Source organism: Hyphomonas sp. CACIAM 19H1 (genome assembly GCF_003325995.1).
Taxonomy (GTDB): domain Bacteria; phylum Pseudomonadota; class Alphaproteobacteria; order Caulobacterales; family Hyphomonadaceae; genus Hyphomonas; species Hyphomonas polymorpha.
Genome location: NZ_CP016437.1, coordinates 3,539,976 through 3,977,736, shown reverse-complemented (window position 1 = coordinate 3,977,736; position 437,761 = coordinate 3,539,976). Strand labels below are relative to the sequence as shown.

At 62.7% G+C, this 437,761-nt stretch carries 477 protein-coding genes, 3 tRNA genes, 1 pseudogene and 2 riboswitches (1 of these 483 running past the window's edge); of the genes and pseudogenes, 249 read left to right on the top strand and 232 right to left on the bottom strand.

The window, feature by feature from the left end:
- The 4 genes in view from BBF93_RS18855 to BBF93_RS19990 are tightly spaced (each overlapping or abutting the next) and all read left to right on the top strand, a layout consistent with a single transcriptional unit that may run on beyond the window.
- On the top strand, positions 1-668 hold the final stretch of the coding sequence (locus BBF93_RS18855; protein WP_162786638.1) for a S8 family peptidase. The gene continues 1,636 nt to the left of window position 1, outside the view; the window shows 668 of its 2,304 coding nt (coding positions 1,637-2,304); its start codon lies off the left edge, out of view; the stop codon is at positions 666-668.
- Positions 669-1,337, top strand: coding sequence for a hypothetical protein (locus BBF93_RS18850; protein ID WP_114106882.1), 669 nt, complete (start codon positions 669-671; stop codon positions 1,335-1,337).
- Complete coding sequence (locus BBF93_RS18845) at positions 1,334-1,996, top strand: hypothetical protein (protein ID WP_114106881.1); 663 nt, start codon at positions 1,334-1,336, stop codon at positions 1,994-1,996. Before BBF93_RS18850 ends, BBF93_RS18845 begins: the two co-directional genes overlap by 4 nt.
- Positions 1,996-3,156: a M23 family metallopeptidase gene (locus tag BBF93_RS19990; RefSeq protein WP_305037624.1), complete on the top strand. Its 1,161-nt coding sequence runs from the start codon at positions 1,996-1,998 to the stop codon at positions 3,154-3,156. The genes BBF93_RS18845 and BBF93_RS19990 overlap by 1 nt, the downstream gene beginning before the upstream one ends.
- 62 nt (positions 3,157-3,218) lie before the next feature.
- On the opposite strand, the gene BBF93_RS18835 is transcribed toward BBF93_RS19990, so the two are convergent.
- On the bottom strand, positions 3,219-3,563 hold the full coding sequence (locus tag BBF93_RS18835; RefSeq protein WP_035601180.1) for a P-II family nitrogen regulator: 345 nt from the start codon (positions 3,561-3,563) through the stop codon (positions 3,219-3,221).
- Between the two features lie 63 nt (positions 3,564-3,626).
- Entirely contained in the window at positions 3,627-4,370 is a 744-nt protein-coding gene (locus tag BBF93_RS18830; protein ID WP_035601183.1) for a class I SAM-dependent methyltransferase, read from the bottom strand.
- 56 nt (positions 4,371-4,426) lie between these two features.
- Here BBF93_RS18830 and gloB point away from each other — a divergent pair, with 56 nt between their 5' ends.
- Positions 4,427-5,197, top strand: coding sequence for a hydroxyacylglutathione hydrolase (gloB, locus tag BBF93_RS18825; RefSeq protein WP_035601185.1), 771 nt, complete (start codon positions 4,427-4,429; stop codon positions 5,195-5,197).
- Complete coding sequence (locus BBF93_RS18820) at positions 5,197-5,646, top strand: cupin domain-containing protein (protein WP_035601188.1); 450 nt, start codon at positions 5,197-5,199, stop codon at positions 5,644-5,646. The genes gloB and BBF93_RS18820 overlap by 1 nt, the downstream gene beginning before the upstream one ends.
- A 112-nt stretch (positions 5,647-5,758) precedes the next feature.
- Here the strand turns inward: BBF93_RS18820 and phbB are convergent, their stop codons facing one another.
- Positions 5,759-6,484: an acetoacetyl-CoA reductase gene (gene phbB, locus BBF93_RS18815; protein WP_035601191.1), complete on the bottom strand. Its 726-nt coding sequence runs from the start codon at positions 6,482-6,484 to the stop codon at positions 5,759-5,761.
- A 157-nt stretch (positions 6,485-6,641) separates the two neighbouring features.
- On the opposite strand from phbB, the gene phaR reads away from it, so the two are divergent.
- The gene (phaR, locus tag BBF93_RS18810) at positions 6,642-7,241 is read left to right on the top strand and encodes a polyhydroxyalkanoate synthesis repressor PhaR (RefSeq protein ID WP_035601193.1); all 600 of its coding nucleotides are present in this window, start codon (positions 6,642-6,644) and stop codon (positions 7,239-7,241) included.
- Between the two features lie 22 nt (positions 7,242-7,263).
- Here phaR and BBF93_RS18805 read toward each other — a convergent pair whose 3' ends face one another.
- Positions 7,264-7,734 (bottom strand): hypothetical protein, encoded by a 471-nt coding sequence (locus BBF93_RS18805; protein WP_114107159.1) that lies wholly within the window; start codon positions 7,732-7,734, stop codon positions 7,264-7,266.
- Between the two features lie 219 nt (positions 7,735-7,953).
- A complete protein-coding gene (locus BBF93_RS18800; RefSeq protein ID WP_035601195.1) occupies positions 7,954-8,337 on the bottom strand; it encodes a DUF983 domain-containing protein in 384 nt (127 codons plus the stop codon).
- Between the two features lie 123 nt (positions 8,338-8,460).
- On the opposite strand from BBF93_RS18800, the gene BBF93_RS18795 reads away from it, so the two are divergent.
- A complete protein-coding gene (locus BBF93_RS18795; RefSeq protein ID WP_114106880.1) occupies positions 8,461-9,402 on the top strand; it encodes a prephenate/arogenate dehydrogenase family protein in 942 nt (313 codons plus the stop codon).
- A gap of 4 nt (positions 9,403-9,406) precedes the next feature.
- Here BBF93_RS18795 and BBF93_RS18790 read toward each other — a convergent pair whose 3' ends face one another.
- Both BBF93_RS18790 and BBF93_RS18785 read right to left on the bottom strand, forming a co-directional pair.
- Complete coding sequence (locus tag BBF93_RS18790) at positions 9,407-9,979, bottom strand: ActR/PrrA/RegA family redox response regulator transcription factor (protein ID WP_051612705.1); 573 nt, start codon at positions 9,977-9,979, stop codon at positions 9,407-9,409.
- 59 nt (positions 9,980-10,038) lie between these two features.
- Entirely contained in the window at positions 10,039-11,406 is a 1,368-nt protein-coding gene (locus BBF93_RS18785) for an ActS/PrrB/RegB family redox-sensitive histidine kinase (protein WP_114106879.1), read from the bottom strand.
- Positions 11,407-11,467: 61 nt separating this feature from the next.
- Here BBF93_RS18785 and BBF93_RS18780 point away from each other — a divergent pair, with 61 nt between their 5' ends.
- Positions 11,468-12,091, top strand: coding sequence for an SCO family protein (locus BBF93_RS18780; protein WP_233349212.1), 624 nt, complete (start codon positions 11,468-11,470; stop codon positions 12,089-12,091).
- A gap of 7 nt (positions 12,092-12,098) precedes the next feature.
- On the opposite strand, the gene BBF93_RS18775 is transcribed toward BBF93_RS18780, so the two are convergent.
- Positions 12,099-12,845, bottom strand: a complete 747-nt coding sequence (locus BBF93_RS18775) for a glycosyltransferase family 2 protein (protein WP_114106877.1) — start codon at positions 12,843-12,845, stop codon at positions 12,099-12,101.
- A gap of 161 nt (positions 12,846-13,006) precedes the next feature.
- Here BBF93_RS18775 and BBF93_RS18770 point away from each other — a divergent pair, with 161 nt between their 5' ends.
- Positions 13,007-14,857 (top strand): glycosyltransferase family 39 protein, encoded by a 1,851-nt coding sequence (locus BBF93_RS18770; RefSeq protein ID WP_114106876.1) that lies wholly within the window; start codon positions 13,007-13,009, stop codon positions 14,855-14,857.
- On the opposite strand, the gene BBF93_RS18765 is transcribed toward BBF93_RS18770, so the two are convergent.
- The 5 genes from BBF93_RS18765 to ftsE form a co-directional block, all read right to left on the bottom strand.
- Positions 14,830-15,393 (bottom strand): HNH endonuclease, encoded by a 564-nt coding sequence (locus tag BBF93_RS18765; RefSeq protein ID WP_035601212.1) that lies wholly within the window; start codon positions 15,391-15,393, stop codon positions 14,830-14,832. The genes BBF93_RS18770 and BBF93_RS18765 overlap by 28 nt on opposite strands.
- A 155-nt stretch (positions 15,394-15,548) precedes the next feature.
- The gene (locus BBF93_RS18760; protein ID WP_114106875.1) at positions 15,549-16,190 is read right to left on the bottom strand and encodes a DNA-3-methyladenine glycosylase; all 642 of its coding nucleotides are present in this window, start codon (positions 16,188-16,190) and stop codon (positions 15,549-15,551) included.
- On the bottom strand, positions 16,187-16,927 hold the full coding sequence (locus tag BBF93_RS18755; RefSeq protein WP_114106874.1) for a 1-acyl-sn-glycerol-3-phosphate acyltransferase: 741 nt from the start codon (positions 16,925-16,927) through the stop codon (positions 16,187-16,189). The genes BBF93_RS18760 and BBF93_RS18755 overlap by 4 nt, the downstream gene beginning before the upstream one ends.
- A gap of 45 nt (positions 16,928-16,972) precedes the next feature.
- A complete protein-coding gene (locus BBF93_RS18750) occupies positions 16,973-17,845 on the bottom strand; it encodes an ABC transporter permease (RefSeq protein ID WP_114106873.1) in 873 nt (290 codons plus the stop codon).
- Complete coding sequence (gene ftsE / locus BBF93_RS18745; RefSeq protein ID WP_051612707.1) at positions 17,842-18,603, bottom strand: cell division ATP-binding protein FtsE; 762 nt, start codon at positions 18,601-18,603, stop codon at positions 17,842-17,844. The genes BBF93_RS18750 and ftsE overlap by 4 nt, the downstream gene beginning before the upstream one ends.
- A gap of 66 nt (positions 18,604-18,669) precedes the next feature.
- Here ftsE and BBF93_RS18740 point away from each other — a divergent pair, with 66 nt between their 5' ends.
- Together BBF93_RS18740 and BBF93_RS18735 are read left to right on the top strand one after the other, a co-directional pair.
- Positions 18,670-19,413, top strand: coding sequence for an MJ0042-type zinc finger domain-containing protein (locus tag BBF93_RS18740; protein WP_114106872.1), 744 nt, complete (start codon positions 18,670-18,672; stop codon positions 19,411-19,413).
- On the top strand, positions 19,413-19,946 hold the full coding sequence (locus tag BBF93_RS18735) for a phosphoribosyltransferase (RefSeq protein WP_199288426.1): 534 nt from the start codon (positions 19,413-19,415) through the stop codon (positions 19,944-19,946). The genes BBF93_RS18740 and BBF93_RS18735 overlap by 1 nt, the downstream gene beginning before the upstream one ends.
- Before the next feature lie 786 nt (positions 19,947-20,732).
- Here the strand turns inward: BBF93_RS18735 and BBF93_RS18730 are convergent.
- The 7 genes from BBF93_RS18730 to htpX all read right to left on the bottom strand — a co-directional run bounded on the left by BBF93_RS18730 (position 20,733) and on the right by htpX (position 28,935).
- Positions 20,733-21,746, bottom strand: coding sequence for a hypothetical protein (locus BBF93_RS18730; RefSeq protein WP_114106871.1), 1,014 nt, complete (start codon positions 21,744-21,746; stop codon positions 20,733-20,735).
- Between the two features lie 78 nt (positions 21,747-21,824).
- Positions 21,825-23,411 (bottom strand): bifunctional phosphoribosylaminoimidazolecarboxamide formyltransferase/IMP cyclohydrolase, encoded by a 1,587-nt coding sequence (gene purH, locus BBF93_RS18725; protein WP_114106870.1) that lies wholly within the window; start codon positions 23,409-23,411, stop codon positions 21,825-21,827.
- Between the two features lie 63 nt (positions 23,412-23,474).
- Complete coding sequence (locus BBF93_RS18720) at positions 23,475-25,223, bottom strand: heparinase II/III family protein (protein ID WP_114106869.1); 1,749 nt, start codon at positions 25,221-25,223, stop codon at positions 23,475-23,477.
- 29 nt (positions 25,224-25,252) lie between these two features.
- On the bottom strand, positions 25,253-25,921 hold the full coding sequence (gene rpe / locus BBF93_RS18715) for a ribulose-phosphate 3-epimerase (protein ID WP_114106868.1): 669 nt from the start codon (positions 25,919-25,921) through the stop codon (positions 25,253-25,255).
- A gap of 148 nt (positions 25,922-26,069) precedes the next feature.
- A complete protein-coding gene (locus tag BBF93_RS18710) occupies positions 26,070-26,519 on the bottom strand; it encodes a glycine zipper 2TM domain-containing protein (protein ID WP_233349211.1) in 450 nt (149 codons plus the stop codon).
- A gap of 170 nt (positions 26,520-26,689) precedes the next feature.
- Positions 26,690-27,961, bottom strand: a complete 1,272-nt coding sequence (locus BBF93_RS18705; protein WP_114106867.1) for an RsmB/NOP family class I SAM-dependent RNA methyltransferase — start codon at positions 27,959-27,961, stop codon at positions 26,690-26,692.
- Between the two features lie 80 nt (positions 27,962-28,041).
- Positions 28,042-28,935 carry a zinc metalloprotease HtpX gene (gene htpX / locus BBF93_RS18700; RefSeq protein WP_114106866.1) on the bottom strand — a complete coding sequence of 298 codons (894 nt, stop codon included), beginning with the start codon at positions 28,933-28,935 and terminating at the stop codon, positions 28,042-28,044.
- Between the two features lie 103 nt (positions 28,936-29,038).
- On the opposite strand from htpX, the gene BBF93_RS18695 reads away from it, so the two are divergent.
- Positions 29,039-29,236, top strand: coding sequence for a DUF1674 domain-containing protein (locus BBF93_RS18695; RefSeq protein WP_114106865.1), 198 nt, complete (start codon positions 29,039-29,041; stop codon positions 29,234-29,236).
- 70 nt (positions 29,237-29,306) lie between these two features.
- On the opposite strand, the gene BBF93_RS18690 is transcribed toward BBF93_RS18695, so the two are convergent.
- On the bottom strand, positions 29,307-30,137 hold the full coding sequence (locus BBF93_RS18690; RefSeq protein ID WP_199288425.1) for an alpha/beta fold hydrolase: 831 nt from the start codon (positions 30,135-30,137) through the stop codon (positions 29,307-29,309).
- A 254-nt stretch (positions 30,138-30,391) separates the two neighbouring features.
- Between BBF93_RS18690 and BBF93_RS18685 the strand changes: the two genes are divergently transcribed.
- From BBF93_RS18685 to BBF93_RS18670, 4 genes are all read left to right on the top strand, one after another.
- Complete coding sequence (locus BBF93_RS18685; protein ID WP_114106864.1) at positions 30,392-30,865, top strand: MarR family winged helix-turn-helix transcriptional regulator; 474 nt, start codon at positions 30,392-30,394, stop codon at positions 30,863-30,865.
- 126 nt (positions 30,866-30,991) lie between these two features.
- The gene (locus BBF93_RS19710) at positions 30,992-31,381 is read left to right on the top strand and encodes a DUF6152 family protein (RefSeq protein WP_199288424.1); all 390 of its coding nucleotides are present in this window, start codon (positions 30,992-30,994) and stop codon (positions 31,379-31,381) included.
- 5 nt (positions 31,382-31,386) lie between these two features.
- A complete protein-coding gene (locus BBF93_RS18675) occupies positions 31,387-31,857 on the top strand; it encodes a DUF6644 family protein (RefSeq protein WP_114106863.1) in 471 nt (156 codons plus the stop codon).
- 51 nt (positions 31,858-31,908) lie between these two features.
- The gene (locus BBF93_RS18670; protein ID WP_114106862.1) at positions 31,909-32,328 is read left to right on the top strand and encodes a GNAT family N-acetyltransferase; all 420 of its coding nucleotides are present in this window, start codon (positions 31,909-31,911) and stop codon (positions 32,326-32,328) included.
- A 7-nt stretch (positions 32,329-32,335) separates the two neighbouring features.
- On the opposite strand, the gene BBF93_RS18665 is transcribed toward BBF93_RS18670, so the two are convergent.
- Positions 32,336-32,956 (bottom strand): hypothetical protein, encoded by a 621-nt coding sequence (locus BBF93_RS18665; RefSeq protein ID WP_162786637.1) that lies wholly within the window; start codon positions 32,954-32,956, stop codon positions 32,336-32,338.
- Between BBF93_RS18665 and BBF93_RS18660 the strand changes: the two are divergent.
- Positions 32,954-33,511, top strand: a pseudogene (locus tag BBF93_RS18660) (integrase core domain-containing protein); the annotation flags it as partial. The gene BBF93_RS18665 and the pseudogene BBF93_RS18660 overlap by 3 nt on opposite strands.
- Positions 33,512-33,557: 46 nt before the next feature.
- On the opposite strand, the gene BBF93_RS18655 reads toward BBF93_RS18660, so the two are convergent.
- The 8 genes from BBF93_RS18655 to rpmB form a co-directional block, all read right to left on the bottom strand.
- A complete protein-coding gene (locus tag BBF93_RS18655) occupies positions 33,558-34,136 on the bottom strand; it encodes a hypothetical protein (protein ID WP_114106860.1) in 579 nt (192 codons plus the stop codon).
- Positions 34,137-34,471: 335 nt separating this feature from the next.
- Positions 34,472-35,212, bottom strand: a complete 741-nt coding sequence (locus tag BBF93_RS18650) for a hypothetical protein (protein WP_162786636.1) — start codon at positions 35,210-35,212, stop codon at positions 34,472-34,474.
- A 218-nt stretch (positions 35,213-35,430) separates the two neighbouring features.
- Positions 35,431-37,416, bottom strand: coding sequence for a cobaltochelatase subunit CobT (gene cobT / locus BBF93_RS18645; protein ID WP_114106858.1), 1,986 nt, complete (start codon positions 37,414-37,416; stop codon positions 35,431-35,433).
- A gap of 27 nt (positions 37,417-37,443) precedes the next feature.
- Positions 37,444-38,427, bottom strand: a complete 984-nt coding sequence (gene cobS, locus BBF93_RS18640) for a cobaltochelatase subunit CobS (protein WP_084324253.1) — start codon at positions 38,425-38,427, stop codon at positions 37,444-37,446.
- A gap of 140 nt (positions 38,428-38,567) precedes the next feature.
- Complete coding sequence (gene msrA, locus BBF93_RS18635; RefSeq protein WP_114106857.1) at positions 38,568-39,182, bottom strand: peptide-methionine (S)-S-oxide reductase MsrA; 615 nt, start codon at positions 39,180-39,182, stop codon at positions 38,568-38,570.
- 95 nt (positions 39,183-39,277) lie between these two features.
- Entirely contained in the window at positions 39,278-40,939 is a 1,662-nt protein-coding gene (locus BBF93_RS18630) for an amidohydrolase (protein WP_114106856.1), read from the bottom strand.
- A gap of 165 nt (positions 40,940-41,104) precedes the next feature.
- Entirely contained in the window at positions 41,105-42,241 is a 1,137-nt protein-coding gene (locus tag BBF93_RS18625; protein WP_035597487.1) for a hypothetical protein, read from the bottom strand.
- Positions 42,242-42,418: 177 nt separating this feature from the next.
- Positions 42,419-42,703 carry a 50S ribosomal protein L28 gene (rpmB, locus tag BBF93_RS18620; RefSeq protein ID WP_114107155.1) on the bottom strand — a complete coding sequence of 95 codons (285 nt, stop codon included), beginning with the start codon at positions 42,701-42,703 and terminating at the stop codon, positions 42,419-42,421.
- Between the two features lie 266 nt (positions 42,704-42,969).
- Here rpmB and BBF93_RS18615 point away from each other — a divergent pair, with 266 nt between their 5' ends.
- Positions 42,970-43,857 carry a DUF3108 domain-containing protein gene (locus tag BBF93_RS18615; protein ID WP_035597482.1) on the top strand — a complete coding sequence of 296 codons (888 nt, stop codon included), beginning with the start codon at positions 42,970-42,972 and terminating at the stop codon, positions 43,855-43,857.
- Positions 43,858-43,871: 14 nt separating this feature from the next.
- Here BBF93_RS18615 and BBF93_RS18610 read toward each other — a convergent pair whose 3' ends face one another.
- On the bottom strand, positions 43,872-44,900 hold the full coding sequence (locus BBF93_RS18610; protein WP_114107154.1) for an RluA family pseudouridine synthase: 1,029 nt from the start codon (positions 44,898-44,900) through the stop codon (positions 43,872-43,874).
- A gap of 94 nt (positions 44,901-44,994) precedes the next feature.
- Here BBF93_RS18610 and BBF93_RS18605 point away from each other — a divergent pair, with 94 nt between their 5' ends.
- Positions 44,995-46,680, top strand: a complete 1,686-nt coding sequence (locus tag BBF93_RS18605; RefSeq protein WP_114106855.1) for an alkaline phosphatase — start codon at positions 44,995-44,997, stop codon at positions 46,678-46,680.
- A 2-nt stretch (positions 46,681-46,682) separates the two neighbouring features.
- On the opposite strand, the gene BBF93_RS18600 is transcribed toward BBF93_RS18605, so the two are convergent.
- The 3 genes from BBF93_RS18600 to BBF93_RS18590 all read right to left on the bottom strand — a co-directional run bounded on the left by BBF93_RS18600 (position 46,683) and on the right by BBF93_RS18590 (position 48,504).
- Entirely contained in the window at positions 46,683-47,441 is a 759-nt protein-coding gene (locus BBF93_RS18600) for an SDR family NAD(P)-dependent oxidoreductase (protein ID WP_035597477.1), read from the bottom strand.
- Between the two features lie 106 nt (positions 47,442-47,547).
- Positions 47,548-47,715, bottom strand: a complete 168-nt coding sequence (locus tag BBF93_RS18595) for a YdcH family protein (RefSeq protein WP_084324251.1) — start codon at positions 47,713-47,715, stop codon at positions 47,548-47,550.
- 102 nt (positions 47,716-47,817) lie between these two features.
- Complete coding sequence (locus tag BBF93_RS18590; protein WP_114106854.1) at positions 47,818-48,504, bottom strand: GGDEF domain-containing protein; 687 nt, start codon at positions 48,502-48,504, stop codon at positions 47,818-47,820.
- A gap of 133 nt (positions 48,505-48,637) precedes the next feature.
- On the opposite strand from BBF93_RS18590, the gene purE reads away from it, so the two are divergent.
- From purE to BBF93_RS18575, 3 genes are read left to right on the top strand one after another with little or no spacing between them, the layout of a single operon-like run.
- Complete coding sequence (gene purE / locus BBF93_RS18585) at positions 48,638-49,132, top strand: 5-(carboxyamino)imidazole ribonucleotide mutase (protein ID WP_114106853.1); 495 nt, start codon at positions 48,638-48,640, stop codon at positions 49,130-49,132.
- The gene (locus BBF93_RS18580; RefSeq protein WP_114106852.1) at positions 49,129-50,208 is read left to right on the top strand and encodes a 5-(carboxyamino)imidazole ribonucleotide synthase; all 1,080 of its coding nucleotides are present in this window, start codon (positions 49,129-49,131) and stop codon (positions 50,206-50,208) included. The genes purE and BBF93_RS18580 overlap by 4 nt, the downstream gene beginning before the upstream one ends.
- A gap of 4 nt (positions 50,209-50,212) precedes the next feature.
- Positions 50,213-50,968, top strand: a complete 756-nt coding sequence (locus tag BBF93_RS18575) for a creatininase family protein (RefSeq protein ID WP_114106851.1) — start codon at positions 50,213-50,215, stop codon at positions 50,966-50,968.
- A gap of 28 nt (positions 50,969-50,996) precedes the next feature.
- Here the strand turns inward: BBF93_RS18575 and BBF93_RS18570 are convergent, their stop codons facing one another.
- The gene (locus BBF93_RS18570) at positions 50,997-51,833 is read right to left on the bottom strand and encodes a hypothetical protein (RefSeq protein ID WP_114106850.1); all 837 of its coding nucleotides are present in this window, start codon (positions 51,831-51,833) and stop codon (positions 50,997-50,999) included.
- Positions 51,834-52,066: 233 nt separating this feature from the next.
- Here BBF93_RS18570 and BBF93_RS18565 point away from each other — a divergent pair, with 233 nt between their 5' ends.
- From BBF93_RS18565 to BBF93_RS18550, 4 genes are read left to right on the top strand one after another with little or no spacing between them, the layout of a single operon-like run.
- A complete protein-coding gene (locus BBF93_RS18565) occupies positions 52,067-52,798 on the top strand; it encodes an ABC transporter ATP-binding protein (RefSeq protein WP_114106849.1) in 732 nt (243 codons plus the stop codon).
- Positions 52,795-53,553, top strand: coding sequence for an ABC transporter permease subunit (locus BBF93_RS18560; RefSeq protein ID WP_233349208.1), 759 nt, complete (start codon positions 52,795-52,797; stop codon positions 53,551-53,553). Before BBF93_RS18565 ends, BBF93_RS18560 begins: the two co-directional genes overlap by 4 nt.
- A gap of 2 nt (positions 53,554-53,555) precedes the next feature.
- Positions 53,556-55,451, top strand: coding sequence for a GldG family protein (locus tag BBF93_RS18555; protein WP_114106848.1), 1,896 nt, complete (start codon positions 53,556-53,558; stop codon positions 55,449-55,451).
- On the top strand, positions 55,448-56,503 hold the full coding sequence (locus tag BBF93_RS18550) for a DUF4340 domain-containing protein (RefSeq protein WP_114106847.1): 1,056 nt from the start codon (positions 55,448-55,450) through the stop codon (positions 56,501-56,503). The genes BBF93_RS18555 and BBF93_RS18550 overlap by 4 nt, the downstream gene beginning before the upstream one ends.
- On the opposite strand, the gene BBF93_RS18545 is transcribed toward BBF93_RS18550, so the two are convergent.
- Both BBF93_RS18545 and acnA read right to left on the bottom strand, forming a co-directional pair.
- The gene (locus BBF93_RS18545) at positions 56,504-57,154 is read right to left on the bottom strand and encodes a DUF1223 domain-containing protein (RefSeq protein WP_051612483.1); all 651 of its coding nucleotides are present in this window, start codon (positions 57,152-57,154) and stop codon (positions 56,504-56,506) included.
- Positions 57,155-57,258: 104 nt separating this feature from the next.
- A complete protein-coding gene (gene acnA / locus BBF93_RS18540; RefSeq protein WP_114106846.1) occupies positions 57,259-60,024 on the bottom strand; it encodes an aconitate hydratase AcnA in 2,766 nt (921 codons plus the stop codon).
- A 171-nt stretch (positions 60,025-60,195) separates the two neighbouring features.
- Here acnA and ccmA point away from each other — a divergent pair, with 171 nt between their 5' ends.
- From ccmA to BBF93_RS18515, 5 genes are read left to right on the top strand one after another with little or no spacing between them, the layout of a single operon-like run.
- On the top strand, positions 60,196-60,777 hold the full coding sequence (gene ccmA / locus BBF93_RS18535; RefSeq protein WP_114106845.1) for a heme ABC exporter ATP-binding protein CcmA: 582 nt from the start codon (positions 60,196-60,198) through the stop codon (positions 60,775-60,777).
- Positions 60,774-61,439 carry a heme exporter protein CcmB gene (gene ccmB, locus BBF93_RS18530; protein WP_114106844.1) on the top strand — a complete coding sequence of 222 codons (666 nt, stop codon included), beginning with the start codon at positions 60,774-60,776 and terminating at the stop codon, positions 61,437-61,439. The genes ccmA and ccmB overlap by 4 nt, the downstream gene beginning before the upstream one ends.
- A gap of 23 nt (positions 61,440-61,462) precedes the next feature.
- Positions 61,463-62,191: a heme ABC transporter permease CcmC gene (gene ccmC / locus BBF93_RS18525; RefSeq protein ID WP_114106843.1), complete on the top strand. Its 729-nt coding sequence runs from the start codon at positions 61,463-61,465 to the stop codon at positions 62,189-62,191.
- A gap of 4 nt (positions 62,192-62,195) precedes the next feature.
- Entirely contained in the window at positions 62,196-62,354 is a 159-nt protein-coding gene (ccmD, locus tag BBF93_RS18520; protein WP_114106842.1) for a heme exporter protein CcmD, read from the top strand.
- On the top strand, positions 62,351-62,875 hold the full coding sequence (locus BBF93_RS18515; protein WP_114106841.1) for a redoxin family protein: 525 nt from the start codon (positions 62,351-62,353) through the stop codon (positions 62,873-62,875). The genes ccmD and BBF93_RS18515 overlap by 4 nt, the downstream gene beginning before the upstream one ends.
- Before the next feature lie 22 nt (positions 62,876-62,897).
- On the opposite strand, the gene BBF93_RS18510 is transcribed toward BBF93_RS18515, so the two are convergent.
- On the bottom strand, positions 62,898-63,521 hold the full coding sequence (locus tag BBF93_RS18510) for a MarR family winged helix-turn-helix transcriptional regulator (RefSeq protein ID WP_035597446.1): 624 nt from the start codon (positions 63,519-63,521) through the stop codon (positions 62,898-62,900).
- Between the two features lie 148 nt (positions 63,522-63,669).
- Between BBF93_RS18510 and BBF93_RS18505 the strand changes: the two genes are divergently transcribed.
- Complete coding sequence (locus BBF93_RS18505; protein ID WP_051612481.1) at positions 63,670-64,221, top strand: NUDIX domain-containing protein; 552 nt, start codon at positions 63,670-63,672, stop codon at positions 64,219-64,221.
- 42 nt (positions 64,222-64,263) lie between these two features.
- On the opposite strand, the gene BBF93_RS18500 is transcribed toward BBF93_RS18505, so the two are convergent.
- Both BBF93_RS18500 and BBF93_RS18495 read right to left on the bottom strand, forming a co-directional pair.
- A complete protein-coding gene (locus tag BBF93_RS18500) occupies positions 64,264-65,010 on the bottom strand; it encodes an inner membrane-spanning protein YciB (RefSeq protein ID WP_233349207.1) in 747 nt (248 codons plus the stop codon).
- A 70-nt stretch (positions 65,011-65,080) separates the two neighbouring features.
- Positions 65,081-65,941, bottom strand: coding sequence for a DMT family transporter (locus BBF93_RS18495; protein ID WP_114106840.1), 861 nt, complete (start codon positions 65,939-65,941; stop codon positions 65,081-65,083).
- A 316-nt stretch (positions 65,942-66,257) separates the two neighbouring features.
- On the opposite strand from BBF93_RS18495, the gene BBF93_RS18490 reads away from it, so the two are divergent.
- The 5 genes from BBF93_RS18490 to BBF93_RS19645 all read left to right on the top strand — a co-directional run bounded on the left by BBF93_RS18490 (position 66,258) and on the right by BBF93_RS19645 (position 71,297).
- A complete protein-coding gene (locus BBF93_RS18490; protein WP_114106839.1) occupies positions 66,258-67,118 on the top strand; it encodes a hypothetical protein in 861 nt (286 codons plus the stop codon).
- Positions 67,119-67,283: 165 nt separating this feature from the next.
- The gene (locus BBF93_RS18485; protein WP_114106838.1) at positions 67,284-69,023 is read left to right on the top strand and encodes an amidohydrolase family protein; all 1,740 of its coding nucleotides are present in this window, start codon (positions 67,284-67,286) and stop codon (positions 69,021-69,023) included.
- A 158-nt stretch (positions 69,024-69,181) separates the two neighbouring features.
- Positions 69,182-70,159 carry an IS1595 family transposase gene (locus tag BBF93_RS18480; RefSeq protein WP_114106837.1) on the top strand — a complete coding sequence of 326 codons (978 nt, stop codon included), beginning with the start codon at positions 69,182-69,184 and terminating at the stop codon, positions 70,157-70,159.
- Positions 70,144-70,830 carry a DUF433 domain-containing protein gene (locus BBF93_RS18475; protein WP_114106836.1) on the top strand — a complete coding sequence of 229 codons (687 nt, stop codon included), beginning with the start codon at positions 70,144-70,146 and terminating at the stop codon, positions 70,828-70,830. The genes BBF93_RS18480 and BBF93_RS18475 overlap by 16 nt, the downstream gene beginning before the upstream one ends.
- On the top strand, positions 70,827-71,297 hold the full coding sequence (locus tag BBF93_RS19645) for a hypothetical protein (RefSeq protein ID WP_255417564.1): 471 nt from the start codon (positions 70,827-70,829) through the stop codon (positions 71,295-71,297). The genes BBF93_RS18475 and BBF93_RS19645 overlap by 4 nt, the downstream gene beginning before the upstream one ends.
- A gap of 155 nt (positions 71,298-71,452) precedes the next feature.
- Here BBF93_RS19645 and BBF93_RS18465 read toward each other — a convergent pair whose 3' ends face one another.
- Positions 71,453-71,749: a WYL domain-containing protein gene (locus BBF93_RS18465; protein WP_114106834.1), complete on the bottom strand. Its 297-nt coding sequence runs from the start codon at positions 71,747-71,749 to the stop codon at positions 71,453-71,455.
- A gap of 380 nt (positions 71,750-72,129) precedes the next feature.
- On the opposite strand from BBF93_RS18465, the gene BBF93_RS18460 reads away from it, so the two are divergent.
- Positions 72,130-72,537, top strand: a complete 408-nt coding sequence (locus BBF93_RS18460) for a hypothetical protein (protein ID WP_162786634.1) — start codon at positions 72,130-72,132, stop codon at positions 72,535-72,537.
- An 11-nt stretch (positions 72,538-72,548) separates the two neighbouring features.
- Complete coding sequence (locus BBF93_RS18455) at positions 72,549-72,764, top strand: helix-turn-helix transcriptional regulator (RefSeq protein WP_035597438.1); 216 nt, start codon at positions 72,549-72,551, stop codon at positions 72,762-72,764.
- A gap of 2 nt (positions 72,765-72,766) precedes the next feature.
- On the opposite strand, the gene ftsY is transcribed toward BBF93_RS18455, so the two are convergent.
- The 10 genes from ftsY to BBF93_RS18405 form a co-directional block, all read right to left on the bottom strand.
- Positions 72,767-74,011: a signal recognition particle-docking protein FtsY gene (gene ftsY, locus BBF93_RS18450; RefSeq protein ID WP_114106832.1), complete on the bottom strand. Its 1,245-nt coding sequence runs from the start codon at positions 74,009-74,011 to the stop codon at positions 72,767-72,769.
- Entirely contained in the window at positions 74,008-75,297 is a 1,290-nt protein-coding gene (gene mtaB, locus BBF93_RS18445; protein WP_114106831.1) for a tRNA (N(6)-L-threonylcarbamoyladenosine(37)-C(2))-methylthiotransferase MtaB, read from the bottom strand. Before mtaB ends, ftsY begins: the two co-directional genes overlap by 4 nt.
- A 57-nt stretch (positions 75,298-75,354) precedes the next feature.
- A complete protein-coding gene (locus BBF93_RS18440; protein WP_114106830.1) occupies positions 75,355-75,813 on the bottom strand; it encodes a DUF3617 family protein in 459 nt (152 codons plus the stop codon).
- 75 nt (positions 75,814-75,888) lie between these two features.
- Positions 75,889-76,698, bottom strand: a complete 810-nt coding sequence (gene dapF / locus BBF93_RS18435; RefSeq protein ID WP_035597429.1) for a diaminopimelate epimerase — start codon at positions 76,696-76,698, stop codon at positions 75,889-75,891.
- A 53-nt stretch (positions 76,699-76,751) separates the two neighbouring features.
- Positions 76,752-77,168, bottom strand: coding sequence for a hypothetical protein (locus tag BBF93_RS18430; RefSeq protein ID WP_114106829.1), 417 nt, complete (start codon positions 77,166-77,168; stop codon positions 76,752-76,754).
- A 31-nt stretch (positions 77,169-77,199) separates the two neighbouring features.
- Positions 77,200-78,252, bottom strand: a complete 1,053-nt coding sequence (locus BBF93_RS18425) for a MaoC family dehydratase (RefSeq protein ID WP_114106828.1) — start codon at positions 78,250-78,252, stop codon at positions 77,200-77,202.
- Positions 78,253-78,300: 48 nt separating this feature from the next.
- Positions 78,301-78,588 (bottom strand): hypothetical protein, encoded by a 288-nt coding sequence (locus tag BBF93_RS18420; protein WP_114106827.1) that lies wholly within the window; start codon positions 78,586-78,588, stop codon positions 78,301-78,303.
- A gap of 66 nt (positions 78,589-78,654) precedes the next feature.
- Positions 78,655-79,002 (bottom strand): ArsC/Spx/MgsR family protein, encoded by a 348-nt coding sequence (locus tag BBF93_RS18415; protein WP_035597422.1) that lies wholly within the window; start codon positions 79,000-79,002, stop codon positions 78,655-78,657.
- Positions 79,003-79,156: 154 nt separating this feature from the next.
- Positions 79,157-79,852, bottom strand: coding sequence for a hypothetical protein (locus tag BBF93_RS18410; protein WP_114106826.1), 696 nt, complete (start codon positions 79,850-79,852; stop codon positions 79,157-79,159).
- A 142-nt stretch (positions 79,853-79,994) separates the two neighbouring features.
- Positions 79,995-80,873 (bottom strand): CoA ester lyase, encoded by an 879-nt coding sequence (locus BBF93_RS18405; protein WP_114106825.1) that lies wholly within the window; start codon positions 80,871-80,873, stop codon positions 79,995-79,997.
- Positions 80,874-80,965: 92 nt separating this feature from the next.
- Here BBF93_RS18405 and BBF93_RS18400 point away from each other — a divergent pair, with 92 nt between their 5' ends.
- Positions 80,966-82,093, top strand: coding sequence for a serine hydrolase domain-containing protein (locus BBF93_RS18400; protein ID WP_114106824.1), 1,128 nt, complete (start codon positions 80,966-80,968; stop codon positions 82,091-82,093).
- 116 nt (positions 82,094-82,209) lie between these two features.
- Here BBF93_RS18400 and rarD read toward each other — a convergent pair whose 3' ends face one another.
- Both rarD and BBF93_RS18390 read right to left on the bottom strand, forming a co-directional pair.
- Positions 82,210-83,121 (bottom strand): EamA family transporter RarD, encoded by a 912-nt coding sequence (gene rarD / locus BBF93_RS18395; RefSeq protein ID WP_035597410.1) that lies wholly within the window; start codon positions 83,119-83,121, stop codon positions 82,210-82,212.
- Positions 83,122-83,249: 128 nt separating this feature from the next.
- Positions 83,250-85,745, bottom strand: coding sequence for a TonB-dependent receptor (locus BBF93_RS18390; RefSeq protein ID WP_035597407.1), 2,496 nt, complete (start codon positions 85,743-85,745; stop codon positions 83,250-83,252).
- A gap of 191 nt (positions 85,746-85,936) precedes the next feature.
- Here BBF93_RS18390 and BBF93_RS18385 point away from each other — a divergent pair, with 191 nt between their 5' ends.
- Both BBF93_RS18385 and BBF93_RS18380 read left to right on the top strand, forming a co-directional pair.
- Positions 85,937-87,523, top strand: coding sequence for a sulfotransferase (locus BBF93_RS18385; protein WP_162786632.1), 1,587 nt, complete (start codon positions 85,937-85,939; stop codon positions 87,521-87,523).
- A 60-nt stretch (positions 87,524-87,583) separates the two neighbouring features.
- Positions 87,584-88,600: an aldo/keto reductase gene (locus BBF93_RS18380; RefSeq protein ID WP_035597405.1), complete on the top strand. Its 1,017-nt coding sequence runs from the start codon at positions 87,584-87,586 to the stop codon at positions 88,598-88,600.
- Between the two features lie 134 nt (positions 88,601-88,734).
- Here BBF93_RS18380 and BBF93_RS18375 read toward each other — a convergent pair whose 3' ends face one another.
- Together BBF93_RS18375 and BBF93_RS18370 are read right to left on the bottom strand one after the other, a co-directional pair.
- A complete protein-coding gene (locus BBF93_RS18375) occupies positions 88,735-91,242 on the bottom strand; it encodes a DNA translocase FtsK 4TM domain-containing protein (RefSeq protein ID WP_114106822.1) in 2,508 nt (835 codons plus the stop codon).
- Positions 91,243-91,447: 205 nt separating this feature from the next.
- Complete coding sequence (locus tag BBF93_RS18370; protein ID WP_114106821.1) at positions 91,448-92,806, bottom strand: ammonium transporter; 1,359 nt, start codon at positions 92,804-92,806, stop codon at positions 91,448-91,450.
- Between the two features lie 219 nt (positions 92,807-93,025).
- On the opposite strand from BBF93_RS18370, the gene BBF93_RS18365 reads away from it, so the two are divergent.
- Positions 93,026-94,261, top strand: a complete 1,236-nt coding sequence (locus BBF93_RS18365; RefSeq protein ID WP_233349206.1) for an FAD-dependent monooxygenase — start codon at positions 93,026-93,028, stop codon at positions 94,259-94,261.
- Between the two features lie 11 nt (positions 94,262-94,272).
- Here the strand turns inward: BBF93_RS18365 and BBF93_RS18360 are convergent, their stop codons facing one another.
- From BBF93_RS18360 to BBF93_RS18345, 4 genes are read right to left on the bottom strand one after another with little or no spacing between them, the layout of a single operon-like run.
- Positions 94,273-94,578 (bottom strand): DUF971 domain-containing protein, encoded by a 306-nt coding sequence (locus BBF93_RS18360; protein ID WP_114106820.1) that lies wholly within the window; start codon positions 94,576-94,578, stop codon positions 94,273-94,275.
- A complete protein-coding gene (locus BBF93_RS18355) occupies positions 94,575-94,823 on the bottom strand; it encodes a Trm112 family protein (protein ID WP_114106819.1) in 249 nt (82 codons plus the stop codon). The genes BBF93_RS18360 and BBF93_RS18355 overlap by 4 nt, the downstream gene beginning before the upstream one ends.
- 8 nt (positions 94,824-94,831) lie before the next feature.
- Positions 94,832-95,476: an LON peptidase substrate-binding domain-containing protein gene (locus BBF93_RS18350; RefSeq protein WP_035597389.1), complete on the bottom strand. Its 645-nt coding sequence runs from the start codon at positions 95,474-95,476 to the stop codon at positions 94,832-94,834.
- Positions 95,477-95,517: 41 nt separating this feature from the next.
- Positions 95,518-96,405: a co-chaperone YbbN gene (locus BBF93_RS18345; protein ID WP_035597609.1), complete on the bottom strand. Its 888-nt coding sequence runs from the start codon at positions 96,403-96,405 to the stop codon at positions 95,518-95,520.
- A 178-nt stretch (positions 96,406-96,583) separates the two neighbouring features.
- Here BBF93_RS18345 and BBF93_RS18340 point away from each other — a divergent pair, with 178 nt between their 5' ends.
- Positions 96,584-97,246: an outer membrane lipoprotein carrier protein LolA gene (locus BBF93_RS18340; RefSeq protein WP_114106818.1), complete on the top strand. Its 663-nt coding sequence runs from the start codon at positions 96,584-96,586 to the stop codon at positions 97,244-97,246.
- 243 nt (positions 97,247-97,489) lie between these two features.
- Positions 97,490-98,299, top strand: coding sequence for an exodeoxyribonuclease III (locus tag BBF93_RS18335; protein WP_035597384.1), 810 nt, complete (start codon positions 97,490-97,492; stop codon positions 98,297-98,299).
- Here the strand turns inward: BBF93_RS18335 and BBF93_RS18330 are convergent.
- Positions 98,289-98,975 (bottom strand): response regulator transcription factor, encoded by a 687-nt coding sequence (locus tag BBF93_RS18330; RefSeq protein ID WP_114107151.1) that lies wholly within the window; start codon positions 98,973-98,975, stop codon positions 98,289-98,291. The genes BBF93_RS18335 and BBF93_RS18330 overlap by 11 nt on opposite strands.
- A 98-nt stretch (positions 98,976-99,073) precedes the next feature.
- Here BBF93_RS18330 and BBF93_RS18325 point away from each other — a divergent pair, with 98 nt between their 5' ends.
- The gene (locus BBF93_RS18325; protein ID WP_114106817.1) at positions 99,074-99,580 is read left to right on the top strand and encodes a L,D-transpeptidase; all 507 of its coding nucleotides are present in this window, start codon (positions 99,074-99,076) and stop codon (positions 99,578-99,580) included.
- On the opposite strand, the gene BBF93_RS18320 is transcribed toward BBF93_RS18325, so the two are convergent.
- Entirely contained in the window at positions 99,577-100,248 is a 672-nt protein-coding gene (locus BBF93_RS18320) for a YggS family pyridoxal phosphate-dependent enzyme (RefSeq protein WP_114107150.1), read from the bottom strand. The two genes, BBF93_RS18325 and BBF93_RS18320, sit on opposite strands and share 4 nt — an antisense overlap.
- On the opposite strand from BBF93_RS18320, the gene BBF93_RS18315 reads away from it, so the two are divergent.
- Positions 100,247-100,870: a thiamine phosphate synthase gene (locus tag BBF93_RS18315; RefSeq protein ID WP_162786631.1), complete on the top strand. Its 624-nt coding sequence runs from the start codon at positions 100,247-100,249 to the stop codon at positions 100,868-100,870. The genes BBF93_RS18320 and BBF93_RS18315 overlap by 2 nt on opposite strands.
- 68 nt (positions 100,871-100,938) lie before the next feature.
- On the opposite strand, the gene BBF93_RS18310 is transcribed toward BBF93_RS18315, so the two are convergent.
- Positions 100,939-101,391, bottom strand: a complete 453-nt coding sequence (locus BBF93_RS18310) for an NtrZ family periplasmic regulatory protein (protein WP_035597381.1) — start codon at positions 101,389-101,391, stop codon at positions 100,939-100,941.
- Between the two features lie 73 nt (positions 101,392-101,464).
- A complete protein-coding gene (locus BBF93_RS18305; protein ID WP_162786630.1) occupies positions 101,465-102,658 on the bottom strand; it encodes a porin in 1,194 nt (397 codons plus the stop codon).
- A 122-nt stretch (positions 102,659-102,780) separates the two neighbouring features.
- Between BBF93_RS18305 and BBF93_RS18300 the strand changes: the two genes are divergently transcribed.
- From BBF93_RS18300 to holA, 4 genes are read left to right on the top strand one after another with little or no spacing between them, the layout of a single operon-like run.
- Positions 102,781-103,203, top strand: a complete 423-nt coding sequence (locus BBF93_RS18300; RefSeq protein ID WP_233349204.1) for a DUF3576 domain-containing protein — start codon at positions 102,781-102,783, stop codon at positions 103,201-103,203.
- Between the two features lie 50 nt (positions 103,204-103,253).
- On the top strand, positions 103,254-105,821 hold the full coding sequence (gene leuS / locus BBF93_RS18295; RefSeq protein ID WP_114106815.1) for a leucine--tRNA ligase: 2,568 nt from the start codon (positions 103,254-103,256) through the stop codon (positions 105,819-105,821).
- Positions 105,818-106,291, top strand: coding sequence for an LPS assembly lipoprotein LptE (locus BBF93_RS18290; RefSeq protein ID WP_035597372.1), 474 nt, complete (start codon positions 105,818-105,820; stop codon positions 106,289-106,291). Before leuS ends, BBF93_RS18290 begins: the two co-directional genes overlap by 4 nt.
- Positions 106,291-107,322: a DNA polymerase III subunit delta gene (holA, locus tag BBF93_RS18285; RefSeq protein WP_114106814.1), complete on the top strand. Its 1,032-nt coding sequence runs from the start codon at positions 106,291-106,293 to the stop codon at positions 107,320-107,322. Before BBF93_RS18290 ends, holA begins: the two co-directional genes overlap by 1 nt.
- A gap of 20 nt (positions 107,323-107,342) precedes the next feature.
- Here the strand turns inward: holA and BBF93_RS18280 are convergent, their stop codons facing one another.
- The 9 genes from BBF93_RS18280 to hemE all read right to left on the bottom strand — a co-directional run bounded on the left by BBF93_RS18280 (position 107,343) and on the right by hemE (position 117,030).
- Positions 107,343-108,326, bottom strand: coding sequence for a ParB/RepB/Spo0J family partition protein (locus BBF93_RS18280; RefSeq protein WP_035597365.1), 984 nt, complete (start codon positions 108,324-108,326; stop codon positions 107,343-107,345).
- Positions 108,323-109,129: a ParA family protein gene (locus BBF93_RS18275; RefSeq protein WP_035597362.1), complete on the bottom strand. Its 807-nt coding sequence runs from the start codon at positions 109,127-109,129 to the stop codon at positions 108,323-108,325. Before BBF93_RS18275 ends, BBF93_RS18280 begins: the two co-directional genes overlap by 4 nt.
- Positions 109,122-109,745 carry a 16S rRNA (guanine(527)-N(7))-methyltransferase RsmG gene (rsmG, locus tag BBF93_RS18270; RefSeq protein ID WP_114106813.1) on the bottom strand — a complete coding sequence of 208 codons (624 nt, stop codon included), beginning with the start codon at positions 109,743-109,745 and terminating at the stop codon, positions 109,122-109,124. The genes BBF93_RS18275 and rsmG overlap by 8 nt, the downstream gene beginning before the upstream one ends.
- A gap of 2 nt (positions 109,746-109,747) precedes the next feature.
- On the bottom strand, positions 109,748-111,613 hold the full coding sequence (gene mnmG, locus BBF93_RS18265; protein ID WP_114106812.1) for a tRNA uridine-5-carboxymethylaminomethyl(34) synthesis enzyme MnmG: 1,866 nt from the start codon (positions 111,611-111,613) through the stop codon (positions 109,748-109,750).
- A gap of 64 nt (positions 111,614-111,677) precedes the next feature.
- Complete coding sequence (gene mnmE / locus BBF93_RS18260) at positions 111,678-113,003, bottom strand: tRNA uridine-5-carboxymethylaminomethyl(34) synthesis GTPase MnmE (RefSeq protein ID WP_114106811.1); 1,326 nt, start codon at positions 113,001-113,003, stop codon at positions 111,678-111,680.
- 13 nt (positions 113,004-113,016) lie between these two features.
- A complete protein-coding gene (rho, locus tag BBF93_RS18255) occupies positions 113,017-114,306 on the bottom strand; it encodes a transcription termination factor Rho (protein WP_035597351.1) in 1,290 nt (429 codons plus the stop codon).
- Positions 114,307-114,448: 142 nt separating this feature from the next.
- Positions 114,449-114,892 (bottom strand): CopD family protein, encoded by a 444-nt coding sequence (locus BBF93_RS18250; protein ID WP_035597348.1) that lies wholly within the window; start codon positions 114,890-114,892, stop codon positions 114,449-114,451.
- A gap of 14 nt (positions 114,893-114,906) precedes the next feature.
- Entirely contained in the window at positions 114,907-115,980 is a 1,074-nt protein-coding gene (hemH, locus tag BBF93_RS18245) for a ferrochelatase (RefSeq protein ID WP_114106810.1), read from the bottom strand.
- A gap of 15 nt (positions 115,981-115,995) precedes the next feature.
- Positions 115,996-117,030, bottom strand: a complete 1,035-nt coding sequence (hemE, locus tag BBF93_RS18240) for a uroporphyrinogen decarboxylase (protein WP_035597342.1) — start codon at positions 117,028-117,030, stop codon at positions 115,996-115,998.
- Between the two features lie 341 nt (positions 117,031-117,371).
- Here hemE and BBF93_RS18235 point away from each other — a divergent pair, with 341 nt between their 5' ends.
- From BBF93_RS18235 to dnaQ, 5 genes are read left to right on the top strand one after another with little or no spacing between them, the layout of a single operon-like run.
- Positions 117,372-118,214, top strand: coding sequence for a pyruvate, water dikinase regulatory protein (locus tag BBF93_RS18235; RefSeq protein ID WP_035597597.1), 843 nt, complete (start codon positions 117,372-117,374; stop codon positions 118,212-118,214).
- Positions 118,211-118,807: a Maf family protein gene (locus BBF93_RS18230; protein ID WP_035597339.1), complete on the top strand. Its 597-nt coding sequence runs from the start codon at positions 118,211-118,213 to the stop codon at positions 118,805-118,807. Before BBF93_RS18235 ends, BBF93_RS18230 begins: the two co-directional genes overlap by 4 nt.
- On the top strand, positions 118,804-119,616 hold the full coding sequence (aroE, locus tag BBF93_RS18225) for a shikimate dehydrogenase (protein WP_035597335.1): 813 nt from the start codon (positions 118,804-118,806) through the stop codon (positions 119,614-119,616). Before BBF93_RS18230 ends, aroE begins: the two co-directional genes overlap by 4 nt.
- Positions 119,613-120,221 (top strand): dephospho-CoA kinase, encoded by a 609-nt coding sequence (gene coaE, locus BBF93_RS18220; protein ID WP_035597332.1) that lies wholly within the window; start codon positions 119,613-119,615, stop codon positions 120,219-120,221. Before aroE ends, coaE begins: the two co-directional genes overlap by 4 nt.
- On the top strand, positions 120,218-120,916 hold the full coding sequence (gene dnaQ / locus BBF93_RS18215) for a DNA polymerase III subunit epsilon (protein ID WP_051612474.1): 699 nt from the start codon (positions 120,218-120,220) through the stop codon (positions 120,914-120,916). The genes coaE and dnaQ overlap by 4 nt, the downstream gene beginning before the upstream one ends.
- 7 nt (positions 120,917-120,923) lie before the next feature.
- On the opposite strand, the gene secB is transcribed toward dnaQ, so the two are convergent.
- The gene (secB, locus tag BBF93_RS18210; protein WP_035597329.1) at positions 120,924-121,421 is read right to left on the bottom strand and encodes a protein-export chaperone SecB; all 498 of its coding nucleotides are present in this window, start codon (positions 121,419-121,421) and stop codon (positions 120,924-120,926) included.
- 136 nt (positions 121,422-121,557) lie between these two features.
- Here secB and BBF93_RS18205 point away from each other — a divergent pair, with 136 nt between their 5' ends.
- The 4 genes from BBF93_RS18205 to BBF93_RS18195 all read left to right on the top strand — a co-directional run bounded on the left by BBF93_RS18205 (position 121,558) and on the right by BBF93_RS18195 (position 124,660).
- On the top strand, positions 121,558-122,172 hold the full coding sequence (locus BBF93_RS18205) for a Tim44/TimA family putative adaptor protein (RefSeq protein ID WP_035597326.1): 615 nt from the start codon (positions 121,558-121,560) through the stop codon (positions 122,170-122,172).
- Positions 122,173-122,271: 99 nt separating this feature from the next.
- Positions 122,272-122,829, top strand: a complete 558-nt coding sequence (locus BBF93_RS19640; RefSeq protein WP_162786629.1) for a hypothetical protein — start codon at positions 122,272-122,274, stop codon at positions 122,827-122,829.
- Between the two features lie 72 nt (positions 122,830-122,901).
- Positions 122,902-124,122 carry a murein transglycosylase A gene (locus tag BBF93_RS18200; protein WP_114106809.1) on the top strand — a complete coding sequence of 407 codons (1,221 nt, stop codon included), beginning with the start codon at positions 122,902-122,904 and terminating at the stop codon, positions 124,120-124,122.
- Between the two features lie 4 nt (positions 124,123-124,126).
- Positions 124,127-124,660, top strand: a complete 534-nt coding sequence (locus BBF93_RS18195; RefSeq protein WP_162786628.1) for a Smr/MutS family protein — start codon at positions 124,127-124,129, stop codon at positions 124,658-124,660.
- A gap of 52 nt (positions 124,661-124,712) precedes the next feature.
- Here BBF93_RS18195 and BBF93_RS18190 read toward each other — a convergent pair whose 3' ends face one another.
- Both BBF93_RS18190 and BBF93_RS18185 read right to left on the bottom strand, forming a co-directional pair.
- Complete coding sequence (locus tag BBF93_RS18190; protein WP_114106807.1) at positions 124,713-125,384, bottom strand: DUF1013 domain-containing protein; 672 nt, start codon at positions 125,382-125,384, stop codon at positions 124,713-124,715.
- 140 nt (positions 125,385-125,524) lie between these two features.
- On the bottom strand, positions 125,525-126,499 hold the full coding sequence (locus BBF93_RS18185) for an NAD(P)H-quinone oxidoreductase (RefSeq protein WP_114106806.1): 975 nt from the start codon (positions 126,497-126,499) through the stop codon (positions 125,525-125,527).
- A gap of 93 nt (positions 126,500-126,592) precedes the next feature.
- Here BBF93_RS18185 and BBF93_RS18180 point away from each other — a divergent pair, with 93 nt between their 5' ends.
- Together BBF93_RS18180 and BBF93_RS18175 are read left to right on the top strand one after the other, a co-directional pair.
- A complete protein-coding gene (locus tag BBF93_RS18180; RefSeq protein ID WP_035597314.1) occupies positions 126,593-126,778 on the top strand; it encodes a DUF1192 domain-containing protein in 186 nt (61 codons plus the stop codon).
- Positions 126,779-126,844: 66 nt separating this feature from the next.
- Positions 126,845-127,387 (top strand): DUF1465 family protein, encoded by a 543-nt coding sequence (locus BBF93_RS18175; RefSeq protein WP_114106805.1) that lies wholly within the window; start codon positions 126,845-126,847, stop codon positions 127,385-127,387.
- A gap of 31 nt (positions 127,388-127,418) precedes the next feature.
- On the opposite strand, the gene BBF93_RS18170 is transcribed toward BBF93_RS18175, so the two are convergent.
- Positions 127,419-128,027, bottom strand: coding sequence for a TetR/AcrR family transcriptional regulator (locus BBF93_RS18170; protein WP_035597307.1), 609 nt, complete (start codon positions 128,025-128,027; stop codon positions 127,419-127,421).
- A gap of 151 nt (positions 128,028-128,178) precedes the next feature.
- On the opposite strand from BBF93_RS18170, the gene BBF93_RS18165 reads away from it, so the two are divergent.
- Positions 128,179-128,802 carry a carbonic anhydrase gene (locus BBF93_RS18165; RefSeq protein ID WP_114106804.1) on the top strand — a complete coding sequence of 208 codons (624 nt, stop codon included), beginning with the start codon at positions 128,179-128,181 and terminating at the stop codon, positions 128,800-128,802.
- A 76-nt stretch (positions 128,803-128,878) separates the two neighbouring features.
- Here BBF93_RS18165 and ppa read toward each other — a convergent pair whose 3' ends face one another.
- From ppa to BBF93_RS18105, 12 genes are all read right to left on the bottom strand, one after another.
- Positions 128,879-129,415 (bottom strand): inorganic diphosphatase, encoded by a 537-nt coding sequence (ppa, locus tag BBF93_RS18160; RefSeq protein ID WP_035597301.1) that lies wholly within the window; start codon positions 129,413-129,415, stop codon positions 128,879-128,881.
- A gap of 134 nt (positions 129,416-129,549) precedes the next feature.
- Positions 129,550-129,969: an arsenate reductase (glutaredoxin) gene (gene arsC, locus BBF93_RS18155; RefSeq protein ID WP_114106803.1), complete on the bottom strand. Its 420-nt coding sequence runs from the start codon at positions 129,967-129,969 to the stop codon at positions 129,550-129,552.
- Positions 129,966-130,997, bottom strand: a complete 1,032-nt coding sequence (gene arsB / locus BBF93_RS18150) for an ACR3 family arsenite efflux transporter (RefSeq protein ID WP_035597296.1) — start codon at positions 130,995-130,997, stop codon at positions 129,966-129,968. Before arsB ends, arsC begins: the two co-directional genes overlap by 4 nt.
- 6 nt (positions 130,998-131,003) lie before the next feature.
- Positions 131,004-131,501 (bottom strand): ArsI/CadI family heavy metal resistance metalloenzyme, encoded by a 498-nt coding sequence (locus BBF93_RS18145; RefSeq protein ID WP_035597293.1) that lies wholly within the window; start codon positions 131,499-131,501, stop codon positions 131,004-131,006.
- Positions 131,502-131,525: 24 nt separating this feature from the next.
- Entirely contained in the window at positions 131,526-131,879 is a 354-nt protein-coding gene (locus tag BBF93_RS18140) for a helix-turn-helix transcriptional regulator (RefSeq protein WP_035597290.1), read from the bottom strand.
- A 44-nt stretch (positions 131,880-131,923) separates the two neighbouring features.
- Positions 131,924-132,535, bottom strand: a complete 612-nt coding sequence (locus BBF93_RS18135) for a 2OG-Fe(II) oxygenase family protein (RefSeq protein WP_035597288.1) — start codon at positions 132,533-132,535, stop codon at positions 131,924-131,926.
- Positions 132,536-132,565: 30 nt separating this feature from the next.
- On the bottom strand, positions 132,566-133,036 hold the full coding sequence (locus BBF93_RS18130) for an SRPBCC family protein (RefSeq protein ID WP_035597285.1): 471 nt from the start codon (positions 133,034-133,036) through the stop codon (positions 132,566-132,568).
- Positions 133,033-133,716 carry a glutathione S-transferase family protein gene (locus BBF93_RS18125; protein WP_114106802.1) on the bottom strand — a complete coding sequence of 228 codons (684 nt, stop codon included), beginning with the start codon at positions 133,714-133,716 and terminating at the stop codon, positions 133,033-133,035. Before BBF93_RS18125 ends, BBF93_RS18130 begins: the two co-directional genes overlap by 4 nt.
- A complete protein-coding gene (locus BBF93_RS18120; protein WP_114106801.1) occupies positions 133,713-134,216 on the bottom strand; it encodes a VOC family protein in 504 nt (167 codons plus the stop codon). The genes BBF93_RS18125 and BBF93_RS18120 overlap by 4 nt, the downstream gene beginning before the upstream one ends.
- A gap of 33 nt (positions 134,217-134,249) precedes the next feature.
- On the bottom strand, positions 134,250-134,870 hold the full coding sequence (locus tag BBF93_RS18115; protein WP_114107147.1) for a TetR/AcrR family transcriptional regulator: 621 nt from the start codon (positions 134,868-134,870) through the stop codon (positions 134,250-134,252).
- Positions 134,871-135,226: 356 nt separating this feature from the next.
- Positions 135,227-135,910, bottom strand: coding sequence for an inositol monophosphatase family protein (locus BBF93_RS18110; protein WP_114106800.1), 684 nt, complete (start codon positions 135,908-135,910; stop codon positions 135,227-135,229).
- 173 nt (positions 135,911-136,083) lie between these two features.
- Positions 136,084-136,980 (bottom strand): class I SAM-dependent methyltransferase, encoded by an 897-nt coding sequence (locus tag BBF93_RS18105; RefSeq protein WP_199288423.1) that lies wholly within the window; start codon positions 136,978-136,980, stop codon positions 136,084-136,086.
- A gap of 176 nt (positions 136,981-137,156) precedes the next feature.
- Between BBF93_RS18105 and BBF93_RS18100 the strand changes: the two genes are divergently transcribed.
- Entirely contained in the window at positions 137,157-137,642 is a 486-nt protein-coding gene (locus BBF93_RS18100; RefSeq protein WP_035597272.1) for an Hsp20 family protein, read from the top strand.
- Positions 137,643-137,693: 51 nt separating this feature from the next.
- Here the strand turns inward: BBF93_RS18100 and BBF93_RS18095 are convergent, their stop codons facing one another.
- A complete protein-coding gene (locus tag BBF93_RS18095; protein ID WP_035597269.1) occupies positions 137,694-138,719 on the bottom strand; it encodes a glutathione S-transferase family protein in 1,026 nt (341 codons plus the stop codon).
- A gap of 129 nt (positions 138,720-138,848) precedes the next feature.
- Between BBF93_RS18095 and BBF93_RS18090 the strand changes: the two genes are divergently transcribed.
- Complete coding sequence (locus tag BBF93_RS18090; protein WP_114107145.1) at positions 138,849-139,898, top strand: glycosyltransferase; 1,050 nt, start codon at positions 138,849-138,851, stop codon at positions 139,896-139,898.
- On the opposite strand, the gene BBF93_RS18085 is transcribed toward BBF93_RS18090, so the two are convergent.
- The 3 genes from BBF93_RS18085 to BBF93_RS18075 all read right to left on the bottom strand — a co-directional run bounded on the left by BBF93_RS18085 (position 139,899) and on the right by BBF93_RS18075 (position 142,279).
- A complete protein-coding gene (locus BBF93_RS18085; RefSeq protein WP_114106799.1) occupies positions 139,899-140,348 on the bottom strand; it encodes a riboflavin biosynthesis protein RibD in 450 nt (149 codons plus the stop codon).
- Entirely contained in the window at positions 140,345-141,058 is a 714-nt protein-coding gene (gene gpmA, locus BBF93_RS18080) for a 2,3-diphosphoglycerate-dependent phosphoglycerate mutase (RefSeq protein ID WP_035597260.1), read from the bottom strand. The genes BBF93_RS18085 and gpmA overlap by 4 nt, the downstream gene beginning before the upstream one ends.
- A 78-nt stretch (positions 141,059-141,136) precedes the next feature.
- The gene (locus BBF93_RS18075; protein ID WP_162786627.1) at positions 141,137-142,279 is read right to left on the bottom strand and encodes an AGE family epimerase/isomerase; all 1,143 of its coding nucleotides are present in this window, start codon (positions 142,277-142,279) and stop codon (positions 141,137-141,139) included.
- A 127-nt stretch (positions 142,280-142,406) separates the two neighbouring features.
- Between BBF93_RS18075 and BBF93_RS18070 the strand changes: the two genes are divergently transcribed.
- From BBF93_RS18070 to BBF93_RS18030, 9 genes are all read left to right on the top strand, one after another.
- A complete protein-coding gene (locus BBF93_RS18070) occupies positions 142,407-142,985 on the top strand; it encodes a hypothetical protein (RefSeq protein WP_035597258.1) in 579 nt (192 codons plus the stop codon).
- A gap of 134 nt (positions 142,986-143,119) precedes the next feature.
- Positions 143,120-145,285 carry a prolyl oligopeptidase family protein gene (locus BBF93_RS18065; protein WP_114106797.1) on the top strand — a complete coding sequence of 722 codons (2,166 nt, stop codon included), beginning with the start codon at positions 143,120-143,122 and terminating at the stop codon, positions 145,283-145,285.
- A 117-nt stretch (positions 145,286-145,402) separates the two neighbouring features.
- Positions 145,403-145,999: a GNAT family N-acetyltransferase gene (locus BBF93_RS18060; RefSeq protein ID WP_162786626.1), complete on the top strand. Its 597-nt coding sequence runs from the start codon at positions 145,403-145,405 to the stop codon at positions 145,997-145,999.
- 175 nt (positions 146,000-146,174) lie between these two features.
- Complete coding sequence (gene ffh / locus BBF93_RS18055) at positions 146,175-147,659, top strand: signal recognition particle protein (protein ID WP_035597248.1); 1,485 nt, start codon at positions 146,175-146,177, stop codon at positions 147,657-147,659.
- Entirely contained in the window at positions 147,656-147,967 is a 312-nt protein-coding gene (locus tag BBF93_RS18050) for a chorismate mutase (RefSeq protein ID WP_035597245.1), read from the top strand. The genes ffh and BBF93_RS18050 overlap by 4 nt, the downstream gene beginning before the upstream one ends.
- Before the next feature lie 35 nt (positions 147,968-148,002).
- Positions 148,003-148,404: a 30S ribosomal protein S16 gene (gene rpsP, locus BBF93_RS19985; RefSeq protein ID WP_199285909.1), complete on the top strand. Its 402-nt coding sequence runs from the start codon at positions 148,003-148,005 to the stop codon at positions 148,402-148,404.
- 158 nt (positions 148,405-148,562) lie between these two features.
- The gene (locus BBF93_RS18040; RefSeq protein ID WP_051612469.1) at positions 148,563-149,417 is read left to right on the top strand and encodes a beta/gamma crystallin-related protein; all 855 of its coding nucleotides are present in this window, start codon (positions 148,563-148,565) and stop codon (positions 149,415-149,417) included.
- Positions 149,418-149,426: 9 nt separating this feature from the next.
- Positions 149,427-149,969, top strand: coding sequence for a ribosome maturation factor RimM (rimM, locus tag BBF93_RS18035; RefSeq protein ID WP_051612468.1), 543 nt, complete (start codon positions 149,427-149,429; stop codon positions 149,967-149,969).
- An 89-nt stretch (positions 149,970-150,058) separates the two neighbouring features.
- Positions 150,059-151,576 (top strand): beta/gamma crystallin-related protein, encoded by a 1,518-nt coding sequence (locus BBF93_RS18030; RefSeq protein WP_114106795.1) that lies wholly within the window; start codon positions 150,059-150,061, stop codon positions 151,574-151,576.
- Here the strand turns inward: BBF93_RS18030 and BBF93_RS18025 are convergent.
- On the bottom strand, positions 151,573-152,325 hold the full coding sequence (locus tag BBF93_RS18025; protein ID WP_114106794.1) for a glycosyltransferase family 2 protein: 753 nt from the start codon (positions 152,323-152,325) through the stop codon (positions 151,573-151,575). The two genes, BBF93_RS18030 and BBF93_RS18025, sit on opposite strands and share 4 nt — an antisense overlap.
- A 150-nt stretch (positions 152,326-152,475) precedes the next feature.
- Here BBF93_RS18025 and BBF93_RS18020 point away from each other — a divergent pair, with 150 nt between their 5' ends.
- The 14 genes from BBF93_RS18020 (at position 152,476) to BBF93_RS17955 (ending at position 165,184) form a co-directional block, all read left to right on the top strand.
- Complete coding sequence (locus BBF93_RS18020; RefSeq protein ID WP_114106793.1) at positions 152,476-154,281, top strand: monovalent cation:proton antiporter-2 (CPA2) family protein; 1,806 nt, start codon at positions 152,476-152,478, stop codon at positions 154,279-154,281.
- Positions 154,282-154,312: 31 nt separating this feature from the next.
- Complete coding sequence (trmD, locus tag BBF93_RS18015) at positions 154,313-155,068, top strand: tRNA (guanosine(37)-N1)-methyltransferase TrmD (protein ID WP_114106792.1); 756 nt, start codon at positions 154,313-154,315, stop codon at positions 155,066-155,068.
- On the top strand, positions 155,055-155,612 hold the full coding sequence (gene rplS, locus BBF93_RS20105; RefSeq protein WP_035597234.1) for a 50S ribosomal protein L19: 558 nt from the start codon (positions 155,055-155,057) through the stop codon (positions 155,610-155,612). Before trmD ends, rplS begins: the two co-directional genes overlap by 14 nt.
- Before the next feature lie 124 nt (positions 155,613-155,736).
- Positions 155,737-157,134, top strand: coding sequence for a 3-isopropylmalate dehydratase large subunit (leuC, locus tag BBF93_RS18005; protein ID WP_114106791.1), 1,398 nt, complete (start codon positions 155,737-155,739; stop codon positions 157,132-157,134).
- A gap of 27 nt (positions 157,135-157,161) precedes the next feature.
- Positions 157,162-158,124: a biotin synthase BioB gene (gene bioB / locus BBF93_RS18000; RefSeq protein ID WP_035597231.1), complete on the top strand. Its 963-nt coding sequence runs from the start codon at positions 157,162-157,164 to the stop codon at positions 158,122-158,124.
- Positions 158,125-158,218: 94 nt separating this feature from the next.
- Positions 158,219-159,202 carry a cysteine synthase A gene (cysK, locus tag BBF93_RS17995; RefSeq protein WP_114106790.1) on the top strand — a complete coding sequence of 328 codons (984 nt, stop codon included), beginning with the start codon at positions 158,219-158,221 and terminating at the stop codon, positions 159,200-159,202.
- A gap of 91 nt (positions 159,203-159,293) precedes the next feature.
- Positions 159,294-159,932 carry a glutathione S-transferase family protein gene (locus BBF93_RS17990; protein ID WP_162786625.1) on the top strand — a complete coding sequence of 213 codons (639 nt, stop codon included), beginning with the start codon at positions 159,294-159,296 and terminating at the stop codon, positions 159,930-159,932.
- Positions 159,929-160,777: a VOC family protein gene (locus BBF93_RS17985; RefSeq protein ID WP_114106788.1), complete on the top strand. Its 849-nt coding sequence runs from the start codon at positions 159,929-159,931 to the stop codon at positions 160,775-160,777. Before BBF93_RS17990 ends, BBF93_RS17985 begins: the two co-directional genes overlap by 4 nt.
- A gap of 11 nt (positions 160,778-160,788) precedes the next feature.
- Positions 160,789-161,418: a 3-isopropylmalate dehydratase small subunit gene (gene leuD, locus BBF93_RS17980; protein WP_114106787.1), complete on the top strand. Its 630-nt coding sequence runs from the start codon at positions 160,789-160,791 to the stop codon at positions 161,416-161,418.
- Between the two features lie 179 nt (positions 161,419-161,597).
- Positions 161,598-161,849, top strand: coding sequence for a hypothetical protein (locus BBF93_RS17975; protein WP_157532750.1), 252 nt, complete (start codon positions 161,598-161,600; stop codon positions 161,847-161,849).
- Positions 161,850-161,912: 63 nt separating this feature from the next.
- Complete coding sequence (gene leuB / locus BBF93_RS17970; protein WP_035597215.1) at positions 161,913-162,965, top strand: 3-isopropylmalate dehydrogenase; 1,053 nt, start codon at positions 161,913-161,915, stop codon at positions 162,963-162,965.
- Positions 162,966-163,046: 81 nt separating this feature from the next.
- The gene (locus tag BBF93_RS17965) at positions 163,047-164,237 is read left to right on the top strand and encodes an amidohydrolase family protein (protein ID WP_114106786.1); all 1,191 of its coding nucleotides are present in this window, start codon (positions 163,047-163,049) and stop codon (positions 164,235-164,237) included.
- A gap of 54 nt (positions 164,238-164,291) precedes the next feature.
- The gene (locus tag BBF93_RS17960) at positions 164,292-164,654 is read left to right on the top strand and encodes a helix-turn-helix transcriptional regulator (protein WP_114106785.1); all 363 of its coding nucleotides are present in this window, start codon (positions 164,292-164,294) and stop codon (positions 164,652-164,654) included.
- The gene (locus BBF93_RS17955; RefSeq protein ID WP_114106784.1) at positions 164,651-165,184 is read left to right on the top strand and encodes an SRPBCC family protein; all 534 of its coding nucleotides are present in this window, start codon (positions 164,651-164,653) and stop codon (positions 165,182-165,184) included. The genes BBF93_RS17960 and BBF93_RS17955 overlap by 4 nt, the downstream gene beginning before the upstream one ends.
- On the opposite strand, the gene BBF93_RS17950 is transcribed toward BBF93_RS17955, so the two are convergent.
- Positions 165,181-165,552: a nuclear transport factor 2 family protein gene (locus BBF93_RS17950; RefSeq protein ID WP_035597207.1), complete on the bottom strand. Its 372-nt coding sequence runs from the start codon at positions 165,550-165,552 to the stop codon at positions 165,181-165,183. The two genes, BBF93_RS17955 and BBF93_RS17950, sit on opposite strands and share 4 nt — an antisense overlap.
- A gap of 125 nt (positions 165,553-165,677) precedes the next feature.
- On the opposite strand from BBF93_RS17950, the gene BBF93_RS17945 reads away from it, so the two are divergent.
- Positions 165,678-166,718, top strand: a complete 1,041-nt coding sequence (locus BBF93_RS17945; protein ID WP_114106783.1) for an aspartate-semialdehyde dehydrogenase — start codon at positions 165,678-165,680, stop codon at positions 166,716-166,718.
- On the opposite strand, the gene BBF93_RS17940 is transcribed toward BBF93_RS17945, so the two are convergent.
- Together BBF93_RS17940 and BBF93_RS17935 are read right to left on the bottom strand one after the other, a co-directional pair.
- Positions 166,687-167,262, bottom strand: coding sequence for a hypothetical protein (locus tag BBF93_RS17940; protein ID WP_114106782.1), 576 nt, complete (start codon positions 167,260-167,262; stop codon positions 166,687-166,689). The genes BBF93_RS17945 and BBF93_RS17940 overlap by 32 nt on opposite strands.
- Positions 167,263-167,335: 73 nt before the next feature.
- Positions 167,336-167,833: a prolyl-tRNA synthetase associated domain-containing protein gene (locus BBF93_RS17935; RefSeq protein WP_114106781.1), complete on the bottom strand. Its 498-nt coding sequence runs from the start codon at positions 167,831-167,833 to the stop codon at positions 167,336-167,338.
- 61 nt (positions 167,834-167,894) lie between these two features.
- Between BBF93_RS17935 and BBF93_RS17930 the strand changes: the two genes are divergently transcribed.
- On the top strand, positions 167,895-168,629 hold the full coding sequence (locus tag BBF93_RS17930) for a DUF6065 family protein (RefSeq protein WP_114107143.1): 735 nt from the start codon (positions 167,895-167,897) through the stop codon (positions 168,627-168,629).
- Positions 168,630-168,741: 112 nt separating this feature from the next.
- Here the strand turns inward: BBF93_RS17930 and hisE are convergent, their stop codons facing one another.
- Positions 168,742-169,104: a phosphoribosyl-ATP diphosphatase gene (hisE, locus tag BBF93_RS17925; RefSeq protein WP_114106780.1), complete on the bottom strand. Its 363-nt coding sequence runs from the start codon at positions 169,102-169,104 to the stop codon at positions 168,742-168,744.
- Between the two features lie 58 nt (positions 169,105-169,162).
- Entirely contained in the window at positions 169,163-169,903 is a 741-nt protein-coding gene (locus BBF93_RS17920) for an SDR family oxidoreductase (protein WP_114106779.1), read from the bottom strand.
- Between the two features lie 104 nt (positions 169,904-170,007).
- Here BBF93_RS17920 and BBF93_RS17915 point away from each other — a divergent pair, with 104 nt between their 5' ends.
- Positions 170,008-170,919: an AraC family transcriptional regulator gene (locus BBF93_RS17915; protein ID WP_114106778.1), complete on the top strand. Its 912-nt coding sequence runs from the start codon at positions 170,008-170,010 to the stop codon at positions 170,917-170,919.
- Between the two features lie 53 nt (positions 170,920-170,972).
- Entirely contained in the window at positions 170,973-171,794 is an 822-nt protein-coding gene (locus BBF93_RS17910; RefSeq protein ID WP_114107142.1) for a crotonase/enoyl-CoA hydratase family protein, read from the top strand.
- 126 nt (positions 171,795-171,920) lie between these two features.
- On the opposite strand, the gene hisF is transcribed toward BBF93_RS17910, so the two are convergent.
- Positions 171,921-172,679 carry an imidazole glycerol phosphate synthase subunit HisF gene (hisF, locus tag BBF93_RS17905; protein ID WP_114107141.1) on the bottom strand — a complete coding sequence of 253 codons (759 nt, stop codon included), beginning with the start codon at positions 172,677-172,679 and terminating at the stop codon, positions 171,921-171,923.
- A 149-nt stretch (positions 172,680-172,828) separates the two neighbouring features.
- On the opposite strand from hisF, the gene BBF93_RS17900 reads away from it, so the two are divergent.
- Positions 172,829-173,020, top strand: coding sequence for a hypothetical protein (locus BBF93_RS17900; protein WP_114106777.1), 192 nt, complete (start codon positions 172,829-172,831; stop codon positions 173,018-173,020).
- A gap of 93 nt (positions 173,021-173,113) precedes the next feature.
- Entirely contained in the window at positions 173,114-173,866 is a 753-nt protein-coding gene (locus tag BBF93_RS17895; RefSeq protein WP_114106776.1) for a GGDEF domain-containing protein, read from the top strand.
- A gap of 7 nt (positions 173,867-173,873) precedes the next feature.
- Here BBF93_RS17895 and BBF93_RS17890 read toward each other — a convergent pair whose 3' ends face one another.
- Positions 173,874-174,884, bottom strand: coding sequence for a L,D-transpeptidase family protein (locus BBF93_RS17890; protein ID WP_114106775.1), 1,011 nt, complete (start codon positions 174,882-174,884; stop codon positions 173,874-173,876).
- Between the two features lie 105 nt (positions 174,885-174,989).
- Positions 174,990-175,187, bottom strand: coding sequence for a hypothetical protein (locus BBF93_RS17885; RefSeq protein WP_114106774.1), 198 nt, complete (start codon positions 175,185-175,187; stop codon positions 174,990-174,992).
- 137 nt (positions 175,188-175,324) lie between these two features.
- Here BBF93_RS17885 and BBF93_RS17880 point away from each other — a divergent pair, with 137 nt between their 5' ends.
- Complete coding sequence (locus tag BBF93_RS17880; protein ID WP_114106773.1) at positions 175,325-175,852, top strand: hypothetical protein; 528 nt, start codon at positions 175,325-175,327, stop codon at positions 175,850-175,852.
- Positions 175,853-176,158: 306 nt separating this feature from the next.
- On the opposite strand, the gene hisA is transcribed toward BBF93_RS17880, so the two are convergent.
- The 3 genes from hisA to BBF93_RS17865 form a co-directional block, all read right to left on the bottom strand.
- On the bottom strand, positions 176,159-176,884 hold the full coding sequence (hisA, locus tag BBF93_RS17875; RefSeq protein ID WP_114106772.1) for a 1-(5-phosphoribosyl)-5-[(5-phosphoribosylamino)methylideneamino]imidazole-4-carboxamide isomerase: 726 nt from the start codon (positions 176,882-176,884) through the stop codon (positions 176,159-176,161).
- A gap of 50 nt (positions 176,885-176,934) precedes the next feature.
- Positions 176,935-177,567, bottom strand: a complete 633-nt coding sequence (gene hisH / locus BBF93_RS17870; protein ID WP_114106771.1) for an imidazole glycerol phosphate synthase subunit HisH — start codon at positions 177,565-177,567, stop codon at positions 176,935-176,937.
- 70 nt (positions 177,568-177,637) lie between these two features.
- Entirely contained in the window at positions 177,638-179,080 is a 1,443-nt protein-coding gene (locus tag BBF93_RS17865; protein WP_114106770.1) for a carotenoid oxygenase family protein, read from the bottom strand.
- Positions 179,081-179,140: 60 nt separating this feature from the next.
- Here BBF93_RS17865 and BBF93_RS17860 point away from each other — a divergent pair, with 60 nt between their 5' ends.
- Positions 179,141-179,749: a TetR/AcrR family transcriptional regulator gene (locus tag BBF93_RS17860; RefSeq protein WP_114106769.1), complete on the top strand. Its 609-nt coding sequence runs from the start codon at positions 179,141-179,143 to the stop codon at positions 179,747-179,749.
- A gap of 19 nt (positions 179,750-179,768) precedes the next feature.
- Here BBF93_RS17860 and hisB read toward each other — a convergent pair whose 3' ends face one another.
- Positions 179,769-180,365 (bottom strand): imidazoleglycerol-phosphate dehydratase HisB, encoded by a 597-nt coding sequence (gene hisB / locus BBF93_RS17855; RefSeq protein WP_035597679.1) that lies wholly within the window; start codon positions 180,363-180,365, stop codon positions 179,769-179,771.
- A gap of 122 nt (positions 180,366-180,487) precedes the next feature.
- Between hisB and BBF93_RS17850 the strand changes: the two genes are divergently transcribed.
- Positions 180,488-182,260, top strand: coding sequence for a bifunctional diguanylate cyclase/phosphodiesterase (locus BBF93_RS17850; protein WP_162786624.1), 1,773 nt, complete (start codon positions 180,488-180,490; stop codon positions 182,258-182,260).
- Here the strand turns inward: BBF93_RS17850 and BBF93_RS17845 are convergent.
- From BBF93_RS17845 to BBF93_RS17830, 4 genes are all read right to left on the bottom strand, one after another.
- Positions 182,242-182,760: a GNAT family N-acetyltransferase gene (locus tag BBF93_RS17845; protein WP_114106767.1), complete on the bottom strand. Its 519-nt coding sequence runs from the start codon at positions 182,758-182,760 to the stop codon at positions 182,242-182,244. The genes BBF93_RS17850 and BBF93_RS17845 overlap by 19 nt on opposite strands.
- Positions 182,757-183,185: a nuclear transport factor 2 family protein gene (locus tag BBF93_RS17840; RefSeq protein WP_114106766.1), complete on the bottom strand. Its 429-nt coding sequence runs from the start codon at positions 183,183-183,185 to the stop codon at positions 182,757-182,759. Before BBF93_RS17840 ends, BBF93_RS17845 begins: the two co-directional genes overlap by 4 nt.
- A gap of 48 nt (positions 183,186-183,233) precedes the next feature.
- Complete coding sequence (locus BBF93_RS17835) at positions 183,234-183,662, bottom strand: hypothetical protein (protein WP_051612493.1); 429 nt, start codon at positions 183,660-183,662, stop codon at positions 183,234-183,236.
- A 67-nt stretch (positions 183,663-183,729) separates the two neighbouring features.
- Complete coding sequence (locus tag BBF93_RS17830; protein ID WP_114106765.1) at positions 183,730-184,785, bottom strand: CoA ester lyase; 1,056 nt, start codon at positions 184,783-184,785, stop codon at positions 183,730-183,732.
- A gap of 125 nt (positions 184,786-184,910) precedes the next feature.
- Between BBF93_RS17830 and BBF93_RS17825 the strand changes: the two genes are divergently transcribed.
- The gene (locus BBF93_RS17825) at positions 184,911-185,081 is read left to right on the top strand and encodes a YqaE/Pmp3 family membrane protein (protein ID WP_035597689.1); all 171 of its coding nucleotides are present in this window, start codon (positions 184,911-184,913) and stop codon (positions 185,079-185,081) included.
- 2 nt (positions 185,082-185,083) lie between these two features.
- Here BBF93_RS17825 and BBF93_RS17820 read toward each other — a convergent pair whose 3' ends face one another.
- Entirely contained in the window at positions 185,084-186,013 is a 930-nt protein-coding gene (locus BBF93_RS17820; RefSeq protein WP_114106764.1) for a tyrosine recombinase, read from the bottom strand.
- A gap of 41 nt (positions 186,014-186,054) precedes the next feature.
- A complete protein-coding gene (locus tag BBF93_RS19635) occupies positions 186,055-186,192 on the bottom strand; it encodes a hypothetical protein (protein ID WP_157532757.1) in 138 nt (45 codons plus the stop codon).
- Positions 186,193-186,297: 105 nt separating this feature from the next.
- Between BBF93_RS19635 and BBF93_RS17815 the strand changes: the two genes are divergently transcribed.
- From BBF93_RS17815 to BBF93_RS17805, 3 genes are read left to right on the top strand one after another with little or no spacing between them, the layout of a single operon-like run.
- On the top strand, positions 186,298-186,858 hold the full coding sequence (locus BBF93_RS17815) for a shikimate kinase (RefSeq protein WP_035597695.1): 561 nt from the start codon (positions 186,298-186,300) through the stop codon (positions 186,856-186,858).
- Positions 186,855-187,985, top strand: a complete 1,131-nt coding sequence (gene aroB / locus BBF93_RS17810; protein WP_035597698.1) for a 3-dehydroquinate synthase — start codon at positions 186,855-186,857, stop codon at positions 187,983-187,985. The genes BBF93_RS17815 and aroB overlap by 4 nt, the downstream gene beginning before the upstream one ends.
- 18 nt (positions 187,986-188,003) lie before the next feature.
- The gene (locus BBF93_RS17805; protein WP_114106763.1) at positions 188,004-189,278 is read left to right on the top strand and encodes an HlyC/CorC family transporter; all 1,275 of its coding nucleotides are present in this window, start codon (positions 188,004-188,006) and stop codon (positions 189,276-189,278) included.
- Positions 189,279-189,287: 9 nt separating this feature from the next.
- Here the strand turns inward: BBF93_RS17805 and BBF93_RS17800 are convergent, their stop codons facing one another.
- The gene (locus tag BBF93_RS17800; RefSeq protein ID WP_114106762.1) at positions 189,288-189,569 is read right to left on the bottom strand and encodes a BolA family transcriptional regulator; all 282 of its coding nucleotides are present in this window, start codon (positions 189,567-189,569) and stop codon (positions 189,288-189,290) included.
- Between the two features lie 82 nt (positions 189,570-189,651).
- Between BBF93_RS17800 and BBF93_RS17795 the strand changes: the two genes are divergently transcribed.
- The 6 genes from BBF93_RS17795 to BBF93_RS17770 all read left to right on the top strand — a co-directional run bounded on the left by BBF93_RS17795 (position 189,652) and on the right by BBF93_RS17770 (position 195,659).
- A complete protein-coding gene (locus BBF93_RS17795; protein WP_233349202.1) occupies positions 189,652-190,224 on the top strand; it encodes a J domain-containing protein in 573 nt (190 codons plus the stop codon).
- A gap of 419 nt (positions 190,225-190,643) precedes the next feature.
- On the top strand, positions 190,644-191,108 hold the full coding sequence (locus BBF93_RS17790; RefSeq protein WP_114106761.1) for a spore coat U domain-containing protein: 465 nt from the start codon (positions 190,644-190,646) through the stop codon (positions 191,106-191,108).
- Between the two features lie 11 nt (positions 191,109-191,119).
- The gene (locus BBF93_RS17785) at positions 191,120-191,800 is read left to right on the top strand and encodes a molecular chaperone (RefSeq protein ID WP_114106760.1); all 681 of its coding nucleotides are present in this window, start codon (positions 191,120-191,122) and stop codon (positions 191,798-191,800) included.
- Positions 191,801-191,808: 8 nt separating this feature from the next.
- Positions 191,809-194,085 carry a fimbria/pilus outer membrane usher protein gene (locus BBF93_RS17780; protein WP_114106759.1) on the top strand — a complete coding sequence of 759 codons (2,277 nt, stop codon included), beginning with the start codon at positions 191,809-191,811 and terminating at the stop codon, positions 194,083-194,085.
- The gene (locus BBF93_RS17775) at positions 194,086-194,544 is read left to right on the top strand and encodes a spore coat U domain-containing protein (RefSeq protein WP_035597711.1); all 459 of its coding nucleotides are present in this window, start codon (positions 194,086-194,088) and stop codon (positions 194,542-194,544) included.
- Between the two features lie 125 nt (positions 194,545-194,669).
- Entirely contained in the window at positions 194,670-195,659 is a 990-nt protein-coding gene (locus BBF93_RS17770; protein WP_035597713.1) for a complex I NDUFA9 subunit family protein, read from the top strand.
- A gap of 3 nt (positions 195,660-195,662) precedes the next feature.
- Here BBF93_RS17770 and BBF93_RS17765 read toward each other — a convergent pair whose 3' ends face one another.
- Positions 195,663-196,520 (bottom strand): undecaprenyl-diphosphate phosphatase, encoded by an 858-nt coding sequence (locus tag BBF93_RS17765; RefSeq protein ID WP_114106758.1) that lies wholly within the window; start codon positions 196,518-196,520, stop codon positions 195,663-195,665.
- A 235-nt stretch (positions 196,521-196,755) separates the two neighbouring features.
- Between BBF93_RS17765 and BBF93_RS17755 the strand changes: the two genes are divergently transcribed.
- Both BBF93_RS17755 and gltB read left to right on the top strand, forming a co-directional pair.
- Positions 196,756-198,201 carry an NAD(P)-dependent oxidoreductase gene (locus BBF93_RS17755; RefSeq protein ID WP_114106756.1) on the top strand — a complete coding sequence of 482 codons (1,446 nt, stop codon included), beginning with the start codon at positions 196,756-196,758 and terminating at the stop codon, positions 198,199-198,201.
- Between the two features lie 5 nt (positions 198,202-198,206).
- Complete coding sequence (gene gltB, locus BBF93_RS17750) at positions 198,207-202,748, top strand: glutamate synthase large subunit (protein ID WP_035597718.1); 4,542 nt, start codon at positions 198,207-198,209, stop codon at positions 202,746-202,748.
- 24 nt (positions 202,749-202,772) lie between these two features.
- Here the strand turns inward: gltB and BBF93_RS17745 are convergent, their stop codons facing one another.
- Positions 202,773-203,540, bottom strand: coding sequence for a DUF4349 domain-containing protein (locus BBF93_RS17745; RefSeq protein WP_233349201.1), 768 nt, complete (start codon positions 203,538-203,540; stop codon positions 202,773-202,775).
- A gap of 222 nt (positions 203,541-203,762) precedes the next feature.
- On the bottom strand, positions 203,763-205,310 hold the full coding sequence (locus BBF93_RS17740; RefSeq protein ID WP_114106754.1) for an acyl-CoA carboxylase subunit beta: 1,548 nt from the start codon (positions 205,308-205,310) through the stop codon (positions 203,763-203,765).
- A 108-nt stretch (positions 205,311-205,418) separates the two neighbouring features.
- Between BBF93_RS17740 and BBF93_RS17735 the strand changes: the two genes are divergently transcribed.
- From BBF93_RS17735 to BBF93_RS17720, 4 genes are all read left to right on the top strand, one after another.
- Complete coding sequence (locus BBF93_RS17735; RefSeq protein ID WP_035597726.1) at positions 205,419-205,724, top strand: SCP2 sterol-binding domain-containing protein; 306 nt, start codon at positions 205,419-205,421, stop codon at positions 205,722-205,724.
- An 87-nt stretch (positions 205,725-205,811) separates the two neighbouring features.
- On the top strand, positions 205,812-206,765 hold the full coding sequence (locus tag BBF93_RS17730; protein WP_114106753.1) for an alpha/beta fold hydrolase: 954 nt from the start codon (positions 205,812-205,814) through the stop codon (positions 206,763-206,765).
- Between the two features lie 36 nt (positions 206,766-206,801).
- Positions 206,802-208,262 carry an AMP-binding protein gene (locus BBF93_RS17725; RefSeq protein WP_114106752.1) on the top strand — a complete coding sequence of 487 codons (1,461 nt, stop codon included), beginning with the start codon at positions 206,802-206,804 and terminating at the stop codon, positions 208,260-208,262.
- Positions 208,263-208,315: 53 nt separating this feature from the next.
- Positions 208,316-209,320: an NAD(P)-dependent alcohol dehydrogenase gene (locus BBF93_RS17720; RefSeq protein WP_114106751.1), complete on the top strand. Its 1,005-nt coding sequence runs from the start codon at positions 208,316-208,318 to the stop codon at positions 209,318-209,320.
- Between the two features lie 34 nt (positions 209,321-209,354).
- Here the strand turns inward: BBF93_RS17720 and BBF93_RS17715 are convergent, their stop codons facing one another.
- Positions 209,355-210,878 (bottom strand): sodium:alanine symporter family protein, encoded by a 1,524-nt coding sequence (locus tag BBF93_RS17715; RefSeq protein WP_114106750.1) that lies wholly within the window; start codon positions 210,876-210,878, stop codon positions 209,355-209,357.
- A gap of 148 nt (positions 210,879-211,026) precedes the next feature.
- Between BBF93_RS17715 and miaB the strand changes: the two genes are divergently transcribed.
- The 17 genes from miaB (at position 211,027) to BBF93_RS17630 (ending at position 227,526) form a co-directional block, all read left to right on the top strand.
- Entirely contained in the window at positions 211,027-212,403 is a 1,377-nt protein-coding gene (miaB, locus tag BBF93_RS17710; protein WP_114106749.1) for a tRNA (N6-isopentenyl adenosine(37)-C2)-methylthiotransferase MiaB, read from the top strand.
- Complete coding sequence (locus BBF93_RS17705; protein ID WP_233349200.1) at positions 212,400-213,386, top strand: PhoH family protein; 987 nt, start codon at positions 212,400-212,402, stop codon at positions 213,384-213,386. The genes miaB and BBF93_RS17705 overlap by 4 nt, the downstream gene beginning before the upstream one ends.
- 7 nt (positions 213,387-213,393) lie before the next feature.
- On the top strand, positions 213,394-213,846 hold the full coding sequence (gene ybeY / locus BBF93_RS17700; RefSeq protein WP_114106748.1) for an rRNA maturation RNase YbeY: 453 nt from the start codon (positions 213,394-213,396) through the stop codon (positions 213,844-213,846).
- A 6-nt stretch (positions 213,847-213,852) separates the two neighbouring features.
- Positions 213,853-214,710, top strand: coding sequence for a CBS domain-containing protein (locus BBF93_RS17695; RefSeq protein ID WP_035597743.1), 858 nt, complete (start codon positions 213,853-213,855; stop codon positions 214,708-214,710).
- A gap of 6 nt (positions 214,711-214,716) precedes the next feature.
- Positions 214,717-216,360 carry an apolipoprotein N-acyltransferase gene (gene lnt / locus BBF93_RS17690; protein ID WP_035597746.1) on the top strand — a complete coding sequence of 548 codons (1,644 nt, stop codon included), beginning with the start codon at positions 214,717-214,719 and terminating at the stop codon, positions 216,358-216,360.
- Between the two features lie 44 nt (positions 216,361-216,404).
- Positions 216,405-216,842, top strand: a complete 438-nt coding sequence (locus BBF93_RS17685; protein ID WP_035597749.1) for a helix-turn-helix domain-containing protein — start codon at positions 216,405-216,407, stop codon at positions 216,840-216,842.
- The gene (trmB, locus tag BBF93_RS17680) at positions 216,832-217,533 is read left to right on the top strand and encodes a tRNA (guanosine(46)-N7)-methyltransferase TrmB (RefSeq protein ID WP_114106747.1); all 702 of its coding nucleotides are present in this window, start codon (positions 216,832-216,834) and stop codon (positions 217,531-217,533) included. The genes BBF93_RS17685 and trmB overlap by 11 nt, the downstream gene beginning before the upstream one ends.
- 186 nt (positions 217,534-217,719) lie before the next feature.
- Positions 217,720-217,929: a cold-shock protein gene (locus BBF93_RS17675; protein ID WP_035597751.1), complete on the top strand. Its 210-nt coding sequence runs from the start codon at positions 217,720-217,722 to the stop codon at positions 217,927-217,929.
- 207 nt (positions 217,930-218,136) lie between these two features.
- Complete coding sequence (rimP, locus tag BBF93_RS17670; RefSeq protein ID WP_114106746.1) at positions 218,137-218,733, top strand: ribosome maturation factor RimP; 597 nt, start codon at positions 218,137-218,139, stop codon at positions 218,731-218,733.
- Positions 218,730-220,502: a transcription termination factor NusA gene (nusA, locus tag BBF93_RS17665; RefSeq protein WP_114106745.1), complete on the top strand. Its 1,773-nt coding sequence runs from the start codon at positions 218,730-218,732 to the stop codon at positions 220,500-220,502. Before rimP ends, nusA begins: the two co-directional genes overlap by 4 nt.
- Positions 220,477-221,163, top strand: a complete 687-nt coding sequence (locus BBF93_RS17660) for an RNA-binding protein (RefSeq protein WP_035597759.1) — start codon at positions 220,477-220,479, stop codon at positions 221,161-221,163. Before nusA ends, BBF93_RS17660 begins: the two co-directional genes overlap by 26 nt.
- Positions 221,164-221,218: 55 nt before the next feature.
- Positions 221,219-223,789 (top strand): translation initiation factor IF-2, encoded by a 2,571-nt coding sequence (gene infB / locus BBF93_RS17655; protein WP_114106744.1) that lies wholly within the window; start codon positions 221,219-221,221, stop codon positions 223,787-223,789.
- 9 nt (positions 223,790-223,798) lie between these two features.
- Positions 223,799-224,206, top strand: a complete 408-nt coding sequence (gene rbfA / locus BBF93_RS17650; protein ID WP_114106743.1) for a 30S ribosome-binding factor RbfA — start codon at positions 223,799-223,801, stop codon at positions 224,204-224,206.
- A 97-nt stretch (positions 224,207-224,303) separates the two neighbouring features.
- Entirely contained in the window at positions 224,304-224,921 is a 618-nt protein-coding gene (locus BBF93_RS17645) for a hypothetical protein (RefSeq protein ID WP_157532760.1), read from the top strand.
- A 130-nt stretch (positions 224,922-225,051) separates the two neighbouring features.
- Entirely contained in the window at positions 225,052-225,993 is a 942-nt protein-coding gene (gene truB, locus BBF93_RS17640; RefSeq protein ID WP_114106742.1) for a tRNA pseudouridine(55) synthase TruB, read from the top strand.
- Positions 225,994-226,577: 584 nt separating this feature from the next.
- On the top strand, positions 226,578-227,201 hold the full coding sequence (locus BBF93_RS17635; RefSeq protein WP_114106741.1) for a hypothetical protein: 624 nt from the start codon (positions 226,578-226,580) through the stop codon (positions 227,199-227,201).
- A 13-nt stretch (positions 227,202-227,214) separates the two neighbouring features.
- Positions 227,215-227,526 carry a transcriptional regulator gene (locus BBF93_RS17630; RefSeq protein WP_035597776.1) on the top strand — a complete coding sequence of 104 codons (312 nt, stop codon included), beginning with the start codon at positions 227,215-227,217 and terminating at the stop codon, positions 227,524-227,526.
- A gap of 64 nt (positions 227,527-227,590) precedes the next feature.
- On the opposite strand, the gene BBF93_RS17625 is transcribed toward BBF93_RS17630, so the two are convergent.
- Genes BBF93_RS17625 through BBF93_RS17605 form a run of 5 tightly spaced genes read right to left on the bottom strand, consistent with a single transcriptional unit; the run spans position 227,591 to position 230,217 of the window.
- The gene (locus BBF93_RS17625) at positions 227,591-227,983 is read right to left on the bottom strand and encodes a hypothetical protein (RefSeq protein WP_035597778.1); all 393 of its coding nucleotides are present in this window, start codon (positions 227,981-227,983) and stop codon (positions 227,591-227,593) included.
- Positions 227,980-228,318, bottom strand: a complete 339-nt coding sequence (locus BBF93_RS17620; protein ID WP_114106740.1) for a heavy-metal-associated domain-containing protein — start codon at positions 228,316-228,318, stop codon at positions 227,980-227,982. The genes BBF93_RS17625 and BBF93_RS17620 overlap by 4 nt, the downstream gene beginning before the upstream one ends.
- Positions 228,319-228,330: 12 nt before the next feature.
- A complete protein-coding gene (locus tag BBF93_RS17615; protein ID WP_114106739.1) occupies positions 228,331-228,963 on the bottom strand; it encodes a hypothetical protein in 633 nt (210 codons plus the stop codon).
- Positions 228,964-229,013: 50 nt separating this feature from the next.
- Entirely contained in the window at positions 229,014-229,391 is a 378-nt protein-coding gene (locus tag BBF93_RS17610) for a hypothetical protein (protein ID WP_035597783.1), read from the bottom strand.
- A 43-nt stretch (positions 229,392-229,434) separates the two neighbouring features.
- Positions 229,435-230,217 (bottom strand): 3-hydroxybutyrate dehydrogenase, encoded by a 783-nt coding sequence (locus BBF93_RS17605; protein ID WP_035597786.1) that lies wholly within the window; start codon positions 230,215-230,217, stop codon positions 229,435-229,437.
- A gap of 110 nt (positions 230,218-230,327) precedes the next feature.
- Between BBF93_RS17605 and BBF93_RS17600 the strand changes: the two genes are divergently transcribed.
- The 6 genes from BBF93_RS17600 to BBF93_RS17575 all read left to right on the top strand — a co-directional run bounded on the left by BBF93_RS17600 (position 230,328) and on the right by BBF93_RS17575 (position 236,334).
- Positions 230,328-230,747, top strand: a complete 420-nt coding sequence (locus tag BBF93_RS17600; RefSeq protein ID WP_233349199.1) for a DUF350 domain-containing protein — start codon at positions 230,328-230,330, stop codon at positions 230,745-230,747.
- Positions 230,748-230,752: 5 nt separating this feature from the next.
- A complete protein-coding gene (locus tag BBF93_RS17595) occupies positions 230,753-231,580 on the top strand; it encodes a serine protease (RefSeq protein WP_233349198.1) in 828 nt (275 codons plus the stop codon).
- The gene (pyrF, locus tag BBF93_RS17590; RefSeq protein WP_114106738.1) at positions 231,577-232,446 is read left to right on the top strand and encodes an orotidine-5'-phosphate decarboxylase; all 870 of its coding nucleotides are present in this window, start codon (positions 231,577-231,579) and stop codon (positions 232,444-232,446) included. Before BBF93_RS17595 ends, pyrF begins: the two co-directional genes overlap by 4 nt.
- 160 nt (positions 232,447-232,606) lie before the next feature.
- Positions 232,607-234,727, top strand: coding sequence for a PQQ-dependent dehydrogenase, methanol/ethanol family (locus BBF93_RS17585; protein WP_114107139.1), 2,121 nt, complete (start codon positions 232,607-232,609; stop codon positions 234,725-234,727).
- 138 nt (positions 234,728-234,865) lie between these two features.
- Positions 234,866-235,405 (top strand): hypothetical protein, encoded by a 540-nt coding sequence (locus BBF93_RS17580; protein ID WP_035597796.1) that lies wholly within the window; start codon positions 234,866-234,868, stop codon positions 235,403-235,405.
- A 68-nt stretch (positions 235,406-235,473) separates the two neighbouring features.
- Complete coding sequence (locus tag BBF93_RS17575) at positions 235,474-236,334, top strand: sulfotransferase domain-containing protein (protein ID WP_114106737.1); 861 nt, start codon at positions 235,474-235,476, stop codon at positions 236,332-236,334.
- Here BBF93_RS17575 and BBF93_RS17570 read toward each other — a convergent pair.
- Entirely contained in the window at positions 236,282-236,974 is a 693-nt protein-coding gene (locus tag BBF93_RS17570; protein ID WP_114106736.1) for a glutathione S-transferase, read from the bottom strand. The two genes, BBF93_RS17575 and BBF93_RS17570, sit on opposite strands and share 53 nt — an antisense overlap.
- Positions 236,971-237,267: a YciI family protein gene (locus BBF93_RS17565; protein ID WP_114106735.1), complete on the bottom strand. Its 297-nt coding sequence runs from the start codon at positions 237,265-237,267 to the stop codon at positions 236,971-236,973. Before BBF93_RS17565 ends, BBF93_RS17570 begins: the two co-directional genes overlap by 4 nt.
- Positions 237,268-237,443: 176 nt before the next feature.
- Here BBF93_RS17565 and BBF93_RS17560 point away from each other — a divergent pair, with 176 nt between their 5' ends.
- Positions 237,444-238,133, top strand: coding sequence for a TetR/AcrR family transcriptional regulator (locus tag BBF93_RS17560; protein WP_084324258.1), 690 nt, complete (start codon positions 237,444-237,446; stop codon positions 238,131-238,133).
- A gap of 365 nt (positions 238,134-238,498) precedes the next feature.
- On the opposite strand, the gene tsaD is transcribed toward BBF93_RS17560, so the two are convergent.
- Together tsaD and BBF93_RS17550 are read right to left on the bottom strand one after the other, a co-directional pair.
- Entirely contained in the window at positions 238,499-239,587 is a 1,089-nt protein-coding gene (tsaD, locus tag BBF93_RS17555; protein ID WP_233349196.1) for a tRNA (adenosine(37)-N6)-threonylcarbamoyltransferase complex transferase subunit TsaD, read from the bottom strand.
- 39 nt (positions 239,588-239,626) lie between these two features.
- Entirely contained in the window at positions 239,627-240,340 is a 714-nt protein-coding gene (locus tag BBF93_RS17550; protein ID WP_114106733.1) for a YceI family protein, read from the bottom strand.
- A gap of 196 nt (positions 240,341-240,536) precedes the next feature.
- On the opposite strand from BBF93_RS17550, the gene BBF93_RS17545 reads away from it, so the two are divergent.
- Genes BBF93_RS17545 through BBF93_RS17535 form a run of 3 tightly spaced genes read left to right on the top strand, consistent with a single transcriptional unit; the run spans position 240,537 to position 242,131 of the window.
- Complete coding sequence (locus tag BBF93_RS17545; protein WP_035597806.1) at positions 240,537-241,058, top strand: RNA polymerase sigma factor; 522 nt, start codon at positions 240,537-240,539, stop codon at positions 241,056-241,058.
- On the top strand, positions 241,051-241,653 hold the full coding sequence (locus BBF93_RS17540) for a hypothetical protein (protein ID WP_035597809.1): 603 nt from the start codon (positions 241,051-241,053) through the stop codon (positions 241,651-241,653). Before BBF93_RS17545 ends, BBF93_RS17540 begins: the two co-directional genes overlap by 8 nt.
- A gap of 52 nt (positions 241,654-241,705) precedes the next feature.
- Complete coding sequence (locus BBF93_RS17535) at positions 241,706-242,131, top strand: MAPEG family protein (RefSeq protein ID WP_114106732.1); 426 nt, start codon at positions 241,706-241,708, stop codon at positions 242,129-242,131.
- Positions 242,132-242,152: 21 nt separating this feature from the next.
- On the opposite strand, the gene lepA is transcribed toward BBF93_RS17535, so the two are convergent.
- Together lepA and BBF93_RS17525 are read right to left on the bottom strand one after the other, a co-directional pair.
- Positions 242,153-243,958 (bottom strand): translation elongation factor 4, encoded by a 1,806-nt coding sequence (lepA, locus tag BBF93_RS17530; RefSeq protein WP_035598035.1) that lies wholly within the window; start codon positions 243,956-243,958, stop codon positions 242,153-242,155.
- A 57-nt stretch (positions 243,959-244,015) separates the two neighbouring features.
- On the bottom strand, positions 244,016-245,347 hold the full coding sequence (locus BBF93_RS17525; protein WP_114106731.1) for an OpgC domain-containing protein: 1,332 nt from the start codon (positions 245,345-245,347) through the stop codon (positions 244,016-244,018).
- Between the two features lie 247 nt (positions 245,348-245,594).
- Here BBF93_RS17525 and BBF93_RS17520 point away from each other — a divergent pair, with 247 nt between their 5' ends.
- From BBF93_RS17520 to ruvB, 10 genes are all read left to right on the top strand, one after another.
- Positions 245,595-246,446 carry a hypothetical protein gene (locus BBF93_RS17520; protein WP_114106730.1) on the top strand — a complete coding sequence of 284 codons (852 nt, stop codon included), beginning with the start codon at positions 245,595-245,597 and terminating at the stop codon, positions 246,444-246,446.
- A gap of 4 nt (positions 246,447-246,450) precedes the next feature.
- Positions 246,451-247,245: a hypothetical protein gene (locus BBF93_RS17515; protein WP_114106729.1), complete on the top strand. Its 795-nt coding sequence runs from the start codon at positions 246,451-246,453 to the stop codon at positions 247,243-247,245.
- A gap of 86 nt (positions 247,246-247,331) precedes the next feature.
- Positions 247,332-247,895, top strand: coding sequence for a protease inhibitor I42 family protein (locus BBF93_RS17510; RefSeq protein ID WP_114106728.1), 564 nt, complete (start codon positions 247,332-247,334; stop codon positions 247,893-247,895).
- A gap of 7 nt (positions 247,896-247,902) precedes the next feature.
- Positions 247,903-249,000, top strand: a complete 1,098-nt coding sequence (locus BBF93_RS17505) for an aromatic ring-hydroxylating dioxygenase subunit alpha (RefSeq protein ID WP_114106727.1) — start codon at positions 247,903-247,905, stop codon at positions 248,998-249,000.
- 138 nt (positions 249,001-249,138) lie between these two features.
- Positions 249,139-249,729, top strand: a complete 591-nt coding sequence (locus BBF93_RS17500; RefSeq protein ID WP_114106726.1) for a fasciclin domain-containing protein — start codon at positions 249,139-249,141, stop codon at positions 249,727-249,729.
- A 76-nt stretch (positions 249,730-249,805) separates the two neighbouring features.
- Entirely contained in the window at positions 249,806-250,528 is a 723-nt protein-coding gene (locus BBF93_RS17495; protein ID WP_233349195.1) for an RNA methyltransferase, read from the top strand.
- Between the two features lie 92 nt (positions 250,529-250,620).
- The gene (gene ruvC / locus BBF93_RS17490; protein WP_114106724.1) at positions 250,621-251,127 is read left to right on the top strand and encodes a crossover junction endodeoxyribonuclease RuvC; all 507 of its coding nucleotides are present in this window, start codon (positions 250,621-250,623) and stop codon (positions 251,125-251,127) included.
- Positions 251,124-251,744: a Holliday junction branch migration protein RuvA gene (ruvA, locus tag BBF93_RS17485; RefSeq protein WP_199288422.1), complete on the top strand. Its 621-nt coding sequence runs from the start codon at positions 251,124-251,126 to the stop codon at positions 251,742-251,744. Before ruvC ends, ruvA begins: the two co-directional genes overlap by 4 nt.
- A gap of 155 nt (positions 251,745-251,899) precedes the next feature.
- Positions 251,900-252,217, top strand: a complete 318-nt coding sequence (locus BBF93_RS19630) for a hypothetical protein (RefSeq protein WP_162786622.1) — start codon at positions 251,900-251,902, stop codon at positions 252,215-252,217.
- Positions 252,214-253,248 (top strand): Holliday junction branch migration DNA helicase RuvB, encoded by a 1,035-nt coding sequence (ruvB, locus tag BBF93_RS17480; protein ID WP_114106723.1) that lies wholly within the window; start codon positions 252,214-252,216, stop codon positions 253,246-253,248. Before BBF93_RS19630 ends, ruvB begins: the two co-directional genes overlap by 4 nt.
- On the opposite strand, the gene BBF93_RS17475 is transcribed toward ruvB, so the two are convergent.
- Positions 253,245-253,622 carry a DUF983 domain-containing protein gene (locus BBF93_RS17475; protein WP_035597830.1) on the bottom strand — a complete coding sequence of 126 codons (378 nt, stop codon included), beginning with the start codon at positions 253,620-253,622 and terminating at the stop codon, positions 253,245-253,247. The two genes, ruvB and BBF93_RS17475, sit on opposite strands and share 4 nt — an antisense overlap.
- Positions 253,623-253,698: 76 nt before the next feature.
- On the opposite strand from BBF93_RS17475, the gene BBF93_RS17470 reads away from it, so the two are divergent.
- Both BBF93_RS17470 and BBF93_RS17465 read left to right on the top strand, forming a co-directional pair.
- Complete coding sequence (locus tag BBF93_RS17470; RefSeq protein WP_114106722.1) at positions 253,699-254,841, top strand: DUF3137 domain-containing protein; 1,143 nt, start codon at positions 253,699-253,701, stop codon at positions 254,839-254,841.
- Entirely contained in the window at positions 254,838-255,290 is a 453-nt protein-coding gene (locus tag BBF93_RS17465; protein ID WP_035597836.1) for a YbgC/FadM family acyl-CoA thioesterase, read from the top strand. Before BBF93_RS17470 ends, BBF93_RS17465 begins: the two co-directional genes overlap by 4 nt.
- Before the next feature lie 3 nt (positions 255,291-255,293).
- On the opposite strand, the gene BBF93_RS17460 is transcribed toward BBF93_RS17465, so the two are convergent.
- A complete protein-coding gene (locus BBF93_RS17460; protein WP_114106721.1) occupies positions 255,294-256,760 on the bottom strand; it encodes a hypothetical protein in 1,467 nt (488 codons plus the stop codon).
- 318 nt (positions 256,761-257,078) lie between these two features.
- Between BBF93_RS17460 and BBF93_RS17455 the strand changes: the two genes are divergently transcribed.
- The 12 genes from BBF93_RS17455 (at position 257,079) to BBF93_RS17390 (ending at position 269,028) form a co-directional block, all read left to right on the top strand.
- Positions 257,079-257,789, top strand: a complete 711-nt coding sequence (locus BBF93_RS17455) for a MotA/TolQ/ExbB proton channel family protein (protein WP_035597842.1) — start codon at positions 257,079-257,081, stop codon at positions 257,787-257,789.
- 9 nt (positions 257,790-257,798) lie between these two features.
- The gene (locus BBF93_RS17450) at positions 257,799-258,248 is read left to right on the top strand and encodes a biopolymer transporter ExbD (RefSeq protein ID WP_035597844.1); all 450 of its coding nucleotides are present in this window, start codon (positions 257,799-257,801) and stop codon (positions 258,246-258,248) included.
- A 23-nt stretch (positions 258,249-258,271) separates the two neighbouring features.
- On the top strand, positions 258,272-259,195 hold the full coding sequence (locus BBF93_RS19625; protein ID WP_162786621.1) for a hypothetical protein: 924 nt from the start codon (positions 258,272-258,274) through the stop codon (positions 259,193-259,195).
- A gap of 40 nt (positions 259,196-259,235) precedes the next feature.
- Complete coding sequence (gene tolB, locus BBF93_RS17435) at positions 259,236-260,591, top strand: Tol-Pal system beta propeller repeat protein TolB (protein ID WP_035598048.1); 1,356 nt, start codon at positions 259,236-259,238, stop codon at positions 260,589-260,591.
- 219 nt (positions 260,592-260,810) lie between these two features.
- Positions 260,811-261,356 carry a peptidoglycan-associated lipoprotein Pal gene (pal, locus tag BBF93_RS17430; protein WP_035597847.1) on the top strand — a complete coding sequence of 182 codons (546 nt, stop codon included), beginning with the start codon at positions 260,811-260,813 and terminating at the stop codon, positions 261,354-261,356.
- Positions 261,357-261,466: 110 nt separating this feature from the next.
- Entirely contained in the window at positions 261,467-262,420 is a 954-nt protein-coding gene (gene ybgF, locus BBF93_RS17425; protein WP_035597850.1) for a tol-pal system protein YbgF, read from the top strand.
- Positions 262,408-263,508, top strand: a complete 1,101-nt coding sequence (gene tilS / locus BBF93_RS17420; RefSeq protein WP_114106718.1) for a tRNA lysidine(34) synthetase TilS — start codon at positions 262,408-262,410, stop codon at positions 263,506-263,508. The genes ybgF and tilS overlap by 13 nt, the downstream gene beginning before the upstream one ends.
- Positions 263,509-263,555: 47 nt before the next feature.
- On the top strand, positions 263,556-265,475 hold the full coding sequence (ftsH, locus tag BBF93_RS17415; protein WP_035597852.1) for an ATP-dependent zinc metalloprotease FtsH: 1,920 nt from the start codon (positions 263,556-263,558) through the stop codon (positions 265,473-265,475).
- Positions 265,476-265,602: 127 nt separating this feature from the next.
- On the top strand, positions 265,603-266,406 hold the full coding sequence (locus BBF93_RS17410) for a hypothetical protein (RefSeq protein WP_114106717.1): 804 nt from the start codon (positions 265,603-265,605) through the stop codon (positions 266,404-266,406).
- A 43-nt stretch (positions 266,407-266,449) separates the two neighbouring features.
- Positions 266,450-267,055 carry a hypothetical protein gene (locus BBF93_RS17405; protein WP_206742147.1) on the top strand — a complete coding sequence of 202 codons (606 nt, stop codon included), beginning with the start codon at positions 266,450-266,452 and terminating at the stop codon, positions 267,053-267,055.
- Between the two features lie 435 nt (positions 267,056-267,490).
- Positions 267,491-268,180, top strand: a complete 690-nt coding sequence (locus BBF93_RS17395; protein WP_114106715.1) for a DUF4328 domain-containing protein — start codon at positions 267,491-267,493, stop codon at positions 268,178-268,180.
- 89 nt (positions 268,181-268,269) lie between these two features.
- Positions 268,270-269,028: a YebC/PmpR family DNA-binding transcriptional regulator gene (locus BBF93_RS17390; RefSeq protein ID WP_114106714.1), complete on the top strand. Its 759-nt coding sequence runs from the start codon at positions 268,270-268,272 to the stop codon at positions 269,026-269,028.
- Here BBF93_RS17390 and BBF93_RS17385 read toward each other — a convergent pair whose 3' ends face one another.
- A complete protein-coding gene (locus BBF93_RS17385; RefSeq protein ID WP_035597863.1) occupies positions 269,029-270,204 on the bottom strand; it encodes a CaiB/BaiF CoA-transferase family protein in 1,176 nt (391 codons plus the stop codon).
- Positions 270,205-270,271: 67 nt separating this feature from the next.
- The gene (locus BBF93_RS17380; RefSeq protein WP_084324263.1) at positions 270,272-271,699 is read right to left on the bottom strand and encodes a protein adenylyltransferase SelO family protein; all 1,428 of its coding nucleotides are present in this window, start codon (positions 271,697-271,699) and stop codon (positions 270,272-270,274) included.
- 186 nt (positions 271,700-271,885) lie between these two features.
- Here BBF93_RS17380 and BBF93_RS17375 point away from each other — a divergent pair, with 186 nt between their 5' ends.
- Positions 271,886-274,840 carry a TonB-dependent siderophore receptor gene (locus tag BBF93_RS17375; RefSeq protein WP_114106713.1) on the top strand — a complete coding sequence of 985 codons (2,955 nt, stop codon included), beginning with the start codon at positions 271,886-271,888 and terminating at the stop codon, positions 274,838-274,840.
- 129 nt (positions 274,841-274,969) lie between these two features.
- On the opposite strand, the gene BBF93_RS17370 is transcribed toward BBF93_RS17375, so the two are convergent.
- The 9 genes from BBF93_RS17370 to BBF93_RS17330 all read right to left on the bottom strand — a co-directional run bounded on the left by BBF93_RS17370 (position 274,970) and on the right by BBF93_RS17330 (position 287,582).
- Positions 274,970-277,315 carry a TonB-dependent receptor gene (locus BBF93_RS17370; protein ID WP_035597870.1) on the bottom strand — a complete coding sequence of 782 codons (2,346 nt, stop codon included), beginning with the start codon at positions 277,313-277,315 and terminating at the stop codon, positions 274,970-274,972.
- 177 nt (positions 277,316-277,492) lie between these two features.
- Positions 277,493-278,395 (bottom strand): alpha/beta hydrolase, encoded by a 903-nt coding sequence (locus BBF93_RS17365; RefSeq protein ID WP_233349194.1) that lies wholly within the window; start codon positions 278,393-278,395, stop codon positions 277,493-277,495.
- A 135-nt stretch (positions 278,396-278,530) separates the two neighbouring features.
- Complete coding sequence (locus tag BBF93_RS17360) at positions 278,531-280,384, bottom strand: AMP-binding protein (RefSeq protein ID WP_035597876.1); 1,854 nt, start codon at positions 280,382-280,384, stop codon at positions 278,531-278,533.
- An 88-nt stretch (positions 280,385-280,472) separates the two neighbouring features.
- Positions 280,473-281,822 (bottom strand): phosphoglucosamine mutase, encoded by a 1,350-nt coding sequence (gene glmM, locus BBF93_RS17355; protein WP_035597879.1) that lies wholly within the window; start codon positions 281,820-281,822, stop codon positions 280,473-280,475.
- 22 nt (positions 281,823-281,844) lie between these two features.
- Positions 281,845-282,633 (bottom strand): 3'(2'),5'-bisphosphate nucleotidase CysQ, encoded by a 789-nt coding sequence (gene cysQ, locus BBF93_RS17350; protein WP_035597883.1) that lies wholly within the window; start codon positions 282,631-282,633, stop codon positions 281,845-281,847.
- A gap of 17 nt (positions 282,634-282,650) precedes the next feature.
- Positions 282,651-283,451, bottom strand: coding sequence for an FKBP-type peptidyl-prolyl cis-trans isomerase (locus BBF93_RS17345; protein ID WP_233349193.1), 801 nt, complete (start codon positions 283,449-283,451; stop codon positions 282,651-282,653).
- 174 nt (positions 283,452-283,625) lie between these two features.
- A complete protein-coding gene (locus tag BBF93_RS17340) occupies positions 283,626-284,852 on the bottom strand; it encodes a threonine ammonia-lyase (RefSeq protein WP_114106711.1) in 1,227 nt (408 codons plus the stop codon).
- 45 nt (positions 284,853-284,897) lie between these two features.
- On the bottom strand, positions 284,898-286,733 hold the full coding sequence (locus BBF93_RS17335; RefSeq protein WP_035597884.1) for a dipeptide ABC transporter ATP-binding protein: 1,836 nt from the start codon (positions 286,731-286,733) through the stop codon (positions 284,898-284,900).
- A 168-nt stretch (positions 286,734-286,901) separates the two neighbouring features.
- On the bottom strand, positions 286,902-287,582 hold the full coding sequence (locus BBF93_RS17330) for an OmpW family protein (protein ID WP_035597885.1): 681 nt from the start codon (positions 287,580-287,582) through the stop codon (positions 286,902-286,904).
- Between the two features lie 286 nt (positions 287,583-287,868).
- On the opposite strand from BBF93_RS17330, the gene BBF93_RS17325 reads away from it, so the two are divergent.
- A complete protein-coding gene (locus BBF93_RS17325; RefSeq protein ID WP_035598062.1) occupies positions 287,869-289,002 on the top strand; it encodes an iron-containing alcohol dehydrogenase in 1,134 nt (377 codons plus the stop codon).
- 9 nt (positions 289,003-289,011) lie between these two features.
- Positions 289,012-289,686, top strand: a complete 675-nt coding sequence (locus BBF93_RS17320) for a DNA-3-methyladenine glycosylase I (RefSeq protein WP_035597887.1) — start codon at positions 289,012-289,014, stop codon at positions 289,684-289,686.
- Positions 289,687-289,699: 13 nt separating this feature from the next.
- Here BBF93_RS17320 and BBF93_RS17315 read toward each other — a convergent pair whose 3' ends face one another.
- Positions 289,700-290,758 (bottom strand): phytase, encoded by a 1,059-nt coding sequence (locus tag BBF93_RS17315; protein WP_035597889.1) that lies wholly within the window; start codon positions 290,756-290,758, stop codon positions 289,700-289,702.
- Positions 290,759-290,840: 82 nt separating this feature from the next.
- Positions 290,841-291,719 (bottom strand): CHAD domain-containing protein, encoded by an 879-nt coding sequence (locus BBF93_RS17310; RefSeq protein WP_035597892.1) that lies wholly within the window; start codon positions 291,717-291,719, stop codon positions 290,841-290,843.
- Between the two features lie 155 nt (positions 291,720-291,874).
- On the opposite strand from BBF93_RS17310, the gene BBF93_RS17305 reads away from it, so the two are divergent.
- On the top strand, positions 291,875-292,297 hold the full coding sequence (locus tag BBF93_RS17305) for a hypothetical protein (RefSeq protein ID WP_114106710.1): 423 nt from the start codon (positions 291,875-291,877) through the stop codon (positions 292,295-292,297).
- Here the strand turns inward: BBF93_RS17305 and BBF93_RS17300 are convergent.
- Positions 292,294-292,677 carry a hypothetical protein gene (locus tag BBF93_RS17300; protein ID WP_114106709.1) on the bottom strand — a complete coding sequence of 128 codons (384 nt, stop codon included), beginning with the start codon at positions 292,675-292,677 and terminating at the stop codon, positions 292,294-292,296. The genes BBF93_RS17305 and BBF93_RS17300 overlap by 4 nt on opposite strands.
- 213 nt (positions 292,678-292,890) lie before the next feature.
- On the opposite strand from BBF93_RS17300, the gene BBF93_RS17295 reads away from it, so the two are divergent.
- On the top strand, positions 292,891-294,192 hold the full coding sequence (locus tag BBF93_RS17295) for a polyhydroxyalkanoate depolymerase (RefSeq protein WP_035597900.1): 1,302 nt from the start codon (positions 292,891-292,893) through the stop codon (positions 294,190-294,192).
- Positions 294,193-294,198: 6 nt separating this feature from the next.
- Here the strand turns inward: BBF93_RS17295 and BBF93_RS17290 are convergent, their stop codons facing one another.
- A complete protein-coding gene (locus BBF93_RS17290) occupies positions 294,199-295,272 on the bottom strand; it encodes a PLP-dependent cysteine synthase family protein (protein ID WP_114106708.1) in 1,074 nt (357 codons plus the stop codon).
- A gap of 96 nt (positions 295,273-295,368) precedes the next feature.
- On the opposite strand from BBF93_RS17290, the gene BBF93_RS17285 reads away from it, so the two are divergent.
- Positions 295,369-295,827, top strand: a complete 459-nt coding sequence (locus BBF93_RS17285) for an Lrp/AsnC family transcriptional regulator (protein WP_035597905.1) — start codon at positions 295,369-295,371, stop codon at positions 295,825-295,827.
- Here BBF93_RS17285 and BBF93_RS17280 read toward each other — a convergent pair.
- Together BBF93_RS17280 and BBF93_RS17275 are read right to left on the bottom strand one after the other, a co-directional pair.
- Positions 295,824-296,675, bottom strand: a complete 852-nt coding sequence (locus BBF93_RS17280; RefSeq protein WP_114106707.1) for a hypothetical protein — start codon at positions 296,673-296,675, stop codon at positions 295,824-295,826. The genes BBF93_RS17285 and BBF93_RS17280 overlap by 4 nt on opposite strands.
- A gap of 65 nt (positions 296,676-296,740) precedes the next feature.
- Positions 296,741-297,418 (bottom strand): ZIP family metal transporter, encoded by a 678-nt coding sequence (locus tag BBF93_RS17275; protein ID WP_233349192.1) that lies wholly within the window; start codon positions 297,416-297,418, stop codon positions 296,741-296,743.
- A gap of 330 nt (positions 297,419-297,748) precedes the next feature.
- Between BBF93_RS17275 and BBF93_RS17270 the strand changes: the two genes are divergently transcribed.
- From BBF93_RS17270 to BBF93_RS17250, 5 genes are read left to right on the top strand one after another with little or no spacing between them, the layout of a single operon-like run.
- Positions 297,749-298,405, top strand: a complete 657-nt coding sequence (locus BBF93_RS17270; protein ID WP_035597911.1) for a DUF2796 domain-containing protein — start codon at positions 297,749-297,751, stop codon at positions 298,403-298,405.
- A gap of 7 nt (positions 298,406-298,412) precedes the next feature.
- On the top strand, positions 298,413-299,108 hold the full coding sequence (locus BBF93_RS17265) for an ABC transporter ATP-binding protein (protein WP_035597914.1): 696 nt from the start codon (positions 298,413-298,415) through the stop codon (positions 299,106-299,108).
- Positions 299,105-300,373 (top strand): ABC transporter permease, encoded by a 1,269-nt coding sequence (locus BBF93_RS17260; protein ID WP_114106706.1) that lies wholly within the window; start codon positions 299,105-299,107, stop codon positions 300,371-300,373. Before BBF93_RS17265 ends, BBF93_RS17260 begins: the two co-directional genes overlap by 4 nt.
- 48 nt (positions 300,374-300,421) lie before the next feature.
- The gene (locus BBF93_RS17255; protein WP_114106705.1) at positions 300,422-301,147 is read left to right on the top strand and encodes a DUF3299 domain-containing protein; all 726 of its coding nucleotides are present in this window, start codon (positions 300,422-300,424) and stop codon (positions 301,145-301,147) included.
- Positions 301,147-301,788 (top strand): HAD-IA family hydrolase, encoded by a 642-nt coding sequence (locus BBF93_RS17250; RefSeq protein ID WP_035597921.1) that lies wholly within the window; start codon positions 301,147-301,149, stop codon positions 301,786-301,788. Before BBF93_RS17255 ends, BBF93_RS17250 begins: the two co-directional genes overlap by 1 nt.
- A gap of 122 nt (positions 301,789-301,910) precedes the next feature.
- Here BBF93_RS17250 and mscL read toward each other — a convergent pair whose 3' ends face one another.
- The 6 genes from mscL to aroA form a co-directional block, all read right to left on the bottom strand.
- Entirely contained in the window at positions 301,911-302,324 is a 414-nt protein-coding gene (mscL, locus tag BBF93_RS17245; protein ID WP_035597924.1) for a large conductance mechanosensitive channel protein MscL, read from the bottom strand.
- 105 nt (positions 302,325-302,429) lie between these two features.
- Positions 302,430-302,729, bottom strand: coding sequence for an integration host factor subunit beta (locus BBF93_RS17240; protein WP_035597925.1), 300 nt, complete (start codon positions 302,727-302,729; stop codon positions 302,430-302,432).
- 115 nt (positions 302,730-302,844) lie between these two features.
- Positions 302,845-304,812, bottom strand: coding sequence for a 30S ribosomal protein S1 (rpsA, locus tag BBF93_RS17235; RefSeq protein WP_035597927.1), 1,968 nt, complete (start codon positions 304,810-304,812; stop codon positions 302,845-302,847).
- Positions 304,813-304,955: 143 nt separating this feature from the next.
- Entirely contained in the window at positions 304,956-305,594 is a 639-nt protein-coding gene (cmk, locus tag BBF93_RS17230; protein ID WP_035597929.1) for a (d)CMP kinase, read from the bottom strand.
- Positions 305,595-305,638: 44 nt separating this feature from the next.
- Complete coding sequence (locus BBF93_RS17225) at positions 305,639-306,730, bottom strand: NADH:flavin oxidoreductase (protein WP_035597933.1); 1,092 nt, start codon at positions 306,728-306,730, stop codon at positions 305,639-305,641.
- Positions 306,731-306,784: 54 nt separating this feature from the next.
- Positions 306,785-308,104, bottom strand: coding sequence for a 3-phosphoshikimate 1-carboxyvinyltransferase (gene aroA, locus BBF93_RS17220; protein WP_035597935.1), 1,320 nt, complete (start codon positions 308,102-308,104; stop codon positions 306,785-306,787).
- A 129-nt stretch (positions 308,105-308,233) separates the two neighbouring features.
- Between aroA and BBF93_RS17215 the strand changes: the two genes are divergently transcribed.
- The 11 genes from BBF93_RS17215 (at position 308,234) to rpoN (ending at position 316,643) form a co-directional block, all read left to right on the top strand.
- Complete coding sequence (locus BBF93_RS17215) at positions 308,234-308,755, top strand: TIGR02300 family protein (protein WP_035597938.1); 522 nt, start codon at positions 308,234-308,236, stop codon at positions 308,753-308,755.
- A gap of 54 nt (positions 308,756-308,809) precedes the next feature.
- A tRNA-Ala gene (locus BBF93_RS17210) sits at positions 308,810-308,885 on the top strand.
- 337 nt (positions 308,886-309,222) lie between these two features.
- On the top strand, positions 309,223-309,462 hold the full coding sequence (locus BBF93_RS17205) for a DUF1150 family protein (RefSeq protein WP_035597946.1): 240 nt from the start codon (positions 309,223-309,225) through the stop codon (positions 309,460-309,462).
- A 121-nt stretch (positions 309,463-309,583) separates the two neighbouring features.
- On the top strand, positions 309,584-310,831 hold the full coding sequence (locus BBF93_RS17200; RefSeq protein ID WP_035597949.1) for a parallel beta-helix domain-containing protein: 1,248 nt from the start codon (positions 309,584-309,586) through the stop codon (positions 310,829-310,831).
- Positions 310,832-310,844: 13 nt separating this feature from the next.
- Positions 310,845-311,879, top strand: a complete 1,035-nt coding sequence (locus BBF93_RS17195) for an SO2930 family diheme c-type cytochrome (protein WP_035597951.1) — start codon at positions 310,845-310,847, stop codon at positions 311,877-311,879.
- Positions 311,876-312,340 carry a YaiI/YqxD family protein gene (locus BBF93_RS17190; RefSeq protein WP_035597957.1) on the top strand — a complete coding sequence of 155 codons (465 nt, stop codon included), beginning with the start codon at positions 311,876-311,878 and terminating at the stop codon, positions 312,338-312,340. The genes BBF93_RS17195 and BBF93_RS17190 overlap by 4 nt, the downstream gene beginning before the upstream one ends.
- Before the next feature lie 49 nt (positions 312,341-312,389).
- Positions 312,390-313,004 (top strand): ribonuclease D, encoded by a 615-nt coding sequence (locus BBF93_RS17185; RefSeq protein ID WP_035597960.1) that lies wholly within the window; start codon positions 312,390-312,392, stop codon positions 313,002-313,004.
- A 101-nt stretch (positions 313,005-313,105) separates the two neighbouring features.
- On the top strand, positions 313,106-313,783 hold the full coding sequence (gene lptC, locus BBF93_RS17180) for an LPS export ABC transporter periplasmic protein LptC (protein WP_051612505.1): 678 nt from the start codon (positions 313,106-313,108) through the stop codon (positions 313,781-313,783).
- Positions 313,770-314,300, top strand: a complete 531-nt coding sequence (locus BBF93_RS17175; protein ID WP_035597964.1) for an LptA/OstA family protein — start codon at positions 313,770-313,772, stop codon at positions 314,298-314,300. Before lptC ends, BBF93_RS17175 begins: the two co-directional genes overlap by 14 nt.
- Before the next feature lie 93 nt (positions 314,301-314,393).
- Entirely contained in the window at positions 314,394-315,128 is a 735-nt protein-coding gene (gene lptB / locus BBF93_RS17170) for an LPS export ABC transporter ATP-binding protein (protein WP_051612506.1), read from the top strand.
- 18 nt (positions 315,129-315,146) lie between these two features.
- Positions 315,147-316,643, top strand: a complete 1,497-nt coding sequence (gene rpoN / locus BBF93_RS17165) for an RNA polymerase factor sigma-54 (RefSeq protein WP_035597970.1) — start codon at positions 315,147-315,149, stop codon at positions 316,641-316,643.
- Between the two features lie 17 nt (positions 316,644-316,660).
- Here rpoN and BBF93_RS17160 read toward each other — a convergent pair whose 3' ends face one another.
- The 7 genes from BBF93_RS17160 to ykgO are packed head-to-tail and all read right to left on the bottom strand — an operon-like array spanning position 316,661 to position 320,749.
- Positions 316,661-317,542: an SDR family oxidoreductase gene (locus BBF93_RS17160; RefSeq protein ID WP_114106704.1), complete on the bottom strand. Its 882-nt coding sequence runs from the start codon at positions 317,540-317,542 to the stop codon at positions 316,661-316,663.
- A gap of 26 nt (positions 317,543-317,568) precedes the next feature.
- Complete coding sequence (locus tag BBF93_RS19705) at positions 317,569-318,066, bottom strand: hypothetical protein (RefSeq protein ID WP_199288421.1); 498 nt, start codon at positions 318,064-318,066, stop codon at positions 317,569-317,571.
- A gap of 49 nt (positions 318,067-318,115) precedes the next feature.
- Positions 318,116-318,379, bottom strand: coding sequence for a DUF2312 domain-containing protein (locus BBF93_RS17150; protein ID WP_199285915.1), 264 nt, complete (start codon positions 318,377-318,379; stop codon positions 318,116-318,118).
- A 36-nt stretch (positions 318,380-318,415) separates the two neighbouring features.
- Positions 318,416-319,366 (bottom strand): alpha/beta fold hydrolase, encoded by a 951-nt coding sequence (locus BBF93_RS17145; protein WP_114106703.1) that lies wholly within the window; start codon positions 319,364-319,366, stop codon positions 318,416-318,418.
- 5 nt (positions 319,367-319,371) lie between these two features.
- The gene (locus tag BBF93_RS17140) at positions 319,372-319,968 is read right to left on the bottom strand and encodes a tetratricopeptide repeat protein (protein ID WP_233349190.1); all 597 of its coding nucleotides are present in this window, start codon (positions 319,966-319,968) and stop codon (positions 319,372-319,374) included.
- 15 nt (positions 319,969-319,983) lie between these two features.
- The gene (locus tag BBF93_RS17135; RefSeq protein ID WP_035597975.1) at positions 319,984-320,592 is read right to left on the bottom strand and encodes an HAD family phosphatase; all 609 of its coding nucleotides are present in this window, start codon (positions 320,590-320,592) and stop codon (positions 319,984-319,986) included.
- A gap of 31 nt (positions 320,593-320,623) precedes the next feature.
- On the bottom strand, positions 320,624-320,749 hold the full coding sequence (gene ykgO, locus BBF93_RS17130; RefSeq protein WP_011648318.1) for a type B 50S ribosomal protein L36: 126 nt from the start codon (positions 320,747-320,749) through the stop codon (positions 320,624-320,626).
- 111 nt (positions 320,750-320,860) lie between these two features.
- Between ykgO and BBF93_RS17125 the strand changes: the two genes are divergently transcribed.
- Positions 320,861-322,195: a lytic murein transglycosylase gene (locus tag BBF93_RS17125; protein ID WP_233349189.1), complete on the top strand. Its 1,335-nt coding sequence runs from the start codon at positions 320,861-320,863 to the stop codon at positions 322,193-322,195.
- Positions 322,196-322,216: 21 nt separating this feature from the next.
- On the opposite strand, the gene BBF93_RS17120 is transcribed toward BBF93_RS17125, so the two are convergent.
- Positions 322,217-323,488: an MFS transporter gene (locus BBF93_RS17120; RefSeq protein WP_035597977.1), complete on the bottom strand. Its 1,272-nt coding sequence runs from the start codon at positions 323,486-323,488 to the stop codon at positions 322,217-322,219.
- A gap of 136 nt (positions 323,489-323,624) precedes the next feature.
- Here BBF93_RS17120 and BBF93_RS17115 point away from each other — a divergent pair, with 136 nt between their 5' ends.
- The gene (locus tag BBF93_RS17115) at positions 323,625-324,503 is read left to right on the top strand and encodes a motility-associated protein (protein ID WP_035597980.1); all 879 of its coding nucleotides are present in this window, start codon (positions 323,625-323,627) and stop codon (positions 324,501-324,503) included.
- 71 nt (positions 324,504-324,574) lie between these two features.
- Complete coding sequence (locus BBF93_RS17110; RefSeq protein WP_035597983.1) at positions 324,575-325,105, top strand: hypothetical protein; 531 nt, start codon at positions 324,575-324,577, stop codon at positions 325,103-325,105.
- 121 nt (positions 325,106-325,226) lie between these two features.
- On the opposite strand, the gene BBF93_RS17105 is transcribed toward BBF93_RS17110, so the two are convergent.
- Positions 325,227-325,946 (bottom strand): M48 family metallopeptidase, encoded by a 720-nt coding sequence (locus BBF93_RS17105; RefSeq protein WP_035597985.1) that lies wholly within the window; start codon positions 325,944-325,946, stop codon positions 325,227-325,229.
- A gap of 69 nt (positions 325,947-326,015) precedes the next feature.
- Here BBF93_RS17105 and BBF93_RS17100 point away from each other — a divergent pair, with 69 nt between their 5' ends.
- The 5 genes from BBF93_RS17100 (at position 326,016) to BBF93_RS19620 (ending at position 330,170) form a co-directional block, all read left to right on the top strand.
- On the top strand, positions 326,016-327,761 hold the full coding sequence (locus BBF93_RS17100) for a hypothetical protein (RefSeq protein WP_035597987.1): 1,746 nt from the start codon (positions 326,016-326,018) through the stop codon (positions 327,759-327,761).
- Positions 327,762-327,857: 96 nt separating this feature from the next.
- Positions 327,858-328,682 carry a TIGR00282 family metallophosphoesterase gene (locus BBF93_RS17095; RefSeq protein WP_114106702.1) on the top strand — a complete coding sequence of 275 codons (825 nt, stop codon included), beginning with the start codon at positions 327,858-327,860 and terminating at the stop codon, positions 328,680-328,682.
- 166 nt (positions 328,683-328,848) lie between these two features.
- Complete coding sequence (locus tag BBF93_RS17090; protein WP_035597990.1) at positions 328,849-329,220, top strand: DUF4168 domain-containing protein; 372 nt, start codon at positions 328,849-328,851, stop codon at positions 329,218-329,220.
- 148 nt (positions 329,221-329,368) lie between these two features.
- The gene (locus BBF93_RS17085) at positions 329,369-329,686 is read left to right on the top strand and encodes a YkgJ family cysteine cluster protein (protein ID WP_035597991.1); all 318 of its coding nucleotides are present in this window, start codon (positions 329,369-329,371) and stop codon (positions 329,684-329,686) included.
- A 196-nt stretch (positions 329,687-329,882) separates the two neighbouring features.
- On the top strand, positions 329,883-330,170 hold the full coding sequence (locus BBF93_RS19620; protein ID WP_162786620.1) for a hypothetical protein: 288 nt from the start codon (positions 329,883-329,885) through the stop codon (positions 330,168-330,170).
- A 571-nt stretch (positions 330,171-330,741) separates the two neighbouring features.
- On the opposite strand, the gene BBF93_RS17080 is transcribed toward BBF93_RS19620, so the two are convergent.
- Together BBF93_RS17080 and thiC are read right to left on the bottom strand one after the other, a co-directional pair.
- On the bottom strand, positions 330,742-331,056 hold the full coding sequence (locus BBF93_RS17080) for a zeta toxin family protein (RefSeq protein ID WP_114106701.1): 315 nt from the start codon (positions 331,054-331,056) through the stop codon (positions 330,742-330,744).
- Positions 331,057-331,062: 6 nt separating this feature from the next.
- Positions 331,063-332,958 (bottom strand): phosphomethylpyrimidine synthase ThiC, encoded by a 1,896-nt coding sequence (gene thiC, locus BBF93_RS17075; RefSeq protein WP_035600335.1) that lies wholly within the window; start codon positions 332,956-332,958, stop codon positions 331,063-331,065.
- A gap of 37 nt (positions 332,959-332,995) precedes the next feature.
- A riboswitch (TPP riboswitch) is annotated at positions 332,996-333,107 on the bottom strand.
- A 103-nt stretch (positions 333,108-333,210) separates the two neighbouring features.
- Between thiC and BBF93_RS17070 the strand changes: the two genes are divergently transcribed.
- A complete protein-coding gene (locus BBF93_RS17070; RefSeq protein ID WP_035600337.1) occupies positions 333,211-333,441 on the top strand; it encodes a hypothetical protein in 231 nt (76 codons plus the stop codon).
- Here the strand turns inward: BBF93_RS17070 and BBF93_RS17065 are convergent, their stop codons facing one another.
- Entirely contained in the window at positions 333,442-334,410 is a 969-nt protein-coding gene (locus BBF93_RS17065) for a hypothetical protein (RefSeq protein WP_114106700.1), read from the bottom strand.
- A 170-nt stretch (positions 334,411-334,580) separates the two neighbouring features.
- On the opposite strand from BBF93_RS17065, the gene BBF93_RS17060 reads away from it, so the two are divergent.
- Positions 334,581-334,928 (top strand): helix-turn-helix transcriptional regulator, encoded by a 348-nt coding sequence (locus BBF93_RS17060; protein WP_114106699.1) that lies wholly within the window; start codon positions 334,581-334,583, stop codon positions 334,926-334,928.
- Complete coding sequence (locus BBF93_RS17055; protein ID WP_035600341.1) at positions 334,925-335,386, top strand: SRPBCC domain-containing protein; 462 nt, start codon at positions 334,925-334,927, stop codon at positions 335,384-335,386. Before BBF93_RS17060 ends, BBF93_RS17055 begins: the two co-directional genes overlap by 4 nt.
- Before the next feature lie 3 nt (positions 335,387-335,389).
- On the opposite strand, the gene BBF93_RS17050 is transcribed toward BBF93_RS17055, so the two are convergent.
- The 4 genes from BBF93_RS17050 to BBF93_RS17035 form a co-directional block, all read right to left on the bottom strand.
- Positions 335,390-336,274 (bottom strand): PHB depolymerase family esterase, encoded by an 885-nt coding sequence (locus BBF93_RS17050; RefSeq protein WP_035600342.1) that lies wholly within the window; start codon positions 336,272-336,274, stop codon positions 335,390-335,392.
- A gap of 101 nt (positions 336,275-336,375) precedes the next feature.
- Entirely contained in the window at positions 336,376-336,717 is a 342-nt protein-coding gene (locus BBF93_RS17045; protein WP_114106698.1) for an ArsC/Spx/MgsR family protein, read from the bottom strand.
- 94 nt (positions 336,718-336,811) lie between these two features.
- Positions 336,812-337,057, bottom strand: a complete 246-nt coding sequence (locus BBF93_RS20100) for a hypothetical protein (RefSeq protein ID WP_370454391.1) — start codon at positions 337,055-337,057, stop codon at positions 336,812-336,814.
- Positions 337,054-337,803 carry a phosphodiester glycosidase family protein gene (locus tag BBF93_RS17035; protein WP_035600349.1) on the bottom strand — a complete coding sequence of 250 codons (750 nt, stop codon included), beginning with the start codon at positions 337,801-337,803 and terminating at the stop codon, positions 337,054-337,056. The genes BBF93_RS20100 and BBF93_RS17035 overlap by 4 nt, the downstream gene beginning before the upstream one ends.
- A gap of 108 nt (positions 337,804-337,911) precedes the next feature.
- Between BBF93_RS17035 and BBF93_RS17030 the strand changes: the two genes are divergently transcribed.
- Complete coding sequence (locus tag BBF93_RS17030) at positions 337,912-340,146, top strand: spermidine synthase (RefSeq protein WP_114106697.1); 2,235 nt, start codon at positions 337,912-337,914, stop codon at positions 340,144-340,146.
- A gap of 11 nt (positions 340,147-340,157) precedes the next feature.
- Here BBF93_RS17030 and rlmN read toward each other — a convergent pair whose 3' ends face one another.
- Positions 340,158-341,327: a 23S rRNA (adenine(2503)-C(2))-methyltransferase RlmN gene (gene rlmN, locus BBF93_RS17025; RefSeq protein WP_114106696.1), complete on the bottom strand. Its 1,170-nt coding sequence runs from the start codon at positions 341,325-341,327 to the stop codon at positions 340,158-340,160.
- A gap of 188 nt (positions 341,328-341,515) precedes the next feature.
- On the opposite strand from rlmN, the gene BBF93_RS17020 reads away from it, so the two are divergent.
- Positions 341,516-342,151, top strand: coding sequence for an OmpA family protein (locus tag BBF93_RS17020; RefSeq protein WP_084324349.1), 636 nt, complete (start codon positions 341,516-341,518; stop codon positions 342,149-342,151).
- A 74-nt stretch (positions 342,152-342,225) separates the two neighbouring features.
- Here BBF93_RS17020 and BBF93_RS17015 read toward each other — a convergent pair whose 3' ends face one another.
- Positions 342,226-342,741, bottom strand: coding sequence for an invasion associated locus B family protein (locus BBF93_RS17015; RefSeq protein ID WP_233349188.1), 516 nt, complete (start codon positions 342,739-342,741; stop codon positions 342,226-342,228).
- Positions 342,742-342,849: 108 nt separating this feature from the next.
- Between BBF93_RS17015 and BBF93_RS17010 the strand changes: the two genes are divergently transcribed.
- Together BBF93_RS17010 and BBF93_RS17005 are read left to right on the top strand one after the other, a co-directional pair.
- Entirely contained in the window at positions 342,850-343,494 is a 645-nt protein-coding gene (locus BBF93_RS17010; protein ID WP_233349187.1) for a sigma-70 family RNA polymerase sigma factor, read from the top strand.
- 91 nt (positions 343,495-343,585) lie between these two features.
- Positions 343,586-344,260, top strand: coding sequence for a ChrR family anti-sigma-E factor (locus BBF93_RS17005; protein ID WP_051612655.1), 675 nt, complete (start codon positions 343,586-343,588; stop codon positions 344,258-344,260).
- 4 nt (positions 344,261-344,264) lie between these two features.
- On the opposite strand, the gene BBF93_RS17000 is transcribed toward BBF93_RS17005, so the two are convergent.
- The 3 genes from BBF93_RS17000 to BBF93_RS16990 are packed head-to-tail and all read right to left on the bottom strand — an operon-like array spanning position 344,265 to position 345,984.
- The gene (locus BBF93_RS17000; RefSeq protein WP_114106694.1) at positions 344,265-344,795 is read right to left on the bottom strand and encodes an RNA methyltransferase; all 531 of its coding nucleotides are present in this window, start codon (positions 344,793-344,795) and stop codon (positions 344,265-344,267) included.
- Positions 344,795-345,115, bottom strand: coding sequence for a hypothetical protein (locus BBF93_RS16995; RefSeq protein WP_114106693.1), 321 nt, complete (start codon positions 345,113-345,115; stop codon positions 344,795-344,797). The genes BBF93_RS17000 and BBF93_RS16995 overlap by 1 nt, the downstream gene beginning before the upstream one ends.
- Complete coding sequence (locus tag BBF93_RS16990) at positions 345,112-345,984, bottom strand: isoaspartyl peptidase/L-asparaginase family protein (protein ID WP_114106692.1); 873 nt, start codon at positions 345,982-345,984, stop codon at positions 345,112-345,114. The genes BBF93_RS16995 and BBF93_RS16990 overlap by 4 nt, the downstream gene beginning before the upstream one ends.
- A 97-nt stretch (positions 345,985-346,081) precedes the next feature.
- On the opposite strand from BBF93_RS16990, the gene BBF93_RS16985 reads away from it, so the two are divergent.
- Together BBF93_RS16985 and BBF93_RS16980 are read left to right on the top strand one after the other, a co-directional pair.
- Entirely contained in the window at positions 346,082-347,071 is a 990-nt protein-coding gene (locus tag BBF93_RS16985) for an NADPH:quinone oxidoreductase family protein (protein ID WP_035600369.1), read from the top strand.
- Positions 347,072-347,105: 34 nt separating this feature from the next.
- The gene (locus BBF93_RS16980; RefSeq protein ID WP_162786619.1) at positions 347,106-347,471 is read left to right on the top strand and encodes a DUF1801 domain-containing protein; all 366 of its coding nucleotides are present in this window, start codon (positions 347,106-347,108) and stop codon (positions 347,469-347,471) included.
- A gap of 96 nt (positions 347,472-347,567) precedes the next feature.
- Here the strand turns inward: BBF93_RS16980 and dnaK are convergent, their stop codons facing one another.
- Positions 347,568-349,463, bottom strand: a complete 1,896-nt coding sequence (gene dnaK / locus BBF93_RS16975) for a molecular chaperone DnaK (protein WP_114106690.1) — start codon at positions 349,461-349,463, stop codon at positions 347,568-347,570.
- A gap of 287 nt (positions 349,464-349,750) precedes the next feature.
- Between dnaK and BBF93_RS16970 the strand changes: the two genes are divergently transcribed.
- Entirely contained in the window at positions 349,751-349,975 is a 225-nt protein-coding gene (locus BBF93_RS16970) for a DUF2061 domain-containing protein (RefSeq protein WP_035600485.1), read from the top strand.
- Between the two features lie 81 nt (positions 349,976-350,056).
- Positions 350,057-350,977 carry a hypothetical protein gene (locus BBF93_RS16965; RefSeq protein WP_114106689.1) on the top strand — a complete coding sequence of 307 codons (921 nt, stop codon included), beginning with the start codon at positions 350,057-350,059 and terminating at the stop codon, positions 350,975-350,977.
- A gap of 25 nt (positions 350,978-351,002) precedes the next feature.
- On the opposite strand, the gene BBF93_RS16960 is transcribed toward BBF93_RS16965, so the two are convergent.
- From BBF93_RS16960 to BBF93_RS16940, 5 genes are all read right to left on the bottom strand, one after another.
- Positions 351,003-351,569 (bottom strand): nucleotide exchange factor GrpE, encoded by a 567-nt coding sequence (locus BBF93_RS16960; protein WP_035600372.1) that lies wholly within the window; start codon positions 351,567-351,569, stop codon positions 351,003-351,005.
- Positions 351,569-352,657 (bottom strand): heat-inducible transcriptional repressor HrcA, encoded by a 1,089-nt coding sequence (gene hrcA, locus BBF93_RS16955; RefSeq protein WP_051612658.1) that lies wholly within the window; start codon positions 352,655-352,657, stop codon positions 351,569-351,571. The genes BBF93_RS16960 and hrcA overlap by 1 nt, the downstream gene beginning before the upstream one ends.
- Positions 352,658-352,712: 55 nt before the next feature.
- A complete protein-coding gene (locus BBF93_RS16950; RefSeq protein WP_035600373.1) occupies positions 352,713-353,426 on the bottom strand; it encodes an SdpI family protein in 714 nt (237 codons plus the stop codon).
- Entirely contained in the window at positions 353,423-353,719 is a 297-nt protein-coding gene (locus tag BBF93_RS16945) for a metalloregulator ArsR/SmtB family transcription factor (protein ID WP_035600375.1), read from the bottom strand. Before BBF93_RS16945 ends, BBF93_RS16950 begins: the two co-directional genes overlap by 4 nt.
- Positions 353,720-353,795: 76 nt before the next feature.
- Complete coding sequence (locus BBF93_RS16940; protein WP_114106688.1) at positions 353,796-355,466, bottom strand: formate--tetrahydrofolate ligase; 1,671 nt, start codon at positions 355,464-355,466, stop codon at positions 353,796-353,798.
- 89 nt (positions 355,467-355,555) lie between these two features.
- On the opposite strand from BBF93_RS16940, the gene rph reads away from it, so the two are divergent.
- A complete protein-coding gene (rph, locus tag BBF93_RS16935) occupies positions 355,556-356,284 on the top strand; it encodes a ribonuclease PH (protein ID WP_035600379.1) in 729 nt (242 codons plus the stop codon).
- Positions 356,285-356,291: 7 nt separating this feature from the next.
- On the opposite strand, the gene BBF93_RS16930 is transcribed toward rph, so the two are convergent.
- From BBF93_RS16930 to BBF93_RS16915, 4 genes are read right to left on the bottom strand one after another with little or no spacing between them, the layout of a single operon-like run.
- Positions 356,292-356,678 (bottom strand): hypothetical protein, encoded by a 387-nt coding sequence (locus tag BBF93_RS16930; protein WP_035600381.1) that lies wholly within the window; start codon positions 356,676-356,678, stop codon positions 356,292-356,294.
- Complete coding sequence (locus tag BBF93_RS16925; protein WP_114106687.1) at positions 356,665-357,345, bottom strand: hypothetical protein; 681 nt, start codon at positions 357,343-357,345, stop codon at positions 356,665-356,667. Before BBF93_RS16925 ends, BBF93_RS16930 begins: the two co-directional genes overlap by 14 nt.
- 52 nt (positions 357,346-357,397) lie before the next feature.
- Positions 357,398-357,637 carry a helix-turn-helix transcriptional regulator gene (locus BBF93_RS16920; protein WP_011648280.1) on the bottom strand — a complete coding sequence of 80 codons (240 nt, stop codon included), beginning with the start codon at positions 357,635-357,637 and terminating at the stop codon, positions 357,398-357,400.
- 15 nt (positions 357,638-357,652) lie between these two features.
- The gene (locus BBF93_RS16915; RefSeq protein ID WP_233349186.1) at positions 357,653-358,183 is read right to left on the bottom strand and encodes a DUF2975 domain-containing protein; all 531 of its coding nucleotides are present in this window, start codon (positions 358,181-358,183) and stop codon (positions 357,653-357,655) included.
- Positions 358,184-358,326: 143 nt separating this feature from the next.
- Between BBF93_RS16915 and rdgB the strand changes: the two genes are divergently transcribed.
- Together rdgB and hemW are read left to right on the top strand one after the other, a co-directional pair.
- The gene (gene rdgB / locus BBF93_RS16910) at positions 358,327-358,926 is read left to right on the top strand and encodes an RdgB/HAM1 family non-canonical purine NTP pyrophosphatase (protein WP_162786618.1); all 600 of its coding nucleotides are present in this window, start codon (positions 358,327-358,329) and stop codon (positions 358,924-358,926) included.
- Complete coding sequence (gene hemW, locus BBF93_RS16905; RefSeq protein WP_114106685.1) at positions 358,923-360,095, top strand: radical SAM family heme chaperone HemW; 1,173 nt, start codon at positions 358,923-358,925, stop codon at positions 360,093-360,095. Before rdgB ends, hemW begins: the two co-directional genes overlap by 4 nt.
- Before the next feature lie 8 nt (positions 360,096-360,103).
- Here hemW and BBF93_RS16900 read toward each other — a convergent pair whose 3' ends face one another.
- From BBF93_RS16900 to BBF93_RS16855, 10 genes are read right to left on the bottom strand one after another with little or no spacing between them, the layout of a single operon-like run.
- Positions 360,104-361,003 carry a tyrosine recombinase XerC gene (locus tag BBF93_RS16900; RefSeq protein ID WP_035600388.1) on the bottom strand — a complete coding sequence of 300 codons (900 nt, stop codon included), beginning with the start codon at positions 361,001-361,003 and terminating at the stop codon, positions 360,104-360,106.
- A gap of 45 nt (positions 361,004-361,048) precedes the next feature.
- Positions 361,049-361,459 carry an SRPBCC domain-containing protein gene (locus BBF93_RS16895; RefSeq protein WP_035600389.1) on the bottom strand — a complete coding sequence of 137 codons (411 nt, stop codon included), beginning with the start codon at positions 361,457-361,459 and terminating at the stop codon, positions 361,049-361,051.
- On the bottom strand, positions 361,456-361,857 hold the full coding sequence (locus BBF93_RS16890; protein WP_114106684.1) for a DUF1801 domain-containing protein: 402 nt from the start codon (positions 361,855-361,857) through the stop codon (positions 361,456-361,458). Before BBF93_RS16890 ends, BBF93_RS16895 begins: the two co-directional genes overlap by 4 nt.
- Complete coding sequence (locus BBF93_RS16885; protein WP_114106683.1) at positions 361,858-362,265, bottom strand: DUF1801 domain-containing protein; 408 nt, start codon at positions 362,263-362,265, stop codon at positions 361,858-361,860. It abuts the gene before it with no gap.
- Positions 362,262-362,486: a hypothetical protein gene (locus BBF93_RS16880; RefSeq protein ID WP_035600393.1), complete on the bottom strand. Its 225-nt coding sequence runs from the start codon at positions 362,484-362,486 to the stop codon at positions 362,262-362,264. Before BBF93_RS16880 ends, BBF93_RS16885 begins: the two co-directional genes overlap by 4 nt.
- On the bottom strand, positions 362,483-362,803 hold the full coding sequence (locus BBF93_RS16875) for a helix-turn-helix transcriptional regulator (RefSeq protein WP_114106682.1): 321 nt from the start codon (positions 362,801-362,803) through the stop codon (positions 362,483-362,485). Before BBF93_RS16875 ends, BBF93_RS16880 begins: the two co-directional genes overlap by 4 nt.
- 53 nt (positions 362,804-362,856) lie before the next feature.
- The gene (locus BBF93_RS16870; RefSeq protein ID WP_114106681.1) at positions 362,857-363,312 is read right to left on the bottom strand and encodes a YcgN family cysteine cluster protein; all 456 of its coding nucleotides are present in this window, start codon (positions 363,310-363,312) and stop codon (positions 362,857-362,859) included.
- Between the two features lie 4 nt (positions 363,313-363,316).
- Positions 363,317-363,595 carry a GNAT family N-acetyltransferase gene (locus tag BBF93_RS16865; RefSeq protein ID WP_035600399.1) on the bottom strand — a complete coding sequence of 93 codons (279 nt, stop codon included), beginning with the start codon at positions 363,593-363,595 and terminating at the stop codon, positions 363,317-363,319.
- Complete coding sequence (locus BBF93_RS16860; RefSeq protein ID WP_114106680.1) at positions 363,592-363,837, bottom strand: hypothetical protein; 246 nt, start codon at positions 363,835-363,837, stop codon at positions 363,592-363,594. Before BBF93_RS16860 ends, BBF93_RS16865 begins: the two co-directional genes overlap by 4 nt.
- Positions 363,838-363,864: 27 nt before the next feature.
- Positions 363,865-364,152 carry a GNAT family N-acetyltransferase gene (locus BBF93_RS16855; RefSeq protein ID WP_035600404.1) on the bottom strand — a complete coding sequence of 96 codons (288 nt, stop codon included), beginning with the start codon at positions 364,150-364,152 and terminating at the stop codon, positions 363,865-363,867.
- A 103-nt stretch (positions 364,153-364,255) separates the two neighbouring features.
- Between BBF93_RS16855 and mnmC the strand changes: the two genes are divergently transcribed.
- On the top strand, positions 364,256-366,067 hold the full coding sequence (mnmC, locus tag BBF93_RS16850) for an FAD-dependent 5-carboxymethylaminomethyl-2-thiouridine(34) oxidoreductase MnmC (protein WP_114107135.1): 1,812 nt from the start codon (positions 364,256-364,258) through the stop codon (positions 366,065-366,067).
- Positions 366,068-366,070: 3 nt separating this feature from the next.
- On the opposite strand, the gene BBF93_RS16845 is transcribed toward mnmC, so the two are convergent.
- The 5 genes from BBF93_RS16845 to BBF93_RS19955 all read right to left on the bottom strand — a co-directional run bounded on the left by BBF93_RS16845 (position 366,071) and on the right by BBF93_RS19955 (position 367,940).
- Positions 366,071-366,256, bottom strand: a complete 186-nt coding sequence (locus tag BBF93_RS16845; RefSeq protein ID WP_035600407.1) for a hypothetical protein — start codon at positions 366,254-366,256, stop codon at positions 366,071-366,073.
- Between the two features lie 47 nt (positions 366,257-366,303).
- Complete coding sequence (gene pspC, locus BBF93_RS16840) at positions 366,304-366,720, bottom strand: envelope stress response membrane protein PspC (protein WP_035600409.1); 417 nt, start codon at positions 366,718-366,720, stop codon at positions 366,304-366,306.
- 11 nt (positions 366,721-366,731) lie between these two features.
- The gene (gene pspB, locus BBF93_RS16835; protein ID WP_114106679.1) at positions 366,732-366,989 is read right to left on the bottom strand and encodes an envelope stress response membrane protein PspB; all 258 of its coding nucleotides are present in this window, start codon (positions 366,987-366,989) and stop codon (positions 366,732-366,734) included.
- Positions 366,990-367,102: 113 nt separating this feature from the next.
- Positions 367,103-367,783 (bottom strand): phage shock protein PspA, encoded by a 681-nt coding sequence (gene pspA, locus BBF93_RS16830; RefSeq protein ID WP_035600412.1) that lies wholly within the window; start codon positions 367,781-367,783, stop codon positions 367,103-367,105.
- A gap of 25 nt (positions 367,784-367,808) precedes the next feature.
- On the bottom strand, positions 367,809-367,940 hold the full coding sequence (locus BBF93_RS19955; RefSeq protein ID WP_255417544.1) for a hypothetical protein: 132 nt from the start codon (positions 367,938-367,940) through the stop codon (positions 367,809-367,811).
- A gap of 211 nt (positions 367,941-368,151) precedes the next feature.
- Here BBF93_RS19955 and pspF point away from each other — a divergent pair, with 211 nt between their 5' ends.
- The 3 genes from pspF to BBF93_RS16815 all read left to right on the top strand — a co-directional run bounded on the left by pspF (position 368,152) and on the right by BBF93_RS16815 (position 370,506).
- A complete protein-coding gene (gene pspF / locus BBF93_RS16825) occupies positions 368,152-369,246 on the top strand; it encodes a phage shock protein operon transcriptional activator (RefSeq protein WP_114106678.1) in 1,095 nt (364 codons plus the stop codon).
- Between the two features lie 166 nt (positions 369,247-369,412).
- Positions 369,413-370,012, top strand: a complete 600-nt coding sequence (hpf, locus tag BBF93_RS16820; protein WP_114106677.1) for a ribosome hibernation-promoting factor, HPF/YfiA family — start codon at positions 369,413-369,415, stop codon at positions 370,010-370,012.
- Positions 370,013-370,038: 26 nt separating this feature from the next.
- Entirely contained in the window at positions 370,039-370,506 is a 468-nt protein-coding gene (locus BBF93_RS16815; RefSeq protein WP_114106676.1) for a PTS sugar transporter subunit IIA, read from the top strand.
- A gap of 88 nt (positions 370,507-370,594) precedes the next feature.
- Here the strand turns inward: BBF93_RS16815 and BBF93_RS16810 are convergent, their stop codons facing one another.
- The 4 genes from BBF93_RS16810 to BBF93_RS16795 form a co-directional block, all read right to left on the bottom strand.
- Positions 370,595-372,772, bottom strand: a complete 2,178-nt coding sequence (locus BBF93_RS16810) for a M3 family metallopeptidase (protein WP_114107134.1) — start codon at positions 372,770-372,772, stop codon at positions 370,595-370,597.
- A 128-nt stretch (positions 372,773-372,900) separates the two neighbouring features.
- Entirely contained in the window at positions 372,901-373,839 is a 939-nt protein-coding gene (locus BBF93_RS16805) for a nitronate monooxygenase family protein (protein ID WP_114106675.1), read from the bottom strand.
- An 82-nt stretch (positions 373,840-373,921) separates the two neighbouring features.
- Complete coding sequence (locus BBF93_RS16800) at positions 373,922-374,269, bottom strand: DUF3088 family protein (RefSeq protein WP_114106674.1); 348 nt, start codon at positions 374,267-374,269, stop codon at positions 373,922-373,924.
- A 13-nt stretch (positions 374,270-374,282) separates the two neighbouring features.
- Positions 374,283-374,933, bottom strand: coding sequence for an exopolysaccharide biosynthesis protein (locus tag BBF93_RS16795; protein ID WP_084324351.1), 651 nt, complete (start codon positions 374,931-374,933; stop codon positions 374,283-374,285).
- A gap of 142 nt (positions 374,934-375,075) precedes the next feature.
- On the opposite strand from BBF93_RS16795, the gene BBF93_RS16790 reads away from it, so the two are divergent.
- On the top strand, positions 375,076-375,888 hold the full coding sequence (locus BBF93_RS16790) for an enoyl-CoA hydratase/isomerase family protein (protein WP_114106673.1): 813 nt from the start codon (positions 375,076-375,078) through the stop codon (positions 375,886-375,888).
- A 6-nt stretch (positions 375,889-375,894) separates the two neighbouring features.
- On the opposite strand, the gene BBF93_RS16785 is transcribed toward BBF93_RS16790, so the two are convergent.
- Entirely contained in the window at positions 375,895-377,856 is a 1,962-nt protein-coding gene (locus tag BBF93_RS16785) for a S9 family peptidase (protein WP_114106672.1), read from the bottom strand.
- Between the two features lie 150 nt (positions 377,857-378,006).
- Positions 378,007-378,084, top strand: a riboswitch (SAM riboswitch).
- Between the two features lie 81 nt (positions 378,085-378,165).
- Between BBF93_RS16785 and metA the strand changes: the two genes are divergently transcribed.
- The 9 genes from metA to BBF93_RS16740 all read left to right on the top strand — a co-directional run bounded on the left by metA (position 378,166) and on the right by BBF93_RS16740 (position 387,924).
- Positions 378,166-379,083: a homoserine O-succinyltransferase gene (gene metA / locus BBF93_RS16780; RefSeq protein WP_114106671.1), complete on the top strand. Its 918-nt coding sequence runs from the start codon at positions 378,166-378,168 to the stop codon at positions 379,081-379,083.
- Between the two features lie 14 nt (positions 379,084-379,097).
- Entirely contained in the window at positions 379,098-380,258 is a 1,161-nt protein-coding gene (locus BBF93_RS16775; protein WP_114106670.1) for an acyl-CoA dehydrogenase family protein, read from the top strand.
- Complete coding sequence (locus BBF93_RS16770; protein WP_114106669.1) at positions 380,258-381,157, top strand: lysophospholipid acyltransferase family protein; 900 nt, start codon at positions 380,258-380,260, stop codon at positions 381,155-381,157. The genes BBF93_RS16775 and BBF93_RS16770 overlap by 1 nt, the downstream gene beginning before the upstream one ends.
- Before the next feature lie 2 nt (positions 381,158-381,159).
- On the top strand, positions 381,160-382,269 hold the full coding sequence (locus BBF93_RS16765; protein ID WP_114106668.1) for a DUF3667 domain-containing protein: 1,110 nt from the start codon (positions 381,160-381,162) through the stop codon (positions 382,267-382,269).
- Positions 382,266-382,616 carry an MmcQ/YjbR family DNA-binding protein gene (locus BBF93_RS16760; protein WP_114106667.1) on the top strand — a complete coding sequence of 117 codons (351 nt, stop codon included), beginning with the start codon at positions 382,266-382,268 and terminating at the stop codon, positions 382,614-382,616. Before BBF93_RS16765 ends, BBF93_RS16760 begins: the two co-directional genes overlap by 4 nt.
- 87 nt (positions 382,617-382,703) lie before the next feature.
- Positions 382,704-384,440, top strand: a complete 1,737-nt coding sequence (locus BBF93_RS16755; RefSeq protein ID WP_114106666.1) for an amidohydrolase — start codon at positions 382,704-382,706, stop codon at positions 384,438-384,440.
- Positions 384,441-384,443: 3 nt separating this feature from the next.
- On the top strand, positions 384,444-385,595 hold the full coding sequence (locus tag BBF93_RS16750; protein ID WP_114106665.1) for an acyl-CoA dehydrogenase family protein: 1,152 nt from the start codon (positions 384,444-384,446) through the stop codon (positions 385,593-385,595).
- A gap of 81 nt (positions 385,596-385,676) precedes the next feature.
- On the top strand, positions 385,677-386,642 hold the full coding sequence (locus BBF93_RS16745; RefSeq protein ID WP_035600434.1) for a retropepsin-like aspartic protease: 966 nt from the start codon (positions 385,677-385,679) through the stop codon (positions 386,640-386,642).
- Positions 386,643-386,721: 79 nt separating this feature from the next.
- Entirely contained in the window at positions 386,722-387,924 is a 1,203-nt protein-coding gene (locus tag BBF93_RS16740) for an NAD(P)/FAD-dependent oxidoreductase (RefSeq protein WP_114106664.1), read from the top strand.
- Here the strand turns inward: BBF93_RS16740 and mutM are convergent.
- Complete coding sequence (gene mutM / locus BBF93_RS16735) at positions 387,915-388,760, bottom strand: bifunctional DNA-formamidopyrimidine glycosylase/DNA-(apurinic or apyrimidinic site) lyase (protein WP_199288420.1); 846 nt, start codon at positions 388,758-388,760, stop codon at positions 387,915-387,917. The genes BBF93_RS16740 and mutM overlap by 10 nt on opposite strands.
- Positions 388,761-388,806: 46 nt before the next feature.
- Here mutM and BBF93_RS16730 point away from each other — a divergent pair, with 46 nt between their 5' ends.
- Positions 388,807-389,595: a class I SAM-dependent methyltransferase gene (locus tag BBF93_RS16730; protein WP_114106662.1), complete on the top strand. Its 789-nt coding sequence runs from the start codon at positions 388,807-388,809 to the stop codon at positions 389,593-389,595.
- Between the two features lie 26 nt (positions 389,596-389,621).
- On the opposite strand, the gene BBF93_RS19615 is transcribed toward BBF93_RS16730, so the two are convergent.
- The gene (locus BBF93_RS19615) at positions 389,622-389,786 is read right to left on the bottom strand and encodes a hypothetical protein (RefSeq protein WP_157532868.1); all 165 of its coding nucleotides are present in this window, start codon (positions 389,784-389,786) and stop codon (positions 389,622-389,624) included.
- 84 nt (positions 389,787-389,870) lie between these two features.
- On the opposite strand from BBF93_RS19615, the gene BBF93_RS16725 reads away from it, so the two are divergent.
- From BBF93_RS16725 to coaBC, 3 genes are all read left to right on the top strand, one after another.
- Positions 389,871-391,394 (top strand): AarF/UbiB family protein, encoded by a 1,524-nt coding sequence (locus BBF93_RS16725; protein ID WP_035600443.1) that lies wholly within the window; start codon positions 389,871-389,873, stop codon positions 391,392-391,394.
- A gap of 141 nt (positions 391,395-391,535) precedes the next feature.
- Positions 391,536-391,865 (top strand): hypothetical protein, encoded by a 330-nt coding sequence (locus tag BBF93_RS16720; RefSeq protein WP_035600445.1) that lies wholly within the window; start codon positions 391,536-391,538, stop codon positions 391,863-391,865.
- Between the two features lie 118 nt (positions 391,866-391,983).
- A complete protein-coding gene (gene coaBC / locus BBF93_RS16715) occupies positions 391,984-393,210 on the top strand; it encodes a bifunctional phosphopantothenoylcysteine decarboxylase/phosphopantothenate--cysteine ligase CoaBC (protein WP_114106661.1) in 1,227 nt (408 codons plus the stop codon).
- Positions 393,211-393,219: 9 nt separating this feature from the next.
- On the opposite strand, the gene BBF93_RS16710 is transcribed toward coaBC, so the two are convergent.
- The gene (locus BBF93_RS16710) at positions 393,220-394,740 is read right to left on the bottom strand and encodes a hypothetical protein (protein WP_114106660.1); all 1,521 of its coding nucleotides are present in this window, start codon (positions 394,738-394,740) and stop codon (positions 393,220-393,222) included.
- A 301-nt stretch (positions 394,741-395,041) separates the two neighbouring features.
- On the opposite strand from BBF93_RS16710, the gene dut reads away from it, so the two are divergent.
- The 3 genes from dut (at position 395,042) to BBF93_RS16695 (ending at position 396,122) form a co-directional block, all read left to right on the top strand.
- Positions 395,042-395,497, top strand: a complete 456-nt coding sequence (gene dut, locus BBF93_RS16705; RefSeq protein WP_114106659.1) for a dUTP diphosphatase — start codon at positions 395,042-395,044, stop codon at positions 395,495-395,497.
- Between the two features lie 107 nt (positions 395,498-395,604).
- Positions 395,605-395,805, top strand: coding sequence for a hypothetical protein (locus BBF93_RS16700; protein ID WP_035600453.1), 201 nt, complete (start codon positions 395,605-395,607; stop codon positions 395,803-395,805).
- Between the two features lie 86 nt (positions 395,806-395,891).
- Positions 395,892-396,122, top strand: a complete 231-nt coding sequence (locus tag BBF93_RS16695) for a hypothetical protein (RefSeq protein ID WP_035600457.1) — start codon at positions 395,892-395,894, stop codon at positions 396,120-396,122.
- Positions 396,123-396,134: 12 nt separating this feature from the next.
- Here the strand turns inward: BBF93_RS16695 and BBF93_RS16690 are convergent, their stop codons facing one another.
- The 5 genes from BBF93_RS16690 to BBF93_RS16670 form a co-directional block, all read right to left on the bottom strand.
- Complete coding sequence (locus BBF93_RS16690) at positions 396,135-397,472, bottom strand: ATP-dependent RecD-like DNA helicase (RefSeq protein WP_114106658.1); 1,338 nt, start codon at positions 397,470-397,472, stop codon at positions 396,135-396,137.
- Between the two features lie 4 nt (positions 397,473-397,476).
- Complete coding sequence (locus BBF93_RS16685; RefSeq protein WP_035600463.1) at positions 397,477-397,896, bottom strand: GNAT family N-acetyltransferase; 420 nt, start codon at positions 397,894-397,896, stop codon at positions 397,477-397,479.
- Between the two features lie 153 nt (positions 397,897-398,049).
- Positions 398,050-399,453 carry a dihydrolipoyl dehydrogenase gene (gene lpdA / locus BBF93_RS16680; RefSeq protein WP_114106657.1) on the bottom strand — a complete coding sequence of 468 codons (1,404 nt, stop codon included), beginning with the start codon at positions 399,451-399,453 and terminating at the stop codon, positions 398,050-398,052.
- Positions 399,454-399,546: 93 nt separating this feature from the next.
- Entirely contained in the window at positions 399,547-399,909 is a 363-nt protein-coding gene (locus BBF93_RS16675; protein ID WP_035600469.1) for a hypothetical protein, read from the bottom strand.
- An 85-nt stretch (positions 399,910-399,994) separates the two neighbouring features.
- Positions 399,995-400,651: a hypothetical protein gene (locus BBF93_RS16670; protein ID WP_035600471.1), complete on the bottom strand. Its 657-nt coding sequence runs from the start codon at positions 400,649-400,651 to the stop codon at positions 399,995-399,997.
- 139 nt (positions 400,652-400,790) lie between these two features.
- Between BBF93_RS16670 and BBF93_RS16665 the strand changes: the two genes are divergently transcribed.
- The gene (locus BBF93_RS16665; protein ID WP_114106656.1) at positions 400,791-401,564 is read left to right on the top strand and encodes an SDR family oxidoreductase; all 774 of its coding nucleotides are present in this window, start codon (positions 400,791-400,793) and stop codon (positions 401,562-401,564) included.
- 158 nt (positions 401,565-401,722) lie between these two features.
- Positions 401,723-402,445: a hypothetical protein gene (locus BBF93_RS16660; RefSeq protein ID WP_114106655.1), complete on the top strand. Its 723-nt coding sequence runs from the start codon at positions 401,723-401,725 to the stop codon at positions 402,443-402,445.
- On the opposite strand, the gene BBF93_RS16655 is transcribed toward BBF93_RS16660, so the two are convergent.
- On the bottom strand, positions 402,442-403,686 hold the full coding sequence (locus BBF93_RS16655) for an MFS transporter (protein ID WP_233349184.1): 1,245 nt from the start codon (positions 403,684-403,686) through the stop codon (positions 402,442-402,444). The genes BBF93_RS16660 and BBF93_RS16655 overlap by 4 nt on opposite strands.
- A 94-nt stretch (positions 403,687-403,780) precedes the next feature.
- Positions 403,781-405,025 (bottom strand): MFS transporter, encoded by a 1,245-nt coding sequence (locus BBF93_RS16650; RefSeq protein WP_233349183.1) that lies wholly within the window; start codon positions 405,023-405,025, stop codon positions 403,781-403,783.
- Positions 405,026-405,182: 157 nt separating this feature from the next.
- On the opposite strand from BBF93_RS16650, the gene BBF93_RS16645 reads away from it, so the two are divergent.
- Genes BBF93_RS16645 through BBF93_RS16630 form a run of 4 tightly spaced genes read left to right on the top strand, consistent with a single transcriptional unit; the run spans position 405,183 to position 406,925 of the window.
- Complete coding sequence (locus BBF93_RS16645; protein WP_035602827.1) at positions 405,183-405,476, top strand: YggT family protein; 294 nt, start codon at positions 405,183-405,185, stop codon at positions 405,474-405,476.
- A gap of 30 nt (positions 405,477-405,506) precedes the next feature.
- Entirely contained in the window at positions 405,507-405,812 is a 306-nt protein-coding gene (locus BBF93_RS16640; RefSeq protein WP_035602828.1) for a DUF167 family protein, read from the top strand.
- Entirely contained in the window at positions 405,793-406,680 is an 888-nt protein-coding gene (gene folD / locus BBF93_RS16635; protein WP_035602832.1) for a bifunctional methylenetetrahydrofolate dehydrogenase/methenyltetrahydrofolate cyclohydrolase FolD, read from the top strand. The genes BBF93_RS16640 and folD overlap by 20 nt, the downstream gene beginning before the upstream one ends.
- The gene (locus BBF93_RS16630; RefSeq protein WP_035602837.1) at positions 406,677-406,925 is read left to right on the top strand and encodes an HNH endonuclease; all 249 of its coding nucleotides are present in this window, start codon (positions 406,677-406,679) and stop codon (positions 406,923-406,925) included. The genes folD and BBF93_RS16630 overlap by 4 nt, the downstream gene beginning before the upstream one ends.
- A gap of 78 nt (positions 406,926-407,003) precedes the next feature.
- On the opposite strand, the gene BBF93_RS16625 is transcribed toward BBF93_RS16630, so the two are convergent.
- From BBF93_RS16625 to sdhC, 6 genes are all read right to left on the bottom strand, one after another.
- On the bottom strand, positions 407,004-407,324 hold the full coding sequence (locus BBF93_RS16625; protein ID WP_114106654.1) for a hypothetical protein: 321 nt from the start codon (positions 407,322-407,324) through the stop codon (positions 407,004-407,006).
- Positions 407,325-407,526: 202 nt separating this feature from the next.
- Positions 407,527-408,309 (bottom strand): succinate dehydrogenase iron-sulfur subunit, encoded by a 783-nt coding sequence (locus tag BBF93_RS16620; RefSeq protein WP_035602707.1) that lies wholly within the window; start codon positions 408,307-408,309, stop codon positions 407,527-407,529.
- A 30-nt stretch (positions 408,310-408,339) separates the two neighbouring features.
- Positions 408,340-408,639 carry a hypothetical protein gene (locus BBF93_RS16615; RefSeq protein WP_035602709.1) on the bottom strand — a complete coding sequence of 100 codons (300 nt, stop codon included), beginning with the start codon at positions 408,637-408,639 and terminating at the stop codon, positions 408,340-408,342.
- Between the two features lie 33 nt (positions 408,640-408,672).
- Complete coding sequence (gene sdhA / locus BBF93_RS16610) at positions 408,673-410,460, bottom strand: succinate dehydrogenase flavoprotein subunit (RefSeq protein ID WP_035602727.1); 1,788 nt, start codon at positions 410,458-410,460, stop codon at positions 408,673-408,675.
- 25 nt (positions 410,461-410,485) lie between these two features.
- Entirely contained in the window at positions 410,486-410,875 is a 390-nt protein-coding gene (gene sdhD, locus BBF93_RS16605; RefSeq protein WP_051612848.1) for a succinate dehydrogenase, hydrophobic membrane anchor protein, read from the bottom strand.
- Between the two features lie 10 nt (positions 410,876-410,885).
- Positions 410,886-411,284, bottom strand: a complete 399-nt coding sequence (gene sdhC / locus BBF93_RS16600; RefSeq protein ID WP_035602712.1) for a succinate dehydrogenase, cytochrome b556 subunit — start codon at positions 411,282-411,284, stop codon at positions 410,886-410,888.
- Between the two features lie 90 nt (positions 411,285-411,374).
- Between sdhC and BBF93_RS16595 the strand changes: the two genes are divergently transcribed.
- The 3 genes from BBF93_RS16595 to BBF93_RS16585 all read left to right on the top strand — a co-directional run bounded on the left by BBF93_RS16595 (position 411,375) and on the right by BBF93_RS16585 (position 415,941).
- Positions 411,375-413,123: a DUF885 family protein gene (locus BBF93_RS16595; protein ID WP_233349182.1), complete on the top strand. Its 1,749-nt coding sequence runs from the start codon at positions 411,375-411,377 to the stop codon at positions 413,121-413,123.
- Positions 413,124-413,356: 233 nt separating this feature from the next.
- Positions 413,357-415,225 carry an ABC transporter ATP-binding protein gene (locus tag BBF93_RS16590; protein WP_114106653.1) on the top strand — a complete coding sequence of 623 codons (1,869 nt, stop codon included), beginning with the start codon at positions 413,357-413,359 and terminating at the stop codon, positions 415,223-415,225.
- Positions 415,222-415,941 (top strand): type 1 glutamine amidotransferase, encoded by a 720-nt coding sequence (locus BBF93_RS16585; RefSeq protein WP_114106652.1) that lies wholly within the window; start codon positions 415,222-415,224, stop codon positions 415,939-415,941. The genes BBF93_RS16590 and BBF93_RS16585 overlap by 4 nt, the downstream gene beginning before the upstream one ends.
- A gap of 15 nt (positions 415,942-415,956) precedes the next feature.
- Here the strand turns inward: BBF93_RS16585 and BBF93_RS16580 are convergent, their stop codons facing one another.
- The gene (locus BBF93_RS16580) at positions 415,957-416,742 is read right to left on the bottom strand and encodes an outer membrane protein (RefSeq protein ID WP_114106651.1); all 786 of its coding nucleotides are present in this window, start codon (positions 416,740-416,742) and stop codon (positions 415,957-415,959) included.
- A gap of 233 nt (positions 416,743-416,975) precedes the next feature.
- On the opposite strand from BBF93_RS16580, the gene BBF93_RS16575 reads away from it, so the two are divergent.
- Positions 416,976-418,493: a phosphomannomutase/phosphoglucomutase gene (locus BBF93_RS16575; RefSeq protein WP_035602724.1), complete on the top strand. Its 1,518-nt coding sequence runs from the start codon at positions 416,976-416,978 to the stop codon at positions 418,491-418,493.
- Positions 418,494-418,530: 37 nt separating this feature from the next.
- On the opposite strand, the gene BBF93_RS16570 is transcribed toward BBF93_RS16575, so the two are convergent.
- On the bottom strand, positions 418,531-419,154 hold the full coding sequence (locus tag BBF93_RS16570; RefSeq protein WP_114107130.1) for a glutathione S-transferase family protein: 624 nt from the start codon (positions 419,152-419,154) through the stop codon (positions 418,531-418,533).
- Positions 419,155-419,306: 152 nt separating this feature from the next.
- Here BBF93_RS16570 and BBF93_RS16565 point away from each other — a divergent pair, with 152 nt between their 5' ends.
- The 4 genes from BBF93_RS16565 (at position 419,307) to BBF93_RS16550 (ending at position 423,030) form a co-directional block, all read left to right on the top strand.
- Complete coding sequence (locus tag BBF93_RS16565) at positions 419,307-420,617, top strand: UDP-glucose/GDP-mannose dehydrogenase family protein (protein WP_114106650.1); 1,311 nt, start codon at positions 419,307-419,309, stop codon at positions 420,615-420,617.
- A 31-nt stretch (positions 420,618-420,648) separates the two neighbouring features.
- Positions 420,649-421,299, top strand: coding sequence for a fructose-6-phosphate aldolase (fsa, locus tag BBF93_RS16560; RefSeq protein ID WP_035601760.1), 651 nt, complete (start codon positions 420,649-420,651; stop codon positions 421,297-421,299).
- Between the two features lie 7 nt (positions 421,300-421,306).
- Entirely contained in the window at positions 421,307-422,125 is an 819-nt protein-coding gene (gene thiD, locus BBF93_RS16555; protein ID WP_114106649.1) for a bifunctional hydroxymethylpyrimidine kinase/phosphomethylpyrimidine kinase, read from the top strand.
- A gap of 86 nt (positions 422,126-422,211) precedes the next feature.
- The gene (locus BBF93_RS16550) at positions 422,212-423,030 is read left to right on the top strand and encodes a PhzF family phenazine biosynthesis protein (protein ID WP_035601754.1); all 819 of its coding nucleotides are present in this window, start codon (positions 422,212-422,214) and stop codon (positions 423,028-423,030) included.
- Here the strand turns inward: BBF93_RS16550 and BBF93_RS16545 are convergent.
- The 6 genes from BBF93_RS16545 to hemC all read right to left on the bottom strand — a co-directional run bounded on the left by BBF93_RS16545 (position 423,027) and on the right by hemC (position 428,197).
- On the bottom strand, positions 423,027-423,737 hold the full coding sequence (locus tag BBF93_RS16545; RefSeq protein ID WP_114106648.1) for an SDR family NAD(P)-dependent oxidoreductase: 711 nt from the start codon (positions 423,735-423,737) through the stop codon (positions 423,027-423,029). The genes BBF93_RS16550 and BBF93_RS16545 overlap by 4 nt on opposite strands.
- A 42-nt stretch (positions 423,738-423,779) precedes the next feature.
- Positions 423,780-423,855 (bottom strand) — tRNA-Thr (locus BBF93_RS16540).
- 69 nt (positions 423,856-423,924) lie between these two features.
- Positions 423,925-425,361, bottom strand: coding sequence for a heme biosynthesis protein HemY (locus BBF93_RS16535; RefSeq protein WP_114106647.1), 1,437 nt, complete (start codon positions 425,359-425,361; stop codon positions 423,925-423,927).
- 5 nt (positions 425,362-425,366) lie between these two features.
- Positions 425,367-426,440: a COG4223 family protein gene (locus BBF93_RS16530; RefSeq protein WP_114106646.1), complete on the bottom strand. Its 1,074-nt coding sequence runs from the start codon at positions 426,438-426,440 to the stop codon at positions 425,367-425,369.
- 69 nt (positions 426,441-426,509) lie between these two features.
- Positions 426,510-427,235 carry a uroporphyrinogen-III synthase gene (locus tag BBF93_RS16525; RefSeq protein ID WP_162786617.1) on the bottom strand — a complete coding sequence of 242 codons (726 nt, stop codon included), beginning with the start codon at positions 427,233-427,235 and terminating at the stop codon, positions 426,510-426,512.
- Positions 427,232-428,197 (bottom strand): hydroxymethylbilane synthase, encoded by a 966-nt coding sequence (gene hemC / locus BBF93_RS16520; RefSeq protein ID WP_114106645.1) that lies wholly within the window; start codon positions 428,195-428,197, stop codon positions 427,232-427,234. Before hemC ends, BBF93_RS16525 begins: the two co-directional genes overlap by 4 nt.
- Positions 428,198-428,299: 102 nt before the next feature.
- Between hemC and BBF93_RS16515 the strand changes: the two genes are divergently transcribed.
- Together BBF93_RS16515 and BBF93_RS16510 are read left to right on the top strand one after the other, a co-directional pair.
- Positions 428,300-430,171: a DUF885 family protein gene (locus BBF93_RS16515; RefSeq protein ID WP_114106644.1), complete on the top strand. Its 1,872-nt coding sequence runs from the start codon at positions 428,300-428,302 to the stop codon at positions 430,169-430,171.
- 114 nt (positions 430,172-430,285) lie between these two features.
- Positions 430,286-431,449, top strand: coding sequence for an acyl-CoA dehydrogenase family protein (locus BBF93_RS16510; protein WP_114106643.1), 1,164 nt, complete (start codon positions 430,286-430,288; stop codon positions 431,447-431,449).
- 18 nt (positions 431,450-431,467) lie between these two features.
- Here the strand turns inward: BBF93_RS16510 and BBF93_RS16505 are convergent, their stop codons facing one another.
- On the bottom strand, positions 431,468-431,986 hold the full coding sequence (locus tag BBF93_RS16505) for a disulfide bond formation protein B (RefSeq protein ID WP_114106642.1): 519 nt from the start codon (positions 431,984-431,986) through the stop codon (positions 431,468-431,470).
- 48 nt (positions 431,987-432,034) lie between these two features.
- The gene (locus tag BBF93_RS16500) at positions 432,035-432,667 is read right to left on the bottom strand and encodes an exopolysaccharide biosynthesis protein (protein WP_051612775.1); all 633 of its coding nucleotides are present in this window, start codon (positions 432,665-432,667) and stop codon (positions 432,035-432,037) included.
- Between the two features lie 76 nt (positions 432,668-432,743).
- Between BBF93_RS16500 and BBF93_RS16495 the strand changes: the two genes are divergently transcribed.
- The 3 genes from BBF93_RS16495 to BBF93_RS16485 all read left to right on the top strand — a co-directional run bounded on the left by BBF93_RS16495 (position 432,744) and on the right by BBF93_RS16485 (position 435,380).
- Positions 432,744-432,827, top strand: a tRNA-Leu gene (locus BBF93_RS16495).
- A gap of 186 nt (positions 432,828-433,013) precedes the next feature.
- Complete coding sequence (locus BBF93_RS16490; protein ID WP_114106641.1) at positions 433,014-434,210, top strand: integrase arm-type DNA-binding domain-containing protein; 1,197 nt, start codon at positions 433,014-433,016, stop codon at positions 434,208-434,210.
- A gap of 156 nt (positions 434,211-434,366) precedes the next feature.
- The gene (locus BBF93_RS16485; RefSeq protein ID WP_162786616.1) at positions 434,367-435,380 is read left to right on the top strand and encodes a hypothetical protein; all 1,014 of its coding nucleotides are present in this window, start codon (positions 434,367-434,369) and stop codon (positions 435,378-435,380) included.
- Positions 435,381-435,515: 135 nt separating this feature from the next.
- Here BBF93_RS16485 and BBF93_RS16480 read toward each other — a convergent pair whose 3' ends face one another.
- The 3 genes from BBF93_RS16480 to BBF93_RS16470 all read right to left on the bottom strand — a co-directional run.
- Complete coding sequence (locus BBF93_RS16480) at positions 435,516-435,857, bottom strand: hypothetical protein (RefSeq protein ID WP_114106639.1); 342 nt, start codon at positions 435,855-435,857, stop codon at positions 435,516-435,518.
- A gap of 65 nt (positions 435,858-435,922) precedes the next feature.
- Positions 435,923-437,113, bottom strand: a complete 1,191-nt coding sequence (locus BBF93_RS16475; RefSeq protein WP_199288454.1) for an IS256 family transposase — start codon at positions 437,111-437,113, stop codon at positions 435,923-435,925.
- Between the two features lie 62 nt (positions 437,114-437,175).
- A partial coding sequence (locus tag BBF93_RS16470) for a Fic family protein (protein ID WP_162786615.1) occupies positions 437,176-437,761 on the bottom strand: 586 nt, incomplete at its 5' end.

Here is a 437,761-nt window from a genome sequence, read left to right as displayed (position 1 = left end):
GGACCGAAGTCTGGAACGAAAACCCGGCAGACATCATCAACCTGTCGATCGGCCTTCTGGGCACCTGCCCGGCCTCGCTGCAGGATGCGATCGACTCCGTCACCGAGGCCGGTGTGATCGTTGTTTCTGCGGCCGGCAATGCGCGGATGGCCACCAGCCTTTATGCGCCGGCCGGCTGCCGGAATGTCGTGACGGTTGCAGCCAGCGATGCACGGGGCCAGATCGCGCCCTATTCGAATTTCGGGCCTGAAGTGATGGTGCTCGCCCCGGGCGGTGACCTGACGCGGGACGATAATGGCGACGGCAAGCCTGACGGCGTGCTCTCCACCAAGGCGGCCACCAACTGCTACGATCCGGTCACCGGCGCAGGCGTTGAAAACTGCTTTTACGCCTATGAGCAGGGCACCAGCATGGCGGCGCCGCATGTCTCGGCCGCTCTGGCGCTTCTCAAGGCGCGGGATCCTGGCGCCAGCCGGGAGGATATCATCAGCACGCTGAGAGCGGCGCTGGATCCGCGCGAAAGTCTGCAATGTGCGGGCCTCTGCAGCCAGTATCCCGGTGCCACGCCGATTGAAGGCAGTCCGGACATGTGCGCGCGCCCCTGCGGGCAGGGGCTGCTGAACATGGCCAATGTACCGGTCAAGGCGACAGGTGGGGGTGGCCGCTAGATGGCGTGGTCACTTCCTCTGGATGTGCGCGGTCCGCTCGGTGTGCTCGGCATCGGTCTTCTGGCCGGTGCTGCCGGCCTCGCGATTGTCGGCGTGCGTACGGGAGAGGAAACCGGCAATGGGGCAGGCGCCGCGGGGCCTGCTGCTGCTGTTGACGGGCAGGCCCTGTCAGAGGATGACCCGCCCGGCCCGCTGCCCCCGGCCCTCGATCCGCCGCCGGGACGCCCCGCCTTGATCATAGATCCAGAACCTGCGCCTCTGCCGCCGGACGAACCTGAGGAAGAGGCCGTCCCGCTCGTTCCGCAGGTCACCATCCAGCAGCAAGGCAGTGGCAGCGGCGTTCTCCCCGCCCGCGCCGGCACGGCGGAGGTCGTCTTCATCGTCCGCCTCAAGGGCGTGCCGGAGGTCGACACCATCACCCGCAATTTCAAGCGGGATCCCGCCGCCGCCCAGGCCGCCTGGCTGGAACTGACGACCCGCATCCCGCTGCTGGCGGAGTTCGAGCTTTCCGGCGCCAGCTATTCCGGCGAGCTCCGCCTCTCGCGGCGCCTGGCCGAGGCGACGCCCGAGGCCATCAAGCAGGTGCAGGAACGCCTCCTCGCCATTGAGGGCGTGGCCTATGCCGATCCAGATTATGTCGCCCACCCCGGCCAGAAGGACAAACCATGAGCCTCCGCCTCCAGATCATTTCCCTCATGCTGGCTGCCAGCGCCGTGCTTGCCGGCTGCGACCAGATCCGTCTTCCGGGCGCCAGCGGCAATACCGGCGCAGAGCCCAAGGCCGGTGAAGAAATTCTTCCTCCGGGAACGGAAGAAGACCAGACGCCCGGCGAGGTCGAATTGCCCGTCCGCCCGGAATCAACCGCGGCCGACAGTGCCATTGACTGGGAAGCGGCCCGCCGGGATCTCGCCGCCCGCCCGATCGAAACGCGGGAAGGGGCCTTCCAGGTTGCTTCCGGGGAGGCTGCCCCGCCCGTGCCGGTTTTCCTGCCATCGGCGCCGGTCTCGGTACAGAGCGGGGAAGCCGATGTCCGCTTCCAGCCGATGAGCGATGGCTATTACGCGTTCTTTCCTGGCGACAAGTACGACATCATCGTCAACGGCACCAACAAGGTGGTCGCCGCTCCGGGGGAGGAGGTTGCCCCGCGCGGGGACGCGCTGAATTTCCAGCCCACCACCACCGGCGCGCAGGTGTCCTTCTCGAGGTATGGCGCAGACTATCTGGTAGAGTTTGAATGCAAGGAGCTGACGAATGGCCTGCCCACCTGCATCACGCAGGATGAGGCGCTGGCCTTTGCAACGGATCTGGTGATTTCGGGGACCCGCTGATGCTGAAAGCACGTTTATCTGCCGCCGGATTATCGGCGCTCTTGTTGCTGCTGGGGGCGTGCGATTTTGTGCGCTTCCCCGGGGATGGCGGCCCGCCGCCGCAAACGCCTGAGCCTGGCCCGGCCATTCCGCCGGGCGCGCCGGGCCCCCCGCCGCCCGAGCCTGGCGAAGACCCCTGGGCGCTTCCCCCGCTGGAGGAAGACACCACACCGGAGCCTGAGCCGGCTGATGGCACGGCGCCGGAGGAGGCAGAGCCCAATCCGGAAATGCCCGCAGACGGAACACCTGGCGAGGAAACCCCCTCCGGTGAAACGCCGCCGGATGATCAACAGACGCCCGGCCCCGCAGATCCCGCAACGCCCGATCCGGAACCTGAGCCCCAGCCCCAGCCGGAGCCAGAGCCCGAACCTGAGCCTCAACCCGTGGTCCAGCCGGTGTTCAGCTTCCATCCCCCCGGCGCGCTGCTGGCGGGCACGGGTGGCGGCTTCCCTGAACAGATCGTGCATGCGCCGAACATGGTCTTCCCGATCAAGTCGGCCCCGGCCTATCTCCAGTCACAGGTCTTCATGTATGGCGGCGGCGTTGCGGGCGGAGACCAGTGCGACGCGCGCAACTACGCCTATCCCTGGCGGGACAATTTCTGCGAAACCCGCTCGGCCAATCGCGGCTCGCCCTTCTGCCCGGTGAACAAGATCCATCAGGGACAGGACATTCGCGTCGGCACGGCGGCAGATTGCAACACCCTGCGCCGCCAGAGCGCAGCGGCGCGCGGCATTCACGAAGTGGTCGCTGTCGAGGATGGCGTCATTTCCTCCATCGGTACGTACACGGTCAAACTCCGCAGCGAGGGCAGCATCTACAACTACATGCACCTCAATATGAGCCGCCTCTCCGTCACGGCCGGCCAGTTCGTCAAGGCGGGTGATCTGATCGGTTATGTCTCGAATGATTTCGGCGGCACGCCCACCACCATCCACCTGCATTTCGAGATCACCCAGAACACCGCCGGCAATGGCTGGGTGCATGTACCGCCCTATCTCTCGCTGGTGAAGGCGTATGAACGCCGCGAGAGTGGCCCCGGTGAGCAGCTTGAGCCAGAAATCGGCGTTGCCTCTGCCCCCGACTGGATCATCCCCGAGGGCTACGAAATCATCGAATAGAACGAAGAAGGGCGGCTGATGAGGCCGCCCTTTTCAAATCTGCCATCTGTTGGAGGTGGGCCTCAGCCCGAAATCGCCTGCTCGTCGCGTTCGCCGGTGCGGATGCGCAGGATCGCTTCCAGGTCATGGACGAAGATTTTTCCGTCGCCGATCGTGCCGGTATTGGCCGCCTGCGTGATCGCTTCGATGAAGCGCTCCACATCGGCGTCGGCGCAGGCCAGTTCCACTTTCACCTTGGGCAGCAGGCGCACTTCATATTCGGCGCCGCGATAAACTTCCGTCTTGCCCTGCTGGCGGCCATAGCCGCGCACTTCGGTCACGGTCAGGCCGGTGGCGCCGGCTTCGGAAATCGCCTCGATAACCGCGTCCAGACGGCTCGGTTTGAAGACTGCAGTGATCTGTTTCATGGCGGTATTCCTGTCTGACGGGCGGATGCTGCACATGCGAAGGTAATCAACATGACGGTCTCGTCAATGTTCTTCACGCCTTGCCGCACGGGCAGGGCGCGCAATTCTCACCTGATCGGTCACCGGCGCGGCGGTACCGCTGCGCGGCGGGGCATAGAGGCGCTTGACCGCTTCGATCAGAACCACCCCGCCCATGCCCGGCGCGATCAGCCGGCCCATCGCTTCCCAACCCTCAGCGGCGGAGGTCACAAGGCCAAGATCGGTCGGCGGCATGTAGAGCGCCCCGGAAGAGGCCGTCACCTGAAACAGGCCGGTGGACAGCAGATTGGACAGCTGGCTGCGTGTCCAGGGGCGGCCATGGCCAAAGGGCGTGCGCGTGGCGCGCGACCAGAGGCCGGAGCGGTTGGCCGCCGTCAGCACGATGCGGCCTTCCGGCGCCGTCACGCGCCATATCTCGCGCAGATAGGCGCGCGGATCGCCGGTTTCTTCCAGGCCATGCAGGATGATCACGCGGTCAAACAGCCCGTCGGGGAAGGGCAGGCGCGGATCGCCCACCGCCACGGTGGCGTTCCCCCGGCCCGAACAGTCCCAGCTGACAGGCCCATGTTCCAGCGGCACGGCGGCAATCATCCGGCGCGGCCCGTGGGTGAAGGCATCCAGCACCGGCAGCGCATAGCCAAGCCCCAGAACAGACAGGCCCTTGGCGTCGCCCCACAGATCGGTCAGCTTGCCCGTCAGAATGCGCGCGGCCGCCTTGCCCAGGTCGGAGGCGTAAAAGCGTTCAAGGGTGACGGCGTCCTGTCGCATCGTTATGGCTTGCAGCGCGTTCCTGTAATCGCGGGCCTGTTTGCGGAGGTAGACCCATGAGTGTTCTGATCGAAATACACCAGTTTCCCTGCCTGAACGATAATTACGGTTATCTGGTGCACGAACCCGGCTCAGGCGCCACCATCGCGATTGATACACCCGATGCGGACGTATACCTCGCCGAAGCCGAAAAGATGGGCTGGCAGATCAGCGAGATCTGGAACACCCATTGGCATCCCGATCATGCCGGCGGCAACCTCAAGATCAAGGAAGTCACCGGCTGCCGCATCATCGGTCCGGCGGGCGAAGCTGACAAGATACCGGGCATCGACAAGCGCCTGAAGGGCGGCGACCGCGTGGAACTGGGGGCTGCAACGGCTACCGTCATCGATGTGCCGGGCCACACGCTGGGCCATATCGCCTTCCATTTCCCCGATCAGGACGTGGCCTTCGTGGGCGATGCTGTCTTCGCCCTCGGCTGCGGCCGGGTGTTTGAAGGCACGATGGAGATGATGTGGGAAAGCCTGAAGCGCATCAAGAAACTGCCGAAAAAGACGCGGCTCTACTGCGCCCATGAATACACGGCCTCGAACGCGAAATTCGCGGTCACGATCGAGCCGGAAAACAAGGCGCTGAAAGAATATGTCGCCTGGATCGAGAAGCGCCGCGCCGAAGGCAAGCCGACTGTGCCCGCGCTGCTGGAGCGGGAGCTGGAGACAAATCCCTTCCTGCGGGCCGACCTTCCCGAAATGCAGCTTGCCATGGGCCATGCCGGCAATGCGGCGGCCACTTTCGGTGAGATCCGCGGGCGCAAGGATCGCTTCTGATGCGGCCCGCCATCTCCGGCGATCTTGGCCCGAACGAAATCATCCGGATGCTCGGCCTTCGGCCTCATCCGGAAGGGGGCCATTACGGCGAAACCTATCGCGCTGTGGCGGAAGCGGGCGCCCGAACTAATTTGACAGCCATCTACTATCTTCTCCAGGCTGACGAGATTTCGGCCTGGCACCGGGTGGACGCAGATGAGGCCTGGCTCTGGCATGCCGGTGGCCCGCTCGCCCTCACCCTCTCTCCGCCAGACGGGAAGGGCGCCGCCAGCGTCACCCTCGGGCCGGACCTGCGCGCGGGTCAGCGCCCTCAGGCCATTGTTCCGGCTGGGCACTGGCAGACCGCCGAGACGCTTGGCGCCTGGACGCTGGTGTCCTGCCTCGTCGCGCCGGGGTTTGAATTTTCCGGCTTCACGATGGCCCCGCCGGGCTGGCGGCCAGACGTCTGAAGGCGGGCCTTCAGACGCAAAAAACTCCAACGGCGTTGGAGTTTTCTGCCCTCTTGTTGGAGGAATGGTTGGAGTTTTCGGAGGGCTTATCCACGGGATAAGCCCTGCCCTGTCAGCCGGCGATATATTGCGCGCCATTGACCGTCATGGTCGCCCCGTTGATGAAGGCGGCCTCGTCGGAGGCAAGGTAGGCGCACATCGAGGCGATCTCTTCGGCCTTGCCGAGACGGCCCACGGGGATGGTTGCGATGATCCCCTGCAGCACTTCGGGCTTCACTGCCTGCAGCATCTCGGTATCGATATAGCCGGGCGCTACTACGTTGGCCGTAATGCCTTTTTTGGCGCCTTCATAGGCCAGCGCCTTGGTAAAGCCGATCAGGCCGGCCTTGGCGGCAGAATAGTTGGCCTGCGTGAACTGCCCTTTCTGGCCGTTGATCGAGGAGATGTTGATCACCCGGCCCCAATTGCGGTCGCGCATCCCGTCCCACACCTGCCGGGTTACGTTGAAGGCGGAGGTCAGGTCTACATTGATCACTTCCTGCCACTGGGCCAGCGTCATCTTGTGGAACGGCGCGTCCCGCGTGATCCCGGCATTGTTGACCAGCACGTCAACCGGCCCGAGATCGGCTTCAATCGCCTTCAGCCCGGCGCCTACGGCCTCATAGTCGGCCACGTCGAACTTGTAGACCTTGATGCCCGCTTCGCGGGAAAATTCGGCCGCCGCCGCGTCATTGCCGCCATAATTTGCGGCCACCGTATATCCCTTGGCCTTCAGCATTTCGCTGATTGCCTTGCCGATGCCGCGCGTCCCGCCGGTCACCAGAGCCGTTTTCGCCATGGTCTTGTCTCCTCCCGATTGTCTCGTTCAGATTACACTCGCCTAGAAGCGGGTCTCACATCAATAGCGCATTGGTCTTGCGAGGGTTCTGTGCAAATATTTTGCACTAGCACAATAATTGCTTGCTCCATTGCAGGGCATCGCGCGAGGTGAGGACATGGCCAGACAATCAGGCTCAGGCGGGCCGATCATCATAAAGAAGTATGCCAACCGGCGTCTCTATGACACGTCGACATCTTCCTATGTCACTTTGGAACACCTGTCTGATCTTGTCCGGGAAGGTCAGGAATTCGAAGTACGCGATGCCAAGACCGGCGAAGACCTGACCCGCCAGGTGCTGACGCAGATCATTTTCGAGCATGAAACCAAGGGGCAGGGTGCCCTGCCGCTGAATTTCCTGCGCCAGCTGATCGGCTTTTACGGCGGCGGCGCGCAGGCCTATCTGCCGTCTTTCCTGGAAATGTCGATGAACAGCTTTGCCCAGGCCCAGAAAGAATGGCGCAAGGCGGCCAACCCGATGAGCCTTTTCGAGGCTCAGACGCGCCGCAACATGGCGATGTTTGAGCAGGCGATGAAAATGTTCATGCCCGGCGTTGCGCCCGGCAGCGCAGCAACCGGCGCCGCAGATCCGCGCCCGTCTGCCGCGCAGCCGCCCGCCAACCCGTTCATGGAATATCAGGCCGAAGCCCTTGCTGCGATGCAGGAGCAGATGGAAGCCATCCAGAAGCAGCTGGCCGACCTGTCCCGCAAGGAATAAGGCCGGCCTGCCAAAGCTCGCCTCAGACGTCGCCTGCCACGCCGAAGTCCCGGCGTGCCGAGACGATGGTGACGATCACGCCTGCCAGAACATCCAGCAACGTCATCGCCGTCAGGATAAAGAAGGTTGAGGTGGCGAAGTTCGGCATCAGCAGGAACTGCACCAGGCAGAGGATGAAGATCAGCAGCGAGATGCCATGATTGACGATCGTGGCAGTGCCGGTGCTGGTGGATTTCAGGATTTCCAGGAACAGGAAGATCACGGCGAGGAGGACAATCGCGTCCCCCTTGGTCAGCACCCATTCCACGCCGGAAATCATCGGCAGGCCCAGGAAGCGCTCGTTCAGCAGATTGGCCATCGGCGCGGCCTGCGCCTGAAGCAGCTGGCCGCTGGCATCGACCGCCTGAACCGGGCCCCCGAAAGCCATCGCCATGAGATTGTAGAGCACGACGGGAATGACCAGCAGCGGAAAGATGCCGAAGATTAGTCGCATGAATGACCCCTGTTTTTGAGTTTCGCCATTGCCTGCGCGGCGTTTCTGGTCGCGCTCCATCTTGGCAACGGCCGCCCCCGCTAATGCGATTCTCGTGTCCTTAGAGGCCTTGCCTGCCACGTCCACCCTCGCAATGACGATTGCGTTTACCAACCCTGTCTACCGTATCGCAGCGGGGGTGGCGAGGGGCTTTGAGAGGCCGCCCTCAAAGCGGCAGCTTCAGGGATTTCTGGGTGGCTTGTCGAAGCTCGCTTCCTGGGCCTTGTGGTGCAGCTGCAGATTGAGCAACACGCCTTTCGCTACCGGAAGCAGCCAGAGGCAGAGCAGGGTCACCGCAACGCCGACGCCGATCATCGCCAGGATCTTGAGGCCCACCGGCAGCGGGCTCATCGGCACCAGGAACAGGAACGGGGCCATCAGGATCAGCACCCCGAAGCCGACGAAGAAGGCCGGGCCGTCCGCCGTGTCGGCAGCCGTCATGTCTCTCCCGCAATGCGGGCAGGCGTCATTGAGCTTCAGATAGCCCTTGAACAGCTTGCCCTCGCCGCAGGCGCCGCAGCGTTGGCGAATTCCGGAGAGGATGGGGGTCTGTTTGTGTTCCATGCCCGGTATTTAGGCATGCGATCTTGCGAAAGCCCCGTGACAAACGCCCGCGCCTCCTCTTGACGCGGGCAGGCGCATTGCCCACGAGTGCGCCGGTTTCAACGCCCTCCGGGAGCTTCCTTCATGTCAGACCCTGTCTTCAGCCGCATCGCCATCATCGGTGTGGGCCTCATCGGCTCCTCGATTGCGCGGGCCGCGGCTGAATATCGCGCGGCAGGGGAGGTGGTCCTTTATGATGCAAGCCCCGATGTCCGCGCCCGTGCCGGCGCGCTCGGCCTCGGCACCGTAGCGCCGACGCTGGAGGCGGCCGTCTCGGACGCGGATTGCGTCATCGTCTGCGTTCCCGTGGGCGCAATTGGTGCTGTGGCCGCCGGGGCCGTGCCCTGCATGAGGTATGGCGCCATTCTTACCGATGTCGGCTCGGTCAAGAGTGAGGCGGCCCGCGCGCTGCACGGGGCTGGCGATGGCCGCATCCATGTCATTCCCGGACACCCGATTGCTGGCACCGAGCAATCGGGACCGGAAGCCGGCTTCCCAACGCTGTTTCGCGGGGCCTGGCATATCCTGACGCCGCTTTCCGGCCAGGATGAAGCCTACCAGACCGCCACCGATCAGCTGGCCGCCTTCTGGACACGGCTCGGCGCAAAGGTGGAGGCGATGGACGCCGGCCGGCATGACCGCGTTCTGGCAATCACCTCCCACCTGCCTCACCTGATCGCCTTCAACATCGTCACCACCGCCTTTGACCTTGAATCGGTCGAGCAGGGCGAGGTGGTGAAATATTCGGCCGGCGGCTTCCGGGACTTTACCCGGATCGCCGCGTCAGATCCGGTGATGTGGCGGGACGTATTCCTCAACAACAAGGAAGCCGTGCTCGAATGCCTCGGGCGCTTTTCCGAGGATCTCGCCGCCCTGCAGCGGGCGATCCGCTGGGACGATGGGGATACGCTGATCCGCGAATTCACGCGCGCGCGCTCCATCCGCAAGGCGATCATCGACGCAGGCCAGGATTCCAGCGCGGTGAACTTCGGGCGGAATACGCCAGAGCCGGAAGAGCAGGCCTAGGCGCCTATTTCGGCGCGCGCTTGGCCAGGATGCGCTGCAGCGTGCGGCGGTGCATGTTGAGGCGGCGCGCGGTTTCCGAAACGTTGTGGTTACACAGCTCATAGACCCGCTGGATATGCTCCCAGCGCACGCGGTCTGCCGACATCGGGTTCTCGGGCGGCGCCGGGCGCTCGTCCTGCGTTGCGGTCAGCGAGCGGATAATGTCTTCCACATCGGCGGGCTTGGAGAGGTAATCGACCGCGCCGGCCTTCACCGCGGCCACGGCGGTAGCGATGGCGCCATAGCCGGTGAGGATCACGGCGCGCGCTTCCGGACGGTGCTTCTGCAGCACTTCCACCACTTCCAGGCCGCTGCCATCTTCCAGGCGCAGGTCCAGAACCGCGAAGGCAGGCGGGTTCAGGCGGGCAATGTCCTTGCCTTCCGACACGTTGGTGACGGCGGAAACGACAAAGCCGCGCTGGGCCAGCGCGCGGGCAAGGCGCTGCACAAACGGGCCGTCATCGTCCATCACAAGGCAGGATTTATCCTCCACGCCTTCCAGGCTCGGATGCAGGTTCACAACAGCGGGGCGTTCCATGCGCTCTCTCCTTCAGGCGGTCTTGCCGCGGGTAAGCGAATATATGGCGGAAAAGTCAACTATTCCAATCCACGCGGCAGCAGCGCGCTGAGCGGCCAGACGGCCTGAACGATGGCGCCTGTGGCCGGCGGTGACCTGTTTCGGGACGCAATTCGCCCGCCCGTGCGCTCGATCAGCGTTTTTGCGATGAAAAAGCCAAGGCCCATGTCCCCGCCGCCGAGGCGGGCTTCGGATCGTTCGGAAATATACGGCTCCCCCAGTTTCGGCAGCACTTCGGGCGAGAATCCGGGGCCGTCATCGGTGATGGTGATCACCACCTGATCGGCCGTCCAGCTGGCGGTCGCGTCGACGCGGGTGGCAGCAAAGCTCACCGCGTTCTCGATGAAGGCACCCAGCGCATGGAGAATTTCCGGGCTGCGGGCGAGGATTGGCGGTTTTTCCGCGCCGCCTTCGCCCGGCACCGCGCGCACCACAAGCGCCACGCCGAGGCCCTTCATCGGCGCGGCGGCTTCTTCCACCAGCGCGTCCAGCGGCATCCGGGCGTGAACAATGTCGGTCGCGTCGCGTGCCTCGCGGATGGCCGAGAGGATCGAGCGGCAGCGGTCGGCCTGTTCGGCGATCAGGCGGAAATCTTCGGCGTGCGGATCATCCGGGCTCGCCTGCTGCACCAGTTCCTTGGCGACCAGGTGGATGGTGGCGAGCGGCGTGCCCAGTTCATGCGCCGTCATCGCCGACATTGCGCCCAGCGCCGAGAGTTTCTGCTCCCGCGCCATCACAACGCTGGCCGCGTCAAGCGCGCGTACAAGGCGGGCCTCATCCTGACTGACGCGCGCGGCCGACAGGGTGAAGAATACCACGCCCACGGCAAGCGCCGTGAACTGGCCCCATTGGAAGAGGATCGGCAGATGCGTGCCGCCGCTGACTTCCCAGGGAAGGGGCAGGCTGAGGAAGGGCATCAGCGCCGCGAGACCCAGCGCCAGGACGGCAATGGCACTCGCCCGGAAGCGCCCGAGGCTGAGTGCGGCAACCGTGACCGGTGCCAGCATCAGCAGCAGGAAGGGGTTGGAGAGCCCGCCGGTCGCCGCGATCAGCGCCGCCAGCTGCACCGTGTCGAAGCCCAGCTGCAGCACCGCTTCCCAGCTATGGGTCAGGCGCTGGGACTGGAAGGCGAAGGAGAGGAACACGTTGAGCCAGGCAGACGCCGCAATGATGGCCAGGCACAGCGCCAGCGGAACATCGAAGCCGAGGATGAAGGCCACGAACAGAACAGCAGCGGTCTGCCCCGCCACCGCCAGCCAGCGCAGCGTGATGAAGGTGCGCAGCCGCGTCCGTCCGAGGGCTGACTGCGCCGAGCCGAGCCCTTCAGGTGCCAGCGTGAAGATCGCGTCTTCGAAGCCCAGTCTCGAATCTCGGGAGAAATCATCCATGCCGATCTTATGCGGCAGCCTGTCTCTTGCGCCAAGCGCCGGAATGGGGGCCTATCGCCGAATGCGAACCTCATTTGCCTTTGCCCTTCCGGCCCTGTTTCTGCTTGCCGCCTGCGGCGCTTCGGACGCGCCTGCGTCCGGGGGCGGTATTGCCAGCTCCGGCGGCATGAAATCGGGCTGCGCCAGCCGCGCCTATAGCGAAATCGGCGGGCCGATCTCGCTGATCGACCAGACCGGCGCGCGCGTGACAGAGGATAATTACAAGGGCAAGCCGACCGTTGTGTATTTCGGCTTCACCTATTGCCCGGATGTCTGCCCGGCCGCGCTTTCCACGCTGGGCGCGGCCTATCGCCGTCTGCCGGAAGGGGAAACTGCGCCGCAGACGCTGCTGATCACGGTCGATCCGGACCGCGACATGCCGGAGGCCCTCGCCACCTATGTGACCACGCCGGCCTTTCCGCCGGGCCTTGTCGGCCTGACGGGCTCAGCGGCGGAAATCCGCGCGGCGGCCGATCATTTCAAGGCGGACTATGCCCGGATCGAGCAGCCCGAAAGCCTCGCCGAATACACGATGGACCACACCAACCTCATCTATGTGATGGATGAGGACTGGAAGCTGAAGACTTTCTTCACGCATGAGGACACGCCCGAGACGATCTCGGCCTGCCTGGCGGAGCTTTTCTAGGGCCGGATCAGATTTCGTCCGCGCCGCCGGGATTGCGGCGGCGGCGGATCAGCCACATCACGCCGCGCAGGTCTGACAGGGCATCCTTCAGGCGGCCGAAATTGGTGTAGTTCGACCGGCCCGTGCCGCGCGGGCGGTGGTTCACTTCCCGGAATTCCACCAGATGGCCATCTGAACGCATCAGCGCGGGCATGTAGCGGTGCATGTGATCGAAATAGGGGAGCTGCAGGAACGTCGCCCGCTCCATCACCTTGATGCCGCAGCCACTGTCGTCGCAGTCATCCTTCAGCATCCGTTTGCGGATATTGTTGGCAAACCGGCTGCCGAAGCGTTTCCAGGCGGTGTCTTTCCGGCTGCCCCGGCGGCCCATCACCATTTTCAGGCCATGGGGCGCGTCGGCGCGGGTCAGCTGGCGGTAGAGGTCAGGCAGGTCGGCCGGGTCGTTCTGGCCGTCGCCGTCCAGCGTGCCCACCACAGGTCCGCGCGCAGCCAGAATCCCGGAACGGATCGCCCGGCTCTGCCCAGCATTCTTCCGGTGGCCCAGCACGCGCAGCATGGGGAAACGGCTCTTGAGCGCGGCCAATTCAGCGCGGGTTTCATCGGTGGAGGCGTCGTCCACGAAGATCATCTCGAAGGCGCGGCCATCCAGCGCCCGGGCGATTTCGGTGGCGAGCTGCTCGACATTGCCGGCTTCATTGTGAACGGGCACGACAACGGAAAATTCAAGCGAGTCGGCCACGGGCAGTCCATTCATTCAATTCAGCTAATTTGCGCACATAACCCCGGCAGGGGCCAAAATCGAGTGCCGGATGGCATGGGGGCCGCCGCTGGCCCGCATTTCCGGGCGGGTGTGTCCAAAATGCCTGCCGCCAATTCTGCAAGACGAACGGGAAATCCAGCGCTATTACCCTGCCCATGACACTGCTTGACCGTCTCTCGACAGGCTGGAAAGCCTGGGTTCTTCTCTTCGTGATCACCTTTGGCGCCGCTGCGCCGGGCGTTTTCCTGCTGCCCGCGCTCGACCGGGACGAAAGCCGCTTTGCGCAGGCCTCCAAGGAGATGCTGGAGGAGGACAATTACATCCTCATCCAGTATCAGGACGAGCTGCGCAACAAGAAGCCGGCCGGCATCCACTGGCTGCAGGCGGCCTCCACCGCGATCTTCACCGGGCCGGAAGCCAACGAGATCTGGACCTACCGGGTGCCGAGCTGGCTGGGCGCAGCCTTTGGCACCATCGCCTGTTTCTGGGCGGGTATCCCCCTCATCGGGCGGCGGGCAAGCTTTCTCGGCTCGGCCCTTTTCGGGGCCACCCTGCTGCTGACGTCTGAAGCGCATATTTCGAAGACGGACGGCATGCTCGTCTTCCTCACCACGCTGGGCATCGGCGCGCTGGTGCGCCTCTATGTCGAGAAGTCCCAATCCAAGGCCATGGCGCTGCTCTTCTGGGTCACGATGGGCGCAGGCTTCCTCATCAAGGGGCCGGTGACGCCGATGGTGGCCGCCTATGCCGGTGTTGGCGTCTGGCTGTGGGACCGGCTGAAGACCGGGCGGGGCGGAGACTGGTGGCGCGTGCTGCTCTGGTGGCCGGGGCCGGTGGTCTTCGTCGCGCTGGTTCTGCCCTGGCTGATCTGGATACAGATGGCCACCGACGGTCTCTATGTGCAGGGCGCAGTCGGCAAGGATCTGAAAGACAAGTTCGTCGGCGCATCTGAAGGCCATGGCGGCCCGCCCGGCTATCACCTGGCGCACATTCCGGCCTGGTTCTATCCGGCAAGCCTGTTGCTGATCCCGGCGATTGTCGCCACCCGGCGCGCATTGCGAGGCGAGACGCTGACGGCGCTGGGCCATGGCACGGCGGGCCTCAAATTCCTGCTCGCCTGGGGCGTGCCGACCTGGATCTTCTTCGAGCTGCTGCCAACCAAGCTCAGCCACTACATTCTGCCCGCCTATCCGGCCTTTGGTCTGCTGTGTGGTTACGCCGCCGTGCAGATGATGGACGGGATGAAGATGCCACTGGCGCGCGGGCTGGGCATGGTAACCTTTGCGCTGGGGGCGATCCTCCTGCTGGCGGTCTCCTATCCCGGCGTGACGAGCTATTTCATGGCTGAGACGGCAGGGGACTTCACCACTGTCTCGAAAGAGGAGGTGCTCGCTTCCTGGACGGATTATCGCGACTTCCCGCTCTGGCTCTGGGCTGCTGGCTTTGCGCTGGCGGGGCTGGCCCTGGTGGAATCGGCGCGTCTGCGCATGGGCGCGGCGATCACCATGGCCGTCCTCTCAAGCGTCGCCATCGGCTGGCATGTGCGCATCTTCATGCTGCCGAGCCAGATCTGGGTGCAGCCGAGCGAGACGGCCCGGCTGGCGCTGGAGGATGTGTGCGGGGTTCCGGGCGAGGATGCTGGCTGCGCCGTGAAGACGCCGGCGCGCATTCTGGCGCTTGGCTATGCCGAGCCTTCCTATGTGCTCTCGCTGGGCACGCAGAACCTCCACCCGCCGCAGACGCCGCTTGATCTGCCAACGGACGAGGCGGCCTATCCGGTGGTCTATCTTCTGAATTTCGAGGACCGGAAGGCAGAGCCTCCGATCCTGGAAGAAGCCGCCCATCTGCGCGCGCAGGCCGAAACGCTGGGCCTCTGCCTCACCGAAGGTCCGCCGCATTACGCGCTCAACTATTCAAATGGCGATCCGGTGCATTTCCGCGCCTGGCGGTTTGACTGGGGTGGGTGTCCGGTGGCCGATCAGCCTTCCAGTTCCACGTCCCAGTAGAGATAGTCCATCCAGGTGTCGTGCAGATAGTTCGGCGGGAATTTCCGGCCGATGTCCTGAAGCTGGAAATTGTTCGGCCGGAACGGGCGGTGCTGAAGGTCCAGCCCGCTATCGCGCAGCAGCTTGCCGCCCTTGGCAAGATTGCAGGGGCTGCAGGCGGTGACGATATTATCCCAGGTCGTGCGTCCGCCTCTGGATCGGGGGATGACGTGATCGAAGGTCAGATTGTCATGCGCGCCGCAATAGGCGCATTTGAAGCCATCGCGCAGGAACACGTTGAACCGCGTGAAGGCGGGCGCGCGGTCCTGGCGTACAAAATCGCGCAGGGCGATGACCGAGGGCAGGCGCATTTCCCGGCTGGGGCTGCGCACCACATAGTCATACTCGGCAATGATATCGACGCGGTCGAGGAACACCGCCTTGATCACTTCCTGCCACGGCCAGAGAGACAGCGGATAATAGGAAAGCGGCCTGAAATCAGCGTTCAGGACGAGAGCGGGACGGCCAGTCGGCGGGGTGGTGATGATTTCAGCCATGGTTCCCTCCGGTGTGGCCCTGATGGGCATGATCCTGTCTGATCCTGCTGAAGACGCGTGCTCCTTGCGGCTTTATTCGCCATCCGTTTAGGCGATTCCCATAATAAGATTATGACAGCAGAGGCCGAACGCAAGGCCTTGTGAACTGCGCCGGTTCAGGCGGAAGGGGCCGCGTCGCGCGCCCGCTCGGCATTCAGCCACCCCCAAAGCAGGTGCGCGGCCACCCCGCGATGGGGCCGCCAGATTTCCGCATGTTGGGTGAAAATCTTTGATTCCATGCGGGTTTCGTATCCGCCCAGCTGTTTGTGCGCCTCCATCAGGCCAACATCCGCAATCGGGAAAGCGTCCATTGCGCCGACGGCGTAGAGCAGGAACAATTCTGCCGTCCATGGGCCGATGCCGCGCACCGAAACCAGCTCGGCGCGGGCCGAATCAAGGTCAGCGGCGCAGACACGGGCGAGGTTCAGCTCTCCGGTCACCATCGCCTGCGCAATTGAGGTGAGGTGGGCGACTTTCGGGCGCGAGAGGCCGCAGGCGCGCAGGTCTTCCTCCGAGGCGGCCAACATGGCCTCAGGCGTCACCTCGCCGAGGAAGGCCTCGACCCGGCCCCAGATGGTGGCGGCGGCCTTGGTGGAGAGCTGCTGGTGGGCGATCATCCGGCCGAGCATGCCGTATCCGGGCTCGCTGGTGCGCCAGGCGGGAACGCCCAGGCTCTCATAGGCGCGGGCAAGGGCGGGATCTGCCCCGGCGAGGCGCTCGCAGGCTGTTTTCAGCCGGCGGCGGCTCGGCGCGGTCATCCCAGCTTTTCCTTCTGCACAGCCGCGCCTTCCTCAAGCAGACGATTGGAGGCTGTCTCCAGATCGCTCTCAAGACGCGGCATCAAGGCCTTGCGGTCAAGACCCGCCGCGATGGGGGGCAGGATTTCGTAGATGATCTTTCCCGGTTTGCGCCGTGTGCCGCGCGCCGGCCAGCAGAGGCCCGCATTGGTCGCCACCGGCACGATGGGCAGGTCCAGCGCCTTGTTGAGGGCGGAAATGCCTGCTGGCTGATAGGAAGGTTCGGAATAGGGGGCGGTGCGGGTGCCTTCCGGGAAGATCACCACGGCCCGCCCCTTTTCGACGCGCTCTCTGGCCTCGGCGACAATGGCCTTCAGCGTCTTGGAGGTGCCAGCCCGGTCGATTGGGATCATCTTTGTTTTCAGGGCGTACCAGCCGAGGAAGGGATAGAACAGCAGTTCCCGCTTCAGGACGATGGCGGGATCGGACGTGACAATGAAGGGAATGAAGATGTCCAGCATGCAGTGATGCTTGCCGGCATAGATGAAGGGCCCTTGCGGGATGTGCTCGCGGCCGCGGATCTCGGTGTCGATATTGCAGATCAGCTTGAGGCCCACCCGGATGATCTGGGCGTAGAGGCGGATGGCGCGCTGCGTCACGATCCGCGGCAGCAGAATGGCCGGCAGATAGAGGATGCCGCAGATGGCCATCCAGCCATAGAGCCAGGCCACGAACAGGTAGGATCGAAGTGCCATCATATCCGCGCTGTAGCGGCGTTCCGCCTGCCCGTCACTAGCCAGGCGCTACATCACCGATTTCAGGGCCCGCATCACCGTAACCCCGGCCGCGATGCGGGAGGCGAGCCCCGCAAGGATCGGCGTGATCACCAGAATGGCGAGATCGGGAAAGTCGAGCGTCAGTTCGGGCAACAGGCCAGACCGGTTTCCGCTCGACCGGGCAATCGCGATCAGCAGGGCCACGGAGGCCAGCGCCACCAGCGCGCCGACCGTGCCCGCCCGCAGGCCCAGCAGCCAGAAGCGCCGCTCGAACAGGCGCGCAATGAACCGGTCCCGCGCTCCGGCAATATGCAGCACATCGACAATATCGCGCCGGGCGAGCAGGGCGGCATGCGTGGCAAAGGCGATGACGGCAATGGCGGTGGAGGCCAGCAGCGCGACGATCGCGAAGGCCACCATCCGGGCCGTGCCCAGCATCCGGCGCACATCGCCCGCCCAGGCCGAATGGGAATCGACGGCGGCCGTATAGCCCGCAGTCTCCAGCGCGGCGGTCAGGGCGCGGCCGATATCGCCTGCCTCCGGCGCAGCGGTGATGGCGATCAGGCGGGGCACCGGCAGGTCTGCCGGCAGGCCCCGGCTGCCGAAGGTCGGCTCCAGCAGGGCGGAGATCTCCGCTTCGGAGAGAAGGCGCGCGCCACTCACGCCCTCAATCGACTGCACCAGCAAGGTGGCGGCCTGCGCGTCCTGCGGGGCGGCGTCCGACAGGGAGACCGTGTATTCGCCCTCCACTTCGGCGGTCCAGGCGCGGGCTGCGCCATAGGTGGATTTCGCCGTCAGCGCCGCCAGCGCGGCGAGGAAGCACAGCGCGCCGACGACGAAGAACAGCGCCGCTTCGCGGGCGTCTTCCAGCGGCAGGAGAGAGGTTTCGCCGCGCTTCATTCTTCTTCCGCCTTGATTTCGATGCCGTCCCCCCGGCGCCGGGCAGTCTTGCCGGGCTCGGGCGTGGTTCTGGCCAGGAGGCCATTGGCCAGATGATAGACCGGCGCCTCCACCTGCCGGATCAGCCCCAGATCATGGCTGGCGATGATCACCGTGGTGCCCAGGCGCTTGTTGAGCTCGATGAAGAGGCGCATCAGGCGGGCGCCCATTTCGGGATCAACGTTTCCGGTCGGCTCGTCGGCGATCAGGAGGTCGGGCTGGGTAACCACGGCGCGGGCGATGGCGACGCGCTGCTGCTCCCCGCCCGAGAGGGTTTCGGGCCGTTTGTGCATCCGCTCGCCCAGGCCCACCCAGGCGAGCAATTCCTCCACATCGGTGCGGTATTGCGCCTCTTTCCGGCCCATCACGCGCAGGGGCAGGGCGGCGTTTTCATAGGCGGTGAGGTGGCCCAGCAGGCGGAATTCCTGGAACACCACGCCAATCCGGCGGCGCATGGCCGAGAGCTGGTCCCGTGTCAGCCGGCTGGTCGGCCGCCCGAACAGCGAGACTTCGCCCGTGCTGGGGGGCCGTGCCAGATAAAGCAGCTTCAGCAGGCTGGACTTGCCCGCCCCCGAAGCACCTGTGAGGAAGCTGAACGAGCCGGGTTTCAGTGCGAGATCAATCCCGCTAAGGATTTCACCTGACGCATCATAGCGAAGCGTCACCGCGTCGAGGCGGACGGCCGCTTCGTCGAAAATGTCCGGGCGTAGCTGGGTCATATCTGGGGCGCGTCCGGTGTTTGCGGGTTCAACGAACGGGGCGAATTGCGGGGAAGACTTCGGGCCATGATCCTTACCTGTCCTTCCTGCGGAACCCATTATTTCGCCGATGACTCAACAATCGGTGAAAGTGGGCGCACTGTTAAGTGTGCCAGCTGCGGTCATTCCTGGTTTGTGCAGCCCGCCCACCTGGCCGAAGACCGCCCGGCAACCCCCGCCCCGCATGAGCTTTACCGCGAGAAGATGCGCGAATCGCGCCGCGAGCGGAGCCGCTGGGCCGCGCTGATGTCCTGGCTGATCATCGGGATGATCTTCGTGGCGCTGACAGCAGCCTTCTTCTTCTTCCGCAATGAGGTGGTCAAAGCCTGGCCGCAATCGGCCGCCGCCTACCGCCTGTTCGGCCTGGAGGTGAACCGCTTCGGCCTTGAGTTTGACGGCATCGTCCACACCCGCACCTTCAACGACACCATCCCCATTGTCACGGTGACCGGCCGGGCGGTGAATGTGGCCAAGACCGTGATCGAGACCCCCGGCGTGCGGGTGGACCTGAAGGACGAGGGCGGAGAGATCGTCGCCACGCGCTACAGCTATGTCACCCCGGTGGAGCTGGAGCCGGGCGCGGCCGGCCAGTTCGGCGTGGTGGTCGAGCCGACCCCCATCGAGAGCTATGAGATCGAGCTGAGCTTTGTGGATCGCTCTGCCGTGCCCACCGAGCCACCGGCGGAGACCCCGCCCGAAGAGAGGATCGATGAGGCGGCGCCCCCTCTGCCGCCCACGGATGAACTGATCGAGGAAGGAGCGCCGGGCTGATGACCGAGTTGCCCAGGATTGATGTGATCCTGCCCGAGGCCGAGCTGATGGCCCGCGTGGACGAACTGGCCGGGCGCCTGGCCCCGCGCCTTGCGAGCGGGGAGTGGACCGCCGTGTCCATCCTCATCGGAGCAACGCCCTTCACCAGCGACCTGATGAAGGCGCTGGCCCGCCGCGACATTCACCCCGTGCTCGATGTGATGTGGCTGGAGAGCTACCGCGATGCCCGCGAAAGCTCGGGCCGCGTGGTGGTGCGCGCCGATATTGCCCGCAATGTGGAGGGGCGCGGCATTCTCCTGATCGACGATGTGTTCGATACCGGCCGTACACTGGATTTCGCCAAGCAGCATCTGATCGCCAAGGGCGCCCGCGAGGTGATCACCGTGGCGCTGACCCAGAAGCCCTGGGCGCCGCGCGGCGAGATGGGCGTGGACTATTGCGCCTTCGATGCGCCGGGCCGCTTCCTCGTCGGCTATGGCATGGACGACAAGGGGCGCTATCGCGGGCTGCCCTATATCGGGGCGCTTGATTGATTTTTGCTCGGTGCTGTTCGTGGGCGTTGCCCACGGCACCTGCGCCTTCGCTTTGCTCGTGGGGGCGTCAGGCCGTGAGCTTTTCGTTTGCCATTTCCCCTCTCCCGCTTGCGGGAGAGGGGAGAAGAATCGGCTGTATCCGGACTGGCGGGGCCATCCGGGGTCGGAGCAGTTCGGGGCCCCCTGAAGTGGAGCCTGCGCGGCGGGCGCCGCGGCGCCCTTGGAAAAAATGTGTTGCGGTGTGGGCGCTTTCGCCCGCCGCGAACTGCCGCCGGAGTTTCGGGCAGTTTTCGGGATGACTTCGGCGCTGCCAGGCCTTGACCACTTACCCTCACTCTCGTGACCTTGGATAAACACCAAGGCGGGCCAGTCGGGATTCTCTACCGGCTTTTTACTCCGGCTTGCCTGGATCAACGTCCCTAGGGTTGCGATGGGCCGTTACGTCCACACACCTCCCATCCTCCGGGGCGACCTTCCCACAAACCGAACGGTACCGGCGCGGCTCCTGTGGGGAGGATGCGTGTAATTTGGGGGCGTGGGGGACCCGGGCGGATAAGGAGGCGGGATTATTTTCGTGATGCCCGGTGTTGCGGCGCATCTGGGTGTGCGGGGGTGTTGGATAGGGCGGGCCTTATCCTCGCTGTTGCAGACCCTCACCTCCCACGCCCGCAGGGCGTGGGAGGTGAGGGCCTTAGGCTCCGTACCCGTGATACCCACCACCTTGTATTTCGCCGCGCCGTTGCCCGGTGGGTATCGTCTGCGCTCAACCCGCCCTACGCTTGCTGGCTATGGCGCAATCTTCGCAAGAGTTTCGACTGTCATCAACGCTCCGATCCAGCTAACAATAAGAGAACTGATTACTTGTCCAGCCAAGTATAAGAATGACTTTGTGGCTATTGATGAGTTAGCTTTGTTGTATTGCCGTAATATTTTTTCCTCGGCGTCAGCGAACTTAATAGCTGAAACGGGATACAGTCGCTCGACATATGATAAGAATCCGGATCCCAGCCTTAGAGATGTCGCTATTACGATGCTAAATGTTACGAATAGAATCAGTCCGGAGAGCAAAACCTGAGAATTTGTAAAGTTTATTGCAAATATTGAATCTCTAAAAAGCCAAACACAAATACAGAATGCAGCAGTGCCCATAAGTCTAAATATAAGTGGTACCCATGCATTATGGCGCTCAATGAATTTTGGCCAAAAGCTTTTCGTGCTTTTCTCTACGGAATTATACCAGTTCTCGATGGTGCTCATCAGAAACTTGCCAACCAAATACTCTGAATAAGATACCTCGAATTTTCCTGACATGGATGAGCGCAGCCTCATCATTTGAACATCCACACCATGGGACTTCGCAGCCTTGAAGCGCTTTGCTGCTCTAGAAATGAGTCCAACTTCGACATCATACGACTGCAGTTTGTTTGTGATCGGATTGCGAAGAAGAAACTGATACTCTATTACAATGGCCTCTATAGGTGTAGCAGGACTTGGATCCAGTTGGTTCAGAGATTCCAAACAGTTCAGTTCTGTTTGGTTATCATCAGTGCGAAGAATAGTTATTCTTAGCGTGTCGCTTTGAAGTTGGTACTGGTTTGCAGCTTGAATGAGCTGAATCAGCAATTGCTGGACATTATCCTTGGTAACTATGTGGTCATCGTAGACGATACGGCTTAGAGCTTCGTCGGAGCCGTTAACCTCGCTAAATATCTTTTGCACCATTTCAAGAGGTACTGAGGTGCCATCACGTAGTTCTATGTTACCCGCGTCTTCGGGCTCCATCTTTGATATGTTAGACATCGTTCCATCGCTCCCCACAAACTGGTGTGGAGAGAGTTCAATCAAAGTGACTAATTTTGGTCAACTCAAGATTTTTGTTTAATGCCTAAAGTGCCGCATCCCCGTGAACACCATCGCGAGCCCCGCCTCATCGGCTGCCGCGATCACTTCGTCGTCGCGGATTGAGCCGCCGGGTTGGATGACGGCGGTGGCGCCGGCGCTGGCGGCTTGGAGGAGACCGTCCGCGAACGGAAAGAAGGCGTCGGAGGCGGCAACGCAGCCTTTGGTGCGCGGGTCTGTCCAGCCGGCGGTTTCCTGGGCATCGACGGCTTTGCGGGCGGCGATGCGGGCAGAGTCGATGCGGCTCATCTGGCCGGCGCCGATGCCGGCAGTGACGCCGTCTTTGGCGTAGACGATGGTGTTGGATTTGACATGCTTGGCAACGCGCCAGGCGAAGATCATGTCTTCCAGTTCCTGCGCGGTGGGCGCGCGCTTGGTGACGACCTGCAGATCCTCTTTATGGATACGGCCTGCGTCGCGGTCCTGCAGCAGGAAGCCGCCGGCGACGGTCTTCACGAAGGTGCCCCCGGCCGCCGGGTCTGGCAGGCCATCGGTAATCAGGAGGCGGAGGTTTTTCTTCCTGGCGAAGATCGCTTCGGCCGCCGCGTCCGCGCCCGGCGCGATGACGACTTCGGTGAAGATCTCGGTGATGACTTTCGCCGTTTCCTCGTCCAGCGGGCGGTTGAGCGCCACGATACCGCCGAAGGCCGAGGTCGGGTCGCAGGCGAGGGCCGCCTTGTAGGCTTCGATGATGTTCGGGCCGAGCGCGACGCCGCAGGGGTTGGCGTGCTTGATGATGGCAACGGCGGGTTTCTCTGCGCCGAGTTCGCCGATCAGCTCATAGGCCGCGTCGGTGTCGTTGATGTTGTTGTAGGAAAGCTCCTTGCCCTGAAGCTGGCGCGCGGTGGCAACGCCGGGGCGCTTTTCGCCGGTAACGTAGAAGGCGGCTTTCTGGTGGGGGTTTTCGCCATAGCGCAGAGATTGCTGGAGGCGGCCCCCGATGGCGGCCCAGTCCGGCGCGTCCTCGCCGATCTGTTTGGCGTACCAGCCGGAGATGGCCGCGTCATAGGCGGCGGTGCGGGTATAGGTTTTCGCGGCGAGCTTGCGGAGGAGGGCGGGGGAGACGGCGCCGGTTTGCTCGGCCTGCGCGAGGACAGCGTCCACATCGCCGCCATCGGTGCAGACGGCGACGAAGGCGCCGTTCTTGGCGGCGGCGCGCAGCATGGCGGGGCCGCCAATGTCGATATTCTCGATGCAGGTTTCAAAGTCCGCACCAGAAGCAACCGTGGCCTCGAAGGGGTAGAGGTTCACATAGATCAGGTCGATGGCGCCGATGCCGTGGTCTGCCGCGTCTTTCACATGGGAGGGGTTGTCGCGCAGGTAGAGGAGGCCGCCATGCACGGCCGGATGCAGCGTCTTGACGCGGCCATCCATCATTTCGGGGAAGCCGGTGAGGTCGGAGACGTCTTTCACCGCGAGGCCGGCTTCTTTCAGCGCCTTGGAGGTGCCCCCCGTAGAGACCAGTTCGACACCGAGCGCGGCGAGACGCCTCGCCTGCTCGATCAGGCCGGTCTTGTCGGAAACGGAGATGAGCGCGCGGCGGAGGGTGACGGGGGCGCCAGACATAAGGGCTGCTCCTTCAGAGGCGTTGGGAAAGCTGCGCGCGGCCTAGCACCCCCTGCGGAGCCGTCAAGCCGAGTCTGGCCGCGCCGGGGCGGCTGTTTCCCGGATAAACGCCCAGCGGATGCAGTTGGGCGGCTGGCTGCCATCGCCATTGGGGTCTGCAAAGCCGGAGAGGACGATCTGCTCGGGCGTCTCCACCACGCCGCGGGCGAGATAGGCGGTGCGTTCCAGGCGCGCGCCCTCATGGCTGGTCTTGAAGCGCCAGACCGCGCCGGTCTCGCTGACAAGGCGGATGGCGTCGCGGCCCATATGGGCGGTGATGGTGGGGTGGAGGTGGAAGCGGATTTCGAAGGGCACGCCTTTCTTGTCGTCCGTCGGCGGCTGGGCCACGGGGCGGACGAGGGAGTCTTCCCCGGTCAGCCGGTCGCCCGCGCCAGAGACGAAGATGCGCCGGCGGTGGAGCAGGCCGTGGGAGGCCTTGTAGCCGGCATGCTGGGCGTCGAGCCAGATTTCGCTGGCTTCCTCCAGGCGCTTGGCGGCGATGCCTTCCGGGCCGGTGACGGCGCGCATGCGCGTTTCCTCGTTGAGCACGAAGGCGGAGCTGTCGCGCCCGGCGAGGATCAGCGTTGAGTGGGCGCTGGTGCGGCGCACGGCGGCCTGCCAGTCGACATTCACTTCGGAGGAATAGCCGCAGGAGGTGACGATACGGGCTGGGCCATCGGAGAATTCAAAGCCGAGCGCGCCGGCGCGGGCATGTTCCGCAAACGGACGGGGCGGGGCTTCGCCGCAATCCAGAACGAAGCGCAGGGTGCCGCGCTCGATCTTCTGGAAACCGGATTTGGGCGCAAAGAGAAACCGGCGCGGCGGCGTCTCGAAACGGGAAAGCGCGGCTTCCACCACTTCGGCGCGGCTCTCGTCGCCATCATTGAAGGTGTCGAGCGCGCCATCGCCTGCGCGGAAGAAGCCGAGCATGGCGCCCATGCGCGGCGTCCATTTGGTGATCCAGTCCGGCACCGGGCGCTGAGCGCGGATCAGCGCTTCCTCGATGGTCTGGAGGTGTAGGAGGGAAGAGAGGGTGTGGGCCGGGCTGCGGGTCACATGACCGCCATCAGGCAGGATCTGCGCGGTAACTTCGCCTTCCAGCCGCGCGAGCGCTTCGCTGAGGCCTGCGCCCTTCCGTAGGCAGAGGGAATGGGCCACGAGGCTGACGGCCGCCATCCAGCGGGATTTGGGATCATGCGCCGTTTCGATCACTTCGGCCAGATAGCGCAGCTGGCGGGAGAGGGCGTCGATCCGCTGGCTGCGTTCCTCGGCGCTGCCCATTTCGAACAGCGCTGGCCCGCAGCGCATCCAGTTCCATACGCGGCTGGCCGTCGGCTCGATGCGCCAGGCAAAGCCGTTGAACTTGCCGAACCGCTCGATCCAGTCATCGGTGAGGCGGCGGGCGAGGGCGGCGCCCTCCTCGCCGCGCGCGAAGAGATCAGGCAACCAGCCGAACCGGTGCACCCGGTCTGCGAAATGGCGCGAGGGCATCTCAAGGCTCCAGGGCGCCTCGCCGCCGGTCATCACCATGCGCTGCTGGCCGATGCGCCAGATTCCTGCCATGAGCGCTTCGCCCCGCCGGTCGTCCGGGGGCAGAAGGTTTGAGATGTGCATCGAGAAAGCGTCCGGCCCGTGCCCGGTCAGCTTCAGCTTCTGCAGCGTGGAAACCTTGGCATCATCGCCCACCACGCCCCGGAAACGGCGCCAGAGCGCGGCGTCATCGCTGCTGGTGCGCGTGCGGTCGGCGTGAAAATCAGAATCGCTCTCGGCCAAGACTTCAGACCCGTCCCCGGACTATGCGATCAGGCGTTTACCTGCGGCCTCAGTGCCCGGATGTTTGCAGCATAAGCCTCCGGACCGCCCTTGAATACGGCGGATCCGGCGACAATGGCTGTGACACCCGCAGCAATGGCGCGCGGTGCGGTTTCGGCGTTGAGGCCGCCGTCGATCTCCAGAATGATGTCCCGGCCCGACGCATCGATCATGCGGCGCAGCTGTTCGACCTTTTTCAATTGGCTTTCGATGAAGCTCTGTCCGCCAAAGCCGGGGTTCACCGACATGACCAGGACCAGATCAATATCGCCGATCACGGGTTCGATCACGCTGGCCGGGGTGCCAGGGTTCAGCGCCACGCCGGGGCGCATGCCGGCGGCGCGGATCGACTGGAGCGTACGGTGCAGGTGAGGGCCAGCCTCAGGGTGAACCGTCAGGATGTCGGCGCCCGCCTTGGCAAAGTCTTCGATGAACGGGTCTACCGGCGCGATCATCAGGTGCACGTCGAACAGTTTTTTTGTGTGAGGACGCAGCTTCTCGATTACCGGCGGGCCGAAGGTGAGGTTGGGCACGAAATGGCCGTCCATCACATCGACATGGATCATGTCGGCGCCGGCCGCATCAATGGCGCGGATCTCCTCGCCCAGCTTGGCAAAGTCCGCAGAAAGGATCGAAGGGGAAATCAGGACAGGTTTCATACCCCCTCCCTAGAGCGAATTACGGCTTTGTGAAACGGCCTTTCGCGCAAAGTCCCTGTTTTGTCGCGCCCTGTGCCTCAAAATGAAAACAACCGGCTGCGCGAGGCAGCCGGTTGTCCGGGGAGGGGCAATCAGGACCCGCGCGGGCTTAGCGCGGAACGATCCGCCAGCCATCAGCGCCGGCAATCGCGTTCACCGGCGTGCCGGGCTGGATATAGATATCCGCGCCCTGGGTGATTTCGCGCACTTCGCCATTGTCGAAGCGGACGGTGTAGGCATAGCCGCGCTTCGTGCCCATGGCCTTGCCGGCTTCGTTACCGGCGATGCCGCCGACAACTGCGCCGCCGATGGCGCCAGCCGTCTGGGCCTTGTCGCCGCCGCCGAGCTCAGAGCCTGCCAGGCCGCCGAGAACGGCGCCGGTGGCGGTACCGATCAGCGAACGCTCGGACCGGATGGTCACTTCGCGGACCGACTGGACATAGCCGGTGTAGACCGTCGAGGCCTGGCCGACCGAGCCGGGGGTCACGGCGCTGGAATTGTAGGAGCTGGCGCAACCGGCAAGCGCCATGGTCAGAGCCGCAAGAGCGCCTGCAGCCATTTTGATGGGCTTCGCCCGTTGGGTAATCGCCATAGTCATGTGTTTAATCCTTTCGCACTGCATACCTGCGATGGGCTGGTTATACCGCAGTTGCTGCTGAATGAGATATGAACTGTGTTTCAGATTTCCGTTCAGGAAACGATTACAGATAGGAAAGGTTCCAGGCTGCCTCAGGCGGGCCGCGTCAACCGGGCAATGTAGAAGGCGTCATGCTGGCGCCCCGCCGCCGGCAAGGTCAGTACGTCCCCGGCGGGCGTGAGGGAGGGCTCAAAGCCTGGAATCTCGCTGGCCAGTACGGGCGCGCGTTTCAGCTGCCCGGTGGCAATCGCGGCTTCAACAATCTCCACCCCTTCGGCCGGAACTGGCGTGCAGACGCAGTAAACCAGCGTGCCGCCAGGGGCGAGCATATCGGTGGCTGCGGCCAGCAGACGGGCCTGGACGGCGGGAAAGCGGGTCACATCGGCCTCGGTCTTGATCCAGGCCCCTTCGGGATGGCGGCGCAGCGTGCCCAGCGCCGAGCAGGGCGCGTCCAGCAGGATTTTCGGGAAGGGGGCGGGCGCCTTCCAGGCCTCCCCATCGCCGACGATCACTTCCGCGTGAAGGCCCGTCCGGGCGAGGTTTTCCTTCAGCCGCTCAAGCCGGGGACGGGAGCGGTCGAGCGCGGTGACCTCCGCCCCGGCTGCGGCGAGCTGCAGCGTCTTGCCGCCCGGCGCAGCGCAAAGGTCGAGGATGCGTTCGCCCGGTTGGGGGGAGAGCAGCCTTGCCGGAATGCGCGCGGCGGCGTCCTGCACCCACCATTCGCCTGCGGCATAGCCCGGCAAGGTTTCCACCGCGCCGCTGGTGATGTCGATGGCGCCATCGGGCCGCAGCGTGCCGCCGGTCGCCGCCGCCACGCGGGCGCCGTCCGCTTTGGGGGAGAGATGGAGGCCGGGTTCTTCCAGCTGGGCGAGAGCGAGCGCTTCCGCCGTCTGGCGGCCATAGGCAGAGCCAAGCCGGCTCGCCAGCCAGTCCGGCCAGAGGGCGAGGGGGCTGAGGCTGCGGGCAGGGCTTCCGCTTTCGCTGACCCGGCGCAGGGCGGCGTTGACAAACCCTCCGCCCGAGCGCGCCGGAGACCAGAGCCGGGCGGCCTCAACCGTCTCGGACACCGCCGCATGGGGCGGCACATCCATGAACCAGATCTGCGCCGCGCCCGCGCGGATCAGCGCGCGGATCTCGGCGCCGGTTGCGCTCAGGGGCCGGGAGAGGAATGGGGAGACGCCCCGGTCGATCCAGCCGAGATGCCGCAGCGCGCTGGAGGCAATGGCGCGCGCGAAGGCCCGGTCTGACCCGTCGAGCGCCTTGAACGCATCGTCCGCCGCCATCGCGTCATCCAGCGTGCGCCGCTTGTCGAGCACAAGATTGAGAAGCCGGCCCGCCGCCAGCCGGATATGCGCGCCGCTCAAATCAGGGCTCTCCGATAGAGGTTGTCATCCTCCCCCGTAACCGGGGGAGGCGGGCAGCGCCAGCCATTGCCTGCTTTCACTTACCCCCAGGGCCCGCTCGAACGCGCTGCCGGGGCGGGGGCGGCGGAGAGGCCCATGTCGCCCGCCATGCGGCGGAGGGCTTCCACGCGGTTGGCGGTCGCCGGGTGGGTGGAGAAGAGGTTGTCTGCCCCGCGCCCGTTCAGGGGGTTGGAGATATACATGTGCGCCATGGCGGGGTTGCGTTCCGCATAGGGATTGACCTGGGCGCGCGCGCCGCGCTCGATCTTCTCCAGCGCTGAAGCAAGCCACAGCGGGTTGCCGCAGATTTCTGCGCCGCGCGCGTCGGCCTCATATTCGCGAGACCGGCTGATCGCCATCTGCACGAGCGCGGCGGCCATCGGTGCAAAGATCATGATGGCAATGGGGCCGATCAGCCCGGTGCGCTCGCGCCCGAAGAAGAGGGCAAAGTTTGCCAGCATGCCGATGGCACCGGCCAGCGTTGCCGTGACCGTCATTGTCAGCGTGTCGCGGTTCTGAACATGGGCCAGCTCATGCGCCATCACACCGGCTACTTCCTCGCGGTTGAGCATGTTCAGGAGGCCGGTCGTGGCCGCCACAGCGGCGTTCTTCGGATTGCGGCCCGTGGCAAAGGCGTTGGGCTGGGGTGTATCGATGATGTAGATGCGCGGGGCGGGCAGGCCGGCATTCTCCGCGAGGCGCGCCACATCCTCGCCAAAGGCGCGCAGCATCGGGTTGCGCGTATCGGGCAGCACTTCCTGGGCGCCCTGCATCCGCAGCACCATCTTGTCGGAATTCCACCAGGCAAACACGTTCATCGCCGCAGCCACCACGAACGCGACAATCATGCCGCCTGTGCCGCCCACGAGAAAGCCGATTGCCATGAAAATGGCCGTCATGGCGGCGAGAAGGATAAAGGTCTTGGCCGTGCCCATCGGTGGGGGTCTCCTCATCAACAAGAACGAAGCCTGCGCGCCTTTGCGCAATTCGTGTCTGCAGCACTATATGGGAAAGGGTGAATGACACGGAAAGATTTTAATGACCGGTAAACTGTCAGACGAAGAGATCGCCCGCCGCGCCGCCTTGCCAGAGGCGGCCCGCCGCGCGCTGGAAGAGGCCGACGCCCGCAAACGGGCCGAGGCAGCGCTGCCCAGCGACGAAATCGGCGGCCCGAAAAACATCGAGCCCACCCGCTTCGGAGACTGGGAACGCAAGGGCATCGCCTACGATTTCTGAAGTTTAATGCGGCGAAAAAAGCCCAGGCCACCTTTGACGGGCGGCCTGGGCCTTATTTCGGGCGCGCGCCTTAGCCTTTGATGAAGGCCAGCAGGTCGGCATTGATAACGTCAGGGTGCGTCGCAAACAGGCCGTGTGAGAGGCCATCATAGACCTTCAGCGTGCCGTTCGGCAGCAGGGCGGCAGCGCGGCGGGCAGTTTCGTCCACCGGAACGATCTGGTCGTCCCCGCCATGCATCACCAGGACCGGCAGGGTGATTGCCTTCAGGTCTTGCGTGAAGTCGGTCTCGGCAAAGGCGGTGATCGTATCGAGCTGGGCCTTGGCGCTGCCGATCATGCCCTGGCGCCACCAGTTCTGGATCAGGCCTTCACTGACCTCAGCGCCTTCCCGGTTGAAGCCGTAGAACGGCCCCGAGGGGATCTCGCGGTAGAACTCGGAACGGTTCTTGGCGAGGGCGACCTTGAAGCCTTCAAACACTTCCAGCGGCACGCCGGCCGGGTTGCTCTCGATCTGGCCAAGAACCGGCGTGATCGCGCCGATCAGGACGGCCTTGGACACCCGCCCCGGCTCAGCCTGCGCCACATAGCGGGCAACAACGCCCCCGCCGGTGGAGTGGCCGATATGCACGGCGTTCTTCAGGTTCAGTGCGGCAACGAGATCGGCCGTGTCAGACGCGAACGTGTCCATGTCATGGCCAATGTCGGTCTGGGTGGAGCGGCCCTGGCCGCGGCGGTCAAACGCCACAACGCGGTAGCCTTCCGACAGGAAGAACAGCATCTGGGCGTCCCAGTCATCGGCGGTCAGCGGCCAGCCATGGTGGAACACGATGGGTTGGGCGTCTTTCGGGCCCCAGTCTTTGTAGAACAGCTGGGTACCATCTTTGGCGGTGATCATGGACATCTGAATTTCTCCTTGGGCAGGGGGTTTGGGGGCAGGGTCGGCGGCAGAAACCTGACCAGCGGCCAGGGCAGAAAGGGCAACGGCAGACAGCAGGGACTTGATCATGGGGAGCTCCGATTGGTTTTTGCGATAACCCTTATCGCGATAAACATCAGGTAGGAGATTGCCATTTCGGCGTCAAGCATTATTTTTATCGCGATAGGTAATTTCGCGATAAGGGTCTCTTTGGCCCCCGCGCCATAAAGGAATACCACATGCCGAAGCTGACCGCTCCCAATCCCCCGCTGCCCCCGCCGCTGAGCGAGCATATCTGCCGCACGATCTACGCCACCAACCTCGCCATCCAGCGGGTCCACAAGGTGGTGCTGGACGGGCTGGGCATCACCTATCCGCAATATCTGGTGCTCAACCTGCTCTGGGACCGGGACAATCAATCCGTCAGCGAGCTTTCCGGCCAGCTGGAACTGGAGCCGAGCACGCTGACCCCGCTGCTGAAGCGCTTGGAAGCGGCCGGCCATCTCACCCGCGTGCGCAACCCGCAGGATGAGCGCCAGGTGCTGATCAGCCTCACCGATCAGGGCCGCGCCCTGCGGCTGGAGGCAGGCTGTGTGGGCACAAACCTGATGGAGAAGTCCGGAATGTCCGCCGGCGAACTACGCGACCTCAACGCCCGCATCCGCGCCCTGCACGACAATCTCACCACGCCGGACGCGGCAGGGGAGGGCTGATCCCCGGCGTCTTCGCCCGGCGCGCTACAGCGGTCCGGGTTGCCGCCGGGCAGCATTCGGCACAAGTTATTCTGTGTCACACATCCTCAACCCTGAAGCCCATCCTCAACCCTGAAGGAGGTCAGCATGAAGACCCTGTCCCGAATGGCCCTCGGCGCCACCCTGATGACCCTCGCCCTTGCGGCCGGCGGGCCGGCGCTCGCCCATCACGGCTGGTCCTGGGCCGAAACCGAGCAGACCGAGCTTGAAGGCACCATCGAGACCATATCGATGAGCCCGCCCCATCCGAGCCTTGAAGTGCGCGACGCAGACGGAACACTCTGGCAGGTCGACCTTGGCAATCCCAACCAGACTGAGCGGTCCGGCTTCACCGGCGACACCGCCCAGCCGGGAGACGCCATCACCGTCCTTGGCAACCGCAATTCGGATGCCTCCCGCGCCCATATCAAGGCCGTGCGCATCACCATCGATGGCACCAATTATGATATGTACCCGGAGCGGATCGCGGCCGAATAGCGCCCATCGCCGTGACCGGCTGGATTGAGGCCTCCTGGATCGCGCAGGCCCTTCGCGGCAGCGGCGACGTCTATATGGCAGTGAACGCGGCGCATATCCTCGGCATCGGCCTGCTCGTCGGGGCGATCATCCCGCTGGACCTGCGGCTTCTCGGGCTTGGACGTAGCTACCCGCTGCAGGTGCTGGCGCCCTTCCTCTCGCGGTGCGCGGCCCTGGGGCTCGCCCTTGCCCTCCTAACCGGGGCCGCGCTCTGGGCGGTGCGCCCGGCGGACTATCTCGGCAATGCCGCCTTTGTCTGGAAAATGGCGCTGCTGGCGGCGGCGCTTGTGATCGTCGGCCTGCAACACCTTTCGCCGGGCTGGCGCCGCGTGCTGGCCGAGGGCACGGTCAGCTTGCCGGTGCGCCTCATGGCGGCCGCCTCGCTCGCCTGCTGGCTGTCAGTCCTCCTCGCCGGGCGCTGGATCGGCTTTCTTTAGGCCGATTGCCTCCCGCTTCCCAAGTGCGCGCGGGCGCGGCATATCTGCCGTATGAAGATCACCCTCGCCCCGCCCACCTCTACCGATATGGATGTGCTCCACCCCCTGTTGCAGGCGTCCTACTGGTCGCCCGGCATTCCGCGCGAGACGGTGGAACGCGCCTGCGCCGCCTCCCTCTGCGCCCTGGCGCGGGATGAGGCGGGCACGCTGACGGGCTTTGCCCGCGCGGTGACCGATTATACCGTCTTCGCCTGGGTGTGTGATGTGATGGTGGTGCCCGCCCATCGCGGCCAGGGCCTTGGCCGCAATCTCGTCCGCTCCCTGATGACCCATCCGGAGATGCAAACCATCCGCCGCTGGATGCTCGGCACCGCCGACGCCCACGGCGTCTATGCAGACCTAGGCTTCGCCCCGCTCAAGGCGCCGGAGAGGCTGATGGAAGTGATCAGGGCTCCGCATTGGGGGCGGTGAGGAAGGATCAAGATATCGGTTGATCGAGTCCGTAGAGTTCAGAGGCGAATGACTTGGTTTTTTCACATGCGCTGGAATTTAGTTCCCGAAGATACTTTATAAAATCATCTTTGTTCGACATTGAAAAAACCCTGCCTTTGATTGGGAGACGTGATTTTAAAGGCTCTTCGCTCAATAGATTGGCGCACTCTCTGTCCAGAAACATTGCGTCGGCGTAGGGGCTATATGCCGAAATAGCCTCAAAGTCATTGAGCGTTCCGCGCGATGGCGCACCGGATTGGCCATTTGCGTAGCGACGCGCGAGCGCAGCGAAGAGAAAAGCGCTAATTTGATGATAGGGCATCTCTTCGAGACCTTCCCAGTTCATGAAATCAATAAACAACTGGCGGTTTTCTGGTTTGGCATCTGGTTTGGTGACACCGAATTCAGCCATCAGTTGCCTAACTAGTATGTTTACTCGATGCCATGCCGCAGAAGTTGCTCCTTCAATATCTCCTGCATCAAGCGCTTTAATTCGCTGCGCTTCAATCTTGGTGTAGGTTTTGGCGAGGGTTACGCCCCACCCCTTTAGCTCTGCTTCCAGTTGTCGTTTAAAGGAAGGGCGCTCTTTGCGCCACCGATGTGCCAACTGGAGCTGAACCTGCGGATCAAGCCGAAGAAGCGGCTAGTTCGGGAAGTTCCTGAGCCTCTGGCCGTTCCGGAGCGGCCGAATGAAATGTGGTCGATGGACTTTATGGCGGACCAGCTCAGTGACGGGCGATCCTTCCGGACACTGAACGTTCTTGATGACTTCAACCGTGAAGGCCTTGCCATTGAGGTCGACTTCTCACTACCGGCGGCCCGCGTGGTGCGGACACTCAACCAGATCATCGAATGGCGCGGAAAGCCGATGGGCATTCGCGTCGACAACGGCCCCGAAAATGTCAGCGCCGCACTGCAAACCTGGGCGGCAAAGCGTGGCATCGGGATCTTTTACATCCAGCCCGGCAAGCCGCAGCAGAATGCCTATGTCGAGCGCTACAATCGGACGGTCCGCCAGGAATGGCTCGGCCAGTTCATCTTCAACACGATCGAGGAGGTCAAGGAACACGCCACCCGGTGGCTATGGTCTTACAACAACCAGCGCCCGAACATGGGTATCGGCGGCATCACCCCCGCCATGAAACTCAAACTTGCCGCGTGAAGTCCAGCAATCCGGTCGCTTAAAAATGGGAGGATTACCGAGGGGGCTACGAGCTATTGATGCCGGCCCAATCCTGCGGCCGGGCTTCTTCGTCGAGGCGCAGGATCAGCGCGTCGATCCAGGGCGGCAGGCGGCGGAGGATGTGGCTGGGAACAGGCAGATCCTTCAGGACACGGCCTTTCCGCCTGCGGAGCATGCGGGCGAGGCGCAGGGCGTGTTTTTCCGGATGGTTCAGCACCAGCGCAAGGCGCCGGGCCGCTTCCATCATCAAGGCCCATTGCACGAAGGGCGTGTCGGCCCCGTCTGATTTTGCGGCGTGGCGGGCGGGGCGTGCCTCCTCAATGAGGCAGAAGAGGGCCTCGCGGCGGCGTTGGAGTTGTCTTGGAGTTTCGTTGGAGGTTTTTGGCGGCGTGGCAACCGCGCGCGGCGCGGGGAGGGTGATCTCGGCGGCGAGCGCATGGATATAGCGGCGGACCAGCGCTGTGGCGGTGATGAGCTGGAGGCGGGCCTCGGCGGCGATGCTGGCGAAGTGTTCCGGCACCGCCTGACGCAGCAGGGTCCGCAGCGCGCCGAGCAGGGCGGCGATGCGGGTCCAGAGTTCCGGGCGGAGCGCGGTGATGTCCATGGACCCGAGGATGGGGGCGGCGGGAACCAGGGCGGATAAGGGGCGTCAATTTTTCCGCTCATCCCCGCGCAGGCGGGGATCTGGTGAGGCAGCGCCTTGCCGGCCGGGACCCCCGCCTGCGCGGGGGTGAGCGGAGTTTTGGGGGTGGGGCGGGGCTCTGGATAATCGCTTTGCGATTTTCGGGATGGCGAACTCGGTTCGCCGGGCTATTGGATAAGCGGGTACCCTATTCCGCCATTCCGTAGGGTGGTTAGAGCGGAGCGATACCCACCTTCTGCCGTATGCGGTGTGTTGTATCCGTCCCCTGAACGTCACCCCCTACCGCTTGCATGGTGCTAAGCGGCTGTGGAGACAGAAGACAAAAATAACTCGAGAAGTATCTTTAGTTTATCAATAATGTAGCCAACCAACGCCCCACCAATCAAGTTCGCTAACTTCGAAGCACAGAACCCAAGAAAGCGTTCAATTATATCTTGGGCCAAACGGGGCTGACAGATAGCGGCTTCGAAGAGAGCTATCTCTGAAAGGGCGATAAGGCGACTTTCATCGTCAATTGAGTTTGAGCCCTCTACTTCTCTTCTAATGGACTCTAAATCTGACGCTATCTCCGCCACAGCTTCCTGATTATCGAGGATCGACACATATCGATCACTGGCCGGAATGGATTTAACCTCCAGCGGAAGAACAACCGGCGCTGGATTTTCTCCCAAATTCAGCCGCTCACTGATATTCGTCAGTGCCTCAGCCAACCAGTCGGCACCTGCTTTATCTACGCTTTCCCAAACTTCACCCCCGCCCGAAACGCTCGCGATCTCCTTTGTAAATTCTACATTTAAATGAAAGCGATCAGAGGCAAATGGTGATTTGATATGCTCAATATACTGCGCCGTATTTGCCAACTTCGCAGCTTTTTCAAATATCCTACCAAGTTCGCCTACGCCTATTTCCACCGAATAAGTTCTCTTAATCTCACTCTGCAATTCTGGCAGGGAAAAAGATAAATACTCATTCCGATCAGCGTAGTGAGACACAGCCCTTAGCCCCGCCACAAGAATATACTTTTCGTACTCTTCCATTTGAAGCGCCACAGCTATTGGGAGCAATGAATTCTATTAAAACGATTCTGTTATCAGCACAGCATATTATAATCTGCCGACAATGCCCTCTGTGTAAGAGCAAATCAGCTGGATGGGGGCGCGTTTGTCCCGATATTCCTTGGTTCATTAACACCGTAGGCCGCAATGCACCGAGAGGGCGGCGCCGGGATGGTGCATTGCGCTGCGCTTAATGCACCCTACGGCTTCTTCTTCACATCCTGCAGCGTTGTCGTCTTCACGTCCCTGCCCGTGCCCACCTTCCGGCCATAGCTCGGGGCACCGGCGGAGGCACCGCTGACGGCGCCGCGCACCGTGCGGTCCGTGAGCGGAGGGATGGCCATGGCTTTGGGGTTGGGTTCGTTCTCGTCGAAGAGGGAGGCGAGTTGTTCGGTCATCGCGCCGCCGAGCTGTTCGGCGTCCACGATGGTCACCGCGCGCTTGTAATAGCGCGTCACGTCATGGCCGATGCCGATGGCGATGAGTTCGACCGGTGAGCGGTTTTCGATCTCGTCGATCACCTGGCGCAGATGGCGTTCGAGGTAATTGCCGACGTTCACATTGAGCGTGGAATCGTCGACCGGGGCGCCGTCTGAAATCACCATCAGGATCTTGCGCTGCTCCGGCCGGCCGAGCAGCCGGTCGTGCGCCCAGAGCAGCGCTTCGCCGTCGATATTCTCCTTGAGCAGACCTTCGCGCATCATCAGGCCGAGATTGCGGCGCGCGCGGCGATACGGCGCGTCGGCCTGCTTGTAGATGATGTGGCGGATGTCATTCAGGCGGCCGGGCGCCTGAGGCTTGCCGGCCTTCATCCAGTCTTCGCGGGAAAGGCCGCCTTTCCACGCCTTGGTGGTGAAGCCGAGGATTTCGGTTTTCACCGCGCAGCGTTCCAGCGTGCGGGCGAGAATATCCGCGCACAGAGCAGCCACCATGATGGGCCGCCCGCGCATGGAGCCGGAATTGTCCAACAGCAGCGTGACGACCGTATCGCGGAACTTGGTATCGTCTTCCTGCTTGAAGGAGAGCGGCGAGGTGGGGTCTGTGATGACGCGGGTGAGGCGGGCGGTATCGAGCACGCCCTCTTCCAGATCGAAGCTCCAGGTGCGGTTCTGCTGGGCCATCAGGCGGCGCTGCAGCTTGTTGGCAAGCTTGGCGACCGCCCCCTGCAGGCCCTGAAGCTGGTGATCCAGATAGGCGCGCAGGCGCGTCAGCTCTTCGGCGTCGCACAGGTCTGGCGCATTGGCGACCTCATCATGCGCGCGGGTGAAGATCTGGTAGTTGAAGCGGTCCTTGTCGTCACCGGCCTGGAAATTGGGGCGCAGCGGCTTGGTGCCTTCGTCTTCCTCGTCCGGCGTATCGTCCGCATCCAGATCAGCGTCCTGGTCGACGGAGACATTGGCCTCCTCCCCTTCCAAGTCTTCGGTGTCGCCCGCTTCCATCTGCTCGGCAGAGGCGCCCATTTCCTCTTCGGTGGAGGTGTCGTCCTCACCGGTCTGGTTCTGCTGCTCTTCCTGCTCTTCGGTGGGGGCTTCGTCCTCGGCCTCGGCCTCGTCTCCCGGCAGATCAGAAGCTGTCAGATCCCGGATGATCGAGCGGATGGTGCGCGCAAAGCCGGCCTGATCGTGGAGCTGGCCGGTGAGCATTTCGAGCGCGTCGCTGGCGTTTTTCTCGACCTTCTCGCGCCAGACATCGGCAACGCGCTTTGCGCTTTCGGGCAGCGGGCGGCCGGTCAGCTTCTCGCGGAGCAGGAATTCCAGCGCCGGGGCAAGCACGGCCTCGGGATCTTCCGCGCCGAGGCCGAAATTGGTGGACCGGCAGCGGAAATCGAGCACGGCTTCGAGGTTTCCGGCGGTACCCTGCATCGCATTGGCGCCGAGGCTTTCGATGCGGGCGGTTTCAGCGGCCTCATAGACGCGGCGGGGAAGATCCCCCTGCGGACGGTTGGCGATATGCGCGGCGGCGTCATGATGGGCGCGGCGCAGGGCGAGCGCGTCGGCCTCGCCCCGGATGCGCGCTGCGAGTTCCGGCGACACTTCAACCGGCGGCGGGCGCAGCACCAGGCGCGTGCCCTGATCGCCAACATCGGGGCCGAAACCGACCTCGATCTCGCGCTCACCGCTCATCGCCTTGGTGGTCGCGGCAAGCGCGGCCTTGAAGAGTTCCTGAGGGGTCGTGTCCTTGGCCATCCGTTGACCGCGCGGGCGGCGCCTTTCCTATGCGACCTTCACCATCAGCGGGCTTTCGGGCAGTTCGACGCCGAAGCAGCGCTGATACATTTCCGCGACCAGCGGGCGCTCCAGCTCGTCGCACTTGTTGAGGAAGGTCATGCGGAAGGCGTGGCCGAGATCGCCGAAAATGGCGAAGTTTTCCGCCCAGGTGATGACGGTCCGCGGGCTCATCACGGTGGAGAGGTCTCCGGCCATGAAGGCGTTGCGGGTGAGGTCTGCCAGGGTGACCATCTTGGCGATGGTGGCTTCGTCCACGCCCGTGGCCTTGGCCTTGATGATTTCGACTTCCGCGTCATGGGTGAGATAATTCAGTGTGGTGACGATCGACCAGCGGTCCATCTGGCCCTGGTTGAGCTGCTGGGTGCCGTGATAGAGGCCGGTCGTATCGCCAAGGCCGACCGTGTTGGTGGTGGCGAACAGGCGGAACTGCGGATGGGGCGCGATGACGCGGTTCTGGTCGAGCAACGTCAGCTTACCGCTGGCTTCGAGAACGCGCTGGATCACGAACATCACATCCGGGCGGCCGGCGTCATACTCGTCGAACACGATGGCGACGGGGCGCTGCAGCGCCCAGGGGAGAATGCCTTCGCGGAATTCGGTGACCTGCACGCCGTCCTTCAGGACGATGGCGTCCTTGCCGACCATGTCGATCCGGCTGACATGGCTGTCGAGGTTTACCCGGATCATCGGCCAGTTGAGGCGGGCGGCGACCTGCTCGATATGGGTGGATTTGCCCGTGCCGTGATAGCCCTGGACCATGACGCGGCGGTTGTGCTCGAAGCCGGCGAGGATGGCGAGCGTCGTCTGCGGATCGAACCGGTAGGACGGGTCGATCTCCGGCACATATTCGGTGCGCGTCTTGAAGCCGTGGACGATCATGTTGGTGTCGAGGCCGAACACCTTTTTGACATTCACTTTTTCGGTCGGCTTCAGGCCTTCGAGGGCATCGGTGTCGGACATAACGGTCATGGGGTATCAGCTCGCCATCGGGAGAAATCAGGTCAGACTCTGGGTTCTAGCACGGGATGGCCGCGCGCCTAGTGCGACGCAGCGTAAAGTGCGCAGCCCTCCCCTGCCGGGGGCGGGGGCTTTGCTGGATGAGGCCCGACCTATTCCTGCCAGACCCTCTTCAGCGTCTCCTCGCGCCGGCTGCCTTTCTTGTAGGCCTCGTAGCGTTCGGGCTCCTTCAGGTAATAGTCCTGATGATACTCTTCTGCCGGATAGAAGGCGGTAGCGGGCAGGACCGCCGTGACGATGGGCTGTTTCAGGCGCTTGGCATTGGCCTCGAGCGACTGTGTGGCCGCCGCTTCCTGAGCCTCATCCAGAACGAAGATCGCCGTGCGATACTGGCTGCCCCGGTCGTAGAACTGGCCGCCCTCATCGGTGGGGTCGATATTCGACCAGAAGACTTCCAGAAGCTGCTCATAGCTGACCTTGGCCGGGTCGTAGATCACTTCGACGGCTTCGGCATGGTCGCCCATATGGCGGTAGGTGGGGTCGGGCGTGGTGCCGCCGGTATAGCCGGAGAGGACGGTGCGCACGCCGGGCACTTCTTCAAGCTCTGCCTCGATGCACCAGAAGCAGCCCCCGGCGAAGATCGCGATCTCTTCATGCGCGGCGACCTCTGGCCGCTCGATCGGGGCAGCTTTGGCACTGGCCGGCAGGGCCGCGTTGCTGCAGGCGGCGAGGCCCAGGGCGAGGGCGGCGGTCAGGGCAAGGCGCATCGGGGGTCTTCCTTCCGGTTTACGGAGGAAAGGTATGGGCGCGCCGGCGAAGGTCCACCCTCCCCGCTGTCACAATGCGGAGAGGCCTGCGGCGGCTACCACTCCGCCTGCCAGACCACCTCTCCGCCCACCACAGTCATCACCGGCCGGGCTTTCAGGATCTGCTGTTCGGGGATCGTCATGAGATCAGCATCAAACACCGTAAAATCGGCGATTTTCCCGGCCTCGATGGTGCCGAGGTCGTTTTCCTGGAAGGCAGCATAGGCGGGGCCTGTGGTGAAGAGGGCAAGCGCCTGCTGGCGTGTGAGCGCTTCTTCCGGATGCCAGCCTTCGCCGGAAAAACCCGCCAGATCCTTGCGTGCCACGGCGGCGTAGAACTCGATTGTTGGCGAGCCGACTTCCACCGGCGCGTCGGAGCCCCCGGCAATCATCGCGCCCGCCTTCAGGAGGCTTGCCCAGGCATAGGCGCCGCGCAAGCGGTCGATGCCGACACGGGCCGGGGCAAAATGCAGGTCGCCGATGGCATGGCTTGGCTGCATGGAGGCGATGAGGCCGCTTCTGGCGATGCGGTCGATATCATCGGGATGCAGCATCTGGGTGTGCTCGATGCGCCAGCGCAGGTCTGCGCCATAGCCCAGCTCCTCGAACTTCTCGAGGATGCGGCGGTTGGCAAGGTCGCCGATGGCATGGATTGTCAGCTGCACGCCCTCTTTCTGAGCGTCCATCATCAGATTGTGCAGCTGTTCAGGCTCCAGCAGGGCGAGACCGGATGTTTCGGGCTGGTCGGCATAGGGCGCAATCAGCAGCGCTCCCCGGCTGCCGAGGGCGCCATCCATATAAAGCTTCACGGCGCGGTTGGTGATGCGCGCGGTTTCAAATTCGCGGCGTTTGGCAATGTCGAAGCCGCGCTCGTCAAAGGCGTTATAGACGCGCAGCGGCAGGCGGCCCTCACCATCCAGCGCTTTCAGAAGGCGGGCATGATCGGTGGCCGCGCTCATATTGTGGATGCCGGTCCAGCCGCGGCGGGCATAGGTCTGCGCGCCAACTTCCAGCGCCTTCGACATATCGTCATAGGTCGGGTTCTCGATCAGGGCGAGGACGGGCATCATGGCATTGTCGATGACGATGCCGGTTGCCTTGAAATTCTCGTCGCGCTCCGTGCGTCCGCCCGGCGGATCAGCGGCCATGTCGTAGATCCCGGCGGCTTTCAGCGCCGCCGTGTTGGCGACCAGCGCATGGCCGTCAGAGCGCACCAGGATGACGGGGTTTTCCGGGCTGACCGCGTCCAGATCCGCCGCCGAGGGCATACGTCCTTCCGGCCAGCCGGTTTCGATCCAGCCCCGGCCAAACAGGATGGCGCCGGGGGCAAGGCCCTGCAGCTCGGCTTCGGTGCGGGTGACAAGCTCGTCGATGGAGGCAGTGCCTTCCAGGTTGAGGATCAGCTCCCGCTCGCCAATGCCCTGGAGATGGGCGTGTGCGTCTGTGAAGCCGGGGAACATGACCGCGCCGGCGAGGTCTATGATCTCCACCTCATCCTCGCTCCAGTCCTGCGACAGGGGCGGGGCTGTGCCGATGATCCGGCCATCGGGGCCAACGATGACCGCCTCCACCGTGACGGGGTCAGCCAGGCCCGTATAGATGGTGCCGCCGGTAAAGACGCGGGTCTTGCCTTCCGGCGCAGGCGGCGCAGCGGGCGCTGGGTCAGTGCAGGCCGTCAGGGCGGCAATGGCCAGGGCAGCGATGGTGATGAGACGCATGGGATTCCCCTTCCCTTTGTTGCGCCCTGTCTTGGACTGGTTCCCGCGCGGTGGCCAGTCATTGCAGGCAAAACGGGCGAGAGAAGGTGGACACTTCCGGACAAACGAAAACGCCGGGCCTGCGAGGAGGCCCGGCGTGAACTTTTATCAGCGGCTGGGAGCAGGTTACCGGTAAGCGGTGATCGGCACGCCGCGGCGCTGGTCCTTCTTCACATAGTCCAGGCAGTTGTCCGTAATGATCTTCGATTTCATGCGCACGGCCTGGATCATTGCGTCTGCGGTGTATTCATCGCTTTGGCAGGAAACGAGCTGGGTGAGGCGGACGTCTTCGGACTGGGCCAGATCAAGCAGGAAGTAGGTGAGGCTCTGGGCGAGGATGTGCGTATTGAGCTGTTGGGCGCGCGTGCGTGCATTGCGTGACCCTTCGCCGACGGTCGAGAGGTTACCGTGACGGGTGGCGGCAGCGGCTTTCTGCTTCTCATCGGCGCTCGATAGACCGAGGGGGAGATAATTTGCCGGGTCGGTCTGCAGAGCCGCATAGTTCAAGGGATTCATCTGGCCGAGCAGCACCAGCGCGGGGCCGGAAAGGGCGGAAATGCCGGCTGTCCAGACATAGCCTTGATAGACATCGTTCCATTCGGCTTGCGACAACTCGTCAATCGAACTGCCGCCGAAGAAGTTCTGAAGCTTGCGGTTATTGTTCCAGACTTCGACCAGCCCGCCTTCGTAAAGGGTGAAGGCGCCAAAGACGGCTGTCGAGGCAATCACGCCGGGGGCGGAGACGTTATAGGCGAAGCTGGCATCATCTTCATTGAGACCGGGATATTCGGCAAGGAAGCTGGACCGGATCAGATTTTCATAAACCGGCTGCCCCGTGCGGCGGTCAACGACGCGGTAGGTAGCGCTGGTGGTTCCGGCAAAGTGGCGGCCAAACGCGTCCGATTTCAACTCATGGAATTCGATCTGCAGCGCATAGCGCGCCCCCGCCGCTGTTTTTGCCTCGAGGCCGGATCCCTTGAGAGAACTGTCGACCATCGGGCGGAAGAGGCCCTGATTGGGTTCCTCGAAAAGATAGTCCCGCTGGGACATGCCGCTGATATAGTCGAGTTCCAGACCATGCATCAGACGGTCGCCGGGGTTCCAGCGGATATAGTGGGTGACGGGGAGCGCCGGGCGCTGACGCGCGATGGTCTGGGTTTCATTCATGAAGCCGGGCAGGCCCATCACGCCCTGTTTGCCAGGCGCGTGATTGGCGCAGGCGCCAAGACCAATCAGGGTAGCGGCCAGAACAAGTCTCTTCATGTTTCTCCCCCAGACGGAAAACCGATGTTCCGAAGGTGGATAAACGTGAAACCCTAAGAAAAAATTTTAGCTACCCTGAATTCCACAACCCAGGGACAGCCCAAACAAAAACACCGGGCCTGCGAGGAGGCCCGGCGTGAACTTTTGTCAGCAGCGGAAGCCGGAGAAAGAGGGCGCTTAAGCGGCAGCTTTCTTCGCGATGTCGCGCTTGATCTTGAGGGCCTTGTCGGAGAGGCCGTCTTCCTTCGCCTTGGCGAGGAAAGCGTCGAGGCCGCCGAGCTTGTCGACCGTGCGCAGGGCTTTCGCCGCGATGCGCAGTTTGAAGTCCTGGTTCAGGGCTTCAGAGTGCAGCGTAACCTGCACGAGGTTGGGCAGATAACGACGCTTGGTCTTGATCTGCGAGTGGCTGACGATATGGCCAACCATCGGCTTGGTGCCAGTGAGTTCACATTCGCGGGACATGGGCCTCGCTCCGAAAAAGAGGTGTTCTTTGATCTGAAGGCGCGCGTCTACAGTCTGCGGGGGCGCCCTGTCAACCGCCGCAATCAGGCTTGCGGGCGGAGAATTGCGCTCCCATGTCACGCTCTGTCACTTTATGTCAGTGGGCGAGGCCTGAAGAATGCGGCATCTTGGGGGCCGGTTCGTTCAGGCGGCGTTGGGACAAGGCGACTATATATACCCGCTCAGCAGGCGTTTGCGCCCGCCCGACCAGAAGGATCGACCCTCCCATGAAGCGCCTCCTCCTTGCCGCCGCTGCGACATTTGCCCTTGCCGGCCTCTCCACAGCCGATACGGCCCCCGCCGCGCCGAAAACCAATCTCCTGGCCAATGTGAAGGCGGGCGAGCCCATGCGCATGGTGTATGAGCTGGACGCTCGGGCAATGATCCTGATCATCCCCGCCACCGGCCGGGCGAGTTTCGATGTGGAACTGAAGCCGAACACCTACACGATCAAATCCAAGGTGCGCACGACGGGCCTGGCCGATGTGTTCGTCAATTATAACATGGAGCTGGCTTCTTCCGGCTTTGTCCGCGCCAAGGAATTGAAGACCTCCGGCTATGTCTCGCAGAACCGCGACGGGAAAAAGAACCGCCGCGTGGAACTGTCGATGAAGAAGGACGGCTTCACCATGACGGCCAATCCGCGCTTTGGCGATCTGGGCGACCCGGCCGCGACGCAGGAACAGGCGATCCTGGCGAATGACCCGCTGACCGCGCTGATCACCTTCGCGCTGGAGCCGCGCGCCAAGGGCGCCGATCCGTGCGGCGGGCCGATCCGCGTGTTCGACGGCAAGCAGCTGACCTATCTGCATCTGGAGAACAAGGGCACCGCGAATGTGAAAAGCCCGGCCTGGAGCGGCCAGGCCATTGAATGCCATGTGACCATGGACAAGATCGCCGGCTACAAGGCGGGCGAAGTGAACAAGGACACGCTGACCGGTATTGATGGCCCGCTGCGCATGTATCTGGCGCCGCTGGAAAACGGCAGCCACGTGCCGGTGCGGATCGTTGCCGACACCGACAGGATCGGCAAGGTGACCCTGCAGGCCCGCACGCTGCGGTTTGAGCCGCTGCAGACGGCCTCTGCGCAGGCCGGCGCAGGCGGCGCGCCATAGGCTCTCCGCCTGCCTTAATCCACCGGCAGCTTTCTTAGCGCGCTGATCAGCCCGGCCATGTCTTCCGGAAGGGGCTGCTCAAAGCGGAGGGTTTCGCCCGTGATCGGGTGGACGAAGCCGAGCACGGCGGCGTGCAGCGCCTGGCGCGGGAAGGCGCGGGCGGCGGCGAGGGCTGCGTCATAGTCCGCTTCCGGCGCAGCGGGCGATTTCCACGCCATGATGCCGGACTGGCGGCCATAGACCGGATCACCGATCAGCGGGGCGCCTACATGCGTCATGTGGACCCGGATCTGATGCGTGCGCCCGGTTTCGAGGCGGCATTCGATCATCGCGGCGGCGGGCAGGCGCGTGGCGCGGTCTTTATAGCCATAGGTTTCGATGGCCCGGTAATGGGTGACCGCATGGCGGGCGGCGGGGCTGTCGGGGTTCTTGTGAACCGACATTTTCTTGCGGTCATTTTCAGAGCGCGCGATGGGCGCGTCGATGGTGCCCGACAGGGGCCGCGGAGCGCCGCGCGTGATGGCGCGGTAGAGCCGGTCGATGTCGTGACGCTCGAACAGGGCGGCGAGCCCGGTATGGGCCGCTTCTGTCTTGGCAGCGACCATGACACCGCTGGTCAGCTTGTCGAGCCGGTGAACAATCCCGGGACGCTCCACCCCGCCAATGCCGGAAAGCTGGCCCTTGCAATGATAGAGGAGGGCGTTGACCAGCGTGCCGGTTTCACTGCCGGGCGCGGGATGGACGGCGAGGCCCGCCGGCTTGTTGAGGATCAGCAGGTGAGCGTCCTCGAACAGGATCTCCAGCGGGATATTCTCCGCCTGAGGCGTGGCGGGCACCGGCGCGGGCAGCGCCACAGCATAGACCAGGCCCGCCTTTACCGGCGCGCGGGGATTTGTTTCCACGGCGCCGCCAACCGTGACCGCGCCCTCCTCGATCAGGGCTTTGGCCCGCGAGCGGGAAATGCCCTCGGCGCGGGCGCCCAGGAACGCATCCAGGCGCTGGCCGGCATCGGCTGCCTCAGAAGTAATCACAATCATGCTCATCGCCGCCTTATAGACGAAGCTTTCAGCGCGCGTCATGCTGGTGTCGCAAATTCGCGCCATGAGAGCGCCACGCAACTGGGGAGTTCCAGACAAGATGACACAGGTTACACGGCGCGGCCTGCTGGGCGGCGCAGCATTGGGCACGGTGGCTTTGGCCGCCTGCGGCCAGACGGGTCCACAAACCTATAAGGGCGAGGTGGCCTTCCAGCACGGGGTTGCCTCTGGCGATCCCCTGCCTGACAGGATCATCCTCTGGACGCGCGTGACGCCCCTTTCGGGCGCCGGCGCCATCCCCGTGCGCTGGGAAGTGCTGCGCGCGGGCCAGGAAAGCCCGGTTGCCGCTGGTGTGACCGAAGCAAGCGAAGCGCGCGACTATTGCGTGAAGGTGGACGCTACCGGCCTTCAGCCAGGGTCTGACTACACCTACCGCTTCACTGCGCTGACCGATCATGGCGATGTGGTTTCCCCCACCGGGCGCCTGCGCACACCCGCCGCCAGCGGCACAAGCGCGGTGAACCTTGCCGTGGTCTCCTGTTCCAACTGGCAGTTCGGCCTGTTCAACGCCTACAAGGCACTGGCCGCCGAACCCAACCTCGACGTGATCGTGCATCTGGGCGACTATATCTACGAATACGGTATCGACGGATATGGCGGCGACATCGCCGCCAAGCTGGACCGGATGCATGAACCGTCCACGGAGATTGTGACCCTGGCTGACTATCGCCAGCGTCATGCTCAGTACAAGACCGATCCCAACCTGCAGGCGGCTCATGCCGCCGTGCCCTGGATCTGCACCTGGGACGATCATGAAAGCGCCAATGACGCCTACCGCACCGGCGCGCAGAACCACAATCCCGAGGATGGCGAAGGCGAATGGAGCGACCGGAAGATGGCCGCGGTTCAGGCCTATTTTGAATGGATGCCCGTCCGCGACATCAAGCCCGGCGAGATCACTTCGGCGGCCTGGCGCAGTTTCCGCTTTGGCGATGTGGCAACGATGCACGCCCTGGAAACGCGCCTGACGGGGCGTTCGGAAAGCCTGAGCTGGGCGAGCGCACTGGGCAACGCCGCTTCGCCCGTGGAAGCAGGCGGCAAGGCACGCGAACTGCTGCAGACCGCCGCCGATCCGGCCCGCACGATGCTGGGCGCCGAGCAGGAAAGCTGGCTGGACGGGGAGCTTTCCAAATCCGTTTCATCCGGCGCTGCCTGGCAGGTTCTTGCCAATCAGGTGATCATGGCGCGCGTGGCATTGCCCAATTTCACCCAAACGCTGACACCCGAACAGGTTGCCGCACAGGACATGCCCGAGGTGCGCGCTTTCCTCGCCTTTACCGCGCTGAGCCTGCCCTGGAACCTGGATGCGTGGGACGGCTACCCGGCTGCGCGCGAGCGTCTTTACCAGAGCGCAGCAGCGGCCAATGCCCGGCTCGTGACGCTGGCAGGTGATACGCATACGGCCTATGCCAACGAACTTTACGATGCATCCGGCGCGCGGCGCGGGGTAGAGTTTGGCTGCACATCCATCTCCTCCCCCGGCATGGGCGCGTATGTGAAGAACGTGCCAGACCTCGGCCAGCAGATTGCCGACGCCAACCAGGAAGTGGTGTGGCATGATCCCTTCGGCCATGGCTACACGCTGGTGACGCTGACGCCGTCTACGGCGCGGGCGGTGTTCCGCAAGGTGTCGGACATCTATACCGAGACCTTCAGCACAGAGACGGTTGCGAGCTTTGAGGCCGTGGCAGAGGCCGGCGGCGTCTCGCCGCTGAAAACTCTCTAGCGCTAGTCCAGCACGCCCGAAAGCGTGGCGCGGCCGCCATCCATGATCAGGCTTTGCCCGGTCATGAAGGCCGCGTCCCGCGAGGCGAGGAAAAAGGCCGCGCCGGCGATCTCATCGGCGAGCACCGCGCGGCCAAGCGGCACGCGGCCGAGCGACCAGGGCGTGGCGCGCTCTTCGCTGGGGCGGAGGGACACAATCGCATTCACGCGGATGGCATGTTCGGCAAGCTCCAGCGCGCCAGCCCGCATGACGCCCTGCACAGCGGCCTGGGCGACCGTATCGGTGAAACGGCCCGGCATGGAGGCCTGCGCGGCATAGCGCAGAACGAAGGTGACCGAGCCCTTCTGGCGTTTGCGCTCGACCCCGGTTTCAGGGAGATCTTCCTGTTCCAGCAGGCGCTCTGCCACGACCCGCAGGGCCAGCGCCGCGCCACGGGCGGACCTGCCGAGCGCTTTTTCGAACTTCTCCTGGGCAAGATCGAGCAACGTGTCGGGGTCTTCATAGGGGGGCACGATGACGGCATGATCTATCCGGCCGAACGCCTCGATTGCGGCGGTGACGGCGTTGCGCAGGCCGAGCTTGGTCGACAGATCGCCATGATAGAACTCGATCGCTTCATCGAGCGTGTCGCGGGCGGCCTCGATCCGCTCCAGTGACGGATCTGCGACCAGAACCCGGTGGCCTTCATCTTCGAAGCGGCGGGCGATTGCCTCTCCGGTTTCACGGCCAAGGCCAAGAACAAGGGTTACAGGCTGAGCCATGGTTCAGGCGGCCATGGGGATAGAAAGGCTGGATTGGGTGGAGGGCATGTGTCCCGTTCCTTTTGAGGCCCTGCGGCCCCCCAGGAACGGGACTGCCGGGATAGGGCTAGCTGACTTTGAGGTGTCGCAGCTGCTCCTTAATCCTGAGTTTCTGTCGCTTCAAATCCTTGAGGACCAGGCCATCGGCAGAGGGGCGTTTCTGTTCGGTGGAAATCTGTTCGTCCAGATTGCGGTGCTTTGCAGCAAGTTCACTGATGCGACCGTTGAGCGACATAGGCAGTCTCCTTTACGTCTCCGGTCCGGTTTGACCGGTGATGCAAGAATGCCACACACGTGTAGGTGAGTCATGGGTAGAACCACGTATCTTGCCGCATTTTCACCTTAATGTGCGCCCTTCGCCCTTCCGGCGCGCTTTTTCGGCAAACATTGCCTGATCTGCTCGCGCAATGAGCGCCGCCGGGCTTTGGCCCGCGCTCCATTCGACCACGCCGCAGGACGCTCCGATCTGGACCGGAGGCAGAGACGAGCCCTCCTCCCCCCGCACTTCCAGCGCATCGATTGCGCCGGCGAGCTGGGCGGCCTTGCGGCGGCTGTCCTCAAGGCTGGCATGGGCCAGCACGATGCCGAACTCATCTCCGCCGAGGCGGCCGACAATGTCTGTCTCCCGTGTGCGGGCCAGCAGAATGTCAGACACTTTCAGAAGCACGCTGTCCCCAGCGGCATGGCCATAGACATCGTTAACCGTCTTGAAGTTGTCCAGATCGATGAAAATCAGGGTCAGCGGCGTCTGGAACCGGCCGGAAAGCGCGATTTCGCGGCGCACTTCCCGCTCGAAGGCGCGGCGGTTGAAGACCGGGCAGAGCGCGTCATTGTCGGCCAGCAGGGCGGCGTCGGCCAGGCTTGCCCGCAGCGTATCGGCCTCTTCGCGCAGGGCGATCACTTCTTCGGCAAGCGCCTCGATGGCGGCGCGGGCGCGCAGGTCCAGCCGCGCCAGATCAACCCCGAGTGCATCGATCAGGGCACGCTTTTCGGCATCAGTCAGCGGGGGCAGCTCTGTCGGCATCTGTTAACACTAACCCTGTTCGCAGCGCTTGTAGAGGAGATCTGTATTCCCCGCCGCTGGTTTCCCCTCACAGGACCGGTTGACCAGAGGCCGCGCATACTTATGGTGCGCGCTTTCCAGCGGCGAGGCAGGCATGGACAAGGCGCGCTCCCCGGTTGTGGGCATCATCATGGGCAGCCAGTCTGACTGGCCAGTGATGCGCGAGGCCGCGAAGATTCTCGAGGATATGGGCGTCGCCTTCGAGGCGAAGATCGTTTCGGCGCACCGCACCCCCCAGAGGCTGGTCGAGTATGCCACCACGGCGAAAGAGCGCGGCCTGAAGGTGATCATCGCCGGCGCAGGCGGGGCGGCCCACCTGCCCGGCATGGCCGCCTCGATGACGCCGCTGCCGGTGCTGGGCGTGCCGGTGCAATCCAAGGCCCTCAAGGGACTCGATAGCCTTCTTTCCATCGTGCAGATGCCCAAGGGCATTCCGGTGGGCACTCTTGCCATTGGCGAGGCCGGGGCGGCGAATGCCGGCATTCTGGCCGCTTCGATCATCGCGCTGGAAGACAAGGCCGTGGCCGCAAAGCTGGACGCTTTCCGCGCCGCGCAGACGGCAGCGGTGAAAGAGGTTCCCGAGGGATGAGCCCGCTTCGCCCCGGCGCGACGATCGGGATATTGGGCGGCGGGCAGCTTGGTCGGATGATGGCGAGCGCCGCAGCGCAACTCGGTTTCGATGTTCTGATCTATTCTCCCGAGGATGATCCGCCCGCAGGCCGCGTGGCCGCAGGCGCCTTCCAGGCAGACTGGGATGACGCCGACGCGCTCACCGAATTTGCCGCCGCCTGTGATGTCGTCACGCTGGAATTCGAGAATGTGCCAGTGGCGAGCGCCGAGATCATCGAGCGGGCGGGCAAGCGCGTACTGCCGGGGGCAAAATCGCTGTCGGTGTCGCAGGACCGCCTCACCGAGAAGACCTTCCTCAACGCGCATGGCATCCCGACCGCACCCTTCCGGCAGATTGATGCGGCGGGCGACATTCCCGCCGCGCTGGCGGAGCTCGGCGGCAAGGGCGTGCTGAAGACGCGCCGCGAAGGCTATGACGGCAAGGGGCAGGCGTGGGTACATGACGCTGCCGAAGCGGACGCCGCCTGGCAGAAGATCGGCGGGGCGCCAGCGATTCTGGAAGGCGCCATTGCCTTCCAGTGTGAAATCTCCGTGCTGGTGGCGCGCAGCCTGACCGGCGAGACGACGAGCTGGGCGCCGCCGCGCAATGAACATGAGAACGGCATCCTTTCCCGCTCCACCGTACCTTCTGGCCTCGCGCGGTCTGTGGAGGACGAAGCGCGCGCCAAGGCGATGCATCTGGCCGAGGCGCTGGGCCATGTGGGCGTGCTGGCGCTGGAATTCTTCGTGCTGCCCGATGGCACGCTGCTGGCCAACGAATTTGCCCCGCGCGTGCATAATTCCGGCCACTGGACGCCGGAAGCCTGCCAGACCGGCCAGTTCGAGCAGCATATCCGCGCCGTGGCCGGCTGGCCGCTGGGCGATACAAGGCGCCTGTTTGATGCGGAAATGCTGAACCTGATCGGGGACGCAGGCCTTGTGGACCCGCAAACGCTCGGAAAGAATGATATTCTGACCCTCTACGGCAAGCGTGAGGCCCGGCCCGGACGCAAGATGGGCCATATCACCCGCCGGCTTGCCCCGCGAAAGGACTAGTCTCATGCGCCTTCCCGTTTCCACCTGGCCCGACATCGAAGCCTGGCTGAAGAAATCGAAAACCATCGTCATCCCCATCGGCTCGTTCGAGCAGCATGGGCCCAACGGCTTCATCGGAACCGATGCTCTGTGCCCGGAAATCATTGCCAACCATGCCGAGAGCCTGGCGCCGGACGACATCCTTGTGGGGCCGACCTTCAATGTCGGCTGCGCGCAGCATCACCTTGGCTTTACCGGCACGATCACCCTGCGCCCCTCCACCATGATCGCGGCGATGGTGGACTGGACCGACAGCCTGATGCGGCATGGCTTTGAGCGGATCTACTGGCTGAACGGGCATGGCGGCAACATTGCCACCATTGAGGCCGCCTTCTCCGAAATCCATGCCCGCCGCAGTTTTGACCCGCGCGGGGAGACGAACCGTCCGGGCCTCAGCCTGAAACGACGCGACTGGTGGGACTTCAAGGAAGTGATGGGCATCTGCAATGAGCTTTACCCGGTGGGCCATGGCAGCCACGCCACGCCGTCGGAAGTCTCCGTCACTTATTGGGGCTATCCGGAGCGGGAGCGCTCGAAAACAGCAATGAGCCCGAAGATTGCGCCCTCGGGCACGATTGGCGACGCCGTGCAGTATCGCCGGGATTTTCCCGATGGCCGCATCGGCTCAGACCCCAGCCAGTCGAGCGTGGAAGATGGCGGGAAGATCGTGGCCGTGGCAGCAAAGTGCGTGCTGGAAGAGGTCGCGCGGTTTTCGGCGTGAGCACTCAAGAACTGCAGTAGAATTAGGGTTAGCCCACCTGCTCGTTAAGTCGGTCTAACTTTATCAAGTCTTCCTCGGTGATGTTAGAGCGCCCCTTCAGCCTCGAATTCATGTCCAATTTGTATGCCGTGCGGAGGAAGCTGAACTCCGTTTCTGTGAGCTTATCTCTAAGCTCTTCGGTCAAAGCGCCCTTGTTTGTTCCCCCAGGGGCCACGACTAGCCTGCGATTGCCTCGCCCAGGACTTTCATTTCTTTCAGAAAGCTTTGCGTAAAACACCGCATCTGCAGCCTTCAAAATTTCAGAGAATCTGTCTTTGATCTGATCAAGTTGGGATGTTCGCTCAACAGAATTCGCTGTTTGGTTCGACCGACCCGTCGCGATTGACTCAAAGCGAGTAACGATAGGCTCAATCTCTGACTTAATTTGCTCCACGTTAGCATTCAGAGCATTCGATGCATTGGTTATCGAAGCGGCAGACGAATCCATTGTCGAGCTTGCAACACTAATGTTGTGAGCAATGTCTTTGCTAGTTTCTTCCATGTCCTGAAAAGAACTTACATATTTGTCGAGTTGGGCTAGGTGACCACGCAATCTAGCTAGCTCAGAAACTATGCTTACTCCGCCAAACCATACAAATACGATGAGGGGAACTCCAAGGCCAACCACGATCGATGGCCACAGCATAGTTTTCAAAAGTTCTACATCATTTTGCGCACGGTCTAAGAGACCCACAAAGATAAAAGCTACTAGAGCCACCCAAAGGATCGTGAAGAGTGAGCCGAGCGACGCCCCCAATGTCGTGATTGCGCCGTATTCTGCGGTGTTCCGCTTTTCCAAATAGGATCCGATTTTGTCTTTCTCCACTAGCTTGCCCCTGCGTGTCCACTCATCCCGAATGTATGTTTTTTATAGAAACGCGATCAACCGGAAATAGCTAGCGTGTTTCACAATGAATCATCAAACGGTGCTCTCAAGTAAATTGTGGATCAGTTTTCAATCCTATGGTTGACCTAAATCCCGCGTAATCTCTGAGCCTACGGCTTTGACCTTGGCGCGATGCCCGCTATCACGGGGGCACGCTGAAGCGCGGGACATTCATGCTGGACGTCAGATCGCTCGAAAAAGCCTATGGGGCCAAGCAGGCCGTGCGCGGCATATCCTTTGCCGTGGAGAAAGGCACCGTGCTGGGCTTTCTGGGGCCGAACGGCGCGGGCAAATCCACCACGATGCGGATGATTGCCGGCGTGCTGGAGCCGGATGTGGGCGATGTGCTGATCGACGGGAAGTCCATCATTTCCGAGCGCCGCGCCGCGCAGGCCGCCCTCGGCTACCTGCCCGAAGGCGCGCCGCTTTATAATGACATGACGCCGCCGGAGTTTCTCGCTTTCCTCGCCACCGCGCGGCAGATTCCGAAAGCGAGCCGCAAGGACGCCATCGAGCGCACGATTGCCGATGCGCGGATTTCCGGCGTGCTGGGCCAGCGGATCGGCGCGCTCTCCAAAGGCTATCGCCGCCGGGTGGGCCTTGCCGGGGCAATCCTGCATGACCCGCCCGTGCTGGTGCTGGACGAGCCGACCGATGGCCTCGACCCCAACCAGAAACGCGCCGTGCGCGCGCTGATTGCCCGGATGGCGCCCACAAAGGCCATCATCATCTCCACCCACACACTGACCGAAGTGCCCGCGATGTGTCACCGCGCGGTGCTGGTCAGCCGGGGGCGGATCGTGGCCGATGACACGCCCGCAGGCCTGGCAAAGCGCAGCGATGACGGCACGCTGGAGAGCGCCTTTGCCCGCCTGACCGATCAGGTGGAGGAGGAAACGCTGTGATCAGCGCCGTCCGCCAACAGATGAGCGGGTTTACCGCAACATATCGCCGTGAGCTGAATGCGTATTTCGCAACGCCCATGGCCTATGTGTTCCTGGCCGTGTTCCTGCTGGCGCTTGGCCTCTTTACGTGGGAAGCCGCGCGCTTCTTCGATTCCGGGGTGGCCGATCTTCAGCCCTTCTTTGCCTGGCACCCCTGGCTCTACATGATTTTCCTGCCCGCCCTTGCCATGCGCCTCTGGGCCGATGAGCGCGCGGCGGGGACGGATGAACTGCTTCTCTCCCTGCCGCTTGGCCTGCCGGGGTTGGTGCTGGGAAAACTCTGCGCGGCCTGGACGGTGGCGGGCACGGGCCTCTTGCTCACCCTGCCGATGTGGCTCTCGGTGAACTATCTCGGCAATCCGGACAATGCCGCCATCGCGCTCACCTATTTCGTCAGTCTCCTGATGGCGGGGGCGTATCTTTCCATCGGCGCGGCGGTCTCTGCGCTGACAGGCAGCCAGGTAACCGCGTTCGTGATTTCCGTGGTCGTCGCTTTCATCTTTACGGCGGCGGGCTGGCCGCTGGTGCTCTCAACCGTGCAGACGCTATTCGGCACCGGCTTTGCCGATCTCATCGCGCGCTTTTCCTTCATCACCCAGTTTGAAAGCGCCCAGCGCGGCGTGCTGGAACTGCGCGTGGTGGCCTATTTCCTGGGCTTTACTGCCACCTTTGCCTTCCTTAACGGCCTCTGGGCGTCGCGCCGGAGGCTTGGCTAGGTATGCAGGCGCGGCGCTATATTCTGGTCATGACGCTGCTGGCAGGCGTGATCCTGCTGGCGGGGAACATTGCCGCGCAGAAGCTGCTGGCCGGCGCGCGCCTCGATTTTACCGAAGGCAAGCTCTACACGCTGTCGGATGCCACGCGGGTGACGCTGCGCGATCTGGCCGAGCCGGTGGAGCTTACTTACGTCTATTCCCGCCGCGTGGGGCAGGATTATCCGGCGATCCAGGCCCATGCGGCCCGTGTACGCGAGCTGCTGGCAACCTACGCCGCCGAATCGGGCGGCAATGTCCGCGTGCGGGAGATTGACCCCAAACCCTTCTCCGAGGCCGAGGATGAAGCCCTCGCCGCCGGCATCAGCGCCATTCCTGCCGCGGGGAGCGATCCGCTCTATTTCGGCATCATAGGCCGCAACACGATCGACGACCTGCGCCTCATCCCTTTCCTCGCGCCCGAGCGCGAGACGACGCTGGAATATGACCTTACCCGGATGATTGCCCGGCTGGACAATCCCACGCCGCCGAAAGTCGGCATCCTCAGCTCGCTGCCTGGCATGCGCGCGCTGAACGCTGAAAGCGGCTATGTGGTGTTACAGGATATCGGGCGCAGCTTCACGGTGGAGCAGATCCCGGAGGATTTCCACTCCCTGCTGGAGATGGACGTGCTGCTGGTGGCCCATCCGGGGCCGCTGACGGTCCGGCAGGAATGGCTGATCGACCAGTTCGTGCTGCGCAACGGGCGCGCCATTTTCGTGGTGGATCCCGCCGCCAAGACGGCGCTTTCCGGAGCCATGTTTTCGGCGACAGACTCCCTCGCCCGCTCCGGCCTCGGGCGGCTGGGGGCGGCCTGGGGCGTGGAACTGGCGCCGCAAGCGGTGGCCGATGCGGCCAATGCGCTGACCGTACCGGTGGACTCCTTCGGCGGGCGTATCGAGGAGATGGCCCACCCCCTGTTCGTGGGCGTGCCAGCTGAAACGATGAGCCGGGAAGATCCGATCACGGCAGACCTGATGCGCGTGATCAATTTCGGCGCCCCCGGCGCGTTGATCGTGAATGACTTGCCGGCAGGCGAGACCTTCGCGCCGCTGATCACTACGGGGCCCAGCCCTTCCTATATCGATCCCGCCCGCGCGGCGCGCGATATGGGCCCGAACGAAGTGTTGCAGAGCTATATGACCGAGCCCGCGCCGCTGGTGATTGCCGCGCGCCTTTCGGGAAACCTCTCCACTGCCTTTCCCGATGGCCCGCCGCCGATGGATCAGCCTGCTGACCCGGCCGAGGCGGAAGCCGCCCGCGCCGAGGCGGCAAACCTGCCGCCCCACATCGCAGCCAGCCAGACGCCGGCCGAGATGGTGCTGATCGCCGACGCGGATTTCCTGGCAGATGATTTCTATGTTGTGCCGGGCAGTGGCATGGTGGTGGCGGACAATGGCGCCCTGCTGCTCAATGCGCTCGACGCGCTGGCCGGCCGGGGCGAGCTTTCCCGGCTTCGGTCCCGCGCGGCGAGCCTGCGGCCGATGGACCGTATAGATACGATGCGGGACACTGCCGAAGCGCAGTATTTCCGCCAGCAGTCTGCCCTGGAATCGCGCCTCTCCACGGCGCAGGCACGCCTGGCGGAGCTTCAGTCCGCTGCCTCCGGAGACGGCTTCTTTGCGGGCGATCCGGAAGCGGAGCTGACCGAGGACGAACGCCGCGAGCTGGCCACCCTGCGCGAGGATATCCTCTCCATCCGGGCAAGCCTGCGCGATATTGAACGGGATTATCGCCGCGACATCGACCAGCTGGAATCAACGCTCAAGGCCATCAATATCTGGGGCGGGCCGCTGCTGGTAACGCTGGCCGGCATTCTCGTCTGGCGCCGGCAGACCAAGCGGCGGAGGGGCAAGGCATGACCGCCGGGCGCAGCCAGCAACGCACCTTCCGCGTCAGGATCATGGCCGCTCTGGCGGGCGGGCTGGCTGTGGCGGCAATCGCCAGCCAGTTTATCGGCAGCGCCCCTGCGCCCCGCAGCGATCTGCAGGGCCAGCCTGTTCTGCCCGGCTTTGCCCAGGTGCGCGCAGACGCAAGAGAGATTCGCGTGACCCTGGCGGATGAAAGCTACACCCTGTTTGCCACGCCGGGCGGCTGGCGCCTGTCGGGTACGGACGGATACCCCATCCGCGCCGACCGGCTGAACGAGCTGGCAGGCGGGCTGGAGACGCTGGTATGGGACGCGCCGCGCACGCGCGATCCGGCCAAGATGAACGCCATCGGCCTGGGTGATCCGCGCGATGGCGGGAATGGCGCGCTGGTGGAAGTGATCGGCCCGGATGGGGAGGTTGAGGCCTCCCTGCTGACCGGGCGCAAGGACGAGCATATCTATGTGCGCCGCCCCGGCGAGATGCAGGCCTATCGCGTGACCGGCACCCTGCCCCCGCTCTACTCTGCGCAGGCCTGGCTGGATCTCGACATCATCGACCTGAACGGCGATGCCGTCGCCGCCGTGCGCCTGACCGACGCGACGGGCGCCTCGCTTTATCTTCAGCGCACGATCGGATCGAGCGACCGGGCGTTCGTTCCGGCGCCGCCCTATCAGGATTATCAGCTGGTCAATCGCCTGGTGACGACCGGCCCCGCCCTGGCGCTGACACGGCTGCAGCCGGTGGGCGTGCGTCCGGCAGGCGCCCTGCGGACGCGGCCCGTGGGCACGCATGTTACCCAGACGCATGACGGGCTGGAGGTGGAAGTGCGCCCCTACCGGGAAGCGGATGGTTTCTTCGTCACCCTGCGCGCCATAGAAGCAGGCGAAGGAGCCCATCGCGCGGCCGCCATCAATGAGCGCGCCAGGGGCTGGGCTTTCCAGATTTCTCAGATCGACTGGATGGACTTTGCGCCCGCCATTGCGTCCATCGCGCAACCGCCCGGCGGGGAAGCGCCGGACGAGGCGGCACCCGAAGAAGAATGATCAGCGCACGTCCATGACGGCGAGAACAGGGCCGAAACCGGCCTCCTGAACGATCAGCATACAGCCGGATTCGCAGGCTGGCAGCTCGATATCCGCGCGCCCGCCGAGCCAGGGCCCGATCTGCCGGACGGATGTGACCGGGTTGGGCATCTTGGTCTCGTTGTCCTCATCCTTGAGGTAGGCGACCCACCAGAGATCAGTGAGGCTGGTGGTTTCACCCTTCAGGGACACCTTACCGGTCTTGCGAACGATACGGATGCCGGATTCGGGCTGGGCGAGCGCCTCTTCCAGCGCCGCGTCGACCTTGCTGGACTTGTTGCCCGGCGCCTGTTTCACGCCGTTGAACACCGCCTGAGGCGTATAGGGCCCGCGCAGCGAAAAGCGTTCGACATAGCCGCGCTGACGGTCTTTCGATTCCGGCAGCGCCATCTTTTCCTTGCTGCCGAGATAATCCCAGTAGTCGACCGGCCAGGTCAGCACGCCAACATCGTCGCGCTGAGCTTCCAGCTCGTCCATCGCCTTGTAGGCCGCCGGGCAGGAGCGGCAGTTCTTGGAGGCAAAAAGCTCCACCAGAACCGGGCCCTCGGCATAAGCCAGCGGCGCTGCAAAGGCAGCGGCAAGGGAAGAAAACAGGATAGCCAGTCGCTTCATCACAACTCGCTTATATGCTCTGGGGCAAAATGCCGACAGTCACAGCCGCGTGAGAGGCTGCAAAAACCCCGCCACAGGCGATCTGTGGCGGGATTTTCAAAGTCTTACGAGGCGCGGGCAAGGTTGCGCAGCACATAGTGCAGCACGCCGCCATGCTTGACGTAATCGACCTCGATCTCGGTATCGATCCGGCATTTGATCTGGATCGTCTTCACCGTGCCGTCGGCATAGGTGATCTGGCAGGGCACCATGGAAAGCGGGCGGATGTCGTTGCCGAGGCCTTCGATGTCGAAGACTTCGGTGCCCTTGAGGCCGAGCGACTTGCGGTTGTCGCCGCCGGTGAACTCGAACGGGATGACGCCCATGCCGACGAGGTTGGAGCGGTGGATCCGCTCGAAGCTCTCGGCGATCACGGCTTTGACGCCAAGCAGGTTTGTGCCCTTGGCCGCCCAGTCACGGCTGGAGCCGGCGCCGTATTCGATGCCGCCGATGACGACCAGCGGAACGCCCCGGTCGATCCAGGCCATGGCCGCATCATAGATTGAAGTCTGCTCGCCATCCGGGCCGAGAGTGTAGCCACCCTCAACGCCGTCGAGCATCTCGTTCTTGATACGGATGTTGGCAAAGGTGCCGCGCATCATGATTTCATGGTTGCCGCGGCGCGAGCCGTAGGAGTTGAAATCCTTCACCGGAACCTGACGCTCGGTGAGGTATTTGCCTGCCGGGCTGTTGGCCTTGAACGAACCGGCCGGAGAGATGTGGTCGGTGGTGATCATGTCGCCCAGAAGCGCCAGCACGCGGGCACCCTTGATCGGGTTGATGTCGCCCTTCTCTGGCGACATGCCGCGGAAGTAAGGCGGGTTCTGGATATAGGTCGAGCTGACCGGCCAGTCATAGGTTTCCGCGTCGGTGGTTTTGACGCCCTGCCATTTCGTGTCGCCTTTGAACACGTCAGCATATTTGGAGATGAACATCTCGCGGGTGACGACAGCATGGACCATGTCGGCGATCTCTTTGGTCGTCGGCCAGATGTCCTTGAGATAGACCGGCTGGCCGTCTTTCGACGTACCGATCGGATCCCTGGTGATGTCGATGTTCATGTCACCGGCGATGGCATAGGCGACGACCAAGGGCGGGGAGGCGAGATAGTTGGCGCGCACGTCGGGGCTGATGCGGCCCTCGAAGTTGCGGTTACCCGACAGCACCGAAACCGCCACGAGATCGTTCTCGTTGATCGATTTGGAGATTTCCGGGGCCAGCGGGCCGGAGTTGCCGATACAGGTGGTGCAGCCATAGCCGACCAGGTTGAACCCGATGGCGTCGAGATCTTCCTGCAGGCCAGCGGCGTTGAGGTATTCGGAAACGACCTGCGATCCGGGCGCCAGCGAGGTTTTCACCCAGGGCTTGCGGGTAAGACCCAGCGCGCGGGCCTTCCGGGCGACGAGGCCAGCGCCGATCAGCACATAGGGGTTCGACGTGTTGGTGCAGGAGGTGATCGAGGCGATGACCACAGAGCCGTCGCGCAGCTTGTAGTCCTGCCCTTCGACGGCGCCTTCATTGGCGCCGGGCGCGTCGCCGGGGATGGTTTTCGGGGCAGGCGCGCCGCCTTCTTCCGTCATGTCCGACTTCTGCTGCTGCGGGGCGACGGCAGGCTTGCGGATGCCTTCGATATATTCGCCGAAGACCTTGGCAGCCGCGTCGAGCGCGACGTGATCCTGCGGGCGCTTCGGGCCGGAAATGGCCGGCACGACATCGCCGAGATCGAGGTGCAGCGTCGAGGTGTAGACCGGTGCATAATCGGCGCCGCGCCAGAAGCCGTTCTGTTTGGCGTAAGCTTCCACGAGGGCGATACGGTCTTCCTCGCGGCCGGTCTGGCGGAGATAGCGGATCGTTTCGTCATCAATCGGGAAGAAGCCACAGGTGGCGCCATATTCCGGGGCCATGTTGGCGATGGTGGCGCGGTCAGCGAGCGGCATGTTGTCGAGGCCGGCGCCGTAGAATTCGACGAACTTGTTCACAACGCCGTGCTTGCGGAGCATCTGCACCACTTTCAGCACGAGGTCGGTCGCCGTGACGCCTTCTTTCAGCGCGCCGGTGATCTTGAAGCCGACGACTTCCGGGATCAGCATCGAAACCGGCTGGCCGAGCATGGCCGCCTCAGCTTCGATCCCGCCGACGCCCCAGCCGAGAACGGCGAGGCCGTTGACCATCGTGGTGTGGCTGTCGGTGCCCACCAGCGTATCGGGATAGGCGAGGATGGAGCCGTCGGTGTCGGTATCGGTCCACACTGTCTGGGCGAGGTATTCGAGGTTCACCTGGTGGCAGATGCCGGTGCCGGGCGGAACAACGCGGAAATTGTTGAACGCCTTCTGACCCCATTTGAGGAAGGTGTAGCGCTCCATGTTGCGCTCATATTCCAGATCGACGTTGGCCTGGAAGGCGCGCGGGGTGCCGAACTCGTCGATCATCACCGAGTGGTCGATCACGAGATCGACCGGAACCAGCGGGTTGATCTTGTTGGCGCTGCCGCCGAGGCCCATGATGCCGTCGCGCATCGCGGCAAGGTCGACCACAGCCGGAACGCCGGTGAAGTCCTGCATCAGCACGCGGGCCGGGCGATAGGCGATCTCGCGGGGGTTCTGGCCGCCCTTGTCGGCCCATTCGCCGAAGGCGCGGATGTCGTCTTCAACAACCGTCAGGCCGTCTTCAAATCGCAGCATGTTCTCCAAGAGAACCTTCAGCGAGGCGGGCAGGCGCGAAACATCGCCCAGGCCTGCATTCTTCGCCGCCGCTTCCAGCGAGTAGTAAGTGTACGTCTTGCCAGCTGCTGTGAGCGTGCTTTTCGATTTAAAGCTGTCCTTTGACGGCATGTCCGACCCTTGCCTCCTGGTAAAGGGCCTCACGGCTGGAGGCCCGCTTTCGTCGCTGCGGCCCTCATATAGGCCCTGCCCTTCCGGCGCAATTGGGACAAAGGGTCAATGCGTTAATAGCGGCGCAAGGCCCCGTTTTCAGGCGGAGGCGAACAGGCTAAGTCTGCGCCGGTGACAAGCCCGACCGCGCCCCTGATTCAAGCCAGCGGCCTCGCTATCCTGCGGGGGGAGCGGGCGCTGTTCCGCGGCGTTGGCCTGACCCTATCCCCCGGCGAGGCCATCGTGCTGCGCGGCGCCAACGGGGCGGGCAAAACTACACTGCTGCGGATGCTCGCGGGGCTGACCCGGCCCGAAGCGGGGGATATTGCGCGGGCCGCGCCCCATCACTGGATCGGCCATAAGGAAGGCATCAAGCCGCAGGAAACGCCGCGCCAGCACCTCGCGCTGTGGGCGCAGGCCTGGGGATTGAGCGCGGACATCCCTGAAATCCTTGAGAAAATGGCGCTGACACGGGCCGCCGATGTGCCGGGACGCTATCTCTCCGCGGGACAGCGCCGGCGGACGGCGTTTGGCCGCCTTCTGCTGGAAGACCGGCCCATCTGGCTGCTGGATGAGCCTTACACCGCGCTCGACGCGGCCGGCAGAGCGATGCTCGACGCGGTCATTTCCGGACATTTACGGACAAAAGGGGCCCTCATTGCGTCCATGCACGACACCGCCGGCTTTCCGGTGACAGCCGAGGTAACGCTTTGAGCGCCGCCCCCATCCTTGCCGCTTTCCGGCAGGCGTTCGCCGAAGCCTGGGCCGGGGGCGCGGGCGCGCTGCTGCCGCTCGGCTTTCTGGGCGGGGCAGCCGTGCTGGTGCCGCTGGGTATCGGAAGTGATACTGAGACCCTCAAGGCGGTTGGCCCCGGCATTATCTGGGTAGCCCTTGCCCTGGCGAGCCTGGTGACGCTGGAGCGGATCTTCCAGGCCGATGCCGAAGACGGCACGCTGGACCTCTGGCTGCAGACCGGGGCGCCGATGGCGGCGATTGCAGCGGCCAAGACGCTGGCTCACTGGCTGGCGGCGGGATTGCCGCTGGCGCTGGCCTCTCCTCTGCTGGCGTTGATGTTTCAGGCCCAGGCGAGCATGGATCTGTTGGTCCACCTTGGCTTTTACACCCTTGGCGGACTTGCCTTTTTCTTCTGGGGCGGGGTGGGCGCGGCGCTTTCAGCCACGGTGCGCCGGGGCGGGCTGCTGATCTCGATCATTGCCCTGCCCCTCTATGTGCCGACGGCCATCTTCGGGGCGCTCGCCATGACCGGGGGCATCGGATCGGACGGCGCGCCGATGCTGCTGGCAGCCTCCACCCTCTTTGCCTGCGCCATTGCGCCCTATGCCATGGCAGCCGCCCTGCGCTTGGCGGCGGACTGAGGGGAGGCTATTGCGTTAGTCCCATGTGGTCTGCCTTCGCCAACCCGCACAAGTTTCTGAAATTCTCCGCCGTGGCGGCGCCCCTCTTCTATGGCGCGGGCGCGCTCTGCATCCTGTGGGGCCTGTGGCAGGGCCTGTGGATCGTGCCGAAAGACGAATATCAGGGCGGCGACATCATGCGGGTGATGTTCATCCATGTGCCCGCCGCCTGGCTGTCGATGGCGAGCTATTCGGGCCTCGCGGTGGCAAGCTTCGTCTGGTTCATCTGGCGCCATGAGCTGGCCGACATTGCCGCCAAGGCGATGGCTCCGCTGGGCGCGGTGTGGACGGCGCTGTGCCTGGCCACCGGCTCGGTCTGGGGCAAACCGACCTGGGGAACCTGGTGGCAATGGGACGACGCACGGATGATGTCCGTTCTGTTCCTGCTGTTCCTGTTTCTGGGATACATGGCCCTGCGCGCCTCGATGGATTCGCGCCAGAAGGCAGCCCGCGCCGGGGCAATCCTGGCCATGGTGGGCGCCATCAATGTGCCGCTGATCAAATTCTCCGTGGACCTCTTCACCTCGCTGCATCAGCCCGCCAGCGTGATTACCGCAGAGGGGCCGAAGATGGCGGCGGTGTATCTCACCCCGCTTCTGGTATCCGGCCTGGGCCATGCCCTGCTGTTTGGCGGGCTGGTGATGACGCATATGCGGACGGAGATCCGTCAGCGGCGGATTGCGCGGCTCACCGCCAGCGCATTGGAGGGCTGAACAGATGCCGGAATTTGACAAGAACGCCGCTTATATCTGGGCCTGCTATCTGATCGGCGCGCTGATGATTGGCGCAGCCTGCCTTCAGGCCTGGCTGGCGGCGCGGGCGGCCAGGAAACGCCTCGACGCCCTGGTGGCCAATGACGAGGATCTGCGGGCATGAACCGCTGGCTCTACACCCTGCCGGTGGCGGCTCTGGTGGTGGTGGCCGGGTTTGGCGGCTGGCAGATGATGCGGCCCTCCAAGGGTGAGTTCGAGCGGATTTCACGGGCCGCGCCCGAACATGTCTTTCCGCTGATGAATGAAAGTGGCGAGATTTCCTTTGCCCCTCCCCCCGGCGGGCAGCCGGTGGTGGTGAACCTGTTTGCCAGCTGGTGCGCCCCCTGCGAGGCCGAGCACAAGTACCTTGTGGCGCTGGGCGAGAAGCATCCCGGCCAGGTTTACGGCGTTCTCTACAAGGACAAGGTGGCTGACGGGGCGAAATTCCTGGAGCGGCTGGGCAATCCCTACACCCAGGTGGCGCTGGACCCGGAGGGACGCGGCGGACTGGATTTCGGCCTGACGGGCGTTCCGGAGACGTTCGTGATCTCTGCCGAGGGCGAGATCATCCTGCATATCGGCGGGCCGCTGGACGAAGCGCTGACCCAAAAAGTAAGCGGGGCGCTTGGGGCGCCCCGCTCATGACCTTCTGACGAAGGAAGAAGGCTTACTTCTTCTTCGCAGCAGCTTTCTTGGCAACCGGGGCCTTCTTCACGGCGACCGGAGCTTTTTTCACTTCAGCCTTGGCAGCCTTTTTCTTGGCAGGCGCTTTCTTGGCTTTCGGCGCAGCGGCTTTGACAGCTTTCGGGGCTTTGGCAGCCTTCGGAGCTTTCGGTGCCTTCGGCGCGACCGGAGCAGCTTCTTTCTTCTCGGCGTCGTCGACGAGGCCGGTCAGACCTTGCAGCAGGGCGTCCTGCTTGGCTTTGGCCAGGGTGGAGAAGAGTGCGTCGTCAGCTTTGGTGACAGCCGGGAGAGCCTTGTCATAGGCCTTCTTGCCTTTTGCCGTCAGGCTGACGGATTTGGCGCGGGCGTCGGTTTTGGAATCGGCGCGCTTGATGAGGCCAGCAGTTTCCATACGGGCAACCATGTCGGCGAGGGTGGAGCGGTCGATGCCGGTGGCATTGACAAGATCAGACTGGCTGACACCTTCATTGCCCGACAGGGCAGCGAGGACAGAAAACTGACGCAGCGTGACGCCTGCCGATTTCAGAGCAGCTGCCGAATGGTTGGCGGCGATCTGCTGGGCACGGTGCAGGAGGTGGCTGGGCGAAGCGTTGAGATTGAAGCTCATGACTGGGTTCCTTGATTGGTTAGTGTATTGTTAGGTGTCCGGGGAGGACGGGACTGGGAAAGGGGCCGATCCGTGTTCCGGGGCGTTAACAAGAGCCCCGTAGGCGGATCAAACACATTCTCCATATAGGCGACAGGATAAAGATTGGATGACTGATCAATTGCCAACTCCTTTCCAGAACACAGATTTTCGCCTTGATGTGCCAGATGGGGACGATCGAGAGCGGAGAATCTGCAATCGCTGTAATTTTATTGATTACGTGAATCCTAAGATTGTAGCCGGATCGGTCGTAATCAAGGACGACCTTATCCTCATCTGTAGGCGTGCAATCGAACCCCGCAAGGGCTTCTGGACCCTTCCGGCCGGATTCATGGAAGAAGGAGAGAGCGTGGAAGACGCCGCGCGGCGCGAAGCCCGCGAGGAGGCGATGGCCGAAATCGAGCTTGAAGGCATTCTCGGCGTCTATTCCGTGCCCCGCATTTCGCAGGTTCAGATCATGTTCCGCGCGAAACTATTGTCAGACATCGCGCCAGGACCGGAAAGCGAAGAGGTGAAACTCGTCCGATGGTCCGAGATCCCCTGGTCGCAGATGGCCTTTCCGACCGCTGTATGGGCTCTGACGCATTTTGCCCAGACCCGGCATATGAAGATATTCCCGCCATTTGGTAACCCGCCGGGTACGGATAAGGTGACGCGGTAGACTGCGGCAGCCTGTCTCAGGCGGGTTCACTGCTGCAAAGCGTCAGGCCGTTTCGGGGGGCGCTTCGTCGGTGCGCAGGTGCTTCAGCGTGTAAGGCGTATTCAGTGCGCCGAAGAGGAAGACGATCACCATGTTGCCGAGCTTCCAGTTTGCCCAGACATCTTCGGCATTCTTCGCGCCGAATGTCAGGCCAAGGAATTCATAGGTCCCAGCAGGCGCCACCGGAATACCGGCGAGCACAAGCGGACTTTCAAAACCGGGCGCATAGGTGCGCCAGAGATATTCATTCCAGAAGGCCATGGCGATGAAGAAGAGGCCCCAGCGAATGGCCAGCGTGCGCCAGGCGAAATCCGGAAGATCGAATACTTTTGAAAAGAGCGTCTTCCAGAGGTTCTTCCCGAACAGCAGCGGAATGAAGATCATGCCGGCCATGAAGATCTGCTGGATTGTCGGCTTCACATAGATGAAGGCCTTCTCCTGAAGCAGGATGCCGATGAGACCAAAGCCGCCGACAATGGCGGAGGAAAACACCATCATCTGCGAAACGGGTTTGCGCTCGATGATCTGCTTGCCGAGGAAACCAAGCATCAGGACGATCAGCACACCGGTGGCCCAGTAGATGGCTGTATCCTTGTTGATCAGCCCGCCGAGCAGCTCCACGCGGCGAAACACATTGTATGTGAGGATGAAGCCGATCACGGGGATGAAATCGCCCCAGATCTGATTTGCCTTGCCGGCAGCGGTGCCGATGCCATTGGCGGGCGAAGGGGGCGGGGTCATCTCGGTCATGGCATTCCTTACGCGCGGGAGCAGCTTCCGGTTCAGCTCGCTACCGTCTTCTCATGAATGAAAGGTTCCGTCAGCCTGCCGCCTGCATCAGCACAAGCCCGGCAGCGAGCGTTACCGCAGCAACGATGCGCCGTTTGCCGAAACCCTCCTTCAGCAGCCAGGCGCCAAACGCGGCGGCGAAGACCACGGATGTTTCGCGCAGCGCCGTCACCATGGCGGCGTCTGTCAGCGTGTAGGCATAGATCGCCATGCCATAGGAGAGCGAGCCCGCTATGCCGCCGATGGCGCCCGCGCGCGCCTCCTTGCGCAAGCAGGCGACCACCCTGCCCTTCCGCTGCCAGAGGAGGACCAGCGTGACGCCGATCCAGTCGAGCAGGAACAGCCAGACAACAAAAGTCAGCGGCGTTTCCATGGCGCGGGCGGCGCGCGTATCGGCCACCGCATAAAGACCTACCCCGATCGCGGTCATCAGCGCCCAGAAGAGCGCGGCCCGGTCAAGACGGCGTGCCGCCTCGGTCAGGCCCGTCGGCAGGGCAAAGACAAGGATCGAGAGCGAAGCCACCATCAGGCCCGCAATCTGGATGGGCGAGAGGCTTTCGCGCAGCCAGATGGCGGCAAGCACGGCGGTGGCCAGAGGCCCAAGCCCGCGCATCACCGGAAAGACGAGCGAGAGCGCGCCCCGGTGCAGTGCCCGGATGGCCGAGAATTGGTAGAACCAGTGCACGACGACTGACACGGCGATCAGCGGCCAGGTTTCCGGCGGCGGCAGCGGCGCAAAGGGCAGGAGCGGCAGGACGCTGAGCCCCATGACGATGGCAACGATGGCCCGCGCGGTCAGCACGTCGCCGCCGCGCTTCACCATGACATTGGTGATCGCGACCGTCAGCGCAGAGAGAAGACAGAGAACAACCGGGAGGAGCGAAGCAGACATGCGCGCCCCGATTAGGCGGGTTTGCTGACCGAGGGAAGCCGTGCCGCAGGGACGCGCGAGGCGTTCTTTTGCGGGCCGCCCCGGGCTTTCCTCCTTTGGCGGAGGAACCCGTTCGATTGTGCAGCAAGCGCTCCCAAACAAGCAGAGCGGGAACCTAACGGAGAGCGGAGCGTTACCCTTCGACGATACGTGGCGGGCGTGGGTCATTCACAGGAGGAAACACCCATCATGGGCAAGGGCATTTTACTCTGGTTTCTCGGGGTTCCGATCCCGCTGATCCTTCTCATTCTTCTCATCTTCTAAGGAGGCGCTCATCATGACTGATGCACCTATTCACGCGCCTGCGGGCGCGTCCCCTTCGCGCTGGGAAGGCCCGGCGATCAGCTGGTCCGCCGTCTTTGCCGGCGCCTTTGCCGCGCTTGGGCTGACGATTGTTCTCGTTGTCCTCGGCTCTGCCTTTGGCTTTGGCGCCATGTCGCCCTTTGCCGATGATGGGCTGTCGCTGACGACAATCGGCGTGGTCACCATCATCTGGCTGATCTTCATCCAGATCTTCGCTTCGATTGCCGGGGGTTATCTCGCCGGCCGTGTGCGCCGCCGCTGGGCCATCCACCGGGATGAGGTTTTCTTTCGGGACAGTGTACACGGCTTTCTCACCTGGGCCGTGGCAAGCGCGTTCATGTTTGCCGTTGCAGGCGTTGCCGCTGCTGGCGGATCAGCCGCAGCCGCTGCCGTGACCACAGCGGCCGTTGCCTCCGAGGAGGACGCCCTCGCGCCCCCGAATGTCATCACCGACCGGCTTTACCGCATTCCAGGCGGCAATCCGATCACGCTGGACGGGGCCCGCGAGCAGGCTGGCCGTCTGGTGATCCGCGCGATTGCAGACGAAGAGGCCGTGACCGCTGAAGACCGCGCCTGGCTTACTGCCGACGTGATCGAGTGGACCGGCATGAGCGACAGCGAGGCTGAAGCCCGCGTGCAGCTGGCTTTCACCGAAATCGCCGAAGCCCGTGAAGCCGCCAAGGACGAGGCCGACGCGGCGCGCGCGGCGAGTGCAACATTGGCCATTGCCACCGCGCTGGCGATGATGATCGGCGCCTTTGTGGCCGCGGGCGCAGCCGTGTTCGGTGGCCGCGAGCGGGACGGTCTGGAAGACCGGCTGATCAGCGCGCCCTGAGACCGCGCAAATAAGGCACATCCAGAGCGGAGCGGCTTCAGGGCTGCTCCGCACTTTCTTTTTCCCGCGCCTGTTTTGACAGAGGGGGTCGCGGCGTCAGGGTTTGACACCCCCTGTCCTTGAGGCATCCTGAATGAAGATAAAGGCCACCGGAGGACTACGCACATGGCAACCCACGATCTGATCATTCGCGGCGGCACCATCATTGATGGCAGTGGCGGGGCAACCTTCGAGGGCGATGTGGCCGTTTCCGGCGGTGTTATCACGCAGGTGGGCAAGGTCAGCGGCAAGGGCATCGAAGAGATTGATGCGAAAGGCCAGATCGTCACCCCGGGCTTTGTGGACCTGCACACCCATTATGATGGCCAGGTGACGTGGGGCGAGGCGATCAGCCCATCTTCCCTGCACGGGGTTACCACCGTTGTGATGGGCAATTGCGGCGTGGGCTTTGCGCCCTGCAAGAGCGAGGATCATGACCGGCTGATCCGCCTGATGGAAGGCGTGGAAGACATCCCCTTCCCCGTTCTGGCACAGGGCCTTCCCTGGACCTGGGAAAGCTTTCCGGACTATCTAGAATTCCTCTCCACCCGCCGCTTCGACACAGACGTGTGCGCGCAGCTGCCCCATGCTGCGCTGCGCGTATTCGTGATGGGCGACCGGGGCGCAAACCGGGAAGATGCGACCCCGGACGATATTGCCGCCATGGCAAAGCTCGCCAAGGAGGCCGTAATGGCCGGCGCGATGGGCTTTTCCACCTCGCGCACGCTGAACCACCGCACCTCCGACGGCCAGCCGACCCCGACGCTGACTGCCTCTGAAGCCGAACTCACCGGCATCGGCATGGGCCTGGCCGAGGCAGGCCGCGGCGTGCTGCAGTTCGTCTCAGACTTTGACGACCCGCAGAAGGAAGCAGCCATGCTGCGCCGGATCGTGGAAAAGACGGGACGGCCGCTCTCTGTCTCGCTGGCGCAATCGGATGTAGCACCCAATGGCTGGCGCCACCTGCTCGGCGCGATTGAGGCGGCGGCCGCAGACGGCGTGCCGATCCGCGCGCAGGTGGCGCCGCGCCCGGTGGGCGTGCTGCTGGGGCTGGAGCTGACGCTGAACCCGTTCAGCGCTCACCCGACCTATCGGGAGATTGCCGATCTTCCGCTGGCAGCGCGTCTGGCCCGTCTGCGCGACCCGGAATTCCGCGCGCGCCTTCTGGCCGATGCGCCGCAGACGGACAATCCGTTCCTGAAATCCATGGTCCGCAATTTCGGCAAGATCTTCCAGCTCACCGATCCGGTAAACTATGAGCCGGGCCCGGAAAGCACGCTGGCCGCGATGGCCGAGGCGCGGGGTGTTTTGCCCGAAGCCGTGGCGCTGGACCTGATGCTTGAGCGTGACGGCAGCGGCGTGCTCTATCTGCCTTTCCTCAACTACGCCCAGGGCAGCCTCGATCCGATCCTGGAGATGATGCAGAGCCCGGCCACCCTGCCCGGCCTCTCCGATGGCGGCGCGCATGTCGGCATGATCTGTGACGGCTCGTTCACCTCCACCATGCTGACCCATTGGGTGCGTGACCGGACGAAGGGTCAGAAACTCAGTGTCGAGAGCATCGTACATCGCCAGGCACGAAAGACCGCCGAATGGATCGGCCTCTGGGACCGGGGCCTGATTGCGCCGGGATACCGCGCGGACCTCAATGTGATTGATCTAGCCAACATGAAGCTGCACCTGCCCAACGTGGTGCGCGACCTGCCGGCGGGCGGGCGCCGCCTGATGCAGCGCGCTTCGGGCTATACCGCGACCATCCTTCAGGGCGAGATCACCCACCGCGACGGCGACCCGACCGGCAAGCTGCCCGGCCGCCTCATGCGCGGCGCGCGGGCCGCGCCGGCGAGCGCCATGGCGGCAGAATAGGCCTCCTCGTCCTTTCAGCATTTTGCATGTCCCGGCCGGCCTCGCCGCGCCGGGATTTGTTATGCGCGGAGCTCAAAAAATGTCTGTAAAGGGTCCTGGGCATTATGTATTTGACAAACCACACGGCCTGACCTATCTAGAAGGGACAGGAGCAAACCATGTCCATTCTTTCCAAGCCCTACTTCCACGACGAGGCCGCTGCTTTCGAGCACGTCGAATCCGTGCTGTGGCCAGAAGGTCCGGTTTGCCCGTTCTGCGGCGGCGTCAATTCTGCCTCCAAACTGGTGGGCGTTCGCTCCAAGCCCAGCAAGGCGAACCCGGAAGGTGTGGAGCGTTTCGGCCTTTACAAGTGCAAGCACAAAGAGTGCCGCAAGCAATTCACCGTCCGTAAGGGTACGATCTTCGAGGAAAGCCACCTGCCGCTGCATAAGTGGCTGCAGGCGATCTACCTCATGTGCGCCAGCAAGAAGGGCTTCTCCGCCCACCAGATGCACCGTGTGCTGGAAGTCCAGTATAAAACGGCCTGGTTCCTCTGCCACCGTATCCGCCTTGCCATGGCTGACGGCTCCCTGAACCCGTTCGGCGGCAACGGTGGCGACGTTGAAGTAGATGAGACGTTCATCGGCAAAGACCCGGACGCGCCCAAGGGCAAGCGCATGGCGCCTTGGCAAGAGCGCAACAAGGTTCTCACCCTCATTGACCGCCAGACCCGCCAAGCCCGCAGCGTTGTCATTGATGACCTGAAATCTTCCACCATCGGCCCGATTGTTCAGGCGAACGTCGCCTATGAAACCCGCATCCTGACGGATGAGGCCCCGCGCCTTCGCCCTGTCGGTAGCAAGTTCGCGGTTCACAAGCGCGTCAATCACGCCGCTGAGGAGTGGGTGAGCAAGGAAGACCGCACGATCCACACTAACACGGTGGAAGGCTATTTCAGCGTCTTCAAGCGCGGCATGAAAGGCACCTACCAGCACTGCTCCAAGAAGCACCTTCACCGGTATCTGGCCGAGTTTGATTTTCGCTATAATAACCGCTCTGCGAACGGTATTGAGGATTCCCAGCGGCTAGAGATTGCGCTACACAACGTAACCGGAAAACGCTTGACCTATCGGGACTCATCATGGGCGCGAAGCTGAAGGTCGTTGAAGACCCACTATTTGCGGGTTTCTATTCTCTACCGGACGCGGCGCGCCTTCTTGGACAGCAGAATACCCAAAAGATTCGGGGGTGGCTGAGCGGTTGGAATAATGGGCAGCCCATACTGCTGCGCGATTTTGAAGATCCACAAACCGTCAGTTTTCTCGACCTCATAGAATTGAGGTTTGTGGACTTCTTTCGGTCTCAAGGCGTCCCGCTGCAAACTCTGCGAAAGGCTGCTGAAAGGGCGAGAAAGGATTGGGACACAACCCACCCATTCGCGCTCTCTGACGTCAAGTACATGACGGACAGGCGGAAGGTGTTCGCTCAAGCTGCAGAGGCCCAGAAAGACAAGGTGACTTGGGACATGGCAACCGGGCAGACGGAAATGTGGGCGGCAATTGAAAGTGTAGTTGCTCAGGGCGTTGTGTTTGATCCGAGAACGGCGCTGGCAAAGAAATGGACGCCTCGCGCTGGCTTCTCGAACGTAATTGTTGATCCACGAATAGCATTTGGAAAGCCAATCGTTGAATCGACAATGGTTCCAACGAAAACCTTGTATCGTCAGTGGAAGGCAGATCAAAGCTACGAAAGTGTAGCAGAGTGGTTCAAAGTGGATGTCGCCGCCGTTAAGTCGGCCGTGATGTTTGAGATTGCGATGGCGGCTTGAGGATACGGGCAGACGAGCACGTATCACCAGTTATCGTGGACATGGTCCGCGCTCTTGCATTGAGTCCGGGCTGGGAACTGAGTTCAATCCACGACAAAGACGTAAACGGGGCAGGCCAATCAGACGTTCACTGGATTACAGCGTTCTCAAAATCCGGCGGTGTCGCGATACTTTCTGCGGATACAGATTTCCAGAAGCAGCCGCCACAGGTGACGGCAATCTTCAACACGGGCCTCAAGGTGATCCATCTTCCTGCGCGATGGTGTAGCGCGCCTCGGCATCTGCAAGCTGCGCACATTTTGATGTGGTGGAAACGAATAGAGCGCCAAGTCGAGGCGATGAAAGAGCGCGAGTGTTATCGCCCTCAGTGGAACGTAAACGAGGAAGGCGAGCTGACGAAGATCAGCTTGGATTTTGCAAATGCCCAGCGAAAGCTCAAAAAAGCAGCCCGTCGATCAGGCGAATAAGTTCATTGAGGCCGCCAAAGAGGCAGGCGCCGATATGTCCGAAGCGGACTTCAAGCGCTCTCTCAAAAAAGTGGCGCAGTCAAAGACGGCTCACGCCTCTGACTGCGCCGTACACAATGCCCCAGCTCTAGAGCCGGGCCCGTGCGATTGCGGCGCTACAGCTCCGCGATAATTCCACCCTTCATGGCCTTGTCGCCCTTCTTGTAGTCAGGGCGCGGGCCGCCAAAAGAACCGCCGTTATCATTGGCGCCCTCCAAGCGATCAAGGCGGAACAGCTTCCAGTGCGCATGCTCGCCAGAGGCGCTTGCGCCCTCTGTCTGGTATGCGCGCACGAGGATGTTGCCATCCTTGCTGTAGCCAATTGCGTGAGGTTCAATGACCCGCACGCCGGGCGGATAGTTGATGGTAAGCCGTGTGCGACTGGCGATAGCTTCAGTGATGGTCGTCAACATGACGCACCTCCTTTAAAGGCGCGAGGCGGTTGACAACAAAGGCTAGTCGCCCGATTCTGTACTCCCTACTCAGAACCTGTTTCTGCTTCCGCCCCGCAAAGGTTTCGCAGAGGCCGGTCTGAACCGCCCGCCCACCCTTGCCGGGGTGAGGCGGGCTTTTCATTCCAGCCGTCACCGCAATTGTGAATGAACGTGCCACGTAACGTCAATGTGGAATTCAGAAGCACAAAAACCCATTATTACAAGGCATTATGACTCGCCCCGGGGCCAGTCTGCGAATCACAGACGAATCGGGTTTGTCAAATACATAATGCCCAGGGTCCTTTACAAGACAAGTTTCCTTGTCATATAGACAAGGAAACTTGACATGGAGCTTTCCCGTGACCCAATCCAAAGGCTTTCGTACCGCCAATAAGCGCTACATGCGGATCTTCGTCCCGATGATGGCGCTCTATTGTGTGGCCATCTCCGTTGCCCTCACCTTCATCGACCTCGACACAGCCTCCACCGGCGTGCGCATGGGCGCAGCGGTGGCAATCGCCCTTCCGCTGATCGCCATTCTGATGGCCATCCTGCGGCTCGTCCGGGAGACGGACGAGTACACACGGATGCGGCAATTGCAGGCCCTGTCGGAAGGCGGCGTAATGCTGACCGGGGCCATCTTTATTCTGGGCTTCCTTGAGCGGTTCAACGTGATCCCCGACATTCCCCTCTTCCTGTTTGGACCGGGCTTTTTCTTCTTCTATGGCCTTGCGCATCTCCGCCAATCTCTTGGCAAGACGGTCTGAGGGGCCGGGCCATGGAAAACAATATCCGTGCCCTGAGGGCTGAACGCGGCTGGAGCCAGCAGCAACTGGCTGACCTGCTGGACGTATCCCGCCAATCGGTCAACGCCATCGAGACCGGCAAGTATGACCCTTCCCTGCCACTGGCCTTCGCCATTGCCCGCTTGTTCGAGCGGCATATCGAAGAGATATTTGACGATGGCCGGAGCGTGGCAAAGGCCGCCGAGTAAACCTAGGGCGCCTTGATGCCCACCAGCGCCTTTGCAAAGGCCTCCGCGCTGAACGGGCGGAGGTCTTCTGCTTTTTCGCCGATGCCGATGAAATGGATCGGCAGATCATACGCTTCGGCGATGGCGACCAGCACGCCGCCCTTGGCGGTGCCGTCGAGCTTGGTCATCACGAGACCGGTGACGCCGGCCGTATGCCGGAAGGCCTCGACCTGGGAGAGCGCGTTCTGGCCGACCGTGGCATCAAGTACCAGGATCACATCATGCGGGGCATCGGGATCAATTTTCCTCACGACACGGACGACCTTGGCAAGCTCCGACATCAGCTCCGCCTTGTTCTGGAGGCGGCCTGCCGTATCCACCAGCACAAGATCGAGATCCTGCGCCTTGGCCCGCTCCACGGCTTCATAGACGAGGCCGGCGGCATCCGCGCCGGTATCCTTGGCAAGCACCGGAATATCGGCGCGCGCGCCCCAAACTTTTAGTTGTTCCACGGCGGCCGCGCGGAAGGTGTCGCCCGCCACCAGCAGCGCCTTGGCGCCCTGATCCTTCAGCTTTGACGCAATCTTGCCGATGGTGGTCGTCTTGCCTGAGCCATTGACGCCGACGAAGAGCACGATGCGCGGGCGGGGGCCATCTGAAAAGTCGACCACTTTTTCGCGCGGTTTCAGAATCTCTTCGATCTCTTCAGCTAGGGCGAGTCGGATCTCGTCGCCGGAGATTTCCTTGTCGAACCTGCCCTTGGCGAGCCCTTTGGTGACGCGGGCGGCGACCCTGGTGCCCATATCGGAAGTGATGAGAAGGTCCTGCAGCTCCTCCAGCGTATCCTCATCCAGCTTGCGGCGGCCGAGGGCGGCAATGCCCTCGCTGAGCTTGGCTGTGGAGCGGGCCAGGCCTTCGCCCAGACGCCCGAAGAGGCCCGGATCATTGGCTTCCGCCTCCGCAGCAAGGCGCGCAGCCTCGGCAGCTTCCGCGCGAAGGCGTTCATGCTCGCGGCGTTCTTCGAGAAGTTTGAGTTCGGCGGCGGCCTTGGCGCGGACGGCTTCATCCTCCGCCTCCTGAGCTTCCCGGCGCTGGCGTTCTTCCCAGGCGCGGTTGGCCTCGGCGACCTTGCGCTCGATCTCTTCCTTCTCGCGCGCGGCCGCTTCCTGCGCGGTGATTTCCTCCGCCGTCAGCTCCGGCGCCTTCATCGCTTCGCCGGCGGCCTTGGCCTCTTCGAGTTTCTTTTTCTTGCCGAACCAGAGGATCATGAGAGGGGTGTTCCAAATAGCTGTTTATCGTCATGGCCGGTTATCTGTACACGGAGAACGCGCCCTGCCGTGTCGCTCCCTGCCCCATCCGGCCAGATGAGTTTTACCTGGGTGAAGTCTGAAAGGCGGGCCATGCTGCCGCGCTCGACAAGAGCTTCGCGCACCTGGTCTGCATGGCGGGCGAAGTGGCGCCGCAGCGCTGCCTCTCCGGCCTCACGCAGGCGGGCGGCGCGTTCCTTGATCAGCGGCTTGGCGAGTTGGGGCATCCTTGCCGCCGGCGTTCCGGGGCGCGGGCTGTAAGGGAAAGCATGCAGGAACGAGAGGCCGCATTCTTCGACAAGACGGAGGGAGTTTTCAAAATGCGCTTCGGTTTCCGTCGGGAATCCGGCGATGATGTCCGCCCCCAGAGCAATATCTGGCCGTAAGGTCCGCAGACGTTCTGTAAGCTGAATGGCGTCTTCGCGGCTGTGGCGGCGCTTCATCCGCTTCAGGATGAGATTGTCGCCATGCTGGAGCGAAAGGTGAAGATAGGGCGCAAGGCGCGGATCTGTCATCGCCTCAAGCAGGGCTTCGTCCATCTCGATGGCGTCGATGGAGGATATGCGCAGCTGGCGGAGGTCTGGCACGAGCTTCAGGAGGCGCTGAACCAGATTGCCGAGCTGCGGCGTGCCCGGAAGGTCTGCGCCCCAGCTGGTGAGGTCCACGCCGGTCAGCACCACTTCATGATGCCCGCTGGCGACGAGGGCGCGCACCTGGGCCACCACCTCCCCTGCCGGAACCGAGCGGGAGTTTCCGCGGCCATAGGGGATGATGCAGAAGGTGCAGCGATGGTCGCAGCCATTCTGGACCTGCACATAGGCGCGCGCGCGGCCTTCCATGCCGTCGATCAGATGGGCGGCGGTTTCGCGCACGCTCATGATGTCGTTCACCCGGACCTTTTCTTCCCCGCCGAGCAGGTCTGCCGGCTTCCAGGTTTCGGCTTTCATCTTGTCATGATTGCCGATGACGCGGGTGACTTCCGGCATGGCGGCGAAGGCGCCGGGGTCTGTCTGGGCGGCGCAGCCGGTGACCAGGATCGGCGCGCCGGGGTTCTCGCGGGCGGCCCGGCGGATGGCCTGGCGGGCGCCGCGCACGGCTTCGGAGGTGACCGCGCAGGTGTTGACGATCACCGCATCACCGAGACCCGCCTCCTGCGCATGGCGGCGCATCACCTCGGACTCGTAGGTGTTGAGGCGGCATCCGAGCGTGATGACGGTCGGGCCGGAAGGTGGGGCGGTGTCAGCCATGAGCCCGTCAGATCGCGCCGATGGGGCCAAATTGCAAGCAGATAGGCCTGCTGGACCTCAGCCGGGGGCCTGGCAGGTGCCGGTGCGGTGGCCGATCATCAGGATATGGCTCTGGAAATCGATTTCATCGCCGCTGGGGCTTGCGAGGTAAATCTGGGCGGCGAAGCTGTCCCGGCCATGGGAGACTGAGAACAGCGCGGCGCCGTCGACATTGAGGCCGTCAAAATTGCACGAAAGACCGATATCGAGCCCGAACTGCTTTGCGTTTACCCCGGTGGAGACGCAGCCTTCGAACATTTCGACCATGCTTTCATCGATCAGGACTTCCTCGTCCAGCGACCAGCATTCCTCGATGGCGGTATGCTCGGCCGGGATATCAATCACTTCACCCCCGGCGCTGACTTCGTAATACATATCCTGGGTGACGGACCATTGTCCCTTGTTCACCGAGATGGATTGGGCCTGAGCGGCCGCTGCCGCGAGAAGGAGGGTCGCAAGGGTCAAGGCGGGCCGCATGGGGGTAGTTCCTCTGATAAGTGTCGTCCAGATTGAGCGCGATAACGATCCCGCGCAATACCCTGAGCCGGGGGTTCAGATTTCGGCTTCAAATTCCAGCTCGACCGGACCGGTCATGTAGACATGGTCATCGGTTTCGCGCCAGTCGATGAAGAGATCCCCGCCATCAAGGATCATCCTTGCCTTGCGGCCCGTCAGCCCGGCGCGGGCGGCGCAAACGAGGGCCGCGCAAGCGCCGGTGCCGCAGGCTTTCGTCAGGCCGGCGGCCCGCTCCCAGACGCGCAGGCGGATGGTTTCCCGGTCAATCACCTGGGCAAAGCCGACATTCGTGCCTTCGGGAAACAGAGGATGCCATTCGACCAGCGGGCCGATGGCCGGGATATCATAGGCGTCCACATCCTTCACGAAGAAGACAGCGTGAGGATTGCCCATCGAGACAACGGCCGGGCGCGACAGGATCGGCGCGTCGATCGGACCGATCTTCAGGTCCACGCCGCGCACATCCATCTTTTCCGACAGGGGAATGTCTTCCCAGCCCATCTGGGGGGAGCCCATATCGACCGTGATCAGGCCGCCTTCGGCGCGGGAGGCGCGCAGCATGTCGGCCTCGGTCTGGATGGTCACGCGGTCTTTCCCCGTCTCGTCCAGCATCAAAAGGCCTACACAGCGGGTGGCGTTGCCGCAGGCGGAGACTTCCGAGCCGTCGGAGTTCCAGATGCGCATGAAGACGTCCTTGGTGGCATCGCGCTCCATCGCGATCACCTGATCGGCCTTCAGATCCGCCGCGATTTTGCGGATCTGCTCCACAGTTGGCGTAAATGCCGTCGAGCGGGCATCGAAAATGGCAAAGGCATTGCCCGCACCGTTCATCTTCCAGAGCTTCATGGACCGCTTCCTAGATTTCCCCACATGCGCGAAACCGCGCTCCCCCCTGCCCCTTATTTCGGAACGCGGGCCGACACAATCCAGCCAGCCGCCTGTACCCCCAATGCCCCGAGCAAAAGCAGTGGAACGAGCGAGTAGTTTATGGCGATGCCGATGAACGCCGCCAGAATGCAGGCATAATCCACAAGGTCGCTCGACATCAGCCAGCCGGCAGGGGTCCGGGCGCGGCGAATGTCCAGCAGGGTGACACTGCGCCAGACCCGGCCCATATCCGGCGGGCCAAACACGGCAAAGAGCTGCTTGGGGTCGAGAATCCCCGTCATTTCGGAGAGATCCTGCAGGCGCGCCTCCCCTTGCGCAATCATGCGCTTGCGGCTGGAGGTGCCGAGCAGGCTGACAATGGCCGAGAGGATCACGCCGAGCGCAATCGCAAATTCGGTGAAGCCCGCATATGGAGGATAGCCGCCCATCGGACGAATATAGGGTGGCCGTGGGCCTGCGCTAGCGGGCGCGGGGGATGGCGGCCCAATAGTCGAAGTCCAGCAGCACGCGCGGGTCGTGCTTTCCGGCCTCGTCCTTGTAGATGAACGCGCCGGGATCGGCATCTTTCACAGCAACAAGGCGCAGACGCAGGGCGCCGCAGGTTTCCGACAGCTCCGCCTTGGTCAGCACTTCGCTCCAGGCATAGATCGTGTCGCCGGCAAAGAGCGGGTTCACATGCGTGCCGGCATTGATGGCGAGGATCTGGCCGGCATTCTCCAGGCCATTGAAGGCGAGCGAGCGGGCAATCGAGATGACCACGCCGCCATAGATGAGCCGTTTGCCGAAGCGGCTGGCCTTCTGGCCATGGGCATCAAAATGCACCTTGGCGGTGTTCTGGTAGAGGCGCGTGGCGATCTGGTGTTCAGCCTCTTCAACTGTCATGCCGTCGACATGGTTGATCTTTTCGCCGACCTCGTAGTCCTCGAAGACATGGCGGCTACCTGACTGGGCAAAGGGCCAGGATTTCATTTCCGGGAAGCCGGTGAGGTCTGCCGGAGCGACCGCCGATGGCAGGCTGGGGACGATTTCTTCCGGCGCCGGCGAGGCCGCATCGCGCTTGTTGATCATCACCCAGCGGACATAGGTGATGACTTCCTCGCCGCGCTGGTTGACGCCCTTGGTGCGGACCCAGACGACGCCGGTCTTGCCGTTGGAATTTTCCTTCACCCCGATCACTTCGGAGCTGGCGCGCAGCGTATCGCCAGGCTCAACCGGGCGCAGGATGCGGCCATCAGCATAGCCGAGATTGGCGACGGCATTGAGGGAAATATCCGGCACGGTCTTGCCGAAGACGATGTGGAAGGCGTGCAGCGGGTCTACGCAGAGGCCCGGCAGGCCAGCCGCCTTGGCAAATTCGGCGGAGGAATACTGGGCATAGCGATTGCCCGTCAGCGCGCGGTAGAGGGCGATGTCGCCTTCGGTGACGGTTTGCGGGGTGGCGTGGATCAGCGTTTCGCCGGGTTTGAAATCTTCAAAGAAGTTGCCCGGATTGGATTTCGTGCTGGTCGCCATGGCTTGCCCTCATCTTCTGATGGGCGAGGCTTTAGCCGCTTCCGGCGGTTAACTCCAGAAGCGTTCCGGCACAGCCAGCACCGTCTCGGCAAAGAGTTGCAGCTGCGGGCTGGCGGCGGCAAGGGCCGAACCGAGCAGCGGCATGCACGCGAGGCAGATGGCCGTGGTGGCCAGCATTCCGGCCATCACTTGTTGATCGCGCCGCTCGGGGAACTCCTCAAAAGCCCGGTTCCCCATGACAAGCCAAGGCAGCCCGAAGGCGGCGAAGGCCGAAAAGGCAAGGAGGAGACCGGCAGTTGAGAGGGCGATAAACAACATGGGGCCGTTATCGCCCATCAGGGCTGAGAAACCGCGAAGCCAATCGATCAAATTTTAACGAATCCGGGCCGAACGGCAGCCAAATCACACAATCTCGAGCAGTTTCTCATTCGGGCGGCCGAGGACAGCCTTCTTGCCATTGATGCCGATGGGCCGCTGGATGAGCTTCGGGTTTTCCGCCATGGCGGCATAGACCTCTTCATCGGAGGCGGTTTCAGGCAGACCGGCGGCGGCCGCGTCCTTCTCGCGCAGGAAGGCGCGGGGGGATTTGACGCCCATCTTTTTGGCGACGTCCTTCAACTCCTCCGCCGACAGCCGCTCTGCCGCATTCATATACTTGCGCACCTTCGGCTCGATGCCGTTCGCCTGAAGCAGTTCGAGCCCCTTCTTCGAGGAGCCGCAGCCGGGATTGTGGATGAGGATGTAGGTCATGGGGGCCTCCTGAGCTTGTCTGGGGTTTGACTTAGGGGGCTTTGGCCGCGTGTCGAGGGGGCGCACTTGCAGTGGACGGCGGCGAAACGCCCTTATCCTCCCCTGCGCTGTGCGGGGGAGGCGGTTTCCAGCCTGGCGGGCAGTTTCCGGCGGGTCAGGAGGTGTTGGGGGTGAGGGTGCGCAGGACGGCTTCTGTCAGCTCCCGGAGGAGCGCCTGCGCGTCCGGCCCGAGGGCGCGGCGCGTGCCGGGGATTTTCCCCGAGGTGACCGGCGCAGGGCGCTGGGCGAGGGCTGCGTTGCGGCGCAGCCAGCGGCGGGCTTCGCGCCGGGGATCGTCATAAGCCTGGCGCAGGGCGGCAAGCCGCCGGAAAAAACGCGCGCCCGGATCGCGGGCAGCAGGCGCGGGCAGCGGCGGAGCGCTCAGCACGTCATCGGTCAACGTACGGATACGGGGGAAAAGATGTTCAGGCAGATATTCCGCCTTCGGAGGGGCACCTTCTGTCTTTGCCGCGCGCGGCGGAGGTTCGTTCATCCGGAAAACGGGCGCGCGGGCGCCGGGGGCTTCCTTGCGGAGCGGCGGCGCAGCCGGGCGCGTGGATTTTGCCTGCGGGGCGCGGGGGACCGGCACGTCCATCTCACTGGCGATCAGCAGGATGGCGCGGCGCAGGGCAGTCTCTGCCGGAAGCAGCGCGCGGCGGGTGAGATAGGCGACGACCTGGCGCGAGGGAGAGGCCGGCTGCCGGGCAAGCGCGGTATCCATGAAATCGATCAGATTAAGGATGAACCACCGCGCCCGGCCGAGCAGGTAGCTCAGGGCATCTTCTGCCGGGATCTGATCTTCGGTGTCCATGGCGCAGAAAATACCATGGGCGCACAGGGGGTGGATAAGATGGCCCTGTTTTTCTGATAACCCTCTGGTGAAGCGGCGTTTTTACTGCGGAAAAACGGGGGACAAGGCGGCCTTACGGACGCCCCTCCCCCACCCGGCGCTCTCAGGCGAGGGCGCGGATCGCCTCGTCCATCTCCACCACGCGGCGGGCCTCTTCCAGGTGGAGCAGCTCGGTCATCTTGCCATTCACTTTCAGGACGCCCTTGCCGGCATTGGCGGGGTCGGCAAAGGCTTCGATGACGGCTTTGGCCTGTTCGACATCATGCGGGCTGGGGGCGAAGATGCGGTTGGCTTCGCCCACCTGGCTGGGATGGATCAGTGTCTTGCCATCGAAGCCAAGGTCGCGGCCCTGCTCGCATTCGTCGCGGAAACCGGATTCGTTCTTGATGTCATTATAGACGCCATCAATCGCGGTGAGGCCATAGGCGCGGGCCGCCGCGATGGTGAGCTGAAGCGCGGTCTGGAAGGCGAGCCGGTCCGCTGTCATCCGGGCACGGTATTCCTTGGCCAGATCATTCGTGCCCATCACGAAAGTGGTGAGGTGGGTGGATTTCCGCGCGGCGGCGATTTCCTGGATGTTGAGGATGGCGAGCGGGGTTTCGATCATCGCCCAGAGGGCCATCGTTTCGGGCGCGCCAGCATCCTTCAGGAGCTGGCTGAGGCGCTCGATATCTCTATGCCCTGTCACCTTGGGCGCGAGGACGGCATGGGCGCCGGACGTGGCGATGGCCTCGAGATCTTCATGGCCCCAGGCCGTATCGAGGCCGTTCATGCGGATGACGATCTCGCGCTTGCCATAGCCGCCCTGCGCCACGGCGGCGAGGATGGCGGCGCGGGCCTCTTCCTTGGCTTCGGGGGCGACGGCGTCTTCCAGGTCCAGGATCAGCGTATCGGCCGGAATGTCTCGGGCCTTTTCCAGCGCGCGGGTGTTGGCGCCGGGCATGTAGAGGCAGGAGCGGCGGGGGCGGTGGGGGGTGGACATGGGGCGTTGCCTCCTTGACGGTATGGGGTCTCTTGCGGTCAGAGGGGTGGCCTGTTTCCGGGCCGAAATCAATGTGACAGGGAGCCCGACGCATGACTGATACGCCCATTTCCGGCCATGTGGCCCCCGGCTTTGAGCCGGTGCGCGAGGCATTCGAGGCGAATTTTGCCGGCGGCGAGGAGCATGGCGCGAGCTTTGCCCTGCGCATCGGCGGGGAGACGCTGGTGGACCTGCGCGGGGGCTGGGCTGACCGGGGCAAGGAACGCATCTGGGACGAGACGACGATTGTGCCGATCTATTCGGCCTCCAAGGGCATCTCCGCGCTGGTGCTGGCGATGGCGGTGGAAGACCTGCCCGCAGGATATGAGACCCCCGTTGCCGATGTGTGGCCCGAATTTGCGGCTGAAGGTAAAGGCGAGGTCACGATTGGCCAGATGGTGAGCCATCAGGCGGGCCTGCCGGGTTTTGAGAAGGAAATCGACCCCGCGCTGTGGCTGGACCCGCCCGCCTGCGCCGCCGCGATTGCCGCCCTGCCCCCGATGTGGCCGCCGGGCAGCGCGCATGGCTATCACCCACTGACCTGGGGCTACATGCTGGGCGAGGTGGTCAAACGCATCACCGGGCGCAGCGTGGGCACGATCCTGAAGGAAGACATCTGCGGGCCGGCGGGCATCGATTTCCAGATCGGCCTTCCGCAAGCCGACGAGCCGCGCGTGGGCGACATGCTGCGGCCCAAGGCGCTGGCGCCGCTGGGCAACCTGACGCCGGAGCGCAAAGCGGCCTTTGTCTACAAATGGGCTTCGCCGGACCGGGCGGGCCGGGCGTGGCGGGAGATCGAAATCCCCTCCGCAAACGGGCATGGCGCGGCATTGGCGGTGGCGAGCCTTTACGAGGCCTATGCGCGGGGCGGGCAGATTGCCGGGGGCAAGACGCTGATGCGGCGGGAAACGCTGGAGGCGCTGACGCGGCCGCGCGTGGACGGGCCCGACCTAGTGTTGCCGATGCATACCATGTTTGGCGCCGGCATCATGATCAATTGCCATGGCAAATTCGGGCCCAACCCGGAAACGCTCGGCCATTCGGGATGGGGCGGATCGATGGCGATTGCCGATCCGGCGCGGGGGCTGTCTGCGGCCTATGTGATGAACCGGCAGTCGGCCTCGCTGGTGGGCGATCCGCGTGCGGTGGCGCTGGTGGAAGCGGCTTACGGCTGCCTCTGAGCGAAGACTGGCACGGCAGTTGCAACGCCAGGTTTGGAACTGGAAGGCTCCATTTCCGTCATGCACTTGACCTTGCAGCGGTCTCCCGACGGAGGCCGCTGTTTTCTTTTCCGGCGTCAGGCAGGACGGGCGGTGCGCGCGAGGCGCCGGGCCTTGGCATCCCCCATCAGGCTGTCGGCGGTAAACACGACCAGAGCCGTCCAGATGAAACCGAAGGCGACGGCGTGGGTCATCCCGAAGCCCTCCTTGAAGACCAGCACGGCGATCAGGAACTGAATCGTGGGCCCGATATACTGCATCATGCCGATGGTGGAGAAACGCAGCCGCTTGGCAGCAAGGGCATAGAGGATCAGCGGAATGGCCGTGATCGGCCCGGCCGCCATCAGCAGCGGAATATCCCACCCCCCTTCCCCGAGCCAGCGGCCACCCGGCTGGGTGGTGGCAAACCAGGTGAGCCAGGCCAGGGCGACGGGCGCGAGCAGCGCGACTTCCACCAGGAAGCCGGCGCGGCTGTCGATGGCGACCTTCTTCCGGATCACCGAATAGCAGGCAAAGGTGATGCAGAGGATCAACGCGACCCAGGGCACACGGCCGAAGGCGAAGGTCATCACGCCCACGCCGATGGCGGCGATGGCAACGGCAACCCATTGGGCCGGACGCAGCTTCTCCGAGAAGATCAGCATACCGAACAGCACATTGACCAGCGGGTTGATGTAATAGCCCAGAGACGCTTCCATCGTGCGCCCGGCATTGACGGCCCAGATATAGATGGCCCAGTTCGCCCCGATCAGCAGGCCGGAAACGGTAAGCCATTTGAGATTGCTGCCGGTGAAGGCGGCGCGAACATCCCGCCAGTTGGCGGCCACCGCAATGAACAGGATGGCGGTGGGCACCGACCAGAGCACGCGGTGGGCGAGCAGCTCCAGCGCGCCGGTATGCTGCATGGCGCGGATATAGAGCGGCAGGCTCCCCCAGATCAGGTAGGAGAGAAGCGCAGCGGGAAAACCAAGACGGAGGGCGGGGCTCATGGCGGCGTGCTATAGGCCTGGCCGCTGCCTTTCGCCACCCGGATTTTGCTCAGCCGCCCCGGAGCAAAGCTCAACAAGAAAGGCCGCGCCCTTGAAGCGCGGCCCTTCCGATCAAGAGTGCCCTGCTCTTACTGGCCGAACTTGTAACTGGCCCGGATGCCAATCGCCCGCGGCGCGCCGACATATGTGTAGAAGGAGCGGATATAGACCGGGTCTCCGTTGGCATCCGCCACGATCTGGTTGGACAGTGGTGAGGAGACCACGCCGGTCTCATAATACTCGTCGAACAGATTGTTGACGAACAGGGTCGCCTGCCACTTGCCCGCGTCATAAACCGCCGACGCATTGGCCACCCCGTAGCTGTCCAATGTCAGTCCGCCGCCCCGGCCGCCGGTCCGGCTGAGCACGTCGCCCTGCCAGGAATAGCTGCCATTGAAGGTGAGCGTCCGGCCAGAGGCAAGCTGGTGAACATATGAGCCGAAGACCGAGAACTGGTCTTCCGGCGATCCGGGCAGCCGGTCTCCGTCCTGGCCATCGAGTAGGATCGTGCTGAAGCCTGGCGGAGAGATCGTGCCCACAAGCCCAGGCGCAACCGCGGTCAATGACGCTTCGGTGTGGCTGTAGCTTCCGCGTACGGAGAACGCATCTGTGACCAGCCAGTTGCCGGAAACTTCAAAGCCTTTGGTTTCAGCGCCCTCGGCGTTGACGGTGATTGGAATTGACGCGTTGATGGTGGCCGAGGTCAGCTGCGGATCTTTCCACTCGATATAATAGACCGCGCCGTTGAGGATGAGCCGCCCATTGGCCAGGGTGGACTTGAAACCCAGCTCATAATTGATCGTCTTGTCCGGCAGGTACTGGCTCTCATCCCGTGTGGAAATATCCCCCGCGCCGGGCCCGTATTGCTGGCCGGGAAGCAACGCGCAGGCGCCCTGCTGAGTATTGGTGGGATCATAGTCCGGGCAGACCGCAATGCCGTTCTGGTTCCCGATCCGGTAGCCTTCGGAAATTGTGAAATAGCCGAGAATATCGTCCGTCACCTGATAGGACGTGTTGATCTTGAACAGCGTGCCTTCATCCGACTGGCTGGTGCGCTCCGTGCCGTTCGGGCTGCCGGCCGCAAAGTCTGACCGCAGACTGGATTCCAGCGCGCTGACCCCGACACGGGCAAAACCTGGATCAAACAGCGGGAAGTCGACATCGCTGAACGATTCAAGATCATACTGATAGTACCGCCCACCGACCGTTACGGTCCACTTGTCCGTGATATCGTAGCCGATCTCTCCGAAGAAGGCGGACTCTTCCAGCTTTGAAAAACCCTGGGAGAAATACTCAAGATCGTCCGGCCGGTTGAAACCAGCGAAGTCTGCGTAGCCAGGCGTATACTCTGCCGAATAGCTGGCCCCTTCATACTGGTTGTAGAAGGCCCCGACGATCCAGTTCAGCGGACCGTCCGTGGTCGATACAAGGCGGAGTTCCTGATTGATCCGGCTTTCCTTGCCCTTTTCATGGGTAAAGGAGGTGAAGGTGGGGAACGCCTCGTAGCTGTACTCCAGCGTTATCAGAAGGTCTGTCTGGTCGCGCTGGCCATTGTCGTTAAACCGGGAATAGCCGGTGGCCGAGGTCAGCTCTGCAAAACCGAGATCTGCGACCATTTCCAGCGCCAGGAGCTGGTTGGTGATTTCGTTGGGCTCCTCCACCCGCTTGGCGAGCTCATAGTCTCCAGCCGGAACCGTGGAGCGGGCGCTGGAACCGCGGCGGCCTCCAATGTCCGACTTTTGAAGATAATAGGTGAGCGTGGTGTCGAGCCATGGCAACGGTTCCCAACGGGCCGCAATGCGGGCGGAGATGGTTTCCTCGCTGTCGGCATCGGTGATGCGGCGCAGATTGGCCGCAACGTCGGCAGGGTCGGTGAAGTCCGGATCCGGATTGGAAACGCCAATTTCACGAACAACATAGGGATAGTCGATGAAGCCGGAATCATTCTCGTAATCCACCGAGGCGCGGATGGCGAAGTTCGGCGCGAGCGCCTTGTTGATGGTGAGGCCGGCATCATAGGAAAGATCATCAGCTTCCGAATACTGATAAATCTCCGTACGCACATCGAGCGTATCGCCTGCGAAGTCCGGTTTCTTCGGAATATAGCGGATCGCTCCGCCCAACGTGCCGGCGCCATAGAGCGTGCCCTGAGGGCCAAGCAGGACCTCCACCCGCTCCAGATCGTTGAGCTTCAGATCCAGATAGACGGGAATTTCGCCGATATAGGTGGCAACGGTGCCGCCGCCGTTGTTATTACCATCGCCCGAGCCAAGACCATCCGCGTTAAGGCCGCGTACGATCAGGGGGTTTCCCTGGCGCCCGCCCCGGTCCACCACATTGATACCCGGCACATAGGCGAGCATGTCTGCGAGTTCGTCGAACCCCTGCTCCGTGATCTGTTGATCGCCAATGGCGGAAATGTTGATCGGGATGTCCTGCACACTTTCTGCCCGGCGGGTGGCGGTCACCGTTACCGCTTCGACACGGAGTTCGCCATCTGCGGTCTCCTGGGCCTGAGCTGACAGGGTTAAGGCACTGGTCATCACCGCCGCACTTGCGGACAGGAGCAGGTATTTCCGGATCATATGTGTACCTCTGCTATGTCGTTAAAAGTCCCCTCGACATGCTCAGAAGCTGTGCAGAACCAACCTGCAGCAAGAGAAGCAACAATGGCCGGTTGGATTTTCCGCATGCGTGCAGCAAAGTGCGCCTGATCTGCTCAATTCTGAAGCAGCCGGAGAATAGCGCCCTGCAAAAGACCCTTTCAGAGACAGGTTTGGCCGGCGAGAGGCTGGCTGAGGCCACTCGCCTTTTGCGAGCGGGCGCCTATGAGCAAGCCCATGGCTTGTGCCTGGCCGCGCTGAAAGAAGCGCCCCGGACGGCGCAGGCCTATTATCTGCTGGGCCAGCTGGCGCTTGACCACGGCAACATCGGCAAGGCGGAAGAGCTCTTCGCAGTGACCGTTCAACTTGATCCGCGCCATGCCGGCGCCCTTGCCCAACAGGCGCGCTGCCTTTTGGCGCTCAGCCGCCGCAGCGACGCGGTGGCTACCGTCCGCGCAGCTGCCGCATCGGCGCCGGAAGACGCCTTTACATGTGATACAATCGGGGTGGTGATGAGCCGGGCTGGCCTTCATGAAGACGCCCTGCCCTATTATGCCCGGGCGACCGAAGCGGAGCCGGGGAACGCCAACTATCAGTATAACTTTGCCGCGGCTCTGCAGTTTGCCGGAGATATGGACCGGGCGCGGGACGCCTATCTGCGCTGCGCCGCCGCCGACCCCGATGACACCCGCGGCTTGCCATCCTTGGTGCAGATCACCCGTCAGACGCCGGAGGAAAATTACATTCCTGCGCTGGAGGCGATGTTTATCCGGCATCAGGAGGATGCCGACGCGGCCCTGCGTATCGGCCACGCCCTGGCGAAGACCCATGAGGACTTGAAGCAACCCGGCGACGCCCTCGCCTGGCTCGCCCGCGCCAAGGCCGGGAAGCGCCGCCTGATCCGGCATACCCCTGATGTGGACAGCGCTCTCTTCGCCGCCGCCGGCGCGCTGGCAGAGACCTTGCCGGTGGCCCCTGCCCCATCGGGCGAAGGCCCGGTATTCATTTGCGGGATGCCCCGGACGGGAACAACACTGGTGGACCGTATCCTGACAAGCCACAGCGCCGTTACCCCGGCTGGCGAGCTGTCAGACTTTGCGCTTTGCCTGAAGCGGCTTGCAAAAACGCCTTCCAATCTGGTGCTGGACCCGGAGACCCTGGGGGCCGCGCGCGGCATGGATCTCTCCGCCCTCGGAACAGCCTATTTGCACAGCGTGCGCACGTCTCTTGGCCTCGCCGGGCTGTTTACCGACAAGATGCCGCTCAACATCCTTTTGGCACCGGTCATCCTGGCGGCGCTGCCGGGCGCGCGGATCATCTGCCTGCGGCGGCATCCGGCAGATACGGTGCTGTCGAACTACCGGCAGATGTTTGCCACCAGCTTTTCCTATTACAACTATGCCTACACTCTGGAAGACACGACCCGTTACTATGCCGGGTTTGACCGGCTGGTGCGGCGCTATGAAGAGGTGTTGCCCGCTGATCGTTTCACGGTTGTGCATTACGAGAAGATAGTGACCGATCAGGAAGCGGAGACGCGGCGGGTTCTGGCGTTCTGTGGCCTGCCCTTCGAAGAGGGATGCCTGGCCTTCCACCAGAATGCCGCGCCCGTGGCGACGGCTTCCTCGGCGCAGGTGCGTGAGCCCCTTTACACCTCCGCGCTTGGCCGCTGGCGCCGGTATGAGGCGGGCCTCCAGCCCGCGCTGGACATATTGGAAGCTGAAGGCTGCCTTACGCCGGGAGAGCGCAGGCGGGGGTGACTGGCGCTTGGCGCGGGCGGCGTTAGGGTGTCCGGCGACAAGCCTTATGGGAGAAACGCCATGCAACACCGCCGTCTTGGCAAAAGCGCCATCTATGTTTCCGACATCTGCATGGGCACGATGACTTTCGGCACCCAGACCGACGAGAAGGAAGCCTTCCGTATTCTGGACGCGAGCCTTGATGCGGGGATCAACTTCTTCGACACGGCCGAAAACTATCCGGTGCCGCCGGATCTCAAATATGGCGGGCTGACCGAGGAAATCTTCGGGCGCTGGATGAAAACCAAGGACCGGGACGCGATCATCCTCGCCACAAAAGTGTGCGGGCCCTCGCATGGCTGGATCAAGGGATCGCAGCGGGCCGGCATGACGGCGCTGGACCGGCACAATATCCGCCGCGCGGTGGAGGCGAGCCTGACCCGCCTGCAGACCGACTATATCGACCTTTACCAGACCCACTGGCCCGACCATGGCACCGGTTTCGACGAGACGATGGAAACGCTCGATGAGCTGGTGCGCGAAGGTTATGTTCGCATCGTGGGCTGCTCCAACGAAGACGCCTGGGGGCTGATGAAGTCGATTGAGACATCCAGCCGTCTCGGAACAGTCCGCTATCAGACGATCCAGAACAATTTCTCGCTGAACAATCGCCGCTTCGAGGATGCGCTTTCAAAGATTTGTGAGCGCGAAGGGGTAAGCCTTATTCCCTATTCCCCGCTGGGGGGCGGCGTGCTGTCTGGCAAGTATCAGGACGGCGCCTTCCCCGAGGGCGCGCGCTTCTCCGCCTATGCCAACAGGGGCGGGCGCCACACGGCCATGACGCAGCGTTTCGTCAATGAGAAGAGCCTGGCAGCTACAGCCCGCTATATGGAAATTGCCAAACAGGCCGGCATGAGCCCGGTGACGCTGGCGACGGCCTGGTCGAAGCAGCACAGCTTTGTGGCTTCCACGATTGTCGGCGCGTCGCGCTTTGATCAGCTGTCAGATATTCTGGCAGCGGCGGACCTTGTGTTGCCCGACGACGTCATGAAAGCGTGCGACAAGGTTTCCCGGGAAATCCTCTATCCGATGGGATGAGGCCTTCCCGCTGGCCGGGCCTCTCCCTGAGAGAGACGAGTTGATCGACAAGCCTTAAAACCAAAATGGCCCCCGCCTCCTTCTATGGAAGGCCGGGGGCCGCCCTTGGGGGCCCACCATGGCTGGGAATACTGTCAGGCGGCGCTGGCCTTGCCACCGCCCCCGCCACCGGCGAGGACTTCGCGCTTGCCGGCATGGTTGGGGGCCGAGATGACGCCTTCCTCTTCCAGTCGGTCGATCAGACCGGCGGCTTTGTTATAGCCAACCTTCAGACGGCGCTGGAGATAGGACGTGGAAGCCCGCTGATCGCGCACCACGATCTGGACAGCCTGAGAGAAGAGGCCTTCATCATCATCGCCGCCACCGCCGGTGCCAAGGATGGCATCCATGACGGCCGAGCCGGTGGAGCCGTCATCAGGCGATTCCAGGATGTCCATCACATAGTCAGGCTCGCCCTGCTCGCGCAGCCAGTCTGCCACGGCGCCCACATCCTCGTCCGCCACAAAGGGGCCGTGCAGACGCTGGGATTTCTTGCCGGGGGCTTGGTACAGGAGGTCGCCCATGCCGAGGAGCTGTTCGGCGCCCTGCTCGTTGAGGATCGTGCGGCTGTCGACCTTGTTGGTGACCATATAGGAAATACGGGTCGGGAAGTTTGCCTTGATCGTGCCGGTGATGACGTCCACGGACGGACGCTGCGTGGCGGTGATCAGGTGGATGCCGGCAGCACGCGCCATCTGGGCGAGACGCTGGACGCAGCTTTCCACTTCCTTGCCGGCAACCAGCATCAGGTCCGCCATCTCGTCGATCACGACGACGATGTTGGGGATATGGTCCACGGGCAGAACTTCAGTTTCATAGACCGGCTTGCCGCGATCATCGAAAGCGGTCTGCACCTTGCGGGTCATTTCTTCACCAGCGGTGCGATACTTCGCGGCCTTCTCGTTATAGCCGGCCAGGTTGCGGACGCCAGCCTTCGACATCAGCTCGTAGCGGCTTTCCATTTCGCGCACGGTCCATTTCAGCGCGTTGACAGCTTTGTCTGCCTCGGTGACGACCGGCGCGAGGAGGTGCGGGATCCCTTCGTATACGGAGAGTTCAAGCTTCTTCGGATCGATCATGATGAAGCGGCACTGTTCCGGCGTATGACGGTAGAGCAGCGACAGGATCATGGCGTTGACGCCGACCGACTTGCCCGAGCCGGTGGTGCCGGCGATCAGCAGGTGAGGCATCTTGGCAAGGTCGACCACGGTGGGCACGCCGCCAATGTCTTCGCCGAGCGCCATGGGCAGGCTGGCGCGGTTGGCGGTGTAGGCTTCGGACTCCAGCAGCGAGCGCAGCCAGACGGTATCGCGCTCTTCATTGGGCAGCTCGATACCGATGGCGTTCTTGCCGGGCACAACGGCCACGCGGGCAGAGACAGCGCTCATCGAGCGGGCAATGTCGTCTGCCAGCGAGATGACGCGGGAGGATTTCACGCCGGGGGCCGGTTCCATTTCGAACAGGGTGATCACCGGGCCGGGGCGCACTTCCTTGATGCGGCCGCGGATGCCGAATTCCTTGAGAACTTCGGACAGGCGCGCGGCCTTGGCGATGAGGGCGTCCTCATCAATGGTCTCGCGGCGGGCTTCCGGCTCCTGCAGCAGATCGATCGACGGCAGGCGGGTGGCGGCGGCGCGGCGGCGCTCAGGCTGGGAGACTTTCGGCACAGAGGCCGAGCGCGGCGCCTGGGCCGGCTTTGAGAAGGTGAAGCGCGGCGGACGGGAGGCATCTTCATCCTCGTCATTGGCGGCTTCATAGCCGTCGTCTTCGTCTTCATCGTCCCAACGGTCGTCGTCCTCGTTGCGGGCGTAGTCTTCATCCTCGTCATCAAGGTCGCGCAGATAGCGCGAGGTGGGGACGTAATCCTCGTCCGACTTGATGATGAGGGTGCGCTCTTCGCGTGTGGCGGCAGGCGCGGCCGTTTCGTGCGGCAGGCCGGGTTCGCGGGTGACGAGCTTCTGGCCGATGCGCAGCAGCATGCCCCCTGCCCCCCGCGCCTGGATGGCAGCATGCCGGCCACTGCGGGTGGCGGTTTCCTGAAGCAGCTGGGCATCCCGGCGGCCGAAGCCGAGCGCCGAAAGTGCGGTCCAGAGGGCAAGGCCGCCCATCAGGAAGCCCGCCCAGACTTGCGGCGAGGGCAGCATCAGCACGCGGAAGGGCAGTACAGTGAGATTAAACAGGCCATCGCCCATCATGCCACCGAGCCCGGCGCTGAGCGGCCAGGATTCCGGGACAGGCCAGGACGCAAAGCAGGCTGCCGACAGCGGAACGGAGATGGCTCCCATTATCCAGCGGCGCACACGCGGCTTCCCGACCAGCACGGCGCGCATCGCGCCGCCGATCATCAGGGCAAGACCGGCGATCCAGCCTGACCAGCCCAGCGTCTGGCGCGCCAGGTCTGCGAAGACAGCGCCGGCAGAGCCGAAGAGGTTTTGTACAGCGGCGCCCGTAGCGGCGTTCCAGCTGGGATCAGTAGGCGTGTAGGAACCCACAGCGCCGCACACGAAGACCCCTGCCCCAAAGGCGGCAGCGCCTGTCAGAATCCTCCAGACGGGGTCACTTACCGTGCGGAGTTCTGAATCGCGGCTGGCGTAATCTGTCATCGGGGAGGACGCTCCGTATTGGACTCTGGTGCGGGCCTTCACCATGCCTCCGTTAGGCTTAACGCCCTGCAAACGGATCGCCTGAAATTTCAAAGAATCTGCAATTCAAGCAGGGGTTTCTCCGGGGGGTGGAATGTGAAAGACCCCGGCGGATCACTCCGCCGGGGCCCAAGGTCTGTGGAATTCTATCCTGATTAGCGACCGATTACCGGTTCGAGAATTCCGGGTAGGCTTCGAGGCCGATTTCTGCCCGGTCGAGACCCATTTCCTCGTCTTCCTCGCTCGGACGTACACCGAGCGTGAATTTGAGGGCCAGCCAGATGACGGACGAGGCAACAACCACGAACACACCGGTAAGCGCCACGCCGACGAGCTGGCCGAGATAGCTGGCATCGCCGTTGGAGAGCGGAACGATCATCGTGCCCCAGATGCCGCAGACAAGGTGAGCCGGGATGGCGCCGACCACGTCATCGATCTTGAACTTGTCGAGCAGCGGGACAGAGACCACGACCAGGACACCCCCGACGGCGCCGATCAGAACCGAGAGGCCCATCGACGGCGCGAGCGGCTCAGCGGTGATCGAGACGAGGCCACCGATGGCGCCGTTGAAGATCATCGTGGCATCGAGCTTGCCCTTATAAAGGATAGCCGTCGTCACCATCGCCGCCAGCACGCCACCGACGGCAGCCATGTTGGTGTTGGCGAAGATCTGGGCGACCGAATTGATGTCGGCGGCGGTGCCAGCAGCAAGCTGCGAGGCGCCGTTGAAGCCGAACCAGCCGAACCACAGGATGAACGTACCCAGGGCGGCGAGCGGAATGTTGGAGCCCGGCATCGGGTTCACATGTCCGCCGGAGTATTTGCCTTTACGGGCGCCGATGATGATCGCGCCGGTGAGAGCTGCCCAGCCGCCGGTGGAGTGAACCAGTGTCGAGCCGGCAAAGTCGGAGAAGCCCCACTCGCTGTCGAGATAGCCGCCGCCCCACTCCCAGCTGGCCACGATCGGGTAGATGAACGCGGTCAGAACGGCGGTGAAGATCAGGAACGGCCAGATCTTGATACGTTCGGCCACGGTGCCCGAGACGATCGAGGCAGCGGTGGCAACGAACACCATCTGGAAGAACCAGTCAGAGGCCGGCGCATAGCCATCCTCGGATTCAATCGACAGGTCGCCGCCGCTCCAGGGGCCAGGAGTTGTGCCCAAAAGGCCCATCAGGGTGGTTTCGGCAGGATAAGCCATGTTGTAGCCGACGACCCAGAACATAAGACCGGCAACGGCAAACAGGGTAACGTTCTTGGTGGCCTGCATGGCGGCGTTCTTGGACCGCACGAGACCCGCTTCCAGCATACAGAAACCGGCCGCCATGAACATGACGATCAGGCCCCCGATGAGGAACAGGTAGCTGTTGTCCACATAAGCGCTGGCGCTGCCGCTCACCGCTTCTTCAAGCGCGGCCAGACGTGCCGCCACATCGTCTTCCTGCGCATATGCAATGCCTGCCGTGAGCAGTGCCAGCGGCGCGAGTGTCGCCCCGCGGATCCATCGTCCAATCAGTTGGCCCATTGGCCCCTCCTTACTTGCCATCTTCATCACGCAGAGCCCGGTGACCCCCAGCGCTCTCCCACCGCGATATGATTGTGCCTGCCCGGAAAAGTCGCACATGACGCAAAGGCGGGCTTCGATTCTGCCCTGACGTGGTCAGAACTTGTGCAGAGATGCGGCCAATCGCCCAAACGGGCGCCATCGCTGGACCAGACGGCCTCTCGGGGCTACCTCAGTTGCATGGTTGAAACCGTGTTTTCCGCTCCCTTGGACGCAGACCTTGCGGTGATCGGCGCCGGCCCTGTCGGCACCGCGCTCGCCGTGCTGGCGGCCAAGGCCGGCCTGCGCACCGTACTGGTGGACGTGCGCTCCGAAAGTGCAGCCCCTGCAGCAGATACGCGGAGTTTCGCGATCGTGCGCGGCAGCTGGCGGTTGCTCGGCGCGGCGGGGGTTCACGGCGATCTCAAGGGCCTGACCGAACCCCTCAACGGGCTGGAGGCTGTCGACGGCGGCACTCACTGGTTTGGCGCGCCCTGGGCGGCGTTTTCCAATGACGATCTGCCCGAAGGCGACCGCGAAGCGCTGGGCGAATTGGTGCCGGCCGGGGCGCTGCAGGCCGCGCTCGACCGGAAGGCAGGCGAGACCGAAGGCCTTGTCTGGAAGCGGGGCGCCCGTTTTTCAGGCTATGACGCGGGCCCTTCGGGCGCGCGGGTGCATCTGGAAAGCGGAGAGAGCTTCCGCTGCGCGGTAATTGCCGCCTGCGACGGTATTCATTCCGCCGTGCGCCAGGCAGCGGGGATCGGCACCGAGGGGCGCAGCTATGGCAAGTCCGTATTTGCGGCGGACGTCAAACTCTCCCGCCCGCATGGCGGCATTGCCCGCCAGCTGTTCACGCCGGAAGGCCCGTTTGCCACCCTGCCCCTGCCTGATAACCGGGCAAACCTTGCCTGGTATATGAAGAGCGGCGCAGCCGAGACGCTGGCAAAAATGCCGAAGGAGGCGATCGAGGCCGAACTCAATGCGCGCTTTGCCGAGTTTGCCGGGCCGATGACGCTGGACGGGCCGCCGCTGGCCTATCCGCTGGTGATGCAGATTGCCCGCGACATGACCGGCCCGCGCGCCGCGCTCTTGGGGGACGCTGCCCGGCGGATCAACCCGCTGGCAGGACAAGGCCTCAATCTTGGCTTCAAGGATGCTGCCGCGCTCTATGACGTGATCCTTGAAGCACGCGAAGTGGGCCTTGATCCGGGCAGCGAAACCGTACTGGCGCGCTACCGCGAATGGCGGCGCTTTGATTCCGCGGCGACGGCCCTGTTCATGGACGCTGTGGACCGGACCTTCTCAAACGACAATCTGCTGCTGAAGCCGCTGCGCACCCTCGCCCTGACGGCGGCCAACAAGGTGGCGCCCATCCGGCAAGCCCTTGCCCGGCAGGCGAGCTCCGATCAGGAAAGCCTGCCCAGCCTGATGCGCTAATCGCGCAATTTTTAATCTCCGACCGTCAGGGACCGGAGAATATTCCAGGTGTAGAGCCCGCTGGAGTGGCCATCGGAAAAGAAGAGGCGCATGGCATAGCGCCCCACCGGCTCTGCCTTCAGGACACGGATATCTTCCGGCACGACGGGCGGCGGCGGTTTCGGGCCCCGGCCATGGCCTTGCACTTCCGCCGACGGACTTTCCAGCCGCAGGGTGCGATAATCCACCCGGCCAGCGCGGCCATCCTCGAACTCGGCAACCAGTTCCTGGGCGCCGGCGCGAAAGGTGAGTTTGACCGGCCAGGGCTGGGCGCTCATGGCTCGGCTGCCTCTTCGGTCTCATCCAGATCGCGGGCCTCTTCCGGCAGCATGATCGGGATGCCGCCGCGAATGGGATAAGCGAGGCGCGCATTCTTCGAGACCAGCTCATTCCGGGCGCGGTCATAGGCGAGCGGCTGGCGCGTCAGCGGGCAGATCAGGGTTTCGAGCAGGCGCGGATCGACGCCATTATGCTCGAAGGGGACGATCTCATCTTTTGGCGCGCCGCCGGGCAACTCGCTCATGTCTACTCCTATTGGACAGGGCCTGCCCCGCCGGGGGCACTGCCGAACTCGAGAAGCGCCGTCAAGGCGCTGGCACGTTCGGCGAGGGTCGGCGCTTCAAGCAGGGCCTGCTTTTCCATCGGTCCGAACGGGCAGCCGGACGACAGCGCATGGACCAGCGTTTCGAGCGAGGCCTCCTCCAGGGCGGACCAGTCCGTCTCCAGGCCATTGGCGGTCGCATAATGCCGGAAGGCAGCGATCAGCGCTTCTCGCTCCCTCCCCTCTCCTTCCGGCGGGGGGACAAGATCACCAGCGAAGCGTTCCCAATCCGGCTGCACCTGCCGGTAAGGCGTGGTGACATCGAGTTCGCGTACCACCCCGAAGCGGCACACGCCGGTCAGCGAGATCAGATACCGGCCATCGGGAGTTTCGGTATAGCTGGTGATGCGGCCCGCGCAGCCAACCTCCGCAATCAGCGGCTGATGGCGCGGGCCGCCAATGGTCTGCACCATGCCGATAAGGCGCGAACCGCTCATCGCGTCATCAATCATGTTGAGATAGCGCGGCTCAAAAATGTTGAGCGGCAGCTGCCAGCGGGGGAAGACCAACGCGCCGGGGAGCGGAAACACGGCGAGCGTCGCAGGCAGGTCAGCTGTCTTGCGATACGGCGCCATGATCTTTTCCTTTCGCCCGGCGCGGGCTGTGCATCAGAAGGTCAGGCAAACATCAGCGACGAGAGGCGGCGGCGGCCTTCGATGGTGACCGGCTCGGTCGGGCCAGCCGCTTCGAAAATCTTCAGCAGCTTGTCTTTTGCCTTGCCGCCTTCCCAATCGAGCTTGGCGGAGAGGATGATCAGAAGATGATCAGCCGCATCCTGGTACTTGCCGAGCGCAGCATACTGCTCGGCGAGTTCGAAGCGCTTCTCATGATCGCCGGGCGCGGCCATGACGGCCGAGAGCGCCGCATCCAGCTCGCTGGGCGGGGGCGCGTCTGCCATCATCTCGATCGCCATGCGGACGCCCTTGATGGCGCTGTCATTCTTCTTTGTTTCCGGCACCATGGCGAGCGTCGCCTCAGCCGCCTCCTTGTCACCATTGGCAAGGTGACACCGGGCAAGGCCGGCAATCGCGGCAATGTTCTCCGGCTCCTGCTGAAGGACAGCGGCATAGATTTCAGCGGCGAGCGCAATATCGCCCTGCTGAATGGCCGCTTCTGCCTGGCTGAGCGCTTCGGCAATCATCTGCGCGTCATCGGTGCCCGAGAGCAGCTTTTCGACGAAGGCGCGGACCTGGCTTTCCGGCAGCGCGCCGAGGAAGCCATCGACCGGGCGGCCCTTGTCAAAGGCATAGACGGCGGGAATGGAGCGCACCCCGAGCTGACCGGCATAGGCCTGGTGCTCCTCGGTGTTGATCTTCACCAGCTTCACCGCGCCCTTCTTGCTTTCGACCACCTTCTCGATGATCGGACCGAGCGTACGGCAGGGACCGCACCAAGGGGCCCAGAAATCGACGATCACCGGCTGGGTCATGGAGGCTTCCACGACATCGGCCATGAAGCCCTGGTCGGTGCCTTCCTTTACGTGCTGGAGTTCAGCGTTGCTCATTGCAAGAATCCCTTTGTTTCGGGCGCAAAGATGGGACTGCGGAAAGACGAGCGCAAGCGGGCACGCCATGCGCGCCGCAGCCGGTTGATGAAAATCTGCCATGCGCCCTGTTTAGGCCCGGTTCAGCCCCCTAAGTGTAGGCGTGATCCCGTATGGTCATATAAAGGAGGCCAGAACGATGATGAATTTCTTTGCTCCGCTTGCTGCTGCCGCGATGATTGCCGGGGCCTCTCCCCTGCTGCCCGCCCTGAAGCAGGCCCCTGTGAGCCCCTCGATTGCCGCCCCGGCCGCCGCAGCCCAGCTGACCGGCGCCGAGCGCGCCGCCCTGCTGAAGGAAGCGTCCAAAGCGCTCGCCACGGTGAAAACCGCGCGGGGCCGGTTCGAGCAGTATTCGCCGGACGGGTCTTTCTCCACCGGCCAATTCGCCATGCAGCGGCCTGGCAAGGTGCGGTTTGACTATGATGACCCTGTGCCGCTGCTGATGGTGAGTGATGGCACCACCGTCGCCCTTCAGGACAGCGACCTGGAAACCACTGACCGCGTGCCGCTGAAATCGACCCCTCTGTCGCTGCTGCTGAGCGACCGGCTGGATTTCGAGAGCCAGGCGAGCGTGATCGATGTGCGCCGCGCCGATGGCCGGACCAACATCACCGTTCAGGACAAGAGCGGGGATATGGAAGGCACGCTGACACTGGTGCTCGCCTCGGCAGATAATTCGCTGGTCGGCTGGCGCACCACCGATGCCAATGGCGGCAATACGTCGGTTCTGCTGAGCGATGTAGAGACCGGCGCGCGCCTCAACCCGCGCCTGTTCATCCTGCGGGACTTCGACAACAACTGACACACAAAAGCGTGATTGCCGTTACGTCGAGTTAATTTGAGATTTCCAATTCGGCGTGACATAAATGACACATCGACGGACAGGAAGCCGCGTAGCACCGACCCCCCGCTGCGATACCTTCCGCCCGCTCGACACCGGATACACGATGTCCGGACATCACGACGCTGAACAGCGTCCGGCGCGCCCGAACTCCCCGCGTTCGGGCGCGTTGACGTTGAAGGGCGAGGTGTTAGCCAGAGGCGCATGACCCGCCCCATCAAGATTACCACCTGGAATATCAACTCCGTCCGCCTGCGTGCGCCGAATGTCGAAGCCTTCGTGGCCGCTGAAAAACCCGACGTCGTGTGTCTGCAGGAGACCAAATGCCAGGACGGTGAGTTTCCGCTAAAAGCCTTCAAGGAGATGGGCCTGCCGCATCTGGTGATCCGTGGCCAGCGCGGCGGCCATGCCGGCGTGGCGATTGCCTCACGCCTGCCGCTGGAACAGGTGGACGTGCCCGACCTCTGCCGGGAAAATCATGCGCGCGTGATTGCCGCCCGCCTCCCCTCCGGCCTGGAGATCCACAATATCTACCTGCCTGCGGGCGGAGACGTTCCCGACCCGCATGTGAACGCCAAGTTTGATCACAAGCTGGATTTTCTGGAGCGGCTCGGGCCGGGCTACAAGAAACTGAAAAAGGGCGCGAAACGCATTCTCGTCGGCGATCTCAATGTCGCGCCGCATGAAAATGACGTCTGGTCCCACAAGCAGCTCCTGGGGATCGTCTCGCACACGCCGCAAGAGACCGAGCGGCTGGAGGAGTCGCGCAAATCCGCCGGTTTTGAGGATATTGCCCGCCTTGCCGTGCCCGAGGAGCAGAAGCTTTATACCTGGTGGAGCTACCGCGCCGCAGACTGGGCCGCTTCCAACCGGGGCCGCCGGCTGGACCATATCTGGGCCAACAAGGCGGCGATGGAGGACGTGGATGTCAGCTCTTTCCGCATCCATCCGGCCTGGCGCAGCGGCTGGAAACCGTCAGACCATGCACCGGTTACACTGAAGATCAGGGCCTGAGGCGGTAGCCACCGGTATCCGTGAGCAAGAGCTGGGCGTTGGAAGGATCTGGCTCGACCTTCTGACGCAGGCGGTAGATGTGGGTTTCGAGCGTGTGGGTGGTGACGGCGGCGTTATAGCCCCAGACTTCCGAGAGGAGCGTCTCGCGGGCGACCGGCTTGCCCCCTGCCCTGTAGAGAAACTTCAGGATCTCGGTTTCCTTCTCTGTCAGGCGGATGCGGCGGCCTTCCTTGGTGCGCAGCACTTTCATCGAGGGGCGAAATTCATAGGGACCAATATCGAAGGTGGCGTCTTCGGTCTGCTCGAAACTGCGCAGCTGGGCACGGACACGGGCCAGCAACACGGCAAAGCTAAACGGTTTGGCGACGTAATCATTCGCGCCGGCCTCCAGGCCCGCCACCGTATCGCTTTCCCCGGAACGCCCGGTGAGCATGATGACGGGGACGCGGTTGCCCGCCTCGCGCAGCTTGCGGCAGACGTCCCGCCCGCTCATGCCGGGCATGTCGACATCCAGGATCACCAGATCGACGCGCTCTTCGGCCAGCCTGGCGAGGGCCTCTTCGCCGGTGGCGGCGGTCAGCGCGGTGAATCCATCGCTGAGCTCGAACTGCTCAGCGAGGGTTTCCCGCAGGTCTTCCTCGTCATCGACGATGAGAATGAACTTCTTGGCCGTCATCTGCGTGTCTCGCTTCGCCCGCGCGCCAATCGCGCCTGCCGCTTGCATAGAAAGGTGGCGCCTGTTTATCCAATAACAAGAACGGGAGGCGCAGCCAGGTGACGCATTTCATTGCGTTTTCAGACGGGCGGCTGGAAGGCGGCGGGCTTTCCCTGCGCTGCGCGCTGGGCAAAGGCGGCGTCCTGCCAGCATCGGAAAAGCGCGAAGGCGATGGCGCCTCGCCTGCCGGGGTCTGGCCTGTGCGGCGCGTCTGGTACAGGCCGGACCGGGGGCCGCCGCCGGAAACGGGCATTCCAGTGATTGCCCTGCGCCCTTCAGACGGCTGGTGCGATGCGCCGGGAGACGCCCGCTACAATCAATGGGCACCCCTGCCCTACCCCGCGCGTCACGAGCGACTGTGGCGGGAGGACGGGCTCTACGATCTGATTGTGGAGCTCGGGTATAATGACGATCCGCCCGTGGCAGGCAAAGGGAGCGCGATCTTCCTGCATGTGGCCCGGCCAGGATACCCGCCAACGGAGGGGTGCGCGGCGTTGGCGGAGGCTGACCTGCGCGAAGTGCTGAAGCGGCTTCAGGGCGCCTCAACCCTCGAAATCCGAGCTTAGAGGACGCTGCGATCGCCAAACAGGGCTGTTCCGACGCGTACATGCGTGGCGCCGTAACGGGCGGCGAGTTCGTAATCGCTGCTCATGCCCATGGAGAGAATGCCGAGCCCGTAATCGCGGGCGATCTTCTTCAACAGAGCAAAATGCGGACCGGCAGGCTCGTCCGCGGGCGGGATGCACATCAGGCCGGCAACTTCCAGCCCTGCCTGCTGGCGCGCATATCGCAGCAAATCGCCCACTTTTGAGGGGATAACGCCCGCCTTCTGGGGTTCTTCGCCCGTATTCACCTGAATGAGGATCTGCGGGCGGTGGCCTTCCTTTTCCATCGCATTGGCCAGCGCGTCGGCGAGCTTTTCCCGGTCGAGCGTCTGGATGACATCGAACAGGCGTACGGCATCGGCGGCCTTATTCGTCTGCAGGGGGCCAATCAGATGCAGCACAAGATCCGGATAGGCTTCGCGGCGGCTTTCCCAATGCGCCTGCGCTTCCTGAACGCGGTTCTCCCCGAAAACCCGCTGACCAGCGGCGAGAATCGCCTCGATGGCGGCGTCCGGCTGAGATTTTGAGACAGCAATCAGCTCCGGCGCGGGCGCACTCGCGGCAGCCAGCGCAGCGAGGATCTCGGCGCGGCGGTTGGCAATGTCCTGGTTCAGGCTATCAGTGCTCATGATGAGCGAGAAACCCCAATCCAGTTCGAGGCGCAAGGCGCGGATGGCCGCGCGCGTGGCGGCGCGCCATCTGCCGGAGGGGTTGCCGCCCGCGTTTTTCCTCACCGATCCAGCGCGGACGCCTGACCCGGAAGCTATTGTGGCCGGGCTTCCGGCGGGCTGGGGGGTGATCTATCGTCATTTCGGGGCCCCGGACCGGGAAATCGTTGCGCGGCGGCTGCTGAAACTCTGCCGGGCGCGGAAACTTCGTCTGCTGATCGGCGCCGATGCCGAACTGGCGGCAAAGATCGGGGCGGACGGGGTTCACTGGCCGGGCCGGATGGCTGGCGCCTCCCGCAAGTGGCGCGGGCGGTTCAAATTGCAGACAATGAGCGGACACAGAGGGGACAAGTTCGGACATTTCCGGACACTGCCGGTCAAGGCGGTGCTGTTTTCGACCGTTTTTGCGTCCCGTAGCGCCAGCGCCGGGACAGCCATCGGGGCGCAGCGATTCCGGCGGCTGGCCACGTCCCTCCCCTTCCCTGTCTATGCTTTGGGCGGAGTGACTCCTGATAACGGACTCTGGATTGCGGATTCAGCTGGGCTGGCGGCCATCGACGGCTGGAACTGTTTCAAAGTCTGACCCCAAGACGCAGAAACGCAGGCAACGCCTGCAAAGGCGCCGCACGGTCTTTCATCATTTTCAGATTATCAGAACTTGAAGGCAGACTTCAGACGGATGCCGGCTTCGACATCCTGGTTTTCCCAGCGCTTGGACGAATCAAATTCATCTGCGCCGATGCGCACTTCGCCGCCGACAGAGAAGCGGGGGGTGACGCGGAAGGTGGCGCCGGCCTGAACTTCTTCGCGCGGAAGATAGGTTTCACCCGGACGGGTGACCTTGTCGAAGTTCAGCTGCCAGCGGGAATCCTTGCCGATCTGGACCGAGAAGTCCTGATTGGGTTCAGCCTGCCATTGCAGACGGGATTCGGCAGGCTTGCCTTCGGAGAACTGGCGATACCATTCGGAGCGGGCCGAATTGGTTTCCGACAGGGTGGGCGCCTCAACACGGATCGCATCGCCTGCCACACGTTCCTGTGCCACAGCCGGCAGCGTGAAGGCTGCGGCCGCAAGGGCAAAAGAAAGAATAAGGTCTGCGCGCATGTTAACTCCCAGCCACTAATGATAGTGAGGGGACCGGCTTAATGAAAGATTAAGTTTCTGATAAAGCGAGGATTTAGAAGGAACGTGTGATTTCGATCACAATGCCGTTGCGACTCCCCCCTGTGGCGGGAACCTGCGCGCCGGAATTCAAGTATGCAGTATCCACATCCCGCCAGCCCGAGGCAAGCCGCCAGCCTGCACTTGGCTTCCAGACGAGGCCGATCTGCCAGCTGTCACTACTGAGTCCGGCAAATTCATCTTCCGCGCCGGAGACTTCCGCCACCGCCTCGAACTTGCCGAAAGGCAGAGCCGCCGAAACGGCCCAGGCCGAATAATCGCCCGGCCCGGCGGCGATGCCATTGTTTGATTCCAGATAGCTGCCGCCAAGGCGCAGGCGGGAAAACTCTGCCGAGGCCCCCGCCGACCAGGTTTCAACGGTGCCATAGAGGCTGGGATCGGGCGCAAAGCGCGCTTCGGCCTGGCTGTAGGCCGCCGCCGCGCGCAGGCGCACCCCGCTTTGCGGCAGGCGGCGGGAGAGATTGAGTGCCACTTCGAACGCGTCTTCGATCTCCGGGCGCGACGCCCCCGGGAAAGCGCTTTCGGTGTCCCGGTCCACGCCCCGGCGGTCTGCGGTGGGGGTGTAGGAGACGCCGCCCCTCAGACCCAGGATACGCGGAGTGGCGTAGCTGATCTTGGCTGCGGGGCCGGTGAGATCATGATCGGTGCGGGCGATGATCTGGCCTGTGGGATCAAGCGCCGGATTGACAAGGCCGGAATGGGCAAAGAGCGCGGGGCCGCCCTCAAAGAAGCGGGTGGCGATCCCCTCATCCGCGCCCAGACGGGCTTCGCCATAGCCACCCTCTATATAGATGTAAGCTGTCTCGAGGCTGATCCGCAGATCCCGGTCTGCCGGAGTATCACCGCGCGCGAGGCCGCTGAAGGCGCCGCCCGAAGAGGCCCCTGCCCCGGCCGCAGGCGGAAAGACGCCGCTGAAGCCGGCGCGGGCGGGATGATTCCGCTGAAGCTCCACGCCGCCAACCGCGCCGATCTCGGCCCCGTTCATCAGCACATAGTTGATCGCCATCCGCGCCTTTGCGAGGCCGAGCACTGCTTCATCGGCGTCAGGCGCGGCAACCAGCGCAATCTCGACGCTCGCCTCGCTTTCAATCCCGCCCGGATCGTCCCACACATCCTGAGCCGAAGCCGCAGGGGCGAGCGCCATCACCGGCGCGGCAAGGGCGAAGGCAAACAGGCGGGCATTAATCATCACGTGCGGCTCCATCACAGGCGCTGCGGCTGACTCAGCCAAGCGCATAACAATACTGGCGAGGCCAGAACCCGCTTGTTATACACGCCGGGTCAACAAGGAATTGCATGCGGAAAATGAACATGATCAAGCCGATCCTCACCGCCGCCTTTGCCGGCCTGCTGCTCGTCTCGGGCTGCCAATCGCGCGGTAAAGCCAATGATGGCCCGCTTGTGGTCCAGTCGGTCGGCGCATCCAACCCGTATCTGTGGCGCGCGACGCTGGATACGCTGTCCACGCTGCCGCTTCAGTCCACCGACCCGATCGGCGGGATCATTTCCTATGACTGGAAGAGCTTTCCCGATTCCCCGAATGAGCGCGTGAAGGCGACCGTGTTCATTCTGGATTCGCGCCTGCGCGCCGATGGCGTGAAGGTAACCGTTCACCGCCAGGTGAATACCGAAGGTCAGTGGGCCGATGCCGCCGCCGACCCGGAAACGGCGATCCAGCTCGAAAACAAGATTCTTGAACGGGCGCGACTTCTTCGGACCTCGCAGATCGGCTAAAGCGCCGATACAAGCCTGTAACACTTCGATTCCATTCAAGGGAGCCCAGGATGGCCACCCGTTATGATCCGCAGAGCGCGGAGCCCCGCTGGCGTGAAGCCTGGGAGACGGCAGACATTTTCCGGACGAAGACGCCGCAGGAGGCGCCCGGCGCGCCCAAGGCGTTCGTGCTGGAGATGTTCCCCTACCCTTCCGGGCGTCTGCATATGGGCCATGTGCGCAACTATGCGATGGGCGATGTGGTGGCCCGTCACAAGCGCGCCAAGGGTTATAACGTGCTCCACCCGATGGGGTGGGATGCGTTTGGCATGCCGGCCGAGAACGCCGCGATGGAACGCAAGGTTCATCCCGGTAAATGGACGTATGCCAACATTGAGTCGATGAAGGCACAGTTCCGCAAGCTCGGCCTCTCACTCGACTGGAGCCGCGAGTTTGCGACCTGCGACCCGGACTATTACGGCGCCCAGCAGGCCCTGTTCCTGAAACTGATGGAAAAGGGTCTGGTCTATCGCAAGGCCTCGAAGGTGAACTGGGACCCGGTGGACAATACCGTGCTCGCCAATGAGCAGGTGATCGACGGGCGCGGCTGGCGCTCCGGCGCCCTGGTCGAGCAGCGCGAGCTGACCCAATGGTTCTTCAAGATCACGGCGTATGCCGATGATCTGCTCGAAGCGGTTCAGAAGCTGGAGCGCTGGCCGGAAAAGGTCCGCACGATGCAGGCCAACTGGATTGGCCGGTCCGAAGGGCTGGAGATGACGTTTGCCTTTGAGGGGGCGGCGCCTGCCGGCTTTGAAGACGGCATCACCGTTTTCACCACACGCCCGGACACGCTGTTTGGCGCGAGCTTTGTCGCGCTCTCCCCGGATCACCCGCTGACGATCCAGCTGGCGGAAAAGTCTGACGCGCTGAAAGCCTTCCGCGCGAAATGCGCGCAGGTGGGCACCAGCGAGGAGGCGATCGAGAAGGCCGAGAAGCTGGGCTTCGATACCGGCCTGACGGTTGCCCATCCGTTCGAGCCCGGACGGACGGTTCCGGTCTGGGTCGCGAACTTCGTACTGATGGGATATGGCACCGGCGCCATCTTCGGCTGCCCGGCGCATGACCAGCGCGATCTCGATTTTGCCCGCAAGTTCGGGCTGAACGTCTATCCGGTGGTGCTGCCGCCGGATGCGGACGCGGCCACCTTTGAGGTCGGCACCGAGGCGTATACCGGAACCGGACATATATATAAGTCAGGCTTCCTCGACGGACTTTCCATTGACGACGCCAAGCGCGCGGCGATTGCGAAGATCGAAGAAACCGGCCAGGGCGAAGGCAAGGTGAATTATCGCCTGCGTGATTGGGGCGTGTCTCGCCAGCGCTATTGGGGCTGCCCCATTCCGGTGATCCATTGCGACGATTGCGGGGTTGTGGGCGTTCCGCAGGCGGACCTTCCCGTGCGCTTGCCTGAAGACGTGACCTTTGACGTGCCCGGCAATCCGCTGGACCGCCACCCAACCTGGAAGCATGTGAACTGCCCGAAATGCGGCAAGCCGGCGCGCCGCGAAACCGATACGCTGGACACTTTCGTCGACAGCTCCTGGTATTACGCGCGCTTTGCCAGCGCGGCCGATCCGGCCGAGCGCGCCTACTGGCTGCCCGTGGACCAGTATATCGGCGGGGTGGAACATGCTGTTCTGCACCTTCTCTATTCCCGCTTCTTTGCCCGCGCGATGCGGGATGTGGGCGAACTTGATCTGCCTACGGGCGAACCGTTTGCCGGCCTCTTCACGCAAGGCATGGTAACGCACGAGACCTACAAGTCCGAGGCCGGAACATGGCTGGAACCCTCCGCCGTCGAGCGGAAAGATGGCAAGGTCTTCGAGATTGCCACCGGGCAGCCGGTGAAGGTCGGCGCCATCGAGAAGATGTCGAAATCGAAGAAGAACACGGTCGACCCTGACGCGATTGTGGCCACCTATGGGGCGGATGTGGCGCGCTGGTTCGTGCTGTCCGACTCTCCGCCCGAGCGGGATGTGGAGTGGACCCAGTCTGGCGCCGAAGGCGCCGCGCGTTTTGTTCAGCGGGTCTGGTCCTTCGTCGGCGCCCTGCCAGAGACGGGCCCCTTCCCTGCCCCCGGCAGTGATGACGCCTCAACCGCGCTGCGCAAGGCAAGCCACAAGGCGGTCGCCGGCATCGACAAGGCCATCGAGGAGTTCCGCTTCAACTCCGCCATCGCTACCGTGCATGAATGGGTGAACACGCTGAAGAAGGCCGAGAGCGACCCCGCAACAGTTGGGGCGCGGGCCGAAGGGGCCGACATGCTGGCTCGCTGTCTCGTTCCGTTCATGCCGCACCTGGCCGAAGCCTGCTGGGAGCGCCTCGGCAATCCGGGCCTTGTTTCACAGGCAAGCTGGCCGGAAGTTGATGGCTCACTGGTGGTCGATGATACGGTGACGCTGGCGGTTCAGGTGAACGGAAAGCGCCGCGCCGAAATCGTAGTGGCAAAGGATATGGCCAGTGATGCCGTCGAAGCGGCGGCCAAAGCCTTGCCTGAAGTGGCCACCTTTATCGAAGGCAAGAGCGTGAAGAAAACGATTGTTGTGCCCGGCCGGATTGTGAATATCGTGGTCGCATGAAGCGTCTTCTTGCCCCTCTTCTGCTCCTGGCCACTGGTGCGTGTGGCTTTCAGCCGGTCTATGCGCCGGTCAACGGGCAGTATGCCGAATCTGGCCTCATCTCTGTTTCGCCCATTGAGGGCCGCGAGGGGCACATGCTGCGCCGGGCTCTGCAGGAGGAGCTCGCCGTCGGCATGCCGGGGCTCACAGAACCGGTTACGCTGACAGTCAATCTGCAGAGCGATCTCACGCGGTTGGCCTTGCTGCCGGATGGCGCGGCGTCCCGTTCAAGCATCATGGCGAGCGGCAGCTACCGCCTTGAAGGCGAGAATGTACGGGTTACGGGACGGTCCGAAGTCGAAACCGGGTTCCTTGTGCCGGACTCTCCCTATGGTGATATTGCCGCGCAGACCGACGCGGGCGATCGCGCAATGCGGGTTCTGGCCAAACAGATCGCCGATGACATCCGTTTGAAGTTTGCGAGCCCCTGATGTTGCACAAGGGACGCGCGGCGGAAGGTTTCGCCCGGCGGCCTGATCCGGAAGTCTGGGCCGTGCTTGCCTTCAGCGAGGATGAAGGGTTGTCCTTCGATGCCGGCCAGGCACTCATCGCCAGCTGGGGTGGCAAGCAGGGCATGGATGTAACCGTGCTGGATGATGACACTATCAAGAAAGAACCCGCCCTTCTGTTCGATGCGCTGGAAGCGGTCTCGCTTCTGGGCGACGCCCGCGCCGTTCGGGTTCGCACAAGTGGCGACAAGATCGCCGCTTTGCTGGCCGAAGCCATCGAAGCGGGCGACAAGGATCCGGGGCGCTTTGCCGCCAAGCTCGTGATCGAAGCGGGGAGCCTCCCGGCGCGGTCAAAACTCCGCGCAGCGGCCGAAAGCGCCAAACGCGCCGCCTGCCTGCAGCTCTTCGCCGAAGAGGAAGCCGATGTGGCGAGCCGGGTGAAGACCGCCCTGCTGGCCGAAGGAGCAGTAATAGACCCCCCTGCCCTCGACGCTTTCGTCGGTGATTTGCCAGGAAACCGGGGGCTTGCGAATTCAGAAATCGAAAAGCTCGCCCTCTACGCGCGCGGGCTCGGCCGTCCGTTGACCCTTGAAGATGTGCGCGCGCTTTCGGCGACGGATGTGAAACAGGCGATTTCCGGCATCGTGGCCGCGGCGCTCGACGGCCGGCCGGGCGAAGCGCAGACCGCTTTCGACAAGCTTTCCGAGAACGGAACGAGCGGCATCTCCATCCTCCGCTCCCTTCAGATGGAAGTGCTCCGGATGCTGAGCGCTCATGAAAAGATTGCCGGGGGGGATGGAAACCCCGGAAAGTATCTGCGCCCGCCGGTCTGGCCAAATGAATGGCCGGCCTTTCGCGCGCGCCTTGGCAAATGGCCGGCGCGCCGCCTGATGCGGGTGATGGAACGCATCCATGATGCCGAGCGGCAGACCAAGCTGGCCGGGCCGACGGGGGACCCCGTGATCCGTCTGCTGATTAACGATCTGGCAAGGGCTGCCGAAAACGTTCGTTAACGGATTATTCAGCCGGGCGATTACTCCGGCGCGCGGCGCTTGGCCGTCAGCCGGCGGCACACTTCATCGAGCTGTTCCAGATCGCGATACTTGATGCGGATCTCGCCGCCATTCTTGCCATGGCGAATATCGACATCCAGGCCCAGCGTGCGGCTGATGTCCGCTTCGAGGGCTTCGGTGTTTATGTCCTTCACCTGCGGGGTGAGGCTGTCCATCGACTTGGTTTCGATCGGGGCGTTGCTGCGGGCTTCTCTCGCGCGCGCCTCAACCTCACGAACGCTAAGGCCCTTCTCCACCGCGATCTCGATCAGCGCTTCAGGATCCGGCGAACCGAGCGCGGCGCGAGCATGGCCGGCACTGATGCGGCCTTCACGGACATGGGTGCGCGCGCCATCGGGAAGCTGAAGCAGCCGAAGCGTGTTGGTGATATGGGCGCGGCTTTTGCCGACGCTGGAGGCAAGGCTCTCCTGTGTCCGGCCAAAGCGCTTCATCAGCGCCTCATAGGCTTCGGCCTCTTCAATCGGATTGAGGTCGGACCGCTGGACGTTTTCGATGATGCCGATCTCGAGCAGTTCGAGTTCATCGACATTGCGGACGACCGCGGGAATGGAAGTAAGCCCCGCCATCCGCGCCGCGCGCCAGCGGCGTTCGCCGGCGATGATCTGATACTTGCCCTCTTCCTTCGGATCCGGGCGGACCAAGATCGCCTGAAGCACACCTTTGGCTTTCAGCGAGTCGGCGAGTTCCCGGAGGTTCTCCTCGGTGAACGTCCGGCGCGGCTGAGCCGGATTGCGCCGGATATGGTCGATGGCAATTTCGGTTGCGCCGCCCTGGCTGCCGGCTGGAGCGCCGGTTGCTGACGAGGCTGTTTCGCCCGAAGCAGCAGGCGCAGAGGGTTGGGCGGTGGGCCGGACATTCATCGCCTCCACTTCGCCGATCAGGGCCGAGAGACCCCGGCCAAGCCGGCTGGGTCGACCGCGATTGTCTTCTGCCGGGTCGCTCATGCCGCCCTCGCCTTTTCACGCTGCAGCACTTCAGAAGCGAGACGGATATAGGCCTCGCTGCCGGGGCAACGATAATCATAGAGCAGCGCAGGCTTGCCGAAGGATGGCGCCTCCGACAGGCGGACGTTACGCGGAATGACGGTGTTGTAGACCTTCGAGCCGAAGAAAGCGCGGACCTCATTGGCCACCTGGTCCGACAGGCTGTTGCGGCGGTCATACATGGTGAGCACCACGCCCTGGATTTCGAGCGTCGGATTGAGGCCGGAGCGAACTACCTCGACGGTGCGCAGAAGCTGGGTCAGACCTTCCAGCGCGAGGAATTCGCACTGGAGCGGCACCAGCAGCGCGTCCGAAGCCGTCATGGCATTGACCGTGAGCGCCGAAAGCGAAGGCGGGCAATCGATCAGCACATAGTCATACTTAACCAGTCCGCCCTGTTCGACCCGGTCGATATAGGAGTGCAGCGACTCCTTCAGCCGGTATGACCGGTGGGCATCCCCAGCGAGCTCGGTTTCGACCCCGGAAAGGTTCTCGTCGCCCGGAACGATGTCGAGGCGCGGAACGATGGTTGAGAGGACAGCCTCCTCGAGCGGCACACGGTCGACCACCAGATCATAGGAGGTCATCAGGCGCTCGGCACGTGAAATGCCAAGGCCGGTGGACGCATTACCCTGAGCATCGAAATCGACGATCAGGACGCGGCGGCCGACGGCGGCGAGCGCGGTCCCGAGATTGATGGAGGTCGTCGTCTTGCCGACACCCCCTTTCTGATTCACCACAGCGAAGATTCTCGGCCTAGTCATGACGACGTAAGACCTCCCTGACAATCAAAATGACGCCTGACCCACCACTGCGACTTGGAATCGCTTCATAAGCGAAATTCCACCTTTGGCGGGCTTCAGTCAATTCTTCTTTCCAGCGTTCGCCCTTCGGGAAAACCCCCGTTGCGCCTTTTCGGAGCCAGGGAGACGCGTATTCCAGAAGTTGTGGCATTGGCGCAAAGGCCCGCGCGGTGACGATCTCCGCCTTGCTCGGCGGCGCTGCCTCGATCCGGCCCTGATAGACAGACGCGTTCAGGCCCGCCGCCTCGATGGCCGCGCGGAGGAAGGCGCATTTCTTGCCGACGGATTCCATCATTGTGACATGAGCTTTCGGGCGCGCTGCCGCGATGACGAGCCCGGGAAAGCCAGCGCCCGATCCGAGATCCACAATGCGGGCCGTTTCCGGAATGTGATCCAGAAGCTGCCAGGAGTCGCCGACATGGCGCGTCCAGATCTGAGGCCACTCCTTCGGACCGATCAGATTTGACTTCTGCCGCCAGACATCGAGTTCCGAAATGATCCGGTCGAGCCGATTCAATGTTTCACGTGAAACATCGTTGGCGGCCAGAAAGGCCGCGCGGTCATCATGCGCGCTCATTTTCACCCCGCTTTGCGGATGCGGCGGACGTGTCCGAGTAGCGCCGTCAGCGCCCCCGGTGTGACGCCTTCGATCCTGGCGGCCTGACCAAGTGTGCCTGGGCGGACCGCTTTCAGTTTCTGGCGCACTTCGTTCGAGAGGCCGCCAATCTGATCATAGTCGAGATCACCCGGAAGGCTCAGCGCCTCATCCCGGCGGAGCGCGGCCACGTCCTCGGCCTGGCGATCGAGATAGGCAGAATAAAGCGCTTCAATCTCGATCTGCGCAACAATTTCGGCGGGCACTTCGGAAAGCTCAGGCCAGACGGCAATCAGACGAGAGAAGCCGATGTCCTTATAGGAGAGATATTCCCAGGCAGAGCGGACGCGGCCATCCTGATTGACCGTCCACCCATTCCGCGCGGCAGCCGCCGGACTGAGATTGAGACTTTTCAGAAGATTCCGGGCCGATTCCAGCGCCCGATGTTTCACGTGAAACATTGCGGCGCGTTTCTCGCCCACGACACCCGCTTCGATGCCTTTTCCGGTGAGACGCTGATCGGCATTGTCCGCCCGGAGCGCCAGGCGGTATTCGGCCCGCGAGGTGAACATCCGATAGGGCTCGGTCACACCGCGGGTCACCAGGTCGTCGATCAGAACGCCGATATAGGCTTCCGCGCGGTCGAAGATGATGGGGTCTTTCCCGACAGCGGCGCGCGCGGCGTTGAGGCCGGCCATTAGCCCCTGGGCGCCGGCCTCTTCATATCCCGTCGTCCCATTGATCTGTCCGGCGAGATACAGGCCGGGCATCTGTTTGACTTCCAGCGCGGGGCTGAGCGCGCGTGGATCGACATAATCATATTCGATGGCATAGGCGTGCTGGAGGATGGCAACATCCTCGAGACCCGGAATCGTACGGATGAACTTCTCCTGGACCTCTTCGGGAAGCGAGGTGGAGATGCCGTTCGGATAGACGGTGTGATCATCGAGGCCTTCGGGCTCCAGAAACACCTGATGCCGGTCGCGGTCGCCGAACCGGTTCACCTTGTCTTCGATCGAGGGGCAATAGCGCGGACCGCGTCCGGAAATGGCGCCGGAATAGACCGCCGACTCTTCCATATGCGCTTCGATGATCGAATGGGTTTCCGGTGTCGTCCAGGTGATGCCGCATTGAACCTGCGGGACGGTGATTTCCGAATTGAGGAAGGAGAACGGGATCGGCTGCTCATCGGCTGGCTGCATCTCGAGCCGGTCCCAATGGATGGTACGGCCATCCAGGCGGGCCGGGGTTCCGGTCTTGAGGCGGCCCATCGGAAGGCCAATGGCATAGAGCCGGTCGGACAAGCCAAGGGCAGGCGCTTCGCCAATCCGGCCCGCGGGAATGCGTTTGGCACCGATATGAATGACGCCCTTGAGGAAGGTACCCGTGGTGATGACGACCCTGGCCGCCGGATAGCGTTTGCCGGTGAGGCCAATCACGCCGCAGACCTTGCCGTCCTCGACGATCAGATCTTCAGCGCCGTCTTCGATGAGGGTGAGGTTGGGATAGTCAGCGAGCTCGGCCTGCATCGCCTCGCGGTAAAGCTTCCGGTCGATCTGCGAGCGGGGGCCCCAGACGGCGGGGCCTTTGGACCGGTTGAGCATCCGGAACTGGATGCCGGCCTTGTCAGCCATACGTCCCATGACGCCGTCGAGCGCATCGATCTCTCGAACGAGGTGACCCTTGCCGAGACCACCGATCGCGGGGTTGCAGCTCATCTCGCCAATGGTGGAGAGCTTGTGGGTGATGAGCGCCGTGCGCGCGCCAAAGCGGGCAGAGGCCGCCGCCGCTTCGCAGCCGGCATGGCCGCCGCCAATCACAATCACGTCGAAATCCGGGAAGTCCGGCATTAACCAACCCTTAAGCGCTGCTTGAGGCGGCTATATAACGCCGGGCGCCCTCAAACCCTAGGGGTCATTTTCCGATGCAGAACTTGGAGAACACGGCCCCGAGAACGTCTTCCACATCGACCTTGCCGATGACGGAAGAAAGCTGGCGCAGCGCCATGCGGACATCTTCGGCGGCAAGCTCGGCGCCAATATCCTGGGCGAGGGCTTCCCGGGCGGAGACCAGGCTGGCAAGACCGGCGGCGAGTTTTTCCCGGTGCCGCGCGCGGGTGATGACCGGGGCTTCAACCGAAGCGGCGCGCTGGGAGACAAAACCGGCAATCCAGGATTCGAGCGTATCAATGCCTTCGCCGGTGACCGCCGACACAGGCAGCGCGCCATCCGGCGCGAGAATGGCTGGCCGGGCATCGGCCTTGTTGAAGACGACAATATCTTGCGCCTCGATGGGGCCGGGGGGAGGGGAGGGGGCCGCGCCATCTATCACATGAATGCGGAGGTCCGCTTCGGCCGCTGCCCGGCGCGCGCGGCGCACGCCTTCCGCCTCGACCACGTCTTCGGTCTCGCGCAGGCCCGCCGTGTCCGCAATCCAGACGACCTGTCCGCCGAGGATGATCCTCACCTCGACAATGTCGCGCGTCGTGCCGGCGATGTCGGTGACGATGGCGGCTTCCCGCCGGGCCAGGCGGTTGAGGATGGAGGACTTGCCGGCATTAGGCGGGCCGACGATTGCAATCCGGAACCCGTCCCGGATGCGTTCACCGACGCCCCGGTCCCCGAGCCCCGTCTCTATTTCCGCGATCACCTTGGCGAGCCGTTCGAGGATTGGCCGGACGGTGTCTTCCGGCACGTCTCCCTCATCGGGAAAGTCGATCATCACCTCGATGAGGGCGAGGGCGCCGGTCAGTTCCTCGCGCCAGGTATCATATATTTCGGTGAGACCGCCGCCGAGCTGGCGAAGGGCCTGGGATTTCTGCGCGGTGGTTTCGGCCTCGATAATGTCAGCGACGCCTTCGGCCTCGGTAAGATCCAGTTTACCATTTTCAAAGGCCCGGCGCGTGAACTCTCCGGGTTCAGCCAGGCGTATTCCGGACACGGACGTCAGCGCACGGAGGGCATGATCGATGACTGCCGGCCCGCCATGCAGGTAGAGCTCCAGCGTGTCTTCACCGGTATAGGAGTGCGGCGCCCTGGCGTGGAGCGCGATCCCCTGGTCGATCAACTCGCCGGATGTGTCATATATATATGTGAGGGACGCGCGCTTCGGCTCCGGCAGACCGGACGCGAGAAACCGCTTTCCAACCTCGGCAACTGCGGGGCCGGAAATTCGGATGATGGCAATGGCCGACGGCGGAGGGCCTGAGGCGAGCGCACAGATTGTATCTTGCGCGCCCATCGCGCCAGGCTCCCTAGTTCTTCATCGCTTCGAAGAATTCTTCGTTGGTCTTCGTCTGCTTCAACTTGTCGAGCAGGAACTCGACCGCATCGGTCGTGCCCATTGGGCCAAGGATGCGGCGCAGGATGTAGATCTTCGAAAGCTGGTCCTGCGGCGTGATGAGTTCTTCTTTCCGCGTGCCCGACTTCATGATGTCGATGGCCGGGAAGGTGCGCTTGTCGGCAATCTTCCGGTCGAGGACGACTTCGGAGTTACCGGTGCCCTTGAACTCTTCGAAGATAACCTCGTCCATACGGCTGCCGGTATCGATCAGGGCGGTGGCGACGATCGTCAGCGAACCGCCATTCTCGACATTCCGCGCCGCGCCGAAGAAACGCTTCGGGCGTTGAAGGGCGTTGGCGTCCACACCGCCGGTGAGCACCTTGCCGGAGGAAGGAACGGTAGTGTTGTACGCCCGGCCAAGGCGTGTGATCGAGTCGAGCAGGATGACGACATCGCGCTTGTGTTCGACAAGGCGTTTGGCTTTCTCGATGACCATCTCGGCCACCTGGACGTGGCGGGTCGCCGGCTCGTCGAAGGTGGAGGCAACAACCTCTCCCTTCACGGTGCGGCGCATGTCGGTCACCTCTTCCGGGCGCTCATCAATCAGCAGAACGATGAGATAGCATTCGGGATGGTTCTCTTCGATGGCGGCCGCGATGTTCTGCATCAGAACGGTCTTACCCGTGCGCGGCGGGGCGACGATCAGGGCGCGCTGGCCTTTGCCGATGGGCGCGACGATATCGATGACGCGGCCCGAGCGGTCTTTCTTGGTCGGATCGCGGCTCTCCATCTTGAGGCGCTTTTCCGGATAGAGCGGGGTGAGGTTGTCGAAGTGGACCTTCTTGTTGGCCTTTTCCGGCTCCTCGAAATTGATGCGGCTCACATCGGTCAGCGCGAAGTAACGCTCGCTGTCCTGCGGGGCGACGATCGGACCTTCGACGGTGTCGCCGGTGCGGATGTTGGCTTTCTTCAGCACTTCCGGGCTGACATAAATGTCGTCCGGGCCGGGCAGGTAGTTTGATTCCGGTGAGCGGAGGAAACCGAACCCGTCGGTGAGCACTTCCAGCACGCCCTGACCGGTGATCTCGACTTCGCTGTCTGCCAGTTCCTTGAGGATGGCGAACAGCATGTCCTGCGTCCGCATCGAGGAAGCGTTCTCGATCTCGAGCTCCTCGGCATAAGCGAGGAGTTCTTCAGGCGACTTCGCCTTGAGTTCGCGCAGAGTCACACTGGTAAGGTTGTCGAGCATCGTGGAAGCCATTCGGGCAGTATCCGGACTGGAAAAGTCAAAAGGGGAGGGGCCGGGCGAATATACATCGCGGCGCCAAAGGACTTGGCGGGCCAGCCCGTGCCTTATCCGTCACAAACCCGCCGCCCGTCAAGCGATTGTGGCCGTGGCCCGCTCAGAAAGGCTTAACGATCACCAGGATCACAACGCCGATCATCAGCAGGAAAGGCACCTCGTTCATCATCCGCAGGGTCTTGGCCTGAACGGTGCCGGTCACCCGATCAACTTTCTTGCCTAGGCCGATGAAGTAGCCATGCAGACCGGAAATGATCAGCACGAGCAGAAGTTTCGCGTGAAACCATCCCTCGAGATAAAGCTGCCCGCCGCGTTGCCAGTCGACATAGACCATCGCGAGGCCGAAAAGCCATACGAGGACGAGGCTGGGATTGAGGATGATCATCCGGAGCTGGCCGGAGGATTTCTTCATCGTTTCGAAGAGGGCTTCCCCGGGCTGGCTGGAGAGCTGGTGGATCTTGTAGCGCGGATAGACCAGCAGGCCCGCCATCAGCGCGATGACGAACACCACGTGCCCGGCCTTCAGCCAGTTATAGAGGTCCATATCTGCGCTCCCCGTTAAACAGCGTTTTCCGTGATACGGACGCCGGCTTTCTGTTTCCTTTCCGCATGGGGACACCCGCTCCAGCCGGAAGGGCAGAGGCGGTCACCGGCGCAGGAGCGGATAACTGCCTTCATTGAGAGCGCCTGGGTCACTTCGCCCGCCATGGTGGCGATAAAGCCGGGATGGGTGCCCAGCGCCTCGACCCGGGTATAGCTTGCCGCGCCGTGTTTCTCGGCCACCAAGCGGTATTCCTCGCCAAGCTCCACCAGCGTTTCGATATGCTCAGACACAAAGGCGATAGGCGCGATCAGGATATTTCCGCCCTGATCGGAAATCCGGGCGATCTCTTCTTCGGTGGCCGGTCCAATCCATTTCATCGGGCCAACACGGGACTGGTAACAAACGCTGACTTCCCAATGGGCAGGCACGCGCCCGGCCACCATTTCAGCCAGCGCCTCGCACTGCCACTGATACGGGTCGCCCGCTTTGATCACACTTTCCGGCAGGCCATGGGCCGAAAGGAGAAGCTTTACCTGGTCAGGCCGGCCAGCCCGTTCCCAGGCTTCCATGATCCGGTCGACATGCGCGGAAACGAAATTTTCCTCGAAAGGATAGCAGCAGACCGTGCGGCTCTGGCCCTTGTACGCCTTGTTCCAGGCGGTGAGGGAAGATCCCGTCGTGGTGGTGGAGAATTGGGGGTAAAGGGGCAGGAGCACGACTTCATCGGCGCCCCATTTCTGAACTTCAGCCGCCGCTTCCTCGGTGAAGGGATGCCAATAGCGCATGGCGATGAAGCAGCGGACCTCATCCCCCGGAAGCCGCATTGCCAGTTCTGCCTCAAGCGCAGCGGACTGTTTCTTCGTCTCGCCGAGCAGGGGAGAACCGCCGCCGGCATCCATCAGGGCATAGTTTTGCTTCACCATAGGGGCGCGCCGGGAAGAAATTATCCTGGCAACCAGCCATCTGATCGGAAGAGGTGCCCGGATGATGGCCGGATCGCGGAATAGATTTTTCAGGAAGGGCTGAACATCGTCGCCAGTATCCGGGCCACCCAGGTTGAACAGCACAACAGCGATCCGGCGGCCCATCTCGGCCCTCACTTTCTATTCGGTTCTGATCAGTTCCAACACGCGTTCGACATGCGCAATCGGGGTCTCGGGGCGGATGCCATGACCGAGATTGAAGATATGGGGCCGGCCCCGGTAGGCGTCCAGCAATTGCCGGACCCGTGCGTCAAGTCGCCCACCCCCTTCGATCAGCAGCAGGGGATCGAGATGGCCCTGAACCGGAAAGCCTGCCGGCAGCTCGGCATTGATGAAAGCTGGGGAGGCCGCCGTGTCCAGGCCAACGGCCGTCACTCCGGTTTCGCGCACATATTCGGGTAGCATGACGCCCGCGCCGCGCGGAAAGCCGATCACTGGCACCGTAATGCCGATCTCCCGAAGCCGGGCGACCAGCTTCCTGGTCGGTTGGATGACCACTTCGCGGAAGATGTTGTCGGGCAGGCCCTCGGCCCAGCTGTCGAACAGCATCAGCGCGTCGGCCCCCGCCTCAACTTGGCGGGAGAGATAATATGCGGTCGCTTCGGTGACCTGATCCATCACTGCGGCCAGGTCCTCCGGCCGGCCGTGGGCCCAGCGCCAGGCGGTGGACTTGTCGGTCTTCCCCCGGCCCTCAACGGCATAGAGGCTGACCGTCCAGGGAGAACCGGCAAATCCGATCAGCGTGGTGGAGGGGGGCAGGGACGCCTTCACGCGGGAAACGGTTTCATAAACAGGCGCAAGCCGGTCAGCCGCCTTCTGGGGCGTCACCATTCCCAGATCAGACGGGCCGGATATCTGTTCGACCAGGGGGCCTTCTCCCTTCTCGAAAGCCACTTTCAGACCCATCGCATCCAGGATGAGCAGGATGTCTGCGAAGAGGATTGCCCCGTCCATGCCATACCGGCGGATGGGTTGAAGGGTGGCTTCGGTGGCAAGAGAAGGCGTGTAGCAGAAGTCGAGGAAGTCTTTCGCCCTCGCTCTCGTCTCCAGATATTCGGGCAGGTGGCGCCCAGCCTGACGCATCATCCATACCGGAGGAACTTTCACAGTCTCGCCTGACAGCACAGCCAGCAATTTCTTAACGGACGTTGCCACGCAGTCCCCTTCCCGATCTCATCTAAATGCCCGTCAGGGCGCTTATGATTATAACCCCGAGGGATTCAGGGATAACCTGTCTGTTAACGCTTTATCCCGTCAAATCCACAGGCGAGTCACAGATTGGTCCGCGACGCTTTGGCGTTTCAAATCCGAAATGAGTCAATGGTTAACAGGGTGTAAACGTCCGTGTTGGAATCACAGAGGAGAACGCAGCGTGACTCTCCAGAGGTGAGAATCCTGCAATTGTGAGTCGCCTGTGAATCCGTGTGTGTGATTTGAAATTCCACATGGGAGTCACACCCCTTGTGAAATCGCCGCCAGACCGGCAAGAGACTTTCGTGACCCAGCCTCAACGCCCCAGCATCTATTTCAATGTGCATCTCGTGTCCGACAGTACGGGCGAGACGCTCAACGCCATCCAGCGCGCGGCCTGCGCCCAGTTCGAGAATGTGCAGCCGCTGGAACACAACTATTATCTGGTTCGCTCCGAACGTCAGCTTGAAAGAGTGATGAAGGAGATCGAGGCGGCTCCCGGCGTGGTGTGGTATACTATCTCAGATGGCGCCCTGCGCGGCCGGTTGGAAGCCTTCTGCCGTGAGCGGAGCATTCCGACCCTGCCGGTGCTGGACCCGTCCATCGCCATGCTGAGCCGCCATCTGGGCGTGGCGCCGAATAACCGGGTCGCCGGTCAGCACGCGCTGGACGAAGACTATTTCGAGCGGATGGAAGCCATCAACTTCACTCTGGCCCATGATGATGGGCAGAATGTGGAAAGCCTGATCGGCGCCGACGTTATCCTCCTGGGGGTCAGCCGTACCTCGAAGACGCCAACCTGCGTGTATCTGGCTAACCGGAAAGTGAGGGCAGGGAACATCCCGCTGGTGCCCGGCGTGCCGCTGCCGGAGTTCATGGAAAAGCTCGGCGACAAGGGCCCGCTGGTAGTGGGCCTCAAGATCTCCGCCGAACGCCTCGTGCAGATCCGCCGCCAGCGCCTCATCTCGTTGAACCAGGATGAGATCACCGAATACGCCGATGAAGAAGCCGTGCGCGACGAGATCACCCAGGCCAATCGCCTGTTTCAGCGCAATGGCTGGAAAACGATCGATGTCTCCCGCCGCTCCGTGGAAGAGACCGCCGCGGGCATTCTCAACATGCTGCATGAACGCTGGGGACATTCATGAGCCTGGCCGTCACGCTTGCTTCCACCAGCAAGAGCCGGCGCGCGCTGCTTGCTGCTGCTGGCGTCGAGGCAGAGAGCGCGGCGCCGAATGTGGATGAGGAAGCCTTCCGCAACACCATGCGCGCCAACAAGCTGCCCGTGCGCGAACAGGCCATGCAGCTGGCCGAACTCAAGGCGATGCGCGTGTCTTCCAAACGCTCTGGCCTGGTGATTGGCGGCGATCAGATGCTTGCCCTTGGCGACCAGGCCTTTGATAAACCGGCTGATCTGGAAGCGGCAAAAAATCACCTGCGCCAGCTTTCGGGGAAATCCCATACGCTGGAAACCGCTATTGTGGTCTGTGAAGATGGCGCGCCGGTATGGCGCCACCTTGCCCGGCCGAAACTGACCATGCGCCCGCTCACGGAAGAATATATCGAGAATTATGTCTCGACCTGTGGCGACGCGCTTCTCTCGACTGTGGGGGCTTACCAGCTCGAGGGTCTGGGCGCGCAGCTGTTTGCGCGGATCGAGGGAGATTATTTCTCCATTCTCGGCCTGCCGCTGCTGCCGCTCCTGGATTACCTCCGTATCCGGAAAGTGCTCCCTACATGACACATCTTCTCGGCGTAGTGGGTGATCCCATCGCCCATTCACTCTCGCCCTTCATTCACAATGGATGGCTGCGTGCCCACCAGATCGATGCGGTCTATTCCGCGTTCGAGGTGAAGGCCGGTGAACTTGCTGCCGGGCTGGACGGTCTCGCCCGTCAAGGTGTGATTGGCCTCAACGTCACCCTTCCGCACAAGGAAGAAGCCCTCCGCCTCTCTGCCTCGGTCAGCGAAACGGCGCAGCGGCTCGGCGCGGTGAATTTTCTTGTCCGCCGAGACAATGGCTGGATCGGGGATAATACAGACGCGGGCGGGTTCGGCCTCACGCTGGACTATGGTGATATAGATGTCTCCGGCCGCACGGTATTTCTGCTCGGGGCAGGGGGCTCGGCGCGCGCCGTGGCATCGGTGCTGACCGAGCGCGGCGCAAAGCTGACCCTCTGTAACCGGACCGTCGACCGGGCAGAAGTCCTGAAGCGGGATCTGGCGCCTGGCGCGCGCGTCCTCTCGCTGGAAGAAGGCTTGCGCCAGCTTCCCTCTGCCGCCCTCGTCGTCAACACACTCAGCCTGGGTCATTCGGGCGAAAAGCTGGAGCTGCCAGAAGCGGCCGGCGGCATTTTCTATGACATCAGCTATGGCAAGGGCGCGGCCGCCGCGCTGGCCGAAGCCAAGACCAAAGGCTGGCGCACGCTGGACGGGCTCGGCATGCTGGTTGCCCAGGCAGCCATCAGCTTTGATCACTGGTTCGGCATCATGCCGGACATGGCCGAAGCTCATGCCCGCTGCCGCAAACTTGTGGAGGCCACTTCATGATCATCCTCGGGCTGACCGGTTCAATCGGCATGGGCAAGTCTGCCACGGCGAGCCTTTTCCGGGATGGCGGCGTGCCGGTCTATGATGCCGACGCGGCCGTTCATGCGCTCTATGCGGAAGGCGGCGCAGCGGTGGCCCCGATTGAGGAAGCCTTTCCCGGCGTCGCCGAAAAGGGCGCCATCGACCGGCAGAAGTTGCGCGCCCGCGTGCTGGATGATGCCGCCGCGATGAAGCGGCTGGAAGGCATCGTCCATCCCCTCGCCGGAGAAGCCCAGCTCGATTTCCGCCGCCGCGCCAAGGAGCAGGGGTCGCCCTTCGCCGTGCTGGATATTCCGCTGCTGTTTGAAACCGGCGGAAACCGGCATTGCACCTACACGCTGGTGGTCACCGCGCCGGCCGATGTGCAGCGGGCCCGCGTGCTCGCCCGGCCGGGTATGACGGAAGAGGCGTTCGAGGCCATTCTCGCGCGCCAGATGCCGGACGCCGACAAGCGCGCCCGCGCCGACTTTATCCTGTCGACAGCCCATGGTTTCGACTTTGCACGCGACCAGGTCCGCGCCATCATTGCCCTGATGCAGCGAATCGCATCGGGAGAGGCGCCATGACTGACCGTATCCGCGAAATCGCGTTCGATACTGAAACCACCGGCCTCAATCCGAATGAGGGCGACCGGATCATCGAGATCGGCGCGGTCGAGATGATCAATCACATCCCGACGGGCAAGACGTTCCGCCGCCTGATCAATCCCGGCAAACCGGTGTCGGAAGCCACGATCCGCATCACCGGCATCACGGATGATCACCTGCGCGACAAGCCGCCGTTCGAGCATCCAGACATTATAGAGGCCTTCCTAGACTTTCTGGGCGACGCCACCATCGTGGCGCACAATGCCAGCTTCGACCGCGGCTTTCTGAATATGGAATTGCAGCGCTGCGGGCGGGACATCATTCCGGAGGCGCGCTGGGTCGATACGGTGCAGATTGCGCGCAAACGCTATCCCGGCGCCCCGGCCAGCCTGGACGCGCTCTGCAAGCGCTTTGACATTTCCCTTGAAAGCCGCACCTTTCACGGCGCGCTGCTCGATAGCCAGCTTCTGGCGAGCGTCTATCTGGAACTGCTAGGCGGGCGGGCTCGCGCCTTTGCGTTCGAACCGGCCTTTGACAGCAGCAACTACAAGCGCCCCGCCGCGCAACAGCGGCCAGAGCCGCTGGGATCTCTGATCACCGAGGCAGAGCGCGCCGCCCATGCCGCGCTTGTGGAAAAGCTTGGGCCGGACGCGCTCTGGAAGGCGTATACCTGACGGGCGATCAGTTCGCGCCGCCATTCCCATTCTGCCGCTCGGCGGCGCGCCGGTATTGCGCCTGATACAGCGCAACAAAATCGACCGGATCGATCAGCAGGGGCGGGAAGCCGCCCTCACGGGTGATCTCGGCGATGATCCGGCGGGCAAACGGGAACAGCAGGCGGGGGCATTCGATGAGCAGCATCGGCTCAACCTGGTTTTCCGGAACGCTCTGCAGTTGAAACAGGCCCGCATAGTCGAGTTCGGAGATGAACAGGACGGTGTCGCCGGCCGTCGCTTTGGCCGAAAGTTTCAGGGAAACCTCGAACAGGCCGTTGCCGTCGGCATGCGGCGTGGCGCCCACATCGATCCCCAGATCGATATTCGGCTGGGTTTGAACCGGAGCATGGCCCGGATTCTCGAAAGAGAGATCCTTCACATACTGGCCGAGCACGCGAAGGCTCGGCGGATTGGCGGGCTGCTGACCGGGGGTGGGGTTTCCGGGGGCGCTCGTATCTGTCATTATCCACCTCTGAAGTTAGGGCCTCGCGCCTAGCATGCAGCCCCGTCAGGTGCAACGCATGGGCTGGCAACAGGACGGTACTGGCACTATGTGTGCCTGAGAGCCTGTAAACGCACTGAAGGATTTCGCCGCTAAAATGTCCAACCCGCTGATTGAAGTCCTTATCCTTGCGGCTGTCGCCCTGTTCGTTCTGTGGCGCCTGTACTCCGCGCTCGGCAGGGGCGGGGATGAAGGCCCGATGCAGCGTCCTGCGCCAACGCCGGAAAAGCGCGCCCCGCAGGGAGAGGCGCCGGTTCCCATGCAGCGCCGCGTGGACAATGAGCGTCCGATCTTCACCGGCCCGGCCGCCGCTGGCCTGGAAGACATCTATAATGCCGACCGGTCTTTCCGCGCTGAAGAGTTCATGCGCGGCGCCAAGGCCGCCTATCAGATGATTGTCGCGGCCTATGCCAAAGGCGATCGCAATGCCCTGCGCCCGCTGCTGGATGATGATGTCTATGAAGCCTGGGACGCGGCAATTGCAGAGCGGGATGCCAATGGCGCCCGCCCGTTCGAATTGCTGCGCATCAAGAAGGCCGAGATTGAGCGCGCTGAACTCGACGGCAGCATGGCCCGGGTGATGGTGCGCTATGAAGCAGAACTGGGCGATGGCGAGACCACGCGTATTGCCAAGGAAATCTGGACCTTCATGCGCAATGTGTCCTCCAGCGACCCGAACTGGTTGTTGGACGATGTGGATGTTGCCGCCTGACCGACTTTTCCCTCCCGCATCATCAAAATGGATGAAGAACCAAAGTTTGTTCACTGATATCCAAAGCGGTCACTAACGCTTTGGATATTGGAGCAATTCATGGTCGTTCTTTCGAGGTTGGTTCTGCCTGTCCTATCTTTAACTGTGTTTCTGGTCTTTTCAGGCTTGGAGGCCAATGCGCAGGGCTCAATCACAGCGAAAAGTGGGGGGTTTTTCACGAAACTTGATGCCTGTGTTAATACCCGGCAGGCAGCCGACGACAATGTCGCTCTTGAAAGAGCTAAAATCGGCGCTGCCGGAAATATTAGAATTACCCGTTACGATGCGTGCAGCTGTAAAGCGACCCCAGCTCCAAACGGATCTCCCACGCCGTTTTTTGAGTGTACTGTAAACGCGCGTTACGAGCCGGTTTCCAAATATCCCGGTGGAATTGTGACGGGAATAGGGACGGCTATCGGGCGCGAGGGGGGTACTCAGACCGATGCGTGTGAGAACGCAAAGGAACAAGCAAAAGGGGAAATCAGACTTCACAGCGTGCGGTATAATTATGGCAAACTGAACGCGCAAATTACAAAATACGAACCCTGCCAGTGTGAGAACTCGCCGGGAGGATCCACAATAGTCTGTTCGGTCGAGGCGTTTTATAAGGTAGACTGACATTCGCTGCCTCGACCGTTTCGTGTAATTGGAATCTTTCTAACCACGCTCTAACGGGACAAAAGGGGTTCCATGTTACGTTTGATTGTAGGGGCCATCGCTGCCTTTTTTCTGGCTGCCTGTCAGTCAACGCAGCCGCCAGCACCGCCGCCCGGCCAGCAGGTACCCGGCCTGTTTACGCCCCCGCCGGCCTCCAGCCCGGCAAGCTACCGCGATCTGCCCGGCTGGCAGGGCGCTCCGCTGGCCGCCTCGCTCGAGGCGTTCCGGCGCACCTGTGACCGGTTCTCGCGCCGCGCCTGGGACGCGCCGCTTTCGCGCAACGCCGCCTGGGCCGGAACAGCAGAAGACTGGGGCCCCGCCTGCGCCTCGCTTTCCACCCCGCTGGATGACGCGGCCGCCCGGCGAGTGTTTGAATCCCTCTTCGTCCCGGTCGAGATCATCGACCCGGAAGGCAAGCCGCGCTTCACCGGCTATTTCGAGCCGATGTATGAAGCCCGCCGCTCGCCCGAGCCCGGTTTCACCGAACCTGTGCTCGCTCTGCCGTCTGATTTTGTCGCCAATGGGGACAGCCCGCTCCAGCGCCTGCCCAATGGCACCACCCGGCCTTATCCTCCGCGCGCGGAGATCACTTCAAACGTCTCTGCGCCGGTTATCGCCTGGGCCCATCCCTCGGATGTGTTCTTCCTGCAGGTGCAGGGCTCAGGCCGCCTCGTCTTTCCGGATGGCCATACGATGCGCGCCGCTTATGCCGCGCATAATGGCCAGCCTTTCAAATCTGTTGCCAACTGGCTGATCGAAACCGGCCGCATCACGCGGGGGGAGGGGTCGATGCAGGGCATCCGCGCCTGGATGGACCGTGCGTCCCCGGATGAAGTGCGCCAGGCCATGAACATCAATCCGCGTTTTGTCTTCTTCCAGTCATTGCCTGAAGGGGACGCCGCGCTGGGCCCCAACGGCGCGCACAATGTGCCGCTCACCCCGCTCGGTTCGATGGCGGTGGATCCGTCCTTTCATGCGCTGGGCGTGCCGATGTTTGTGCAGACCACCGCGCCCGGCCTCGGCGGGGCCTGGTCCGGCCTGCTGATCGCGCAGGATACCGGCGGCGCCATCAAGGGCCCCGTGCGCGGCGACATCTATTTCGGCACCGGCTTTGACGCAGGCCAGCGCGCAGGCACGATGAATGCGCCCGGCCGCCTCTGGGTGCTTCTGCCACGCAAGGTGGCCGAGCGGCTCTATCACACTCTGGGTGCCCGTCCCGTCGCGGCGCTCGAAACTGCGCCGGGCATGGGGTAAGCCGGTGAAAGGCCGCCGGCTCAGCGAAGAAGAGGCCCGCGCCTGGGCGAAAGTTGCCTCAACAGTGAAACGCATCGGCCCGCGCGAAGCGTCGCTGCCGGAGTTTCAGGCTGCGCTGGAAGCAGGTGAAGCCGAGCTGCGCGAAGAGAAAAAACCCGCGCGTAAAACGCCCCTGCGCGCTGTATCGCCAGAGCCCCCAGCCCCCAAAGTGCCGGTCCCGCCGGCAGACCGCGGCCGCGAAAAGCGGGTGCGGCGCGGCAAGCTAGACATCGCCGCCACCTTCGATCTGCACGGCCATACCCAGATCAGCGCGGCCCGCGCGCTGCCGGGCTTCCTTATTGCTCAGCAGGCAGATGGCGCGCGCTGCGTGCTCGTCATCACCGGCAAGGGGCGGGAAGGGCAGGGCGTGCTGCGCCGCAATTTCCTGCTCTGGCTGGAAAGCCCGGAGGCGCGCGCGCTCGTCTCCGGCTATGCCGAATCCCATCCCAAGCATGGCGGCAGCGGCGCCTTCTATGTATTCCTGAGGCGGACGGAATAAAAAAGCCGGGCCCCGAAAAGCCCGGCTCTTGAAACTGTCTGCTACCAGAGGATCAATCGAAGTCGCGGAACACGTCTGCGGCCGACACGTCCTTCTTGCGGATATCCTCTTCCTCGGCCTCGTAGGCGTCAGCGGTATCCTTGGCCGGGGTGAGGCCGGGGCCTTCGCCGCGTGCGGCGCGTTCGGCGTCCATCTTGCGGCGGCGGTCAGACGCCTTGGAGATCACCTCGTCCAGTTCGATCTGGCTGCAGAGGCCCAGTGTCACCGGGTCAACCGGGCGGATATTCTGGGCGTTCCAGTGAGACTTGTCGCGCACATTGTTGATCGTCGTCTTGGTGGTGCCGATCAGCTTGATGATCTGCGCGTCGGTCACTTCCGGGTGGTTGCGGATGAACCAGGCCACGGCATCGGGCTTGTCCTGGCGGCGGATCACCGGTGTGTAGCGGCTGCCCTTGCGCTTGGGCTGGGGAATGTGGGCAATCTTCGACTTGGCCACCTGCAGATCATAGTCCGGGTTTTCCTCGCCCTTGGCGATCTCTTCGCGCGACAGCATACCCCCGGCAATCGGGTCAACGCCGCGCATGTTCTCGGCCACATCGCCATCAGCAATGCCTTTGACCTCAAGATGGTGCAGGCCGCAGAATTTCGCGATCTGCGCGAAGGTCAGCGTCGTGTTGTCGAGGAGCCAGACGGCGGTGGCGCGGGGCATCAGGACATCGGCCATGGAAGTCTCCTGTAATCTTTCCAAATCTGGGGCCTGAAATGCAACCGCCCGGCACGCGAGTGCCGGGCGGGATGAGGTTTCAGGCAAACTGTCAACCTTGAACGGGTTTATACGGCAAATGCGCCCCCTTGGGAAGCAGTCTATACCTTCAGCAGGATTTTCCCCGAATGTCCGCCCTTGTCCATATGGGCGAGGGCCACTTCTGCCTCGGCCAGGGAGTAGACCGTATCCAGCACCGGGCGGATCTTCCCGCTGGCCACATGCGGCCAGAAATCCTTCTCCACAGCCGCGCGGATGCGGGATTTTTCCGGCACCGGCCGCGCCCGCAGGGTGGTGGCCATAAGGGAGAGCCGCTTCATCAGCACGAGCCCGAAATTCACCGTCGCCGTCATGCCGTTCTGATAGGCAATGTTGATGATCCGCCCATCGGCCTTGGCCGCGCCGATATTCTTCTGGATGTAATCCCCGCCCACCATGTCGAGGGTCACATCTGCGCCGCCCGCTTCCTTCACCACCTGCTCAAAATCCTGCGTGCGGTAATTGATGGCAATGTCGGCGCCCAGATCCCGGGCCAGCGCGCATTTGTCCTCTGATCCGGCCGTCCCGAAAATTTTCGAGGCGCCGTAAACCTTCGCCATCTGGATCGCCATCACGCCGATGCCGCTGGTGGCGCCGTGGCAGAGGAAGGTTTCGCCGGGTTTGAGGCCCGCCCGGTCAAACACATTGGCCCATGCCGTCATCATCGCTTCCGGGAAACAGGCCGCCGTCACAAGGTCGATGCTTTCCGGCACCGGCAGCACAGAGCCCTCATCCACCACCACATGGCTGGCATAGCCCCCGCCCGCCAGCAGCGCGCACACCCGGTCTCCCGTCTTGAAGCGCGACGCGCCCGGCCCGGCCGCCGCAACGACCCCGGAAACCTCCAGCCCCAGAATGTCCGACGCGCCCGGCGGGGGCGGATAGCGGCCTGCCCGCTGAGCAAGGTCCGCGCGGTTGAGGCCGGCAGCGGCCACCTCGATCAGGATTTCGCCGGGGCCGGGCACGGGCCGGGGCCGTTCAATCAGCGTCAGTGGCGCGCCGGGTTCGCCATGGGCGGCGGTCATGATTGCGGTCATCGGGGTAACTCCTTGCGCAGGTTTTAAGGCTCTCGGAGTCGCTTCTAGCCCGGCTTTCTGCTTTGATGAAACCAGTGAGACGGAGGCATCCCCATGGCACTCAATGATGAAGAGCCCGTCCTGGTGCGCAAGGCGCAGGCGCTCGATCAGATGTCGATCGATGAACTGGAAACGCGCATCGGTCAGCTGAAAGCTGAAATTCTGGCCTGCGAAGCCGAGATTGAAAAAAAGAAAGCGCAGAAACGCGCCGCAGATGCCCTGTTTGGTGGTAACAGTTAAGCGGGCCGAAACGGCTTGCGGGTTAAACCTGCAGAGATATGCCGCGAGAATGCGTGGAGAGATGTGATGGCAGAGCGCGATTTGGTTCCCCCGCAGTCGCTGGAGCCGTTCACGGGCGGCAAGCTTTTCGACACCGTGTTCACGCGCGGCATGGCCCTGGTTGAGGAAACGGCCGCCTATCTCGATGGCCCTGGCCGCGAGCAATCCAAAAACCTGCCGAGGGAAGCCAGCCTCACTTATTCGGCCTGGAGCATGGAGCTGACCACGCGTCTGATGCAGGCAGCCTCCTGGCTGGTGATGCAGAAGGCCGTGCGCGACGGCGATATGCGCCGCGAAGATGCCAGCGCCCGGAAATATCGTATCCGCCGGGACGAGCCCGCCCTTGATCCGGCAATGCAGGAGGGCAGGGGCCTGCCGCCCCGCTTCCTCGAACTCGTCGGCCGCGCCGAAGCCCTGTTCGAACAGATTTGCCGCCTGGATGAAGCGCTCTACCAGCCCGGCCGCGGGGCCCCATCGGCCAACCCGGTGTCCCAGCAGATCGCCGCGCTTCAGAAAGCCGCCGATACCGGCGCGTTTGACCCGCTGATGATCTGGCGCCGCGCCAAGTAAGCCGCGGCTTTAGCCCGATCCGTTCAGCCTGTCAGAACTGCGCGTAAGTCCGCAGGAAAGCGGTCGCCTGTTCGGCGCAGAAACCTTCCTTCACCGGCGCGCGCGAGATGGTCAGGCGGTGGAAGATCGGCCCGAGCAGCTGCTCGAGCACATCATCCAGCTCGAAATCCCGGCGGATCACGCGTTTGGCCGCCAGTTCCGCCAGAAGCATGCGCAGCGGCTGGCGAATGTCGCGGCCAACCCAGGCGCGCCAGACTTCACCGGCATCCTTGTCATCGGCCGCCGCCAGCAGCGCCACCCGCAGAACGGCATGGCCATGGCCGGTGCGCGCGGCCGCTTCCAGCGGGATGATCAGCGCGGTGATGCGCTCCTGCGGGTCGCGCCCGCCATCCGGGGCGTCGGGGATCAGCGCCAGGGCGGCGTCCACGCACATCGCGCCAATCGACGGCCACCAGCGATAGATCGTCTGTTTCGAGGCGCTCGCCCGCTTGGCGACCGAATCGACACTGAAACCGCGCCAGCCATTTTCCGCCATCTCATCGCGCGCGGCTTCCAGAATGGCCGCTTTCGACACTTCACTGCGCGTTGGTCCCTTGCGCGAACGCGAGGGCGTGCTCGGGGTCTCGGTCGGCGTGCTCATGTCGGTTTCTCCATCGCGGTCTGCCTTGATAAACCGGATTCGGCTCTCAGGCGAGACTGACCGTTCCGTGTTAACGAGGAATCGTTTCAAATTTGCTTGCGCCGCAGCAATTTTTGGGCGATCCGCGCCTCCGACAGCTTGGAGAACTGGGATGAAAACCGTTGATGACATGATCACCGGCTACCGGCGCTTCCGCTCCGGTGCCTATGCCGAGCAGGTAGAACTCTATCAGCAGCTGAGCCAGGGTCAGGACCCGGACATCATGCTGATCGGCTGCGCCGATAGCCGCGCAGAGCCTTCGGATATTTTCAACGCTGCCCCCGGACAGATGTTCGTGGTGCGCAACGTGGCCAATCTGGTGCCGCCCTATCAGCCCAATGGCGGGCTGCACGGGGTTTCGGCGGCGCTCGAATTTGCCGTCAACATTCTCAAAGTGAAGATCATCGTGGTGATGGGCCATGGAGGCTGCGGCGGCGTCACAGCCTCCCTCACCAAGAATGACAGCCCGTTGATCGGTGAGTTTGTGGCCCCTTGGGTGAAGCTGCTGGATGAGGCACGTGAACGCGTGCTGGCCACCCAGCCGGTAAACCCGCAATTTGCCCTCGAGCTGGAAGGCATTGAAACCTCCATCGAGAACCTGATGACCTTCCCATTTGTCCGTGAAAAGGTCGAAGCCGGAACGCTGGAAATCCACGGCGCCTGGTTTGCCATCCGGCACGGCGAACTGCATTGGCGCAACCCGCGCTCGAAGCGCTTCGAGATCGTCGCGCCGTAACCCCGCCAGGCGGTAAAAACAAAACGGCCCGGAAGGATGATCCCTCCGGGCCGTTTTCGTTTCGGAAGGCGAAGCCTTACTTGGAGTTTGCCTGCTCGCGGGCCACGGCTTCGCGGATCAGCTCGCGCGCCTTTTCGATGCCCTGCCAGCCATCGATGCGGGTCCACTTGCCTTTTTCGAGGTCTTTGTAGTGCTCGAAGAAGTGCTGGATCTTGTCGCAGAGGGTCTGCGGCAGGTCGTGATAGGTTGAGATCTTGTCGTAATAGCCCGTCAGTTTCGGGTGCGGAACGGCGAGGATCTTCTCGTCCTGGCCCTTGTCATCGGTCATCATCAGCACGCCCACGGGGCGCGCGCGCAGGACAGAACCGGGCACCAGCGGGCGGTTGCCCACCACCATCACGTCCACCGGATCGCCGTCGAGGCTCAGCGTGTGGGGCACGAAGCCGTAATTACAGGGATAGCGCATCTCGGTGTAGAGGAAGCGGTCGACGAACATCGCGCCGGAGGCCTTGTCGATCTCGTATTTGATCGCGTCGCCGCCAAGGGGCACTTCGATCAGAACGTTGATGTCGTCAGGCGGATTTTGGCCGGCGGATATTTTGGAAAGGTCCATAGCGCGTCGCGTCCTTCGCTGTGGGAGGGCAGGAAAGTTCGGCGCTCCGATGAACTGCAGAAGGCTTCAGGTCAAGGCCCGGATCGTTAAACTGCCCATTCGGGGTAGGCGAGAGACCCCCTACAGGGGCAGTTTCAGCCCATCCTGCGCCCTTCGGCGTCGAGGATCATCTCGCCGTCTTCCTTGTAGATGGGGCCGGGCGGCATCGTTTCCAGCAGGTCCAGAACCAGCTCGCTCGGGCGGCAGAGGCGCACGCCCTTCGGGCTGCACACGATGGGCCGGTTGACGAGGACAGGATGCTTCAGCATTGCCGCCAGGATTGTCTCGTCGCTGACGCCGGGCTCCAGCAGGCCGAGCTCCTTTGCCGGAGACTTTGTTTCGCGCAATGCGGCGCGCGGCGTGAGGCTCGCCGCGGCGAAAAGACCGAGCAGCTGAGCCCGGCTCCAGCCTTCTGCCAGATATTCGATCACCACGGGGGTCTCGCCGCTCGCCTCGATGATGGCGAGCACATTGCGCGAGGTGCCGCAGTCAGGATTGTGATGGATGACGATCATGCCGTTTCCTCCTCCTTGAAGGCGCTGCGGGTGCGGTTGGCGAAGGCGACAAGCGTCAGCATCACCGGTACTTCAACCAGCACCCCGACCACCGTTGCCAGGGCCGCGCCGGAGTTGAGCCCAAACAGGCTGATCGCGACGGCCACAGCCAGCTCGAAAAAGTTCGACGTGCCGATCAGCGCGCAGGGCGCGGCCACTTTGTGCGGCACTTTCCAGGCCCAGGCCGCCGCATAGGCGAGGGCGAAGATGCCGTAGGACTGGATGAGGATCGGCACGGCGATCAGCACAATGACAAGGGGTGAGGCGAGAATGGTCCCGCTCTGAAATCCGAACAGAAGCACCACCGTCGCCAGAAGGCCGATCACGGAGAGCGGCTTTATCCTTTGCGTGAACCCGTCCACGGCGCCCGTCCCGCCCCGCTTCATCAGCCAGCTGCGCATGATCACTCCGGCAATCAGCGGGATCACGACATAGAGCAATACTGACAGGATCAGCGTCTCCCAGGGCACAAATATATCCGTCACGCCGAGCAGCAGCGCAACAATCGGCGCAAAGGCAAACACCATCACGGCATCATTCACGCTCACCTGCACCAGCGTATAGTTCGGGTCGCCTCTCGTCAGTTGAGACCAGACAAACACCATCGCCGTACACGGCGCAGCGCCCAGCAGGATCAGCCCCGCGATATAGCCTTCGGCATCCTCCGGCGGGATCAGCCCGGCAAATACATGCCGGAAGAACACAACCCCCAGAAGCGCCATGCTGAACGGCTTGATCAGCCAGTTGACCGTCAGGGTAATGATCAGGCCCTTTGGCCTCTCGCCCACGCGCCGCATGGCGGAGAAATCCACCCCGATCATCATTGGCCAGACCATCGCCCAGATCAGCACGGCAACGGCGAAATTCACATTGGCATATTCCAGCGCCGCCAACGCCTGAAAGGCGCCCGGCACAAGCAGGCCAAGACCGATCCCTGCAAGGATGCAGAGACCGACCCAGACCGAAAGGTATTTTTCAAACGCCCCCATTGATCCTTACCCGCAACAACCGGCAGGGGTGGTTTCGGCCTTCGGGGCCGGGGCCGGGCAGCAGGCCGTCGCCGGAATCGCCATGCCAGTCGGCGTTGCGGCCAGGCGCCCGCCTTCAATCTCTGGCCCGCCGCCATACACGGCGCTTTCGCCAACGGTGTGGAACACTTCCCAGGGCACGCCCGCCGGATCATTCACCCAGCTCTTTTCGGACTGCGCATAGCAGCACACCGTCGCGCCCTCTTCCAGCACCGGCGCATCGGCCGCTTTCAGCCGGGCATACACCTCGGTCAGCTCCTCGCCCGTTTCCGCCTGGATGCCGAGATGCTCCACGCCCGGCGATGCGCCCCGCGCGCTGATCGCGAGGTTCACCCGCGGATCCTCCAGCATCCATTTGGCATAATCTTCCTTCAGCACCGTAGGCTGGGCGGCAAACAGCGTCGAATAGAACGCCACTGAGCGTGGCAGATCTTCCACCGCAATGTGAACATGCAGGCGTTTCATGGGATGTCCTTTCTTCCCGGAAAGTCAGCAGCAGCGCGACTGCGCCGCCTCAAGCACAGGCGTGCAAATCTCGCTGCGCCCCTGGCAGCAATCTTCCATCAGGAACACAATCAGTCCGCTGATGGCCTCATATTGAGCTTTGTAGATGATCGACCGGCCCTGCCGCGTGCCTTCGATCAGGCCGGCATTGGACAGCAGCGTCAACTGCGCCGAAAGCGTATTGGGCGGCACGCCGAGGGCGGCGGCTATCTCCCCGGCGGGCAGGCCGTCAGGCCCCGCCTTGATCAGCAGGCGGAACAGCGCCAGCCGGTTTTCCTGAGCCAGGGCGGAAAGCTGCGCCAATGCAGCCGATTGCGAGAGGGTGGTTTTCGATTCCATATTTCCAATATCGTGGAAATATGGAAAAGGTCAAGCAGCGATTTTCATCCCCGCCGCTTCAGCCCGTAATTGAAGCTGACGGAGATGCGCGCCTCGTCTGTCCGGCTCGGCATCACCTCATGGCGCAGCCAGCTTTCCCACAACAGGCAATGGCCTTCGCGCGGCTGCACATAAACAAACCGCCGCGCCTCTTCCGGCGCATCCTCGCGCAGCTGCGGCGCCGCCATCATCATCGCCAGCCGCGGGTCTTCATACTTGATCCGGCCTGCGCCTTCGGGCACCGCCACATAATAGGTGCCCGAGATCACACTCCCGGGATGTATGTGCCCGGAATGATGCCCGCCTTCGCCCAGGATATTCACCCAGATCGCGTCGAGCGTCAGGGAAAGCCCGTCCATGTCCCAGGAGTGATCGCGCGCAAATTTCGCCGCCGCCTTGTCCAGATGTTTCTTCAGCTCGGCAAATTCGGGAAAGCGCTCGGGCAGGTCGTCAAGCGAGGCATAGGACGTATACCCATCATACCCCTCCGCCTCGCACCAGGCATTCCCCGCCGCGTCTTCCTCTTCCAGCAGCCAGGCGCACCGCTCCAGCCCCTCGCGCAGGGCCGCACTGCCAATCTTCAATTCCTCGATCCGGGTGGCAAACAGAACGCGCATGGGCAGGGGCCTCCAAAGCTTCCCGCGCCCTTACAATCCCTTGGCGAGGGCTTCAAGCTGATCGGCCGCCATCCGCCAGCCCTCATGAAAGCCCATGACCTCATGTTCCTTCATCGCTTCCTCGCTCCAGTGCAGCGCGCGCCAGATGTAATGCGTGCGGCCCTCGCCGGCGTCTGCAAACAGCGTTTCGCAGGTCAGGAACGGCCGCTCGGAAGGCACCCATCCCGGAAGGAATGCATCGGTCGTCACGATCCGTTTCATCGGCGTCACGTCCAGGAATACGCCGAGATTCTCAAACCGCTCCCCCTCCGGGCCGTTCATCACGCTATAGCTTTCCCCGCCGGGCCGCAGGTCCATCCGCGCATCGGTCACATACCAGGGCTTGGGACAGAACCATTTCTCCAGCAGGGCAGGCTCGGTCCAGCAACGCCACACCTTTTCCAAGGGCGCGTCCATCACCCGCTCATGGGTCAGAACGAATTTCGGTTCGTGAGAAGTCATGCGGTGTCGCTTTCCTTGAGAGGTTGGGCCTGTTGAGCCTGGGATTGGGTGAAAAGGGCGCGCTGCGCGTCAAAGGCACGGATAAAGGCGGGCCGGCTTTCTCCGCGCGCCACATAGGCGGCAATCGCCGGCCAGGCCTCAAGCAGGCCCGTACCATTCAGCCGGCGCAGCACACTGATCATCATCAGGTCGCCCGCGCTGAACGCCCCCTCCAGCCAGTCAGCCTCGCCGAGGTGCCGGGAAAGATTACCCAGCCGGTCATGGATGCGCGCTTCCAGAAGGGCCCGCCGCTCGTCATGCCAGGGCTTCTCCTTCTCCAGCACGCCTGCAAGGCTGTAATCAAACACCGGCGGCTCCACCGTGTTGAGCGCGGCAAACACCCAGGCCATCGCCCGTGCCCGCGCGGCTTCTTCCGCAGGCAGAAGGGCAGGGCAGTGCCCGGCAATGTGAAGAACGATGGCGCCCGATTCAAAAAGGGTCAGCCCCTCTTCCTCATAGGCCGGTATCTGCCCGAAAGGCTGGCGCGCCTTGTGCGCCGCTCCTTTCATCTCGGCAAAGGAAACAGAGCGCACCTCATAAGCCCGCCCCGCTTCTTCCAGCGCCCAGCGTACCGGCATGTCCCGCGCAAGGCCCCGGCCGCGGTCGGGCGAGTTTGCAAAGACGGTGATCGTGGGGGTCATGAGCGGCTGAGTCGCTCTGGGCGCGCGGCGGCTTCCAGCGCGGCAATATCAATCTTCGTCATCCCCAGCATCGCGGTCATCGCGCGCTCGGCGGTGCCTGGATCATCTGACCAGACAAGCTCCTCCAGGCGCCGGGGCGATACCTGCCAGGAAAGCCCGAACCGGTCCTTGCACCAACCGCACTGGCTGGCGCTTCCGCCCCCCGCAATCAGCGCGGCCCAATAGTAATCCACCTCTTCCTGCGTTTCGCATTCGATCAACAGGGAGAAGGCTTCCGTCTGCGGAAACATCGGCCCGCCATTGATCGCGGCAAACTTCTGTCCCCGGATGGTAAACTCCACCACCATGACCGCGCCCTTGGGCACCCCTGGATTGTGGGGATTGTCCGCCGGCGCGCGCCGGACAGCCTCAATCCGGCTATCGGGGAAAAGGCCGGTGTAAAATTCGGCGGCCTCCAGCGCATCATTGTCGAACCAGAGATTGGGAACGAGGGTCAGCATGGGCGCTTCCTTTTTGCGGAGAAGGGGGCGGGTTTAAGCCGCCGGTTCGAAAAGCTGGCAGATGTACCGGCGCAGGTGATCCAGGCTCTCCCGCGCGGGGCCGGCGTCCCCGCTCGCCTTGGCCAGGATGAAGGCGCCCTGCGTCACTGCCACAATGTGCTGTGCCAGGCTCTGCGCGCTCCAGCCGCCCGCCGCGCCCCCGGAAAGTCCGTGTGCGGCCATCGCCGCTTCAATATCGGGCACCAGCCTCTCGCCATGCCGGCGCATGCTGTCCCAGGTGGCCGCCGCCACAGGCGGGCTGGTCGCCCAGGCTTCCTGCGCCATTGTGCCCACGAAGCAGGTAAACTCGGCAATCTCCCCGCTCATCATCTCGCGGCGAAAGTCGATATAGCCGAGCAGGCGGGCGAGCGGATCAGCAGGCTGATGATAAGGCGCGGTCTCAAAGAAGGCCTCGGTCACCGCGCTCCAATGCTCTGCGGCCGCGGCGGCCAGCTCCTCCTTGCTCTTGAAATGATGAAAGAACGCGCCCTTGGAAACCCCGGCCGCCGCGCAGATCTCGTCCACACTCGTCGCGGAAAGCCCCTGCCGCCGCACCAGCCCGAATGCAGCCTCCATCAGATTGTCCCGCGTCTGCGGATTTGCCTTCCGGGCCATCGGTGGGTGCTCCTTGAAGGAATACATACCAACTAGTCGGTATTCCTGTCAAGCAAGCGCCTCTCGGCACCTGCGCGCCCCTATCCGAAGACGCCCCCGCGAAGGCAGGGACCTGGACTTGAACCCGGCCAATCGGGAATTGGACGGCAAAGCCGGTTCGCAACGCGTAGGGCGGATAGAGCAAAGCGAAATCCGCCATCGCCAAATACAGCGCCCGTGCGCGCCGGATTTCGGCTTCCCAGCCTCTATCCGACCTACGAGTCGCGAAGTGACCCGATACTCAGGAAGGCGGGAAGGAAATAGCGTCAGATCAGATCAGGCCAGCGCGCATCAACGCTGTAGCGACCCGGCGCAACCTATCTGATCGCGACGGTCATGCCGGCTTCGCGGCAGATGATTTCGGCAGCGGCAACATCCCAAAGGCCGCAACCATGCTCGATATATCCGCTCAACCTACCCAGAGCAGCAGAGGCGAGTGAAAAGACGGCGCAGCGATAGCGCACGACGGCAAACCCTTTCGCTCGAAAGAGCTGGGCTCTTGAATCGGTATCGGAGCCCGCCTCAAAATCGTTTTCTCCCAGGGCGATGAGTTTTGGGGCCCTCAAGGGGCGGCGTTGGGCAACGGGCTGCCCGTTCACACGCAGCCCGCCTTTGGCTTCTGCCGAAAGCAGGAGTCCGAGTTCCGGCAGGGCAATCGCGCCCAGCACAGAGCGGCCATTTTGTAGATACCCGGCTGAAATGCCCCATATGGGCAGGCCCAACACATAGTTCGTGGTCCCATCAATCGGGTCAATTGCCCAGCCCGTTGCGGTCTCGTCCAGGGCGCCGCCTTTTTCCTCGCCGAGAATACGGGCGCCCTTGAAGGCCGCTGTAATTTCCCCGCGAAGCAGATCTTCGACTTCGATGTCCGCGTTGGTGACAAACTGACCCCTGGATTTTTCATCGACGATCAGCGTGTCGCGCATTGCCGAGTGCGCCATTGCCAAGTCTGCGGCCCGCCGCATGATGGTTTCAATCTGGCCAGGCGTGGGCAGGTCCATGTCCGGAGCATGGCGCCGAGGCGGGGCAGGGTAAAGCGCCCGTTTGAAGCCCCGTTGGAGTTTTTGCCCCGTTCCTTGGAGTTTCCGTTGGAGTTTTTCCGGCGCGCTTGTCCCCAAAGAAAAAGCCCGCCGCGGAGGGGTCCGGGCGGGCTTTGTCAGGGAAGGGCGGGGCCCTATTCCGGCTTGCGGAACTTCAGGGTCATCCGGTCGCTTTCGCCGATGGCCTTGTATTTCTCCGGGTCAAAGCCCTCGATGGTCACCCCCTCGCGGCCAGAGGTGGCGCTGTTGGGCGGCAGGGTCCACACGCCGAAGGGGTGGTCGGCGGTGTCGGCCGGGTTGGCGTTGATTTCGCTCGCTTCCACGAATTCAAAACCGGCGGCGGTGGCCAGGCCCTTCACGAAGTCCTCGTGAACATAGCCGCTGGAGGCGGTCGGGTCCTGCATCGCGGTCGAGGGCAGGCGGTGTTCCACCACGCCCAGGGTGCCGCCCGGCTTCAGCGCGGCATAGGCGTCGGTGAAGAATTTCTCGGTATAGCCGCCGGCCATCCAGTTATGAATGTTGCGGAAGGTCAGCACGGCGTCGGCCGTGCCCGCCTCGGTCAGCGGGCCGGAGGTGGCAGAAAACGCTGAATATTCAATGGTTCCAAAGCGCGGATCGGCATAGGCGGCCTGGAATTCGGCCAGGCGCTCCTCCATCCGGGCGCGCCGCTCGGCGTCTTCCACGGAGGCGGTGTCAAAGCCGGCGGCCACCAGCGTGCCGCCGCCCGAAGCCAGCCAGGGCGCCAGGATATTGGTATACCAGCCACCGCCCGGCCAGATCTCAACCACCTTGTCCCCTGCCTCGACGCCGAAGAATTCCAGCGTCTCCACCGGGTGGCGCCACTGGTCGCGCGCCTTTTCCTCGGGCGAGCGCAGGTCGGAATTGACGATGTCGGCCAGGCTGGCCGCCGGCGCAGCCTCCGTTGTTGCGGTTTCGGCGGCGCCATCTGCGGGCGTTTCGGCCGGCGGGGCTGCCTGGTTGCAGGCGGCCAGCATCGCCGCCGAAGCGGCCATCAGCATCAGTTTTTTCATAAAACGTCTCCATCCCAAGGGTCTTGATACACCTCCTACGCTACCCACATAGGGCTTGTCACGGTGCCGCAAAGCGGGCCGGGGCCGGAAGAGGTGCCAGCGCCATGTGAACGGGCTGGAGTTTCGCTTCCCCTCCGAAAAACTCCAACCACAGTTGCTTTTGAGAGGACTGTAAAATGAGCAATATCGATCTCACCCCCCTGTATCGCACCATGGTCGGCTTTGACCGTCTCGCTGGCATGATCGATCAGGCCTCCCGCCTCGACGGGACGCAGGGCTATCCCCCCTATAATATCGAGAAAGTCGACGAAAACGCCTTCGCCATCGAAATCGCCGTCGCCGGGTTTACCGAGGCTGACCTCGAAATCGAAACCAAGGAAGGCCTGCTTACGGTCGCCGGTAAGAAAGGCGAAACCGAAGACGGCAACGGCCGCAATTTCCTCCATCGCGGCATCGCCCAGCGCAGCTTCATCCGCCGCTTCCAGCTGGCCGATCACGTTCTCGTGACCGCCGCCAGCCTTGAGCATGGCGTGCTGCGCATCGACCTCATCCGCGAGATCCCGGAAGAGAAGAAAGCCCGCAAGATCGAAATCGGCACGGGCACCTCTGCCAAGGGTCCGAAACTGATCGGCAAGAAGTCCGCCACAGACAACGCAGCTTAAATCAGCTTACAGCGTTTGCCGTGAGGCGACGGAACGGAAGGCCCTCGCAGCTCAGGCTGCGGGGGTCTTTTCCTTTGTGCGCGGCTCGGCGAAGTAGCCGTCCGCTCCCGCTTCAGCCAGGAAGGCGGCAAGGCCTTCAGCCTCTTTCGCCCCGCGCACCCGGTCGCGCAGCTTCTGGAAAGAGCGCCCGGCATAATTCTGCGTCGCCTGTTCGAACACGCCGCCTTCCAGCGTCACCGAAAACCGCTTGGCCTGGCGTCCGGCGCTCGCCGCATTGGCATTCGCCCAGGGCAGATAGGCGCGGGCGACATCGCCCTCGAACAACGCCAGCAGCGTGGGCTTCAGTGCGTCCAGCTCGGCAAACGGCCCGCCTGCCTTGGGATCAGCCATATTCTCGCACCACGCTACCACGAAAGGCGCCCGGTCATTCAGCCAGGCGGCCGGGGTCGGGTCGGTCAGCATCTGCTGGAACTGCGCGGCCAGCGCGAAGTCCGCCGCCGATGGGCGCCCGCCGAGCAGGAACAGATGTTCCTTCAGATGGTCGTTAAGGCGCAGCGCAAAGTTGCGATAAGACGCCTCCAGCGCCGGGGCATTGTCTGCTTCTGCGCCCACAAGCGGCAGACGCGCCAGCATCCGCTCGGCAATCTGCTTGGCCGGGGTCTTGTACGCGCGGGGGCGTTTGCCGCCGTTCAGCTGCACCAGCACGCGAATGGAGGCCGCGTCCCGGTCAGGCATCTGGCCCCAGCGCTGCTGGAACATCGCCTTGTTCAGCCATTCGTCCGCATAGTCCTCAAGGATCAGCGAGATAAGGGCGAGCGTGGCATCTTCCGGCTGGATCGCGGGCTCTGGATGGGCCTTGTCGAGGATCGACAGGATCTGCGTGGAATCCTGGTTCACCTTGCCTTCGGGCGAAACCAGCAGCGGCACCGTCGGCGCCTTGGCCAGTTCGCGGAACTCGGCGTCATTGGCGCTGCAGCGGGCGACCCATTCGAAGTCGAGCCCCTTGTAACGCAACGCCGCGCGCACCTTGAAAGAGTAGGGCGACGTGTCAGCGCCAAAGAGTCTGTAGCCGGCCATCAGAAAAATCTCTCGGGAAACATGGGGTCTCTCTAGGCAGTTCACTTCCCGCTGCCAAGCATAGTTTGCCGCAAACGCTGTTCCCCGGTATGCGCTGTTGCAACAGGAATACGGTTCCGGGAGATGAAAATGCGGGTGATGCATGTCATGGCGGGCGCGGCTGAAGGCGGCGCAGAGAACATCATGCTGGAATCGGTGCTGGCCCTCGCTGAGGCCGGATACGCCCAGCATGTGGTGACGCGCCCGGACAATCAGTTCCGCATCGGCAAGTTCAAGGACGCTGGCATCAGCGTCGACACGGCAAGTTTCAACAATGCCTGGCCCTTTCCCACGCGCAGCGTGCTCCGCCGCGCGATCAAGGCATTCAAGCCGGATGTGATCGAATACTGGATGGGCCGCGCCGGCCAGTTTGCGCCCAAGGCTTACCGCAACCGGTCGGTTGCCTGGTATGGCGGCTATTACAAGCTCGCCCGCTTCACCAATTGCGAATGGCATGTGGGCCTCACCATCGATCTTCTGCGCCATATCCGCGAGCAGGGCGTGCCGGAAGACCGCTCTGCCATCATTCATACGTATGCTGATTTTACCGGATCAGCCCCGGCAGATCGCGCCGCCCTCAACACACCCGCCGATGCGCCCGTCGCGCTCGCCCTGGCGCGCCTGCATGAGAAGAAGGGCCTCGACACACTGCTGGACGCGACGGCGAAAGTGCCCGGTCTTTATGTCTGGATTGCGGGGGAGGGGCCGCTCGAGGCAGAACTCAAAGCGCATTGCACACGCCTTGGCCTCGATGACCGCGTCCGTTTCCTCGGCTGGCGGAATGATCGCGGCGCGCTGCTGGAAGCGTGCGATGTGGTGGCCTTTCCCTCCCGCTACGAACCTTTCGGCACGGTGACGGTCGATGCCTGGGCGGCTTCTCGTCCGCTCGTCGCTGCCGACGCGGCCGGTCCGGCCGCCTATGTGAAGGACGGGATGAACGGTCTTCTCATTCCGAAGAATGACGTCGATGCCCTTGCCAACGCGCTCACCCGCGTGATCACCGACAAGGCGCTCGCCGCAAAGCTGGTCGAAGGCGGGCGCGCCAGTTATGAGGCGCAGTTCAACAAGGCCGCCTTCCAGCGCGACTCGGCCGCCTTCTATGAGCGCGTCCGCGCCCATGCCGGGCCATTTGCCGGCTGATCAGTGGTCCTGAGACGCCGCGAAGAACCAGCGATAAAGCCGCGCTGCGGCGTGTTTTCCCAGGCCGGTTTCCACGCGCACGCCCGCTTCCCGCAGGATCACCAGCCCGTCCCGCGCAGTGGGGTGGGGGTCTTCGATGGCCACAACCACGCGCGCAATCCCGGCATCCACCAGCTTGCGCGAGCAGGAGGCTGCCCCGCTGGAGCGTTCGCGGCAGGGCTCCAGCGTCACATACGCTGTGCCGCCTTTGGCTTTTCCGGCGGCTTCCTCTAGCGCGATCTCTTCAGCGTGCGGCCGCCCGCCGGTGCCGGTAACCCCGGCGCCCACGATATGCCCGGCAGCATCCACCAATATGCAGCCCACGGACGGATTCTTTCCGGTCAGGCCCTGATTGAGGCGGGCAAGCTGAAAGGCCCGCCCCATCAGCCGCCGGTCGCGCCGTTTGCTCATGGCAGCGGTGGCAGCGGCTGGGCCCGGCTTTCGTCGAGATAGCGCACGGAAACCGGCTTGAGATTGGTGTCGAGTTCGATCAGCAGCGGGTTACCCGTGGGGATCTCAACGCCGGTGATCTGGTCGTCCGGCACCCGGAACAGGTGTTTCACCAGCGCGCGCAGCGAGTTGCCATGCGCAGCGATCAGCGTGTCCTTGCCGGCAATCAGCTCGGGCGCGATACGCTGTTCCCAATAGGGCAGCACGCGCTCCAGTGTCGTTTTCAGGCTTTCCGTGTTCGGAATGTCGATGCCTTTGTAACGCGGATCAGGCGTGAGGTCGTAGGTGCTGCCCACTTCCAGGGGCGGGGGGGGAATGTCATAGCTGCGGCGCCAGACGTGAACCTGTTCTTCGCCATGCTTGGCGGCGGTCTCGGCCTTGTCGAGCCCGGTGAGGCCGCCATAGTGGCGCTCATTGAGGTGCCAGTCCTTCTCGATCGGCAGCCAAACACGCTTCATTTCGGTCAGGGCGAGCCAGAGCGTGCGGATGGCGCGGGTCTGCACGCTGGTAAAGCCGGCGCGGAAATCGGCGTCGAGCGCCGCCAGCATCTGCCCGGCCTTGCGGGCTTCGGCTTCGCCTTTCTCCGTCAGGTCTGCGTCCCACCAGCCGGTGAAGCGGTTTTCAAGGTTCCAGGCAGACTGGCCGTGCCGGATCAGGACGAGCTTGGTCATGGCATTCCTCAATTTCTGGGCGGCCTGGCTCAAGGCTGCCGGGTTTGGCCGCTCTCTTTCCTGCAAATTGGCCGAATATCAAGCGCCCATCACGCGGATCAGCTCTGCAAAGGCGAGCACCACATGATAGCCGGTGGAGGCAGGCATGCTGGAAGAAAGGATGGCCCCGTCAGCGCCGAAATGGTCGATCCAGCCACCGTCTTCAGTGAGATATTCGTCCATTAGGATGTCAAAGCTGCGGCAGGCGGCCGCAGCGTAGCGTTCGTCCCGGTGTGCTTCCAGCATCGCAAGATGGGCTTTAAGCGCTTCGGTCTGCGGCCAGGTACGGCGTGATGCGTCTACCGGCGCGCCGCCGCGGGCGGCCGTCTGAATCGCCCGTCCCTCCACGTCCAGTGTCGTCAGCGCATACGCGTAAAGGCGCTCAGCAGATGCAGAGACCGCTTCTCCCCGCGCGCGGGCGTAGGCATGCAGCAGCCATACCCATTCGAACTGATGGCCGGGCTCCACAATCCGGCTGGCGTCCCCGGGCAGAGGCGACCAGTGCGGCGCGAAGAACTCTCCCAGCAGCCCCTGGTCCCCGGCGGTGAATTTCGTTTCGAACAGGCTGGCCAACTCATCGGCCCTGGCCAGATGGCCTCCGTCTGGCTGGAGTGTGTGCAGCGACAGGCACGCTTCCAGCAGGTGCATATGCGGGTTCTGCTGGCGCTGGGCAGGTGGGGGCAGGGCTTCGGCGTACCCGCCATTCACCCGGTCGCGCGCTTCCCGGTCCAGGTTCGCGAGGATGCCGTTGGCTGCGGCGAGTGCATGTTCTGCAGGTCCGGGGCCGCGCGCGGCTTCTGCCAGGGCGAACAACGTGAAGGCGGCATCGTAAAGATCAAAGGCCGGGTCGGTCAACTGGCCGGTGGTGTAGGAAAGCGCGCGCCCTGACAGTCCCTGCGCGTTGAGGGCCGGGCCAGCCAGCGTCGCCACGCCGGCATTCACCAGCCGGGCGGCCGTGTCGCGCTTCCAGCCCATCCGCCAGGCTTCGGCGAAAACATAGGTCTGCCGGGCCTGCACCCGCACGCGCGTGGTATCGACCGTCGCATCATCCAGCGATGTCGTCAGCGCCTCTGGGAAGAGGCCGGCTTCATTCACGCCATGATCCGCCCAAAGCGGGAAGCAGCTGTCAAACAGCCAGCTTCTGGCCTCACGGGCCCGCCTCTGAAGCGCCGATACCGACATAAGGTGTTGCCTTCCCCCCGGACTAACGCTGCAATTGGCTCGCCAATATCTGCGTCCACCTGCTAACAGGAGCCTGACAGATTGGCCAGCGCCTGACAGGCATTCGGCCCGTAATGCAGGAGCGCCGATGCGCGACAAGATTTTCTTTCCCCTCGCGGCCCTGCTGACCGTGTTGATGATCCTCCTGGCGATCCAGCCGGGCATTGGCCGTCTGCCCACGGGCGCTGTAACAGGGGATGGCGTGGACTATTCGCGCATCGTGATTGACGACACCTATCTCAACAAGATCGTGCAGGGCACCGATGCCAGCGCCCAGCTGATCCGGGACCGGGGCACCTATTTCCTCCATATCGAAGGCACAGCAGACGGGTTGGTTGCCGCCCCTGAACTCAACCCGCATTTCCGGATCGCAGCAGATGTCGAGATGCAGTTCGCCGGGCGGCGCATTCGCGTGACCGCCCGTGTCCGCCCCGCAGATGTCAGGGGCGCCAGCCAGGTCGAGATGAATTATTCGGCCGGCCGGTCGGGGGATTCCGGCTGGCAGACGCTGGATCTGGGGGAAGGCTTCACAGAGGTGAGCTTTGAATATGATGTGCCCCCGCTTCAGGGGGAGCAGGGGGTCGATTACATCGCCATCCGCCCGGCAATTCCGGAAGGGTCGCGCGCCATCGTTCTGGAGAGCATTGTGCTGGAGCGTCTGCCTTGAGCAGGTTTCGCCAGGCTGCGAAGCCGGTTGCACAGCTTTCTCCCCGCCGGTATCAAACCTCATGTTTTGAGAGGGATCGGGGGCATTCATATGCCTGGGCTGCCGGTCCATAGATTTCAGGAATAGGAGATTTCATGCGCACCGTTTTCGTGTCGCTGAGCGCCTTGCTTCTTGCCGCCTGTGCTTCGGGCACCCCATCGGAGACCAATTTGACCGCTGACACTCCCCCCGCCGCTGCACCCTTTGATGAAACCTCCCATCTCTGGCTGGAAGAGGTTGAGGGCGCAGAGGCGCTTGCCTGGGTGACCGCGCAGAATGAGCGGACGCTGGCCGAGCTTCAGGCCGATCCGCGCTATGCCGGGTTTGAGGCGGAGGCCCTTGAAGTCCTCAACTCGGCCGAGCGCATCCCCTATGGCAGCGTGCGCGATGGTTACGTCTATAATTTCTGGCAGGACGAAAAGAATGTCCGCGGCCTCTGGCGCCGCACGCCTCTGGCCAGCTACGCCACCGAAACCCCCGCCTGGGAAACGATTGTCGATTTCGACAAGCTGTCGGCCGATGAAGGCGCCAACTGGGTTTACAAGGGCGCCAACTGCCTGCGGCCGGCGCCGGGCGGAGAATGGCGCTGCCTGGTCTCGCTGTCAGATGGCGGCAAGGACGCGGTGATCAATCGCGAATTCAATCTGGCCACGAAGCAGTTCGTCGAGGGCGGCTTCGTCACCGCTGAAGCCAAGCAGGGCCTTGCCTGGGCCGGGCCTGATACGCTGCTGATCGCCACTGACTGGGGCGAAGGCACGCTGACGGAATCGGGCTATCCCTCCATCGTCAAGCGCTGGCAGCGCGGCACGCCGGTGGAAGAGGCGGTTGAACTTTTCCGCGGCAAGGAAACCGATGTCGGCGTCTGGCCGATGACGATGAAGCTGGAAGATGGCCGCGTCCTTCAGGGCGCGGTGCAGGCAGAAACCTTCTTTACCCAGAAGTATTTCTGGTTCCCGGAAGGGGAGACCGAGGGTGTCCGCTGGCCGCTGCCGCTGAAAGCCACGCCCAATGGCATCTATAAGGGCCAGTTCCTCTTCACCATTGAGCAGGACTGGACGCCTGAAGGCCAGGAAGCCTTCAAGGCCGGTGACCTTCTTTCTTTCGAACTTGGCGCTTTCCTCGAAACCCGCTCCCTGCCGCCGGTCACGCTTGCCTTCCGCCCGACGGAAGCCCAGGCGGTCAATGGCGTGGCCATCGCCAAGGGCGCGGCGCTTCTCTCCATCAGCGACAATGTCGTGGGCAAGGTGCTTCGCATCGAGCCGTCGGCTGGCGGATGGACCACATCGCCGGTGGAACTCCCCGGCACAGGTCAGGTCGGCATCGCGTTTGCTGATGAGGATGAAACCGCCGTCTTCCTCAACTATGAGGATTTCCTCACGCCCAGCTCGCTGCTGAACTATGATGTCGCCGCTGGCGCCGTCACGCCGCTCAAATCCCTCCCCGCCAAGTTTGATGCCACTGGCCTCAAGGTGGAGCAGTTCTTCGCCACCTCGAAAGACGGCACCCGCGTGCCCTATTTCATCGTCCACCGTGAAGACATGCCGCTTGATGGCACCACGCCGACCCTGCTCTATGGCTATGGTGGTTTCCAGGTGTCTATGACGCCGGGCTACAGCCCCGTCAGCGGCCGTCTCTGGCTGGAAGAGGGCGGGGCGTATGTCCTCGCCAATATCCGGGGCGGCGGCGAATTCGGCCCCAACTGGCACCAGGCGGGCCTCAAACAGAACCGTCAGCGCATCTATGACGACTTCATCGCCGTCGGCAAAGATCTCATTGAACGGAATATTACCAGCCCCGAACATCTCGGCATCATGGGGGGCTCCAATGGCGGCCTCTTGATGGGCGTGATGCTCAATCAGCGCCCGGATCTCTGGAACGCCGTGGTCGTGCAGGTGCCGCTGCTCGACATGCTGCGCTACCATCTTCTGCTGGCGGGCGCCTCCTGGGTGGATGAATACGGCTCTCCGGATGTGCCGGAGGAACGCGCCTTCCTCGAAACCATCTCGCCCTACCAGAATTTCGATGCGTCGAAGCCATATCCGGTGCCCTTCTTCGTCACCTCGACGAAGGACGACCGGGTCCATCCGGGCCATGCCCGCAAGATGGCCAAACGTTTCGAAGAGGCGGGCCTGCCTTTCCTCTATTTCGAAAACATGGATGGGGGCCACGCCGCTGCGGCAGACCAGACGGCCCGGGCCAAACGCTCGGCGCTGGAATACACCTATCTCTCCCGCCAGCTTTTCCCGAAAGCGGCGGAATAGCCGGGGCAGGCCGCAGGCTTCTGCGCGCAGATATGTGAGGACGGGCCGGTTCATTCCGGCCCGTTTCTTTTTGGCTTTCTTTTGCCGGTGAGGGCTACTTGTGGCATAATGCCTGTCATGAAGCTCGATGCACCCGGACTTGTGGTGGCAAACGTGCGCCTGGACCCTGTCACGCAGGCGCACCGGGAAATCCTTGCGGCGTCCGGCGCCATCGAAGCGATGTGGAACTGGATGCCGCTGATGGATACCGGCACCAGTTTCAACGCCTATTTCGACCAGACCCTGCAGGATGCCCGGGAAGGCCGGATGGTGCCCTTCGCCATCACGCGGACCACCGACGGCGCGTTTGCCGGTGTGGTTTCCTATATGAACATCGCCCGTCTCCACCGGCGCTTGCGCATCGGATACCGCTGGCAACCGCCCCAAATGCGTGGCGGCCTCGTCTCGGCGGCCACATCCCTTGCCCTGATGCAGCGGGCAAAGGATTGCCGCTTCCAGCGCATCGAATTCCTGGTGAATGTCGCCAATAAGGAGGCCATCGCAGCGGTTGAGCGCTTTGGCGCGGCCCGCGAAGGTACGCTGCGCCACTATATGCGCACCGCCAACGGCCTCTGGGCCGATGTGGCGGCTTTCTCCCTGATTGGCCCGGAAATAGACCGCACGATCGCCAGCCTCCGCCAGCATGTGGAGGCCCTGGAGGCTGCCGAAGCTTGACCTGTGGATTGCCGCGTGCTTTAGGCGCCCCAAATTCCGCGCAGTCCATAAGCGCGCCCTGACCGGCACATGTTCCTATATAGACGGAACGGGAGGCCAGCGGGGCCCCCCGCCCGGCGAAGTTTCGCTCAGCGGGGCTTTTGTCTATTGCGCGCAGAATGAGGAGTAACGCGGTATGTTCGACGCTCTAAGCGAACGCCTTGGCAGTATTTTCGACGGCCTGACGGGCCGTGGCGCGCTGTCCGACAAGGACGTCAGCGAAGCCCTGCGCGAAATCCGCGTTGCCCTGCTTGAGGCCGATGTGGCGCTGCCCGTCGTCAAGGAATTCGTTGAAAAGGTTAAAACCCGCGCCGTTGGCGAAGAGGTTATCCGCTCGGTGAAGCCGGGCCAGCAGGTCATCAAGATCGTTTATGACGCGCTGGTCGATATGCTCGGCGCCGATGAGGAAGAAAGCCACCTCCGCGTCGACACGCCCCCGGCCGTTGTGATGATGGCGGGCCTTCAGGGCTCGGGTAAAACCACCACCACCGGCAAGATCGCCAAGCGCCTGGCTGATCGCGGCAAGAAGAAAGTTCTCCTCGCCTCGCTCGACGTGCGCCGCCCGGCGGCCATGGAACAGCTGGCGATCCTGGCAAAGCAGGCGGGCGAAACCGTCAGCTCTCTGCCGATCATTGCCGGCCAACTTCCCGCTGACATTGCCCGCCGCGCCATGCAGGCGGCCAAGATCGGCGGCTATGATGTCCTGATCCTCGACACTGCCGGCCGCACCTCGATCGACGAGCAGATGATGGCCGAGGCGGCAGAGATTGCCGCCATTGCCAACCCGTCTGAAGTTCTCCTCGTGGCCGATGCTCTCACCGGCCAGGACGCGGTGGAAACCGCCCGCCGCTTTCATGAGCGCCTGCCGCTCACCGGCCTTGTCCTGACACGGATGGACGGCGATGGCCGGGGCGGCGCCGCGCTGTCGATGCGCGCAGTCACCGGCCTGCCGATCAAATTCCTCGGCGTTGGTGAAAAACTTGATGGGCTCGATGCCTTCGATGCCAAGCGCGTTGCGGGCCGTATCCTCGGCCAGGGCGATATTGTCAGCCTCGTCGAAAAAGCCGCCGAACATTACGACGCCGAGAAGGCCGAGCGTATGGCGGCCAAGCTCAAGAAGGGCGAGTTCGATCTTGAAGACCTCGCCGACCAGCTGCGCCAGATGCAGCGTATGGGCGGCCTCGGCGGCATCATGGGTATGATGCCCGGCGTGCGCAAAGCCAAGGAAGCGATGGCGAGCGCCAATGTCGATGACCGTATCCTGAAACGTCAGGAGGCGATCATTTATTCGATGACGCGCGAGGAGCGCCGCAAGCCGGCCATCCTCAATGCGTCCCGCCGCAAGCGCATCGCCGCTGGCGCCGGGGTCGAGGTGTCAGATGTCAACAAGCTGCTGAAGATGCACCTTCAGATGGCTACCATGATGAAGAAGATGCGCACCAAGGGCGGCATGAAAAACCTGCTCGGCATGGCGCAGCAGGCAGGGATTTCCCAGTCTGACCTCGCCAAGATGGGTGGCGGCGCGCTGCCCCCCGGCGGTCTTCCCGGCCTCAGCGGCAATGGCCTTCCGGGCCTGCCCGGTGGCCTCCCCGGTCTTCCTGGAGGGAACAAGAAGAAATGACCAATCCTGATCAGGCCCTTGCCCAGTTCCAGCTTGGCCAGCTGCGCGCGTCCATCGACAATCTGGACTCGATCCTCATCCACACGCTGGCAGAGCGCTTCAAGCTGACCCAGCAGGTCGGCAAGCTGAAGGCGCTGCACAATATGCCGCCTGCGGACAAATCCCGCGAGGCCCAGCAGATCGAGCGCCTGCGCCATCTGGCCAAGGAATCCGGGCTTGATCCGGCCTTTGCCGAAAAGTTCCTCAATTTCATCGTGGCGGAAGTCATCCGCCATCATGAGCAGATCCGCGGCCAAGAGGCCGAATAAGAAACCCCGAGAGACAAGACTTACAGGAGATCCCCATGTCACTCAAAATCCGGCTCGCCCGTGGCGGCTCGAAAAAACGCCCCTTCTATTCGATCGTCGTTGCCGACGCGCGCGCCCCGCGTGATGGCCGCTTCATCGAAAAGATCGGCACCTATGATCCGCGTATTGCCAAAGACTCCCCGGACCGCGTGAAGGTTGACGCTGAAAAAGCCGCCGACTGGATCAAGAAAGGCGCCCAGCCGACCGACCGCGTCGCCCGCTTCCTCTCCAAAGTCGAAGTTGACGGCAAGCCTGTGGCAACCTGGACGCACGGCAACAACCCGAAGAAAGCCGAGCCCGGCAAGAAAGCCCAGGAGCGCGCGAAAGAGCGCGCCGAGAAAGCAGCTGCCCGCGCCGCAGCTGCCGAGGCCCCGGCCGAAGAAGCAACCGAAAGCTAAGCTTCCGGCTTTTGCCATCTCCTGAAACGGCCGGCGTTCCTCTGGGGCGCCGGTCTTTTCTTTCGTGCTGATCTGAACGTTGGCCAACAGCGGCTGCACAGATCGTTCAGATCATCCATGCGAAGTCTAGACGCGAAGATCAAAAGGAGCCTGGCTTCATGTTCACGTCCGCCCTGTCCCGCCTGCTTCTGGCCGCCGGCCTTGCCGCTGCCGCCATCAGCCCCGTGGCCCTTGCGCAGCGTGGCGGCGGCGCCCCCTCCGGCCCGCCCGGCATCACGCTCTATTCGGATACGAACCTGCGCGGCGAAGCGGTGGAACTCACCGGCGACCAGCCGAATTTCAATACCATCCGCTTCAACGACAAGGCCCGCAGCATTGATGTGCGCGGCGGCGTCTGGATGGTCTGCGCCGATGGCAACTACAAAGGCCGCTGCGAATATATCGACCGCTCGGTGCGCAATCTCGGAGAGATCGGCCTTTCCGGCGCCATCTCCTCGGCCAAGCGCGTGCCCTATGACAAAGGCCCCCGCAGCTATGACATCGCCCTCTTCGCGGATGGCAATTATGGCGGCGCTTTTGTGGGCTTTGACGAGGGTGTGGCAGACCTCTCCCAATACCGCTTCAACGACACAGCCAGCTCCATCATGATCAACCGCGGCGACTGGCTGGTCTGCGAACATGCCGATTATCGCGGCCAGTGCGAATTGCTGGAGGCGTCTACCGGAAATCTTTCCTCGATCGGCCTCAACGACAAGATCACTTCTTTCCGCCGCTATGATGTGCGCCGCGAAGGCCCGTGGCGCCGCCCCATCCCGCCGGTCACCGGCCCGGTGCAGGATACGCGCGGCGGTTTCCAGGGGGAGCAGACCGTGTTTTTCCCCACGCCGACCACCAATGGCCGCCGCATCAATGACGGCTCAGGCGCTGCCACCCGCTTCTGCCAGAGCATGGGGTTTTATGAAGCGGTCTATAAAGCACCTGGCCCCGTTCTCTCCGACGTGGTTTGCCGCTAACAAGCGCGCATGAGCGCAAAAGCAAAGACTGACAGACTTATTCCCATGGGCGTCCTGAAGGGCGCCCATGGTGTTCGTGGCGAGGTGCGGGTGAAAAGCTTCACCGCTGACCCGGACGCCCTCTTCACCTATGGCCCCCTGATGGACGAGGCCGGCAAGGTACTGGTGACCCCGCTATCGGCCCGGCCGGGCAAGGACCATTTCATCGTCCGCCCGAAGGAAAACCTTCAGAAGGAAGAATGGGACGCGCTGCGCGGCTGCCTCGTTCATGTCTCCCGCGACCGTCTGCCGGAAGCCGATGAAGACGAATTCTACTTCGAAGACCTGATCGGCATGTCCGTCTATACTGTTGGCGATACGCCGGAAGGCCGCGTCCGCGCCGTTCAGAATTTCGGCTCCGATGACCTCCTCGAAATCGAGATCCCCGGCGCCCAGGCCACCGTCTATGTGCCGTTCACCCGCGCCGATGTGCCGGTGATCGACATGGCCGCCCGCCGCATCGTCATCCCCGAACTCGCTCTCTGGGCGAACCCCGATGACGACGAGGCCTGACATACCGGCTGCATAAAAATTGCAGTTTGTTGCGGTCCATTCAGGTGGCCCGTGTCATTCTGAGGGCGTAATGGACGAAAGGAGCCCTCATGCGGGTCTCGATCCGGTATTTCGCGCTTGTCCTCTCGCTTCCGGCGGCGGCTGCCCTCCCGGCGCTCGCGCAGGATGGCTATTATGATGACTACCAGCCCCCGGCAGCCATCGCGCTGTTCTCCTCGCAAAATTTCCAGGGAGATGTGCGCGAAGCTTTCGACCCCTTCGGCTCTCTGCACGACCTGGCCTTCAACGACCGCCCTCGCTCGGTCGCGGTTCTGGCCGGCCAGTGGGAACTCTGTGAGCATGCGGACTTCACCGGCCGCTGCGTATTCATCCGCGAAGATGTGCCCGATCTCGGCTGGTTTGATCTCAACGGCCGCGTCTCCTCCATCCGTCCGATCTTCGAATATACCGAGGCCCAGCATGGCTTGATGTTCACGCGCGACAATAACGGCTACATCCGCTACGCGCACAACCAGTCCTATGGCTACGACACCTGGAATTACGGCTATTCCAGCACCGTCCGCGTCAGTGTTCAGCATTATGGCTATTCGCCCGATTATTGGCGCTTTGGTTATTACGATCCGCGTTGGGGGTACGATCCCTACGGCTTTGCCTGGCGCCCTGTCGGCGGTCCGCGCTATGTCTCCTACACCTACCGCGTTCATCCGCGCCCGGTCATTATCAACACCTATTGGAAAACCCATTGGGGCAAGAGCCACAAACACTGGGACCGCAGAGGCCACCGGGAAGACTGGCGCCGCAAGCCGGATTGGCGGGGAGACCCCGGACGGGGACCAGGCCGCGATAGCGGCTGGACCGGAGGTGGCCGTGGCCCCGGCAGTGATCGCGGCGACGGGCGCGGGCGCGACGGATGGCGGAGCGATGGCTCACGCCCCGATGGGCCGCGTACGGACGGGTCTCGTAGAGATGGCCCCCGTGCAGAAACTCCCAGGACGGATGGTCCGCGGACGGGAGGCGGGCGTCCCCCGCGCGCCGATACCAGTGCAATTCCGACAGATCCCCGTCGCGGCGATCGGGGCAGAAGCGGCAGCTGGAGCGGCGGCGCCCGCGATGGCGGCGCTGCCATCGTAACACCGCCCCGCGATGATAGAGGCCCGCGCGCCGATAGCCGTGGTCGCGGAGACGGAAGAGGCGATTGGAGTGGCAACCGTGACGCCGGATCGGTAACGCCGTCCTCACCCCCGGTGGTCAGCCCTTCGGCCCCGTCGGGCCGTCCGGACCGAGGCGGCGGGCGCGGTGAAGGCCGCAGGCCCGGCGGTGATGGCGCGCTTCTGGGTGCGCCCGGAGGCGGCGGAACACGCCCGGCTGCCGATACACCGCGCCGTGGCGGCGGCGGAGGTGATGGCGGGTGGCGGGGAGACAGTGGCCGCCGCGGTGGCAGCGCTGCGCCCACCCCCGCGCCGTCAGTCTCATCGCCTCCCGCACCTCCGCCAACAGCGGTATCTCGGCCAGCGCCGCCCCCGCGCGTCGAACGGGGCGGCCGTGGCGGAGAAGGCCGCGGCGGCGGTATCTCCAGAGGCGACGGCCCGCGCCGCGACCGGGACTAACCGTTCGCGCGCGGATCATTCCACTCGGCGGCAATGCCATATCCGCCGCGCCGGATCAGCCAGAACATGCCGATCAGGTCGAATATGCCCGCGCCCAGGCGGCCTAGGAATCCGTATTTGGATTGCCCGGCCAAGCGCGGGCGATCATTCACCAGCTCCTCGCGCACCTCCCATCCGGCCCGCTTGATCAGGGCCGGGAGGAAACGGTGCATCGAGGCAAAGAAGGGCAGGTCTCTGAACGCCGAAGTGCGGATCAGTTTCCAGCCGCAGCCGGTATCCTTGGCATCATCCTGAAGCACAAACCGGCGCACGCCATTGGCGATGCGCGACTGTACCCATTTGAAGCCTGAATCGTTGCGGCTGTTGCGTTTGCCGGCAATGATGCCCAGGCGTGGCGGCGCGCCCGGCGCAATGATCTCCTGCCACAGCCGGGCTGTGTCGGCCGGGTCGTTTTGCCCATCCCCGTCCAGCAGCTGCACCCATTGTCCGCGCGCTGATTTGAGGCCGGTGAACAGCGCGGCGGATTTGCCCCGGCGCTGCACATGGGTCAGCACGGTCACCGTTTCCGGATGGCGCGCCCTGGCTTCGGCCAGCTCCGCCCCGGTCGCGTCGGCTGAGCAATCATTGACGCAGACAATCTCGAAATCGATGCCGGCAAGGGCTGAATGCACCTCATCGATCACCGGATGGATGTTGCCGGCTTCATTGAAGAAGGGGATGAGGACGGTAAGCTGAGGCGCTGTGCTCATGGGTCAGCCTTGTGGAGGTCTCGCCTCATAACCGCAAATCGGGGCGCCTGCCACCCATGCTGCGCGGGCAGGCCGCCGGGCCAGCCAGTCGTTGCGCCTGCCGCCAATCCCTCTAAGACTGAGCCTCAGGCTGACCGCAAGGGGAACCAGATGGCTACTGAAACGCACGCCGCCCATGCGGTGGATCTCGCCCCGGTCGTCATTTTGCTCGGATCTGCCGTGCTGGCCGTGCCCCTGTTCAAGCGCATCGGCTTCGGGTCCGTGCTCGGATATCTCGCCGCCGGCCTCATCATCGGCCCCTTCGGCTTCCGGGTGTTCACCGAGCCGACGGCCATCCTGCATGTCGCCGAACTCGGCGTGGTGATGTTCCTTTTCATCGTGGGGCTGGAGATGCAGCCCTCACGGCTCTGGTCCATGCGGAAGGAAATCTTCGGCCTCGGCTTTGCCCAGGTCGGCCTCTGTATCGTGCTCTTGTCCTGGGTCGGGATGGCGCTTGGCTATTCTGCGCAAACATCCCTGATCGCCGGCACGGGCTTTGTCCTCACCTCCACCGCCATCGTGATGCAGATGCTGCAGGAGCGGGGAGACCTCGCCAAGCCGCGCGGCCAGAAGATGGTCTCTATCCTGCTGTTTGAGGATCTCGCCATTGTGCCCCTTCTGGCGCTCGTTGCCTTCCTCGCGCCGGGTGGGGAAGAGGTGACGCTGACAGACCGTTTCATGGGCGTGGTCATCGGCCTTGGCTGTATTCTTGGCCTCGTCCTGGCCGGGCGCTATCTGCTGAACCCGATCTTCCGCGTGCTGGCGGCGGCCCGCGCCCGCGAAGTGATGACCGCCGCTTCGCTGCTTCTGGTCCTGGGCGCCGCCTGGTGGATGCAGCTGGGCGGCCTTTCCACCGCCATGGGCGCCTTCCTGGCCGGCGTGCTGCTGTCAGAATCGTCTTACCGGCACGAGCTTGAGGCCGATATCGAGCCCTTCCGGGGCGTCCTGCTCGGCCTCTTTTTCCTCGCCGTCGGCATGTCACTGGATCTCAACGTGGTCGCCGCCAACTGGCAGGTCATCGCCATCAGCGTGGTCGCCTTCACCCTGCTCAAGGCCGCCGGCGTCTATGGCGTTGCCCGCCTGTTCAAGGCCGGCCACCGGGAAGCCATCGAACGCACCGTGCTGATGACCCAGGGCGGCGAGTTTGCCTTCGTTCTCTATGCCGCCGCCCTCGCCGTCGGCATCATTGATCCGGAAGGCAGCGCCATGCTCACGGCCATCATTATCGTGTCGATGCTGATGACGCCGCTCTTCGTCCTGGTGCATGACCGGCTGATGCCGGAAGTGGAGGTCGATGCTTCGGGCGTTGAAACCCCGCATGATGCGCGCGGCACCGCCCTGCTGATCGGCTTTGGCCGCTTCGGCCAGGTCGTCAGCCAGCCGCTGCTGGCGCGTGGCTACACAATCACCCTCATTGATAATGATCCGGACATGATCCGGGCAGCGGCCGATTTCGGCTTCAAGGTCTGGTATGGCGATGGCGCGCGACTGGACATTCTCCACGCCGCCGGCGCCCACCATGCCAGTCTCATTCTCGTCTGCGTCGATGACCAGGCCGCTGCCACAAAGATTGTGGAGCTCGTCCGACACGAATTTCCCGGCGCCCTCCTTCTGGCGCGGGCTTATGACCGGGATCACGGCCTCCAGCTTGTCCGGGCAGGGGCTGACTATCCCGTCCGCGAAACCTTCGAATCCGCCCTCAAATTCGCCCATGCCGCGCTGGACCGGCTGGGCGAACCGGAAGACGCCATCACCGACGCCATCGAAGAAGTCCGCCGCCGCGACGAGGAACGCTTCGCCCTCCAGCTAACCGGCGGCACCTTTGCAGGCCGCGAACTGATGTTCGGCAATGGCGGCGGCGCTGTCCCGCTGAATGCCAAGGCGCCAGATACGGACCCAGAGCCAGCAGGCGGGTGACGCGGGGCCCGGCCCGCGCTAAAGGGCGCCCATGTTCAAGGCCACAGCCATCACCCTCATCCCGGAAGCCTGGCCGGGGCCACTCGGCGCCTCGATCCTCGGGCGCGCGCGCGCCGAAGGCATCTGGGATCTGGAAACGGTCGATCTGCGCCAGTTCGGCCTCGGCAAGCATCGCAAGGTGGACGACACGCCCGCCGGGGGTGGGGCAGGGCTGGTTTTGCGTCCGGATGTGGCCGCCGCAGCAGTCGATAGTGTCCGGAAGTGTCCGGATTTGTCCGAAACGGCCCAGCCAGTGTCCCGGCCTGTCATCTATCTGTCCCCGCGCGGACGCCGGTTTGATCAGAAAATGGCCCGCGATTGGGCCGCCGGGCCGGGTGTCATTCTTTTCTGCGGCCGGTTTGAGGGCCTGGACGAACGCGCCATAGAAGCGCGGGATATGCAGGAAGTGTCCCTCGGAGATTTCGTTCTGGCCGGCGGGGATGTCGCCGCAATGGCCATGCTGGAGGCGGCGATCCGCCTTCTTCCCGGCGTGGCAGGAAATTCTGCTTCAATAACAGGGGAATCTTTCGAGAATGGCCTCCTCGAATATCCCCAGTACACCCTTCCCAGAGAGTGGGAAGGCCACAAGACACCGGAAGTTTTGCTGTCCGGCGACCACAGGCGTATAGAAGAGTGGCGAATCAGCCGCTCAAAGGCGTTGACTTTTGAGCGCCGCCCCGATTTATACGCCGCTTACTCCGAAACCCCGACCTCTAATGCGCCGGAGACTGGCGATGAACCTGATTAAAGAGCTTGAGACCGCTGAAATCGCGCGCGTACTCGGCGACAAGAAAATCCCGCAATTTTCCCCCGGCGACACCCTCGCCGTGAACGTGAAGATCAAGGAAGGCGACCGTGAGCGCGTCCAGCGCTATGAAGGCGTGTGCATTGCCCGCTCTGGCGGTGGCATCAATGAGAGCTTCACGGTCCGCAAGATTTCCTTCGGTGAAGGCGTTGAGCGCGTTTTCCCGCTGGTTTCTCCGCTGATCGACTCGATCGAAGTGCTCCGCAAAGGCCGCGTGCGCCGCGCGAAGCTCTACTATCTGCGCGACCTGCGCGGCAAAGGTGCCCGTATCGCCGAGCGTACGACCGGCCACGGCATCGAGGTGCAGGAAGTTGCTGTCTCGAAAACCGAGCGCCGCCGCCAGAAAGACGCCGAGAAAGCAAACCGTAAGGAAGCTGCTGCCCAGGCCCGCGCCGAAAAGGCCAAGGCTGACGCTGCTGCTGCCGAGGCCGCTGCGGCTGAAGCCGCCGCCGCTGCAGAAGCTCCCGCCGAGGGCGGTGAAGCGTAAGCTTCTGGCTGAAACATATCAGCTATGTGAAACGCCCTCCCTTCGCGGAGGGCGTTTTCGCATGGGCAAGTCTTCCCTATGTGCGCTTCAGCGTTATTGTGCGCCGCGAAAGTGAGAGGCCGAAATGTCCCCTAAGACGCTCTACGACAAAATCTGGGAATCCCACGTCGTGCACACCGACGCGCAGTCGGGCGAGAGCCTTCTCTATATCGACCTTCACCTCATCCATGAGGTCACCACGCCTCAGGCTTTTGCCGGTCTCAAATCTGCGGGCCGCAAGGTGCGCCGGCCGGAGCTGACGCTGGCGGTTGCCGATCACAACACCCCTACCGAGAACCAGGCCCTTGGCCTTGCCGGCGTGAAAGACCCCGAAGCGCGCAACCAGTTGGAAACGCTGACGCGGAACGTGGCCGAACATGGCATCGAATTCTTCCCGATGGGCGACATCAATAATGGCATCGTCCATGTCGTCGGCCCGGAACAGGGGCGCACCCAGCCCGGCATGACCATCGTATGCGGCGACAGCCATACCTCCACCCATGGCGCCTTTGGCGCGCTGGCCCATGGCATCGGCACCTCGGAAGTCGAACATGTGCTGGCCACGCAGACCCTGCGCGCGCGCAAGATGAAGAATATGGCGGTGGAAGTCTCCGGCCGCCTGCGCGATGGGGTGACGGCCAAGGATCTTGCGCTGCACGTCATCGCCATCACCGGCACGGCCGGCGGCACCGGCCATGTGATCGAGTATCGCGGCGAAGCTGTTCGCGCGCTGTCGATGGAAGGCCGCATGACGCTCTGCAACCTCTCCATCGAGGGCGGCGCCCGCGCAGGTCTCATCGCGCCGGATGAGGTGACGTTCGACTATATGAAGGGCCTCCCGTCCTCGCCCAAGGGCGGCGCCTGGGAAGTGGCCGAGAAATACTGGCGCACGCTGTTCACCGATGAAGGCGCCGTGTTCGATACGGTGATCCACATCAAAGGCGAAGAAGTTGAGCCGACCGTGACCTGGGGCACCAGCCCGGAACAGGGCATTCCGCTCTCAGGGCTTATTCCGAAGCCGGAAGATTTTGCCGATCCGGTCAAGCGCGCCGCCTGCGAGCGGGCGCTGGAATATATGGGCCTTGAAGGCGGCAAACCGATTGCGGGCACGCCGGTGCAGCGCGTGTTCATCGGCTCCTGCACCAACAGCCGCATCGAAGACCTGCGCGCCGCCGCAGACGTTGCCAAGGGCAACAAGGTGGCCCCAGGTGTGCGCGCCATGGTCGTGCCGGGCTCTGGCCTTGTGCGCGCGCAGGCCGAAGCCGAAGGTCTCGACCTCATTCTGATGGAAGCCGGCTTTGAATGGCGGGAGCCGGGCTGCTCCATGTGCCTTGGCATGAACCCGGACATTCTCTCGCCCGGTGAGCGCTGCGCCTCCACATCCAACCGCAATTTCGAAGGCCGGCAGGGCAGGGGTGGGCGTACTCACCTGATGAGCCCCACGCTGGCCGCCCGCGCTGCCATCAATGGCGTGCTCGGATAATCCGTTAACTGATCAGGAAATCGCCTCATGACTTCTGCTGACCTCACCCCCCGCCAGAACTGGACCCGCGAGGAAATCGCAGCGCTGTATGAGCTGCCGCTCGATCAGCTGTTTGCGCGCGCCCTGGCCGTCAAGGCCGCCAACTGGCCGGATGGAAAGGTGCAGAAATCCCAGCTGCTCTCCATCAAGACCGGCGGCTGCGCCGAGAATTGCGGCTATTGCAGCCAGTCGGCCAGCTTCAAGACGGGCCTCAAGGCTGAAAAACTGATGCCGGTGGAAGAGGTGGTCGATGCGGCCCGCCGCGCCAAGGCAAATGGCGCGGACCGTTTCTGCATGGGCGCTGCCTGGCGCTCGCTGAAGGATCGCGACCTGCCGAAAGTGGCTGAGATGATTTCCGCTGTGAAGGCTGAAGGCCTCGAAACCTGCGTCACGCTCGGCATGCTCGAAGAGGGCCAGGCCGAAGCGCTGAAGGAAGCGGGCCTCGACTATTACAATCACAACCTCGACACCTCGCGCGAGTATTACAGCACCGTCGTCACGACACGGACGTTTGACGACCGCATCGAGACGTTGGGCCGTGCCCGTCAGGCGGGTATCAAGCTGTGCTGCGGCGGCATCCTCGGCATGGGCGAGTCGCGCTCTGACCGGGTCGGCCTGATCCATGAGCTCTCCCTGCTTAGCCCGCATCCGGAAAGTGTGCCGGTCAACAAGCTGGTGCCGATCGAAGGCACACCGCTGGCAAACAGCGAAGAGCTCGACACGCTGGAACTCGCCCGGGCCATCGCTGTCTGCCGCATCGTGTTCCCGAAAAGCTGGGTGCGCCTGTCCGCAGGGCGCGAAACCATGAGTTCCGAAGGCCAGGCGCTCTGCATTCTCGCCGGCGCCAACTCGATCTTCGTGGGCGACCGCCTGCTGACCACCGCCAACCCGGCGATGGACAAGGACGCCCGCCTGCTGGAATCCGTTGGCGGCAGCTGCGCGACCTGCTGAGCTGGGTTTAGGTCTGCTAAACGCTGCCGCGGTTGCCATTGCGGCCGCGCGGCCCGATATTCTCCCTTCAGAAAAGCTCTGAAGGGAGAAAGTCATGACCGGAACAGTCAAGCTCGACGGCGGCGTAACGCTGGATGGCCCGCGCGGGCGGGTCTATGGCTCGATCCTGGAGACGGTTGGCTCCACGCCTCTGGTTCGCGCCGAGAAATTTGCCAAGGCGGAAGGCGTCGGCGCCGATCTCCTGTTCAAGCTCGAATTCTTCAATCCGCTCGCCAGCGTGAAAGACCGGATCGGTCTTGCCATGGTGCTTGGGCTGGAGACTGAAGGCAAGCTGAAGCCGGGCGGCGTACTGATCGAGCCGACCTCCGGCAATACCGGTATTGGTCTCGCTTTCGTGGCCGCCGCGCGGGGCTATCGCCTGATCCTCACCATGCCGGAATCGATGTCGATCGAGCGGCGCAAGATGCTCGCTTATCTCGGCGCAGAGCTGGTGCTGACCCCGAAAGAGAAGGGGATGGGCGGCGCCATCGCCCGGGCCAAGGAACTGCTGGCTGAAATTCCCGGCTCGGTCAGCCCCAGCCAGTTCGACAATCCGGCCAATCCGGCAATCCATGAAAAGACAACCGCCGAGGAAATCTGGGCCGATACGGCCGGCGCAGTCGATGCCATCGTCTCCGGCATAGGCACGGGCGGCACCTTCACCGGCGTGGGCCATATCCTGAAGCCGCGCAAGCCGGGACTGAAGATGTTCGCCATTGAGCCGGAAGCCTCGCCCGTGCTCTCGGGGGGCCAGCCCGGACCGCACATGATCCAGGGCATCGGCGCGGGCTTTGTGCCCGGCAATGCCGATACGAGCCTGATCGACGAGATCGTGAAGGTCTCCAACGAGGAGGCGTTTGAAACGGCGCGCAAACTTGCCAAGACAGAAGGCATTCCCGGCGGCATCTCGTCGGGCGCCGCGGCTGCCGCCGCCGTTCGCATCGGCAAGCGGCCGGAGATGGCGGGCAAGACCATTGTGGTAATCCTGGCGAGCTTTGCCGAGCGGTATCTTTCGACGGCATTGTTTGACGGCGTGTAATCCGGCCGGGTCTCCGCAGAGGCAGGGCTCGCCAATCTCCGGCAGCTGGTGGATATAGTGCCGTCAGATAATGACGTCCGGAGGATATTCAGTGGCCCGATTTACCCTGCATGGAATGTGGCCTTCGGGGCCGACCTACAAAGTCGGCCTTATGCTGCGCCTTACCAACACGCCGCATGATTACGAACATGTCGATCTGCGGGCGGGCGCGCACAAGGCGGACGCCTTCCTGGCGAAGAACCGCTACGGTCAGGTGCCGGTTCTGGACGATCATGAGAAGGACATTTGTCTTTCCCAATCTTCGGTGATCCTGGATTACCTCGCCGATGAAACAGGCCAGTTTGGCGGCAAGGACCGGTCAGAGCGCCTGCGCGCGCGGGAATGGCAGTTCTGGGGCGCGGGCCCGCTTACCACCGGCATTTATCGCACGCGGGCGGTGAAGCTGGGTTTCTTCAAATTTCCGGAGGAGGTTCAGGCGGCAAACCTGCAGTCGGCTCTTGGCGCGCTGAAGGAGCTCGACGGTCTGCTCACCGGGCGCAGCTGGCTGGTGGGCGGCGGGGCCACGATTGCCGACCTCGATATCTATGGCATCGCGGCTTATGCCGGTCAGGCGCAGATTGACCTGCAGGCGTTCGGCAATGTCCGCAAATGGATGGGCCGGGTGGAAGATCTGGCCGGGTTCAAAGGTCCGCAGGACTGCCTGCCGCAAACCAGCGTGAAGGCGCCGTGATTACCGGGCTCGATCATCTGGTGCTGCTCTGCCCGGAGATCGTCTCCGGCGTGGCGGTGTATGAACGGCTTCTCGGCCGCAAGGCAGACTGGCGGGCAGAGGTCGAAGGCGGGGGCGCTTCGGCATTGTTCCGCCTGGGCAACACCTCGCTTGAACTGCTGGCACCGGCTGGAGAGGGCCTGCGGGGCCAGCGGCTGGCAGAGCTGATTGAGGCGAAGGGGCCGGGGCTCACCACGCTCGCATTTGGCAGCGACGGCCTGGTGGCAGACCGCGAGACATTCGTTCGCCGGGGGCTCGAGCCGGGTGACATCACGTCCGGACACTCCAGACACGCCGAAACCGGCGCAGAACGCCGCTGGCAGAGCCTGCGTCTACCCGACGAGAAAGCTGGCGGCATCAAGGTGTTCGTCGTCGAGCCGGGGGAAGGGGCACTTGCACTGGCGCCAGCGGCGGCAGATGCGGTCCACGGGCTCGATCATGCGGTGGTCAATACGGCAGCGCCGGACCGGGCACTCGCCTTCTATGGCGCAAAGCTCGGACTGCGGCTGGCTATGGACCGGACCAACCCGGACTGGGGCGTGCGCCTGATCTTTTTCCGCACGGGCGGGCTGACGATCGAGATTGCCCGGCGCCTGTCCGAGCCAGAGGATACCGGCCGGCCCGATACCTTCTGGGGGCTGACCTGGGCGGTCAAAGACATCGAGGCGGCGCACACGCGCCTCTCCGCCAGCGGCTTTGACATTTCCGAGATCCGCAAGGGCCGCAAGCCCGGTAGCCGGGTCTTCACCATCCGCAACGGTACTATGAATGTACCGACCTTGTTCATTGCCCATGAGACGGTTTAGAAGCTCTCCCCATGACCCCCTTCACACGCCTTGATGGAACCGCCGCGCCGCTCATGGACAAGGGCAAGCCCATGTCCAATGTCGACACCGACATGATCATCCCGAAACAGTTCCTGAAGACGACCGAGCGCACCGGTCTGGCCAAGGGCCTCTTCTATGAGCTGAAAACGCGCGCTGATGGCTCCGAAGACCCGAATTTCGTGCTGAATCGCCCGCAATATGCCAAGGCGAGCATCCTGATCGCGGGCGAAAATTTTGGCTGCGGCTCCTCACGGGAGCATGCGCCCTGGGCGCTGGCCGATCAGGGCATCACCTGCATTATCGCCCCCTCCTTCGCCGATATCTTCCACAACAACTGTTACAAGAACGGCATTCTTCCCGTGCGGCTTCCGGCAGAGGTTTGTGAAAAGCTCGCTGCAGAAGCTGGCGGGCCGAACCATGTTTTCTCGGTGGACCTGGAAAGCCAGACCGTGACGACCCCGTCGGGCGAAGTGCATCACTTCGACGTTGACCCAGGCCGAAAGTCGAATCTCATCGCGGGCCTTGATGAAATCGGTGCCTCACTGACGGCCGGCTCCCAGATTGACCGGTTCGAAGAGCAGCGCCGCCTGACCACGCCCTGGCTGGAACGGGCGCGCTGATATTTTCCTATCAGGCGTTTAGCGGAAGCTGGCACTCTGCTGGTGAAAATTCCGGCAGCCCGGCCTCCGGATGATGTGGGTATTATTTCCCAAATAATAAAAAGAGTGGCGCAACGATTATTCGTTGCCTTGCCCAACATCGCTTCCTAGAAATTGAAATACACAGAAAGCGGGGAATTATGGTTCGTTCTATACTGCGCAGTTTGCCACTCATCGCCATGCTCTCAATGGTTGCCTGCGCCGGTACGCCGGCCGGCATGGCAGCAAATGAAGAGCGGGAGTGCCGCACGCTCGACATAACCGGTTCGAAAATTGCCAAACGTGAATGCCGGACGGTGTCCGATTGGGCAAAGCGGGATCAGGATCAAGCCGCTCAGGCCGAAGCCGCCGGCTCAGCGGCAAAGCAGAATGTCGATCCGAATTCTTTTTGATTAATCGGCAGCCTGGCAGTAAGACGCGCCGCAGTGTTGGAACATTGCAGGCGTTGAATTCCCATGAGACAGACCCTCCTTCTGCTGCCGGGTGACGGCATTGGCCCCGAAGTTGTGGCTCAGGCACGGCGTATCGCTGAAGCGCTTGTGCCCGATGTGCAGATTGAGGAGGGCCTTGTTGGCGGCGCCAGCTTCGATGCGCATGGCACACCGCTGACCGATGAGACGCTGGAGCGCGCCCGCAAGGCGAGCGCAGTTCTGCTCGGCGCTGTGGGCGGCCCCAAATGGAACGGCGTGGGACGCGACAAGCGCCCGGAGGCTGGCCTGCTTGCCTTGCGCAAGGGCCTGGACGTTTTTGCAAATCTTCGCCCGGCTTTCTGCTTTCCGGCGCTGGTGGAAGCCTCCAGCCTGAAGAAAGACCGTGTCGAGGGCCTCGACATCATGATCGTCCGGGAACTGACGGGCGGGGTCTATTTCGGCCAGCCGCGCGGCATTGACGAGCAGGGCGGCCTGCGCCGGGGCTATGATACGGCTGTCTATACCCATCCGGAGATCGAGCGCGTTGCGCGCGTGGCCTTCGAGATTGCCCGCGGCCGCGATGCCCGTGTCACCTCGGTCGAAAAATCGAATGTCATGGAGTCGGGTCTCTTCTGGCGCCAGGAAGTGACGCTCGCCCATGCCGAACTCGGCGGCGGTGTCGAGCTATCCCATATGTATGCCGATGCTTGCGCCATGGAACTCGTCCGGGCGCCCAAACAGTTTGACGTGATCCTGGCGGACAATCTCTTCGGCGATATTCTCTCTGACGAGGCTGCGATGCTGACAGGGTCCATCGGCATGCTGCCATCGGCCTCGCTCGGCGCGCCGGGTGTGCCGGGTCTGTATGAGCCGGTTCACGGATCTGCGCCGGACATTGCCGGGCAGGGAATAGCCAATCCCTGTGCCGCGATCCTGTCGTTGGAAATGGCGCTGCGCTGGTCTCTGGGGAAAGAAAAAGCGGCTGACACGCTTTTTGCGGCCGTTGGCAAGGCGCTTGATCGCGGCGCGCGCACGCGCGATCTCGGCGGCGACCTCACCACCCGCCAGATGGCAGACGCGATCCTGGCGGCGCTCTGATCGTCCTTTTCCGTCCGGATTTGGACAATCCATCCGCCTTATGACATCCTCCGCTCAAAACAAGAGCGGAGGAAACAAGTAATGTCATACGCTGCCGGGCGGCTCATTCATGATGCCGACAGTCATCTGATGGAGATGACGGATGTGCTCGATCCCTATTTCGAGCGCCGCCTGCTGAAGCGCTATCACGCGCTGCCGGTCTACAAATGGAAACAGTCCCACGCTCACTGGATGAATGAGGAACGGGCCCGGCATGAAGACGCTGCCTATCGCGCAGCGGCGGGCGAGGCGATCCTGCTGAAGAAAAATTATGAAGCGCTCGGCGCTTTCCGCCGTGAAGACCGGCCCGCCGCGCTCGACCGGCTGGGCTTTGCCAGCCAACTTGTCTTCACCACCTTCTGTCTTGGCAATTTCGGGCTCGACCAGTCAGACGATATGGAGCTCTGCTACGCAGCCGCTGACGCGCATAACCGGATGATGACCGATTTCTGCGCCATCGACCGCCGCCTCCTCGCCGTCGCCTATGTGCCGCTGGAAGATTTTCAGAGGGCGGAGCAAACAGCAAGGCTTGCCATTCGGCTGGGCGCAAAGGCGCTGATGGTTCCCTCGCTCTGCCCGCAGAAGCATTCGCCGAGCCATATCGGCCTTGATCCGGTCTGGCGCATGGCAGAGGAGGCGGGTCTGCCGATCCTCTTACATGTCGGCGGCGAGGAGAAGATGAACCCGGTTTACAAGGAGAACGGGCTTCCGCCTGTGCCGGATTTTCATGGCGGTGACGACAACTTCACCTCCGTATCCTACATGCCCATTCCCAACGCGGCGATGCAGACGCTGGCAACCCTGATTTTCGACGGGGTGTTCGACCGCTTCCCCAAGCTGAAATGGGGCGCCATCGAACTTGGTGCGTCCTGGGTTCCCGGATGGATGCGCGCGATGGATTCGGCGGCGCATGCCTTCGTGCGCAATGAAGAGCGCCTTCAGAAACTCTCGGCCAAACCTTCCGAAATCGTCCGACGCAGCTTCCGCGCCGCGCCCTATCCGCATGAGGATGCCGGCTGGATCATCCGGAATGCAGGCGACGAGATCTGTATGTTTTCGTCAGACTATCCGCATGTGGAAGGCGGGCGAAACCCCCTCAAGCGGTTTGACGAAACCCTGCAGGGCTGCACACCATCGCAGATTACCGCCTTCTATTCGGAAAACTTCATTGACCTGATGGGCGAAGGGCTCAGCCCGGAATTGCGCCGACCCATGCTGAAAGCGGCGGGCTGATAATAATTCAACCGAATGGTTGACTATTGAGGGGCGGGGTCTATATTCAACCACATGGTTGAACTATATGCCCCCCGCCTCGACGCCGTATTCCATGCTTTGGGAGACGCTACCCGCCGCCATATGCTCCGTGATCTGACCGAAGGTGCCCGCACCGTCAGCCAGCTTGCCGAGCCTTTCGAGATGTCGCTTGCGGCGGCCTCGAAACATATCAAGGCGCTGGAAGGGGCGGGGCTTATCCGCCGTGAAGTGCGCGGGCGCACTCATGTCTGCCATCTTGAGGCCGGCCCCCTCGCAGACGCCTCATCCTGGCTTGCCTTCTATGAGCGCTTCTGGACTGGCCGCCTCGACACGCTCGAACGCCTGCTGCGCGAAGCAGATGCCAGCGCCTCATCCCCCAAAGGAAAGAAATCATGACCCAGACCACGAAATCCTCCGCCTACGGCCAACTCGTTGAGCCGACGGTTCTGAAGCTTGAGCGTCTGCTGCCAGGCCCGGTCGAACGCGTATGGGACTATCTCACGCAGAGCGAGCTGCGCCGGCAATGGCTCGCCTCGGGCGTTATGGACCTTTCTCCAGGCACCGAGTTTGAATTTGTCTGGCGCAATGATGAGCTGACCGATCCGCCGGGCGCGCGGCCAGACGGCATGGGCGCTGAAAACCGCATGACCTGCAAAATTCTCGACGTAGACCCGCCTCGCCGCCTGTTCATCAGCTGGGGCGTGCAGTCGGATGTGCTGTTCGAATTGGCCCAGAAGGGCGAGGATACGCTCCTCACCATCACCCATCGCCGCCCGCCGACGCGCGATGTCCTGCTCAGCGTTTCGGCGGGCTGGCATGCGCATGTGGATGTTCTGGAAGCAAAACTCGCGGGCACGAAACCAGGTCCTCACTGGGACAACTGGGTCAGGCTGCGGTCGGAGTATGACGCCCGCTTCCCTGCCTAGCTGTAATCGGCAATCCGGCAGAGCAGGGGGCCGCGGAATTCGAAGAAGCTTGCCCCGCGTACCTTGACCGACTGGCCGGCTTTCACGCCGGTCGGAAGGTCAACGGCCGCGCGGCCTTCAAATTCGATTTCTGCGGCTGCCTTGCCCGCGCCGGAGACGAGATTGATCAGCCGCTGGCGGCGATAGGAGAAGGCATTGCCGGAAACTTCGGCCACCTGGCGCATCATGTCCTTGCCTTCCAGCCGCATCGACTGGCCGGTGTTGGAGATGTTCTCGAACACCACATCTTCGGTCACATAGGACAGCATTCCATCAATATCGCGCTCATTATACGCGGCGATATACTTGCGGATTATCTCGTCGAGCATGATCCCAGCTCCGCCCTGTTAAGCCCGGGGCAGTCCTGCCCGACGCGGGGGAATTGCACAAGCCGCTTTAAGATGCGGTCGAGATGGGCCATATAGCCCGCGAACAAGCACAAGAGGAGATTATCATGGGCACGCGCATCGCGGTTGTCGGCGCCACAGGCAATGTTGGGCGGGAACTCCTCAATATTCTCGATGAGCGGCTGTTTCCGGCCGATGAAGTCTACGCTGTCGCCTCGCGCCGCTCCATCGGCAAGGAAGTCTCCTATGGCGACCGCACGCTGAAATGCCATGATCTCGAACAGTTCGACTTCAGCAAGGTGGACGTTGTCCTGATGTCGGCTGGCGGCTCTGTTTCGAAGGTCTGGTCGCCCAAGATCGCCAAGGCGGGCGCCATCGTGATCGACAACTCCTCGCAGTGGCGGATGGACCCGGATGTGCCGCTGGTCGTTCCGGAAGTGAACGCTGACGCCGTGCTCGGCTATGAGAAGAAGGGCATCATCGCGAACCCCAACTGCTCGACGGCCCAGCTGGTCGTGGCGCTGAAGCCGATCCATGACGCTGTGGGCATCAAGCGCGTCGTTGTGGCCACCTATCAGTCGGTTTCCGGCAAGGGCAAGGACGCGATGGACGAGCTGTGGAACCAGACGCGCGGCGTGTTCGTGAACGATGAGCCTACCGCGGAAGTCTTCCCGAAAGAGATCGCCTTCAATCTGATCCCGCAGATCGATGTGTTCATGGATGACGGCTACACCAAGGAAGAATGGAAGATGCGCGTCGAGACGAAGAAGATCGTCGACGAGAGCATCGAACTGGTCGCTACCTGCGTGCGCGTACCGGTGTTCGTCGGCCATTCCGAAGCGGTCCATATCGAAACCATTGGCCATATGACGGCGGATGAATGCCGCGCCCTGCTGCGCGAAAGCCCCGGCCTGATGGTGGTCGATGATCCCAAGGAAGACCTCTACATCACGCCGAAAGAGTGCGTGGGCGAGTGGGCGACCTATATCAGCCGCATCCGCAACGACCCCACCACCGAGAACGGCCTCGCCTTCTGGTGCGTGTCGGACAATCTGCGCAAGGGCGCTGCGCTCAACGCCGTGCAGATCGCCGAAGAACTGCTCAATCGCGGCATCATCAAGCCGGAAACGGCGAAGGCGCTTTCCTGATATCTTCGCGCAGCTGAAGCCGGAGGGCAGAGAGGCGGGCATAGATGCGCGCCTTCTCCCGCATTGGCCGCCAGTCATACAGGAACGCGGCGACGGGGCGCCAGTTTGCGACCCATCCGATGATGATCAGCCCTTCGCTGATGAGGGCTGCGCTCATATTCGGTCCCAGGGCGCGGACCAGCTGGCTGCCAGCAATGCAGGCGATCAGGAAGAGAAGGCCGACCAGCGCGTCCCGGCGGCTTTCCTTCAGGAACAGCCTAAGCTGGCGCGTCTGCCGGGCTTCCAGAAATGCGAAGTAGTTGGTGATCGACTGCTCCAGCGCGGCCCGCTCAATGCCGCTCAGATGGCCGGATGGCAGATGGAGCACGAGGGAGATCTGCGCGCCGCGCGGGGCCTCCGGCACGGAATCCACGATGAAATCCTCGATGGCATCGTCGATATCCCGGTCCACGAGGGGGGAGGGGTCGAGCGAGTTGAAAAGCTCGTCCAGCGAGCGCAGGCGAATGTCGATTTCGAACGGGAATGCAGGCTCTTTCGGCTTCATGGCGAGGCTCAAACAGGCAGGGCGTATGCGCCAGCCTGCGCGCCAAGCGGCCATGGGGTCAAGCGGGGCCGGTTCAGAGCTCGGAAAAATCCACTATTTCAAAGCTGTGACCGGTCGCGTCCACGAAGCGGCGGAAATCTGCCTGGCTGATGGCCGTGGTTCCGGTGTTCGTCAGCGGGTGGAAGTTCACGATATCTGCGCCTGCAAGGACCACGTCGACGAGGAACCGCACGCGGGCCGGGCGGTCGTTCATCAGGGCAAAAGCGGTGACCGAACCGGGCGTGACACCGAGCACTTCGGTCATCAGATCCGGGGCGCCGAAGGAGAGGCGTTTTGTGCCGATCTTCCGGTGCAGCTGGTTGAGCTTCAGTTGATTATGCGCTTCCGCGGCGATCAGGACGAGGTCACCATCGGCGGCTTTCAGGAAAAGATTTTTCGTGTGGGCGCCCGGCATGTCGGCCTTCAGCGCGGCGGATTGCTCGACGGTGAACATGGCCTCATGCCAGGTGGTCTGGTGAGCGATGCCGAGGCTGTCGAGATAGGCGAAGAGGTCATCAGGGCTTGCAGGCATGGTGTCCTTTGGGGCAGGACTTTGCCTGCCCGTCAAGCAGCCAGGAAGCGGAAAGCCATTCATGCGCCTTGAATGTTATAAGATTTACGACGTCGCCCCCGAGATCGTGCCCGGCCGGTCTGACCGGGAATGGATGGATGCCTTCACCGATCGCCACCCCTACCGGTGCCTGCCGCTGACGATGGCGAACTCCACGGGCTGGGAAATTCTCTGCCCGATGGACATCAAGATCAAATGGAATGGCGGGCCGCGGAATGAAGACATCCAGCTTCTGACGACGGGCGATCCGCGCGCGATTCCGAGCTTTGCGGACGCCCATTTCATGCGCGGCATCGTGACTTTCCATACCGGGCACCTCTTCCGCACGCCGCCCGGCTGGGGCGTGTGGGTGACCGGGGCGCCAAACTGGCCGAAGGACGGGATCGCGCCGCTGACGGGCCTGGTGGAGACAGACTGGCTGCCCTTTCCCTTCACCATGAACTGGCAGATGACCCGGCCAGGCGAGGTGATCTTCAAGAAGGGCGAACCCTTTGCTTTCATTACGCTTATGGAACACAAGCGGCTGGAAGAGATCACCCCGGAACGCAAGCTTCTGAAGACCAATCCGGAGCTGGTGAAGGAATATGAAGGCTGGCGCGAGAGCCGGGCAGACTTCAACACCCGCCTCAAATCGGGCGAGCAGAACGCCATGAAGGAGCGCTGGCAGCGCCATTACATGCGCGGCGAGAAGCCCGATGGCGAGAAGGCCGATGCCCACCAGACGAAGCGCCGGCTCAAGGCCCCGAAAGATATGTAAGGGGTTGGATAAGGGCCCGCTTGTCCCGTGGATAAGGGGCCTAAAAGCTCCAACGAAGCTCCAAAAATACTCCATCCGCGCGACCAAAAACTCCAACGCCGTTGGAGTTTTTTCACTCCTTGGGCGGCCGCGCGGCTTTCTCGGCGACGCCCGAAATGCCCTGGCGTTTTTCCAGGGCGGCGGCCACGGCGTCGAGCGCGACCCCGCGCGACCGGAGCGCGACGAAGACATGGTAGAGGACGTCGGCCGCTTCACTCGCCACCCGCTCGTCACTCTCCCGGCGGACGGCCTCTGCGAGCTCCCCGCCTTCCTCGGCGACCTTCGCAGCGGCCGCATCCGGGCCCTTGGCGAGCAGTTTTGCGGTCCAGCTTGAGGCGGCATCGCCTTCAAGGGCGCGCGCGTCGATGGTCTCGGCAAGATGCGTCAGGGCGGCGGCGAGGCGCGCAGGCGAGGCGAGGGGGGCTTTGGCAGTCATAGTCTTCCTCTAACCCCTTCTCCCTGCCGGGAGAAGGGGCGGGAAGGCGCATTGCCGGTCAGGCTGCGGCGAGGGCCACGGCATCCGGGCCAGCGGGGAAGCGGAGCTGGCCGGTGAGATCGAGCGCGGCGCGCCAGATGGTCTCGGCAACGTCCTGCTCCTTTGTGACAAGAGCGGGGGTGGCAAAGCCTTCTAGGATGGGCTCAGCAAAGCCGGCATAGCTTTCCGGAATCAGATCTTCGAGGCGCACTTCGGTATTCTGCGAGAAGCGTGTCGTTGGTGCGTAGCCGGGCTCCACAAGTTTGGCGCGGACCCCGAAATAGGCCAGCTCATGGGCGAGCGATCCGGTGAAGCCTTCAATCGCTTGCTTGCTGGCTGTGTAGGCCGCAGCCAGCGGCATCGGGGCGAGGGTCACGCTGGAGGTGACATTGACGATCACTCCGGACTTCCGGGCCCGGAACATCGGTATCGCTGCCTGGCACACGGCCATCACGCCGAACGTGTTGGTTTCAAACACCTTGCGGATATGCGCCATGGGCGTTGCTTCGAAAGCACCGACAACGCCGATACCGGCATTGTTCACGAGAACATCAATCGGGCCCGCCATCTCCAGCGCGTCTGCAATGCTCTCCGGCCGGGTCACATCCAGAGGCAGAACGTGCATGCGGGCGGACGGGGGCAGGATACCTTCGCGGGGCGTGCGCATGGTGGCGATTACGTTCCACCCCTGGGCATGGAAGTAGCGGGCCGTTTCAAGGCCATAGCCGGACGAACAGCCGGTGATGAGGACGGTGTTCATGGTGAGAGTTCCTTTCCTGTCTATGCTTGACAGGAAAGAGATTAAGGCGCGTGATCAGGACTATCATCAATCAATAGTCTCTATTTCATTTGCAAAAGTCCGAAATGATCGACCCCCTTTCTCAGATGATCCGTTTGCTGCGGCCAAGCACGATGTTCTCCAAGGGCATCAGCGGCGCCGGAAGATGGGCGGTCAGTTATTCCGAGTTCGGACATCCGGGCTTCTGTGCAGTGCTCGAAGGGCGGTGCCGGCTGGCCGTTGCCGGCGAGCCCGCAATCACCCTGGAGGAAGGCGACTTTGTGCTTTTGCCTTCCACGCCGGCCTTCACGATGTCCGGCTTTGAACCTGCGCCTGCAAAGCGGATCGATCCAAGGAAAGCGATGCATTCCGGTGAGGAAGTACAGCACGGCCGTGCGTCAGGCCCGCCGGATGTACGGCTGCAGGGCGGCTATTTTCTCTTTGGCTCGCCTGATGCCGCGCTGATCGTGTCGCTTCTTCCGCGCTTGATCCATATTCATGGCGACAGCCGGCTTTCGGCGCTTGTGCATCTGTTCGGGCAGGAAGCCAGCAGCGAGAGGGCCGGGCGTGACCTGGTGCTGGAGCGCCTTGTAGAAGTGTTGCTGATCGAGGCGCTGCGCGCATCGCAAAGTGGCGATGCGACACCAGGACTACTCCGGGGGCTGTCAGATGTCCGCATCTCGGAGGCGCTCCGGCAGATGCATGAGGACCCGCAGAAGCCGTGGACGATTGATGAACTCGGCCGGGAGGCGGGCCTCTCCCGCTCTGCTTTTTTTGACCGGTTTACCCGCACGGTCGGCCTGCGGCCCATGGAATACCTGCTGGCCTGGCGGATGGCCCTGGCCAAGGATCTGCTGCGGCGGGAGGACTTGCCGATGGATGAGGTCGCCCGCCGGGTGGGCTATGGATCGGCCAGCACGTTCAGCACCGCGTTCAGCCGCCATGTTGGCCAGCCCCCTGGAAAGTTTGCGCGGACTTCCGCCCTCCAGACCGCTTGACGTCCCCAGCGGAAGGGCGCCAGCTTCACCTCAAAGTTCCGGAGGATGCCATGATGAAAGACCGCGTTTCGATTACCATGCTGGAGGACGGCGTTGCCGATGTGCGCCTGATCCGCACCGACAAGATGAATGCGCTGGACCCGGCGATGTTTGCCGGCATTGCCGAAGCGATCAACACGCTGAAGGCGACCAAGGGCCTGCGCGTGGTGGTGCTGTCGGGCGAGGGCAAGGCGTTCTGCGCCGGTCTTGACCTGTCAAACTTCACCGGCGGGGGCGGTGGCAGCGGCGAGAAAAAGCCGGGCGAAGGCAATGCCACGGGCAATCTGGACGGGCGCAGCCATGGCATTGCCAATCTGGCGCAATATGTGGCCTGGGGCTGGCGCGAGCTGCCCGTGCCCGTGATTGCGGCGGCCCATGGCGTGGCGTTTGGCGGCGGGTTTCAGATTCTCGCCGGAGCGGACGTGCGCATCATTCATCCCGACACGCGCTGCGCGATCATGGAAATGAAATGGGGCCTGGTGCCGGATATGGCGGGCTTCCCGCTGTGGCGCGGCAATGTGCGCGATGATGTGATCCGTGAGCTGACGTATACGAACCGGGAGTTCAAGGGCAGGGAAGCCCATGAGCTGGGCTTTGCCACCAAGATTTCCGAGACGCCGCTGGAAGATGCGCTGTGGCTGGCCAAGCTGATGGCGAGCAAGCACCCGGCCGCGATGCAGGGCGCCAAGCGCCTGTGCAATGCCATGGCCGACGCAACCGATGCCGAGCTGCTGCAGATGGAGAGCGATGAGCAGGTGAAGGTGATGCGCACGCCCAATCAGATGGAAGCAGTGATGGCGGAAATGCAGAAGCGCAAACCGGTGTTTACGGAGTAATCGTCCTGAGCCCCTTCTCCCTTGGGAGAAGGGGGTGGGGATGAGGGGGGGCTGGCCTCTAAAGCTTGCGTAGGGTGGATGGGGCGGGATGCCCTCACCCCAACGCCTCTCCCACAGGAGAGGGGCTTAAAGGGTGCGCACCGGCGCGCCCGCTTCGGCGAGGGCGGCGCGGGCCTCCGCCAAAGTCGCTTCGCCGAAATGGAAGATGGAGGCGGCGAGGACGGCGCTGGCGCCGCCTTCGATCACGGCAGGGGCGAAATCCCTCACGCTGCCCGCCCCGCCGCTGGCGATGACGGGAATGGTGACGGCGGACGACACCGCTTTCAGGAGCGGAATGTCGTAGCCTGATTTGGTTCCGTCCCGGTCCATCGAGGTGAGCAGGATTTCGCCGGCGCCGCGCTTGGCGGCCTCGCGGGCAAACTCGACCGCGTTGATGCCGGTGGGCTTGCGCCCGCCATGGGTGAAGATTTCCCAATGGCCGTCCACGGCGCGCGCATCGATGGCGACGACGACGCATTGGCGGCCGGCCTTGGCGGCGCAGGCGGAGATGAGCGCTGGATCTGCAACCGCGGCCGAATTGATCGCCACCTTGTCGGCGCCTGCCCTCAGAAGCGCGACCATATCTTCCACCGAGCGCACGCCGCCGCCCACAGTGAGCGGCATGAAACAGGCCTCGGCCGTGCGGCTGACGGTTTCCAGCAGCGTGCCGCGGCCTTCATGGCTGGCCGTGATGTCGAGGAAGCAGAGTTCGTCGGCGCCGGCGGCGTCATAGGCGCGGGCGAGGGCCACAGGGTCGCCAGCGTCTTTCAGGTCCACGAAGTTGACGCCCTTCACGGTGCGCCCGTCTTTCACGTCGAGGCAGGGGATGATGCGCGTTTTCAGCATGGGCGTTCCTTTGCCGCCAAAGCGGGGCGAATGCAAACAATCCTTAAGGTTGTGCGGGGTGGGAAGGGACGCCGCGCTGACCTATATTGACGCCACGGGAGGCTGATCTCGACAGAGCGAACTGACGAAGTAAGCATCAGGAGACAGACATGGACATGAAACGGACAGAGCGGAACACCGCCGCCAGACTACAGAATGACGAGGCCGAGACGCTGGCGCGGCTGGCGGCGGGATTGTCGCGGCTGGATGTGGGCAGCGCGCCTGGCGGCGGGGAAAGCGATCTGGCCCATGCGCTGCGCACGCGGCGGCGGCTGCGGCGGCCACTTTCCTCGGCGCGCTGAGGAAGACTTTCCGGCATCGGTCAAATTTGACCGATCGGCCGGAGGGCAATTTAGGCATCCGCTCATATACTCCCTTCTTTGGAGGGTGGGGTAATGCAGCTGGCGCAAGATATTCGGCGCGCACTACAGGCCGGGGCGCTGATTACGGCGGCCTCGATCTTCTTTTCATTCGTGCCGGTCTATATCTGGCTGCAGATTGACCCGGTGATCGACCGGCCCTCGATCTATCTTTCCTGCATCATCCTTCCCCTGATCATTGCGCCTGCGTGCAGCTGGTTCGTGCTGAAAGCGCAGCTGAAGGCGCAGCGCCTGGCCGCGGAGAACTACAGGCTGGCCAATATCGACGACCTGACAAACCTGCCCAACCGGCGGGCCTTCTTTGCGGAGGCGAGCGTTCTGCAGATGGAGGCCGATGGCGGGGCGGGTGTGTTTTTCTGCGCGATTGCCGACGTGGACAATTTCAAGCGCATCAATGACAGCCTGGGCCATGAAGCGGGCGATGACGTGCTGATATCCGTAGCCGGAGTATTGCGCGCGCTGCACCCGCCGGGCGGGCTGGTGGCGCGCCTGGGCGGGGAAGAGTTTGCGGTGGCAGGCATCTTTGTGGATATGGGGCAGGCCCGGGCAGCCTTTGAGGCGATGGTGCGCGCTGTTGCCTCAGCCGGGCATGGCGTTTCCCGGCCGGTGACGGTGAGCCTTGGCTTTGCCGGCGCGGGCGCGCGGGAGAGCCTGTCGACGCTGCTGAGCCGCGCCGATGAAGCGCTTTACCGCGCCAAGCAGGCAGGCAAGAACCGCGCCCTGGCCTATGAAGACGGGCCGGTGACATGGGCCGCGCGGGCAAGCTGACGCTGCCTCAGCCGATGGCGTCCACAATGGTGAGCGGCAGGCCGCCGGAGCCTTCTTCCAGAGATTCCGGCGTGATCAGGATGGTGGTGCCTGGCAGCAGCAGGGGCTCCAGAAGCGCCGCGAAGGCGGGCGGCAGCAGCGCCTGATCGGCCAGCTCATCGGGCGAGGCGGGCGGCAGCGTGGCCACCGGCGCGCCGGGCTTGCCTTCGGGCAGTTCCAGCTGGATCCAGTGAAGCGCGCCCCCCGGCGCCTGGCTGAGCATCAGCACATGCGTGGCTGTTTCACCTTCCGGCACATAAACGCGGGCGCGGCCGATTTCGGCGGCCCCGCGCAGGGCGACCAGGGTTTGATCGCGGCGCGAGATGACGAGGGTGAGCGGGCCGTCGGGCGCGCCGTCCGGCATCCAGCGGTAAAGCTCATCCCCAGCCAGCGGGGCGTGGTCCAGCGGCACGCCGCCGGGGCCTTCGGCCGCCAGGAGGCCGGGGGCAGGTGTGATCGCAGGCTCTCCCGCCACGCCGGAGACGATCACCGTGCCGCCCATCTCGGTGACGGCGAAGAGGCGTTTGGCAAATTCCAGCGGCAGGCGGATGCAGCCATGGCTCTGCGGATAGCCGGGCAGGGCGCCAGCATGCAGGGCGATGCCATCCCAGGTGAGGCGCTGCTGATAGGGCATGGGGGCATTGTCATAGAGGTTTGACCGGTGATCGGCATCCTTCTGCAGGATGACGAAAACGCCCGTGGGCGTTTCATGGCCGGACTTGCCGGAAGAGATGGTGGAGACGCCGATGCGCACGCCATTGCGATAGACGGTGGCGGTCTGCCGTGTGAGGTCCACAAACAGGGTGACCGGGCCGGCGGGGGAGAGGGCAGGCGCCCACACCCAGTCTCCGGGCTGGAGGGTTTCCGCCTGCGCGGTGAGCTCAGCCGCCGTGGCGACCAGCACGCCCTGCGCCCCGGCGGGGACGGGCAGCGCCGCCAGCAGCGCGGCAGCGGCAAGAATGGCAGGCAAGCGTTTCACGCCGGGCCTTTGGAGTTGCTGGCGGGGGTTTCCGGCCAAGGGTTTCAGGCAGCCTCAAGGGCACCAGAAAAGGGCGCGGCTGGCAAGGCGGCGTGGGGGCGCGGCCTATTCGGAAAGGCTGGAGACGACAAGGTAAACGGCGGCGATGCCCGCGCCGGTGAAGGCCGCGGCCATCCGCCCGGCAAAGCGCGCCTGCGCGGCGCGGGCCTGGCGCATCTGGCCCACCAGCAGCTGAAACCCGGCATCGCGCGCCAGATCCTGCGCGGTTTTCTCAGACGGGAGTTTGGGGCGCTGCGGGCTCATGGCAGGCGCAATGCGGGATGCGTGCCAGTTGCAGGTCTAACCCACGAATACAACCATCAAAAATAGGAATTTATACGACATTGAATTGTAATCTATAATAGGAGTAATATCCTGATACGAAAGAGGGGTAGCCTAAATTGGACAGCTTTTACAAAGTCGTAGAAAAGCTCAATGATCGCGAGGCACATCGGAAAACCGAGCTTGCTCAGGATATCGCGTTGCCGCTGGGGCTCCTGACTCTCCTAGCCGGATTTTGGTATACTCTAGCTAATAGCATTTTGTTCCCGCTCTCCACTGCTCACTTTGTCGTCGCGCTACTATTGGCCGTAAGCGGAGTCTTCTTGGTCTATTCTGCCGCTCTCCTTTGGCGAGCCCATGTTGGTAACATCTATAAGGCTTTGCCACTTGCTACCGACCTAGCGATTTATAGAAGTTCGTTAGCCGAATGGGGGATGCAAGAAGGAGTTCCGGAGGATGAAGTGGAAGATGTCTGGAATGAGTATTTCCATTCAAAGCTGATAGAGAATGCTACCCATAATGCTGAGATGAACGAGCGTAGGTCAGCAACAATATTCAAACAAAAACAAATGCTAGGGGCGGCGCTAGTCGTACTCGCGATCGCTGGCGGCACGGCTTTAGTCTGCGGGATCAATTTAAAGCCGTAATGTTCACTTCTGAAGATAAAGGAACAGCTTTGTAATGTCGGGAAATCAATCGCCGCCACCTCCTCCTTTGCCGCCTCCGGCGCCTAACCGCTCTCCCCCTCCATCGGGGCCTCCGTCTCGTTTAATTAAGGAAGATAGAATCCCACCGAAACGCTGACGCGGGGTAGGCTATCGTGACCAAATTGACTCCTTCTCCTCCACCGCCACCGCCACCGCCACCGCCCCCTCCAACTCCGGCGCAGCCGCCAAAGGGGCCACCTTCTAGGTCGGTCACTGATGGCAAGCCCGCAATACCAAAGTAGCTTGTTAACCCGCCAACCCAATCGCCTCGCCCGCCACAATATCCCCGTCATACAGCGCCCGGCCCAGGATCGTGCCGGCGATGGGGGCGCCGCTGGCCTTCAGGGCACGGATGTCGTCTACGCTTTTGACGCCGCCCGACGCGATGACGGGGATGGAGACGGTGTTGGCGAGTTCTGCCGTAAACGGAACATTGACGCCGGTTTTGAGGCCGTCGCGGCCGATGTCTGTCGCCACGATGGCGGCGACGCCGCAGCCTTCGAAGGCCTTGGCGAGCTCTGTGGCGCGCATGTCGCTGGTTTCGGCCCAGCCTTCCACGGCGACCATGCCATCCTTCGCGTCGATGCCGACGACGATGCGGCCGGGCAGGGCGCGGGCAGCGTCTTTCACCAGCTGAGGATCGCGCAGCGCAATGGTGCCGAGGATGACGCGGGAGATGCCAGCCTCGAGCCAGGCATCAATCTGGGCGCGCGTGCGGATGCCGCCGCCGAGCTGAACCGGGGCAGGGGTGGATTTGAGGATGCTTTCCACGGCCGCCCTGTTCACCGGCTCGCCGGCGAAAGCGCCGTTCAGGTCCACCACATGCAGATGGGTGAAGCCCATCTCGTGGAAGGCGCGGGCCTGGGCGCCGGGATCGGTGTTGAACACGGTGGCTGCGTCCATCTCCCCGCGCAGCAGGCGCACGCAGGCGCCGTCTTTCAGGTCAATGGCGGGGTAGAGGGTGAAGGTCATGGTGTCGTCTTTTGCTTGAACCCCTCTCCCAGGGGAGAGGGGGCGGAAGATCAAGGGGTCCAATCCAGGAAGTTGGCGAGCAGGGTGAGGCCGAGGCGCTGGCTTTTTTCGGGGTGGAACTGCGTGCCGAAGAGGTTGTCGCGGGCGATGGCGGCGGCGAGCGGAGCGCCATAGTCGGTCCAGGTGGAAACCTCGCCCTGGTCTTCCGGGCGGAAGGCGTAGGAGTGGGTGAAATAGGCGTGGGGCTTGTCGCCGAGGCCCGCCAGAACGGGATGGGGCGCGGGGATCATCAGCTCGTTCCAGCCGACATGCGGCACGGGCAGGCCGGGGGCGGGGACGAGCGCTTCGACGATGCCATGCACCCAGCCAAGGCCGGGGGTTTCGCCGTCTTCCAGGCCCATGTCTGCCATCAGCTGCATGCCCACGCAGATGCCGAGGAAGGGCCGGCCCTTGCGCAGCACGGCCTCGTCCAGGGCATCGACCATGCCGGGAATGGCGCGCAGGGCGCCGGCACAGTCGGCAAAGTGGCCGACGCCCGGCAGCACGATGCGCCCGGCCGCGAGGATGTCTTCAGGGCGCGCGGTGACGTGGATGGCGGCGGCGTCCCCTGCCGCAGCGGCGAGGGCGCGCGCGCAGGAATGCAGGTTGCCGGAACCGTAATCGATGAGGGCCACGCGGGTCATGGCCGCGCTCTTAGCGGGGCCGCGGGGCCATGGCAATCAAGCGCGTTTGCGACAGAGGCGCCGGGCGCCCTCAGCCAAGCGGCACCCAGTTGCCGTGGAAGCCGGGCGGGATCCGGTGGGGCAGGGTGATGCTGGCCACCGGCGGGCCGGTAAAATCCTGCGCATTGAGGATCACGAGGCAGGTAGTGTCGGAGGCTGTGTCGATGACATAGCCGATCAGCCAGCCTTCATCCTCGGCAGCGGTTTCGTGGGCCGGCACGAAGACGAACTCGCCGGGCATGCAGCCGGGGCCGAAATCGTGCACCTGGCGCGTGCCGGTGCCGAGGTCATGCTTGAAGAGACGCGGGTCGCCCAGGAAGCTCGGGTCTCCCTGCGCGGGCAGGGCCACGGTGTAGGCATAGCGGTAGGGTTGGCCGATGCGGCGTTCGTCCGGACGCGGAAATTCCTGCGGGGCGTCGTCGATGATGCGGCGGGTCACGGCGCGGGCGGCGGGGTCTATCTCCAGGCTCTCGAAGGCGCAGATGCTGCCATTGGGGCCCGTGTTTCCGTCCATGAACATGTCCTGATGCACGCAGGCATCCATGATCACCTTGCCGTCTTCGGTTTCATAGGCATTGGCGGGGTGGAAGATGTAGCAGGGCTCGACATCGCACCAGAGGATGTCGCTGCCCTTGCCCTCACGGGGGAGGAGGCCGATGCGGGCGGTGTGTTTCGGGTTCCAGCGATAGGGGAAGGATGCCCCGCCGATCAGCGCGGCCATGGAGAAGGTGACGGGCAGATCCATCACGATCACATAGTTGCGGGTGATCATGCAGTCATGGATGGAGGGGCCGTTCTGCACGGCGATGGGCTCGTGGCGGCGCACGGCGCCCTCGGCGGTGATCACGGTGTGCCAGATGGTGGTCTGGTTCTGGCCGGTATAGCAGATGGCGTGGGTCTCGCCGGTCAGCGGATCAAGGTGGGGGTGCGCGGTATAGCCCTGGCGCAGGAGGCCGCCGAAATCGCTGCGGGCGCGGGTTTCCAGCGTATCGGAAACTTCCACCGGCAGGCCGCCCGCCTCGACCAGCGCCCATATACGCCCGGCCATGGCGACAACATTCGTGTTCGGACTTTCCGACCCCGCCGGAGTGCGCGGGCCGGGGGCGGGGGGCTCGCCCAGGGCCTGGCTGATCTGCGGCGAGCGGACCCAGCGGTTGCGATACCAGAGCGCCTTGCCGCCCTCCAGGCGCACACCATGCAGCATCCCGTCGCCGACGAACCAGTGATGGGTGGCGGGGTTGGGCGGGCTGAAGGGGTTGGGGCCGTTGCGCAGGTAGAGACCATTCAGCGCAGGCGGGATGGTGCCGGTCACTTTCAGGTCCGTCAGGGTGTATTCAGCTTCCATCGGCTGATGGATGCCGGTGAGGTAAGGATTGGGCGCGCTGGACTTGCGGTGCGCGCGGTTGAAGCCCGCCACACCCATGATGCCTTTGGTAACAACGCTGCGAATGGCAGTTTCGACGGGGCTGGGCATGGTGGGGTCCTTTGAAGCAGCCAGGTTGCGGAGGATGAGAACAATGTTTACGGTGATAACATGATCGAGAATGATAACACTGTCAACATGAGCGGGGAGAAAAACCGCTATCATCATGGCGACCTGCGCGCGGCTTTGATCGCGGAGGGGCTGAAGCTCATCGGCTCAGGCCCGGCAGAGACGCTGAGCCTGCGAGAGATTGCGCGCAATGCCGGGGTGTCGGCCACGGCGGTCTACCGCCACTTTCCGGACAAGGCGGCGCTGCTCAGCGCGCTGTGCACCGAAGGCCACGCCATGATGGCGGCTGCTTTTGAGAAGGCTATGGCGGGGAAGGGGGACCGTATGGCCGCCTTCATCTCCATGGGCCGGGCCTATGTTCAGTTTGCCCTCGCTCATCCGGCGCTGTTCCGGCTGATGATGGCGCAGCCGGGCGCAGGCCCTGCCCGCGCGCCGCAGCCCTGCGCCGAAGACAGGCCGGAGGATGGCATGACCCTGCTGGTGCGGGCGCTGGATGATCTCTATGGGCGGGATATGCCTGCCGGGCTGCGGGAGGCGCGGCGGCTGAAATCCTGGGCGCTGGTGCATGGCCTCGCCATGCTGATGCTGGACGGGCAGGTGCCCGCCGAGCCGGCACTGATCGATGCGGTGATCGACGCCCACGCCATTTAGGCGCGGGCTTTGGGCCGGATCAGAGGCTGCCCTTGGTGCTGGCAGGCTTGCCGCCGAGGCGCGGGTCTACGGTGATGGCCGTGCGCAGGGCGCGGGCGGTGGCCTTGAAACAGCTTTCGGCGATGTGGTGGTTGTTCTCGCCATAGATGTTCTCGACATGCAGGCACATGCCGCCATTGCCCGCGAGGGCATGGAAGAACTCCTTGAAGAGTTCGGTGTCCATCTCGCCGATCTTGTCGCGGCGGAACTCCACTTTCCAGATCAGATAGGGGCGCTTGCAAAGGTCGATGGAGGCGCGGGTCAGCGTTTCATCCATCGGGATATAGGCATGGCCAAAGCGCGTGATGCCGCCAAAATCGCCCAGCGCCTGGGCAATCGCCTGGCCGATCACGATGCCGGTATCCTCGACCGAATGGTGGAAGTCGATATGGGTGTCGCCCTTGCAGCTCACTTTCAGGTCGATCAGCGAATGGCGGGCCAGACTGTCCAGCATGTGATCGAAAAAGCCGATTCCCGTCTCAATGTCGGCTTTGCCGGTGCCATCCAGGTTAACGGAAACCAAGATTTCGGTTTCCTTTGTCTTGCGGGTGACGTCTGCGGTGCGGTTCTTTGTCATGAGAGGCCATATAAACTGCCGGAGGCGCTACAGCTAGCGCATCTGTGTTCACGGATTCCTAAACATCTATAGGGCAGTTTCTGCGGGAATTACTTAGTTGGGCACCCGTGGTGGGCAATGGATTGAAACAGGGAAGCCTTATCGGCCGTCTGACCGGCAGCCTCACCATTCCGGCATTTGCCGGGATCTCCGGCGGGCTTTTATCAATTTTCCTGTTTGCCCTGATCGTTGCCGCCGAGGTGATTTTCCGCACCAACAGCCAGAATGCGCCGATCGGGTTTTCCGTTCCCCTGCCGGTGATCGTGGGCATGTTGCTGTTCACGATCATCACCTCCGCCACCGTCTGCTACCTGCTGGCGCGCCCGCTGCAGGACGTGTTCCTGCGCTTTACCACTTACATGATGTCGACCCGCGGGGACGTGGACGCGGACCTTTACTCCCTGCAGTTTCCGGAGCTGCGGCGCCTGCGCGTGGCCACCACGCGCACCGTGCGAAAGCTGAAACGGGAGAATGATCACCTCCGCAAGATCGCCTATCGTGACAGCCGCACCGGCCTGCCCAATGCCATTGCTGCCGAGAAGCGCATCTTCGAGATCCTTCCCAGCGCCAGCTTTGAGCGCCCCGCCGCCTTTATCCTGCTCGACATCGACCGGTTTGCGCATCTGGTTGAGCAGGTGGGGGCAGGGCATGGCGACATGATGATCCATGCCGCCGCCCAGCGAATTTCAAAAGCGCTGAGCGATGTGCCCGACCCCTCGGCCTCGGCGCTGCGGGGCTCCATGCTGGCGGCATTGACGGCGGATCAGTTCACCCTGTTCATGCCGAACGCCGGCAGCCGGGAACATGTGATCGCGATCGCCCGGGCTATCCGGAATGCTTTCAATGAGCCGTTCACCATCCTTGGCCGGCCAGTGACGATGTCGCTGTCGGGCGGCATCGTGATGGCGCCGGAAGACGCCGATTCGCCGCAGAAGCTGATGCAGAATGCCAAGCTGGCATTACGCCTTGTACGGAACGAATCCCAGTCCGGCTTCCGCTTCTTCACCCCGCGTCTGACGCGCATCGTGCAGGGGCGTTACCGGTTTGAGGCAGAGCTGCGCGACGCGGTGGAGAACCGCGAGTTCAAGGCCGTGTTCCAGCCGAAGATCGATTTTGCCACGGGCCGTATCGTCGGCGCCGAGGCGCTGGCGCGCTGGCGCCGCTCCAACGGCAAGCTGATCTCACCAGCCGCGTTTATTCCGGTGGCGGAGGAAGCTGGCCTGATCGAGGAGATCGGCAAGCAGATCCTGGAAGCGGCCTGTGAGGCTGCGCGCACCTGGGAACTTGAAGGCCATGACGTGACTGTTGCCGTCAACGTCTCCCCCAGCCAGTTCCAGCGCAATGATCTGACCGAAACGGTGATGGGCGCTCTGCGCCGCTCCGGCCTTCATCCGCGCCGGCTGGAGCTGGAGATCACCGAAAGCATGGCGGTGTCGGATCCGGGGCGCGTGGCCGAGTTCATCTCGCCGCTGCGGGCGATGGGCACCAAGCTTGCCATCGACGATTTCGGAACGGGCCATTCAAACCTTGCGACCCTCACCCAGCTGCCCTTCGATGTATTCAAGATCGACCGGCAGTTTGTCTCTGCGCTGGAGACAGATCGTCAGGCCCCGGCCATTGTCGAGATGATCCTCGCCATGGCCGAAACCCTGGGCCTGAAGACGGTTGCCGAAGGCGTGGAGACGACCAAGCAGGCAGATTTCCTGCGCCGCCGGGGATGCACCATGGCGCAGGGTTTTCTTTACAGCCCCGGCTTGCCGGATCAGGCGTTCCTGGAACTTCTGCGCGCGTGGAAACCGCTCGGCGCCAATGATGAGACCGGAAGTCCGGAAGCCTATCAGGCCCCGCGCCGGTAAGTGTAGACGGGCACGCCGCCCAGCAGTGTTTCACCAGTATGATTATAACCGAGCTTTTCGGCGACGCGCCGTGATCCGGAATTGTCCGGCTCGATCACGCAGCAGCTGCTGGCGAACTCTGTTCCATCCAGCCAGTCATGGATCGCGCGCACGGCTTCTGTGCCATAGCCCTTGCCCCAGGCCTGTGGGCCAAAAGCCCAGCCTGCTTCGGGGCCCCAGATCAGCTCCTTGGGCAGGCCCCTTTCGAAGTCGGCAAAGCCAGCTTCGCCGAGATAGGCGCCGGTCGCCTTGTCGGTGACCACCCAATAGCCGAAACCCTTCATTTCCCAGAGGCCGATGCCGCGCAAAAGGCCAAACCAGGCATCCTGGCGCGAGCGCGGTTTGCCGCCGATGAAACGGGTGACTTCATCAGAGCCCCACATGGCCGCTGACGCGTCAATGTCTCGGGGTTCGGCGGCCCGCAGAACCAGGCGTTCGGTTTCCAGAACCGGCGCCTTCACGCACCAGCCTTCATTTGCGCCAGCATCGCGCCCATGGCGGCGTGAACCGTCTGGATGGCTTTCAGGGGACGGACCATCACCTTGAAATCCGTGATCTGACCATCCGCGTTCCATTCCATCATGTCCACGCCGTTGACGAGGATGCCGTCCATCATCGTCTCGAATTCCAGAACGGCGCGGTCGCCGCAATCGAATACGCGGGTGTAGCGGAAATCGTCATTGCCGAGCGTCTCACCGGCAGCCAGCAGATAGGCCATGGTGATTGCCTTGCCTTCCTGCGGGGTGTGAACGACGGGGCTCTTGAACACGACGTTTTCGGCGAGGATAGCGGACAGGCCCTCGGCGGAGTGGTCACGGGTCATCCAGTCGAACCAGGCCTGCAGGTTCGGGCTGTGCCCGGTTTCGGGGATCAGATGCTTTGCCATGGGGTTTCCTTGAAAAGAGGAGGGCGATGAGCGCAGGCGGGGGAGGGGTTATTCGCCCACCACCGGTTCGGCGATCAGATAGTCGGTGGCCTGATCGAAGCAGGTTCCCTTCATCACCACGAAGCCGCCCGGAAAGTCCGGCTTGGTGAAGATGATGTCCATCCGGCCCCAGGTATAGGCTTTGCCCCCGCCCAGCGGATCGGTCATCGCGGCGGGGCAGAGGCCGTCCGTGGCGGTGTCAGGATCAACCCAGACGCCGGCGTAGAAGCCGCGCCCCTCGCTCACCCCGGCAAGGCCTGGAAAGATGCCGATCAGGCGCTGGCCGGTCTCGCCGGGAAAGGAGAGGATCGCCTCGCCAGATTCGAGATCCGCCTCGTAGACGATCTCGCCCACATTTGTGGTCCACACTTCATCTGCCGCTGCGTGGCCGGAAATGGCCAGAATTGTCCCGAATAGTCCTGCGATTGTCCTCAACATGGCTAGCTCCTGCCGGTTCCTGACCGGCGCAGGCTAGGCCTGTCTCGGGATTTTGGCGAGGGCCAATTCAACCGGCATAGGCGGCGTCAAGATCGGGATCTTTCGAGGCGACGAGGTCTGCCAGATCGGAAATCACCTTTGCCTGTTTCCAGGTGGCGTCGTCCTGCATCTTGCCATCGATCATGGCGACGCCGGAGCCATCGGGCATGGCGGCGAGAATCTTGCGGGCAAACTTCACCTCATCCGGATCGGGCGAGAAGACGCGCTTGGCAATCGCGATCTGGTTGGGGTGCAGGCTCCAGGTGCCCGCGCAGCCGAGCAGGAAGGCGTTGCGGAACTGCTGCTCGCAGGCGTCAAGGTCGGCAATGTCGCCGAAGGGGCCGTAGAAGGCGTTGATGCCGGCCATGCGGCACGCATCGACCAGACGGGCGATGGTGTAGTGCCACGGGTCCTGCTGGGCGCTGGCGCGCGGACTGCCATCGGCTTTCGGGTCTTCGATCACGCGGTAGAAGGGGTGGCCGCCGCCCACGCGGGTGGTCTTCATCTTGCGGCTGGCGGCAAGGTCTGCCGGGCCAAGCGAAATGCCCTGCATGCGGGGGGAGGCGAGGGCGATCTCCTCGACGCGGGCCACGCCCTCGGCCGTCTCCAGGATGGCGTGGAAGAGGATGGGGCGCTTGAGGCCGGCCTTGGCTTCCAGCTGGGCGACATATTGATCGGCAAAGTGAATGTCCCACGGTCCCTCGACCTTGGGCAGCATGATCACGTCGAGCTGGTGGCCGGCTTTCAACACCAGCTCCGATACGTCCTCCTGAAACCAGGGGGAGTTGAGACAGTTCACGCGGCTCCAGAAGCCGGTGCCCTTGGCCTGCCAGTCGTACATGTTGGCCATCTCGATGGCGCCGGCGCGGGCGGCGTCCTTGGCGTCTGCAGGGATCGCGTCTTCCAAGTTTGCCAGCATCACGTCCACCGTCGGGGCCATTTCGGGCACCTTGGCGCGCACTTTCTCCAGATGCGGCGGCACGAAATGGATCATGCGCTCCAGCTTCACCGGCAGTTCGCGATAGGGCTCAGGCGCGCCGATGGCGAGCGGCTTGAAGAAATTGCGCGGCGTTTTCTGGCTCATCTGGGGCTCCCTCTTGCCGGGGAAGGATTAAGGGCGGTGCTGCACCGCGTCAAACCGGCAGGGTGTGACGGAACGCCCGGCACTCTGATGCGTTTTCCTCACAGACGAGACGGAAAGGGACTCCCATGTCGCTATTGATGATCCTGCTGACGATTTTCCTGCCGCCGGTCGCGGTGCTGATCAAGGAAGGTCTTGGCCTGCAATTCCTGCTGAATGTGCTACTGACGCTGATTGGCTGGCTGCCCGGCGTTGTTCACGCTTTCTGGGTCAATAGCCGCGGCTCGGCGATCGCCTGAGATTAGCGGCGGCTGCGGCCTGCCACCGCCAGGGGGTGGGCTGTTTCCAGCAATTCGGCGAGTTCATCAGTCAGGACGTGGGTGTAGATCTGCGTCGTGGCGATGTCGGCGTGACCGAGAAGGGTCTGCACAACCCGGAGGTCAGCCCCGCCTTGCAGAAGGTGGGTCGCGTAGGCATGCCTGAGAGCATGTGGGTAGACCCGCTCTGACCTGATCCCCGCTTTCATGGCGAGGTCTTCCAGCATCTGCCCCAGACGCCGGCGCGTGAGGTGACCTTCCTTGCCGCGCGAAGGAAAGACGAACCCTTCCGCCTTGCCGCGCAGCAGCGGGTTGTCCGGCAGGCTTTCCTCACGGACATCGAGCCATTCTGCCAGCGCGATCAGGGCCGCCCGGCCGAGTGGGCAGAGCCGGTCTTTGCCGCCTTTGCCGCGAATGATGATGTCGGCGCTCATCCATTGCCCGGCCTTGCGGCGGGGCAGGTTGCCCACCCGCAGGGTTACGAGCTCCGAGGCACGCAGGCCCGCGCCATAGAGCAGCTCCACCAGACATTTCAGCCGTTTGTCCGGTTCGCAGGCGGCGATCAGCCGGGCCACTTCCTCGCGGGACAGCACATCGGGCACTTCCCGTTCGGGGGAGGGGCCGTCCAGGCGGGCGGTCGGGTCGTCCTTCCGGTCGCCTTCCTGAAAGAGGAACCGGAAGAAACGCCGCACGGCGGACAGTTTCCGGGCCTGGGTGGAGGGCGCCATGCCGCGCGCGGCCAGGTCTGCCAGCCAGTTAGACAGGTCTGCCGAGGAGGCAGTCACCAGACGCAGGCCGCAGAATTCGGAGGCGTCCAGCAGGTCGCGCCCATAGGCGTCGAGCGTATTGGGGCTTGCGCCCCGCTCGGCCGACATCATTTCAAGAAAAGCGCCTATACGCGAACGGTCATCCATCCGCCAACGCTAGGGAAACGCGGTTAAGGGGGCGTTTCAGCCTATTCGAGAGCGCCTTCAACAGGTATGCGGATTTCGCCTTCTGGCGGCGCGTTCTTGACGGCACGCTGGCCTAACCACCACATACCCCCGGCAATGGCGACCGCGAGAATAACGAACAGGATGAGATATTTGCGCATGAAACCGGCCCAGAAAACGAGTGTGGCAGGGCGAATCTGCCTGCCGATTGCGCCGTCTATGTGGCACCACTAGGACATATGCGCAACGCCGGGTAATACGAACAGATGCCTTCCGACTCAGACCCTTCAAGTACGCAGCTGCCCTTCCACGGGCGCACGATTGCGCTTGTCGGTCTTATGGGCGCGGGCAAATCGACGGTTGGGCGGCGGCTGGCCGACAAGCTGGGCCGGGATTTTTACGACAGCGATCATGAAATCGAGAAGGCCGCCGGCCTGTCGATTTCCGACATCTTTGCCAAACATGGCGAGGCCGATTTCCGGCGCGGCGAGAAACAGGTGATCCGCCGCCTGCTGGATATGCCCCCGCATGTGCTTGCGACCGGGGGAGGGGCCTACCTTGATCCTGACACTCGCGCGATCCTGCGCGAGCGGGCGATCACGGTCTGGCTGAATGCAGATATCGAAACGCTCTGGCGCCGGGTGCAGAAGCGCGACACCCGCCCACTGCTGCAGCGGGCTGACGCCAAGGAACACCTCGCCCATCTCGTGATGGAGCGCCAGCCTTTCTATTCGCAGGCTGATCTGGTGGTCCATTCCAAGGACGGCCCTCACACGCATACAGTCAATGCGATCCTGAAAGCTCTTCAGACCTGGAAACCGAAATGAACACTATCTCTTCGCTGGAAACGGTGCGCGTCGATCTGGGCGCGCGGGCGTATGATATTCTGGTGGGGCATGGCGCGCTGGCGGAGCTCGGCCCGCGCCTGTCGGTCATGCTCAAGCGCCCCCGCGCCTTTGTGCTGACAGATGAAACGGTGATGCGTCACCACAAGACCGCGCTGGAGGCGGCAGTGAAGACTGCCGGCATCCAGCTTGACTGGTACAGCCTGCCGCCGGGCGAGAAGACCAAGAGCTTTTCCAATCTCGAAGGTGTGCTCGACTGGCTGTTGGCGGGCGGGGCAGACCGGGGCGATACGCTGATCGCTTTCGGCGGCGGCGTGATCGGAGACATGGGCGGGTTGGCCGCCAGCCTGATGAAACGCGGCATGGGGTTCGTGCAGGTGCCCACCACGCTGCTGGCGCAAGTGGATTCGTCTGTGGGCGGAAAGACGGCGGTGAACACCCCGCGCGGTAAAAACCTGATCGGCGCTTTCTATCAGCCGCGCCTCGTGATCGCCGATACGGCGCTGCTGGCCACCCTGCCGGAGCGGGAGCTGAAAGCCGGCTATGCGGAGATCGTGAAATACGGCCTCATCAATGACGCGCCTTTCTTCAACTGGCTGGCAGAGCATAGCCAGAAGGTTCTGGCGCTGGAACCGGAAGCGGCTCGCTATGCGGTTGCGCGTTCCTGCGCGGCAAAGGCGGCCATTGTGGTTGAGGACGAAACTGAAACGGGTGTGCGTCAGCTGCTCAATCTTGGCCACACATTCGGGCACGCCTTCGAGGCTGCCAATGAATACCGTGAAGACTTGCTTCATGGCGAAGCCGTTGCGCTCGGCATGGCGCTGGCCTTCCGCTATGGCGCCGCAAGCGGCATCACGCCAGCGGCAGACGCTGCGCGCGTGAAGGATGTGCTTGGCGCTTCGGGGCTCCCCGTTTCGCTGGAAGGCTTTGACCGGGAACGCTTCACCGCAAACCGCCTTGCAACGCTGATGCAGCAGGACAAGAAGGCACGCGCCGGGCGCGTGCCGCTGATCCTCGCGCGCGGTATCGGGGCAGCCTATGTTCATCCGGATGCTGACCTTGCCTCGGTTGAACGCTTTCTTGCCACCGAACTTGCCGAATTCACCTGACAGGAGCTGCGTCTCGCCATGATTGCCGGATATGCATTTGCGATCGTCATTTTGCTGATGATATCTGCATTCTTCTCAGGATCGGAGACATCGCTCACAGCCGCGTCCCGCGCTCGGATGCATGCGCTGGAGAAAGACGGCGACAAGCGGGCCCGGACGGTGAACAAGCTGCTCGCCAATCGCGAGAATTTCATCGGCGCCATCCTGCTCGGCAACAATGTCGTCAATATTCTGGCATCGGTCCTGGCGACTTCGATGTTCACGGCTCTTTTCGGGCAAGGCGGCCTTGCGCTTGCTGCGGCGACGGCGGTCATGACCGTGCTCGTTCTGATCTTCTCGGAGGTCATGCCGAAGACCTATGCCATCACGCGGCCAGATTCCGTAGCGCTGGTCGTGGCCGGCCCGATCTCCCTGGTAGTGAAATCCACTTCCTGGATCATCAGGGCCATCCAGTTGATCGTGAACGGCGTGCTTCGCCTTGTCGGCGTCGGTGCGCCGGCGAGCCCGCTTTCGGCTGAAGAGGAAATCCGCGGTGCAATTGATCTGCATGCGGCAGAAGGCGGCGTGGGCAAGGATGATCACCTGCGCCTTGTTGGAGCGCTGGACCTGAAAGATCTCACCGTCGAAGACGTGATGATCCACCGCAAGAACATCTATATGCTGGATGCGGATCTCGAGCCCCGCCAGCTGATCATGAAGGCGTTGTCGAGCCCGCATACGCGCCTGCCGCTCTATCGCGGTGAGAAAGAAGAGATCATCGGCATTCTGCATGCCAAGGACCTGCTGCGGGCTGCGCTGCCGCTGGGCGGCGATGTTTCCAAGCTCGATCTGGATTCGATTCTGCGCAAACCCTGGTTCGTTCCGGAGACCACGCCGGTGCAGGAGCAGCTCAACCAGTTCCTCTCACGAGGCCAGCATTTTGCCCTCGTTATTGACGAGTATGGCGAGTTGCAGGGCCTGATCACGCTGGAAGATATTCTCGAGGAGATCGTTGGCGCGATCCATGACGAGCATGACGTGCAGGTGCAGGGCGTGCGCCCGCAGCCCGATGGCTCGGTCAATGTCGATGGCTGGGTGCCGATCCGCGATCTCAACCGCGCCACCGGCTGGGACCTTCCTGATGAGGAGGCTGTCACGGTCGCGGGCCTGGTGATCCATGAGTCCCAGACTATCCCCGAGCCTGGCCAGAGCTTTGTGTTCCATGGCTACCGGTTCAATGTGCTGCGCCGCCAGCGCAATCAGGTGACCGGGGTGAACGTGTCGCGCGCTGTGGCCGAAATAGAAGCGGATTGAACGCCCGGACTAACTCGCCTCGGGCGCCCGCGCCTTCAGGGCGAGGGCATGCAGGCCGGTGTCGAATTCCTGTTGCAGCACCATCATCACGGCGCGCTGAACCTGCACGCGGGAGAGCCCCGCAAAAGCCTCGGCAACAATTTCAACAGAATAATGCGTCTCACCGCCCGGCGCAGCGCCGGCATGGCCCGCATGCTTGTGGCTATCGTCGATCACGCTGAGCGAGACGGGCTCAAATGCTGCCGCAAGCGCTGCTTCAATCCGCGTCTGTCTGTCGTTTGGTTGTGGCATGTTTAACCGGCGCTCCCTATTATATGGCCCCATGTCAGACGGCGAACCGTTCAGATACCGAGTCAAGTTCACGGATATACGCGTGAAGCCCCCCGCCGACGAGACGTCGCGCGCACGGGCAAAGCGTACGCGCGTGTGCGAGGAGCCTGGTTGTGATCTGGAAGGGTCTCATCCGGCGCCGCGCCCGGGCGGCAAGGGACGCCACTGGTTCTGCGAGGCACATGCGGCCGCCTATAATCGCAGCTTCAATTTCTTTGAAGGCATGACCGATGCCGAAGCGGCTGCTTTCCTGCGCGCCGAGCAGTATGGCCACAAGCGCACCTGGCGCATGGGCGCAGGGCCGCTGGGCGGGCGCAAGGCCACCGATCCGCATGATCCGCGCCGGTGGGCCGGCCGCAGCTTCTTCGATATGGACGACACGCCCGCGGCCGAGGAGCGGATGCACAGCCATCGCTCAAGCCTGCAGATCCGCGCGCTCCGGGAACTCGACCTGGAGACGGACGCGACGCCGGCGCAGATCCGCGCGCGCTATGCCGAATATGTGCGCCGGTTCCATCCCGATTCCAATAAGGGCGACCGCTCCAGCGAGCATAAGCTCGACCGGGTTCTGCGCGCGGGCAAGCTGCTGAAGGCCTCAGGCCTGATGAAAGGCTGAAGGACCGCCTTCAATCAACCGTAAGACATCATACCCCGCGCCGCGCGCGCTGGCGCACGCGCGTTCATATGCCGGGCCGCTACCCGTCTTGCGGGAAAATCGCACAAAGATAGAATGTAGACTGTGCCGCGCGCCTCCCGTTTCAGCCGATGATCTGTCAGCGGAAAATATCGGAAGCAGCGCCAAGGCTGACCGGCGACTCCCCAAGATAAAAACTGATCATCCGGAAAATCCCCTGATAATGCGCGGCAACAAACCGAACGACCGTTTTTGAAATCGGCCGGATTATGATCCGTACAAAAACATAAGCTGCGTAAACCAATCAGAGACTCTTCTGAAAGCTTCGAGCAACGAAGTTGCGCTAGGGTGGAATCCAAGAAAATGAAAAACGGCAATCACAAGACTGGATAGGTGGAATAATGATCAGGAAACTCATGGCGGCAGCGGCGCTGACTGCCTGTTCTCAAGCGGCCTACGCGGCCACGGCGAACGGAACCCTCGATGTTCAGGCAACCGTGGTGAACACCTGCGTTGTGCAGACGACGCCGGTGGTGTTTGCTTCTGTCGGTCTCGACGAAGCTACGGCTAACGGCTCCATCACCGTCAACTGCACGAACTCAAGCGCGTTCACGGTGGCTCTGGATGGCGGTGAGGCAGGCGATATCAGCGCGCGGACGCTGAGCCATGCGAGCTTGCCGGCGAGTTTCACCTATCAGCTCTATACCAATCCAGGACTTACGACTGTCTGGGGAAATGGTGTCACCGGTTCTGTCGCCAACGGGGCAGGGCCCTCCCAGACCCTCACCGTCTATGGCCGCACAACCAGCACACCCGACACGGCCGGCGCCTACTCTGATGAAGTTCAGGTGACGGTCACCTACTGAGGTAAGTAGAGATGAGACCCCTGGCCCTGCTCCTTCTGGGAGCTGTATGGTTCCTGTTGCCCGCACATCCGCAAGGGCTGGCGATCGCGCCGATCATGATCGACGCGCCAGCGCAGGGCGGGGCGGCCTCGCTCACCATAAGCTCCGGTCTCAAGCAGGATGTCACCGTTCAGGTCCGCATCTATGACTGGAGCCAGCAGAACGGCGAGGATGTTCTGCAACCGGCCAGGGGGCTCCGTTTTGCGCCGGAGATTTTCACGCTTCGTCCCGGCACCTCGCAGATTGTCCGCATGTCGGTGCCCGATACGGGCGGCGCGGGCGCCTGGCGGGTGATTGTCGACGAATTGCCCACCCCGGGGCAGGCACCGGAAAAGCAGGCCTCGCAGCTGGCCATCCGGCTGCGCTATGTGCTGGCGATGTTTGCCGGCGCTCCGGCGGCGCCGGAGGGGCTGCAAGCAAATCTACGCCAGGACGTGCTCGCCCTGCGCAATCCGGGGCCGGGCTGGCTGCGCCTGCATGATCTTTCGCTTCAAACCGATGCCGGCGATGCGGTGTCCGCCGGGCCTGGCGTTGTCTATCTGCTTCCCGGGGCCGAGATCCTTCTGCCGCCACCGGAAGAGGCGCGCGTCCAGACCCTGAACTACTCCGTCAACGGCCAATCCTTCTCCGCTCAGCTTACATCAGGCAGGTGAGGAGCTGGTTGAGATACGCTCTCGCGGCGCTTGCTTTCGTGCAGGGCGGCGCGATGACGGCCCGGGCCGTGCCCGCGGCCGAAGCACCCGGAGCGATCTCGCTGCTGGTGGAGGTTCGCATCAATGGAACGCTGGTAGACGGGCTGGCCCAGCTCGATGTGCTTGCTGAAGACTGTACGCGGATAGAGACGGCGCCGCTTGCCGCAGCGGGTCTTTATGCCGGCAGCGCAGAGGCTGTCTGCCTCCAGTCGATGGCCGGCCTGCAATACCGGCTGGATCAGAGCGCGGCCCAGCTTGACCTTTTTGCCGCCACACCGCCGCGGCGCCCGGCGGCGCGCGTGCAACAGAGTTTTGCAAAGCCGCTTTCCGGTCTGATCGGTGGATATGGCCTGTCGGGCCAGCGTGTCCATGATGGTACCGATGAGCTGATCAATGCCTTTGGCGATCTTTCTCTTACGCTGCATACGCCCTATGGCCGCCTGCAGAATGACATGGTCGCCTCCTATACAGCGAACGAAGGACAGGCGCGGCGCCTGCAGACGGTCTACGAGCAGGATTTTCCCGATACATTCACACGCCTGAGTATCGGCGACAGCTTTACCGCCGCACCTCGCTGGGGGCGGATCACACCCTTCGCCGGCGTCCAGTATGGCACCGATTTCTCCATGGATCCGCGCGATAGCTGGCGCCCCTACAGCGCCTTTCAGGCTCTGCTGCGCGAGCGGTCGGAAGTTGATGTGAGGGTGAACGGCGTTGTCCGGCAGAAGCAGAGCGTAGACCCCGGTTTCAGCCATTTCGAGATTACGCCGGAAACCGGCCTCAATGAGGTGGAGGTCATCATCCGCGAAGCGAGCGGCCTCACCCGGATCGAAGACTACAGCTTCTTTGCCTCGGAGGAATCCCTGGCCGAAGGCGTGATGGATTATTCGGTGAGCCTTGGCCTGCCGCGCCGTTTCAGCGGAATCGCATCTGAATATGACGACACGCTGATTGCCAATGGCCGGGTGCGGCGCGGGCTCACCAATGCGCTGACAGCCGAGGCCTATTCGGAGTTTGGCGCGGGCGGTGGCGTGCTGGGCGGGGGCGGTCAGGTCACCGCCGGGAAACTCGGTATCGTGAGCCTTTCGGGCGGGGTGAGCCGGGCAGAGGATGGCCATACCGGCCACATCATTTCCGCTGGTTTCGAGCGCAATACCCGGCGCGGTTCGCTGCAGCTGCAGGCGCGCTTTGCAGATCCGCGCTATTCCGACACCGTCTCCACACTGGGCCTGGAGTTTCCAGACCGGTCCATCCGCGCCAGCGCCGGCATATTCACGCCCGCCGGCTCCTTCCGCGCAGCCTATATCGAGGAAGAGGACAAGGTGCTCCGTGACCGGCGCTTCCTGTCGTTTGGCTGGGAAAAGCCCCTGCGGGGTGACCGGGTGTCTTTCTCGGCGAGCGCTTATCAGGATTTCGCCCGCGACGAGACGGGATTTGCCATCGGCCTGCGCGCGAGTTTTGGCCCTTACAATGCGGGGGGCGGCTATCAATCGGCAGGCGGGCGGGAGGCGTCCAGCGTCCAGGTCAGCCGATCGCGAATGCCGGGCGAGCGGGTGCAATGGTCGCTCGGCGCTGCGGAGGGCGGGGCAGGGGCCGTTTATCAGGGCGATCTGACGGCCGATCTGGGCGCTGCTGATCTTTTCCTCAATGGCGGCGTCTATGGCGAGACGAACCAGATTATGGCCGGCCTGCGCGGGGGCTTCGCTGTGATGCCTGGGGCCGCTGCGCTTCAGCGGCAGACCACCGGGGCAACAGCCATCGTGCGGATGCCCGATCTCAAGGGGATGCCGATCTACAAGGACAATCGCATCATCGCGGTAACCGGAGAAAACGGTCTCGCCGTCATTCCGGATGTGCGCCCCTACGAGATCAATACGCTGAGCCTTCGCCCCGAAGACGTGCCCCTCGATTATGACGTGGCCGATTTCACCACCCGGTTCATCCCCCGGCGGGGGCTGTCGGAGGTCCGCTTCGATGTCCGCCGCGAAACTGCGCTCGCCTTCACGGCTGTGTTCCCCACTGGAGAGCGTCTGCCGCCGGGAAGCCGGGTGGAGCTGCTCAGGTCCGGGCTGGTCTGTCCGGTGGGGCTGGAGGGGCGCGTTTACTGTTCGGTCGCCGAAGACGGCGATACTGTTGCGGTGACCACTCCGGTGGGCCGCTTTGTGGACGTCGTTTCTTCCGTCCGCTCGCGGGGAGAGATGCAGCTCCGGCCCGAAGGCCGGGTCAAGATGGCAGGAATTGACTGAATGTGGCGCCTGATTGTCCTTTCCTTGTCCCTGTTTGTCCCGATTTGTCCGGCTTTGGCGCAGTCCTGCTCGGTCGTCTCCACGCCGCTCAGCTTTCCGGCCTACCACGCCTTCTCCGGCAATACGGCGACAGCCACGGCAGATGTCACCGTCACCTGCACGGGCCTGTTATTTGTCGGCGCGTCGTATGACGTGCGCCTGGGCGGGGGCCAATCCGGCAGTATCCCCTCCCGGAAAATGCGCCAGGCCAGCAGCGGCAGCGAGCTTGGCTATCAGGTTTATACCCAATCAGGTCAGGTCTGGGGCAATGGGGTCCAGGGCTCGGTGCTGCAGGGATCCTTTCTGCTCGGTCTGCTGACGCGCAGCCGGGTTCACCCCATCAGCGCCACCATTCCGGCAAACCAGCAGGTGAACGCCGGTGCCTATAGCGACGCTGTCACCATGACGGTCATCTGGTAGGCGCGGGCCCACCAGAAACGCGTCGAGCGTCAAGGCCGCATGGACATCAGCGCCGCAAAATGGTGAAAGGCGCGAGGAACAGCTGAATCGGGGCGGCATCGGCGCCCAAACAGGAAGACAGGACAATGAGCAAAGGCTTGGTGACTCTGGTTGGCGGCTCAGGCTTCATCGGGCGCTATGCCGCGCGCGCGCTGGTGGAGAAGGGCTGGCGTGTCCGCGTTGCCTGCCGCCGGGTGCATACCGCGATTGATGTGCGCCTTGCCGGCCCTCCGGGCTGGGTTGATGTTGTCCAGGCCAATATCCGCGACCGGGCCTCGCTGGAGCGGGCGCTCGATGGCGCCGATGCGGTGGTCAACCTTGTTGGTATTCTCTTCGAACATGCCCGCCAGACATTCCAGGGCGAGCAGGCCGATGGCGCCGGGCTGCTGGCGGAAATCGCCAGGGAAAAAGGTATCACGCGCTTTGTTCAGGTCTCGGCCATCGGGGCGGATATCAATTCGCGCTCGCCTTATGGCCGCAGCAAGGCTGCCGCCGAAGAGGCTGTGCGCGACGCCATTCCAACGGCGGTGATCCTGCGGCCTTCCATCGTGTTTGGCCCTGAAGACAAGTTCTTCAACCGCTTTGCCAACATGGCCCGGTTTGCCCCGATGATGCCTGCGATTGGTGGCGGCAAGACGAAGTTTCAGCCGGTCTATGCCGGGGACGTGGCCGCGGCGATTGCAGAAGCGGTGGAGCGCGAAGACGCTGCCGGCAAGACCTTCGAGCTGGGCGGCCCGCGCAGCTACAGCTTCAACGAGCTTTACGACTTCATCCTGAAGACGGTGGACCGCCCGCGCTTCAAGATCCCGCTGCCTTTCTTCATTGTCCGTCCTGTTGCCTACATCACAGGCGCTGTGTGGCGGTTCGTGCCGCCGTTTTCCTGGAACTTCTTCGGTGATCCGCCGCTGACTGGCTCACAGGTCGAGATGCTGACGAAAGACAATGTCGTGGCCGAAGGCGCCCTTGGGATGGGGGATCTGGGCATCACGCAGCTGGAATCGGTCGAAGCGATTGTGCCATCCTATCTCTGGCGCTTCCGTCCCTATGGCGAGTTCCACAAGGCGCGCGAAGCCTGAAGCTTAGCCGATTGCTCCTGCCACGATAGGGGAGGTCGCCAGCAGCGCGATCCCCAGGGCAAAGCGATAGAGCACGAAGGGCAGGAAGCTCATCTTGCGGACCAGCGTCATCAGCAGGCCGATCGACGCATAGCCCGAGACAAAGGCGATGGCCGCAACAATCAGACCATCCGTAATGGTCGCGCCTTCGCCGCCTGCGGGCGCGCTGGCGAGGCCCATGAGTCCATAAAGGCTGACGGCAGCAAGGATGGGCGCGCCGATCAGCATGGCAAAGCGGGCTGCCTCGACACGTTCATATCCCAGCGCGCGGGCCGCGGTCATGGTGATGCCTGAGCGGCTGGTGCCGGGGATGATGACGGCGACGAGCTGGCTGGCGCCGATCAGGAACGCGTCGCGAAGGGTCATGTCGCCTTCCGAGCGGGACTGGCTCCCGCGCGCATCCGCCCACCAGAGCAGGGCGCCGAACAGGATGGTGGAAGCAGCAACGGCGTAAACGCTGCGCAGGGCTGTCCAGAGCGTCTCGGGCGCTATGCTCTCATAGATCACAGCGCCGATCAGGGCGAACGGTGTGGCGACTATGATGCACAGGGCAAGGCGCGCGCCTGCAGACAAGGGCCGTTTCGTAACCGGGGTGGCGGCCAACTCGAAACCGCCGAGGATCGCAGCGCCGACATCCTTCCGGAAATAGAGCAGCATGGCGATCAGGGTGCCGGTGTTTGACGCCGCATTGATCAACACTTCATCCCGGCCCACCAGGCCCATGAAGTCTGATGCCAGGAGGACGTGCGCCGAGGAAGAGATCGGCAGCCATTCGGTGAGGCCCTGGACGACTGCGATCAGAAAAAGCTGAAGAAACGACATGCCGTCCGGTACCATTCAAACCCTTGAGACATTGCTACCGTTGTTTCAAAGGAAAGGAGAGGAGAAAATATATATCGAAAAGATACATTACGGCGCGGAACGATTCTCAAACAAGGACTGGGAGCAAGAAATCTCAGACCATATCTATCATAATGATATATATGTGCCGAAGTGCCACTTGCTCCCGCAAAAACGCCGCTTATAGAGATCGCTCGAGTAATTTTGGGATAAGCCTATGGCCGAGCGTATGCTGCAATTCACCAAGGTTTCGCGGGCAATGCCCCAGAAGCGGAGCGCCAAGGAGCGCGCCGCAGACTTTCGTGAGATTTATGGCGAGTTTTCGCCCGATGCTGCCCAGGCGCAGGCCAGCCGCTGCTCGCAATGCGGCGTGCCGTTCTGCCAGCAGGGCTGTCCGTTGCAGAACAACATTCCCGACTGGCTGAAGCTGGCCGCCGAGGGCCGGCTGGAAGAAGCCTGGCGCGTTTCCTCGGCCACCAACAACATGCCCGAAATCTGTGGGCGCATCTGCCCGCAGGACCGCCTCTGCGAAGGTATCTGCACGATCGAACAGTCCGGCCATGGCACGGTGACGATCGGCTCAGTCGAGAAATACATCACGGACACCGCCTGGGCCGAAGGCTGGATCCAGCCGATCAAGCCGCCGCGTGAACGCAGCCAGTCAGCCGGCATTATCGGCGCAGGCCCCGGCGGTCTTGCCGCCGCCGAACAGCTGCGCCGCAAGGGATACCAGGTCACCGTCTATGACGCTTATGATCGCGGCGGCGGCCTGCTGATCTATGGCATTCCGGGCTTCAAGCTGGAAAAGGATGTGGTGGAGCGCCGTATCCGCCATCTGGAAGCTTCGGGGGTTACCTTCCGGTTCAACACGCGCGTTGGCAGCGATGTGTCGCTGGGCGACCTGCGCAGCGCGCATGACACTGTGCTGATTGCCACCGGCGTTTATGCGGCCAAGGACCTGAAGTGCCCGGGCAGCGGATCGGAAGGTGTTCTGCCTGCGCTCGACTATCTCACCGCATCCAACAAGGTCAGCCTGGGGGATAAGGTTGAGGCCTATGAAAGTGGCGCGCTTAATGCCGAGGGCAAGCGCGTGGTCGTGATCGGGGGCGGCGATACGGCGATGGACTGTGTGCGCACGGCCATTCGCCAGGGCGCAAAGTCCGTCACCTGCCTTTACCGCCGTGACCGCGCCAATATGCCGGGTTCTCAGCGCGAAGTTCAGAATGCGGAAGAGGAGGGGGTCGTCTTCGAATGGCTCGCCAATCCCGAAGCGATCATCGACACCAAGGGTGGTAAGGTGAAAGCCGTCCGGGCCAGCCGCATGAAGCTGGGCGAGCCTGACGCTTCGGGGCGTCAGTCTCCGGTGAAGACCGGCGAGACCTTTGATGTGAAGGCAGACATGGTGATCAAGGCGCTGGGCTTTGATCCGGAAGACCTGCCGGCGCTGTTCAATGAGCCATCGCTGACCGTGAACCGCTGGGGCGCGGTGCGGGTGGATTATGCAACCATGGAAACCAGCCTGCCGGGCGTTTATGCGGCGGGCGATATCGTGCGCGGCGCTTCGCTGGTTGTGTGGGCAATCAAGGATGGCCGCGACGCGGCAGAAGCAATGCATAAGGCAATGAGAGCGGCTGAGCAGGCCGCAAAAGTGGCGGCGGAGTAAATCAGATGTCGGATTATGTGACAAAGTATGAGCAGAACCGCCAGCGTCTCATTGATGCGGGGGCTTATAACCCTGAGGATGAACGCGATGCCTGCGGCGTCGGTCTCGTTGTGGCGCTTGATGGCAAGCCGCGCCGCGAAATCGTCGAAATGGGCATCAGCGCGCTAAAGAATGTGTGGCACCGCGGTGCCGTCGATGCGGACGGCAAGACCGGCGATGGAGCCGGCATCCGCCTTGATGTGCCGCAGGACTTTTTCCGCGAGCATGTGAGCCGCACCGGCCACAGCCCGACCGATGACCGGATTTGCGTTGGCCAGATCTTCATGCCGCGCACGGACTTTGGCGCGCAGGAAGCGGCGCGGACCCTGGTTGAACGGGAAGTGCTGCATTTCGGGTTCTACATCTATGGCTGGCGCCAGCCGCCGGTTGATGTGTCCGTGATCGGACAAAAGGCAAAGGATACGCGCCCCGCCATTGAGCAGATCATGTTCCGCGATGCGCGTGGCCGCTCACCGGAGGAGCTTGAGCGCGCCCTGTACATCTGCCGCCGGCGGATTGAGCGGCGGGCCCGGGAAGCGGCGATCCCGTCTTTCTATATCTGCTCGCTCAGTCATAAATCGCTGATCTACAAGGGTATGTTCCTCGCCCAGGACATCGACAATTTCTTCCTTGATCTGCGCGATGAGCGTTTTGTCTCGGCCTTCGCAATCTATCATCAGCGCTATTCCACCAACACGTTCCCGCAATGGGCGCTGGCCCAGCCCTTCCGTACGATTGCGCACAATGGCGAGATCAACACGCTGCGCGGCAATCGCAACTGGATGAAAAGCCACGAGATCCGCATGGTGTCCGAAACTTTCGGCGACCATACGCAGGATGTGAAACCGGTGATCCCGGATGGCACATCGGACTCAGGCGCGCTGGACGCGGTGTGGGAGCTGCTCTGCAAATCGGGGCGGCCCGCGCCGATGGCCAAAGCGATGCTGATCCCGGAAGCCTGGTCGAAGCGGGATTCAGTGATGCCTATGGCCCACCGCGCGCTTTATGACTATTGCAACTCCGTTATGGAGCCATGGGACGGGCCGGCTGCCATTGCCGCCTATGATGGCCGCTGGGCCGTGGCCGGCCTTGACCGCAACGGCCTGCGCCCGCTGCGTTATGCTCTGACAACGGACGGTATTCTTGCGGTTGGCTCCGAAACGGGTATGTGCCCGCTTGGCAATCACGAGATCACTCGGAGGGGGTCCATCCCGGCAGGCGGCATGATTGCCGCTGATCTCGGCACCGGAAAATTCTACGATCACCGCGAGATTGTCGATTTCCTCGCCGCCCAGGCGCCTTATGAGGAATGGCTGCAGGCTGTGACAGAGCTGGAGCCGGAAATCGGCCCTGGTGCGGAGCCTGTGCTGTTCAACAAGGAAGAGTTGCTGCGGCGGGAAACGGCGGCCGGTTATACGCTCGAAACGCTGGAGCTGATCCTTGCGCCGATGGCGGAAGGCGGCAAGGAAGCCATCGGTTCGATGGGTGACGATACAGCGCCCGCCGTTTTGACGATGGCCTACCGGCCGATGAGCCATTTCTTCCGCCAGAACTTCAGCCAGGTTACCAATCCGCCGATCGACCCGCTGCGCGAAGGCCGGGTGATGAGCCTGCGCACACGGTTCAAGAACCTGGGCAACGTGCTGGATACGGACAAATCGCAGCAGGAAGTGTTTGTGCTGGAAAGCCCTGTGCTGACCACGGGCATGTATGAGCGCCTGATCGAGCGCCTTGGCCTTGGCACCGAGATCATCGACTGTACGTTTGATGCCGCTGATGTGACATCCGAAGGCGCCGCGCTCAAGGACGCGCTCGAGCGTATCCGCCGCGAAGCCGAAGAGGCAGTGCGCGCGGGCCGCGAGCACATCATCCTCACTGATGAACATCAGTCGGCAAGCCGCATCGCAGTACCGATGGTTCTGGCAACCGGCGCGGTTCATTCGCATCTCGTGGCCCAGGGCCTGCGCACCTTCTGTTCGATCACCGTGCGTTCGGCTGAATGTCTCGATACGCATTATTTTGCCGTTCTGGTCGGCGTTGGCGCTACCTGTGTCAACGCTTATCTGGCGCAGGACGCCATCGCAGATCGCCATGCGCGCGGTCTGCTGGGCGACATTTCCCTCGGCAAGGCGGTGCAGAACTTCAAGGAAGCCGTTGAAGCAGGCCTCCTGAAGATCATCTCCAAGATGGGTATCTCGGTGATCTCCTCCTATCGGGGCGGTTACAATTTCGAGGCGCTGGGCCTCTCCCGCGCGCTCGTCGCGGACTATTTCCCTGGCATGTCGAGCCGGATTTCGGGTCTTGGTCTTGCCGGCCTGGAGGAGAATGCCCTCGTCCGTCATCAGAAGGCATTTGATGAAGATGTCATCTCGCTTCCGGTGGGCGGCTTCTATCGCCTGCGCGCATCGGATGAGCCCCACGCCCTTGATGGCAATCTGATCCACACGCTTCAGGCGGCCTGTGACCGGGGCGATTATTCGATCTACCGGAAATATGTCGATGCCGTGCACGCGCGCGACCCGCTGCAACTGCGTGATCTGCTCGACTTCAAGGCCGCGGGGCCGAAGGTTCCGCTCAGCCAGGTCCAGTCGATCAACGAGATCCGCAAGCGGTTCGTCACGCCCGGCATGTCGCTCGGCGCGCTGTCGCCGGAAGCCCACGGCACGCTGAATGTGGCAATGAACCGGATCGGGGCAAAGTCCGTATCCGGGGAGGGCGGGGAAGACCGTGCCCGCTACCGGCCACTGCCGAACGGCGACAACATGAATTCAGCCGTCAAGCAGATCGCGTCGGGCCGGTTCGGTGTGACGGCGGAGTATCTCAATGAATGCCGGGAAATCGAGATCAAGGTAGCCCAGGGCGCCAAGCCAGGGGAAGGCGGCCAGCTGCCGGGCTTCAAGGTGACCGAGCTGATCGCGAAGCTGCGCCATGCGACGCCTGGCGTCACACTGATCTCACCGCCGCCCCACCATGACATCTACTCGATCGAAGACCTTGCGCAGCTGATCTATGATCTGAAGCAAATCAATCCGGATGCGCGCGTTTGCGTGAAACTTGTGGCGCAATCCGGCGTCGGCACGGTGGCCGCTGGCGTAGCCAAGGCCAAGGCGGACATCATCCTGATCGCAGGCGGCGTGGGCGGCACAGGCGCCTCGCCGCAAACTTCGATCAAGTATGCGGGCCTCCCCTGGGAGATCGGTCTGGCTGAAGCCCATCAGGTGCTCTCGCTGAATAACCTCCGTGAAAAGATTACCCTCCGGACGGATGGCGGGCTGCGCACGGGGCGGGATATCGTGATTGCGGCGATGCTCGGCGCTGAAGAGTATGGCATCGGTACGGCGTCGCTCGTCGCGATGGGGTGCATCATGGTGCGCCAGTGCCATTCCAACACATGCCCCGTCGGTGTGTGTACGCAGGACGAAGCCCTGCGCGCGCACTTCACTGGGAACCCGGACAAGGTCGTCAACCTGATGAGCTTCATTGCCGAAGATGTGCGCGAAATCCTCGCTTCGCTGGGACTGAAATCTCTGGACGAAGCCATCGGCCGCACCGACCTGCTCAAGCAGGTCAGCCGCGGTGCAACGCATCTTGATGACCTCGATCTCAACCCGCTTCTGGTTCAGGTCGATACTGACAGCCCCATCGTCTACAAACCAAACCGCCGTGAAGCGGTGCCCGATACGCTCGACGCTCAGATCCTGCGCGACGCTGAGCCGTTCTTCGAGCGCGGCGAGAAGATGCAGCTGGAATATGGCGTGCAGAACACGATGCGGGCCATTGGTTCGCGCGCCAGTTCTCGCATCACCCGCAAGTTCGGGATGCATGCCCTTCCTGAAGGCCGTCTGCATATCCGCCTGGAAGGATCGGCCGGTCAGTCGCTCGGAGCGTTCAGCGTACAGGGGCTTCTTCTGGAAGTCCTCGGCGATGCGAACGACTATGTCGGCAAAGGGCTTTCGGGGGCGAGCATCGTTGTGACGCCGCGCCCGAGGGACCGCCGCTCGGCCGTGGGCGACGCCATCATTGGCAACACCTGCCTTTATGGGGCGACCTCCGGCAAGCTGTTTGCGGCGGGCACCGCCGGCGTGCGGTTCGCCGTGCGCAACTCGGGCGCCAAAGCGGTGGTTGAAGGGTGCGGCGCCAATGGTTGCGAATACATGACTGGCGGGCGCGCTGTCATCCTCGGGCCGGTTGGCGACAATTTCGGCGCCGGGATGACCGGAGGGGCCGCCTTTATCTGGGACCCGCAACAACGGTTCGAGCGCGTGGCCAATCCGGACTCGATCGACTGGTATCCGCTGGCCGATATGCCGGAGGAATATGTCGGCGAAACGAAAGCTCTGCTTGAGGAGCATGTGCGCCGGACGGGCTCGGTGCGGGGCAAGGAATTGCTCGACACCTGGGAGACGACCCTCAGCCAGATGCTGATGATCGTCCCCAAGGAAGTGGCTGGCATCCTCCTGGCCCGCAAGGGTGACAGCGCCAAGCGCAAGCAGCCGGAAAGAGCCTGAAGCATTACCTGATCCGGAGACGGATCAGGTAACCGGTTTCTTCTTGCGGATGCGCGGCCAGATGAGCCGCAGCCAGATCCAGAGCAATGCGCCCAGCAGCAGAAGCCAGGGCAGGCCGATGGCAAAGGCTGTCACCACAGCGGCAACGGCGCTGGCGAGATTGTAGAAGAAGCTGCCGAAAGCCTCGCCCAGCGGCTGAAGCGCGCCTTGGGACACAGGATTGATCTTTGTCTCATAGCTGACGGAAAGCTGGCTCATGTCTACCCGCTGGCGTAGCGCGGCGAGGGTGGATTTGAGCGAGTCGATCTCGCCATTGACACGCGCTAGCTCTCGCTCCGTTTCCAGCAGCTCGCCCAACTCGCCCGGACGTTCGGCAAGGAGTTTCTGGAGCCGCTCCTGAAGGGTCTGCTGAGCCTTAAGACGCGCGCCGGTATCTATGATCGAGACGGTCAGGTCCTCGGCGGTTGTCTGGCGATTGGTGATCTCGCCTTTTGCGGCGGTCGCCTCGGCCTCCACGCCGGAAAGGAATGTGTCGATCCAGGCGGGCGTCGCCCGAAGGTTCAGCGAAGCGGAGGCTGAATCTTCCGAATAGGCATTGAGCCAGGAATTGGTCACGATACAGACGGAAGGCCCGGCCGCGTTGCAGGCGGCGATGTGGCCTTGCATGGTGGGTTCAATGGCTTTCACCGGCAGGCGCATCCCGACGCTGTGGGCGTAGGCGATATACTGCTCGGCCACCGGCGCGCCGCCGCCGGCCGTGTCTTGAGCGGCCTCATAAGACGGCTCCGCCATTTTCATCATCATTTCGGCTGGTGCGGGCGCGCCGGGCGAAGAATAACTTCTATCCCCGGGCGCGCCGCACGCGGCCATCATGGCAAGCGGCAATGCCGCCAAAGCAGATTTCCAAAGCATGAGTGATGTCCCTCCCCGATCATCGGGCGTCAGGAGGCATCATCTCCCCGAAAATGGCAAGAGCATGCCCGAAGCAGGGTGGAATCGGGAAGGGCGGCAGGTTCAGGGGCGGAAACCGGTCCGGGTCTCGCCGGCTTCCAGAACGCGCTGGGCATGCTGCATGAAGTCAACCAGCAGGGGTCGGGTCTCGCGCGGATCGATGATTTCCTCCGCAAAGAAACTTTCCGCCGTCCGGAAGGGAGACCGGATGGCGTCGAACTTCCTGTATAGCTGGACCTTCAGGGCTTCGGGATCCTCAGCTTCTGACAGTTCCTTACGGAAGGCAGCTTCAATGCCGCCCGCCATAGGCAGGGAGCCCCAATCGCCGCTTGGCCAGCAATAGCGCCATTTGGTCCGGGACTGGTTCATCATGGCTGACCCGGCGAGCCCGTAAGCCTTGCGGATGACCACCGAGCAGACAGGTACGGTGGCTTGATAAACGGCTGTCATCGCGCGCACGCCTGCGCGGGTGACGCCGGCGGTCTCCGCCTTCACGCCGACGGCAAAGCCGGGGCAGTCCACAAAGTGAATAACAGGAAGGTGGAAGGTGGAGCAGAGGTCCATGTGACGGGTGACTTTGTCACACACATCTGCCGTCCAGGCGCCGTCGAGGAAGAAGGGATCGCCCGCCATGATGCCAACGGCGTGACCGTCAATTCGGGCAAGTCCGGTCACGATGCCCCGGCCCCAATAGGAACCGATCTCGAAAAAGCTGCCCTTATCGACCACCGCCTCGACGATGCGGCGCGGCTTGTAGGGTGTGCGGCCATCGTCCGGGACGATGGAAAGAAGGCTTTCTTCCTTCCGCTTGGGATCGTCTGCTGGCTGAATACGTTCAGGCAGGTGATGCACCGAAGGCGGGAGGTAGGACAGGAATTTCCGGGCCGCGATGAAAGCATCAGCTTCGGTATCGACGACATTGTCGACCGTGCCGTTCTGCCCTTGAATCTTCCAGCCGCCGAGTTCCTCCTTGGTGACATTTTCTCCCAGCGCGATGGCGACGGGCGGGCCGGCTACGAAAACCTGGCTGAGTTCCTTTACCATGACGCTGAAGTGGCTGGCGGCGACCCGGCCGGCGCCCATGCCCGCACAAGGGCCGAGGGCCAGGGAAACGAACGGCACCTGCGTCAGGCCGTGAACGATCTCGTTCCAGCCGGGTGTTTCGGGAATGTAGGTGCGGGGATCTTTCTCCAGCATCTTGACCGAGCCGCCCCCGCCGGTGCCATCGATCATCTGGACAAGCGGCATCCGGTATTCGGCGGCCATCTTGATCGCCTGAACCATCTTTTGCCAGATGGAGGCGTCCGCCGCGCCGCCCCGCACGGTGAAGTCATCAGCCAGAATAACCGTTGGACGACCATCCAGCCGCGCCCGCCCCATGACGGAATTCGAGGGCATGAAGCCTGCCAACTCTTCATCCGCGCCGTAACTCGCCTTTCCGGCGATCTTGCCGATTTCATGGAAGCTGCCGGGGTCTGCCAGGAAGGCGACCCGCTCCCGAACCGTGAGTTTACCGCGTCCGCGCTGGCGCGAAACCGGCTCCTCTCCCCCCATCTCCTCGGCCAGGCGTTCCCGGCGGCGGAGCTCTTCAATCGCTTTTTGCCAACTCATGCATGCCAGTTGATCGATGTGCCGCAAGGCGCGTCAAGGGATTCTTCTTGCCGCGTCCCGCCCGGTTTGCTTTATCCGCTACAGGTATCAATCCAAGGAGGAAGCCTGATGGATCTCGCCCAACTTACTGAGCGCGCAGCAGCAGCGGTTGCTGGCGGCAGCGATTTCAAGAAAAAAGTTAAATTCGACTTCGGCGGCGCCGGCAAGCTGTTCATCGACGGCGCCGCAGGCGTGGCCGACAATTCCGACAGCGCAGCTGACGCTACCATCTCGGTCAGCTGGGATGACTTCACCAAGCTCGCCGCCGGCGCGCTGGACCCGACCATGGCCTTCATGCAGGGCAAACTGAAAGTTGCCGGTGACATGTCCGTCGCCATGCAGCTCCAGTCCCTGATGAAGAAGCTCGCTGGCTGAGCCATCTGATCGAGATCGCTTGACGCATTGGGCCGCCCCGGGGAGACCTGCGGGCGGCTCATTTTTATGGCCCCTGGAGACCGTTGCATGGTGACATCCTCAAGCGACAGAAGCCGCCGGTTTGTCGAAGTGCCGGGGAACCCGGCGCCCCAGGGCGCGGAGATCGTCTGGTTTGAAGGGTCAGAAGGCAGGCGGCTGAGGGCCTGCATTGCCCCGGCGCTTGCGCCGAGCAAGGCGCGCGGCACGGTTATCGTCTGTCCGGGGCGGACCGAGTTCATCGAGAAATATTTCGAGGTCGGCCGAGAACTGCAGCAGATGGGCTTTGCGCTCGTCATTCTGGATTGGCCGGGGCAGGGCTTGTCTGACCGCCTGCTGCCGGACAGCAAGAAGGGTCATATTGACCGGTTCGAAACTTTCATGACGGCGCTGGCAAAGGGCCTTGAGGCGCTCGAAAGCCGGCTTCCCCGCCCTTACGTATCGCTCGCCCATTCGATGGGCGGGGCGATTGCGCTGGCCGCGATTGCCAAAGGCTTGGTGAAGGTGGAGGCCGCCGCCTTCTGCGCGCCCATGTGGGGACTGAAATCACCGTTCCTTGGAATGCGCTACCTTGTCTGGGCCATGCGGGCGACCGGCCGGTCTGGCGACTATGCCATGCAGCCCGGCCCGCCCGAGCGGTTTGAGACAAACATCGTGACCCATGACAAGCGCCGCTGGGATCTGCAACGGGCGTTGATTGATGCGCATCCAGATCTCGAGCTTGGCCCGATCACCTGGGGATGGCTTGGCGCGTCGCTCGACATCTTCTCGACCTTCTCCAAACCCAAGACACTGGCGACGGTGACGGTGCCTGTTTTCGTTGCCTCGGCGGGCGACGAAAAGCTGATCGACAATGCCGCGCATGCGCGCATCGCGGCGCGGCTCAAGGACTGCGAACACATTACCGTGGAGGGCGCCATGCACGAAATCCTGATGGAAACGGATGATCGCAGGGCGGAGTTCTGGGCCGGCTTTCAGAGACTATTGAAACGCGCGGGCATCTGACTTGGCGCAAGAAAAAGATAATGGGAGGAAACATTCATGGCGATCATTTCACTGTCGCGCATCATTGCTCACTGGGTCGCCCAGCAGCCGAACAGAACAATTCTCAGCCATGAGGGCAGAGAGATCAGCTGGTCCGAATTTGAGGCGCGCACCAATCGGCTTGCCCGCGCCTATCAGAAGCTCGGTGTGAAGCAGGATGATTTCGTCACGATTTCCCTGCCGAACGGGATCGAGTTCTTCGAGGCCTGTTTTGCAACATGGAAAGCCGGCGCAACACCTCAGCCGATATCCGCGCGCCTTCCGAAACTGGAACGCGATCAAATCGTGGAGATTGGCGCGCCAAGCCTCGTGGTTGGTGTTCCCGATGGGGAATATCCGCAGACGGCATGTGTTCCGCAGGGCTACCAGCCCGATGCAGACTTGTCAGACGCGCCGCTGCCGGAAGTGACCGCTGCCAGCTTCAAGGCGATGACGTCGGGTGGTTCGACCGGGCGCCCCAAGCTGATCGTCTCCAAACAGCCTGCCGCATCCGATCCAGACGTACCCCTGCTGGAGATCCCCCAGCAGGGCAGCATGCTGATTCCCGGACCGCTCTATCATAACGGCCCGTTTCTCTGGGCCATGACGGCCCTGTTCAAGGGATGCACGATTGTCGTCACCACGCGGTTTGATGCCGAAGAAACCCTGAGGCTGATCGAGAAGCACAAGATCGATGTCGTCTACACCGTGCCGACCATGATGCGCCGCATCTGGGCCCTGCCCGAGGACGTGCGGTCGGCCTATGATCTTTCCAGTCTGAAATCCCTTTGGCATCTGGCGGCCCCGTGCCCGGCCTGGCTGAAGGAATGCTTCATCGAATGGCTCGGTGCGGAGGTGATCTGGGAACTCTATGGCGGCACGGAAGGGCAGGGGTCGACAACCATTCAGGGTACGGAATGGCTGAAGCATAAAGGGTCGGTCGGCAAGCCGGTGGAGACCTGCGAGATGAAGATCGTCGGCGAGGATGGCCAGACCTTACTGCCACGCGAGGTGGGCGAAGTATTCATTCGCCCGCTAGCGGGCGCCGGTACCACCTATCGCTATATCGGCGCGGACGCGAAGGCCATCGATGGTGGCTGGGAAAGCCTGGGAGACCTCGGCTGGATGGACGAGGACGGCTACCTTTACCTCTCCGACCGGCTGTCTGACATGGTGATCGTTGGCGGCGCCAATATCTATCCGGCAGAGGTGGAAGCCGCGATCGAGGCTTATCCCGGGGTCAGATCGTCAGCCGTCATCGGATTGCCGGATGAGGACATGGGCGCGCGGCTCCACGCCGTGATCGACCGGCCGGAGGGGCCGGTGGAGGAGGTCGTCATGCTTGCGCATCTCGCCGAGCGCCTGGTCCGTTACAAGATCCCGAAAAGCTTCGAATACACCGCCGAAGCGGTGCGGGATGATGCCGGCAAGGTCCGCCGCAAGGCTTTACGCGAGGCAAGGCTCGCCGCTTCCTCTTGACTTCCCCAAGGGCGCTATAGGTCCCGTCCTGCCACATCCAGGGAGGACAAGACATGAAAGTAGCAGCCGTAAAGAAGCCCGGCGGGCTCCAGAACCTCGTGATCGAGACGCGGGACGACCCGAAGCCGAAGGCCGGAGAAGTTCTGGTCCGCGTACGCGCAAGCTCGCTCAACTATCACGACTTCGCCGTCGTGCTGGGCGGCATCCCAACGCCGGATGGCCGCATTCCGATGTCGGATGGCGCCTGCGAAGTCGTCGCCCTTGGCGAGGGTGTCACCAAATGGAAAGTGGGTGACAAGGTCCTCTCGCTTTTCTTCCCCGGCTGGCAGTCAGGCCAGATCGAAGCAGCGGGATTTGCCAGCGTGCCCGGCGACGGCGCTGACGGCTTTGGCGCCGAACTCGTCGCCGCGCCTGAGACCGCGTTCACGCGCATGCCGGCTGGCTGGAGCTTTGAGGAAGCAGCCACACTTCCCTGCGCGGCGCTGACCGCCTGGCGCGGCATGTTCGTGGAGACCAAGACCAAGCCAGGTGACTGGGTGCTGGTTCAGGGCACGGGCGGGGTTTCCATCTTCGCGCTGCAATTTGCCAAGATGGCCGGGGCCCGCGTAATTGCGACGTCCTCGTCCAATGAGAAGATGGAACGTCTGAAAGCGCTCGGCGCCGATCACGTCATCAATTACAAGGAAACCCCGGAATGGGGCCGCAAGGCCTTCGAGTTGACCGGTGGCCGCGGCGTTGACGAAGTGGTCGAGATCGGCGGACCGGGCACCATGGCCCAGTCCATCAATGCGTGCCGTCCGGGCGGGCATATCTCGCTGATCGGTGTGCTCACCGGCGTGTCGGGGGAGGTGCCAACCGCCGCTCTGTTCTCCCGCAACATCACGGTGTCCGGCATCACGGTCGGTTCACGCCGCCATCAGGAAGACATGGTGGATGCCATCGAAGCCTCGAACATGCGTCCAATTATCGACAGCAAGTTCCCGCTGGATCAGATCGCCGCCGCCTTTGCCCATCAGGCAAGCCAGAAGCATTTCGGCAAGATCGTCCTGACGATCTGACCTTCAGCGAAAACGTGACGCGCAGAACGCCCGCCTATTCGGCGGGCGTTTCTTTTATGCGCAGGTCCTCAATGAGGCTGTCACCGTCTGCGGTTTCGGGATCCCCGTTTGCCTTGTGGATGCCATACACCACACCCGACAGCAGCAGGATGGCAAGCAGATTGGGCAGGGCCATGGAGGCGTTGGCAATATCGCCAAACAACCAGACGATGTTCACCTCGGCCATCGCGCCGATGAAAATGATGATCACCCAGATGTAGCGGAAGGGCTTCGTCGCCCATTCGCCGACGAGAAAAGTCACGGCCTGTTCGGCATAGTAGGACCATCCGATGATCGTGGTGAATGCAAAGAGGGCAAGACACAGGGTCACGAGCCATCCGCCGACCGGTCCGGGAACGGCGTCGGTGAAGGCCTGATTGGTCAGCGTCGCCGGGTTGTGGCCCTCCGCCATCCACATATGGGTCGTGGTTTCACCTGCCCATTCCTTGAACTGCGCCGCCGTGGCCCAGCTGCCCTCGGCGGTCAGTATGACGAGCGCGGTCATGGTGCAGAGGACCATCGTATCGATGAAGACCCCGATCATGGCGATCTCGCCCTGCTTGGCGGGGTTTTTCATCTGCGAGGCGGCGTGCGCGATCGGGGCGGAGCCCTGGCCGGCTTCGTTCGAGAACAGGCCGCGCGCCACACCAAAGCGAATCGCAGAGAGAACGGCGTAGCCTGCGAGGCCGCCGGCGGCCTGGTTCAGGCCAAAGGCGGAAGAGAAGATCATCCCGAAAGCGCCGGGAATGTATTGCAAGTTGAGAAGCAGGATAACGATACAGGCGATAATGTAGAGGGCGGCCATCGTCGGCACGAGGCTGCCCGCCACGCGGCCAATGGATTTGATGCCGCCCACGATCACGGCGAAGACCAGGCCCGCCAGAATGAGGCCCAGCACCCAGAGCGGAATGCCGATACCGCCATCCGAAAACGCCGAATGAATGTTCGCTGTCAGGCTGTTGGCCTGGATCATGCCGCCGGTGGCCGTAGCGGAGAACAATGTGCCGACGCAGAAAATCGCGGCCAGCCAGGTCCAGTTCTTTCCGAGGCCTTTCTTGATGTAATACATCGGGCCGCCATTGATGCGGCCGTATTCATCAATCTCGCGGTATTTGATTGCCAGCGAGCTTTCGGCGAAGGCGAGCGCCATGCCGAAGATTGCCGTTACCCACATCCAGAAGATTGCCCCGGGGCCGCCCAGCGTCAGGGCGGTGGCCACGCCAACGATGTTACCTGTGCCAACCTGGCCGGAAAGAGCTGTGGAGAGTGCCTGGAAGGGCGTGATGGCGGCAGGGTCGCCGTTACCCTTGCGGCCTTTCCAGACCTCAACGAGGGCTGGGATAAACCGGAGCAGGGGCCGGCCGCCAAGGCGAAGCATGAAGTAAAGGCCAGTCCCGAGCAGAATAACGGCGATAGGGCCGACAGGCAGAACCTGTTCCCCGCCCCATTCTCCGCCCCAGATGAAGCCGCTGACATTGTGTACGCCAGTCTCTAGGCTGGCATAGAAATTTTCGAACATGAACAGAGGGCCTCCCCGGCGCCAAAGGTGTCAATTTGGGGGCACACTAGCCCGCTTCTCTCACCTGTGAAGCCTAAAGCTGCTGTAGGTCGTGCCGCGTGGAGGAAGGTTCTTTCAGCTTGCCCGCTTTTGAGGCATAAGCCGCCAGATGACCGGCACCCCCGAAGAAAAGAGCCTGAAGGGCCTGTTTATCAGGACCTATGGCTGCCAGATGAATGTGTATGATTCCGAGCGCATCCGCGATGTGCTGCGGCCCTTGGGCTATGCGCCCGTGGAAGCCCCGGAAGCGGCCGATCTCGTGGTCGTTAACACCTGCCATATCCGCGAGAAGGCGACTGAGAAGGTCTATTCCGAACTTGGCCAGCTCAAGCGGATGAAGGAAGCCTCCGGCGGGCGCATGACGATTGCCGTGGCCGGATGCGTTGCCCAGGCCGAAGGCGAGGAGCTTATCCGCCGCCAGCCCGCCGTGGACCTGGTGCTTGGCCCGCAGGCCTATCACAAGCTGCCGGAAATGATCGCCCGCGCCAGCCGCGCCATCGGCGACCGTCTGGAAACCGAATTCGACACCATCGAGAAGTTCGATGCCCTGCCCAAGACCCGTGAGGTCGATGGGCCCACAGCGTTCGTCTCGGTGCAGGAAGGCTGTGACAAGTTCTGCACCTTCTGTGTGGTGCCCTATACGCGCGGCGCTGAAATCTCCCGCCGCGTGGACGATATCGTCTTCGAAACCCGCAGCCTTGCCTCGCAGGGCGTGCGTGAGATCACCCTGCTGGGCCAGAACGTGAATGCGTTCCATGGCCCGGCACCGGTGATCGAGGGCGGGGATGATTGGACGCTTGGCCAGCTTTGCCGGCATTTGTCCAAAATCGGCGGCATTGAGCGCATCCGCTACACCACCAGCCATCCGCGCGACATGGATGATGACCTGATCTCCGCTCATGGAGATACACCGGCGCTGATGCCGTTCCTGCATCTGCCGGTTCAGTCAGGCTCTGACCGCATTCTCAAGGCCATGAACCGAGGGCACACAGCCGACCATTACCGGGACATCATTGCCCGTGTGCGCCAGGCGCGGCCCGACATCGCCGTCGCCTCAGATTTCATCGTCGGTTTTCCAGGCGAGAGCGACGCAGACTTCGAGGCGACGATGCAGCTCGTTCGGGATATTGGCTACGCCATTGCCTATTCCTTCAAATACTCCTCTCGCCCCGGCACACCGGCCGCCGAAATGCATGGGCATCTCTCCGAAGTGGTAAAGGACGAGCGGCTTCAAGCCCTGCAGGGTCTGCTGCGGGAGCAGCAGACCGAGTTCAATGCGTCGCAGATCGGCAAATCGCTGCCTGTTCTGGTAACCGGCAAAGGCCGCAACCCGGGACAGATGCATGGCCGTTCGCCTTATCTGCAAGCGGTGCATTTCGAGGGGCCGGAAAGCCTCAATGGGAAGATTGTGGACGTGAAAATTGTCGGCGCCAGCCTCAATTCGCTTACCGGTGAACTGATGCGTGTGCCTGAGGCGGTCCTGTGACCGGGAAACGCCGATCCCCTTCAGAGCCCGAAGCGAAAACCGTCAGCCGTCTCTATGAGGTGCGCGAGGCCGAACGTCTGCGCGATCTCTGTGGGCCGCATCACCGGCATCTGACCCTTCTGGAAACCCGGCTCAAAGCCTACGGGCTGCAGGCCGAAAGCCAGGGCGGCGGCATCCGGCTGAGCGGCACGGATGAGGGCGTTTCCATCGCTGAAGCCGCGCTCGCGGATTTTGAGCGCCGCCTGCGTGGCGGCGGCGAGCCCAGTGAAATGGAGCTGGACGGCGCCCTGCAGGCGGCCCAGTCGCCCACCCAATCCTTCTCTGCCCTGCGCGGCCTGAAGAAGTCTGTCACCGCGATGACCCGCGGCCAGGCGAAATATCTGGACGTGCTGGCGAACCCTGACAATGCGCTGGTTTTTGGCGTCGGCCCTGCCGGTACAGGCAAGACATACCTTGCCGTGGCCACCGGCGTTGCCGAACTCAATGCCGGCATCCGCCAGCGCCTCATCGTCACGCGGCCGGCCGTTGAAGCAGGCGAAAAGCTCGGCTTCCTGCCCGGCACGCTGGAAGAGAAGGTCGACCCCTACATGCTGCCCATCTGGGACAGCCTGCGCGAACTGATGGGGCAGGAGCAGATGGAGCGCCGGATGGCGCGCGGGGAAATCGAAGTGGCCCCGATCGCCTTCATGCGCGGCCGCACTCTGAAGAATGCGTTCGTGATCGTTGACGAAGCGCAGAATACAACGGCTGCTCAGATGAAGATGGTGCTGACCCGTCTGGGCCGCGACAGCCGCATGGTCATTACCGGCGATCCCGATCAGGTGGACCTTCCGGGCAATCAGGAGTCCGGCCTCAAACAGGCATTGCGGATCCTGGAGCGGGTTGAAGGCATCTCGGTTCAACGGCTGACGGCTGCTGATGTGGTCCGGCATGGGTTGGTCAGCCGGATCATCGACGCCTACGCCGCCGCGGGGCAGGGCTGAGACCGCCATGATCAGTTTCGACCTTATTGTCGAGGATGACAGTTGGAGCGCGCTGGGAGATCTCGACGCGCTTTGCCGCAAAGCCTTTGACGCTGCCCGCGCGGTTGCCCCTGTGGACGAGGGCAATCTGGCGCTTCTGCTGACCGGGGACGACACCCTTCACCAGCTCAACCGCGAGTTTCGCGGGAAGGACAAGCCGACCGATGTGCTTTCCTTCCCCTCGCTGCCAATGGACCGGCCTTTCCTCGGTGACATCGCTGTCGCCCTGGGCGTTTCGGCAAATGACGCCGAAATTCAGGGGAAGAAGCTGGCAGACCACCTTGTTCATCTGCTGATCCATGGATACCTGCACCTCCTCGGATTCGATCACGAGACGGATGAAGAAGCCTCAGAAATGGAAGCGTTGGAAATAAAGGCGCTTGCAACCCTCGGCATAGCTAATCCATACCAGACTGACTGACCGGAAATGAGCGATTCAGACCCCTCCGACGCGGCCCCTTCTGGCCGATTGCGTAGCTTCTTCGGATTCCGGAAGAAGGCGGCAGAACCTGTGAATACCGGCAGGGATGCCGAGCCAACCGATGCGCCACAGGTCATGCGGCTACGGCTTGCCGAGTTCGAAGAATTGCGCGTTGACGACGTGATGGTGCCCCGGGCCGACATCAAGGCTGTGGAAGCGGGGATCGACTTCCAGGAACTTCTGGAGGTCTTCGCAGAAGTTACCCACTCGCGCCTCCCGGTCTTCCGGGAAACGCTGGATGATCCGATCGGCTTTGTTCACATCAAGGATCTTGTGACCGAACTGGCCAAAGGCGGAACGCCGCCCCGCCGCCCGCTGGAGCGAATGCACCGGGAAGTGCTCTACGTTCCCCCCTCGATGAAGCTGACCGATCTTCTGGTGAAGATGCAGGCGACCCGCATTCATCTGGCGTTGGTTGTGGACGAGTATGGCGGCACCGATGGTTTGCTGACGCTGGAAGATCTCGTTGAAGTTATCGTCGGTGACATCGAAGACGAACACGATGATGAAGAGGCGATGTTCGTGCGCCGCAGCCCCCGTTTGTGGGAGGCTGATGCACGCATGGAGATCGAGGATTTCCAGGAAGAGTCCGGGGTGGACCTCAGCCTGGATGATCTGGATGCGGACATTGATACGCTGGGCGGCGTGGCCTTTGCCCTTGCCGGGAAGGTTCCGGCCAGGGGGGAAGTTCTGCGCCATCCGGGCGGAACAGAGATTGAAATCGTTGATGCGGACTCGCGGCGCGTTCGCCGCCTGCGTCTGCGTCTGCCAGAGCCCCCGCCGCAGCCTGCTGCCGAGGAGTAGAGTTAAATGAGCAAAGCTGTGCGCAGCCATGGATTCACTGCGCTTGGGCCTTTGCATGAGGCCTTCGCGCGCCTTTCGGGGCTGCCGGCTCTGGCTGCTGCGTTTGCGCTCGGCGCGCTGTCTGCGGTCGCCTTCGCGCCTTTTCATTTCAGCGCCGTGCTGGTCATTTCCTTCACCGGCATTGTCTGGATGATTGACGGCGCGCGCGCCCAGGCCCGCTGGGGCAGGGCGGTGTTTCTGCGCGGATGGGCCTTCGGAACGGGTTTCTTCCTGATCAGCCTTCACTGGACGGCCATGCCTTTCCTGGTCGATCCGGCGCGGACGATCTGGTTCATCTGGATGCCGCTGATTCTGCTGCCGGCAGGCATGGCGATCATCTGGGGCGTCTTCACCGCCATGGCAGGCGCATTCTGGTCGGCCTCACCCTCGCGCGTTTTCATCTTCTCCCTCTTCTTCGCCCTTGCGGAGTTTACCCGGGGCCATCTCTTCGGCGGTTTCCCCTGGAATCTTCCGGGCACGACCTGGATTCCGGGCGGTGCGCTTTCGCAGGCCGCGTCCCTGGGCGGCGTTTACTGGCTGACCCTGATGACCGTGTTCATCATGGCTTCCCCGGCTGCGCTGGTTGATACGCGCGACGCGCGCGGTATTCCGGTTCGGGTCGCGCCCGCGCTGGTTTCTGTCGTGGCGCTTGCGCTCGGCTGGGCCTGGGGGGCAAACCGCACCGAAGAAACCTCTCCGCTCACCGATCAGGCGGTTGTGGTGATGGACGCGGGCGTTCCGCAGGACAAATGGGACACGCTGGGGCCTGATCCGGTTCTTTATGAATACCTGCGTATGCTGACCTATCCTGACAGCCGTCCGGGCGACATCGTCGTCTGGCCCGAAGCGGCGGTGCCAGCCTATTTGCTGCAGGACGCCAACGCGCTGGACGCGATTGCAGCCTATATCGGCCAGCGCAAGCTGATCGCAGGCACGACGCGCTATGAGCTGACGACCACTGACAGCCGGACATATTATAACAGCCTCGCGGTGATGGATGAGACCGTCAATCAGACCGGGCCGCTGGCGCTTTATGACAAGCACCGGCTTGTCCCGTTCGGCGAACTCGCTGCCATCAATTTCATTCCCTATGGGCCCCAGCTCAGCGGGATGCTGCCGCCGACGGTCCAGCGGCTTGCCGCAGATGGGTTCCGGCCAGGGGCCGGGGCCACCGCGATCGATACGGGCGGCCTGCCGGCCTTTGTCGCGCTGATCTGTTATGAAGGCCTGTTCCCGGAAATCTCGCGCGGGGTGAACCTGACTGACCGGGCGCAGTGGATGGTCCTGATCTCCAATGATGCCTGGTTCGGGCGCGGGATGGGGCCAGCGCAGCATTACGCCCAGAACCGCTACCGCTCGATCGAGACGGGCCTGCCCCTGGTTCGAGCGGCTAATCGGGGCACGTCCGGCATTGTGGACGGCTATGGCCGCGAGATCATGCGGACCATTCCGGCTGAAACGGCGCCGGAGGGCTGGTCGACATCATATGGCCGGGCGCGGCTGCCCGTGGCCGCCGAAGTGACCCTGTTCCAGAGCCGGATTGGCGCGGCACTGTTCTGGATTTCGCTCTGCTTGTTCGCGCTACTGGCCTTCGCGACCTGGAGACGGTAAGGGCATTTCTTTGCGGAAATGCGCGGCGCGCCCAGGATCAGGTCATGTCAGAAAGCAAATTGCCGAGTGATATTGACCGCATCGTCGGAGAAAACATCTACCGCCAGCGCCGCAGGCTGAAACTCACACAGGAAAGACTGGGCGAATTGCTGGGTCTGACCTTTCAGCAGGTGCAAAAGTACGAAAAGGGCGTGAACCGGGTTTCCGCCGGCCGCCTGTATGAGATTGCGAACGTGCTGGAAGTTCCCGTCGGCTTCTTCTTCGAAGGGGCCGGTGCGCCCTCCTTCCGGGAAGCACCGGGATTGGCCGAGGACACCGAGGAGCCCCGCATCGCGATTTTGTCCGATGAGGTGCTTCAACTGATCGACGCTTTCCAAAAGATCAATGACGCCTCCTTGCGCCGCTCCCTGCTGGCCACCATTCAGGCGGCCGCCTCGGCCTTTGAAACCCGCGCAACGCAGCAGGAACAGTATGAGCAGTAGCGCAGAAGACAGCCAGTTCCGGGACCGGCCGCTGCGCAGTTTTGGCCGGACAGGCGGGCGCCCTCTCTCTCCCCGGCAGAAAACGCTGATGGCTGAGACGCTGGATGCCTGGCGTATCCTTGAGGGCGAAGACCCCATTGATCTTGCTGGGCTTTTCCCGGGAATGACGGCCTTTTGGCTGGAAATCGGTTTTGGCGGCGCCGAGCATATGATCGCTCAGGCAGGCCGCAGTCCGGACACCGGCATCGTCGGCTGCGAACCCTTTCTCGAAGGGGTGGCTAAGGCCCTTGCCGGGATTGAGGATACGGGCGCCGGCAATATTCGCCTCTGGCCGGATGACGCGCGCCCGCTGATCGCGCGCCTGCCGGATCAGAGCCTTGACCGGACCTTCATCCTTTTTCCGGACCCATGGCCCAAGCGTCGCCAGCATAAGCGCAGGCTGGTGCAGCCGGCATTCCTGGACGCGCTCTACCCGAAACTGAAGCCCGGCGGCCATCTCCGCTTTGCCACGGATGTGAAAAGCTATGCCGATGAAGCGTTGCTGACTTTCCTCACCGATGGCCGCTTTGAATGGCTGGCGCAGGCCGCCGATGACTGGCGCGTTTCCCCGGCTGATCATGTGACGACCCGCTACGAATCCAAGCAGCTGGGGGATTGCCGGCCGGTCTGGTTCGACTTCCGGATTCGTTGATCTGACGGTGGTTCTTGACGAAAACCCCCGTACATGCGCAAATCTAGGCTATCGAAACCGGTCGGTCTGAATATCAAGACCCCGTCAGACCGACGGCAATGACTTTCCCTCCTCCGAGTTTCGACAGGCACCGCAAGGCGTAATTCCGCGTCTGCGCGGCCGACGGAACGGCAAAGGAAAGCCATTATGGCAACCGGCAAAGTAAAATGGTTCAACGATCAGAAGGGCTTCGGCTTCATCAAGCCGGATGATGGCGGCTCGGACGTTTTCGTCCACATTTCTGCTGTCGAGCGCTCGGGCCTCAAAACCCTCGCTGAGAACCAGTCGATCTCCTACGAGCTCTACAAAGACGAGCGCCGCGGCAAGACCTCGGCTGTGGACCTGAAAGTCCTTTAAGTCTTTATCTGACCTCCTCGGGAACAGATCGCGGCGGCTTCCGGAAGGAAGCCGCCGTTTGCTTTTGGGTTTCTCTGCAGACCCGGCACACACCCCCTCGACATCCCTATCAATTGCGACTATCTAGCCGCCAAGTCGAAATATATCGGCGGCGGGTCCGGAAACGGGTCCGCCGCTTTTCGTTAGCCCGGAGCCTGCCCCCTACTCATGATCGTTCTGACCGAACAGGAACGCCGTCTTCTTTCGCTGGTCCAGCCTGTGGCTGAGGGCATCGGGATGGAAATCGTGCGCCTGCGCGTCCAGGGAGGGCGCCGCCCGCACCTGCAGATCATGGCCGAACGAGCAGGGGGCGCGCCCACGGATGTGGAAGATTGCGCACGGCTTTCGCGGGCGCTTTCGCCCACGCTGGACGCCGCAGACCCGATTTCCGAAGCCTATACGCTGGAAGTATCAACGCCGGGCATCGACCGGCCGCTGACGCGCCCCGGCGACTTTGCCCGCTGGATCGGCCATGCCGTGAAGATTGAACTGGCGCGCCCGATTGATGGCCGCCGCCGCTTCACCGGCGTCATCACCGGCGAAGACCAGGATGGCGCCCGTATCGAGCTTGACGATGAGACCGAACTCGTTGCGGGCATTCACGAAATGAGCCGGGCGAGCCTCGTGCTCACGGACGAACTGATTGAAGCCGCACGCGCTGCCGGGAACCTGCCGCCGCAGCCGGAAGATGATGAAGAATCCCTCGCCGATTTCGAGATCGACGAGTCCGAAGACGAAGATGAAGAGACAGGAGATGTCCAATGAGCGCCATCGGCGTTTCAGCCAACCGGCTTGAAATCCTGCAGATCGCCAAGGCGGTTGCCGAGGAGAAGTCGATTGACCAGCGTATCGTCATCGAGGCGATGCAGGAGGCAATCGAAAAGGCCGCCAAGGCCAAGTACGGCCAGGAGCATGACATCCGGGCCCGGATCGATGCGGCGACCGGCGAACAGACGCTGTGGCGCGTGCAGACGGTTGTGGCCGATGAAGAGTTCGAAGACGAAGCCAAGCAGCTGCGCCTCTCTGAAGCCAAGCGGATCGACCCCTCGCTGGAGCCGGGCAGCGAGCTGAAGGAAGAACTGCCGCCGTTCGATTTCGGCCGCGTGGCGGCCCAGACCGCCAAGCAGGTGATCACGCAGAAAGTGCGCGATGCCGAGCGTGAGCGCCAGTATAATGAATACAAGGACCGTGTTGGCGAGATTGTCTCCGGCATCGTCAAGCGCGTCGAGTATGGCCATGTGATCGTCGATCTCGGCCGCGCCGAAGGCATCATCCGCCGCAATGACGGTATCCCGCGCGAGAACTTCCAGCCGAACGACCGCGTCCGGGCTTACCTCTACAAGGTGAGCCGCGAAGTGAAGGGCCCTCAGATATTCCTGTCGCGCGCAGCGCCGGACTTCATGCGCAAGCTGTTCGCCCAAGAAGTGCCGGAAGTCTATGAAGGCGTCATTCAGATCAAGGCTTGTGCCCGCGATCCGGGTAGCCGCGCCAAGATCGGCGTGATCTCCAATGACAGTTCGATCGATCCGGTCGGCGCCTGTGTCGGTATGCGCGGCGCGCGTGTCCAGGCGGTTGTCGGCGAGCTTTCGGGCGAGAAGATCGACATCATCCCGTGGAGCTTCGACGCGGCAACGTTCATCGTGAACGCGCTGCAGCCGGCAGAAGTCTCGAAGGTTGTGCTCGATGAAGATGAGCGCCGGGTTGAGGTTGTCGTGGCCGACGACCAGTTCCCGCTCGCCATCGGCCGCCGCGGTCAGAACGTGCGTCTGGCCTCCCAGCTTACCGGCTGGCAGATCGACCTGATCACTGAGTCGGCAGATTCCGAGCGCTTCCAGAAGGAATTCCAGGAGCGTACCGAACTCTTCATGAAAGCTCTGGATGCGGATGAAACGCTTGCCCAGCTGCTGGCCTCTGAAGGTTTCGAGTCGGTTGAAGAGATCGCCTATGTCGCCCCGGATGATTTCATCACGATCGAGGGTTTCGACACCGATGTGGCCGAAGAGCTGCAGGAGCGCGCCCGCGAATATCTTGAGCGCGTCGCCGCCGAAAACGATGCCAAGCGCCGGGAACTCGGCGTGACGGACGAAGTTATGGCGCTGGAAGGCATGACGCCGTCCTTTGCCGTGAAGCTCGGCCAGGAAGGCGTGACGACGGTTGAGGATGTCGCCGGTCTCGTGCCCGATGACATCACCGGCTATCGCGAGCCGGGTCCGGACGGGAAACCCGTCTGGGTCGAGGGCATCCTCAAGAAAGGCGAAATGCGCAAGGACGACGCCAATCTGTTTGTGATGAAGGCGCGCGTTGCAGCTGGCTGGATCGAGCCGGAAGCCATCGAGGAAATGCTGGCGCAGCAACAGTCGACTGAAGCAGCCCCTGAGCTGACCGAAGAGGAGCGTGCGCTCCTTGCCCTCGGTGAGCTGGGCAATTCGGGCGATGATGATGAAGAGGAAGAGGCCCTTGCCGAGGAACTCGGCATTGATCTCTCCGAGCTTGAATCGGAGGGCGGCGATGACGAAGCCGCATCCCGAGAGTGATCCGCGCCTGATCGCAGACAATTCGGAAGATGGTCCGGGCGAGGAGGATGCCTCCTCGCCCGAGCGCCAGTGCGCGGTTACTCGCGAGCGGCTGCCGAAGGCGGCCATGCTACGCTTTGTGCTCTCGCCTGATGGTGTTGTGACGCCGGACATTCAGGAGCGCCTGCCGGGCAGGGGCGTCTGGGTGAAGGCTGACCGGGGCGCGGTTGAGATTGCCACCAAGAAGGGAGCTTTCGCGCGCGGGTTCAAATCTCAGGTCACGGTGCCTGAGGGGCTCGCCGATCTGGTCGAGCGCCTGTTGCTCAAGCGCTGTGTCGACACGCTGGGCCTTGCGCGCAAGGCCGGGCAGGCCATATGCGGATATGATCAGGTGCGCGATGCGCTGCGGGATGGATTCCCGGCCTTCCTGCTTGAAGCGGCCGATGGTGCGGAAGATGGCCGCTCGAAGGTATATTTTCTCGCAAAAGCCCTATATAGCGACGTGAAAGTCGCCGGAGCGCTCAGCGCACCGGAATTGGGCATGGCATTTGGACGCGACCGTGTGATACATGGGCTCGTCCGTAGGGGGCCCATCGCGGATTCCTGGGAGATCGCCTATCGGCGCCTCACCGGATTTCGGGAGGCACCAGAGCTGACCTGGTTCCAGGAAACGGGCCGATAACGGAAACTGCCGGAACACAGAGGTGTTTCGGTGTAATGTGTGATATGTAGGACGAATGAGCGATACGAACGATCAAGGCAATTCCGGCGGGCGCAAGCCATTGACTGTGGTGCGGAAGACCTCCGGCACGGTCAAGCAGAGCTTCAGCCATGGGCGCTCCAAACAGGTGGTCGTCGAGACCAAGAAGCGCCGCCCGGTGTCTGCCGGGGGCGGGCAGGGTGGCGGCGACGCCGGCCCGGCAACGCCGTCTGCTGCCGACGCAATGGAAGCAAAGCTGGTCGCGCTCGCTGCCAAGCTCGGGATCACGGTTGCCGAACTCAAAGCCCGGCAGAAGGTGCTCGAGCAGCGCAAGGCCGAAGAGGCCGCGCGCGCAAAGGATAATGAGCGCGAGAAGGCCGCCCAGGATCGCCTGCGCAACGAACAGGAACGCAAGCAGCAAGAAGCGCGGGAACGCGAAGAGGCCGAGGCGCGCCGCCGGGCTGAGGAGGAGGCTGCCAAGATAGCCGCCGAGGCAGCTGCCCGTGAGCAGCGCGTGGAACGTCCTACGAAGTCGGCTCGCCCCGCACCTGCCGTTCAGACCCCTCCGGCCGCCGGAGCAGAAGAAGCCGATGCCGGGCGTCCCAAGCGGGGCGGCGGAAGCCCCAGCAAGCCAGCGCGCGACGATCGCGCCGAGCGTGCCCGGGAAGTGGCCACCAAGGCGTCGCGCGATGCCGGTGAACGCCGCCGTGGCAAGCTGACGATTGCTTCGGCCCTGGGGGACGATGCAGACCGTCAGCGGTCGCTCGCCTCGGTCCGCCGGGCGCGCGAGCGGGAGCGCGAACGCCGTATTGGCGGCGCCGATCACCGCGACAAGGTTTCGATCGAAGTCACGCTGCCGGAAACGATTACCCTCCAGGATCTCGCCCAGCGTATGAACGAGCGCGTCGCTGACGTCGTGAAATTCATGTTCAAGCAAGGCGAAATGCTGCGCGGCAACGATATCATCGACGCCGACATGGCAGAGCTGATCGCTGGCGAATTCGGCCACACCGTGAAGCGCGTCTCTGAAGCCGACGTTGAAATCGGCCTTGAGGGCGCGGACGACCGTGAGGAAGATCTGCAGCCGCGCGCGCCGATCGTCACCATCATGGGCCACGTCGACCACGGCAAGACCTCGCTGCTCGACGCGCTCCGCAAGACGGACGTGGCTGGCGGAGAGGCTGGCGGCATCACCCAGCATATCGGCGCCTATCAGGTTCAGCTGAAATCCGGCGAGCGGATCACGTTCCTGGATACTCCTGGCCACGCCGCCTTCACGGCGATGCGCGCCCGCGGTGCCAACGCCACCGATATCGCCGTTCTGGTGGTTGCGGCGGACGATTCCATCAAGCCGCAGACGATTGAGTCCATCAGCCATGCCAAGGCGGCCGGTGTGCCCATCGTTGTGGCAATCACCAAGTCTGACCTGCATGACGCCAACCCGGACAAGGTCATCACCGACCTTCTGCAACATGACATTCAGGTCGAATCCATGGGGGGTACGACGCAGGCCGTGAAAGTGTCGGCCAAGACCGGCTTTGGTCTTGATGAACTGACCGATGCGATTTCGCTGCAGGCCGAAGTGCTCGAACTGAAAGCCAACCCCAACCGCCCCGCCGATGGCGTGGTGATCGAGAGCAAGCTCGACAAGGGCCGCGGCCCGGTCGCTACGGTTCTGGTCAAACGCGGTACGCTCAAGCGCGGCGACATCGTCGTTGCAGGCGGCAATTGGGGCAAGGTGCGCGCGCTCGTCGATGAGCGTGGCCAACAGCTTGCCGATGCCGGTCCGTCGCTTCCGGTGGAAGTGCTCGGTCTGGACGGGGCGCCTGATCCTGGTGACGTGTTTGTCGTGGTCGAGAACGAGTCCCGCGCCCGCGAGATCACGGAATACCGTGTCCGGACGAAGCGCCAGATTGCCGGCAACGCATCTGTCGCAGCCCGTGCATCGCTTGACCAGCTGATGAACCGTCTCAAGGATGGTGCCGTCGAGACCAGCGAACTGCCGATCGTTCTCAAGGGCGACGTGCAGGGGTCTGTCGAGGCGATCACCATGTCGCTCGAGAAGATTTCGACCGAAGAAGTCCGCGCCAAGGTCATCCACGGCGCTGTCGGCGGTATCTCCGAATCCGATGTTCTGCTCGCCCGTTCGTCGGGTGCGCCGATCTTCGCGTTCAACGTCCGCGCCAACAAACAGGCGCGTGACCTGGCCGAGCGTGAAGGCGTCGAGATCCGCTACTATTCGGTGATCTACGATCTGCTCGACGATGTGAAATCGACGCTGTCGGGCATGCTCGCCCCGGAGAAGCGGGAGACCTTCCTCGGCTATGCCGATATTCTGGAAGTGTTCAACATCACCAAGGTTGGCAAGGTTGCCGGCTGCCGGATTTCCGAGGGCAAGGTCATGCGGGGCTGCGGCGTGCGCCTGCTGCGCGACAACGTCGTTATCCACGAAGGCAAGCTCAAGACGCTCAAGCGCTTCAAGGACGAAGTGTCCGAGGTCAATGCCGGTATGGAATGCGGTATGGCGTTCGAGCGCTATGACGATATCCGCGTCGGCGACAAGATCGAGTGCTTCCAGGTCGAGGAAATCGCAAGAACGCTTGCGTAACCCTTCGATATGGCCCGCCGCCCGACACCTCCCGGTTTACCTTCCCAGCGCCAGTTGCGCGCTGGGGAGATTATCCGTCACGCCCTCGCCGAGATCATCTCGCGCGAGGACTTCCGCGATCCCGATCTGGCCAATGTGATTGTCACGGTCGGCGAGGTTCGCTGCTCGCCCGATCTCAAGCATGCCAATATCTTCGTCACGCCGCTGGGCGACGAGTCGGAGGAGGGGCGCAAGCGTCTCACCGAAGCGCTGACCCGCGCGAAGGGATTCCTGCGGGCGCGGCTGGGGCGCGAGATCGACATGAAGTTCACGCCCGAGCTGCATTTCATCGCGGACGTCTCTTATGATGAGGCAACCGCTATCGACAGGCTGCTGGCTGATCCCCGCGTGCGCCGCGATGTGGACAGCCAGGACTGAAGGCAGGCGGCCGCCGTCTTTCTGCCTTTTTGCTTTGTCATTTGACAAGGAGGGGGTGGCCCTGCCAGCCCTTCATATTGGGCAATCGGGGCTCAGAATGGACCGACAGACACTCGACATGGAAGGCGCCCGCCAAGGCGAGGTGTCCGCCGCATCGCTGCAGATGGGCGACGATACAATCGCGATCCGCCGGATTGCGACCATGTCTGTCGAGCGCCACGAGTTTGCCCCCTGGGATACCCCGCGCAATCGCAAGACGCAGAGCGTCTATGCCACCTTGTGTGTCTCTCTCCTGTTCTTCGGCCTGTTGGGCCTGGGTTGGTGGGCTCTGCGCCCGGCGCAGGGCGATGGAGTGATCGGTCTCTTTGCCGGCATCGGCATGCTGTTTCTCGGCGTCCTGCTGGGTATTCGGGCGGCCATGATTGCCGTGATGCTGAAGAAGCGTGAGCCTTACTACCGCCTGCTGATTGGCACCTCCGACGCCCGGCAGATCCCGCTGGTGGACAATAATCGCGATGTTCTGGTGAAGATCCGCGATGTGGTACGCCACAAGATGGATACGGGGGATACGACCATCACCGGCGATTTCGATCTCAACCTTGATGTCGTAAACCTGCGTTTGCCCAAGGGCGCTGGGCTGGGGGCCGCGGCGCCGACCAAGCCGGAGCCTGCCCAGGAAGACGACGTTTTTGAAGGCCCGCGCATCACTTTCTGAGCCTTTTTGCCGTGCGCTGCAGCCAGCCCCGTTGACGCGGCGGTGCCAGCGCGCATAAGCCCGCCCGCAACATGAGCCCTTTGCCGGCTGCGCGTTCGAACCGCCAGACTGGCCAGCCCGGAGAATACCAGTGTCCCGCCAACGTAAGCGCAAAGGCGAGCCCATCACGGGCTGGATCAATCTTTTCAAGCCTGTGGACATGACCTCGACCCAGGCGGTGGCAATCATCAAGCGGCTCTACAATGCCGACAAGGTGGGCCATGGCGGCACGCTTGATCCGCTGGCGGACGGTATCCTTCCCATCGCGCTCGGCCAGGCGACGAAGACTGTCCAATGGGCGATGGACGCGCATAAGGAATATGTCTTCACCATTCGCTGGGGCATCTCGACTGCCAGCCAGGACGCCGAAGCCGATGTGGTGGCCACCTCCGATGTGCGCCCGGACCGGGCAGCCATCGAAGCTGCGCTGAAGCGCTATATCGGGACCATCCAGCAGGTGCCGCCGAAATATTCCGCCATCAAGGTGGCGGGCGAACGCGCCTATGACCTGGCGCGGGAAGGCGAAGCGTTCGAGCTGGAAGCGCGCGAGGTGGATGTGCACGCCGCCAGTGTGATCGGTATGCCGGACGCGGATCATACGGTGATCCACGTCGTCTCGGGCAAGGGTTTCTATGTCCGCGCCTTGGCGCGGGATCTCGCCAACGATCTCGGCGCGGAGGGTCATATCACCCAGCTGCGGCGCAACCGCGTGGGCGCCTTCGGGGCGCAATCGGCCGTTTCCATCGCCGACCTTGAGGCCCTGAAGGAGGACAAGCCCGCCCTGATGGCGAAGCTGCAGCCATTGCATTCGGTGCTTTCTGGCATGCCGCAGGTGCAGATCAGCCCGCATGACGCCGCCAACATCCGCCAGGGGCGCTCGATTGTCCTCCTGCCGCATGTGGTGGAAGGCTGGCGCGCCGGCCGCAGCGATGAGGACGACCGGGTTGCCCTTGCCCTTGTAGGGGAGGAGGCAATCGCGCTGGGCGAGGTTCGTGCCGGCCAGTTCGAACCGGTGCGCGTGTTCGCCGGATAGTCCGTTGTCGGATGCCTGGCAGACCCTGTGTTCCTGTGCCTTTGGCCAGACTGGCAGCGCCATCCGGGGGCGGATCAGTTCGGGGGGGCTCTTGACGTGGAGCCTGCGCGGCGGGCGCCGCGGCGCCCGGTTGGTTTGGTTTTGTGTTGCGAAGTGGGCGCTTTCGCCCGCCGCGCACTGCCAACCGGAGTTTCGGGCAGTTTTCAGGATGAGTTCGGCGTTGCGGGGCCTTGACCGCCCCTCGGGCAATCGCAGTGCGATTGCTGATCCTCGGAGCCCCTCACGCTCGTGACCCTCCTGCTTTCACAGAAGGCGGGCCAGCCGGGATTCTCAACCGCCCCCCCCCAAAAAAAACGGCACCGGTGCGGCTCCTGTGGGAGGCGCCCTGCAATCCGTGAGAAGGTCCCGCTTCTGCGGCCGCTGCGCGGCCTTGGCCGGGATGATACGAGGGGCGCGGGGCGTGTTGGATAGGGCGGGGGTTTGTCCCACAGTGGGGGGCTTACTGCCAGCTTTGTTTGGAGAGGGGTTGACGGTCTTCAAAAATAAGCACTTTGTAAATCAAAGTTATTGAGGAAAATGATGTCATGACCCGTTCGCACAGCCTGGCCGAAGACCTGAGCTATATTCGAGACCTTGCTGAAGCCGGGCAGAATGCGCCGCTTCTGGGGGGGCGGTTTCTGGTGATGTGGGGCGCGCTGATAACGTTGGCCTATACCGGGCATTTTCTGATCGCGGCGGAGATGGCTGGTCTCGGGCCTGATGCATTCTGGATGCTTTGGTGCGGCGTTGCCGGGATTGGGGTGCTGGGACAGATTGTGCTTTCACTGAAGTTTCCAGCAAAGCCGGGTGCAGCCTCGACCGGAAACCGTATCCAGGCAGATCTCTGGACAGTGTCGGGCTTCTTCCTCTTCGCTTACTTTGCCGGGGTGATCGGCCGGATCGTTATTTTCGGCACCGGGTTGGAAGGATTTGTGTGGTCTGTTCCCATGGTGATCGGGCTCTATGGTATTGGACAGCTCGTCACCGGCCTCATGACGCAGCGCGGCACGCTAAAATTTGCTGGAGTGGCCGCGCTTCTCGCGGCTGCCTTGGCAGGTGTATTGTCCGGGACACATTATGTCTGGCTGGTTGGCGCGGCAGCGGCCTTCCTGGCGGTTTTCATTCCCGGGATCATGATGATGCGGGCTGAGCCCTCTGAAACGGTCTGAAGGGGGGCGCGCCATGAGCGAGGACAACCCCTTCGACCATAATGACATTGACGATGTGATCCATGGGCGGCTGCGCCTGGGTGTGATGGCATATCTTTCCTCTGTCAGCCCGGCGGTGTTCGGGGAATTGAGAGACAAGGTGGGCGCGACGGATGGCAACCTGTCTACTCATCTGAAGAAGCTGGAAGAGGCAGGTTATGTGCAACAGGAAAAGCGGTTTGTGGGCAAGAAGCCCCAGACGCGCGTGTTCCTGACGGACACGGGCCGCAAGGCGTGGCTGATATGGATCGCGCGGATGGAAGCGATCATGAAGGCAGCCGAATAGGCAAGAAGGAAAAGCCCCCTCAGCGGAGCGCCGAGGGGGCTTTGCCGTTCTTAAAGTGGTCGTCTCAGTAGAAGATGGCGGCTGCGAAGAAGGCGAAGAATGCGCCGATCACCAGAAAGGCGACACTCAGCCCCCAGACAATCCAGCTGACTTTTCGCGCTCGCGCGCAGGCCGCTGCCTTCGCCCGCTCTACCGGGCAGGGCAGGCTGCGGGCATGCCATTGCCAGAGGCCGGAGATAGCCAGCATGGCGGCGGCAATACCGAAGACAAGTTCCTTGTTTCTGCCAAGCCATGTGATCTGCGGCACAGCCTCGATCAACCCGGCCATCACCGCGCCGGCGCCAAGGCTGACGAGCAGGGCGGGCAGGGCGCAGCAGATGAGCGTTCCGGTCGAGGTGAACAGAGACAGGAAAGCCGGCAGGGTGCTTGGGGGGCGGATTTCGTCCGTATCCGTCATTCGGCAGCCTCCCGCTCGATTGAGGTCAGGGAATAGCCCGATTTGCGGATGAGCTTTTCAATGGCAGCGTCATCCATGCTTTGGCCAGGCTTCATCGAGATGTGGATTTCGCCGCTGTCGAGGTCTACATGCACGCCCTTCACGGCGGCTTCCTTCTTGAAGACTTTCTGGATGGATTGGGCGCAGAAGTCGCACACAAGCCCGTTCACATGGGCGGTGACGAACTCCCCTTTGGCCTGCTGCGCGGCTACGGCGGGCGCACCCGGAGCGGCGAGCGCGGGCGCGGCAGAAAGACCAAGGAGGGCGGCGAGGGCGAGTGTTTTGAAGGTTTTCATGATGGGTATCCTTTAGAAACGATAGATCCAGTTGAGGAGAAAGCGGTCTTCTTCGATTGTGTAGCCTGCCTCCACGAGGAGGGGGCCTTCGAACAAGCGCAGGAGGGGCGTGACCTGGATGGGATTATCCGCCTCGGGATGATTTTCCACCTGGAGCATGGCCCAGGTATGGAGTTTCCCGAATTCGGCCACATAGGGCGCAACGCCGATCCGTGCGGCGTGAGAGACCGACTGATCGAAGCCATAGTCCCGGGCCCGCACGTCATAGGAGACGAAGAGGCGCCGGGTTTCCCAGTCAGCCGAAAGGCCGGCAAAGCCGGCGGCTTTCTGGCCGCCATCGAACGCGTCGGCCGCGCCGGCGCCGAGCTTGATGTAGAGATTGCCTTGGCTTTGCGGCGCGTTCCAGCGCTTGGCCAGGCGCGTGTATTGCAGGCCGGTGAAGGTTGCGTCCATCGACCAGTTCTGCTCGGCCAGGAGACCGAGGGAGTCGGTGGCCGTGGGCGAATAGTGGACAAGCAAGGAGGAATACATCCCGTTATTGTCCTGCATTACCGTCCAGCCGCCTGCATAGGAGACGGGGCGCGCGCTGGCAGGCGCGGCGAGCGCTGCGAGGGCAAGCCCCGCAACAATGAGTTTAGGTGGCATGAGCCGTTTGTCCTGTCTGTTGATTGATCCGGTGGCGGATGATCGACAGGTCAGGCTTTCGGGGGTGGCGGCTCGGGGATCAGCGTGCGCGAGGGGGCACGGGCGTCCAGCGGGAAGCTGGCGGGAAGGGAGAAGGCGGGGGCGGCGGCTTGCGGCAAGGCGGGGGCCGGCAGCGCGGCAAGCACGGCCGGGCAGCAGCAGATGCCGTCAGCCGCAGGCGCCTTGCCTGGCATATCACCAGAAGGGTGTTCCGGCGCGGCTTCGGCCATCATGTCGCAATGATCATGGGAGGCGCCTGCTTCCACGGGCGCGCTGGCCGTCATGGACTTCATCCCATCCTGCACATGGCAGGGGCTCGCATGGGCGGCAAGGCCACCGGCGATCATCAGCCATAGGCTGAGGGAGAGAAGGAGAATGCGTGCCAGCATCGCAGAGGAAAGTGCCGTGGTCTGCCCGAAGCGTCAAATAAACTTATTGTGCGGTCCAGCCGCCATCGATGGAGAGGTCTGCCCCGTTGATCTGAGCGGCGGCGGGGGAGCAGAGGAAGCGGGCAAAGGCGGCGACTTCCTCGGCGGTGACGAATTCCTTCGTCGGCTGGGCGGCGAGGAGGACATCATTCTTGACCTGTTCCTCGGTCATGCCGCGGGCCTTGGCGGTGTCGGCGATCTGGCCTTCGACCAGGGGGGTGAAGACATAGCCGGGGCAGATGGTGTTGCAGCGGACGCCATGGATGGCGCCTTCCAGCGCCGTCGTCTTGGTGAGCCCGGAAAGGCCGTGCTTGGCCGCGACATAGGCCGATTTGAAGGGGGAGGCGACCTTGGCATGGGCCGAGCCCATATTGAGGATGCGGCCCCACTTTTTCGATTTCATGTAAGGCAAGGCGAGCCGGGTGGTGTGGAAGGCGGCTGACAGGTTCAGCGCGATGATCAGGTTCCACTTGTCGACCGGGAACTCGTCAATCGGGGCGACGAATTGCGTGCCGGCATTGTTCACGAGAATGTCGACGCCGCCAAACGTATCGGCGGCTTCCCGCATCATTGCCTCAATGGCGTCTGGTTTTGTCAGGTCTGCGCCGGAGAAGGTGGCTTTTACTTTATGATCCTTTTCGATGCCGGCGCGAAGTGTCTCGATCTCCTTTGCGTCACCGAAACCGTTCAGCACGATGTTAGCCCCGCCGGCTGCAAGCTGCAGCGCGATGGCCTTACCGATGCCGCTGGTTGAGCCTGTAATGAGGGCAGTTTTTCCGGCGAGCATGTTCCTCTCTCCTTGAGGCTGGGGGGCGCACTCGATAGGGTCGAACCGGTGGTTCCAGAAGCCGGGCGTAGACCCGCAAGCGAGGATAAACAAGGGTGATACTGGGAGAATTGAGCGCTTTTGATGCCGCCTTTCCGCGCTTCCTGATGTCAACGGGCATGGCCGGGGTGATGCTGCTGATCGCGTCGACTGTCTATGTTCTGCTCACGCCGTGGAAGGAACTTGCCCTCGTCAAGGATGGCAATGCGTCCGCCGGTGTGGCGCTGGCCGGGGCCATCGGGGGGCTGGCCATTCCGATCGCCTCGACGCTGGCGTCTTCGGTGTCTCTTCCCGAACTTGTGCTCTGGGGAGCCATTGCACTGCTCATGCAACTCATTACCTACCGTATCGTGGACCTGATCCTGCGAGGCATTCCGCGCCGCATTTCGAATGATGAAATGGGCGCGGCGGTGGTGCTCGCCGCTGCAAAGCTCGGCACCGGGCTGATCTTTGCGGCAGGGCTGTGGGATCCAGTGTTGCAGAGGATCTGAAGAGCATGCGCGCGTTTGACTGGGTGATCTATGCCGCCGCGCTCGGCTTTATCCTCCTGGTCGTGTTCTCGCTGGTGCCGGAGGCCGAGGCGCCCGCGCCGCCGCCGCCGTCGATCATCGCCGAGGAAATCGGGCCGCTGCTGCCCGACCCATCGCCGCTGGACGAGCTGGTCGTGGTGCAGACCGGGCCGCCGCAGAACGGCGTAGGCACAGCCTTTGCGATCAATTCGCGCGGGGACTGGCTGACCGCCCGGCATGTGGTCGATGGCTGTTCCAAGGTCAGCCTGGAAGTGGCGCCGGGCAATTATGTGCCGGTGGCGCGGGTTTCGCTGGACGAGGGGCATGATCTGGCGCTGCTTTCGACCGGGCGCAGCCCCAATCCGGTGAGGCTGGACCTCACATCGCCGATGTTTCTGGGCAGCGAGGGCTATCTGGTCGGCTTCCCGCAGGGCCAGCCCGGCGAGCTTGCCAGCAAGCTGGTGGGCCGCTCGCGGCTGGTGACGCGTGGCCTGCGCGAGGCGGATATGCCGATCCTCGCCTGGGCCGAGGTTGGCCGCACGAATGGTCTGACCGGGACGCTCGGCGGTATTTCCGGCGGGCCGGTTTTCGGCAAGGACGGGGCGGTGCGCGGAGTGATCGTGGCCGAAAGCCCGCGCCGGGGCCGCGTCTATACAACAGCGCCGCAATCGGTGGACGCGTTCCTCACCACGATGGGCGTGCCGCGCGAAGCTGGCCCATCCGACGCGTTCCGCATCCGCAATTACGGCGCGGCCTCCGACACCGCCCGGCGGCGCTTGCAGGTGGTGAAGGTTATGTGCGAGGTGGGCGCATGACTGATTTTGCATCCCGATTGATTGACGGCACACGGAAATTCGGCCCGCTCTGTGTGGGGATCGACCCTCATCCGGGCATGATTCCGGAGCTTTTCGGCGGGGATACGCCCGAGGGTGTCAGGAAATGGTCGCAGGCGATCATCGAGGCAGCGGCCGGCAAGGTGGCGGTGGTGAAGCCGCAGGTCAGCCTGTTCGAGCGTCACGGGCCCGAAGGCATGGCGGCGCTGCAGGCGGCGGCAAAAGCCGCGCGGGCCGCCGGGCTGATCGTGCTGATGGATGCCAAGCGCGGCGATATCGGCTCGACCGCTGAAGGATATGCGCAGGCTTATCTGGCGCCGGGCGCGCCGTTTGAAGGCGATGGTCTGACCGTGAACCCGTATATGGGGCTCGACACGCTGGAGCCTTACGCAAAGCTCGCCAAGGCGCACGGCAAGGGCGTGATCGTTCTGGTGCGTACGTCCAATCCCGGCGCGGCGGATTTCCAGTCGCGCATCATGGGCGGGGCGCCGCTTTATGTGCGCGTGGCCGAAGCGCTTCAGCCGCTGACCGAGCGGCTCATGAGCCCGTGTGGCTGGTCGAGCCTGATGATGGTGATCGGCGCGACAGCGCCCGAAGAGGCCCGCGCCGTGCGGGCCCTCGCGCCCAAGGCACTGTTCCTGGTGCCCGGCTATGGCGCGCAGGGGGCCGGTGCGGCCGAGGCGTGTTCCGGGCTTGTGAACGGCGAGGGCGGCGTGGTCAGTGCGTCACGATCCGTCACTTTTCCCAAGGCGGCGGCCAATGCCGGGGACATGGCAGGCTGGCGGCGCGCGGTTGCAGAAGCCATCCTTGCCGCGCGCGACGAGCTTCGCCTGGCGGCGGTGGCCTGAGGCAGCCGCCGGCGGATGCTCCCGCCGCGTCACATCTCGACTTTACCGGGCGAGTGGCTAGTCTCCTGCCGAACTGATCCTGCGCGCAAGGCGCCGCAGGACGTGGTCTGGGAGGATTATCGTGAGCAAGTTTGTAATGGCCCGCCGGGCCTTGCCCTTCATGACAGCTGCGAGCGCGGCGCTTATTCTGGCGGCCTGCGGACAGGGGCAGGTGCAGAAGGCCGAACCGCGCGGCTTTGCGGCCGTCGATACCGCCCGCATTTCCAGCGAAAGCGCCGGCAATGAGTGGCTGACCTATGGCGGCACCTATGATGAGCAGCGCCATTCAAAGTTGACGGCGATCAACAGGGAGAATGTCAGCCAGCTGGGCGTTGCCTGGACCTATGACCTGGCCACCAATCGCGGCGTGGAATCCACGCCGATTGTCGTGGACGGAACGATGTATGTTACCTCGGCCTGGTCGGTGGTGTATGCGCTGGACGCCAAGACCGGCGCGGAGAAGTGGGTGTATGATCCGCAGGCGGATCGCGCGGTGGGCGTCAAAGCCTGCTGCGATGTCGTTAATCGCGGCGTGGCGGTCTATGACGGCAAAGTCTATGTCGGCGTGATCGACGGACGCCTTGAAGCGCTGAACGCCGAGACCGGCGAAATCATCTGGAGCAAGGTGACGGTTGATCAGGACAAGCCCTACACGATCACTGGCGCGCCGCGCGTGGTGAACGGCAAGGTGCTGATCGGCAATGGCGGGGCAGAGCTGGGCGTACGCGGCTACCTGTCCGCCTACGACACAAGTTCGGGCGATCTCGTCTGGCGGTTTTATACCGTTCCCAACCCTCTGAAACAGCCGGACGGGGCGGCCTCGGATGACGCGTTCGTGCAGGTCGGCAATGTGACCTGGGGCGATGAAGGCGCCTGGACGACCGATGGCGGCGGCGGCACCGTCTGGGATTCGATCGTCTATGACGAGGTGAACAACCAGATCATCTTCGGCGTTGGCAACGGCTCTCCCTGGAACCGGACGTTCCGGGATCCTGCCGGCGGGGACAACCTGTTCCTCTCCTCGATCGTTGCGGTGGACGCGGATACCGGCGCCTATAAATGGCACTTCCAGACAACGCCGGGCGATAATTGGGACTATACCGCAACCCAGACAATCATCCTGGCGGACCTGCCGCTGGGCGAGAATGGCGCGCCGCGCCGGGTAGCGATGCAGGCGCCGAAAAATGGCTTCTTCTATGTGGTCGATGCGGCGACGGGCGAGTTCATCTCGGGCGATGCCTATGTGCCGATGAACTGGGCGACAGGCCTAGATGAAAATGGCCGGCCGATTGAAGTGCCCGAAGCGCGCTATGCCAAACAGCCCTATGAGCAGACCCCCGGCCCGCTGGGCGGCCATAACTGGCACCCGATGGCGTTTAACCCGGATGAGGGCCTTGCCTATATTCCGGCCCAGGAAATTCCGCAGGCATATGCCGAAGATCCGCGCTTCTCGGCCCGGCCTGTCGGCTGGAATACGGGCGTGGACTTTTCGGCCGGCGTGCCGCCGATTGCGCCGCCGGAAGTGGCAAGATTCCTCCGCGCCAGCCTCAAGGGCCGTCTGATTGCCTGGGACCCGGTAGCGCGCGCCCCGCGCTGGAGCGTGGAGCATGACAATGCCTGGAATGGCGGGGTGCTGTCGACGGCCGGCGGGCTGGTCTTCCAGGGCAAGCTGAATGGTGAGTTCGTCGCTTATGACGCCGCCACCGGAGACAAGCTGTGGAGCCACAATCTCAAATCGGGTGGTGCCTCTGGCCCCGGCACTTTCATGATCGATGGCGAGCAATATGTCACGATCACTACTGGCTGGGGCTCTGCCTTCGCGCTGGCGGCGGGCTTTGCCTATGACGAGAAAGTCGCCTCCACCGTTGGCAAGGTGGTGACCTTCAAGATCGGCGGCACAGGCGAGATTGCCGATTCCGGGCTTGCCCCGGTAGAAGCCACCCCGAAAGGCGAGGCTTTCGGCTCGATGGCGGTGATCTCGGAAGGCGCGGTGCATTATGCGCGCAACTGCGCGGTGTGCCACGGCCCGCTGGCGGTTTCTTCCGGCGTGCTGCCTGACCTGCGCTGGTCGGCGATCACTGCCAATTCAGACGCCTGGAAGGGCGTAGTGCTGGAAGGTAACCTGGCTGCCAATGGCATGGTCTCGTTTGCCGAATACGTCACCCCGGACGAGGCTGAGGCGATCCGCGCCTATGTGCTGACACAGGCCCATGCGGCGGCAGAACCGGCGCCGGAAAACTGATCCTGCCTGGCCAGGAACTGACAACTTCAGGACGGCGCCTCATGAGGGCGCCGTTTTTGTAAGCAGTTGCAAGAATGGAAATCCAACCTTACCGAATTGGTCATGGCGCGCCGATCTTTGCCGGACTAAACTGTCCTTATGCATATTGTCTTTGCCATCCTTACCGTACTCACCGCCGTCGCCGTGTGGTCCTGGCGTCTGCGGATGGCGAGGCGCGGCCTGGATGAGCTGGGACAGGCAGCAAAAACGGTTGCCAATGCGCCCCGGCGTCTGGCGTTCAAATGGCGCGCGGGCAGGGGCGGTGTCGAGCTGATCGAGGATCCGCGGGAAGCCGCCGCGATCATGATGATGATGGTGGCGCTGGGGCGCGGGGCGCCGCTTTCCGCGCGGCAGGCCGACATGATCGAAGCTGAGATCCGCACACATTTCAGCTTTTCCGTGCAGGAAGCGGAAGAGTTGGCAGCCCATGCCGCCTGGGTGGCAGGCAGCCAGCTGCCGGGGGAGGAGCAGATGCGCCGCCTGAGCAGGCTGGTGGTGAATGCGCCGCAGTTGAGCCCCAAGGAAGTGGTAGACTTGGACACGATGCTGGTGGCGGTTTCGGAGGCAGAAGGGCTGCCGACACGGGCACAGCTGTCCTTGTTGCAAATCTATCGGGATATGGCCGGTCTCAAGACATAACTGTGCAACACCTTCCTGTAATGCATCGGGCTGTTGCATCGCTCCAACAGAGACGGTTACCACCCCTCATGCCCCATTCTCCGCCCAAAGCCTTCCTGGCAAAGGACCGCAAAGAGCGATGGACGAATTTCTCCGTGCTACGGCACGGCGCGTTTGACGGGTTCTTTGTCAGTTCGAAGAATTCCGGCACGCATTGGATGCTTTACATGTTTTCGGTGGCGCTGGCCGACACCTACGGCATCCAGCGCCCAGCCTATTTCTCCGAAAATGCCACGCGGCCCTATATCGGCTTTGCAACGGATGCGCCAGTATTTGGGCAATTGCCGCGCCTGGCGAAAAGCCATTCCATACCCCATCAGATGGCCAGCTGGCCGTGGGCGCGCAAGGCGGCGAAACTGCCGCCCTATGTGCTGTGCGTGCGCCACCCGATGGGCATTCTGGCCTCCCACTACGCCAAATGGCAGGACGACATCCAGGTGAGCTGGCTGGACTATCTGCGCGGCGATCCGGCCGGAAAGCAGTTCCGGTGTGACCTTTACTGGATCGCCCGGTTCTGGAACCGGTGGGGCGATATCCACGCAGCTTTTCCAGGTGAGGTTAGGGTGCTGCAGTATGAGGCCACCAGCGCCAATCCGCGCGCGGCGCTACATGCCATGGCGCAGCATTGGGGCGTAACGCTGAAGCCGGAAGCGATTCAGGCTGCGCTGGAAGCGGGCACGAAAGAGGCGATGGCGACGCGCGTTGATCCTGCGGCGGAGCCTAATGTGCTGCAGAACCGCCGGGAGACGCTGGACGAGCTGTTTACCGGCGAGGCTATGGCGATCTATGCCGAACGGGTCAGAGACCTCGTCCGGCATGATCTTGGCTACGACCTTTTCAGCCCGCCGGTTTCAGAAGTCCGGCCGAGCGCCCTTCAGGCCCGTACTTGATCCACCAGGGCTCAGCGGCTGCCTCCGCCTCCAGGCGTTTGAAGTCCGGATCTTCCAGAGCAGCGGCGGCGTAATCGGCGGCGGCGCCCGTGAGCGGGAGGCCGAACGTACGGAAACGGGTCACTACAGGCAGGTAGAAGGCATCGGCCGCCGACCAGGCGCCGAAGAGGAACGGGCCGGGCTCTCCTGTATTGCGGCCATGGGTTTCCCGCAGCTGGGACCACATCGCCTGAAGACGGGCAATGTCTGCTTCCAGGGCGGGGGTCATCTCTGGCGCGGGCGTGCGGCCGCGAATGTCCATGGAGCAGGCGTTGCGGATGGCGGCAAAGCCGGCATGCATTTCCGAAGAGACGGCGCGGGCAATGGCGCGCCGGGCCGTATCCTTCGGCCAGATCACGCCGGGGGCGGCCAGTTCGGCGACAAATTCGGTGATCGCCAGGCTTTCCCAGATCATCAGATCATCCCAGATCAGCAGCGGCACCTTGGCGGTTGGGCTGATCTCCTTCAGGCGGGCCGTGGTCTCGGGGAAATCCAGCGGCAGGATCTCTTCCTCAATGCCCAGGCCCGCCTTGCGCACGGCCATGAGGGGGCGGATCGACCAGCTGGAGTAGTTGAGATTGCCGGAAATGAACTTCCTCATGCGGGTTTTCCCTCGCCATAGGCCCAGCGCGTTTCGCTGATATGGACCCGGCCAAAGACGCCGGCTTTCGTATAAGGGTCCGCGGCATTGAGGGCGCGGGCGGCAACGGCATTTTCGGCCACCATCAGGAAGACCGACCCGATCATGCCGCCTTCTTCGCTCAGCAGCGGGCCGGCCATGCGGCAGGTATCACCGAGGCTGGCGACCCATTCCAGATGCGCGGGGCGGGTTGCAGCGCGGCGCGAGGCGCCGTCGGTTTCATTGTCGAGACAGTGCAGACAGTAAAGCGGCATTGCAGGCATCTCCCTTTTGATCTGCCGCCGCTATGGCACAGTCAGAAGGGCAGTGTCATCGCTGTTCTGGTGCCGGTTTGAAGTAGACGTTTGGCGCGTGCAATGTCAGGTAGATGACACAAAATGGACGCTGAACAATATATTGAACGTTCAGCAATTTGCTGTAGACTTACCAAATGACCCAGATGGACGACACAAGGAAGATGATTCTCCACGCTGCCGTGGAGCGCATTCTTCACTATGGCTATTCGAAGACAACGATGGCGGAGATTGCCAAGGACTGCAACATGTCCGCCGGCAATATCTATCGCTTCTTCGCCTCCAAGCTCGACATTGCCGAGGCCATGGCTCGCAAGTTCAATGAGGAAGCCTACGCCACCTTCGCCAAGATCGCGGACAAGAAAGTGTCTGCGGCGGACCGGATGCGGGAAATCTTCCATTACGAACTGACGCGGACCTATTCTGCCATTGCAGAAGAGGCGAAGATTCTGGAAGTGGCCGAAGTCCTTTCGGATGAACGTCCGCTCTACATGAATGAAAAGCTCGCCAAGGAACGCACCTATCTGGTTCAGATCATGAAGGATGGTGTGGCTGCCGGCGAATTCCGGTCCATCGACAATCCTGAAGAGGTTGCCGAGATGTGGCAGGCGGCGCTGATGAAGTTTCGCTTTCCGCAGCTTTTCTCGAAACTGACCCTGCCCAAACTGCAGCGCGAAATAGACGGGGTGATGGATCTGCTGCTGGCGGGCCTGTCTCCCGGCGCAACCCCGCCTGCGGCCTGGGAGAGCCTACCCGAAGCGGTTGATCCGCATTGCGTTCCGGGCGTCGATGCCGTCATGAAAAAGCACCTGAACGCTGACGAGTGAACGAAATCAAATTTATTCATTGATTATTCCTCAATGGAGTGCTATATGACGTTCATGGGCGGCGATGGTCGCTGCCCGGCACCGTCAGAAAGCTCTCCCCATGTCCTCCCAGGAAAATCGTCAGGCCGTTCTGTCTTTCCTTGCGGCCATCCCTGCCACCGCCCTCGTCATGTGGGCGACCGTGCAGCTCGCTTATTTCGTCGGCTAAGGCCGGCGCGCAAACAGGCATCGCTGCGCGCGTTTCCCCTACCGCGTGCAGCTTGATGCCGGAACGTTCCGGGCTTCCTCCCACCCGGATACCGGCCAGACGGGCGCCTCAAGCAGGCGCCCGTTTTCATTTGAGGCGAGGGTAAGTCTCTGTGCGGTCAGGCCTTCGCGCCGCGCCGGCCCGCGCCGAAGACGGGGTCTGCCTTGGCCGAGGCTTCATCCAGCGGCCAGCGCGGCCGCGCGCCCGAGGCGAGGCCTTCGCCAGTTTCCCGGCCGGATGCCAGATGCTCCGCGCCGGCCAGCGCGATCATTGCGGCATTATCCGTGCAGTGGCGCAGGGGCGGGGCAATCAGGCGCGCGCCGCCTGCCTCTGCCTCTGCTTCGAGCGCGGCGCGTATAGCCTTGTTGGAGGCGACGCCTCCGGCTACGACGAAGCGCTTTTCGTCCGTGCCCGCATCGAACTTCTCCAGCGCGCGCCGGGCCCGCGCCGAGAGGACATCACAGATGGCGGCCTGAAAGCTGGCGCAGATATCGGCCTTTTCGTTGTCGCTGCGAGCGTTTTCGGCAGCGCGGGCGACGGCCGTTTTGAGGCCTGCAAAGCTCATTTCCAGGCCTGGCCGATTGAGCAGCGGGCGCGGAAAATCATGCGCCTTCGGATTACCTGCCGCCGCCATGCGCTCTACCGCCGGCCCGCCGGGAAAACCGAGGCCGAGCAGTTTGGCCACCTTGTCAAAAGCTTCGCCGGCGGCGTCGTCGATGGTGGAGCCGAGGCGGCGATAATCCCCCAGACCGCGCACTTCCAGAAACTGGCAATGCCCGCCGGAGACCAGCAGCAGGAGGTAAGGGAAGGGGCAATCCGTACCCAGACGGGGGGAGAGCGCGTGGCCTTCCAGATGGTTTACCGGAATGAAGTGCTTGCCGGCGGCCTGGGCAATGGCTTTGCCGGTCATCAGGCCGACGAGCACGCCGCCGATGAGGCCGGGGCCGGCGGTGGCGGCAACGCCGTCAAGATCAGCATAGGAAAGACCTGCAGTGTTCATGGCGGCTGCGACCGTGAGGTCTGCCAGCTCGGCATGGGCGCGGGCGGCAATCTCCGGCACGACGCCCAGATAGGGCGCATGTTCGGCAAGTTGCGTGCGGATCACGTCTGACAATAGCGTCGCGCGGCCGTCCTCATAGCGCAGCACGGCGGCGGCCGTCTCGTCGCAGCTGGTCTCTATGCCGAGGATCGTCAGGGGCTTGGTCATCGCCCGCATATAGCGGGGCAAGGGGCCGGATAGAAGCGGTTAAGTCGGCAGGGCTTCCGTGGGCGGGCCGGTGAACTCGGCATCGATCCAGAATTTCACCTGATCGCCAACCCCCATGGTGGAGCCTTCGGGCGGCAGGCCGTAGATCATCCCGAAATCCGAGCGGTTGAGGCTGCCGGCGGCGTGAAAGCCCGCGCGGGCGTTCGGGTCATAGGGCGGGTAGCCGGGATAGGCGCCGTTGAAGTGAACCTGGAAGGAGACCGGGACGGTTGCCCCCAGGAAAGTCAGATCGCCGGTCACATCGGCATCTGCAGGGCCGGTCTGACGGATTTGCGTGGAGGTGAAGGTGATTTCCGGGAAGGCGGCCGCGTTCAGCCAGTCGGCGCCCAGCAGGGTTTCGAGGAAGCCTTCGGGCGGCGTGGGAATGATGAGCGAGGTTGGATCGACCGTGGCGGTGAGCGTGGCGGCCTCGGGCGCGGCGGGGTCGATCGTCAGGGTGGCGTCAAACCGGGTGAACTGGCCCACATAGTTTGAAAAGCCGAGATGATCCACGGCGACGACGAGGCTCGCATGGTGTTTGTCGAGCCGGTAAACGCCGGCACCAGCGCCATTGGCGAGCGCAGGATCGGGGGTGACCGGCGCAATGGCGGCGTCGGCGGGGCTGGACTCCGGGGCGGTCGCCTGGGGCGCGCTGATGCAGGCGCTGAAGAGGATGGCTGACAGCAGGAGCGCGGAAATCGGGCGGGGGCGCATGGGATCGTCCTTTCGCAGTCTGGCCTGCTTGTGTGCCCCTTTCCGCGCGCGGCGGCTAGCCGGGAAATAGAATTTCGCCGGCCTCCTGCGCGACTGGATGGCCATCACGATGCTCGTGCCGTTGCTGGCATGGGTGGGCGTGACGATTTTCCGGTAAGGATTGTAAGAAACTCTGCGCCTGCCAGACTATCCTGTCATGAAGCCGGTGTTCGATCAGGATCAGCGTTATATGGAGGCCGTAGAGGCCCATGGCGGCGCGCTGGAGCGGCTGGCCCGCGCGATGGAGGCCCATCCGGAGCGGCGCCGGGATCTGTTGCAGGAAATGCATGTCGCCCTCTGGCGCAGCTTTGCGAAGTTTGATGGGCGCTGCAGCCTCAAGACCTGGGTTTACCGGGTGGCGCATAATGTGGCGTCCACCCATGTGGGCCGCGAGGTGCGGCGCAATCGGGGGCTGGTGGGGGAGGAGGCCATCGGCCCGGTGGTGGCGGCCGATAATCCGGCAACGGATTATGAGCGTGAGGACGCGCTGGAACGCCTCAACGCCTGGATACGCGCCCTGAAGCCGGCAGACCGGCAGGTGATGACGCTTTATCTGGAGGAACTGGACGCGCCGGCCATCGCCGAGATTACTGGCTTTACGCCCGGCGCGGTGACGACGCGCATTTCTCGCCTCAAGGCGCGGCTGGCAGAAGATTTCAGGGAGAAAGTCGATGTCTGATCATGATCCCCTTCGCGATCTCTGGGCAGGCCAGGAGACGGGCAATTTTGTCATGCCGCTTGAGGACGTGCGCCGGAAGGCGCGCGACTTTCAGAAAACCATCCTGCGTCGGAACATGACCGAATATGCCGCTGCCGCCCTGGTGATTGCCCTTTTCGGCTGGACGGCGATCACCGTGCCGGAGCCCATCGTCCGGGCGGGGTGTTTTCTGATTATCTTCGGGGCGCTTTATGTCTGCTGGAAACTCTACGGCCTGGCGCGGTCTGCCAGCGGGGCAGAGATGGACGCCGCCCAGAACCTGATGACGTTTCACCGGGCAGAACTGCTGCGCCAGCGTGCGGCGCTGGCATCGGTGTGGCGCTGGTATCTCCTGCCGTTCGTGCCGGGGATGGCGGTGTTCCTGGGCGGGGTAAGCTTTGCGCCGGACAATCCGGCGCCACTGGCGGTGAAGCTCGTCATTTTGCTGTTTGCGGCAATGCTGGTTGCTGCCTTGTTTTATGGAGTGTGGTGGCTGAACCAGCGGGCGGTGAAGGCGCTGGACGGAGAGATAGCGGCGCTGGAAGGTGCGGGCGAGGACTGGCCGGTTGATTCTTAGGGAAGATCGCGCCACGCTGGACGCCTGCAATTTACCACTCAGGAGCACGCCCATGACTGCCGCTCTGTTGCTGCCCGCCGCAATTCTGGTTGCCTGGACGTTGATCATCTGGGCCTGGATGCTGGCGACCCGCGTACCGGCCATGCAGAAGGCGCGGTTGCATCCGGAGAAGGCCAAGCACACACGCGGGGATGCGTGGAACGCGCTGCCCTCAGAGGTTCGTCAGGTGGCGGACAATTACAACCACCTTATGGAACAGCCGACGATTTTCTATGCCATCGTGATGGTGCTGGCTGTCAGCGGTGAGACAGGCATGGTAGATGTGGGACTCGCCTGGGCTTATGTTGCCCTGCGGATCATCCATTCACTTTGGCAGGTGACCCGTAACGTCGTGATGATCCGTTTCTACCTGTTCGTGGTGTCCACGCTGGTGCTGTTCCCGATGGCGGGCCGGGCGATTTATCTTCTGCTCACCTGATGCGCGGGAGGCGGATGGGGCTTAATCCCCATCCATCCGGAGCGCCGCCACGAAGGCTTCCTGCGGGATTTCCACCTTGCCGAACTGGCGCATGCGGGCCTTGCCGGCCTTTTGCTTGTCGAGGAGTTTGCGTTTGCGCGTAGCGTCGCCGCCATAGCATTTCGCGGTCACGTCTTTCCTCATGGCACTGATGGTTTCACGCGCCACCACGCGCCCGCCGATAGCCGCCTGGATCGGGATTTTGAACATCTGGCGCGGGATCAGCTCTTTCAGGCGCTCGCACATCTGGCGGCCCCGGCTTTCGGCGCGGTCGCGGTGGACGAGCATGGCGAGCGCATCGACAGGCTCCTCATTGACGAGGATCTGCAGCTTGACGAGGTTTTCGGCGCGGTGGCCGATGAGGGTGTAGTCAAAGCTGGCATAGCCGCGCGAGATGGATTTCAGGCGGTCATAGAAATCGAACACCACCTCGTTGAGGGGCAGTTCATATTTCACGCAGGCCCGTCCGCCCACGTAGGATAGTTCGGTCTGAATGCCGCGGCGGTCCTGACAGAGTTTCAAGATCGAGCCGAGATATTCGTCCGGCGTGTAAATGGTGGCGGCAATCCACGGCTCGCGGATTTCGGCGATGCGCACCACGTCCGGCATATCGGCCGGGTTGTGCAGCTCGATCTCGGTACCGTCCGTCATCGTCATTTCATAGACGACGCTCGGCGCGGTCGCGATCAGGTCGAGGTCAAACTCGCGGGAGAGGCGTTCCTGGATGATTTCCAGGTGGAGGAGGCCAAGGAAGCCGCAGCGGAAGCCCATGCCGAGCGCGGCGGAGGTTTCCATCTCCCAGGTGAAGGAGGCGTCGTTGAGGCGCAGCTTGCCCATTGCGGCGCGCAAGTCGTCAAAGTCGCCCGCATCCATCGGGAAGAGGCCGCAGAACACGACCGGTTGCACGTCTTTATAGCCGGGCAGGGCCTTGTCGGTCGGGCGCTTGTCTTCGGTGATCGTGTCACCGATGGAGCAGTCGCCGACCTCTTTGATCGAGGCGACGAAATAGCCAACCTCGCCGGGGCCGAGCGCATCGACTTCGGTGAGCTTGGGATTGAACGTGCCGACCTTGTCGATCTCGTAGACGCCGCCGGTGCGCATCATGCGGATCGACTGTTTCTTCTTCAGCACGCCGTCATGCACGCGGACGATGACGACCACGCCGAGATAGGGGTCGTAATAGGCGTCAACGAGCGCGGCCTTGAGGGGCGCGGCCTGATCGCCTCCCCGCGGCGGGGGCAGGCGGGTGACGATGGCTTCCAGCACATCGGGGATGCCAAGGCCGGTCTTGGCCGAAATCTGAACGGCGTCAGAGGCATCAAGACCGATGATCTCCTCGATCTGCTCTTTCACCCGGTCCACGTCAGCGGCCGGCAGGTCGATCTTGTTGAGAACGGGGACGATCTCATGGTTCTGGTCGATGGCCTGATAGACGTTGGCCAGCGTCTGGGCCTCCACGCCTTGGGAGGCATCCACCACCAGCAGGGAGCCTTCGCAGGCGGCGAGGCACCGGGAGACTTCATAGGCAAAGTCGACGTGTCCGGGCGTGTCCATCAGGTTGAGGGTATAGGTCTCGCCATCCTGCGCCGTGTAGGACAGGCGCACCGTCTGGGCCTTGATGGTGATGCCGCGCTCTTTCTCGATATCCATCGAATCGAGCACCTGTTCGCTCATCTCCCGGTCGGTCAGCCCGCCGCAGGCCTGGATCAGGCGGTCGGCAAGGGTCGACTTCCCATGGTCGATATGGGCGATGATGGAAAAGTTACGGATTTTGTCGCGTGGGGTCATGGGCGGCATATAGCGTTGCATTCGCCCGCCTGAAAGCGGTTTCAGGCGGCTACGTGCCTATCGCCAGCCCAGCAGCCCGCCATAGGGCGCGGCAAGTTGCTTCGGAAGCCAGCCCACCGCCGAATTTATCCGCACAATCAAGGCCTGGAACCGGGTGGCCAGCCAGTTGCCGCGCGCTGTCTGCAGCCAGTTGAAGGCATAGCTTTGCAGGCAGACCAGGAAGAACAGCGCGAAAGTATAGATCCAGCTGCCGGTGAGGCTGAGGGTCAGCGCCGGGGCGAGGTAGAGCAGGGCATTGCCAAAGGAGAAGGTGAAAAGGCTGGTCTTGCCGGCAAAGCCCAGAGACAGGCCGAACTTCACCCGGAATCCGTCATAGAGGACCAGGCAGACGAACACCGCCAGCAGCGTGCCGAAAAGCCCGAAGGCGAAATAGATCGGATGGTTGATATTTCGGTAGGTAAGGTTGCTGAGGTCTCGCACAGTGGTGAGGGGTGCATCGTAATTCCAGAAGCTAAGCAGGACGGCGCCTGAAACCAGCAGAAGGGCTGCCATGCCGATGGCTGCCTGGACGATCTGCTGGCGGCTGGAACTGGGGCGGCTGAGGACGATCACAGCGCGGCCGATCATCATGCCCCAGATTACGAATGTCATCCCGTGCAAAAAGGAGGGGCCGCCCGTCACAATCTCTCCACCGCCGATCAGGAAACATATCAACGGGCTGAGATAGACATCTGCGGAGGATGTTTCCGGCACCTGAAGCTGCGTGATCAGCGGATGCAGCAGGTGAATGATCACCGAGACAGCGCCCAGCGCCACAAAGCCAAGCCTGTCGCGCAGGAAGATCAACGCCGGGGCTAGGGCCAGAGCAAGGGTGTAGAATTTCAGGATGTCGCCATAGGGCGAGCCGCCGAGGAACAGCGCGCAACGCAGCGTATATCCCGGTGAGCTGAGGCCCGCCGCCAGCATGGCCAGCAGCGTGACCAGATAGAGCAAGTAGCATTGAGCGGCGCGGGTCAAAAGCCGGGCTATGGTCTGCTGCTTCTGCCCCGCTTCGATCCGGGGACGGTAGACAATCTCCAATACCGATCCAAACAGGATGATGAAGATTGGCGGGCTCATCTGGAGGAAAAAGCGCAGCCAGATCAGCCCAGCATGGTCGAACGAGTAATAGGGCTGGGCGCCGCCTTCCGCGAGCGCGTGGCTGAACATTGTCGCGAGGATCGCCGCAGACCGGCATATATCCAGCCCGATGATGCGCACTTGAGCGGCTGATGAAGATGCTGCGGCCGTTTCGGCGTGTAATTCCCGCGTCGGGGGAAAAGAAGCGCGCGCGAGTTCAGGCGCTTGGGTCTCGTTGTACTTGGTTAACTCTACGCTCTTGCCGTGCATTCTTGTGCTCACACGAAAAAATACTTTTGCTCCATATCATCTTCTTGTGGGGTTTTCACTAACTATCTGAATTCTTTTGCTTAATGGCGGCGCTGTGGGGACAATTTTCCCGCGGGAAGCCAATAAAACAGGCGGCCGGCCGCAGTGGCGCCGGGGTCCCCAATGGTTAACAGCGTCCTGTGCGGGCGCCTTGCGACAGGGGGGAAGCTCAGTTAATATTTTTATCTGACCTTTGGAGGATCAGCACATGGCGGAAACCCCGGATCGGACGCCCTCCTCCCTGCGCGTTATCGGCAATGACAGGACGATGGATCGCGCCGCTGCCCGCAATGCCAAGATTGAGCGTCTCAACGATCTCCATGCCGGCAACATGAATGCGATCGAGACCAAGTATGGCGGGCGCATCGCCGATGCTCAGGACACGCTCGATACCATCAATGCCAAATGGGACACGATCCAGGCCGAAGTGGACCGCCAGCCCCGCTATGCCCGCAGCTTCTTCTACTGGCCTTTCATGCTGGCACTGATGCTGTTCGAAATCCCGGTGAACCGGCTGAGTTTTGAGCTTTTCTTCCGCGAAAGCCCCACCGTGTCGCTCGGCGTGGCTTTTCTTGTGGGCGTCATTCTCGTCACGCTGGCCCACAGGCTTGGTCTGGTGCTCTGCCGGTTCGGCTATCATGTGAAGAGGTCCGGCTGGGCCGGGCAGCTTCTGCAGGTGGTGCTGATCACGGCAATCATTCTGTCGCTGATCTATGGTGTTTCCGTGCTGCGCCAGGGCTATCTCGATTTTGAAACCCAGCCTCAGGCCAGTTTCTCGGACATGCTGGCGGGAACGGGCGCCGCCCAAATGGCGGGTGACATGTTCAAGGCAGGTCTTGGCATTTCCGGGTGGATCTTCTTTGCTATCAATTTGGGCATCGTGGCGGTTGGTCTGACGGCGGCCTATTTCTCGCATGATCCTCATCCGGATTTTCAGTCTGCCGACATCCAGCGCAAGAAAGCGGAGAAAAATCTGGCGCATATCAAGGGTCACCGCGCCGACGCCGAATCCGTTGAACAGCGCCGTCATGCCAACCAGATCAACAGGGCCAGCGCCTGACCAGATGACCATGTTTCCGGGATGCCGGCTTGCCCTGCCGGTTCTAGCGCTCCTGATGCTGCTGCCCGCATGTTCGGGGCCGGCAGGGTCCGGCTTCGTGAACCGTACGGCGGACGACTATTGCGCGCTCAGCGATCGCTCCACCCTGTTCCTGATCGACCGGACGTCAACCTTTGATGCAGATGATGAGGCGCTGCTGATGGAAAGCCTCGGCGGCGTGGTCGACAAGTTGCAGACCGGCGACCGGATTATCATCGCCACGATTTCCGACCACTATTCCAGAACCCGCCGTCTGGCGAATGCCTGCAAGCCGGGATGTCCGGACGCAGGCGGGGTGGTCGATGAAATCATGGGTTCGTGCAGCACGATGAAGGCCAAGCAGGACCAGCAGCAATTCATGGGCAGCCTCGCCGGCTCGCTGCGGGAGATCATCAACACGGCCGAAGACGCCTCGGGCTCCGACATCATCCGCACCATCGGCCACTGGACGGGGTCGGCCTCGGCAGAGCCCTATACGAATATCATCATCTATTCGGACATGCTGGAAAACAGCGACATGATCGCCTGGCGCAAATTTTCCTCGCTTCCGGAAGACGAGTTGATGGAGATTGTGGCCGAGCATAGTGCGGGCGCAAGGACCCCGGGGACAGGCATCCGCGTCATCGGTTATGGCCGCCTGCACGACCAGGCCCGCTCGCCGCTGCCGTCTGCGCTGGATGCGAAGCTGCGCGGTTTCTGGACCCGCTATTTCTTCGAAGGTGGCGGTCAGGTCGAGTTTTCGGCCCGCACCGACGGCTGAAACTGCGGCAATCCCCGCATTCTTGCGCAGTTGCTTTCGCTTCGCGGCGAACTTAGCGATATTGGCGAGAGCAACAGGAGTTTCTCATGCGATACCCGATTGGAATGATGCTGGCTGGCGCGGTGGCGCTTGGTGTTGCGGCCTGCGCGCCGGCGGAGCCCCCCGTAGACACCGGCAGTGTCGAGCCGCCGGCGGTCGATGTGGAAGGCGAAATGGCTGCAGCAGGGGATGAGATGATGGGCGAGATGCCGGATGAAGCCGCTCAGACCGCCGCTGCAGAGGCCGCCCAAGCAGAGGCAGAGGCGGGCGTTGTCTATGTCGGCGCAGACAAGAAGGGCGGGGAGGTTTCTGTTCCGGCGGGCCAGACCCTCCGGATCGAACTCGAATCCGTGCCCACGGCCGGCTATGTCTGGCAGATCGCCGAAAAGCCCGATTTCCTGGAACTGGCGGGTGAGAATACCCGCGCCACCAATCCGGCGCTGCAAAGCCAGCCGGGCTTTACGGGGGGCAATCATTATATGAGCTTTGATCTGAAGGCCTCCGCGCCCGGCACTGGTGTGGTGAAGCTGACGGAAGGCCGCCCCTGGGAATCAGATGAACCGGCCAGCGACACATTTGAAGTGACCGTTACGGTCACCGCTGCAGAGTAGGCCGCCCTTGCCCGACACCCAGCACACCCCGCCGAAAACCGGTATCACCGCCGACGGCTTCCTGACCGACAGCTGGTATCTGGCTGCGCCGTCAGCGGAGCTGAAGGCTGGCCGGCAGCAGCGGATCATGATGCTGGGCGAGCCTGTGGTGGTGGGGCGCACGCCGGCAGGGGAGGCGTTTGCGCTGCGCGACATCTGCCCCCACCGGCTGGTGCCGCTATCGGCGGGCCAGCAGGTGGAGACGGATGGTCAGTGGACGTTGCAATGTCCCTATCATGGCTGGCGCTTTGGCACCGATGGCGGCTGCAAGCTGATGCCGAGCCTCACCGAAGGCAGCCCCTATGATCCTTCAAAGGTGAAGGTGCGCCGCTATCCGGTGCATGAGGCAAACGGCGCGGTTTATATCTATGTGGCGCACGACCCGCGCTCTGCTGCGCCGCCAGTTGTTCCGCCCCCGGATTTCGGGCCACTTCCGGACAAGCCGGGCTTTGTCATCCATGACATCTTCAACGCGCATATGGATGATGCGGTGGTCGGCCTGATGGACCCGGCGCATGTGCCCTTCGTGCATAATCAGTGGTGGTGGCGCCCGCCCTCTGCGGGGCTGAAACTCAAGGAAAAGCCGTTCGTGCCAACCCTGCGCGGCTGGGCGATTGACCGGCACGCGCCGTCCTCCAACTCCAAGCTCTATCGCTGGGTGTTCGGCGGCGATGTGATGACCGAGATCCGCTTCCAGCTGCCGGGCTACCGGTGGGAGATCATCTCCAACAGTACCGCGCGCCTTCTGACGCTCACCTGTCTGACGCCGGAAGCGCCCAAACGTACACGGATTACCCAGTTCACCTGGTGGACGGGCGCGCCGCTGCTCACCCTTGCCATCCCGATGGCCAAACGCATGGGCAAGACCTTCCTTGCGCAGGACGGGCACATGGTGGATTTGCAAAACCAGGGCATGGCTCATCAGAAGGCGATGCTGTGGATCGACGATATCGATGTGCAGGCCAAATGGTATCAGATGCTGAAACGCGAATGGACCGCCGCCCGCAGCGAAGACCGGGGCTTCACCAACCCGATTGAGCCGCGTGTGCTGAGATGGATGAGTTGAGGCAAGCTGCCTCCAATTTGCCCTGAAAATGCCCCGGATTGGGAAGAGGTTTGCCTCTGGCCGCAGGGCGGGATCGCCCCATGTAAAGGCCCGCGCCTCTCATTCCCCCCAAGGCGCGCCATCAAAAGGATCTGCCTTATGAAACCGTTTTTCTTTGCTGCCGCTGCGAGCGTGTTTGCCCTCGCGGCCTGTTCGCCCGCCACCGAAGACGGGACCCCGGCGGTTGCGCCGCCACCGGTGGAAGCGCCGGAAACACCGATTGACGCGCCGTTGGCTGACCAGGCCCAGCCGGTCGAGGATCTGACGCTGGTGGATGTGGCCGCCACCAATCCGGACTTCTCGACCCTGCTGGCCGCCATCGATGCGGCTGGTCTCAGCGAAACGCTGGCCGGCCCTGGCCCCTACACGGTATTTGCCCCGACCAATGAAGCCTTCGCCGCGCTGGCGCCCGGCGAGCTCGACACGCTGCTGCTGCCGGAAAACAAGGACAAGCTGACCCGGATCGTCGGCTATCACGTCATTCCGGGCAAGGTGCTTGCTGGGGATGTGCCGGCCGAAGACGCGGGCGTGGCGACCGCCAGCATCAACAATCTGGATCTCTCTGTCCGCCGCCTGGCCGATGGCACGGTGATGGTGAACCAGTACACGGTCGCCACGTCCGACATTCAGGCCTCCAACGGCGTCATCCATGTCATCGACGGGGTGCTGATCCCGCGCATGGAAGAATAGGCCGGGACACAGGCTGAAACAGCGAAAGCCGCGCCAGCCGGAAGGCTCGCGCGGCTTTTATGTGAGCATCTCGTGGTTGCAACGCCTCGCGGTGGCGGGCATCATTGATGCGTGTGCAATTGAGGCTGCAATGAACGATAAAACCAAATCGAAGAGTTCGGTTCGTAGCCGCGCGAATGAAATCAAGCCGTTTCGGTGCAAGAATCTGGTCGCTGTTCTCGAGAACCCCGACAATCCCAAGAATATTGGATCAGTGATCAGAAATGCAAATGCGTTAGGGGTTGAGAAGGTCCTGATGGTTGATCCGCATAAGGTAATTCCGGAAGATTGGAAAGATTTTCGAGAAGAACGGGCGCTCTCGAAACTTTCCGCCTCCGCAGTGAAATGGACTTTTGTGAAGCGCTTCGACAGCACTGCGGCATGCTACGAATATCTGGAAAAGAATAACTTCACATCGGTCGTAACCTCGCCGCACGTGAAAGGGAAAACCAGCATCTTCCTGCATGAAGGCGACTATACCGTTTTTCCCAAACTGGCCGTATGGTTCGGGAATGAAGGAACCGGCATAAGCGACCTTGCCGTTGAACGCAGCGATATGTGCGTCAGCATTCCGATGTTCGGCATGATCGAAAGTCTAAATCTTGGCACGAGCTCGGGTATTGTTCTCTACGAGGTCGCAAAGCAACGCCGAGCTTACCAAAGCAAATACGCGATGCGCAATCGCAGGGGAGAGCGGGCAATGCCGTTGCCGACTGAGCTCCCACCGAAGCCGGCTTTTGCCAAGGCCAGGAAAAGTTAGGCCACTAACGTAATTCGTGCTACCCGCTTCGGGCGAACAAAAAGTGAAAATGCAAGCTGCCATTAACCACTCTCCCTGATAGGGTGGCACGCATGAGCACCCCGATTCGCATCCTCGGCATCGATCCGGGCCTCCGCCAAACTGGCTGGGGCATCATCGAGCAGGCCGGCGCCCGCCTCGTGCATATCGCCCATGGCGTCATCGAGGCGCCGACGGACCTGTCGATGGCAGAGCGCCTGGGCCACATCTTCGAGGCGGTGGGGGAGCTTGCCCGCCATCATGAACCCCATGCGGCCGGGGTGGAAGAAACCCTGGTGAACGCCAATCCCCGCTCGGCGCTGAAGCTTGGCCAGGCGCGCGGGGCGGCGATGGCGGCCCTTGCCATGGCGGGGGTGCCGGTGGCCGAATTTGCGCCCCGCCAGATCAAGCTCTCGGTCGTCGGCACCGGCACGGCAGACAAGGATCAGGTGAAATTCATGGTCCAGCGCCTTCTGCCCAGGGCAGGGGAGATGAAGCTTGACGCCGCTGACGCCCTTGCCTGCGCCATCTGCGCGGCGCACCATCTGCCGATGCAGATGATCAAGAAGGGGGCGGCATGATTATCGGACGTTTGAGGGGCGAGGTCGCCGCCGTCGGGCTCGATCATGTGCTGATCGATGTGAACGGCGTCGGCTATGTCGCGCTGGCGGGCACGCGCCTGCTGGCAAAGCTGCAGACCGGCGACAAGATCACCGCCCATATCGAAACGCGCGTCACCGAAAGCTCGATCACGCTTTTTGCCTTCGCCACGGATGAAGAACGCGCCTGGTTCGTGCGCCTGCAGGATGTTCCGGGCGTGGCCGGAAAGTCCGCCCTCGCCATTCTGGACGGCCTCTCCCCGGCAGAGATCATGGACGCGATTGCGCTGGGCGATGCAGGCGCGTTCACTCGCGCCAAGGGTATTGGCAAGAAGCTCGGTGAACGGATCGTGACGGAACTGGCCGGCAAGACGCCCCCGCTCGGCCGATTCGGCAAGTTTGAGGTGGCGGCTGTGGCCGGTCTTGCTTCCGCGCGCCCCGAAGGCGTCACGGGCAGCCGCGCCGAAGCCGTCAGCGCGCTGGTGAATCTCGGCTATACGCAGGGCGATGCGGCAAAGGCCGTAGCAGCGGCCGCCAAGAACGGGGCGGAAGAGGTCGGCGCGCTGGTGAAAGGCGCGCTGAAGGAGCTGGCGAGGTGACAGTAACTGATATCACCGCAATACTGGCGATAATACTATCGAGTGGAGTGCTCGCACTCGAATTGCGGCGATGGTTCGATTCGAAGCCTAAACTACGAGCAAGTGCTTCGGCCGGATGGCATGATACTCGGGATCACAGCGAGGCAGATCGCGTAATGGTGATTCTGACAAATTATGGGAACCAAACTATCTTAGTAAAATCGCTTTGGGTCTTTGGGTTCAAAGGACTGCTTGGCAAGACTTTGGGAAAGCGAGAATGGTCAGGCTTTGTATTCAATTCCGGTCTGCATCCACTTCCTTTTAAACTTGAGCCAGCCTCTGAATGGCAAGGGCTTGTAGTTCAAAATGATGTCTTAAATGCATCAATTGCCAAGGGGCTAGCTTTTGTGGGAATTGCTCATTCGCATGCTAGCAAACCACTATTGGTAAAAATTCAAAAGGCGATCGAAGCGCCAGAAGAAAAAACCCCATGAGCCGCGAGGGCGCCCTCTCTGATCCCAATGCGCAAGGCGGCGACGCTCTGGACCGCGCGCTCCGTCCACAGACGTTTGAGGATTACGTTGGCCAGCGCAAGGCGAAGGCCAATCTCAAGGTCTATGTCGAGGCCGCGCGCGGACGCAAGGAAGCGCTGGACCATGTGTTGCTGTTCGGCCCGCCGGGCCTTGGCAAGACAACGCTGGCGCAGATTTTGGCACGGGAAATGGGCGTCGGCTTCCGCGCCACGTCCGGGCCTGTGATTGCCAAGGCGGGCGACCTCGCCGCCATCCTCACCAATCTTGAGCCGAATGATGTGCTCTTCATCGACGAGATCCACCGCCTGCCGGCCATCGTGGAAGAAATCCTCTATCCGGCGATGGAGGATTACGCTCTCGATATCGTGATCGGGGAGGGGCCGGCGGCGCGCTCCGTGCGGCTGGATCTCGCGCCCTTCACGCTGGTGGGCGCCACCACGCGCGCGGGCCTGCTGGCAACGCCGCTGCGCGACCGGTTCGGTATCCCGGTGCGGCTGGAATTCTATGAGGCCGAGGAACTTGGCCGCATCGTGATGGCGGCGGGCCGCAAGCTCGGTGCTCAGATCACGGAAGATGGCGCGGTGGAGATTGCCGCCCGCGCGCGCGGCACGCCGCGGATCGCGCTGCGCCTCCTGCGCCGCGTGCGCGACTTTGCCGAGGCCGACGGCGCCGCCATCAACCGCGCCTCTGCCGCCAAGGCGCTGAAGCGTCTGGAAATCGATGAGGACGGCCTCGACGCGCTTGACCGGCGCTATCTGCACGCGCTGGTGAAAACCTATGCGGGCGGCCCCGTGGGCGCCGATACGCTGGCGGCGGCCCTGTCTGAAGCGCGCGACGCGGTGGAAGACGTGATCGAGCCTTATCTGATGCAGAAGGGCTATGTGGCGCGCACGCCGCGCGGGCGGGTGGCAGCGCCGCTTGCTTATGAACGCCTCGGCCTCAAGGCCCCGCAGGGCCAGCAGTCTGCCCTGTTCGGGGAAGACGAAGGTTAGTCCTCTTCCTTCTCCTGCGCGCCCATCGCCCATAAGAGGCCGATGATCGCCCCCTTGATCCGGGGAAGGAGCATCAGCACGGCGAAGATCGCAAATGCGCCGAGTGCCGGCAGCTTGATCCAGATCGGCCAGTTTTCCTGACGCGCGCTGATGAAGGTGAGGCCTGCCAGGAAGGGCCCGAGGATCAGCACGGTCAGCCAGGGCGGGCCATCTTCGGCGCGGATCCCCCCGATCGGCGCGCCGCACGCGCTGCATTCGGAAACCTGCTTCAGATAGCGCGCATAAAGCTTCCCGCGCCCGCAATTCGGGCAGCGATGGCCCAGTCCCCGCAGCACGGGCAGCAGGGGAGAAGAGGGCGGCGCGGTCTCTGGCATTCCCCCGCTTACACCCTGAAGGCGCCCCCCTGTTATGAGGGATGACGCCGCACACCCTGCCTGCTAGCCTTTTGCCATGGGGATGGGTTGGGACGATATCGAGAAGCTGGACGGGTTTGCCGGGCTGCGGGCGCATGCCGAAGCCACTGTGTTGCCGATCCTGGAAAGCGCTGATCTGAAGGCGGGCGATGGTGCCCGCCTCAAAGGCCGGATCAGCCGGGCCTTCTTTGGCGGGTTTATCGCCTTCATTGTCTGTTTCTTCCTGGTTGAGGCGTTCACGCCGGGGACATGGTGGGGAGAAGCCCTCACCTTCATCCTGTTCCCGCTACTGTTCTTCGGCTGCATCCTTGGGTCATTGTTCCTGTTCCGGAACAGCCTGATCCGGCTGCTGCTGGACGCCAAGTCACGCCTGCTTCTCCGGGCGAAAGCCCTGTCGGCATTGGGCGCGCCACTGGGGCTCTCCTATGTGGCGGTGCCTGGGGGAATGCCGCTGGCGCTCAAATGGCTTTCTGACCAATCCTGGGCGCCCGGCGAGTTGAAGGAGGCGGCCCAGGCGATGGAGCAAGCAGGCGGCATGGAGGACGCCGTCGCCGCCGCGCGCGATGCCGGGCTGATGATCGAGTCCAATGTCTATGTTGTCGGGTCGGCCGAGCAGAAGGCGCAGTATCAGGAGGCGGCTGCCCGGCAGAGACAGGTGGAAGATGGTTTCCATGGGCGGCGCGCGGGGATTGATTTTGAACTCTTCGAATGGGTCGAGCGCGTGGAGGACGCCCCCTCGATCCATCATCTGGTGATCGTGCTGGAAGCTCCCTTCCTGTTGCACGGCGTCACCCAGCTGCGCGCCCGCAAGACGGGCTGGCCGCAGGGCACTGCCAGCGGGTTTGCCGACGTCGATCTTGGCCCGCGCGCTTTCGGGGAGCTTTACCGGCTGCGCGCCACCGATCAGGTGGAGGCCCGCGCCATCTTCAATCCAGCCGTGATCGAGCGGGTGATCGCGCTGGCCGAAGGCGGGGCCTTCCGGGCGGTGGGGAAGGGTAACCGGCTGGTGTTCGATTTTCCGGGGGGCGACCGGTTCGCGTTGATTGATCTTGTCACCGGCGCCTGGAGCCTGGAAACGCTGGAGCGTACCGTAGGCGATCTGGCGGCCGCGCTCGCCCTGGTCGATACGCTGGCCCACGCCTTCATGCTGGCGAGAAAGTCTGATACGGGCGGGGAATGACCCTGCCTGTTCTCGATGCCCAGAATTTCGATGCCGCGCGCCAGCACTGGATTGCCGTGCGCGTCTATTATGAAGACACCGATTTCACCGGCATGGTGTATCACGCCAACTATCTGCGCTTCTTCGAGCGGGGCCGGTCAGACCATCTGCGCGATGCCGGCATCTCGCACCAGTCGCTGCTGGCACGGGAGGATCCCGCTGCCTTTACGCTGACCAATGTGAGCGTCACGTATCGCAAGCCCGCGAAGGTGGACGATCTTCTGCATATCCGCACGCGCTATCTGGGCATGGATGGCCCGCGCATCCGCTTCTCCCAGACCTGCCTGCGCGGGGACGAGGTATTGGCCGAAGGCGAAATCACGGCGGTGATGATCCACGCCGATGGCCGCCTGCGCCGCCCGATCCGGGAAATTTCCGAGCATTTGGAAGCCTATCGCTGGCAGGGCTAGCGCCTATCGGGCGCCAATTATATCTGCCTGCATCTGGGTCATAGTCTGTGTGCCGACATAATTGCCACTCCGGTCATAGGTGCGCACTTCAACGAATGGCAGGCTGTAGCTGGTAGCGCTGCTTGACCCGGACGCCTGAGCATTCAACTGGGCGTTCCTTGCATACTCCGCTTCCTGTAGTTGACGTGCGAAGGCGACGCTCGCTTTGGCCTGTTCACAGGCCGCATTGCCGAGCGCGCACAGGCGTTTGGCGCTGGAATCGTAGGAGATCGGATAACGGGCCGCGAAGGATTCCAAGTAATCGTCGCCCAGATTGCCAACATGCGCTTCCAATTCCAGGCGCTCCTCCTGGGTCAGTTGGGACTTGCCTGACAGCCGGTCCCAAACCCGCTGGCTGTTCTCACGCGACAACGCCACTTGCGCCAGGCGCCTGTTGATCTCGTCCTGCACACGCTTGTCTTCGGCCGTCTTCGCGGCGGCCAGCGATCCCGCCACCTCCGGATGCCGGCGTGCATAGGCCTCGGTCCAATCCTTAACAATGGGGTGAGTTTCGGTGCCGCTCTGCCGTCCGGCAACAAGCCGGTCATACTTGGTACGCAGCGCCGCTTCGCCCTGATATGCCTTGCCGGCGCTGATCTTCAGCTTGGGCGCCTTCTTTGTTTTGCCCCAGTAATAATCCCACATCTTGCCCAGGAGCTTCTGGTCGCGCGGAACCTCAACACCGTATTCGATCACATGGCCGGCTTCCAGGCTGTCGGCGTTGATGAGGAACCCCATCGCCACCGTGTCGGCGCCGTGCCGCATCCAGTATTCGGCTGCCCAGCGTGCCGCGATGCCTTCCTGCGGCACGCCATACCAGCTCTCCCAGGGTGTGAACCAGATGCCGGTGGACTGCGAGCCGTCCGGCTTCCCCTTGAACGCCTTCAGCAGGTTCAGCATCGCCTCCCTGTCGCCGGATTCGGCCAGCACCATCAGCCGCTCGACATCCGGCCAGACCGGGTCGTCATGGATCTTTGCCAGCAGGGCATTGGCCTCTGACTTCTCCGCCGCCGTCAGCTTGCGCGGCTTCATGCGCGGCGCATAGAGGTCGACCACTTCTTCCAGCGACCGTTTGGCGCGTTCGGATTTGGCAAACGCCTGCTCCGGCGAGAGTTCTGGTATGGGCGTTTCCCGCACGCCCGAAACCGTGCCCCAGGCCTTTGTAGTGTGCCCGCCGCCGATCCCGGGCCGCAGGATGCAACGCGCCCCGCCGGTGTTCGGCTTGAAGTGCGAAAACGCCTGGCAGCGCCGGTCGGCCTCGCACACGGCCTTGCAGGCTTTCCAGTCTTTGCCGGTGAAGTCCTTGTTCGTGTATTCGAGGGTCTGATGATACTCATCGATCAGCGGTTTGTAGCCTGGTCCTGGCTCCTGGGCGGCAGAGGCGAGCGTGAGCGCGCTGAGAACGCTGGCGGTCAGGAACTTGCGGATCATGAGCAGGCGCCTTTGAGGGGGGCAAACGGCAATTGGGTTGATTTTAGAATGCTTTGCGCCCGCCGCGCAGCCCCTGAATTGGGGGGCACGCGTCCTCCGGAAGATTAAGAATCTGCCATAATGGCTTAACCATCATGCATTAAGGCTCATATCGACTGCGCAAAGCCTGCAACACGCCGTGTTTCTGCCGGATTTGCACTAGATTACAGAGCGGAAATAACCAGTGCCTGCAGTTGAACCCACCCGCGTTTCTGCTACCGCAGAAGCGGTTCGGGGCAGGGTGATTTGCCCCGGCGGGCCAAGGAGATGACAAGACCCATGGAAACGGAAGCAATCGGCACGGTTGCCAGCCATTCGGATTTTTCCCTGATCAGCCTGCTGATGGCTGCTGATCCGGTCGTGAAGCTGGTGCTGCTCGCGCTATTCCTTGCGTCGATATGGTCGTGGATCGTGATCGGCGAGAAATTCTTCAAACTGGGGGGACTGAAGAAGTCCTCACGGGATTTTGAAGACGCTTTCTGGAGTGGCCGGGCCGGCGAGATCGACATGCGCCCCGGCCAGGGCGGCAAGGATCCTGCCAGCCGGGTGTTCATCTCGGCAGCTCGGGAATGGTCGGACGCCGGCAAGGGCCCGGCCCCGGCAGAAGCTTCCGCCATCGTCAGCCGGGCCGAACGCTCGATGCGTGCTGCGGTAGACCGTGAGCTCGGTCGGGCAGGCAGCGGGCTCTCGGTGCTGGCCACCATCGGTTCGGCGTCGCCCTTCATCGGCCTCTTCGGCACGGTCTGGGGCATTATGAACGCCTTCCTCAACATCGCCGAACAACAGGATACCAGCCTTGGCACCGTTGCCGGCCCAATTGCCGAAGCGCTCTTCGCCACCGGCCTTGGCCTGATCGCCGCTATCCCGGCGGTCATCTTCTACAACAAGTTCACCAGCGACCTGACCAAGCTCGGCGACCAGCTCGACACATTCTCTCAGGATGTCCTCGTGCGCCTTTCCCGGCGCGCGTCGGATGCAGCGCGGGACTGAGGAGCACCCATGGGCCTGATCCTCGGTTCTGGCGGCAAAGGCGGGCGGCGCGGGCGCCGTTCCCTGAATGCCGAGATCAACGTGACGCCTTTCGTGGACGTCATGCTGGTGCTGCTTATCGTGTTCATGGTGACCGCGCCCATGCTGGTGCGCGGCGAGCAGCTGAACCTTCCGCGGACAACGTCCGCCCCGATCAAATCCGATCCCAATGATGCGCCGCTGACGGTGTGGGTGAAGGCCGATGGCACGGTCCTGATCCAGCAGACCGAAGTGCCCGTTGAAGCCCTCGGCGCTCAGCTGCAGGCCATTGTGGGGGAGGGGTATGACAAGGACGTGTTCCTCTATGCCGATGAAAGTGTGCCCTATGGCATCGTCATGGACGTGACTGCCGAAGTGCGCGGCGCCGGCTTTACCCGGATGTCCTTCATCACTGAACAGAAGACCAACACCCCCCGCTGACCCCTGAGGAGCCAGCTTAACGAATGCTTCGTGGCCTGACAGTTTCCGCTCTTGTACATGCCAGCGTGCTGGCCATGGCGGTATTCTCGTGGCCGCAGAACCGGGATGACTGCCAGGACCAGATCGACCGTATCCGGCGCGAGCAGCCCGGTATCAGCTCGGTCGAGATCCTGATGCAGCTGCCCCAGTGCGCGTCTTCGGCGGATCTGCCGATCGACTTTGTCGAGATCGGCCGGGTTGCCGATCTCGCCGAGCTGCGCAAATCCGATACGCCCCAGCCCGAAGCCCAACCGGAAGCGGCGCCAGAGCCAGTGGATGAACAGCCGCCCCCGCCTGAGCCCGAGCCCGCCCCGGAGCCTGAGCCTGAGGTTGCCGTGCCCGACCCACGCCAGCCCGAGCCTGAGCCGCCGAAAAAGCCAGAGCCCAAGCCCGAACCGAAAAAAGAGGAACCCAAGCCGAAGCCCAAGCCGGTGGAAAAGCCCCCGGCAAAGCCGAAGGATGACCTCTCTTTCCTCGACGACTTCGAGAGCGCACTGCAATCCAAGCGCACCTCCGAGCAGCGCCCCGACGCGCAGCAGACCGACCGTCCCGTGCTGGCCAATTCCGACCGCGACCAGACCGGGGCAGGGGCTCGCACTGGCGCTACCGCTTCGCTGCAGGCCGCTCTGCGCCGCCAGATCATGGAATGCTGGGCCACGGTCGATGACCTGCCGCCCGAGCATCAGATTGATGTTACCGTGAACATGAAGCTCGCCCGTGACGGGTCTGTGATGAGCACCAGCCTGCTCAATCCCCGCTCGCGCCCGGTCGGCCGGTCGGGCATCGCGGTTGACCGCGCGCTGCTGGCAGTCCGTAAATGCGGTGAAATCGGCAATTATCGCCTGCCTGCGGAAGATTATGAGCTTTGGAAAGATATCGACGTGACCCTTGGCCCGAAACAGGGTTGAGACAGATGCGTCGCAAGAATTCGATGAGGAGTCCGAACTGATGCTGAAAAGACTGATGCCGCTCCTGGCAGTCATCATGTTGGCCCTTGGGCTGGCTGCGCCTGCCAGTGCCCAGCTGCAGGTCCGCGTGGATGAAGGGAACTTCAAGCCGACGCCGATCGCCATCCCTGATTTCCAGGTGTCGGGGACCAATACCCAGCTTGCCCGGCAGATTGCCGATGTGGTGCGCGCTGACCTCGCCTCCACCGGCCTGTTCGACATGCAGAACCCGGCCTCCTTCATCCAGCGCGATCTGTCCATCAATGCCGAACCGCGCTTTGCAGACTGGAAGATCATCCGCACGGACGCGCTCGTTGTTGGCGCTTTCGAGGAACTGCCCGACGGCAAGCTCGCCGTCTCCTTCCGCCTGTGGGATGTGTATGGCGGGGAACTGATGCGCATTAATGGAGAGCCGGGCCGCCGCCTCACCACCACGCCGGAAAACTGGCGCCGTATTGCCCACAAGATTGCCGACTCGATCTACACCCGCCTCACCGGCGAAGATCCGTATTTCGACACTCGCATCGTCTACATCGCCGAAACCGGCCCGAAGACCGAACGTGTGAAACGCCTGGCGATCATGGACAGCGACGGGGCCAACCAGCAATATCTCACCTCCGGCCGCTCGACCGTGCTGACGCCCCGCTTCAGCCCCTCGGCTCAGGAAATCACCTATATGTCGTATGAAGGGGGCCGCCCGCGCGTCTATCTCTTCAATATCGAGACGGGCCGTCAGGAACTGCTGGGTAATTTCCCCGGCATGACCTTTGCCCCGCGTTTTGCCACCGACGGCCAGAGCGTGCTGCTCTCCCAGGCTCAGCGCGGCAATACCGATATCTACATCATGAACTTGCGCACGCGCGAAAGCCGCCGTCTAACGGACCATCCGGCGATCGATACGTCGCCCTCGATGTCGCCCGATGGCCAGTCGATCGTGTTCAACTCCGACCGGGGCGGCACACCGCAGCTTTATATCATGAACACCGACGGCAGCCCGCGCGCCTGTCCTTCGGGTGGCCGCGATACCGCCTGCCGTATCACCTTTGGCCGGGGCCGCTATTCCACGCCTGTCTGGTCCCCGCGCGGTGACCTGATTGCCTTCACCAAACAGGAAGGCGGCAAATTTTATATCGGCGTCATCGGGATTGATGGCAAAGGCGAGCGTCTGCTTTCGGAGTCCTATCTGGATGAAGGTCCGGACTGGTCGCCCAATGGCCGCGTCATCGTCTTCTTCCGCGAAAACCGCCCGGGTGCGGGTCCCCAGCTCTGGTCGGTCGATCTTTCGGGCCGGAACGAGCGCCGCGTGATGACCCAGACCGACGCTTCAGACCCCGCCTGGTCGCCAGTTCTGCAGTAGAATCTGCCCCATCCTGGGGCATTAGCCCCGGGATGTGGCCAAATAAGGCCGTTTTGTGGCAAAAACAGCACAAGTCGCCGAAAATTCAACGGAATACCGATTGTCGCGGTAATTTAGTCAGAATAAGGAAATAAAGGCCCGATAAGACGGCCGCCGACACACAGAAGCCGCGAAGCGGTCCGTAAAGTGCCAACTGAAGTAAACTTGGAGCCCCGACACATGCATATTCTACTGAAAGCCTCTGCCGCCGCCGCTCTTCTGGCCGCGACGGCTGCTTGCGCTTCCCGTCCCCCGCCGGCCGATGACACGCCGGTCACCCCTCCGCCGGTCCGGGAGACCGTGACGGAAACTGAAACCGTGCGCACCGACCCGGTTCAGCAATCGACGATCACCCCGGGCTCGCTGGAAGATTTCCGCGTGAACGTTGGCGAGCGCGTCTATTTCGATCTCGACCAGTACCGCCTTGACTCCGACGATCAGGAAATCCTGAAGCGTCAGGCTGCCTGGCTGAACGCCTATCCGAACGTTCGCGTTCTCGTCGCCGGCAACGCTGACGAGCGCGGCACGCGCGAATACAACCTCGCCCTCGGCGAGCGCCGCGCTTCGGCTGCGAAAGACTACCTCGTCAGCCTCGGCGTCAGCGCTTCGCGCATCGACACCGTCTCCTACGGCAAAGAGCGTCCGATCGCTGGCGGCTCGAACGAAGAGTCCTGGGCGATGAACCGGAACGCCTGGACCCAGATCGTTTCTGGCGCCACCAGCTAAGCTGACTGCGTTTACGTGATGAAAAGGACAGCCGGGTGCCATAATTTGGCCCCGGCTGTTTCTTTTATTCCACCGGGCTGAAGTCTGCCCTCGCACCCGGAGTACCCGTCATGCTGAAAGCCTCCCTTACTGGTCTTGCTGCCCTTGGACTTCTCGCAACCCCTGCCTTTGCGCAGACACGCAGCGCCCCAATCGTGAAGGGCGTCACCACCGGCGACCTCTCCCAGCAGGTCGATCAGACCCGTCAGCAGACGGCAGATCTGATGCTCGAGATCAATCGCAATGCCGAGCGGATCAACCAGCTCAATGGCCGGATTGAAACGCTCGAATACGAACTCTCCCGCACCCGCGACGGCGCCCAGCAGCAGATGCTGGATAATGAGACGCTCGCACAGGAAAACGCAGAGCTCCGCCAACAGCTCCAGGCTCAGGCGCGCGCCATCACCGCGCTGCAGATGGTAGTGGGCGTTGAGGCCACCGAAATGCTCGATACCGGCTCTGGCCCTGCGGCCGCCGGGCCGCTGCCTTCTGCCTCGGCGCAGCTTCCCGTTGGCCCGGCGCCCAGCGCCCAGCCTGGTTCCAGTGGCGGCCCATCCGTGTTGACCCCGGCGCGCAATGCGCAGGGCGGCCTGCCGGAAGGCTCGCTCGGCACGATCTCGGCCAGCCAGCTTCCGGGCGAGGCCGGCCCGCTTTTTGCCGTCGCCCGTCAGCGCCTGCTGGCGCTTGACTATGCCGGCGCGCAGGAGGCTTTCCAGGAATTCGTCACCAAGTTCGGCAGCGATCCGCAGGCAGGCGAAGCCTATTTCTGGCTTGGCGAAACGCTGCATCAGCAGAATGCCTATGCCGAAAGCGGACAGGCCTACACCACGATGATCCGTTCCTTCCCGGATGATCAGCGCGCGCCTGATGCGCTGGCCCGCCTGGCCCGGTCGATGCGCCTCATCGGGGATACCGAGAAGGCCTGTCAGGCGCTTGACACCTTGCCCAAGCGCTATCCCAACGCGTCCAAGGTCGTGCGCGATCTGGCCGCCGTTGAGCGCACCCGTTCCGGATGCAAGGGCTAAGGCCAGGGCCGGCCTTTGAGGGGGCGCTCGCCGCGCTGCCGGCTTGCCTGCTCGATGCGCCCATCGGGGTTGCCGTCTCCGGCGGTGGGGATTCCCTGGCCCTTCTGATTCTCGCCCAGCGCTGGGCGGCCGGGCAGGGGCGAACGCTTTTCGCCCTGACCGTCGATCATGGTTTGCGCCCGGAGGCCCGCGCCGAGGCTGAGGCCGTTGCCGCGCTTTGCCGGCAACTGGGCCTTCCCCATGAAACACTGCGCCTTGAAGGCGCTGCCCCGCGCCAGGCGTCGCTGCGCCGGGGTCGCCACGCCGCCCTCGCGCGCGCCGCCCGGCAGAGGGGCAGCCGTCTCCTGCTGACAGGCCATACCGCGGACGATCAGGCCGAGACCTTCCTGATGCGCGCCCGGCAGGGCTCAGGCTGGTATGGGCTGGCCGGGATGCGCCCGCTGTCGCTCTCGCCGGTCTGGCCGGAGGGGCAGGGGGTGTTTATCGCCCGGCCTTTGCTTGGCGCCCGCCGGGAGGAGCTTCGCACGTTCCTCAGGGCCGAAGACGTCCGCTGGGTGGACGACCCGTCCAACGACAATCCGGCCTTCGAGCGGGTGCGTATGCGCCGGCTGCTCTGTCCGAAAATGTCCGGATCTGTCCAAATCCTGTCCGTGATGGACCGGTTTCAGACATTAAGAATGATTGAGGATGCCGCTCTTTGGCGCTGGATGACTGCAAATATCCGCGTTTCGGAGAGGGTGATCGAGGTAACTTTCCTCACTTTACTGCCGACCGAAAGGGCTGCCCGCGCGTTGGGTCTGCTGATCCAGATTGCGGCTGGCAGAGAGGTCCCGCCCCGCGGTGAACGCCTCGCGCGGCTTGTGGAACGCATTGTTTCGGAAGAAGATTTTCGCGGCGCCACTCTGGGTGGCTGCCAGATCCGCCCCCGCCGGGGCCGCCTGCAGCTTGCCTCCGAGACCGGCCCGCCCATCCCCGGCATCGCGGCCCGCCTCGCGGCGCATCAGGCCATCCTTTCCGGCAATACGCATGAAATTGCCGCAGCAGCAGGAAAGGAGTCGTTTTTAGAGGATTTGGTGCCTATCTTCTAAATTCAATCCCGTATGGTTGATCGAATAGTCTCTGACGGAACCTTGCTATGAACGTCCGTAATTTGGCGATCTGGGGCGCGCTCGCCCTGCTCGTAATTGGTATGGCTGTGATGATGGGCGGCAACCCCGAGGTTGCCCGTGCCCAGCCCACAAAGCTATCCGAGATCTATCAGCTCGCAGAACAGGGCAAGATTGCCGATGCGACGCTGGGAGATACCACCATCATCGCCAAGACGACGGATGGGCGGACGCTGAAAAGCGAGCTGCGCGCCCTCGACATGAAAACCGAGGACGTTCTCACCCAGAACAATGTTCCCTTCTCGGTGAAGCCGGACACGGGCCGCAATAATGTGGCTTCGGTGCTTCTCTCGCTTCTGCCGATCCTGCTGATCGTCGGTTTTGTGTTCTTCATGATGCGCCAGATGCAGGGCGGGGGCACCCGCGGCGCGATGAGCTTCGGCAAATCCCGCGCCCGCCTCCTCACGGAGAAGCAGGGCCGCGTCACCTTTGATGACGTTGCCGGTGTTGATGAAGCAAAGGAAGAACTGCAGGAAATCGTCGAATTCCTGCAAGACCCCTCCAAATTCCAGCGCCTGGGCGGCAAGATCCCGAAAGGCGCGCTGCTGGTCGGCCCACCGGGCACCGGCAAGACGTTGCTTGCCCGCGCCGTTGCGGGTGAAGCCGGCGTGCCCTTCTTCACGATCTCGGGGTCTGACTTCGTTGAAATGTTTGTCGGCGTCGGCGCCAGCCGTGTCCGCGACATGTTCGAGCAGGCCAAACGTTCTGCGCCCTGCATCATTTTCATCGACGAGATCGACGCGGTCGGCCGCTCGCGCGGCGCCGGCCTCGGCGGTGGCAATGACGAGCGCGAGCAGACGCTGAACCAGCTGCTGGTCGAGATGGATGGCTTTGAAGCCAATGAAGGCATCATCATCATGGCGGCCACCAACCGTCCTGACGTGCTTGATCCTGCGCTGCTGCGTCCCGGCCGGTTTGACCGCCAGGTGACGGTCGGCAATCCGGACATCATCGGGCGTGAAAAGATCCTGCGCGTTCACATGCGCAATGTGCCCCTCGCCAAGGACGTGGACTCCAAGACGATTGCGCGCGGAACGCCTGGTTTCTCCGGCGCTGACCTTGCAAACCTCGTCAACGAAGCAGCGCTTCTGGCGGCCCGCCGCGGTAAGCGCGTCGTGGCGATGCAGGAATTCGAGGACGCCAAGGATAAGGTTCTGATGGGACCGGAGCGCCGCTCGATGGTCATGTCGGAGAAGGAAAAGATTCTTACCGCGTGGCACGAAGCCGGCCACGCCGTGGTTGCCATGAAGGTGCCCGCCGCCGATCCGGTTCACAAGGCGACGATCATCCCGCGCGGTCGCGCACTCGGCATGGTCATGCAGCTGCCCGAAGACGACAAGCTGTCGATGTCCAGGGTCGAAATGACCTCGCGTCTCGCCATCATCATGGGCGGCCGCGTGGCTGAGGAACTGAAATTCGGCGATGACAATGTCACGGCCGGGGCAGCTTCCGACATTCAGCAGGCCACCCGTCTGGCCCGCGCCATGGTCACACGCTGGGGCTATTCGGACATTATCGGACCGGTCGATTACGGCTCTGATCAGGGCGATGTGTTCCTGGGCCAGCAGTTGATGCAGTCCAGCCATATTTCGGAAGAAACCTCGCGCAAGATCGAGGAAGAAGTCCGTAAGCTGATCGAAAAGGGCAAGGAAGATGCCCGCGAGATCATGACGAAATACCGCAATGAGTGGGAAGCGATTGCCACCGGCCTGCTCGAATTCGAGACGCTGTCGGGCGAAGAGATTGCCAACCTGCTGAAAGGCACGCCGCCCAGCCGTCCGGATATCTCGGATGATGATGCCGGGCCAGCTTCCGCTGTGCCAGTCATCGGCAAGCGCAAGAAGCCCAAGGATGACGGCATCGGCGACGTTGAGCCCAATCCGGCCTGACGCTTAAGCCGTTGTTACAAAAAAGCCCTCCCAGCCCGCTGGGAGGGCTTTTTCTTATTGCGGGCGCATTTTTGTCTGAATTTCCGGTAATCTGCCTTCTGATAAACTGCCAAGGAGGCTTGAGGGGATGCGGTTCAATTTGATGGCAGCGGGCTTGGCCCTGCTGATTGTGACAGCCTGCGCAACGCATGTGCAGACAACGTCGGGGGCGGATTATCTGGCGCGGTATGACGGCAGCTATACACCGGCGGCGGGCGCGGCTGGTTCGGAGGTGGATGCTCAGGTTCGCCAGATTGCCGCCGTCGAACCCGACATCAGATTTCCGGCGCGCATCGGGCTCGCCCGGATCGAACGGGGGCATCTTGCGGCGATCCCGGAGCGGGAAGGGGAGGCGTGGGCCGCCCTCACCCAGGAGCTTGACGGGCTTTATGGCGAGTTCGTTCCCGTCAGCCCTCTGATCGCCGCGATGGTGGCGCCGGAAAATGACAAGCCCCGCTATTCCTACACAGCCGCCGATACGATTGCTGAAATCCGCCGGGGCGCGGCGCGCCAGCATCTCGATTATGTGCTTGCCTATGAGGTTTCCACGAATAATCGGAGCAAAGGCAGCGCGCTTTCCTTTGCCGATCTCACAGTGATTGGCATGTTTGTGCTGCCGGGACGAAGTGTCGAGGCTGAGGCTGCAGCAAGCGGTATCCTGATCGATGTGCGCAATGGCTATCCCTATGCCACGCTGACGGCATTTGCCGACAAGAAGGGCCTCTCGCGCACGATCAACTCCTGGCAGGTGCGGCAGGACATGATGAAGGACGCGTCTGCCAAAGCGGTGCTTGAACTTGCCGGCGAACTTCACGGCGCTCTCGAGCAGCTTGCCGTGAAAGCGCAGACCATCACGCCGGTCTCTGAGAATGTTGCGGCGGGAGGCAGTTGAGCGAAGGCTTGCCTTTCCGGGGGTGACCGGTAGGTTGCCTGTCATGATGCTGAGACTGGCAGTTGCCCCCGCTTTCGCCCTTGTTCTGGCCGCCTGCGCGACGGCGCCCGCCGGACCGCCTGATCTTCCGTTTGCGGAAGGCCTTGCCGCAACGTGTGGAAAGGCCTTTGAAGGCCGCGTGGTGAGCCATGACGCGGTAGATGACGAGTGGCGCGAGAACCGTCTCGTCGTGCATGTGCGCGATTGTGAACCCGGCGTGTTCCGTCTGCCGCTGAGCGTGGGCGAAGATCGCTCCCGCACCTGGGTGCTGTCCACCACAGGGCCGGATGGCGGCTGGGAACTGCGCCACATCCATCGCCATGAAGACGGCAGCCTTGACGCGCTGACCAGCTATGGTGGTTATTCGATTTCTGACCCCGCCGCTGCGCGTCAGGAATTCCCGGCGGATCAGTCCACCAAGGATCTGTTCGACGGTGAGGGCATACCGGTATCAAAGGCCAATGTGTGGGCTGTGGAAGTGCGCTCGGGCCAGCAGATGTTTGCCTACGAACTGAAACGGCCGGAACGTTTCTTCCGCGTCGAAGTGGACCTCTCCAAACCGGTCGAAATCCCGCCGCCGCATTGGGCGCCTCCTGCGCCTCCGATGTGAGTATCGCGGGCAACCGGTAAGAACGCCGGTCAGCCCCTACGTCCACCGGCCGGTGGACGGCGCCTTTCATTCAGCAACGCAGTTTGAACCGGCTTTCCCTGCTCCTGACGCGGGGAAGGGCTGGCCGACATGGATCCTCGAGCATCGCGGTCATGAGCTCCATTTTGCGAGCCCGGAAGAGATGGCGCATGTTGCTGGTGTTCTGGGTCAAAAAATTTTGCCCGACCCGCGCGTCCTGGGGGCGGAATTCAGCGCGGTCAATTCCCACTGGCTCTCTCGTATGGATAAGGCCTGGCTGAGCTGGAAAGTGCGGCAGGAGGTCGTTCGCAGATTATCGGCGGCACTGTCCCAGTGCGGTAACCTGTAAGTCCTTGCCATGGCCGGGATCCGTGGCAGGGTACCCTTCGGGGCTGCAATAGATCGGGGGCGCGTATCATGGCAAATGTTGCTGGAGCTTCGGGCCAGATTGAGGTGACACGTCCGCTTTTGGGCCGGTTCAAACCAATGCGGGTGGCGTTGTTTGTCTATATGGCGGGAGAGGCAGGTCTCGCGCTGGCCAGTATCGTAGAATATTATGTTCTCAACGCGCGGGGGCTAGACCCGTATTTGGATCTTGGGGCGATGTCGTCCGCTTTTTCCATTGCCGTTCTCGGCGTCAGCCTTGCGCAGATTGGTGGCCTGATCGCTTCGGTCATCCTTGTTTCCATGTGGACCTACCGGGCCATGAAGAACCTCCACATTGTCGAGGCTGTGGCGGCCGCCATGTCTCCGGGCTGGGCGGTCGGGTGGTATTTCATTCCCATCGCCAACCTCTGGAAGCCATTTGAAGGCATGCTGCAGATATGGCGCGAGTCTCACCGCCTTGCCGGGAGGCCTAAAAAGGTTGCGGCCTATATGGGCTGGTGGTGGGCAACTTGGGTCGCCTCGAACATTCTTGCCAACATATCCCTGCGCCTGACGGGATTCACCGACCCGCTGCCGACCTATGACGTGGGCATTCTCGTGGGCGCTGTTGGCAGCGTGCTCTCGGTCGTCTGCGGGTTTCTCCTGCTTCGCACCGCGAAGGAGGTCACGCAGGTTCAGGCGGAAATGAGGTCCGGCGGCTTGGCCGATACGTTCGGCTGATCGCACCGGCGCGGCTTCCCAAGCGCGTTTTGGCGCGATAGACACCGCCCCACACAGCCAGAAACCAGACAGTATCGAGGGGTTTTCCCATGGCCGGGCACAGTAAATGGGCCAATATCCAGCACCGCAAGGGCAAGCAGGACAAGAAGCGCGCGGTGCTGTTCGCGCGCCTGTCCAAAGAGATTACCGTGGCATCGAAGATGGGCGGGCCGGACCCGGCCATGAACCCGCGCCTTCGTCTGGCAATCGCCAACGCCAAGGGTGTTTCGGTGCCCAAGGACAATATCCAGCGGGCGATCGACAAGGGCCAGAGCGGCGGCGGGGCCGACTATGCCGACATCCGTTATGAGGGCGTCGGCCCCGGCGGCGTCGGCATCATCATCGAAGCCTCGACGGACAACAAGAACCGTGCGGCCACCGATATCCGGACGGCCTTCTCCAAGAATGGCGGCGCCCTGAGCACGACCGGCTCTGTATCGTTCAACTTCGGCCAGCTTGGCGAGATTGAATATCCCGTCAGCGCCGGAACCGCAGACGAGGTGATGGAAGCGGCGATCATGGCCGGCGCCCAGGACGTGGAGTCCGACGAGGAAGGCCACTGGATTTATACGGCGCGGGAAGACTTTGCGGCCGTGTCCAACGCGCTTGCCGAAACGTTTGGCGCCAAGGTGGAGCCCACGTCTGCCAAGATCATCTGGAAGCCGAAAGTCACCACGCCGGTTTCGGGCGATGCCGCCGACCAGTTGATGAAGCTGCTCGACGTCCTTGATGAGCTGGATGACGTTCAGAACGTCTATGACAATTCTGAGCTCTCCGAAGACGAGATGGCGCGCCTGGCCGGGGGCTGATCAGCTTTCGGCGCCGAGGCCGAGGCTTTCCAGAATGCTTTCGGTGTCGGCGCCTGGACGCGGCGGCGGCAGCCGCAGGCTCGCTGGTGTTTCCGAAAAGTGGACCGGATGGCGCATGGTGCGGTACTTCCCCGCCTCGGGATGCTCCGCCTCTGTAAAGAAGCCGGTCGAGACGAGGTGGGGATCGCTCAGCACTTCGGCCATTGTGTTGTAGCGCATGGCGGGAATATCTGCCTTGTCCATCAGCGCCAGCCACTCATCGGTGGTCTTGGTGGCGCTGACCTGCTCGATAAGGGCGTAGAGCGCGCCGACATTCTCCGTGCGGGCCTGATAGGTTGAGAAGCGCGGATCCTTGAAGATCTCTGGCATCCCGCCGATGGCAAAGAATTTCTCCCATTGCTCATCCGAATACGGAACAAGTCCGATGAAGCCGTCCTTTGTGGGGTAGGGGCGGCGGTTGGGATTGATGGAGCGGGTGTAGGCGAGCTTTCCATTGCCCGGCAGGAAGGTCTCCCCATAGAGATTTTCGACCATGTTGAAGAAAGTGAAGCTTTCCAGCATGGGCACCTGCACGAACTGGCCCTTGCCGGTGCGCGCGCGGTGAAAGAGTGCCGCCAGGGTGGCGTAGGTGGCGAAGAGGCCTGCGGTCTTGTCGGCCACCAGGGACGGGGCGTATTCCGGCCGCCCGCCAGAACGCAGCGCATTGAGATCGGCAAAACCCGAAGCGCCCTGGATCAGATCGTCATAGGCTTGGCGGCGTTCATAGGCGCCGCCTTTGCCGAAGCCGGCGCAATGGACATAGACGATGTCTTTCTTCAGCGCCTTGACCTGCTCATAGCCAAAGCCGAGCCGTTCCATGCCGGCGAGGCGGACATTGTGGAAGAATACATCGGCGGTTTTCAGCAGCTCTGTCAGGGCGGCTTTGCCCTCCGGCGTCTTGGCGTCCAGCGTCATCGCCTTCTTGTTGCGATTGAGGGCCATATAGATCGGGCCGAGATCACCGGTGGGGGAGGCGCCAGCATACCGCATGGTATCGCCCTTTTTGGGAGGCTCGATCTTGATGACCTCCGCACCGAGATCGGCAAGGATCAGCGTCGCAAACGGCCCGAGCACCACGGAGCTCATATCTACGATGCGGATTCCGGAAAGCGGGCCGGGGCGGGACTTATCGGTCATTAAGGGCCTCCATATTTTTTGGCTAAGTGCCTGCAGGCGGCCCGGAAGATCAAGGCGTTCCCTAGCGTTAAAGTGCTAGGGCGAGGCGAGCTTCCTCGATATGGCTCGTCTTTGCGTGGAACAGGGACCAGTCGTCCGCTTCGGCGATCGGGGCCCACAAGGTCTCGACTTCCTCGATGATAAGGCTGACAGGGGCCGCTCTCTGAAAATAGGCGTGGCTGAGCCGTTCAGGGCGTACCGGGGCCCGCTCGGTCAGCGCAGCGTGGACGGGGGCAAACTGAGCGGTGGTGTAAAGGTTGGCCTGAGGGGAAGACGCTGCACGCGCGGCGCTGGCGTTGCCGCCAAACCAGTCGAAGAAAGTCTGCGGCCAGCTTGCCCCGCTTTCCGTCATCCAGGCATAGAACGCCTGCAGGAACGAAATGTCAGTGTCCGTGTCATTTTCCGGCTCCAGCCCCAACAGATGATGGGTGTGGGCGATGAAGCTTTCCCGGTAGGCGGCTTCATAAGGCACGAGCGCCTTGGCAAGGTCATCTGCCTCGGCAAGCAGCAGCATGGCGGAGGCGAGTTGCTGCAGGGCCCAGCCGCCCTGAACCGGTTGGCGGCCAAACCGGTAAAGCCCCTGGCTGTCGAAATAGGCCGCGGTGAAATTCGGATCGGAGACCGGCAGAAAGCGCCAGGGGCCGAAGTCGAAAGTCTCGCCCGTGATGTTGAAATTGTCCGTGTTCATCACACCGTGGACAAAGCCGGCAGCCATCCACTGGCCAATCATCCGGCCTGTAGCGATGGCTACAGATTCCAGAAGATTTCGCGTCCTGACCGCCATCTCGGGCGCATCAGCAGCCGGGTAGAATTCGGCAATGCAATAATCGACGAGCCGCGCCATGCTCTCCCGGTCCTCATGCCAGGCGCAGCGCTGGAAGGTGCCGAAGCGGACATGGCTGTGAGACAAGCGCACCAGCACCGAGGCGCGCGTGGGGGAGGGCTCGTCATTCCGGCTGAGCTGCTCACCCGTCTCGACGAGGCTGAAAGCCTTGGATGTGTTGACGCCGAGGGCTTCCAGATAGCTCGCGGCCAGAATCTCCCGCACGCCCCCTTTGAGCGTGAGCCGGCCATCACCCTGGCGGGAATAGGGGGTCTGGCCTGACCCCTTGGTGCCCAGATCGAGCAGGCGCCCGGCTGTATCGCGCAGCTGCGCGAAGAGGAAGCCGCGGCCATCTCCGAGCTGAGGATTGTATGTCCCGAACTGGTGGCCATGATACCGCATGGCCAGCGGCTCAGGGAGGTTTCCCGGAAGCGCGTCGAAGTGTGCGAAATGCCGGATCCACGCATCTTCCGAGAGATGATCGAGCCCCGTTTCGGCCGCCCAGCGCTGGTTGCGCCAGCGCAACATGGCGGATGGAAAATCTGCTGGCGCCACTGCATCCGCGAAAGAATCCGCTATCTGCAGGAACGGAGAGGCCGGGGAAGCGGGTTGTTCTGGAGGAGGGTTCTGCATGAAATACACCAGCTTGTGGGTGGACGGACTAAGTTGAACGGCGTGAAAAGTTCCTTTTTTGTATGCAGCGCTGCAGCACAAGTCACCCCTTTGCGACCCGGCAATACCGCATAAGAGTGAGATGAGTCCAATTAATGACAAGCGGCAAAAGCTTGCGCTTGGACCTCATAAAACGGGAGGAAACGAATGAAGTATTTCAAAGGAGCGCTTCTTTGCGCCTCAGCAATTGCGTTGAGTGGTGCAATGACGGCCCACGCTCAACAGGACGACAGCGAACGCAAACTCAGCACGGTGACGGTCACGGGGTCTCTTATTCAAGGGACTCCCGAAGATGCGGCACTGCCGGTGGACGTTCTGACAGCAGATGACCTTCGCTTGCAGGGAAGCCCATCTGCCTTGGACATGATCAAATCCCTGCCTGTTTCGAGTGGTGTTCTGGGGGACACAAACCAGTTCGACGGGCGTGCGCAGGGGTCGGAAGGTTCCGGCACGGTGAACCTGCGCGGCTTGGGCGCTTCGCGGACGCTTGTTCTCCTTGATGGGAAACGGCTGGCGCCGAACCCCTTTGCCTTCGCAGGCAATGGCTCTGTTGACACGAATATCCTGCCGCTGGCCGCAATTGGCCGCATTGAAGTACTCAAGGATGGCGCCGCAGCCACCTACGGTTCCGATGCTGTAGCGGGCGTTGTGAACTTCATTACCCGGAATGATTTTGAAGGGTTCGAACTCAGCGGCGATTACAAATACGTTGATGGCTCGGACGGCGATTACAAGATCGCAGCAGTCGGAGGGTGGAATGTAGGGACAGCGAATTTCCTGCTTGCCGCAGGCTATCAGCATCGTTCTGAGCTGGCCGCAACAGAACGCGATTGGGCTGTGCGGGATTACCTTGATAACCCCCAAGGCGGCTGGTCGCTTGTGGGTAATCCTGGGGCTTTCCTTCCGGTTGCCTTCGTGGGCGGCGTGCCGACCCCTGTGCAGGGCGTGACGCGAGATCCCGCTTGTGGGAACTTTGCAGGTACGCCTCTTTTCTCCGGCGCCACACCGGTCTGTGGCTTTCAGTTCACGCCGTATGACAACATCACCGAGGAAGAAAAGAGATATCAGGTTTTCGGGAAGGCGAATTTTGAGCTTACCGAAAAGCACAACCTGTCACTTCAGGCGTTTTACTCGTCGACTGAAGTGCCGAAGATCGCCTTCTCGCCGTCGTTCCCACCTGTGGGTGGCGCCAGCTCTCCCACCGCGGATGCGTCGCTCGTCCCGGGCCAGTTCTTTGTCCCGGCGACGAATCCAGGGTTTCAGACCCTGATTGCGCAGAATCCTGGTCTTGTTTCGCCAGCAGCTCAGGGTGCGTTCATGATCGCCACGCGCCCACTCGGCTATGGTGGCAATGCGCTGGCCGGGGGGCGTGGTTCCGAGCGGAGTATGCGAGAGTATGAGCATTACCGCGTATCGGCGGAGCTCAAGGGCGAGCTTACTGAATCGATCAACTACACCGCGTCGCTTACTACGGGCTCTCAGACCGGCCGCCGGACCAATGAAGATACCGTCGTCAACCGGTATGCTTTGGCGCTACGCGGGCTGGGCGGGTTTGGCTGTGATGTTGCTGCCAACACGCCCGGACAGAATGGATGTCTCTGGTTCAATCCGTTCTCAAACGCTCTGCCTCAAAACATGGTTACCGGCGCGACCAACCCCAACTACAACTCGGCGGCCGGTAACTCACTCGACGTTCTGGATTTCATACTGGAAGATTCCTTCACCGAGCAGGAAATCAAACTGACGGTCATTGAGGCTGTGCTGGATGGACAGCTCCCGATCACCCTCGGAAACGGGAATATCGGATGGGCTTTCGGTGGACAGTATCGCGAAGAGGAGTTTGATCGTCAGTATAATGACATCGCTAACCTCAACGTTACCCCCTGTATCGCAACTGTAACAACCGGCACGACCACCTGTGCCCAGCCGGTCGGCGCACTTGGATTCCTTGCTGGCTCCCGGCCTCTGAATGCTTCTCAGGATGTGGTCGCCCTGTTCGGCGAGCTCAGCCTGCCGTTCACGGAGAACTTCAATGCTCAGCTTGCGGCCCGGTATGAGGATTATGGTGGCGATATTGGTTCGACTTTCGACCCTAAGCTCTCTCTTCGGTGGCAGATAGCTGAACCCCTTGCTCTCAGGGCCTCCGTCGGCACTACTTTCCGGGGGCCCGCGCTGACGCAAGTGGCTACGGGTTCTGTGACGTCTCTGCAGAACGTGGGCGGGACCTTCCGCGCGGTAGATATTGCAGGCAATCCTGGCCTGAAGCCGGAAAGCGCGCTGACATACAATGTCGGCGGCATTCTCCGGACAGGAAACTTCAGGATGACCCTCGACTACTGGAATTTCGATTTCGACGATTCCGTCGTGACGGAGCCTGTTGCCAGCATGGTTAGCGCCATGTTCCCCAACGGCGCTACTGGGGCAAATAATTGCGGCAATCCAACCTTCGCTGGACTTGAGGCGCGCTTCACGTTCACCGGTGCCTGCGCACTTGGCAACGTGTCGCGCCTTTCAACTCAGTACACGAATGGCCCAAACATCAAAACGTCTGGTATCGACCTCAGCGCAGACTACACATTTGAGGACGTAGTTCGCGCTGGCTTGGACGTCGAGGTGGGCTTCAGCGGCTCTCACGTTCTTGAGTATGACGTCGGTGAAGTCTCGGTCGAGGGAATTGTGGTCGGTCAGCCTTTTTCGGCTGTCGGCTTCCTGAACTTCCAGACGATTGCCACCCCGCTGCCGGAGACCAAGTTCGAGGCTTACATCAACGGCTCTACGGACAACATCAACGCACGTCTCACAGCCAGATATATCGGAGAGTATCAGGATCAGCGAGCCGTGCTGTTCGACGTTCCGAATACTGCAACTGGAACATCGGTTCCGACGCCTCAGGGCAGAACGATCGATTCTTTTGTCAGCTACGACGCAACAGTTGTCTGGTCGCTTCCGTATGAAACGACTGTGTCGTTCTCAGTCGAGAACATTCTGGACACAGATCCACCGTTTGCTCGTCTCGAGCTGAACTATGATCCGTTCACGGGCGATGCTATCGGCCGCACGTTCAAAATCGGTTTCACCAAGCGTTTTGGCGCCGGTAGCTGATAGGTCTTAAACTTTTGAAATCAGGGCGGCCCTCGGTATCGGGGGCCGTTCTTTTTATGGTGCACCAAAGAAAAAGGGCGGCCCATGGGCCGCCCTTCCTGTTTGATCCTGGCCAGGTGGCCGGTGATCTTAGTAGACGTAGGTCAGTTCCAGACCGAGCAGGCGACCTTTTTTCAGCGGCGAGAAGGTGCCGCCGGCGGGAAGCGCCGGATAGGAATAGTTCAGACCCGTCGAGTTGGGGCCAGGGAAGGGCAGCTGGGTGTCGTTGCCGAGCTGCACTTCGTCGAGCAGGTTCTTGCCATAGAGAGAGGCAGAGAGGCCCTGCACCGGCGTTTCCCAGGTCACGTTCACATCGACCATGTTTGCATCCTGGATCCAGCCGAAGTTGCTGTCCGTGTACGCAATACGGTCGCGGTACTGGTAGTTCGCGCGGGCAACGACCGCGCCGGAGGTGCCCAGATCAAACTCCTTCATGAGACCAACACCATAGGTGATCGGCGGCACGCGGGGCAGATCGAGGTTGACGTCTGCATCATTGATGACGCCGTCGCCATTCAGATCGAAGAAGACCCGGTCATAACCTGCATCCATGAAGCCGACATTGAACGATGCCAGCAGCGTGTCTGTAACGGCGACGCGGCCGTCAAACTCAAGACCGTAGATCGTAGCGTCTGCAGTATTGATGATGTTCTGGACAACGCCGGAAGCTCCAGCGGTGTTCACTTCACGCTGCATGTCGCCCACTTCGGTCATGAAGGCTGCGCCGTTGACCTGAATTCGGCCATCAGAGCTCTGTGCCTTGAAGCCGACTTCATAGGAGTCAACTTCTTCCTCGTCAAAACCGAGGCTGCCGGTTTGTGCGACAAACTGGTTGAAGATCGGGATATCGGTGATGCGGAAGTTGTAGCCGCCCGAACGGAAGCCTTTGGTATAGTGGCCATAAGTTTGGACGTTGTCGTTCCAGAAGTACTGCAGGCCAACTTTCGGCGTCCAGTTCTTCCACTCGTTCGAATCGCGGAAGCCGTTGGGTTCCTGGACAGTGCCGCCCGAGATGAGCCCGATCAGAGCATTGTTCCCATCTGGTGAGCATGTGCCCTGGATCACGGAGCAGGGGTTGCGCGGACGGATGTAGATCACGTCACCAGCTTTTTCCTCAACCGAGTAGCGCACGCCAACGGTGGCAATCAGCTTGTCCGTGATCGAATAATCGATGTTCGCGAAGGCGCCCCACACGGTGTGATCGAGTTTGCCGCCGCCGTAGAAGCCCCACGGAATGGAAGCCGGAAGGGTTGCCGGGCGCGTGCTCGGAAGGTTGCGGATCTCTGTGTAGTCCAGAGTCTGCTCGAAGTAGTAGACGCCTGTCGTCAGGTCGAGCTTGTCGAACGTGCCGGCATAGCGCAGCTCGTTGGAGTACTGTTCCTGATTGAATTCGGCGTTGGAGTGGAACAGCGTGAAGGGCGTCGCGTCGATATCGCTGGAGGAGGTCGACTCATACTTGCGGTAGCCGAAGATGTTGGTGATCACGCCGTTGCCGAAGCCGACATCCAGATCGGTGCGCAGCGAGCCCTGAATGGTTTCGCTTTCGCCGAAGCCCGGATTGTTGATCGAGAAATCGAAATTGTCGCGGTCAAAATAGGCGTGGTTTTTGCCAGAAGGACCATCAGAGCGCGAGTCGGTGTATTCGAGTTTACCGAGAAAGGTCAGCGAATCGGTCGGCATGAACTCCAGCGCGCCGCGATAGGTCAGTGCACGCAGCTGGCCGTGGTTCTCGCCATTGTAGAGGTTCTTGAAGTAGCCGTCGTCATAATTGTAGGAGACGCCAAGCTTCCCGTTCAGGACGTTTTCGATCAGGGGGCCCGAAACAATAGCCTGAAGATTGCTGTTGGGGCCGCCGCGGCCGCTGTCGATGGGGCTTTCGATGCTGCTGCGGAGCTTCATCGAGAATTCGTCGGTCGGGTTCGCGGTATTGACGACGATTGCGCCGCCCGTGGTGTTGCGGCCAAAGAGAAGACCTTGCGGGCCACGCAGGACTTCGATGCTGTCCAGGTCGAACATGTCGACGACAACGCCGTTGTTGACGCCGAGATAGACGCCATCAATGAAAACGCCGACGGCCGGGTCGATCGAGGGGATGGAGGAGTTCACGCCGAGGCCGCGAATGGCGAAGTTGGCCGTGCCGCGCGCGGTGCCCACATCGTCGAGCGAGACGTTGGGTGCCGAATAGCTCAGGCTTTCGAGCGTCGTGACGTTGAGGGCGTCGAGGGTGTCAGCATTGAATGCCGTCATGGCAACTGCGACAGTCTGCACGTCTTCGACGTTTGCTTTCTTGGTGGCGGTCACGGTGACCGTGCCAAGCACGCGATCGATTGCGGATTCGCGCGCAGCTGTTTCTTCGGGAGTTTCCTGCGCATAGGCGGGGGCGAACAGGATGAGGGCTGCGGAAGCAGACGTCATCAGCATTTTGTTGAGCGTCATTTCTGGGAGTTTCCTCTAGTACTTATCGGTGCCAGCGGTGTCTGGCCCTTGCGCACTAAATAGACGGTTATCAAGCATTTGAAATATTTGCTGCGGTGCAATAATTGGCTTTAGAGTCCAAGTGTTGCCCGTGGGTCACGCAAAACAATAGTTCCATTTCGGAACTTATGTTGATTCTTAAATTGCACCCAGTGCTTCGCCCGTCACTTTCCCCACTTCGCGCGCCGCTGTTCTTGCTGTTGCAGAGATGTGAGTAAGGTTCAGAAATCCGTGTACCATTGAAGGATATTCCTTCTCGCTCACCTGGATGCCCATGGCGCGGAGCTTTGCGGCGTAGGCCAGACCTTCGTCATGCAGCGGATCCCATCCGCACACGATAATATGGGCAGGCGGAAGATTCCGGAGTTCTTCGGCAGGTGCAAACAAAGGTGATATTCGGGGGTCCATAAAGGTTTCCGGACTGGGCAGATAATGTCCCCGGAAGAATTCGAACAGCCCAACGGAAATGAAGAATCCACTCTCCTGCGGCGACATCTTCTTGCTGCGAATGTCCGCAAACTGCAGAAGCGGGTAGAGAAGCAGCTGGAAGGCCGGCATGGGGCCGCCCTCGCGGTTCATCTGTTGGCAGATGAAGGCAGCGAGGTTCCCGCCGGCGCTATCGCCGGCAACGGCAATCCGGCGATGGTCGATGCCGATCTCCTCGCCGTGATGGCTGATCCACTGCCAAGCGGCGAGCGCGTCGTCATGTGCGCAGGGAAAGCACGTTTCCGGCGCAAGCCGGTAATCGATGGCCAGCACCCGGCACCGCGATCCCTCCGCCATCCGGCGGCAAATCATGTCATGACTTTCCAGGTCACCCAATACAAAGCCGCCGCCATGGAAAAACAGAATGCCTGGGCCAGGCGGAATGCCCGCGCCTAGCGGTACGTAGAGCCGCGCTTTGAGGGGGCCGGAGGGGCCAGGGACGGTGAGCAGCTTGACTTCGGCCAGTTCCGGCGCATCGGGCTCTCCGGAATAATCCATCCTGAAGAATTGCTGGCGAAGCCGCTCAATCGGCAGGCGCAGATCAGGTGGCTGCATCTCAGGGAGGTGCAACTTTTCTCTGAAATTCCGGAAGGCATCATCAAATGTCATGCGCCACACACCTGCTCGGCAATTCCGGCGATGTGATGGCGCATGCGCGATGAAACAAGGGGTAGGGCGTCCTGGTGGCCCTTATAGCTGGATGACCCCGGGGCCGGGTGGCTCTGCATAAAGCGCCTGAACCAAGGCTGCCCGGCGGGAGATCACGAGGCGCTGGTTTACATAGCCTTTGTCAGTGATTTCGCCCGCGTCGATGCTGGGCGGTTCGGTCATGACAAGCACCCGTTTGATCCGGCGGGAAGAGCCCGGTTCGCCTGCGTTGAAGGCTGCTGCCTTGCGGCCAAGGTCTGCCATCAGCGCCGCAAAGCCCTTGGCGGTGTCGCCTGACGCTTTGGCATATTGCTCCACTGTGACCGGAGAGGGCCAGACCAGCGCGGTGGCGTAATCCTTGTCCTGGCCGCAGATTACGGCGTCGAAGATGAGCGGAGAGCAGGCAGCAACGAAATCTGGCCGCAACGTTCCCACCGACACCCATGTGCCGGAAGACAGCTTGAAATCTTCGCCCACCCGGCCATCGAAGATGAGGCCTTGATTGGGATCGTTCTCATCAACGAACTTCACTGCATCTCCGAGGCAGTAGAAGCCTTCCTCATCAAAGACTTCGGCGTTCTTCTTCGGATCGTTGAGATAGCCCGGCATGACGCTCGGGCCTTTGACGCGTACTTCCAGCTTTTCACCATTGGGGACCAGCTTGAGGGTCGTGCCGGGAAGCGGAAGGCCAACCAGGCCAACCCGCTCAACTTCCCAGTGGACCACGGTGATGCCTTGCGTCTCGGTGGCGCCGTACATGGTGATGATGGGAATACGGCGGCCGGTCGCCTTGATCGAAAGCGCCTGAAGGCGATCATAGAGGTCGTCTGAAAGCGTGGCGCCACCATAGCCGATAGAGCGCATGTTCTTGAAGAAGGCCTTCAGGAGGCCTTCGTCCTGCTCCATCGCCTCTGCGAGCATAGCCAGCGCGATTGGCGCGGTCCCGAAGGTCGACGGGCTGCACTCGTGGATGTTGCGGAGGGTTTCATGGAAAAGGGCCGGGGTGGGCTTGCCGCCATCAATCCAGAAGGTGGCTCCATTCCAGAGGGCGCCGTTGAAATTCACATTCGATCCCGAAATGTGGTTCCAGGGCAGCCAGTCGAGCACATTGGCGACCTTGTCCGGATCATAGTCGGGGTCGCGCGCATCATCCCGCAAGCCTTCCTGGCCGGCGATCATGGAGCACATGGAGCCTTGCGTTTGCGGAACGGGTTTGGGGAGGCCTGTGGAGCCTGATGTGAAAAGATACTTCGCGACCGTATCGTCGCCGAGCGTCGCCATAGCGTCTGCGACAGCGGGGGTCGGTACGGTTGCGACAAGATCGTCAAACCGGCGCACGGAATTGTCCCCGCCAGGGTCGGCGCTGACAATAGTGCAGTTCTCAGCGCCGAGCGCGGCAATGCCTTTCTGGAAGGGGGCCAGCTGCTCGGCAAAGATTATGGCGGGCTTCACCGTGTTGTAGCAATGCTTCAGCTTGTCGAAATCATTGGACATGGTCGAGTAGGGAACGGAGATGGGGGCGGCAGGCGCGCCAATCTTCTGGGCCGCCAGAATGATCAGGGCGGCGCGGATGGAGTTGCCCGAAAGGATCATCACGGGCGCGTCCGGGCCAGCGCCCAGATCAAGGAAAGCCTGGGCCAGGGAATCTGTCAGCCGCTTTGCTTCGCCGTAGGTGATCTCGATCCATTGATCCGTATTCGGATCACGCTCCTTGATGAAGACCCTCTCAGGATGCAGCGCCGCGCGTTCGTCCAGCGCGTGCGGGATAGTGGCGGGGCGAGCGCCCGGTGCCTGCCGGGACCTGATATAGATGGCGCCGCCCTTGCGGGTCATTTCGACATCAGGTGTCTTTTGCGGCAGGGGGCGAAACGGGGGAAGGGATTGACCCTCGGCCATGGGAGTTCCTCCGGAAGTATGAATTATCTTTCCGGAGGATAACTTGCCTGTGAGCGCGCGCAACAGGTGACGCCGCGCCAAGAGCCGGTCAGCTGACGCCGTCTTCGGCTTTCACCGCGCTCACCGCATGGTCGAGCGCTTTCTGCATCAGGGCTTCATCCAGTGCTTCAGCCATAACGCGAATAAGCGGCTCGGTTCCGGATTTGCGCACAACCATCCGACCACGGTCGGCGAGCATATCATCCGCCTCTGCCAGCGCGGCCTTGACCCTATCACTTTCGAGAGGGTTCGCGCCGGAATAGCGTATGTTAACGAGCTTTTGTGGCGCGGGCTTGAAGACGCGCAGCATGTCTGATGCCTTGCCACCGCGGGCGGCGAGCACTGACAGGACCTGAAGTCCTGCCAGAAGGCCATCTCCTGTCGTGGAGACGTCCGACAATATGATGTGCCCGGACTGTTCGCCCCCGAGATTAAATCCGTGTGCGCGCATATGCTCGCCCACGTATCGATCGCCGACCTTTGTTCGGGCGAGGGTCAAGCCCTCGGCTTTCAGAAATTCCGACAGCCCCATATTTGACATGACGGTCGCGACCATGCCGCCGCCCTTGAGGCGGCCGGTGCGGTGCATCTCTCCGGCAATGAGACCCATTACCTGATCCCCATCCGCTTCCATGCCTGTCTCATCTATCACGATCAGCCGGTCCGCGTCGCCGTCCAGGGCGATGCCGATATCCGCGCCGGTTTCCAGAACGGCTGCTTTCAGAGCGCCGGTTGCCGTCGAGCCGACGCCGGCATTGATATTCACACCATCGGGCGCGTTGCCGATGACCGTAAGCTGCGCGCCAAGTTCTCTCAGCGCTGCTGGCGCGGTCTCGAAACCTGCTCCGTGCGCGCAATCGAGCACGACCTTCAGTTTTGAAAAGTCTCGCGCCCCGGTCAACGTGTCGAGGCAGCGCCGGACATATCGGGCTGGGGCGCCCGCAAGCTCGCGGGGGAGGGCGATTTCTGCGGGGGCAGCGTAGTCTCCCTCGAGCGCCGCGCTCATGCTGGCCTCCAGTGCCTCCTCAACGGTATCGTCAAACTTCACACCATCGGGACTGAAGAGCTTGAGGCCATTGTCTTCGAACTTGTTATGGCTCGCCGAGACCATTACGCCGAGGGCGGCCCCGGTTTCGCGGGCCATCAACGCGACGGCGGGCGTCGGCACTACGCCCAGGCGCACGGGGGTTATGCCCATGGAGGCAAAACCGGCGATCAGGGCTGCTTCTATCATTTCGCCGGACCGGCGCGTATCGCGGCCGATCACCACTTCGCGCCCGCCTTGCGGCGCGAAGGTCCGCGCAGCCGCTATGGAGAGGCGCAGCGCCGTTTCGGCGGTCATCGGCTTCTTGTTGATGCGGCCGCGGATGCCGTCCGTTCCAAAATACTGGCGTGCCATGCTTTCCTCCGAGGACGGCCGTTCAGCGCGGCGTCACATCTCCAAAGACGACAAAACTGGGATTATCGTATCCGCGTTCTCTTTTGCCATAAAGAAGGGGTTCGCCGGTGATCGTCAGGACGCGCCCTCCGGCAGCTTCCACAACGGCCTGGCCCGCGGCTGTATCCCACTCCATCGTGCGACCAAGACGCGGGTACACGTCCGCTTCCCCTGCCGCCACGAGACAGAATTTCAGAGCAGATCCAGCACCCTTGATTTCAGCAATCGGATACCGGGAGAGCCACTCATCCGTATCGGGACTGCGATGGGATTTCGAAGCAACCGCAGTCAGACCAGCCGCGGGGGCGGGCCGGATTCTCAGCGGTGCACGTTTGGTGGGAACCGGGCCGTCGGGGGCGGCTTTTGCCTGCCAGGCGTGCGTGGGGCTTTCTGCCACGAACAGACGGTGCTGCGCGGGAACGTAGACAACTCCCATGACCGGGCGGCCATGTTCGATAATGGCAATGTTCACGGTGAACTCGCCGTTCTTGGCGACGAACTCCTTGGTGCCATCCAGCGGGTCGACGAGCGCAAAGCGGGCGCCATGTTCCGGGATATGGCCTCCTGCGACGGATTCCTCGGCAATGACCTGCAGGCTGGGGTCTGCTTCAGCGAGGCCCTTCAGGATGACCGCTTCAGCGAGACCATCGGCTTCTGTCAGGACCGAATGGTCATCCTTGTGGCTGACGCTGAAATCCGTGCGGTAGACCCGCATGATCTCTTTTCCAGCGGCGAGAGCGATGGCGGCGAGAGTGGTGGCGTTGAGAGACATCTGTGAGCTGACGGCCTTCAACGCATCACGTCAAGCAGTTCGACTTCGAACTGCAGGGCCGTGTTGGGCGGGATCGGGCCGCCTGGCGTGCCCTGTTCGCCATAGCCAAGCTCGGAGGGAATGTAGAGCATCCAATGGTCGCCGGGTTTCATCATGGCGAGGGCCTCGACCCAGCCGCTGATCAGCTGATTGGAGGGGAACACTTCCGGATCGCCGCGCTGGTAGGAACTGTCGAACAGCTCGCCTGTGTCCGCCAGGCGGCCTTCATAGTGCACGACAACGAGTTGCCCGCCGACGGGCGGCTGGCCTGCGGCATCTCCGCTTTTCAGAATGATGTATTGCAGTCCGCTATCAGTCTTCTGGACTTCGGGAAGCTCGGGATTCCAAGGATAGTATTTTGCCCAGGCGGCCGCGTCCGATTTCTTGGGTTCCACGATGCCGAGAAGCGACACGTAGAAGACAAGATCGTCTCCAGCCTTGATGACATTCCCGCGCGCCTGCTGGCCGTAGGCGAAGCGATTGGGAATGTAGAAGACAAACTCGTCGCCTTCGCTCATCTCCTGAAGGCCGATGGTCCAGCCGGGGATGACCTGGTCCAGGCGGAATTCGGCGGGTGAGCCCCGATCCAGGGAGGAATCGAATTTTTCCCCGGTCGGCAGGCGGCCATCATAATGCACGCTGACCCGGTCAGACGAGACCGGCTTCTTGCCGTCCTTGGGGCCTTCTTTCACGACAATATACTGGACACCGCTTTCCGTCGTCACGATCCCTTTGGCGTCAGGGTTCCAGGGAAGGTATTTATCGACAGGAGATGTCATAGCGGATTCCTCGGCAGCGCCTTGGGTTTGCGGGGCGCAAGCGGCCAGCGAAACGCTGAGAGCTGCGGCGATAAATAAGGCGCGGAACATGGCGCTAGCCTCCTGAAAGGGCTGAATTGTCGGGTGCTCTCTAGGCTGGTTTCCCGGGTTAGTCACGTGTCCCGGAGGGGTACCCTAAATGGCGCGGGGCGGGTATCCCGCCTGCGCCAGGGCGTCGATGACTTCCTGCGTGTGCTGGCTGTCCCGCGTTTCCATCAGGATGTCGAACTCGGCGCCTTTGGCCGGCACATCCAGTGCAATCCGGTTATGCGCCACTTCCATGATGTTTGCGCCCTGATCCCCGATGATCTTGGACACCAATGCCAGAAGGCCGGGCCGGTCATCCCCCACGATGCGGATGCGGGCCAGGCGGTTCTCGCGAACGAGCGCGCGCGTCAGGACGGAAGCGAGAAGGCGCGTGTCGATATTGCCGCCACAGAGCACCAACCCCACGTTCCGCCCGTAAAAGCGGGAAGGGTGAGCGAGCAGAGCGGCCAGGCCTGCGGCGCCAGCTCCCTCGGCAATGGTTTTCTCGACTTCCACGAAGAGGGTGATGGCCCGCTCCAGATGTTCTTCCTCCACAAGAACAATGTCATCGACAAGTTCCTGGGCGATCAGGCGGGTCAGCTGACCCACTTCCTTGACCGCAATGCCCTCGGCGATCGTGGCCCCGCCCATTTTGGGCGACTTGCCGCGCAGCGCCGCATGCATGCAGGGATACATCGCTGCTTCCACGCCAATGATCTTGATATCAGGCTTCAGGGCTTTTGCGGCAACAGCGATGCCGCTGATCAGGCCGCCCCCGCCGATCGGAACCACGAGCGTATCGAGGTACGGATTGTCCGCCAGCATTTCCACCGCGATTGTGCCCTGGCCGGCAATGATGTCCGCATCATCAAAGGGGTGGATGAAGGTCAGGCCTTCTTTCTCGCCCAGCTTCAGGGCGTATTCCTTGGCCTCGTCAAAGATCATGCCCTCCAGCACCACGCGGGCGCCATGGTCACGGGTATGCTCCACCTTGTTGAAGGGGGTGGTCTCGGCCATCACGATGGTGGCTGGAATGCCGAGGCGGCGCGCGTGATAGGCAACGCCCTGGGCATGGTTACCGGCTGATGCGGCAATGACGCCGGCTTTCTTTTCCTTATCGGAAAGTTTCACCAGCTTGTTCAGGGCGCCACGTTCCTTGAAGGCGGCGGTGAACTGGCGGTTTTCGAGTTTGACCCAGACCTGTGCGCCGGTGATCGCCGAGAGCGTTTTCGAATGCGCGAGTTCTGTCCGCTCAATCTGCCCTTCAAGCACTTTGGCAGCGGCCTGTATGTCGGCCAGGGTAACGGGCAGGGGAGAGGTCAGGGTATCGGGCATGATAAAGGGTTCCGGCAAAGCGGCCGCACCCTATTCGGGCGGGGGTTAATTTACAAGCAATCCTGCTGCGCCTGGGGCAGGGTCGTGCTCCGCCACCCAGTGATTGCCGGCCACCTGGACGAGTTGCGGCTGGTACTGATCCACATCCGGATCATCTACCAGCTTCGACTTGAGGAAACGGAGGGCGGCGCGGCTGTCGAGGGGGCTGGGCAAATCGCCAGTCAGTTTTACACGCTCACGAGCGCGCTCGCCGCGCGGATCGGCATTCGGGACTGCCGCGATCAGGCCCTGCGTATAGGGGTGGCGGGCATCTTCATAGATAGCGTTCCGGTCTGCGAGTTCGACGATCCGCCCAAGATAAAGCACCATCACCCGATGGCTGATCTGGCGGACGACGGCGAGGTCGTGGCTGATGAAAATCATTGAGAGGCCGAACTCCTTCTGAAGTTCGATCAGCAAATCGACGACCTGCGCCTGAACCGACACATCCAGGGCGGAAACCGCTTCGTCACAGATAACGAGCTGGGGTTTCAGGATCATCGCCCGGGCAATCCCGACACGCTGGTTCTGGCCGCCGGAGAGTTCGTGCGGATAGCGGTTGATGAGGTTTGGATCGAGCCCGACACGCGGCAGAATTTCGCGTACCCTTGCCTCGCGCTCGGAGCGGGAGAGGTCCGGCTCATGCACCAGCAGAGGCTCCGCCACTGAGGCACCGATGGTCATGCGGGGATCAAGGCTCGCAAGGGGATCCTGGAAGACGATCTGGAGTTCATCGCGAAGGCCGTCCATCTCGCTGCGGCTGGCCTTGGCAATGTCCTTGCCAAGCCAGGCAACCTTGCCGGCAGTCGGTGGAATGAGCCGCAGCACACCCCGTGCCAGTGTCGATTTTCCGCACCCGGATTCTCCGACCACGCCCAGAGTCTCGCCGGGTTTCAAGTCGAAACTCACGCCGTTCACGGCTTTGAGGGGTTTGCGCTTTCCAAGCAGGCCGCCTTTGATCTGGATAGGGAAGTGAACCTTCATATCGTCGACCTGCAGAATTGGTTTTGTATCTGCGGCGGGTGGGGCCGACAGCGGGGGGCGTCCCGGCGGGTCAGGCATATCCAGGCGCGGCACAGCCGCCAGAAGCATTTTGGTATAGTCGTGCTTGGGGGAATAGAAGATTTCGTCAGTTGTGCCCTGCTCGACGATCTCGCCATGGCGCATCACGATCACCCGGTCACACATGCGGGCAACCACCCCCATATTGTGCGTAATCAGAACAATTCCGGTGCCTGTTTCGCGCTTGAGTTCATCCATCAGTTCCAGAACCTGGGCCTGGACAGTCACGTCGAGCGCTGTGGTGGGCTCATCCGCAATCAGAACCTTCGGCCCGCAGAGCATTGCGATGGCAATCATCACGCGCTGCCGCATGCCGCCCGAAAGTTCATGCGGAAACTGTTCCATGCGCCGGGCTGCCTCCGGGATGCGCACATGCTCCAGCCATTCGATGCAGCGTTCATTGGCTTCTGCGCCCTTGAGGCCCTTATGCAACGCCAATATCTCGCGCATCTGCGCGCCGACGGTCATGTGGGGCGTAAGGCTTGTCAGTGGATCCTGAAAGATCATCGACATTTCAGCGCCGCGTATATCGCGCAGCTGTGCCACCGAGGCTGTCAGCATTTCGGTGTCACCGAAGCGGATGCTGCCTTCGGCCTTGCCGTTTCCGGCAAGCAGGCCCATGGCCGCAAGGGCGGACTGGCTCTTGCCAGAACCGCTTTCGCCCACGATGCCAACGCACTCGCCAGGCGAAACGCCGAAGGAAATTCCCTTCACGGCGTTCACGGTGCCATCGGGCGTCTCGAAATCGACCTTCAGGCCGGTCACAGTCAAAAGTGTCATAACCATGACGAGTAACGGGCCGGGGCCGGGGCGCAAGAGGCAGCAGCAGATTCAGAGCGCAGAAAACGCCGCGCCAGCTGATTAGCAGGCGCGGCGCTCTCGTTTAAGCAATACCAGTCTGGGGTTGGGATGGGAGGCTGGTATTGCCTCGATCTGATCGTGGCCAGATCAGAACTTATAGCCGAGACCCACGCCTACGATCAGTGGGTTGATGTCCACATCCGCATTCACCTTGGCGCCGAGCGCGGTGGTGAAATCGACTGTAACATCGGTATTGATCCAGACCTTCTTGATGTCGGCATTCAGCGCCCAGCCACCTTCCTTGCCATCTAGATCGTAGTCAAACCCGACTTGAAGGGCAGGACCGAAGCTCGGATCATAGTCGATCCCGTCCGCCACCGGGCCGGCATCTTCATTGAAGAAGAAGGTCGCATTGACCCCAGCGCCCACATACGGCTTGAAACGGGTGCCGTTCTGGAAATGGTATTGCAATGTCAGGGTCGGGGGCAGAAGCCAGACATCGCCCAGATCGATATTGGCATTGGTCAGGGCGCCCGGCACCGTCACGCTGGTTGCTTTCACATCATGGGGTGTCACCCCGAGGATCAGCTCTGCGGCGATACTCTTGGTGAAGAAATAGGTGATGTCGAGTTCCGGGACGTACTGGTCGCCGATGTCCACGCCGCCCTGCAGGCGCGTGTTACCTACGGACAGAGCGCCGGATTCGTCGGGCAGAACGCCGATGACGCGTGCGCGCACCATCCAGGGGTTATCATCGGCCGATGCCGTGCCGGCAAATCCCATCAGGGCTGTGCCTGCCATCAAGGTGGCTGCGAGGAGCTTTTTCATTGTCGAAACCCGCTGTTTTTGTGAGTGATGAGATACAGGTAAGCCTCTGGAATTAAAGGCGAAATTGCCCAGTTTGCCGCGCGGCTCCGAGCCGCGCGGCACATGCGCTCATTTAGGTACTCGTCCGTATTGAGATAAAAATCAGGGGCAGCGATGCTGGATACCAACTGCGTCCTGCTACCTTGGGAGGTGCGGCGCTGTGAGCAGCGCGCTGCCCTAGGGAAAGGCTTGCCTTGACGCAGCGCACTTGGGAACATGGCGCGTTTTCCGCCTTCTGGAGCTTCCCATGCCGGTTATGAATTTCCTCACGCAGTGCGTCTTCGATTCTGGCGCACTCAAACAGCTTTCCAAACTCGCAAAGGCGCGGGGCATCACGCGCCCCTTCATCGTGACGGATGCGGGCATCAAGGCTTCCGGCATCCTTGCAAAGGTCGAAGATGCACTCGACGTCGCCCCTGCCGGCGTCTTTGCCGAAACCGTGCCCAACCCCACCGAGGCGCAAACCAAGATCGCGACCGCGCTCTACAAGGAATCCGGCGCTGACGGGATCATAGCTGTGGGCGGTGGTTCTTCCATGGACCACGCCAAGGCAATTGGCCTGATGGCGAGCCATGAAGGGCCTCTGGAAAATTTCGCGGCGATCGTCGGCGGCTCTAAGCTGGTCGGCAAGATTCCGCCGCTGATCGCCATCCCGACAACGGCGGGAACCGGCTCGGAAGTGTCCATCGGCATGGTCATCATCATGGAGAATGGGCGGAAGGAAACCTTTGCCTCGCCCAATCTCATTCCGCTTGTCGCCCTCTGTGATCCGGACCTTACCATCGGTCTTCCGGCCGGGCTCACAGCAGCAACCGGTATGGACGCGCTGACGCATTGCATCGAGGCTGTGCTCACGCCGGCAATTAATCCGCCTGCGGAAGCTATCGGCTATGACGGCGCACACCGCGCGTTCGGGATGGGCATGCTGAAGCGTGCCGTCAAGGATGGCTCGGATGAAGAGGCCCGCTGGCACATGATGATGGCGAGCTATGAAGGAGCGCTCGCCTTCGTGAAGGGGCTTGGCGGGGTTCATGCGCTCAGCCATGCCGCTGGGCGGCTGCATGAGAAGAAGCTTCACCACGGCACGCTGAACGCCGTTTTCCTGCCGCACATCCTGCGATTCCATAATGGCGCCGCAGACGAAAAGTATGCCCGCCTGCGCCAGGCGATGGGCCTCAAGGCCGGCGCGGATCTGGCCGATGCCATTCAGGATCTCAACAATGCCATCGGCATTCCGCCCACGCTGAGCGCCATGGGCCTGACGGCATCGGATGGGCCGGGGATCGTTGAATATGCTCTGGTGGATCTTGCCCATGCGGGCAACCCCCGTGCGATGAGCGCCGACGACTACGCAGCCGTTTACGAGATCGCGCTGGGCTGAGGAACTTCCATGAAGCGCCGCTTTGCTCCGATACTCAAGATGGCTGGCAGCCATCATGGGGGAGAGCGGGCGGCGCTTGAGAAGTCGCGCAACACGCACGCGGTCATGCATCTGGAGAAAGTGCCGTCCAGCCGGCTTCTCTCGGTAATGACGCGCTGTGTGTTCAATGCGGGGTTCAACTGGAAGGTCATAGAAGCAAAGTGGCCGGGCTTTGAGGTGGCCTTTGAGGGGTTCGATCCGGGCAAGCTTGCCTTCTTCGGCGACGAGATGATGGACCGTCTGCTGGCGGACGAGCGGATCGTGCGCAACGGACAGAAGATCCGGGCAACGCTCGAGAATGCAAGGTTCGTTGCAGATGTCGACCAGGAGGAGGGCGGTTTCGGCCGCTTTCTCGCAAGCTGGCCAGCGACGGATCAGCTTGGCTTGCTTACACTCCTGAGCAAGCGCGGCTCACGCCTTGGCGGGGCAACGGGACAGTACTTCCTGCGTTTTGCTGGATGGGATGCGTGGATTGCGTCGCCCGATGTCTGCGCCGCTCTGGCGCGCGAGGGCATTCTGGACAGCCCGGCAGCTACCAGCAAGCGCGATCTCACCGCGCTGCAGGAAGCAATCAATGAGTTTCATTCCGACAGCGGATTACCGCGGGCGCAGATCAGCCGGCTGCTCGCGATGAGTGCCGGCTGACACGGTGGCGGGCCTATTCGGCGGCCATCTCCGGCAGGCCGAGCGCCGCTTCCACATCGGCCCAGTTCACGACCTTGAAGTTCTGGTTCTCTCCAGACCTGGGATTGCCGTCATCCTGCACGATCAGAACCCCGCGGGGGAAGCCGGGCAGGGCGCCGGAAAAAGCGTCCAGCCCGTCTGTATGGGTCACCTCATCTATGTCCAGCGCTTCATTGGCGATAATTGAAAAGCTGCCGCGCGGCGCGTGCGGCGCTTGCCGGTCATAAACAACGAAGCGGTTGGCTGCCTGCGCGGACGCCACCACCCAGCCTGCGCCATTCCCGCCTCTCCAGATCGATACCCCTTCCACATCGGCCACGAGGCCAGCGGCGCCACCAACCGTGTCGACCAGCACAGGCTGGGGCGCTTCTTCGCGATAGGCGACCGTCCACAGGCCTCTGTCTTCTTCTCCGACAAAGATGAGCCCGTTGGCTTCGTCGAAGACGCAGCCCTCAAGCTGCGTATCGAGTTTGACGGATTTCAGAAGATCTCCGCTGAGCTCATTCTCGCCGACCGAGAGCGACCAGATCTGCAATGTCCCGTCCTTGTAGGTCACGCCTGCGAGATCGCTTTCCCCTTCGCGGGCCTGGCAAATGCCATAGGGCTCTACTGTATTTGTCGGAATGTCGCCGCGATGGCTCACCTCTCCGGTTACCCGGTCGATCAGGAAGACGGAGATGGCGTTGACCTGATCATTGCTGGCCACAGCAATATCGAAGGACCGATCCGCAGACTGACGAACATCCACATTGTTGATCAGGCCGATCGGCAGGCGCTGAACTTCTGCGCCGTCGAGCCCGAACACAACCAGGCCCTCTTTCTTGTTGGTGCCAAGGATCAGGGACTGTGCGGGATCTGCCGGATGTTTCCACAGGGCCGGATCATCTGCGGCGTCCCCTTTGGCGCCTGCAGGGGCCGTTTCCACGCTGGCCATGACGAATTTCTGACCGTCGATTACAGCGGCAGGTGCAGACGCGCAGGCGCCCACCGTCAGGACAAGCGACAGGGCAAGGGCGGGCCGGAAAAAAGACATGGGGGCTCCAGGAAAGCAGGCAAGACACGATTCGACGCCTTCTTTATCGCTGCTGCATGACAGTATCGCGACGAAGCGGCGTTCAGGCCTCGCTGGCCTCCCAATAGACGGCCCACCTGGCAGCAAGGGCTGCCGGCTTTTCAGCGGTCAGCAGGCGCGAGATGCGCTCGGCCTTTTTCAGAAGCCTTTTCTGGTCACGCGCGGCGGCGCGGAAGAGTTTTTTCAACGTGTCCTTGTCCAGCCGGTCATCAGGCAGGGCTTTGAGTGCTGCCACAAGCAGTCCGCTGTCGCGCCAGTCTCCCAGGCTTTCGGAGAGCCGGTTTGCCATGCGGGCATGACCGTCCATGGCATCCGGGCAGCTGCGTCCCAGCAGAAGCGTATGGTGCCAATGGCTTTTGGCACTTTTCCGCCAGTCATGGATCATTTCTTCTTCGCCCGTGCGGATCGCCTCCGAGAAGTTTCTCCGCAGCTTCCTGTAGCTGCGCTTGAGGCCGGGCTGCAGGGCGGCGAACCCCTCCGCGCGAACCTCCCAGCCGGCGGCGCGTTTGGCCGCGCTCCGCATGTCGCGGTCGAAGGTTTTCAGAAGCCTGGCCGTAGCGGCGCCACCACTGGGCGCGCCGGAATCGCCCGCGAGAGTCGCTTCGGTATCGGCAAGCATTTCCGGCGGTAATTTCAGACGCCGCAGACTATCCAGGATGGCGCTTGAGTCTCGTGCTTCAGAAAGCTGGCGGGCTGCGTCTCTCAGGGCTGCATTCTCCATCGGCGCTTCTTCAAACACCGGCCCGATGAGGCGGATCACGGAGCGTAACCGCTTGGTGCACTTGCGCACCTCGTGAACTTTCCGGGGGGCTGGCAGGTCTGCCGCGGCGATCACCTCCGCCATTCGCGCGAACTCTTCCCCGGCGATGCGCCGGATGCCCTCTTCAACGCGCTCACTACCGGGCTTCAATCGATAAGCCATGGTGTTGAAATCTGCCCTCCGTCCGTGTTCGGCAAAGGCAAGCTGTCACAAGCTGGGCCCGGCTGCCAATATGCTCGCTCTCAAGGCGAGTGTGACCCTATAGAAACTTGTCAAAAATCTACATGTCTTTGCCGCGAATCCGGCGATAAGGAAGCATGCTTCAAAGCCTTCAGACCCTTTCCAACGGTATTGCCCTGATAACCTGCGCCATGGCGATTGGGGCCTCCTGGGTCGCCTCGATCGCTTCGCCCAATTGCAGCTTTGACAAGCTGACGGGGGCGCGGGCCGACACGCATGTTCGCGAATTGCTGTACCGCACGGCGACGCCGATTGCGGGCATGATGCTGGTGTCCGGCGCGCTGTTCTTGCTCGCCACCAGCTGGATTGCCGGAACGGTCGCCCTAGTGTCCTGCTTCGGATTCTTCTCGACGCGGATGATGCTCGCGCCGAAGGAAGGCAAGAATCCCAAAGGCGTCCGTACGCGCCGCAAGGAACAGCGGGGCAGTTCAGTCATGCTTTCGTTGATGTTCACGGTTGCCGCCGTTGCGGCAGCCGTGCTGGGGCTTTTCGGCCTTTAGGCCATTACCAGCCAGAGACAGCCCATTTCGTGCAGCTTCCGGAAGCTTTCCGATGATCGCTGCGCAGCAGATTTTGCCAGACGGCCGGCCGTTTTCCTGTTGGCGGCCAGCATCATCACACAGATGACCAGCCCAAGCCCTGCCATCCACCAGCCGACGACCAGGGCGGCAATGACACCCACCAGGCAGGAAAGATAGGCCAGCGCGTCCAGGATGCGCAGCCGGATGTCCAGCCACCGGCCGAAGGGTTTCAGGAGTTCCGGGTGGCGGTGCAGCGTTTCGGCATCAATGGCGAAACGGGTGCCTGGCGTGTTTTCGAAGATGAGGGCCCGCGTCATGCGGCCGTCGTCATGCGGGTTGGGCTGGCAGGTCAGAAACATCAGCAACGCTCCAGGCAGGATTCTCCCCTGACGAGAATACCTACCTGCCGGATGTTAACTCTGTACGGGCCGCAGGCCGGAAGTTTCAGTATTTTTCAAGACTTTCAGTTAACCCTCGCCTTTCCCTTGGGACAAGTTGCGGCTGGCGAAAACATTTGCCGGAGTGTTTTTTGAGGCGTACGCTGCACTGCAGCAAAGAGGGTTACAAAGACAATGCTCTATTCCCTTGTTGAACTGAACCGGGTGGCGATGGCGCCAATGCGGCTTGCCGCGCGGGCGGGGCGCGCGGCGCTCAACTCCCCGTTCAATCCGATGGGCCATACCAGCTATGGCAAATCCCTCGCGGCAATGGCGGACGTGTTCGAAAGCGCAACGCGCTATTACGGCAAGCCTGAGTGGCGCATCTCGTCGGTCCGTATCAACAGCATAGATGTCCCCGTCGAGCCTCAGATTGCCTGGCGGTCTCCCTGGTGCGGCCTCGTTCACTTCAAGAAGGATGCGGACAAGCTGGCCCAAGCGCGCCGCAAGAATGCCGCGCCATTGCCTCGCCTGCTGATCGTGGCCCCCCTGTCTGGCCACTATGCAACGCTGCTGCGTGGAACCGTCGAAGGGTTTCTCGAGACGCATGACGTCTACATCGCCGATTGGACGGATGCGCGCATGGCGCCGGTCTGGCTCGGCCGGTTCGATCTGGATGACTATATCGACCATGTCCGCAAGATGCTGACCCATCTGGGCGGCGGCGCGCATGTGCTCGCTGTCTGTCAGCCGGGGCCGCCCGTGCTGGCTGCCATCTCGATGATGGCTGAGGATGAAGATCCAGCGCTTCCCGCGACCATGACCTTCATGGGCTCACCGATCGATGCCCGCCGTTCGCCGACGGTTCCCAACAAGCTCGCCGAGGAACGCCCGTTCGAGTGGTTTGAGCAGAACATGATCTACACCGTGCCGGCGCCCTATCCGGGTGTTCTGCGCCGCGTTTATCCGGGCTTTGTGCAGTTGGCTTCGTTCATGAACATGAACTGGGACCGGCATGTCGATGCGCACTGGAAATTTTTCAATCATCTGGTCGGCGGCGATGGTGACAACGCCGCCAAGCACCGCGAGTTCTATGATGAATACCTCTCCGTCCTTGATCTGACGGAAGAGTTCTACCTGCAGACTATCCAGCGGGTGTTTCAGGAACATCACCTGCCGCGGGGTATCTACAAGTACCGTGGCGAGCGCCTGGTGAAGCCGGAAGCGGTCCGCACGGTGGCGTTGATGACGGTGGAAGGTGAGAAAGACGACATTTCAGGTATTGGCCAGACGCAGGCCGCTCATGATATCTGCACAAACATTCCGGAAGATATGCGTACGGATTATATTCAGCCGGGCGTTGGCCACTATGGCGTGTTCAACGGGTCCCGGTTTGAAACCGAGATTGCGCCGCGGGTCACCCAGTTCACGCGCCGTTTCACGGTGCGCGAAAAGGAAGAAGCCGCCCAGGAACCTGCTGTTTCGAAACGCCGATAGCCGCCGTCAGGCGCACACATTTGCTTCGAAATCGAGCAATTCGATTTCGGGGCTGACATGGCCTTCCTTGTGCGGCTCTTCGCCGGCCAGAGCGGTGGAAAGATATTTTTTGTTGTCGTCACAGAAGACGGTGGCGACGCACGCATCATCCCCCAGTTTTTCCGCAGCGATCAGGGCGCCGATGAGATTTGCGCCGGATGAAATGCCCACCCCAAGCCCGAGTTCCCGCGCCAGGCGCTGTGCCATTCGGATGGCGTCGCCATCGGAGACGGCAATCACCTCATCAAGCTGATCCAGCGTTACCAGCGCCGGAATGAAGTCATCAGAGATGCCCTGTATGCGGTGCTGCCCCACCTTGTAGCCGGTGGAGAGGGTGGGGGACTCCTGGGGTTCCAGCGGGTGAATTTTCACTTTTGGAAACGCAGCCTTCAGCGCACGGCCAACGCCCATCACGGTGCCGCCGGTACCGACACCCGCTACGAAGGCGTCAGGCTTTATGTCGAGGCAGGCCAGTTGGTTGATCAGTTCACGGGCGGTCGTGTTGGTATGGGCGGCCGAATTGTCGGCGTTGGAAAACTGGCAGGGCAGGAATACGCCGGCCCGGCTGGCGGCGAGTTGCTCCGTGGCTGCAATCGCGCCGATGAAGCCGCCTTCCTCACGGGTGAGAAGGTTGAGGTTAGCCCCCAGGCTGCGCAGCAGGTTCTTGCGCTCGTCGCTCATCCAGTCCGGCATGAAGATCTCGACCCGATGCCCAAGGGCGCGGCCAAGTGCGGTGAGGGCAATGCCCGCATTGCCGCTGGTTGCTTCGGCAATCGTGTCGCCGGGCTTCAGCGTGCCGGAGCGATAAGCGCAGGCGAGGATCGAGAGGGCCATCCGGTCCTTGATCGATCCAGTCAGATTGTAGTGCTCTGCCTTGGCGTGGATCACCCGTTCCCGGCCCCGGAAACGCAGACGGATGGAAAGCATCGGTGTGCGGCCGATCAGGGCGGAAAGCGCCTTTAGCCGCGCCTCCTGGCGAGCGGGGGCTGCCTGGGGAGACGTGAGGGCTGGCTGCTTAAGAGCGGGAGCGGGCTGAGGCATATGAGGAGAGTCTCACAGCGCTCGCAGAAATTCATCTCATGAACACATCAGTTTTGGTTATTGTATGATGAAAATTTTCGAATAATAACTTCAAATATGGAAAATATTGATGATACTGATCGGACCATCCTGCGTCTGCTGCAATCAGACAGCAGCATATCGCTCGAATCGATGGCTGATCGCGTCAGTATTTCGGTGAATACCTGCTGGCGGCGGGTAAAGCGCCTGGAAGAGGCTGGGGTCGTCTCCCGGCGGGTCGCACTGATCGATCCTGAAAAAGTGGGGCTGGCCCAAACGGTGTTCGTGGCCATCCGCACCCGGGATCATTCCGCCGCCTGGCTTCAACGCTTTGCCTCGGCGGTCCAGTCCATTCCGGAAGTAGTCGAATTCTATCGAATGGCCGGGGATGTCGACTATCTGCTGAAAGTTCAGGTCGGCAGCGTGGCCGATTATGACCGCGTTTACAAAGCGCTGATTGCCAAGGTCGATCTGGCCGATGTCAGCGCCACCTTTGCGATGGAGTGCCTGAAAAATACGACCGAACTGCCGCTCTAGTATGCGGCGGCTGGCACGGGCAGCATAAGTTCAGGCATCAGGCAGCTGGGTAGGGGCTCGCCGGGCGCGGTTTTCGCCAACCCCGCAGGCTGACGAAGATAGCTGCGCATGGCTTCGGTTGCTGCCCGGTCAAAACTTTCTATGGCGGCAGGCGCCGCTGTTTCCCGCAGAATGCGGGCATCCTGACAGGTGCGCTGCTCCAGGATGGTCAGCGCCGAAGGGGCGCGGCCCGTGCGCAAAGCTCTCAATGAGGCCCGCATCGGGTCAGGCCGCAAGACGGCGGCGGCCGGCAACCCCGGACCATCGGGCACAGCCAGCCACAGGGCCTGCACCGAGGCGTCGGGATCCTGCTGAGGGAAGCTGACAGCCAGAATGACGCCGCCACGTGATTTCCGGATGTCAAAATTCGTCATTCCGCGCGCGGTCAGCGCTTCCAGCCATTCACTGATCGCGAGGTTTCGCGCTTCCAGCGCTTCCCGTTCCTGGCCGGAAGCAAGAAGGGCGACTGACTGGTCCAGCCGCTGAACTGGGGACAGGCGGGCGCCTCGCGCAATAGCCTGATTGTAATGCGTTACCGCGTCGGCAGCGATGCCCGCATCCATGGCGCTGCGCGCCGCAATCAGATGGGCGTCGCGCGCTTCAAAACGATCTGGGCAGTCGGCAAGAAAACTTTCTGCAGTACGTTTGAGATAGGCGGGCGTCGCCTCTTCTGCCGGTTGGAGAACGGCCGTCTGAAACCTCGCCACATCGCTGAGGCCACACCCCTCCTGCGCCTCGGCCGCCAGCGATGTCGCTACCAAGACTATAAAAAGGGAAGAGAGTTTCGTCCAGAAATTGAAATTAACCATACCCGGCCTCCCGCGCCTCAAGGCGCTGTTTCAGGAGTAACGGTGCAAGGCCTATGCCGGTTCCCTCAGTCGGACGGATGGATACCGGAAGGGTCTTTCAGAAGGTGGATATGGTCATGATCATGATCATGGGCATGGTCATGGCCTCCATGGCCATGTAGCGGCGCCAGCAAGAGCAGCATGGCGATCAGAATGCCCGCGCCCAGCGCCGCCACGCCGCGAAGGGGCGGCTCTTCCTTCAGCGGCTGCATCAGGGGGCCAGTCGCCACATAGATCAACAGGCCTGCCGAAATGGCATAAAGTGCGGCGACAACATCCGGTCCGAGCCCATTGACGAAAAGTCCGCTCACCAATGCCCCCAGCGGGGTTGTCGCCCCGGCCGCCAGGAACGCCCAGATTACCGCCTCACGAACCCGGAAGCCGTGCCGGGCAAGAATTGCAAAGGCGATCACGCCTTCGGCAAATTCGTGCATGATGAGCGAGGTGGAGGCGTAGACGCCTGCCTCGAAGCTTGCTGCAAACGTGACTGAATAGATCACCCCATCCAGGAAAGAATGAAGCCCCACCGCCAGCAATGGCGTCAGCGCCTGGGATCGTCCGCCAGCTTTCTCCGGAAAGATCGTGCTGATCCCGGAACTCAGCAGCAGGCCGCCGAAGAAGCCTGCCAGCATGAAGTACGGCGCGCGGCCATTCATCACCAGCGCTTCGGGAGCAATGTGCAGCAGCGTGAGGGAGATGAGCATTCCCCCAGCGGCCAGAGAGAACAGGCCGGATTGGCGCACAGTCCACTCACTGCGCACAGCAACGGCAATCAGGCCTGCCGAAGTGACCAGAGCCGCGAGGAGTCCGAATAGGATTGGCGCCTGAAGAGAAAGGGGCATCCGGCGGCGTGTGTCCGATTTGCTGCGGCCTGAAAAGGGGGCAGGGGTTAAAGAAGGGCTGCGCTTGTGCGCTCGGGCACCTTGCGAAAAGTGTTATAATGTTTCACTCTTCCGCCTGCCAGTAATTTTTGCGGTGTGGGCCGGTTTTCCTTTGGGCCGCACCGCCAAGTCCGGAAAAATCAGGAGCTGTTTATGACCCATCTTGCCCGTGTTTCGCTGCCATTGCTCGCCGGGGCTGCCCTATCGGTGCTCGCGGCCTGTGGTCCAGGCACGCCCCCGCCGGCAGCGCCTGGCCCCGTCGAGGCCGGCGCCGCGCTGCCGACGGAAGTTCCTGCCGAAGACAGCCATGACGCGCACGCAGAAGATCATGCCGAAGGCGAAGCGCATGACCATGAAGAGGGGGAAGCTCACGACCATGACCACGATCATGATCACGATCATGCGGGTGGAGCTGCCCATGTTCACGGCATCGCGGATCTGGCCTTCGTCATAGAAGGCAGCAAGCTGACGGCAGAACTTGTTTCGCCGCTGGCCAATTTCGGCCTCTCCGAAGCAGACGGTGTGTTCACACCGGAAGTGATCGCAGCGCTGCCTGGCTTCATCACGCTGACCGGTGGAACCTGCACGGCCGAGACCCCGGCAGCCGAAGTGGACACCTCCAGCGGCCACGCCGATGGACATGTAAACTTCACCTGGACCTGCGCTAATACTGGCGGTGTGACTGCTGCGCGTTTTGCTGGCTTCAGCGCGTTTCCGGGCTTCGAGAAGGTCAATGCCGTATTTGTGACTGACACAGCCCAGAAAGCCGCAGAGCTGACGCCTTCCTCCCCGGAGCTTTCCCTGAAATAAGAACGGTATGGCTGATCCCGTAATCGATATCGAAGGGCTGCGCTTTGCCTGGAAGAGCGGCCCGCAAGTGCTCGACATGGATGCTTTCCGCGTCGAGGCCGGTGAGCGCGTGTTTCTGCGGGGGCCGTCTGGTTCCGGCAAGTCGACGCTTCTTGGCTTGATTGCCGGTGTGCTCCAACCCCAGGCGGGCCGCATCAGTGTTCTGGGCGAAGATATGAGCAAGCTGCCGGCCGCACAGCGTGACCGTCTGCGGGCGGACCGGATGGGCGTCATCTTCCAGATGTTCAATCTGGTGCCCTATCTGTCGGTCACGGGGAACGTCCTGCTGCCCCTGCGTTTCTCGCCCGCGCGCCGCAAGGCAGCGGGAAATGATCCGCAGGCGGAGGCACGCCGCCTGCTGGCCCGGCTTGGCCTGACGGATGAAAGCCTGCTTGAGCGGCGGGTGTCAGATCTTTCCGTCGGCCAGCAACAACGCGTTGCGGCCGCCCGCGCCCTGATCGGCAGCCCCAGCCTGGTGATTGCGGATGAGCCGACCTCGGCCCTGGATGCGGACGCGCGCGACCGGTTCATCAATCTGCTGTCCGAAGAGGTAGAGCGCTCTGGCGCAAGCCTTCTCTTCGTCAGCCATGACGCCTCTCTCGCAGGTCTGTTTACGCGGGCCGCCGATCTTACCGCAATGAACAGGGCAGGGGCGCCAGCATGACCGCTCTTTTCTCCCTTGCCTGGGCAAGCCTTCTCAACCGCAAAGGCTCGGTGATCCTAACCATCGTGGCCGTGGCGCTTTCCGTTGCGCTCTTCCTTGGGGTCGAGAAGGCCCGCAGCGGGGCCCGCGAAGGGTTTGAGAACACGATTTCCGGAACGGACCTGATCGTCGGCGCGCCGACGGGGACTGTCAATCTTCTGCTCTATTCCGTGTTCCGCATGGGCTCGGCGACAGCCGAAGTTTCCTGGCCAACCTATCGTCAGATTGCGGAGCGCCCGGATGTTGCCTGGGCCGTCCCGATCGCCCTGGGCGACAGCCATCGCGGCTACCGCGTGATAGGGACCAGCACCGATTATTTCCAGCACTACAAATATGGCGGCGGGCAGCCGCTGGAATTGGCTGAAGGCACGATCTTCGATGACCTGTTTGATGCCGTGATCGGCGCGGATGTGGCGCGCGAACTGGGATACGAGATCGGAACGCCGCTCATTCTCACCCATGGCATCGGCGCGGCTGATCTCGGCTCGGGCCACGAGAACCGTCCCTTCCGCGTGTCGGGCATCCTCAGATCGACCGGAACGCCAGTCGACCGCACCGTGCATGTCTCGCTCGAAGCCATCACCGCGATCCATGTCGGCTGGGAAACCGGCGCGAAGAACCCGCTGGCCGATTCCATCCCGACCGAGATGATCCGCTCCTTCGACCTTACCCCCAAGACTGTGACAGCGATCTTCGTAGGTCTGGAGCGGAAGGGCACCATCCTCACCACACGCCGGCAGATCAACACCAATCGCGGCGAACCGCTGATGGCGATCATTCCGGGGGAGGCGCTGCGCGAGCTTTGGGGCGTCACGTCGATTGCCGAGCGCGCCCTGCTGGCGGTGTCCGGCTTCGTAATTGCGGTCGGTCTGGTGTCGATCCTTACCTCGATCCTCACCAGCCTGAATGAGCGGCGCCGGGAGATGTCGATCCTGCGTGCGACGGGCGCGCGGCCCGGGCACATCTTCTCCCTGCTGGTCCTCGAATCCGGCCTCATCGGTTTCATGGGGGCCCTGATCGGGATCGTCATCGTGCATGGCGTGTTCGCAGCGGTCGCGCCCATGTTGCAGGCCCGCTACGGCGTCGCTTTCGGGGCGGGTGGGCCCGGTCTGCTGGATCTTTATGTGCTGGGCGCGGTCACGCTCGCCGCCCTCGTGATCGGCGCAGTGCCGGCCGTCGCGGCGATGCGCCGGTCACTCGCAGACGGGCTCAGCGTCCGATTGTAACAGCATTGTGCTCTGGAACTGCAGCCGCGGGCGCTTTAAACAGGGGGCATGAAAACGACATCCCTCCCCGGTTTTGCCTTCGCCACCGTTGCCTTTGCGTTTGCTGCCGCTTGTGGCGGCGCCTCCAGTTCCGGCACAGCGGAAGCGGCTCCGGCAAAACCTGCCAACGAAGCGCCCCCCGAAACCAAGTCGGAAGGCCCCAAGGTTGGCGACAAGATCGGCCAAAACGCTGCCGAGCGCGCCGCGGCGCGGGCTGAAGCCGCCAAGAAACGTGCAGAGGAACAGGCCCGCAAGGATGCCGAACTCGCCGCCCGCGGCGTGAAACGGATCGGCTGGGAAGACCTGATGCCGGAAGGGGAGGAGGAACGCCTCGCCCAGATGTATCAGGCTCAGATGGCCATGCTTTATTCCGGCGCGGGCATTGCCGAAGGCTCTGCAGCCGATACGGCTGTCCAGATCGGGACGTTCAACACCGTCAAGGAACTCAACGGCAAGAAGATCCGTATCCCCGGCTACACGGTGCCGTTCGAATATGGCGCCGATGCGCAGATCAAGGAATTCCTGCTCGTGCCGTATTTCGGCGCCTGCATCCATGCGCCGCCGCCGCCGCCGAACCAGACCGTGTTCGTGATGTCGGAGAAGCCGATCAAGATGAAGGATCTGGCCCAGGCCGTCTGGATTGAAGGCACCATCCACACCCAGACGCAGGAAAGCGAACTGGCAGATGCAGCCTACACGATCACGCTGACCGCCATCGAGGAATACACCTACTGATGACATCACCGTTCGATCCGGCGGCTGTGCAGGTCATCGCATGGGATTTTGACGGCGTTCTCAATAGCAATATCGAGCAGGGGGTTTTCGCCTGGTCCCGCAATTTCGAGCAGGATCTGGGCCTCTCACTTCACTCCTTCTTCAGTTACCTCTTCGCGGGCCGGTTTCAGAAGGCGATGGTGGGGCAGGCTTGCCTGGTGGAGCTAGTCACCGAATGGGCTGAAGCGAATGCTGCGGCCGGACGCGCTGCCGAGATCCTTGATTACTGGTTCGAGCGTGATGCACTGCCCGATCACCGCACCCTGGCGCTGTTCGAGCCGCTCAAGGCGCGGGGCGTGCGTCATGTGATGGCAACCAATAACGAGATCCACCGTACGTCCTATATCGAAACCACAATGGGCTTTGGTGAGCGGGTGGAACGCATCTTTGCTGCCGGCCGGATGGGGATCGCCAAGCCGGATACGGACTATTTCGCTCACATCGAAATGGAGCTGGAGATTGCCCCGGAAAGCCTCCTCCTTGTGGATGATATGGAGGAGAATATCGCCGCCGCAAGGCGCCGGGGCTGGCAGGCCTTCCACTTTACTGAGGGCGCGCATGATCTGCTGGAGCAAACGCTCGGCCTGCAGAAGACATCCTGAGCCTGAAAGCAAGAAGGGCGACCCGACAGGCCGCCCTTCCGCACTCTACGCGGTACTCTACTATCCACAAAGTAGCAGCTAACTGCTTAATACTTTGCGAACCCTGATTTTCCGCAGGTTCCTTACTGGTTCTTGGCCAGCAGGTTGCGGATTTCTTCCAGAAGCACTTCCTGACGCGGCGGGGCCGGCGGCGGGGCTGCGGCCTCTTTCTTCTTCAGCGTGTTCATGCCCTTGACCACGAAGAACAGCGCGAATGCCATGATCGTGAAGGAGATGAGCGCGTTGATGAACCTGCCATAGGCAATCACCGGGGCACCGGCTTCCGATGCAGCGGCCAGAGAGGCGTAAGCCTGGCCGTTGAGGGAAATGAAGAGGTCGGAGAAATCGGCGCCGCCCATCAGCATGCCGAGCGGCGGCATCATGATGTCGTTCACAAGCGAGGTGACGATCGTGCCGAATGCACCGCCGAGGATAAAGCCGACGGCAAGATCGACGAGATTGCCCTTGAGAGCGAACTCTTTGAATTCCTTAAACATATTAACCCCTTCCCTTTGGCAGGATGCAGCCAGAGTTTGAATTAGAGTTCGCGGGGTTTGGCCCGAGCGTCAAGGCGCTGCATCAGGCGCGCGAAAGAGCGCTACCTATCTCGCTTCGGGATCATTGCCGCCATTGACGCGGGCGCGGAGTTCCTTGCCAGCCTTGAAGAAGGGGACTGCCTTGGCGGGCACTTTAACAGGCTCGCCGGTGCGGGGATTGCGGCCCTTGCGGGCGTCCCGCTTGCGCACGGAGAAGGCCCCGAAGCCGCGCAGTTCTACCCGGTCGCCCCGAGCCAGCGCTTCGCCAATCTCGCTGAGGATAACGTTCACGACCTTTTCGACGTCTTCGTGACGCAGGTGCGCGTTTTCAGCCGCGAGCTTCTCTATGAGTTGGGACTTGAGCATCGCATTGATAATAAACGCATTTGCGGCGGGAGCGCTAGGCCCCCGCCGCAAACATTTCGGGAAATTTAGATGGCCGGCCCGGTTTCAGCCGGGCAAGCCCCCAAATGGGCTAACCTCAAGCGAGGGAATCAGCCTGATCTTTCCAGCCATCGCGCTCGAAACGGCCCTGGATTGCCAGTTCCTCTTCGAGGTCTGCGATCTGCGCGTCGGAGAGCGCAGCGATCTGCCAGAAGTGGTAGATGCCCGCTTCGTTCAGCTTCTTCTCGAAAGCCGGCCCGAGGCCTTTCAGCTTCTTGAGGTCGTCCGCTTCGCCTTGCGGTGCATCGAGACGGCCCCGGTCGTCGAGGGCATCAGTGTCCGCGGCGGCTTTCGGCTTGCCTTTCGAGGAGGCGAGGGCAGCGCCCAGAATGTCGCCCAGCGAAGCGCCTGCGTCTGCAGAGCCGTACTGTGCAACGGCTTCGGCTTCTTCGGCGATCTCCAGAGCCTTGATCGAGAGCGAAACGCGGCGCGTTGCGCGGTCCACGGTCACGATCTTGGCATCGACCTTGTCACCCACAGCGAAACGCTCGGGGCGCTGGTCGGCGCGGTCGCGGGAGAGGTCGGAGCGGCGGATGAAGGACTTCACCGCCGGGGTGCCGAACTCGACTTCGATGCCGCCCGAGGTCACTTCCGTGACGGTGCAGGTCACGGTTGCGCCGCGCTTCAGACCGCCGCCGCCGCCACCAGACTCGCTGGCAGCTGCTTCGATCGGGTCACCGGAAAGCTGCTTGATGCCCAGCGAGATGCGCTCTTTATCGACGTCGACATCGAGAACTTTCGCTTTGACACGGTCGCCCTTGGTGAAGGCTTCGATCGCCTGATCGCCGGATTTGTCCCAGGCGATGTCGTTGATGTGCACCATGCCGTCGAGGTCCGGGCCGAGGCCGATGAAGAGGCCGAACTCGGTGATCCCGCGAACTTCGCCTTCGATTTCGGTACCAACCGGGTTGGCAGCGAGGAAGGCGCTCCACGGATTGTCCATGGTCTGCTTGAGGCCAAGCGAGATGCGGCGCTTTTCGCTGTCAACGTCCAGCACTTCCACATCGACTTCCTGAGAGGTCGAGAGGATCTTGCCGGGGTGGACGTTTTTCTTGGTCCAGCTCATTTCGGAGACGTGGATCAGGCCTTCCACACCATCTTCCAGCTCCACGAACGCGCCGTAGTCGGTGATGTTGGTGACAGTGCCCTTCAGGCGGCCGCCGACCGGGTAGCGGGACGAGATATTGTCCCACGGATCGGTGCCGAGCTGCTTCATGCCAAGCGAGATACGCTGGGTTTCCGGGTTGATCTTGATGATCTGGACTTCGACTTCCTGACCCACTTCGACCACCTGCGAGGGGTGGTTGATGCGCTTGTAGGACATGTCGGTGACGTGCAGCAGGCCGTCGATGCCGCCGAGGTCAACGAACGCACCGTAATCGGTGATGTTCTTGACGATACCCTTGCGGACGTCGCCTTCAGCCATGTCGGAAACGATCTCGGCGCGCTGTTCGGCGCGGCTCTCTTCGAGGATCGCGCGGCGCGAGACAACAATGTTGCCGCGAACGCGGTCGAGCTTGAGGACCGCAAACGGCTGCACTTCGCCCATGAGCGGGCCGACATCGCGCACCGGGCGGATGTCCACCTGGGAGCCGGGGAGGAAGGCGTTGACGCCGCCGAGGTCGACGGTGAAGCCGCCTTTGACGCGGCCGGAAATGGCGCCCTTGACGGGCTCGCCTTTGGAGAAGCTGCGCTCCAGCTTCACCCAGCGCTCTTCGCGGCGGGCCTTGTCGCGCGAGAGAACGGCTTCGCCCAGCGCGTTTTCGATCCGGTCGAGGTAAACGTCGATCAGGTCACCGGGGGCGGGTTGCTTGTCTTCAAGCAGGAATTCTTTGGTCGGGATGCGGCCTTCGGTCTTCAGGCCGATGTCGACGACGACGGAGTCATTGTCGATGCGCAGGACGGTGGCCGGGATAACCTGGCCTTCCTGCATGGCAGATGCCGCTGCCGACGACTCGAACATCGAGGCGAAATCGGCCGAGGAGGGGTTCATTTGGTTGGTCATGGGGTCTCCGGGGGAGGGCCGAATGGTTCAAAGGCAGGACCGGCACCATTGCCGCCTGCGCACATCCGACCCGTCGCGTGGTCTTTCAATATCTGAAGCGGGCACCGCCTGTTTGGATTGAAGCATCCCTTTGCGGGCGCCCCTCAGGCAGTCTTTCCCTTGGCGAGAGCAGCCTCAACGGCAGCCATCGCCCTTTCCACAGCCGCGTCTATAGTGAGATCAGTGGTATCGATCAAGATGGCATCGGCGGCCATCGCCGCGGGAGCGTCTGTCCGCCCCTGATCGCGGGCATCGCGGATCTTCAGCTGATCGATGACCTGATCCAGCGTCACGTCTTCGCCATGACCGACAAGTTCCCTCCAGCGGCGTTCGCCCCGCTGGCGCACATCGGCGTCCACCCAAAGCTTCACATCCGCGTCTGGCGCGATCACCGTGCCGATGTCGCGCCCGTCCAGCAGCGCGCCGCCCGCGCGGGTCGCAAAGGCCCGCTGCAGCTCGAACAGGGCCTGACGCACGGAAGGGATCGCGGCCACCACGCTCGCGGCCTTGCCAGCTTCCGCTGAGCGCAGCTCGTGTTCCACGAAGTCACTCAGATCCAGCATCCGGGCGATATCGGCCAGCGGCCCGGCTGCATCCAAGGGTACATCCTGTTTCATCGCGGCCACGGCGACAGCCCGGTAAAGGCGACCGGTGTCCATATGCGGCAGCCCATAATGGGCGGCCAGGCGCCGCGCGATGGTGCCCTTGCCGGAAGCGGTTGTGCCGTCGATTGCGATAATCATGGAGGCGGGGAGTGAGCCAGCCCCGCCCTTAAGTCAAGAAGGTCTCAGGCTGTGGCCGCTTCTGCGACGAAGCCCTTCCAGGTCTTCATGTAGTTGACGAAGACCGGGCCCAGCCCCTCGGCCACCAGATGTGCTTCGGGAACGGGCAGGGCGATCGGCTGGAAGTTTGCGTCTGCCGCCACCTTCTTGGGGAAGTCATGGTGCAGGATCGCGCCGCGGCCGATCACGACATAGTCGAGCCCGGCCTCCATCGCGCGCCCGCAGCTTTCGCCAGTCGTGAGCTTTCCGGCGGCGCCCAGGCGGCAATTGCCGCGCGGCAGGCCGGTGAACCATTCGACCAGGGGGCGGCCCTTGAAGCTTGGATCTTCAGGCTCCTTGAACGTGTCCCACAGCGACATGTCGAGATAATCGATGTCACCGCTGGTCATCAGCTCGCTGGCAAGGCGGCGGATCTCGCCAATGTCCATGCCGAAGCGTTCCGGTGACAGGCGAACGCCAAGGGAGAAGTCCTTCCCGCATTCGGCCCGAACGCCGGCGATGATCTCCCAAAGCAGGCGGGTCCGGTTCTCGAAGGAGCCGCCATACTCGTCTTCGCGCTTGTTGATGTCGGCGCTGATGAACTGGCAGAGCAGATAGCCATGGGCGCCGTGCAGCTCCACGCCGTGAAAGCCGGCCGTCTCGCAGCGTTTTGCGGCCGCGATGAAATCCGTTGCAACCTGTTTCACTTCGTCAAGCGTCAGGGCGCGGGCGCCTGTTTCTGCGTCGGCTGATGGGCACAGCGGCGCGCGACCGCCGATCAATTCGCGCGGGGTGCGCATCCCGGCATGGTGCAGCTGCACCACCGAATGGGTGCCCTGATCATTCAGCGCCCTGGCAAGACGGGTGAGGCCGGGCAGGTGCTTGTCGTCAAACACGCCCAGCTGTCCGGGAAAGCCTTGGCCATCGGCCTGAACATGGGCAGCGCAGGTCATGGTCAGGCCAAAGCCGCCTTCGGCGCGTTTCACCAGCCAGTGAAACTCGTCATCGCTGAGCGTGCCATCGGCATGGCTCTGCATGTTGGTGAGCGGGGCCAGCATGAAGCGGTTCTTCATGGCCGGGCCACGGGTGAAGGAGAGGGGATCAAACAGCGTTGTCATGCGCCGACATTGGCGCGGGAATCCGATCCGTCAATTTTGCCCTCGCGGCAGGGGTCAGCCCCGAATGTCCGCGCCCAGCGTTGCCATATGGCTCATGAATTCCGGATAGCTCGTATCAATCATGGAGATGTCGTCGACGCTGACGGGGTTCTGTGACGCTGTGCCCATGACCAGCGCGCTCATGGCGATGCGGTGGTCGTGACGGGTCTCAACGAGGCCGCCGCCGGGGGGCGGGCCGCCGCAGCCCTGCACGGTGAAGCCGTCTTCGGTCTCTTCCACTTCCACGCCATTGACGCGCAGCATGGCCACAACCGCGCCGATCCGGTCGCTTTCCTTGACGCGCAGTTCTTCAGCGCCGGTGACGCGGGTTTCGCCATTGGCGAAGGCGGCGAGCACGGCGAGGATTGGGAATTCGTCGATCATTGAGGCAACGAGGCGTTCGGGCACAGCGATGCCTTTGAGGCCGGCATAGCCCGCATGCAGGTCGATCAGGCGTTCCCCGGCCGCTTCGCCGCGTTCCTCGGCGCCGAGGCCGGCGCCCATCAGGTCAACCGCGTCATAGAAGCCGGACCGGGTGGGGTTCGACATCACATTCTCAACTGTCACATCGCCCTGAGGCGAGAGGATGCCCGCCGCGATGAGGAAGGCGGCCGAAGAGGGGTCGCCCGGAATGGCGGCCTCGAGCCCGTAGAGGCGCTGGCCGCCTTTGAGGCCAATCTCATGGGCGCCGCCCGGCTCTGTTTTGAACGAGAGTGCCGCGCCAAAGCCCTGCAGCATTCGTTCGGTATGGTCGCGCGTTGCCTTGGCTTCGACGACCACCGTTTCTCCCTCGGCATTGAGACCCGCCAGCAGCACGGCGGATTTCACCTGCGCGCTTGCCTGGGGCGGGGCATAGCGGATGGCTTTCAGGGATTTCGATCCCGTCAGTGTGAAGGGCAGTTTGCCATCCGGCCCGGCGGTATCTTTCAGGCCCATTTGGCGCAGCGGATTAAGCACCCGGTTCATTGGGCGTGAGCAGAGCGACGCGTCGCCCGTCAGGGAAGCAGTGAGATCATACCCCGCCATCACCCCCATTAGCAGGCGGGAGCCGGTGCCGGAGTTGCCGAAGTCCAGAACGTTTTTGGGTGAGGAGAGGCCTTTCGCGCCCACACCTGTCACTTCCCAGGCACCTGGGCCGGTGCGCGTGACGGTGGCGCCCATCGCCTGCATGGCCTGGCCGGTGCGCAGCACGTCATCGCCTTCCAGCAGCCCTGTGAAGCGGCTTTCGCCCTCAGCAAGGCCTCCAAAGATCAGCGCGCGGTGGCTGCAGGATTTGTCTCCGGGCGCGCGAATGGCGCCGGCGAGGCGTTTGACCGGGTGGCTGGTCCATACCATTGGGGAAAGGTCTCGTCAGAAAGGCGGGTTGCAGATGTAAATTGGGGCTTTGACAGCGCGGGGCGTTCATGGCAAGCGCGCCGCCAACTTCCAATTGGCTTTTTGCCCCAAGAGGAGCGCGCAAGCCCCATGTCCAAGGACAAACTCGGAACCAAGCAGGTCTGCCCGTCCTGCGAGTCTCGTTTCTACGATCTGAACAAACGCCCGGCCGTTTGCCCCAAATGCGGCAACGAGTTCGACCCTGAAGACGAAGTGATCCGCACGACCATCACCAAGGTGAAGGCGAAGGCGGCCCGCGCTGCTGTGAAAGCGGCAGATGAGGACGAAGAAGATCTCGAGGAAGAGGAAGACGCCGTCATCCGGGATGACGACGAGGACGACTCCGCTGAGGTTGATGACGACGCCGAAGAAGATGAAGAAGACGCCAAGGAACTTGGCGCTGATGACGATGACATCGTTCTGGAAGGCGCTGAGGATGAAGACGAGGAAGGCAAAGTGCCTTCGGGCTTCTCCGAGGACGGCGTCGATGAAGACGACGAAGACGACATCATCATCGCCGACGATGATGAGGAAGACTTCGAAATCGACGATGACGAGGACGGAGATGACGACCTCGAAATCGCAGATGATGATGAAGACGACGATCGGTGAAAAAGGGGCTTGAAAGCGGATCAGCGCTCGTTTAGTGCATCCGCTTCCCGGTCCGGGGCCATAGCTCAGTTGGGAGAGCGCTTGCATGGCATGCAAGAGGTCAGGGGTTCGACTCCCCTTGGCTCCACCAGGACCCCACTTTTCCGGTACACGGAAAAGTGAACGCAAGGGCCGCCCCGCAAGGGCGGCCTTTTGTTTTTCCGCCATAACCCACGGCAAACGCGGACACCTGCGGACATTCTTGGACAATTCCGGACAGTTTCTGGACAATCCTGACCGTTTGGCGGGCAGGCTGGGAACATTTCGGGCAACGGCGCGGCCGGTAACGGTCCTTAAGGGGTTGCCGCTATGATGCCGCATCAAGGTGCTTGAACCGGCCACAATGCAGGCCCACCTTTCCTGCATGGCAAGGTGGCCAGTGAGCCCTCTGCCAGCGACCCCGCCGGGGCGCGGAAAGGAGTGGACTGATGACGACCGAAATCAAGACTGACCTGTTTGAGAAAGAAGCTCTCGTCTATATCCGCCATATGGATGTGGGCGAGATCAGCGGCCTTCTGCCGCCCGACGCGCTCGCCGACATCGACGACCCGGAGGACCTGTTCATGGTATTCTCCGCGGACGGCCAGCGCCTTGCCATCGTGGAAGGGCGTGACGCTGCCTTTGCCGCCTGCCACGCCAACGATCTCCACCCGCTCAGCGTCCACTGAGCCGGCAACAACAGGCTGGGCGCCGAGTTCTATCGGGCGCCCAGCTTTGCTATTCACCGGTCTTGCTTTTCCCCGGATTGAAGTTGACACTTGCGTCATAACAATCCCGGGGAGGGAACCCATGACAATTCGACTGCTCGCTCTCGGCGGCGCTGCCATTCTGCTGACGCTGGCTGCCTGCTCACCTGCGACAAGCGACAAGCCGGCCGCCATCAATGAACTGCCAGCGCCGCTGTCTGCCGAAGGCGATTTTGGCGCAACGCTGCAGGCGGCGCTGATCGCGGCCAAACCCGGCGAGACAATCATGCTGCCGGAAGGCACGTTCCAGCTTGCCGACGGTCTGTCTCTGGATATCGACGGCGTTACGCTGCGCGGGGCAGGCCAGGAGAAGACGATCCTCGATTTCACCGGCCAGGAAGGCGCGGGCGAGGGCCTGCTGGTGACCTCCGATGATGTGACGCTGATGGATTTCGCTGTCCGCAACACCAAGGGCGACGGGATCAAGTCCAAGGGCGCGGATCAGATCATCTACCGTTACCTGACCGTGGAATGGACGGGCGGGCCAGACGAGAATAACGGCGCCTACGGCGTATACCCGGTCGAGTCGAAAAATGTACTGGTGGAAAATGTTACTGTCCGCGCGGCTTCCGACGCCGGCATCTATGTGGGCCAGTCGGACAATATCATCGTCCGCAATTCCGTGGTCGAATATAATGTGGCCGGCATCGAGATCGAAAATTCGATGAATGCCGATGTCTATGGCAACATCGCCCGCAACAATACCGGCGGCATCCTGGTGTTCGACCTGCCCGACCTTCCGGTGACGGGCGGCAACTCCACCCGCATCTTCGACAACGAGATCGGCAGTAACAATACGCGCAACTTTGCGCCTGCTGGCAATATTGTGGCAAGCGTGCCTTCGGGCACCGGTGTCATCGTAATGGCCAACCAGAATGTGCATGTGTTCGACAACAAGTTCGACGACAACCGCTCTGCCCATGTGCTGATCATGTCCTATTCGCTGCCGTTCACGGATGAGCGGTATAATCCGCTGCCACGCGATCTGGTGCTGCGGGACAATTTCTACGGCGCCGGCGGCAATGATCCGCAGGGGGATCTTGCGCCCCTGGCTGCCGCGTTGGGCGGCACGCTGCCAGCGATTGTCTGGGACGGGGTGGCCCGCTGGGGCGAAGGCGCGGCGCAGGACGTGAACCTTGCCGTGCTGGAAGGGCCGGAAGTGGGCTTCATCAGCTTCGGACTTGGTAAGTATCCGATCGATCCGGCCACCATGGCGCCTTCGCCGGAGCGTCCGCAGGCCACGCCTGCCGCAGAGCCTGCCGCCATCGTTCTGCCGCACGCGGATCGCTGAGGTACGTACAGTCATGAGATGGGTGGTTCTGCTTGCCCCGCTTTTCCTGCTGGCGGCCTGCTCGCCGGCAGGGAAGGGGGCGCCGGGGCCTGATCTTGGCGTGATCCTCGCGGAAGATCCCGCCCCCAGCCTTTCCGATTACGGACTGTTTGCCGATATGGCGTCGGGCGCGCCTGCACCCGGCGTTCTGCCCTATGACCTGATCAATCCGCTGTTTACAGACCACGCCGCCAAGCACCGCTTCGTGTTCGTGCCGGACGGTCAGGCGGCGGCCTATCGCGAAACGGATGTGTTCGATTTTCCGGTTGGCTCCGTGCTGGTAAAGACCTTTGCGTTCGCCCCCGACATGCGCGCGCCGGAAGAGGGGCAATGGCGGGTGGAGACGCGCCTCCTCATTCACAAGGCGGGCGGCTGGGCCGCCTATCCATATATCTGGAACGCGGCGCAGACCGAAGCAGTCTACAGCCCTGCCGGTCAGCGGCTCGGCATCGAGACCATCAGCCCGGACGGCGAGACGCTTGAGCTTCGCTATGCCGTGCCCAATCAGAACCAGTGCAAGACCTGCCATCAGGCGGGCAAGGACATAGCCCCGATTGGGCCGAAGGTGCGTCACCTTGCCCATAAGGACCAGCTGACGCGCTGGGAGGCGGCGGGCATCCTTTCCGGAGTGCCGGAGGATGTGGAGGGAGAGCCTTACGCCTTTGATCCGTCTGCCCCGCTGGACCTGCGGGCGCGGGCGTGGCTGGACGTGAACTGTGCTCATTGTCACAAGGCGGACGGATCGGCGTCCAATTCCGGGCTCTGGCTTGCCTCCACAGAGACCGGCCAGGCCCGGATCGGCATCCTGAAACATCCCGTTGCCGCCGGGCGCGGCTCGGGCGGCTTGAAACAGGTGATCGTGCCGGGAGACCCCGACGCCTCGATCCTGCTTTACCGGATGGCCTCAACCGAGCCGGGCGTAGCCATGCCGGAGCTTGGCCGCAGTGTGGCCGATCCTCACAGCCTCGCCTTGATCCGGGAGTGGATTGCGGCGATGGAGACCGAATGACCGTTCGTATCCTTGTCGATGCCGATGCCTGCCCTGTGAAGGACGAGATCTACACCGTGGCCTTGCGCCATCAGGTGGCCGTGGTGGTCGTGGCCAATTCCTATCTGCGCATTCCCGAACACAAGCTGATCTCGCGCAAGATTGTCAGTGACGGCTTTGACGCCGCCGATGACTGGATCGCCGAGGCGGCCGGGCCGGACGCGATTGTCGTGACGGCGGACATTCCGCTGGCAGACCGCAGCCTGAAGGCCGGGGCGCGTGTCATCAGCCCCTCCGGCAAGCCGTTTACGGACGACTCCATCGGCACGGCCATGGCCACAAGGTCGATCATGGCAGACCGCCGGGTGGGCGTTGCCGGGATCGGGGCAGGCGGGCCGCCGCCCTTCAGCAAGGCGGACCGTTCGCGCTTCCTTTCGGCGCTGGATGCAGCCATTGTGGCGGCGAAGCGCGCGCAGGGGTAAGCGTCGCCTTTGACTTGCGCTTAACGCGCGCCGTGATAAGGGCCGCTATATGAACCAGATCACCCTCCATAAGGGCGACCTTCCCGAAGGTCTCGACCTTGGCCCCGTGATTGCCGTCGATACCGAGGCGATGGGCCTGAACCCCCTGCGGGACAATCTCACCCTCGTGCAGATTTCGGCCGGCGACGGCAAGGCACACATCGTACAGCTGAGCCGTGATTACGACTGCCCGAACCTCAAGGCGCTGCTGACCGACCCCAAGGTGCTGAAGATCTTCCACTTCGCCCGGTTTGACGTGGTGATGATGAAGCGCTGGATGGGCATTACCTGCGCGCCGATCTGGTGTACCAAGATCGCCTCACGCCTTGCCCGGACCTATACCGACAAGCATGGCCTGAAGGATGTTGCCCGCGAGGTGGCGGGGGTCGACATGTCCAAGGCCCAGCAGAGCTCTGACTGGGGCCAGAGCAAGCTGACCGACGCCCAGATCCAGTATGCTGCCAGCGATGTGCTCTATCTGCACCAGATCAAGGCAGGGCTCGAGGCCATGCTGGAGCGCGAGGGCCGCAAGCAGCTGGCTGAGGCGTGCTTTGCCTTCCTGCCGGTGCGGGCCGACCTCGACCTGGCGGGATGGCCGGACGAGGATATTTTTGCTCACAGCTGAGCAAAGTCCCGCCAATACCTGCCTTCTCGTGCTTTCACAGCACGAACATCACGGGTAAGACTCCCGGTTGACTGCAGTTTAGCCGGATTTTGCCCGCCTCCATGGACGCAACCCGTCACAATGATCCGATCTCGCTCTGGGCGCCCCGGCGGCAGCTGACGCTGGCGCAGGCGCGGCGCCGGTCTTCGCGGGTGAAGTATCTGCGCTATGGGCTGGTGGCGGCTGCTGCCATCTCCATTGGCCTGTTCCTCGGCTATATCGTGCGCAGCGCCATCAATCAGGAAAGCCGCCCCCCGCCGGTGGACGACACCCAGGCGGTGACCATGATCAATCCTCGCTTTACCGGGCGCGACGCGGCCGGCGAGATCTTCACGATCACCGCTGAAGCAGCCAAGCGCCGCCGCTCCCGAGAGGGGGCGGTTGACCTGGTCGGCCCGGTGCTACGCGACTCCAAGGGGACAGAAGTGCAGGCGCCGTCAGGCTTTTATGACCGCGATACCGGCATCCTGGAACTGTATGAGGATGTGCGGATATCGGATGCGGCCGGTTATATTTTCAATTCGCAGGGCGCCCGGCTGCATGTGGCCGAAGACCGTGTGGAAGGCCTTTCGCCCTTGCAGGGCAGGGGCCCTCTTGGAGATATTCGGGCAGACTCGTATGAAATCCTTGATGGCGGTGACCGCATCGTCTTCATGGGCAATGTCCAGACAGTGATTTATCCCAGCAAGTCCGAACCATCGGCAGAAACGCGTGAAGGTGAACAAGATGGCACTCCTTAAGGCAGCCGGTATCGGCCTTGTGCTTGGCCTTTTGATGGGCGTGCCGGCCCATGCGCAGATCTCTTCTGAGGGCGGGCCGATCTATATCAATTCGGAGCGGACCGAGAGCCTGGAGCGGGAGCGCAAGGTCCTGCTGGTGGGCAATGTCGACATCCGCCAGGGCACTGCGCGCCTGCGGGCTGATACCGTCACCATCCTCTTTACCGGTGAGCCGGCGCCGGGCGCCAGCACTCAGGGCGTGGCCGCCGGCTTTGGCCAGGTGCAGTCGATCGTGGCCGAAGGGAACGTCTATTACGTCACCCCCGAGTTGAAGGCGAAGGGTGACCGCGGAATTTATGAGCTGGCCACCGATACCATCACGATGACCGGCAATGTAGCCCTGATGCGGGACCGGGACGTGGCGGAGGGTCAGCGTCTGAAGATGGAGATCGGCAATCGCCGCACCACGCTGGAAGGCGGCGGCGGGCGCACCCGCATGGTGATCGATCCGGAGACCCAATCACAGGCGAACCGGTGAATTTTGACGGAATCCTGAAGCCGATCTTAAGCATGACGGTCTAGGGTAGCAGAGGGCGGCGATACCGCTCCACGTAAAGGGAATGACCAGATCATGAGCGAACCGGCCGAAGGCCTTGTCGTCAGCAACCTCGCCAAAGCCTTTGGCAAGCGTCAGGTTGTGCGCGATGTTTCGCTCTCCCTTGCGCGGGGAGAAGTCGTCGGCCTGCTTGGACCCAACGGGGCCGGCAAGACCACCTGCTTCTACATGATCATGGGGCTGATCGGAGCCGATTCCGGTTCCATTTCCATCGATGGCGAGGACGTTACCCGCCTTCCGATGTATCAGCGCGCCCGTCTGGGCGTGGGGTATCTTCCGCAGGAAGCGTCAATCTTCCGGGGGATGACTGTAGAAGAAAATGTGCTCGCCGTGGCGGAACTGGTCGAGAAAGACCGGGCTGCGCGGATGGCACAGGTCGATGGCCTGCTCAGCGAGTTGCATGTCGAACATCTGCGCAACCAGCCTGCCACCTCCCTGTCGGGCGGTGAACGGCGGCGCGTGGAGATCGCCCGCGCGCTCGCGTCTCGTCCGAGCTTCATGCTACTGGACGAACCGTTCACCGGCATCGACCCGCTCGCCATCTCCGACATTTCCGAACTTGTCCGCTATCTGAAGCAGCGCGGCCTGGGTGTTCTGATCACGGATCACCAGGTGCGTGAAACGCTCCAGATCGTCGACCGGGCTTATGTCATGTATGATGGTGAAGTTCTGTTCACCGGCACGCCAGAGGATGTGCTGAAGAATGAGGATGTGCGCAGGGTCTATCTGGGTGAGCAGTTCGCCGCTTGATCTCAGGGGGCGCGGCCTATGGCCATGAAACAATCACTAGACATGCGCCAGGGCCAATCCCTGGTGATGACGCCGCAGCTTCAGCAGGCGATCAAACTTCTTCAGCTGTCGAACCAGGAGCTTTCCGAATTCATCGAGGCCGAGCTTGAGCGCAATCCGCTGCTCGTGAAGGTCGAGGATGAGGGCGGCTCCGCCGCCGCCGAAGCGAGCGACCCCAAGAGCCGCGAACAGCTGACCCTTGACGAGCGCTCTGGCCTTGGCGAAGCCCGCGACCAGTTGGACGCGCCGGGCGAAGATGTGTTCGAGCCGGGCACCGGCTCTGATGCCGCCCTGGCCGCCGATGCGCGCGGGCCTTCTGCCACCACCGATTGGTCGGGCGCCTCCAATGGTCCGGCCTCTGAAGATTTCGACTATGCGGCCAACGTTTCCGGCGATGTGACGCTGCACGAGCATCTCCATTCCCAGCTCAGCTTTGCGGGCCTTTCGGCCGCTGACCGGCTGATCGCTGCCCGGCTGATCGATGAGATGGACGAGACCGGCTATCTGCGCGCGCCGCTGGAAGATGTTGCCAAGGCGCTGGGCGCCGACATTGCCAATGTCGAGGCAGTGCTGACCGTTTGCCAGGGCTTTGACCCGACCGGCGTGATGGCGCGCTCTGTGCCCGAATGCCTGGCGTTGCAGCTGAGGGATCGCGGCCGGCTGGACCCTGCCATGCAGGCGATGCTGGACAATCTCCACCTTGTGGCCCGTCATGACATGAAGGCGTTGATGGATGTGTGCGGGGTCGACAAGGCCGACATCCAGGACATGCTGCTGGAACTGCGCCAGCTTTCGCCCAAGCCGGGCGCGGGTTTTTCCAGCGACACCACCGTCGCCGTGGCGCCAGATGTTTACGTCCGTGAACTGCCCAACGGCATGTTTGCCGTTGAGCTCAATTCTGACAATCTGCCCCGCGTGCTGATGGACAAGGCCTATTATGCCGAGGTCACCGCCCTGCCGATGCGCGAGAAGGAGAAGGAATTCATCTCTGAATGTGCCGCCTCGGCCAGCTGGCTGGTGAAGTCCCTGGACCAGCGCGCCCGCACCATCCTGAAGGTGGCGAGCGAGATCGTCCGTCAGCAGGACGGGTTCTTCGCCCATGGTGTGGCGCATCTGCGGCCGCTGAACCTCAAGCAGGTGGCTGATGCCATCGAGATGCACGAATCCACGGTCAGCCGGGTCACCACGAACAAATACATGGCCACCCCGCGGGGCCTTTTCGAATTCAAATACTTCTTCTCTGCCTCCATCCCTGCGACCGGCGGCGGGGAGGCCCATTCGGCCGAGGCCGTCCGTCACCGGATCAAGCAGCTGATCGATGAAGAAGCGCCCGAAGATGTGCTTTCGGACGACCAGATCGTTGAAATCCTCACCGGATTCGGCATCGAGATTGCCCGCCGCACGGTGGCGAAATATCGCGAAAGCCTCAACATTCCCTCGAGCGTCCAGCGCCGCCGCATGGGCCGGGCGGGCTGATTTCTGAACTACTCGCGTTATTTCTTCTTCAACTCGAAGCGCTTGATGAAAATCGCGTCAAGCCAGCGTTTGGGCAGGCGGCTGGCGATGGTGAAGTTGGTGAGCTTGTCGGGCACCGGGGCATAGCGGGCCTTGGGTTTGGGACTGCTGAGCGCGTCTTCGACGACTTCAGCGATCTTCTGAGGCGGGAGGCCCGTCTTGCCGCCTTTCAGCATGGCTTCTTCGAAAATTTCCAAAGGCTTTTCCCAATCGCTTCCGGAATAGAGGCCGTCTTCATTGTCCTTTTCGGCCTTGTTCCAGATAGGCGTGCGCACCGAGCCGGGGCCGACGGCGATGGCATCGATGCCATAGATCGCGAGTTCGCGGCGGAGTGTGTCGGTCATCGCCTCATTTGCATGTTTGGTGGCGGTGTAAGCGCCGAGGAAGGGGGCGGCGATCTTGCCGCCGACCGAGGTGATCGTGACGATGCGCCCAGGCGGGCCTTGGCGGGCCGGGTCACCGCCAAGCAGGGGCAACATGGCCTGCGTCACGCGCAGCAAGCCGAACACGTTGACGCTGAAATGCGCCTCGAAATCGTCCAGCGGCTGGATCGCCAGCGGTCCCATCTTGGCAATCCCAGCATTGTTGAGCAGGCCCGAGAGACGCTTATTGCCGAGCGCAGTGCCAATCGTGGTGACGGCGGCCTCCACTTGCTCGGGCTTGGTAACATCCAGAATCAGCGGCCGAAGATCCCCCATGGCGCCGTCTTTCAGGGCGTCGGCGTCCTTCAGGCTGCGAACTCCGGCAAATACAGTCCAGCCTCTGGCGGCCATGTGGCGGGCGCAGGCCTCTCCAATGCCGGTGGAGGCGCCGGTGACAAGCAGGCTGCGGGGGAGGGCGGGAGCGGTCAGATCGGTCATACTTGACTATACGTCTGAAACGCTCGTCAGTTTTCAGTTTTTTTTGCGCCGCCTTCAATCACTGTCAGGCGGGGCTTTGTCTGACGCAGGCGGGTGATCTTGCCGGGCTCCGGTGGGGACAGGCTGGAGGCGGGCACCAGGGTGGGTTTTGGCTTGGCGGGCGGCTCGGGCGCTATTTCAGGCTCATCAGCCTCAACATCATGGTCGCGTGCGCGCGGGACCGGCTTGCGCTTCATGCCCATCGGCTTTCGCGTCTGCAGGCCGCGACTGGGTTTGCCGCGGGCTTTCTTGTCAATCTCGCGCAGTTTTGCCTGCTGCAGGCTGGAAAGGGCCTCACCTTCCGCGCCTTTCATGGGATCGGCAAAGGCAGAGCCGAATTTCTCGATCCGGCCTTCAACCTCCTCGAGAAATTCGCGTTCCCAGTCCGACAAGGGAGGCCCAAGGCCTTTTTCGGCCAGCATCGCGGCTTTTCGCAGCTTCCTCAGCGCCGCGCGCTTCTTGCGCTCATCGACTTCTCTGGTCATGCGATCACATCAGACGAATTTGCCCGTTGCCGCAATTATCCCCCTGGTCTCAGGCCTCGCCAAGGGCAATGAGATAGGTTTCGAGGATCATTTCCTGTTCCTCGCGCTCGGCACGTTCGATCTTCCGGAGGCGGATCACCTGACGAAGGGCCTTGGTGTCAAAGCCGATCGCCTTGGCTTCGGCATAGACTTCCTTGATCTGCTCGGCGACCTCCTTCTTCTCCTCTTCCAGCCGCTCGATCTTGGCAACGGTCTGGCGGAGCTTTTCCCGGGTGGTTTCGTCGATTTTGGTCAGCTCAAAGCTGTCGTCCATGGGGTGTCCTTTCCGGGCTGAGGCGAGAGGAAGGCTTTAGCGGGTCTGGCGGCCAAAGGCCAGCCGCCGGATGGCGCCCGCTACAGCGCTGCCCTCGCCATGATGAGGCATATGTCCCTCGTCTGGCAGGATCACCAGTTCGATGGGAACCTGCTTCTTGAGCCGGGCGGTATGAAGTTTTGGTGAAACGACCGTATCCTTGCTGCCGGAAAATACGGTGATGGGCACGGCAAGCTCGCCATAGCGCCGGGATTGCTCGGCCAGTTCCTGCTTCAGCTGGGTCATATCCTGGGCATTGGCGCGGAAGTTTGGCGGGCGCAGGAAAAGTCCGATGCCGGAGTTTTCGAAATAGTCAGGCGGGGTGGGTGCCGGGGCGAAGACGCCGGAAATGCCGTTTTTCATCTGCGCTGGCCCGGCAATCGGGGCAAGTTGGGAAAAGAACGGCCCGAATACCGGGTTGGCGGCAAAGGAATTGTACCAGGCGGTGCCGCCCTCTGCGTCGCCCCAATCATGGGTGACGGGCGCCAGCAGGACCAGGCTGGAGACAAGGTCTGGCCGGTCAAGCGCCAGTCTCAGGGCCACGGCGCCGCCAAAGGAATGGCCTACCACGGTCGCCTTGCGGCCAGGGGCCAGCAGCTCCAGCGCGCCGGCCATCTGAGCGGCCTGTGCGGCCAGCGTGTCTGCGCCGCCAAAGCGTTCAGAATAGCCATGCCCCGGCCTGTCTACCATCAGCACGCGCAAATCCATTTCCAGGCGCGGGGCCAGCGTCCAGGTGAATTCGCGGGCATTTGCGCTGGCGCCATGGATCATCAGCACGACCGGCGCAGCTTCCGGCCCACGGGTCATGACATGGACGCCATGGCCATTGACAGCGACCTGCTGGCCGTCCGGCGGGTAAGCCGCCTCTACCTTTGAGGTATAGGCCATGCTGGAGACACAGGCGCCAAGGCTGAGGCCCGACAGGGCCACCAGAGACACGGTGATCATGCGTTTCAAAGCTCCAGGCCTTCGGCCTTCAGCGTCAGGCGCGCCTCCGCCGCCTTGGCCTGAGGCATCAACGGATAGATTTTCAGCGCTTCCCGGTAGCTGTCGAGCGCTTCGGCTTCCCCGCCTAGCTGTTCGAGGACAAAGCCCATACCGAGCCAGGCGCCGAAATGACGGGGCTCTGCCTCCAGCGTCTGGTTCAGGTCGCGCAGTGCTTCGGAATAGTTCTCCTCCGACAGGAAGATGCCCGCGCGCCGGTGCCAGGCTTCGGCAAAGTCCGGCCGCATGAGGATCACCCGGTCCAGCAGGTCGCGGGCAAGCTCCGTTTCGCCATAAGCCAGCGCTTCGGCCGCCCGGCGCATCACGAGGTCAGCGCTGGGCGACCCGGATTCCAGCCAGCTGGCCCAGATATCATCAGCAACATCGGCCGCGATCGCCTCATCCTCAGCCGCTTTCAGTTTTTCGAACATCTCGTCGGACGGAAAGGCCTGCGCCAGCGGCGCCAGCGAAAACAGCAGAAGGGCAGGGAGAAGCTGCTTGATCATGGTTTCCAATATGACGCGCCGGCGGCCGGCGGCAACGCCCTCCTTCAGATCAACTGTCAAAGACGCCTTTCAGGGTCAGAGAAGTCCCTGGCGGATCAGTTCGCTTTCCAGCCGGGCAGCGCCTGTGAACAGGTGGGTCTGGTAGCCGAGCGCGTCTGCCATCGCGATATTCCGGGGCAGATCATCAATGAACAGCACCTCACCGGGATCGGGATCGCCCATGCGGGTGCGGGCATAATGGAAGACGGCCGGGTCTGGCTTGATCAGCCCGATCTGGCCGGAAACCACGATGTCGCGGAAACGGTGCAGGGCCGGAAACATATCCAGCATCTGGGGCCAGATTTCCGCGGGCATGTTGGAAAGACCGTAAAGGGGCACTTCGCGGCCGAACAGCATTTCCACCAGACGGTCGGTGCCGGAAACATAGCCCCCGAACATCTCGCCCCAGCGGCTGTGCCAGGCAAGGATCTGGGATTCGTACTGGGGATATTGCGCGATCAGCGGAGCGGCATTGTCAGCAAAGCTGACGCCGCGATCATGCTCGGTATGCCACGCCATGGTGCATACTTCGGCAAGGAACCGGTCCGCTTCAGCCGCGTTGCTGAAGATCTGGGAATAAAGCCGCGCAGGCGACCAATCGAGGAGGACGCCACCTAAATCAAACAGGGCGATGCGGGCTGTCATGGTGCCGCCTCATTCCCTGTTCATCTAAGGGTCAGCCTTGTTTCGCTTTGAAACGCGGGTCGGTTTTGTTGATCACATAGACCCGGCCCTTACGGCGCACGATCTTGCAGTCGCGGTGACGTGACTTGAGCGATTTGAGAGACGAGCGGACTTTCATGGGTCTGGCCTGGAACGTTTAGGAATTGGGAAAGCGGAGCGCGTAATGAATCCGGATAGCCGAGTCAAGGACGGTAACTGCGGCGAGAAGGCCGCCAAAGGGGCAAAGGCCATGATTATCACAGGACTGGCCCGTTCAAAATGGATGGGAATTGCCATTGTCTGCGGGGCGCTAGCCTCGTGCGCAGCCGGGCCTCAGGCGCCTTCGCCAAAGCCCCCGGTGACGGGAACGCCCTCTCCGACGCCGGAAACCGGGCCGATTGTCTATAAATCCTCCGGCCATGCAGCCATGGATGCCTGGCGTGACGATTTCTCCGCCCGCGCGATGGCCGCAGGCCATGACCGGGCGATCGTGAAGTCGATGCTGGAAAATATCAGCCCGATCACAATGTGGCTGGGCAGCGCTGACACGGTGCAAACTCAGACCGCGCCCAGCGATCAAGCCGAGTTTGCCAAGCCGATCTGGGATTATCTGGCCACGCCGCTGGGCAATACACGGATCACTCAGGGCCAGCAGAAACTTTCCTCTACCCGCACGACCCTGGATGCCATTGAGGCGGCCTATGGGGTCGACCGCTCGGCGCTGCTGGCGATCTGGGGGATGGAGACGAATTTCGGCGGTTTTATCGGCCGGGATGATGCAGCCAATGCGCTGGCCAATATGGCCGTGGAAGACCGGCGGCGGAATCTGGCCGAATCCGAACTCTATGCCCTGATGAAAATCCTGAAGGATGGTGATGCCCGCAGGGGAGACCTGATTGCAGGCTGGGCGGGGGCGATGGGGCAGACCCAGTTCATGCCTTCCACCTATGTGGCCCACGCCGTCGATTTTGACGGCGATGGCCGCAAGGACGTCTGGAAAAGTGAGGCAGATGCCCTTGCTTCGGCCGCCAATTATCTCGCCCGGTCCGGATACATGAAGGGCCAGCCTTGGGGCATTGAGGTGCTGACACCCGAAGGGTTTGATTTCAGCCTGGCGGATGGCAGTGAGCGCCGGATGGCGACCTGGGTAGCCGCAGGGCTTTCCCCGATCCGGGGCGGCGCTTTCGAGACCGGCGGGGCCGATTTTGCCGAACTCTGGCTGCCGGCCGGGGCCAGCGGGCCGAAATTCCTGCTGTTCAAGAACTTCAACGTGTTCAAGACCTATAACCGTGCCGATTCCTACGCGCTGGCTGTGGGGCTTTCCGGCGACATGATCATCGGAAAGGGTGGCCCGGTGGCCGCCTGGCCGAAACATCTGGCACCGCTGACGGTGGCTGAAGTCCGAGACCTCCAGGACGGACTCAATGCCCTGGGCTATGACGCGGGCACCGCTGACGGGATTGCGGGCCGGCGGACCAAGACGGCGCTGCAGAACTTCCAGAAGGCACGCGGCTTCCTGGCAGATGGCTATCCCACCAAGGAAATGCTGGCGGCTGTCCGCTCAGGCACGCCTGCCATCAATTAGGCGCGGGTTCCTGGGGAGGCGTCAGTCGTCCTCCCGGATCTCGCCCAGCCCGTCCTTCATGCCGAACCGGGCATAGAAGAACATCGCAATCAGCATGCCGGCGCAGAGATAGAATGGCAGTTCGCGGCTGACATATTCGTAGAAGAACAGCCCGAAGAAGGGCGTCACGATGTAGCCCATACCGTTGGCGGAGATGACGAGCCCGGCGACATTTCCCTGAAGCTGGGGCGAGACGGCGAGCGAGGCACCGCTGGAGAAGCCAGGCCGGGCAAGGCCTTGGCCAAGGCCGATCAGGAATTGTGACAGGATGAGGCTCGCAAAATCATTGGCGAAGACAATCATCAGTGTGCCCATCAGGAGCGGCACGCAGCCCACCCACATCAGGGTCTTGTTGCGCAGATGCAGGCGCGGAATGATCACGAGCTGGGCGAGCAGCACGGCTACTGCGCCTACGGTGAAGGCCGGGCCGGTATATTGTGCAGCCTCCCGTCCCGCGACACCGAGCTTGTCCATCACGGCGAAAACGAACACCTGGGTCAGTACGCCGGTGACCAGTGACATGGCGACCGCATAGACGAGGAAGGGCAGTACCCGGTCAGAGTGCCAGAGGCCCTTGGCGCTGATTTCCGCTTCCAGTTTGACGGCGTCGGCGACTGGCGCGCGGGTTTCCGGCAGGCGCCACCAGACGAGCGCAGCCATCGTGCCCGCCAGCAGCGCGGTCACCAGGGCAGGGGAGAGGATACCGACCCAGGCCACCAGCGCGGCGGCAAACGCCGGACCAATGACGCTGCCCACGCTGAAGCCGGAGGAAAGGAAGGCAATCTCGCTCTGGCGCTCTGCCTTGCTGGTGCGGTCGGCTACATAGGCCTGCGCGGCCGGGTTGGCCGCCGAGCCGATCAGGCCGAACAGTGAGCGGGCCAGCGCGAGGCAAATGAAGACAAGAATGATGTTCGTCATGATGCCGGACAGGGCGAGCCGTCCTGTCAGCCAGATGAAGAACATTGAGGCGGCATAGCCAGCCAGGCCAATGGCGGCGACCTTGCGGCGGCCCCAGATGTTGGAGCGTTTCCCCCAGAAGGGAGAGGTGAGCGACCACAGCAGGGCCGAGAGTGAAAATACGGCGCCGGCCATCCAGTCCGGCATCTCCATTTCCCGCGTCAGCTGGGGCAGCACTGCGGCAAGCAGCATGGTATTGCCGGCCCCGATGGCCATGAGCGCGAAGAAGAGAAGGATGAAAGCGCCCCGGCGATCCGGGCGGGACTGATCGGGCAGCCGGTCATTTGTGCCTGGCATGAGTATGTTTTCCGCTCCCCACGGATTTTGCCGAGTGCGGTGCGCCCGAATACGCCCCTTGTGAACGTGGCTTTAAGACGCGCCGGGCATGAAGGGTAGGCTCAGCTTCTGAGTCTTGAAAGGGAAATGACGCGCGGTGCTCCAACTTGCCGGTCTTGTCATTGTGCTCCTGCTGGTGGGCGGTGGTCTTGCCTTGACCGGCGGACCGGCGGCGATGCACGCGCTGCCGTTTGAGCTGGCGCTGATCGGCGGGGCGGCCATCGGCACGGTGATGCTGGCAAATTCGCCTGCCGTTGCGCGGGAGGCGTTTGCCGGTTTTGTGCGCGCCTTCAAGGGCGCGCGCTGGAAGAAGGCGGACTATGCCGACCTCTTCACGTTGACCGGCGGCCTGATGCGAGCCGTCAAGCGCCGGGGCTTTGTCGCCATCGAAGCTGACATCGAGATGCCGGAGGAATCAGCGCTTTTCCAAGCCGCGCCCCGCATTCTGGAAGATGCGCCTGCACGCACGCTGATCTGTGACGCGTTCCGCCTGATGGCGCTGGATCTTTCTGATCCTCAGCGGGCGGATCAGCGGATGATGGAAGCCATTGACGGGCATATGGCGCAGCGGGCCAAGGCAGTCGGCGCGCTGCAGACCCTGGCCGACGCCCTGCCGGCGCTGGGCATTGTGGCGGCAGTGCTGGGCATCATCCGCACCATGGGCGCGATTGATCAGGAGCCCGCCATTCTGGGCGCGATGATCGGGGCTGCGCTGCTGGGCACCTTCCTCGGCGTGTTCCTGGCTTACGGCCTCGTGGGGCCGATTGCAGCGCGCTATGGCCAGATTGTCGAGGAAGAGGCCGTATTCCTCGAAACCATCCGGGTGCTCATCCGCAGCTTTGGGGAGGGCGCGGCGCCGTCGCTCGCCATTGAGATGGCGCGCACGACCCTGCCTCTGGCGTTGCAGCCGGATGCCGCCGGAATGGGCGGGGCGCAGGTGACCCCGCTCGCAGGTGCGCGAAGACCAGCTGCCTGATTGGCGCCGGAAGGCATAGACGCTAGGCTCGCCTGCAAACCACTCCAATCTGCAGAATAAGGCTGTCGCCTATGTCCCGCTTCGATGAACTTGTTGCCACTGTTGAGGTCTACCAGGCCCTGGCGGAGGAAAACTACAACCGTATCCGGCGCCTCGCGGAAGAGGTCCGTTCGGGCCTCTGTGACTATCTGGGCGCCAGCGATGGTGTGTGCGTGCATCTGGTGCCCCCGGCCGGTCCCTTTGAGCCGCGCTCCTATGGCGACCAGGCCTTCTCCATTCCGCCGCGCGGTTTTCGTCCGCTGGGGCCGGTCTCATTTGGCCTGGCCGTACGGGTTACCAAGTCGCAGGACTGGTTGCGGCTGGCGCTGCACTGCCGGAAGGCGGGCGAGAGCTTCATCGTGCATATCGAGGAGGGCGCCGAATACGAGTTCCACCTCCCGATCACGGAGGAAGATGCCCGGCCCTTCAATGCGCATATCTTTGAGCATATCCAGGAGTGGTTCAAAGAGAACATCGAACGCTATCGCGAAGGGGCCTATGGCGCGCGCGCAATCGGGTTCGAGTTCTCTCTCCCTGAGTCCAAATCCCAACTCGAGACCTAAGCTTCAAAACCGCACTCAAATACTCAGGGTGCTCCGGCGGGCTTCGGTCTGGAATCGGTATTCTCCCTCTTGGGGAGAAAATTTATTTCCGGTTTGTGCGGAAAATCCGTCTTGACACGGATTATTCACCAGCGGCCTGAAGTTCTGCCCCGTGAACGCGCAGCCAGGATCTGTGGCGCTTCCAGTCAGGGCAGCATTTTGCCACCAGAGACCAGAATTTGTTCGAATGGTTCATCTCTTTCAGGTGGGCGCATTCGTGGGCGGCCACGTAATCAAGGACTTCCGGCGGGGCCATGATAAGTCGCCATGAGAAGGAAAGCTGCCCATCAGAGGTGCACGATCCCCAGCGGGAGCGCGTGTCCTTAACGGAAATTCCTTTATATTCAACGCCAAGGGTCTCGGTGTGGCGTTTAACAGCACGTGTCAGCTCGGCACGCGCCTGCTTCTTCAGGAACCGCTCCACCCGCAGATGAATGGTTTCGGCATCCCCTGGAACAGAAAGGATTTTTGGCTCGCCTGCCGAAAGCTTGGCCAGCCGGCCTCCGCCCTCACCTGAAATCTGACAGGGATACCCCCTGTAGTTGAAAATTGCGCCCTCTTCGAATCGGACGATTTCCGGAAGGTGCTGAAGCCTTGAGGAAATCCAGTCCACCCGCTCGGCCGCGAATGCGGCGGCGGCTTCCATCTGCCGTGGACTTGGCGCAATCGCAACGGCTTCCCGGCGGCGCTCGTCGAGCCGGATAATCAGCCGCCTGGCCTTGGCATTGACCTCAAGGCGTACTTTCACCCGCTGTCCGCCGGGTGCCTTCAATGTCATGGTCTGGCCATTGTTGTAGAGCATGTGTAAAGAATCCGCACTAAACACAGCGGCCACACCGCACCCCCCAAACCGAAACCAGAGGGACATCTTATGAAGTATCTGCTCACCGGCGTGATCGCTATAACTTTGCTTACGGCATGTGGGCAGAAAGACAAGCCGAGTGGTGAGGCCGCTCTCGCGGCAGTTGAATTTGATGTGTCAAAACTTTCGGACATCTCGCTTCGGAAAGGGGATGCAGCTACCGCTTCTCAGGCCTTAGCAGCCTTCTCTTTGGCTGAGTCCGGATCTGGTATCCTGTCTTTCGACAGCCGGGATATCAACGGTGACAAGGCGGTCTTCACGAATGTGATCTTGTCCATCCCCAGGGACACGGGCCCAAGCGAGCCGCTCTACACCGAAGAAGAGATCGCTGAGCTCTTCTCCTATATGGATTATGATGGCGACGGCATTGCCGATGATGGCTCGGAAATGACGCTGGAAGAGTACAGCGCCAGCATGAACGCGACCGAGCCGGCCGGCCCGCCGCCGGTGGTTAAGGCTGCCAAGCTGGAATTTGACGGCCTCGGCATGATCAATGGCGCGGCGAACTTCTCGCTGATGCGCTTGTCCGACATTTCCGTGACCCCGGTTGAAGGCTCTGAAGATCAAAGCCGGGGCACGGTCGGCACCATCGAACTGATCAACCCGTCGCCGGAAACCGCCGCCTGGGTGGCCAGCCTGTTCGGGCAGGGCGAGCCCGCCGATCTTCCCGAAGGCGCGGCGCTGTCTTTTGATCGCTGGGCCATCAAGGATGTCGATCTCGACATCGTGGATGCAAGCGGCTCGGGCGGCTTTGAGCTGGCCTCGTTCTATATCGACGGGCTGAAGGAAGAGAAGGCCGGCAAGCTCGGCCTGTCGAAGCTGAACTTCCAGTTCAGCGAAGAAACCTCCGGAGACGTGAACATCACGCTGGACGGCTTTGGCCTTGCCGGTCTCGACTACGGCCTGATCGCCGCGGCTGCCAACAGCTCGGCCGATCCCACCGCCATGACCGAGGCGATGCAGGCCGATCCGGGCAATCCGGGTTTTGACGCAGCCCTGATGAAGGGCCTGAAGGCGGACGTCATCGGCGCCAGCATCGATATGGCCTCGTTCAATTCCTATGTTGGCCGCGATGGCCAGGGCCGGGCGACCAAGATCACCACCGATCCGTTCACGCTGACAGTGGCTGCCCGTGACAATCCCGATGGGGAGCAGTTTGCCGGCGCGCTGGCGACACTGGGCTATGAGACACTGACGCTGAGCGCCGCCGGCGAGCAGCTTTATGATCCGGATGCAGACGTCGTGACCCTGCCGAAGGGCAAGAACTACTGGCAGCTTAATGATGGCTTCAAGCTGGACGTTTCGGCCAAGTATGAAGGCTCCAAGGCAATTGCCGCTGCGTCGTCGGCCGCTCAGCTTGAGGCCAATCCGGACGCGATGATGGAGGCGATGATGAGCAAGCTGGCCTTCCATCAGTTTGAAGTCTCGTTCGCCGACAATGGCTTCTTCAACCGCGCTCTGAACGCTTATGCCGCTCAGTCTGGTGAGGACCCGGCAAACCTGCGCGCGCAGATTTCCGGCGTGATGGCCATGGCGCCGATGATGGCGGGCAGCACCGGCATTGATGTGGCCGTCGTAACCGAGCTGGCAACGGCGATCTCCAGCTTCGTTCAGGATCCCAAGACCCTGACGATCAGCATGACGCCGCAGACGCCGGTGACGGCGCAGACCTTCGTTGACGCGGCAAGCAACCCGTCTGACCCGGCCAAGAAGCTGGACAAGACGAAGCTCGGCTTCTCCGCCGGCAACAAGTAAGCGATTGCCGGCTGAGGCAAGACAGGGAAGGGCGCGGGGCCGGAAGGCTGCCGCGCCCTTTTCAATGAGGGATAATGGAGTCATAGGCTTGAGCGTATGAAACTGGCGTTTTTTGGAGATGTCGTCGGCAAGCCCGGACGGGCGGCGGTGCTGGAGCACCTGCCAGGCCTGCGCGCGCGGCTGCGGCTCGATTTTGTCGTGGTGAATGGCGAGAATGCCGCCGGTGGCTTTGGGCTCACCCGTCAGATTGCGGAGGAGTTCTTCGGCGCAGGCGCAGACTGCCTCACGCTGGGCGACCATGCCTGGGATCAGCGTGAAGCCCTCACCTATATCGAGCGCGAGCCGCGCCTGCTCCGCCCACTGAACTACCCCGTGGGCGCTGGCGCGCCGGGGAAGGGGGCAGAGCTTTACATGCTGCCCGACGGGCGCCGGGTGGGCGTGGTGCAGCTTCAGGGCAATGTCTTCATGCGCCAGTCGCTGGCCTGTCCGTTCGTGGCGGCCGATGCGGCGCTCGACCAGATGCCGCTGGGCGCGGTGGCGGACGCCGTGATCGTGGACATGCATTGCGAGGCGACCAGCGAGAAGATGGCCATGGGTCATCATTGCGATGGCCGCGCCAGCCTTGTGGTCGGCAGCCATACGCATGTGCCCACCGCCGATACGATGATCCTGAATGGCGGCACGGCCTATCACACGGACGCCGGCATGTGCGGGGATTATGATTCGGTGATCGGTATGCAGAAGGAAATGTCGCTTTACCGGTTCACCACGCAATTGCCCGGAGAGCGGTATCAGCCCGCCCTCGGCGAGGGGACGTTGTGCGGAACCTATGTAGAAACGGACGACCGCACGGGCCTCGCCCTGCGCGTGGAGCCGATCCGGATGGGTGGCCGGCTCAGCCCGCAGGTGCCGGCGGTCTAGGCGTTTTCTGTTGTGGGCGCTTCAGGATACGGGTTCGTGTCCGGAATGTCATGACAAAGCATTATATTACAATCCCCTCAGAAAGGCGCTCCAGGGGTTGAGCCGCTGGCCCGCTTTTGTTTGGCTGATGCCAGACATTTGGAGAGACCTGAGAGGAGAACGTATCATGGCTCTACAGAAATTCCGGGCACGCACTGTTTCGGCAATGCTGGCGCTGGCCGCCATGGGCGGGGGCACGGCTCTTGCGCAGGGCACTGAGGCAGCGCCCGTGGCCATCGCGCCGATGACAGACGCTGAAGCCACCCAGTTCGTGGCCGCCAACAAGAAGGTGACTGAGGTTGCCAACAAGATGACGCTGGAGCTGCAGGCTGCCACGAGCGAGGATGAGGCCGCTGCCGTTCAGGCCAAGGCCGAGCAGCAGATCACCGCCGCCATCCAGACCGAAGGCATCACGCCCAAGCGGTATACGGAGATTATCCAGCTGGCCGAAACCGATGAGGCGACCCTTGCCAAGCTGCGCGCCGAATTCGGCAGCTGAGGCAGGCTGAAAAGCCACCTTCTTAAAGGGGCCGTTCCGGCAGGGACGGCCCCTCTTGCATGGAAAAATGAGTTGGCGTAAATCGCGCCGCGCTGCCGGGAGCTGCGAGAGGCGCGGGCCGGGCGGTGGAGCCGTCTTTCGCAATCCCATGCCCGATGTGTCGTTTGACTGTGTGTCCTGCGGCGCCTGCTGTTTCAGCCGGAACCCCCGCTATCTCGAACTCCTCCCCTGGGACGCCGCCCGCTCCCTGCCGCCGGAAAGCCTCTTCACCGAAGAGGGGCGCACCTTCGTCCGCTTCGAATGCGGCCACTGCATTCACCTAGACCTGTCAAACGGCAAGGCCGCCTGCCAAGTCTACGAAGACCGCCCCGAAGCCTGCCGCGCCTTCCGTGCCGGGAGCTTTGAATGCGTCAAGGCAAGACGGGCGAATGGGGTGATGGGGGCTTTGGCGCGGGAAGCGTCGTAGGGTGGGATAGCCGAAGGCGTAACCCACCGGGCGGCGTGTGGGGCGGGGGCGGACGGTGGGTATCGCGCTGCTCAACCCACCCTACGCTTGCTTTGGCCAATCCCCATCTTGGCTTAGGTCGAGCAAATCAGTTTTTCATCAGAAATTATGGAACTAGTTTGCAACCCTTGCAGACTATTCCGCTAGGAAAATGAAGATGAACGACATTCGTAAAAAATTGAGTCCCGATCTATTACCCATTTATGAAGATGAAATTGCGCGGGGGAATGAGGTATTAAGGGTGGATGAGCCCGCTGGGTCGCTTTGTCCACTTGCAGTGGTATTTCGTCTTCCGCTTAAGCGCGAGAGTGCTCCATCGAGCCAAGCAGTTGGAAATGACGTATATTGGCATGAAAATGCCGACCCTCGCTACGAGGTGGACGGAATGGCCGGATTTGCGAGTAAGAAAAGTCGGCAGTTTATCTATGGTCCGATAGCACGCTGAGTGCGCATTTAGCGGTATTGAGTGTTGATTTCTGCTGAGAACTGACCCGCGTTGTAACTATCTTTCGGGTTTCATTTCCGGGTCAAGATGATGCCTTTATCGGCCTCTGCGCCGAGCTGTCATTGCTAACAAGATGCGCGAATGGAGTGATGGGGGCTTTGGCACGCGAAGCCTCGTAGGGTGGGTTAGCCGAAGGCGTAACCCACCGGGCGGCGGGTGCGGCGAGGGCAGACGGTGGGTATCGCTTCGCTCAACCCACCCTACCAATGCTAGCGCTTTGATGGAGAGGGTTTGTAACGACCGGATTGCAACTCGGCACGCCCAGAGGTGCCGTCTTTCGCGGCCGCTTTGAGCGCACGTTCTATCATGGCCCGGTCAGGGCGCTTTTGTGAACTGGTCGAAGATTTCATAGCTTTGTCCATTCCACTTATACCAATACCACAAGTCCGGCAGGTGACGATAGGTTGCTTCAAACAACTCCAATCCCCGATGATAGCGGCGTCTTATGTCCTTTTCAGGAATTCCGTGACCACCCATGGCCACGCGCTTTTCGACACGCGCGACGGCGAAGTCAGGCCCGGGGGACTTCCAGAAAGATCAGGGTGACCGTGTACCCCTCAACCTGCCAAGCGGGAATTCTTTTGGTATATTGATTTGAGGAAAGCGTTGTTTCCACAATGAAATCCCGGTGGGCGGCAACCGTTTCCTCGAGTCGGCGGATGAGTTCTCTGCCGGCCGCCAATGGCGAAGCTGTCGTTGCGCTTTCTGCCTGTATCTCGTCAGCATTGAGGAACACTGCATTGGGGAAAGCCATCGGGACAAAGTGGCGGGCAAAAGTGGTTTTGCCCGCACCATTCGCGCCAGCTATGATAATAGCGTCCGGCATTCCGCTTTAATCAATCGCCTCTCTCTTCCGGCCATCCTCGGAGAGATAAATCTCCCCGCCCTTGTCCAGGAACTCGCGGCTTTTTTCCTCCATGCCCTTGCGGGCTTCGGCGGCCTGTTTTTCCAGGTCCATCCGTTCGTTCTCGGACATTCCGGCGGCGTAGTCGCGGACTTCCGCGGTGATCTTCATCGAGCAGAATTTCGGGCCGCACATGGAGCAGAAATGGGCCACTTTATGTGCGTCTTTCGGCAGGGTCTGGTCGTGGAAGTCGCGGGCGGTTTCGGGGTCGAGCGCCAGGTTGAACTGGTCTTCCCAGCGGAATTCAAACCGCGCGCGCGACAGCGCATCATCGCGCAGCTGCGCCGCCGGGTGGCCCTTGGCGAGGTCGGCCGCATGGGCGGCGATGCGGTAGGTGATCACGCCGACCTTCACATCATTCCGGTCCGGCAGGCCCAGATGCTCCTTGGGCGTCACATAGCAGAGCATGGACGTGCCAAACCAGCCGATCATCGCCGCGCCGATGCCGGAGGTGATGTGGTCATAGCCCGGAGCAATATCGGTCACCAGCGGCCCGAGCGTGTAGAAGGGGGCTTCGCCGCAGGCTTTGAGCTGCTTGTCCATGTTGATCTTGATCTTGTGCATCGGCACATGGCCGGGCCCTTCGATCATCACCTGGCAGCCCTTCGCCCAGGCGATCTTCGTCAGCTCACCGAGCGTTTCGAGCTCTGCAAACTGGGCCGCGTCGTTCGCGTCCGCAATCGCGCCGGGGCGTAGGCCATCCCCCAATGAGAAGGAGACATCATAGGCGCGCATGATGTCGCAGATTTCCTCGAAATGGGTGTAGAGGAAGCTCTCCTTGTGATGGGCGAGCATCCATTTCGCCATGATGGAGCCGCCGCGCGAGACGATGCCGCAGACGCGCTTTGCGGTGAGGTGGATATAGGCGAGGCGCACACCGGCATGGATGGTGAAATAATCGACGCCCTGTTCGCACTGCTCGATCAGCGTGTCGCGGTAGACTTCCCAGGTAAGGTCTTCGGCAATGCCGTTGACCTTCTCCAGCGCCTGATAGATCGGCACGGTGCCGATGGGCACGGGGCTGTTGCGGATGATCCATTCGCGGGTGTTGTGAATGTTGCGGCCGGTGGAGAGGTCCATCACATTGTCCGCGCCCCAGCGGGTCGCCCAGACCATTTTCTCCACTTCCTCTTCCACGGAGGAGGCAACGGCCGAGTTGCCGATATTGGCATTGATCTTCACAAGGAAGTTGCGCCCGATGATCTGGGGCTCAAGCTCGGCATGGTTGATGTTGGAGGGGATGATGGCGCGGCCACGGGCAATCTCTGAACGGACGAATTCGGGTGTGATGAATTCGGGGATCTCCGCGCCGAAGGAATTGCCCTGGTCAATCTGCGCGCGGGCGTTTTCGAGCGCCTGCTGCCGCCCGAGGTTTTCCCGCTCGGCCACATAGATCATCTCCTTGGTGATGATGCCGGCGCGGGCGAACTCGTATTGGGTCACCCTCTGGCCGGGCAGGCCGCGCAGGGGCCTGTGCTTCACCGGGAATTCGCGGGCGAGATATTTGCCGGTGGCGCCGCCATTGTCTTCGGGCTTTACGTCCCGGCCTTCATATTCCTCCACGCCGCCACGCTCCAGGATCCAGTCGCGGCGGCCGCGGGGCAGGCCTTTTTCCACATCGATCTCGGCGGCCGGGTCCGAATAGGGGCCGGAGGTGTCATAGACGCGCACCGGCGGCTCATTGGCAGACGGATGAAGGTCAATCTCCCGGTGGGGCACGGCAAGGCCGGGGGCGGGATGGGTATAGACCTTGCGGCTGGCGGGCAGGGCGCCGGTCGTGACTTTGGGGGCGTCGAAATCGCCGGGCTTGGTGGGCTTGTTCATCTGGGTCTCCAATCAACTGTGAAGACCCGGGAGCGTTTAGCGTCTCGGTTTCCGTTCCTACGCCGGCGCGACCCGGATCAGGTTCAAAGGGTGCTGGAGCGGTATCGGCCCCATCTCAGCGCTTGCCATGCGCGCCCCTCGGATAGGGGAACCATAGGGGAGATGGGCGGCCGGGGGAAGGGGGTGTGGGGAACCTTTGGCGCGGACGCGCATTGGTTAATTCGATAGGTTGAGCAGGGGCATCTGACACCAATGAAAGCGTTTCATGCAATCGTGACGGCCATTCTGGTCTTGTTCTTCGCCATCATGATGATCTTCCGCCTGGTAGACGGGTCCTTCGAATCCGCCGGCGCGCGGATGGACCGGATGATGGGCGCGGCGGCGACGGAAGCGAGCGCTGCAGCGAATGAGGTCGTCGAAGCGACAGACGCGGCGGTTGAGGATATCGCCGCCGATATTGCCAACGAGCGCGACGAGAACTGATCAGTCTGCCGCCAGGCTGGCGTCAACTGTCTTTTTCCATCTGTTGGCCTGCTCGAGCTGTTCGTGGTCCTTGGCTGCAAGGGTTTCGGGAAGCTTGTAGAGCGCGTCCAGATAGGGCTTTGCCTTTTCTGCCAGCGGGCGGGCGCGGGCATCGAATTCCGCTTTCCGCGCCAGCATCTCGTCTTCTTCGAAGATCAGGTCACGAAGCATTTCGTGGCGCCAGTACCAGCCTCCATTTCGCATCTGGAAGTCTTCACTGTAATGATGGCCCCAGCCGGTGAGCACTTCAACTTCCTGGCCGTATAGCCGGGCGAGGTAAAAGTTGAGGTCACGGCGATGGCTGGGGCAGGAGGCTTGCAGCATCTGGAGCCGGGTTTCAGCCAGGACAAACAACGGCTGATCGGATTTCATGAAAACGTTTTTATCCCACAGTCGGGCCTCGTCCGCCAAGCGGCTGGCGGAATGGGCTGCATATGGGCAGCCGGAATAAGGTTCTCCGGAAAGCAGGCGCGGGGGCATACCTGCCTCTGCCAGCGCCACCCCATAGGGCAGCACCCGGTCAATCAGTACGCCCGTGGCCTGACTGTACCCGAAATAATCGATACTTGAGCCATCGGACTTCTTAAGGACGGCCGGGCCAATTCGCGGGTTCCATGAACTGTCATTGAGGCTGATCGCGCGCTCGGCAAGATCGACATAGTGGGCCAGCTTCTGCCTGTCCGGGGTGGCCTGGATTACGGCGCCCAGCAGCGTGGCAGCGAGGGCCTGAACATGAGTTCTGGCTTGGCAGGTTGCCACCGCCCATTCGGCCAGCGCTGCAACGGGCGCTGCGTCGGATTGCGCGCCTCGCCCAATGGATTCAACCATTTCATAGAGGCGTTGCTCGGCATCCTCGGGGCAGGGTTCGGCTTCTGCATGAGCGGTGATGCTGAAAGCCAGCAGGCTGAACGCGGCGAGGGCAAGGCGCATGAATGGGCGGCTCCGGGTTGGTGCTCGCCAGCAACTAACGGAGGGCCTGCGGGTCTCCTACCCCCGGAAGAGGGGCAACGACGAAACCATTAGGCCAAGGCGATTAACTGGAAAGTTAGGGGATAACCTAAGTATATTGACTCGCCCGGCGGCGCGCGATACTAAGGCATATGACTAACCATTCGCCGATCGATCCTCACCTTCTCGACCGGGGTTTCAGTGCCCTGGCAGATGCGACGCGCCGGGACATCATTGCGCGACTGTCGACAGGGGAGGCAAGCGTGACCGATCTCGCGGCGGGCTATGACATGGCTCTCCCAAGTTTTCTGCAGCATGTGCGTGTCCTGGAAGCGGCGGGTCTCATCACCACGGTGAAGACCGGGAGAGTGCGCACTTGCCGGCTGGAAACGCAGCGTCTTGCCGACCTCGACCGGTGGATCGCCCGCTATCATGCCGCCTGGCAGGGCCGGCTCGACCGGCTCGGCGACTTGCTCAATCAAAAAGGAGATACCCAATGACCCATCAGACGATGGTGCACCGGACCGAAACACTCGAGAGAACCTATGCGGCGAGCCCCATGCGGGTGTTCCGGGCTTGGGAAGATCCAGAGATACGGCGTATCTGGGGTGCTCCGTCCACTGATGTCGAGATTCGCAATGAAGCCGCGGATTTCCGCGTTGGCGGCGAAGATATCCAGATCTGCATGGTGGGCGGCGAGCCGGTGGCCACGGTAGTCGGGCGCTATCTTGATATCGTGCCAGACGCGCGGATCGTTTATTCCGAGGCAATCAGCGAGGGATCCACACTGCTGGGCGTGAGCCTGATTTCGGCCGAGTTTATCGGCGTGGAAAACGGAACGCGTATGGTGCTTACCCTGCAGACAGTCGCGGTGGACGGTTCAGACCTGCTGGAAGGCGTCAAGGTCGGATGGACGAATGCGCTCGATAACCTTGCGGGCGTGCTGATCCCTGCCTGACGATCAGCGCTGGCTGTTGAAGAAGGTGAGAAGGGTGTCTTCGATCTGATAGCTGGCGGCGGCCCGCGAAGCCCATTCATGGCCGCCGGTTTCTGCGCTCAGGGCCAGCAGGGTTGAGCCTCCTGCGCAGGCGCGTCGGATTTCGGTCAGGCCGGGCGCAGGCGAGGCGATGCCTGGCGCGCCGCAGCCTTTGAGGCGGGCAAGCTCTACTTCCGCCTTTTCAAAACCAAGGTGCGGCTGCGTGCGCCAGCGTTCGGCTTTGTCATCCGGGTTGCCGGAATAACTCAGCACCTCGTCATCCTTGGCATGGTACATGAAGATCGACGTACGCGCGGGAAGGGCGGGTTGGTCGGCAAAGATGGCGCCGCTGATCGGGGCGATGGCACGGGGAGCGTCTTTCATCTGCCCGGCGACCCGGTAGGACAGCATCGCGCCGTTGGAATGGCCCACCAGGAATATCCGTGTACGGTCTATTCCGATCTTGCGGTCAAGCGCGTCGACCGCCGCGTTGATGTAGGTGGCTTCATCGATGTTCTGGCGCTGGGCATAGGCGCAGCAATGGGCGGCGTTCCAGGTCCGCAGCTTTTCGCCGTCCCTGCGGGAGGAGCCGTTCATATAGACCACCGCATAGCCCGCTTCGGTGAAGGTGCGGGCCAGCTTGCGGGATTTTGACGCCATCCACTCCGCGCCGCCGCCGCCGCCATGGAAAACCAGCACAACGGGCATACCTCGGCGGGTGTCTTGCGGAGTGTAGAGAATAAACTCGCGTTGGTCCTTGCCTGCCTTCACCGAAAGGGTTTCGGCTTTGGGGGAGGGGCCCGGCGCGGCGGCTGCCACCCCTCCGAGCAGTATGCAGCTTAAAATCAGGGTCGCGATCAAGGGGCGCATCACACGTCTCCGGCAGCCAGTCCGTGTTCAACGTATGGCGGCTTTATCATCCGTCGCGCGGCCTGGAGAAAATTTCGGGCGCTTTGCCCTCGCTGTTCTCGTCAGCCGAGCCTTGCCTTGGTTTCGGCTGTCCAGCCTACAAGCACCTCATCGCCCGTCTCGATCACCGGGCGTTTGATCAGAGTGGGGTTGCCCAGCAGCAAGCCTTCGAGAGTAACACCGCTCGCCCGCGCCTTGTCTTCGTCCGACAGGCTGCGCCAGGTGGTGGAGCTGCGATTGACGAGTTTTTCGCCCACCGCTGCAATCCAGCGTGGCAGTTTGGAGGGAAGGTCGGCCTCGGCGCGAATGTCCACAAACTCGGCGGGTTTTCCGGCCGCTTCGAGCTCCTTGATCGCCTTCTTGCAGGTGTCGCAGTTTTTCAGGCCGTAAAGTGTGGGCGTCATGGGGGGCTCTTCCAATTATTGGTACGGGGTCTGGGAGGCAGATATGGCCGGCCCGGAGGGTCCGCAACCGGCTTATCCGACCTGTAAGAAGCGCTCAGCAGTCAGGCGGGATCGTCCACGAAAACCTCGCCATCGAGATCATCAAGACCCCGCTGCAGGTGCATACGCACATCCTGCACAGCTTCATTGTAGACTGCCGGACGATCAGCGCCGTCATGCGGTCCACCAGTTCGCCTGCCTGAAACGGGCTGAGCGCAATGTCGAAATCCTGCGACGCCAGCTTGCAGAGTTCATCGACAAGGCGCTGGCGGCGTTCTGGCGAAAGGACGAGTGTTTTCATTCCCGGATGACGCCGACGATGGGGCCCATGTCCAGCCCGGTCTCGACGCGCTCCAGCGCTGGCACATACACCTTTGAGACCGCCCCATCGAGATAGAGCGCGTTGGGCGTGCCAAGCTCGTCCCGGAAGAGGCGCGCGAACGAATGGAAGTTCACGGAAACATCGCTGATGACGAAATAGACAGTGCGGCCATCTGCGCTGACGCCAACACCGTTGCGGCGGCGCAGGCTCGTGCCATCCGGATTGAGCGCCGGGTGAAGCTCGCCATCAATCACCAGCATCGGGCCGGACTGGGTGGCAAAGCGCGGCGGGGCATCCTTGAACCGCTCATCGAAGGCAAGGGTTTCGGAAACGCCCGCCCGGCCGTTATCGATCCAGAAGACCCCATTGGGCAGCATGCCGAAATTGCCGGGCCCAGCCGAGCGTACCAGGCCCATCTCCGCTTCGCCGTCCTCGATATAGAGGCCCACGGGCCGGCGGTCGTCATGATACATGCCGGCATTCATGGCGAAGACGAGGTTGCCCCCCTGAGAGGCTACGTGATTGGCCAGCCGGTCAAACTGGCCGAAGGGGGTGCCGGTCTCATCGCGCAGGAAAAGCCGGATTGTATCCTGCGAAGCATCAAACTCGCATACAAGATAGGGAAGGTTTTCAAAGGTTTGCGTCTTGCAGGGGCCTTCTTCCGCGCTGCCGCAGGCTGAAAGAACCGCGCCACAGAGGGCCAGGAGAAAGGGAGGCAAACGCATTCCTTACAGGTTAATCATCAGCCGTGGATTCGCAACTGCGCCAAGTGTCTATGCTGTGAAAGCTGTCCTTTACCCCCCTTTGATAGTCTTGCGTTAAAGGGGTCCTCGATGAACCAGCCTTCCGCCGCCCACGCGCCGCCCGCCGGTCCCCTCCTGCACAGATTTGCCGGCTTGCCCTTTGTCGTGACCGTGTTTCTGTCAGCGGCGCTGGTCTTCCTCGTCCAGCCAATGTTTGCCCGCATGGCAACGCCGCTGCTCGGCGGGTCTCCGAATGTCTGGAATGTGTCGCTGGTTTGTTTTCAGGCGGCGCTGCTGGCTGGATATGCCTACGCCCACCTGCTGACGCATCTCGTGAAGTCGCTTTCCCGGCAGGTGATGGTGCATGGCGCGCTGCTCGTTATCGCCGCGCTTGTCCTGCCGTTTGAATTGACCGGCCTCTTTGGCGATCCAGATCCCGCGCGCCCGGCGCTCTGGCTGATCGGGGTGTTTGCCGTTTCGATCGCGCCGCCCTTCGCGATCATTTCGGCAACCGCCCCGCTGATCCAGGCATGGTATGCGCGCACGGGCCGGGACGATGCCCACGATCCCTACCATCTCTATGCCGCCAGCAATGCCGGTTCGCTCCTCGGGCTGGCAGCCTATCCGTTGCTGCTGGAGCCGCTCGCGCCGCTGGCAGGGCAGGCGATGGCCTGGTCGGCCGGGTATGGCGTGCTGCTGGTGCTGCTGATCGGCTGCGGCCTGCTGACGATGCGCGCGCCTGCCGAGGGAGCAGTGCCGGTTTCTACAAGCCAAGCGGCACGTAGCGCTGAGCCCTCTCCAAGCGTCTGGCGCCAGCGCCTCTGGTGGCTTGTTCTGGCCTTCGTTCCCTCCAGCCTTCTCGTCGGCGTGACCACGCATATCTCCACGGATGTGGCCAGCGCGCCCTTCCTCTGGGCGCCCCCTCTGATGCTCTATATCGGCAGCTTCATCGTGGTCTTCGCCAAACGGCCACCTATCAGCCTGCCGGCCGCGATGACCATCCTGCCGGTATGCGCGGGGCTTGCCCTCTTTGTGCTGACGAAGGTGTCGGGCGTGCCGACACTGCTTACCTTCGTTGTCCACCTGACGGCCCTGTTCTTCGCTGCCGTTGCCTGCCATGGCCTTCTGGCAAACGACCGCCCGGAGACGGGCCGCCTCACCGAATTCTATCTTCTGATGTCGCTGGGGGGTGTCCTGGGCGGCGCGTTCAATGCGCTGCTCGTGCCTGTCATCTTCACCACTGTCGCCGAGTATCCGCTGATGCTGTTGGCGGCGCTGCTGCTGATGCCTCAGCGTTACTGGCTTGGGCCGACCTGGATGATCGTGGTGGCGGCGGTTGCCGGCGGCTTGGCGATCATTGCGCAGTATGTGTACGAAGTTCCCGCCTTGGCGCGTGAGCCGGAGCGATCCTTCTTCGTGCTTCTGGTTCTGGCGCTCGTGGCGCTTTACGCAGTGCGCCGCTCCCGGCTTGCCAGCGTCGGCGCTGCCGCCGCAATCTGGGCAATAGGCGCCGCGACGAGCCCGACGGTGGGCGCTTATTCAGAGCGCGGATTTTTTGGCGTGGTGAAGATCCACGACCGGGACGGCTACCGCGTCATGGTGCATGGTACCACGCTGCACGGCGCCCAGGCCCTCGGTGAAGAAGCCTGGCGGCCTGCCACCTATTATGCGCCGGAAACACCCATCGGCCAGGTCTTCGCAGGCCATACGCGCCCCGGCAGGGTTGGCGCGCTGGGCCTGGGGGCGGGGTCTGTGGCCTGCTATGCCGGGGAAGGGCAGCACTACACCTTCTATGAGATCGACCCCATCGTTGCCCGCCTCGCCAGCGATCCGGCACGTTTCACATACCTCTCTGAGTGCACGCCCGATGCGGACATTGTTCTGGGCGATGGCCGGCTCACCCTGGTTTCAGAGCCGGAAGGCGCATTCGACATTCTGCTGATCGATGCCTTCTCGTCAGACTCCGTACCCACTCATTTGATGACCCGGGAAGCCGTCGCGCTTTATCTTTCCCGCCTGAAGGAAGACGGCGTCCTGCTGCTGCATGTTTCCAACCGCTATATGGCGCTCGAAACGGTCGTTGGCCGCGTCGCCGGTGAACTCGGCGCGCCCGCCCGCATGCAATATCACACCGTACGGGAAACGGGCTATCGCGCTCAATCCAGCGCAGTCGTGGCGATTGCCCGAAATGATCTCGCGCTCGCGCCCCTGGATTCCACCGGCGTGTGGAGTGTTCTGGAAAGCGATGGGGGCCGTGCGTGGACGGACGACTATTCCAATATTCCCGGCGCCATCTGGGACCGCCTGGTGCATAAGCGCCGCTGATGCAAGGGCTGTTAGCCCTGCGTTTCTGAGCCTTCGGCCGCCAGGCGCTGCTTGCGCAGTTCGCTGGCGCGGACCTTGACGCTTTCCGACCGCAGCTGCCCGCAAGCGGCGAGAATATCCCGGCCGCGCGGTGTGCGGATGGGGGAGGCATAGCCTGCGCGGTTCAGCACTTCGGCGAAGGCTTCAATCGTCTCCCAGTCCGAACACTCATAGGGCGAGCCTGGCCAGGGATTGAACGGGATGAGGTTGATCTTCGAAGGCACGCCTTTCAGCAGCTTCACCAGATCGCGCGCTTCGGCCAGCGTGTCATTGACGCCTTTCAGCATCACATATTCGAAAGTCACGCGCTTGGAATTGCCAAGGTCCGGGTACGCACGGATCGCTTCGAACAGCGTTTTGATGTCATACTTTCGGTTCAGCGGGACGAGTTCATTACGCAGATCGTCATTGGTGGCGTGCAGCGAGATGGCCAGCATTGCGCCGGTGCGCGCGCCAAGCTCCGGGATCTTCGGGGCGACGCCTGCCGTTGAGACCGTAATGCGGCGCCGGCCGATGGAAATGCCATCGCCATCGGAAATCGTGTCGATCGCCTCGGCCACATTGTCGAGATTGTAGAGCGGCTCGCCCATCCCCATGAAGACGATATTCGTCAGGCGGCGGTCTTCATTGGAGGAGGGCCATTCGGCAAGCGCGTCGCGGGCGATGATGACCTGCTGGACGATTTCCTGCGCGGTCAGGTTGCGCACCAGAGCTTGCGTACCCGTATGGCAGAAGGTGCAGTTCAGCGTGCAGCCAACCTGCGAAGAGACGCACAGCGCGCCCGCCTTGCCGACATCCGGAATATAGACGCTCTCGCCCTCAATTCCTGGGGCGTAGCGGATCAGCCATTTCTGCGTGCCATCGCGGCTCACCTGATGGTCGGCGATATCCGGACGGTCGATCTCGAACTTCTCGGCAAGCTGCGCGCGCAGATCCTTGGCGATGTCGGTCATCGCGGCAAAATCGGTCACCCCGAAATGGTGAATCCAGCGGCGCAGCTGGCGCGCGCGCATGCTGGCTGGCTTGGGCTCAAGGCCGAGGGCCTCCAGCTCCGCCTTGAGCGCGGGAACCGAAAGGCCCGTCAGGCGTTTGTTGCCAGGCACAGCGTTATTCCGGCGGCTGAGGTCGAGGGTTATTGTCATGGGCGGGCCTATAGCATGAGCAGACGCATAAGGAAAACGGCGCGAACATGGACAGAGTTTAACGCGCCAGAATTCGAAAATCCCTTCATTTCAGAGGGAAAATAGAAAATTCATCGCCCAGTTGGCCTCCGTTCATATTGATCATGCCACAGGCGGTAATGTTACTTCATCCACAGGGAGTCCTTCTCATGAAGAAATCAGTTCTCATCGCGGCCGCACTGATGCTGCCGATCGTTCATGCTTGCGAAACCGGCCCCAGTCAGCGCGTTCTCACCACGGGCGCTGCCGGTGCAATCCTCGGCGCTGGCGCCGGGATGATGGCGGGCGGTGACGACAGACGTAACGCGGCCATCGGCGCTGCCGTTGGCGCCGTCGCTGGCGCATCGGTTGGCGTCTACATGGACCGGCAGGAAGAAAAACTGCGTCAGCAGACTGCAGGCACCGGCATCGAGATCGAGCGTCAGGGTGATCAGATTGCTCTGACCATGCCCTCGGGCATTTCCTTCCAGCAAGGCAGCGCAACGATCCAGCCGAGCTTCTTTCAGACGCTGAACCAGGTTGCTGCCACGCTGAACGAGTACCCCTCGACCGCTGTTGACATCCGTGGCCACGCCTCTTCGGAAGGCGCCCGCGATTTCAACCAGCGCCTGTCGCAGCAGCGCGCCGATGCTGTGCGCGGCTACCTCGTCAACCAGGGTGTGCAATCGGTTCGTATGTCGGCTATCGGCATGGGCATCGACTATCCGGTGGCTGACAATTCGACCGAAGCGGGCCGGTCTCAGAACCGCCGCGTTGAGATCATCCTGACGCCGGTTACCCAGTAATCGCGGCAGGTTCAGGAACCTGAGCAGTCAGGCGGCGGTCTCCTTCGGGAGGCCGCCGCTTTTCGTTTGGCCGGTCAGCGGCAGGCTTCTTCGGCCTTGGCAATCGCGTCGGCCGAGCCGCTGAGGGAGAATCGGTAAGTGACATTCGTTCCGCGCGCTGACTGGGCGGTGACGGTCAGGCTGGAGCCTTTCTTCAGCGCGTCGACAATGCGCGGATCATCGGCATCGTCCGCAAAGCTCTCGCGGCCGGCAACAAACATCTGCCAGGAAGACCGCCCGATGGTGGTCTTGGGGGCTTTATCGGCCTTGAGATCATAGGTGACCCGGAAGCTCGGCTGGTTCCTGGCCTGGCCAGACTTCCAGCTGGTCACATAGTACCAGACATCGCCATGCTTGACCGAAGAGGGGGCCTTGGAGCTGGCCTCGGTGGCGGCATAGCAGATCAGATCACCGCCTTTTTCCTCGGTGAACACCGCCCAGTCCTTGAACCGTCCAAGCGCTTTTGGCTCGGCCACCGCAGCCCCCGAAATGGCGGCCACCAGGATCACGAGACCGAGAGGCCGCGCGATACGTGTCGTTTTCTGTTGCATGTTGGATAAAATACTCACACATTACCTCCGACGCTCCCAGACCCATACACCGGGGGCTATCTCAAGCAAAACACCTGACGCGGGCACAACAGGGAAATTACAAGCGCCATGGTTGCCTTACCGTTCCTGAAGACAGACAATGCGCGTTCGTATCCCCGAAAGGCCCGGCGCGTGTTCGACCATACCGTCCGCATAGCAGACCCGGTCATGCGGGAACGGCATGCAGACCAGATGGCTGCCATTGCCGAACGCCGGTGCCGCAACGCCTTCTCCGAACTGTTCAGCTATTATGCCCCGCGCGTGAAGGCTTTCATGTTGCGCTTGGGGGCGGGGGACGCCGAAGCCGAGGAACTCGCGCAGGAGGTGATGATCGCCGTCTGGCAGAAGGCGGGAATGTATGACCGGCAGCAGGCCTCGGTCTCTACGTGGATTTTCAGAATTGCGCGTAACCGCCGGATCGACGCCCAGCGGCGCCAGCGCCGCCCCGAACTCAATGCAGACGATCCGGTGCTGCAGCCACCGGAGATCCAGACCCCAGATGAAACGGTATCCCGCGAGCAGCTGGACGCCGCCGTGCGCCAGCGGCTGGCCAGCCTGCCACAGGATCAGCTGATCCTGGTCCAGGCCGCGTTTTATGATGGTCTCTCCCATTCGGAGATCGCCAGAGCCTTCAATCTACCGCTGGGCACGGTCAAATCCCGTATCCGGCTGGCATTCATGCGGCTGAAAGGAGAACTGGAAGGCGGGATCTGACCCGGCAACTGCAATCTCCGGCTGTGTTTCCTTGACGAAATATCAAACCGGACAATGTTTGCTGAAAGGAATAGAGATACCCCTGACGCCAATGACTGCTGCCCCGCAAAACTCCTTCAGCGAACTCTACAGCGCCTATGCGGCGGGATGTATTGATCCCGCCTTTGCCATGATGCTGGAGGCCCAAAGTCTGATACGTGCCGATGTGCGCGGCTCGGTTGCCGTAAGCGAGATGATCGCTGGCAACTTCCTTGAGGCGGCGCCTGCGGCCCGGATGAGCGCCGGCGCGCTGGAGCGCACGCTCGCCCTGATCGACGCGCTCGAGGTTCCGGTCGAGATTCAGCGCGCTGCCGGAAAATCGGCTGGGGACGCAATTAACGAGTTGCTCAGCCTGCCTGAGCCTGTGCGTTCTGCGGCGCTTGATGCGGCAGGCCGGCAGGGCTGGCAGATGCTTGGGCTGGGCCTGAAGCGGTTGAAGCTGGATGTGGGCTCTTCCATGGATGTGGAGCTTTACCGGATCGCGGCCGGCTCCAGGATCCCGCGGCATTCCCATGGCGGCAACGAGTTCACGATGGTTCTTGCCGGCGGCTTCACTGATGAGCGGGGCACTTATGGGCCAGGCGATGTCAGCATGAATGGCCCCAACGATACACATCAGCCCGTCGCGGATGAGGACGAGGTTTGCTACGCCCTTGCCGTGCGCGATGGCGGCCTGCGGTTCACCGGTGTCATGGGCATGGTGCAGAAGCTGCTCGGCGTGCGCTGAAGGCTCAGCTGCCGGCTTTTTTTCTGTCAGGACCCTGAACATGTTTGTGGCGTGCGCCCTCCGGGCCGCCCGGCATGATGGGTTTGGGGCCATAGCCGCCCATCGAAAGATGCCGGTCATACATGACCAGAGCGCCCGCCAAGCTGACATTGATACAGAAACGGGTCGGGATCTTCACCACATGCGCGCAGCGCTCAAGCGCAGCGGCAGAGAGGTTGCCCTTTTCCGGCCCAAGGATATAGGCCGCCTGCGGAGGATGCCGGAAGACGGGCAGCTCCACGGCGTCATCGGTCAGCTCGATCCCGACCAGTTGGCAGCCTTTGGGCAGCTGCATCTCGTCCAGTGAGTCCCACTGATAATAGGGAATCTGGCCTGCGGATTTGGAGGTGTCCGATGCGTAGGCTTCCTTGAGATTGCGTTCTGCATCGATCGAGAAAACGAAGCTCGCGCCAAAGGCATGGGCCGTACGCATAAGCGCGCCGAGGTTCATCGGCTTGGAGATGCGCTCGGAGCCTATGGCGAAATAGCCCCGCATCAGAATGCCCCCAGCCAGAAGCGGCCAATCGCGACGACAATCAGCAGGGCAAGGGGGCCGGCCAGGGAAACCCGGCGGGCGAGCTTCATATGGGCAAGCGGTTTGGGATAGTCTGTCTCCAGATATTTCGCCGCCTCGGTCTCGGCCGGCTCCCGGCCCAGAGACAGGATGGCCGCGCGGTATTCGACATCATTCGGGCCGCCGCCAAACTTTGCGGCCAATGCCCGGCGCAGAACCATGGATATCATCATCCGCATCTGCGCGGCCAGCGCGATGGCAAAGACGATGATGACGGCGAGAGCCCAGAAAAGTACGGTCATAGGAAGGTTGCTACTTCGAAACGGCCTTTCCAGTCAGCCAGGCCGCGTTTCAGTCCGCTGGAATTGAACCCAGCTGCGAGGTCGCCATTGGCGGAGACGCCGATCATCCCGCCATTGCCGCCGAGACGTTTGACATCGTCCAGCGCGCCCCTGAGGGCAGGGGCCAGCGTCTCACCGCCATAGCGGATGCGGGCGGACACATCGGCGGCAGCGTTCGCCCGGATGAAATATTCGCCAAGACCGGTGCAGGAAATGGCGCAGCGTTCGTCCGCCCAGGTGCCAGCCCCGATGATCGGCGTGTCACCGATCCGGCCGGGGGTCTTGGAGAGAACACCGCCGGTGGAGGTGGCGGCGGCCATATCGCCATAGATGTCGAGCGCAACGGCGCCGACCGTGCCCATCTGCACTTTGCCGTCCTGGACGGTGTCTTCATCAACCGCCCCGTAATAGCTTGCCGGATCAGTGACGCGGGCAAGGCCCGCGGCGCCGGCGATGGCCGCGGCGCCCTTGCCGACGATCAGCACGTTGGGGGTTTTCTCCAGCACGACGCGGGCGGCGCGGATGGGGCTTTCAAAGCCCTGCAGCGCGCCGACAGCACCGGCATTGCGTGTGCGCCCGTCCATGATGGCGGCGTCGAGTTCCCATTCCCCGGCCGTATTGGGGCTGGCGCCCTTGCCGGCGACATAAAGACCAGAGGCTTCCAGGTCGAGCACCATGGCTTCGACGACATCGAGCGCAGCTTCGCCGTTCGCGAGCGCCTCGGCCCCGCGTCTCAGCAGGCCTGCGATGTGGGCCTCTTCCGGGGCGTAGTCGCGGCCGGGGATCGGTCCGGCGCCGCCATGGATGGCGATGGCCCAGATTTTCGACATCGTTGCGGGTCCTTTCCCCTTGCGTAAGGCTTGGCGCCTGCTCGCGGCATGGCTACCGTCTGAAGGTCGAAACAACAAGCTTTGAAGGGAGAGGCATATGAAAGCCGTACTGTCGAAAGTGGTCGGTGGGCCAGAAACACTCGTGATCGAGGATGTGCCAGTGCCAACCCCTGGCAAGGGGCAGGTTCTGGTGCAGGTGAAAGCGTGCGGGGTGAACTATCCCGACGTGCTGATCATTCAGGACATGTACCAGTTCAAGCCGCCGCGCCCGTTCTCTCCGGGCGGGGAAGTGGCCGGGATTGTCTCGGCTGTGGGCGAGGGCGTTGCCCATGTGAAGCCGGGCGACCGGGTGCTGGCCTCCACCGGCAATGGCGGCATGGCCGAATATTGCCTCGCGCCGGCCCATGGCGTGATGCCGATCCCCGAAGGGATGCCGTTCGAGGAGGCCGCTGCCTTCCTGATGACCTATGGCACCTCTTACTACGCCATCAAGGATCGGGGCGATCCCAAGCCCGGCGAGAAGCTGCTGGTGCTGGGCGCTGCCGGCGGGGTGGGCATTGCGGCCGTGGAACTTGGTAAGGCCATGGGCCTGGAAGTGATCGCTGCCTGCTCCAGCCAGGAGAAGGTGGATTTCTGCCTGTCCAAGGGCGCGGACAAGGGCCTTGTCTATGAGCGCGAACTGGACCGCGACGGGCAGAAGAAATTCTCCGACGACATCAAGGCCGTTTCCGGCGGCGGGGTCGATATCATATATGACGGCGTGGGCGGCAATTATGCCGAGCCGGCCGTGCGCGCGATGAACTGGGAAGGGCGCTTCCTCGTGATCGGCTTCCCGGCGGGCATTCCGAAGCTGCCGCTGAACCTGACGCTCCTGAAAAGTTGCGATGTGCGCGGCGTGTTCTGGGGCGCGGCGGTAGCGCGGGACCCGAAGGCCCACCAGCAGAACGTGAAGGAGCTGTTCGACCTCTACAAGGCCGGCAAGATCCGCCCGCATGTTTCCAACACCTATCCGATGGAGCAGGCGGCCGATGCCATCCGTGAACTGCAGGACCGCAAGGCGCAGGGCAAGGTCGTGGTGACGATGTAGCATGCCGGGGAAATCAGCCACTCCGGATGAATTCATGGCGGCGCTTGCGCACCCCAAACGCGCAGAGGCCGAAGCCCTGCGCAAGATCATCCGGGGCCTGAAGGCCCCCCGCTTCGAGGAAGGCATCAAATGGAACGCGCCCAGCTATTCGCTTGGCGGTGTGCACTACCTCACCTTCAATTTCGGGGACCGGAAATCGGTTCGTCTGATTTTCCATTGCGATACGGCGCGCAAGGAAAATAAGGGCGGGCCGCCACTGATTGCCGATGAGACGGGGCTGCTGGTCTTCCAGTCCGATATTCGTGCCCTGGCGGCGTTTGGCGGAATGGAAGAGGTGACGGTAGCCGAGAAGACGCTGCCGGAGCTCGTGACACGCTGGATTGAAGCGGCGCAGGCATAAGACCAGAAGCTCTGCCCGGCGCAGCGCTGCCCCGCAAAAGAAAAACCCCGCCGGAGTGATCCGGCGGGGTTTTGTTTGTGTCGGGATGAACCAGCCTTACTTGCGCTCGTCGACTTCTTCAAAGTCGGCATCGACCACATCGTCATTGCCGGACTGGGGCGCGTCTTCCCCCTCAGTGGCGCCAGCACCCTGAGCGGCGTAGATGGCTTCGCCGAGTTTCATCGCGGCGTTCATCAGGGCCTGATGCTTGGCCGAGATGTCGGCGGTGTTGTCGCCGGCCGCGGCTTCTTTCAGATCGGCGATGGCTTTTTCGATCTCGCCTTTCACCGCGTCGGAGACTTTCGAGCCGTGCTCGACCATCTGCTTCTCGGTCTGGTGGACCAGAGCTTCGGCGTGGTTCTTGGCTTCGACCAGTTCGCGGCGGGCCTTGTCACCGGCGGCGTTGGATTCAGCTTCAGCCATCATCTTCTTGATGTCGGCTTCAGAGAGGCCGCCATCTGCCTGGATGGTGATCTGCTGTTCCTTGCCGGTGGCCTTGTCCTTGGCCGAGACCGAAACGATGCCGTTGGCGTCGATGTCGAAGGTGACCTCGATTTGCGGCAGGCCGCGCGGGGCCGGGGCAATGCCTTCGAGATTGAACTGGCCGAGCTGCTTGTTGTCAGCAGCCATTTCGCGCTCGCCCTGGGCAACCTTGATGGTCACCGCAGGCTGGTTGTCCTCTGCCGTCGAGAAGACCTGGGACTTCTTCGTCGGGATCGTGGTGTTGCGCTCGATCAGGCGGGTGAAGATACCGCCAAGGGTTTCGATGCCGAGCGAGAGCGGGGTCACGTCGAGGAGGACCACGTCTTTGACGTCGCCTTGCAGGATGCCGCCCTGGATCGCGGCGCCGATGGCGACGACTTCATCCGGGTTGACGCCCTTATGGGGCTCGCGGCCAAAGAATTTCTTCACCGCTTCCTGGACGGCCGGCATGCGCGTCATGCCGCCGACGAGGACGACTTCGTCAATGTCGGAAGGAGACTTGCCGGCATCCTTCAGAGCTTTCCTGCACGGCTCGATGGTGCGCTGGACGAGGTCTTCGACCAGGCTTTCGAACTTGGCGCGCGTCAGTTTGATGTTGAGGTGTTTCGGGCCGGTCGCGTCTGCCGTGATGAAAGGCAGGTTCACTTCATACTGGCTGGCCGAAGACAGCTCTTTCTTGGCCTTTTCGGCTTCTTCCTTGAGGCGCTGGAGGGCCAGCTTGTCGGCCTTCAGGTCGATGCCCTGTTCCTTCTTGAACTCTGCAGCCAGGAAATCGACGACGCGCAGGTCGAAGTCTTCACCGCCGAGGAAGGTGTCCCCATTGGTGGAAAGCACTTCGAACACGCCATCACCGATTTCGAGCAGTGAGACGTCGAAAGTGCCGCCGCCAAGGTCGTAGACGGCGATGGTCTTGTTGCCGCCCTTGTCGAGGCCGTAAGCGAGGGCTGCGGCGGTCGGCTCGTTGATGATGCGGAGCACTTCAAGGCCGGCGATGCGGCCAGCATCCTTGGTGGCCTGTCGCTGGGCATCGTTAAAGTAGGCCGGGACGGTGATGACGGCCTGGGTAACCTTGGAGCCGAGATAGGCTTCAGCGGTCTCTTTCATCTTGGTGAGGATGAAGGCGGAGATTTCCTGCGGGGCGTAATCCTTGTCGCGGCCTTTCACCCAGGCGTCGCCGGCAGGGCCTTTGACGATGGCGAAGGGGGACAGTTCCTTGTCCTTCTGCGCGGTCGGATCGTCGAAGGTGCGGCCGATCAGGCGCTTGATGGCGTAGAAGGTGAAGTCAGGGTTGGTCACCGCCTGACGGCGCGCGGGCATACCGATGAGGCGTTCGCCGCTTTCAGTGAAGGCCACCACCGACGGGGTCGTGCGGGCGCCTTCTGCGTTTTCGATGACCTTGGCCTGGCCGCCTTCCATGACGGCCACGCAGGAGTTGGTGGTGCCGAGGTCGATACCGATGATCTTGCTCATATATGTCTCTCTCTTTCGTCAGCCGCCACTGGCTTCGTTTGGGTTCGGTCTGCTCAGCAGCCCCGCGCCGCCAATGGCTCTATCAAGGGTTCAGTTTTGAGCAGCGAGTTGGGGGATTAAATCCGCTCGCTTCTTTGGCCCTCGATATGGGGAACTGTGGGGCAGGCTCAAGAGGCCATGACAGATTTGCCCCATAGGCGCGCTCTATGACGCGGGCAACCCGTTCCGATTTGAAAATCATTCTCAAAGAGCGCATATGTCCTCTCATGAGAATGAGGTTTCCTCCCATGCCGCGCCCGGCCCTTAAGACCCTGACCTATAGCGCCATGCACTTTGCCGTGGCCATCTCCGTCGCCTTTGCCCTGACCGGCAGCTGGCATGCCGCGCTGGCGATCGGGATGATCGAGCCGCTGGTGCAGACGGTGGCCTATACGCTGCATGAACGCGCCTGGGAACGGATCGGCATTGGTGGCCGTCGCGTACCTGAGGCGGCGGCCGAGGCGGTTGGCTGAAGGGGTATTCTCCCACGGAACAGCTGGCCAGCCGGGCAGGGCTGAGGCAGGGTTGGCTCCGGAAAACTCTGGGAGAAATTCATGCGCCTGTTGGCAGCCGCCAGTGTGACGGCGATTTCACTTGTTCTTCTGGGCGCGTGTGGGCCCGCGAGCGTGCCAGCCGACCAGCCTGATGCGGTCGAAGCTGCTGCCGATGCTGAGGAAGCGGCCGGACCTGAGACAGCGGCGGCGAGCGCGCCACGGCTGGAACAGCTGTGGGTAACCGATGGCTTCGACGCGCCTGAGGGCGCCGCCCTTGCGCCTGATGGCAGCTATTTCATTTCCAATGTGACCGGGGACGGCAGCACAAAGGAAGGCAAGGGGTTTGTGTCCAAGCTGGGGGCGGACGGCACAATGCTGATGCTGCGCTGGGCCGAGGGGCTGGACGCGCCCAAGGGCATGACGGTGCTGGGCGATACCCTCTATGTGGCCGATATCGACCAGGTGGTGACATTCGACGTCCATAACGGGACAAAACGGGACACGATCAGCATCGACAGCGCCCAGATGCTGAACGACATGACGGTCTGGCAGGGCGAGGTGCTGGTTTCAGACTCCGGCGCGGCGAGCATTCACCGGTTGACACCGGAAGGTCCGCGGCTCCTGGGCGCCTCCACCGATTGGGCAGGCATCAATGGCTTGCTGGGGGATGGCGAGCGGCTGCTGATCTCAACGATGGCCGAGGGCTATCTGATCGAACTGCGCGGCGCTGACGCTGAGCAAATCCTGGCGCGCGGCATGAAGGATGCTGACGGTGTTGGCCTGGTGCCGGGCGGCGGGTATCTGGTGTCGAGCTGGCCGGGCCATATCCATTATGTCAGCGAAGACGGGCAGGTGACGACGCTGCTGGATACCCAGGCAGGCGGCATCCTGCAGAATGACCTGGCCGTGTTCGGCGATGTGGTGATCGTGCCCAACTGGCTGCCGGGCACGGTTACGGCGTGGCGGGTGGTGCGGGACTGATCCCGCACCTTAGCCGCATCCGTATTCAGTTCGCCGGGCCGGTGCTGACGGCCACCATGGCGGCGCGCAGGGTGCGATCGCCAATACGCCAGCCGGGCTGGAAGAGCTGCGCGATGGTGCCCGAAGGCTGCTCCGACGGGATTTGCGCCACGGCCTGATGGACGTTGGGGTCAAACGGCGCGCCGGGATCTGCCGCCACAGGCACAACGCCGTGCCGGGAGAGGGCGGTGTTGAGTTCCTTGGCGGTCATCTCAATGCCACCGAGGAGGTTTTTCCCGGCATCTGTAAGCCCGCCGCGCTCGCTTTCGGGCAGGGCGTCAAGGGCGCGGGCGAGATTGTCCGATACGCTGAGCAGGTCAGCGGCGAATTTCTCGATGGCATAGATGCGGGCTTCGCTGACCTGGCGGTCAGCCCGCTTGCGGGTGTTGTCGAGGTCGGCCAGCAGGCGCAGGATCTGGCCGTTCATATCGGCCTTCTCTGCCTCAAGGCGCACAATCAGCTCCTCGACCGTGACGGTTTCTTCCGCCTTGGCTTCAGGGTTTACACCGGCGTCGATTTCAGCGGCTTCACCCGGTTTGTTTTCGTCGCTCATCACTTCCCATCCTTTCCGCGCCGGGACGAGAGGATCTCCCCCACGACCTTTGCGGTATAATCTACCATCGGGATCACCCTGGCATAATTGAGCCGTGTTGGCCCGATCACTCCGAGTGCCCCGATCACATGTTTTGTGCCGCCCATATAGGGTGCCACGATCACACTTGAACCAGACAACGGAAAAAGCCTGTTTTCTGACCCGATGAACAGACGCACGCCGCCCGCTTCGCGCGTTGTGTCGAGAATTTCAAGCAGGCTTTGCTGCCGTTCAAGCTCGTTGAACAATTGCCGCACCCGGTCGAGATCCTGGGCGGCCTTGGCGTCTTCCAAAAGATTGGCGCGGCCCCGCACGATCAGGCTGCGGCCGCGGCCCGGCGCGTCTCCGCCCCATTCGGCAAGGCCTGCTTCGACGAGGGCTGTGGTGGCCGCGTCCAGCGCCGCGCGCCGGTCCTGCAGTTCGGCGCGCACCTCGCTGGCCGCCTCGGCCAAGGTGCGGCCCTTGAGGCGCGTGGAGAGGTAGTTTCCCGCCTCGATCAGCGCGGTGGCAGGCAGGCCATCTGGCACCTTGAGGATGCGGTTTTCAACGTCGCCGTCCTCGGTGACAAGCACGCAGAGGGCCTCTCCGCCGGCAAGGGGAACAAATTCGACATGCCGCACCGCCGCGTCCCGGGCGGGGGAGGCGACAAGGCCTGCCCCCCCGGCAAGGCCGGAGAGGATGTCGGAGGCTTCCCCCAGAACCGCTTCCAGATCGGTGCCCGCGGAGGCCAGCCGGTCGTCGATCTGTTTCTTGTCTTCCCGGGAAGGGTCTCCGTATTCGAGGAAACCGTCGACGAAGAGGCGCAGGCCCTTGTGGGTGGGCGCGCGGCCGGCAGAGATGTGGGGGGCGTCGAGCAGGCCGAGGTCTGTCAGGTCTGCCATCACATTGCGGATGGAGGCCGGGGAGAGGGCAATGCCCGCCTTGGAAAGGGTGCGCGAGCCGACCGGCTCGCCCGTTGCCAGATAGCCCTCGACGATCTCCCGGAAAATGTTCCGGGAGCGCTGGTCGAGCCGTTGCATGAGGCTGAGGATGTCTGACTGGTCCGCCATGTCTCTGGATTAAGGGCGGTACATGCGCGGTTCAATAGTGTTGATGGGGCCAGCCTTAGATGGTGAGGCCGGATCCGGCATCCCGGTCGTCAGCCTTGCGCCAGACGAAGTAGGAATAAACCGCAGCAATGAGGGCAGCGGAGACCACCAGGACCGACAGCTGCAGGCCCAGCCAGATGCCGCTGAAGAGAAAGGCGCCCGCCATACCCAGGGCGCCGGCAACCATGAACAATGGGCCCGCCAGGCGGTGGGTCTTCTCCCAGGCGATGTCCGAAGACAGGGTCCAGGGGGTGCGGATGCCGAACATGAAGCTGGAGCGGGTTTTCGGCAGGTAATTGCCGATGACGATGAAGAGGGCGCCGCAAGCCGCGATCACCAGACGGACCATCGTGTCGGAGTAAAGGGTATCCTCCCCGGTTCCCAGCATGCCGAAGGCGATGCCGCCTTGAACGAAGGTCAAGAGCGTCATGACGCCGACCCATGTCGCCAGATAGGCCCGCCGCCCGGTATCGATATTGCGTTTGCGCGGATCAATCGCCGGGACGAGCGCGAGAAGGAGGCCGGTCAGAAGCACGGTGCCTGGAAGGATCAGCAGATAGACCCAGGCGTCACTCTTGCTCGCAAACTGATCTGCCTGTCCGTCCGAGCCCCAATGAACCGGAATATCGCCGGTTTCGGGCAGGGCGTTCCAGGTGGTGAGCGCGATGCCGGATGTGAGCAGAAAGGCGATGGCCGATGCGATCAGGCCGGTGCGGATAAAGGGTTTCATTCGGCTGCCTCCTTAAGGTCGTCATCGCCATTGTCCCGGCCCAGCAGCCCGAGCAGGGCGGTGGCTGCGTCTTCCAGAACGCTTGTGTTCACGCGGTAGAGGATCTGGTTTCCCTGCCGCTCGGCTGTAATCAGCTCGGCCTCCTTCAGCACCGCCAGATGGCGGCTCATGGTTGGCCAGCTCGCCTCGAACTCTGCTGCAAGGTCGCCGGCGAGGCGGGGCCCCTTGCGCAGCAGGGCGAGAAGCTGCCGGCGGGCCGGATGGGCCAAGGCTTTGAAAACGCTGTTTTCCATATCTGCTAATTAGCAATTATGCTAATATCGAGTCAAGAGCTATTTTTGGGTTTAGCTAAATAGATCTATGGCCGGGTCAGTTCAGCCCTTCGATCTGGCCGTGGGCATTGAGGTGGATATGCTCGGCGGCGGGGCGGCGCGGAAGGCCAGGCATGGTCATGATGTCGCCGCAGATGGCGACAACGAAGCCCGCCCCGGCAGCGAGGCGCACTTCCCGAAGACGGACCACATGGCCTTCCGGCGCGCCGAGCAGGGCAGGGTCTGTGGAGAAGCTGTACTGGGTCTTCGCCATGCACACGGGCAGGTGGCCAAAGCCGGCCTTTTCCCATGCGGCTAGCAGGTTTTTCACCGCGCGGGCTGCCTCCACCCGGTCTGCCCGGTAGATGGATTTCGCCACGGCTTCGATCTTTTCCAGCAGGGAGAGATTGTCCGGGTACAGCGGCTTGAAATCGGCAGTGCCGTCTTCGATCAGTTTGACCACGCTGCGGGCGAGGGTTTCAGCGCCCTTGCCGCCTTCGGCCCAGTGGGTGCAGAGCGCGACGGATACGGAGAGTTTTTCGCAATAGGCCTGCAGGGCGTGAACTTCGCCTTCGGTGTCGGTAGTGAAGCGATTGATCGCCACGACGACCGGCAGGCCAAAGCTGCGCAGGTTTTCGATATGGCGGGCGAGATTGGCGAGGCCCTTTTCCAGCGCTTCATAGCTGACCTTGCTCAGCTCATCCTTGGCGAGGCCGCCATGCATCTTCAGCGCACGGATGGTGGCAACGAGAACCACGGCATCGGGCGCAAGCCCCGCCTGGCGGCATTTGATGTTGAGAAATTTCTCGGCGCCAAGGTCTGCGCCGAAGCCGGCTTCGGTGACAACATAGTCGGCCATTTTCAGAGCAGCGCTTGTGGCGATCACGGAGTTGCAGCCATGGGCGATGTTGGCGAACGGGCCGCCATGCACGAGGCAGGGGTTGTTCTCCAGCGTCTGGACAAGGTTTGGCAGCATCGCGTCGCGCAACAGCGCCATCATCGCGCCGGTGGCCTTGATGTCAGCGGCGGTAACGGCGACCTTCTCACGCGTATAGCCAACGATAATGCGGGACAGGCGGGCCTCCAGATCTTCCGCATCTGTTGCAAGGCAGAGGATGGCCATCACCTCGGAGGCGACGGTGATGTCGAACCCGGTTTCGGAAGGGGCGCCGTTGCCGGGCCCGCCAAGGCCGGAGACGATATTCCTCAGGCTACGGTCGTTCATGTCCATCACGCGGCGCCAGCTGGTGCGCACGGTTTCCAGCTTGGGCTCACCGCCCCAATGAATGTGGTTATCGACGAGGGCGGAGAGAAGATTGTGGGCCGAGGTGATGGCGTGGAAGTCGCCGGTGAAATGCAGGTTGATGTCTTCCATCGGCACGATCTGGGCAAGGCCGCCGCCGGTGGCGCCGCCCTTCATGCCGAAGCAGGGGCCGAGCGAGGGTTCGCGCAGGCAGAGAAGTGTATTCGCCCCGATGCGGTTCATCGCGTCGGCGAGGCCAATGGAGGTGGTGGTCTTGCCCTCACCGGCGGGCGTCGGGTTGATGGCGGTGACGAGGATCAGCTTGCCACCCGGCCGGGCGGATTGGCGCTGCAGGAAGCTGGCTGAGAGTTTCGCCTTGTCGTGGCCGTAGGGGATGATGTCTTCCGGGGCTGCGCCGATGCGGGCGGCGATGTCCTGGACCGGCAGTTTCTTCGCCGCGCGGGCAATCTCGATATCCGTGGCCATCGCTCTTCTGCTCTCCGTTGACAGCTGCCGGTGTAGACAGGCGCAGCAAAACCCGCAAATCAGGCCATCAGCTAGAAGGATTCCCGAAGATGCCAAATCTTGTTCGCCCCTCGGGCCGCGCTTTTGACCAGCTGCGCCCGATTTCGCTTGAAACCGGCGTCGCGCGCTATGCCGAAGGATCGTGCCTCGCCAGGTTTGGTCACACGCATGTGCTGTGTACCGCCAGCTGGGAAAAGGGCGTGCCCGGCTGGATGAAGGGCAAGGGCGAGGGCTGGGTGACCGGCGAATATGGCATGCTGCCGCGCGCCACCCACACCCGCGGGCGCCGCGAGGCCGCCGCTGGCAAACAGTCCGGACGCACGCAGGAAATCCAGCGCCTGATCGGGCGTTCCATGCGCTCAGTGGTCAACCTCGCCGCCCTTGGCGAGAACACGATCACCATCGATTGCGACGTGATCCAGGCTGATGGCGGCACGCGCACGGCGTCGATCACCGGCGGCTTTGTGGCCCTCGCCATGGCCTGCCGTTATCTTCAGACCGAAGGTGTGATCAAGGCGGAGCCGATCCTGAAACAGGCCGCCGCGATCTCGGTGGGTCTCTTCCAGGACATGCCGGTGCTGGACGTGGATTACCCTGAGGATTCAGCCGGTGAGGCGGACATGAACGTGGTGATGAGTTCTGATGGGGGCTTCATCGAAGTGCAGGGCACCGGCGAATCCCGCCCGATGTCGCGCCCGGAACTGGATGAGATGATGCGCTTGGCCGAGAAAGGCTGCACGGAGCTGTTTGCGGCGCAGCGGGCCGCGCTGGGGCTCTAAGCAGGCTTCAGCCGCTGATCAGCTGGTTTGCCGTCAGGGCGAACAGAGTGGCGATCGTCAGGTTACAGAGGGTGCCGAGCAGGTAGTAAGACGGGTTCTGCTGGATCTTGTCGCTACGCACGAACTGTTTGACCCCGATGATAATCGCCAGGGCGCTGAACTGCTGGGCGCTGACCAGAATGAAGATCAGGAGTGTTTCACACAGCCCAATCCAGAAGCCGGTCGATCCCAGATCAAAGACGCGGCCCTTGGTGCTCTCGGGAAGGGCGCCGCCCTCGGTGGCGGGAGTGTCGCCGGATTTGAGGCGGGGGATGCCAAGGCGGATGATCAGCGTGGAGAGAACGTGCGATCCAAGCGCCATGCCTACCAGGATGGAGATATCAATGGGATTCAATTGATTTCTCCAAAACAATGATATTCGATTGATTGTGGGTGCGCAGCCGGTTGATTATCTGATTTTCTGCTTCGATCACCAGATCTATCTCCGCCCGGCGGACTGCGTCAGAAACTGATTGCGGATATTTGCCCAGCCGTTGGGCAACCGCTTTTTGTGACAGGCCTTTGGCCAGGAGGGCGTAAACCAGAAACTGATAGTCCGTCATCCGGGCGATGAAGCCTTGGCAGAGGTTCGTCAGCAGGGTGAGCTCAATATCGCGAGCATCCTGGAAAATATGCCATTCGCCAAACCGGTTCTGACGCTTCAGCCGACTGATGGCGGCATTGCCGACAGTGAAGACCTCCCCGCCGATTTGGCGGATATTGGAGGTTCTGGCCCCGATCCGGCCGAATACGACCGCGAAGCGGAATGCCATTTGAATGCCAAGCCCCCCCCGCAGCGTACGCACAATCTGGAAAGCGGCCTCCGGATGGTGCAGCAATCCTGCAATTTCATCGCCATAACTGATTTCCAGCGGCAGGATGATGTTGGCCGCGTGACGCTCGTTCATCTGGGCCAGCAGGGGTTCCAATTGCCCAAGAAGTTCGCCGCCTTTTTCCGCGCCAAAATCGCTCGAGCCTTTTAGGTCACAAAGAAGAAGACAGGCGTGATCGGGAGGGAGCATAAATCAATGATAATTCATTGATTCCTAAAAATCAATCTAATTCCATTGATCGCTATTCCGCCGCGACCTGACGTTCGTCTTCTTCGCCTTCGGTGTCGAAGACGAGCAGGTCCCCCGGCTGGCATTTCAGCTCGCGGCAAAGCGCTTCAAGAGTTGAGAAGCGGATGGCCTTGGCCTTGCCGGTTTTCAGGATCGAGAGGTTGGCGAGAGTAACGCCCACGCGCTCGGAAAGCTCAGTCAGCGACATGCGGCGTTCCAGAAGCACACGGTCGAGGGTCACGCGAATGGTCATGTCCGTCTGTGCTCCTCAGATCGTCATTTTTTCTTCGTCGCGAAGGCGGGTGCCTTCCCGGAAGACTTGGGAAAGGATGAACAGCGCCGCCACGGAAATCCACAGTATGAGCTGGGTTGAGAGCTTTGGCGGTGCGTCTCCGACGAGGCTGGGCATGGCGCGCACCACCAGGAGGGTGACAATCCGGATGATTTCCATCGCGGCGATGGCAACACCTATGCGCGACAGGCGCCCGGCATTCTCCGGCACGAAGGGATCGCCCTCCACCAGGGTCAGCAGGATCCGGCGCATCTGGACACAGATGAAGATCACACCCGGCACGATGACGCAGAGCAGGCCCAGCGCGATGACGAAGCTGCCGGGCGATACGCCATCTGCCAGCGCCTCGATGCCGGGCAGGGAGGCTTCGCCATTGGAAAGGCTCGCGATCAGGCCAAGGCTCAGCACGGGAATGCCGATTACGCCGAAAGCGCCTGCAATCCACATCGCCACGGTGACCAGAACGGTCATCGCCTCTGCCATCGAATTCCGGCCTGTCTTTGTCATACCCGGCCTTTTCACCCAGTTCGGTTGATGGTTTATGAAGCGGAACTTTGCCTGCGCGCCATCCCGTTATTACCGAATAACGATATATGCATTCGCGCATAAAGCAAGAATGGAGCCACATATCTGTGAATAAAGCTACGGCTATGCCCCGCCTCGTCCCCGGAAAACTCGTGGCAGCTACACACAACAAGGGCAAGGTGTCCGAACTGAAAGATCTGTTCGCGCCCCATGGTTTTGAGGTTGTTTCTGCCCTGGAGCTCGGTCTGGATGAACCGGAGGAAACCGAGAATAGTTTTGCGGGCAACGCCCTGCTGAAGGCCCGCGCCGCCATGAAGGCGACGGGCCTGCCGGCGCTGTCGGATGATTCGGGCCTGTCGGTGACCGCCCTGGGCGGCCAGCCGGGTATCTATTCGGCCCGCTGGGCGGGTGAACCCCGGGATTTCTACAAGGCGATGGAAAAGGTGGAGGCAGAGCTCAAGGCTTCAGGATCGGCAGACCGTTCAGCCAAATTCGTCTGCGCGCTGGCGGTTGCCTGGCCCGATGGCGCGGAAGCTGTCTATGAGGGCGAGGTCCACGGTACGCTGGTCTGGCCACCGCGGGGGCAGAGGGGGTTTGGTTACGACCCGGTCTTCGTGGCTATGGGCGAAAAGGAAACCTTCGGCGAAATGGAGCCGGAGCGGAAACATGCGATGAGCCACAGGGCGCGGGCGGTGGAAAAGCTGCGTGCGGCGCTGCTCGCATGACCCAGGTTTTTGCTCCGTTCGGCCCGCATTTCGGTTTCGGTCTTTATGTCCATTGGCCCTATTGCGCGCGCATCTGCCCGTATTGCGATTTCAATGTCTATGCCGCCAAGGACCGGGTGACTGAGCCGCTGGTGTCGGCCATCGCCGGCGACATTCGCGCCCATCGCCGCAAGGTGCCCGAGCATGGGGCGCTCGATACGGTGTATTTCGGCGGCGGCACACCCGCGTTGCTGCGGCCTGAGCAGGTGGCCGAAATTCTGAAAGCGGCGTCCGACACGTTCGGCATCAAGGAAAGCGCCGAGATTACGCTCGAGGCCAACCCCAACGATGTTCTGAGGGCGGATCTTCCGGGGCTGCGCCGGGCAGGCGTGACGCGCCTGTCGATCGGCGTGCAGTCCATGCGGGACGCCGCGCTGGCTTTCCTCGGCCGCGATCATGATGCCGAGGCGGGCGCCGAAGCGGTAAAACGGGCGCTGAAAGTGTTCGAGTCCGTTTCCATGGATCTCATCTATGCCCGCCCCGGCCAGTCGCCCGCCAACTGGGAGGCAGAGCTTGCCGATGCACTGGCGCTGGGCGCGCCGCACCTGTCCCTCTATGAGCTGACCTTCGAGCCAGCCACGGCCTTCGGAAAAGCCGCTGCGCGTGGCGATATTGTTCCGATGCCGGATGATGCCCAGGCAGACCTTTACGAACTTACCCAGCAGATGACGCTGCGGGCTGGGATGCCGGCCTATGAAGTGTCAAATCACGCCGCTTCGCCCGCCCACCAGTCGCGCCACAATCTGGTTTACTGGCGGGGCGGGGACTGGATCGGAGTTGGCCCGGGCGCACATGGCCGTCTCTCGGTCAGCGGCAACCGCTATGCCACCGAGGCTGAGCGGCGCCCGGAAGCCTATATAGCCGGCGTGCAGATGCTGCAGGAAGGCTGGGCGGATGCGGGCAAGCTTCCTCCGCTCGACATTGCGCGCGAGTTGCTGGCCATGGGCCTGCGGGCGGCAGAGGGGGTGGATCTGCGGCGGGTGGAGCTCGTTTCTGGCAAGCAGGTGCCCCGCGACAAGCTGGCGGTGTTTGCCGAACAAGGCTGGGTAAAAATGCAGGGGTCGGAGCTTTCCCTCACCGAGAGCGGCCGGCTGCTGGCGGACGCTCTGACGGCGCAGCTCGCGCCCTGAGGCGGCCCTCAGGCGCGCGGGTGGGCGGCGGCATGAACTTCGCGCAGGCGCGAAGAGTCGATGCCCGTATAGACCTGCGTTGTGGAGAGCGAGGCGTGGCCCAGCAGCGTCTGGATGGCGCGCAGGTCTGCCCCGTTCGCCAACAGATGGGTCGCGAAGGCGTGGCGCAGCGCGTGGGGGGTGGCCGTTTCCGGCAGGCCCAGATAGGCGCGCATCCGCTGCATCAGGCCCTGGATAAGACGCGGGTTCAGGGCGCCGCCCTTGGCGCCCCGGAAGAGGGGTTTGTCGCGCGTCAGCGCCCAGGGGCAGATTTCCGCATACGAATGGATCGCTTCGCGCACTGCCGGGATCAGCGGCACGATCCGCACCTTGCCACCCTTGCCCTTGATGCGCAGGCGCTCCGGCGCCGGAAGATCAGCGCCCGTCAGGCTGAGGGCTTCTGAGATACGAAGGCCTGCGCCGTAAAGCAGGGAGAGCACCGCGGCGTCCCGCGCGCTGATCCACGGCTCCTGATCGGGCTCGCTCTCGGCCTCGGAGATGAGATCGCGGGCCGCATCTATGGAAACCGGGCGGGGCAGGCGCTGGGGCCGGCGGGGGCCTTGCAGATAGCCCACTTCGGCATTGTTGATGCCATGGGCGCGGTCTACCCAGCGATAGAGCGCCTTGATGGAGGAGAGGATGCGCGCCACGCTCGCGTCTGACAGCCCTTCGCGGCGGCGTTCAGCGAGGTAGGCGCGGATATCGCGCGCGCGCACATCGGCCAGCATGGCAAGCGATGGTTCTCCGCCCATATGCACGCGCAGGAAGGCGAGGAAGAAGGAAAGATCGCTGCCATAGGCCTCCACCGTCTTGGCGGCCATGCGGCGCTCACGGGTCAGATGGTCGAGGAAGGCGGGCAGAACGTCCATCCCGCCAGGGTGGCACGGCGCCGTTAAGGATGGCTGAAGGCGCGTCTAGTCCGGCCGGGCCGCGATGGCTTCGATCGTATCGATCATGCGCGGCCAGCCAGCCATTGCGCCGCCATAATAATGCGGCTGGCCCTTCCGGAAGCCGCTTTGTTCCATGCGCAGGCGCGTGCCGGTGGGCGTTGGCGTGAGGGTCCAGGTGACGGTGCTGCGCAGGCCGGTTGCGTCGTCGCCGGCATTCCAGCTGTAGGCGAGCGCGCGACCAGGTTCGATGGCCAGAACTTCGCAATCGACGGTGCCCCAATCGGCGCGCAGTTGGAACCTGTGGCCGGCGATGGGCGCGAACGCGTTCTTCATCAGCCATTCTTCGATCAGGTGGGGCGTCGTGAGCGCGCGCCAGATCTTTTCGGGCGGATGGGCAATGTCGCGTTCGATCACAATGGAGCGGGTCTCGGTCATTTCTTCTTTCCGGAGGCATTCAGCTCTGCGGCGGCACGGATGAGCGCGGTGAAGGCCTTGGTGTTGAGTTTGTCGTCCTTGTAAAGATCAATGGCGCGACGCGCATTGCCTTCCAGGCTGGCATTGAAGAGGCCCTGTGGATCTGGCAGCGTCGCGCCTTTGGCGAAGGTCAGCTTGACCTTGTCCTTGTAGGTTTCGCCTGTGCAGAGGATGCCGTTCTTTTCCCAGACCGGCACACCGCGCCATTTCCATGTTTCGGTAACACCCGGCAGGGCGGCATGGATCAGCCGGCGAGCCTCGGCGAGCGCCTCTCCGCGCCAGTCTGCCAATTCGGCAATTCGTGCGTCAATCCGTTCCGAGGCAACAGCCTGTTCGGTCTTGTCCGGGGATTTTGGCATTTAGAGCTTTTCTCCGGGCAAGCGGCTTGCCTGCCTCACCCAATCTGTGAACTGATCTTCGTCGAGCTTGTTTTCGTATATGTCCAGATAGCGTACTTCGGGGTGTTTTGAGGTGCCCGTCGGTGCGGGGGCAAGCGACGTGCCCCGGAAGAAGGTGACTTTGATGTATTTGGTGAAACAGTGATAGCTGAGGAACCAGCTGTCTTCTTCCACGCCATAGAAGGGAGAATTCCATTTCACGGCCTTCCTGACGCCCGGCACAGCCTTTTCGACAAGCGCGTCGAGCCGTTCTCCCACGCCGCGCTTCCATTCCGGCATGGCGGCAATATAGGCCTGCACCGGCGCATTCCCGAACCCTTTCGGGATCTGTGGATTGCCGCCGGACAGGAGAACGGCCTTGCCGCTCATTGCGGGGAAGGTTTCCGGCGGCGCCCGCCCATCACATACGGCAGGACGAAAAGATAGAGCCCGGACAGCACCAGCAGCGCGAGCGGCGCCAGCGGGGTCAGGAAAACCCATTCCGCAGGCTGATATCCGAAACCCTGCGCTGCGAAGAGGCCCGTGACCAGCAGTGTAAAGATTATGGACACCCAGCGGTGCCCCTGCCGTATCAGTTTGTTCCAGTTCATTGGTCCATCCTGTTCAGGAGATCTTCGAGATTGTCGAAACGGTGTTCCCAGAAGGCGCGCATCTCCTGCGTCCAGTCGATGAGAGATGCCAGCGCGCCGATTTCGGGACTGTAATGCGTCTCGCGTCCCTCCTGCCGGCCGGAAACGAGGCCAGCTTGCCGCAGCACGCCGAGATGCTTGGACACTGCCGGTTGGGAAATGGCGGCGCCGGCAGTGAGCGCATGCACCGACTGTTCACCTTCCCGGCACAGGCGCTCAAAGATCGCCCTGCGGGTAGGATCGGACAAGGCCCGGAAGATGTCGCCGTGTTCAACCATATCAACCCATAACCAGATGATTATGGGTCTGTCAACAACTCATAGCCAATCAGTTATGGCTCGGTGCCTTCCCAGTCGATCACCCAGTCGATCTCGTCTTCCTCGAAGACGGTATCTTCCGAGACTGTTTGTCCGCGGACGGAATGGCCGAGTTCGTGGATGCGCTCCCGGTCGCCGCAGACAAGGTGGTGCCAGGCGGGCAGGGGCTTTCCCTCCTGGATCAGCCGGTAGGCGCAGGTGCGCGGCAGCCAGTCGACCTGCTCGACAACCACAGGCGTGAGCTGCACACAATCGGGAACATGCTTGCGGCGGTTGGCATAGTCGGAACACTGGCAGGTGCTGCCGTCGAGCAACTTGCAGTGCAGGCGCGTATAGGCGAGCGCCCCAGTGTCTTCATCCTCCAGCTTGACGACACAGCATTTGCCGCAGCCATCGCACAGGCTTTCCCATTCCTCCGGGGTCATTTCCTCCAGGGTCTTGGTTTTCCAGAAGGGTTTGGGCCTTGGCATCCCGTCAGGCTTTCAGGGCCGCCCAATCGGGCGTCTTGTCGATCACGCCGCTGGCATACCAGCAGGCTGAGGTGACGTGTTCGCCGCTGGCCTTGATGTCGTTCATGATGGCGGTGACGAGCTTCTTGCCCAGGCCGCGTCCGCCGATGGCATCCGGCACGATGGTGTGGGTGATGTGGCGCACGCCCGGCTGGCGGCGCTCATAGGTGAGGTAGGCTTCCACGCCGTCAACGATCAGGCTGTAGCGCTGGCGCGCCGCGTCATGGGTGATGTCCTGGCTCATGCGAAAATATCCGTCTGTTTGCTGGTAAGCTGTTTACGGATCCAGCCGGGCAGGAGGAAGAAGGCAATGCCAGTCAGCCAGACGGGCGTGATCACCAGCCCCGCCCCAATGAAGGCGCCCACGATATAAGCGCCGCCCGCCTCCGAGCCTGCCTCCGCCGTGACCCCGATGACGGCGGCCACAGCAAAACCGATGCCGGCGAGAATCCAGATCACGCCCAGTATCCTCAACAGGATGCCCATCGTCCCGCCTCCCTCAATCCGGCGTGTTTAGGCCAGCACATCCTGCCATTCGGGGTGTTTCCCGATCTGCGCCTTGGCAAAGGGGCAGAGGGGAATGATCTTGATGCCGGCCGCGCGGGCGTCCTCCACTGCGCGCTGTACCATTGCCTGGCCAGCGCCCTTGCCCCGCAGCGCGTCGGGAACGCCGGTATGGTCAATGATCAGGCGTGTCGCGCCAGCCTTGGAATAGGTCATCTCGGCGGTATGGCCATCGATGGTGACGAGATAGCGCCCGCCGGTTGGGCCGTCCTCGCGTTTGACGTCCAGGTCGCTCATGCCGGGGCTCCTTTGCTGGCTTTGGCCGAAGGTGGTGCAGGCGCGGCAAAAGCGCAATGCCCGGCCCCGTTTCCATTTCCGGCGCGTCGGGCTAGGGCAGGGCATGACGCGGCTGCTGACCCATCCGGAGATCGAGTGGCGGGAGGATGGGACCCCCGTCGCCACGGCGTTCGGAGATGTCTATTTCTCGGTGGAGGACGGCCTTTCGGAGACACGCGCAGTATTCCTGAAAGGCTGCGGTCTGCCCGGCGCCTGGGCAGGCCGGCGCCAGTTCACGGTGGCCGAAACCGGCTTTGGCACCGGCCTCAATTTCCTCGCCCTCTGGCAGCTCTGGCGCGAGCATCGCCCGCACCCGCAGGCGCGGCTCAGCTTTGTCAGCTTTGAAGCTTTCCCGTTGAAAGCCGAAGACGCAGCGCGGGCGTTTGAAACCTGGCCGGAACTTCGCCCCCAGGCAGATCAGTTGCTGGCGCGCTGGCCGGGGCCGGTTCGGGGCGTGCGCCATCTCCTCTTCGAGGAAGACGGCATCGACCTCATCCTGCATCTGGGCGAGATCGCGCAGATGCTGCCGGCCAGCCGCTTTCAGGCGGATGCCTGGTTCCTCGATGGGTTCAGCCCGGCAAAGAATTCCGGCATGTGGGCCGAGGAGATTTTTCCGCTGATCGCGGCGCGCTCGGCGCCGGGCGCGCGGGCCGCGACGTTTACCGTGGCGGGGGATGTGCGGCGCGGGCTCGCGGCGGCGGGGTTTGAGGTGCAGAAGGCCGAGGGCCACGGCCGCAAGCGTCAGCGGCTGGAAGCGTTCTATCCGGGCGAAGCGGCCGTGCCGGCTCCGCCGCGGCGGGTGGCAGTTCTGGGCGCTGGCGTTGCGGGGGCATGTGTCGCTCACCGGTTGGCACTGGCGGGTGTTGAGGCGGTTGTATTTGATCCGTCCCCGGAGGTAGCTTCAGGGGCGAGCGGTAATCCCCTCGGCCTGATGATGCCGCGCTTGGATGCGGGCGAGACGGTCGAAGCGCGCCTGTTGATTGATGCCTATCTGGCCGCGCGGGATTTCTATCGCGGCCGCCCCGGCGCCGCGCTGACCGATGTGCGCCAGCCGCCACGCAACGAGACCGAGGTGAAGCGGTTTGAGAAACTGCTGGCCGACCGGCCCTTTCCGTTGGAAGACCTTGAGGCCATTGCCGGGGGCGGCTTGCTGCACAAGCGCGCGGTGATCCTCCGTCCAGGGCAGATCGTCCGGTCGCTGCTGGAGGGGGTCGAATTACGCCTGGGCGCCTCGCCAGAGGTAGACCTTGCTGCGCGCCGCGTGAATGGCGAGGCGTTTGACGCCATTGTGATCGCCAGCGGTATGGCGCTGCGCACGTTGCTGCCGGGCATCGAACTGACCGGGCGGCAGGGCCAGGTGGAACATCTGACGGGCGCCGTTGAGGCTCCGCCTTCGGCAATTGCTTCGGGCACATACTGTATCGCGCTCGGGCAGGAGCGTCTCTGGGGCGCAACGTTCGAGCCGGCCGGAGAAGACGGCAGCGCCGCCATCAGCGAGGCCGCGCGGGCGGAAAACCTGGAAGGGATAAAATCTCTTTCCCCCTGGTGGGTGCATGAAGCGCAGAGGGGCGGGGCCGTGTCGCGCGCATCTGTACGGGCGACCACGCCAGACCGGCTGCCGCTGATTGGCCCGGCGCCGGATACCGAAGTGATCTCAGCGCTCTGGGCGCGCGGGACGGAGCCGGAAGCCTGGCCGGTTTTACCGGGTATCCATGTAGTGGGGGGATTTGGCAGCCGGGGCTTTACCTGGGCGCCCTGGGCCGCGGGAATGGTGGTCTCGGCGCTCTGCGGAGGCCCGGCGCCGGCGGATATGCCTTCTCTCAGGGCGGTCAACCCATCGCGGCAGATCCTCCGGCGTCTGAAGAAGGCGCGCTGAGCCTCAGGGCGCCTGGACGAAGAAGACCCGGACGCCGCCATTCTCGTGGCGTTCGAGGTTCACCGAGAGGCCTGCCACTTCCAGTGACATGTTGCCCGCGATGGAGCTGAGGATGACGGTGGCCGCCAGGATTGCGACGGCCAGTCCGCCGAGTAGCCAGTTGTTATGCACGAGATGCCCCTGTTTCATTGATCCGGTCCTTAGACGGAGTAGGTGTGGGTGGGCGACAAGCCCGGTCAGTTGCCTTTTTCGAGGTCGCGGAATTCCTGGCGCAGGCGCCATTCATCCGAGGTCACGGCGCGCTCGAGATTCTTGAGGCGCTCGTCGAGGTCCATGAAAGTATACTTGATGGTGCCGAAGGTTGCGCGCGGACGGTCCTGCACGCCGCGCCAGAAGGCGTCTTCATCCGGGCTCATCGAGCCATACCCGATGGGCATGCGCGGCGTGATCATCCAGACGACAACATAGGTTACGATGGCGATCGGGCCGAGGCCGAACAAGGTCAGCAGGACAAGCAGTACACGGACGAGGATGGGTTCCCAGCCGAAGCGCTCGGCGATGCCGCCGCAGACGCCGGCAATAACCTTGTCCTGGCGGGAGCGGTAGAAGCGTTTCGGGTTCGGGGAGTGGTAGGGGTCGTAGGGGCGGGACATTTCCTGTCTCCTTATTCGTCAAAGGTGGTGCGGCGGGGGCGCGGAGGTGGGCGAGGGCTTTCTGCGTTGCGGGCTTCAAGCAGGGATTCCAGGGTCTCGATGCGGCGCTCCATTGCTTTGGCGGAGCGCCAGAGATCCTCGAGCATGCGCTCATCGTCCGGCTGCAGGGTCTTCTGGCGCCGCCACAGCGTGATGTAGTGAAACACCATGCCCGGCAGCACCACAAAGATGGCGATGATGGCAAACAGAGGGACGAGGCTCTCGTTCATGATTACTCATCGCCCCCGGCGGCAGCGCGTTCCTCACGCGCCTGGGCGATCAGGCCCGGCGTGCAGATCACGGCCAGGAAGCCAAAAAGGCAGACCAGTGAAAAGACCATTGATCAGCCCTCCGACTTCTTCGCCGGTGCTTTGCCTTTGCGGGCTTTCAGCGCGGCGAGTTCCTTCTCGATGGACTCGTTCTGCTCAAGCTCGGCAAATTCCTGCTCCAGGCTCGGCTCGCGGCCGCGGATGGTGTCGGCATAGGCTTCCATCTCGTCGACTTTGCGCTCCAGCTGATTGTAGCGGATGATTGCCTCGTCGGCGCGGCCATCATACATCTGGCTGCGCATACGGATCCGCTGTTCGGCGGCTTCGCGGCGCATCACCAGGGCGCGATGCTTGGCTTTGGCCTCGTCGAGTTTGGCCTGCAGTTTCGTCAGGTCTTCCTGGCGGCGGTCGAAGGCTTCCTCGGCGGTTTTCATCGCATGATGACGGCGCTCGATTTCGGTTTCGCATTTCTGCTTGGCGATCAGCGCCCCGCGGGCAAGGTCTTCACGGCCCTTGTCGATGGCAAGCTCTGCCTTGGCCGCCCAGTCATCGCGGGTGGCAGTGAAGTGGGCGATTTCGCGCTCCATTTCTTTCTTGTCAGCCATCGCGCGGGCGGCGGCAGTGCGCACTTCCACCAGCGTGTCTTCCATTTCCTGGATGATCAGGCGGGCAATTTTTTCGGGATTTTCGGCGCTGTCCAGCATCGCATTGAGGTTGGAGTTGATGATGTCGCCGAGGCGGGAGAAGAGACCCATGGGAATTTCCTTTCGTGACTGGAGATCAGAAGAAGAGGCCGCCGAGCAGCACGCCTGCGGCAAAGAACATCCACGTCTCCGCCCGACGCGAGGCGAGCCAGCGGCCAAAGCGGCCGGCATCGGTGCGCGGTGTGTAGGGATCGTCCTGGTAGCTCATTTCTGGTTCGTCCTTGGTTTTCAGTGGTTGGCAACGCCCGTCGCCCTGATGCCAATACCATTTCAAGAGCCGTGCCAGTTTGGGATTAATTTCATAACGCCTTGATATTTATATCAAAAAAAACTTTTCGGCGCCTTTGCACCAAGAAGTGAAAGGCTGTTCCACTAAAAATCTGGTAGAAAGAACCAAGTATATTGGCTATTTTCACTAAATGGAGCAGCGGACAACGCACCTCATAGGCGAATCTGCCGCCTGGCTCAGCGCGCTGGAGCAGGCGAGCCGGCTGGCGCCGCTGGACCGGCCCGTGCTGGTGATCGGGGAACGCGGCACCGGCAAGGAGCTGGTGGGCGAGCGATTGCACTTTCTGTCCAAGCGCTGGGAAGGCCCGTTCGTGAAGGTCAATTGCGCGGCGCTTTCGGAAACCCTTCTGGATTCAGAGCTTTTTGGCCATGAGCGCGGCGCGTTTACCGGCGCGACCGAGATGCGGCGCGGCCGGTTCGAGATGGCGGACGGGGGCACCATCTTTCTCGACGAGATCGCCACCGCCTCCCAGCAGGTGCAGGAAAAGCTGCTGCGGATCGTGGAGTATGGGGAATTTCAACGGGTTGGGGGGTCCAAGGTGCTCACCACCAATGTCCGGATCGTCGCGGCGACGAATGCCGATCTGCCGGCGATGGCGGAGGCTGGGACCTTCCGCTGGGACTTGCTGGACCGGCTGTCTTTTGACGTGGTGACGCTGCCGCCACTGCGGGCGCGGCATGGCGACAAGACGCTGCTGGCGCAATTCTTCGCCCGGCGGATGGCGGTTGAAATGGCTCAGGATTTTCCGGGGTTTGCGCCGTCTGCTCTTGAGGCGATCGAGGCCTGGCACTGGCCGGGAAACATACGCGAGCTGCGCAATTTTGCCGAACGGCTGACCCATCGCGCGCTGCTTTCGGCCCCGCAGGAACAGGTGCGGTTCGAGCCTTCGGCGCTTGATCCCTTTGCCTCCCCCTGGCGGCCGAAGGAGGCTCCGAAAAACTCCAGCCATTCCTCCAATGAGGGGGCAAAAAACTCCAACGGTGTTGGCGTTTTCATCGGCGCCTCCACCCCTGCGGGCCCTGGCGAATTTCAGCCTGCCGAGCGGCCGGCAACGCCGGCGCGCGGTTTTGAGGATGCCGTCCGCCTTTTCGAGATGCAGCTGATCGACGGCGCCCTGGCAGACGCTGGCGGGCATCAGGGCCGGGCGGCCGACGCGCTGGGCCTCACCTATCACCAGCTGCGCGGCCTGCTCAAAAAACATGGCTATGCCCGCCGCGCCGAATGAGCCGGCATCGCCTGCTCAGGACAATTGCGTAGAGCCGCGCGCCGCTAACACATTAGATTTCAGACAGATGTGGCGGGGCATTACGGAAGTGAGTCGCCACTGGCAGCTTCCTGATGCATACTTATGTTCAGGATAGCTCTTATGGTCACAAGCAAAGGAGACGCCCATGCAAATTCAGATCACCGGCCGGCATATGGAACTGGGTGAGGCGTTGCGAGGGCGGATCGAAGAGGGGCTTGAGGCAGCCGTCTCCAAATATTTCAGCCGCACAGGTGATGCCAACGTTTTCGTATCCCAGCAGGGTCCGTTTGTGGAAGTGGACTGCAATGTTCACCTGCCATCGGGCATCATCCTGCAGTCGACCGGCAAGGCCAACGACCCCTATGCGGCGCTGGAAGTCAGTCTCGACAAGATGGAAAAGCGGGTGCGCCGCTACAAGCGCCGCCTGAAGGACCACCACGCCAATGGCCAGCCCGCCCTGCCGGCGGAAATGGCACCTGAAATCCTGTTCCAGGCCACCGACGACGACGACGCCGAAGATTCGGTGGATACGGGAGTCGAGGTCGGCGAGGCACCCCTTACGGTTGCAGAAACCAAGGTTCAGATCCGCACGATGACCGTTTCCGAGGCAGTAATGCAGCTGGAATTGCAGGACGTCCCGGCGCTGATGTTCAGAAATGCTAGCCATGACGGCCTTAATATGGTCTACCGCCGCCCCGATGGGCACATTGGTTGGGTTGACCCTGCCAACACGCCCCGGAATTAACGCGACGCGCCACGGAAAGTTGTTTGATGGCCACCGATCTGAGTGCTCTGCTGCAAGGTGGGGTGATCATCCCCTTTCATGAGGCGACCAGCCGGAAACAGGCCATCCACGTCCTGTGCGAGGCCTTGAGCGAGGCCACGGGCATCGGTGCGCGGGCCATCGAGGACGCCGTGATGGAACGCGAACGGCTCGGCTCTACGGGGGTTGGGGAAGGCGTTGCCATCCCGCACGCCCGTCTGCCGGGGCTCGCCGCGCCTGTTGGCGGCTTCCTGCGGCTCGCGCATGGGGTCGATTTCGAGGCGATCGATGACCGCCCCTGCGATCTCATCTTCATGTTGCTGGCGCCCGATGGGGCGGGGGCAGATCATCTGCGCGCCCTGGCCCAGGTCAGCCGGTTTTTCCGCCAGGTCGCCGTGCGCGACGGGCTGCGCAAGGCGCGCAATGAAAACGAGATCAAGGCCCTGATCTGCAAGGATCCCGTAGCCGGCCACTGATCTGGTCTGGTCTGGTCTGAATAATCCGGACACAGAAAACCCCGCCTCGATGAGGCGGGGTTCTTTGTTTCTGCGCTGAGCGCGGTGATCAGCCTTCGGCAGGCGACGGCTCACCGAAGCCGCGATTGCGCAGCAGCGGCTCGATGCCCGGGTCAGACCCACGGAAGTTGCGGTAAAGCTCGTCGGTCTCGCGCAGGCCGCCGGATTCAAACACCCACTGTTTCAGCTTCGCAGCGATCTCCGGATTGAAGATGTCGCCGGACTGTTTGAAAGCGTCAAAGCCGTCGGCATCCAAAATTTCTGCCCACAGGTAGGAGTAGTAACCGGCCGAATAGCCGCCGGCGAAGATGTGGGAGAAATAGGTCGAGCGGTAACGCGGCTCGATGATTTCCGGGATGTTGTACTTGCGGAGAACTTCCAGTTCGAAGTCGCGCGCGCTGGTGATCTTCGCGGCTTCTTCCGAAGACAGCATGTGCCAGTGAAGGTCGATCAGCGAGGCAGCGATGAACTCGGTAGTCTTGAAGCCTTGATTGAAGGTCGAGGCATTGTTCATCTTGTCGACGAGGTCCATCGGGATCACTTCGCCGGTCTGGTGGTGGCGCGCATACATCGCCAGCACCTGCGGCTCGCTCCACCAATGTTCCATCACCTGGGAAGGGAACTCCACATAGTCAGGCCCGCCATAGACGCCCGAGAAGCTCGGATAGCGGATCTGCGTCAGCAGGCCATGCAGGCCATGGCCGAACTCGTGGAAGAGGGTTTCCACCTCGGTCGGCGAGAGCAGGGTGGGCTGGCCGGCGGCTGGGGTCACCAGGTTCATATTGTTGGTGATGATCGGGCGGATGCGCTCCCCGTCCATGTCCGAGGAAGACCGGTAGGTGCTCATCCAGGCGCCGCCGCGCTTGGAAGACCGGGCATACATGTCCACCATGAAGAGCCCGAGATGCTCGCCGGTGGCAGCGTCCTTGACTTCGTAGGACTTCACGGCCGGGTTCCAGCCCGGCAGGCTGACTTCTTCGATGGAGATATTGAAGAGGCGTGAGGCAACTTCAAATGCGCCGTTGAAGGTGGCGTCGAGCTGGAAGTAGGGGCGCAGCTGGTTTTCATCGAAGGCGTATTTGTCCTGACGGACTTTCTCCGAATAGAACCACCAGTCATGGCCGAGGATCTCATGCCCGGCGATCTGTTCCATGTCCGCCTGTTCTTCGGCGGCGCGTTTGAGGCCGGGTTCAAGGACCTTCTGCAGGAATTCCAGGGCCGCTTCCGGCGTGTGCGCCATCCGCTGTTCCAGCACGTAATGAGCGTGGCTCTTATAGCCCATCAGCTCGGCGCGCTTGGCGCGAAGCTGGGCGAGCTTGATGGCCAGCGGGCCGTTATCATAGTCGCCGGAGGAGGCCACGTTGCGGTAGCCGTCAAACAGCTGGCTGCGCAGCTCGCGGTCTTCGGCGCTCGACATGAAGCCTTCGAAGAAGGAGCGGCTGAGGCCGACGGCCCATTTGTCTTCGCCTTCCACTTTCACGGCGTTCTTGAAGTCATCCGTCAGGCCGCCGAGGCGGGCCGGGTCGGTGATTTCCAGCTTGAAGGCGTTGGTGGCGTTCAGCAGGTTCTGGCCATAGGTGGTCGTCAGGCCGGAGATTTCGGCGTTGAGCTGGGCGATTTCGGCCTGGGCCGCCGGGGGAAGGTCCGCGCCGGCGCGCACGAAATTGCGATGTGTCAGCTCAAGCAGGCGGGCTTCCTGCTCGTCGAGGCCGAGCCGGTCGCGCTGGTCATAGACGGCTTTGACGCGCGCAAAGAGTTTCGGGTTGAAGGTCACCGCATCCTGCTCGCGGGTGAGCATTGGATAGATTTCGCCTTCAAGCTGGTTGAGGGTGTCGTTGGTGTCGGTGTTGGTGATGTTGCCGAAAACGCGGATCACCTTGTCGAGCGACTGGCCGGTTTTCTCCAGCGCCAGGATGGTGTTCTCGAAGGTCGGCTCGTCGGAATTGTTGACGATGGCGTCGATCTCGGCGCGCATCTCGACGATGCCCTTCTTGACCGCCGGCATGTAATGCTCGTCCTTGATCTCAGCGAAAGGCGGCACGCCATAGGTGCCGGTCCATTCGGCGCGGAAGGGGTTTCCTTCAAGCTCGGCGTCGCTGATCTCGATTTCGGGCAGCTCGATCTGGCTGGCGATCTCGGCTTCGGGTTTGGGCGCTTCAGACGCGCCGCAAGCGGCGGTGGCAGCAAGAACAAGAGCAGCGGCGCCGCCCTTCAGCATTTCGGACATTTTCATCATGCTTCCTCTGGCAATGAAGATTGCACGCGGTTTAGCCGCCGGAGGCGCAGATTTCCAGTCAAACGGTCAGAAAGGGGCGATTTACCCCCGAGATTGACCCGAATGGCGTAAGTTTCGGCTCAGCGGGGCAGCGCGGAGACGATGCGGTGGTACTCTACCAGGGTTTCCTCAAAGATCTGGGCCACGGGCTTAACGTCCTTGATACGCCCTGCCACCTGGCCGGTGAGCGCAATGCCCGCTTCCAGATCACCGCCGAAATAGACGTCCTGCGTCTTGGCGAACTCGCCGAAGATGTTGGGGCTGCCTTCCTTTTCGAGGCGCGTGGTGCGCTCGGTACGCAGGGCGCGCAGGGCGGGGCCGGGGCCTTGGCGGTTGAGGAAGACCGTGTCGGTCGCGTCGGCGCCCACGATGGCGTCCTTCCAGTTGGGGTGGACGGGGCTTTCGGCGCTGGAGAGAATGCGCGTGCCCATCAGCACGCCCTCGGCCCCCAGGGCAAACGCTGCGGCCATGCTGCGCCCGTCCGTGATGCCGCCGGCGGCGACGACCGGCACCTCCACCGCTTCACAGACCTGCGGTATCAGCACCATGGAGGCGACATCCTTCGCGTTCTTGAAGCCGCCGCCTTCGCCGCCCTCCACGATCAGGCCGTCAACGCCCGCCTCGATGGCGCGCATCGCTCCGGCGAGGGAAGGGACCACATGGAAGACCGTGAGCCCGGCTACCTTCAGCGTGGCGGTGTATTTCATCGGGTCGCCGGCCGAGGTGGTGACGAATTTGATGCCCTGGTCGATGATGAAGGGGATGATATCCGGATCGCGCACAAAGGCCTGGGCGACGTTCACGCCGAAGGGCTTGTCCGTCAGGGTTTTCATCTTCCTGATCTCTTCACGGATGGCGCCGAGTTCACCGGATGAGGTTTCGATGATGCCCATGCCGCCAGCATTGGAGACGGCCGAGGAAAGCTGAGCGCGCGCGATCCAGCCCATCGCGGCCTGGACGATCGGCTTTTCGATGCCGAGCATTTCGGTGATGCGGGTCTTGACGGGTTTGGCGGGCATGGGCGGGTTCCTCCGGGACGTTTCTTTGTATGTGTTGGATGAGTGGGGCCGCTAACGCGGCGGGAGGCAAGGGGGGGGGCGTTCAGCCCCCGCGCGGCATGGGCGTACCGTAAAGCCCAGCGAAATGCCGCGCGATCAAGCGGGCGGACGGGAGGAAGTCATGGCCGCCGGCCTGATTGTAGGTGACATCCGGCGTGCGAGGAGAGCCTTCGGCGAGCACGAGGGTCGGCGCGTTGTGTTTCCCCGGACCTAGCAGATCGGCAATCGGCCCGCGCGGGTGCTCAATGCCGACATAGACGACATCCAGTGTTTCTCTCAGCGCCGGATACCAGGCAAGCAGGCCCCAGATTTCCGCGCATTCCGGGCAAAACTCCCGCTGACCATTGGCGGCAAAACCCGGTGGCAGGAGGAAAAGCGTATCGCGGGGCATGAAGAAACTCCTGTCAGCTGCTGAAGAAACCGAAAAGACCCTGGCCCGCTTGCAGGGTGAGCCAGAGCAGCACGCCGAAATAGATCAGAGTCGCAAGAATGAACAGGTAGCCGCCGATCACCACCAGCCCGTCCCGCTGGGACATCCCGATGGACAGCAATACGATCGCGAAGGCGGGCAGGGTGTTGGTAAAGGGAATGAGGCCGAACGGCGCCATCATCAGCACGGCGGCAAATATGATCGCGGTGCCATTCAGGCGCGCGGGCAGGCCCGCGGCGGTGATGCCCCGAAACCGGGGGCGCACCACGCGCTCAACCCGCATGACAATACGCATACCCCGCTTCAGCGTGCCCTTGAGTTTCTCGGAATTGAACTCCTTGTGGGCGAGGCGCCGGGGAATCCAGGGCATCCGGTTACCCGTGATCCCGGCGGCGATCAGAATGATCGCGGGCCCGAACACGCCGCTGACTCCCGGAATGGAGACCGGCAGCAGGAAAGGAATGGCCAGAAGCGCGCAGAGAAAGAGAAGGCCCTGTTCGCCGATCAGGTCCAGCAGGCGGCGCAGGGTGATGGTCGGCGTGTCGATAGCGGCCAGCGTACGTTCCAGGGTCACATGGAGCGGGTCATTTGTGTCCTGAAAGTCCTGTATGGCCGGCGTGCTCACATGCGCTCCTGTCGTCTTGCTCCGGCAGATAGGGTGGCAATTAGGGGGAAATAAGGGCGGCCAGAACGGAGAAGCCAGGTTTTATGGCTTGCCGGGCAGCCGGTGGAAATTAGGGTGGCGGTAAAACCGGCCGGAGGAAAAGATGAGCGCAGCATACGATATCACGCAGGACAATTGGCAACGGTTCACCCTCGAGCGGAAGGGGCGTGTGCTGACGGCCTATATCACCTCTGATCACCCTGTGAACGGGGTAGACGAGCAGATGCACACCGAACTCGCGCTTGTCTTCAACTGCCTGCAGCGGGACAGCGAAAGCGATCTCATCATCCTCTCGGCCCGGGGCCGTGCCTTCTGCGCGGGCGGAGATTTTGACTGGTTCGAGGAACAGATTGCCCATCCCGAACGCTTCCGCGCCATCGGCTGGGACGCCAAGCAGATCGTGGTGACCCTGCTGCAGATGGAAAAACCGATCCTTTGCCGCATGAATGGCGCTGCCGCCGGGCTGGGCGCCACCATCGCGCTGCTCTGCGATGTGATCATTGCCGATGAGACCGCCAAGATCGGCGACCCGCATGTGAAGGTTGGCCTGGTTGCCGGGGATGGCGGCGCGCTGATCTGGCCACAACTGATCGGCTTTGCCAAGGCCAAGGAATTGCTGATGACCGGCGACCTGCTGGACGCCAAAGAGGCCCAGCGCCTCGGCCTCATAAACTATGCTGTGCCCGCATCGGAGCTCGACGCGAAGGTGGATGAGATCGCGGGAAAGATCATGGCCAATCCGAAATGGGCCGTCCGCTGGACCAAGACGACCGCCAACATCCCCTTGCGCGCGCTCGCTGCGCAGCTGATGGACGCCTCCATCGGCTGGGAGAGCGTGTCCAATTATCTCGGCGACCGGAAAGAAGCGGTGGCCGCCTTCAAGGAGCGCCGCGCGGCGAAGCTGACGGGGGAGTGACCCCCCTCAGCGCCGACCGGGGTGGTTTGCCTCCAGGAAGTTCAGGGATCCGGAGAGGATTTCTTTCCGAGCTGTGGTGCTGCGCAGGTAGTGATCCTGTCCGTTCATCTCAATAAACGTCAGGCCGGAGCGCGTTCCCCACGCTTTGGCGAAATTTCTGGATTGCGAGACCTGCACGACCGAGTCGCTTTTCCCGTGAAAGATCATGACGGGAACGGAGTATTCGCTCGTCCGTGCTGCGGGGGTCACGCTCCTGCGCATCTCGGGAGCGGAAAACTTGTCGCCGCCAACATAGCGCGCCCAGTATTGATAACCTGCGGCGTCCGTTTGATAACTCGCCATATGGCCAAATATGTCGGTCACCGGCGAAACCGCGATGACGCAAGATACCTCCCCGGACGAATTCAGGCCGCTCATGAGGGCGGCGTAGCCACCATAGCTGGCGCCGACAACACATGCGCCCCCTTCTTTGGAGAGCCCTTCAGCTGCGGCCCAGCTGGCGGCGTCGATGATATCATCAATCATCTTGCCGCCGAATTCTCCAAACCCGGCGTCCCGGAAGGCTGGTCCGTATCCTGAGGAGCCGCGGAAGTTTGGCTGGATGACCGCATATCCGGCCTTGGCGTATGCTTGTGGCCACCAGTCAAAAGTCGCATTGTCGCGCGATTCAGGGCCTCCATGCGGCATCACGATAACCGGGAAGGGGCCGTCCGATTTGCTCTTTCCTGGCGGCAGGGTGAGATATGCCGGTATTTCAAGGCCATCACGCGCCTTGTAGGCAAAGGGCGAGACGCTGCTGGCGGCGTCCTCGGGAAGGTGAGGCGCGATACTTCCCAGTGGGGAAATCTCGGAACTGTCGGCATCATAAAGAAAATACTCGATCGGCTTGCCCGCGCTCTCTGCCGAGATCGTCATCATCGAGCGGTCTCTCGACATCGAACGTATACGCACTTCTTTCTGGAAAATCTCTTCCAGTTCCGCCTGAAGGGAAATCAGGGTCGGGTCGGTATACATATGACCCACCAGATCGTCTTCATAGGCAAAGCCGTAGATGGTGCCACGATCCTCGTCTCTCATGACGCCGAGATTGCCGATCTCCTCTCCATCGATCACGATGGGCGCGATTTCCCCATCGCTTATGCGAATGGTGTGAAGGCCGTACAGATCGCCATGGTCTACCCGCACGATGACGCTTTTGCTGTCATCGGACATGCCGATCACATCCATGGGCCAAACCGGCGCATTCCTGAGTTCAAAAAAGCGGCGGTTATCCTTCGCCGTTTCAAGAGCAAATTCCCCGCGTTGATCATTGTAGATGATATTCACGAGGGGATCGCAATTCTTGTCAACGAGAGTGCCCGCGATCGAGGCATTCCGGAATTTCAGCGCCTTGCCGCGCCCTGAGGCCAGGTCAACCTCATATTGCTGGCTGCGGATTCCGGATTTGACCGCGCGGATCCTGCTGCCGGTCGGGGCGTCCTCCATAGGCCGGACAGTCAGTTGCATCAGGATTTTGTCCGGCTTGGCAGAGCAGGTGGACACAACATTTGTCGTGTCCAGATAAAGCCCGACATTTGTCAGCAACATCGTCAGTTCGCCCGTCGTCACGTCGAAGGAAAGGGCTCTGCGGAACTCATACTCCTGAGGCCTTTCCAGCATTTTCAAGGACGTAAAAGTCGCTGAATTGCTGATGATGTGCTTGTCGCTGGCCCAATAGAAATTCAGGAGGCGCGTTTCCTCCGATCCTTGCAGCAGGCGTGGCTCCCCCGGCGACTGCATGTCGTACACACAGATGGAGGGCCAGCCCGTGGGGCTGCATCCCAATGCCACGTACCGGCCGGTGGGAGATATCTGCGCGTCCCAGACATTGTCGGCCTGGCCGTAAAGGCTGGGAATATCTGCAGAGGCCGTGCCGGCAGCCAGCCAGCAGGCAATTCCGGTCATCATCGCGAGGAAGTTCTGGCGCATGGATCGTTCTCCTCTCGGCGGCGGAAAGTTTCGTTTCTTGAGAAGCAATGGCAATCCTGCGGCGAAAAGACAACCCGCTCATCGCGGCCGGGGCCACCGGCGCCGCCTTGCAAGCGGCCGGGATTTGACGCCGCGCCTTGCCCGTACTAAATCCCATTCCGTGGTGATTTGGCCGGCCGGCTTGCAGCCACGTTAAACAACTCGCTAAAGGGCCGAGATGCAGGGAAACCGGGGTTCCGGGCCTGCCTTTCTCCCAGATTGCGGCGCTGTTTATTGGACCTGAAGCGGGCCGAAGAGGACGTTTGAGCCATGCCGATCCGGATTCCCGATACGCTGCCTGCGCGTGAAACCCTTCTCAAAGAGGGCGTGGCGGTGATGCGCGAGACCGATGCCATCCGGCAGGACATCCGCCCGCTGCAGATCGGCCTTCTGAACCTGATGCCCAACAAGATCCGCACCGAGACGCAGATTGCGCGCCTGATCGGCGCCTCGCCGCTGCAGGTGGAGCTGACGCTGGTGCGCGTGGGCGGGCATACACCCAAGAATACGTCGCAGGAGCACCTGATCAGTTTTTACCAGACCTGGGAAGAAATCCGGGAGCGGAAGTTTGACGGCTTCATCGTGACTGGCGCGCCGGTGGAAACGCTGCCGTTTGAAGAGGTCAATTACTGGGATGAGCTGACCCAGATTTTCGACTGGACCGAGCGCAATGTGCATTCCCCGCTCTATATCTGCTGGGGCGCGATGGCGGCGGCCTATCATTTCCACGGCCTGCCGAAATACCTGCTGGAGGCTAAAGCCTTCGGCGTATTCCGCCACCGCAATCTTGATCCGGCCTCGCCCTATCTTTCGGGCTTTTCGGATGATTTCTCCATTCCCGTTTCGCGCTGGACCGAAGTGCGCCGCAATGAGGTTCTGGAGCGGCCTGAGCTCCGCCTGCTGATCGACAGCGATGACACCGGACCTTGCCTGCTGGAAGACCGCGCGCGGCGCAGCCTCTACATGTTCAATCACGTGGAATATGATTCCTTCTCTCTGAAGGAAGAGTTCGAGCGGGACCGGGAAGCGGGCAAGCAGATCCAGGTGCCCTATGGCTACTTCCCCGGCGATGATCCCACCCGCCAGCCGCTCAACCGGTGGCGCAGCCATGCCCATCTGCTGTTCGGCAACTGGATCAACCAGACCTACCAGTCCACGCCGTTCAGCCTTGACGAAATCGGCGGTTAGCTGAGAAGTGCGGCATGACCTATTTTGCCGCAGAACCTGACCATGTGACCGAAATCCGTCGCCAGCTTTCGCGCTGGGTGGCCGAAAGGATGCCGCGCGAGAAGCGCCGGCAATGGGACCGGGAAGCCACCTGGGACCGGGCCCTCTTCCGTGAAATCGCGGAGATGGGCCTGATCGGCCTCACCATTCCGGAGGAATATGGCGGGCAGGGGGAGGACATTTACGCCGCCGCCGCCGTGATTGAGGAACTCTGCCAGGGCGGGCCCAGCATGGCTGGGCCCTATATTCACGCGGCCTTCTATGGCGGGCTCAATATTTCCGAGAACGGATCGAAAGCCCAGAAGGAAGAGCTGCTGCCCAAGCTGGCGCGCGGAGAGATATTCCTTGCCTATGGCCTGTCGGAGCCGAATGTCGGCGGTGACCTTCCAAGTGTCGAGACGCGGGTGGAGCGCCAGGGAGACGAGATCGTCATCAAGGGCGCCAAGCGCTGGTGCACGGCGGCGGACTGGGCGGATTATATCTACTGCCTCTGCCGCTCGGGTGAGCCGGGCGCCCGGCATGGCAATCTCACTTTCGTCCTTGTGCCAACAAAGTCCAGGGGCGTCAGCATGGCGCCGATTGAGCATGCAAACCTGCGCTACACCCATTCGATGGATGTGTTCCTGGATGATGTGCGTCTGCCCGAAAGCGCCATCGTTGGCGGCCCGGAAAAATGGAACCGGGGCTGGGACGCGCTCGCCGGCCGGGCACTGGACGTGGAGAAGATCGAGATTACGGCGGTTGCCTTCGGCCTTGCCCGCGCGGCGCTGGAAGAAGCCTGGCGCTATGCCGGGGAGCGCGAACAGTTTGGCAAACGCATCGGCCAGCATCAGGCGATTGCCCACAAGCTCGTCACCGCCCGGACGAAACTCGCCGCCTGCCGCCACATGCTCTATCACGCGGCCTGGCTGGCGGGCACGGGCCAGCCCTGCTCGGCAGAGACGGCGATGGCCAAGCTTTATGTGGCCGATGCCGGCGTGGAGATCGGTCTCGCCTGCCAGCAGGTGATTGGGGCCTATGGCCTGTCAGACGCCTATGACATCGAGCGCAACCTGCGCGACCTTCTGGGTATGCCGATCGTGGGCGGCTCCTCCGATATGCAGAAAAACAACCTTGCGCGCATGTGGCGGCTTTGATGGACACTGCTGCCGCGCCGGAACTCTCCTATGCGGCGTATTTCAACGACCCGCTGAAGCGGGCGCTGGTGCGCGCCGTGGAGCGGGCGACGGGGCAGCCAAAGCTGGCGCGCCTATATGAGCGCTACCGCGCCGGTGAACTGGGCGAGACCGGCTTCTTCGATGCCGCCATCCGCCTGCTGGATTTGACGATACGGTTCGATGAGGCCCGCCTCGCCGCCCTGCCGGCCGAGGGGCCGCTGGTGATCGTGGCCAACCATCCCTTCGGCGTGCTGGATGGGCTGGTGATCAGCTGGCTGGTAGGCCGGCGGCGGCAGGATTTCCGGGTGCTGACCAATTCAGTGCTTGATGCCGTGCCCGAGGCCAAGCCGTATCTGCTGCCGGTAGACTTTGCCGGAACGCGCGAGGCGGTGGCCGCCAACATCGCCATGCGGCGGACGGCGCTGGCGCATGTAAAGGGCGGGGGCTGCGTGATTGTGTTCCCGGCGGGCGGGGTCTCCACCACGCCCGGCCCGTTCGATCCGCTCGCGGTGGATGATGACTGGAAGCCGTTTACCGCCAAGCTGATCACCCATGGCCGGGCCGCCGTGACGCCGGTTTTCTTCGAGGGGCAGAATTCGCGCCTCTTCCAGATCGCCTCGCATCTGTCGCTGGAATTGCGCCTGGCCCTCGTTTTCCGGGAGGTGCGCCGGCGGATGGGCAAGACGCTGACGGTCGGGATTGGTGAAACATTGAGCCCCGCGATGCTGGAGGCAGCCGGAAAAAGGCGCGATCTGATGGAGTTCCTGCGCGAGCGAACCTATGGGCTTGCGCCGGAGGGCCGCGCTTTGCGATACCATGCGGCAACGGCCCGTTTCATGGCGAAGAAGCCGCGCGTGTTCCGCGGACCGGAGGGGTAGAGATGAGCGATAGCTTTGGCGAAGCCGCCGATACAGCCATGGAACATGCCGGCGCGGATGCAGCCGCCGGTCTTGGCGGGGCCAGGGGGAAGCCCGCCGGAACCCATTGCCTGAACTGCGGCGCCCCGCTGACCGGGGATTTCTGCCATCAGTGCGGCCAGAGCGCGCAGAGCCTGCGCCAGCCTTTCTGGGCACTGCTGGCGGAGAGCGTCGAGACGTTGTTCTCACTCGACAGCCGCGCGGCGCGCACCCTGCCGGGATTGCTGTTGCAACCTGGCAAGGTCACCCGCGCCTATCTGGATGGCCAGCGCGCCCGCTTCATTCCGCCTTTCCGGCTCTATGTGCTCGCTTCGCTCGTCTTCTTCGTGTTGCTGCCGCTGGTGACGGGGCAGGGCCTGTCGCTCGTGCCGGGCGGCAACCAGAATTTCGACGAAGCCCGCACCCAGATCGAAAGTGCCTATGCCGCCGGGGAGATGACCGAGGAGGAATATCAGGCCGCGCTGCAGGGTATCTCCGAAGCCGAGAACATTTGGAGCAGCGGGCCGAGCATTTTTATCCCGGATCCTCCAGCGGTCCCCGGCGCGGAAGACGCTGCGCCCACCGAGTCCGCGGAAGATCCTGAATGGGCCGGTTTCATGCCCAAGGACGCGCTGGAAGCTGTCCGGAATGCCGGGGCCAGCGGGGACGAGGAAGCAGCCCGCTTTGCCGAAGTGATGGATAATCCCGGCCGGCTGGAAGAACAGACGCGGGAATGGATTCCGCGCCTGATGTTCGTGATGCTGCCGGTCTATGCTCTGTTACTGGCGCTGGTCTATCTCTGGCGCCGGCAGTTCCTGTTCTTCGATCACCTCATCGTGTCGCTGCACTTCCATTCGGCGCTTTTCCTCGCCATGGCGCTCGGTATGCTGGCCGGCTATCTGGTCGGCCCGGGCTGGGTGACGCTCGCTCTCCTCGTCTATTCCAACTGGTATCTCTACCGGTTGAACCGCGTGGTTTATGGGCGTGGGCGGTTCACCTCAGTGCTCCGCGTGCTGACGCTCGACAGCATCTATTTCTTCATTCTGATGTCGACGCTGCTGGTCGCGGTAATCCTGGGCGCGCTGTCCATATGATCAAGCCGGAGAAGCTCCGGGCGGAGGCGCTGAAGCTTCCCCATGCCCTTGAGCGCCCACATTTTGACTGGGCGAGTTTCCGGGTGGACGCCCAGAAGGGCAAGATATTCGCCACCCTGCCGCCCCATCATGAGTTTTCCAATGTGTTCCTGACGCCGGACGAGCAGAGGATGCTATGCGCGGCAGAGCCGGGCATCTTTTTCCCGGTGCCCAACAAATGGGGGGAGAAGGGGGCAACGTCCATCCGCCTGGCCGCGTGCGATCTTGCCACCCTGCGCTCGGCCCTCGTCATGTCCTGGCGCCATGCTGCGCCGGTAAAGCTGCACGCGCTGCTCCCCGGAAAATAAGACCGCCCAAAGAGGCAGGCTTGCCAACACTGGCCGGTTTGGCCGATGGTTCGGGAAAAAGAAGATATAATCCAGGGGAGAGACGCCATGCCATCCAGAGCAGGCTTCAGGATTTTGTGCAGCGCTGGGGCGGGGCTCTTTCTGGCTGCCTGCGCCGCGCCGCAGAACATGGCGCAGCAGCAGGTGAGCGCCGAGGGCGCGGTGATCTTCGTCAATGCGCAGATCATAACGGTTGACGATGCCTTCCCTCAGGCCGAGGCGGTGGCCGTGCGCGACGGCCGTATCCTGGCTGTAGGCACACGCGAAGAGGTCAACCGGGCAGCCGGCACCGGCGCCAGCCTGCGCGATCTCGGCGGGGCAGCCCTCGCGCCCGGTTTCATCGATACGCATGGGCATTTTGCCATGCTGGCGCAGACCGCCGGGATGGCAAATGTGCAGCCTCCACCCGCCGGGCCTGTCCGCTCGATCCCCGAACTGCAGGCGCAGCTGGAAGCCTGGGCGCTGGCCCATCCAGATTCCCCCTGGATCCTGGGGTGGGGCTATGACGACAGCCTGCTCGCCGAGCAGCGCCACCCGGCGCGGGAAGATCTGGATGCCGTCTCCACGGAAAAGCCGGTCTTCCTGATGCATACATCGGCGCACCTGGCCGCGTGCAATTCGCTTTGCCTGGACGCCATCGGCATCTCCCCCGAAACGCCCGATCCGGAGGGCGGGATTATCCGCCGGCAGAGCGATGGGCGCACGCCAAACGGTGTTCTGGAAGAAACCGCGCTTTATCTCGCCTACGCGCATCTGCCCCAGCCGGTCGAAAGCCAGCGCCTGGCCGGGCTCAGCGCTGTGCAGGCGCTCTATGCCAGCTATGGCATCACCACGGCGCAGGAAGGCGCGGCGCAGGGCCAGAATATTGCCGACCTGCAGAAGGTGGCCGCGCGCGGAGACCTGTATCTCGATGTTGTCGCCTATCAGCTTTTCCAGAAGGACGGCGTGATCCCTGAGGATTTTGCTGTCTCAAAGACTTATGACAGCCGCTTCCGGATCAGCGGTATCAAGCTATTGCTGGATGGCTCGCTGCAGGGGCGGACGGGCTGGCTGACGCAGCCTTATGCCACGCCGGGGCCCGGACAGCCGGCGGAATATTCCGGCTACAGAATTCATAGTGACGAGAGCGTGGCCAATCTGTTCGAGCAGGCTTATGCGCGCGATATCCAGATCATCGCCCATGCCAATGGCGACCGGGCGATTGACCAGTATCTGGACATGATGACGCCGGTGATGGCTGCCCATCCGGGGCAGGACCAGCGCCCGGTGGTGATCCACGCCCAGGCTGCCCGGCAGGACCAGCTGGAAGAGATGGCGGCCGCCGGCATACTGCCTTCCTTTTTTGCGGCGCACCCCTTCTATTGGGGCGACTGGCACCGGGATGCTATACTGGGGCCCGAGCGCGCTGCCTTCATCAGCCCGCTTGCCGCCGCCAAGGCACTTGGAATTCCGTATACGGTTCACAATGATCCCCCGGTGGTGCCGCCAGACGTGATCCGGCTGCTGTGGGTGTCGGTAAACCGGGAAACGCGGTCAGGTCAGGTGCTCGGGGAAGACCAGCGGGCGAGCCCCATGGACGCTCTGCGCGCGGTCACGCTGAACGCGGCCCGTCAGTATTTTGAGGAAGCCGAGAAAGGCTCGATCACGCCCGGCAAGAAGGCTGATTTCGTGATCCTCTCAGATAATCCGCTGACGATGGATCCGGCGGACCTGCAATCCATCCGCGTCCTTGAAACGATCAAGGAAGGCGTCACCATCTATACCGCTGCCCGCCAGGAGAATTGATCCATGCCGACGCCGCTTGACCAGCTGACGCCGCTGCTGCCCGAACTGGCCTCCCGCGCCGCCGAGATGGAAGAGGCCCGCCGCCTGCCGGCTGATCTTGCCGCAAAGCTCGCCGCCACCGGTGCCTTCCGGATGGTGACCCCGAAAGCCTTTGGCGGGCTGGAGCTCAGCCCGCGCGAGATTGTCGAGGTGACCGAGGCGGCTGCCCGCGCCAATGCAAGCGCCGGCTGGTGCGTTATGATCGCGGCCACCACGGCACTCAACGCGGCCTATATGGCGCCCGAGCATGCGCGCGAGGTCTATGCCGATCCGCTGACGATCACTGGCGGTGTGTTCGCGCCGATGGGCCGGGCGGTGGTGGAGGGAGAGCATTTCCGCGTTACCGGCCGCTGGCAGTGGGGCTCGGGCTCGGCCAACTGCACCTGGCTCTGCGGGGGCTGCACGGTCTGGGAAAATGGCGAGATGAAGCGTTTGCCCAGCGGCGCGCCGGATACGCGGATGATGGTGTTCCCGGCCTCCGAGGCGACCCTTCACGATACCTGGCATGTGATGGGCCTGAAAGGCACAGGCTCGGGTGATATTGAGGTGAAGGACATTCTCGTGCCGCGCGGGCGGTCGGTGTCTTTGGTAGCGGACAAGCCGCGCGAGGTGGGCGCATTGTTCAAGTTTCCGGCCTTCGGCCTGCTGGCGCTGGGCGTTTCTGCCGTGGCACTTGGCAATGCGCGCGGCGCGCTGGACGCCTTCCATGCCCTTGCCACCGTCAAGAAAAGCCAGGGCTCGACCAAGACGCTCAGCGAGCGCCAGACCATGCAGGCCGATTTTGCGCGCTGCGAGGCGGAATGGCGCGCGGCGCGGGCCTATCTCTTTGCCGAGATTGACCGGGTCTGGACGATTGCGCAGGGGGAGGGGGAGATCCCCATGGAGGCGCGCGCTGACCTGCGCCTGGCCTGCACCCACATGACGCGCAGCGGAGCGGATATCTGCCGCACACTGTATGATCTGGGCGGGGGCGCGGCCCTCTTCGAGACAAGCGACCTGCAGCGCCGGTTTCGGGACGCGCATGCCATCACCCAGCATATCGTCACCGCGCCTTCCACGCTGGAACTGACGGGGCGCATCCTCTTCGGCCTGCCGACGGATGCCGGTATGGTCTGAAGTCTTCTGGCCGCCGCCCCGCTTCTGTGGCATTCTGGGTCAAAGCGCCAGGAAATGGCCTGAACATGGGAGGATCTGCCGATGCGCAGCTTGGTGTCGGTGGCCGCGCGGAAAGGATTAGGCGCCGCATTGACGCTGGCGCTTCTGTCGGCCGTATCGGCGTTTGCCGCGGTGGAGCGGGTCACCTTCCCCCTCCTGTTCAACACTCAGGGTTATTTCGTCGTCCAGGCCAGTATAAATGCCAGCCCGCCGGTGCCGGTGGTCATTGATACGGCCGCGACCATGGCAATGATCGATAGCCGGGCCGCTATGGCTGCGGGCATTTCGGGCCCCTCTGATGAAGAAGACCGTGTCTCGGTGTTCGGGCTTCTGGGCGAGCGGCAGTATGGTCAGGTCAAGATCCCGCAGGTGCGTGCCGGTTCTGTCAGCCTGCATCAGGTAACCGCCGCCTATAATGACCGGGAGGCGATGCCCGGCGGGCCCCTTGTGATACCCGCAACGGCTTTTGGCGGCGATGTGATTGATTTCGATTTTCCGGCGGGACAATTCTCCGCCTATAGTGGACGGCCAAAGCGTGTCGGCACAGTGTCCCCGGCTCGCAGCGCGCTGACGGAAGTTGATGGTCTTTATTTCGCCGAGATCAGCATCAACGGCGTCAAGGGCAAGGCGCTGGTCGATACCGGATCTCCCGTCAGCCTCATGAATTCGGCCTTTGCGCGCGCTGCTGGCGTTCCCCGCAATGAGGAGAAAACCCAGCTTCTGCAAGGCGCCACTGGCGGAAAACTTCTGGCGCATGTGGCCACCGCGCGCCAGATTTCGGTCGGCTATTACACCTTCCGCAAGATGGACATGATCGTGGCAGATCCCGCGCTTTTCGGTGATCTGGGCTTGCAGCAGGAACCCCTGATGCTGCTGGGCATAGACTATCTCTCCCAATTCCGTATGCAGATTGACCGCAGGCGCAATGTGCTGCTGCTGACAGCGGCAGATGCGGGCCAGCCGATACTGATGGAATTCTACGCCAGAGATACGCGCTTACCCAATTAGAGCCCTGCTGCCCCTTGCCAATGCGCCGCGCGTGGCGTCAACAGAAGCCATAGTCTGGTAGGGGGCGTCTGGCCTTAGGATGGCGCGGCAGTTCAGCATAGGGATCGCAGGCACCGGGATTGGCGGGTTGGCGGCAGCGGCGTTGCTGGCGCGGGAAGGGCACAGGGTTACCCTGTTTGACCAGTTCGACGCGGCCGGGCCGGTCGGCTCGGGCCTGATGCTGCAGGAAACGGGGCTCGCCGTGCTCGGTGCCATGGGCCTTCGGGAGAAGGCTGAAGCGTTAGGCAGCCCGATTGCGCGCCTGCATGGCATTTCAGTGGATACGCGCCGGGCTGTTCTGGATGTGCGCTACACCGCGTTGCGCCCGGGGCTTTGCGGTCTTGGCATCCAGCGCTCTGTGCTGTTCAGCCTGCTGCAGGAAGCGGCCCATGCTGCGGGGGCCCGTCTTGTGCCGGGAACGCGCATCCTGTCTGCCGGCCGGGCGGAGGGAACGCTCACGGACGCTGCCGGAGGCCAGCACGGGCCGTATGATCTGGTGATTGACGCGCTGGGCGTACGCTCACCGCTTTCTGCTGCGCCCCGGAAGGAGCTTGCCTATGGCGCTCTCTGGGCCACGCTGCCCTGGCCGGAAGGCAGCCCTTTCGACCGGGCCGCGCTGGAGCAGCGCTATGAAGCGGCGCGAAAGATGGCCGGCGTGATGCCGTCTGGCCGCGCCAACCCGCAAGCGCCCGGCAGCCTCACTTATTTCTGGTCGATCCGCGCTGACCAATATGACGCTTTCCGCGCCGCGCCGCTCACCCATTGGAAAGACGCCGCCTGCCATTTATGGCCGGAAACCGAGGCGCTGCTCCATCAGATTACGGATCATGAGCAGCTCACCTTCGCCCGCTATCGCCACCGCACCCACCGCGCCCCGGTGGAAGGCCGGCTCGTGCATATCGGCGACGCCTGGCACGCCGCCAGCCCGCAGCTTGGGCAGGGGGCCAACATGGCGCTGCTGGACGCTTATGGTCTTGCTCATGCCCTGCACGGAGAGGCGCGTATCGCCGCCGCTCTGCGCCGTTTCTTGAAAATCCGCGCCGGCCATGTCCGGCTCTACCAGCTGATGACCTGGGCGTTCACGCCGGTCTACCAGTCAGATGGCGTGGTGACGCCCTGGCTGCGCGACCGGCTGGCTGCGCCGCTGCTGCGTCTCTGGCCCGCCCCGCCGGTTCTTGCAGGGTTGGTCGCGGGCGGCTTTGGCGCGCCGCTAAAAAGGATGGGGCTGGAGCCCTACCGCTGACAGCTCGGACAATAAAATGTCGACCGCCCCGATTGAACGATCCGTTTGACCTCGCTGCCGCAGGTTTTGCAGGGCTGGCCTTCGCGGTCATAAACGTCAAACCGGTGCTGGAAATAGCCGAGCGCGCCATCGGTGGCGGCAAAGTCGGAGATCGACGATCCCCCCGCCTCGATCGCCTCGGCAATGACGGCATTAATCGCTAGGGCGAGGCGCGCGGCCCGCTGGCCGGGGATCGTCTTCGAGAGCCGATTGGGCGAGATGCCGGACCGGAACAGCGCTTCGCAGACATAGATGTTGCCCAGGCCCGCAATCACCTTCTGGTTCAGCAGCGCAGCCTTGATCGGCGCCGCCTTGCCGCGCAGCGCTTCGTCCAGATAGGCGGGGGAAAAGCGGTTGGAGAGCGGCTCGGGGCCCATCGCCATTAACCGTGGGTATGCCGGGAAAGTCGCGGCGGGCCAGAGTTCCATGAAGCCGAACCGGCGGGGGTCGTTATAGGTCACCGTCTCGCCCCCCTCCATATGGAAGACGACATGATCATGCGCGCTGATCCCGCCGGCAGTGTGATGGAACTCGCCCGGCATCTGGCCGCCAATGGTAAACCGCCCCGTCATGCCCAGATGCATCACCAGCACCTCGCCACTAGAGAGGTGCGCTGCCAGAAATTTCGCCTGCCGGGCGAGCCGGTCGATCCGCGCCCCGGCCACTCTTTCGACGAAGCGTTCGGGCAGGGGAAACCGCAGGTCCGCCCGCCGCTGCTCCAGCTTCAGGATACGCCGGCCCTCCATGACGGGGGCCAATCCGCGGCGAACTGTCTCGACTTCAGGTAATTCAGGCATCTTTATCGCATATACGCTAAGGCATTCGCAGGTAAGATAGGTTCCCATGACCGGCCAGGACAGCAAAGAACGCATCGTCTCCTTCGGCTTCGAAGATGTGACGGAAACCGAGAAGGTCGCCCGCGTGAAGGGGGTCTTCCGCTCGGTCGCGTCCCGCTATGACCTGATGAACGATCTGATGAGCGCCGGGGTCCACCGCCTCTGGAAGCATGACGCGATGAACCGCCTCAACCCGCAGCCGGGCGAGCGTCATCTGGATGTGGCCGGCGGGACCGGCGAGCTTGCCCGCGCCTTTCTCGCCCTGGCCGACAAGGCCGGCAAGCGGCGCGGCGATACAAGGCAAGCCACCGCCATCGTCTCTGACATCAACGACGCAATGCTGGAGGCCGGCAAGGCACGGCCAGACAATGCCCAATGGGGCGACCGTCTCGCCTGGGTCTGCGCGGATGGCCAGAACCTGCCTTATCCGGACAAGACCTTTGATGCCGTCACGGTCTCCTTCGGTATCCGCAACTTTGCAGACAGGGTGGCGGGACTGCGGGAATTCCGCCGTGTACTGAAGACGGGCGGGCGCCTCGCCGTGCTAGAATTCAGCCACATGACCGCGCCGATCCTTCAGGAAGCGTATGATCGTTACAGTTTTGCTGTCATCCCGCGCATGGGCGAACTCGTGGCGGGAGACCGCGACAGCTATCAGTATCTGATCGAATCCATCCGCAAATTCCCCGGCCAGCAGACCTTCAAGTCAGAGATCGAAGGTGCAGGCTTTGGCCAGGTGTCCGTCACGAATTATTCCGGCGGCATCGCCGCCCTGCATTTCGGCTGGGCGGTCTGATGCGGCCGGCTTTTAGTCAGGCGGCGTCAGTTGCCGTCGATATCGATGCCATCTTCGCCGATGGAGATTTCCAGCTTGTCTTCACCGCCGGGGCCTTCGGTGAAATAGTAGATGCCGAAACCAACGGCGCCGGCCACCAGAAGGCCGACAATAAAATACAGAAACTTGTTGGATGAGGGGGATGCAGACATGCTTTTTCTCCGTCTCCTGAAGATGCAGGTAAGCCAACAACGCGCACGCGGCGCGATTGGTTCCAAAGGGCAGGGTACCGTCTGATGGGCATGTTTTCCGATTATCGCCGGCTGATCCGCGCGGGCACTTCGCTGGCGCGCCATGATGTGGTGCTTCCCGGTGAGTATCAGTCCCGCCTGCCGCTGCCGGCGCGCATTGCCGGGGGCATGCTGCGCATCATCGGCGGCGGTGCCAAGGGGCGGCCGGGCGAACGCCTTGCCTATGCGCTGGAACGTCTGGGCCCGGCCTATATCAAACTCGGTCAGTTCCTTGCCACGCGGCCGGATGTGTTCGGGTCCGAAGTTGCCGGTGATCTTGCCCGCCTGAAGGACAAGCTGCCACCTTTCTCCATGAAACAGGCCCGCGCGGCGCTGGCCGCCGAATTTGGCGCCGAAGAAGCCCTCCGCCTTTTCCCCAATCTTTCAGAGCCTGTCGCGGCCGCCTCGCTGGCGCAGGTCCACCGGATGCCAATGCCGGATGGAGACCGCGCGGTAAAAATCCTCCGTCCCGGGATAGAGCGCCAGCTTATGCTGGAGCTTTCCGCCATGCGCCGCGCCGCGCGCACCCTCGAGGGCGTTTCCACCGAAAGCCGCCGCCTCAAACCGGTTGCCTTCACCGAAACCATCGCCAGCGCCATGCTGCGCGAGACCGATCTGCGCCTGGAGGCGGGCGGCGCCGACGAGATGCGGGAGGTCTACCGCAAGACCGGTTTCTTCCGTGTGCCGAAGGTGGACTGGGAGCGGACCGGCAAGCGCGTGATGACCGCCGAATGGATCGAGGGTACCCCGCTGACAACGCCCGGCGTGCTTGATCAACCCGGCATCGACCGCAAGAAGCTCGCCAACGACATCACCCAGGGTTTCCTCGCCAGCGCCATCAATTACGGCGTCTTCCATGCCGACATGCATGAAGGCAACGCGATCCTCACGCCGGATGGCAAGATTGCGCTCGTCGATTTCGGCATCATCGGCCGCATCGGGAATATCGAGCGCCGCTTCCTCGCCGAAATTCTCTGGGGCTTCCTGAAGCGGGATTATGTGCGCATCGCAGAGGTGCATTTCGAGGCAGGGTATGTGCCGCCAAACCAGTCAGTGGGCGATTTTGCCCAGGCTCTGCGCTCGATCGGAGAGCCGCTGTTTGGCCGACCTGCCGAGGAAGTCTCGATGGGCCGCGTACTGCTCCAGCTGTTCGATTATACCCACACGTTCGGCATGGCCCTGCGCCCGGAGCTGGTTCTCCTGCAGAAAACCATGGTGCAGGTCGAAGGCGTCGCGCGCACGATTGACCCTACCCACAATATCTGGAACGCGTCCGAGCCCGTGATCGAGGCCTGGATGCGCCGCAATTTCGGCCCGGAAGGCGCCGCCCGCCTCATTTCGGAAAACGTCCGTGAAGTGACAAACCGCCTCAAACGCCTGCCCGAGGTGATGGACCGGTTCGAGAGAAGCCTCGACGCGGAGCCCGCCGCCCCGCCCCCGCGCGAGCGCTTTGCGCCCTGGTGGGGCTGGTTCGGGCTCGTCCTCGCCCTTGCCGGTCTTGCCGTCTGGGCGATTGGTCTCGCCAACTGATCTGCGCGGGCAATCTCAGGCGAATTTCTCGCGGCTGCGGCGCCCGGCCCCTCATGAGGTTCCCGCCTCAGGGGTAACCGCTTCGCGCTGTTAAGACTTCGGTTACCATTCCGGCTCCGCCACCAGAAGGGAGCCGGACCCATGAAGCTCGCCATTCTCCTCGCCGCTGCCAGCGCCCTGGCTCTGCCCGCGTTTTCCCAGCCGCTCGCGGGCGGCAATTGCAGCAAGGCGGTCCAGCTGGACGTGTCAGAGATGACCAAAGGCGGCGTGATCGTGATCACCGGCCCCTGCGCCGAGGCAGGCCCCGCGCGCGAAGTCATCCATGTCGCTCGCCCCGGAGAACCGATGGCCACCACGGTGGTGATCCGCCGCCGGGAAGGGGTCTCGGCTCAGCAAAGCGCTATCATCAAGGTGTCTGACCGGGGCGACTTTTCCGGATCGAGCCAGGCCCGCATCATCCGCGTCCCCTGAGCCAGGCCAAATCTTGCCGGAAAGTTGAGACGGGCCGTGCATTCGCAGGGATTTAATGGGGGCCCGGCAAGGTTTTTGCGCTAGGAATGGCGCAGGTCAGACCCGATATAGCGGACATATGAGCGCCAAACGCATCCTTCTCGTCATCGGCGGCGGCATTGCCGCCTATAAAAGCCTTGAGCTTATCCGCGAGCTTGGGCGGCGCGGTATTGGCGCGCGCGTGATCCTCACCAAGGCCGGCACCGAATTTGTCACGCCGCTTTCCGTGGCCGCCCTCTCCGGCGAAAAGGTCTACACCGAACTCTTCAGCCTGACGGACGAAACCGAAATGGGCCATATCGAGCTTTCCCGTTCGGCAGACCTGCTCGTCGTCTGTCCCGCGACCGCGGATCTGATGGCCAAGGCGGTTCACGGCCACGCAAACGACCTCGCCTCCACCGCGCTGCTCGCCACCGACAAGCCGGTGCTGATGGTGCCCGCCATGAATGTGCGCATGTGGCAGCATGCCGCCACCCAGCGCAACATTGCCCAGCTGCGCGCCGATGGCGTCACCGTGATGGAGCCCGATGTCGGCCCGATGGCCTGCGGCGAGTTCGGCCCCGGCCGCCTGCCGGATGTGCCCCGCATTGTTGCAGAAATCGAAGCGATGCTCCGTCCCCGGTCAAAACGTCTCGCGGGCCGCCACGCCCTCGTCACCGCCGGCCCGACGCGGGAGCCGCTGGACCCCGTGCGCTACATTTCCAACCATTCCTCCGGCAAGCAGGGCTATGCAATCGCCGCCGCGCTCGCCGCTGAAGGCGCCCGCGTCACGCTCGTCTCCGGCCCGGTCTCGCTTCCCGCGCCTGAGGGCGTCACCCTCGTCAAGATCGAAACAGCCCGCGAGATGCTGAAAGCCTGCGAGGATGCTCTGCCGGCGGACATCTTCGTCTCCGTCGCCGCCGTCGCCGACTGGCGCCCGGTCAAAGCGGCAGACAAGAAGCTGAAGCTCAAAGGGGCGGGCAAGTCCCCCACCATCGAGCTTGCCGAAAATCCCGACATCCTGCGCACGATCAGCCACAAGAAGAAGAAACGCCCCGCGCTTGTCATTGGTTTTGCTGCCGAGACGCATGAGGTTGAACATCACGCGCAGGAAAAGCTCGCCCGCAAGGGCTGCGACTGGATCGTCGCCAACGACGTTTCCGGCGATGTCATGGGCGGCCTGGAAAACGAGATCGCCCTGATCACGAAAGACGGCATCGACCGCTGGCCCCGCCTCCCCAAGGACGACGTGGCTATCCGCCTGGCCGAGAAGATCGCAGAGACTGTCGCGGGTGATGCACAAGGCCGCTCCCACGATGCGGAGTAGAGAGCTCTGCTAGTTTTCGGTTCTTAAAACAGATACAAGCTCTCCGTTTTGCTGGCGCGTTAGGACCAGCTCGCTTTTGAAGACGTCGGTATCGCGCGGTGTCATCTCATCAAAGTCAAATCCGACTTCAATATAGTGTGGCCCGGTAAAACCGACGGTGCTCTGGTTGGCTCGGTCGTAATCGCGTAGATAAACTAGCAGGTACGGTGCAGATTCCAACAAGACGATATAATCCGTGAGCGCATCGCCGTTCATGTCCATCGCCATGACGGATTTCGGACGACCCTTTTCCCAAGTTAGCGATTCTCCAAGATCGAAGGTCATATACCCAGTGGGAATCGTGAAGGGATGGAAGTTCGACCAGATGTTCGTCCACCGGTAAACTTCCAACATGTGCTGCCCGTCATGCGCACCGTCTGACAGCAAAACTGCGACTTCCAAGGCGCTGGTGTTATTTGCTGCAATGACGGTGTCCACAATTTCAAGGCTCCCCGTGCCCCGCTGGATTGGGGTGAAATCCCATTCGGTCAAGGGCCCGGTTGTGCCGTTAACAAATTCGGACGGAACAAAAGTCCGGATACGGTTGGAGTCTGTGTCTATTCCCACGAGAAAAGTCAGAAATGAATTGGGGGTAGGGGGATCGTTGCCTGACAATGAGGCAACTTCGCAGAATGTTCCGGTTGATGTCACGGTCACTGTCCGGTCAAAGCGCTTTCTTTCGTCGGGACTGCTTGCCCCTGAGCCCTGCGCGAACAACTGTATGCCGCCGGATCGGCGCCCTACAACCATCACTGTAGAGAGTGCTGGATCGGAAGGGGAGACCCGGAGCAAGCCAAAACCAAGACTGCACGGCCTCTGGACGTTTATGGTTGACAGTGTGCTGACGCTCGGGATTGATCCCGGGGTCTCATCACTCCGCTCGAAGAGCTGAATCACGTTGTCGTCTTCTGACGCAATGGCGTATTCAAAGACAGATGTTTCCCCGTATAGATCTCCGGATACTGAATTAAAATTACCATCAATGGAGCTGAATCTGGTCTCCGTAGTGTGGTCGGGGCCTATGCCGCTTTGGTTGATCTGGCGGAGTAAAAACTCGACCGTACCTGAAACAGTCTGCCGAAGCGCGATTAGGTCGCTTATCGGCACGTAGATATAAGACCGGCTTACAAACTGCACGGCAGATGGGCGCCCCTCAATGGTATCGAGGGTGCTGACATCAAATTCGGCGAGTGTGGGCTGCAGGTCAATATTCCGTGCACGCAATATCTGTGTGGCCGTTGTACTGTTGGTTCCATCTGAAACCGTCAGCCGAAACCCAATGTCAGCTGTTTGTGAGACCTCTGGAAGCTGGACTTCTGTATAGGTGCTTTTGGGCGTTGCGATAACGGCTGCAGGTCCGCTCAACTGGGTCCACTGGAAGGTGAGCGTATCTCCCTCGGGATCATTCGATGCGCCGGCATCCAGAACCAGAACCTGACGTTCATCTGCCTCTGTACCCGCAGGCGTGGCGATCTGAGCGCTGGGAGCCACGTTGGCAGGTGGAGGGGGCGGTGGGGGCGGTGGGGGTGGGGAAGGTGTGGATGGGCCAGGCCCCTCGGGCGCAGATGGACTGCCGCCGCCGCCACATGCCCCTGTAACTGCCAGCATCCCTACGCAAACCGCTGTTTGCGCCACCTTCCATGTGCTCATAATTCAAACCCTTGATATTTATTGTTTTTCTATTTCCCGAATTAACGGGCGTCAACTTGATCAATAGAGCAATTTTTGAGCCAAACGGGATTATAAAAGGCCTGGCTTGACTCTCCCCCAGAGTCTCCCCACGCCTCGGGCCATGACTGATGTGACCGTTCAAGTTTTGCCGCTGCCCCATTTTGCCGGGCTTGATCTTCCTGCTTACGAGACGGCGGGTTCTGCCGGTATGGATGTGCGCGCCGCCGTGCCGGACCGTGAGCCAATGGTGCTCGCCCCCAGCCAGCGCGCCATGGTGCCCACCGGTCTTTCGGTGGCGATCCCCGAGGGCTACGAAATCCAGGTCCGCCCGCGCTCTGGTCTCGCGGCCAAACATGGCCTCACCTGCCTCAACACGCCCGGCACGATCGACAGCGATTATCGCGGCGAGATCAAGGTGATCCTGATCAATCTCGGCGCCGAGCCCTTCACCATCCAGCGCGGCGAGCGCATTGCCCAGCTCGTGCTGGCCCCGGTCACGCGCCTTGCCTGGTCGCAGGTGGATCAGCTCAGCGAGACAGCGCGCGGGGCAGGCGGCTTCGGCTCTACCGGGCGCTGAAGCGCGGCAAAAAATCCTGATCAAAAAACTGGCCCGCCGCGATCAATTTTTCTTGAACGGCGGGTCATCCTCCCCACATATTGAATATCAATAAGGAGGGAGTGCTCATGGCTGCTGCGTTTTACTTCTTCATCGGCGCGCTGGTTTTCTGGCTGGCGTTTCGCTCCGGCTCCCGGCGCGCGGCGCAGACGCGTCCCGACCCGCGCGAGGCGGACATCGAACGGCTCAACGCCCGCGTCCGCACGCTGGAGCAGATCATCACCGACCGGGACTGGCGCCTGCGCCGGGACATTGATGGCCTGGGCTGATCTCCGGATTGATCCCGGCGCCGAGACTGGCCGGGGCGTCCGTCCCACGTTATACCTACACAATCTGCGCATAGAGGAGGCGCCCTATGGACCCGTTTAGCATGGTTGTTGCCATCGTCGCGATCAGCGTCGGCGCCGGTATTCTGAACACCTGGATCAAGGCCCGCGCCCATGCGCCGGCAGATATGGCAAGCCAGTCCGAGCTCGCTGCCATGCGCGCCGATGTCGACAAGCTGAAAGACCGGGTGCGCGTTCTGGAAAAGATCGTGACCGATCAGGAACGCCAGCTGTCTGAAGAAATCCGCCGCCTCGCCTGAGGCGGGCCGGGCTTACAGCAGCGCGCCTTCATCCTTGCGGAACTTTGCCAGGAGGTAAGCGGGCGTCTCGTCGATCTTGTCGAGTTCGCCGAAGGCAAAGGCGTCCCGGTCCAGCACCAGGTCACGCGGGCGTAGCGGCCGGGAGATTTCCAGCCCTTCCAGCGTGCGCGCGCGCGAGAAGGCCACATAGGCCTGTCCGTGGGCGAACATTCCGGAATCAAAGTCGATGAACACCTTGTCCAGGGTGAGGCCCTGCGCCTTGTGGATGGTCACGGCATAGGCGAGCCGCAGGGGCATCTGCTTGAACGTGCCAACAACTTCCCGCTTCACCTTCTTGGTGTCCATCTCGAAATCGTAGCGGTATTTCTCCCAGGCCACAGGGTCGATCTCATAGGCTCGCCCGTCGATCTCCACGATCACCGAGCGTGAGCCAAACCCTGCCACATAGGCGAGTGTGCCGTTCACCCAGCGCCCTTCGGGATCGTTGCGGATCATCATCACCCGCGCGCCCACACGCAGTTCGAGGTCAAGCTCCGTGGGATAGCTTTTCTCGTCAAACTGGCCCTGAACGGTCGCGGCAAACACCTTGCGTTCGCCCTTCAGGCTCGCCAGGCGGCTCTGATTGATGCGGAAGGCATTGGCATTGTTCGGGGTCAGAACAACATGCGTATCAGACGCTTCAGCGGCGCTGCGCCCGGAGACGAGCCGCTGCAGCACCGCCTCATCGGCAGGCGTCACGCGCCCCGTCCGCAGCGCGCCCAGCAGCGCCAGAAAGCGCGGTTCGGCCTGCCGGAACACATGTTTCAGCGCCAGCAGCGAAAACTCCGCCTCGCGAAAGGCGGGGGCGTTGAAGAAATACGAGCCGCCAAACCGGTCTGCCAGGATCGGTCCTTCATCGGCGGAAACAACCGGGGGCAGCTGGTGCAGGTCGCCTGACAGGATCATCCGTGCCCCGCCAAAGGGCCGTTTCGATCCGCGATTGAGCTTCAGGCTGCGGTCGATGGCGTCCAGCATGTCGGCCCGCACCATCGAGATTTCGTCGATCACCACCGTCTCCACCGCGCGCACCACGCGGGCGTTCGGCAGGCGCCGCACATCCTGCGGTTCCACAAGGCGGGGGGGCAGCTTGAAGAAGGAATGGATCGTTTGGCCGCCGGCATTCATCGCGGCGACGCCCGTGGGCGCCAATACGACGGCCTTGTCGCCGGCCTCAGCTAGGAATTTGCGCAGCAGGGTGGTCTTGCCGGTGCCCGCGCGACCGGTGAGGAACAGGTTGCCCTGCGCGCCTGCCCCCCGCGCGACCCATTCGGCAGGCGCGGCATAGACCGTATCCGGGGTGGCGGGTGTCATCCCCTCAGGGGCCGACAAGGCGCATCTGGCGCGCCCGTCCGGCCCCGCCGGTGCTCGCCACAACCTGCCAGCCAAGCGCCTCATAGGCGCGGCGGGCCGTCATATTTTCAGAATCCACGTCCAGGCTCAGCGCGCCGGTCGCCTCGATCCGTGCCACTTCCAGGAGGCCGCGGGCCACCCCGCAAAAGCGCCAGTCGCGGTCCACGAACAAATGGTCCACATAATCTGTCGGCACCTGCAGTGTCAGAAAGCCGATCACGCCGGCATTGGGCTCCTCGGCCACCCAGGCTGGCTGGGTTTCCAGCGCCCGGCGCAACGCCAGATGCTGCCCCCGGTGGCGCTCCCGCCAGGGCATATCCGTCAGGCAATCCGTGAAGATGTCACGGCATTCGGGGATGTCCGCTGTTTCCAGCGGCCTGATCATCCATCCGGCTCCGAAGTGAGTATACATGGCCGCCAAAGTAAGAGGCTGGACACGCTGCGTCCAGCGGCAAGCGCGGTAAAACACAGCTGCGCACATCTGCCATGCGCTGCCCCGGCGGCCGGGATGCGCCCCTGCCGCCGGGGCAGGGGCAGGTTACATCTGCATGGTCCAGCCTTCGACGCCCATTGCCGCTTGGCGGACAGCTTCCGACAGCGTCGGATGGGCATGGCTGGTGCGGGCAATGTCTTCAGAGGCCGCGCCGAATTCCATTGCCACACAGACTTCGGCAATCATCTCGCCCACGCCCACGCCGATCATGTGCGCGCCGAGGATGCGGTCCGTGCCTTTTTCGGCAAGAATCTTCACGAAACCAACGGTCTCATGGTTTGTCCGGGCACGGGAGTTTGCCATGAAGGGGAACTTGCCCTTCTTGTAGTCGATGCCGGCGGCTTTGAGTTCTTCCTCATTCTTGCCGACCCAGGCGATCTCGGGGCTGGTGTAAACCACGCTCGGCACCAGGTCATAGTTCACATGACCGGCCTTGCCCGCGATCAGTTCGGCCACGGCCGTGCCATCATCCTCGGCCTTGTGGGCCAGCATCGGACCGGGGATACAGTCGCCCACCGCCCACACGCCATCGGCCACCTTGAAGTGATCGGTCACTTCGATCACGCCGCGCTTGTCGGTCTTGCCGCCGACATTCTCAAGGCCGAGGCCTTCCGTGTACGGCTTGCGGCCGATGGCGACGATCACGATGTCCGCGTCCAGCGTTTCGCCTGCGCCGCCCTTGGCAGGCTCCACGGCGACTTTCAGCTTGGTCTTGGTCTTCTCGATGCCGGTCACCTTGGTGCCGAGCTTGAAGGCGAGCCCCTGTTTCTTGAAGGTGCGCTCGGCTTCCTTGGCGACTTCGGCGTCAGCGGGCGGCAGGATGCGGTCGAGATATTCCACCACGGTCACTTCCGAGCCAAGCCGCGCCCAGACCGAGCCCATCTCCAGGCCAATCACGCCCGCGCCGATCAGCACCAGCTTCTTCGGCACGGCCTTGAGGCTCAGCGCGCCAGTATTGGAAACAACGCGCTCTTCGTCGATCTCGATGCCGGGCAGGGTGGCGGGCTCGGAGCCGGTCGCGATGACGATGTTTTTCGTTTCGATAACCTGTTTCTTGCCATCGGCATCGGTCACCTCGACCTTGCCTTTGCTCAGGATCTTGCCCTTGCCCTTGACGTAATCGACCTTGTTTTTCTTGAACAGGAACTCGATGCCTTTGGTGAGGCCGTCCACAGCGTCGGATTTCTGCGCCATCATCTGCGTCAGGTCGAGTTCGACCTTGCCGGTCTTGATGCCGAGGCTGGCAAACTCGTTCTGCGCCGCACTGAAAAGGTGGGAGGCGTGCAGCAGCGCCTTGGAGGGAATGCAGCCGACATTCAGGCAGGTGCCGCCAAGCGTGCCGCGCATCTCGATGCAGGCGACCTTGAGGCCAAGCTGGCCGGCGCGGATGGCGCAATTGTAGCCGCCAGGTCCGCCACCGATAATGACGACGTCATAGGTCTCTGCCATGGAAAAATATTCCTTTGAGAAGGCTGGTCCGAATCTGGCGCCAACCTATGCATTCTCGTCCCGAAATCAATCTGCAAAGGCCGAAATCTGGACCTAGCTTCTGCGGATAAACAGGAGAATGCCCGTCAGTACGATCATTGCGGCGGCGCCAAGAACTTCATCCAGCCAGATGCTGGCATCTGCCCCGGCCAGCACAAAGGCGGCCGCAAGGGCGGTAAACAGCACGGTGCCGATCAGGGCGACCACTGCGCCGAAGCGCACATTTGCCGCCGCCAGCAGGCCGCCGAGGATGGCAACGCCCGCGGCCACGAAGCGCCAGCCATTGAGCAGGTCAATCGCCTGGGCCAGCGGGCTGCCGCGCGAGGTCATCATCAGCACGCCCTCCAGCCCCTGCCACAGCAGCCAGCCGGAAACAGCAGCAAGCCCCAAGCCCGCAATACGGCGAATTGTCAGCATGTCTTGCCTCCCCACGGGCATATCGTTGCCGCGAAGGGTAGGGCGAAGCGGGCGGGACTGCAACGGGCGTGCGATGCCGCGAGGCCTAGCCCTCGTCGTCCTCTGCGATGTCCAGCTGGCCCCGGCGCCGGGCGATGGCTTCGGCGCGGCGCTGTTTCTTGCGGCGGGCCTGGGCGATGAACATCGCGCGCTGGCGCTGCACGACGACATCGGCGATGAACACCGGGGGGCGTTTGCGCGGGGGCGCGGCCACCACCGGCGCGGCCTGGTAGACCGGGGCAGGCGCTGCTTCCAGCATCTCGCGCTCCTCGGCAAGTTCTTCCGGCGAACGGTAGCGCAGCTCCCAGACGGCAATCAGCAGCAGCAGGGCAGCTGCGGCCAGCCCCGCCATAGCGCCTTCGCCCGCGCTGGGGTTCAGCCACCATTCGGGGTCGAAATGCACCAGGAAGATCGTCGGGATCGAAGCGGCCATGCCCATGATGTACCACAGCACGGCGCCCGGCTTGCGCGCGGCAATCGTGGCGGCAGCGGCATAGTAGCAGACTGCGGCCAGGAGATACGCCCCGCCATGGGCAATGCCCAGCTTGCGCCAGTCGATGGCATTGAGGCCGCCGGCCACATCATCGGTCACGATCCAGCCCATCACCATCACGATGGAGGGCCAGCGTACCGCCGTCATCGCGCCGAACGCAAAGGCGATGGCGAGCGCGGTCAGCAGGAGGGAAATGAGGCGCCGTGGCATTGGGCCTGCTTATCATGGGTAAGGTAAGCCCCCGCTGAACGGATCGTTTGAAATTTCACCGATCTGGCAAAGGCCGGGCTTGGCGAGCGGGGAAGCGGGCTGCTAGGGCTGGAACCAGCAAAAATCAGGAGGAATTTCCATGGGCCGCGTTGCAGGAAAAATGGCACTCATCACCGGCGGGGCGCAGGGCCTCGGCGAAGCAACCGCGCGCATGTTCGCCCGCGAAGGCGCCAAGGTCACGGTGACCGACATCAACGGCGAGGGCGCGGCCCGGGTCGCCGCCTCGATCAACGAAGCCCATGGCGCGGGCACGGCCTTTGCCTTCCAGCATGACGTGACCAGCGAGGAACAGTGGAAAGACATCACCCAGAAAGCGCATGACGCGATGGGCGGCCTCAACATCCTCGTCAACAATGCCGGCATCGGCGGGCTCGGCTCGGTCGAGGACGAGACCTATGAGCGCTTCAAGAAGGTGCAGGCGGTGGATGTGGATTCCATTTTCCTGGGCTGCAAATACGCCATCCCCCTGATGCGCGCCCACGGGCTTGGCTCCATCGTCAACATCTCGTCCATCGCCGGCATCATCGCCAGCGCCAATTACGTGTCCTACAACACGGCCAAGGCGGCGGTGCGCCACATCTCCAAATCCATCGCGCTGCACCTGGCCAAGACCGGCGGCCAGATCCGCTGCAACTCCGTGCACCCCGTATTCATCAACACGCCGATCCTCGATGGCATCAAGGAGATGTTCGGCGAGGAGAAGGGGCTGGAAAAGCTCGCCCGGCAGGTGCCGCTCGGCAAGGTGGGGGAGCCCGACGACATCGCCTATGCCGTGCTCTATCTGGCTTCTGACGAGTCCAAGCTGGTTACCGGCGCGGAACTGAAAGTCGATGGCGGCATCAGCGCGATGTGATCGCTCCATCAGCCCGGACCGGCCTGCGAGGCTGATCCGGGCGCATTTCCCAAATATCCCGCCGCAAATCCTCTCGCCGTTATAGACAGCCTCGGGCAAATCACCCGAAGAGGAACCCTCACACCTGATTGCGCGTTGGTCGTGCCAGGAGGGGTTCCATGAAGAAATCTGGTCTCTGTCTCGCCGCTCTGTTTCTGGCCGCCTGCGCCAATCCGCCGGAGGAGCGCGCCCCGCTTGGCGCCGCCGCGATCGATGCGCCGGCAAACTGCGCCCCGCCCTCAAGCTTTGGCGGCTTCCTCTTCTGGATGGAGCCGCCCGCTGTGCCGCCCGGCGCCAGCCTGGTGCTGCAACCCTGGTTCACGCCGCAGCCCGGTGTGATGGAGCCTGTTCCCGGCGCCTGTCTTGAGGGCGTGGCCATCGCAGGCCCCGCAACGCTGGAGGCGGATGGGCGCACCGTGAAGATCAATGCCGATGCCGCCCCCGGCGCCGCCGTGCAGGTGGAAGGCAAGGTAGGGGATGCAAGTCTTTCGGGCCGCATCCTCGTCTATCTGGCAGAGGCCCAGCCGCTGGTGGGCAAGTGGGCGCAGGCCGAGGAAGCCTGCACGCAGGCAGGGGCAGAGCCCGTCCGGGAACTGATCTTCCATCCAGATGGCACCTTTGCCCTGACCTGGACCCCGTTTGAGGTCTACAAGGATTACTGGGGCACCTACACCTTTGAAGACGGCACGCTGACGCTCATTCCCGATGGCGGCAATCACATTCCGGCGGACGCCAGCTTCTCGGGCAAGGTGGAGCTGGATAGCGACGCGCTGAAGCTGTCTCCGGCGGTCTTTGGTTCTCCGGCGCGGGGCAGTGCCTGCGCGGCGCCGTTTGCGCGCTAGTCCTGCGCCAGCGGGCGGCGCGCCGTGACCAGCATGGCATAGACTGCCAGTGAGCCGACCAGAACAGCAGAGGCAATCAGCGGCAGGGCGTGGTTGAGCTGGTAAAGCCCCGCGCCGATCAGCGGCCCGAAGATGAACCCTGCCGGCGGTGCGGCGGACAGCAGCGCAGCGGCCGCCCCCTGTTCCTCCCGGCCCACCGACAGGCTGCCCAGCGCATTGGCCGACGGGATGGCGAGGGCCGAGCCTGCCCCGATCAACAGAAACGCCGCACACAGAACAGGGAAGGCGTGGAACACATCCGCCGCGATATAGCCCACCGCCACCATGGCCAGGCCGATCCAAAGCACCTTGCGCGGATCAGGCCTGCGCCGTGCGATATAGCCGAACTGAACCCCAATCGTGGCCACCGCCATGCAGGAGAACACGATCCCGGTATACAGCACCGCTGTCTGGCCCACGGCGGCCGGATCGTCCCCGGCGAGGGCGTACCGGTCTTCGATGAACCAGCCGAGCGTCTGCTGAACCATCCCGACACCGATGAAATAGGAGACGAGGAACATCAGGTGCGGGCGCACGCGCGCGTCAAACATCGACAGCGGTTTGGGCCGGGCGGCATTGCGGGGCCGCTTCACCGTGCGAGGGAGGGAGAAGCCCAGCAGGATGCCGATCAGGATACAGAACACGATCGTGCCCCAGAGCGGGGCGAGCGCGCCAAAGGGCGCCAGTGCCGCGGCGCCCGCGGGCCCGAGGATCGAGCCGATGCTCATGCCCGCGCCCAGCATACCGAGGCCCGCCGCGCGGTTCAGGGGCGTGGTCGCGTCCGTCATCGCCGCCATCGAGGCTGGCTGCAGGCCTGGCGTCAGCAGGCCAAACCAGAGGCGCACGAAGATCAGCGTCAGCATCAGGGATGTGCCGGTGATCACCCCGGCAAGGCCTGCCTCAAGCGTGAAGAGGAACGCCATGTTGGTGACGCCCATGGCGATCAGGGAGAACACCATCACCCGCTTGCGGCCCACCCGGTCTGCGATGCGGCCCCAGCGGGGGATCATCACCGCATAGAGCAGGGTAGAGAGGGTGAGGATGGCCGCCACCTCCACTTCGCCGAGGCCCGCCTTGCGCGTCAGCGGGGCGACCACCACGAAATTGATGCTCATGCCTGCGCCCATGGCAATGGTCGCCAGCATCAGCATGCCCCTCTGGAAGGCCGTCAGCGGATGCAGCGGCGTTTCGGTATCTGCCATGTTGTGGTTTTCCCCGCCTTCTTCTGGCACAGGCTATGTTGCCCCCCGCTGGTTGCCAAACCCTTTTCCGCCCCGCTTGTCCTCGCGGCAGGCTTCAGTCCGGCGAGAGGGGCTTTCGCGCCGTGACCAGCAGCGCATAGATCGCCAGCGCGCCCACCAGCCCTCCCGCCGCCAGCAGGGGCAGGGCATAGTGAAGGCCGTAGAGCCAGGCGCCGATCATCGGTCCGAAGATGAACCCGCCGGGCGGGGCAATGGCCAGCAGCGCGGCGGCGGCGCCCTGTTCCTCACGGCTGACCGACAGGCTGCCCAGCGCATTGGCAGACGGGATGGCCAGCGCCGCGCCTGCCCCTACGAGCAGGAAGCAGGCATACACTACATAGAACTCCCGGAAGGCATCTGCCCCGAAATAGCCGGCAGACACCATCGCCAGCCCCAGCGGCAACACCTTGCGCGGGTCGGGCCTCACCCGGTTGATATAGCCGAACTGCACGATCAGCGAGGCAACCGCGTAGCAGGCAAAGGTGATGCCGGTATACAGCACGGCGGCCTGCCCGGCGGCCTCGCCCATGGTTTCAGTCAGCCGGTAGCGGTCCTCGATGAACCAGGCGAGGGTCTGCTGCATGATGCCGATGGCCACGAAATAGGTCAGCAAGAAGATGAGGTGCGGGCGCATCCGCCGGTCGGTCAGTGACAGGGGCTTCGGGCGGGGCGCATTGCGGGGCCGCTTTATCGTTTTCGGCAGGGTGAAGCTGATCAGTATACCAATGATCACGCAGAACACGATTGTGCCCCAGAGCGGGGCCAGCGCCCCGAAAGGCGCAAGCACGGCAGCCCCGGCCGGGCCGACGATGGAGCCGATGGCCATCGCGGCGCCGATCATGCCCAGGCCCGCCGCGCGGTTGGCCGTGGTGGTGGCGTCCGTCATCGCGGCCATCGCGGCGGGCTGAAGGCCGGGCGCCAGCACGCCAAACCAGGCCCGCACGAATGTCAGCGTCAGGAAAAGCGTGGTGCCCGTGATCATCCCGGCCAGCCCTGCCTCCAGCGCGAAGAGGAAGGCCATATTGGTCAGCGCGGTGGCAAACAGGGAGAAGATCATCACCCGCTTGCGCCCGACGAGATCGGCAATCCGGCCCCAGAGCGGGATCGTCACCGCGAAGAGAACGGTGGAGAGGGTCATCACCGCCGCCACTTCCATTTCGGAGAGGCCCGCCTTGCGGGTCAGCGGGGTGACCACCACAAAATTGATGCTCATGCCCGCGCCCACGGCAATCGTGCCCAGCATCAGCATGGCCCTCTGGAAGGCGGTCAGCGGATGCAGCGGCGTTTCGGAAGCGGTCATCAGATATATCCGGTCAAAAGATATACCAAACTAGGTTGCGCCGCTGCGCTTGCCAAATCTTTCCTTGGGGCAGGCCGCGTCACCGCTGCGCTTGCTTCAAGGGGCGGGGCCCCCTAAGTCTCGGGCGAAGCACTGCATTCTCACGGAGACGGGTCCGATGGCCGCCATTCTCGACGTCATTCTGGTGATCCTCAACATCATCACCTGGATCATCATCATCCAGGCGATCCTGTCCTGGCTCATCACCTTCAACGTCATCAGCCTGAGCAACCCCACCGTCCGTTCCATCTGGTCGGGGCTGGAGCGGATGACCGAGCCGGTTTACCGCCCGATCCGCAACCTCCTGCCGCCGATGCAGGGGCTGGATCTGACGCCGCTGATCGTGCTGCTGATCATCTTCTTCCTGCGCCAGGTGATTGCCCGGTATGCGTATGGCCTCGTGCCGTTCTGATCTGTCCGGAACTGTCTGGATTTCTCCCAGATGCGTCACAGGCTGACCGTGCGTGTTCAGCCCAAGGCCTCGGCTGACCGGCTGGAGGGCTGGGCGGCGGACGAGGCCGGGCGGCCCTTCCTGAAGCTGCGCGTGCGTGCGCTCCCGGCGGAAGGCGCGGCGAATGCGGCGGTCGAAGCGCTTGTGGCAAAAGCGCTCGGCCTGCCGAAGTCTGCCGTCAAAGTGGTGACGGGCGGAAAAAACCGCCTTAAAGGCCTCGACATCGAAGGGCCAGAAGCGCTCGCGGCCCGGATCAGCGAACTGGCAGGTGGCAGCGATGGCAGCAGTAAAGATTGACGGCACCGCCGTGGCGGCAGATGTGCGGTCTGCAGTGGCCGCAGCGGTTTCCACGCTTCCGGGGCAGCCCTGCCTGGCGGTTGTGCTGGTCGGCGAAGATCCTGCCAGCGAAGTCTATGTCCGCAACAAGGTGAAGATGACGCAGGCCGCTGGCATGGTCTCGATCCATCACCGTTTGCCGGCCGATGCGACGCAGGGCGAAGTGGAAAGCCTGATCGAACGCCTGAACGCGGACCCGGACGTGGATGGCATCCTGCTGCAACTGCCGCTACCCAAGGGTTTGGACGCCGACGCGGCCATCGAAAAGATCGATCCGGACAAGGATGTGGATGGGCTGACCGAAGTGTCTGCCGGGCGGCTCAGCCTGGGCAAGCCGGGCCTGCGGCCGTGCACGCCGGTTGGCTCTGTCATCCTGGCCAAGCGCGCGCTGGGCGAGGACCTTTCGGGCAAGCATGTGGTTGTGATCGGCCGCTCGATCCTGGTGGGCAAGCCGGCCGCGCTGCTGTTCCTGGCGGAGAATTGCACCGTGACCATCGCCCACAGCCGCACGGCAAACCTTGCCGAAGTGTGCCGGGGCGCGGACATTCTGGTGCCTGCGGTGGGCCGGCCCGAGATGGTGCGCGGCGATTGGGTGAAGCCGGGCGCGGCGGTCATCGATGTGGGCATCAACCGCGTGCCCGCGCCGGAAAAGGGCGAGGGCAAGACCAAGCTGGTGGGCGACGCGCATTATGAAAGCTGCGCAGAGGTGGCCGGGTTCATCACGCCGGTGCCGGGCGGGGTGGGGCCGATGACGATTGCCTGCCTGCTGCGCAACACCGTGCTGGCCGCCTGCGCGCGGCGCGGCTGGGCCGTGCCTGCCGGGCTGTGAGCCAGCCTTTCGCCCCGCCGGAGACGGCGCTGTTCAACACGCTATGGGAAAGCCAGGGCGGGCAGTGTGCCCTCTGTGGCCGGCCGATGCCGCGCCACCGGTTTGAGGTGGCCCATGCCACGCTCTGGAAGAAACAGCGGCCGAGCTTTGATCACATCCTGGCGAAGGCGCGGGGCGGATCGGACCGGCCGGAGAATTTGCAGCTGGCGCATGCCGCATGTAACTGGCGCAAGGGGCGGGGATAGGTTCCAGGCAGCACGAAGGGCCGGACGCAGCGGGGGCTGGCCGGGGGATTTGGGCTGAGTTCGAAGTTGCGGGAATAGCTAGGACGTGTCGGGACGTGCGGAGAAGGTGCAGGCCCCCTTCGTCAGGGCGCTTTGCGCCCTGCCACTTCCCCCGCTGGCGCAGGGAAAGAAAAGGCGGTGCGTTTCCGCGCTCAATTCAAGAGGGACAGAGGTTTCCCACGAAGGATCGCTCCACGGCTTTCGTGTGGGCTCAACTGATCTGTAGGCGGAGGGGTTTGGCGCGGCGTCGCCGAGATATTCGATGTGCACGCCGCCCCACCACATCACGCGCAGCATGGCGCGGCTGCGCCCGGCGGCGCGCACTTCTTCCACAGCGCGCGCGAGCTGCCAGATCAGCACCGGCTAGAAGAAGGGATGCACGAACGCGAAATATCGCGCGAGCGCAGGTTCCTTTCTGAGGTGGGTAAGACTGAACATCCGCCAAGGATACGCCCGGCACGGGAGGGGGTGGACAAGGAATCTCGCAAAAAATGACAAGCCCCTGAAACCATTGGGTTCAGGGGCCTGCGGAGCTTGGATTTTTGAGGGATAAGCGACCGCTTTAAGCGACGCGCTCAACCATCATGTGCTTGATCTTGGCGATGGCCTGGGCGGGGTTGAGGCCCTTCGGGCAGACCTGCGCGCAGTTCATGATCGTGTGGCAGCGATAAAGCTTGAAGGGATCTTCCAGCGCATCGAGACGCTCGCCGGTGGCTTCGTCGCGGCTGTCGATCAGCCAGCGATAGGCCTGCAGCAGGGCTGCGGGACCAAGATACTTGTCGCCATTCCACCAGTAGGACGGGCAGGAGGTGGAGCAGGAAGCGCACAGGATGCACTCATAGAGGCCGTCAAGCTTGGCGCGGTCTTCGGCCGACTGGCGCCATTCCTTCTCCGGGGTGGGCGTTGCCGTCTGCAGGAAGGGCTGCACATAGGCGTGCTGGGCGTAGAAATTCGTCAGATCCGGGATCAGATCTTTCACCACCGGCTGGCTGGGCAGCGGGGCGATGACGACTTCACCGGAGGGCAGTTCTTCAAAGCCCTTTGTGCAGGCAATCGTGTTGCGCCCGGCAATGTTCATCGCGCAGGAGCCGCACACGCCTTCGCGGCAGGAGCGGCGGAAGGCGAGGGTCGGGTCGATGTTGTTCTTGATGTAGATCAGCACGTCGAGGATCATCGTGCCGGCGCGGTCCATATCCACCCAATAGGTATCCCAGCGCGGATTGCCGCCTTCCTCGGGGCTGTAGCGATAGATCCGGAAAGACCGCAGATTGGTCGCGCCCTGGGGCTTCGGCCAGGTCTTGCCTTTCTTGACCTTGGAATTCTGGGGAAGGGTCAGCTGTACCATGTCTTCAATTCCCTGGCTGTGCGTGCCGTCTTAGTCTGTTGCCCTGCGGCGCGCTGTGATCACCGCGCCATCCGTAATGCTAAATCCGAAACCGTATCCGCCCTGACTCATGACACCCTTTTCCGAATGGCCGCTGACGGACGGCAGTATGGAAATGATGTCGTAGCCTTCTTCGTGCAGTGAGTTGCAGGCGGTCTCGATCAGGGCGGAGAGTTCTGCGAGATCCGCCTGATGCGGATCGTCGACCAGTTTCTTGCCCCTGCCGAGGAGTTTCTTCTCTTCCTTCTTCTGCTTTCCGGCGCGAACCCAGACAGTCTTGTACTGGCTCATCTGCGTACCGCGCCGGATTGCTGTTTCAGTTTATCAGTATACCCGCGCTTTCGGCTTGATGTACTCGATCTCGTTGGAGAGCGTGTAATCATGCACCGGGCGGTAATCGAGCGTGACCTTGCCGGCCTCGTCGCACCAGGCGAGGGTGTGTTTCATCCATTTCTCGTCATCGCGATTTGAGTAGTCTTCGCGGGCGTGGGCACCGCGGCTTTCCTCGCGATTGGCTGCCGAGTTCACCGTGACGGCGGCCTGGCAGATCAGGTTTTCGAATTCGAGCGCTTCGACGAGATCGGTGTTCCAGATCATGCCGCGATCCTTCACATCGATGCCCGGCAGTTTCTTGTAAACGTCCTCGATGGCGTCGACGCCTTCCTTCAGCACCGAGCCGGTGCGGAACACGGCGCAGTTGGACTGCATCGCGCGCTGCATTTCGAGGCGGAGCTTGGCGACCGGCTGGTCACCGGCGGCGTTGCGCATCTTGTCGAGGCGGGCGAGGTGGGCGTCGGTGGCCGATTTGGGCAGTTCCGGCTGGCGGGCGCCGGCCTCGGTGGTGGCGCCGCAGCGCAGGCCGGCAGCGCGGCCGAAGACCACAAGGTCGATCAGTGAGTTGGAGCCGAGACGGTTTGCGCCGTGTACGGACACGCAGGCCGCCTCGCCCACAGCCATCAGGCCCGGAACGACGGCATCAGGATCGCCGCCCTTCTTGGTGAGGACTTCGCCGTGGAAGTTGGTGGGGATGCCGCCCATATTATAGTGGACGGTCGGCAGAACCGGGATCGGCTCTTTCGTGACGTCCACACCGGCGAAGATCTTAGCGGTTTCCGAAATGCCGGGCAGACGCTCGTGCAGGGTTTCGGGCGAGAGGTGGTTCAGGTGGAGATAGATATGATCCTTCTCCGGACCAACGCCGCGCCCTTCGCGGATTTCCATCGTCATGGCGCGGGAGACCACATCGCGGGAGGCAAGGTCTTTCGCGGACGGCGCATAGCGCTCCATGAAACGTTCGCCTTCGGAGTTGGTGACATAGCCGCCTTCGCCGCGTGCACCTTCCGTGATCAGACAGCCTGAGCCGTAGATGCCGGTGGGGTGGAACTGGACGAATTCCATATCCTGCAGCGGCAGGCCTGCGCGCAGGACCATGGCATTGCCATCGCCGGTGCAGGTGTGGGCCGAGGTGCAGGAGAAGTAGGCGCGGCCATAGCCGCCGGTGGCCAGGATGGTTTTCTGGGCGCGGAAGCGGTGGAGCGTGCCATCATCCAGTTTCCAGGCGGTGACACCGCGGCAGACGCCGTCTTCGTCCATGATGAGGTCAAGCGCGAAATACTCGATGAAGAATTCGGTCTCTTCCCGCACGCACTGGCCATAGAGGGTGTGCAGCATAGCGTGGCCGGTCCGGTCAGCCGCTGCGCAGGTGCGCTGGACAGGGCCTTCGCCGAAATTGCGGGTCATGCCGCCAAAGGCGCGCTGGTAGATCTTGCCTTCCTCGGTGCGCGAGAAGGGCATGCCCCAATGCTCAAGCTCGTAAACGGCGGCCGGGGCGTTGCGGACGAGGTATTCGATCGCGTCCTGGTCACCGAGCCAGTCGGACCCCTTGACGGTGTCGTACATGTGCCACTGCCAGCTGTCCTCGGACATGTTGCCGAGCGAGGCAGCGATGCCGCCCTGAGCGGCAACCGTGTGGGAGCGGGTGGGGAAGACCTTGGTGATACAGGCGGTGCGCAGACCGGCCTGCGCCGCGCCAAGCGCAGCGCGGAGACCGGAGCCGCCGGCGCCGACCACGACCACGTCATAGGTATGATCAATCCAGTTATAGCTGCTCATTTTATCTGTCTCTTCTTCGCGTGTCTCAACCAGCAATCCAGATCTGAACCACCGCCATGGCCACGGCGACGAACATCGCGATCGCGGCAAAGGTGTTCAGGATAAGGAGAGTAGTGCGCATGCCGGTTTTGGCGATGTAGTCTTCGATGATCACCTGCATGCCGAGGCGCATGTGGTAGGACACGGCGCCGGCGGTGAGGATGAGGAGGGTGGCGTGCAGGGGCTGGGCGACCCAGGCCCGGGCGCCGTCATAGCCGGCGCTGGAGATGCTGATGATGGCATAGAGCGCAAGCGGCACCAGGATCAGCAGGGCGAGCGCGGCAACGCGCAGGCGGATATGGTGCGCCGTGCCGGATTTGGCGGAACCGAGACCGCGGGCGGCCTTGGTGGGGGTCAGGAACTGGCCTTGTGACATGGGGGCCTCCTCAGAACGCGCCGGCGGCAAACATCAGCGCAACAGCGCCGAGGATGGCCAGGAAGTAGATGATGGTGGACACGGTGCTGGCGACCTTCGGCGAGAAGCCGATGCCGGGACCATCCCAGACCAGATGGCGGATGCCGTTGAAGAGGTGGAACATCACGGCGACCGCCCAGAGGAAAAGGATGATCTTGCCGGGGATGGAGGTGATGATCCCCTGCATCGCAGCGAAGGCATCCGGGCTGATGGCGAGCGCCACAAGCCAGGCGGCGATCAGGAAGGTGCCGAAATACAGGGCTGCCCCCGTGATCCGGTGGGTGATCGAAGCAAGCATCGTGACGTGGTAGCGCCAGATCTGCAGGTGCGGGGACAGGGGGCGCGTGGCGGCGCGCTGCGGTCCGGACATGGGGTGTTCCTCGCGTGCAATGGGAAGCTGGTATCCGCTTCTACGAGCCTCTAGGGTCGTGTCAACGCAGGCACTCGTGGGAGCGACAAATTGAAACCGGCTGTTCTGGCGCTTTTGATGCTGTCTCTCGCCCCGGTTGCCCTAGCGGCGCCAGCAGACCCGCTGGACGCGCTGGTGGCCGCATATGAAGTGCACACGCGCCAGGGAGACCCCGATCAGGCCGCCGATGCAGACGCCGCGCTGGTGAGCCGGTGGCGGGATGTTTCACCCGAAGCGCTGGCGGCGCGGGCGGGCAAGGCCAGCGCGCTGCTGGCTGAAATCGAGGCAGCAGAGACCGGCCGGACGCTGGATCAGGCGATCCTGACGCGGCTTCTGGCCGATGAAATCCGCGAAGTGACCCATGATTCGGCCCGCATCCCCTTCACCGGGGATTGGGGCTTTCAGGCAGAGCCGGTGTTTGCCGCGATGCGCCTGCGGGTGCGCACGGTGGCCGAGGCCGAAGCCTGGATTGCGCGCCTGAATGATGTGCCCCGCTATTTTGCGCAGAACCGGGCCAACATGACGCGCGGGATCGAGACAGGCTGGACCGCCCATGCCGACCCGCTGAACACCGCGCGGGCGCAGATCGAAGCGCAGATTACCGATGATGTAGCCGCCAGTGAGCTTTACCGGCCGCTGGCGGAGATGAGTGATTCGGTGGACGCAGAGTCCAGATCACGGCTTCAGGCCGAGGGGCTGGCAGTGGCGGCGCGCGCCATCGGCGCCTATCGCGAGACGCTGGCCTATATAGATGAGACCTATGCCCCGGCGGCGCGCCAGGGCGCCGGGATTGCCGGGCTGGACGGCGGGCGCGAGGTGTATGCCGCGCTGGTGGAGACGCATACGGCGGGGGCGGGCTATTCGCCCGAGGAGATCCACGCCATCGGCCTGGAAGAAGTGGCCCGCATCCGCGCGGCGATGGAGGCGATCATTGCAGATACCGGCTTTGAGGGCAGCTTTGCCGATTTTCTGGTGTTCCTGCGCACCGACCCGCAATTCTATGCGCAGAGCGCGGCAGAGCTGATGCATGCGGCCAAGCATATTGCTGCGCGGCTGGACGCGATGCTGCCGGACTATTTCAATCTGCTGCCGCGCCTAGGCTATACCGTCGAGCCGGTGCCCGCCTCGATTGCGCCGGGATACACGTCCGGGCGGTATATGTCGGGGGATCCGGGCGAGGGACGGCTGGGGGCCTATCTGGTCAATACCTATGCCCTCGACCAGCGCCCGCTTTACGAATTGCCGGCGCTTTCGGCGCATGAGGCCGTGCCGGGGCACCATCTGCAGATTGCGCTGGCGCAGGAGATGCAGGCGCAGCCCTGGTTCCGGCAGAACTATTACGCCACCGCCTTCGGGGAGGGCTGGGGGCTTTATGCCGAATATCTGGCCAGCGAGGCCGGCCTGATGGAGACGCCGTATGAACAGTTCGGCGCGCTTTCCATGGAGATGTGGCGGGCGTGCCGGCTGGTCTCGGACACCGGGCTGCACTGGTATGGCTGGAGCCGGGAAGAGGCCGAGACCTGCTTCAAGGAAAATACCGCGCTCGCCCCGCTCAACATCCAGACCGAGGTGACGCGATATATCGGCTGGCCGGGACAGGCGACGGCCTACAAGATCGGCGAGCTGAAAATCCGCGCGCTGCGGGCCGAGGCCGAAGCGGCGCTGGGCGAGCGTTTCGACATCCGCGCCTTCCATGATGTGGTGCTGGGGCAGGGGGCGGTGCCGATGGACGCGCTGGAGATGCAGGTGAAGGCCTGGATTGCGGCGAAAACGGGCTTGGGGGCGCCGGCGGCGCCGTAGCTGCCGCCGCGCGCAGGGAAAAAATCAAGTGTTTCCCCTTTCGTCACACTCGATGCGCGTGAGCGCATCTGAGTGCCCATCCCCTGCCATTGCCGTTGCTTGCAGCAGCGAGAGCACGAGATGGGCGCTCTGACGGGCTTTGCCCGCCGAGCGTGACGAATGAGCCGCAAGCGGGTTCCATGCCAATCTTTCCTCCTTGTTCTTTGACGCCTGCCTCTCCAAATGGGCGGGCCATGTTTCGCTTCTTTGAACGCCGTATCGATCCGTTTCCGGAGACCCTGCAGGGGACCCCGCCCAAGGGGCTTTGGCCGTTTCTCTGGCATTATATCCGCCCGGCAGCGCCCTGGCTGATCCTGATGTCTCTCTTCACGGCGCTGATCGCGGTGGGGGAGGTGGCGCTGTTCGGCTTCCTCGGCGGGATTGTTGACTGGCTGGCCTCGGCTGACCGTGCGGGCTTCCTGGAGCGCGAAGGCAGCACGCTGGCCGTCATGGGCGCGGTGCTTCTGATCGGCCTGCCGCTGGCGACGCTGATCCAGGGGCTGATCGTCTATCAGGGCCTGATGGGGAACGTGCCGATGAGCGCGCGCTGGCGGATGCACCGGCAGATGCTGGGCCAGTCGATGGGCTTTTTCGGCAACGAGTTTGCCGGGCGTGTCGCCACCAAGGTGATGCAGACGGCATTGTCCGTGCGCGAAGTGGTGATGAAGGTGCTGGATGTCTTCGTCTTCGTGGCGGTGTATTTCATTTCGGCGCTGGTGCTGGTGGCGGCGGCCGATCCCTGGCTGATGGCGCCGTTCATTTTGTGGGCGGTGGTTTATGGCTTCATCCTGCGCTGGTTCGTGCCGCGCCTTGGCAAGATTGCCGAAGCGCAGGCCGATGCGCGCTCGATCATGACGGGCCGGATCGTTGATTCCTACACGAACATTCAGACGGTGAAGCTGTTTGCCCATTCCGGCCGTGAGGAAGACTATGCCAAGGGCTCGATGGACGGGTTCCTGCAGACGGTTTACCGGCAGATGCGGATGGTGACGGGGTTCAACGTCATCGTCTATGTCAACAACTCCCTGCTGGTGTTCCTGGTGGCTGCCGGCGGCATCTATCTTTGGATGGGCAATCTTGTGGGCGCGGGCGCCGTGGCCGCGGCCGTGGGCCTGACGCTGCGCATCAAGTCCATGTCGCAATGGATCATGTGGGAAGTGGCGGGCCTCTTCGAGAATATCGGCGTCGTCTATGATGGCATGGCGATGCTGCAGAAGCCTGTGGCGGTGGAAGACCGGTCGGGCGCGGCGGCGCTGCCGCGTGTGAAGGGCGAAGTGACCTTTGAAGGCGTGACCTTCCATTATGGCAAGGGCGCGGGCGTGATCGAGGATTTGAGCCTCGCCATCCGGCCGGGCGAGAAGATCGGCCTGGTGGGCCGCTCGGGCGCCGGTAAGACGACGCTGACCAGCCTGCTGCTGCGCTTCTATGACGCCGAAAGCGGGCGGATCCTGATCGACGGGCAGGACATTGCCGGGGTGACGCAGGATTCCCTCCGGGCACAGATCGGCATGGTGACGCAGGATACTTCGCTGCTGCACCGCTCCATCCGCGAGAACATCTCTTATGGACGCCCCGAGGCGAGCGATGAGGACATCCGCGTCGCCGCCGAGAAGGCCGAAGCGATGGCCTTCATCGAAACGCTGGAAGACTCCAAAGGCCGGATCGGCTTTGATGCGCATGTGGGCGAGCGCGGCGTGAAGCTGTCCGGCGGCCAGCGCCAGCGGATCGCCATTGCGCGGATTTTCCTCAAGGACGCGCCGATCCTCATTCTGGATGAGGCAACCTCGGCGCTCGATTCCGAAGTGGAGGCGGCGATCCAGGACAACCTCTTCCGCCTGATGGAAGGCAAGACCGTTCTGGCGATTGCCCACCGGCTGTCGACCATCGCGCAGATGGACCGGCTGATCGTGCTCGATCAGGGCCGAATCGTGGAGCAGGGGACGCATGACGAGCTGGTCGCCGCGGGCGGTCTCTATGCTGAGCTTTGGGCGCGCCAGTCCGGCGGGTTCCTGGTGGAGCCCGAACGGATTGAGACAGAGGCAGTGACGGAACCGGCAGAATGAAGCTGACGATAGTGGAAACGGGCCTGTCGCCTGCGGCGATCCGTGACCGGTTTCCGGACTATCCGGAGATGTTCCGGCGGATGTTCGAGGGGGCTGGCGCCGGCCTTACCTGCGAAACGGTGTCTGTGGCGCGCGGGCAGGGCTTGCCGGACCCGGGGGGTCTGGAGGCGGTGCTGTATACCGGTTCTCCGGCGGGCGTTTATGATGATGAGCCATGGATCAGCCCGCTGATGGATTTCATCCGGGCGGGCGCGCAGGCGAAGCTGCCGCAGGTGGGCATCTGTTTCGGCCATCAGATCATGGCCGAGGCGCTGGGCGGAAAGGTCGAGAAGTCCACCAAGGGCTGGGGCGTGGGCCGCCATACCTATGATATCGGCGCGACGCCGGGATGGGCAGGGGCCGCGCCCGAAGCGATGCGCATTGCCGTCAGCCATCAGGACCAGGTGGTGGTGAAACCGCCGGGGGCGGATATTGTGGCTTGTTCGGCGTTCACCGAATTTGCCGGGCTGAGTTATCAGGATTTTCCCGGACTGAGCTTTCAGTGCCATCCGGAATTCGATCCGGAGTTTTCCGCGGCGCTCTACAGCGCGCGCCGGGGTGTTTCATTGAGTGAAGAAACGGCAGATGCGGCGATCGCCTCGCTGGACGGGGCGTGCGACCGCCGCTTTCTGGCGCAATGGATCGTCAGCTTCCTGAAGACTTCTTCGGTAAGCTAACGCGGGGATGACCCATCAGCTGCCGAAACGGTAGCGGGCACCGATGCTGAGCACGGTCTGCTTGTCTTCGACATTCAGCGTGCCGGGGAAAAGGTCGTTCTGCAGCTCCACATCATCGGTGGCGCGGTAGACCGCCTCGCCGAAGAGGTCGATCTTGTCGGTGATGGCCCAGCTGGCACCGCCCTTGACCTGCCAGGCGAGTTTGCCTTCGCTGTCATCGATGATGCCGACGCCGGAGGGGCGATAGGTCACCTGCACATCGGAATAACCAAGGCCCGCGCCGACATAGGGGCGGATCATGCCGTCGCGGTTGAAGTCGTAATAGAGGTTGGCGAAGACGCTGGTGGATTTGATATCGCCTTGGCCATCGGCCACGACCGCGCCGACGGTGGCGCCAAGCTGGGTGGCCGAGCCGGTCAGCACCGCCGCATCGACGCCGTCGATCACGGTGCCGGCAACGTTGACGCGGTTATGGGTGTCCACATCCGCCTTGGAATAGGCAAGCTCGATGCCCGAGCGCAGGCCGTTGCCATAGAAGGCGCCGACTTCGCCGGAGAGGGTGTAGCCATTGTCGAATCCGGTTTCCCAGCCATAGGGCGTGCCGGCGGCGATGGCGGTGCCGAAGGGGATCACGGGGGCGCCGTTGCCGGTGGCGAAGGCGCCGGTTGTGCCGCTATTGGAGCTGTCATTCTGGAAGAGGTAGCCAACCGAGCCGGCAGCATACCATTCCTGCGCCGAAGCCGGGGCCGCCACAGCGGCTGACAGGACGCCGAAGAGGGCAATCGCGGAGCAGACTTTCATGTGTTTTCTCCTGTGTGGGGTGCAGGATCGGGCGGCGTCGAGAGGAAGCGCCGCGCGCGTCCGGGACAGGAGCTAGAATAAAATATCTTGGTTTCAATATTTTATTCCTGAACTTTTTGTCAGATTGAGGCCGCATTTCTCCTTTGCCCCCAGGGCGCGAATTTTGCATGGAAGAGGGCGAGACATTTGCGGGCGCTTCGCGCCGCGCCAGAACCATTTCACGGAGAGACATCATGCTGCCCAGACCGCTTGCCGATATAGCCCCCAACACGCTCGAATTCGAGATTCTGCCGCTGGTGAAACCGACGGGCTTCCGGGAGTATGACGCGCGCTGGTGGTTTAACGGCATCGGTCACGCCAAGGCGCCGGAGCTGAACCTTACGGGCGTGCAGGCGCTTGGCCTGGGCATGGCGACGCTGTTCCATGAGCTGGGCGTAAAGCCGACCGTGGTGACGGGGCATGATTTCCGCTCGATCAGCCAGCCGATCAAGAATGCGCTGACGCTCGGCATGGTGGCCGGGGGCTGCGAGGTGCTGGATGTGGGCCTGGCGCTCTCGCCGATGGTTTACTGGAGCCAGTTCGAACTGGATGCGGCGTGCTGCGCCATGGTGACGGCGAGCCACAACGAGAATGGCTGGACCGGCGTGAAGATGGGGGCCAACCGCCCGCTGACCTTCGGGCCCGAAGAGATGGGCCGCCTCAAAGAAATCGTCATGGGCGGCAAGTTCGAGGTGCGCGAGGGCGGCACGCACAAGCGTGTCGATGGCATCCGCGAGAAATACATCAAGGCGATCATCGGTGACACCAAACTGAAGCGGAAGCTGAAGGTGGTCGCGGCTTGCGGCAATGGCACGGCCGGCGCCTTTGCGGGCGATGTGCTCCGCGGGCTTGGCGCAGAGGTGATCGAGATGGATTGCAATCTCGACAACACCTTCCCGAAATACAATCCGAACCCGGAAGATCATGAAATGCTGCACGAGATGTCGCTGGCAGCAAAGCAGCATGGCGCGGATGTCGTGCTCGGCTTTGACGGCGATGGCGACCGGTGCGGCGTGGTGGACAATACCGGCGAAGAGATCTTTGCCGACAAGATCGGCCTGATGCTGGCGCGTGACCTTTCCAAGCATTACCCGAACGCGAAATTCGTGGTCGATGTGAAATCCACCGGCCTTTACAAGACAGACCCTGTGCTGAAGGCGAACGGGGCGACGGTCGACTACTACAAGACCGGCCATTCCTATATCAAACGCCGCACGACCGAACTGGGCGCGCTGGCGGGATTTGAAAAGTCCGGCCACTTCTTCTTCCGCCCGCCGATCGGGCTTGGCTATGATGACGGCCTGATTGCCGCCAAGGCGGTTCTGGAGATGCTGGACCGCAATCCCGGGCGCACGATGGCGGACCTCAAATCAGAGCTGGGCGTGGCCTATACCTCGCTGACGATGGCAGCCCATTGCGGCGATGAGGTGAAGTATGGGGTCGTCGACCGCATGGTCGAGGAATACAAATCTTTCGACGGCAAGGAAATCCTTGGACGGAAGGTTGTCGAGGTGAACACCGTCAATGGCGCCCGCGTGACGCTGGAGGATGGCTCCTGGGTGCTGGTGCGTGCTTCGTCCAACAAGCCGGAGCTGGTGGTCGTGGTGGAATCCATGGCCAGCGAGGCGGACATGAAAGACCTCTTCCACAAGGAAGTGAAACCGCGCCTCGGCAAACATCCCGAAGTTGGCGGGTATAATCAGGAAATCTGATCGATCATCCCCCCGGCCCAGGCCGGGGGCAGATCTCTCACGCCGCCGGGCCGTATTCGGGGATGGCGGCGTCGTCGAGTTCGGCGGCGCGCCGGGCCGCGGGGCGAGACTGGATGCGGTCGAGATAGGCGGCAATCCTGGGCGTAGCCGGGATGGAGCCGAACTGCGTTGCCCAGCCGATATGCGAGCCGGCATAGACATCGAGCGCGGAGAATTTGCCGCCCAGCATGTAGCCGGTTTCCGGAACGAGGCTCAAGAGCACGTCAAGCGCGCGCTCGAACGTGCCATAGCCGGCCATGCGGGATTGCTCCGGGGTTACCTGAACGCCGAGGGCGGCATTGACATTGGCCTGTTCCCAGGGCCCGGCGGCAAACATCATCCAGCGGTAATAGCCGGCCCGGCCTGCCAGCGGCGGGGCGAGGCCGGCCTCGGGAAAGGCGTCTGCCAGATAGAGGCAGATGGCGCCGCATTCGGTGACCACCTGGCCATTGTGGACGATGGCGGGCACCTTCTGCATCGGGTTTACGGCGGCATAGGCGGCGCTGTTCATCTCGTCGCCATAGCGCAGGAACCGGGTTTCATACGGCGCGCCGGTTTCTTCCAGCATCCAGCGGATGATCCGCCCGCGGGACATGGGATTGGTATAGAAAACAAGGCTCATCCGCCGCTCCATATGTTCACGTTTTGATCCTTGCGCTTTTGCCCGCGCTTCGTCAACCGGTCTTTCCCCACGGCAATCTCCTCTTGATTCCGCCGCTCAAAAAATGCACCCCGCCAGCATCTGCCTCGCTTCAAGAGTGTTGAGGGAATCCCATGCGTGTTGCGATTATTGGTACGGGCTATGTTGGGCTTGTGTCTGGGGCCTGTTTTGCTGATTTCGGGCATACGGTGACCTGTGTGGACAAGGATGCCGTCAAGATCGAGAAGCTGAAGGACGGCGTCATGCCGATCTATGAGCCCGGCCTCGACGCCCTGGTGGCGAGCAATGTCAAGGAAGAGCGCCTGTTCTTCACCACCGATGCCAGGGAAGCGATCAAGGACGCCGATGCGGTGTTCATCGCGGTGGGCACGCCCTCGCGCCGCGGCGATGGCCATGCCGACCTCTCCTATGTCTATGGCGCGGCCGAAGAGATTGCCGGGCTGATGGACGGGTTCACCGTCGTCGTCACCAAATCGACCGTTCCGGTGGGCACCGGGGACGAGGTGGAGGAGATCATCCGCAAGGCGCGCCCCGATGCGGAGTTTGCCGTTGTCTCCAACCCCGAATTCCTGCGCGAAGGCGCCGCCATCAAGGACTTCAAGATCCCCGACCGGGTGGTGGTCGGCACCGAGGATGCGCGTGCCCGCGAGGTGATGAAGGAGCTTTACCGGCCGCTCTTCCTCAACGAGACGCCGATCCTCTTCACCTCACGGCGCACCTCCGAGCTGATCAAATATGCGGCCAACGCCTTCCTGGCGGTGAAGATCACCTTCATCAACGAGATGGCTGACCTCTGCGAGAAGGTCGGCGCGAATGTGCAGGAAGTCTCCCGCGGGATTGGCCTGGATGGCCGGATCGGGGCGAAGTTCCTGAATGCCGGGCCCGGTTATGGCGGCTCCTGCTTCCCGAAAGACACCCTCGCTCTCACCAAGACCGCGACTGATTATGGCAGCCCGGTGCGCATCGTCGACACCGTGATCGATGTGAACGCCGCCCGCAAGAAGGCGATGGCCGACAAGGTGATCGCCGCGATGGGCGGGGATGTGACCGGCAAGACCATCGGCGTGCTCGGCCTCGCCTTCAAGCAGAACACGGACGATATGCGCGACGCGCCCTCGCTCGACATCCTGCCCGCCCTGCAGGCGGCCGGCGCGCGGGTTGTGGCGTATGACCCCGAAGCGATGAAGGAGGCCGCCCATCTCCTCAAGAACATCGAGTTTGCGGGCAGCGCCTATGCGGCCGTCGACGGCGCCGACGCAATGGTCATCATCACCGAATGGGACCAGTTCCGCGCCCTCGACATGGGCCGCATCAAGACCGCCATGAAAGGCAATGTCGTCGTCGACCTGCGCAACATCTACAGCCCCGAAGACATGGCCAAACGCGGCTTCGCCTATACCTCCATCGGACGGCCTGTCGTATAATCCCTCTTCCAGCGCCTCAGGAAACACGCTCATGAAATTCTTCGTAGACACTGCCGACACCAAAGACATCGCGGATCTGGCGGCAACCGGCCTGATTGACGGGGTTACCACCAATCCGTCGCTGATCGCAAAATCGGGCCGCCCCTTTGCCGAGGTGATCGCCGAAATCTGCGGCCTTACCGATGGCCCGGTCAGCGCCGAAGTGGTCGCCATCGACGCCGACGGCATGATCAGCGAAGGCCGCAAACTGGCCAAGATCGCAGAGAATGTGGCGGTCAAACTGCCCCTGACCTGGGACGGGCTGAAAGCCTGCCGCACGCTCGCCGATGACGGTATCCCGGTGAATGTGACGCTGTGCTTCTCGGCCAATCAGGCGCTGCTGGCGGCCAAGGCCGGCGCGGCGTTCATCTCGCCCTTCATCGGGCGCCTGGATGACATCCACATCGACGGCATGGACCTGATCCAGGAGATCCGTCAGATCTATGACAACTACATGTTCGAGACCGAAATCCTCGCCGCCTCGATCCGTTCGCCCAACCATGTGAAGCTTTCGGCGCTGGCCGGGGCGGATGTGATGACGGCGCCGCCGGCCGTGATCCGCAGCCTTGTCAGCCATCCGCTGACGGACAAAGGGCTCGAGACCTTCCTGGCGGACGCGAAGAAGGCCGGCATCAAGGTCTGAGGTCGTCATGGCTGAAGCGGAAGGCCCGCGCGGCCGCGTCCTGATCATTGCCGGCTCCGATTCCGGGGGCGGGGCAGGGATACAGGCCGATATCAAGGCCGTCACGATGATGGGCGGATTTGCGATGACGGCGGTAACCGCCATCACCGTCCAGAACACGCTGGGCGTACAGGGCGTGTGGCCTGTGCCGGTGGGCGCGGTGACCGATCAGATGAAGGCGGTGCTGTCCGATATCGGCGCCGATACCATCAAGACCGGAATGCTGGGAACTGCCCCGCTTGTCGAAGCGGTGGCCGAGACGCTGGCGGGACATGCGCTTGGTCTGGCCCGCGTGATCGATCCGGTGATGATCTCCACCTCCGGCCACAGGCTGGTGGATGAGAAAGGGGTTGGCGCGATCCGTTCCGAGCTTGTCCCGCGCGCGCGGCTGGTGACGCCGAATGCGCCGGAGGCGGAGGTTCTCACCGGCAAGGCAGTTGAAACCCTGGACGGTCAGCGCCGCGCGGCCGAGCGCCTCCTGGAACTTGGTGCGCATGGCGCACTGGTGAAGGGCGGACATCTGCCGGGTAATGTCATCCATGACGTGTTGCAGACGACGACGGGCGAATGGATTTTCGAAGGCCCGCGCATCGACACCAAAGCGACGCACGGAACAGGTTGCACGCTCGCCTCGGCGATTGCGGCGCTGCTGGCGCAGGGCGTCAGCCTACCAGACGCGATCGAGCGGGCGCGGGAATATCTGATGGGCGCGATCCAGCATGCGCAGGGCTTCGGCAAGGGCCACCCCCCGGTGAACCATGGCTGGACGCTGAAGGCGGATGAATAGCTGGGCTTAACGACCCCGCAGAAAACTTCATTTTACCCGCTGCCGGGGCCGTGCGAGACAGGGCGCTTCTTCAGGAGTGCCCCTTCATGCCGGTTTATCCCTTCTATCAGGTCGATGCTTTTGCCACCCGCGCGTTTGAGGGCAACCAGGCGTGCGTGATGCCGATGGAAGCCTTTCTGGCGGATGACGAGCTGCTCAAGATTGCGGCGGAGAACAATGTGGCGGAGACGGCCTATCTTGTTCCGCAGGCAGAGGGTGTCTGGGCGCTGCGCTGGTTTACGCCGGCGGTGGAGGTGCCGCTCTGCGGGCATGCCACGCTTGCCTCGGCGCATGTCTTGTTCGAGGCGGGCGGCTATGCCGGCGATGTTATCCATTTCGACACGGTACAGTCCGGCCGTCTCAGTGTGCGGCGGCTGGCAGATGGGCGGCTGGAGATGGATTTTCCTTCCGCGCCGATCCGGCCTGTTCCGGTAACGGATGATATTGTGGCTGCGCTGGGCGCCCGCCCGCTGGAAGCCTGGGGCGGGATGTTCTATGCCGCCCGCTTTGACAGCCCGGAAACAGTGAAGAGCCTGACACCGGATGTGAAGGCGCTGAAAACTTTGGGCGCAGAAGGCGAGGGCTGGGATCGGGGCAATTTCGGCTGTTTTGCGCTGGGCGGGGAGGGCGTGGACGCGACCAGCCGGTTCTTTGCGCCAGGCTCCGGCATTGATGAAGACCCCGCCACGGGCAGCTGGCACACGATGCTGTCGCGCATTCTGGCCACGCATTTTGGCCTGCCCGAGGCAACCTGCCAGCAGGCTTATCCCGGCCGGGGCGCGCGGATCGATGTGCGGCTGGAGGGCGACCGGGTGAAGCTGACAGGGCGGGCGGTTACCGTGATTGAGGGCCAGTTCCGGCTTTAAGGCGGGATTTCCTTCCCGCTCCAGTCAAAGCAATTGCCGCTGTCTTCCGGAGTGAGCGTTCCGATGACGCCGAGAAGATAGCTGGCAGACTGGGCCGGGGTAAAAAGCCTGCCGCCCGCCACGCCGGACTGGAAGGGCCGGGAGAGGCCGGTATCGACCGTGCCCGGATGAAGGCCCACGCAGATATTGCCCGGCGCGCGGCGTGCCTGCTCGATAGCGTAATTGCGTATCAGCATGTTGAGCGCGGCCTTGGATGCCCGGTAAGCGTGCCAGCCGCCGAGCCGATTGTCGGAGATCGAGCCAACGCGCGCGGAAAGGGCGGCAAACACGCTGCGCTCGGTCTTGGGCATCAGGGGCAACATGTGTTTGGCAATGAGGGCCGGGGCCACCGTGTTGGCGGCAAACACGCGCTCGAACGCCGCGGTTGATTGGTGGCGGTAGGATTTTTCCGGCTGCAGGCCCGCGTCATCTGACAGGATCCCACTCGCCACGATGCAGAGCGTGACCGGTCCTTCAGCGCCAATAGCCTGCGCAGCGGCTTCCAGCGCCGTTTCATCCAAGAAATCTGCAGTGAGCGGAGTCGCCCCGTCTATTGCGGCGCCGCTGCGGGACACCGCAAAGACCCGCGACCAGGCGCCGCTCTGGACCAGATTTTCTGCAAGGGCGCGGCCGATCCCGCCCGAACTGCCGAAGACAACTGCGTTCATGCCCCGCAAGCTAGGGCGTGTCATACCGGCGAAAAGGGGAAATGGTGCCGCTTAGGTGACTTGAACACCTGACCCCATCATTACGAATGATGTGCTCTACCAGCTGAGCTAAAGCGGCATGCCGTTTCGGCAGGCCCCGCATATACTGGCAGGGCCCCCGGCATGCAAGCCGGTTTTGCCTCTAGGATCAGTCGTCGTCCGGGGCGTAGTCCAGCGGCTGGGTCAGCGGGCCCTGCGGCGGTTTCGGGGGGGTGACATGGGTGTCGTCCGGCTGGTGGGCGAGCGCCAGCACGCGGCCAGCCTCAAGCTCGCGGCCATAGCTTTCATAGCGGGGATGGATCAGCTCGCCGACATCGCCGAAGGCATAGACGAGCCGCGCCCAGCCCTGACGGTCATAATCGAAAGCGCTGCCCTTGGGGTCGATGTCCGACCAGTCGGCCTCGCGGGAGGCGGAAACGGCCATCCGGCCCCAGCGCTGGGCTTCGCCCATATCGCCATAGCCCTTGAGGGCGCGTTCCATCAGCAGGCAGAGGCGGGCGGTGGGGTTTTCCTCCACCAGCAGGGCGAGCACCTTGATCGCTTCCACCCAGTCTGCCGCGTCCATCGACAGCTCGGCTGCAAGAATGCGGCTTTCGCGGTGGGTGGGGTGGGCATCGACCAGCGCCTTGAGGCGGGCGGCGATGTTCTCGCGGCTGTCTTGGGGCACGAGGCGGCGGGACAGCTGGGCAAGGGCCGGGTGGGGCCGCGCCTTCCAGCCAAGCTCGAGCACGCCTTGGGCGGCTTTCGCCTTGCCGTCGATCATCAGGAACCGGGCGCCGTGATAGGCGGCGGGCGGAAAGTCCGGCGCCGAGCGGATGGCGTCGGCGAGGGATTTCTGGGCGGCGGGCTTCTCGGTGACCGGCAGGTTCACGGCGCGCGCGGTGAACAGCACGGCGCGGCGGCGCTTGAGATTGGGCCCTTCGACGAGCCCGCGTTTCTCGCCCATGGCGAGGGTGTCGAGCGCCTTCTCCCAATCGCCCTTGGCGACCTGAATGTCGAACAGGGAATTGAATGGCCAGTCCGCATCCGAGCGCAGCTCCAGCGCCTCGCGGGCGCGCGCTTCGGCGGTGAGCTGGTCACCGCGTTCGGAGGCGGCGGTGGCCGAGCCGCGCAGACCCGCCAGCTGGCCGCCGGGCAGGCGGGTGAGCAGGCCCCAGGCGCGCTCGGCGCCGGCCCAGTCATCATTGGCTTCGGCAGCGCGCGCTTCCAGCAGCAGTTTCAGGCGTTCATCCTCGGCATTGCGCATAGCTTTCTTGGCAAGGCGAAGGGCCGCTTTGGAATCGCCGCCTTCAGCGGCCAGCAGGCCTTCGGCAAGGGCAGCATTGGCCTTGCGCGTACGGGCCAGGCGCTGGGCCTTGGAGATGCGCCCGGGCAGCACCAGAATGCCGGTTGCCAGCCACCAGGCCAGCGCGATCAGGCCGCCGAATACCAGAAGCAGGATGGCCGCCACGCCCGCGCGCACCGACACGATTTCCTGGCCGACAGGGAAGGTGACTTCCCCCGGAAGGCTGAACGCCCACCAGGCCAGCACCGCGCCGATGGAAATCAGCAGAAGGACAAAAATGAAAAGGAAAAACCGGCTCATTCGATCTAATTCTCCGGCTCGATCAGGCTTAGCCTGACATCTTCGAGCACCGCCTCCAGCGTGATGCGGCGGTTTGCTTCGCGGGTCCAGTCCTGCGCCGCGCGGGCGGCATTGCCTTCCAGCGTGGCGAGGGCCTTGACGCTTGCGGAAAGATCTCCGGCGGCCAGCGCTTTGGACGCTGTGTCGAGGGTTGCGACAACGGGGTTCTCCCGCTTGTTGGCGGGGCGCACGGTGACGGCGTCCCCGAAAACGCGGTTGAGCCAGGAAAGCTGGCTCTGGGGTTGTTCGGCCGCCGCATCTGTCTTGCCGGCTGCGGTTACGGCGGCGCGCATGGTGGTGAAATCCGCCTGCAGCCTGGAGGTGGTGGGCACGCCGCTGACATAGGGGGCCAGCCGGCGGACGGTCTGGTTACCGGGCGCGGCGGCGCGCAGGGCGCGATAGTCGGCTTCAAAGCCGGTGCCCCGGCGGGCGGCGCTTTCGATGGCCGACAGCGCAAGGGCCGCTTCGGCTTGACGGTCCTTCTCGGGCTCCGCCTGTGGCTCGGGCGCGGCAACCGGCGCAGCGGCGGCTGTGGCGGCGGCCTGTTCCATGGCGGAGAGCCGGGCCTCAAGGGCGGTGATCGTGCGCAGCGCTTCGGCCGGGGTGGCGCCTTCGCCGGGTTCAATCCGCTCGAGTGCGTCGATCCGCGCCGTGAGGCTTTCCACAGCGGGTATGCCGGCGCCGCTGGCCAGCAGTTCGTTCAGTTTCCTGGAATTGTTGCTGACCTCACCAATCAGGCTGGAGAGCTCATCGGAGGCCTCGGGCATTTCAGTGAGACGGCGTTCGAATTCGGCCTGCTGGGCTGTCAGATCGGCCAGCTGCTGGTCCAGCGCGGCCGATGTCTGCGGCACGATCAGATCGCGGCCGAAGATGCCGCCCGCTGCGCCCAGCAGCACCGCAGCAATCGCCGCCACAGCCACGCCGCCCCAGCCGGGGCCAGCGGCCTTCGCATTTGCCGGCAGCGGATCGGGCGCGGGTTCAAAATGCGCGTCGATCGGTTCTGCGTGCGGTTCTTGGCCTGGGGTGCTGGTATCTGTCATGAATCCGTCGGTGGTCTAATTCCTGGGCAGGAGTGTGGCACAACGCGCCTCTGCGGCAAAGCGAGCCGGTCAGGACGCGAGACGGTTTGCCGCTTCGCCAAGGGCGGCCATCAGCGCGTCTTCATTCGGCCGCCCGGCAATATGAAGGCCCGCCAGGGGTATCCCTTGCAGCGGGGCCGCCGCCGCTTCGGAGATGGCGACGATGATCGCCTGATCAAGCTTCGCGCCGCTCTGCGCAATCGCCGCCGCGCCTTTTGCCGAATGCACCAGCAGGAGGACCGGGCCTTCCCTCAGCGCCGCCAGCGCGGGGGCGGAGAGGGCAGGGGCAGGCTCGGTGCGGTAGGCGGCGGCAAAGCGGGCCGGGAGGCCTGCATCTTTCAGCGTGGCAACCAGATTGCCGGCGGCAGCATCATTGGCGATGTGCAGGAGAGGGCCGGAAATCTCCCCGCGCGCGGTGAGGATCAGCCGGGCAAGATCCGCCGCGTCTCCATCGCCTTCCACAACCTTTGAGAACCCGGTCTCGCGGGCGGCGGCGGCGGTTGACGGGCCCACGCACCAGGCCGTCAGGCCCTCTGCGGGCGTGCCCGAAGCGGCAAAGGCGTCGACGCCATTGGCGCTGGTAAAGATGAGATCGCGCACACCGGCGAGCGCAGCCGGATCAAGCCCGCAGGGAATGATCTGCAGCATCGGGGAGAGGAGGGCGCGGTATCCGCGCTGGGTGAGGGCGTTGGCGGTGTCGTCCGCGCCGGGCTGGGTGCGCGTGACGATCACCGCCAGGCCCGGCGCCTCTGTCACCGCTCGTCTCCGAAGACGGGCAGGGACTCCTTGGCTGCGAAGATGATCTCCTGCGCAACCGCCCGGCCGAGCAGCACGAGCTGCGCGTCGGTGGCATCCTTGCGGCAGACGCCATCCCCGCGCCAGCGGGCAGTGCCGCCGGGGCTCAGTACTTCGCCGATCAGCTCCCACTCATCGCCCCGGTCGAACAGATGGGCGGCGATGGGCGTACGGCAGCTGCCATCAAGCTTTTCGAGGAAGGCGCGTTCGGCAATCGCGGCGGCCCGGCTGGGGCCATGGGTGAGCGTACCCAGAATCTCAAGAAGCTCCGTATCCGCATCATCGCGCGCCACGACGCCGATGATGCCTTGTGCGGCGGCCGGCAGCATGTCCTCCAGCGGAATGGGGGTGGCAACGTCTGCCATGCCCAGCCGGGTAAGTCCGGCCATGGCCAGGAAGGTGGCGTCGGCCTGGCCTTCTTCCAGCTTGCGCATACGGGTCGCCACATTGCCCCGGAAGGTCACCACTTCAAGATCGGGCCGCAGGGCGAGGGCCTGCGCTTCCCGGCGCAGCGAGGCCGTGCCGAGCTTTGCCCCTTCGGGCAGTTCGCGGATGGATTTTGCTTTGTGGGAGAGGAAGCCGTCGCGCGGGTCTTCCCGCGCGGGGAAGGCAGCAAACACCTGCCCGGCCGGCAGCACGGAGGGCACGTCTTTCAGGCTGTGAACGGCAAGATCAAGTTCCCCGCGCGAGAGGGCGTCATCCAGTTCGCGGGTGAACAGGCCCTTGCCGCCGGAATTGATCAGCCGTTCGGTCGTCAGCTTGTCGCCGGTGGTGGTGAACGCCACGATTTCGCACTCGTATGCGCCGGCGGAGGCTGCGCGGATGCCGTCTGCGATCTGATTGGCCTGGGCCAGCGCCAGCGGAGAGCCGCGCGTGCCAAGCCTGAGGCGCCGGGCGCCTTTTGTCGGGTCTGTATTGGTCATGGCCCTCCCTAGCCGGGGAAATCGTACTTGCCAATTGACGCCGGGACCGCAGGGGGGTACGCCCTCTTATCGTTTAACGGCAAATGCCCGGAGGAATCCCCCATGTTGCGCAGCGCTGTCTCTGCCATCGCCCTCGCTTTCGTACTCGGCGCCTGCGCGCCGGAGACGCCCAAACCTGCCGCCCCGGTGGAGCTTTCCGCCGAAGAACAGGCCGCGCTCAGCGAAAAGCTGAATGCCTGGTTTGACGCCAAATACGAAGAACAGCTGCAGGAGAGCCCGGTCCAGCTGACCTTCCTTGGCCGCAAGGACAAGAATGACCAGATCGACTGTATGACCATCGTCTGCCAGGACGAGCAGCTGGCCAAGGCGAAAGCTGCTGTCGATGAGCTGAAAGCGACCTTCGACTACAATCAGCTTTCGGCGGCCGACAAGGATTCCTATGATCTGTGGGTCTTCCAGTATGAGCAGGCTGCTAAGGCCGTGCAGTTCCGCAATAACGGGCTCATCTTCGATCAGATGACCGGGGTTCACGCCTTTATCCCTACCTTCCTGATGCAGTTCCATTCGGTCGATGAAGAGGCCGATGCCCGCGCCTATGTGAACCGGATCAATGAAGCGGCGCGCGGTCTGCGCGAGCTTCTGGTGCAGGCGAAGGACAAGGCCGGCAAGGGCGTTCACGCACCGAAATTTGCCTATGAGGCGGTCATCGACCAGTCGCGCAAGATCATCACCGGCGCGCCGTTCACGGAAGGGCCTGACAGCGCGCTTCTGGCTGATTTCAAGGCGGAGGTTCAGAAGCTTGTGGACGCGGGCAAGACCACGCCGGAAACCGCCGCAACGCTGATCGCAGAAGCAGAAGCTGCCCTGAAGGGCGACTTCCTGGCCACCTATAATGAAATCATCGCCTTTGCCCAGGAAGACCTTGCCAACTCGCCCGACCCGGCAGGTCCCCAGGGCCTCAGCACCCAGCCCAATGGCGGGCCCTACTATGATTTCATGCTGTCGCAGATGACCACCACCAGCATGACAGCCGACGAGATCCACAATCTCGGCCTGTCGGAAGTGGACCGTATTCATGGCGAGATGGAAGCCATCAAGGCACAGGTTGGTTTTGAAGGCACGCTGAACGAATTCTTTGCCAGCATCCGCGATGCAACCGACGATCCACGCCATTACTATCCGGACACGGATGAAGGCCGTCAGGCCTATATCGATGATGCAACCGCTGCCATCGACAAGATCAAGGCCGTCCTGCCTGATTATTTCGGCATCCTGCCGAAGGCCGATCTCGTCGTGAAGCGCGTGGAGCCGTTCCGCGAACAGGCCGGCGCCGCCCAGCATTACTATCCGGGCACGCCCGATGGCTCGCGCCCTGGCGTCTATTATGCCCACCTTCTCGACATGACCGCCATGCCCAAGGGCGAGCTGGAAGTGATCGCCTATCATGAAGGCCTTCCAGGGCACCATATGCAGATTTCGATTGCCCAGGAGCTGACCGGCGTGCCGATGTTCCGCACCCAGGCGGGCTTCACCGCCTATTCGGAAGGCTGGGGGCTCTATTCGGAGAAGCTGGCCAAGGAAATGCCGGGCACCTATACCGATCCGTATTCGGACTTCGGCCGTCTCGGCTCTGAAATCTGGCGCGCGATCCGTCTCGTGGTCGACACTGGCCTGCATTCCAAAGGCTGGACCGAGGATCAGGCCGTTCAGTACTTCCTCGACAATTCCGCCATCACCGAGGCGCAGGCACGCTCCGAAGTGCAGCGCTATATCGTGATCCCCGGACAGGCGACCGCCTACAAGATCGGCATGATCGAAATCCAGCAAATGCGGGCCAAGGCGGAAGCTGAACTTGGCGACAAGTTCGACATCCGCGCCTTCCATGACACGGTGCTGGGCGGCGGCGCGCTTCCGCTGGCCATGCTGGAGAAGAAGGTTGATCGCTGGATCGAGGAAGTCAAAGCCGCCGGCTGATCTGACAGTCTGTCAAATCGCTGACTGAACGCGAGGGCAGGGCTTGCCAGACGGCGCCCTGCCCTCATTCTTTTTCGAGAGATAAAAAGCAGACATGCCTCGGGGAGAAATGCCTTGGATCTGAAATTCAGCGATCATGTCGAGGGTTTCCGCCGCGACGTCCGCAGCTGGTTCGAAACGCAGTTTCCGAAGGATATCATCGAGAAGTACAAGGCCGGCCTGCCGCTGACGACGGCAGAAGTGCGCCGCTCCGAAATGGCGCTCGGCGCCAAAGGCTGGCTCGCTTCGGCCTGGCCAAAGGAATATGGCGGCCGCGGCTGGAGCATTGAGGAGCAGTATGTCTTCGATGAGGAGCTGGAGCGCGCCGGCGTCCCCACCGTGACGCCGATGGGCGTCGTTTATGTTGGCCCGGTTATCTACACCTTCGGCTCACCGGCCCAGAAAGACCGCTGGTTGCCCGGCATCCGCGACGGCTCGACCGGCTGGGCGCAGGGCTATTCGGAGCCGGGCGCGGGCTCAGACCTTGCCAGCCTGCAGTTTTCCGCCGAGCTGAAAGACGGCGTCTACACGCTCAACGGTCACAAGATCTGGACCTCAGCGGCCCAGCATGCCGACTGGATCTTCCTGCTCGCCCGCACCAGCCAGCGCGAGAAGAAGCAGGAGGGCATCTCCTTCATCTGCTGCCCCATGGATGCGCCGGGGGTAACGGTCAAACCGATCATCAGCATCGACGGGGCCCATGCGCTCAACGAGGTGCTGTTCGACAATGTTCAGGTGCCGGAAGAAAACCGCATTGGCGAGGAAGGGAAGGGCTGGACCTATTCCCAATACCTCCTCGGCTTCGAGCGCACTTCTTATGCCCGTATCGGTGGCAAGCGGGCGATGCTGCGCCATGTCCGTGCGCTCGCCACAATGGGCTCCGCTGGCAGCAATGAGCGGCTGATCGACGATCCGGGTTTTGCCATACGTCTGGCACAGGCGGAGCTGGCCGTGGATGGGCTGGAAATGACAGTGTTCCGCATTCTGTCTGCGGTGGCTGCTGGCGGCTCGCCCGGAGACGCCGCCTCCACCGTCAAGATTCTCGCTACCGAAACCCATCAGCAGATCACGGAGCTTTTCCTGGACACGGCGGGGCCGCATGTCGGCCATCGCGGCCCGTCTTCCGGCACCACCCCGCGGGATGTGGCAACGTATTTCGCAGGCCGCGCCCAGTCGATCTATGGCGGTACCAACGAAATCCAGAAGACCATCATCGCCCGCAAGGTGCTGGGGCTCTGAACCTGAGGCCAAACGCCTTCAGGGTGCGCGATAGTTGCGGAAAGTGATCGCGGCGGCGGCAAAGCTGATGCCCGCCAGAAGCGCAGAGATCATGCCGTTCCAGCCCGCCATGGACAGGCCGAGGATGTAAAACGGCGCGTCATTACAGGCGGGCAGTTCAAACACCTGGTCCAGGTCGCCCATGGCAAAGGGATCAACCGCCGGGCCGGTCGAGCAGCCTGAAGGCGGCGGGAAAATCTCCCACTCGACCCCGGCATGATAGGCCGCAACAATCACGCCCACGACGAACACAAGCCCGATCAGCACGTTCAGCGCCACCAGGAAGCGCCGCTTCGGCAGGAACCGCCACCAGGTCAGCCCGGTCAGCGTCATGGCGATCAGCGCCCAGTAGACTTCTCGCTGCCGCAGGCAGAGCGGGCAGGGGGGCAGGCCGCCAAATGTCTCGAAAGCGTGGGCGGCCGCCAGCATCAGGGCTGAGGCGGCAAGGGCGAGGGCGGGCCAGCGCCAGCCTGTCAGGGCAGTGGTAATCAGCTGCATGACGCGACCTTCGGCGGCAAACCCCGCCCGGCGCAATGCGGCGGCGTGTCACGAGCCCAGAATGGCCGATGAAATATGTGTGATTACATTGAGGCCGAGGAAGGCGCCGGTGATCAGCGCGCCGACCCAGAGCGTGCCCAGAATGACCCCGGCGATCACCGCCAGCCCGTCCTTCTGCATCAGGCCAAAGGCTGTCACCGCCACCGCCATGCCCGGCACGGTATTGGTCATGGGCAGCGGCGTCAGGATCGAGGCGGAAAACAGGAAGAGGAAAAAGCCGATCACCCGTTCGGAGCGCCGCCCGGTGATCACGCTGAAGCGCGGGCGGATGATCGCCTCGATCCAGCCGAACCATTTGCGACCGCCCGTGGCCATCTGCGTCAGGCCCTTGCGGTCGATCTTGCGCTTGCCAAGGGCAGCCGGCAGCCAGGGCTCCTCCCGGCCGATCACCATCTGGAAGGCCAGCGCCAGCATCGGCAGCGCCACCACCTGCGGCACGCCGTAGAGGAACGGAATGCAGCAGGGCAGGGCCAGCAAGAACAGGCCCGCGCCAAAGGCGCTTTCGTCCAGCCGGTCAAAGATTTCGCGCAGGGAAAAGCCTTCTTCCGGTGCGGCCTCGGCCAGCACTTCGATGGTCTGCAGCAGGGTGCGGTCGGGATTGGCGGTCATGGGAGATGTCATGGTTGGAATTCACTATAGCAGAGAGATTGACATATCACTTCCCTCTGCGGCAGGAGTTTGGCCGTTCTCATGGGAAGCCCCTGTGGTGAAATGGTAGACGCGGCGGATTCAAAATCCGCTTCCGAAAGGAGTGCTGGTTCAAGTCCGGCCAGGGGCACCATTCCAAACTCCGTGAGCGTCCGCTCACGTCCAGAAACATCCACAAAAAACAAATACTTATCGCAATTTTGGCGGCTGTTTCGTCCATGGCCGTCCGTTGGCATTTTGCCAAATTTTGGTCGATTTTTTCGAAATTGTTGGCATTCTCTACGGATCGAAGGGGTAACCTGAGAGGGAAATGCCAACAATGAAACTGACCGACCTTCACATCCGGAAGCTGAAGCCGGGACCGAGAACGGCGCGATATAGCGACGGGCATGGTCTTTTCCTGGAAATCACGCCGCAGGGCTCGAAGCTCTGGAAGATGGCCTACCGGTTCGACGGAAAGCAGAAGACGCTGTCTTTTGGGAAGTATCCCTTCGTATCCCTGCTGCGGGCGCGCGAAAAATGCGCCGAGGCGAAGGCCCAGCTCTATGACGGCCTCGACCCCCGCGAAAAGGAAAAGGCAGAAGCCGCCGTTAAAGTGGCCCGGACAGAGCACACGTTTGCGAAGATCGCGGCAGAGCTGCAGGAGAAACGGAAGAAGGAAGGGATTTCGAAGACCACGCTCCAGAAGCGCGACTGGTTCATCCGGCTGATAAACAAGGATCTGGGCGACATGCCGATCACCGAGATCAAGCCCATTGATATTCTCGTGCCGCTCCGCAGGCAGGAAGCGCGCGGGAACTACGAAACCGCCCGCCGCATGCGGTCTTCCATCGGGCAGGTGTTCCGGTACGCCGTCGCCACAGCCCGCGCGGACAGTGATCCCACTTTTGCGCTCAGGGACGCCCTGATCACGCCCAAGGTCCAGCACATGGCGGCGCTGACAAAGCGGGAGGATTTCGCGAGGCTCCTGCAGGTGATCTGGACCTATGAGGCGGGCTCGGAGATCACGCGCTCGGCGCTGAAGCTGATGGCCATGCTCTACACCCGGCCAGGTGAGCTCCGGCTGGCGCACTGGAATGAATTCGACTTCGAGAAACGGGTCTGGACGCTCCCGGAAGAGCGGATGAAGATGCGCCGGCCGCACCATAAGCCGCTCGCCGAGCCGGTTATCGAGATCCTCCGCGAGCTGCAGGAGCAGACGGGCAACCGCGTCCGGGTGTTTCCGTCGCTTACCGGGAATGACCGGTCGATCAGCGAGAACACGATGAACCAGGCTTTGCGCCGGATGAGTTTCACCAAGGAAGAGATGACGCCGCACGGGTTCCGGTCGAGCGCGTCGAGCCTGCTTAACGAAAGCGGGCTCTGGAACCCGGACGCGATTGAAGCAGAGCTCGCGCATGCCGACAGTAACCAGGTCCGGCGGATCTACCACCGCGCCCTCTACTGGGAGGAGCGGGTGAGGATGGCCGACTGGTGGGCGCAGGAAGTGCTGGCAATGGCTGGCATCAATGCATGACTAGCATGCGCGCTTAAATAGCAATACTGTTTCACAAATGTCTGGTCCAAGGTGTGGTCCAAAATTTTTGCGATATTATATATCCGTATAAGGAGAATTTCGGTGGGGGTGCACAGGGTTAAGCGTTGTATATTTTGCGGACGGGAGCCAACAGGTGTGCAACGCAACTTTGAGCACATTATTCCAACTTGGTTGGTGAACGAAGCAGATCTTGCGCATCGTAAAATGACCGTCGCGTTACCCAAGAGGCCAATAACGGTCAATATGAATCGTATCGGTACTAAGGTGTGCGTCAGTTGCAACAATAACCATGCTGCTATTGAGGGCGGTGCTAGGTCAGCTTTTGATGCATTAAAATCCGGAGAAGCACTAACCGATAATGAGATCAGAAATCTGCTCGATTGGATGGATAAGGTGCGAGTAGGCATGTGGCTATGGCTGTACGAGTGTTTGCAGCAGGGGAGGGGTGGATCGCCCAAATTCTGGATACAAAACCGCATTGCACAGAAGGACCGATTGCTCGTCCTGCGGCGCTATCCCAAAGGCGCAAATATGAGGGGTTTAGCCTTCTGGGGACTAGCCGGCTATTTCATCGGCTTACCGAGTGCTTTCGGTCTTCTTGCCAACAATATTGCGTTAATTTCCGTCTCGTCTGAATTCTTTGTAGCTCGACACATTCGCACCCTCAATATCAAGCGGGTTTTGGGTGGAGACCAAGAGCCGGATTATTTCGATGTGCAGTTGGGTGGGAACTCTGGACCCCTGTTTAATCTGCTGTCGGGCGCTACTGTATTCGGTCAATGTATAATGCCCAAAGACTCATTTTCAGAGTTTGGAATACCTGTGGTTTCTGAAAGTACTGCGCATAAGGGTTTGTCCGAAGGTGAGATTGTCTCATTAAATAATCGCTTGGTTGAGTCGCCTGTTAGCTCAAAAATTGTTCCCGAATTCAAAGGCAATGTCGCGGCAAATGTGACGCTAATGGAATTGGATGTTATCCGGGCTTTCCAGTATTTGCTCGCGGATGTTTTGCGCGCGGGGACCCCAAGACTATTAACTCCTGCGACAACTACAATGAGTAACGTTGCGGAGTCTCAAGCGGAAGCGAGTATGCATGAGTTGGCAATCAGGTACAAATATGAACAGTTGACCGGATTGAAGTTCCGCTGATCTGTGGCTCACCTTTGTGAGGCTTTGTGTATCAGAAACTCTATTTTAATTGCGTTAGTACTTAATGCTGTATGCTGACTTATCTTCAGATGTGCCTTTGGAAGTTATTCGGGGAATCTAGGGTGCGGTCGGAGTTTAAGTGGCGAGACTTTTTTGTTGATCGTCAAACCCCATTTCTGGAGTCGCAAACGGAAGCCAGTAGCGGGTGCTGCGGCCCCCGCCCGTCACCACGAGTGCGCCAAGGTCGACGAGTGACTGAAGATCCCGTGTTGCTGTTGGTTTGGAGGTTTTGGCAATCGAGCCGTACTTTCCTGCGCTCATGCCGCCCTCAAAGCCTTTTGGTCCTTCATCCAGCATGCGCCGGATAACCCGTAGCTGGCGGTCGTTCAGGCTTTCCCTGAAGGCGTCGAAATACTTCACCTTCCGAAGCGTGAACGTGACCTCGGCTTCGGCATCCTTCTGCGCCGTGATGCACACAGTCAGGAAGTATTTCAGCCAGCCGCTGACTTCATGGTAGTGTCCAGAATCTTTCGCACTTTCGATTATGCGACGGCGGCTCCATGGGTTTGAAGTTTCATTTCGTGTAGCGGCTGCATGTTCATGTATCGACGCGTACTCCATTCGGTTCCGGCGACGTGTCGCAATCGGGCTGCTGCGAGGTTGAGGCAGGACTTTCCATCCGGGAAGGCGCCCACGACCTTGGTCCGCCGTCGGATCTCCTTCATCAGGCGCTCGAGCGGATTGTTGGTTCGCAGCTTGATCCAATGGCTGTCGGGGAAGGCATAGAAGGTCAGCGTTTCCTCGATGCGTTCCTCAAGCAGATCAGCGGCCTTGCCCATCCGCTGGCGGCGCAGCTCGGCGATCACGGCTTCGGCCTTTGCGGCGGCCGCCTCCCGGCTTTCCTGCGCATGGATCGCCTTCAGCATGTGAGCGACGTCTCGCACCTTCGTTGCCGGCACATGGCTGAAGACATTGCGATAGAAGTGCACGATGCAGCGCTGCCAACGGGCGTCGGGCAGGTAATCGGCCACGCTCTCGATCAGGCCGCGGCAGGCATCAGAAATCACCAGCTCGACGCCGCTGAGGCCCCGATCGACCAGGTGGCGCAGGAAACTGGACCAGCCTGACTTGTCTTCCTTGGCGCCCTCGCAGATGCCGAGCACGTCCCGAAAGCCTTCTGACGTTACCCCGATCGCGACCAGCAGAGATACGTTGCGGACCTCGCCAGCCCAGCTTCGCTTCATCACGATACCGTCGAGATAGATGTAGGGGTGCGCGCCCTCGATCGGGGCGTTGCGCCAGGCCTCGATCTTCTCATAGATCTTCTTGTTGAGGTTCGAGACCGTCGACGGCGACACCTTGGTGCCCCAAAGAGCTTCGGTGATATCCTCGACCCGCCGAACCGAAACGCCCGCCAGGTACATCTCGATCAGCGCCTCTTCCACACTGCTCTCGCGACGGCGGTAGCGTTCGATGATCGCCGTCTCGAATGTCTGCTGGCGCAGCTTCGGCATCTTCAGCTTCACTTCGCCCGCCTTGGTCTGAAGGCTCCGCTCGTAGTGACCGGCCCGGGTGTCCTTGCGCGCTTCGCTGCGCTGGTAACGGTCTGCGCCGCACAAGCGGTCCGCCTCGGCATCCAGCATCGCGTTCAGGGCTTCTTCCACCGTCCCGCGCACCATCTCGCCCAGGTGATCCCTGATCCGAGCCTCATCGATGTGGATCACGTTCCCCATCGGCTTGCCTTCTCTGTCGTCCATCTCCGGTCCTCTCACTCTGAAAGGAACCACCGGCAAAATCAAATGTGCGAAAGATCCTGTACGTTATCGACTTCATTCGTCCTCTGAGCAAAGTTCAGGGCGTCATAATAAGCGTCCCGGTCTGCCTCGATCGCTTTTGAGAGGCTGAGCAGGCCGGGCCTGCCGAGCCCCTGGGAAAGGGCCTTTTCTGAAATGGCGCGGCCGATCCTGCCATTCCCATCTTCGAAAGGGTGGACGGTCTCGAAATAAAGATGCGCCAGTGCGGAGCGGACAGGCGCCTGCTTGATTGGCGTGGCGCCCTGCGGCGCGGTCGCGTTGAACCAGTCGATGAACGTGTCCATCATTGCCGGGACGGCAGCCGAAGGTGGCGCCTCGAAGTGCACAGTCTCCCGGCCGATGGGGCCGGAGACGACCTGCATCGGCTCAGCATGGGCGCGCCATGCACCTGCCGTGATGCGCGCATTGCCGCGCATCAGCATGCGGTGCCAGTCAAACAGCATCGTGGCAGTCATGGGCGCGGCAAAGTCCCGCCTGATGGCCACCATCAGCTCGGCAATCCCGATGGCGCGGGCGTCCTTGGCGACGGCTTCCTCTGTAAGGCCGAGATTGCGCCGGATGGACGAT

Coding starts and splice junctions, on each gene's coding strand:
- BBF93_RS18850 (WP_114106882.1), top strand. CDS start 669: ATGGCGTGGTCACTTCCTCTGGATGTGCGCGGTCCGCTCGGTGTGCTC.
- BBF93_RS18845 (WP_114106881.1), top strand. CDS start 1,334: ATGAGCCTCCGCCTCCAGATCATTTCCCTCATGCTGGCTGCCAGCGCC.
- BBF93_RS19990 (WP_305037624.1), top strand. CDS start 1,996: ATGCTGAAAGCACGTTTATCTGCCGCCGGATTATCGGCGCTCTTGTTG.
- BBF93_RS18835 (WP_035601180.1), bottom strand. CDS start 3,563: ATGAAACAGATCACTGCAGTCTTCAAACCGAGCCGTCTGGACGCGGTT.
- BBF93_RS18830 (WP_035601183.1), bottom strand. CDS start 4,370: ATGCGACAGGACGCCGTCACCCTTGAACGCTTTTACGCCTCCGACCTG.
- gloB (WP_035601185.1), top strand. CDS start 4,427: ATGAGTGTTCTGATCGAAATACACCAGTTTCCCTGCCTGAACGATAAT.
- BBF93_RS18820 (WP_035601188.1), top strand. CDS start 5,197: ATGCGGCCCGCCATCTCCGGCGATCTTGGCCCGAACGAAATCATCCGG.
- phbB (WP_035601191.1), bottom strand. CDS start 6,484: ATGGCGAAAACGGCTCTGGTGACCGGCGGGACGCGCGGCATCGGCAAG.
- phaR (WP_035601193.1), top strand. CDS start 6,642: ATGGCCAGACAATCAGGCTCAGGCGGGCCGATCATCATAAAGAAGTAT.
- BBF93_RS18805 (WP_114107159.1), bottom strand. CDS start 7,734: ATGCGACTAATCTTCGGCATCTTTCCGCTGCTGGTCATTCCCGTCGTG.
- BBF93_RS18800 (WP_035601195.1), bottom strand. CDS start 8,337: ATGGAACACAAACAGACCCCCATCCTCTCCGGAATTCGCCAACGCTGC.
- BBF93_RS18795 (WP_114106880.1), top strand. CDS start 8,461: ATGTCAGACCCTGTCTTCAGCCGCATCGCCATCATCGGTGTGGGCCTC.
- BBF93_RS18790 (WP_051612705.1), bottom strand. CDS start 9,979: ATGGAACGCCCCGCTGTTGTGAACCTGCATCCGAGCCTGGAAGGCGTG.
- BBF93_RS18785 (WP_114106879.1), bottom strand. CDS start 11,406: ATGGATGATTTCTCCCGAGATTCGAGACTGGGCTTCGAAGACGCGATC.
- BBF93_RS18780 (WP_233349212.1), top strand. CDS start 11,468: ATGCGAACCTCATTTGCCTTTGCCCTTCCGGCCCTGTTTCTGCTTGCC.
- BBF93_RS18775 (WP_114106877.1), bottom strand. CDS start 12,845: ATGAATGGACTGCCCGTGGCCGACTCGCTTGAATTTTCCGTTGTCGTG.
- BBF93_RS18770 (WP_114106876.1), top strand. CDS start 13,007: ATGACACTGCTTGACCGTCTCTCGACAGGCTGGAAAGCCTGGGTTCTT.
- BBF93_RS18765 (WP_035601212.1), bottom strand. CDS start 15,393: ATGGCTGAAATCATCACCACCCCGCCGACTGGCCGTCCCGCTCTCGTC.
- BBF93_RS18760 (WP_114106875.1), bottom strand. CDS start 16,190: ATGACCGCGCCGAGCCGCCGCCGGCTGAAAACAGCCTGCGAGCGCCTC.
- BBF93_RS18755 (WP_114106874.1), bottom strand. CDS start 16,927: ATGATGGCACTTCGATCCTACCTGTTCGTGGCCTGGCTCTATGGCTGG.
- BBF93_RS18750 (WP_114106873.1), bottom strand. CDS start 17,845: ATGAAGCGCGGCGAAACCTCTCTCCTGCCGCTGGAAGACGCCCGCGAA.
- ftsE (WP_051612707.1), bottom strand. CDS start 18,603: ATGACCCAGCTACGCCCGGACATTTTCGACGAAGCGGCCGTCCGCCTC.
- BBF93_RS18740 (WP_114106872.1), top strand. CDS start 18,670: ATGATCCTTACCTGTCCTTCCTGCGGAACCCATTATTTCGCCGATGAC.
- BBF93_RS18735 (WP_199288426.1), top strand. CDS start 19,413: ATGACCGAGTTGCCCAGGATTGATGTGATCCTGCCCGAGGCCGAGCTG.
- BBF93_RS18730 (WP_114106871.1), bottom strand. CDS start 21,746: ATGTCTAACATATCAAAGATGGAGCCCGAAGACGCGGGTAACATAGAA.
- purH (WP_114106870.1), bottom strand. CDS start 23,411: ATGTCTGGCGCCCCCGTCACCCTCCGCCGCGCGCTCATCTCCGTTTCC.
- rpe (WP_114106868.1), bottom strand. CDS start 25,921: ATGAAACCTGTCCTGATTTCCCCTTCGATCCTTTCTGCGGACTTTGCC.
- BBF93_RS18710 (WP_233349211.1), bottom strand. CDS start 26,519: ATGGCTGCAGGCGCTCTTGCGGCTCTGACCATGGCGCTTGCCGGTTGC.
- htpX (WP_114106866.1), bottom strand. CDS start 28,935: ATGGGCACGGCCAAGACCTTTATCCTTCTCGCCGCCATGACGGCCATT.
- BBF93_RS18695 (WP_114106865.1), top strand. CDS start 29,039: ATGACCGGTAAACTGTCAGACGAAGAGATCGCCCGCCGCGCCGCCTTG.
- BBF93_RS18690 (WP_199288425.1), bottom strand. CDS start 30,137: ATGTCCATGATCACCGCCAAAGATGGTACCCAGCTGTTCTACAAAGAC.
- BBF93_RS18685 (WP_114106864.1), top strand. CDS start 30,392: ATGCCGAAGCTGACCGCTCCCAATCCCCCGCTGCCCCCGCCGCTGAGC.
- BBF93_RS19710 (WP_199288424.1), top strand. CDS start 30,992: ATGAAGACCCTGTCCCGAATGGCCCTCGGCGCCACCCTGATGACCCTC.
- BBF93_RS18670 (WP_114106862.1), top strand. CDS start 31,909: ATGAAGATCACCCTCGCCCCGCCCACCTCTACCGATATGGATGTGCTC.
- BBF93_RS18655 (WP_114106860.1), bottom strand. CDS start 34,136: ATGGACATCACCGCGCTCCGCCCGGAACTCTGGACCCGCATCGCCGCC.
- BBF93_RS18650 (WP_162786636.1), bottom strand. CDS start 35,212: ATGGAAGAGTACGAAAAGTATATTCTTGTGGCGGGGCTAAGGGCTGTG.
- cobT (WP_114106858.1), bottom strand. CDS start 37,416: ATGGCCAAGGACACGACCCCTCAGGAACTCTTCAAGGCCGCGCTTGCC.
- cobS (WP_084324253.1), bottom strand. CDS start 38,427: ATGACCGTTATGTCCGACACCGATGCCCTCGAAGGCCTGAAGCCGACC.
- msrA (WP_114106857.1), bottom strand. CDS start 39,182: ATGCGCCTTGCCCTGACCGCCGCCCTCGCCCTGGGCCTCGCCGCCTGC.
- BBF93_RS18630 (WP_114106856.1), bottom strand. CDS start 40,939: ATGCGTCTCATCACCATCGCTGCCCTGGCCATTGCCGCCCTGACGGCC.
- BBF93_RS18625 (WP_035597487.1), bottom strand. CDS start 42,241: ATGAAGAGACTTGTTCTGGCCGCTACCCTGATTGGTCTTGGCGCCTGC.
- rpmB (WP_114107155.1), bottom strand. CDS start 42,703: ATGTCCCGCGAATGTGAACTCACTGGCACCAAGCCGATGGTTGGCCAT.
- BBF93_RS18615 (WP_035597482.1), top strand. CDS start 42,970: ATGAAGCGCCTCCTCCTTGCCGCCGCTGCGACATTTGCCCTTGCCGGC.
- BBF93_RS18610 (WP_114107154.1), bottom strand. CDS start 44,900: ATGAGCATGATTGTGATTACTTCTGAGGCAGCCGATGCCGGCCAGCGC.
- BBF93_RS18605 (WP_114106855.1), top strand. CDS start 44,995: ATGACACAGGTTACACGGCGCGGCCTGCTGGGCGGCGCAGCATTGGGC.
- BBF93_RS18600 (WP_035597477.1), bottom strand. CDS start 47,441: ATGGCTCAGCCTGTAACCCTTGTTCTTGGCCTTGGCCGTGAAACCGGA.
- BBF93_RS18595 (WP_084324251.1), bottom strand. CDS start 47,715: ATGTCGCTCAACGGTCGCATCAGTGAACTTGCTGCAAAGCACCGCAAT.
- BBF93_RS18590 (WP_114106854.1), bottom strand. CDS start 48,504: ATGCCGACAGAGCTGCCCCCGCTGACTGATGCCGAAAAGCGTGCCCTG.
- purE (WP_114106853.1), top strand. CDS start 48,638: ATGGACAAGGCGCGCTCCCCGGTTGTGGGCATCATCATGGGCAGCCAG.
- BBF93_RS18580 (WP_114106852.1), top strand. CDS start 49,129: ATGAGCCCGCTTCGCCCCGGCGCGACGATCGGGATATTGGGCGGCGGG.
- BBF93_RS18575 (WP_114106851.1), top strand. CDS start 50,213: ATGCGCCTTCCCGTTTCCACCTGGCCCGACATCGAAGCCTGGCTGAAG.
- BBF93_RS18565 (WP_114106849.1), top strand. CDS start 52,067: ATGCTGGACGTCAGATCGCTCGAAAAAGCCTATGGGGCCAAGCAGGCC.
- BBF93_RS18555 (WP_114106848.1), top strand. CDS start 53,556: ATGCAGGCGCGGCGCTATATTCTGGTCATGACGCTGCTGGCAGGCGTG.
- BBF93_RS18550 (WP_114106847.1), top strand. CDS start 55,448: ATGACCGCCGGGCGCAGCCAGCAACGCACCTTCCGCGTCAGGATCATG.
- BBF93_RS18545 (WP_051612483.1), bottom strand. CDS start 57,154: ATGAAGCGACTGGCTATCCTGTTTTCTTCCCTTGCCGCTGCCTTTGCA.
- acnA (WP_114106846.1), bottom strand. CDS start 60,024: ATGCCGTCAAAGGACAGCTTTAAATCGAAAAGCACGCTCACAGCAGCT.
- ccmC (WP_114106843.1), top strand. CDS start 61,463: ATGTGGTCTGCCTTCGCCAACCCGCACAAGTTTCTGAAATTCTCCGCC.
- ccmD (WP_114106842.1), top strand. CDS start 62,196: ATGCCGGAATTTGACAAGAACGCCGCTTATATCTGGGCCTGCTATCTG.
- BBF93_RS18515 (WP_114106841.1), top strand. CDS start 62,351: ATGAACCGCTGGCTCTACACCCTGCCGGTGGCGGCTCTGGTGGTGGTG.
- BBF93_RS18510 (WP_035597446.1), bottom strand. CDS start 63,521: ATGAGCTTCAATCTCAACGCTTCGCCCAGCCACCTCCTGCACCGTGCC.
- BBF93_RS18505 (WP_051612481.1), top strand. CDS start 63,670: ATGACTGATCAATTGCCAACTCCTTTCCAGAACACAGATTTTCGCCTT.
- BBF93_RS18500 (WP_233349207.1), bottom strand. CDS start 65,010: ATGACCGAGATGACCCCGCCCCCTTCGCCCGCCAATGGCATCGGCACC.
- BBF93_RS18495 (WP_114106840.1), bottom strand. CDS start 65,941: ATGTCTGCTTCGCTCCTCCCGGTTGTTCTCTGTCTTCTCTCTGCGCTG.
- BBF93_RS18490 (WP_114106839.1), top strand. CDS start 66,258: ATGACTGATGCACCTATTCACGCGCCTGCGGGCGCGTCCCCTTCGCGC.
- BBF93_RS18485 (WP_114106838.1), top strand. CDS start 67,284: ATGGCAACCCACGATCTGATCATTCGCGGCGGCACCATCATTGATGGC.
- BBF93_RS18480 (WP_114106837.1), top strand. CDS start 69,182: ATGTCCATTCTTTCCAAGCCCTACTTCCACGACGAGGCCGCTGCTTTC.
- BBF93_RS18475 (WP_114106836.1), top strand. CDS start 70,144: ATGGGCGCGAAGCTGAAGGTCGTTGAAGACCCACTATTTGCGGGTTTC.
- BBF93_RS18465 (WP_114106834.1), bottom strand. CDS start 71,749: ATGTTGACGACCATCACTGAAGCTATCGCCAGTCGCACACGGCTTACC.
- BBF93_RS18455 (WP_035597438.1), top strand. CDS start 72,549: ATGGAAAACAATATCCGTGCCCTGAGGGCTGAACGCGGCTGGAGCCAG.
- ftsY (WP_114106832.1), bottom strand. CDS start 74,011: ATGATCCTCTGGTTCGGCAAGAAAAAGAAACTCGAAGAGGCCAAGGCC.
- mtaB (WP_114106831.1), bottom strand. CDS start 75,297: ATGGCTGACACCGCCCCACCTTCCGGCCCGACCGTCATCACGCTCGGA.
- BBF93_RS18440 (WP_114106830.1), bottom strand. CDS start 75,813: ATGCGGCCCGCCTTGACCCTTGCGACCCTCCTTCTCGCGGCAGCGGCC.
- dapF (WP_035597429.1), bottom strand. CDS start 76,698: ATGAAGCTCTGGAAGATGAACGGTGCGGGCAATGCCTTTGCCATTTTC.
- BBF93_RS18430 (WP_114106829.1), bottom strand. CDS start 77,168: ATGGGCGGCTATCCTCCATATGCGGGCTTCACCGAATTTGCGATTGCG.
- BBF93_RS18425 (WP_114106828.1), bottom strand. CDS start 78,252: ATGGCGACCAGCACGAAATCCAATCCGGGCAACTTCTTTGAAGATTTC.
- BBF93_RS18420 (WP_114106827.1), bottom strand. CDS start 78,588: ATGGGCGATAACGGCCCCATGTTGTTTATCGCCCTCTCAACTGCCGGT.
- BBF93_RS18415 (WP_035597422.1), bottom strand. CDS start 79,002: ATGACCTACATCCTCATCCACAATCCCGGCTGCGGCTCCTCGAAGAAG.
- BBF93_RS18410 (WP_114106826.1), bottom strand. CDS start 79,852: ATGGACACCGAAGATCAGATCCCGGCAGAAGATGCCCTGAGCTACCTG.
- BBF93_RS18405 (WP_114106825.1), bottom strand. CDS start 80,873: ATGTCCACCCCCCACCGCCCCCGCCGCTCCTGCCTCTACATGCCCGGC.
- BBF93_RS18400 (WP_114106824.1), top strand. CDS start 80,966: ATGACTGATACGCCCATTTCCGGCCATGTGGCCCCCGGCTTTGAGCCG.
- rarD (WP_035597410.1), bottom strand. CDS start 83,121: ATGAGCCCCGCCCTCCGTCTTGGTTTTCCCGCTGCGCTTCTCTCCTAC.
- BBF93_RS18390 (WP_035597407.1), bottom strand. CDS start 85,745: ATGATCCGGAAATACCTGCTCCTGTCCGCAAGTGCGGCGGTGATGACC.
- BBF93_RS18380 (WP_035597405.1), top strand. CDS start 87,584: ATGCAACACCGCCGTCTTGGCAAAAGCGCCATCTATGTTTCCGACATC.
- BBF93_RS18375 (WP_114106822.1), bottom strand. CDS start 91,242: ATGACAGATTACGCCAGCCGCGATTCAGAACTCCGCACGGTAAGTGAC.
- BBF93_RS18370 (WP_114106821.1), bottom strand. CDS start 92,806: ATGGGCCAACTGATTGGACGATGGATCCGCGGGGCGACACTCGCGCCG.
- BBF93_RS18365 (WP_233349206.1), top strand. CDS start 93,026: ATGGTTGAAACCGTGTTTTCCGCTCCCTTGGACGCAGACCTTGCGGTG.
- BBF93_RS18360 (WP_114106820.1), bottom strand. CDS start 94,578: ATGAGCGCCCAGCCCTGGCCGGTCAAACTCACCTTTCGCGCCGGCGCC.
- BBF93_RS18355 (WP_114106819.1), bottom strand. CDS start 94,823: ATGAGCGAGTTGCCCGGCGGCGCGCCAAAAGATGAGATCGTCCCCTTC.
- BBF93_RS18350 (WP_035597389.1), bottom strand. CDS start 95,476: ATGGCGCCGTATCGCAAGACAGCTGACCTGCCTGCGACGCTCGCCGTG.
- BBF93_RS18345 (WP_035597609.1), bottom strand. CDS start 96,405: ATGAGCAACGCTGAACTCCAGCACGTAAAGGAAGGCACCGACCAGGGC.
- BBF93_RS18340 (WP_114106818.1), top strand. CDS start 96,584: ATGATGAATTTCTTTGCTCCGCTTGCTGCTGCCGCGATGATTGCCGGG.
- BBF93_RS18335 (WP_035597384.1), top strand. CDS start 97,490: ATGACCCGCCCCATCAAGATTACCACCTGGAATATCAACTCCGTCCGC.
- BBF93_RS18330 (WP_114107151.1), bottom strand. CDS start 98,975: ATGACGGCCAAGAAGTTCATTCTCATCGTCGATGACGAGGAAGACCTG.
- BBF93_RS18315 (WP_162786631.1), top strand. CDS start 100,247: ATGATGAGCGAGAAACCCCAATCCAGTTCGAGGCGCAAGGCGCGGATG.
- BBF93_RS18320 (WP_114107150.1), bottom strand. CDS start 100,248: ATGAGCACTGATAGCCTGAACCAGGACATTGCCAACCGCCGCGCCGAG.
- BBF93_RS18310 (WP_035597381.1), bottom strand. CDS start 101,391: ATGCGCGCAGACCTTATTCTTTCTTTTGCCCTTGCGGCCGCAGCCTTC.
- BBF93_RS18305 (WP_162786630.1), bottom strand. CDS start 102,658: ATGATTAATGCCCGCCTGTTTGCCTTCGCCCTTGCCGCGCCGGTGATG.
- BBF93_RS18300 (WP_233349204.1), top strand. CDS start 102,781: ATGATCAAGCCGATCCTCACCGCCGCCTTTGCCGGCCTGCTGCTCGTC.
- leuS (WP_114106815.1), top strand. CDS start 103,254: ATGGCCACCCGTTATGATCCGCAGAGCGCGGAGCCCCGCTGGCGTGAA.
- BBF93_RS18290 (WP_035597372.1), top strand. CDS start 105,818: ATGAAGCGTCTTCTTGCCCCTCTTCTGCTCCTGGCCACTGGTGCGTGT.
- holA (WP_114106814.1), top strand. CDS start 106,291: ATGTTGCACAAGGGACGCGCGGCGGAAGGTTTCGCCCGGCGGCCTGAT.
- BBF93_RS18280 (WP_035597365.1), bottom strand. CDS start 108,326: ATGAGCGACCCGGCAGAAGACAATCGCGGTCGACCCAGCCGGCTTGGC.
- BBF93_RS18275 (WP_035597362.1), bottom strand. CDS start 109,129: ATGACTAGGCCGAGAATCTTCGCTGTGGTGAATCAGAAAGGGGGTGTC.
- rsmG (WP_114106813.1), bottom strand. CDS start 109,745: ATGAGCGCGCATGATGACCGCGCGGCCTTTCTGGCCGCCAACGATGTT.
- mnmG (WP_114106812.1), bottom strand. CDS start 111,613: ATGCCGGACTTCCCGGATTTCGACGTGATTGTGATTGGCGGCGGCCAT.
- mnmE (WP_114106811.1), bottom strand. CDS start 113,003: ATGGGCGCGCAAGATACAATCTGTGCGCTCGCCTCAGGCCCTCCGCCG.
- rho (WP_035597351.1), bottom strand. CDS start 114,306: ATGGCTTCCACGATGCTCGACAACCTTACCAGTGTGACTCTGCGCGAA.
- BBF93_RS18250 (WP_035597348.1), bottom strand. CDS start 114,892: ATGGACCTCTATAACTGGCTGAAGGCCGGGCACGTGGTGTTCGTCATC.
- hemH (WP_114106810.1), bottom strand. CDS start 115,980: ATGGGCCGCCGGATCGCTGTTGTGCTGTTCAACCTGGGTGGCCCGGAT.
- BBF93_RS18230 (WP_035597339.1), top strand. CDS start 118,211: ATGAGCCTGGCCGTCACGCTTGCTTCCACCAGCAAGAGCCGGCGCGCG.
- aroE (WP_035597335.1), top strand. CDS start 118,804: ATGACACATCTTCTCGGCGTAGTGGGTGATCCCATCGCCCATTCACTC.
- coaE (WP_035597332.1), top strand. CDS start 119,613: ATGATCATCCTCGGGCTGACCGGTTCAATCGGCATGGGCAAGTCTGCC.
- dnaQ (WP_051612474.1), top strand. CDS start 120,218: ATGACTGACCGTATCCGCGAAATCGCGTTCGATACTGAAACCACCGGC.
- secB (WP_035597329.1), bottom strand. CDS start 121,421: ATGACAGATACGAGCGCCCCCGGAAACCCCACCCCCGGTCAGCAGCCC.
- BBF93_RS18205 (WP_035597326.1), top strand. CDS start 121,558: ATGTCCAACCCGCTGATTGAAGTCCTTATCCTTGCGGCTGTCGCCCTG.
- BBF93_RS19640 (WP_162786629.1), top strand. CDS start 122,272: ATGGTCGTTCTTTCGAGGTTGGTTCTGCCTGTCCTATCTTTAACTGTG.
- BBF93_RS18200 (WP_114106809.1), top strand. CDS start 122,902: ATGTTACGTTTGATTGTAGGGGCCATCGCTGCCTTTTTTCTGGCTGCC.
- BBF93_RS18190 (WP_114106807.1), bottom strand. CDS start 125,384: ATGGCCGATGTCCTGATGCCCCGCGCCACCGCCGTCTGGCTCCTCGAC.
- BBF93_RS18185 (WP_114106806.1), bottom strand. CDS start 126,499: ATGACCGCAATCATGACCGCCGCCCATGGCGAACCCGGCGCGCCACTG.
- BBF93_RS18180 (WP_035597314.1), top strand. CDS start 126,593: ATGGCACTCAATGATGAAGAGCCCGTCCTGGTGCGCAAGGCGCAGGCG.
- BBF93_RS18175 (WP_114106805.1), top strand. CDS start 126,845: ATGGCAGAGCGCGATTTGGTTCCCCCGCAGTCGCTGGAGCCGTTCACG.
- BBF93_RS18170 (WP_035597307.1), bottom strand. CDS start 128,027: ATGAGCACGCCGACCGAGACCCCGAGCACGCCCTCGCGTTCGCGCAAG.
- BBF93_RS18165 (WP_114106804.1), top strand. CDS start 128,179: ATGAAAACCGTTGATGACATGATCACCGGCTACCGGCGCTTCCGCTCC.
- ppa (WP_035597301.1), bottom strand. CDS start 129,415: ATGGACCTTTCCAAAATATCCGCCGGCCAAAATCCGCCTGACGACATC.
- arsC (WP_114106803.1), bottom strand. CDS start 129,969: ATGATCGTCATCCATCACAATCCTGACTGCGGCACCTCGCGCAATGTG.
- arsB (WP_035597296.1), bottom strand. CDS start 130,997: ATGGGGGCGTTTGAAAAATACCTTTCGGTCTGGGTCGGTCTCTGCATC.
- BBF93_RS18145 (WP_035597293.1), bottom strand. CDS start 131,501: ATGAAACGCCTGCATGTTCACATTGCGGTGGAAGATCTGCCACGCTCA.
- BBF93_RS18140 (WP_035597290.1), bottom strand. CDS start 131,879: ATGGAATCGAAAACCACCCTCTCGCAATCGGCTGCATTGGCGCAGCTT.
- BBF93_RS18135 (WP_035597288.1), bottom strand. CDS start 132,535: ATGCGCGTTCTGTTTGCCACCCGGATCGAGGAATTGAAGATTGGCAGT.
- BBF93_RS18130 (WP_035597285.1), bottom strand. CDS start 133,036: ATGACTTCTCACGAACCGAAATTCGTTCTGACCCATGAGCGGGTGATG.
- BBF93_RS18125 (WP_114106802.1), bottom strand. CDS start 133,716: ATGACCCCCACGATCACCGTCTTTGCAAACTCGCCCGACCGCGGCCGG.
- BBF93_RS18120 (WP_114106801.1), bottom strand. CDS start 134,216: ATGCTGACCCTCGTTCCCAATCTCTGGTTCGACAATGATGCGCTGGAG.
- BBF93_RS18115 (WP_114107147.1), bottom strand. CDS start 134,870: ATGGCCCGGAAGGCAAATCCGCAGACGCGGGACAATCTGATGGAGGCT.
- BBF93_RS18110 (WP_114106800.1), bottom strand. CDS start 135,910: ATGGACCTGCCCACGCCTGGCCAGATTGAAACCATCATGCGGCGGGCC.
- BBF93_RS18105 (WP_199288423.1), bottom strand. CDS start 136,980: ATGAAAAAACTGATGCTGATGGCCGCTTCGGCGGCGATGCTGGCCGCC.
- BBF93_RS18100 (WP_035597272.1), top strand. CDS start 137,157: ATGAGCAATATCGATCTCACCCCCCTGTATCGCACCATGGTCGGCTTT.
- BBF93_RS18095 (WP_035597269.1), bottom strand. CDS start 138,719: ATGGCCGGCTACAGACTCTTTGGCGCTGACACGTCGCCCTACTCTTTC.
- BBF93_RS18090 (WP_114107145.1), top strand. CDS start 138,849: ATGCGGGTGATGCATGTCATGGCGGGCGCGGCTGAAGGCGGCGCAGAG.
- BBF93_RS18085 (WP_114106799.1), bottom strand. CDS start 140,348: ATGAGCAAACGGCGCGACCGGCGGCTGATGGGGCGGGCCTTTCAGCTT.
- gpmA (WP_035597260.1), bottom strand. CDS start 141,058: ATGACCAAGCTCGTCCTGATCCGGCACGGCCAGTCTGCCTGGAACCTT.
- BBF93_RS18075 (WP_162786627.1), bottom strand. CDS start 142,279: ATGTCGGTATCGGCGCTTCAGAGGCGGGCCCGTGAGGCCAGAAGCTGG.
- BBF93_RS18070 (WP_035597258.1), top strand. CDS start 142,407: ATGCGCGACAAGATTTTCTTTCCCCTCGCGGCCCTGCTGACCGTGTTG.
- BBF93_RS18065 (WP_114106797.1), top strand. CDS start 143,120: ATGCGCACCGTTTTCGTGTCGCTGAGCGCCTTGCTTCTTGCCGCCTGT.
- BBF93_RS18060 (WP_162786626.1), top strand. CDS start 145,403: ATGAAGCTCGATGCACCCGGACTTGTGGTGGCAAACGTGCGCCTGGAC.
- ffh (WP_035597248.1), top strand. CDS start 146,175: ATGTTCGACGCTCTAAGCGAACGCCTTGGCAGTATTTTCGACGGCCTG.
- BBF93_RS18050 (WP_035597245.1), top strand. CDS start 147,656: ATGACCAATCCTGATCAGGCCCTTGCCCAGTTCCAGCTTGGCCAGCTG.
- rpsP (WP_199285909.1), top strand. CDS start 148,003: ATGTCACTCAAAATCCGGCTCGCCCGTGGCGGCTCGAAAAAACGCCCC.
- BBF93_RS18040 (WP_051612469.1), top strand. CDS start 148,563: ATGTTCACGTCCGCCCTGTCCCGCCTGCTTCTGGCCGCCGGCCTTGCC.
- rimM (WP_051612468.1), top strand. CDS start 149,427: ATGAGCGCAAAAGCAAAGACTGACAGACTTATTCCCATGGGCGTCCTG.
- BBF93_RS18030 (WP_114106795.1), top strand. CDS start 150,059: ATGCGGGTCTCGATCCGGTATTTCGCGCTTGTCCTCTCGCTTCCGGCG.
- BBF93_RS18025 (WP_114106794.1), bottom strand. CDS start 152,325: ATGAGCACAGCGCCTCAGCTTACCGTCCTCATCCCCTTCTTCAATGAA.
- BBF93_RS18020 (WP_114106793.1), top strand. CDS start 152,476: ATGGCTACTGAAACGCACGCCGCCCATGCGGTGGATCTCGCCCCGGTC.
- trmD (WP_114106792.1), top strand. CDS start 154,313: ATGTTCAAGGCCACAGCCATCACCCTCATCCCGGAAGCCTGGCCGGGG.
- rplS (WP_035597234.1), top strand. CDS start 155,055: ATGAACCTGATTAAAGAGCTTGAGACCGCTGAAATCGCGCGCGTACTC.
- leuC (WP_114106791.1), top strand. CDS start 155,737: ATGTCCCCTAAGACGCTCTACGACAAAATCTGGGAATCCCACGTCGTG.
- bioB (WP_035597231.1), top strand. CDS start 157,162: ATGACTTCTGCTGACCTCACCCCCCGCCAGAACTGGACCCGCGAGGAA.
- cysK (WP_114106790.1), top strand. CDS start 158,219: ATGACCGGAACAGTCAAGCTCGACGGCGGCGTAACGCTGGATGGCCCG.
- leuD (WP_114106787.1), top strand. CDS start 160,789: ATGACCCCCTTCACACGCCTTGATGGAACCGCCGCGCCGCTCATGGAC.
- BBF93_RS17975 (WP_157532750.1), top strand. CDS start 161,598: ATGGTTCGTTCTATACTGCGCAGTTTGCCACTCATCGCCATGCTCTCA.
- leuB (WP_035597215.1), top strand. CDS start 161,913: ATGAGACAGACCCTCCTTCTGCTGCCGGGTGACGGCATTGGCCCCGAA.
- BBF93_RS17965 (WP_114106786.1), top strand. CDS start 163,047: ATGTCATACGCTGCCGGGCGGCTCATTCATGATGCCGACAGTCATCTG.
- BBF93_RS17960 (WP_114106785.1), top strand. CDS start 164,292: ATGGTTGAACTATATGCCCCCCGCCTCGACGCCGTATTCCATGCTTTG.
- BBF93_RS17955 (WP_114106784.1), top strand. CDS start 164,651: ATGACCCAGACCACGAAATCCTCCGCCTACGGCCAACTCGTTGAGCCG.
- BBF93_RS17950 (WP_035597207.1), bottom strand. CDS start 165,552: ATGCTCGACGAGATAATCCGCAAGTATATCGCCGCGTATAATGAGCGC.
- BBF93_RS17945 (WP_114106783.1), top strand. CDS start 165,678: ATGGGCACGCGCATCGCGGTTGTCGGCGCCACAGGCAATGTTGGGCGG.
- BBF93_RS17940 (WP_114106782.1), bottom strand. CDS start 167,262: ATGAAGCCGAAAGAGCCTGCATTCCCGTTCGAAATCGACATTCGCCTG.
- BBF93_RS17935 (WP_114106781.1), bottom strand. CDS start 167,833: ATGCCTGCAAGCCCTGATGACCTCTTCGCCTATCTCGACAGCCTCGGC.
- BBF93_RS17930 (WP_114107143.1), top strand. CDS start 167,895: ATGCGCCTTGAATGTTATAAGATTTACGACGTCGCCCCCGAGATCGTG.
- hisE (WP_114106780.1), bottom strand. CDS start 169,104: ATGACTGCCAAAGCCCCCCTCGCCTCGCCTGCGCGCCTCGCCGCCGCC.
- BBF93_RS17920 (WP_114106779.1), bottom strand. CDS start 169,903: ATGAACACCGTCCTCATCACCGGCTGTTCGTCCGGCTATGGCCTTGAA.
- BBF93_RS17915 (WP_114106778.1), top strand. CDS start 170,008: ATGATCGACCCCCTTTCTCAGATGATCCGTTTGCTGCGGCCAAGCACG.
- BBF93_RS17910 (WP_114107142.1), top strand. CDS start 170,973: ATGAAAGACCGCGTTTCGATTACCATGCTGGAGGACGGCGTTGCCGAT.
- hisF (WP_114107141.1), bottom strand. CDS start 172,679: ATGCTGAAAACGCGCATCATCCCCTGCCTCGACGTGAAAGACGGGCGC.
- BBF93_RS17900 (WP_114106777.1), top strand. CDS start 172,829: ATGGACATGAAACGGACAGAGCGGAACACCGCCGCCAGACTACAGAAT.
- BBF93_RS17895 (WP_114106776.1), top strand. CDS start 173,114: ATGCAGCTGGCGCAAGATATTCGGCGCGCACTACAGGCCGGGGCGCTG.
- BBF93_RS17885 (WP_114106774.1), bottom strand. CDS start 175,187: ATGAGCCCGCAGCGCCCCAAACTCCCGTCTGAGAAAACCGCGCAGGAT.
- hisA (WP_114106772.1), bottom strand. CDS start 176,884: ATGACCTTCACCCTCTACCCCGCCATTGACCTGAAAGACGGCGCCTGC.
- hisH (WP_114106771.1), bottom strand. CDS start 177,567: ATGACCCGCGTGGCCCTCATCGATTACGGTTCCGGCAACCTGCATTCC.
- BBF93_RS17865 (WP_114106770.1), bottom strand. CDS start 179,080: ATGCCCAGCCCCGTCGAAACTGCCATTCGCAGCGTTGTTACCAAAGGC.
- BBF93_RS17860 (WP_114106769.1), top strand. CDS start 179,141: ATGATCGAGAATGATAACACTGTCAACATGAGCGGGGAGAAAAACCGC.
- hisB (WP_035597679.1), bottom strand. CDS start 180,365: ATGACAAAGAACCGCACCGCAGACGTCACCCGCAAGACAAAGGAAACC.
- BBF93_RS17840 (WP_114106766.1), bottom strand. CDS start 183,185: ATGGCAAAGCATCTGATCCCCGAAACCGGGCACAGCCCGAACCTGCAG.
- BBF93_RS17835 (WP_051612493.1), bottom strand. CDS start 183,662: ATGTTGAGGACAATCGCAGGACTATTCGGGACAATTCTGGCCATTTCC.
- BBF93_RS17830 (WP_114106765.1), bottom strand. CDS start 184,785: ATGAGCCAGAAAACGCCGCGCAATTTCTTCAAGCCGCTCGCCATCGGC.
- BBF93_RS17825 (WP_035597689.1), top strand. CDS start 184,911: ATGTCGCTATTGATGATCCTGCTGACGATTTTCCTGCCGCCGGTCGCG.
- BBF93_RS17820 (WP_114106764.1), bottom strand. CDS start 186,013: ATGGATGACCGTTCGCGTATAGGCGCTTTTCTTGAAATGATGTCGGCC.
- BBF93_RS19635 (WP_157532757.1), bottom strand. CDS start 186,192: ATGCGCAAATATCTCATCCTGTTCGTTATTCTCGCGGTCGCCATTGCC.
- BBF93_RS17815 (WP_035597695.1), top strand. CDS start 186,298: ATGCCTTCCGACTCAGACCCTTCAAGTACGCAGCTGCCCTTCCACGGG.
- aroB (WP_035597698.1), top strand. CDS start 186,855: ATGAACACTATCTCTTCGCTGGAAACGGTGCGCGTCGATCTGGGCGCG.
- BBF93_RS17805 (WP_114106763.1), top strand. CDS start 188,004: ATGATTGCCGGATATGCATTTGCGATCGTCATTTTGCTGATGATATCT.
- BBF93_RS17800 (WP_114106762.1), bottom strand. CDS start 189,569: ATGCCACAACCAAACGACAGACAGACGCGGATTGAAGCAGCGCTTGCG.
- BBF93_RS17790 (WP_114106761.1), top strand. CDS start 190,644: ATGATCAGGAAACTCATGGCGGCAGCGGCGCTGACTGCCTGTTCTCAA.
- BBF93_RS17785 (WP_114106760.1), top strand. CDS start 191,120: ATGAGACCCCTGGCCCTGCTCCTTCTGGGAGCTGTATGGTTCCTGTTG.
- BBF93_RS17775 (WP_035597711.1), top strand. CDS start 194,086: ATGTGGCGCCTGATTGTCCTTTCCTTGTCCCTGTTTGTCCCGATTTGT.
- BBF93_RS17770 (WP_035597713.1), top strand. CDS start 194,670: ATGAGCAAAGGCTTGGTGACTCTGGTTGGCGGCTCAGGCTTCATCGGG.
- BBF93_RS17765 (WP_114106758.1), bottom strand. CDS start 196,520: ATGTCGTTTCTTCAGCTTTTTCTGATCGCAGTCGTCCAGGGCCTCACC.
- BBF93_RS17755 (WP_114106756.1), top strand. CDS start 196,756: ATGGCCGAGCGTATGCTGCAATTCACCAAGGTTTCGCGGGCAATGCCC.
- gltB (WP_035597718.1), top strand. CDS start 198,207: ATGTCGGATTATGTGACAAAGTATGAGCAGAACCGCCAGCGTCTCATT.
- BBF93_RS17745 (WP_233349201.1), bottom strand. CDS start 203,540: ATGGCGGAGCCGTCTTATGAGGCCGCTCAAGACACGGCCGGCGGCGGC.
- BBF93_RS17740 (WP_114106754.1), bottom strand. CDS start 205,310: ATGAGTTGGCAAAAAGCGATTGAAGAGCTCCGCCGCCGGGAACGCCTG.
- BBF93_RS17735 (WP_035597726.1), top strand. CDS start 205,419: ATGGATCTCGCCCAACTTACTGAGCGCGCAGCAGCAGCGGTTGCTGGC.
- BBF93_RS17730 (WP_114106753.1), top strand. CDS start 205,812: ATGGTGACATCCTCAAGCGACAGAAGCCGCCGGTTTGTCGAAGTGCCG.
- BBF93_RS17725 (WP_114106752.1), top strand. CDS start 206,802: ATGGCGATCATTTCACTGTCGCGCATCATTGCTCACTGGGTCGCCCAG.
- BBF93_RS17720 (WP_114106751.1), top strand. CDS start 208,316: ATGAAAGTAGCAGCCGTAAAGAAGCCCGGCGGGCTCCAGAACCTCGTG.
- BBF93_RS17715 (WP_114106750.1), bottom strand. CDS start 210,878: ATGTTCGAAAATTTCTATGCCAGCCTAGAGACTGGCGTACACAATGTC.
- miaB (WP_114106749.1), top strand. CDS start 211,027: ATGACCGGCACCCCCGAAGAAAAGAGCCTGAAGGGCCTGTTTATCAGG.
- ybeY (WP_114106748.1), top strand. CDS start 213,394: ATGATCAGTTTCGACCTTATTGTCGAGGATGACAGTTGGAGCGCGCTG.
- BBF93_RS17695 (WP_035597743.1), top strand. CDS start 213,853: ATGAGCGATTCAGACCCCTCCGACGCGGCCCCTTCTGGCCGATTGCGT.
- lnt (WP_035597746.1), top strand. CDS start 214,717: ATGAGCAAAGCTGTGCGCAGCCATGGATTCACTGCGCTTGGGCCTTTG.
- BBF93_RS17685 (WP_035597749.1), top strand. CDS start 216,405: ATGTCAGAAAGCAAATTGCCGAGTGATATTGACCGCATCGTCGGAGAA.
- trmB (WP_114106747.1), top strand. CDS start 216,832: ATGAGCAGTAGCGCAGAAGACAGCCAGTTCCGGGACCGGCCGCTGCGC.
- BBF93_RS17675 (WP_035597751.1), top strand. CDS start 217,720: ATGGCAACCGGCAAAGTAAAATGGTTCAACGATCAGAAGGGCTTCGGC.
- rimP (WP_114106746.1), top strand. CDS start 218,137: ATGATCGTTCTGACCGAACAGGAACGCCGTCTTCTTTCGCTGGTCCAG.
- nusA (WP_114106745.1), top strand. CDS start 218,730: ATGAGCGCCATCGGCGTTTCAGCCAACCGGCTTGAAATCCTGCAGATC.
- BBF93_RS17660 (WP_035597759.1), top strand. CDS start 220,477: ATGACGAAGCCGCATCCCGAGAGTGATCCGCGCCTGATCGCAGACAAT.
- infB (WP_114106744.1), top strand. CDS start 221,219: ATGAGCGATACGAACGATCAAGGCAATTCCGGCGGGCGCAAGCCATTG.
- rbfA (WP_114106743.1), top strand. CDS start 223,799: ATGGCCCGCCGCCCGACACCTCCCGGTTTACCTTCCCAGCGCCAGTTG.
- BBF93_RS17645 (WP_157532760.1), top strand. CDS start 224,304: ATGGACCGACAGACACTCGACATGGAAGGCGCCCGCCAAGGCGAGGTG.
- BBF93_RS17635 (WP_114106741.1), top strand. CDS start 226,578: ATGACCCGTTCGCACAGCCTGGCCGAAGACCTGAGCTATATTCGAGAC.
- BBF93_RS17630 (WP_035597776.1), top strand. CDS start 227,215: ATGAGCGAGGACAACCCCTTCGACCATAATGACATTGACGATGTGATC.
- BBF93_RS17625 (WP_035597778.1), bottom strand. CDS start 227,983: ATGACGGATACGGACGAAATCCGCCCCCCAAGCACCCTGCCGGCTTTC.
- BBF93_RS17620 (WP_114106740.1), bottom strand. CDS start 228,318: ATGAAAACCTTCAAAACACTCGCCCTCGCCGCCCTCCTTGGTCTTTCT.
- BBF93_RS17615 (WP_114106739.1), bottom strand. CDS start 228,963: ATGCCACCTAAACTCATTGTTGCGGGGCTTGCCCTCGCAGCGCTCGCC.
- BBF93_RS17610 (WP_035597783.1), bottom strand. CDS start 229,391: ATGCTGGCACGCATTCTCCTTCTCTCCCTCAGCCTATGGCTGATGATC.
- BBF93_RS17605 (WP_035597786.1), bottom strand. CDS start 230,217: ATGCTCGCCGGAAAAACTGCCCTCATTACAGGCTCAACCAGCGGCATC.
- BBF93_RS17595 (WP_233349198.1), top strand. CDS start 230,753: ATGCGCGCGTTTGACTGGGTGATCTATGCCGCCGCGCTCGGCTTTATC.
- pyrF (WP_114106738.1), top strand. CDS start 231,577: ATGACTGATTTTGCATCCCGATTGATTGACGGCACACGGAAATTCGGC.
- BBF93_RS17585 (WP_114107139.1), top strand. CDS start 232,607: ATGACAGCTGCGAGCGCGGCGCTTATTCTGGCGGCCTGCGGACAGGGG.
- BBF93_RS17580 (WP_035597796.1), top strand. CDS start 234,866: ATGCATATTGTCTTTGCCATCCTTACCGTACTCACCGCCGTCGCCGTG.
- BBF93_RS17575 (WP_114106737.1), top strand. CDS start 235,474: ATGCCCCATTCTCCGCCCAAAGCCTTCCTGGCAAAGGACCGCAAAGAG.
- BBF93_RS17570 (WP_114106736.1), bottom strand. CDS start 236,974: ATGAGGAAGTTCATTTCCGGCAATCTCAACTACTCCAGCTGGTCGATC.
- BBF93_RS17565 (WP_114106735.1), bottom strand. CDS start 237,267: ATGCCGCTTTACTGTCTGCACTGTCTCGACAATGAAACCGACGGCGCC.
- BBF93_RS17560 (WP_084324258.1), top strand. CDS start 237,444: ATGACCCAGATGGACGACACAAGGAAGATGATTCTCCACGCTGCCGTG.
- tsaD (WP_233349196.1), bottom strand. CDS start 239,587: ATGACCAAGCCCCTGACGATCCTCGGCATAGAGACCAGCTGCGACGAG.
- BBF93_RS17550 (WP_114106733.1), bottom strand. CDS start 240,340: ATGCGCCCCCGCCCGATTTCCGCGCTCCTGCTGTCAGCCATCCTCTTC.
- BBF93_RS17545 (WP_035597806.1), top strand. CDS start 240,537: ATGAAGCCGGTGTTCGATCAGGATCAGCGTTATATGGAGGCCGTAGAG.
- BBF93_RS17540 (WP_035597809.1), top strand. CDS start 241,051: ATGTCTGATCATGATCCCCTTCGCGATCTCTGGGCAGGCCAGGAGACG.
- BBF93_RS17535 (WP_114106732.1), top strand. CDS start 241,706: ATGACTGCCGCTCTGTTGCTGCCCGCCGCAATTCTGGTTGCCTGGACG.
- lepA (WP_035598035.1), bottom strand. CDS start 243,958: ATGACCCCACGCGACAAAATCCGTAACTTTTCCATCATCGCCCATATC.
- BBF93_RS17525 (WP_114106731.1), bottom strand. CDS start 245,347: ATGCACGGCAAGAGCGTAGAGTTAACCAAGTACAACGAGACCCAAGCG.
- BBF93_RS17520 (WP_114106730.1), top strand. CDS start 245,595: ATGGCGGAAACCCCGGATCGGACGCCCTCCTCCCTGCGCGTTATCGGC.
- BBF93_RS17515 (WP_114106729.1), top strand. CDS start 246,451: ATGACCATGTTTCCGGGATGCCGGCTTGCCCTGCCGGTTCTAGCGCTC.
- BBF93_RS17510 (WP_114106728.1), top strand. CDS start 247,332: ATGCGATACCCGATTGGAATGATGCTGGCTGGCGCGGTGGCGCTTGGT.
- BBF93_RS17500 (WP_114106726.1), top strand. CDS start 249,139: ATGAAACCGTTTTTCTTTGCTGCCGCTGCGAGCGTGTTTGCCCTCGCG.
- ruvC (WP_114106724.1), top strand. CDS start 250,621: ATGAGCACCCCGATTCGCATCCTCGGCATCGATCCGGGCCTCCGCCAA.
- ruvA (WP_199288422.1), top strand. CDS start 251,124: ATGATTATCGGACGTTTGAGGGGCGAGGTCGCCGCCGTCGGGCTCGAT.
- BBF93_RS19630 (WP_162786622.1), top strand. CDS start 251,900: ATGGTGATTCTGACAAATTATGGGAACCAAACTATCTTAGTAAAATCG.
- ruvB (WP_114106723.1), top strand. CDS start 252,214: ATGAGCCGCGAGGGCGCCCTCTCTGATCCCAATGCGCAAGGCGGCGAC.
- BBF93_RS17475 (WP_035597830.1), bottom strand. CDS start 253,622: ATGCCAGAGACCGCGCCGCCCTCTTCTCCCCTGCTGCCCGTGCTGCGG.
- BBF93_RS17470 (WP_114106722.1), top strand. CDS start 253,699: ATGGGGATGGGTTGGGACGATATCGAGAAGCTGGACGGGTTTGCCGGG.
- BBF93_RS17465 (WP_035597836.1), top strand. CDS start 254,838: ATGACCCTGCCTGTTCTCGATGCCCAGAATTTCGATGCCGCGCGCCAG.
- BBF93_RS17460 (WP_114106721.1), bottom strand. CDS start 256,760: ATGATCCGCAAGTTCCTGACCGCCAGCGTTCTCAGCGCGCTCACGCTC.
- BBF93_RS17455 (WP_035597842.1), top strand. CDS start 257,079: ATGGAAACGGAAGCAATCGGCACGGTTGCCAGCCATTCGGATTTTTCC.
- BBF93_RS17450 (WP_035597844.1), top strand. CDS start 257,799: ATGGGCCTGATCCTCGGTTCTGGCGGCAAAGGCGGGCGGCGCGGGCGC.
- BBF93_RS19625 (WP_162786621.1), top strand. CDS start 258,272: ATGCTTCGTGGCCTGACAGTTTCCGCTCTTGTACATGCCAGCGTGCTG.
- tolB (WP_035598048.1), top strand. CDS start 259,236: ATGCTGAAAAGACTGATGCCGCTCCTGGCAGTCATCATGTTGGCCCTT.
- pal (WP_035597847.1), top strand. CDS start 260,811: ATGCATATTCTACTGAAAGCCTCTGCCGCCGCCGCTCTTCTGGCCGCG.
- ybgF (WP_035597850.1), top strand. CDS start 261,467: ATGCTGAAAGCCTCCCTTACTGGTCTTGCTGCCCTTGGACTTCTCGCA.
- tilS (WP_114106718.1), top strand. CDS start 262,408: ATGCAAGGGCTAAGGCCAGGGCCGGCCTTTGAGGGGGCGCTCGCCGCG.
- ftsH (WP_035597852.1), top strand. CDS start 263,556: ATGAACGTCCGTAATTTGGCGATCTGGGGCGCGCTCGCCCTGCTCGTA.
- BBF93_RS17410 (WP_114106717.1), top strand. CDS start 265,603: ATGCGGTTCAATTTGATGGCAGCGGGCTTGGCCCTGCTGATTGTGACA.
- BBF93_RS17405 (WP_206742147.1), top strand. CDS start 266,450: ATGATGCTGAGACTGGCAGTTGCCCCCGCTTTCGCCCTTGTTCTGGCC.
- BBF93_RS17395 (WP_114106715.1), top strand. CDS start 267,491: ATGGCAAATGTTGCTGGAGCTTCGGGCCAGATTGAGGTGACACGTCCG.
- BBF93_RS17390 (WP_114106714.1), top strand. CDS start 268,270: ATGGCCGGGCACAGTAAATGGGCCAATATCCAGCACCGCAAGGGCAAG.
- BBF93_RS17385 (WP_035597863.1), bottom strand. CDS start 270,204: ATGACCGATAAGTCCCGCCCCGGCCCGCTTTCCGGAATCCGCATCGTA.
- BBF93_RS17380 (WP_084324263.1), bottom strand. CDS start 271,699: ATGCAGAACCCTCCTCCAGAACAACCCGCTTCCCCGGCCTCTCCGTTC.
- BBF93_RS17375 (WP_114106713.1), top strand. CDS start 271,886: ATGAAGTATTTCAAAGGAGCGCTTCTTTGCGCCTCAGCAATTGCGTTG.
- BBF93_RS17370 (WP_035597870.1), bottom strand. CDS start 277,315: ATGACGCTCAACAAAATGCTGATGACGTCTGCTTCCGCAGCCCTCATC.
- BBF93_RS17365 (WP_233349194.1), bottom strand. CDS start 278,395: ATGCAGCCACCTGATCTGCGCCTGCCGATTGAGCGGCTTCGCCAGCAA.
- BBF93_RS17360 (WP_035597876.1), bottom strand. CDS start 280,384: ATGGCCGAGGGTCAATCCCTTCCCCCGTTTCGCCCCCTGCCGCAAAAG.
- glmM (WP_035597879.1), bottom strand. CDS start 281,822: ATGGCACGCCAGTATTTTGGAACGGACGGCATCCGCGGCCGCATCAAC.
- cysQ (WP_035597883.1), bottom strand. CDS start 282,633: ATGTCTCTCAACGCCACCACTCTCGCCGCCATCGCTCTCGCCGCTGGA.
- BBF93_RS17345 (WP_233349193.1), bottom strand. CDS start 283,451: ATGACATCTCCTGTCGATAAATACCTTCCCTGGAACCCTGACGCCAAA.
- BBF93_RS17340 (WP_114106711.1), bottom strand. CDS start 284,852: ATGCCCGATACCCTGACCTCTCCCCTGCCCGTTACCCTGGCCGACATA.
- BBF93_RS17335 (WP_035597884.1), bottom strand. CDS start 286,733: ATGACACTTTTGACTGTGACCGGCCTGAAGGTCGATTTCGAGACGCCC.
- BBF93_RS17330 (WP_035597885.1), bottom strand. CDS start 287,582: ATGAAAAAGCTCCTCGCAGCCACCTTGATGGCAGGCACAGCCCTGATG.
- BBF93_RS17325 (WP_035598062.1), top strand. CDS start 287,869: ATGCCGGTTATGAATTTCCTCACGCAGTGCGTCTTCGATTCTGGCGCA.
- BBF93_RS17320 (WP_035597887.1), top strand. CDS start 289,012: ATGAAGCGCCGCTTTGCTCCGATACTCAAGATGGCTGGCAGCCATCAT.
- BBF93_RS17315 (WP_035597889.1), bottom strand. CDS start 290,758: ATGTCTTTTTTCCGGCCCGCCCTTGCCCTGTCGCTTGTCCTGACGGTG.
- BBF93_RS17310 (WP_035597892.1), bottom strand. CDS start 291,719: ATGGCTTATCGATTGAAGCCCGGTAGTGAGCGCGTTGAAGAGGGCATC.
- BBF93_RS17305 (WP_114106710.1), top strand. CDS start 291,875: ATGCTTCAAAGCCTTCAGACCCTTTCCAACGGTATTGCCCTGATAACC.
- BBF93_RS17300 (WP_114106709.1), bottom strand. CDS start 292,677: ATGTTTCTGACCTGCCAGCCCAACCCGCATGACGACGGCCGCATGACG.
- BBF93_RS17295 (WP_035597900.1), top strand. CDS start 292,891: ATGCTCTATTCCCTTGTTGAACTGAACCGGGTGGCGATGGCGCCAATG.
- BBF93_RS17290 (WP_114106708.1), bottom strand. CDS start 295,272: ATGCCTCAGCCCGCTCCCGCTCTTAAGCAGCCAGCCCTCACGTCTCCC.
- BBF93_RS17285 (WP_035597905.1), top strand. CDS start 295,369: ATGGAAAATATTGATGATACTGATCGGACCATCCTGCGTCTGCTGCAA.
- BBF93_RS17280 (WP_114106707.1), bottom strand. CDS start 296,675: ATGGTTAATTTCAATTTCTGGACGAAACTCTCTTCCCTTTTTATAGTC.
- BBF93_RS17275 (WP_233349192.1), bottom strand. CDS start 297,418: ATGCTCATCTCCCTCACGCTGCTGCACATTGCTCCCGAAGCGCTGGTG.
- BBF93_RS17270 (WP_035597911.1), top strand. CDS start 297,749: ATGACCCATCTTGCCCGTGTTTCGCTGCCATTGCTCGCCGGGGCTGCC.
- BBF93_RS17265 (WP_035597914.1), top strand. CDS start 298,413: ATGGCTGATCCCGTAATCGATATCGAAGGGCTGCGCTTTGCCTGGAAG.
- BBF93_RS17260 (WP_114106706.1), top strand. CDS start 299,105: ATGACCGCTCTTTTCTCCCTTGCCTGGGCAAGCCTTCTCAACCGCAAA.
- BBF93_RS17255 (WP_114106705.1), top strand. CDS start 300,422: ATGAAAACGACATCCCTCCCCGGTTTTGCCTTCGCCACCGTTGCCTTT.
- BBF93_RS17250 (WP_035597921.1), top strand. CDS start 301,147: ATGACATCACCGTTCGATCCGGCGGCTGTGCAGGTCATCGCATGGGAT.
- mscL (WP_035597924.1), bottom strand. CDS start 302,324: ATGTTTAAGGAATTCAAAGAGTTCGCTCTCAAGGGCAATCTCGTCGAT.
- BBF93_RS17240 (WP_035597925.1), bottom strand. CDS start 302,729: ATGCTCAAGTCCCAACTCATAGAGAAGCTCGCGGCTGAAAACGCGCAC.
- rpsA (WP_035597927.1), bottom strand. CDS start 304,812: ATGACCAACCAAATGAACCCCTCCTCGGCCGATTTCGCCTCGATGTTC.
- cmk (WP_035597929.1), bottom strand. CDS start 305,594: ATGATTATCGCAATCGACGGCACAACCGCTTCCGGCAAGGGCACCATC.
- BBF93_RS17225 (WP_035597933.1), bottom strand. CDS start 306,730: ATGACAACGCTGTTTGATCCCCTCTCCTTCACCCGTGGCCCGGCCATG.
- aroA (WP_035597935.1), bottom strand. CDS start 308,104: ATGGTATGGACCAGCCACCCGGTCAAACGCCTCGCCGGCGCCATTCGC.
- BBF93_RS17215 (WP_035597938.1), top strand. CDS start 308,234: ATGTCCAAGGACAAACTCGGAACCAAGCAGGTCTGCCCGTCCTGCGAG.
- BBF93_RS17205 (WP_035597946.1), top strand. CDS start 309,223: ATGACGACCGAAATCAAGACTGACCTGTTTGAGAAAGAAGCTCTCGTC.
- BBF93_RS17200 (WP_035597949.1), top strand. CDS start 309,584: ATGACAATTCGACTGCTCGCTCTCGGCGGCGCTGCCATTCTGCTGACG.
- BBF93_RS17195 (WP_035597951.1), top strand. CDS start 310,845: ATGAGATGGGTGGTTCTGCTTGCCCCGCTTTTCCTGCTGGCGGCCTGC.
- BBF93_RS17190 (WP_035597957.1), top strand. CDS start 311,876: ATGACCGTTCGTATCCTTGTCGATGCCGATGCCTGCCCTGTGAAGGAC.
- BBF93_RS17185 (WP_035597960.1), top strand. CDS start 312,390: ATGAACCAGATCACCCTCCATAAGGGCGACCTTCCCGAAGGTCTCGAC.
- lptC (WP_051612505.1), top strand. CDS start 313,106: ATGGACGCAACCCGTCACAATGATCCGATCTCGCTCTGGGCGCCCCGG.
- BBF93_RS17175 (WP_035597964.1), top strand. CDS start 313,770: ATGGCACTCCTTAAGGCAGCCGGTATCGGCCTTGTGCTTGGCCTTTTG.
- lptB (WP_051612506.1), top strand. CDS start 314,394: ATGAGCGAACCGGCCGAAGGCCTTGTCGTCAGCAACCTCGCCAAAGCC.
- rpoN (WP_035597970.1), top strand. CDS start 315,147: ATGGCCATGAAACAATCACTAGACATGCGCCAGGGCCAATCCCTGGTG.
- BBF93_RS17160 (WP_114106704.1), bottom strand. CDS start 317,542: ATGACCGATCTGACCGCTCCCGCCCTCCCCCGCAGCCTGCTTGTCACC.
- BBF93_RS19705 (WP_199288421.1), bottom strand. CDS start 318,066: ATGACCAGAGAAGTCGATGAGCGCAAGAAGCGCGCGGCGCTGAGGAAG.
- BBF93_RS17150 (WP_199285915.1), bottom strand. CDS start 318,379: ATGGACGACAGCTTTGAGCTGACCAAAATCGACGAAACCACCCGGGAA.
- BBF93_RS17145 (WP_114106703.1), bottom strand. CDS start 319,366: ATGATCACCGTGTCTCTGGTGGCCCTGTCGGGCCTCAGCCTTGGCGCC.
- BBF93_RS17135 (WP_035597975.1), bottom strand. CDS start 320,592: ATGACAGCCCGCATCGCCCTGTTTGATTTAGGTGGCGTCCTCCTCGAT.
- ykgO (WP_011648318.1), bottom strand. CDS start 320,749: ATGAAAGTCCGCTCGTCTCTCAAATCGCTCAAGTCACGTCACCGCGAC.
- BBF93_RS17125 (WP_233349189.1), top strand. CDS start 320,861: ATGATTATCACAGGACTGGCCCGTTCAAAATGGATGGGAATTGCCATT.
- BBF93_RS17120 (WP_035597977.1), bottom strand. CDS start 323,488: ATGCCAGGCACAAATGACCGGCTGCCCGATCAGTCCCGCCCGGATCGC.
- BBF93_RS17110 (WP_035597983.1), top strand. CDS start 324,575: ATGTCCCGCTTCGATGAACTTGTTGCCACTGTTGAGGTCTACCAGGCC.
- BBF93_RS17105 (WP_035597985.1), bottom strand. CDS start 325,946: ATGCTCTACAACAATGGCCAGACCATGACATTGAAGGCACCCGGCGGA.
- BBF93_RS17100 (WP_035597987.1), top strand. CDS start 326,016: ATGAAGTATCTGCTCACCGGCGTGATCGCTATAACTTTGCTTACGGCA.
- BBF93_RS17095 (WP_114106702.1), top strand. CDS start 327,858: ATGAAACTGGCGTTTTTTGGAGATGTCGTCGGCAAGCCCGGACGGGCG.
- BBF93_RS17090 (WP_035597990.1), top strand. CDS start 328,849: ATGGCTCTACAGAAATTCCGGGCACGCACTGTTTCGGCAATGCTGGCG.
- BBF93_RS17085 (WP_035597991.1), top strand. CDS start 329,369: ATGCCCGATGTGTCGTTTGACTGTGTGTCCTGCGGCGCCTGCTGTTTC.
- BBF93_RS19620 (WP_162786620.1), top strand. CDS start 329,883: ATGAACGACATTCGTAAAAAATTGAGTCCCGATCTATTACCCATTTAT.
- BBF93_RS17080 (WP_114106701.1), bottom strand. CDS start 331,056: ATGCCGGACGCTATTATCATAGCTGGCGCGAATGGTGCGGGCAAAACC.
- thiC (WP_035600335.1), bottom strand. CDS start 332,958: ATGAACAAGCCCACCAAGCCCGGCGATTTCGACGCCCCCAAAGTCACG.
- BBF93_RS17070 (WP_035600337.1), top strand. CDS start 333,211: ATGAAAGCGTTTCATGCAATCGTGACGGCCATTCTGGTCTTGTTCTTC.
- BBF93_RS17065 (WP_114106700.1), bottom strand. CDS start 334,410: ATGCGCCTTGCCCTCGCCGCGTTCAGCCTGCTGGCTTTCAGCATCACC.
- BBF93_RS17060 (WP_114106699.1), top strand. CDS start 334,581: ATGACTAACCATTCGCCGATCGATCCTCACCTTCTCGACCGGGGTTTC.
- BBF93_RS17055 (WP_035600341.1), top strand. CDS start 334,925: ATGACCCATCAGACGATGGTGCACCGGACCGAAACACTCGAGAGAACC.
- BBF93_RS17050 (WP_035600342.1), bottom strand. CDS start 336,274: ATGCGCCCCTTGATCGCGACCCTGATTTTAAGCTGCATACTGCTCGGA.
- BBF93_RS17045 (WP_114106698.1), bottom strand. CDS start 336,717: ATGACGCCCACACTTTACGGCCTGAAAAACTGCGACACCTGCAAGAAG.
- BBF93_RS20100 (WP_370454391.1), bottom strand. CDS start 337,057: ATGAAAACACTCGTCCTTTCGCCAGAACGCCGCCAGCGCCTTGTCGAT.
- BBF93_RS17035 (WP_035600349.1), bottom strand. CDS start 337,803: ATGCGTTTGCCTCCCTTTCTCCTGGCCCTCTGTGGCGCGGTTCTTTCA.
- BBF93_RS17030 (WP_114106697.1), top strand. CDS start 337,912: ATGAACCAGCCTTCCGCCGCCCACGCGCCGCCCGCCGGTCCCCTCCTG.
- rlmN (WP_114106696.1), bottom strand. CDS start 341,327: ATGACAATAACCCTCGACCTCAGCCGCCGGAATAACGCTGTGCCTGGC.
- BBF93_RS17020 (WP_084324349.1), top strand. CDS start 341,516: ATGAAGAAATCAGTTCTCATCGCGGCCGCACTGATGCTGCCGATCGTT.
- BBF93_RS17015 (WP_233349188.1), bottom strand. CDS start 342,741: ATGCAACAGAAAACGACACGTATCGCGCGGCCTCTCGGTCTCGTGATC.
- BBF93_RS17010 (WP_233349187.1), top strand. CDS start 342,850: ATGGTTGCCTTACCGTTCCTGAAGACAGACAATGCGCGTTCGTATCCC.
- BBF93_RS17005 (WP_051612655.1), top strand. CDS start 343,586: ATGACTGCTGCCCCGCAAAACTCCTTCAGCGAACTCTACAGCGCCTAT.
- BBF93_RS17000 (WP_114106694.1), bottom strand. CDS start 344,795: ATGCGGGGCTATTTCGCCATAGGCTCCGAGCGCATCTCCAAGCCGATG.
- BBF93_RS16995 (WP_114106693.1), bottom strand. CDS start 345,115: ATGACCGTACTTTTCTGGGCTCTCGCCGTCATCATCGTCTTTGCCATC.
- BBF93_RS16990 (WP_114106692.1), bottom strand. CDS start 345,984: ATGTCGAAAATCTGGGCCATCGCCATCCATGGCGGCGCCGGACCGATC.
- BBF93_RS16985 (WP_035600369.1), top strand. CDS start 346,082: ATGAAAGCCGTACTGTCGAAAGTGGTCGGTGGGCCAGAAACACTCGTG.
- BBF93_RS16980 (WP_162786619.1), top strand. CDS start 347,106: ATGGCGGCGCTTGCGCACCCCAAACGCGCAGAGGCCGAAGCCCTGCGC.
- dnaK (WP_114106690.1), bottom strand. CDS start 349,463: ATGAGCAAGATCATCGGTATCGACCTCGGCACCACCAACTCCTGCGTG.
- BBF93_RS16970 (WP_035600485.1), top strand. CDS start 349,751: ATGCCGCGCCCGGCCCTTAAGACCCTGACCTATAGCGCCATGCACTTT.
- BBF93_RS16965 (WP_114106689.1), top strand. CDS start 350,057: ATGCGCCTGTTGGCAGCCGCCAGTGTGACGGCGATTTCACTTGTTCTT.
- BBF93_RS16960 (WP_035600372.1), bottom strand. CDS start 351,569: ATGAGCGACGAAAACAAACCGGGTGAAGCCGCTGAAATCGACGCCGGT.
- hrcA (WP_051612658.1), bottom strand. CDS start 352,657: ATGGCGGACCAGTCAGACATCCTCAGCCTCATGCAACGGCTCGACCAG.
- BBF93_RS16950 (WP_035600373.1), bottom strand. CDS start 353,426: ATGAAACCCTTTATCCGCACCGGCCTGATCGCATCGGCCATCGCCTTT.
- BBF93_RS16945 (WP_035600375.1), bottom strand. CDS start 353,719: ATGGAAAACAGCGTTTTCAAAGCCTTGGCCCATCCGGCCCGCCGGCAG.
- BBF93_RS16940 (WP_114106688.1), bottom strand. CDS start 355,466: ATGGCCACGGATATCGAGATTGCCCGCGCGGCGAAGAAACTGCCGGTC.
- rph (WP_035600379.1), top strand. CDS start 355,556: ATGCCAAATCTTGTTCGCCCCTCGGGCCGCGCTTTTGACCAGCTGCGC.
- BBF93_RS16925 (WP_114106687.1), bottom strand. CDS start 357,345: ATGCTCCCTCCCGATCACGCCTGTCTTCTTCTTTGTGACCTAAAAGGC.
- BBF93_RS16920 (WP_011648280.1), bottom strand. CDS start 357,637: ATGACCATTCGCGTGACCCTCGACCGTGTGCTTCTGGAACGCCGCATG.
- BBF93_RS16915 (WP_233349186.1), bottom strand. CDS start 358,183: ATGACAAAGACAGGCCGGAATTCGATGGCAGAGGCGATGACCGTTCTG.
- rdgB (WP_162786618.1), top strand. CDS start 358,327: ATGCCCCGCCTCGTCCCCGGAAAACTCGTGGCAGCTACACACAACAAG.
- hemW (WP_114106685.1), top strand. CDS start 358,923: ATGACCCAGGTTTTTGCTCCGTTCGGCCCGCATTTCGGTTTCGGTCTT.
- BBF93_RS16900 (WP_035600388.1), bottom strand. CDS start 361,003: ATGGACGTTCTGCCCGCCTTCCTCGACCATCTGACCCGTGAGCGCCGC.
- BBF93_RS16895 (WP_035600389.1), bottom strand. CDS start 361,459: ATGACCGAGACCCGCTCCATTGTGATCGAACGCGACATTGCCCATCCG.
- BBF93_RS16890 (WP_114106684.1), bottom strand. CDS start 361,857: ATGCCAAAATCCCCGGACAAGACCGAACAGGCTGTTGCCTCGGAACGG.
- BBF93_RS16885 (WP_114106683.1), bottom strand. CDS start 362,265: ATGAGCGGCAAGGCCGTTCTCCTGTCCGGCGGCAATCCACAGATCCCG.
- BBF93_RS16880 (WP_035600393.1), bottom strand. CDS start 362,486: ATGAACTGGAACAAACTGATACGGCAGGGGCACCGCTGGGTGTCCATA.
- BBF93_RS16875 (WP_114106682.1), bottom strand. CDS start 362,803: ATGGTTGAACACGGCGACATCTTCCGGGCCTTGTCCGATCCTACCCGC.
- BBF93_RS16870 (WP_114106681.1), bottom strand. CDS start 363,312: ATGCCAAGGCCCAAACCCTTCTGGAAAACCAAGACCCTGGAGGAAATG.
- BBF93_RS16865 (WP_035600399.1), bottom strand. CDS start 363,595: ATGAGCCAGGACATCACCCATGACGCGGCGCGCCAGCGCTACAGCCTG.
- BBF93_RS16860 (WP_114106680.1), bottom strand. CDS start 363,837: ATGGGCATCCTGTTGAGGATACTGGGCGTGATCTGGATTCTCGCCGGC.
- BBF93_RS16855 (WP_035600404.1), bottom strand. CDS start 364,152: ATGAGCGACCTGGACGTCAAACGCGAGGACGGCCCAACCGGCGGGCGC.
- mnmC (WP_114107135.1), top strand. CDS start 364,256: ATGACGCGGCTGCTGACCCATCCGGAGATCGAGTGGCGGGAGGATGGG.
- BBF93_RS16845 (WP_035600407.1), bottom strand. CDS start 366,256: ATGAAACAGGGGCATCTCGTGCATAACAACTGGCTACTCGGCGGACTG.
- pspC (WP_035600409.1), bottom strand. CDS start 366,720: ATGTCCCGCCCCTACGACCCCTACCACTCCCCGAACCCGAAACGCTTC.
- pspB (WP_114106679.1), bottom strand. CDS start 366,989: ATGAACGAGAGCCTCGTCCCTCTGTTTGCCATCATCGCCATCTTTGTG.
- pspA (WP_035600412.1), bottom strand. CDS start 367,783: ATGGGTCTCTTCTCCCGCCTCGGCGACATCATCAACTCCAACCTCAAT.
- BBF93_RS19955 (WP_255417544.1), bottom strand. CDS start 367,940: ATGAGCTACCAGGACGATCCCTACACACCGCGCACCGATGCCGGCCGC.
- pspF (WP_114106678.1), top strand. CDS start 368,152: ATGGAGCAGCGGACAACGCACCTCATAGGCGAATCTGCCGCCTGGCTC.
- hpf (WP_114106677.1), top strand. CDS start 369,413: ATGCAAATTCAGATCACCGGCCGGCATATGGAACTGGGTGAGGCGTTG.
- BBF93_RS16815 (WP_114106676.1), top strand. CDS start 370,039: ATGGCCACCGATCTGAGTGCTCTGCTGCAAGGTGGGGTGATCATCCCC.
- BBF93_RS16810 (WP_114107134.1), bottom strand. CDS start 372,772: ATGTCCGAAATGCTGAAGGGCGGCGCCGCTGCTCTTGTTCTTGCTGCC.
- BBF93_RS16805 (WP_114106675.1), bottom strand. CDS start 373,839: ATGCCCGCCAAACCCGTCAAGACCCGCATCACCGAAATGCTCGGCATC.
- BBF93_RS16800 (WP_114106674.1), bottom strand. CDS start 374,269: ATGCCCCGCGATACGCTTTTCCTCCTGCCACCGGGTTTTGCCGCCAAT.
- BBF93_RS16790 (WP_114106673.1), top strand. CDS start 375,076: ATGAGCGCAGCATACGATATCACGCAGGACAATTGGCAACGGTTCACC.
- BBF93_RS16785 (WP_114106672.1), bottom strand. CDS start 377,856: ATGCGCCAGAACTTCCTCGCGATGATGACCGGAATTGCCTGCTGGCTG.
- metA (WP_114106671.1), top strand. CDS start 378,166: ATGCCGATCCGGATTCCCGATACGCTGCCTGCGCGTGAAACCCTTCTC.
- BBF93_RS16775 (WP_114106670.1), top strand. CDS start 379,098: ATGACCTATTTTGCCGCAGAACCTGACCATGTGACCGAAATCCGTCGC.
- BBF93_RS16770 (WP_114106669.1), top strand. CDS start 380,258: ATGGACACTGCTGCCGCGCCGGAACTCTCCTATGCGGCGTATTTCAAC.
- BBF93_RS16765 (WP_114106668.1), top strand. CDS start 381,160: ATGAGCGATAGCTTTGGCGAAGCCGCCGATACAGCCATGGAACATGCC.
- BBF93_RS16760 (WP_114106667.1), top strand. CDS start 382,266: ATGATCAAGCCGGAGAAGCTCCGGGCGGAGGCGCTGAAGCTTCCCCAT.
- BBF93_RS16755 (WP_114106666.1), top strand. CDS start 382,704: ATGCCATCCAGAGCAGGCTTCAGGATTTTGTGCAGCGCTGGGGCGGGG.
- BBF93_RS16750 (WP_114106665.1), top strand. CDS start 384,444: ATGCCGACGCCGCTTGACCAGCTGACGCCGCTGCTGCCCGAACTGGCC.
- BBF93_RS16745 (WP_035600434.1), top strand. CDS start 385,677: ATGCGCAGCTTGGTGTCGGTGGCCGCGCGGAAAGGATTAGGCGCCGCA.
- BBF93_RS16740 (WP_114106664.1), top strand. CDS start 386,722: ATGGCGCGGCAGTTCAGCATAGGGATCGCAGGCACCGGGATTGGCGGG.
- mutM (WP_199288420.1), bottom strand. CDS start 388,760: ATGCCTGAATTACCTGAAGTCGAGACAGTTCGCCGCGGATTGGCCCCC.
- BBF93_RS16730 (WP_114106662.1), top strand. CDS start 388,807: ATGACCGGCCAGGACAGCAAAGAACGCATCGTCTCCTTCGGCTTCGAA.
- BBF93_RS19615 (WP_157532868.1), bottom strand. CDS start 389,786: ATGTCTGCATCCCCCTCATCCAACAAGTTTCTGTATTTTATTGTCGGC.
- BBF93_RS16725 (WP_035600443.1), top strand. CDS start 389,871: ATGGGCATGTTTTCCGATTATCGCCGGCTGATCCGCGCGGGCACTTCG.
- BBF93_RS16720 (WP_035600445.1), top strand. CDS start 391,536: ATGAAGCTCGCCATTCTCCTCGCCGCTGCCAGCGCCCTGGCTCTGCCC.
- coaBC (WP_114106661.1), top strand. CDS start 391,984: ATGAGCGCCAAACGCATCCTTCTCGTCATCGGCGGCGGCATTGCCGCC.
- dut (WP_114106659.1), top strand. CDS start 395,042: ATGACTGATGTGACCGTTCAAGTTTTGCCGCTGCCCCATTTTGCCGGG.
- BBF93_RS16700 (WP_035600453.1), top strand. CDS start 395,605: ATGGCTGCTGCGTTTTACTTCTTCATCGGCGCGCTGGTTTTCTGGCTG.
- BBF93_RS16695 (WP_035600457.1), top strand. CDS start 395,892: ATGGACCCGTTTAGCATGGTTGTTGCCATCGTCGCGATCAGCGTCGGC.
- BBF93_RS16690 (WP_114106658.1), bottom strand. CDS start 397,472: ATGACACCCGCCACCCCGGATACGGTCTATGCCGCGCCTGCCGAATGG.
- BBF93_RS16685 (WP_035600463.1), bottom strand. CDS start 397,896: ATGATCAGGCCGCTGGAAACAGCGGACATCCCCGAATGCCGTGACATC.
- lpdA (WP_114106657.1), bottom strand. CDS start 399,453: ATGGCAGAGACCTATGACGTCGTCATTATCGGTGGCGGACCTGGCGGC.
- BBF93_RS16675 (WP_035600469.1), bottom strand. CDS start 399,909: ATGCTGACAATTCGCCGTATTGCGGGCTTGGGGCTTGCTGCTGTTTCC.
- BBF93_RS16670 (WP_035600471.1), bottom strand. CDS start 400,651: ATGCCACGGCGCCTCATTTCCCTCCTGCTGACCGCGCTCGCCATCGCC.
- BBF93_RS16665 (WP_114106656.1), top strand. CDS start 400,791: ATGGGCCGCGTTGCAGGAAAAATGGCACTCATCACCGGCGGGGCGCAG.
- BBF93_RS16660 (WP_114106655.1), top strand. CDS start 401,723: ATGAAGAAATCTGGTCTCTGTCTCGCCGCTCTGTTTCTGGCCGCCTGC.
- BBF93_RS16655 (WP_233349184.1), bottom strand. CDS start 403,686: ATGGCAGATACCGAAACGCCGCTGCATCCGCTGACGGCCTTCCAGAGG.
- BBF93_RS16650 (WP_233349183.1), bottom strand. CDS start 405,025: ATGACCGCTTCCGAAACGCCGCTGCATCCGCTGACCGCCTTCCAGAGG.
- BBF93_RS16645 (WP_035602827.1), top strand. CDS start 405,183: ATGGCCGCCATTCTCGACGTCATTCTGGTGATCCTCAACATCATCACC.
- BBF93_RS16640 (WP_035602828.1), top strand. CDS start 405,507: ATGCGTCACAGGCTGACCGTGCGTGTTCAGCCCAAGGCCTCGGCTGAC.
- folD (WP_035602832.1), top strand. CDS start 405,793: ATGGCAGCAGTAAAGATTGACGGCACCGCCGTGGCGGCAGATGTGCGG.
- BBF93_RS16620 (WP_035602707.1), bottom strand. CDS start 408,309: ATGGTACAGCTGACCCTTCCCCAGAATTCCAAGGTCAAGAAAGGCAAG.
- BBF93_RS16615 (WP_035602709.1), bottom strand. CDS start 408,639: ATGAGCCAGTACAAGACTGTCTGGGTTCGCGCCGGAAAGCAGAAGAAG.
- sdhA (WP_035602727.1), bottom strand. CDS start 410,460: ATGAGCAGCTATAACTGGATTGATCATACCTATGACGTGGTCGTGGTC.
- sdhD (WP_051612848.1), bottom strand. CDS start 410,875: ATGTCACAAGGCCAGTTCCTGACCCCCACCAAGGCCGCCCGCGGTCTC.
- sdhC (WP_035602712.1), bottom strand. CDS start 411,284: ATGTCCGGACCGCAGCGCGCCGCCACGCGCCCCCTGTCCCCGCACCTG.
- BBF93_RS16590 (WP_114106653.1), top strand. CDS start 413,357: ATGTTTCGCTTCTTTGAACGCCGTATCGATCCGTTTCCGGAGACCCTG.
- BBF93_RS16585 (WP_114106652.1), top strand. CDS start 415,222: ATGAAGCTGACGATAGTGGAAACGGGCCTGTCGCCTGCGGCGATCCGT.
- BBF93_RS16580 (WP_114106651.1), bottom strand. CDS start 416,742: ATGAAAGTCTGCTCCGCGATTGCCCTCTTCGGCGTCCTGTCAGCCGCT.
- BBF93_RS16575 (WP_035602724.1), top strand. CDS start 416,976: ATGCTGCCCAGACCGCTTGCCGATATAGCCCCCAACACGCTCGAATTC.
- BBF93_RS16570 (WP_114107130.1), bottom strand. CDS start 419,154: ATGAGCCTTGTTTTCTATACCAATCCCATGTCCCGCGGGCGGATCATC.
- BBF93_RS16565 (WP_114106650.1), top strand. CDS start 419,307: ATGCGTGTTGCGATTATTGGTACGGGCTATGTTGGGCTTGTGTCTGGG.
- fsa (WP_035601760.1), top strand. CDS start 420,649: ATGAAATTCTTCGTAGACACTGCCGACACCAAAGACATCGCGGATCTG.
- thiD (WP_114106649.1), top strand. CDS start 421,307: ATGGCTGAAGCGGAAGGCCCGCGCGGCCGCGTCCTGATCATTGCCGGC.
- BBF93_RS16550 (WP_035601754.1), top strand. CDS start 422,212: ATGCCGGTTTATCCCTTCTATCAGGTCGATGCTTTTGCCACCCGCGCG.
- BBF93_RS16545 (WP_114106648.1), bottom strand. CDS start 423,737: ATGAACGCAGTTGTCTTCGGCAGTTCGGGCGGGATCGGCCGCGCCCTT.
- BBF93_RS16535 (WP_114106647.1), bottom strand. CDS start 425,361: ATGAGCCGGTTTTTCCTTTTCATTTTTGTCCTTCTGCTGATTTCCATC.
- BBF93_RS16530 (WP_114106646.1), bottom strand. CDS start 426,440: ATGACAGATACCAGCACCCCAGGCCAAGAACCGCACGCAGAACCGATC.
- hemC (WP_114106645.1), bottom strand. CDS start 428,197: ATGACCAATACAGACCCGACAAAAGGCGCCCGGCGCCTCAGGCTTGGC.
- BBF93_RS16515 (WP_114106644.1), top strand. CDS start 428,300: ATGTTGCGCAGCGCTGTCTCTGCCATCGCCCTCGCTTTCGTACTCGGC.
- BBF93_RS16505 (WP_114106642.1), bottom strand. CDS start 431,986: ATGCAGCTGATTACCACTGCCCTGACAGGCTGGCGCTGGCCCGCCCTC.
- BBF93_RS16500 (WP_051612775.1), bottom strand. CDS start 432,667: ATGACATCTCCCATGACCGCCAATCCCGACCGCACCCTGCTGCAGACC.
- BBF93_RS16490 (WP_114106641.1), top strand. CDS start 433,014: ATGAAACTGACCGACCTTCACATCCGGAAGCTGAAGCCGGGACCGAGA.
- BBF93_RS16475 (WP_199288454.1), bottom strand. CDS start 437,113: ATGGGGAACGTGATCCACATCGATGAGGCTCGGATCAGGGATCACCTG.